Raw genomic sequence first — 454,056 nt, forward strand, 5'->3', positions numbered from 1 at the left:
GCAAGCGCGGTCACAAAGGCGGCGAGCGCATGATCGAGCGTATGGACGCCAATGACGACGGCAAGCTGTCGATGGAAGAAATGACGCAGCGCCACGACCCCGCCAAGATGTTCGAGCGTCTGGACAAGGACGAAAACGGCAGCATCAGCGCCGAAGAGTTCGAAGCGGCGAAGAAAATGCATGGCAAGCGCCACGGCAAGGGCCAGAAGATGGACCATGACAAGCCGCAGCGCGACTAAATGATGTGCCGGGCGCGCTTGATCATGGCGTGCCCGGGCCTTAGCGATGGACGGGATGCAGGATTTGTCCGACGAGCAGCACGATGCGGATGCCGAGTTGTTGCAGCGCTACGCCAGTGGCGATGCGGCGGCGGCGCGGCTGTTGACGGCCCGGCTGGTGCCGCGCATTCACGGCCATGCGCTGCGGGTGCTCGGCGACCGGGCGGAGGCAGAGGATGTGGCCCAAGAAGCGATGCTGCGGCTGTGGCGTCAGGCGCCAAAGTGGCGCGCAGGTGAGGCCAAGGTCACCACATGGCTTTACCGGGTCGTGGCCAACCTTTGCACTGACCGTCTGCGCCGCCGTGGCGCGGGGGCGGCAGGACTTGATGATGTGGCCGTGCCGGTCGATCCAACGCCGGGTGCCGCACAGAAGATGCTGCAGGCCGCCCGTGTGGATGCGCTGCAACAGGCGCTGGCCAGCCTGCCCGACCGGCAGCGTCAGGCGGTGGTGCTGCGCCACATTGACGGTATGGCAAACCCCGAAATTGCCGAAGTCTTGGGCATTGGGGTCGAAGCGGTGGAGAGCCTGACCGCACGGGGCAAACGGGCGTTGGCCGCGCAGCTATCTGCGCAACGGGACGCATTGGGGTTTGAAAATGAATGACTTTGACGACGCATTAAGTGATGGGGCATTGAGTGACGACGCACTGGAAAATTTCTTTGCCGCAGCCCGGACCAATCCGCCACAGGTCTCTGCCGATCTGCAAGCGCGGGTTCTGGCCGATGCCGAAGCGCATATGCCCAAAGCAGCGCGCCAGCCGTGGCACCAAGCACTTTGGCATCTTTTGGGCGGTGCGGCGGGGCTGAGCGGTCTTGCCACTGCCGCGGCAGTCGGGGTTTGGGTCGGCGTCGCCCCGCCCGAGGGCATGCCGGATCTCGCCGGGCAATTCGTCTCCGGCACATGGACCGCCGAGACATTGGACACGAGCGAAGCCGATACAGGCACCGAACTGGGTGGTTTTGGCTGGGACATGGAGGAAAGTTGAGATGACACAGGTTCCCACACCACGGCGCAAGCGACTGATGCGCTTGGCGCTTGGTCTGTCGCTGGCGCTGAACGTGATGATCCTCGGCGCGCTTGGCGGTGCGATGTGGCGTCATGGCGGGCCGGGGCCGCGGGGCGATGGCGATCTGCCGGGGCTGCGCAGCTATGCTTCGCCCTATGTGCAGGCGCTGCCGCCCGAAGCGCGGCGCGATCTGCACGGCAAGATGCGCAGCAGCGGCAAGGCGCATCACCTCGACCGGGCGGCACGGCGCGCGCTTTATGACGAGATGCTTGCCGCGCTGCGGGCAGAGCCGTTTCAGGCGGATGTGGCCGCGGCGGTGCTCGCCGCGCAAGGAGAGGCGGCGGCCAGTGTTCAAACGGTAGCCCATAACGCATGGCTGGCCGAGGTCAGCGCGATGGATGCCGCCGCCCGCAAGGCCTATGCCGACAAGCTGCAAGAGCGGTTGCAAGCCGGGCACGCCCGCAAAAAAGACAAGCGCGAGGGCAAGGCTGAGCGTTAATCGGGGCAGGGTGCCCCCGGGCGCGCGGTCTTGCCCTTTGCGGGACGGCGGGCTAGGCCGAGGGCGAATGAAATCGGCAGGCGGCGGCAGGCAAGCGGCCCCATTGCCCCTCAGAAAGCCCGGCCGATGACCGATACCCCCCAGACGATGCACAGTGGCGCGGAAACCGTGCTGGCCAGGGCCAAAGCCTCTCCCGCGCGGCGCGGGGTGGGGCTTTTGTCGCTGGCGGGGCTGGGACTGTTGCTGATCTATTCCGCGCTGACCCGCTCGCCCGATCCGGGGTGGCAGATCGCGCTGGCGCTGGTGGGGCTGGGCTTCATCGGCATTGCCGAATTGATGCGCCGCTCAACCGCCAGCGGCGTGGAGCTCACCAATGAGGCGCTGCGCGATGCCGATGGCCGGGTGATCGTTCGCATCGACGAAATCGCCCGCATTGATCAGGGGGCTTTCGCGGTCAAACCCTCAAACGGTTTCCTGCTCAAGACCAACCGCCGCGTGGCGCGGGGCTGGCGCTTGGGCCTGTGGTGGAGCCTTGGCCGCCGTATCGGTGTCGGTGGCATGACCCCGGCCAACGAGACCAAGCTGATCGCCGAGATCATCCGCGCCAAACTGGCCGAGCGTGACGCAGCTTAACCGTCTGACCAGACCGTGCGCGGCGCATAGCGCGGACGGGTAAAGACGAAGTTATAGATATCGCGGCGCTCCAGCCCGGTTTTGAACAGTGGCTCGAAATCGCGCCATGTCTCGACCAAGGTGACACGTTCGTTGTTGGGCATCACCGGCAACTTGTCATGCCAATCGCGCACGTCATCGCTGGTCAGAGGGGTGGGGGTGCCGCGCACCTGCGACCAATCCGTATGGTAGCGGTTGTTGGCCTCATCATACCAAATCGAGCTGACCCGCATGTCAGTTTGCCCCGTGCCACGAGTGAGATATTCAAAAAGTTGCTGCATTCCTTGCAGGTAGGCTGGGTCAATCGCCTGCGTCTCTCGCGAGATGGCATCGCCCACGGTATAGGCCGCCGTCTGGTTGAGGTTGTACATGCGGAAGGTGTCAAAGGTCGAATACATGGCCAGATAGGCCCAGAACATCAACGGCAGCATGATCACTGTTTCAACGGCGATCGAGCCGTCTTCGCGCCCTTTGAACCGGGCCAGCAGAGAGATGAGCGTAGGCATCAGTTCGGCTCCTGTACGAAGGCCGCGCTTGAGACCATGGAAACACGGCCCGCGCCGTCTTTCTCAAGGGCATAGCCAAGGCCGGTGGTCGGAAAGAAGGGTTTAAACCGGGCACAGGCGCGCAGCAGCATCAACTGATGCTCGACCCCGAGGGTCCAGCCGCGCACCGGTTTGGGGTCTTCGGAGGTGTCGACGCAATCGGGTGACTGGTCGAAACTCGCAAAATTGCGCGGGTCCACTCGGATCATCTCAAGGCGCAGAGTGTCGCTGCAGTCTTCCAAAAAAACCGCCGATTCACAGATCTTGTCCTTGATGGTCTGATGCGTCATCGGTGTGTTGGTGTTCAGCCGGACATAGCGCACCGTCATGTCCAAGCCCCGATCAAGAAGCATGTGGCGGATGGCGTAAAAGCTCATTTCGACCGACATAAGCAGACAGCCAAAGAGCAGCGGCGACAGAATGGCGAATTCAATCAGCATCGCCGATCCGTCCTCATCGCCGCGAAACCGGCGCCATGCTTTGATGCTGCGTTGTATCATTGCGTCAGCCTCAACTGGTTGATTTGCCGGGCGATGGCCTCAAAAGCACTGACGATCTCGACCCCTTTGACGCGGAAGAAATGGCTGTCGGAAGAGGCGCAGTTTTTCATGACCGACGCGCCGTGGTCGGTCACTTCAAAGCCGATCGACCAGATCACGATGCCCTTGGCCTTTGCCGCGTCGCAAATGTTGTCCAGCAGGGCGTCGGCCCGCGAGGCGGTGTATTTGGTGTAATACCAGCGGTATTGCTCGCTTGAGCGGACATTGCGGTTGAGCCACCAATAAAAGGGGTAATCGCTCCAGTGGCGGTAGTGGTCTATGTTGGCATAGACCTGCGGGTTGATCCGGCGGGTGGTCACGTTCACGCCGTCGGTCATCAGGATCACTGTTTTAAGCGTCTCGATATCATCATAGGCCGCCGGGCGATCTTGAAATGCAGCCTCGCCGCCGATGGCCTGATTGATCGCCCGGAAGGACGGGTCAAGCAGGGCCACGCCCCATTTCATCCCCAGATGGATGGCAGTATTCGCGCGGGGCTGGAAATTTGAGATACGGGCCTTCAGCGCGGCGGCGTTCTGCGAGAAGGCGGCCACCTCTTCATAGCTTTGTTTCGGGCAGCCGGGATTATAGATGTTGTCATAGCGCCCGGTGTTCTCGCGGTCATAGCCGTTCCAGCTATATCCCGCCTCGAAATGCTGCATATGCTCATAGCTGCGGGTCTGGCTGATGGCGGTAAGGTCAAATTCGCTGTCGTCAAAGTCGACGCAGTGCGAAAAGGAGTGCAGTTGGGTGACGTTCAGCTCATTCATGATGTCCTGCCCGACGTTCACCTGCGCGGTATAGGGCACCACCGAGATTGAGATCAGATCGGCGTTCTCGGGTTTGATCACCGTGTCGATGAAGGCATCGCTTGCATCGTGGAGGTTGGCCATTTTGGCGTTCTCCCGCATGGAGCCGGAGATATCGAGCACCATGGAAATCTCGACCTTGTTCACCTTTTCCTCGGCTTGGGATTTGGCGGGGACCCTCAGGCTGTCTTGGCCGAATTTGCTCATGAACATGGTGTTCAGGGTGTGGGAGGCATCGACCGTAACGCGGCGGTAGTTCAGCCCTTCTTCGACCGTGACGCTTGAGACATATTCGGCCAGCCCTGCCTTGTCGAAATAGTCGCGGGCCACAGCTTCGGGGCTGAGCGTCTGATCAAGGTCCGCTGCCGCCAGCACGGCGCGATCGGCCACGGCCTGCACCCGAGAGCGTTCACGTTCGTGGCGCATCAGGTCCACCCCGACACCGCCCAAAAGGATCATCAACAGGATCATCAGAATGGCGAAAAGCGTGACCAACCCGTCTTCTTCCCGCGCAAAACGCCGAAGCAGCGCGGGCAGGGGCCGCGGGGAATGTTCCGAACTGTGAGATGTCTTGCGCATCGTCATCAACCTTTCTTCCTGTGGCGTCGTGCGGGCACCAAAGGGAATGGGCGGCATTTGCCTTGCTCTTGTTGTGCTGTGGGAAAGTGTCCAGAGTTTGGCGCATCTGGGGCAATAGGCAGCGTTCCGGGCAGGTTTTCATGGAAATGACCCACCTAGCGCCGGCTGATTTCCACCGAACGGGGAGGGCGTGTTTCCCGGCCCTACCCACGGTTGATAAAGTTTTGCAAATCGCGCTGAATTAGGTCGCACCCCGTCATGAGGCGTCCTACGGTGCGGCAGCATGCCCCTAGGGCAGCCAGATGAGTCGCGCCCCGCAACAGAGGTAACGCGGCCAGACAAGAAGAGGAGAGACCGATGAATCCAGCCAATGAGCCGAGTTTCCGCGACAGTGTGGACCTGATGTTCAACCGCGCGGTCGCGCTGATGGATTTGCCACCCGGTCTTGAAGAGAAAATCCGCGTTTGTAACGCCACCTACACAGTGCGTTTCGGCGTCCGCCTGCGGGGCCGTATGCATACTTTCACCGGCTACCGCTCGGTGCATTCGGAACATATGGAGCCCGTGAAGGGCGGCATTCGCTACTCCATGGCCGTGAACCAGAACGAGGTCGAAGCGCTTGCGGCGCTGATGACCTATAAATGCGCCTTGGTCGAAGCGCCCTTTGGCGGCTCCAAGGGCGGGCTCTGCATTGATCCGCGCGACTACGACGAGCATGAGCTAGAGCTGATCACCCGGCGTTTTGCCTATGAGCTAATCAAACGCGACATGATCAATCCCGCGCAGAACGTGCCCGCCCCCGACATGGGCACCGGAGAGCGTGAGATGGCGTGGATCGCGGATCAGTACAAACGCATGAACACCACCGACATCAACGGGGTGGCCTGTGTCACCGGCAAGCCGATCAACGCGGGTGGCATCCAAGGCCGGACCGAGGCGACGGGCCGGGGTGTGCAATATGCGTTGCAAGCCTTCTTCCGTGATCCCGAGGGGCTGAAAAAAGCCGGTCTGAGCGGTAAGCTTGAGGGCAAGCGGGTTATCATTCAGGGGCTCGGCAATGTGGGCTATCACGCCGCCAAGTTCCTGAGCGAAGAGGATGGCGCAAAGATCACCGCGATCATCGAACGCGATGGCGCGCTGCACAGCGAAGACGGGCTGAACGTCGAAGCCGTGCACAAGTGGATCGAAAAGCACGGCAGCATCAAAGGCTACGCCGATGCGAAGTTTGAGGAAGATGGCGCCAAGTTTCTGGAAGCAGAATGCGATATCTTGATCCCTGCCGCGCTTGAAGGCGTCATCAACCTCAGCAATGCCGAGCGTATCCAAGCGCCGCTGATCATCGAGGCCGCCAATGGCCCTGTGACCGCCGGGGCGGATGAGGTGCTGCGCAAGAAGGGCACGGTTATCGTGCCGGATATGTATGCCAACGCGGGCGGTGTGACGGTCTCGTACTTCGAGTGGGTCAAGAACCTTAGCCACATCCGCTTTGGCCGTATGCAGCGCCGCGCCGAGGAATCGCGTCACCAACTGGTGGTGGATGAGCTTGAGCGGCTGAGCGCGGACAAGCAACTGGGGTGGACCCTAAGCCCGAACTTCAAAGAGAAGTACCTGCGCGGCGCGGGCGAGTTGGAACTGGTCCGCTCTGGCTTGGACGACACGATGCGCACGGCCTATGAGGCGATGGCGCATGTCTGGCACAGCCGCGACGACGTCGATGACCTGCGCACGGCCGCCTATCTGGTCTCGATCGAAAAGGTCGCGGCGAGCTATCACGCCAAGGGGCTTTGAGGGGGGCGGATTTCCTCTTAAGTGAACGAAACAGGGGCGCAGTGCGCCCCTTTTTGCTGACCGGGCCCACGATGGGGGCAGAGGGCGTTTTCGGTCATTGATACTTGCGCCCCAAGTTGCTTGACTGCGGCAAGACCGGGGGAGGCGAATGATGCGATTTTCAGGACTGCGGGTGTTGCGCGAAGGTTTGACCGGCAATCGCGGTTGGACAGCGCAATGGCGCGATCCAGAGCCGCAGGCGGAATATGACGCCATCATCATCGGCGGCGGCGGCCATGGGCTGAGCACGGCCTATTACCTCGCCAAGAACCACGGGATGACCAATATCGCGGTGCTTGAAAAAGGCTACCTCGGCGGGGGGAACGTGGGGCGCAACACGACCGTGGTGCGGGGCAATTACTTTTTGCCGGGCAATTCCGAGTTCTACAGCCATTCGCTGAAGCTTTGGGAGGGGCTGTCGGAAGAGTTGAACTATAACGTCATGTTCAGTCAGCGCGGGGTGATTACGCTGTTTCACTCCGACGTGCAGCGCGATGCTTCGGCCCGGCGCGGCAATGCGATGATTAACCAAGGCGATGATGCGGAACTGCTCGACCGCGACGGCCTGCGAGAATTGCTGCCCTATCTGGATTACGACAACGGCCGCTTTCCGATCCATGGCGGGTTGCTGCACCGGCGCGGCGGCACCGCGCGGCATGATGCGGTGGCATGGGGCTATGCGCGCGGCGCGGACCAGCGCGGCGTCGATCTGATCCAGCAATGCGAAGTCACCGGCATCGACATCGAGAACGGGAAGGTGCGTGGCGTGCAGACCACGCGCGGGGCGATCCGGGCCAAGAAGGTTGCGATCGTGACGGCAGGGCGCTCAGGCCAAGTCGCCGCCATGGCGGGGATGCGCCTGCCGATTGAGAGCCATGTTTTGCAGGCCTTCGTCTCCGAAGGGTTAAAGCCCGTGATCGACCATGTGATCAGCTTTGGTATGGGGCATTTCTATATCAGCCAGTCCGACAAGGGCGGGTTGGTCTTTGGCGGCGATCTGGATTTCTATGCCTCCTACGCGCAGCGCGGCAACCTGCCGATGATGGAACATGTGATGGAGGCGGGGATGACCCTGATGCCGATGATCGGCAAGGCCCGCGTGCTGCGCTCTTGGGGTGGGATCATGGACATGACACCCGATGGCAGCCCGATCATCGACAAGACCGAGACCGAGGGTTTGTTCGTCGACTGCGGCTGGTGCTACGGCGGCTTCAAGGCGGTGCCCGCCTCGGGCTATGCGCTGGCGCATCTGATGGCCACCGGGCAGCCCCATGAGACGGCGGCGGGCTTCAGGCTCGACCGGTTCCGTTCGGGCGAAGGTCTGATGGATGAAGAGGCCACCGGGTCTCAGCACAACTTGCACTGAGGGAGGGCCAATATGCGGATCGAATGCCCCATCTGCGGCAGCCGGGATCGGCGGGAGTTCTATTATCGCGGCGATGCCATTGCCTTGGCCCGGCCCGCGCCCGATGCCTCGGATGAGGACTGGGAGGCCTATCTGCACCTGCGCGACAACCCGGCGGGAGAGACCCGCGACCTGTGGCAGCATGAGACTGGCTGCGGGGCGTGGCTCGTCGTCACCCGCGATACGGTGACCCATGCGGTGCGGGCCGTGGAATTGGCACCGGATGTGAAAAGGGCCATGGCATGAGGATTGCAGGGCGCGGATTGATCGACCGGGAGACGCCGGTCAGCTTTACTTTCGACGGGCGGCGCTACGACGGCTTTGCGGGCGATACGGTCGCCTCGGCCATGCTGGCGAACGGGCAGCGGCTGATGGGGCGGTCGTTCAAATACCACCGCCCGCGCGGGGTGCTGAGCGCAGGCAGCGAAGAGCCGAACGCGTTAGTGACCACTGGCGTCGGCCCCGCGTCAGAGCCCAACGTTCGCGCCACCATGCAAGAGATTTACGAAGGTTTGCAGGTGCGCAGCCAGAACGCTTGGCCGAGCCTCGATCTCGATCTCATGGCGGTGAACGATCTGGCGTCGCCGTTCCTCGGGGCGGGGTTCTATTACAAGACCTTCATGTGGCCGCGCAAATTCTGGAAGCACATCTACGAGCCGGTGATCCGCCGCGCGGCGGGTCTGGGGCGGCTGAGCGGCCAGCCCAATGCGGACGCCTATGAGAAAGCCTATGCCTTTTGCGATCTCTTGGTGATCGGCGCAGGCCCGGCGGGTCTGATGGCGGCGCTGGTGGCGGCGCGGGCGGGGGCGGATGTGATCCTCGCCGATGAAGATGCGCTGATGGGCGGGCGGCTGAATGCCGAGAACGAGCACGTCGATGGCCAGCCGGGTCACACATGGGCGGCGGGCGTGGTGGCGGAACTGGCGACGATGGACAATGTGCGGCTGATGCCCCGCACGACGGTCACCGGCGCCTATGACGGCGGCATGTTCGGTGCGTTGGAACGGGTCAACCAACACCGCGCACGGCGGGGCGAGGGCGCGCCGCTGGAGTGTTTCTGGCGCATCGCGGCCAAGCAATCCGTCCTCGCGGCGGGCGCGTTGGAGCGCCCGGTGGCATTCGCCAATAACGACCGCCCCGGCATTATGACGGCCGGTGCGGTGCGGGCCTATCTCAACCGCTGGGGCGTGGCGCCGGGCAAGCAGGTCGCGGTTTTCGGCAACAACGACGATGCCCATCGCACCGCCCGCGATCTGGCATCGGCGGGGGTGCATGTGGCCGCGTTGATCGACAGCCGTGAGGGTATCACAGTCCAAAATGCGGATTTCCCGGTGCTGCGCGGTGCCGTGGTCTGCAACGCTTCGGGCCGCAAGGAATTGGAGGCCGTGACCATCCGCACAGCGGGCGGAGAGCACAAGATACAGGCCGACTGTCTGGCCATGTCGGGCGGCTGGAACCCTTCGCTGCATCTGACCTGTCATCTGGGCGGGCGACCGACGTGGGAGCCCGATATTCACGCCTTCGTCCCAACCCCCGGTGTGGTGCCGGGGATGCATGTGGCGGGGGCCTGCAACGGCACCTTCTCGACCAACGGCTGCCTTGCAGCGGGTGTGGCCGCGGCAAAGGATGCGCTGGAGGCGTTGGGCCGCAAAGCAGAGGCCGTGGACCTTCCGCAGGCCGATGATGCGCCATACACTCTCAAACCCCTCTGGGCGGTGCCGGGCAAGGGCCGGGCGTGGCTCGATTTTCAGAACGATGTCTGTGTGAAAGATGTGCAGCAGGCGACGGCGGAGAACTTCCGCTCGGTCGAGCATATGAAACGCTACACGACCCAAGGCATGGCACCCGATCAGGGTAAAAACTCAAACGTTGCGGCGCTGGCGGTGCTGGCCGATGCCACCGGGCGCGGCATTGCCGAGACGGGCACGACCACCTTCCGCCCGCCCTATACCCCGGTTGCGATTGCAGCGATGGGCGCGGGCGGGCAGGGCAAAGGGTTCGCGCCTGAGCGGCTGACCACCAGCCATGCCGCCAGCGGTGCACCGATGGTCGAGGCGGGGCTGTGGTACCGCCCCAGCTATTTCCCGCGCGGGCAGGAACGCAACTGGCGGCAGTCCTGTGATCGGGAGATCGGGTTTGTGCGTAAGGCGGTGGGCATCTGCGATGTCTCGACCTTGGGCAAGATCGACATTCAGGGGCCGGATGCGGCTAAGCTGCTTGATCTGGTTTATACGAACAAGTTCAGCACTTTGAAGGTCGGCAAAGTGCGCTATGGGCTGATGCTGCGCGAGGATGGCTTCGTCTTGGATGATGGCACCTGCGCGCGTTTGGGCGAGCAGCATTTCCTGATGACGACCACCACGGGTGCAGCAGGGCAGGTGATGCGGCATCTGGAATTCGTCACCCAATGCCTGCACCCCGAATGGCAGGTGCATCTGACCTCTGTCACCGAACACTGGGCGCAGTTTGCCGTGGCGGGGCCGAAGTCGCGCGAATTGCTGAATGGTCTGCTGGAACAACCGATAGACAATGACAACTTCCCCTTCATGGCCTGCGGCGACGTGCGGCTCGGCGGGGTTGAGGCGCGGCTGTTTCGCATCTCGTTCTCCGGTGAACATGCCTATGAAATCGCGGTGCCAGCGCGCTATGGCGCGGCGCTGTTCGATCTGCTGGTCGCGCGGGCCGAGGCGCTGGACGGTGGGGCCTACGGGATGGAGGCGCTCAACGTGTTGCGGCTGGAAAAGGGCCATATCACCCATGCAGAGATCGACGGCCGCGCCACGGCGGGCGACATCGGCATGGAGCGGATGGTGTCGGATGCAAAGGACTGTATCGGCAAGACAATGTCGGAACGTCCCGGCCTGCGCGATCCGGAGCGGGGGCAGTTGGTGGGGCTGCGGCCCGTGGGCGCGGTGAAGCGGTTGACGGCGGGCGCGTTCTTGTTTGAGACCGGGGCCGAGGCTAGCCGCGAGAATGCGCAGGGGCATACGAGCTCTGTCGGCTTTTCGCCGGATATCGGCACCTTTGTGGGGCTGGGCTTTGTTACGCGGGGCCGTCAACGGCACGGAGAGGTGATGCGCATGGTCGATCATTTGCGCGAGATTGAGGCGGAGGTGGAGATCTGCGCCCCGGTCTTTGTCGACCCCGAAGGAGGGCGCGCCCGTGGTTGAGTTGAAAGCACAAACGCCTTTTGGCGACCTGCTCCCGTTAAAGATCGGCGGCATGACGGTGGCGGCCTGTGACATGGGTCAGTTGACCGTCTTGGGCGCTTTCGATCGTGCGGGCCTGTCAGAGGCGCTTGAGGCGACCCATGGCCTCGCCTTGCCGGACCCGCTACGCAGCACCGCCAAAGGCGATGCCCGCTGCCTGTGGTTTGGTCGGGACGAAGCGCTGCTCGTCGGTGTTGCGCCGGGCGAGGCGCTGATGAAACATGCAGCCCTCGTCGATGTCTCAGACGGATGGGCGGTGGCGGAATTGCAGGGGCCGGGGGCCGAGGATGTGCTGGCGCGATTGGCTCCGGTGGATCTGCGCGATGCGGCGTTCAAACCCGGCCAAACCCTGCGCAGCCAGTTGCGCGAGATGCCCGCCTCAATCACCCGCACCGACACCGGTTTTCTGCTGATGGTCTATCGGTCGATGGCCGCCACTTTGGTGCAGGAGTTGCGCCGCGCTATGGAAGCGGTGGCATCGCGGCGCTAGGTTGTCCGGCGGGGGCCCGAATCCCCGTTTGGCAAACGATGGAGCATAGACATGAACAAAACGATTTTCGCCGCTTTGGCCGCGATCAGCATGGCGGTCTCGGGCCCGGCGCTGGCAGCCTCGAAAAAAGAAGACAGCTGTATGCATCAGGCCGCCGTGGTCGCCGCCGTGCAGCAGGCGCGGCTTGACCGGGTGAAGGAACGCGAAGTGCCTGCCGCCGTGAAGGCCAAGGCGACATGGCCCGAGAGCTTTAACACCGCCATCCCGCTGGTGACCCCTTGGGTTTATGAGATGAAAATGCGCGACGTGAAAAAGAACGATCTCTCCGCCGCGTGGAAAGAAATGTGCCTCGCGCAGTAAGCTAACAAACACCATGCCGGGCAGGGGCGCTGCCCGGCATGGAAGGGCGCTTTGCCGCCCGTGGCTGACCTGCCTCCTCTGGACTCTGATCCGCCCCAGCCGGTATATGAAACCATGAGCCTGCCCCCTGGATTTTTGGAAGAACTGCGTGACCGTGCCAGCCTGTCTCAGGTGGTGGGGCGCAAGGTCATATGGGACAACCGAAAGTCCAATCAGGGCAAGGGCGACATGTGGGCGCCATGCCCTTTCCATCAGGAAAAATCCGCCAGCTTTCACGTCGATGACCGCAAGGGTTTCTACTATTGCTTTGGTTGTCACGCGAAGGGGGACGCGATCTCTTTCGTGCGCGAAACCGAGAATGTGAGCTTCATGGAGGCGGTTGAGATCATCGCCCGTGAAGTCGGCATGCCGGTGCCCAAGCAAGACCCGCGCGCGCAGGCCAAGGCCGACAAACGCACGCAATTGGCCGAGGTCATGGAGCAAGCGGTGCAGTGGTTCCGCCTGCAATTGCGCACCGGCGCGGCGGGGGCGGCGCGGGATTATCTGGCCAAGCGCGGCCTGTCGGAACAGGCGCAGGCGCATTGGGAGATCGGCTTTGCGCCGAACGGTTGGCAGGGGCTTTGGGATGCGCTCAAATCTAAGGGCGTCGCGGATGAGTTGATCCTCGGGGCGGGGCTGGCGAAACCCTCGTCCAAGGGGGGCAAACCCTATGACACTTTCCGGGGCCGGATCATGTTCCCGATCCGCGATGCGCGGGGGCGGGCGATTGCTTTTGGCGGTCGCGCGATGGACCCGGAGGATAAGGCGAAATACCTCAACTCGCCTGAGACGGAACTCTTCGACAAGGGCCGCAGCCTTTACAACGTGAAAGACGCCCGCGCCGCCGCCGGTCGGGGTCAGCCGCTGATCGTGGCCGAAGGCTATATGGATGTGATTGCCCTGCACGGGGCGGGGTTCGAGGGGGCCGTGGCCCCGCTTGGCACCGCAATTACCGAGAACCAGTTGCAGATGCTTTGGCGGATCGCGCCCGAGCCGATTATTACGCTGGATGGCGACGCGGCGGGCCAGCGTGCTGCGCTTCGGCTGATCGATCTGGCGCTTCCGCTGCTAGAGGCCGGGCAAAGCCTGCGTTTCGCGGTGATGCCCGAGGGGCAAGACCCCGACGATCTGCTGCGGGCTCAAGGGGCCGGGGCCCTGCAAAAGCTTTTGGACAGCGCCCTGCCCATGGTGCGCCTGCTGTGGCAGCGCGAGACCGAGGGCAAGGTCTTTGACAGCCCCGAACGCAAAGCGGCGCTTGATAAAAGTCTGCGTGAAAAGATTAAACTTATCCGCGATCCGTCGATCCGCAGCCACTATGGGCAAGAGATCAAAGACCTGCGGTGGGACCTGTTCCGCCCGCAAAAACAGCGCCCTGAATTCCGCCCCGTGGGCGGCAGGGGGCCGGGCAAGGGCGGGGGCAAAGGGGGCAAGGGCGCTCCATGGGGCGCGCCGCTAGCCCCTTTGGCGAGCACGAAAGCCTCGGCCCTCGTGGCGATGAGCGATGAACAGGTGGGCATGCATCTGCGCGAAGCGGTCATCCTCGTGGCCCTCGTGGACTGCCCGCAATTGGTCGAGACTTTCGAGACCGGGTTGGAGGCGATGCGCTGCGACGATCCCGATCACGCGCGGCTGCGCGATCTGCTGCTGCGCTTTGGCCACGCGGGTCAAGAGACGCTGCGCGATGAGATTTCCTATTCGCTGGGCTGGGAGACACTTGAAAACATGAAGGGGCAACGCCACGTTGCCATCACGCCCTGCATTCGCAATCCCGGCAACGTGGACATGACCCGCCTGACCGTGGCCGAGGAACTGGCCAAGCTGGATGCCGCCCGTGGGCTGAACGAAGAGATCGCCGAAGCCGTCGAAGACCTCAGTGGCCCGGCGGACGAGGGGGTAACCTGGCGCCTGAGCGAAGCGGCCCGCGCCGCCGACCTTGCCCGCCGCAGCGCGCAGGAAGAAAGCAACGGGGAATTCGACGTGGGCGACAACGGCATGACCATGGACCGCGATGAACGCAGTGCACTGGATGCGCTGCTTGGAACGATTAAATATGAGAAGTCGAAGGGTCGCGGCTGAGCATCAGCGTGGCCCATTTGCAGGACTTTTTGAAAATGCTGGGCAACGGGTTTAAGAATCACCAATAACCCCGCATGATTCGGAAAACCGAATCGTCTGCGGATGATTCGCGCTGACGCGCTGAAGGAGCATGAGATGGCTGCCAAAGATACGAATGACGACGCAAAGAGCAACGATTCAGAGGCTGGCCACTCGCTCGACATGAGCCAAGCCGCCGTGAAGAAGATGATCGGTGAGGCCCGCGAGAAGGGCTATATCACCTATGATCAGCTCAACACGGTGCTGCCGCCCGATCAGGTAAGCTCGGAACAAATCGAAGACGTGATGTCGATGCTGTCGGAAATGGGCATCAACATCATCGAAGACGAAGAGGCCGAAGAGGAAGAGAACAAAGGCTCGACCGAAGTCACGACCACCGAGTCCAACCGTGATGTGGCGCTGTCCTCTGGCACCTCTGAAAAGCTCGACCGCACCGATGACCCGGTCCGCATGTACCTGCGCGAGATGGGCAGCGTTGAGTTGCTTAGCCGTGAGGGCGAGATCGCCATCGCCAAGCGGATCGAGGCCGGCCGCAACACAATGATCGCGGGGCTTTGCGAAAGCCCGCTGACGTTTCAGGCGATCACCATCTGGCGCGACGAACTTCTGTCCGAAGACATTCTGCTGCGCGACGTGATCGACCTTGAGGCGACTTTTGGCACGCAGATGGGCGATGAGGAAGAAACCACGCCGGTCGTGGCCCCTGCCGCCGGGACCGAGACCAAGAGCGAAGAAGCCAAGCCCGAGTACGACGCCGACGGCAACCCGATCTCATCCGACGACGACGACGATGAGGACGAACAGGCCAACATGAGCCTTGCGGCCATGGAAGCGGCGCTGAAGCCTCAGGTTCTCGAAGCGCTCGACATCATCGCCGACGACTACGAAAAGCTCAGCGCGATGCAGGACAGCCGTATCTCGGCCACGCTGAACGAAGACGGGTCTTTCACCAAAGATCAGGAAGCGATGTACCAAAAGCTGCGGTCCGAGATCGTGCTGTTGGTGAATGAACTGCACCTGCACAACAACCGTATCGAAGCCCTGATCGACCAGCTTTACGGCATCAACCGCCGCATCATGCAGATCGACAGCGCGATGGTGAAGCTTGCCGACCAAGCGCGTATCAACCGCAAGGAATTCGTCGACAACTACCGCGGCTACGAGCTTGATCCCAACTGGATGGAGCGGATGGCCGAAAAGTCCGGTCGCGGATGGCAGATGTTCATCGAACGCTCTAGCGACAAGGTCGAAGAATTGCGCGCTGACATGGCGCAGGTCGGTCAGTATGTCGGTCTTGATATCTCTGAATTCCGCCGCATCGTGCAGCAGGTCCAGAAGGGCGAAAAAGAAGCCCGTCAGGCCAAGAAGGAAATGGTCGAAGCGAACCTGCGCCTCGTCATCTCCATCGCCAAGAAGTACACGAACCGCGGCTTGCAATTCCTTGATCTTATTCAGGAAGGTAACATCGGCCTGATGAAGGCCGTGGATAAGTTCGAGTACCGCCGCGGCTACAAGTTCTCCACCTATGCGACGTGGTGGATCCGTCAGGCGATCACCCGTTCGATCGCCGATCAGGCGCGCACCATCCGTATTCCGGTGCATATGATCGAGACGATCAACAAGCTGGTTCGGACCGGTCGCCAGATGCTGCACGAAATCGGCCGCGAGCCGACGCCCGAGGAACTGGCCGAGAAGCTGCAGATGCCGCTCGAAAAGGTCCGCAAGGTGATGAAGATCGCCAAGGAGCCGATCTCGCTCGAGACGCCCATCGGCGATGAGGAAGACAGCCAACTGGGCGATTTCATCGAGGACAAGAATGCCGTGCTGCCGCTCGACAGCGCCATTCAGGAAAACCTCAAGGAGACCACGACCCGCGTGCTGTCTTCGCTCACCCCGCGGGAGGAGCGTGTCCTGCGGATGCGGTTTGGTATCGGCATGAACACCGACCACACGCTCGAAGAAGTCGGTCAGCAGTTCTCGGTCACCCGCGAACGTATTCGCCAGATCGAAGCCAAAGCCCTGCGCAAGCTCAAGCACCCGAGCCGTTCGCGCAAGCTGCGCAGCTTCCTTGATCAATAAAACGATGCGCGGCCCCGGTGGCCGCGCTTCCTTTTGCGGGGTGGGCCTTTGACCTGCCGCGCGCGCCGCTTACATCAGTGGGATATCCCAAGGAGGATCCCATGATGCGCAAAACGCTTCTTACCCTTCTGTGCTTGGTGCTGCCGCTGCAAGCCGCCGCGCAGGCTTATCGGGCCGAGAATTGGTTGGTCGTCGTGCCCCTCACCGCGCGTGATTTTGAAGTGATCGAAGACCACGGTGCAGGCGCGCGTCACGTCTGGTGCGCCGCTGCGGAGTTTGCGCAGGATGTTTTGGGCCTGCCGCGCAGTGAGCGGCTTTTCATCAAAACGCCCCGTGGGCCGTCGCTCAGCGGTGTGGGCCGAACCGGCGTTGTTTTCACCACCGATCCCGAGCGGGTGAACGGCGATATCCGGCAGTCCTATTCCGTCACCCTGCGCCGCGCGGGAGAGAACCTGCCCAGCCACCATGCGCGCCAGTTCTGTTTGGACCACCTGATCGAGTTGGAAGATTTCTAGAGCCACACTCTGACCCAGACCGTTGTCTACGCGGCACCTCGAGCCTATCCTGCGTGGAATGTTGCGGTGGATTAATCTCATGCGTCTCGTTCTTGCCAGCCTGTTTCTGACCCTCGGTGTCAGCCAAGCCGCTGCCCTTTGCGACGCGGGCAGCACGACGGTTTTGAGCTGTACGACCGGCAGGGGCACCAAGCAATTGGATGTCTGTATCACCGGGAATCGCGTAACCTACCGCTTTGGCCCTCACACCGCCCCTGACCTGAGGCTGAGCGCACTGATAAAGGAGGTCGTGCATCAGCCTTGGCCGGGGATTGGTCGCGGCATTTGGGAGAGCACGACCTTTCGCAACGGGGCGTTTTCCTATGAGGTTCACGGCGCATACGACAAGATTGATCAAACCAGCAATGGCGGTGTGACAGTGACCGAGCAGGGCCGAGAGATCGCAGCGCTTACCTGCGACAGCGGTACGGCGGAACTGGGGCTCTTTGCGCTCAGCGATGCGAAACAGGCGGCGGGCCAATGCTGGGACGCTGACGCGCAAAATTGGGGAGCCTGCTAAGATGCAGACTGTATTTACCGTCGAAACGCGCGGTCAGGCGCTCTACGAATTCACCGAGGATGTGGCCCGCTGGCTTGCCGGGCAGGGCGATGGGCTGCTGACGCTTCTTGTGCGGCACACCTCTGCCTCGCTGTTGATCCAAGAGAACGCCGATCCAGACGTGCAGCGCGACCTCTTGGCCTATTTCGCGCGGCTGGTGCCGCCTGCGGATGCGCCGCAAATGGGCTATCTCACGCATCTGTTGGAAGGGCCGGATGACATGCCTGCACATATCAAAGCCTCGGTGCTGCCTGTCAGCCTCAGCATCCCCGTGGCGCGGGGGCGGATGATGTTGGGGACATGGCAGGGTATCTATCTGTTCGAGCACCGCAATGCCCCGCATCAGCGGCAGATCGCGGCGCATTTCCGGCCCGACTGACGCCGGACCGGAGCGGGCTCAGCCCGTCGGCATCAGATGGATTTCACGCACCGCCGCCCGCGCAGGCGCGTCGAGCGCATGCATGACGGCATTTGCCACGTCCTCAGGTTGCAGCTTGTCGGGTTTGGCCTCATCGAAAAAGGCCGTATCGACCATGCCGGGGGACACCACCATGCAGCGGCCACCCCATTCGGCCATCTCATCCGCCAGATTGCCCGCGAAGCCGTGGATGAACCATTTGGTGGCGCTATAAATCGAGCCTTGGATATGGCGCCGTCCTGCGGCAGAGCCGGTGACGACATATTGCCCGGTCGTTTTGCGCAGATGCGGCATGGCGGCATGAGCGGTATAGAGCGCGCCCATGATATTGAGATCCACCATCGCCTTCCAATCCTGCGGATCGCCCTTTTCGGTGCCCGCCGGGCTGGTGCCACGTCCGGCATTGGCGAATGCCGCATCGACCCCGCCAAAGTGATCGGCGAGCTTGTCGAGCGCCTGTTTCTGCGTGTCGTAATCGGTGGCGTCGCCCACGAGCACCAGCGCCTGATCACCGATCTCATCGGCGAGGGCGTTCAGTTTCTCTTCGCTGCGGGCGAACAGGCCGATGTTCCAGCCCGCCTTGGCTGCGGCTCGCGCGGTGGCCGCGCCGATCCCGCTGGAGGCACCGGTTAGGAAAAGTGTCTTGGTCATAGCATGCTCCGTTTATGTCCTTGACTGACCAACGCAGGGGCATGGCGTTGGGTCCATGACACATTTTTGAACGCAACATCTAGCTGTGGAAATCTTCTCTACCCAAAACCTCGCGGCTCCCCTATAAGTTTTGACAAGAGGGCCGCGCGCCCCACAAGTGAGGCAGGATGAAGAGGGGGACGGCCCATGCGCTGCCCGTTTTGCGGAAATATCGACACCCAAGTGAAAGACAGCCGCCCGGCCGAGGATCACGTCTCGATCCGGCGCAGACGGTTTTGCCCGGCCTGCGGGGGTCGCTTTACCACTTATGAACGGGTGCAACTGCGCGATCTTGTGGTGATCAAAACCTCTGGCAAACGCGAAGACTTTGACCGCGACAAGCTGGAACGCTCGATCCGCATCTCCATGCAAAAACGCCCCATCGATCCCGAGCGTATCGATCAGATGATCTCTGGCATCGTGCGCCGGTTGGAAAGCATGGGTGAGACCGACATCAGCTCAAAACATATCGGTGAGATCGTGATGGAGGCGCTGGCCCGGATCGACACCGTGGCCTATGTGCGTTTCGCCTCTGTTTACAAAAACTTCCAAGCCGCGGACGATTTCGACAAATTCGTTCAGGAACTGCGGCCCGACGCCCTGCCGGAAGAGTGACCGGCGATCGGGTGAGCGACGCGCGGTTCATGGCGCTGGCGCTGTCCTTGGGGCGGCGCGGGCAGGGCAATGTCTGGCCCAACCCGGCGGTCGGCTGTGTGATTACGCAAGGCACCCGGATCGTTGGGCGCGGTTGGACCCAGCCCGGCGGGCGTCCCCATGCAGAGCCGCAGGCGCTGGCGCAGGCGGGCGCTGCGGCGCGCGGGGCGACGGTCTATGTCACGCTTGAGCCCTGTTCCCACCACGGTAAGACACCGCCCTGCGCACAGGCGCTGATCGACGCGGGCGTGGCGCGGGTGGTGATCGCGACGCAAGATGACGACGCGCGGGTGAACGGACGCGGCATCGCGATGTTGCGCGCGGCGGGGATCGAGGTCTCAGTCGGGCTGCACGAAGACGCGGCCCGCGCGGATAACGCGGGTTTCTTCTGCCGTACCGATTTGGGCCGTCCGATGCTCACGCTGAAGCTGGCCAATTCCTTTGACGGGCGCATCGCCACCGGCACGGGCGAGAGCCAGTGGATCACCGACGCCCCGGCGCGGCGGCTAACCCATGCCATGCGCGCGCGACACGACGCGGTGATGGTCGGGGCAGGCACCGCGCGCAAGGACGATCCAAGCCTCACGGTGCGCGGTCATGGTGTCGCCCAGCAACCGGCCCGCGTCGTCGTCTCGCGCAGGCTTGATCTGCCGCTGATGGGGCAATTGGCGCGGACGGCGGCAGAGGTGCCGTTGATCCTCTGCCATGGCACGGATGCCGATCCGGCCTTGGTCAAAGCGTGGTCCGATCTGGGGGCCACGATGCTGCCCTGCGCCGCGCGGGGGGCGCAATTGAACCCCAGTGATGTATTGCGGCAACTGGCGGGCCATGGGCTCACCCGTATCTTCTGCGAGGGCGGCAGCGCCTTGGCCGCGTCCTTGATTGAGGCGGATTTGGTCGACCGGCTGGTGGGCTTTACCGCCGGGCTGGTGATCGGCGCCGAAGGTCTGCCGGGGATCGGAGCGCTCGGTCTTTCGCGGCTGGCCGAGGCGCCGCGCTTTGCCCTGCAATCGAGCCAGCAGATCGGGCCGGACCTGTTGCACGTCTGGCGGCGCAACGCAGCCGATTGAGCGCTACCGCCGCCAGAGGTGGCTCTGGCTGGCAAAGACCCCTTGAAGTTTCGACAGCAGCCGGTTGCCCAGCCCGGCGCGGGGCAGGCTGCCGGAAGCCAGCCGTTCGACCACCACTTCGACGGGGCAGGGCAGGCCGCTTAGCGGATCGCGGTAGCGCGGGTAATCGATGAGGGCGGCATGAACCAGCCCTTCCAAGGTCGGTTGCGCCCGGCGGCGAGGCGGCACATCGCCCCGGTCTTCGGTCAGCCCCCAGCCTGCGTAGAAAGGCGCGCCCAAGGTCACCACCGGCACGCGCCGCAGCAGGGCTTCGAACCCCAAGAGCGAGGTCATGGTCCAGACCGCGTTGACTTGACCCAAAAGCGCCATCGGGTCTGCGTGGTGCAGGATCAGATCGGCGTCGCCCGCCTCGGTCGCGCCTTTGCGCAGGCCCGCTTCGACATCGGGGTGGGGTTTGTAGAGGATCACGGCATCCGGGTTGGCGGCGCGGGCGGCGGCCAGCAGGGCCGCGTTGCTGCGCACGGTGTCTGTGCCCGTGAGGATCGAAGCGTCATCTTCCACCTGACCGGGCACAAGGATGCGGCGTCCCGCTGGCAGATCGGGCGCGGCGCCGCCAAGGTTGTATTTGCTCAGCCCCGCGCCGGTGAGCCTGTCGATCAGCGCGCGGGCGCGGACCAGTTGATCGGGGCGCAGCTCGGCGCGTTTTTCGATCCATTTTTCCAGACGACTCGGCCCTTGGGGGTCGTAGTAGATGCCCAGATCATCGCAGACCAGCGACAGCGGCGGGACCAGTTCGGCCCCCAGCCCGCGTGAGCGCAGAAACCCGTCTTCGACCCGCATGGCACCTTGGGGCGCGGTCTCTGCCTTGCTGGCCCAGACCATGGCGCGGCGGGGCGGATCGGGGGCTTCTGCCGCGCCTTTGCGAAAGCGAAGCGGCGTTGACGCGCCAAAGAATTGCTGTAGCGGACGGCGCTTCCACAGGCGCATGCCCCATGCGTCCCACCCGGGGTGATCTTCCCGCCACGCGCGGGCCTGTGCTGTGAGCGCGGTGAGAGCGGTCTCGAAACTGCCGATCCGGTCGCGGTAGGGGTCGTACCACGTGGGGTAGAGGATCATCGCCGCCGCAAAGAGCTGCGCGCGGCTAAGGCGGCGCTGGCGGCGTTGGACGGGGAATTCATCCTCCGTCAGCCCCCAGCCCGCGTAGAAAGGCTGGCCAAAGACGCGCGGCCTGTGCCCGGCAAAGATCGCCTCGAACCCCATTTGCGAGGAGACGGTATAGACGCCGACAGCGCCTTCGAACAACGCCCAAGGGCTGATGGGATCGGTCAGCAGGGTGATCCGGTCGTTGGTTTCCTCGGGGCCGAAATGCCCCGCGCGATACCCCTGCGCCGTTTCGGGGTGGCTTTTGATGATCACCCGCGCGCCGGGATGCTCTTCTTGCGCGAAGACGAGCATTTCCAGAAACCGTGCGCGATCCGCGCCCGAAGCGGTGACCGAAGCGTCGCCGCGGGTCTGGTCGATCACCAGCACATAGCCCGGTTCAGGAGCAGGGGTGCCGAGGTCAAAGCCCGCGTATTTGGTCAGATGCGCCTCGGCCATCTGCGCCATGCCGCCCCGCGCGCGGTCCAGTAGGGCGGTGTTGTCCAGCGGATGATGGGCCAGCAGGTCTTCAAGGTCAGAGGGCTGGGCGGGGTCGAAATGCGCGCCCCGGCTGTCGATCAGCAGGCCCAAGGGCGGCTCTCCGGCGCGGCCGGGGTGGAGCGAGCGCAGCCATGCGTCCTCCACACGGATCACCGGCACGCCGCGTTTTGCCGCCATGGCCAGCCCGCGATGCGCGGTGGGGGAGTTGCCCCAGACCGCCACCGCATCATCGGGGCCGGGCAGGCCGAGGCGCAGGGAATGGCCCGACAGTTGCAGGATGCGCCGCAGGCGGCGCTGCGTCAGAAACCCACCGTTATATACGAAAAGCCGCCGGCTCCTTTCGGGACCGGCGGCGGGGTATGGGTCAGCTTCAAAGGCCACCGGGGTGGATCATTCGGAGAGTGAGGTGATGCTGTCCGCCGACCCTGCCGTGCCTGTGATGGCCGAGATCACCTTGCTCCACTGGGTAAAGGGCGCTTCGGTGACATAGATCGTGTCACCGTCGCGGATAACGAAGTCACGGGCCATGAACATGCCGTTGGGCTTGGTCAGATCGGTCACATAGACCATACGCTGCGCGCCGGTCAGATCACTGCGGCCCAACACCTGTTCGGCAACTGCTTCCGGCTCGTTGCGGAAGACGAAGACGCCGGTTGGGTCAGCCGAGATCGGGCTCAGCCCGCCAACCTGCGCGATGCCTTCCAAAAGCGAGAGGTTCTGCGATTCAAAGGGCACGCGGGCCTGACCGCCGGTGGCACCAAGGGCGGTGAAAGAGCGTGTGTCCTCCTCGACCAGAATGCGGTCGCCGGGGCGCAGCGCGATATCAAGTTCGGGGTGGTCATAGAGGTCTTGGAACCAGATTTTGCCCCGCTGCCCGCCGCGGATCACGGTGACTTGCGCGATTTCGGGAATGATGGTCACACCGCCTGCGCGGGCCAACATGGCGGCCAGCGTGCGGGTGGGGCGCTCAATAGGATAAACGCCCTGCGCGCCGATGGAGCCAATCAGCGACACGGTTGAGCCATCGCCTGCCGCGCGGCGCACTTCGACCTGCGGGTCGGGGGTCTGTTCGCCCAATTTTTGGGTGATGATGCGGCGGATGGCCTCGGGAGTGTTGCCCGCAGCGCGGATGCGGCCCGCGTAGGGAATAAAGATAAAGCCTGCGCCGTCGACCTGCACTTCTTCGAGCAGGGTGGCCGGCGCGCCTTCGACGCCCAAAAGCGGGTCATCCACGTTCTCATACACGGTGATGCCAAGGATGTCGCCCGGTTGGATCGTGTCAGAGCCGACCCGGCCTGCGTTTTTAAAGCTTTCGGAAAAGCCAAGCGCGGGGGCCACGGCGGTGGCACGGGTGACGCGGTCGTTCACGCTGACGACAAAGGCATCGCCCTCGCGCTGAACGGAGCCTGCATAGATTTGCCGCTTGTTCGGCCCGACCTGCGGCAAACCGCAAGATGAGATGACGGCCACTGCCGCCAGTGCTGCGACGGGACGCGCCCACCGGAAAGATACGGATTTCACTGCCCGGTCTCCTCGACCTGAAATATCTGCCTCGAAATCGCCAATTGTTTTGACGTATTACTTTGCAACTTAGCGCAGCCTAACGAAAAAATCTACAGGCCGGAATGGGTTAACTCAGGTGACGACCCGCAACTGTTGCCGAGGGGCCGCGGTGCCCTGTTCCAGCGCATCATATGGATCGTCGGGCGCGAGCATCATATCGACCACTTGGCGCAGCAATTGCCGCCGCCCCCGCGCGGCATAGAACCCGCCCGGAACCTGAGAAGTTTCAAGGAGATAGCGGCGGTAGTCCTTATAGGCGCGGTTGTCAGGGCGGCTGGCCGTGGCAAAGAAATCCGGCAGAGGCTGGTCCGACACGAATTCTGGCTGGGAATAAACCGCCCGGCCAAAGACCTTGAGGGGGATGCCGCGCCAAAGCACCTGTTGCCCGGCGGTGGAGTTCACTGTCACAGCACTGCGCGTGTCGTTCAAAAGCTGTGCCAGCTTGCCGCCACGGACGAAATGCACCCGGTCTGAAACGCCGAAGGCACGTGCCAGCCGTTTGACATCGCGCCGCACGGGGACGCGGCCATCTTCCAGCGGATGCGCCTTGATGACGAGGTGGTGGTGCTGCGGCGCGCCCTTGGCAAAGCCTTCGATCACCAACTCTAGGAAATCGGCCATCGTGTCGAAGGGCGAATGCTTTTGGAAAGAGGAATCATGCTCCAGTTGCAGCAGCGCCAGATGATAGGGAAACCCGCCCAGCCGGATTTTGAGCGTGGACAGCAGGCGGTCAGCGGCCAGCACCGGCATCAGCAGCAGGCGTTTGAGGTAGAGGCGGAATTCCTTGGTCACCGGCAGGCTGCGGTGCGGTTTGAAATTGCGGTAATCGCCATTTCGGAACATCACGAACCAATGGTATAGCGCGCCGTAAAAGATGTGGTGCCGCATGTCGCCCCAGTGGCCGGGGGGCAGGGGGGCTTCCATGTCCGAGCGCGCCAGCGCTGCCTGCATCTGCGGAATGGTCATCTCCATCAGGCGCGAGTTGCCGTTTGAGCCGCCGCGCTCATAGGTGACCCAATAGGGCCGCATATAGCCTTCCTCGAAAACATGCACGGTGATGCCGCGACGCTTGGCCTCGGCCACCGCTTCGGCGTGGATGGGCCGTGTGTCGCCATAAAGCACGATGTCGGTGACCTGTTTTTGCTCTAACAGGGTGGCGAAAACGCTCGGCCAGTCCTCAACCGTGCCGCGATAGGGGATGTAGGTCGATGGATGAAACCAAAAGGCCCGGTCGCCCGCGTTGAAGCCCACACGCCAAACCTCAGCCCCCGCACGGCGCAGCATCTTGCCCAGACTGTTAAAGAAAGGCCCATGCGGGCCTTGCAGGAACAGGAAGGTGCGGGCGGGGGCAGCGGTCACGGTCATACGGGTCCTAAATCGGCGTGTTTTACCCTTAACCACCATATAATAGGGGCGACAATGTGGCGTCACCCGCTCTTGCCTGTGGCGGTGCGCGGGTTTACCACTGCGCCAAACTGCAAAGGAGCCTACCCCATGTTCACCGGCATTATCACAGACGTTGGCACCGTGACCAAGCTGGAGCAGGAAGGCGATCTGCGCGCGCTTATCCAGACAGGCTATGACACTTCTGGCATCGACATGGGGGCGTCTATTGCAAGCGATGGGGTCTGCTTGACAGTCGTGGGGCTGGGCGACGACTGGTACGAAGTGCAGATCAGCGCCGAGACGGTGGCCAAGACGAACCTTGGCCAGCATTGGGCCGAGGGGCGCCGCGTGAACCTTGAGCGTGCGTTGAAAGTTGGCGATGAGTTGGGCGGGCATATCGTGTCGGGCCATGTCGATGGCGTGGCCGAGATTATCGAGATGAAAGATGAGGGCGACAGCACCCGCGTGACGCTTCGCGCGCCGAAGGATTTGGCGCGGTTCATCGCGCCCAAGGGCTCTGTGGCGCTGAACGGCACCTCGCTGACGGTGAATGACGTCGACGGCTGTGATTTTGGCATCAATTTCATTCCGCATACCAAAGAGGTGACCACTTGGGGCGACGCCAAGGTTGGCGATCTGGTCAACCTCGAAATCGACACGCTGGCGCGCTACGTCGCGCGGCTGAACGAGATGTGACGCGGCGCCCTTCGGGGCGCGCTCTGGCCAAGCGGCGCAGGTCAGGCTAAGAGCCGGGCAACAGATAGATGGAAGCAGCCGATGCAATTTGACAAACCCGGACCGGTCGAGACAGGGCTGAGCGACGCGATTTCTCCGATCGAAGACATCATCGAAGACGCGCGCCAAGGCCGCATGTTCATTCTGGTGGACCATGAGGACCGCGAGAACGAAGGCGATCTGGTGATCCCGGCGCAGTTTGCCGATGCCGCGGCGATCAATTTCATGGCGACCCATGGGCGCGGGTTGATTTGCCTGCCGATGACCTCGGCGCGGGTTGATCATCTGGGCTTGCCGATGATGGCGGTGAACAACTCCTCGCGGCATGAAACGGCCTTTACCGTCAGCATCGAAGCGCGTGAGGGTGTCAGCACGGGCATTTCTGCGGCAGACCGTGCGTTGACCGTTGCAGTGGCGATCTCTGAGCAAGCAGGCTCGGCGGATATCGCGACCCCCGGCCATGTCTTCCCCCTGCGGGCCCGCGATGGTGGCGTGCTGGTGCGGGCAGGGCATACCGAAGCGGCGGTGGATATCTCGCGTCTTGCCGGGTTGCACCCGTCGGGCGTGATCTGCGAGATCATGAAAGACGATGGCGAAATGGCCCGTCTGCCCGATTTGGTGGCGTTTGCGGCTGAACACGGGCTGAAAATCGGCACGATCAGCGACCTGATTACCTACCGCCACAAACATGACAACCTGCTAGTGGAGCGTGACAGCCGCACCGTAACCTCGGCCTATGGTGGCGACTGGCAGATGCGGGTCTTCTCTGACGAAATCACCGGCACCGACCATGTGGTGCTGACCAAGGGCGATATCTCTACCCCCGAGCCGGTGCTGATCCGGACCCATGCGATCAACGCGCTGGAAGATATCCTCGGCCTTGGCCCCAGCCCGGCGGACGAATTGCCCCGCGCGATGCAGATCATCGCCGAAGAGGGGCGCGGCGCTGTTGTGCTGTTCCGCGACCCCTATCCGCGCCTGCGGCTGGATGCCGAAGATGACGAGCGTCCGCGCACCATCAAACGCACCGGGCTGGGCGCGCAGATCCTGTCGTCGATGGGCCTGCATGAGCTTGTCCTGCTGACCGACAATCCCGACACGCGCTATCTGGGCCTTGATGCCTATGCGCTGGAAATCGTGGGCACCCGGCCCATCACCACGGAGTAATCGCCATGGCTTCCGCCGAAGAACACACCATCCTGCCGCGCCCGGAATTTGATGAGCCGGTGAAGCTGCTGATCGTTGTCTCGCCCTATTATTCGGACATTGCGAACGGCATGCTGACCGGCGCCAAGGCCGAGCTTGAGGCCGCGGGTGCCACCTATGAGGTTATCGAGATGCCCGGCGCGCTGGAGATCCCCACCGCCATCGGCATCTCCGACCGGGGCAGCAATTTCGACGGCTATGTCGCTTTGGGCTGCGTGATCCGGGGCGAGACCACACACTACGAGACCGTCTGCAACGACAGCAGCCGCGCCTTGCAACTGCTTGGCCTGCAAGGGCTTTGCATCGGCAACGGCATCCTGACGGTCGAGAACAAGAAACAAGCCGAGGTCCGCGCCGACCCTGAGGGGCAAAACAAAGGTGGCGGGGCGGCGGCTGCGGCCTTGCATCTTATCGCGCTCGCTCGTAAATGGGGCCGCCAGAGCAAGGGCATCGGGTTCAAGCCATTCGGGCAGGACACCTTGATGGCCGGCGACACGGATGGATCAAACATCGCATGACAAGCAACGCGCTTTCGGGCAATCAGAAACGTAAGATGAAGTCGGCCTCGCGGCTCTATGCCGTGCAGGCGCTGTTCCAGATGGAACATTCCGCGCAGACGGTCGATGTCGTGCGTCACGAGTTCATCGACCACCGTTTCGGCGCCGTCTATGAGGGCGACGAAATGCAGGAGGGGGATGTGGATCACTTCTCTCGCGTGCTGGAAGATGCGGTGAACTATCAGGCTCCGATCGACCAGATGGCCAACCGTGCCATCGTCGCCAAATGGGCCATTGCCCGGATCGACCCGACCCTGCGCGCGCTGTTCCGCGCTGCGGGTGCCGAGCTCCGCCATGACGATACGCCACCGCGTGTGGTGATCAAGGAATACGTCGACGTGGCGCATTCGTTCTTCCCCGAAGGGCGCGAGCCGAGCTTTGTGAACGCCGTGCTTGACCATATGGCCCGCGAGGCCCGCCCCGAAGCGTTTTAAACGCAAGGGGAAGTGGCCCCGAGGGGCCATCAACCACATCATTATCTTGGGAAAAGTGACGGGAACCGCGCCTGCCGCTGCTGTTTTATATTCCCGAGGACCTGTATGTACAGGTGGGCGCCAGGTAACCGAACCAGGGCTCGGACAGAGCCAGCTCCCTCGGATTTGCTTAAGGCCACTGGAATGTAACGTTCACGAACAGGGCAGAACCCGTCGACCCCCGATGTAGGGTCCATGGGGGGCTGCGGCAAGGGGGCGAAGGTGGATTTGCAAAACTTCTGCGCTCCGCTCAGTCCTCAGAAGGGATAAAGCCATAGCGGCGTAACTCTTCCGGCAGCAGCACGTAGATTTCATCGGGCGGGGTGACCAGCGCATGTTGCATGAGCAGCGGGTCTACCCCCATGTCATCCAGATAGCGCATCACCTCTCCTTGGCCGCGTTGAATATCCTCCACGGCGACAAAGGCAGGCAGAATCGTGCTTTCGCCGAAGTAATGCTGGTGCACCCCGACCGAGGCGCTGTCGGGGACCCTGCGTGCCTCGCCTGCGGCCAGCAGGTAGGGGCAGGCGGAATAGCAGATGTCGCCCTCACGCAGCGCGGTGTCGAACCCTTCGCGGCGCAGGTAGCGGCCCAGTTCCAGCGCATCGCGGACCGACCCGCCGGGGGAGTTGAGATAGATTTCCTCGGGCGCGGGGGAAATCTCGGCCAGTTGCTTGGCGATCCGCTCTGCATCGCCTGCTTCAATGGCGCCTTCCAGCAATGCCGCGCGACCGCCAGAGACGGGCGTCAGGATCAGCCGGTCGGGCAGGGCGGTATCGGGCATCGGCTGGCCGGGATTTGGCGCGCGTTCGGGGCGAAAGCGGCGGGTCTGGTCGCCGGGGCGGATGGGCTCTGTCAGTTCCGGTGCGCGCGGGCCAAAGCCGGGCAGGCGCAGCCCTTCGCCCAAGTCGCCCCAGAACAGCAGCACCGCGAGGCCCAGTTGAAAGATCAGCACGCCGATCAACACCCGCCCCACGATGGGCGGGCGGCGGGTGCCTTCCAGTTCCTCTGAAGTCTCCTCGCTCATGTGCTTTTTATCGGCGTGACGTGGCCGGGGGCGTCTTCACGCGCGCCCTCATCGGGCAAAGGGGCGGCTTCTGCGGTGGGGCGTTTGTGGGCGGGGCTTTCTTGCAGGGCCACATCGACATCGCGCACGGCGGCCAGTGCTGCGCGGAGCTCGGCAAGGGTCAGCGTGTCTTCGACAGCGGCCCCCTCGCGGCCAGAGCGGATCGCGCCTTGGGTAATGGCGAGGATCATCACCAGCACGGCGGGCAACAGGTCAATCGCAATTGCACCGGCCCAAGAGGGCACGAAGTTGCGCGCATAGAGGATCACCGCATCGGCGCTGGAGATCGGCGTATAGGTCGTGTCGGCGGCGGGCGGCATGGCCTGCACATCCTGCGCCGCGCGTTCCAATGTCGCCGCGCGCTGCGCCAGCACTTCGAGCACCGAGGTGATCGTTGCGCCCTGCGCGCCGCGCTGTTCTTCGTTGCTGCCGTCCAGTTCCGGCAGCACGACGGAGGCCGCCAAATCCTGCGCCGCGCGTTCAACCAGTGGTGCGACCGAAAGTTGCCGCAGACGGGTGATCAGACCGGCAAGGCGCACGGCCTGTTCGGAAAATTCGACTGAGCGTGCTTGAACCGGGCCGGGCTCAACGGTCAGCGCGCGCATCCGGCTGAGGATTTGGTTGCCCTCTGCAAAGGCGTCATTCACCAGCGGGGTCTGCGTGGCGATCTGCGCCTCCAGCCCTGCCAATTCCGCCGATTTCTGCCGCAGGACGCGGAACACCGCGCCGCGCCCGGCAAGGCCCGAAAGGCTGCCTGCGGCCTCTTGTTCGCTCAGGTCCTCAAAACTCTGTCTGACCCGCGCAACGTCGCGCTCAAGCCCTTGGGCAGAAAGGGCGATTTCATGGGTGCGTTCTAGCGCGCCTTGGTAGTCTTGCACCGTTTCGGCCAGATGCTGTTCGACCGCCGCCGACCCGGCCAGCGCCGCGGCGTTCAGCCAACTCGACATCGCGATGATCGCCACGGAGCCGAGGCCCATGGCTCCCAAAAGCCCCATCCGCGCCCGCGTCGTGCGCACGGCGGGGAAGAGCCGCAGCAGATAGGACCAAAAGACGAAGATACCGACCGAGACCGCCACGGAATAGGCGATCGCGGCAAAGGCCGACATGGCGCCGTTGTCATCGAGCAGCGAGGACACGCCAAGGTAGGTGTAGATACCCGAGGCCACGGCCAAAACGCCAAGCGCCGTGCCAGAGAATGTGTCGAGCCATGTCAAATGGCCCTCCAACTCACGGGCATAGCGCACCCCGCGCGCCTGTGTCTCACTCATCGGTTCGCGTTGTGCCATGGGCCCCCCTCGCTTTGCTTGTTTGAAGATAGGGGGTTGTGGGGAAAATACCAAACTTTCCGGTTCGGGCTCTTGCGAATGTTCACTAAATGTTCATATTTGTCCCTATGATGGAAAACGAGATACGACAGTTCCAACCCGGTCAGCTTCTTGCGCGGGGGGTGATGCGGCATTTGGCCGATCTGGGTTTCGCCTCTGTTGAGGAACTGGTGCCAAGGCGCGGCCTGCGGGTGGACGTGATGGCACTTGGCCCCAAGGGGGAGATTTGGATCGTCGAATGCAAATCCTGCCGCGCCGATTTTATGGGTGATGCAAAATGGGAGGGCTATTTGGAGTGGGCGGACCGGTTCTTTTGGGCCGTCGACAGTGATTTTCCGGTCGAGCTGCTGCCAGAGGAAAGCGGCCTTATCATCGGTGACGCCTATGGGGCCGAGATTGTTCGGATGAGCGATGAGACCAAGCTTGCGCCCGCCCGGCGCAAGGTGATGGTGCAAAAGTTCGCGACCCACGCCGCCCGGCGCCTGCACCGGCTGCGCGATCCAGATATGGCGCCGAACTGGTCTTGATTGTGGGGCCGGGCGCTGTTCGTGCTTCGAAAGTAGTGCCTTGGCAGAGCGCTGGAATGACGCAATGCTCTGCAACTACCGCTCCCTCAAAGGGGCTTAACGCCCTTTTTTGTCCGCGCGGTTCGCGGCGGCCATGATTTCTTCGGCGATTTCGCGGGCTTCTTCGGGCGTGAAATCCATCGGAATTTCAACGCCGTCCCCTTCGACAAATAGGCGGACCATGCCTTTGTCGGTCGGGCCGATTTGCAGGTTTGCTTCGATGTCGCGTTCGGTGTCGATGCCCATGGGAGCCTCCGGTTTGGTGGGGCTTATCGCTAGCGCGGCGTGGCGGAAAAGGCAAGGGATCTTGCGGTGTTGCGGGGCTTTGGGGACCGGGATTCGGCAAGGTGCGGATGCCTGCGGGAAACGCTGACCCACTATGCCGCGCGTGGTGGGCTACACTGTCGTCTTCTGGCACACCTCTGAACTGAAACGACTGAACAAGGCGCGGTGCAAGGGCAGGGGCGCAAGAACCCGCGGACAGCCACCGAAGTTTCCCCCGGAAAAGGCGATGATCGGGATGGCGCAAAAATTCTGCCGAAAACCGACCATTCTTCTGTCCCTGAGGTCTTGCATTCCTCTGCCACGGGCGCTAAATCCGCCCCAGTGCCGCCTTAGCTCAGTTGGTTAGAGCGCTTGATTGTGGATCAAGAGGTCCCTGGTTCGAGACCAGGAGGTGGTACCATCCCCCCCTTTAGTAGATCGGTCACTCTTTCCAGTGAGGTTGGCACCTGTCCGTGAGGGCTGGCCGCGCAGTGCCGCGCCAGCGTTTCTACCCTAACCCATAGTTAATTTTAGCTTTTTCTGGAACGTTCACCCTCAGCTTTCGTTGTGACCCCAGCAATTAACGAAAGAGGAGATAGACATGAAAACGCTCACAGCCAGCACCCTTGCCCTGACAATCGCAGGCACCGCCGCTTTCGCAGAAGCCCATATGGTCGACCATTCCAACCTCGACAGCGTAGCGATGAACGAGATGCGCGGCGATCTGATCCGCTCGCGCGATATCACCGGTGGCGAGATCTATACCATCAACGAAGCCGGCGACGAATGGAGCCCCAACACGGCATATTCCGAAATCGGCACCGACTGGAACGAGATCGGTGAGATCGAAGACATCGTGCTGTCCAAAAACGGCCAGATGGTCGGTATCGTAGCCGAAGTCGGTGGTTTCCTCGATATTGGTGACAAACATGTCATGATTTCGACGCCCGACGTGAATCTCGTGGCGGTGGACGACCAAAACTATGCCTATGTCACCCGCCTGAGCGAAGAAGAACTGGAAGCGCTGCCCAGCGTTGACGAAGGTTTCTGGGACTGATCTGAACGGTTAACTTTTTAACGAAAGAGTTTTGACCCCGGCGTGGCACTGTCCACGCCGGGGTTTTTTGTGAATGGGATTAGCCCAACTTCATCACGATGCAGGTGGTTGAGCCGGTGGCATAGAGTTTGCCATCCTCGACCCCGCGTATTTCACCATGCGCCACACCGGTGGAGCGGCCTACGTGATCGGTCAAGCCGATGCAGTCGATCACCATCCCCAAGGGTAGGCCCCGCAGGATATTAATCTTGTATTCCAAAGTGGTATAGACCGAGCCGCGCGGCACTTTCGTCATCACCGCGCAGGCCATCGCCGAATCGAGCAGCGTGCCGTACCAGCCACCATGCACAGTGCCCATCGGATTGGTCATGGCGAAGCTCGGCGCGCCGCGAAAAACGATGCGGCCTTCTTCGACCGAATGCAGCGCATAGCCCATGGTTTGGCCGATGGGCGGGCCGGGGTTGGTGCCGTCGAGGATGGCCTGCATGAACTCCAGCCCCGACAGTTTCAGGGCCTCGGATTGGGACAAAAGGTCAGCAGGGCTTTGGGCGATGCGGGGCATGGTCTTCTCCGGCAGATGAATTTTGCCGGAGGATACGCCCGAGGGGGGCAGGGGCAAGCCCCTGCGCCCGAGGTGCTAAGTTTACGCGACGTCCGACAGATCAACCTGCGGTGTCACACCGATGGCGCGGCAAACATCGCGGGTCAGTTCGGCGCGGTTGAGCGTGTAGAAATGCAGTGCGTCCACGCCTTCATCGATCAACTCGCTGCACAGTTCGGTGCACATGGCTTGGGCCAGCAGGTCATGACGGTCATCGCGGATCGCCGCTTCATAGGCTTGGTCGACCCATTCCGGGATGGGCGTGCCACATTTGACGGCGAATTTGCGGGCCGAGGTCCAGTTGACCACTGGCAGGATGCCCGGCGTGATCGGCTTGTCGATGCCCGCTTTGACGCAGGCGTCGCGGAAGCGCAGGAAGGTTTCGGCCTCAAAGAAGAACTGGGTCAGCGCCTCGTCCGCGCCCGCGTCGAACTTGCGTTTCAGCCAATCGATATTGGCCTGCTGGTCCGTCGCTTCGGGGTGCGGGTCGGGGTAGGCGCCCACGCGGATGGTGAATTTGCCGGTTTTCGCCAGCGCCTCAATCAACTCGCAGCTATCGGCAAAACCTTCTGGATGCGGCTCGAACTTGTCGCTGCCCGCCTGCGGATCGCCGCGCAGGGCGACGATGTCTTTGATGCCCGCTTCGGCGAATTTATCGGCGACGTCCATGGTTTCCGCGCGGCTGGCCCCCACGCAGGTCAAATGCCCGGCGACCGGCAAGCCAGAGGTACGGTGCAGCACATGTGCCGAATCATGGGTCAGATCCCGGGTCGTGCCACCCGCGCCATAGGTGACCGAGAAGAAACGCGGCGCCAGTGGGGCCAGCGCCTGAGCTGCATCCCACAGTTTGAACGCCGCGCCGACGGTGCGGGGCGGGAAGACTTCGAAGGAAACGGCAGGCGTGGTCATTGAGAGATCCTTTTGGCGGTTTCACGTCTTGTCTCACATCTAGCCTTGTGAGACAAACTCATAACATTCATCTTGAACATGAGTAATGCCTCACATGCACATTGAGTTCCGTCACCTGCGCACAATCAAGGCCATTCACGAGGCGGGCGGGCTGGCCCGCGCGGCGGATCAGATGAATATCACGCAATCGGCGTTAAGTCATCAGGTGAAGGGCTTGGAGGATCAGGCCGGGGTTGAGTTGTTTGTCCGGCGCTCAAAACCGTTGAAGCTTTCGCCCGCCGGGCAGAGGCTTTTGAAGCTGGCGCAGCAGGTCTTGCCGCAGGTCGAAGCCTTGCAAGATGAATTCTCGGGGCTGCGGGCAGGCAGCACGGGGCGGATGCATATTGCCATTGAATGCCACGCCTGTTTCGAGTGGCTTTTCCCGGTGTTGGAGCAGTTCCGGCGGCATTGGCAGGATGTGGATGTCGATATCCGCCCAGGTCTGGCCTTTGACGCGCTGCCCGCTCTGCTGCGCGAAGAGGTTGATCTGGTGGTGTCGTCCGATCCCGAAGAACTGCCGGGGGTCGAGTTTGTCGAACTCTTTGATTACAATCCGGTTTTCGTAGCGTCGCAAAGCCATCCGTTGGCCGAGAAACCCTTTGTCGAGGCGGCTGATTTTCGCGGTGAGACGCTCATTACCTATCCGGTGGAACGGACGCGACTGGATGTGTTCAGCCAGTTGTTGATCCCCGCCAAGGTCGAGCCTGCGGCGATCCGACAGGTTGAGCTGACGGCGGTGATCTTGCTGCTGGTGGCGTCCAATCGCGGGGTGTCGGTCCTGCCGGACTGGGTGGTGCGCGAGGTGAAATATTCATCGGATTACGTCACGCGGCCTTTGACGGCACAGGGCATAACGCGGCGGCTTTATGCGGCGGTGCGCAAGGATGATCTGGGCAAACCGTTTATGGATGAGTTGTTGAAACTAGCCGGGCAAGAGGCGCGGAAGTTGCAGCGGGCCTAGGCGGCGTTCTGAGGGGCAGCACCTAGCCTCATCAAATCGCCTACCCTGGGGACGGGCAGGCGATGGCCCGGCGCCTGCGGCTTGATTCCGGGCCAAAGGTAGGCGCAAGGCTTACTTCACCTTAACGATTGCCTTGCCAGTGTTGCCGCCATTCAGCATGTCGATGAACGCCTGCGGCGCATTCTCCAGCCCCTCGGTGATGTCCTCTTTCACTTTTACACGTCCATCCGCGACCATCGGGGCCACCTCGCGGTGGAACTCGGGCATGCGGTTCCAGTGGTTCGAGATGATGAAGCCGCGCACGGTGAGGAAGTTCACCAAAATCGTCCGCCACAGCCGCGGCGCGGTGAGGCCAGCGCCTTCGGCGTCGGCACCAAGCCCGCCTGCGTTATACCACGCGATCATGCCGCAAAGCGGGATACGGCCATGCGGGTTCATCAGCGGCAGTACTGCATCAAGCACTTTGCCACCGACGTTTTCGTAATAGATATCAATGCCATCCGGCGCGGCCTCTTTCAGCGCGGCGCGCAGGGATTTGGCGTCGTCATAGGCGCGGTGGTCAAGGCAGACGTCAAAGCCGAAGTCGCGCTTGGCGATTTCGCACTTCTCGGCCCCGCCCGCGATGCCGACGGTGCGCAGCCCTTTGGCCTTGGCCAATTGTCCCACAATCGACCCGACAGGCCCGGTGGCCGCCGCGACGACAAGCGTCTCACCCTCTTTCGGCTGGCCGATTTCGTTCAGCCCGTACCAACCGGTCAATCCGGGCATCCCCAGCACACCAAGCGAGGCGGTGATCGGTACGGCTTCGGCATCGACCTTTTGACACTGCTTGGCCGGCGCAACGCCGTGGGTCGCCCAGCCAAAGGCACCAAAGGCAAAATCGCCAACGTTAAAGCTCGGATCATTGGAGGCGATCACCTTGCCGACACTGCCGCCCTCCATGAGCCCGCCAATAGGCACCGGCTGGGCATAGGATTTCGCGTCATCCATGCGGCCCCGCATATAGGGATCAAGCGACATGTAGTGCACTTCGACCAAGATTTCCCCGTCGCCCGGCTGGGGCATATCCGCGCTTTCTAGGCGGAAGTTCTCAGGGGTGGGCGCGCCGTCAGGGCGGCTGGCGAGGACGATTTTTTGCATCTGGTCGGACATGGGATTTCCTTCGGGCTGATTGCTTTGGGTCCAAGGTGTCATCTTGTGCTGTTAAAACAACCCGCACGCTGCGTAAGAATGCCCCAGCGGCCTAGGTTTCTGCCCCTTGGCAATTGCGCTCTTGCGCCCTATACGTCCCGCCTTATCCATCAAAGGGCGCGAACAATGATCGGCAGTGCGAATCTTAACATCATGATCAAAGCGGCACGCAAAGCGGGGCGTGCATTGGTCAAGGATTTCCGCGAGGTCGAGAACCTTCAGGTCTCGGTCAAAGGCGCGGGCGATTTCGTGACCAAAGCCGACATTGGCGCCGAGAAGATCATCAAAGACGACCTGATGGGCGCGCGCCCGACCTACGGCTGGCTGGCCGAAGAGGGCGGCGAGGAAGAGGGCCAAGACCCCACGCGCCGTTGGATCGTCGACCCGCTGGATGGCACGACCAACTTTTTGCACGGCCTGCCGCATTGGGCCGTCTCCATCGCGTTGGAGCATAAGGGCGAAATCGTTGCCGGGGTGGTTTTCGACCCCGCCAAGGACGAGATGTTCTTTGCCGAGAAGGGCACCGGCGCTTGGATGAACGAAGGCCGTCTGCGGGTGTCGGGCCGTCACCGCATGATCGAGTCGATCTTTGCCACGGGACTGCCTTTCGGCGGTCGCGCCGATCTGCCAGAAACGCTGAAAGATCTGGGCCGTCTTCTGCCCGTATGCGCCGGTGTGCGCCGCTGGGGTGCGGCTTCGCTTGATCTGGCTTACGTCGCTTCGGGCCGCTACGATGGTTTCTGGGAGCGCCGTTTGAAGCCGTGGGACGTGGCCGCAGGCATGTTGATCGTTAAAGAGGCCGGTGGCCTTGTCGAAGCGATCCGTCCCGAGCGCAATATCCTGCAGCACGGCGAGATTATCTGCTCCAACGAGCCGATCTATTCGACCTTCGCCAAAACGATCCGCGGCTGATTATTCGATCGCTACCGTCTGGCGCAATTCGCCGGTCAACTGGTCAAAGATCAGGATTTCATCCGCGTCCGTCACCACCGCATACCAGCCGCGCCCTTGCGTAAATGCTTGGGCGCTGCTGCCATCGGGCAGGGTGATGCTGCGCGGCATGGTCGGGCCTTGATCGCTCAGACGGGTGACAAGCACGAAGATCAGCACTAGAACCCCGCCAATCATCACGACGGTCAAGACCGTCACCATCCGCCGCAGAAACCGCAGGTTCGCCGGTTCATCAGGGTTGTCCGTGTCCATGTCTCACCGCCGCATTGATTTCATTCTGGGCGATAGCCCGCCCGCCCGTCTTGATAAGGCGCTGGCCCGCGATGTGCCAGAGGAAGCGAACCTGTCGCGCACGAGATTGGGCCGGTTGATCGCCGACGGGGCCGTGACGCTGGACGGTGTCAAAGTCCAAGACCCCCGCGCCAAAGTGATCGAAGGGCAGACGGTGCAGATCACGGTCGAAGAAGCGGCAGAGAGCCACATCCTACCCGAAGAGATCCCCCTGTCGGTGGTGTTCGAAGATGACGACCTGATCGTGATCGACAAACCAGCGGGCATGGTGGTGCATCCGGCCCCGGGCTCGCCTTCCGGCACGCTGGTTAACGCCTTATTAGCACACTGCGGCGATGATCTTTCGGGCGTGGGCGGGATGAAGCGGCCCGGCATCGTGCACCGGATTGATAAGGACACCACGGGGCTGCTGGTTGTCGCCAAATCCGACGCGGCGCATCATGGGCTGGCGGCGCAGTTCGAAAAACATACCGTTGAGCGGTATTATCAAACCCTCGTATACGGGGTGCCCGATGCCAATGACCCGCGTCTGCGCGGCGTCAAAGGCGCGTCCTTTGAGGCGGGGAATATCCTGCGCATGACCACCCAACTGGCGCGGCACAAGACCGACCGCCAGCGGCAGGCGGTGCTGTTCCAAGGCGGTCGCCACGCCGTAACCCGCGCCCGCACGGTCGAGCGTTTCGGCACGCCACCCGTTCTGGCGCTCCTGGAATGTTGGCTGGAAACGGGGCGCACGCACCAGATCCGCGTGCATATGTCTCACGCGGGCCACGGTTTGGTGGGGGATGCGACCTATGGCGGGCGGCGCAAGCTGGCCAAAGCGGCCTTGCCCGAGGCCACCGCCGACGCCATCCGCGCCTTCCCCCGCCAAGCGCTGCACGCCGCTGTTTTGGGGTTTGAGCATCCGGTGACGGGCGAAAGCCTGCGTTTCGAAGCGCCTTTGCCGTCCGATATGGCAGCGCTGTTGCAATTGCTTCGTGAGGGGCCAGCAACCCCGTCGGCGTGACCCCGCCACCTCAGGGAACCGCCCTAGGATTGGTTACGTTTTGTTCACAGAAGCTGTGCAACCATGAACAAAAGCGTGAAGGCTTTTGTCTTGAAAGCACGAAGGGGGCCGCCCATATTGCATGTTAAGCGAAATAACATAGGCCCCGATCAAACTGGGGAAAGGGACAAGACATGGCAAATTATGCAAATCTGCCCGCACCGACACCAGAAGGCGGGCTGAACCGCTATATGCAAGAGATCCGCAAGTTCCCACTGTTGGAGCCTGAGGAAGAATACATGCTGGCCAAACGTTGGGTCGAGGAACAAGATACCGAAGCCGCGCACCGCATGGTCACGTCGCACCTGCGTCTTGCCGCGAAAATCGCGATGGGCTACCGGGGCTATGGGCTGCCGCAGTCCGAGGTGATCTCGGAGGCGAATGTCGGCCTGATGCAGGCGGTCAAACGTTTCGATCCGGAGAAGGGCTTCCGCCTTGCCACCTACGCGATGTGGTGGATCCGTGCTTCAATTCAGGAGTATATCCTGCGGTCGTGGTCGTTGGTGAAACTTGGCACGACCTCGGGTCAGAAAAAGCTGTTTTTCAACCTGCGTAAGGCGAAGAACAAAATTGGTGCCTTGGAAGAAGGTGATCTGCGCCCCGAGAATGTGACAGAGATCGCGACCCAACTGGGCGTGACCGAAGCTGAAGTCGTTTCGATGAACCGGCGGATGTCGGGCGGGGATGCCTCGCTCAACGCCACCGTCGGGTCCGAAGGCGAAGGCACGATGCAGTGGCAAGATTGGTTGGAGGACGAAGACGCCGACCAAGCGGGCGACTATGCCGAACGCGATGAGCTGGAAACCCGGCGTGAGATGTTGGCCGAAGCCTTGGATGTGTTGAACGACCGGGAAAAGGACATTTTGACTCAACGCCGCCTGTCGGACGAAACGGTCACTTTGGAAGACCTGTCGTCGCAATATGATGTCAGCCGCGAACGTATTCGGCAAATCGAAGTGCGTGCTTTTGAAAAGTTGCAGAAGCGGATGCGCGACTTGGCGAAAGAAAAAGGCATGATGGTGGTCAGCTAATTCTCGGCCAACTTAACACAGATGGCCCCGCTCGCAGGAGCGGGGCTTTTTTACGTCTGGCTCGGTTCGGCAAGCCTGCCTTCGATTTCGGCAATCTGTTCAAAGCAGGCGGCGAGGGTGCCGCTCTTCATCGCGCGGGCCGCAGTTTGCAACACTTCACGCTGATGCGCAATCTGGGCCTGTGGCTGGGTTTCAAAATCCCGCAGGGACCACCTGATCAGACGCCAATAGGCGGCGCGAAAGGCATCGCTAAGGATTGGGTTCTCAATCATCTCGGCCAGAGCGTTCAAAAACTGAGCGCGGACTTCAAAAAACGCCTCGGCTTGGTCAAGGTCGCTAATGTCCATCATCCCCAAAAGCCCAGCCAGCGACATGAATTGCGCAGGGGGCGCGAGGCTGGAGGGCGCGCATTTGGCGGCGGCCTCGATAATCGCCACTGCCGCGCAGATATCGTCTGCGCGCATCGAATCCTCCAAGGACGTGACGACAGAACCCACACCGGATTTCACCGCGATCATCCGCTCATAGGCCAAGCGTTGCAGCGCCTGTCGGATGGGCGTGCGGGAGACGCCAAACCGCTGCGCCAAGGCCACCTCGTGCAACATACCATCCGCGATGTCGCGATTCAGGCAGATATCCGCCCGAAGCCTATCTGCAATCGCAGCACTGGATTTAATTTGGTTGAGCATCGCCGGCGTCCTTCGGTCTGTTCACATCTTGCCTGATTAACATGTATACAGGTGCTGCTGCGCTTACTCAAATTTTATGGATGCTGTTATGTCTGTCGATCTGCCTTATTTCGATCCCGAAGCGACCTCAATACGCGCTGTCATTCCCACCCTGCGTGGGGGGCATCTGGCGATGACCGGCTTTCCAGGGCTGCTGACCCATGTCGATGGCTCGGCCTATCTGGACCCGCAACAAATGGCCGGAACCTTGGAAGGATTGCGCGCGACCGGCGCGCATCAATTGCTCATCCTGACTGAGGAAGCAGAGCTTCCCGAGGGGGCATTCCCTTTGATTTCCCAAGTTTCTCAACCCCTTGGCCTAAAACTTTCCTTCGCGGCGATCCAAGATTTCAATGTGCCCGGCGACGCCTTCCTAGCGCAATGGCCAAAGCGACGGGCCGATTTTGAGCAGGCATTGGATGCGGGGGAGACGGTGGCTCTGTCGTGCCAATACGGGGCGGGGCGGAGCGGACTTATTGCGGCTTGGTTGCTGATGGGGACCGGGCTTCCGGCGGGCGATGCCATTGCCCTGGTGCGGGATCACTTCGCTGAGGCTATCGAAAACAGCCTTCAGGAGACCTGGCTCCTAGAGGTCGAAAGGGCGGGATAAGCGCTCCATTCGCATAGATCGTGTGAAAAAAGATTGTCGAATTATACGATCGCCCCATTGTCGGCAAGTTCTTGCCCCATTCTTGCCGCAATTGGATCGGACAACATGTATACAGGTTGGGCAGCAGCGGAACCTCCCGAGGGAACGCAACAGCCCACAGAAAGGGAAGACTAACGAACAGACGAGTAGAAAGAGGATTAGACATGCAAAGCCGCTCCATCGCGCCAGAAACATCCGGCCCCATCGCGTCCCTCAATGCAGGTGACATTATCCGCCGTCGGCGCAGCTATGAACCCGTTACCGTCTGTCATCCTTCCGATGAATTTCCCGCTGTTCTAAACATTTGCAGTGCGCGTTTCCACAGTGTCCACCATGACCGCGACTTTGGCAGGGTGGAGGCGGTGGTAGAGGTGGCCTATACGCACCATTCGCGCGCCATGCCGCAAACGGTGTACCTACGCACCAACGTGCCGCTGCGTCCCGCGGGGCAGCGCCAAGAGCTTCGCCAACGGCTCATCCAAAGTGCCGTTACCCTGTCCGTCCTGATCAATCGTCAAAATGAAGGAGATACGACCCTGCGTGCTGCTTGACTCACAGCCCAATGCCTAGCAACTGCACCCCCTTATGGGGGTGTTTTTTTATGTCGGGCAGGCGGTACGGTCGCGTTTCGCGCAATTATCCTCCGGCGCACCGGCTCGGCCTTTGAGCCTTGTATATTCGCGCAAGCCCCCCATTTGTTACACTCTGATGAAGGCAACCCGGGCTAGGCATAGATGTCGGGTGCAGGTCCGTGACATGCGGCCCACGGGCGCCATATCAATGATGAGCATAGCAACAGGAGGGCGTGACATGGCAGGCGGATGGGCGCGTGATGGCGCGGTAAGCGAACAGATCGAAGCATCCATATCGGACGAATTGGCACGATTGAAAGCCCGCCGCGCGCCGGTGGGTGAGAGCCTGACCCATTGCGCGGAATGCGAAGAGCCTATCCCCGAAGCACGACGCATCGCTCTGCCGGGGGTGAAGCTTTGCATTGATTGCGTGCGCGACCGGGACGGGCAGGCGCAGATGCGCGGCGGGATAAACCGGCGCGGGTCGAAAGACAGCCAGTTGAAGTGAGGTTAGGGGCGCATTGCCCGGCGCCGACGCCGAAGAGAGCGCCAGCGCCGATACAACCGCACATCCATCGCCGCCACCATGAAACCAAGCGGCAGCATCCAAAAGCCGAGGATCGGCAAGAACCCTAGGATGCCGCCGCAGATCAGCAGCAGGCCGAGCGCAAACCTGAACCCGGGCGGGACCCGCCTTTGGACCCAAGCAAAGAACGGCGCGAACCTGTCCTTCATGCGCTCGGCGAGGGACATCAGTCCTCCATCGCTTCCAATTCGTCGATCATGTCAGAGATCATCGACAGCCCCTTGTCCCAGAAGGCGGGGTCAGAGGCATCAAGCCCGAAGGGGGCCAGAAGCTCCTTGTGGTGTTTCGAGCCGCCTGCTTTCAGCATGTCGAAATACTTCTCTTCAAAGCCTTCCTCGCCCTCGGCGTAGACCGCGTAGAGCGCGTTTACCAGCCCGTCGCCAAAGGCATAGGCATAGACGTAGAAGGGCGAATGCACGAAATGCGGGATATAGGCCCAGAAGGTCTCATAGCCGTCCATATACTCGAATGCTGGCCCAAGGCTCTCGGCCTGAACGCTCATCCACAGCGCGTTGATGTCGTCGGGCGTAAGCTCCCCGCCGCGGCGCGCTTCGTGCAATTTGCACTCGAAATCATAAAAGGCGATCTGGCGCACGACCGTGTTGATCATGTCCTCGACCTTGCCTGCCAGCAGCACCTTACGTTCTGACTGCGTCTTGGCCGTGTCGAGCATTTTGCGGAAGGTAAGCATTTCGCCAAAGACCGAGGCCGTTTCGGCCAATGTCAGCGGGGTCGAGGACAGCATCTCGCCCTGATCGGCGGCCAGCACTTGGTGCACGCCATGGCCCAATTCATGCGCCAGCGTCATCACGTCGCGCGGTTTGCCGAGGTAGTTCAGCATCACATAGGGATGCACGTCGGTCACGGTGGGATGCGCGAAGGCGCCCGGTGCTTTGCCCGGTTTCACACCCGCGTCGATCCAGCCCTTGGTGAAGAACGGCTTGGCCAACTCGCCCATGCGCGGATCAAAGGCGGTATAGGCTTCCATCACGGTCGCTTCGGCCTGCGCCCAGTCGACCACCTTGGGGTCTTCCATCGGCAGCGGCGCGTTGCGGTCCCAGACCTGCATCACATCAAGGCCGAGCCACTTGCGCTTCAGCTCATAGTAGCGGTGGCTCAGCTTCGGATAGGCTTCGACCACGGCGTTGCGCAGCGCTTCGACCACCTCGGGCTCGACATGGTTGCTGAGGTGCCGCCCGGTCTGCGGTGTCTCCATGCCGCGCCAGCGGTCGATGACCTCTTTCTCTTTCACCTGCGTGTTGTGGACGCGGGCGAAGGTGCGGATGTTGCGGCCCAACACATCGGCCAGTTCTCGCGCGCCCGCCTCGCGCTTGCTGCGGTCGGGGTCGGTCAAGAGGTTCAGCGTGCCTTCGATGTTGAGCGTCTCGCCGTCGACTTCGAATTCCAGCCCGGCGATTGTCTCGTCGAACATCCGCTCCCAAGCGTCGCCGACCACGCCGAGGTCGTGCAGAAATTTCTCCATCTCATCCGACAGCTGGTAGGGCTTCATGGCGCGGATGCGGTCGAAGACGGGTTTGTAGCGTGCCAGATCCGGGTTTTCGTCCAAGAGTTTGGCAAGGTGATCGTCGGGTAGCTTGTTCAGTTCCAGCGTGAAAAAGACCAGCGGCGTGGTGTAATCGGTGATTTTCTCTTGGCAGTCAGACATGAATTTGGCCCGGCCTGAGTCCGTCGTCTGTTGGTAATAGCGCAGGCCCGCGTAGGACATGATGCGCCCCGCGACCTGATTGATCTTTTCGTTGCGCAACACACAGTCGAGCAGCCCTTTGGCGTCGAGCGCAGCCAGATTGCCTTGGTAATCAGTGGCAAAACGCGCGCAGGCTTCCTCTAGCCAGTCGAGGTCGCGCTTCAGTTCGGGCGCGTCTTCGGCGGTGTAAAGGTCGCTCAGATCCCATTCCGGCAGATCGCCGAGGTTTTTGCCCCCGGCGCTGGCGTTGGCATCGTGAAGCGGGAAGGGAAGCTGAAACATCGGTGTACCTCATTTGCGTTTCGTCACATCTATGCCTCCGGACGGGCCGGAACAACCTATCCGTAGATGCGCAGCATTTCTTTCAGATCGTCGAGGGTATTGGCCTCTTGCAATGGCTTGTCCTTGCGCCAGCGCAGCATGCGCGGAAATCGCAGGGCGACGCCGGATTTATGACGCGGGCTGGGCTGGATGCCTTCAAAGGCGATCTCGAATACATGATGCGGCGTGACCTGCCGCACGGGGCCAAAGCGTTGCTGCGTGTTCTTGCGCACCCAAGCGGTGATCTGGCGGAATTCGGCATCCGTCAGGCCGGAATAGGCCTTGGTGAAGGGGACCAGATCATTGCCGTTCCAGACTGCAAAGGTGAAATCGGTAAAGAGGTTCGCCCGGCGACCCGAGCCCGATTGCGCATAGATCATCACCGCGTCGATGGTCAGCGGGTCCAGCTTCCATTTCCACCAGTCGCCCTTTTTGCGGCCCGAGAGATAGGGGCTGTCGGCGCGTTTCAGCATCAACCCCTCGGCCTGCGCCTCACGCGCGGTTTCGCGTAAGGAGGCGAGTTGGTCCCAATCGCTGAACTGGTGCTGCGGCGAGAGGCGCACCGGCGCGTCCTCGGGCAGATCGGCGGCGGCTTCTTCCAGCAGGGCGCGGCGCTCGGCGAAAGGGCGGTGGCGGATGTCGTCGCCCTGCCATTCCAGAAGGTCGTAGGCATGCAGCACCACGGGGGCGTCCTTCAAAAGCTTCTTCGGCACCGTCTTGCGGCCGATACGGGCCTGCAAAGCGTTGAAGGATGAGGGGAATTCAGCCCCCGGCTGCCAGACCAGCAACTCGCCGTCGAGCACCGTGCCCGGCGGCAGGTGATCGACGGCGCGGGCAAGCTCGGAGAAACGGTCGGTCATCAGTTCTTCGCCGCGTGACCAGACGAAGTAGTCGCCGTCGCGCAGGATAAGCTGGCCGCGGATGCCGTCCCATTTCCATTCCGCGCGCCAGCCTTCGGGGCTGCCGAGGGCCTCCGGCCCGTCCTCCAGCGCATAGGCGAGGTAGAAAGGGTAGGGGCGCGAGGCGTCTGCGCTGGCGTCTTCGGCCTCGATCAGGCTGTGCCATGTCACGTCATCGGGGTGCCAGTTGCCCATCAGGCGGTGCGCCATTTCCGGCTCAGGACGGCCACTGGCGCGGGACAGGGCGCGGGTCATCAGCTTTTGGCTGATGCCGATGCGAAAGCCGCCGGTGATAAGTTTGTTGAACAGGAACCGCTCGGTGCCGCCAAGCTGTTGCCAAGCCGAAAGGACGAATGCCTTGCGCGCCGCGTCGTCTTCGTCTTTCAGCCCGCGCAGGGCGTTGATCCATGAGGTCAGCGTGCCGGTGTCGTCGTTCTCCACCGGGGGGAGGACCAGCGCGATGGTCTCGGCCAGATCGCCGACGATGGCGTAGCTGTCCTCGAACAGCCACAGCGGCACACCGGACGCCTCTGAGGCCCATTCGCGGAGCTTGGTCGTGGTGACGGCGCGTTTCGGGCGGCGGCCCGAGAAAAGCGCCACGGTCCAAAGACGGTCGTCTTCGGCCGCGGTGGTGAAATACTCGGCCAAGGCGGCGACCTTTACCGTGGTTTTGGTGGTCTGGTCGACGGCATTGAATAGAGCGGCAAAGTCCTTCATTCGCTGTCGCCTCCATCGCTGTCGAACTGGGTCGGGACGACCTGCGCGTTCCAGCCCTCGTCGTTAAGGTAACGCGTGAAGATATCGGTGTAACCATGGGTTACGTATATGTTTTCCGCGCCAGTCTCACGGATGGCCCAAAGCAGCCCATGCCAATCCGCATGGTCCGAGATGACAAATCCACGATCCCCCGCGCGCCGTCTGCGCACCCCGCGCAGCGCCATCCAGCCCGAGGCAAAGGCGCTCTCCTGCGGTCCAAAGCGCCGCGCCCATTGGCTGCCCAAGGCCGAGGGCGGCGCCAGCACCAACGCGCCGGGATGCTCCTTTGGCACCAACTCGGGCGTCACGAGCGTGGTGTCGGGTAGGGTGATGCCCTGTCCGCGCAGCACCGCATTGGTATTTTCCACCGCCGTATGGGTCAGGATGGGGCCGATCGTGGGATCGAGCATCGACAGGAGTCGCTGCGCCTTGCCCAGCGAATAGGCCCCCAGAAAAGCCGTCTTTCCAGTGGCCTTGCAGCCTGCCCACCAGTCGTTAATCTGGCCTGCCACCTCGGCCTGCGGCGCCCAGCGAAAGACCGGCAAGCCAAAGGTGCTCTCGGTAATGAAATGGTGGCACTGGACCGGCTCGAAGGGCTCTGACATGCCATCGTCGATCACCTTGTAATCGCCCGAAGCGACCCAGACCTCGCCCGCGACCTCGACCCGGATCTGCGCGCTGCCGGGCACATGGCCCGCCGGGTGGAAAGACACCATCGCCCCGCCAATCTGGCGCGTTTCGCCATAGGCGATACCCTCAATAATGATATCTCCCAGACGATGGCGCATGACGGGCAGGGCAGCGTGGGTGGCAAGGTAACTGCCCATCCCGTCGCGGGCATGGTCGGCATGGCCATGGGTGATCAATGCCCGGTCAACGGGGCGCCAAGGGTCGATGTAAAAGTCACCGGCGGGGCAATAGATGCCGTTTTCGGTAAAGGTAAGGACGGGTTCACGTGTCATCCCAAGCAATCTAGGCGGCGCGGGCCGATTGCACAGAAAAATGACGCCTGAGGGGGCTTAACCGGTGATATTGCCCAGATAGAGCTTTTCCAAACCGTCGAAGATCGGCTTGCGCAGCTCCGGCCTCTCCAACAGCACCTCATGCTCGCCGCCCGGAACAATCTCTAGCCGCCCGCCTTTCCACTGCGCCATGCGCCTGTGCACCCGGTCGGTTGCGACGATCCGCTCGTTGCTGCCAAGGTAGGTGACGCAGGGAATGTTGGGCGCGGACCGCCCGGCGAGGTGCTTCGTCTCGGCCAGCGCCTCGCGCAGCCAGACAAAACTGGGGCCGCCAAGGCTAAGCTCAGGGTGGGCGGCCAGTTGATCGCGCATCATGTCGTACATCTGTGGGTCGGAGGTCAGCAGGTTGTCCTCGAAAGGAGCGATGGCGGGGTAGGCTTCGATCTTGGTGCCCGGCGGCAAGCGGTGGCCCTGTCCGACCCGGGGCATGAACTGCGCCAAGGACCAAGCAACGGCGCGCAGGTGCGGGACAACATAGATGCCCCACATCGGGCCCGTGAAAGCGACGGCCTGCACCGGCAACCCCTCCATCACGGCGCGCAGCCCGATGCAGCCCCCCATGGAGTGCGCCAGCAGGAAATAGGGCCGCGGCAGGTTCAGGCTGCGCGCAGCACGCAACATCGCGGCAACGTCTTTTTGATAGTCGCTGAAAACATCCACATGGCCGATGCGCGTATCCGGCAGCAGCCGGTCCGACAGGCCCTGACCGCGCCAGTCAATCGCCATGGTGGCAAGGCCGCGCCGCGCGAAGTCGGCGGCGCAAAGCCCGTATTTTTCAATATATTCGGTCCGCCCGGGGAACAGCAGCACCGTGCCGCGCGCCCCGGCGCAGGGCCAATGACCCAGCCTGATCCGCTTGCCATCCGATGTCTCTGCCCAATGGGCTTGGCCCCCCTCGGGGCCGGGGGCGATATCGGTAAAAAGCGGGGCCGGGTCCAGCTGCATCAGCCGAGCACAGCGGCGAGCTTCATCGCCATGCCCATGTCGCCGTCGATCTTGAGCTTACCGGTCATGAAAGCAGAGGTCGGGTTGGTGTCGCCTTCGAGGATCGACTGGAAGGTTTCCGCGTCGGCGCTGAGCGTCACATCCGCTTCTTCGTCAGCGGCGCGTGCGCCATTTTCGTCCATCATCACGGTGCCTTCTCCTTCGATGTCGAACTTGGCTGTGCCGTCAAAATCGCTACCGGCCAGCTTTTCGTTCAGCACCACAACCGCTTCGTTCACAATATCGCTCATCGCTCGCCCTTTTTTGGCATTTGGCCCCGCTACGTCTGGAATTGCGGCGGCAGCCTGTTACATTCAGTTTTGTTATGCGCATCATACCCGTCAACCTCAAACATACCGTTGCGGCAGTTGGTGGCTTTGTGTTGCTTGCGGGCATGGCCGTGGCCGAGGGGGCGCTGCCTGAGCTTATGCAAAAGCTGCGCGAGGCCCCGGCGGCCGAAGCCCCCAGAATCGCCCTTGAGGTCGAAGCGCATTGGCAGCGGTCCGGTTCGGCTGCGATGGATTTGCTGCTGGCGCGAGGGCGCGAAGCGATGGCAAATGGCGACAGCCGGTTGGCGATAGAGCATTTGACCGCGCTGACCGATCACGCCCCCGACTTTGCCGAAGGGTTTCATACGCGGGCGCAGGCCTATTATGGGGCCAACCTCTACGGTCCCGCGCTGGATGATCTGGAGCGGACACTGGCGCTGAACCCCGACAATTATAACGCGATCTTCGGCCTTGCCGTAATGCTGCAGGAGTTTGGAGATCTGGGCCGCGCGGCGGAGCTGTACCGCAAGGCGCTCGCCCTCAACCCGCATCACGAAGACGCCCGGTCGGCCCTTGAAGGGCTGCGCCGGGACGGCATCGGGCGCGAGCTTTAATTCAAGGATAGACAGGTGGCAGGCAACAAGCGCGTCGTGGCCGTTCTCGGCCCGACAAATACCGGCAAGACGACCTATGCAATTGAGCGGATGCTGGCGCATCGGACCGGGGTGATCGGCCTGCCGCTGCGGCTGTTGGCGCGTGAGGTCTATGACCGGACCGTCAAGGCGCGCGGGCCCTCGGTCGTGGCCTTGGTCACCGGCGAAGAGCGGATCGTGCCGCCGCGCACGCAATACTGGGTCTGCACCGTTGAGGCGATGCCGCAAGAGATGGGCGCGGATTTCGTGGCCATCGACGAGATCCAGCTCTGCGCCGACCCCGAGCGCGGCCATGTGTTCACCGACCGTTTGCTGCGGGCGCGTGGCCTGCATGAGACGCTGTTCATGGGCGCCGACACCATGCGCGGGACGATTGCCGCACTGGTGCCGGGCGTCGATTTCATGCGCCGCGACCGGATGAGCGAATTGATCTATTCTGGTCAGAAAAAGATAAGCCGAATGAAGCCGCGCAGCGCGATCGTCGGCTTTTCGGTTGAGAATGTATATGCCATCGCCGAGCTGATCCGCCGCCAAAAGGGCGGTGCCGCGGTGGTGATGGGGGCGCTTTCGCCGCGTACGCGCAATGCGCAGGTAGAGATGTACCAGAACGGAGAAGTCGACTATCTGGTCGCCACCGATGCCATCGGCATGGGGCTTAACCTAGACGTTGATCACGTCGCCTTCTCGGCGCTTTCCAAATTCGACGGGCGTCGCATGCGGCCGCTGGCCCCGAATGAGTTGGCGCAGATCGCGGGCCGGGCAGGGCGCGGGTTCAAGTCCGGCACCTTCGGCACCACCGGCGATGCGCCTGCGCTGGACGATCACGTGGCCCGCGCGATCATGGATCACAACTTTACCCCGCAGAACAAAGTGAACTGGCGCAATCATGCGCTGCAATTCGGCAGTATCGATCGACTGATCCAGACGCTGGAAATGCCGCCCGAGGATGAGCGGCTGGTGCGGGCGCGTGAATCCGATGATCTGCGGGCCTTGAAAGCGCTTGCCCAAGTCGATGAGGTTTTCGCCCGCGCCACTGACGGCGCATCTGTGCGGCTACTTTGGGATGTTTGCCGCATTCCTGACTTTCGCGGCATCAGCCACGCGGAACATGCGGGGCTCTTGGAGACCATTTTCAACGACCTGCACCAGCGCGGATATATTCCCGACGACTGGTTGGCGCGACAAATCAAGAGAATTGATCGAACCGATGGCGACATTGATGCGTTGTCCAAACGACTCGCGTTTATTCGCACATGGACCTACGTTGCGCAGCGCAAAGGCTGGACAAAGGACGAAAGCCATTGGCGCGACACGACGCGTGTCGTAGAAGACCGCTTGTCGGACGCTCTGCATGAGCGTTTGACTCAAAGATTTGTAGATCGGCGCACATCCGTATTGCTGCGCCGGCTTGGACAGAAGGAAGCCATGGTGGCCGATGTAAACGAGACCGGTGAAGTCACCGTTGAAGGTGAATTTGTAGGTAAGCTGGACGGGTTCCGCTTTCGGGTGGACAAGGGCGCGGGCGCGGCCGAGGACAAGACGGTGAAAACCGCCGCATTGCAGGCCTTGGCTCCGCAATTCCATCTGCGTGCCGACCGGTTCTACAACGCACCCGATACCGAGATTGATTTCACCGAACAGGGCGGCCTGATGTGGGGCAGCGCTGCAGTTGGTAAACTGACCGCTGGCAGCGACGCGCTGAAGCCGCAGGTTGAGGTTTTCGTCGACGATATCGCCGGTCCGGAAGTGGCGGAGAAGGTGAAGCGCCGTTTGCAGCACTTCATCGACCGCAAGGTTTCCGCATTGTTCGAGCCGCTGCTGGGGCTGAGCAAGGATGAGACGCTGACTGGCTTGGCCCGTGGCTTTGCCTTCCAACTGGTTGAGAATTTTGGTATTCTGCCGCGCGCCCAAGTGGCCGAGGACGTGAAAGCGCTGGATCAAGACGCCCGCGGTGCTTTGCGTAAACATGGCATCCGCTTTGGCCAGTTCACCATCTTTATGCCGCTGATGCTCAAACCCGCGCCGACCCGTCTGCGCTTGGTGCTATGGTCGCTCAGCAAGGGCCTGAACGAGTTCCCGGAATCCCCCCCTCCCGGTCTGGTGACCATTCCGGTCGAAACCGGCGCGCCCGAAGGGGCCGACACCATGTCGGGCTACCGCAATGCAGGCAAACGCGCGATCCGCATCGATATGCTGGAGCGTTTGGCCGACATGCTGCGTGCCGAGGATTCCCGTGGTGGGTTTGAAGCCAAGCCAGACATGCTGTCGATCACCGGCATGACCCTTGAGCAATTCGCCGACCTGATGGAGGGCTTGGGGTACAAGGCGGAAAAAGACGAGCGGACCAAGGTGAAACCCGTTGATGTCGTGATGCCGAAAGATGGCAGCCATGATGCAATGGACCCCTCTGCCGATACCAACGTGCCCGAAAAGCTCGACAGCGACCTGCCCGGCGATGACGCGGCAGACAAGCCAATCATGGATGTCGCCGCCGAAGAGCCCGCAGGCGGTATCATCGAAACCCCATCGGATGAGACCAACCCCGACGACCGCCCGGCGGACGTGGCCCAGATGCCCGACGATGGCATTGCGCCCATGGCCGATGTGGCGGCGGAAGACCCCGAGGTCGATACCAACATCCCCGAAGTGCCGGCCGAAGAAATCCCGCAGGGCACCGCACCCGACGCCGATGTCGCCGGGCCGGAATTGGAGACCTATTATATCTTCACCTGGGCGCGCAGCCCGCGCGGCAATGCCGGTGGCAACCGCCGCGGGGGGGACCGTCCTCAGGGGCAGGGCAAGCCGCGTGGCAAGCCCGCCAAAGGCAAGGGGCGCAAGCCCGGTGGTGACAAGGGCGGCAAATCGCAAAACTTCTCTGCGCGTCCGCCGCGCAAGGAAAAGCAGATTGACCCCGATAACCCCTTTGCCGCCGCGCTGATGGGGCTGAAGGACGACAAGTAAGTGGTAGCGGGCGCGAAACTGCGGCTGGACAAATGGCTGTGGCACGCCCGCTTTTTCAAGACTCGCTCGCTCGCTGCCGCTCAGGTGGCGGGCGGCGCGGTTCGGATCAACGGGACCCCCACCCAGAAACGTGCTAGCAACGTCGGCCCGGGCGATGTGCTGACCTTCAGCCAGGGCGATCACGTTCGTGTCATCCGGATTGAGGCAATAGGCCAGCGGCGTGGTCCGGCCCCTGAGGCGCAGGCGCTTTATACCGATCTGTCCCCGCCGCAGCCAAAACCAAAGGACAGACAGCCCGAAAATCCCGGTTTTGAGGGAAAGGGCCGCCCGACCAAGCGCGACCGCAGGCAGCTTGATCTTTCTAAGGCACGCCACCTTGAATGATCCCGCGCCCCGGTTTAGCTAGTCCCTCACATACCCAGCCAGAGTTTCCCGCATGACCTATATCGTGAATGACGCCTGCATCGCCTGCAAATACACCGACTGCGTCGAAGTATGTCCGGTGGATTGCTTCTATGAAGGCGAGAACATGCTGGTGATCCACCCCGATGAATGCATCGACTGCGGCGTCTGCGAGCCTGAGTGCCCCGCCGATGCGATCCGCCCGGACACCGAGCCGGACATGGAGAAATGGGTGGAGTTCAACCGCAAGTATTCCGAGCTTTGGCCCGTCATCATCACCAAGAAAGACCCGCTGCCCGAGGCAGAGGAGATGGACGGCAAAGAGGGCAAGATGGAGCTCTTCTCGGAAAAGCCGGGCGAGGGCGGCTGAGGCCCAGCCGATTCGCGCTTTGTTGCCGCTTTGTGACCTCAAGATTTCGGGTTAAACCGCTGGAATGACCGGGAAACCGCCAAGTGGGACTTGGTGTAGCTTTCGGACGGCGTGATTCTGTGCTATGATGTCTTCAAGCTGTAACACACGAGCCTGATAATGTTTCGACCCTGCTGCCAAGGTTGACCTCACATTTCTAAATTAAACGCACCCGAACGCAGACCGCTCAGGCTGCGCTTCGCATGCGTTTTACGTGCTGTTCAGGTGTCTGAGTTAATGGCGGGGCTTCCCCCGCGCGCCAAGGAGCGACCTATATGACCAAATCGAAAAAGCTTGATTTCCGCCCCAATGAATTCGTCGTCTATCCTGCGCATGGCGTGGGGCAGATCATCTCGATTGAGGAGCAGGAAGTTGCCGGCATCGCGCTGGAGCTGTTCGTGATTTCCTTTGAGAAAGACAAGATGACCCTGCGGGTGCCGACCCATAAGGCGACCGAAATCGGCATGCGTGCGCTGTCCACGCCCGACGTGATCAACCACGCGATGAAGACCCTCAAGGGCAAGGCCAAGGTCAAGCGTGCCATGTGGTCCCGCCGCGCGCAGGAGTATGAGCAAAAGATCAACTCCGGCGATCTGATTGCCATTGCCGAGGTGGTGCGCGACCTGCACCGCACCGACGACCAGCGCGAGCAGAGCTATTCCGAGCGTCAGCTTTATGAAGCGGCCCTTGAGCGTCTGACCCGCGAAGTGGCCGCCGTTTCGGGGGGCGACGAACTCGCCGCCGCGAAACAGGTGGGCGATGTGCTGGAAAGCCGCGTCGCCGCTTAAGAGCGCCGCAGGTTGAGATTATGCCGCGTCCCCTAGGGGGCGCGGTTTTTTTGTTAAGGGATGGCCTGCCAGCCGTAGGCCATCATCTGACAGCCGGTTAGCAGGGCGATCTCTGTCACCTGTTGGGTCGCGCCCAGCACATCGCCGGTCTGCCCGCCGATCTTGCGTTTGGCAATCTGGCGCACCACCAGCGCCCCGAGCAGCCCCAAAAGCGCCAAGCGCCATGCTGAATAGTCCGGCGCGACCGCGATCACCACCACGCCAAACAGCACTGCCACCGCCGTCGCCAATTCGCCGGGGCGGCCGGTGCGATCTGACAGCCCATCGCGGCGCACCGTCGGCAGGCTATCCATCACCCAGACCATCGCGGCGCGTGACCCGCAAGAGGCGATGACCAGCGCCCTGATCAGCGCCTCATCGGTGATCAATTCGCTGATCAGATACCAGCGCAGCAACAGCGACAGCACCAGCGCCACCACGCCGTAGGTGCCGATCACGCTGTCTTTCATGATGCGCAGCCGTTTCTCTGCCGTCCAAGCGCCCCAGAACCCATCGGCGCAATCAGCAAGGCCGTCTTCATGCATCGCCCCGCTCAGCATCACCAAGGCGAGCAGCACGAAAGCCGCGGTCAGCGGCGGGGTTGCCCCCATCTGCGTTAACGCCAGCCCCACGGCCCCCGCAATCAGCGCCAGCACAATGCCTACCAGCGGATAGGCCCAAGCGCTGCGGGCCGGGGGGCGCTGCGGCTCGTTCGGGAAGTGGAAATGCGGCAGGGGCAGGCGGGTCAGCAGGGCAAAGGCCACCGCGATGTCACGGGCGCGAAAGGCATGCCTTAGGGTGGTGATGTCGGGAATGGCCATTATTTCGCCCCTTCGGCACTTTCAGCGCCGACAGGCTAAGGCTAGAAACGATTGAATATCAATCCGCAAAGGGCCGCATATGAACACGTCTTTCGCCAGTCTTTCCGAATTTCGCAGCCTTTTGCGCGCGATGCCCGCCTGCGACAGCGCCGCGATGGAAGAGGCGCGCGCCCATGATAGCATCCTCACGAAACCTCCCGGTGCGCTAGGCCGGTTAGAGGAACTGGCGATCTGGTACCGAGGCTGGCGCAGCGGTGCCCGGGCCGAGATTGCAGCGCCTCAGATCATCGTTTTTGCGGGCAACCACGGGGTTGCCGCGCGGGGTGTCTCGGCCTTTCCGGCAGAGGTGACCGCGCAGATGGTGGCGAACTTTCAGCACGGCGGGGCGGCAATCAACCAAATCGCGCGGGTGAATGGGGCGAGCCTTGATGTGGTCCCGCTGTCATTGGACAAGCCGACCAAGGATTTCACCGTTGAGCCCGCGATGGACGAGGATGAATTCCTCGAAGCGCTGCGCGCCGGTTGGGAGGCGGTGAACTCCGAGGCCGATCTTCTGGTTGTGGGCGAGATGGGCATTGCCAACACTACCTCTGCCGCTGCCCTTGCCAGCGCGATCTTGGGCGGCGGGGCCGAATCCTGGACCGGGCGGGGCACCGGGGTGGATGATGCGGGCCTGTCGCTGAAAACCGACGTCGTGGCCGAGGGCGTTGCCCTGCACGCGGACAAGGGCGACGGTTTGGAGAGCCTGCGCCGCCTTGGTGGCCGTGAACTGGCCGCGATGGCCGGGGCCATGGCACGGGCGCGGCAGCTGCGCATTCCGGTGATCCTAGATGGTTTCATCTGCTGCGCCGCCGCGCTTGGCCTCGCGCGCACCACACCGGGCGCGCTGGATCACTGCGTTGCGGGCCACCTCAGCGCGGAAAGCGGCCACCGGCGTCTGCTGGGCGCGATGGGCAAGGAGCCGCTGCTGGAGTTGAACCTGCGGCTCGGCGAAGGCTCTGGCGCGGGCGTGGCGATCGGCATCCTCAAGACCGCCCTTGCCTGCCATGCGGGCATGGCCACCTTTGCCGAAGCGGGCGTCAGCGACGCATAGCGCGGTGCCGGGCAGCCCCCCAGAAAGGGAGCTGGCAGCCCGGTTCAGGCGCTTTCCTTGCCCTTGCTTTCACCCAGATTGAGAAAGGCCGTTTCCAAATCTTTCTGCAATTCTTTCGCCCGAGCGACATAGGCGGCGTTCTGCGAAGGGGGCACATCCGGGCGCCAGAGGGCCGCCAATTCGCGAACCGAGTCCCGGTCATGGGCATAGAATAGCTTTTGCGCCTCATTCGCTTCGAAATCCGAAAGCCCCATGTTTTCCAACACATAGCGCCCGGCCCTGAGGGAGCTGTCGAACATCTCGCGCACGATGTCATTCGACCCGGCCTGATAGTGGCGATAGACCTCTTCGCGGTCGCGGGCACGGCTAACGATATGCAGATTCGGGTTCTCTTTGCGCGCGTAGGAGATCAGAGAGACCGCCGATTTAGGGTCATCAAGGGCCACCACCAAGACGCTGGCGTCTTGCAGCCCCGCTTTGCGCAGGATGTCGGGCCGCGTCGGATCACCCAAAAACCCTTTGAAGCCAAAACGCCGCATGACGGCGATGGTCTCGGGGTTGTGGTCCAACACGACGGTTTGAAAGCCGCTGGCCTGCACCATCCGGTTCACCATCTGCCCAAAGCGCCCCACGCCCGCGATGATCACCGGACCGCTGCTGTCGATCTCATCGGCGATGACGGGGGCGCTGTCGTCGAGGCGTCGGCTGATCAGGTCGTGCAGGATAAACAGCAGCGGCGTGATCAGCATGGTCAGCGCCACCACCAGCAAGAGCGTCTCGCCAATCGGGTCGGGCATGACACCGGTGGCGAGGGAGAAGCTGACCAGCACAAAGCCAAACTCCCCGGCCTGCGCAAGTGCCAGCGTAAACAGCCAGCCATCGCGTCCTTTCAGACGGAACAGGCGGCCCAGCACCATGAGGATCAGCGCTTTGACGATGATCACCAAAAGCGCCATGCAGATCAGGATCAGCGGTTTTTCGAACAGCAGGACAAAGTTGATGCCCGCGCCGACGGTGATGAAAAACAGCCCCAAGAGCAGCCCTTTGAAGGGCTCAAGGTCGGTCTCTAGCTCGTGGCGGAACTCGCTGCTGGCCAAGACCACACCGGCGAGGAAGGCCCCTAGCGCGGGTGAGAGCCCGACCACCGTCATCAGCGAGGAAATCCCCACCACGATCAGCAGCGCCAGTGCCGTGTACATTTCGCGCAGTTTGGCAAGGTGGATATAGCGGAACACGGGCCGGGTCAGGTAGATGCCGACGAGGATGATCGCCGCGACGGCCCCAATGGTCACCAGCGTCACGCCCCAGCCGGGCAGGCTTTGAACAAAGGTCTGCGCGGCATGGGCGGCGTCATTGCCGTGGCTGGCCTCCGCGCTCAGATGCGCGTTCTCGACCTCTTGGGGATCAAGTGAAATCGCCCCGTTGGGCATGATCCCCCCGGCAAGCCCCGTGGCCAGCAGCGGCAGGAAGGCGAGGATGGGGATCACCGCGATATCTTGGGTCAACAGCACCGAGAAGACGGATCTGCCCCCCTGTGTTCGCATCAATCCCTTTTCCGACAGGGTCTGCAATACGATCGCCGTGGAAGAGAGCGCGAGCGTCAGACCAATCGCCAGCGCCACGCGCCACGGCTGGTCATAGGCCATGGCGATGGCCATCAGCGCCGCCGTCGACAGCAGCACCTGCAACCCGCCCAAGCCCAGAAGCCGATGCCGCATGTCCCAGAGCGCACGGGGCTCCAGTTCCAACCCGATGAGGAACAGCATCATCACCACGCCGAACTCCGCGAAATGTTGCACGTCCTTCGTCTCGGACCCGACGAGGCCCAGCACCGGGCCGATCAGAATGCCTGCGGCTAGATAACCCAGCACCGACCCAAGCCCCAATCGCGCGGCAATCGGCACGGCGATCACGGCGGCAGCCAGATAGACGGAGGCTTGGAACAGGAAACCTTCCATTGCGGTCCTCTCTCAATGTCAGGTGGGCAGCGGCCCGTCCTGTTTCAGTTGGTCCATGACAATCTGGCTATGCACCCGGCTAACGGCCTGATGGGGCAGAAGAACGTCGTGAATGAGCCGGTTCAGGCTCGGCAGATCGTCACAATAGACCCTCAGGAGATAGTCCGCATCCCCCGTCATCGTCCAGACGCTCACAATCTCGGGACGGGTGGCCATAAGCCGCGCAAAGCTGGCCGAATGCTCTGGCCCGTGGGTGCCCAGATGCACCTGCACGAAGCCCTGTACATTAAGCCCCATCCGCACCGGATCGAGCCGCGCATGATAGCCGCGAATATAGCCCTCCGCCTCCAACCGCTGCCGCCTGCGCCCGGCTTGGCTGGAGGATAGGTTCAGCTCTTGGCCCAGTTCCTGCGCCGTGAGGTGGGCGTTCTTTTGCAGCGCGGTCAGCAGCCGCCGATCTGTTTCATCCAACATGATGCGCATTTCCCGCATGTTTTATGGGTAATATGCTCTTCTTGCGCGAAAATTACCAGAACCATGCCGCGAAACGCGCAAACAGCGCGGAACGTGCATCGTATCATGGGCCAAATCCCAAAAGCAGAGGAGACTGACATGGGCCCTTTCCCACATGACGCCCCGAAATCGCAGATCACGGCAGAGAACCCCGCCGGCACCGATGGTTTCGAGTTTGTCGAATTTGCCAGCCCCGACCCGCAGGCGCTGCGCGATGTCTTTACCAAAATGGGCTATGCCCATGTCGCCAATCACAAGACGAAAAAGATCGAACTTTGGCAGCAGGGTGACATCACCTATGTGCTGAACCACGACCCCGAAAGCTTTGCCGCGCGTTTCGTCGAAGAGCATGGCCCCTGCGCACCCTCAATGGGTTGGCGCGTGGTCGATGCGCAAAAGGCGTTGGAACATGCGGTCGCCAAGGGGGCCGAGGAATACAAAGGTGACGGCAAGGTGCTGGACGTGCCTGCAATCATGGGCATCGGCGGCTCGCTGATCTATTTCGTTGATCAGTATTACGATACCTCGCCCTACAATTGGGAATACGACTGGATCGCGACATCTAAACCCGAGGGCGTTGGGTTCTACTACCTCGATCACCTCACGCACAACGTCCACAAGGGCAATATGGATGTCTGGTTCAAGTTCTACGGCGATCTGTTCAACTTCCGCGAGATCCGGTTTTTCGACATCGAAGGCAAGTTCACCGGTCTCACCAGCCGGGCGCTGACCTCGCCCTGTGGCCGCATTCGCATCCCGATCAACGAAGACCGCGGCGAGACCGGGCAGATTGTGGCCTATCTGAAGAAATACAACGGCGAAGGCATCCAGCATATCGCCGTGGGCGCGCGCGATATCTATGACGCCACGGATGCGATTGCCGACAACGGGCTCAAATTTATGCCCGGCCCGCCCGAGACCTACTACAAGATGAGCAAGGACCGCGTCACCGGCCACGAAGAGCCGCTGGACCGGATGCAGAAACACGGCATCCTGATCGACGGCGAAGGTGTCGTCGACGGGGGCGAGACGCGCATCCTGTTGCAGATTTTCTCGAAAACGGTCATCGGCCCGATCTTCTTTGAGTTTATCGAGCGCAAGGGGGATGACGGGTTCGGCGAAGGCAACTTCAAAGCGCTGTTTGAGTCGATCGAGCAAGAGCAGATCGACAACGGCGAGCTTGAGACCTCGTAAGCAAAGCACATCCGGGGAGGGGTGAGGGGGCGCTTCGGCGCCCCTTTTTGCGCGCGGTTGCAGGCAGTGGAACCGGCGTTAGTTCGGCATCTTCAGCACGACATTGCGGCCCCGGCGGACATAGCGTAACTCGCTGTCCCCAATCGCAGAGACGCGGCCCCCGTCGATCCGGTCACCCACCTCAACCTTTTGATAGCGCCCATTGCTGAGCCGGACCAAGGCGCGGCGGTTCGACGGTTTGCCGTAGACCCCGATCAGATTGACGTCCCGCAGGTTGATCGCATTCTTCACCGTGGCCTGTTTCGCGACCGAGGTTTTGGACGGAAAGCGCGGCTGCACCGCTTTGGGGGCGACGCTGGCGACCTGTGCGGGGGCCGCATCGCGGGCGGCGCGTTTCACGATCCGGTCAAAATTGCGGGGCCGCGTATCGGGGCGGCGTGATTGGGTGGTGGCCTGTTTCGTGGCGTTCTGGATCGCCGGAGGTGTGGCAAGTGCGGCGGCAACGGCGCCGCTGGTGTCAATCGGATCAACGGTCACTTCGGGCGGGGCGGCAGCGACGAGCGCTTCTTCTGCCTCTTCCTGCACCGACTTTGGCCGCAACTGCGGGCGCAGGCCCGCGAGTTCGGAGCGTGTCAGCCCATCAAGCTGCGCACGTTCGGTGGTTTCTTCCAGATCATCGGGCCGGTTGCGGGGCCGGGCCTCTGCCAAGGCGTTATCGACCTCCGGGGCCACTGGCTCGGCCTCGGGCCGGGTCAGTGTGGCGGGCGGCTCGGCGGAGGGGCGACCGAGGTAGACCAGATGCCCATCGGGGCTGAGCGCCCCCTGCGCCGAGGGTTTGACCAGACCGCGGGCGTCCAGTGCAAACTGTGTGCCTGCCGCTACGGGTGAGCTGACCGCGCCGGGGGCCGTATCGGTGCCAAAGGCATCGACCGAGGGCAGGGCCACGGCATCCGTCGTGCTGCTGATCGGGTCGATGCTGGTGAGGTAAAGATCGTCGATATCAATAGCCGCCGCCGGGGCCGGGGGCACGTCCGGTGCGCGGGCCCAGATGCCGGTGGTGGCATATTTGGCGTCAATCTCGGCCTCGGTCATCTCGGTCAGGGGGCGCGGCTCTGGATCGCGCAGGGCGTCGAGCACGGCACCGTCTTCATCGGTCAGACCGGCGTCCAAAGCGGCGGTTTCAATCGCGTCCGGCTCAGCCGGTTCTGGGGGCAGCACGGCGATTTCTTCGTCGATGCTGGGCGTTTCCGCAGGGGCCAAGGCTTCGGCGGTGCTGCGCGGGCTGCGATCGCCAAAGAGCCGCGAGAGGGCGCTGCCCTCGTCAAGGAAGATCGAGGCCCAAGCGGCGACACCTGCAAGGAAAACCAAGAGCGCCGCCGTCAGGATCAGGCCGAGGAAACGCGGCTTGCCGCCGACTTCGTTGCGGCGACGGGCGCCGAAAACGGTCATTCGATCGGCTTCTGAGGCGGGGGCGGCGGTGGCCGCGGCAGCCGGAGCCGACCGGCGGTCTTTCGATGCCTTGGGCTTGCGACGGCTGAGGAAGGCCCCACCGGAGGAGGGCGCTTCGGGCGTCAGGGAACTGCTGTCGGGCTGGGGGGCTGCGGCCGCTGCCGCGGCGGCGGTGGCTGCCGGTTCGACGGGCATCTGCGGGGCCAGCGGGGCCGCGGCGGGCGAAGGCGCGCCCACGGGCAGCGACGGCATGCTGGGCGCGGGTGCTGGCGATGGTTCCGGTTTCGCGGCGGGCGGAGGCGGCGGTGTCGCGCGGCTCGCACCACCAAGGCTGGGTGCGCTCTCACTCCCGCCACGGCGGCTTGCGAAACCGGCAGCAGGGGCGCTGCGCGATGGCGGGGCAGAGAAATCGACCTTGCGCGAAGGCTCAGACCGCGAGGCGGCGGGCGGCTCGGCCTGAGCCCCTGCCGCTGCGGCCAGTGGCGCGGCGGAGGCCGCAACGCTGCCGCTCGCGGGGGGCGTCGATTGCGGCGCAGTCTCAGCCGGTTCTGCGGCGGGCGCAGGGGTATCCAGCGCGGGCAGATCCTCTTTCAGGGGCGGTGGCGTCTCTTCGGGCGTGGGGGCCAGTTCTGCTTCCGCCGCGGGGGCTGACGCTTCTGATTCCTCTGCCGCAGGGGCCACTGCTGCGTCTAGCGCGGGCAGGTCTTCCTCTAGGGGCGGGGGCGTCTCTTTGGGCGTCGGCTCCAACGCCGCCGGGGGTGTTTCCGGCGATTCCTCGGGGGTGGCCAACTCGGGCAGGTCTTCCTTTGCCGGCGGCGGTGTCTCTTCGGGCGTAGCTGCGAGATCAGGTTCCGCTACGGGTGTATCGGCCACCGGTGTGTCGGCCACCGGTGTGTTGGCCACTGATGTGCCGGCCACGGGCGTCGTCTCATCCGTGTCCACGATCGGTCCCGCAGGCGCGCTCATCACGCCGGAGATCACGATGGGCTCCGCTTCGGGGGTCACGGTTTCGCCGGGGTCCAAAAGCGCCGATGCGGCTTGGGTCATGCCGAAATGCGGCACGCCTACAAACGCCTCGGCGGCAGGAGCGGCGGCAAAGCTGACAGGGTGGAACCGGTGCTCCACCGCAAAGGCTTCGGCCTCTTCCAAGGTCTCGCGGGCCACGGCGGCCACATGGCTTTGCGCGCCTTCGGCGTGGACGTCGAACACCAGATCAGCCACCGGATAGGGCGTGGCCCCCTCAAGCGCCTCAGCCGCCGCGGCACGGCGGGCGGCGGTGTCCATTCCGGCGGTGTCGATGGTAAGGTACTTGATCTGCGCGTCGGGGATCAGCAGCAGGCTGCGCAGCCCACCGGGTTCTAATGCCGTCGCGGTTTTGCGCAAGACCGCCAGTTCCGCCGCCAGATCGGCACTGTCGAGCGCCACTTCACCAACAAGCTGCCAGCCGCCCGATGTGCGGTGGAGCAAACGAATGCCGTCGAACGACAGGGAGAGGGTAAAATTCGGCTTCATCGGGGTCGACTTTAGCATGGGGTCGGGCGCACTTACAGACGCGCCGCAGTCTTCGCGAAGGATAGAGCAGGAGTTCGCCCAAGGGAAGGGTGCGCGCCGCGCAGGTGCTTGTCAGCGGGGGCCCGCAATGGGCAAATGGCGGCGCATTGATGCACGGAAAGGAGCGAACATGCGACTGATGAATTGGGTGGCACTGGCGTGGATGGCGGGGGCGGGGCTGGTCTCGGCTCAGCAGGGGCCGGAAGAGGGGATTATCGTCACCGGCCAAGGCAGCATCGCCGCCGCGCCCGATATGGCGACGATCACGCTGGGCGTGACCGAAGAGGCCGAGACAGCAAAAGCCGCGATGGACAAGGTGACCGAAGCGGTGTCTGCAATCCTGACCCAGCTTGAGGCGCAGGGCATCGCGGCGAAGGACCGTCAGACCAGCCGCTTCTACCTGCGCCCGGTGCATGACCGCCGCCCCGTCGAAAATGGCGCGCCGCCGCGCATCACCGGCTATCAAGCGGGCAATTCGGTGACCGTAAAGGTCCGCGATCTGGACCGGCTTGGTGCGATGATGGACGCGGTGATCGACGAAGGTGCAAATGATTTCAACGGCTTGGACTTTGGTCTTCAAGACCCGAAAGATGCGCTGGCCGAAGCGCGCAAAGCCGCTGTTGCCGATGCTACCGAACGCGCCCGGCAATTGGCCGATGCCGCGGGCGTCAAGCTTGGCACGCTGATCCGCATGACCGAGAATTCGCATTCCCAGCCTAAGATGTTCGAGGCCGCCCGCATGGGCATGGCGATGGACAGCGCTGTGGCCGAGGGCGAGGTCGAGCTGCAGGCCGAGGTCTCCATGACCTTCGCGATTGCGCCGGGGCAGTAAGCCGCCTTGGATGGAAAATCCCCCGCCGAGGTGATCGGCGGGGGCGAAGGTTTAGCTGGTCGCTTTGGTCAGCGCCTGATCCAGATCGGCGATCAGATCGTCGGCGTCTTCGGTCCCGATTGAGATACGCACCACGCCCGGCCCGGCCCCTGCCGCTTCCTGCTGCTCTTGCGTCAGCTGGCGGTGGGTGGTCGATGCCGAGTGGATGATCAGCGAGCGCGTATCGCCCAAGTTCGCCACATGGCTAAAGATTTCAAGGCTGTTGACCAGTTTCACGCAGGCGTCATAACCGCCTTTGACCGCAAAGGTGAAAAGCCCGCCCGCGCCCTTGGGGCAGACCTTTTGCATCCGCTCGTGATAGGGCGAGGATTTCAGCCCGGCGTAGGTGACGGAATCAACGCGGTCGTCCTGTTCGAGCCATTCGGCGACCTTGACCGCATTTTGCACATGCCGGTCCATCCGCAATGACAGGGTTTCGATCCCCATCAGCGTGTAATGCGCCGCCTGTGGGTTCATCGTCATGCCCAGATCGCGCAGCCCGATGGCGATGCCGTGGAAGGTGAAGGCCATAGCGCCGAAGGTCTCGTGGAACTTCATCCCGTGATAGGCCTCCTCGGGCTGGCTGAGCGAGGGGAATTTGTCATTCGCGGACCAGTCGAATTTGCCCGAATCCACGACGCAGCCGCCCATAACGGTGCCGTTGCCGGTGAGGTATTTGGTGGTGGAATGCACCACCAGCGTCGCGCCGTGTTCAATAGGGCGGCAGAGGTAGGGCGTGGCGCTGGTGTTGTCGATAATCAGCGGAATGCCCGCCGCATCGGCCACATCGGCAATGGCGCGCACATCCATGATATAGCCGCCGGGGTTGGCGATGGCCTCGCCAAAGACCGCGCGGGTGTCGTCGTCGATCGCATCGGCAACGGCCTGCGGATCGTCGAAATCAACAAACTTGCAGGACCAGCCAAAGCGTTTGATCGTATGGCTAAATTGCGTGACCGTGCCGCCATACAGACGAGTGGAGGCGACGATATTCTTGCCCGGCCCCATCAGCGGGAACAGCGCCATGATCTGCGCCGCGTGACCCGAGGAGCAGCAGACTGCCCCCACACCGCCTTCGAGCGTGGCGATACGCTCTTGCAGGACGGCGTTGGTGGGGTTGGTCAGGCGCGAATAGATATAGCCGACTTCTTGCAGGTTAAAGAGCGCCGCCGCGTGGTCGGCATCGCGAAAGACATAGGCCGTGGTCTGGTAGATCGGCGTTTGCCGCGCACCGGTGGCCGGGTCGGGCGTGGCGCCTGCGTGAATCTGCAATGTATCAAATTGATGTTTGGGGCTATCGGCCATTGGTCTGTCCTCTCAGAAAAATGGATTTCGCGCAGCCTAGGCGCAAAGAACCGTTCAGACAACGGGGGACAGATCGCTCAGCGCATCCAAAAGCCGTTGGATTTGATCCGGTTGCGGATCGCCTGTTCGCGGCGCGGCAGGTTGTTTTGATCAAAGAGCGCGCGCACCTTGGCGCCGCGCCCCTGATAGACCATCCGCTTGATCGGATCGCGTTGTTTGAGCAGCTTTTTCATCTGGTTGGGGGCGGTGATGGCCTCTAGCATCTCAATCGCATGGTCGCTTTCGCGGGCATAGAGCAGCGGCAGAAACCGGTAGTGGCAGGTCACCGAGCCATCCAGCAAGCCAGAGGGCAGGGCGTCCCGCCCACCGCCGAGGGCGTGGATCACCAGCGGCAGCACGATCTGGTCGAGCCATGGGTCAAAGCTCTGCGCGCAAAGCTCCACAGGAGGATCATCGCGTACCGCCAGCGCGTAGCGCAGAAACAGCGCGCCAAATTCGCGCGGGCAGCGGTAGTAGAAGAAACCGGCGTTAAAATAGAGATAACGGCGCCAATATTCATCCGGCTGGCTCAGGTCGAGGCTGCTGGCAAAGTCGAGGTCGAACTTGTCGTAAAGCGACTTCCAAAGCGCGGTATAGCCCGGCCCGTAAAGCTGCGGCTCGGGCCATGTCCCTTCGCGCCGCAGGGAGGCCGAGGGCCGGTCGAAATCAAAAGGCACGGCGGTTAGATCGCCGGTGATCAGCGTGTCTGTGTCAAAGAAAACAAAGGGTTCACCCGCGGGTAGGGCGCTGAGCATCTCGATTTTGTTGCCATAGGGATAGGGGCTGCCGAAATGTTGGCTCTCGAAGGGGATGAACTCTGCCCCGAGGTCGGTCAGCGCCTCACGCATCGCGGTGTCGGTGATGCGCGGGTCGTTGTCCCAAAGTGGTCCGGGCTGCGGCTCGGCGATCAGCAGGCGGCCTTGGAACTGCGGGCAGGAATGGCGCAGGGAGGCGGCAAAAAGCAACGCTTCATAGGCCAGCCGGCCCTGCTGCCCCACGATTACGACGTTGAAAGTTTGCGGGATACGCGAATTGCGTGTCATACTTCGGCAAGGCCTTTTGGTTTTCGGCCAGTATAGAGGCAGGCGTCTCTTGGCAAAAGCCAGCAATTTGAGCGGCCTGCGGGAGGGTTCGGAATGTTCGATTTTGTCTTCGCCGTGATCGCGATCAGCCTTGGCGGACCAGCCGCCCCTTTGGACGGGGTTGGCCGACCGGATGCGCCGATGCCGGTGCAGGCCCCGGCGCGGCCCGCAGCACCGGCCAGTCCGGCGGCGCCTCTCGCACCCGCAGAACCGCCGCGGGCATTTCACATGGCTGCCGTGCCCCCCGGATTGGCTGCCGAAGATCAAACCCCCTCGGGCCGGTTCACAACTGCCGCAGAGGTGAAGCCGATCCTGAACGCGACGCGCGGCAATTGGATCGCGGTGCGGCAGTATAACGGGCAGGACCTCGTCTACGTCACCCATCTGTGGAGCTGGCGCTGCGGGCTGGCCGCGATGGCGGTCGCGGTCAACGACGCGCCGATGCAGAATTGGCCGATGCCCCCCTGCCACGAGGCGCTGCCTTCGCCCAATGCGATTCTGGATGATGATCCGCAGCCGTATCTGACATTCGACCTCGGGTCTGTTCAGACGGTTCGGGTTCAGTTGGTATACGACGATTTGAGCATGGAGCTTGAGGCGTTTTTGCGGGGGGACGTGCTGATCCCGTGAGGCGGGTACGTTGCCGTCGCGTACAGGATAAATCCGACGCCACGACCGTAGCGGTGGCGTAAATCAGTGCCATCTAAGGAGGAGAAAGTGGTGGGCGACCCTGGAATCGAACCAGGCGTGCGTCTCCGCGAGGGAGTTACAGTCCCCTGCCACACCTTGCGGCCTGTCGCCCACTTTGTCCTGTGCATTGCACCTGACGTGGGGGCGTGATTACAAGCGACCCAAAGAAGCGTCAAGGCGAATTCCTGAGAAATGTCGGGGAAATCGCACGAAAGGATAAAGAGATGAAGAAACCCAAATGGGTCGTGCAAAAAGAGCAGGACAAGAAGGCCGAAGCGGCGCAGACGGTCTGGCTTTTTGGCCTGCATGCGGTGCGCGATGCGCTGATGAACCCGAACCGCGAAAAACTGCAGCTGATGGTCACGCCGAATGCCCAAGCCAAGCTGGAGGATGCCATCGCAGAGGCGGGAATCACGCCGCAGGTCGTCGACCCGCGCAAGTTCCGCCCGCCGCTCGATCCCAACTCCGTCCACCAAGGCGCGGTGCTGGAGGTGAAGCCTCTGAACTGGGGCCGGTTGGAGGATGTCGCCATCGGTGATTCCGCGCCGCGGCTGCTGTTGCTCGACCGGGTGACCGATCCGCACAACGTCGGCGCGATTCTCCGCTCGGCTGAAGTCTTGGGCGCTTCGGCGGTCATCGGCACCAAGCACCACTCTGCGCCCGAGACCGGCGCGCTGGCCAAGACCGCCAGCGGCGCGTTGGAGCGTCAGCCCTATCTGCGGGTGCGCAACCTCGCTGATGCGATCCGGGCCCTGCAGGATATGGGGTATCTGGTGCTGGGGCTGGATGGGGAGGCCACGCAGACCATCGAGGGCGCCGTAGAGGGCCGCCGTGACCGCCCTGTGGCGCTGGTTCTGGGGGCCGAGGGGCCGGGGCTGCGGGAGAAGACCCGCGAGACCGTGGATGCGCTGGTGCGGATCGATGCGGCTGGCGGATTTGGGTCGCTTAATGTCTCTAACGCCGCGGCGATTGCGCTTTATGCCAGCCGGGTCGGGGGCTGAGAATCGGCAAGAACTGGCTCAAAACCGGGCAGGGGGCGGGGCGACAGGGTCCGGCCCCTTTGAAAACGGCCAAGGGTTCCTAAATTTAAAGGTGACCGCAGGCCCGGAACGCCTGCCGGCCACCTACTGTCCCTCGTTCCGTACCTTACGCCCCGTGTTCGTCATGGGGCGTTTTTTTATGTCGTGGTGGACGCGAGATACACAAAAGCCGCCCCGAGGGGCGGCTTTGCGTTTCCTACGGAGTGGTAGGATCAACCTGGAGCGGGCGAGGCGATTCGAACGCCCGACCCTAACCTTGGCAAGGTTATGCTCTACCCCTGAGCTACGCCCGCATCCGGTTGGTGAGGGGGGAATACCCATTCGCGCGGGGGGCTGCAAGAGGTAAAATGCGGCGGCTTGGCCGGGTCCATGCGATTTTTCTGGCATTCGTCACGGGCCTGAAAAACACAAAGGGCCGCATCCGAGGATGCGACCCTGTGAAGACCAGATGGAGCGGGCGAGGCGATTCGAACGCCCGACCCTAACCTTGGCAAGGTTATGCTCTACCCCTGAGCTACGCCCGCTTACCGTCTGGTGAGGGCGAAATACCCATTGGCGCGGGGGGCTTCAAGAGAGAAATGTGGTTTTTGGCGGAAAAAATTGCGCAGGGCGGGGGCGCTGCCCCCGGACCCCCGCGGGTATTTGAAAAAGGATGAAGGTGAGGCGGCGGTGAGGGTTAAAGGGGAGGGATGCTTGGGGTGGTGAGCTGGCTTTAGCGGCAAAAGAAAAGGCCCCGCGCGGGGGCGGGGCCTTTGATGATTTTGGCAAAGCTTAGTGGCTGTGCTGTTTGTCCCAGTCTTCCTGCTTTGGAAGCTGCTCGAACGTGTGTTCGGGCGGCGGGCTGGGCAGGGTCCATTCCAGCGTGTCCGCAAATTCGTTCCACGGGTTGTTCGCTGTGGAGCGGGCGCCGCGGGTCAGCGTGTAGGCCATGATCCCGAAGAAGAACAGGAAGGAGGCGAAGCTGAGGAAGGCGCCGATCGAGGACCACTGGTTCCAGTAGGCGAATGCCTCGGGGTAGTCGATGTAGCGGCGTGGCATGCCCTGACGGCCCAAGAAGTGTTGCGGGAAGAAGGTCAGGTTGGCGCCGATGAACATTGCCCAGAAGTGCAGTTTGCCTGCCCATTCGGGGTACATACGGCCTGTCATCTTGGGCAGGTAGAAGTAGATACCCGCGAAGATGGCAAAGACGGCACCGAGTGACATGACGTAGTGGAAGTGTGCCACGACGTAGTAGGTGTCGTGATAGGCGCGGTCCACGGCGGCCTGGCTCAGCACGATGCCGGTGACGCCACCGACGGTGAAGAGGAACAGGAAGCCGAAGGCCCAGAGCATCGGTGTTTTGAACTCGATGGAGCCGCCCCACATGGTGGCGATCCAGCTAAAGACCTTTACCCCTGTTGGCACCGCGATGACCATGGTGGCCAGCATGAAGTAGGCCTGCTGGTTCAGGGTCATGCCCACGGTGTACATGTGGTGCGCCCAAACGACGAAGCCCAGAGCACCGATCGCGATGATCGCCCAAACCATCGGCAGGTAGCCGAAGACAGGTTTGCGCGAGAAGGTCGCGATCACGTGGGAGATGATGCCGAAGCCGGGCAAGATGATGATGTAAACTTCGGGGTGACCAAAGAACCACAGGATGTGCTGGTAGAGGATCGGGTCACCACCGCCTGCAGGGTCAAAGAAGGCGAAGCCGAAGTTGCGGTCCATCAGCAGCATGGTGATCGCGCCTGCCAGAACCGGCAGCGACAGAAGGATCAGCCAGCTTGTAACGAAGATCGACCATGCGAAGAGCGGCACTTTGAACAGGGTCATGCCGGGGGCACGCATGTTCAAGAAGGTGGTGATCATGTTGATCGCACCAAGGATCGAAGACGCACCCGAGACGTGAACCGCGAAGATCGCGAAGTCCATGGACATGCCTGCTTCGCGTACCGAGAGCGGCGGGTAGAGCACCCAGCCCACGCCGGAGCCCAGTTGGCCATTGCCGCCCGGTGTTAGCAGCGAACAAACCGCCAGCGTTGTACCGGCGACATAGAGCCAGAAGCTGAGGTTGTTCATCCGTGGGAACGCCATATCCGGCGCGCCGATTTGCAGCGGCATGAAGTAGTTGCCGAAACCGCCGAAGAGGGCGGGAATCACGACGAAGAACATCATCAGGATGCCGTGGCCGGTGATCAGCACGTTCCACAGGTGGCCGTTGGGCGTACAGGCGGCAGAGCTATCCGCGATGAAACGCGCGCCTTCCATACACATGTATTGAACGCCGGGGTTCATGAGCTCAAGGCGCATGTAAACGGTGAATGCCACCGAGATAAGACCGACCAAGGCCGAGACGATCAGATAAAGGATACCGATGTCTTTGTGGTTTGTGGACATGAACCACCGGGTAAAGAACCCCCGGTCGTCGTGATGATCTTGGCCGTGAATGGCTGCGTCTGCCATGCGGTGCCTCCTGCAAATGAATTGGACACATGGCGCCAGAGGCGGCACATGCGGTGTCGCGCCCGTTTTAGAGCGACCGTCTCGCGGGGGCAATGGGCGCGATGGTCGCAGGGAGGGTATTTTTTCCGCTGCGGCTATCGACGTATATTCGGGTTCTAACGCCGCTTGGCGCGCGCTTTGCCTCTCTCAGGAGGCGATGTCGCAACTGCCAGAGGGGTCATTGGCAAAGACATCATCGAAGGTGGCGCGCAGGGCCAGATCGACATCGTCCATTGTGACGGGCAGGCCCAGATCGACCAGCGAGGTCACCCCATGGTTCGTGATGCCGCAGGGCACGATGCCGCCAAAATGGCTGAGCTCCGGCTCTACATTGATGCTGATGCCGTGAAAGCTGACCCATTTGCGCAGCCTGATTCCAATCGCGGCAATCTTGTCTTCGGCGGGGCTGCCATCGGGCTGGGCGGGTTTGTCGGGCCGCTGTACCCAAACGCCGACACGCCCGGGGCGAACCTCGCCGCGCAGGTTGAATTCATCCAATGTGGCGATCACCCAATTCTCAAGCTGGCGCACGAAACAGCGGACATCGCGGCCCCGTGCGGCGACGTTCAGCATCACATAGGCCACGCGCTGGCCCGGTCCGTGATAGGTGTACTGCCCGCCGCGCCGGGTGGGGTAGACGGGAAAGCGGTCCGGCTCTGTCAGGTCTTCGGCCCGCGCCGAGGTGCCCGCGGTGTAGAGCGGGGGGTGCTCTACCAGCCAGATGCATTCCTCGGCTTCGCCCGCGGCGATGGCGGTGGCGCGCGCCTCCATCCACGTCTCGGCGGTGCGGTAATCGGTCAAGCCGTCGCTGATGATCCATTCAACCATAGGGATGCCTTAGCAAGACCCGCGCCGCACCGCCAGAGGCTCTGCGTTAGGCGGCGGCGTCACGTTCTTCCAGAACCTTGCGGAGCATCTGGGCATAATTATCGGCCCCCTGTGCTCCGGTAACGAGGTATTTGCCCTCAAAAATCATCGACGGCACGCCGGAAATGCCGCGGGAGGTCCAGAATTGCTGTGCTTCGCGGGTTTGTTCGGCGAAGCTGCCGCTGCTAAGCACCTCCAGCGCCTCGGTGCGGTCCAGCCCGACGGAGGCCGCGACATCGGCCAGCACGTCGGGATCATTCACATTGTGCCCTTGCGTGAAATGCGCATCGAAGAGCGCCATTTTGAGCGGGTGTTGCAGCCCCTTGGCCTGCGCCCAAGTGAGCAACTGATGCGCGGCGAATGTATTTTGCATCCGCGTGTCGTCGGAAAAGTTGAAGGCAAAGCCCAAGTCGCTGCCCATCTGGGACAGCCGCTTGCGATTCTCGACCGATTGCGCGGGGGTGGATCCATATTTCTCGGCCAGATGTTCGGCCATGTTTTGGCCTTCGGCTGGCATCTGCGGGTTCAACTCAAAGGGATGCCAGCGCAGATATGCGCCCACGCCGACCGCGCCGAGCGCTTGTTCCAGTTGTTTATAGCCAACGATACACCAAGGGCACATGACATCCGACACGATGTCGATCTGCACGGTGGGGGCGTCAGTTGAAGGCGTGGCGGTATCTGCGGGCATGAAGTGTTCCTTGTTGCTTGGTCCACAGATGGCTTGCCGGACGCGGCGTTTCAACGTCTGAGGTGTCAGATTGCAGGGCATTAAAGGGATTGTGATCAGCGAAGTGGCCGCGGGAAAATAGGGGCTTAACCCGGTTTCTGAAACTCGCTGAAAAATTTTGCCGATTGCCTCTTCACAAGCCCCTGGTCTTTGGCTAAACCCCGCCCACCAACCATGGCGTGCGGTCGTGGCGGAATGGTAGACGCGCAGCGTTGAGGTCGCTGTGGGGTAACACCCGTGAGAGTTCGAGTCTCTCCGACCGCACCACCATGCTTTGCAATGGCAAAGCGATGGTTGGATCACCCAAAAAGAAAACTCGTTTCAGCCCTCGTCTCTCTTTGCGTGCAGACTACACTTTGCTGCGCGGAATTTTGCCGATTTTGCGGTCCGCTTCTGTGCGAGGCGGGCGAAGAGGGCTCTCATACCGCTATTGCCCCGGCAGAATGTTTGCAGCCAAGGCGGCAATGCCGTTTAACGGTTGATGAGAAAAAGGCGCGTGCTGAGCGGGCTAAGGAAAACCGGCGCGAAAACCGGGGTGACGAAACGCAAGGAGGGTAGCGCGTGGCGCAACAAGGGCAGACTCAAGGGGCGGCGTATTGTCTCGCTCTTGGACTTCTTCTTGGTGGGGGGGCTGCGGCGCAGGCGGCAGAACTGGCCATCACCGGTATCGACGATGATTCAGAGCTTTATGCCACCCTGCGCGACGGGTCGCTGCTGGCCGAGCAAACCGATGAAGATGCCGAACCGGCCACGCCGCAGGAATTGGTCGCCGCAGCGCAGGCGGACTATGGCAGGCTTTTGGCGCTGCTTTACGACAATGGGTATTTCGGGCCGACGCTTAAAATCACATTGGACGGCGTCGATGCCGCCGCGATTCCCCCGGTGCAGCCGCCGCGCCGCATCGACCGCGCCGTGATCACCGTGGACCCGGGGCCAAAGTTCCGCTTTGGCGCGGCCCGTATCGCGCCTGTTGCCCCCGGTACCGAACTGCCGGAGGGTTTCGCCAGCGGCGAAACTGCGAGCCTTGGTGTGCTCAAGGAAACCGTCTCGGCCGGGGTCAGCGGCTGGCGCGATGTGGGCCACGCAAAGGCGGAATTGGCCGATCAGGATCTTGTGGCCAAACACCGTGAACGGCAGATCGACGCTGCCTTGCGGATCGCCCCGGGACCAAAGCTGCGCTTTGGTGCGCTGACCGTGACCGGCAACGAAGACGTGCGCACCGCCCGCCTGATTGAGATCGCGGGCCTGCCGGAGGGAGAGGTCTTCTCTCCCGAAGAGTTGGAACTGGCCACCGAACGGCTGCGCCGCACCGGCGCTTTTGATGCCGTGGCCCTGATCGAAGCGGATCGGATTGGCCCAAATGACACGCTGCCCATTGCCGCGCAGGTGACAGAAGCGCCCAAGCGCCGCTTTGGGTTTGGCGCGGAACTGTCCTCGCTCGAAGGGCTGACGCTCAGCACCTTCTGGCTGCACCGCAATCTGTTGGGCGGGGCCGAACGACTGCGCTTGTCGGCAGAGATCGAAGGCATCGGCGGCAACTCAGGCGGCGAAGACTATACGCTCTCCGCCCGGTTCGAGCGTCCGGCGACCTTTAACGAAGATACCGATTTCTATGCGCTGGCCACGCTAGAGCAGCTCGATGAGGTGAATTACTTCTCCCGTCAGTTGGATCTGGAAGCGGGGATTGAGCGGATCGCCAACCAAAACCGCACCTATTCCGCGGGCCTTGGCCTGCGTGTGGCCGAGACAGAGGATGCCTTTGGCACCAACCAATACACCCTGCTGACCCTGCCGCTGGGGGCCGAGTTCGACTACCGCGACAAGGAACTGGACGCGACCGAGGGCTATTATATCGACGCTAATATCACGCCCTTCGTCGCGCTGTCGGGGTCTGAAAGCGGTCTGCGGACCTATTTTGATGCGCGTTACTACCGCAGCTTTGGAACCGAACGCCCCGTGACACTGGCCTTCCGGGGGCAGCTTGGCTCTGTCGCCGGGCCGGACCTTTCCGAGGCGCCTGCTGATTACCTGTTTTACTCTGGCGGGGGCGGCACCGTGCGCGGGCAGCCCTATCAGTCGCTCGGCGTTGATCTGGCAAGCGGCGACACCGTGGGCGGGCGCAGCTTTGTCGGCCTCTCGGCAGAAGCGCGCGTGGCCCTGACCGAGAAGATTGGCGTCGTGGGCTTTGCCGATGCGGGCTATATCGGGTCTGAGGAATTTTACGACGGGTCGGGGACTTGGCACTCCGGCGCGGGGCTGGGGCTGCGCTATGCCACTGGCATAGGGCCGATCCGTCTGGATGTGGCCGTGCCCACCTCGGGGCCGGAAGTTGATGAAGATTTCCAAGTCTATATCGGGATTGGACAGGCGTTTTAATGCGACAGTTTTTGCAGATTCTCACCGCCAGCTTTGTTTATCTGGCCTGCCTCACACCGGCTATTGCGCAGGATGATGACAAGGGCTTTCTCACCCGGACCATTCAGGATGCGCTGAGTGGCGCGGGCCGCACCGTCAGCATCGATGGGTTCTCGGGGGCGCTGAGTTCAGCAGCCTCCTTTGACCGGATGACGATTTCGGACGACGATGGCATCTGGCTGACGTTGGAAGAGGTGGTGCTGGATTGGAACCGCTCGGCCCTGCTGCGCGGGCGGCTGGAGGTTGAACAGCTCACCGCCGGGCGGCTGGATGTCGAGCGTCTGCCGGTCAGCAATGAGGTCGATCTGCCCGATGCCGAGGCCAAACCCTTTGCCTTGCCCGATCTGCCCGTCTCCATTGAAATCGCAGACTTTTCCGTTGATGAGATCAATCTGGGCGAGCCCATTTTGGGTGAGGCCGCGCAGCTTTCGGTCCGTGCCAATGCGCGGCTGACCGATACGGTCGGTATTGTCGATTTTCAGGCCCGCCGCACCGATGGCAAAAAGGGTGAGTTCGACATTCAGGCCGATTTCGACCGCACGGAAAACGTGCTGGATCTGCTGCTGAACCTGACCGAAGACCCCGAAGGCATCGCCTCGAAACTGCTGAACCTGCCGGGGCAGCCTTCGGTGCAGATGACCGTCGAAGGCGCGGGCCCGCTGGATGATTTTGCGACCGATGTGACCATCGCCACCGATGGGCAAGAGCGTTTGGCCGGACAGGTGACCCTTGGCACGCAGGCCCCACGCCGCGCCAGCGAAACCCCTGACCGTCGCATTCAGGCCGATATCGGCGGCGACATCACCGCGCTGCTTGCTCCGCGCTACCGCGAATTTTTCGGGGAAGACGTGCGGCTGGCGCTGGATGCGCTGCTTGAAAGCAACGGTGCCGTTGAGGTCAGCAGCTTTGCCCTTGCGGCGAATTCCGTCGATCTTGAGGGGCAGGTCACGCTGAACCAAGAGAAGTGGCCGACCCTGATCGACATCTCTGGCCGGATCGCAAACCCCGATGGCACTTCGACCCTGTTGCCGATTTCGGGTGAGGGCACGCGCGTAGAGGCCGTGACCCTTCGCGTGGACTACGATGCCGCCGATGGCGACCGCTTTGACAGTGCGTTCGACATCACCGGGCTGGACACGGGCGCGCTGCAAATCGCGCAAACGCAACTGGCGCTTGATGGGATCCTCGAAGGCAACCTTGGCAGTTTGGGCCAATTCCTTGGCGATGTGACCTTTGCCACCGAGGGGCTGTCGCTGACCGATCCGGCCAGTGCCGAGGCCATTGGGGACGCGATCACCGGCAGCGCCGAAATCCGTTTCGTCGAAGGAGAACCGATTGAGATCAACGGGCTGACCCTGTCGGGAGAAGACTATGGCCTGACCGGCGAGGCGGCGATCGACGGGGTGGATACCGGGCTGCTCACGCAGTTGAAGATGACGCTCGAAGCGCAGGATATCAGTCGCTTTTCCGCGCTGGCGGGCCGCGATATCGCGGGCGCCACGGCACTGGCGCTGAACGGGACGGTCACGCCTTTGGGCGGTATGTTCGATCTGGCGATTGCGGGCGGGACGGATGACCTTGAGATCGGGATCGAACAGGCCGATGCGGTTCTGGCGGGGCGCACCAGCCTCAGCATGGTCGCAAAGCGCAACGAAACCGGGACTTATCTTCGTGATCTGGACCTCAAGAACGACGCGATTGATTTGACCGGCAATGTCGAGTTGCGCAGCGAAGACAGCCGCGCGGCTTTGGACTTTACGCTCGCCGATGTCGGGCTGGTTCTGCCGCAATACGAAGGCCCCATCGCGGTCAAGGCGACAGCGGTGCAAGAGACGCGCGGCTGGGTCGTCGATGCGGTCACCGATGGCCCCTATGACGCGGCGCTGACCGTGTCGGGCTTGGCCACGGGCGAGGACGCGCAGATCGATTTCACCGCAGATATCCCACGGATCGAAGATTTCGTACCCGACGCGGATATCACCGGGCCTGTCACGGCCAAGGGCGAGTTGCGCCAGACACCACAGGGCTGGGAGATCAACACCGACGCCAGCGGCCCGCTTGATGCGCAGGCCTCGGTCAGGGGGCTGGTCACGCCGCGTGTGGATGTGGCCTTTGACCTGTCGTTGCCCGATATCCAACCTCTCGTGCCGCAGATCAACGGCGGGGTTGAGGCCAGTGGCACGTTGGAGCAGACCGAACAGGGGTTTGTCGTCGATACCATCGCCAATGGCCCCTACGATAGTCGCGTTGCGCTGGAAGGGCTGGCAACCGGCCCTGACATGGCGCTGCGCTTTGACCTGACCTTGCCGGATGTCAGCCCGCTGGCCCCCGGCGTCAACGGGCCGCTTGCCGCGCAGGGCACCGTCCGCCAGCAAGAGGACGGCATTGCCGTGGATCTCGCCGCGAGCGGCCCCTACGGCAGCAGCGCCGTGGTCGAAGGTCTGGCAACCGGCCCGAATATGGCGCTCAACTTTGATCTGTCGGTGCCCGACCTTAGCCCCATCGCCCCCGGTGTGAACGGTCCGCTTTCGGCCACGGGCGACATCCGTCAAACAGAAGACGGGATCGCCGTGGATGTGAGCGCCAACGGCCCCTATGGCAGCAGGGCCATGGTCGAAGGGCTGGTCACCGGTGAGGTCTCAATGCGGTTCGACGTCTCCGTTCCCAACGTGAACCCGCTGGTGCCCAGCGTCACGGGTTCTTTCGCCGCGAATGGCGTGGCGCGCCAGACCGAAGCGGGTGTGGTGCTTGATGCAAGCGCCAGCGGCCCCTATGGCGCGCGGGCGACGGTCGAAGGCTTGGTGACAGGCCCCAATGCGGCGGTCGATTTCCAGCTGAACATGCCCGACATCGGCGCCTTGGTGGATCAGGTGAACGGCCCGCTGAGCGTCGCAGGCTCGGCCCGGCGCGAGGGGGAGGCATGGCGGATTGATACCAATGCCAACGGCCCCGCCGGCACGCAGGCAACCGTGGCTGGATTGGTGAACCCCGATGGGACGCTGAACCTTGATATCGCGGGCAACGCGCCGCTTGGCCTGTCGCGTCCCTTCCTTGCCCCGCGCAACTTGCAGGGGCAGGCGCAGTTTGACTTGCAAATCAACGGCCCGGCGGCGCTGTCGTCGGTCAGCGGGCGCATCACCACCAACGGCGCGACGTTCACCGCGCCGAACCTGCGCGTGGCGCTGCGCGGGATCAATGCGGATATCCAGCTTGGCAACAACCGGGCACAGTTGAACGTGACCGGTCAGGCAGTCGACGGCGGAGAGCTGCGTGTGGCGGGGGCGATCACCCTGACACCGGCCTTGCCTGCGGATATCAGCGTGACCCTGCGCAATCTCGTCTATGCGGACCCAAGCCTTTACAGCACCACGCTGAACGGCGACCTGCGGCTTGCAGGCCCCTTAAGCGGTGGGGCGCAGATCACAGGGGTGATCAACGCGGGCGAGACCAATATTCAGGTGCCCGCAACGGGGCTGACCTCAATCGGGGACATTCCGCAGATCACCCATGTCAACGCGCCCGCCGATGTTCTGGCAACCCGGCGCAAGGCCGGGCTGGAGGGGGCCGAGGCGGGAGAAAACCCTGCTGAGGATGCCTCTGGCCCCGGATTTGGACTGAACCTGCAATTGAACGCGCCCAACCGGATTTTCGTGCGCGGGCGCGGGCTTGATGCGGAACTGGGCGGCTCGCTTAATCTCAGCGGCACCACCAATCGGATCATCTCTGCCGGGCGGTTTGAGCTGATCCGGGGGCGGCTGGATATCTTGGGCAAACGCTTCTTGCTCGACGAAGGCTCGGTCCAGTTTCAGGGCGATTTCATCCCCTATATCCGCTTCGTGACCTCAACCGATACCGAAGCGGGCGAGGTGCGTGTCATCGTTAGCGGCCCTGCGAATGAGCCTGAGGTGACCTTTGAATCCACGCCCGCCGCACCGCAGGATGAGGTGCTGTCGCAACTGCTCTTTGGTCGCAACATCTCGGAAATCTCGGCCTTCCAAGCGCTGCAATTGGCCAGTGCGGTGGCGACCCTCGCGGGCCGTGGCGGTGAAGGGGTGATCGGCAACCTGCGCGAAGGCTTTGGCTTGGACGATCTGGATGTGACCACCACCGACGATGGTGCAACGGCGCTGCGGCTTGGGAAATACCTGACCGACAATGTCTATACCGATGTCACGGCGGCCTCTGACGGGACTGGCGAAGTTTCCCTTAACCTCGACATTACCGAAAGCCTGACAGCCAAGGGCACGCTTGGCTCGGATGGCGACAGCAGCATCGGCATCTTTTTTGAGCGGGATTACTAAGAACGGGGGCGCCTTGCGGGGCGCCCTTGGCCGCGTTTAATCCGCGTCGCGCGGGGTAAATTGGCCATAGCGGCCTTGGTCGAACATCAGCCCCGCCGCGCCATCCTCGCGCAGGGCAACCTGCTGCACATGGCCCAAAATCAGCGAATGATCGCCCGCCGGATGCACGGCGTAGGTGTTGCAGTGAAACCGGGCAAGGCAGCCCGAAAAGGTCGGCACGCCTGCGGCATCTTCGGTCCAGTCGAAACCGGAAAAGTCGTGACCTTGCCCGGCGAACCGCTGGGCCAAATACTCTTGATCCGCGCCAAGGACATGGATGCAGAACGATGCGGCCGAGGTGAAACTGTCGTGCCGTTTGGATGAGATCGCAGGCGACCACAGCACCAAGGGCGGCTCGAGCGAGACCGAGGCGAAGGAATTCGCGGTCATCCCCAAGGGGCCCTGTGCGGTTTTCACGGTCACCACGGTCACGCCGGTGCCGAAACGCCCAAAGGCGCGGCGCAGGGCAGGGGCATCGCCGCTGTCGGGCGAGAAGGGGATCAGATCATCACTCATAGCGACAAGCGGTGCCATGTAGCGGCTGATTTGTCCAGCGGTGCCGGGGCGTTGCGTGCCCCGTCACCCTGCGCGGTATTTCGCCCCTGTGATCACGGGCAGGAACCCCAGCCGGGGATGGGCGTTGGGTCTGCGATGAGAGGCATCATCGGCCCCTACCTGGTGTCGATGCTGGCTGTCTGAAAGGGGCGGGGCAGGTCATCTGCGCCGCCTGTCCAAGGCACCCGAATGCCGTTCAAAGCAGAAAAGGCGCGCAACGCCGCGCCGGAAAGTGACTAAAGATGATGCATGCAACCAAACTGACCCTCGGCGCCGCTTTGTTGAGCGCCACCGCTTTCGGTTCCACCGCGATGGCCGATGACAATGAGACCGTAGACCACGCTGAAATCGGGTCGCTGTCTTGCGATGTGGGCGATGGCACCGGCTTTATCTTTGGCTCCACCCGTGAGCTGACCTGTACCTTCAACCCCATCGAAGAAGGTCTCGAAGATGAGACCTATGTGGGTGAGATCAACCGCTGGGGCGTCGATATCGGCAAGACCCAAAACGGCCAGATGTCTTGGCTGGTGTTGGCCCCGACTGAGCAGGAATATTACGAAGGCGGTCTGAACGGCAGCTACAAAGGCGTTTCCGCCGAGGCGACCGTTGGTGTCGGCGCAGGTGCCAACCTGATGACAGGTGGCTCGGAAAACACTCTGGCGCTTCAGCCGCTGAGCGTGAACACCCAGACCGGCGTGAACTTTGCAGTGGGCGTGGGTGAGATCAACCTGCAGCGCGTCGAAGGCTAAGCCCGCGCAAGGCGAGAGCCGAGCTTACAAATATGAAATGAACGTAAGGCCGTCCTATTGGGGCGGCCTTTGCTCTTTGCCAAGCCTCAAAGTTTAACGAGCTGATCGCCGACCCGCACGGTGCCATCCTGCACGATCTTGCACAGGATACCGCGCAGGCGGTGGAGGCGGTTTTCCTTTCGGTTGATCCAGCGCAGGCTGTCTTGGCCATATCTGTCGCGCCATTTGGTGCAGCCGGTATTGAACTTGTCGCTCACCTCTAGCACCGCCGATCCGGCCTGTAGCCGTGTGCCGACGGGCAGATTCTCATGGCCAAGGTCCATGTCAACGATCATCGTATCGCCGGGGTGGGGCGTGTTTGCGCGGTCACGCCAGCACAGGTCCATGATGCGTTTGGGCAGGATCGAAACCTGTATCCGCGGGTCGGGGCTGCCATCGGGCAGGGTTAGCCAAGGTTTCTTGGTCCAACGCTCGCCACGGATGCCTTCGCCTACGGTCAGGTCCAGATGATCGGGGTGGTCTCGCAAGCCGTAATCAGAGCGGAAACAGAGCTGTTCTATGACGGCCCCGTCTTTGGGCGCGGCGAGGATATTTGGCAGGGCGGCGTCACATTCCGCTGCTGTGGCGGGCGGCAGTATCTGGGGGGCGGTTTGGTCCATGTCTCTCTTTCTTAGGGCACGGCGCGGGGGCGGGCAGCCACCCGCGCCATGCCGCGCTTTAGCGGTTCATTCGGTTGTCGATAAGATCATCCACCACGCTGGGATCCGCCAGCGTCGATGTATCCCCCAAGGCGCCATAATCGTTTTCGGCGATCTTGCGCAGGATGCGGCGCATGATCTTGCCCGAGCGGGTTTTCGGCAGGCCGGGCGCCCATTGAATCAGATCGGGCGAGGCGATGGGGCCAATCTCTTGCCGGACCCAGTTGCGCAGTTCGCTGCGCAGATCATCGGAAGGCTCTTCACCGCTCATCAATGTGACATAGCAATAGATGCCCTGACCTTTGACCTCATGCGGGTAGCCGACCACGGCGGCTTCGGCGACTTTGTCATGGGCGACCAGCGCGCTTTCGACCTCGGCGGTGCCCATGCGGTGGCCCGAGACGTTGATCACATCATCGACGCGGCCCGTGATCCAGTAGTCGCCATCGGCATCGCGTTTGCAGCCATCGCCGGTGAAATAGTAGCCGGGATAATCCGCAAAATAGGTTTTCTCGAACCGCTCGTGATCGCCCCAGACGGTGCGCATCTGGCCCGGCCAACTGTCCGCGATGCAAAGCACGCCTTCGGCAGGGTTGCCCTCAATCTCTTGACCCGAGGTTGGGTCGAGCACCACGGGTTTGATCCCGAAGAACGGTTTCATCGCGGCCCCCGGTTTCATGTCATGCGCGCCGGGCAGGGGGGTCATCAGGTGACCGCCTGTTTCGGTCTGCCACCAAGTGTCGACGATGGGGCAGCGGCCTTGGCCGACGACATCATGGTACCAGTTCCATGCCTCGGGGTTGATCGGCTCGCCCACGGTGCCAAGGATGCGCAGCGACGACAGGTCGCTTTTCGTGACGAATTCCTTGCCTTGGCCCATCAGCGCGCGGATGGCGGTGGGGGCGGTGTAGAACTGGGTAACCTTGTGCTTTTCGCAGACCTGCCAGAAACGGCTGGCGTCGGGGTAGGTCGGCACGCCTTCGAACATCAGCGTGGTCGCACCATTGGCCAGCGGGCCATAGACGATATAGCTGTGCCCGGTGACCCAGCCCACGTCCGCAGTGCACCAATAAACATCGCCATCGTGGTAATCAAAGGTCACCTCATGGGTCAGCGCGGCATAGGTGAGATAGCCGCCGGTGCTATGGACCACGCCCTTGGGCTGGCCGGTGGAGCCAGAGGTATAGAGGATGAACAGCGGGTCTTCGGCCCCCACGGCTGTCGGCTCGCAGGTGTCGGCGGCCTGCTCGGCCAGTACGTTGTAATCGCGGTCGCGGGCGTCGTTCCATGCCACATCCCCCCCGGTGCGGCGCACCACGAGGCATTGCACACTGGCGTCGCATTGCGCCAGCGCCTTGTCGGCATTGGCTTTGAGCGGGGTGGCCTTGCCGCCGCGCGGGGCCTCATCCGCGGTGATCACGACCTTGGCTTCGCAGCCGTTGACGCGGGCGGCCAGCGCATCCGGTGAGAACCCGGCGAAGACGATGGAATGGATCGCGCCGATCCGCGCGCAGGCCAACATGGCATAGGCGGCTTCGGGGATCATCGGCATGTAGATGATGACGCGGTCGCCTTTGCCCACGCCCAGATCGCGCAGCACATTGGCCATGCGGCAGGTGGCGCTGTGCAATTCGCGGTAGCTGATGTGTTTGGCCGCGTCCTCGGGGCTGTCCGGCTCCCAAATGATCGCGGTCTGATCGCCGCGCGTCTCAAGGTGGCGGTCGATGCAATTGGCGCTGACGTTCAACTCGCCATCCGCGAACCAATTGATGCTGACCGACCCAAGGTCAAAGTTCACATCGCGCACCTGGGTAAAGGGTTTGATCCAGTCGATCCGCTGCGCCTGTTCGCGCCAGAACGCCTCGGTGTCGGTGACCGAAGCAGTGTACATCTTGTCATAGGTCTGGGCATCCACATGGGCGCGGGCGGCCATGTCGGCGGATGGCGGATAGGTCTTTGCGGTGGCGTCGGACATGGTGGTTCCTCCCTTGATGTTCGCGTCTTGCCACGGGGCGCAGATCTCACCCGGCTGCCGTGGCCTCCTCCTGAGCTGGATCATAGCGGCCCGTGAAAAGAAGTGAATAAGCAACTGGAATACAAGGGCTTGCCTGTAAAGGTTTTTCCCGATTGGCGGGGTATCTGTAAATTTTCCGATCTGTATCGGGGAATGACGCGCTTTTTCAAAGCCTTGGCAGTCAAACCTTGCCCAACTGTCTTGCGGCTGCCGTATTTGCGCGGCATGACGGGGTTGGCAGGCCTGTCCCCTCGGGGTAGCCTGTGCGCCAATCCGCTCACTAAGGGCGGGCATCTAGGGAGAGATATCATGAAAAATTTGCTGAGCGGTGCAGCCGCCTGTGCGCTGAGCGTTGCCTTCGTCGGCGAAGCTGCCGCGACCGAATGGAACGCCTCCGTCTGGGGCAAGCGCCGCGCCTTCACCGAGCATGTCGAAAAGATCGCCGAACTGGTGAGCGAAAAGACCAACGGCGAATTCACCATCAACGTCAGCTACGGCGGCCTGTCCAAGAACCGTGAGAACCTCGACGGTATCTCCATCGGTGCCTTCGAGATGGCCCAGTTCTGCGCCGGCTACCACGCCGACAAGAACCGCGCGATCACCGTGCTGGAACTGCCCTTCCTTGGCGTCAGCAACCTTGAAGAAGAAGTCGCGGTCAGCCGTGCCGTCTATGACCACCCTGCCGTCGCCAAAGAGATGGCGCAGTGGAACGCCAAGATGCTCATGACCTCGCCCATGCCGCAGTACAACCTTGTCGGCACCGGCGATCCGCGCACCACGTTGGAAGACTTTGACGGCATGCGCGTGCGCGCCACCGGCGGTCTGGGCAAAGCATTCGAAGCCGTGGGCGGTGTGCCGACATCCGTGACCTCTTCGGAAGCCTATAACGCGATGGAATCCGGTGTTGTCGACACTGTGGCCTTCGCCCAGCACGCGCACCTCAGCTTTGGCACGATCAACAAAGCCGATTGGTGGACTGCAAACCTCAACCCCGGCACCGTGAACTGCCCCGTTGTGGTAAACATCGACGCCTATGAAGCGCTGAGCGACGCAGAGCGCGAAGCGCTTGACGGCTCTGTCGATGAGGCGCTGGATCACTACCTTGCCAACTACGGCGAACTGCTTGAGCGGTGGGATTCCGTTCTTGAAGAAAAGGGCGTCGAGAAGGTCGAATTTTCCCCCGAGGTGATCGCCGAGTTCAAAGCCAAAGCGGCTGATCCTGCGCGCGAAGCATGGATCAAAGACATGGAAGCCCAAGGCATTCCGGGTCAGGAACTCTATGACCTCGTGATGGAAACGCTGGAAAAAGAACGCGCGTCGAACTAAGCCTTGCGCGCATGACTTAGAGGGCCGTGCGGCAAACCGCGCGGCCCTTTCGACTTTAATGACGTAACAAACAGACTTTCTGAAAAGGAGAGCCGATGGCCGGATCATCCGCCGTGCTGGAGGACAGCAGCCTCCTCAGCCGCCTCGACCGGGGCCTGCTGAAACTGGAGACCTTCTTTGCCCTGATCTCGGGGATTGCCGTTTTCATGTTGATGGTGCTGGCCGTTTGGTCCGTGGGGGGGCGCAAGTTCTTTTCCACGCCACTGGCGGGCTATGTCGACTGGATCGAAGCGGCCATGCCGTTCATCGCCATCATGGGCATCGCCTATACCCAACGTATGGGCGGGCATGTGCGCATGGACATTCTGATCGGCCAGCTTAAGGGCCGCGCGCTTTGGGCGGCGGAACTGCTGTCTGTGGTGCTGATCCTGCTTTTGATGCTGGCACTGACGTGGGGCGCTTGGGCGCATTTCGACCGCAGCTTTGACATGGCCGCCCCGATGTGGAGCCGTGATAGCTCGATCGACATCGGCCTGCCGATCTGGCCCAGCAAACTGGTGGTGCCACTTGCCTTTGCTGTGATCTCTCTGCGGCTTTGTCTGCAGATTTGGGGCTATGGCCGGGCCTTGGTGCTGGGGCTGGAACGCCCCGTGGCCGTGCCGCTGGTGCAATCGGCGGCAGAACAAGCAATGGCCGAGGCCGAACAACTGGATGGACGTGACTGATGGATCCTATTGAAATCGGCCTTTGGGTCTCGGGCGGCATGCTGCTTATGGTGGTGCTTGGCATGCGGGTGGCCTTTGCCGCCGCCATGGCTGGGCTTATCGGCCTTATCTGGATTTTCTGGGCCAAGAAGGGCATGGAGTGGGACCAGCTTGGCTGGGCGCTGACCGTCGCGATCAAGACCGCCGGGCAGGTGCCGCACTCGAAAGTGTCGAGCCAGACACTCTCACTCATCCCCACCTTCATCCTGATCGGTTTCTTGGCCTATTACGCCGGTCTGACCAAAGCGATTTTCGAAGCCGCGAAGCGCTGGTTCGCTTGGGTGCCGGGCGGTTTGGCGGTCTCGACCGTTTTTGCGACCGCAGGCTTTGCGGCTGTGTCGGGCGCGTCCGTCGCCACCGCTGCGGTTTTCGCGCGGATCGCCATCCCCGAGATGCTCAAGATTGGCTATAACAAGCAATTCGCGGCGGGTGTCGTGGCGGCAGGGGGCACATTGGCCTCGCTGATCCCGCCCTCGGCGATCTTGGTGATCTATGCGATCATCGTTGAGCAGGACGTGGGCAAGCTGCTGCTGGCTGGCTTTATCCCCGGTGCCTTTTCGGCGGTGGTCTATGCGGTGTTGATCATCGGCATCGCCATGATCTGGAAGAACGTCGGCCCGCCGGTGACCGGCTTCACATGGCGTGAGCGCTTTGCCTCTCTGCCTGCCGCTCTGCCGATTGTCGCGGTGGTCGTGATCATCATCTTCTTCGTCTACAACCCCTTTGGCGACGCATGGGGCACCCCGACCGAAGGCGGCGCGGTTGGTGCGTTTATCGTCTTTTGCATGGCGGTCTTCCGTGGGATGCGACTGGCGGAGTTGAAGGACGCACTGCTGGAGACGGCCAAGCTGACGGTGATGATCTTCACCATCATCTGGGGCGTGCTGATCTATGTGCGCTTCCTCGGTTTCGCCGATCTGCCGGGTGCCTTTGCCGATTGGATCTCATCGCTTGAAACCTCGCCGATGATCATCTTGATCTGCATCCTGCTGGCCTATGCGGTGCTGGGCATGTTCATGGACGCCATTGGCATGCTGCTGCTGACCCTGCCGGTGGTTTACCCGGCGGTGATGGCGCTCAACGGGGGCGAGTTCGTCTCGGCTGCTGACAGTGCCTTTGGCATGTCCGGCCCGATGTGCGCGATCTGGTTCGGCATTCTGGTGGTGAAGATGGCAGAGTTCTGTCTGATCACCCCGCCCATTGGCCTCAACTGCTTTGTCGTCGCGGGCGTGCGCCCCGACCTCAGCGTGCAGGACGTGTTCCGCGGCGTGATGCCCTTCTTCATCGCCGACGCGGTGACCATCGGCTTGCTTGTGGCCTTCCCGCAGATCGTGCTTTGGCTGCCGTCCCTCGCGGGCTAGGCAGCTTTAGCCACCGGGCTTTTCCGCGGCGGGTTCATCCGCCGCGGTTGCCGCCACATCGGGGGCGGATTTATCCAGAAAATGCCCGATCATGTTGAGCGCGGTGACGTTCTCGCAAATCACCTTGAAGACCACGAGGAAGGGCACCGCCACCAGCGCGCCTGCAATCCCCCAAAGCCAGCCCCAAAAGACCACGGTGAGGAATACGGCAACGGTGTTCAACTCCAACCGACGCCCCACAAGGTAGGGCGTGATGAACTGCCCCTCGATCCCGGTGAGGATCTGATAGCCGACGGGGGCAAGGATCGCATAGCCGACGCTGTCGAATGTCGCGATGGCATAGGCCCCCACCAGCACCGCGCCGATCACCCCGCCGATATAGGGCAGGAAGTTCAGCAAGAACGCCGCCAAGCCCCAGACATAAGGAACAGGCAGTCCAAGCGCGAAGAGGTAAAGCCCAACAGAGACGCCAAGCCCCGCGTTGATGATGGTGATGGTCAGCAGGTAGCGCGACACGCGGCGCTCAACGTCATAGACCGCCTTTAGCGCGCGCTTCTTGCCGGTGAAGGTCTGGAACGACTGAACCAGCTTGAGATAAAATAGATCGCCCGAGGCCAGCAGGAACAGCGCTAGCACAAGGGCGACGGCCACCGTGCCGCCGATCCGCGCGCCGGTGTTCATGGCATTGTCGAGCAGGCCCGGCTGTTTGACCACCACCTCTTCGGGTTTGCTGGCGCCGTTATCTGCGCCGATCTTTTCGACCTGTTCCGTGGCAGAGCGGACATCCTCTACCGTCTTCATCCAGCCTTGCAGCTTGCGCTGTATCTCATTGCCCATTGAGGGGATTTCATCCGACCACGTGGCCACGGTGCCCGCCGACAGCCCGGCCAGCACAAAGATGATCAGCCCGACAAAGCCAATCAGCAGCACAGCCCCCAGCGGAGGCGAGATGCCGAATTTTTCAAAGGAGCGGATCAGCGGGCTGAGCGTCAGCGCGAGGAGGAAACCAAGCAGGATCGGCAGCAGCAAATCCTTGGCGAAATAGGCAGTCACGAAGAGGGCGATCAGTACCAGCACTTCCAACAGCCGTCTGATCGCGGCGATATCGTTCAATGTATTCCCCCCAACATGCCCTGCGCAGATGCTACGAAGCCAACGCGGGACGGAGGGAAAAGTTCATTCACGCAGGGCACTTGTTGCGGTTAATTCTATGGGTCCACCGTTTGCAGCCGCAAAGCCTGTCCGCCAAGGGCACGAAAGGCGCGTTGGCGGCAGGTCAGAACGATGATCTGCATATCGCTGGCCTGCCGGTGCAGCGCGTCGAACATCCGCTCGATCCGGTCGTCATCGGTAAAGACCAGCGCGTCGTCCAAGATCACCGGCGCGATACGTCCCGCGCGGGCCAGCATCCGCGCAAAGGCCAGCCGTACCAAAAGCGCCACCTGTTCCTGCGTGCCGCCTGAAAGGACGTCGATCGGCTCTTCGCGACCTTCGCGGATCAGCGCGTGCGGCAGCAGCGATTCCTCGCCCCATGTCAGCTCAGCATCGGGCCAAAGGAGCTGCAGCAGCGGTTTGAGTTCTTTGACGATGGGGGTGAAGTACCGCTCTCGCGCCTCGTTCCGCGCGTCTTGCAAAGCGCCTTCCAGCCGGGTGAGCACCGCAACCTCATGGGCGATCCGCGCGAGGGTCTCTTCGGCGGCCTGCAATTGGTCTTCGGTCTCGGCGAGGCGTTCCTCCACCGCGTCGCCAGAGGCGCGGGTGATGCGTTCGCTGAGCCGCGCCAGCAGGGGCCGCAGGCGGGCGACTTCCTCTCGGGCTTGCGCCTCAACCGATTCCGCGCGGGTGAGGGCGGCCCGAAGGCTGGCCGCATCTGGCGCGTCTTTGGCCTTTTCGGCGTGGGACAGGCGTGCGGCCTCCAGCGCGGCGGCGGTGCTGGCGGCTTGACTGGCAAGCGCGTCTTCCGTGACATCGCCCAGCTTGGCCTGCTGCGCCTCGGCGCGCTGCAACCGATCGCTGAGCGAGGCGAGCTGTGCGTCTTTGACCGCGGCATCGGCCTTGGCATCGGCCAGCGCCTCGGCTGCCGTCTCCCGCGCGATCCGGCACGTCTCATGCCCGGCCTGCGCAGTTTCGAGGGCGTCTTCGGCGTGCGCAAGATCAGGTGCGTCGGAAACCTCCTCCGAGGCCGGAATGGCGGCGAGGGCTTGGTGCAGCGCGTCGATCCCCTCAGGGGCGAGGCTGTTGAGAACGGCCTTGGCCTCTCCCTGATGCGCGGCGGCTTCCACACGGGCCGCGGCGGCGGCGCGGGCCCCGGCCAGGTCAGCCGCGCCGATCTGGTCGAGCGCGGCTTGCAGGCTGGCGGCTGCGGTTTCGACTGTGCCGTCCTCTGCACCCTCCGCGCCCGGGTGGATTTCTAAGCTGCCGATACCATCGATCCGCAGGGTGGTGCTGCGCGGAAGCGGCAGGGGGGTGCCCTCCGCCAACGGCCCGCTGTCGCTGTGGATGCTGCCCGATTGGCCGGGGGCGTAGCGGACAATCACTTGGGGGGCCGCGGCATCGCGGGCGGCGCGGCTGGCGGAGAGTTCGGCAGAGAGGGTTTCAAGCCGCTGCATCGTGGCGGCGTCCGGGCCGGATTGGGCGGCGGCACCGGCGGTCTCCATCCGGCGGCGGGCCTCTTCGGCCTCTTTGATGCGATCCTCAAGCGCGCGGCGACGGTCTGCGCCGTCCCGCGCGGCGCGCGCCCGCAGGGCTTGGCGGTGTTGGTCCTCGGCGGTTTTGAGGGCGGCGCGGGCCTCTGTGGCGGCGGCCTCTGCGGTGTCAAGCGCGGCGCGGCGTTCAGATAGGGTGCTGCGGGCGGCCTCTGCGGCTTTGCGGGCTGTGGCTTCGGCGGCGCGGGCGGTCTTTTGCTCGACCTCTCCGGCGCGGTAGCTGTCGAGCCGTGATGTGGCGCTTTCAGCGGTGAGACGCGCGAGGTCCACGGCCCGGTCAAGGGTTTCCAGTTCTTCCGCGTGGCGGGTGGCGGCGTCATGGGCGGTGCGGGCGGCCTCAAGCTTTTGGCGGCGTTCTTCGACCACCTCAGGCGCTTCGAGGTCGGCCAAGGCCCGCCGTGCCCGCTGACGCTCGGCCAAAGCGTCCTGCAACTCTCGCGCGGTGGCCGCCAGTTGGTCGCGCGTGGCCTGTAGCGCCTCCACTTGATCTTGGGCCTCTTTCCACGCTCCGCCGGTGCGCGGGCGTCCGGTGCCGGTGGCATACTGGGCCAGCTCGTCGCGGCATTGTGCCAGCGCCTTGTCCATGCGCCGCCCGCCGGTCATCGCTTCGACCTCGGCGCCGACCGAGGTCATTAGATCACGCCGCGCCTCCAGTGCGAGCTTTTCTTCTTTGGTGGAGCCGCCGGTCAGCGCGGTCATGCCCTGACGGACCCAGATCAGCCCCGACGGCCCGCCCGCATCCCCGCCCAAAAGCTGCGCGATCCATGCCTCGGCCTCATCCGACTGTGCGATCAGCCTGCCATCGCGGTGCACGGTGGCAAGGGGCTTTTGGAACCACCGCTTGTGAACGGCAAAGCGCCCCTCGTCGGTTTCGACCTCGATGGTCACCTCCGGCGCGCCGCCCGCATGGGGGCGCAGGGCGGCGACCTCTTTGTCGCGGGAGCCGAAGGGTTTGAAGAACAGCGCCTGTATCGCGTCGAACAGCGTGGATTTGCCGTGCTCGTTCGGCTCGCTCAAGACATTGATCCCGTCGCCTATTCCGGTCACTTGCGCGGGGTCGGTGAAGCGGCGGACGTTGTTGAGGGTGATGGCGCGGATTTTCATGCTTTCGCCCCCTGCACATAGGCATGAAGCCGGGCGAGGGCATCGGCGGCCACGTCACGCTCGGACTGGGGCAGGGTGTCGGATTGTGCCTCGTTCACCAAGGTATCCGCCGCCATGCGCAGGGCACCGCCGCGGTCGATCTCATCAAGGTCTGCGGCCTCATATTGCGTACCCAAACCTTCGGTCACCAGTTCGAAATGCGCGAAATCGGGGGCGCAGGCCTGGGCCGCGCGGGCTAGCGCTGCGCGATCGGGAAGGCCCGCCCAGCCCCCTGCTTTGACGCGCAGCAGGTGATCCCGGCGGCCCGCAGCGGGCAGCAGGGCCTGCAATGCCGCCGCCGCGTCTTGGCGGGGATGAAGCGCAAGCTCGGCCTCGGACCATAGGAAACTGCCGGTTTCGATCTCATTCACCTTGGGGGCAGCGCCGGGGCCTGCAACCTCAACCGCAAGGCAGACGCCCCGTCGCCCGTGTTTGAAACGATCCTGCTCTGGCGTGCCGCAGTATTGCACCCGGTCCGAAACGGCCATCCGCCCGTGCCAATCGCCAAGGGCGAGATAGTCCAACCCCGCGCGCTGGTCCCGGTCAGGCGCAATCGCCTCTCCGCTGTCGGTGAAATCGGTGACGCCGCCGTGGGCGAGGCCGATGCGCAGATGCCCCTCGGGGCTTTGCATCTTGTCCAAAGGGGCGCTCGGATCGCTGGCGCCCGCGCGAAAGGCCACGGGGCAGGGCAACAGGCTGGCATCCGTGCTGATCTCAACCGGGGCAGCATCGGTGAGGGCGCGCAGATTGGCAGGGGCATCGCGGTGGATCACCTCCCACAGGGGTTCGGCATCGCGCAGATTGTCGTGGTTGCCGGGGAGGATCCACCATGTCACCTCTGCCGCCTCGCCCATGGCGGTCAGGGCCTGCCGCAGCACGGCGGCCGAAGGTGTCGCAGTGTCGAATGTATCGCCCGCCAAGAGCACATGCGCCGCCCCGTGATCCCGCGCGGCTTGGGCAAGTTTGGCGATGGCCCCATGCCGCGCTTCCATCAGACGCCCCCGGATGTTGCCATCCGCCGCTTGTGGGATATTGGCGAACTTGCGCCCGATATGCAGGTCAGACGCGTGGATGAAGCGGAATGTCATGCGGTGGTCCTGAATGGCTTTGAGAAAGGGGCACGTGGGTGGAAATGAGAAAAAAGGGCAATGGTTGATCGGCTGCGCGGCCCGTTGAGCCAGATACGCGCAGCGGCTCCATTCATCGCAAACTCAGCGCAGAGTGCAAGACGTTGCAAAATCTGCGCGAGGTTCTGGTTCTGCAGGGATTGCGGGCTACATATGCGTGACGCGCGTTTGAGACGCAGCGGCGCCCGCCGCCCAGACCCAAAAATTTCGAGTTACGATGAAATCTAGAGCAGCCTCCGAAAACCTCCCTGCCGTAGCGGGCCAAGCCAGGGCAGCCGCGGGGCAGGCCGCTGCAACCGTCCTTGCCTGACACCTCAAATCAAGATTGAATGCGCGGCTGAGGCTGCTGAACCGCACGTTCCAATAGATAAGAAGATCAACACACGATGACCCATGACTTTGAAAGAATCCTTCAGGCCGCGCCGTCGCCCTTCGTGTTGTTGGACAGTGAACTTCGGGTGGTCTGGGCGAATGATGCCTATCTACAGGTGACCGACCGCCAGTTAGAGGGGCTTATCGGGAAAGACCTGTTCGAGGAATTTCCATCTGACCCCGAAAGCGAGTCGGGCCGCATGCTGCGCGCGTCTTTCGCACGGGTGTTCCGCGATGGCACCACCGATCACCTGCCGGTCATCCCCTATCCAATCGCCAGTGCCGAGGGCAAAACCGAAGACCGCTATTGGAGCGCGACCCATACGCCGATCCTAGGTGCGGATGGCGAGGTCGAGTTCATTTTGCAGCACACGCAGGACATCACCGAGGTCTATACCGCCGAAGCCCCGGGCGAGGGGCGTGCAGGTTCGGCCCAAGCCGCCGTGCTGCGCCGTGCCCATGAGGTGACGCAGCAGAATCTGGAACTTGATACCGGGATCAGCCTTTTCAAGTTGATCTTTGAACAGGCACCGAATTTCATGGTCACCCTCATGGGGCCGAACCACGTCTTTCGCACGGTCAACGCCGCCTATTTACGAATGGTTGGTCAGCGGGACCTTATTGGCAAACCCGCGCGCGAGGCTTTGCCCGAGATCGCGGGGCAAGGCTTTTTCGAAATGCTGGACGAGGTCTATCGCACCGGCAAGGCCGTGAGCCAACAGGGGGCCGAGGCATGGGTGCAACGCAGCCCCGGAGGTCCGACTGAACGGGTCGTCGTCGATTTCGTGTTTCAACCGCTCGACAACGTGCGGGGAGAGACCATCGGCATCGTGATCCAAGGCAATGATGTCACCGCGCATAAGCTTGCCGAAACCAAGCTGCGCGAGGCGGAGGAACGGTTCCGCACCATGGCGCACACCATGCCAGTCCATGTCTGGACGGCCACCGCCGATGGGCGTTTGGATTGGGTCAGCGATCAGATCTATGCTTTTTCGGGCGCGGCGCCGGGCAGTCTGGTCGGGGATGCTTGGCCCGCGATCATTCACCCCGACGACCGCGCCGAAGCGATTGCCACTTGGGCAAAGGCGGTGGAAACCGGGGCGGTTTATGAGAGCGAATTCCGCCTGCGACGGGCCGATGGCGCCTATTGCTGGCACTTGGTGCGGGCCGTGCCGACCAGAGATGACCAAGGCGCGCTGATGCGTTGGGTCGGCACGAATTCCGAAATCCACGAGCAGAAAGAACTGTCCCGCCAACTGGCCGATCTGAACACGACGTTGGAAGAGCGTGTCGAAAAACGCAACCGTGAGTTGGAAGAGCTTCATGACCGGTTGGCCCAAAGCCAGCGGGTCGAGGCGGTCGGCAATCTTGCGGGCGGCGTTGCCCATGATTTCAACAACCTGCTGCAAGTGATGACAGGCAGCCTGACCATGGCCGCGCGCGAAATTGCAGCCGATTCCCCGGTGCGGGTGCGGATCGACGCGGCCATGCGGGCAGTGGAGCGCGGCGCGTCCCTGTCCTCGCAACTGCTTGCGTTCAGCCGCCGTCAGCCGTTGCAGCCGCGCTCGATCGACCTGCGCGATCTGCTCAGCGATATCGACGACATCATGCGCAGCGCCTTGGGCGAGGGGATGGAGGTCGAACTCGACGCGCCCGAAGCCCTGTGGCCAGCCTATGCCGATGCAGCAAGCACCCAGAACGCCGTGCTAAACCTCGTCATCAACGCGCGCGACGCGATGGAGGGGCGCGGCAAGTTGAAAATCGCGGTCGAGAACCGGCATATCGGCCCCGAAGAATTGCTGGGTGAGCCTGACATGGTGGCGGGCGACTATCTTGAGGTCAAAGTCATCGACCACGGGCCCGGCATCCCGGCGGATACGCTGGCCAAAGTGTTCGATCCGTTCTTTACCACCAAACCGGTAGGCAAAGGCACCGGGCTTGGGCTCTCCACCGTTTATGGCTTCGCGCGGCAATCGGGCGGGCGGGCCACCATCGCCAGCCATCCCGGCGCGGGCACGACGGTGACGCTTTTGCTGCCGCGTGCCGAGACGGCGGCGGAGCCTTTGCAATGGCATGACCCCACCGACATCGCGGGCGGGAACGAGACCGTGCTGCTGGTCGAAGACGACGCCGAGGTGCGCGACGCCACCGCCGCCTTGCTGTCGGATCTGGGCTACCGCGTACGCACCGCAGAAGACCCCGCCACCGCCCTCAATGCCGCGCGGCAAGCGCCGGAATTCGATCTTTTGGTCTCGGACGTGGTCATGCCCGGAGAACTGAGCAGCCGCGACATGGCCGAAACCCTTCAGGCTGAGCGGCCCGACCTGCCGATCCTCTTCATCTCAGGCTATTCACGCGATGCGATCGTGCGCGATGGCCGGGTGGATGCCGGGGTGCAGTTCCTCGCCAAACCCTTCACCAAAGACGCTTTGGCGATCAAAGTCCGCGACGCGCTGTCCTCGGCTCCCGCCGCAAAAACAAAGGCTGACGCAGTCCAAGAACAGCCAGATCGGCCCCGTCATGTTTTGCTCTGCGAAGACGACGCGCTGATCCGGCTCGATTTGGCGGATATCCTCAGCGGGCTGGGCACCGAGGTCACCGAAACTGCTTCGGGTCAGGAGACATTGGACAGGCTGCAAGCGGGGCAATACGACGCGCTGCTGATCGACGTGGGCCTGCCGGATATTTCGGGCGAGGAAGTCGCCACCCGCGTGCGGGCGCAGCATCCCGATATGCCTATCATCTTTGCCACCGGCCAAGCGGAAGTGCCCTCCGCCGCGGCTTTGGGCCACTGCGCCGTGGTTCAGAAACCTTTCGGTGACCGCGATCTGGAACGTGCCTTTGCAAGCTTGGGCATTCTGCCACAGACGGAAACGTCCACAGCATTTTGACGGGGCGTGCCCGCGCGCGGGACATCGCGGCGCGCGGGGCGGCTGCGGCACAAGAACATCTTGCGCCGCCCCCGCAAAGCCGTGCAGAAGGCCGTGAATTAACGACGGAGCCACCCCGCATGCGCGATCAGAAATTCACCCACGCCGAGGTTTGCCGCGCCGCGCGTCTGTCCGTGGCACCCATGATGGATTGGACCGACCGCCACTGCCGCTACCTCCACCGGCAGCTAAGCCGTGAGACGCTCCTCTATACCGAGATGGTCACCGCCCCCGCGCTGGTGCGGGGTGGGGCGTTGCATCTGCTGGATCACGACCCGTCGGAACATCCCGTGGCGCTGCAACTTGGCGGGTCGGACCCCGTAGAGCTGGCACAGGCGGCACGGTTGGGGGCTGACGCGGGCTATGATGAGATTAACCTCAATTGCGGCTGCCCGTCTGACCGGGTACAATCAGGTGCTTTTGGCGCGGTATTGATGCAGCAGCCGGGGCTGGTGGCGGACTGCGTGGATGCTATGCGCGCGGCCTGCGATGTCGAGGTGACCGTGAAATGCCGCATCGGCGTGGACGATCAGAACCCTGAGGAAATTTTGCCCGAGTTCCTCGCGCGTATCGTGGCGGCGGGCTGTACCCGGGTCACGATCCATGCGCGCAAGGCGTGGTTGCAGGGGCTGAGCCCCAAAGAAAATCGTGATATTCCGCCATTAAACTATGATCTCGTGCATCAGATGAAGGGGCTGTTTCCGAACCTGCATATTTCGGTCAACGGTGGCGTCACATCGCTTGGTCAGGCCGAAGCTTTTCTGGACGCCGGATTAGATGGCGTCATGGTGGGGCGCAGCGCCTATCATGCGCCGACCGACATCCTCGCCAGCGCTGATTGGCGCATCTACGGGCGGGGTGCTGACAGCACTGCAGAAGCCGCGGTTCAGGGGATGTTGCCCTATATCGAGGCGCATCTGGCCGGCGGCGGGCGTCTGGGGCAGATCACCCGGCATATGTTGGGGCTTTTTGCCGGGCGGCCCGGCGCGCGGCAGTGGCGTCGTATCCTGTCCGAAGGGGCGCATAAGCCCGGCGCGGGGCCGGAACTGGTCGAGGCCGCCTTGGCCGAGGTCGCCGCGGCGCAGGAAATCGCCGCGGCGGGGTAGGGTTAGACCGTGGGCTCTGCCACCGGGCGGGGCGGCAGCAGCGCCAGCGTGAGCAGGGCGGCCACCAGTCCGCAGGCCGCGATTGCCCCCAGCATCGGTGTGACAGTCCCGTCAAAGAACGGCCCGGCCAGCGCGATGGAGAGGCCGCCCGCCACCATCTGCAATGTGCCGCCCAGCGAAGAGGCCAGACCTGCGATATCGCCGTGATCGTCCAGCGCCACGACCATCACCGTCGGCACCACGACGCCAAGGCAGGCGTTGGCGCAAAACAGCCCCGCCATCACCAAATAGAGGCCCGGATCGGTTGCCAGCGCTGTGACAAAGATCGCGGCGGAAAAGAAGACGAAGCCCGCCACCCCGCGCCGCACAAGGCTGCGCATACCCCAGCGTTCGCCGAGCCATCCCGCCAGTTGCGAGGCCGAGAAGAAGCCGACCGCGTTGACCGCAAAGGCCAGCGAAAACCCCGTCGGCCCCAGCCCGTATTGCCCGGTATAGACAAAGGGCGCAAAGGCGATGAAGACAAAGAATGACCCCATGGCAAAGCCGCCGATAAAGGTCAGCCCCATGAAGATCGGATCGCTCAGCAGCACTTTCGCCCCGCGCCAAAGGTTGCGCGGGTTGATCCGCACGCGGCGTTTGACGGGCAGAGTCTCGGGCTGGGCAAAGGCGGTGAGTGCCAGCGCGGCGATGGCCAAAACACCCAAGGTCACGAAGATCGCGCGCCAATCGGCAAGCGCCATCACCGCGCTGCCCGCCAGTGGGGCCAACATCGGCGAGATCGAGATCACCAGCATCAACATCGCCATCAACCGCGTCGCCTGTGTGCCGGTGTATTGGTCACGGATGATCGCACGCGGCACCACCATCAGCACGGCGCCGCCAAGCCCTTGCAGAGCACGCCAACCCGTCAGCGCCGCCATCGTCGGCGCGAAGGCGGCCCCGAAGGAGGCGATCACAAACAGCACCAACCCCACCATGATCGGCAGCTTGCGCCCCGCCTGATCGGCCCACGGGCCGTAGAAAAGCTGGCCCAGTCCGAAGGCGATAAAATAGGCGGTAATGGTCGCCTGAACCGCCGTCTCTGACGCGCCATAGCTGGCGGCGATGGCAGGCATGGCGGGCAGATACATGTCGATGGCGAAGGGGCCGACCAGCCCCAGCAACCCGAGAATGAGCGCTGAACGTAGCACGTGATGTCCTTTCGGATGGGATGGCCGGGGCCAAATGGGCAAGGCGGCAAGCGCAGACCGACGTCTGGGGCCGACTTTCGCGCGCAACCTAACCCCCCTTGGGGGAAGTGCAACCCCGGCGTTATCGCTTGAACCCCCGGCGCGAAAGGGCTTGATAGGCGCAACGACAGCCGGGAGGGGCCACATGCCAGAGTTGAACGATCTTTTGCCGATGCTGGTGCTTATCGCCCTGATCGGAGGTTTTGCCGGGGTTTTGGCAGGGCTACTGGGCGTCGGCGGGGGGATCGTCTTGGTCCCCGCGTTTTTCTATGCGCTGCAATCGCTCGGCTATGACGGGCCACAGCTGATGCAGATTTGCCTTGCGACATCGCTGGCGACGATCATCGTCACCTCTGCGCGCTCGGTCCATGCGCATAACAAAAAGGGCGCGGTCGATTGGGAAATCCTGCGCACTTGGGCGCCGGGGATCATGGTGGGGGCCATCTTGGGCGTGCTGCTGGTGGCGCAATTGCGCACCCAGACGCTTCAGGCGATCTTTGGCGGGCTGGCGCTGATTGTCGGGCTCTACCTGGGGTTCGGGCGCAGCGACTGGCGCTTGGGAGAGACCATGCCTCGTGGCATCAAACGCGCCATCCTGTCGCCGATGGTCGGGTTTCTGTCGGTGCTGATGGGGATCGGTGGCGGCAGCTTTGGCGTGCCGCTGATGACACTTCATGGTCGGCCCATTCACCGGGCCGTGGCCACGGCTGCGGGCTTTGGGCTTTTGATCGCCGTGCCCTCGGTGATTGCCTTTCTCTTCGTTGATATCGCGCAAAGCCGCCCGCCCTTGACCATCGGCGCCGTTAATCTAGGTGCCTTCGGGATCGTCGTGACAATGACGCTCATCACCGCGCCTTGGGGCGTGCGGTTGGCCCATGCGATGGACCCCAAGCCGCTCAGACGGGTCTTTGCCGTGTTTCTGGTGCTGGTGGCGCTAAATATGTTGAGAAAAACACTTTGGGGCTGAGTTGACCCGTTTTTGACCTTAAACCTGCCGGAATGTGACGGTTTCTGCCCAATTTCGGACAATTTTCATCAAATTGCCGCAATCTCGACACAAACAACTGGCTTACTGCCTTAACAAACGCAGAATCATCCGAACCAAGGGACGTGACGAGATGCGCCGAAGCGGGACCAAAGCGATCATCCTTAAAGGGCAGGGCAGTAACCTCGCCTATTGGAAACCTGCGCGCCGGGGCCGTCGGGCATTTCGCTTTGACGGGATGTTCACCCGCGAAACCAGCCTGACATTTGCCCGTGCCTCGGTGCCTGCGGCCAATTACAACGCGACCCCGATGGGCCTCCACGACGCCACGGATGGCGAAGCGGCTCTTATTTTCCTGAACCAGATCGTCCAGCGTCGCGGCGCGTAAGGCCGCACTAGTCGCGCCGCCGCGCCAGTTTCGCCGCGCGGCCCCCGCGCCGTTTTGCGTGGACGCTTTCACGTTGGGGCAATTCCGCCATGATGGCGCGGCGCTCCTCCGCGCTCATCACCGTCCAGCGGCCAATCTCTTCAATCGAACGCAGACAGCCGGTGCAGAGCCGGCTTTCGGGATGCACCACGCAGATGTTGATGCAGGGGCTTTCGACCTCATTGCGCTGCCAGAGCTTTTTAGTCACGGCGCATCACCTGCAAACGGTCCAGCAGCCCCTGTAAAATATAACCCGCCGCCACATGGTCGATCACTTCGGCGCGGCGTTTGCGGGTGGTGTCAGCCTCTAGCAGTGCGCGTTCGGCAGCCACGGTCGACAGACGCTCGTCCCAATAGGTGATGGGCAGCGGCGTGAGCCGGTCGAAGTTGCGGGCGAAAGCGCGGGTCGATTGGCAGCGCGGCCCCTCTGAGCCGTCCATATTGCGCGGCAATCCCAAAACCAGCCCGCCGATACGGCGCTCGGCGATGATCTCGGCCAGACGCGCGGCATCCACACCGAATTTCTTGCGCCGCACGGTTTCCAGCGGGGTGGCGACGGATTGGAAGCTGTCGCTCACCGCGACGCCGATGGTCTTTTCGCCCAGATCGAGCCCGATCAGCGCCTGCATCGGGGGCAGGGCGGCGATGAAATCTGCCGTGTCGTCGTAAATCATCCTGCCACTCCTGCACGTTCTCCGGCGCTGCGGATCATGTCCAGCGCCGCATTATCGCCCGAGAAGACCTCAAGCGCGTTGTCATAGACCGCGCGGGCCTGATCGGTGTCCCCCAAAACGCCCAGCGATGTGATCAGCCGCGCCCAGTCCTGCGGGGGGCCTCCTTCGCTGGCCAGACGATCCGACAGGCCAGCCACCATGCCGCCGATCATTTCCATCCGGTCGTCCGCGCTCATCTCCGAGGCGGCTTCGATGTCTTCGGCGGATGGCCCCCGCGCAGGGGCGCCGGTGCCGATCTGAGGCATTTCGTAATTCACCCCGGCAAGGCTGGCGACCTGCGAGATCTGCGCGCGGATCGGCTCGATCCATGCCGCATCCGCTGGCCCGCGCCGCAACAGCGCGTCCCAAATGCGGAAACCGACATCCGGCCGCCCGGTCTGCACCATCATCAGGCCAAGGTAATAGCGTGCGCGGCCATCCTGCTCATCGCGGTTGAGCACTTCCCGCAGGGCGGTTTCCGCCTCGGGAGAGACATAGCCCCCCGCGGCGAGCACCAAAAGTTCGGCGTAATCCGCGATATCCTTCGCGGTCCGGTCCGCGCCTTTGAGACGCAACACATTGCCTTGCGCCTCGGCTGCGGCGGCGAAATTACCGACACGGGCCTCGTTCTGCGCCAACAGGGTCTGGCCGTGCAAATCCTCGGGCCGTTCTTTGACCGTGGCGCGAAGCTGCTGCATCAGCGCGAGGTAATCCGCGCTCAGCCCCTCGGTACTGGGGCTGGCAGGCAGGCTTTCCACCGCGCTTTGCTGGCTGGGGCGGTTGCGGCGCATGTCTTCGGCAAAGGCGATGCGGTCGGCCAAGGCCAGATCGCCATAGCCGGGCTGCCCCAGATGCCAGTAGAGCGCCAGTGATCCGGCACCCAAGACCACGATCCCTGCGATCAGCACGACGGGCGCGGGCCGCGAGGTGTTTTGCTGGCCCCCATCCTGCGCGGCATCGGCGGCAAGGATGCGGCGCGAAATCTCGGTGCGGATCCGGACGGCATCGGCCTCAGACACCACACCGCGGGCGAGGTCACGCTCGACCTCGTCCAATTGGTCGCGGTAGACCTTGAGGTCATAATCCGCCTGCGCGGGCAGGGGCGTATCCGCGCCGCGCCATGCGGCCCGCGCCAGAAAACCGCCTACGACAAGCGCCATCGCGCCAGAGAGAAACCAGAATATCATGGCCTCTACCTAACCTTTGACCGGCCCCGACAAAAGACCGCAATTGCCGCGCCGCCTGCGGCATTTTTCACCAATCGCGCCACATGTCGCAAAACCGCATCCAAATGCCGTGGTGGTCATTTCGAATATCTGCTCCTAGGCTCAGAAAAGACCTCAGCCGCCCGCGCGGCCCGAATCCTTGCCGGGAAGTGACGTGATGAAGAAATACTCCGTTTTCGCAGTGGCCCGAGAGGCCATGCGCCATCATACGGGCTGGACCCGCGCGTGGCGCGATGCGCAGCCCAAGAAACGCTATGACGTGATCATCGTCGGCGCAGGCGGGCATGGGCTGGCTACGGCCTATTATCTGGGCAAGAATTTCGGCATCACCAATGTCGCGGTGCTTGAGAAGGGCTGGCTTGGCGGCGGCAACACCGGGCGCAACACGACGATCATCCGCTCGAATTACCTGCAGGATCCTTCGGCCGCGATCTACGAAAAGGCGCGCAGTCTCTATGAGACAATGAGTCAGGATTTGAACTACAACGTCATGTTCAGCCCCCGTGGGGTGATCATGTTGGCGCAGACCGAACATGAGGTGCGCGGCTATAAGCGTACCGCGCATGCCAACGCGCTTCAGGGGGTCACCACCGAATTCATCGGGCCGGACCGCGTCAAACAACTGGTGCCGATCATCAATATCGACGGGCCGCGCTATCCGGTGCTGGGCGGGTTGTGGCAAGCGCGCGGCGGCACGGCGCGGCATGATGCGGTGGCTTGGGGCTATGCGCGGGCCTGCTCGGATATGGGCATGGACATCATCCAGAAATGTGAGGTCACCGGCGTGCGCCAGACGGGCGGCAAGGTCACCGGTGTCAGCACCACGCGCGGCGATATTGATTGCGACAAACTGGGCATGGTCGTGGCCGGACACTCGGGGCAGTTGGCAAATATGGCGGGCTTCCGTCTGCCGATGGAGAGCGTGGCCCTGCAAGCGCTGGTCAGCGAGCCGATCAAACCCTGCATGGATGTGGTCGTGATGGCCAATACGGTGCACGGCTACATGAGCCAGTCCGACAAGGGCGAGATGGTCATCGGCGGCGGCACCGATGGCTATAATAACTACACCCAACGCGGCAGCTTCCATCATATCGAAGAGACGGTGCGCGCGCTGGTTGAGACCTTCCCGTTGATCTCACGGCTCAAGATGTTGCGGCAGTGGGGCGGGATCGTGGATGTGACCGGCGACCGCTCTCCGATCCTCAGCAAGACCCCGGTTGAGGGAGTCTTTATCAACGGCGGCTGGGGCACAGGCGGGTTCAAGGCGATCCCCGGGTCGGGCTGGGGTTTTGCCGAGTTGATGGCCAAGGGGCATTCGCCGCTGACCGACGCCTTTGGGTTAGAGCGGTTCGCCGAAGGCCGCTTTATCGACGAATCCGTGGCCGCCGGGGTGGCCCATTGATGTTGCGGATCGGCCACAAATCGCTGAAGCGTTGTATTGCGCGGAACGATTTCGCCCGCGCTGGAGTTGCCTGTTCAGACATTGAATATAACGGAGCTGAACAATGGCAACCCCGGAAAACAACCGCACAGACCACGTCGATCACACCAACACCACCACGACCACAACCACGACTGACCGTGGCGGCAGCAGCGGCCTTGCCTTTATCGTTGGCGCGGTTGTCGTTGTCGTGGCTCTGCTGGCCTACTTCCTCTTTGCAGGTGGGGACATCGACGGTGCGAATGACGTTAACGTCAACGTCGAAGGCGCAACCGAAAGCGCAGGCGAAGCCATCGAGGGCGCAGCCGAAAGCACAGCGGACGCCGTCGAAGAGACAGCCACACCGACTGAGTAAACCGACTTTGGCAGCGTCCCGCGCGGCGCTGCCCTTTCACGACCGACGCCGTTCCGAGCTTTTGCGCCGGGGCGGCGTTTTGCCGTTCTCCATACGACAAGGAGCCTGCCCATGCTGATCCGCACCTGTCCTTGCTGTCATGTCACCGCCGAGGAGACAGAGTTTCACGGCGGCGGTGAAGCGCATCTGAAACGTGTCGGCCCCGGTGGCGCGGACGACGATTTCGAAAGCTATCTGTTCATGCGCGAGAACCCGAAGGGGGTGCATCTAGAGCGGTGGCGCCATGTCTATGGCTGTGGCAAGTGGTTTCACATGGCCCGTGATACCGCCACGCTTGAGGTCTTTGGCAGCTATGCGGCCCAGACCCTCGCCCCGCCCGATCACATCCGTGAGGCGATCCGCAAACGCCATCCCGACTGGCAGTGGCGCAGCGCCAACTAGCCCCGTTCGGTTCCGATCCCCACATCGGCATCCCTCTTTCTTCAGCCCGCAAGGTTTTCCAAGATGAGCACAAGACTGGCCACAGGCGGCCGCCTGCTGAACAAAAGCAAACCGCTGAGTTTCACCTTCAACGGCAAGCACATGCGCGGCTATGAGGGCGACACACTGGCCTCGGCCCTGCTGGCCAACGATCAGGTGCTGGTCGGGCGCTCGTTCAAATACCACCGACCGCGCGGCATCGTGACCTCCGGCCCCGAAGAACCCAACGGTTTGGTGGGGCTGGGCCAGGAGGGGCAGTTTGAGCCCAATGCCCGGGTTACGACGACTGAACTTCATGAGGGGTTGGAGGCGGCGAGCCAGAACCATTGGCCGAGCCTTGAGTTCGATGTCGGCGCCCTTAACAAACACCTCAGCCGCTTTCTGCCCGCCGGGTTCTACTACAAGATGTTCATGCATCCGCGCCCGCTGTGGAAGCATCTTTACGAGCCGATCATCCGCCATTCCGCAGGCTTGGGCAAAGCGCCAAAGGCGGCGGATGCGGATACCTATGAGCATTTCCATGCCTTCTGCGATGTGCTGGTCCTCGGCGGCGGGGTTGCGGGGCTGCAAGCGGCGCTGGCGGCGGGGCTGAGCGGCGCGCGGGTCATCGTGATGGAGCAATCCGGCCATTGGGGCGGGCGTGCGCCGGTCGATGGGGGCACGGTGGATGACGCACCGGTTGAGGATTGGATTGCCCAAACGCTTGACCGTCTGCGCGGCATGGAGAATGTCGACCTGCGCGACCGGACCATGGGCGCGGGTGTCTACGATCACGGCTATGTGCTGGGCTATGAACGGCTGCGGGATCATGTGCCGGAGGATGCCGGACCACGCCACCGGCTGTGGCGCGTTCGGGCCGGGCATGTGATCACCGCGACAGGCGCGATTGAGCGGCCTTTGAGCTTTGCTGGCAATGACGTGCCAGGCGTGATGCTAGCCTCGGCCATGCGCGACTATGTGGCGAATTACGGGGTCTCGCCGGGGGACCGCACTGTTCTGGTCACCAATAACGACAACGCCTATCTTACCGCCATTGCGCTAAAACAGGCGGGGCTGGATGTGCCTGCCGTGCTAGATGCACGGGTATTGCCGCAAGACAGCGAATTGGTCGCAAAGGCCAAAGCGCTCGGCATTCGGGTGGTCATGGGTCATGCGGTTTCCTCGGTTCAGGGGGGCAAGCGGGTGACAGGCGTGGCGGTCTGTTCGCAGGCGGGCGAAGGCGCGGTGCTGGAAGAGATCGCCTGCGACGCCGTCGCCATGTCAGGCGGCTGGTCGCCCGTGGTGCACCTGTGGTCCCATTGCGGGGGTAAGCTGACATGGGACAAGACGCAGGCCTGTTTCCGCCCCGATCAGGATCATCCGCCCACCGGCGCAGATGGCCACGGTTTCGTCACGCCCGCGGGGGCGGCGGCGGGGGTCTTTGCGCTCGACGATGTGCTGCATGACGCCCATGCCGCCGCCGATGGGGTGGCCACCTCGCTCGGGTTCAAGATGCCGCGCGATTTCACTTCGCCCGAGGCGCTGCGCCGCGAGGAAGCGCCGATGATGCCGGTCTGGCAAATGCCGCAGGGCGCCAGCGTCAAACTGCGCGAGAAGACCTTTCTCGATTATCAGAACGACGTCAAAGTCTCAGATGTGCGTCTGGCCGCGCAAGAGGGCTTCGTCTCGGTTGAACATGCCAAACGCTATACCACGCTCGGCATGGCCACGGATCAGGGGAAACTCAGCAATATCAACGGTCTGGCCACGCTAGCAGGCGCGCTGGATGCCGAGATTCCCAGTGTTGGCACCACCACCTTCCGCCCACCTTATCACCCGATCTCGATGGGGGCGATTGCGGGGTCGGCGCGGGGCGATACCTTCCAACCGATCCGTCGCACGCCGCTGCATGATTGGCACGCGGCCAATGGCGCGGTGTGGGAGCCGGTCGGCCAATGGCGGCGGCCCTATGCCTATGTGCAAAGCGGCGAAAGTACCCATGACGCGGTGATGCGCGAGGTGTCGAATACGCGGCAAAACCTTGGCCTGCTGGATGCCTCGACACTGGGCAAGCTGATCGTGCGCGGCCCGGATGCGGCGCGTTTCCTCGACATGATGTACACCAATATGATTTCGACGCTGAAGCCCGGCAAATGCCGTTATGGGTTGATGTGCAATGAAAACGGTTTCCTGATCGACGACGGCGTGGTCGCGCGGCTGGATGAGCAGACCTTCCTTTGTCACACCACCACTGGCGGCGCCGACAGCATTCACGCGCATATGGAGGAATGGCTCCAGACGGAGTGGTGGGACTGGAAAGTGCATGTGGTCAACGCCACCGAACATTACGCGCAGGTGGCCGTGGTCGGCCCCAATGCGCGCAAATGTCTGGAGAAACTCGGCGGCATGGACCTGAGCCGCGAAGCGCTTGGCTTCATGGAATGGACCGAGGGCGAATTGGGCGGTTTCAAGGTGCGCGTCTTCCGCATCTCTTTCTCGGGGGAACTGAGCTATGAGATCGCGGTCGAGGCCGGGCAGGGGCAGGCCTTTTGGGACGCGCTGCTGATCGCCGGGCATGACTTGGGCGTGATGCCCTATGGCACGGAATGTCTGCACATCCTGCGCGCCGAGAAAGGCTTCATCATGATCGGGGATGAGACCGACGGCACGGTGATCCCGCAGGACCTTGGCCTCAACTGGGCGATCTCGAAAAAGAAGGACGACTACCTTGGCAAACGCGCCCAGCAGCGCAGCCATATGCAGGACCCGACACGCTGGAAGCTGGTGGGGCTGGAGACCACGGATGGCAGCACCCTGCCGGATGGCGCCTACGCGCTTGGCGAAGGAGAGAATGAGAACGGGCAAAAGGTGATGCAGGGGCGTGTGACCTCGACCTATCATTCGCCGACGCTCGACCGCGGCATTGCCATGGGACTGGTGTTGAACGGGCCGGACCGGATGGGCGAAGTGCTGACCTTCCCCGGCACCGACGGCAAAACCTATGAAGCGATGATCGTCGACCCGGTGTTTTATGATCCCAAAGGGGAGAAACAGAATGTCTGAACCCGTCACCGCGTTGAAGAACGCCCGCTACGACGCTGGTATCGCTACGATTTCCGAAGTCGCCCCCTTGGGCATGATCACCATTCGCGGCGATCTGGATGCCCCCTATGTCCGCAAGGTGACCAAAAAACTCACCGGCATTGACCGCCCGGAGCACGGGCAGTGCCAGTTCGAAGGCGCAGCTGGCGTGGCTTGGATGTCGCCCGATGAACTGCTGCTTTTCTGTCCGCACCCGCAGGTGCCAGAGGTGCTGGCGCGGCTGCATGCGGCCTTTGAGGATACCCACACCACGGCGGTGGATGTCTCTGGCGCGCGGGCGGTGTTTCGCGTCGAAGGCCCCCATGCGCGCGAGGTGCTGGCCAAGCTGGCGCCGGTCGACCTCGCCCCCGGTCAGTTCACCTCCGGCATGTTCCGCCGCACCCGCATGGGGCAGGTGCCAGCGGCCTTTTGGCTGCGCGAAGACGGTGCTTTTGAAGTGATCTGCTTTCGGTCGGTCGCGCAGTATATGTTCGACCTGCTCAGTGTCGCGGCCCAGCCCGGCAGCGAGGTCGGCCATTTCCAAACGGCATAAGTCGGGAGAGAAACTGACTATTTCGCTCGGAACGGATGGGATTTGCAGACGTTGACCTTGACGTTGGCGCTTGATCCCCATCAAGTGGCCGCAGCGAAATTCCCAAATGAGGAGGCCCAGAAATGGCTTTTGAACTTCCCGATCTCCCCTATGCCCACGACGCGCTTGCATCCAAAGGCATGTCCAAGGAAACGCTGGAATACCACCACGACAAGCACCACAACGCCTATGTGACCAACGGCAACAAGGCGATCGAAGGCACCGAGTGGGAGGGCAAGACCCTCGAAGAGATCATCAAGGGCACCTATGACCCGAACGCCGTGGCGCAATCCGGCATCTTCAACAACATCAGCCAGCTGTGGAACCACAACCAGTTCTGGGAAATGATGAGCCCCGAAGACAACAAGCTTCCCGGCGAGCTGGAAAAAGCGATCACCGAGAGCTTTGGTTCCGTCGACAAGTTCAAGGACGAGTTCAAAGCCGCAGGCGCGGGCCAGTTCGGCTCGGGCTGGGCGTGGCTGGTCAAGGACAAAGACGGCAGCCTGAAGGTTACCAAGACCGAGAACGGCGTGAACCCGCTCTGCTTTGACCAAACGGCACTGCTGGGCTGCGACGTGTGGGAACACTCCTACTACATCGACTTCCGCAACGCGCGCCCCGACTACCTGTCGAACTTCCTCGATAATCTGGTGAACTGGGACAACGTCGCCTCGCGCCTGTGATCTGGCTGCGGCGCGTTTGAGGGACGCCTGCGCTTGATGCGGGTGTTGCTCTCCCAGCCACCGACGCCCGCGGCTGCGCCGCAGGCTGGGTGAGCTGGGACAACGTCGCGTCGCGTCTGTGATGTGACCGCCCGGCCTTCGGGTCGGCCCCAAGTGACAGACAGAACCCCGCAGCCTGCTGCGGGGTTTTTTCGTTGGAACCCAAGCCCCTTCGCGGATGTTTTTCCCCTGAGACTTCACGTCAAAAAAAGGAGGACAACATGGCCGAGCGGAAACGATCCAACGACGGTACCAAGGAAACGGAAAAATTCCTCTCCGAGACTGAGACGCCAGATCAAGGCGGCCGCGCCGGGGGAGACCTGCAAAAGGACGTGGGCACCCAGGACGCCATGCGCCGCGCCGAGAAGGGCGAAGACGGCGTGACCCGTGTCACCGGCGAAGACAAACGCAACCACGGAGAGCCTTCATGACCAAACTCAGCCAAGACACATGGGTGCTGATCGCGGATGGCGAAAAGGCCCTTTTCCTGCAAAACCACACGGACGGCGAAGACCCTTATCTTCAGGTCGTGCGCAAGGAGGAGCAGGAAAATCCCCCGACGCGGGAACAAGCCGCCAACCGTCCCGGCCGGATGAGCGACGGGCCCAGCGGGCACCGCTCTGCCTTTGACGATACCGACTGGCACGAGTTGGAAAAAGAGCGCTTTGCCAAGGACTTGGCAGACATTCTTTATAAACTCGCCCACAAGGGACGTTTCGAGCGGATCGTTCTGGTGGCGCCACCCGCCGTGCTGGGTGATCTGCGCGATGATCTACATAAAGAGGTGCGGAACAAGGTCGTGGGCGAAATCCCCAAGACCCTGACCAACCACCCCATCGATGAGATCGAAAAGATCGTGGCCGGGGAATTGGCCCAAGCCTGACTTTTACCTTGGCGCGGGAATTGATTGCCTTCACAAGGAAGCAGTCTACCGCGCCAAGGATTTCCCATGACCGACACCACCAAGGGTTTCGCCGCAATGATCGCGGCCTGCTGCATTTGGGGGCTGTCGTCGATCTTCTACAAATTGCTGTCGCATGTGCCCGCCGCTGAGGTGCTCGCGCATCGTACCCTATGGTCGCTGGTGTTTTTCATCATCGTCTTGACGGTACAGCGGCGTCTGCGGGCGGTATTCGACGCGATGGCGGGGCCGCGGGCCTTTGGTCTGCTCGTCTTCGCGGCGCTGGTGATCGCGACGAACTGGTATCTTTTCATCTCGGCGGTGCAGAGCGGGCAGGCGACCGAGGCCGCTTTGGGCTACTACATCTTCCCGCTGGTCTCCGTCCTGCTGGGGCGGTTGGTCTTTGGCGAGCGGCTGAGCCCTGTGCAGCTTTTCGCGGTCGGTTTGGTCACCCTGGCCGTCTCATTGCTCACCTATGGGCTGGGCACCGCGCCTTGGCTCGCCTTGGCGCTGGCGGCCTCCTTCGGGCTTTATGGACTGGCGAAAAAGCGGTTGGCGGTGGGGCCGGTGGTCTCCGTCACGGCGGAGGTGCTGCTTTTGTCGCCCCTCGCGGTGCTCGTGCTGTGGCAAACGGGTGACAATGGGGCCGGGGCCTTTGGTGCGTCGTTTCGCGATACGGCGCTTTTGATACTGGCCGGACCGATCACGGCCACGCCGTTGATCTTGTTCAGCTACGCCGCGCGGCGGCTGTCGATGGCGACGGCTGGATTGCTGAGCTACATCAATCCGACCTTGCAGTTTTTCTGCGCCGTGGTCCTGTTTCGCGAGCCTTTCACCGGCTGGCATGTGCAGGCTTTCGTTCTGATCTGGTGCGCGCTGGCGGTCTATTCCGTCAGCAGCTTCCGTCAGGACAAGGCGCGGCGCAGGGCGCTGAGAGCGGCATCGGCATCCGCCACCACGGTGACGTAGTCCAGAAGGGTTGCATCGGCAAATCCATGGGCCACGACATGGTTCATCAGTGACATGAAAGGATCCCAGTATCCGTTTGTGTTCACAAGGAAAATCGGTTTTTCATGTAGGCCCAACTGGCGCCATGTCAGCACCTCGAAAAGCTCATCCAGCGATCCCGCGCCGCCGGGCAAAACGGCTACGGCATCGCAGTTCATGAACATCACTTTTTTGCGTTCATGCATCGTCTCGGTTACGATGTAGCGGGTCAGATCGGTCTTGCCGACTTCCCATGCAACAAGATGCGCGGGGATCACGCCGAAGGTGTCGCCGCCAGCCGTTTGGGCGGCACGGGCGACGCTGCCCATCAGGCCGACATCGCCAGCGCCATAGACCAGCCGCAGCCCGGCTTCGGCCAGACCACGGCCCAGCGTCTCGGCGTCTTGGGTGAAAGCATCGTCATCGCCGGGGCGGGAGCCGCAATAGACACAGACAGAATGTTGCATGGTAAAGCGTCCTGATGATTAGGAAAATTCGGCGCGGATCGTCTGCGCTTTTGACCCCTGTTAGCCTGCTTGCTAAAAAGGCTCAACCACAGGGGAAGTAGAAGATGTTCAAGGGATTTGGCCGGTTTGGCGGCATGGGAGCGATGGCGGCGGGCGCCTTTGCGGCGGCGGTACTGGCGCTTGGCGCTTGGATCGGCAGCAAGCGCAGCGGGCCGGAGGAGGCAGGGCAAACCACGGTGGCCGTGCTCCCCGAACGCGATGCCACCCCAGAGAACGCCACGCTTGTGCCAAATGCCGTGCAGGGCGTTTCCGTCGGCCCCGACGACGCGGCAGCGACGGAGCCCAAGGTCACACAGCAAGCGACAGAGCCACAAGTGTCAGAACCGCAGGCCCCGGCCTTTGACGAAGTGCGCCGCGAAAGCGATGGGATGACCGTGATCGCAGGCCGCGCGGCCCCCGGCAGCAGCGTGGCCGTGTTGAAAGACGGCAAAGAGATCGCCACCGCCACCGCCGATGGGTCCGGAAAGTTCGCGACTCTCGCGATGATCCCCCCCGACGGCAAGGGCCATGTGCTGACGCTTTTGGGGCAGGACGGTGAGACCAAGCTCGCCTCAGAAGAAGAAATCATTCTCACGCCGACCGAAGCGCCTCTGCAGATGGCAGAGGCGGACACCACGCCCGAGCAAAGCCCGCTTGGGATTGCGGAGGAGGGCGCGGACCCCGGTGGCGACGCGACAGCAGACGAGGGTGCCGAGCCTTACCTTGCATCGCCGGGCGACGTGCAGGTTGGGTCTGAGGCCTCTGACATGACCTCGCTTGCCGACGCGGAGATGACGCGAGAGGCGCCTGCGGATCAGACGGCCTCGACCGATGCTCCTGCCGAAGAGCGGGACGAGGCCGCAATCGAGCCCGCCGCGACCGGTCCGGCACAGGCGACCCCGCTGGCCGGGACCGCGACCGCCGAAGCTGAGGCGGCTGCAGAAAGCCAGCCAACATCTGATGACGGTTCGGCAGCGCCCGCCGCTGCAAGCGAGACGGCCACAGCGGAGCAAGAGACCATTGAGGGCGGAGGCCAATCCGAGCCTACGGAAACCGGCGGGGCTCAGGGCAGTGCAGCAGAGCAAGAGCCTGCCGCAGGCGAAGGAACGATTGCAAACGTATCCGACCCCACTCAGGCCACACCGCTTTCCGGAACTGGCACGGCGGAGGGCGTGAACGCCGCGCCAGAGCAAAAGCCTGCTGCGGGCGAAGGAGAGATCGCCAACATTTCCGACCCCACCCAAGCCACACCGCTTTCCGGGACCGGCACGGCGGAGGGCGTGAGCTCCGCCCTAGAGCAAGAGGCTGCCGCGGGTGAAGGAGAGACCACCAACGTCTCTGACCCCACTCAGGCCACACCGCTTTCCGATACCGGCACCGCCGAGGGCGCGGGCTCCGCACCGGAGCAGAACCGTGGTACCGAGGCGGGGGAAGACCTTGCCACCGGCACCGCGCCCTCTGAAGCGACTCCGTTGGCCGGAACGGGCACCGGCACGGGGTTGGCCGGAACGGGCACTGGCGCGGGGTTGGCCGGAACGGGCGACAACACTGCGCCAGACCAAGGGCAACAGACGACCTCCGACACCCCAGCCCAAGCCACGCCGCTGGCGGAGACCGGAACGGCGGATCCCGCCACTGGCGCTGCCGATGATACCGCATCCCCTGCGCAGGGGGCCACGACGCCAAATCCCACAACCGATGCCCCCAGCCTTGCGGAACGCGACGCGCCCAGCCCTGAGACGACAACCCCGACGCCCACGGAAGAAACCGACACCACCGCCGCCCCGGCTCAGCCATCTGCGCCAGCCCCGGTGCTGAAATCCACGGCCGAGGGGGTGGAGCGGCTCGACACCGCGCCGCCGCAGGTGATGACCAATGTGGCGCTCGACACCATCGGCTATTCCGATCAGGGTGATGTGCAGCTTGCAGGCCGTGCGCAGCCGGACACCAGCGAAGTGCGCGTCTATCTCAACAACAACGCGGTGATCAGCCTGCCGGTCGATCAGGAGGGCCGCTGGCGGGGCGATCTGCCCAATGTCGATGAGGGCGTCTATACCCTGCGGGTGGATGAGCTTTCTCGCGCAGGCGATGTGACCAGCCGGGTGGAGACACCCTTCAAACGCGAATCCCCCGAGGTGCTGGCCGCCGCCACCGAAGGGCTGAGCGGCCCGCTGAGCGCTGTGACGGTCCAGAAAGGCGACACGCTCTGGGCGATCTCGCGTGAACGCTACGGCGATCCGTTGCTTTACGTGAAGGTGTTCGAGGCCAACAGCGGCAACATCCGCGACCCCGATCTGATCTACCCCGGACAGGTTTTCGATCTGCCCGAAGAACCCGCATCGGAGTGATCTGAAGACCCAAACCGGGGCGGCATTCGCAGCGCGCAAAGCGGCTGTGCGCCGCCCCACACTGGCAACCTCGGCGCATGGGGCCTATGTAGCCTGTAATCACTTCAGGAATTCCCATGCCAGCCGATACAGACCAAACGCCCGCCGCGCGTCGGCGCGACCGCAAAACCCCCAAGCCTGACCGCATCCCCACCGAGGCCGAGATGATTGACGCCGCCGAGCGTCAATCGGGCTTTTTGGTGTTGCGCAAAGTGGCGCCCTACCTCTGGCCCAAGGACATGCCTTGGGTGAAGCGCCGGGTGATCTTGGCGATGCTGGCGCTGCTGGTGTCGAAACTGATCATCGTCGCCACGCCGTTCTTCTACCGCGACGCGGTGGATGCGCTGGCGGGCGAGGGCGCGCCGATGCTGGCGCTTGGGGCGATTGGCCTGACCGTGGCCTACGGCATGGCGCGACTGATGGGCGTGGGCTTTCAACAGGTGCGCGATGCGGTCTTTGCCCGTGTCGGGCAGCGCGCCCTGCGGATGTTGGCGCTTGAGACCTTTCAGCACATCCATAAACTCTCGATGCGCTATCATATCACCCGCAAGACCGGCGGGCTGAGCCGGATTATTGAGCGCGGTGTCAAAGGCGTCGATTTCCTGCTGCGGTTTTTGCTGTTCTCCATCGGGCCGCTGATCCTTGAGCTGATCCTCGTCGGCGTGATCCTCGCCGTGCTGTTCGACATTTGGTATCTGGTGGTCGTGACCGTGACCATCGCGATCTATGTCTGGTTCACCTTTGCCGTCACCGAATGGCGCGTGCGTCTGCGGCGGCAGATGAACGACAGCGACACCGAGGCCAACCAACGCGCGATCGACAGCCTGCTGAACTATGAGACGGTGAAATACTTCGGCGCCGAGGGCCGCGAGGCCGCGCGTTATGACTTGGCAATGGCCGACTATGAAAACGCGGCGATCAAGACGAACTATTCGCTCGCTTTCCTGAACTTTGGCCAAGCGTTGATCATCACCGCGGGGCTGGTGGGCGTCATGGTCATGGCGGCGATGGGCGTGCAAAGTGGCGAACTCAGCGTCGGTGATTTTGTCATGGTTAACTCTTACATGATCCAACTGACCGTGCCGCTGAACTTCCTTGGCACCGTTTATCGCGAGATCCGTCAGGCGCTGGTGGATATGGGCCAGATGTTCGGCCTGCTCGAACAACCGGCAGAGATTGACGACAAGCCGAATGCGCCGGACCTCAAGGTGACGGGCGGCCATGTGACGCTGGAGAATGTGCGCTTTGCCTATGACACCGACCGTGAAATCCTCAAAGGCATCTCGCTTGAGGCACGACCGGGCGAGACGGTGGCGATTGTCGGCTCGACCGGCTCGGGCAAATCCACCATCGGGCGGCTGTTGTTCCGGTTCTACGATGTCGCCGGAGGCGCGCTGAAAATCGACGGGCAAGACGTGCGCGATGTGACCCAGCATTCGCTGCATATGGCCATCGGCGTGGTGCCGCAGGATACGGTGCTGTTCAACGACACCATTGGCTATAACATCGCCTACGGACGCGATGGGGCAACGCAGGAAGAGGTCGAAGCCGCCGCCCGCGCTGCACAGATCCACGATTTCATCATGGCGTTGCCACAGGGCTATGCAACCACGGTCGGCGAGCGGGGGCTGAAGCTTTCAGGCGGCGAGAAACAGCGCGTGGGCATTGCCCGGACGCTGCTGAAAGACCCGCCGATCCTGCTGCTGGACGAGGCGACAAGCGCGCTCGACAGTGAGACGGAGCATGAGATTCAAGACGCGCTGCGCCGGGCCGGGCAGGGGCGCACGGTGCTGACCATCGCCCACCGCCTGTCGACCATCGCCGAAGCGGATCGCATCGTCGTGCTGGAGAAGGGCGAGATCATCGAGCAGGGCAGCCACGAGGTGCTCTTGGCCCAGGGCGGGCGTTATGCTCAGCTTTGGCAGCGCCAGCAGGCGGAAGAAGAGTAGACGGCCCGCAGGCCCCGCCTTCTGTTTTGGCAGACGGGCGGGGCATTGCCGCCGATGGTGCAAACGTTGCTGATCTGCTCTTGCGTTGTGCCAACCGGCACACGATATCTACCGCCATGACCGATCTCTCCCCTCCCTCGCTACAGTCGCTGCGCGCCCGCGCGGCGCGACTGGCTGACCGCGCATCGTTTCAGAACTTCATTCTGGGCGTTATTCTGTTCAACGCCGTGATCTTGGGGCTGGAAACCTCGGATGAGGTGATGGCGGAGGTGGGGCCGCTGATCCTGCTGCTCGACAAGGTCTGCCTTGGCATCTTTGTCATTGAGATCGCGATAAAACTCTACGGTCGGGGGATGGATTTCTTCAAGCGCGGCTGGAGCATCTTCGACTTCGTGATCGTTGCCATCTCGCTGATCCCCGCGACCCAAGGGCTCAGCGTGTTGCGTGCCCTGCGTATCCTGCGCCTGCTGCGCGTGGTCTCCGTCGCCCCTTCGTTGCGCCGCGTGGTTGAGGGACTGGTCAACGCGCTGCCGGGCATGGGGTCGGTTTTCCTGCTGATGGGGGTGATCTTTTATATCGCCTCCGTGATGGCTACCAAACTCTTTGGCACGGATTTCCCGCAGTGGTTCGGCACGCTGGGGCGCTCGGGCTATTCGCTGTTTCAGATCATGACGCTTGAGTCGTGGTCGATGGGCATCGTGCGCCCGGTGATGGAGGTCTATCCCTATGCGTGGATGTTCTTTGTGCCCTTCATCATGGTCACGACCTTCGCGGTGGTGAACCTGCTGGTCGGTCTGATCGTGAACTCAATGCAAGACGCGCATCATGAGGAAAGCAACGAGCAGACCAATACCTACCGCGATGAGGTCATGTCGCGGCTGACCGATCTGGAAAACCTCATTAAGGCGCAGAACACCCCGCCCAAACGCTAAGGTTCGGGCGGGGAGAAGCGTTACTCTTCGCCGATCGCCTTGGCGGTGAGGTTGTCCAGCGCCTCGGTCATCTTGGTAATATATTCGGCCTCTTCCGGCAGGCCATGCGCCGTGACCAGCGTCTCGGGCGCGGCATAGGCGACGTGCACCGCGCCTTCACCATCAGCATAGACCAGCACCCGCATCGGCAGATCAAGTCCGGCGGTCTGGGCGTCCTGCATCGCGGGCGTGCCGAGCTTGGGGTTGCCAAAGATCAAAAGCTCCGTTGGGCGCAATTCCATCTCGGCCTTCTCGGCCCCTGCGGCGTGATCGACGCGGGCGAAAACTTCGGCCCCGGCCTCTTCGACGGCGCTTTCCAGCCGGTCCATCGTTGTCACCACATCATGGGGTGAGACTTTGGCCACCAAATCTTGCGCCAAGGCGGGCACCGCGGCCATCACTAGACCTGCCGCCATTGCAATCGCTCTCATCATTGTCTCCTTTCATTGCATCCTGTCTCTGACTTAGCGTGACCCTGGCCCGCGCCAAGCGGCCATCCAAGGCGCGTAAGTTCGCTGGGTCTTGGCTTGGCTGGCCACGCGCGGTAAGAGGGGCAAAATCAGGCCGGGGGCAGGGCGCGATGAGCGATACCGACAGTTTTATTGACGAAGTGAACGAAGAGGTCCGCCGCGACCGGTTTTATGGCCTGCTGCGCCGCTATGGTTGGATCGCTGTGGTCGCTGTGGTTGCCATCGTCGGCGGTGCCGCGTGGAACGAATATAGCAAAGCACAAGAGCGTGCGCAGGCCGAAGCCTTGGGCGATGCCATGCTCGAAGCGCTTGAAGCGGATGCCAGCAATGCCCGCGCCGAAGCGCTTGCCCCGATTGAGGCCGAAGGCCCCGGTGCCCGCGCCGTGCTGAATTTCATGCGTGCGGATGCCTTGGCCGAGGCCGGTGAGATTGACGCCGCCGTCGAACAGCTCGACGCCGTGGCGCTCGACGGCGACCTTGCGCCGATTTACCGCCAACTGGCGCAGTTCAAGGCCGTGACCCTTCAGGGCCAATCGGTGCCCGTGGCAGAGCGGCGTCAGGCGCTCGAAGCACTGGCCCAGCCCGGTGCCCCGCTGCGCCTTCTGGCCGAAGAGCAGCTGGCCCTGATCGACATCCAAGAGGGTGAGACCGACAAGGCCGTGGCGCGCTACCAATCCATTCTCTCCGATGCGGAAACCACCCCGGACTTGCAACAACGCGCCCTTCAGGTGATTGTGGCCTTGGGTGAAGAACCGGGGGTCGAAGACGCTGCTGCAGCGGCTGAGCTGGAGATCCCCGAAGCAACGGGTGACTGACACATATCCACCCGCCGAAAACGGCGGGGGCGTGAAGGTTGAGGAAAGACAGAAAGTGAGCAGGTCCATGACGAAGCATCGCGAATCCGAACCCGGCCATGCGGGTCTGCGGGGGCTGGGCGTGGCGGGGGCCATCGGTGCCGCGCTGCTGCTGACGGCCTGCGCGGATGAGCAGACCTATCTGCCGGGCAAACGCGAAGACGTGCGCGCGGTGCTGCAAAACCCCGGTGTGCAAGACCCGGCCTTTGACGCCATCGACGGCCCGGTGCCAGAAAACACCAGCCGCGCCATCGCTTTGGGCGGCGCGGTGAACAACGCCAACTGGACCCACAGTGTCGGCACCCCCTCGACCCGCGTGGGCCACCCCGCGTTGCGCGCCACATTGCAGCCGGTCTGGAGCGCCAAGATCGGCGCGGGCGATAGCCGCAAACAGCGCATCACTGCCGATCCGGTGGTCGCAGGCGGGCGCGTCTTTACCCTTGATGCAGGCGCGCAGGTCACCGCGACCTCGACCTCAGGCCAAACGCTCTGGACCCGTGATCTCACCCCCGCATCCGACCGCGAAGGCCAAGCCACCGGTGGCGGGCTCGCCGTGGACGGCGAAACGCTTTACGTCTCTGTGGGCTTTGGTGTTCTGGCCGCGCTCGACGTAACAACGGGCGGAGTGCGTTGGACGCAAGACCTCGACGCCACGGGCTCCGGCACGCCGACCGTCTCGGGCGATCTGGTCTATCTCACGGCGGGTGACGATACCGGCTTCGCGCTCGACAAAACCACAGGCCGCATCCAGTGGCAGACCGGTGCTGTCACCAGCCTCAGCAATGTGTTGGGCGCACCGGCGCCCGCCGTCACCAATGACCTCGCGATCTTCGCCTTCGGCTCGGGTGAGGTGCAGGGGCTGTTCCGTCAAGGCGGGCTTGAGCGGTGGGCGACCTCTGTTCTGGGCAAACGTCAGGGCCGCGCGCTGAGCTTTGTTGGCGACGTGACAAGCGCGCCCGTGGTCTCGGGCGGGACTGTCTATGTGGGCAACCATTCGGGCCGTCTGGCCGCGCTCGACGTTAACAGCGGGGACCGTAAATGGGTCGCCCGCGACGGGGCGATCGGCCCGGTCTGGCCTGCGGGCGATTCTGTTTTCGCGGTCACCGACCTCAATGAACTTGTGCGGCTCGACGCCAGCACGGGCCGTCGCATCTGGGGCACGCCGCTGCCGAATTTCGTCAAGGACCGGCCCAGAAGGCAGTCCGAAGTCGTGGCGCATTACGGCCCGATCATCGCCGGAGGCCGCGTGATCGTGGCGTCCAACGACGGGGTGCTGCGCAGCTTTGACCCCGTGGGCGGCGGGCTGACGGGCACCACCCAAATCCCCGGCGGGGCGACCACTGCCCCCGTCGTGGCAGGCGGCACGCTTTACGTCGTCTCCACCAAGGGGCAATTGCACGCTTTCCGTTAGGCCGCAAATAGGCTAAGGCGCGTGTCTGAACTGGCCCAACCGGGGCCCGGAGCCTGAATTATGTCCTTTACCCTTGCCATCGTGGGCCGTCCCAATGTCGGGAAATCCACGCTGTTCAACCGCCTTGTTGGCAAACGCCTCGCGCTGGTCGACGACCAGCCCGGCGTGACCCGCGATCTGCGCGAAGGGGCGGCCAAACTGGCCGACCTGCGCTTTACCGTGATCGACACGGCCGGTCTGGAAGAGGTCACCGACGACAGCCTTCAGGGCCGGATGCGCCGCCTGACCGAGCGTGCCGTGGATATGGCCGATATCTGTCTGTTCATGATCGACGCCCGTGTCGGCGTGACCCCGTCGGATATGGTCTTTGCCGAGATCCTGCGCAAAAAATCCGCTCATGTGATTCTCGCCGGTAACAAGGCCGAGGGCAAAGCCGCCGATGCTGGCATGATCGAGGCCTATTCGCTGGGTCTGGGCGAGCCCATTCGCATGTCCGCCGAACATGGCGAAGGTCTGACCGATCTTTACTCCGTGCTGATGCCGCTGGCCGATGAATATGAGGACCGCGCCACGCAGGACGCGCCCGAGACGGATGTGAACCTGCCCGAGGATGACGCCGATCTCGAAGCCGAATCCGTGCCGATGCCCACGCGCGCCAAACCTCTGCAGGTTGCCGTGGTGGGCCGCCCCAATGCAGGCAAATCGACGCTGATTAATCAGATCTTGGGCGAGGACCGCTTGCTCACCGGGCCGGAGGCGGGGATCACCCGCGATGCGATCTCTCTCATGACCGAATGGGCCGGGCCGGATGGCGATCCGGTGCCGATGCGGATTTTTGACACCGCCGGGATGCGCAAGAAAGCCAAGGTACAGGAGAAGCTTGAAAAGCTCAGTGTCAGCGATGGTCTGCGCGCGGTGAAATTTGCCGAGGTCGTTGTCGTCCTGCTCGACGCCGAAATCCCGTTTGAGCAGCAAGACCTGCGCATCGCTGATCTGGCCGAACGTGAGGGCCGCGCGGTCGTTGTGGCCGTGAACAAATGGGACATCGAAGAGAACCGTCAGGAAAAGCTGCGCGATCTCAAGGAAAGCTTTGAGCGGCTCTTGCCGCAGCTGCGTGGCGCGCCGCTGATCACTGTGTCTGCCAAAACGGGCAGGGGGCTTGACCGTCTTCAGGCCGCGATCATGCGCGCCTATGAGGTCTGGAACCGCCGGATCACCACCGCACAGCTCAACCGCTGGCTCTCGGGGATGATGGAGGCGCATCCGCCCCCCGCGCCGCAGGGCAAGCGCATCAAGCTGCGTTACATGACCCAAGCCAAGACCCGTCCGCCGGGCTTCGTTGTGATGTGCAGCCATCCCGACAAGGTGCCGGACAGCTATTCGCGCTATCTAGTCAATGGGTTGCGTCTGGATTTCGACATGCCTGGCACGCCGATCCGTCTGTGGATGCGCGGCCAGTCGGATGCCAACCCCTATAAAAACCGCAAAAAGGCCGCGCCGTCGAAGCTGCGCAAGCACACCGACGGTCGCCGCCGGGACTGACCTCGATCAGCCCCGCCGAAACGCCCTGAGCGTGGGCAGCGCCACAAGGATGCTGCCCCCAAGCGCCAGATAGGCGACAAGAGGCGTGTCGCCCCAATTGGTGACGATCACGCCCACCAGCCCCCAGATCACCGCGATCCCGTAGCTGGGGGTCCGCCCAAGGGCGGTCTGCACGATGGCCCCAATCGCCCCTGCGAGCCCGACAAAGACCACGGCTGCCGTCTGCTCTTCCAGATAGCCATAGCCCGCCGCAAGCAGCGCCAGTGACACACAGGATGCGGCAGAGAGCCAGCCCGCGTAGAGCCCCACCGGGGCCGCGGCCCACAACGGGTCTTCGACCGGGGCGAGGAACAGGGCGATCAGGGCGGTGATCAGCATGACCCAAATCAGCACCGCCGCCCAGACGGGGCTCATGGTGGCCACCGCGAGCCATGTTGTCCCCACGGCGAGCGACAGGCAGAGCGGCACGCGCATGTCATGCCACTGCCCATCCCGCGGCGCGCGCAAAAGCCCATAGGCCAGTCCGATGATCAGCCAAAGATAGATCAACCCCCAGATGGAAAACGCATAGCCCGCAGGCTGCGCGGGCGGGTTGTCTTGCGGGATCGGGAATTGGTTTGGGTCAAAGCCTGAAAAGCTGGGCACGAAGAAGGGCGAAATCGCGAAGGCGATGCTGAGCAGCAGTGCGAGCGCTGCGATCAGGGTGCGGGAGGATTTGGGCAAGCGGGGCCTCGCGGGATTGGATGTTGCGGTACATCTAATCTTAGAGCGGGCGGGAACCATGGCAACCAAGGGCCAGCGCCTGCCCGCGGGTGGGCGATGCAACGGCTGGACACTGCCACTTTATGGCTCAACCATAACGTGACTTCGCCAAGTCGCCCCAACCTCACCAAATCGCCTACCCGTCCGGGCGGGCAGGCGATGGCCCGGCGCCTGCGGCGCGGATCGGGCTGGGTGCCTCACCTTTAGGCGAGCACACCTTCCGCGGTCAGGGTCGTCTTCCCACCCAGATAGGGCGCCAGCGCGTCCGGCAGCTTCACCGACCCATCCGCCTGCTGGCCATTTTCCAACACGGCGATCAAGCAGCGCCCGACGGCCAGCCCCGAACCGTTCAGCGTATGCACGAACTGCGGCTTACCGCCGCCTTCGGGCTTGAACCGCGCGTTCATGCGCCGCGCCTGAAAATCACCGGTGGTCGAGACCGAGGAAATCTCACGGTAGCAATTCTGCCCCGGCACCCAAGCCTCGATGTCATAGGTACGGCGCGCGCCAAAGCCCATGTCCCCGGTGCAGAGGATCACCGTGCGGTAGGGCACGCCGAGTTTTTCAAGGATACCTTCGGCGCAGCCAACCATGCGCTGCTGCTCGGCGTCGCTTTCATCCGGGTGCGTGACGGAGACCATCTCGACCTTCTCAAACTGGTGTTGGCGCAGCATGCCAGCGGTGTCGCGGCCAGCACTCCCGGCCTCGGAGCGGAAGCAGAGGGTATGGGCGGTCAGCCGGATCGGCAGGGCGCTTTCCTCTAACGTATCGCCGCCCACCGAATAGGTCAGCGGCACTTCCGAGGTCGGGACCAGCCACCAGCCGTTGGTGGTTTGATAGCTGTCTTCGCCGAATTTGGGCAGCTTATCCGTGCCATACATCGCCTCGTCGCGCACCAGCACGGGGGAGTTCACCTCTGTCAGGCCGTTCTCATCCACATGGGTGTCGATCATGAACTGCGCCAGCGCCCGGTGCACCCGCGCCACGGCGCCTTTCAGCATGACGAAGCGCGCGCCCGAAGTCTTGGCCGCGGTCTCGAAATCCATGCCGGGTTTGACGCCTGCAATCTCGTAATGCTCGACCGGTTTGAAATCAAAGCTGGGCTTCTCGCCCCAGCTTTTCACCTCGACATTGTCACCTTCGTCATCGCCTTGGGGCACATCATCGGCGGGGTTGTTGGGGATCCGGGCGAGCATATCCGTCAGCTTCGCGTCCAACTCCTGCGCCTCGACGTTCATCGCGGCGACCTCTGCCTTTTTGTCGCTGACCAGCGTCCTCAGGCGCTCGAACTCGGCCTCATCGCCGCGGCCCTTGGCGGCCCCGACTTCCTTGCTGGCCTTGTTCTGCTCGGCCTTGGCGGTTTCGGCGGCGGCGATCTTGGCGCGGCGCGCGGCATCGAGCGACAGCACCGCCTGCGACATCGCAGCCTCGCCCCGGCGGGCGAGAGCGGCGTCAAAAGCCTCGGGATTGTCGCGGATGGCGCGGATGTCGTGCATGGGTTTGTCCTCAAAATCGGGTGAGTCGGTTTTGCTGCCTTATGCCTCAATGTGCTGCGCGGCGGTAGGGGCCGCAACCGTGCGGCGATTGGCCCCGCGCGGGCGGCCATGCGGCGGCGGCTTTCCACCTTGCACCCCGCTGCCGCCGCGCATAGGTTCTGGCCAAATTCTCAGGGCCCATCCTGCGGCCCAATACCCATCGAAAAGGACGACCCCCATGGAAGGCATCCAGCAATTTGTGCCGCTAATCCTGATCTTCGCGATCATGTATTTTCTGCTCATCCGCCCGCAGCAGAAGAAGGCCAAAGAACATCAGGCCATGGTGGCCGGCCTGCGCCGCGGCGATCAGGTCGTTACCCAAGGCGGAATCATCGGCAAGGTCTCCAAGGTCAAAGACGACGGCGAGCTTGAGGTGGAAATCGCCGAAGGCGTGAAAATTCGCGTGGTGCAGGCCACCATCGCGACCGTCGTTTCCAAGACCGAACCGGCGAAATAAACCCTACCCCGAGGCCGCAACCCAAAGGCGGAACTATGCTACAGATTGATCTGTGGAAGCGGATTGCCATTGTCCTGACCTGTTTGGCAGGGCTTTGGCTGGCGCTTCCCAATGCCTTTTACGCTCCTGTCGAAAAGCACAATGACGCCGTTGCGGCCATCGAAGTTCAGGGCAGCACGCCTGAGTTGGAAGCGCAGCGCGCGCTTTGGCCTGAATGGATGCCCTCGGGGTTGGTGAACCTTGGCCTCGATCTGCGCGGCGGTGCGCATCTGCTGGCCGAAGTGCAGCTGGCCGATGTCTATGCCTCGCGCATGGAAGCCCAATGGCCCGAGGTTCGCGATGCCCTGCGCAGCCTGACCCCGGTCCGGCGCGAAGAGGCACCGGCGGGGGAATTGCGGGTCCGTCTGAACGATCCGTCGAAAATGGCCGAAGCGCTGCAGATCACTCGTGATCTGGCGCGTCCCGTCACCACGGTGACCGGGGCAGGCGGCAGCGACATCGACGTGAGCGGCGCTGATGGCGTCATCACAATCACCCTGTCGGAGGCCGAAATGCAGGCCACCGATGAGCGCACCATGCAGCAGAGCCTCGAAATCGTGCGCCGCCGCATCGACGAAGTCGGCACCCGCGAGCCGACGATCCAGCGCCAAGGTGCAGACCGCATTCTGATTCAGGTGCCGGGCATTGGGTCCGCTGCTGAGTTGAAAGCGATCATCGGCACCACGGCGCAGCTGACCTTCAACCCGGTGGTCAACCGTGGCTCCAATGAAAACGACAACCCCGGCATCGGCAACGCGATCCTGCCGGCGGCGGATGAAGAGGGCGTGTTCTACACGATCGAAACCGCCCCCGTCGTCACCGGCGAGCAATTGGTCGACGCGCAGCCAAGCTTTGACCAGAACGGCGCACCTGCCGTGTCCTTCCGCTTTGACACCTCCGGCGCGCGCAAATTCGGGGACTACACGGCGGAAAACATCGGCTCGCCCTTTGCCATCGTGCTTGACGATGAAGTCATCAGCGCGCCCACCATCCAAAGCCATATTCCCGGCGGCTCAGGCATCATCACCGGGCGCTTCTCGGTCGAGGAAAGCACCAACCTTGCCGTGCTGCTGCGCGCCGGGGCCCTGCCTGCGGGGCTGAGCTTTGTCGAAGAGCGCACCATCGGGCCGGAACTGGGCCAAGACAGCATCGACGCGGGCAAGATCGCGACCATGGTGGCCTTTGCCGCTGTGCTGTTCTTCATGTGGGCGTCTTATGGGCTCTTCGGGTTCTTTGCCAATATCGCGCTGATCATCAACGTCGGGCTGATCTTTGGTCTGCTCAGCCTCATTGGCGCCACGCTGACCCTGCCGGGCATTGCCGGGATCGTGCTGACGGTCGGCATGGCGGTCGATGCCAACGTGCTGATTTTCGAGCGTATCCGCGAAGAGCAACGCAACGCCAAGGGTGCCGCGCGGGCGATCTCGCTGGGCTATGAGCGCGCACTCAGCGCCATTCTGGATGCCAACATCACGACCTTCATCGTGGCGGTCATCCTCTTTGCCCTAGGCTCTGGCCCGGTGCGCGGCTTCGCCGTAACGCTGGGACTGGGCATCATGACATCGGTCTTCACTGCCTTCTTCGTCACCCGCTTGCTGGTGGTGATCTGGTTTGAACGCCGCCGTCCCAAGACAATCGAGGTTTGACATGCGACTGAAGCTGGTACCCGACAACACGAACTTCGATTTCTTTGGCTATGCCAAGATCACCTTTGGCGCGTCTGTGGTGGCGATGATCCTATCGCTGATCGCTTGGGGCGTGATGGGGCTGAACTTTGGCATCGACTTCCGCGGTGGGACAACCCTGCGAACCGAAAGCTCTGAGGCCATCGACGTGGGCGCTTACCGCGATGCCCTCGGCCCCTTGGAACTGGGCGACGTGACGATTTCCGAGGTCTTTGACCCCGGTTTCGGCGCGGACCGCCATGTGGCGATGATCCGCGTGCAGGCCCAGGAGGGCCAAGAAGCGGCGACCACGGAAACCATCCAAACCATCGAGGCTGCGCTGCAAGACGTGTCCCCCGACATCAAGTTCACCTCGGTGGAATCCGTTGGGCCAAAGGTCTCGGGCGAGTTGATCCAGACGGCGTTTCTTGCCGTGGGGGGCGCGCTGGCAGCGATCTTGATCTACATTTGGCTGCGGTTCGAATGGCAGTTTTCGGTCGGGGCTGTCGTGGCCTTGTTCCATGACGTGGTGCTGACAATCGGTCTGTTCTCACTCTTGCAAATCCGTTTCGACCTGCCGGTGGTGGCCGCGATCCTGACGATCATTGGCTATTCGATCAACGATACGGTGGTGATCTTTGACCGGCTGCGGGAGAACCTGCGCAAATACAAAAAGCGTCCCCTGCGTGAGGTCATGAACCTCAGCGTAAACGAGACGCTGAGCCGGACACTGATGACCTCGGGCACCACGCTGCTGGCGCTGATCGCGCTGCTGATTTTGGGCGGCGATGTGATCCGGGCATTTGTCTTTGCGATTACATGGGGCGTGATCGTCGGCACCTATTCCTCGGTCTATGTGGCCAAGAATGTGGTGCTTTATCTCGGCGTGAAGCGCGACTGGTCCAAGCCCGACGCGGGCGCGGGCACACAATTCGCCAATATTGATGCCTGACCTGCTGGCGCAGGCCATGGCCACCCCCGGGGTGGCTTGGCTTGCGCTGGCCGTGATCGTGGCAGGGCTGGTCCGCGGCTTTGCGGGATTTGGCTCTGCCATGATTATCATGCCGGCGGCGGCCTCTGTGCTCTCTCCGGTCGAAGCGATCCTGTTCATGACCGCTGCCGAGTTGATCGGCCCCCTGCCAAACCTCCCTGATGCCCTGCGCGAAGGTGCCCCCCGTGAAGTGGGTCGGCTACTGCTGGGGGTGCTGATCGGGATGCCGCTGGGGCTCTGGGGGCTGTCGCTGATGTCGCCCGAGGGCTTTGGCTGGATCGTTTCCGGCGTGGTTCTGGGGCTTCTGGTGCTGCTGCTTGCGGGCTGGCGCTACCATGGCCCGCTTGGCCCGAAGCTGGTGACGGCCACCGGCGCTCTGGGTGGCTTCATGACCGGTTTCGCGGGCATCGCCGGGCCGCCGGTGATCCTGCTCTATATGGCCAGCCGACGGCCCGCTGCGGTGATCCGTGCCAATGTCCTGCTCTATCTTCTGGGGCTCGACCTGATGCTCTTTGCGATGCTGACAGCGACGGGGCAGGTGGTCTGGTCAGTGCTCGTCCTCGGGTTGCTCGCCGGGGTGCCGAATGTCATCGCCAATATCATCGGGGCGCGGCTATTTGATCCGGGCCGAGAGCGGCTTTTTCGCGCGGTGGCCTATATCGTCATCGCCGCATCGGCTATCCTTGGTCTGCCGCTGTGGAATATCTGAGCCTGAGAGGGACATGACATGCGATTGAACGAGATCACCTATACCGACGCCAAACCGATCGACGGCTATGGCCCCGGCTTTTTCCGCATTGGCGGAGAGGTTGTGCAAGGGCCGCAAGTGATCGGCCCCGACGGCATCACAGGCTGGGGCGGTCTGGCTGATCCCGCGCCGGTGTTGGCGCTGGCGGGCAAGGTCGATGTGGTCTTCCTCGGCACCGGGGCGGACGTGGCGCATATCCCCGACGACCTCCGTGAAACGCTGGAGGAGGCGGGTCTGGGGGTCGAGGTCATGTCGTCTCCCGCCGCCTGCCGCACCTATAACATCTTGCTGAGCGAGGGGCGGCGCATCGCACTGGCCCTATTGCCGGTCTGAGAGCGGAGCGGCGACGCCGGTGCAAATAAGCGATCTCAGCGTGGCGCGCGGCGGGGTGCCTGTGCTTTCGGGCGTATCCTTCGCACTGGCCGCGGGGGAAGCTTTGGTGCTGCGCGGCCCCAACGGGGCGGGCAAGACGACGTTGCTGCGCTGCATTGCGGGGCTGCAAGCGCCGCTGTCGGGGCGGATCGACGGGGCAGCGGACCGTGTGGCCTATGCCGCTCATGCGGATGGGCTGAAATCCATGCTGACGGTGCGGGAAAACCTTAGCTTTTGGTCGCAAGTATTTGGGAACAAAGATATTTTAACGGCGCTTGATGGTTATGCTCTGCGGCCGCTTGCAGATCGTTTGGCAGGGACGCTTTCCGCCGGGCAAAAGCGGCGTCTGGGGCTGGCGCGGCTGTTGGTCACCGGGCGGCCGATTTGGGTCTTGGATGAACCGACGGTTTCGCTCGATGCGGATGCCGTGGCGCTCTTCGGCACGGTGCTGCGCGGGCACCTCGCGGCGGGGGGATCGGCGCTGATGGCCACGCATATTGATCTGGGGGTCGATGCCCGCGTGCTTGATATCAGCGCCTTTCGCGCGGCCCCCGACGTCGATCTCGGCGCCAGCGACGCGGCGTTCCTATGAAGGCGCTGTTGCTGCGGGACTTGCGGTTGGCACTGCGCGCGGGCGGAGGCTTTGGCCTTGGGCTGGCGTTTTTCCTGATCGTGACGATGCTGGTGCCTTTTAGCGTCGGGCCAGAGGCCACGCTTCTGCGCGCGATTGCCCCCGGTGTGCTCTGGCTTGGGGCGTTGTTGGCCTGCCTCTTGTCGCTTGACCGGCTGCTGGCGCTCGATCTCGAAGATGGCTCGTTGGAACTGCTGCTCACTGCGCCCTTGCCCCTTGAAGGGGCACTGGCGATCAAGGCTTTGGCGCATTGGCTGACCACAGGGTTGCCGCTGGTGCTGGCGGCCCCATTCCTTGGGGTGATGCTGCAACTCGCGGCGCCCGGTCATCTGTGGCTGCTCGCGTCGCTCGCACTTGGCACGCCGGCGTTGTCGGTCATCGGCATGTTCGGCGCGGCGCTGACGGTTGGCATCAAACGGGGTGGCTTGCTGCTGTCGCTGCTGGTGCTGCCGCTTTATATCCCCACGCTTATTTTTGGCGCCGAGGTCGCGCGGCGCGGGGCTGCGGGGCTGGATGCCAGCACGCCGCTTTTGATGCTTGCAGGGCTGACGCTGGCCGTGGTGGCCTTGATGCCATTTGCCGCAGCGGCGGTGCTTCGGATGGGGTTGCGATGACCCAAGAAATCGTGCCCCAAGTATTTGTGCATTGAGCAGCCCCCAACCGCGCGATAGGTAGTCCGCATGTCCCTTTGGCAATACGCAAACCCGGTCAAATTCCTAGCGCTTTCAGAGCGTGTGCAGCCTGTGCTTTGGGCGCTTGCGGCCGTTTTCGTAAGCCTCGGCTTGCTCTGGGGGTTCTTTGGCACGCCCGATGACGCGCGCCAAGGCAGCACGGTCAAGATCATCTATCTGCACGTGCCTGCCGCCCTGATGGCGATTAACGCATGGTTCATGATGCTGGTCGCCTCGCTGATCTGGCTGATCCGTCGGCACCACGTCAGCGCCTTGGCGGCCAAGGCCGCGGCCCCCGTGGGTCTGGTCATGACGTTAATCGCGCTGGTGACGGGGGCGATCTGGGGTCAGCCGATGTGGGGCACATGGTGGGCGTGGGATCCGCGGCTGACGTCGTTTCTGATCCTGTTTTTGTTTTATCTTGGCTATATCGCGCTGTGGCAGGCAGTCGAAGACCCGGACACTGCCGCCGATCTGACATCGGTCCTCTGCCTTGTGGGCTCGGTCTTTGCGGTGCTGTCGCGCTACGCGGTGCAGTTCTGGAACCAAGGGCTGCATCAGGGCACGTCGATCCCCGTGGCCACGGGCAACCGCAGCGTGGCGGATGTGTTTTTCTATCCACTCGTGCTGGCGATGATCGGCTTTGGCCTGCTGTTTCTGGCGCTGGTCGTTTACCGCACGGGCACCGAAATTCGCCTGCGCCGCACGGCGGCGCTGCGGGCGCGGATGAACAGGGGGGCGTGATGCCGGAACTTGGAAAATATGCGGCCGAGGTGCTTTCGGCCTATGGCGTGTCACTGCTGTTGCTGGCCGCGCTGGTCGGGGTAACCCTGCTGCGGGGCCGCGCGGCCCGTCGCGCGTTGGAAGAGACTGAACTGGAGGCCGGACGCCGTGGCTAGGTTCTCTCCCATGATGATCGCCCCGCCGGTAATTTTCGCGGCCTTCGTGGCGCTGGCAGCGGTCGGCATGTACCGCGATGACCCCGAGGGGTTGCCCTCTACGTTGGTCGGGCAACAGGCACCCGCGATGCCTGAGGCGGCGCTGCCGGGCTATCCGCAGGCGACGGACGACATGCTGCGGGGGGGAGAGGTCAGCCTCGTGAACTTCTGGGCAAGCTGGTGCCCGCCTTGCCGCGCTGAACACCCCAAGCTGCTGGAGATGCAGGCCGAGGGAATGAACATCATTGGCGTGAACTTCAAAGATACCGAGAAGAACGCCACCGCCTATTTGGAAGACGAAAAAAGCCCCTTTGCCGGGGTTGGTTTCGACCCCCAAGGGCGGGTGGCGATTGATTGGGGTGTCACCGCCCCGCCAGAGACATTCATTGTTGGCGGGGACGGGACGGTGCTGTTCCGCTTTGCCGGGCCGCTGGTCGGCAGCGACTATGTGCAGCGGTTTCTCCCGGCATTGCAAGACGCGCTTAGCCGCTGATCTTGCCTGCGAATTCAACAAGACGTTTGGCTTGGAAGGCGATGGATTTCTTGCCGGTTTCATCCAGCGGGCCGGGTTCGCAGGAATAGCCGTAGGGGTTGCCGCCGTCTTCGAACTTCACCCCATCGGCATAGCCAGGCGGCACGATGATCGCGCCCCAGTGCATGGCGGTGACATAGATCGATTGGAGTGTGGTTTCCTGCCCCCCATGTGGGTTCTGCGCAGAGGTGGTCGCGGTGACTGCCTTATTGGCCAGCGCGCCTGACTGCCACTGCGGCCCCAGCGTATCGATAAAGGCGCGGAACTGGCTGGCGGCGACGCCAAAGCGCGTCGGGGCAGAGATGAAATAGCCATCGGCCCATTCCATGTCTTCGGGCTTGGCCTCGGGGATGTCTTTCATTTTGTCCAACTGTTCGCGCCAAGCATCCTGTCCGTCGACAACGGCTCTCGGGGCGGTTTCGGTACAGCGGCGGAGGCGGACCTCGGCGCCTGCCTCTTTGGCGGCGCGGGCGGCTTCCTCAGCGATGGCGTGGTTTGTGCCATAGGTGGAATAGAAAAGAACGGTGATTTTCGGGCTCATAAGGTGTCCTTTCGCTTGGGTGCGTCAAGACCAACGGCTCGCAGGGTGTTCTGTTCCTCGCGCTCAAAGCGAATACTGCCGCGCCCAGTCACGCAGTCGGGCGATGAACTGCGCATCGGTCAGTTGATCCAAGGTGCCCTCGGGCGCGGTGAAACCGGGCAGCGGCTCAAGCGCGATGCGCAGGCGGCGCATCTGTTCGGGGTAGGGGGCGACCCGCTCGGCCAGTTCCACCATTCCTGCGGGCACCCGGCGGGCGGGGTGTTCGGCGCTGTAGTAAAGCGCGAATTGCATCGCATTGAGGTTCGACACCAGATCGGCGAGGGCAGGCATAATGATCGTGTTCATCTGGTCGCTGTCCGCCGCGAACATCGACTCCTTGCTCAAAAGCCCCCGCGCTTGCGCGACGGTGGTGGTGGTCGACAGCACGAAACTGACCGAGAGCGTGAGGATCACCATCCCATTGACCCCGACAAGCACTGACATCGCCAACCAAAAGGGGCTCTGGGTTTGCAGCGGCCCGCCGCCGAGGGTCGAGAGTAGATGGCCGACAAAGGCGGAGTCGCGGACAAAACCCGCAGGCTCTGCGTTGTCCGACATCACCACCGCCTCACGGCTCATCTGAAACACCAAGGTCCAGCCGAGGGAGACGAGCACGATCCAAGTTACCGCGATGGCCGTCATCACCACCGGGCCGGAAAGCCGGTGCCGGGCGTTTCCCTTGGGCATGACTTTGGTGAAGAGAAAAAAGGTCGCCCGCGCCACCCGTTCCGACAGGGGCGCCACAGGGGCCGCGCCGATGGCGGTATAGAGAAAATCCAGCAGGACGATAACAAGGATCACCGCGCCCAAAGCGCCTAGCGCGTAACCTGCTATCATTGCTGTGCCTTCCTCGAACGCGATCGTCTTAGAAAGGCAACCCGTGATGCGCGGGCAGGTTCCCGCTCAAGGCCCCGAGGCAAAGAAAAAGGAGCGGCCCACGGGGGCCGCTCCTTGAACTGTTTCGCAGTGGCGATCGGCGCTTAGGCCGATTTCGCCAAGTTGCGCAGCACGTAGTGCAGCACGCCGCCGTGTTCGATGTATTCGATCTCAATCGCGGTATCGATGCGGCACTTCAGCGTGATCTCTTTGGTGCTGCCATCGGCCATTGTGATCGTGCAGGGCACTTCCTGCAGTGGCTTGATCGTGTCCAACCCGCTGATCGACACGGTTTCTTCGCCGGTCAGGCCCAGCGATTTACGGGTGTCGCCGCCGGTGAACTCAAACGGGATGACGCCCATGCCGACGAGGTTGGAGCGGTGGATACGCTCGAAGCTCTCGGCGATCACGGCCTTCACGCCCAGCAGGGCAGTGCCTTTGGCGGCCCAGTCACGCGAGGAGCCCGCGCCGTACTGTTCGCCACCGAAGATCACCAGCGGCGTGCCGTTTTCCTGATGCGCCATCGCGGCATCAAAGATCGAGGTCTGCTGACCATCGGGGCCTTTGGTGTAACCGCCCTCAACGCCGTCCAGCATCTCGTTCTTGATGCGGATGTTGGCGAAGGTGCCGCGCATCATGACTTCGTGGTTACCACGACGGGAGCCGTAGGAGTTGAACTCACGCACCGGCACCTGACGCTCTGTCAGATACTGACCCGCAGGGGTGGTTTCCTTAAAGGACCCGGCGGGCGAGATGTGGTCGGTGGTGATCATGTCACCCAGCACCGCCAGAACTTTCGCGCCGTCGATGTTGGAGATCACGCCCGGCTCTGGCGACATGCCTTGGAAGTAAGGCGGGTTTTGCACGTAGGTCGAGGTCGGCGGCCAGTCGTAGGTCTTGCTGTCCGTGGTTTCGACCGACTGCCACTTTTCGTCGCCTTTGAAGACATCGGCGTATTTCTCTTGAAAGGCTGCGCGCGTCACGGTCTGCTCGACCAGTTCAGCGACTTCCTGCGTCGAGGGCCAGATGTCTTTGAGGTAAACGTCATTGCCGTTCTTGTCCTGACCCAGCGGGCTGTTTGTCAGGTCGTGGTTCATGTCACCCACCAGCGCATAGGCCACCACGAGGGGCGGGGAGGCGAGGTAGTTGGCACGCACGTCAGGGCTAATGCGGCCTTCGAAGTTGCGGTTGCCCGACAGCACCGAAGTACCGATCAGATCGTAATCGTTGATCGCCTTGCTGATCGGCGCTTCCAGCGGGCCGGAGTTGCCGATGCAGGTGGTGCAGCCATAGCCCACGAGGTTAAAGCCGATGGCATCCAGATCGTCTTGCAGGCCAGCGGCCTCAAGGTAATGCGACACGACCTGCGAACCCGGCGCCAGCGATGTCTTGACCCAAGGCTTGCGGGTCAGGCCCAGCTCACGCGCTTTGCGTGCCACAAGGCCCGCGCCGATCATCACGTAGGGGTTCGAGGTGTTGGTGCAGGACGTGATCGAGGCGATCACGATGGAGCCGTCATGCAACTGGTAGTTGCCATCATCCGTGGCGACATAGCCGCGGTTGTGGTGGCCTTCGTCACCGGGGATGTCGCGCGGCTCGGGCTGGCCGCCTTCGCCTTCCCAACGGATTTCCGAGTTGGCCGAAGTGTCTTTGCCTTCGCGGATGCCTTTGACGTATTCGGCAAATGCGGTGTGCGCGCTGTCGAGGGCGATGTAATCCTGCGGGCGCTTCGGGCCGGAAATCGCAGGCACGATGGTGCCCATGTCGAGCGAGAGCGTGTCGGTGTAGACCGGTGCATAATCCGCATCGCGCCACATGCCGTTTTCTTGGGCATAGGCTTTGACCAGCGCAACACGATCCTTGTCGCGGCCGGTGTTGGTCAGATAGCGCAGTGTTTCATCGTCGATCGGGAAGAAACCGCAGGTGGCACCGTATTCGGGGGCCATGTTGGCGATGGTCGCGCGGTCTGCCAGCGGCAGGTGATCCAAACCTTCGCCGTAGAATTCGACGAATTTGCTCACCACGCCTTTTTCGCGCAGCATTTCCACGACTTTCAGCACGAGGTCGGTACCGGTGGTGCCTTCCATCATGCGGCCTGTCAGCTCAAAGCCGATGACTTCGGGGATCAGCATGGAGATCGGCTGCCCCAGCATTGCGGCTTCGGCCTCAATCCCGCCAACACCCCAGCCCAGAACGGCAGCGCCGTTGACCATGGTGGTGTGGCTGTCGGTGCCGACGAGCGTATCGGGGTAGGCGACTTCCTCGCCGTTTTGGTCCTTGTCGGTCCAAACGGTCTGGCTGAGATACTCAAGGTTCACCTGGTGGCAGATGCCGGTGCCGGGGGGCACAACGCGGAAGTTGTTAAACGCCTTTTGGCCCCACTTGAGGAAGGTATAACGCTCAATGTTGCGCTCATATTCCCGGTCGACGTTCATCTGGAACGCGCGCGGGTTGCCGAATTCGTCGATCATGACGGAGTGGTCGATGACAAGGTCAACAGGGTTCAGCGGGTTGATCTTGTCGGCGTCGCCGCCCAAGGCCACCAGACCATCGCGCATCGCGGCAAGGTCAACAACGGCTGGAACACCGGTGAAATCCTGCATTAGCACGCGGGCCGGACGATAGGCGATTTCGCGGGGGTTTTTGCCGCCCTTGGTCGCCCATTCGGCGAAAGCCTTGATGTCGTCCTGAGTGACGGTCTTGCCGTCTTCGAAACGCAGCATGTTTTCCAGAACGACTTTCAGCGCCGCTGGCAATTTCGAGAAATCGCCCAAGCCCGCAGCCTCGGCGGCGGGGATCGAGTAATAGGCGATGTTCTGGCTGCCAACGGAGAGGGTCTTGCGTGTCTTGGCACTGTCGTGACCGACTTGGATTGTCATGGCGGGCTCCCTTCGGGGTCTGATGGGTGGCTAGATTGTCGTCTCAATGCCACTACGGGCGCGGCGGTTCAACTGTTATCAGGTGGTTTCGCGCGATTTTGTATACCATTGTGTACCGAGAATAAAGGGGGCAGTCTGCGCAAAGCCCGCTGGGGGCGCTAACGGGCGTCTCAACAAAGGTTGATTGGTGTTTCAGCCACCAAGCCGTTAGACCAATGCCATCACCGCGATATTGATCCGTCTGGAATTTTATGAAGCCCCTGATTTATCCCGTTCTCGCCGCGTTTTCGCTGCTGGCCGCCCCGTTGCAGGCCGAGCAGGATCAGCCTGTGGTGGTCGAACTCTTTACCTCTCAGGGCTGTTCCTCTTGTCCCGCCGCCGATGAAATGCTCGCCGAATTGGCCGATCGGGAGGACATCATCGCCTTGGCGCTGCACGTGGATTACTGGGATTATATCGGTTGGGAAGACCCCTTTGGCGACCCGGCCCATGCCGAGCGCCAGCGCGGCTATGCCGCCGTGGGCGGGCGGCGCAGTGTCTATACGCCTGAGCTGATCGTGCAGGGGCAGACCGATATCGTGGGCGCCAAACCAATGAAGCTGATGGACGCGGTGGAGCGTCACGCAGAGGCCGCGCCGCAGGTGGCGCTGACGCTCGCGCGGTCGGGAGAGACCCTTGAGATCAAGGCGGCCCCCCTGACCGACGCCGTCGGTCCGATGCATGTGCATATGCTGCGCTATTCGCCGATGGAGCGGACCAAGGTCACCCGCGGAGAGAATGCAGGCCATGTCATGGAGCACAGCAATGTCGTGCGGGGCTGGCAGGTTTTGGCGGATTGGGACGGGTCAGCGCCGCTGTCGCTGACAGCAAAAACCGAGGGCGATCTGCCCGTCGTGGTGATTGTTCAACGCCAAGAACCGGGTGGTCCGGGCGCGATTCTCGCAGCAGCGCGCATCAAATAGGCACGCAAAGATTAGGTTTCGTGCGGGCGCCAGCGGCGGTGCACCCAGAACCACTGTTCGGGCGTCTTGGTGACCTGCGCGGTCAGGCTGTCGTTCAGCGCCTGCGTCATGGTCATCGGATCGCTATGCGGCACCGGCGCTTCAAGCACCACGTCAAAGCTGACCCCATCATCTTGGCGAATGCCGTAGAACGGGATCAACAGCGCCTCATAGCGCAGCGCCAGCTCCGCCGCCGAGATCGCGGTGCGGGCAGGTTTGCCGATAAAGTCGAGGATCGGCGCGCGGATAACATGTTGGTCAAACAACAGCACCAGCCGACCGCCCTGTTTCAGATGCCGCACGAACCCCGCCGTGCCGCGCCGCCCTTGCGGAAACACCGGCCCACCGAAGGCTTCGAGGGTTTTGACGTAATGCGCGTTGAAATAAGGGTTCTTCATCTCGCGGTAGAGCCCGCCGATGTCATAGCCGCGCGCCACGAGGGACGCCCGCGCCGCTTCGTAATTGCCGTAATGCCCGGTCACCAAGATCACCGGCTGGCCACTGCGGTTGGCCTCTTCCAGCGCCGCCATGCCGGGGCCGCGTGGCTCGGCATCGGCCATGCGTTTGGGGAAATCATCGGCCGAGTAATTCTCGATAAAGGAACGGCCAAGGTTGTTGAGACAGCGCGTGGCGATTTCCTCGCGACGGGCCAGCGGCATCTCGGGCCAGACGTGTTCCAGATTGTCCAGAGCGCGGCGGCGGTAGCCCGCCAGCGGGGCCAAGACATGCTGCACCAAGCTGCCGACAAAGCTGAGCCGCGCCTTATAGGGCAGGGCCAAAGCCGTGCGAATGATCCCGACGATCAGCAGATTGCTTAGGTAATGGCGCGCCCGGCGACCGAAGGGATAGGGCTTTTTGACTTGGGGGGCTTGGTCCGACATGGGCTCTGACAGGCTGTTAAAGTTTTCCTGACATAGCCTGCGCCGCCCCGCGCAACAAGCCATGCCGGGCGTCATAGGCCGGGGTCAGCCGTCGAAGGCCCGCGCAGTCGCAGGCGTGGGGGCCGCCAAGGCGCGGCCCTCTGATCCAGCAATAGAAAACCCTGCCGCCCGTGAAAACCTCAGGCGGTGGTGTCTGGCACACAGGTGCCGCTGCTGATGTCGAGTTTCATTCCCTCGGCGCAGGTCATCACCTGTTTGTCATGAACGCAGCCCGATGCAAGGGCGAGGGAGGGGGCCGTGAGCGCCATGAGGGCGCCGAGTGTCAGTGCGAGTTTCATGTCGTTTGCTCCTTTGACAGGCGCAGACAGGGTACACCCGTCCGCGCCAATTTCAAAGCATTACGATGACCGCATCACGCGCCGAAGACGCGCTTGAAGATCGTGTCGACATGTTTGGTGTGATAGCCCATGTCGAATTTCTCGTTGATGCCATCTTCGCCCAAGGCCGCGACGACCTCTTCATCGGCCAGCAGCAATTCGCGGAAATCAAGGCGTTCTTCCCAGACTTTCAGCGCGTTGCGCTGCACCATGGAATAGGCATCCTCACGGCTTACGCCCGCTTGGGTCAGGGCCAGAAGCACCCGCTGGCTCATGACCAAGCCGGGGAATTTGTTCATGTTCTCCAGCATGTTCTCGGGGAAGACGAGCATTTTGTCGATTACACCAGCCAGACGGTGCAGGGCAAAGTCCAGCGTGACAGTCGCGTCAGGCCCGATGCCACGCTCGACCGAGGAATGCGAGATGTCGCGTTCGTGCCAAAGTGCTACGTTCTCCATCGCCGGAACCACGGCCATGCGCACCAGACGGGCAAGCCCGGTGAGGTTCTCGGTCAGCACGGGGTTCTTTTTATGCGGCATGGCCGAAGAACCTTTTTGCCCCATGGAGAAGAATTCCGCGCCTTCCAGTACTTCGGTGCGCTGCATGTGGCGGATTTCAATCGCCACGTTTTCGATGCTGCTGGCGATAACGCCGAGCGTGGCAAAGAACATCGCGTGACGGTCGCGCGGGATGACCTGGGTCGAGATCGGCTCGGGGTTGAGGCCCAGTTTCTCGCAGACATGTTCTTCGACGCGCGGGTCGATATTGGCGAAAGTGCCGACAGCGCCCGAGATCGCGCCAGTGGCGATTTCCTCACGCGCGGCGACAAGGCGGGCACGGTTGCGGTCCATCTCGGCGTAGAAGCGGGCAAAGGTCAGACCCATGGTCGTAGGCTCGGCGTGGATGCCATGGCTGCGGCCCACGCGCACGGTGTCTTTATGCTCAAGCGCGCGTTTCTTCAGCGCGGCGAGCAGCTTGTCCATGCCGACCAGCAGCAGATCAGCGGCGCGGGTCAGCTGTACGTTGAAGCAGGTATCAAGCACGTCCGAGGAGGTCATGCCCTGATGCACAAAACGCGCTTCGTCGCTGCCGACATGTTCGGCCAAGTGCGTCAGGAAGGCGATGACGTCGTGTTTGGTGACGGCCTCGATCTCGTCGATGCGGGCCACGTCGAATTCAACGTCTTTGGCTTTCCACACGGCGTCGGCATTCTCGCGCGGGATGGTGCCCAGATCCGCCATCGCGTCGCAGGCATGGGCCTCGATCTCGAACCAGATGCGGAATTTCGTTTCCGGCGACCAAACGGCAACCATATCGGGACGGGAGTAGCGGGGGATCATGCGCGCACCTTTTTAGGACAGGGGATGGGTCAGGGGCGGCATAGACTGACTTGGGGTTAAGGACAAGTCTGGGGTGGTGAGGGTAAAGAGGGCCATCGCCTGCCCGCGGGTCGGCGATCATACGTAAGTCGGTGCCACTTTATGGCTCAACCATAATGTGCGCTCGCGAGGTTACGCCCAGCTTCACCAAATTGCTTACCCGGTCGCACCAAAGGTGCGCCAGTGTATATCGGCACGCCTTTGGCGTGACGGGCGGGCAGTCGATGGCCCGGCGCCTGCGGCTTGATTCCGGGCCGGGATGGTAAACCTATTGTAGCTAAAGCAGTTCAGTCAGCACCGTCGAACTCCGCTCCAATGTCCGATGCACCGGGCACTTATCCGCGATCTCCAACAACCGCTGGCGCTGTTCCTCACTCAAATCCCCCTCCAGCCGGATACGCCGCCTCCACGTGTCGATCTTCTCCGCAGCCCCGGTGCCCGCGTCCTGCGCATGGACCTTGTCGTGGCAAACATCGACGCTCACCCCCGTCAGCGGCCAGCCCTTGCGCCGCGCATACATGCGGATCGTCATCGACGTGCAAGCGCCCAAGCCCGCAGACAAAAACCCATAGGGCGACATGCCGCGATTGGTGCCGCCATAAGCCAGCGGCTCATCCGCCAGCGCATGGTGGTGGGGGCCCGCGTTCACGTCTTGCAAGAACCCATCGGCGTCAGCTTCGGTCACGCGCACGATCCCTTCGGGCGCGCCGGGGGGCGGGGCGGGGGATTTCAGTGTCATATAGCGATCCGCCCATGTGGCGATGATCTCTGCCGCATATTCGGCATCGCCCGCGCGGGTGATCAGGTGATCGGCATCGTCCAGCGTGACAAAGCTTTTGGGATGTTTCGCGGCCAGAAAAATCTGGCCTGCGTTGTCGATGCTCACAATCTCATCGCGCGGGGCGTGGAGCACCAGCAGCGCGGCTTTCAGCTTGGCGATATCAGGGGCGAGGGAGGCGCCCTGCACATCGTCGATAAAGCCCTGACTGATGGTGAAAGGCCGCCCGCCAAGGTTGACCTCGGCACTGCCCTTGGCCGAAATCTCGGGCAGGCTTTCGGCGAAATTATGGGTGACATGGGCCGGATCAAAGGGCGCGCCGAGGGTGGCGACGGCTTTGACATGGGTTAGTTGCGCCGCGGCTTTCAGTACCGCCGCTCCGCCCAGAGAATGACCGATCAACAGCGCAGGCGCCATGTCGCGGCTCGATAGATAGCTGCAGGCAGCGATCAAGTCGTCGACGTTGGAGGAAAAAGACGTGTTCTCAAACTCACCGCCCGAATGGCCCAATCCGGTGAAATCAAACCGCAGCACGGCAATGCCCATCGCCGCCAACCGTCCGGCGATACGCCGCGCGGCGGGGATGTCCTTGCCACAGGTAAAGCAATGCGCAAACAGCGCAGTCGCCAGATGCGGCCCTTCGGGCATGTCCAGCCGGGCGGCCAGTTCCGTGCCATCCGGGCCGGGGAATGTGATGCGTTCGGTGGCCATGGGGCGCTCCAGTTTTGGTGTGCGTCAAAGGTGACATGTTCTGCCGGTGGATCAAGGGCCGCGGCTCTCTGCTCACCCAAGCGTTACGTGAAAGCACTGGCCGTGATCCCATTTGCCCCGGCTTGTTGCTTTGTATACCACTTGAAAAAACATCTGTTGGAGAAACCACTTGGCACAGCCTCCCAAATCGCAATTGCACCCTGCCACCATCGCGGCTCAGGCCGCAGGCGCCGTCGATCCCGCCTCGGGCGGGGTGGTGCCGCCGGTGCAATTTGCCACCACCTATCTGCGCGATGAGAACTACGATCTGGTCAACCCCGACAACGTCTATCTGCGCTCACACAATGAAAACACCCGCGTGGCAGAGCGTATTCTGAACGCGCTCGAAGGGGCCGAGGAGACGCTCATTTTCCCCTCGGGAATGGCCGCCATCGCGGCGGTCTTTCGGACGGTGCCCAATGGCGCGAGCGTGGTGGTGCAAAGCCAGATTTACTGGGGCACGACGAAATGGATCCGCGATTTCTGCACCCGTCGGCAGATTGCGCTGCATGAGGTGGACGCCAGCGATCTGGATGCCTTTGCAGCACTTTGCAGGGCCGAAAAGCCTGACCTGTGTTTGATCGAGACCCCTTCGAACCCATGGCTGCGGATCACCGATATCGCCGGGGCCGCCGCCGCCGCGCATGAGGTGGGCGCGACGCTGGTGGTCGATAGCACGGCGGCTTCGCCCGTGCTGAGCCACCCGCTGGAGCATGGCGCGGATATCGTGATGCATTCGGCCACCAAGGGGATCAACGGCCATTCCGACGTTTTGGCCGGCTCGCTTGCCACCAATGACGCAGGCGCGCCGCGCTGGCAGATGATCCGCGATGACCGGAACGAGGCAGGCGCGGTGATTGGCCCGATGGAGGCGTGGTTGCTGGCGCGCGGCATGCGCACCCTGCCGCTCAGAATGCGCGAGATGTCCCGCAATGCCATGACATTGGCGGAGTTTCTGGCGGATCACCCGCAGGTCGAACAGGTGATGTATCCCGGCCTGCCGGACCATCCCGGCCACGCCCTTGCTGCGCAGCAGATGTGCGGGGGCTATGGCGGGCTGTTGTCCTTTGTCGTCAAAGGCGGGGCGGGAGCGGCGCTGAAAGCGGCAGGGCGGTTGCAGCTTTTCCACCGCGCCACGTCGCTTGGCGGTGTGGAAAGCCTTGTTGAGCATCGCCACACGATTGAGCCGCACACCGGGATCCCCGAAGGGCTGCTGCGGCTCTCGGTCGGGATTGAGGATGTCGAAGACCTTGGTGCTGATCTGGGGCAAGCGCTCGGCCAGTAACCTCATTGGCCGCGGGCCTCCGCGGCCAATCTCGCGCAGGGCACGATGTTGTGCCCGTCCCGGTGCGCGAAAAACAACCGCTAGGTTTCAGACCAATCCTGCAGCTTCTCGATCACCCCATCGGTCAGCGATTGCAGATCGTTTTGCACGGCCCGCGCGGAGCAGGGCCGATCCAGCCGCGCGGCGATATCGCCCATGCGGAACCCGTTGGCGCTGTCGAGGTTTTCCAATTCCTCCCACGTCACCGGCACGGCGACCGGCGCACCGGGGCGCGCGCGCAGGGAATAGGGCGCGATGGCCGTAGACCCGCGTTCGTTGCGCAGCCAATCGATGAAAATGCGGCCCTTGCGCTTGGCCTTGGACATGGTCGCAACATAGCGATCAGGGTTCTGCGCCGCCATGACATGGGCAAAGGTCTTGGAGAACAGCTTGACCGTCTCCCAGCCGCGTGTCCGGCGTAAGGCCAGCCAGACGTGCACGCCCTTGCCACCGGTGACGATGGCGCCCGATTGCAGGCCCAGAGCCGCCAGCGCGTCGCGCAGCTCAAAGGCTGCCGCGCGGACATCGGGCCAGTCCAGCCCCTCATCGGGGTCAAGGTCAAAGACCAGCCGGTCGGGGCGGTCCAACCGGTCAACCCGCGCGCCCCAGATGTGATATTCCAAACTGCCCATCTGCGCCGCCGCGATCAGGCTTTCGGGCCGCGTGGCATAGAGGTAATGCGCCGCGTCGCCATCGCTTTCCTCAATCGATACCCGCGACAGCGCATCAGGCATCCCGCCACTGTCGTGTTTTTGAAAGAAACATTGCCCGTCGATCCCCGACGGGCAGCGGAACAGCGACAGAGGGCGATGGCCCATGAGTTCAATCATGCGCGGGCCGACACGCGCGTAATGCCGCGCCACGTCACCCTTGGTGCAGCCTGCATCGGGGAAAACCTTGCGGTCGGCGTTGCTGATCTGCACGCCGCCGATCTTGCTGTCATCACCCATCTTCGGCTCCTCCTGCGGTTCCTCCAGTGTCACTTGGGCGGCGTCCTTGTCCTGACGCAGGCCCAGAAAACTGCCGTGGCGGATCACGCCATCGGCGGTGAATTCGGTAAAGTCGACCTCGGCCACCAGATCGGCGCGGACCCATTTGGCATCGCGCGCAACCTCGGCTGGCACGTCGCTGGCGGGCGGTGTTTTGCGGGCGGTCATGGCACGGGCAAGATCGGCCATCACCTCTTCGGAAAACCCCGTGCCGACACGGCCTTTATAGCGCAATGCGCCGCCCTCATGACTGCCCAACAGGAGCGAGGCGAAGGCGCGGCCCTTTTTGTCAGAGGGGGAATAGCCGATGATGACGAATTCCTGCCGCCGGGTGCATTTGACCTTGAGCCAATTCTTGCTGCGTCTGCCGGAGTAGGGCGCGTCGATACGTTTGCTGATGATCCCCTCGGCCCCGGCTTTGCACGCGCGGTCAAAGACTTCGGGGCCATGACCCACAACATGTTCGCTCAACCGCAATGGCCCGCCCGCTGGCACGCCGGAAAGCAACTTTGCCAAACGGGCGCGGCGGTCTTTTTGCGCCTCGCCCCGAAAGTCATCGCCATCAAGCGACAGCAGATCGAAGGCGTAAAAGACCAGCGGATGCCCCTCTTTCAGCGCCTTTTGCAGGGACGAAAACGCAGAGCCATTGATCTTGGCCGCCATGACCTCTCCGTCCAGCAGGGCGCGGTCGCAGGGCAGCGGATCAAAAGCATGGCCAAGCCCGTTGAATTTGTCGGTCCAATCCTTGCCCGAGCGGGTAAAGAGCCGCGAACCGCCCTTGCCGAGAGAGACCAGACAGCGGTAGCCGTCGAACTTCGTCTCATGCATCCAATCCTCGCCCTTGGGCGCGTCGGAAACGAGAGTGGCAAGCTGTGGTTTGACGAAGCTGGGGTTCTTGCCCCTGCGTTTGGGCTCTGGGTCCGCGACATCTTTCGCGGGGGCATCCTTGGCAATTTCCGCCATGGTGCGGCCCGTGGTGATCGACCGGGCGGTGCCCTTGGTCAGCCCATCTGGCACATCGCGGGCATAGTCGTCGCGTTCCTTGATCAGCAGCCAGTTCTCGCGCTTTTCCTGGCCCCGCATCCGCACCAATGTCCAACCGCCCTGCATCTGTTGGCCTTGCAGCGTGAATTTGAGCTTGCCGTCCTTCAACCCCTTGGCGACATCGCCCTGCGGCATCCAAGTGCCCCGGTCCCAGAGCATCACCGTGCCGCCGCCATATTGCCCCTTTGGGATCGTCCCTTCGAACCCGCCGTAGTCAAGCGGGTGATCCTCTGTCCGCACGGCAAGACGCTTTTCGGATGGGTCGGGGGAGGGGCCTTTGGTGACGGCCCAGCTCAGCAGCACCCCTTCCCATTCAAGACGAAAGTCATAGTGCAGGCGGGTGGCGTCATGTTTTTGGACAACGAAGCTTTGGCCCGCGCCGCTGCCGATCTGGCCACGGGGTTCGGCTGTCGTCTCGAAATCGCGCTTGGCGTTGTAGCTGGCAAGCCTGTCGGGGGATTTGGCCATCACGAGGCCTTCTTGCGTGGCGCCTTCTTCTTGGCGCTGGATTTACCGCCCGCTTCCTTCAGGCTCTCTTTCAACGCACCCATCAGGTCGATGACATTCTCGCCCTCGGCAGGGCCGTCATCCCCGGTCTGCACGCGCGGGGTTTTCTTGTTCTTCACCTTCGCATCCAAAAGCTTATGCATCGCCTCGGCATATTTGTCGGTATAGGCTGAAGCATCGAAGGGGGCTGTTTTCTTGTCGATCAGCGATGTCGCCACATCGAGCAGGTCTTTGTCGGTCTTCTCATCCTCGTTATCGGTGAAAATCTGATCTGCCTCACGCAGCTCATCGGCGTAGTGCAGCGTCTCCATCAACAGCCCGTCGCCACAGGGTTTGACGCAGGCCAGATATTCCTTGCCGCGCATGGTGACCTGCCCCAAGCCCACCTTGCCCGCTTGGCGCAGCGCGTCGCGCACCACGCGGTAGGCATCTTGGGCCAGATCGTCAGAGGCGGTGATGTAATAGGGTTTGTCAAAATAAAGCGGAGAGATTTCGCAGGCGTCGACGAATTGCACCAGCTCAAAGGTCTTTTTCGTCTCGAGCTTGATCTCATCCACCTCGTCGGGGTCAAGCAGGATATATTCGTCACTGCCGACCTCATAGCCTTTGACGATATCCTCAGCCTTGACCGGGCCGATGCCGGGCACGGATTTCTCATAGCGCACCCGCTTGCCCGAGGGTTTGTGGATTTGCCGGAAGGAGACTTTGGAACTGGTCTTAGTGGCCGAGAATATCTCGACCGGGATCGACACCAGCGAGAGGCGAAGCTGACCTTTCCAGAGTGCGCGCGGTGCCATTGGACCCCCTCCTATTTACCCTTGGCGCGGCCCAGCCTGTCGGCCTTTACCGCGTCGCGGTGGCCCATCGGCTCTTCTGGACCGGTGGTGCTGTCCTTACGGGTCTGGGCTTCCATTTCGGAGTTGAACTCGGCCCCCAAGAGCACGATGAAGGCCGAAATCCACAGCCACATCAGCAGGATGATCGCCCCGGCCATGCTGCCGAAACTCTCGTTATAGCTGCCGAAGTTGCTGACATAGATCGAAAAACCGACAGAGGCGACGATCCACAGGATGCAGGCGATGACAGAGCCGGGGGTGAGCCATTTCCACTCTGCGTCATCGCGGGCGGGGCCATAGCGGTAAAGCACGGCCAGCGCGAGCGTTGTGAGCGCGGCCAGCAATACCCAACTGCCATAGGTGAGCAATGTCTCAACCCAATCCGGCAGGGCGAGGAAGGCGACTACCGCAGGCACCGCCAGTGTCGCGGCAAGACCCAAGAGCAGCACACCGATCAACATCACAGTGAGGCCCAGTGTCCAGATCAATTTGGTGACGAAACCGCGGGTTTCATTCTCATCATAGGCCACATTGAGACCTTCCATCAGGCTGCCAACGCCCTTGGAGGCAGAGTAGAGCGCGAGGCCCAGACCGATGAGAAAGGCCCAGCCAAGCCCCGTCTCTTCCGATCCGGTCACAGCAACGGCCTGATCGAGAATGATGGTGGCGGCTTCTTTGGGAATGAGGTTTGTCAGCGCTTCAAGCTGGGCGGTGACCTGTGCAGGCTCCATCACCAGCCCGGCGAGCGCCATCAGCGCGGTGACAGCGGGAAAAATCGCCAGCAGCGCATAAAAGGCAACACCGGCGGCAACGAGCGACACGTGATCGGCGGCGATTTCATCCTTGACCCGAAACAGGATGTCTTTCCATCCGGGGGCCGGTATCTCCATCGGCGTTTCCGCTTCACGTCCGCGCGCCATAATCGTACCTCTGACTTGCAATTATTGTCGTAAAAAAGGAGCCCACCCCCGGGTACCGGGAGCGGGCAATGGTATCGCTTAGCTCTTCACGTCGCCGAGCTTTTGCTTGTCGGCTTCGTTTTTGGCAGCATCTGCAACGCGCTGACCGCTTTCCTTCGCCTTTTTCACGGCGGCGTCGGCGGCGGTCTCTTCGTCGGCTGCGGCATCGGCGTTGGCTTTCGTCTCTTTCAAGACTTTGCCTGCCTCATCCGATGCGGCCTTGGCAACTTTGCCCAGCTTGTCACGCTCTTCCGCGTAAATACGCTCGGCTTCGTTAAAGAGCGCATCGCTGTGCTCGCCCATATAGGCGTCTTCGGTGCGGCTGCGGGGCAGCGCGGCACCGATGGCGGCACCCACTGCGAGGGCCAAGGCACCGGCGACCATCGGATGCTCTTCGAACATGTCCGAAGCACGCTCACCGCCCTGACGGGCATAGCGGCCACCGGCATTCCATGCATCCACGGCACGAGCACGGGCCATCACGATGCGCTCACGCGCTTCGGCGGTCATGTTCTCTGTGCCTTCCGACAGACGGTCGCGCAGCACATGGGCACGCTCATTGGCGGCATTGGCGCTGTCACGCACGCTATGGGCGGCCCCGCTGGCGGTGTTGCGGATGCTGTCGACGGCAGAGCTTGCACCATATGACGCGCGGTCACGGGCATAGCGGGCACCGCTGGCAACCGATGACCCGGCAGAGCGGGCACGACCAGCAGCCGAGCTTGCAGCGCCTTTGACGCTACCGGCGGCGGAGCCTGCGGCACCGGACACGCCACTCGCGGCTGAGCCTGCGGCTCCCTTCACGCTACCAGCGGCAGAGCGGGCATGATCACCCAAGCCACGGCTGTCTTCGTCATCATGATGCACGTCACGGGCCCATGCGGGGACATTGTCACCTGCGCCACGCTCGGAGCCATAGCTGGAAGCATAGGCGCTTGCAGGGGCGGAGGAGCGGCGTGCGTCACGCACGGCGGGACGGGTTTCGGTGTTGGTTACCGGCACCGGCACGGGATGTGCGCGGTCGCGGTCCAACCCTTCGTAGCCACGGCGGTCACGGCTGTTGCCGCTGCCGAACATCATCCACGCCAGACCGGCACCCGTCAGCGCCAGAGCAACCGGGTTGCGCTTGGCCGCGTCAGAGATGGAGCGACCCCAGTCGCCGCCATGTTCGCGGAACTGGTCAGAAAACTGGCGCGCGATGCCTTCGACCGAGAAGCGGTCTTGCAGATCGTCCAGCGTGTCGGCCAGACCGGCGCGCTCCCGTTCGATTTCGCGTTCAATTTCTTCGGGGTTTCTGGAGTCATTTGTCATCGTAGACCTCCTTCATGGTTGCTGCGTCACGCTTGACGTTTTTGGCGGTGCGGGTCGGCGCAAGGCTGTTGAGTTTCAGATCATTTGTGCCTTTCTGGACCATCACATAAGCGACGATGGCCAGAAGAACGCCGACGATCACGGCGGACCAGCCAGCAGCGATGCCAGCTTCGGTCAGGGCGGCGACGAGAGCGGCGCTCAGCACGTTCAGTGCAGTGAGAGCCACGACCACGGCGCCGACGATCAGGCCAATGGCCACGCCCGCGTGTTTCAGGTTCTCGTTCACTTCGGCGCGGGCCAGATCGACCTCTTTGCGCATCAGGGAACTGACGTGGGAGAGTGCCTCGGTCAGCAGGCTCCCGGCGGATTTATTGCTTTCGGTGGTCATGCTTTCTCTCCTGTTACGACGTTGGGCGCGGCAGGCTGCGGGGTCGGCTGTGCGGCGGTGCGGCCGGGCACGGTGCTTGCGGCACCTGTGGGCGGCGTACCGGGCATGGGCCGGTCGATGCGGTCGTCGTCGTCATATTCGACGCCGCTGCCGCCATAACCGCCCTGAGGCCGGTCGCTGGAGGCTTTGGCAAAGCGGGTCGCCACAAAGCCCAGAAGGGCCGCGCCACCAAGAAAGACCAGCGGGTTACGCTTGGCAAAGCCATTGAGGTCGCCCATCATCTCGCCCAGATCTTTGTCGCGCATGGTGTCGGAGACATCGGCAAGGCCATCGGCAAGTTGGCTAAAGCTGCGCTCCTGCGGGGAGCCGCTGCGCAGCTCATCCGCTGCGGTACGCAGTGCGGATGCGACGCCTTTGACTTCGTCGGCGGCGGTGTCACGCGCTTGGTAGGCATAGTTGGTGGCTTCGGCAGACACGGTGTCGGCCACGTCCCGGGCCTGTGCCTTGGCGCTCTCGGCAGCACTGCTGGCGGCAGCGGCGGCTTTGTCTTTTGCAGCGGTCGCCTGCTCTTTCGCGGCGGCGCTTTGGGTCTGTGTGTTTTTGTCGTCGGGCATGGTGACCTCCTTTAAAATACGAGATTCAGGATCGCGAGAACGACCACGATCAGGCCGATGAGGTAGAAAATTCCGTGCATGGGTCCCTCCATTCGTCTGCAGCAATTATCTTATCTACAGTCCAACGACTGACGCTGCGGGCGGTTCCCCGGTCAGGCCAAAAGATTGCAGGGAACCCGTTGGCCTGTGGGAATTAAACGGGCTCAGAGGTCCGCCGAGCCCACAAACGCAAGCGGCGCGCCCCAAGGGGACGCGCCGCGGCTCAACAAAGGTTAAGTGGTTCTTAGCCGTCGATGCGGCTGGCCATGATGGCGATGGCCTTTTGATAGACGCCCGCCGCGTTCCATGCCTGAATGACGCGGAAGTTCGGCTGCCCCTCCTGATAGCCAGCCCCCGGCTGCCAGCCTTTCTGGCGCAGGAAATTGGCGGTCGAAGCCAGCGCGTCGACTTCGTTATAGAAATCCACGCGACCGTCACCATTGCCATCGACACCATAGGTCAGCGCGTTGCCGGGCAGGAATTGGGTGTGGCCAAGCTCACCGTGTTTCGCGCCTTGGGTGTTGGGCGTGATCGCGCCGCGGTCCACCAGCTTCAGGGCACCGATGGCATGGGGCACGAAAAAGTCGGAGCGGCGGCAATCATAGGCCAGTGTGGTGATCGCCGAGACGACCGCGCTATTGCCCATGAAACCGCCAAAGCCCGTTTCCATCCCGTGAATCGCCAGCAAAACCCCCGCAGGCACGCCATAGCGTTGCTCAAGCGCATTATACAGCCCCGCATTGCGGGCTTTGCGCTTGCGGCCTTGGGCCACGATCGTATCCGCGCCACGCACCTGCATGAACTTGGACAGGGAATATTTAAAGGATTTCTGGTTCCGGTCAGCGGCGATGGTCCCATTGGCGTAGCGGGCGCTGGCCAAGGCATCCAGTCCGCGCTGGCCTACTCCGGTGGCGCGGGCCTCTTGGGCGAAAGCGCCTTTCCAGGCCTCAAAGCCATTGGCAGTATTGCCGCATTGGGCTGCCAATGCGGGCGCGGCCATAAAGGTGCAGATGGCCGCGGTGGTGGTGAAAAGTGATTTGAACATGAGTTTGACCCTCTGCGTCTGTGTGCCGATCAGAGGTTAGCCCGTCTGGACAACGGTTCAACTCAGTTGGTGAAGGAAAGGTAAAATCTTTGACCCTCAGCGCGGCAGCAGGGCGCGGACATATTCGATCGCGGTGCCAGCCCAGGCATTGACCTGTGGGGCGCTATCTTGGGCAAAACTCGCCCCGCCGAACAGCAAACCGAGAGTTACCAGAAACATCAGCCCTTTTCGGCTGCGTTTGGCGCGGCGGTGCTTGCCGTCCGCGCGTTTTGCGCGCTGTTCAATGCGGGTCAGCCGCTCGTTGAAGGTCGTCGTGGAAGTCGCCATCTTATCTGCTTCCTTTGCAGGGTCTTGTTAAAGATTGCTTAGGTCATGTGGCCCTTTTATGGCGATGGCGGGGCGGGCTGCGGTCAGCCGCCCAAAAAATAGGACGCGCCCGCAAATCCCGCGATACCCGCCCCGATGAAGGCCAGCAACATCAGCAGGCCGTCACGATAGAGCAGCGCCAGCCCGAAGATTGAGATCACGATCATCGGTGCCGAGGTGGCAAAGGGCACCACCTCCAGCGGCGGGACGGAGAAGCAAAGGCAGAGGATGACGACACAGGCAACCTTTTGACCGGTGGGGCCTGCAAAGCGGGACAGCCGGGCATGCAACTTGTCGTCGATCCATTCTGACACGGGCCGCAGCCACTCAACCGACTTTAACACCTTTTCGGATTTCAGAGATCGTTCGCGCAGCCAGTTCGGGGCCCAAAAATGCTCATAGCCCAGCAGCAGCCGCAACGCGAGGATGCCGACCAACAGCGCCAGAACGGTTGGGAAACCGGGAATGCCGCCCAAGGGGGTAAGCTCCATCAGCGGAATGACAGCAAGGGCAGGGCCGTAGCCCCGTTGGTCTAGCGCGTCGATCAATTGGCCGACTTCAACGGTGTCTTTCCCCTGGGAGGCGTCTTTCAGCTCGTCAACAACATCCGTCAGCGCCGTTGAATCCTCGGCCATGATCCGCACCCCTCTCTCGCTGCTCTGCCAAGCCAACGCGGCACGGGAGGCTCTGTTCCGGGGGGGGGGCCATGCAAAAGGGCGCGGAATGGTCCGCGCCCTTTCTAATTTCTCCAATCGCCCGGTAGGGCGGGGATGGATCAGCAGCTGTAGTACATGCCGAATTCGACGGGGTGTGGGGTCTGTTCGAATTTCAGAACCTCTTCCATCTTCAGCCCGATATAGCCTTCGATCTGGTCGCGGGTGAACACGTCACCGGCCAGCAGGTAGTCCATGTCCTTGGACAGTTCGTCCAGCGCTTCGCGCAGCGAACCGGCCACTGTCGGGATGTCCGCCAGCTCTTCTGCGGGCAGGTCATAGAGGTTCTTGTCCATCGCCTCACCCGGATCGATCTTGTTCTTGATGCCGTCAAGGCCAGCCATCAAGAGGGCCGAGAAGGCCAGATAGGGGTTCGCCGCCGGATCGGGGAAACGGGCCTCAACGCGCTTGGCTTTGGGGCTTTCGGTCCATGGGATACGCACGCAGCCCGACCGGTTGCGCGCAGAGTAGGCGCGCAGAACGGGGGCTTCAAAACCCGGGATCAGACGCTTGTAGCTGTTGGTCGTCGGGTTGGTGAAGGCGTTGAGCGATTTGGCGTGGGTCAGAATGCCGCCGATGAACCACAGCGCTTCTTGGCTGAGGTCGGCGTATTTGTCGCCCGCAAACAGCGGCTTGCCGTCTTTCCAGATCGACATGTTCACGTGCATACCAGAGCCGTTGTCGCCAAAGATCGGCTTGGGCATGAAGGTGGCCGACTTGCCATAGGCATGGGCCACGTTGTGGACCACGTATTTGTATTTCTGGATTTCGTCCGCTTGTTCGGTCAACTCACCAAAGATGAGACCCAGTTCGTGCTGGCAGGACGCAACTTCGTGGTGGTGCTTGTCGACCTTCATGCCAAGGCGCTTCATCGTCGAAAGCATCTCGGCGCGCAGGTCTTGGGCTTCGTCCACCGGGTTCACCGGGAAGTAGCCGCCCTTGAGGCCCGGGCGGTGGCCCATGTTGCCCATTTCATAATCGGTGTCGGAGTTCCACGAGCCGTCGGATGCGTCAACTTCGTAAGATACCTTGTTGATCTGGTTCGAAAACTTGACGTTGTCGAAAAGGAAGAACTCGGCCTCGGGGCCAAAGTAGGCATTGTCGCCGATGCCGGAGGAGCGCAGATAGGCTTCGGCTTTTTCGGCGGTGCCGCGGGGGTCACGCTCATAGCTTTCGCCGGTGTCTGGCTCGGCGATGGAGCAATGCAGACAGATCGTGGTTTCTGCATAGAAGGGGTCGACATAGGCGGTGCTGACGTCGGGCATCAGCTTCATGTCGGAGGCTTCGATGCTTTTCCAGCCTGCGATGGACGAGCCGTCGAACATGAAGCCTTCTTCGAGGAAATCTTCGTCGACCAGATCGCTCACGATGGTAACGTGCTGCAAGGCGCCGCGGGTGTCAGTGAAGCGGATGTCGACATATTCAATGCCTTCATCTTTGATTTTGCTCAGGAATTCCTGGGTATCCATCGTGTAGGTCCTTTATGGTCTATTCGTAGTCTGGGCCCGAAGGCCGATGTCAAAGTGCGTCTGAACCGGATTCACCGGTACGGATGCGAATTGTTTGTTCTACAGGGGAAACGAAGATTTTGCCGTCACCGATTTTCTCCGTTTTGGCGGCGTCGACGATGGCTTCAATAGCAGCATCGACCTGATCGTCATCCAATACCACTTCCACCTTCACTTTGGGAAGGAAATCTACAACATATTCCGCACCACGGTAGAGTTCGGTGTGGCCTTTTTGACGGCCGAAGCCTTTTACTTCAATCACGCTGAGGCCTTGTACGCCCACATCTTGAAGGGCTTCTTTGACTTCGTCGAGTTTGAACGGCTTGATGATGGCTTCGATCTTTTTCATGGTAATCCCCTGACAATTCCCGCGCATTTATGCTCTGGTTTCGACAGAGCATCCCGCCCGCGTAACGTCCAGCGCCGGGCAGGGGGTAACATGGCGCGGCGGATGCATTTGCCAAGGGGCGCTGAGAATTTGCGCACCTCGCCTAAAAAATAAGCATTCGTGAATCGGTCTCAGGCTGTACCTTTGGGCGGCAGTTGCTAGATCTCTTGCATGACCATTTCCGAGATCACCCGCGAGAGCCTTGATGTTGCACTGTTGCGCAAGCAGCCGGGGCATAAATACGACCACGGCCATGCGTTGATCCTGTCCGGCGGGCCGGGCCAGACGGGTGCCGCACGGATGGCGGCGCGCGCGGCACTGAGGATCGGCGCCGGGGCTGTGACATTGGGCGTGCCGCCAGCGGCGCAGCTTGAAACGGCGATGCAAGTCACGGCGATCATGCTGCAAAGGGTGCCGGATGGCGCGGCGTTGTCGGAGGCGTTGAAAGACAGCCGGATCAACGCGCTTTGTCTTGGTCCCGCCTTGGGATTGGGGGTGCGTGCGGCGGAGATGGTCAAGGCCGCCCTTGCCGCGCCCCAAGTTGTTCTGGACGCCGATGCGATCACCCTGCTGTCGCAAGACGCTGATCTGCGCGCCGCCCTCCACCCCGGCTGCGTTTTGACCCCCCATATGGGAGAGTTCGCCCGGCTGGCCCCCGATTTGGCGGAGGCCGCCAAGGCTAAGGGGCAGGGCGCCAAAGCGCAGGCCGCCCGGGATGCAGCCGCGCGGTTTGGGTGCGTGATCTTGCTGAAAGGGCCCGAGACGATCATCGCCACGCCAGAGGGGGATCTGCGGCGTCACCGTGCGACCCAAGACCGCGCGACACCGTGGTTGGCCACTGCGGGGGCGGGCGATGTGTTGGCGGGGCTTATTACCGGCCTGCTCGCGCGGGGGATCACACCGGTAGAGGCGGCCACCCTCGCCACATGGATGCATGCGCAGGCGGCGTTGCTGCACGGGCCGGGGCTGATCGCAGAGGATCTGCCGGACCTGATGCCACAGGTGTTGCGCGACTTGGGGGTCTAAGCGGCGTGCAGCACCGCGCCGCGGGCGCGGGCGGCATCGGCGGTGCCAAGCTCCAGCCCATCGGCATAGATGATATGCGGGCCGTTGCAGAAAATCTGGATCAACGTCGTCTCTTCCTCACCCAGATCGGTGATGAATTCCTCGTCGACCAATGCGCGCGCTGCGACCAATGCGCGTTCGGAGTTGAAAAGCGCCCGCGCGCGCCAATCACGCACCAGCAGCATCTGATCCCCGGCGAGCTGCACATCGCGTTCGGGCCGCGTGTGGCCCAGCGAACCTGCCGCCAGCGCGATGCGCCGCACCTTGCGGGTCGTGCGTTGAATATGGAGGATTTTGGCAAAGCCACTGTCGCGCGTGATGACCCGATCCCCGACCGAGAGGAACTCAACCGGGATTTCACCGTCCAACGTCAAAATAAGGGCGCCCTGCACAAGACCGGTGTCCAGCGCAGCAAATGGGGAAAACTGCCCCCCACGGCGATCGTTGTCGCCTACGCACCCGACCGTATTCGGTTTCATGGGCGTCTCTTTCTATTGTACCTGCCTCAGGTATCACCAACCATATGCAAACATCTGGTTAATGTCTTGTGCTTTTTTGCTCTCGCATCTGCCGCGCGGGTTTGCTAATCAGCGCGGGCACCGGTTGGTGCAGTGCGGGTGTGGCGGAATTGGTAGACGCACCAGATTTAGGTTCTGGCGCCTATGGCGTGGGGGTTCGAGTCCCTTCACCCGCACCACTTTCCCCTCTAAATGACGGATATTGCAGGCTTTTCGCGGACGCTTCCGTTCAACCCAGAACCGTCAACCAAAGCCATACCGTCAAGATCGAACTGCCCGTCGCGATCAGCACCGAGCTTGCCGCGACACGGCGCGCGCGGCCGTACATATTGGCGAAAATATAGGCGTTGAACCCCGGTGCCATGGCCGCCGTCAGCACGCCGGACCGAAATCCCGCCTGCGGCAGGTCAAACATGGTGCCAAAGCTCCAGACCAGCGCGGGATGTACCAAGAGGGCGATGGCGCAGACCATGAGGATCGCTTTCATGTCGCCTTCGGGCTTGTACTGCAGCAGCACGCCGCCAAGCGCAAAGAGGGCGGCAGGCAGAGCGGCGCGGACAATGAGCAACAGCGCGTCATCCACCACGCCGGGGATCGGCAAGCCGCTGAGGTTGACGGCAAATCCGCCAAGGATCGCAATCACCAGCGCGTTGCGGAACATCGCGCGGCTGACGTTGCGCAACAGCGACAGGCCCGATTGCCCGCGGTTGCGCACGAACTCCATCACCGTGATGCCCAAGCCATAGCAAAAGGGCGCGTGGAACGACAGGATCGCATAGTTCCCGGCCAGCGCCTCTGGCCCATAGGCGCGTTCAGTGATCGGTAGGCCCAAGAGGATCGAGTTCGAAAACAGGCAACAAAACCCGATCGCCACACTGTCCTCCCAATCGCGGCGAAAGAGCACCCGCGCGCCGAGGATGCCAAGCGCAAAGCACAGCGCCGCGCCGCCGTAAAAACTGCTCAGAAGACGCGGGTCATAGCTGCTGGAAAGATCAATGCGGGCAATGGCTTGGAACAACAGGCAGGGGATGGCGAAGTTCTGGGTGAATTTCATCACCCCGTCGATGCCAGAGACGGAAAACAGCCCGCGCCAGACCGCCACGTAACCAAAGCCGATGACCAGAAAGACCGGCAGAATAACGTCTAAAAGAGTTTGCACTTGAAAGGGGCCTTTTGGGGGCTCGCCGGGGGCGCCGACCCTCTGGCCTGCGCCCGGCGCCGCCTAGTCTGAATGAGGAAGGGGGAAATGAAGGGTCAGCCCGTCGTAGGCCGGTTGAATATGATCCGGCGTCTCTGCGGCGACGGTGTGGTAATCAAGATCGTTGTGCATATTGGTCAGAACGGCGGTTTGTGGCGCCACGCGGGCGATCCACTCCAGCGTCTGTGCCAAATGGCTATGGGTCGGATGCGGGTCACGGCGCAGCGCATCGACGATCCAGCAGCGCAGGTTGTCCATCATCGGCCAGCAGGCCTCGGGAATGGCCGATACATCGGGCAGATAGACGATATCGTCAAAGCGAAAGCCAAGCGCGTCGATATTGCCGTGGGTCACGGTAAAGGGCGCGAATTTCAGCGTGCCGCCGGGGCCGTCGATGCGGACCTCGCCGGTGATGTCATGCATGTCGAGGATTGGCGGATAACTCGACCATTCGGGCTGCACGAAAGCATAGCCAAAGCGCTCGATCAGCGCGTCCCGCGTGGGCGCATCGGCCCAGACCGGCAGCCGCGCGCGCATGTTCATCACCACCATGCGCAGGTCATCCAGCCCGTGCACGTGGTCCGCATGGGCGTGGGTGTAGATCACCGCATCAAGCCGTCCGACGCCCGCGTCGAGAAGTTGGCTGCGCATGTCGGGGGAGGTGTCGATCAGCACGGTGGTGGTGCCCGCATCCGTCACCCGCTCCACAAGGATCGAGCAGCGGCGGCGGGCGTTTTTGGGCTCGTTCGGGTCGCAGTCCCCCCAGTGGCCGCCGATCCGCGGCACGCCCCCGGAAGAGCCGCTGCCCAATATGGTCACCCGCAGCTCAGCCATCAGCGCACGGGCTCCCAAGCGGCGGCTTTCGCAAAGAGACGCTCGAAATTCTCCTGCGTGCGGGCCGCGAAATCGGCGTAGTCGAGGCCGAAGGTCTCTGCCGCGCGGCGGGCGGTATGGGCGGTGAAGGCAGGCTCATTCGGTTTGCCGCGATGGGGGGGCGGCGCGAGGTAGGGCGCGTCAGTTTCCACCAAGATACGGTCGAGCGGGGCTTGGCTGAAGATATCGCGCAGATCCTGCGATTTGGGAAAAGCGGTGATGCCGGACATCGATAGGTAAAATCCGAGGTCCAGCGCCGCGCGGGCCAGTTCAGCCGAGGAGGAGAAGCAATGCATGACACAGGTATAGGCACCTTGCGCGTGTTCCTCGCGCAGGATGCGGGCCATGTCGTCATCCGCATCGCGGGCGTGGATGATTAACGGCAGGCCACTTTCCCGCGCTGCGGCGATATGGATCCGCAGGGAGGTCTTTTGCACCTCCGCACTCTCGGCGGTGTAGTGGTAATCAAGGCCGGTCTCACCGATGCCGACCATCTTGGGGTGGCGGGTCAGGGCGAGCAACTCCTCGACCGAGGTGAGCGGTTCTTCGGCAGCGGACATCGGGTGGGTGCCAGCGGCGTAGAACACCGGATCATGCGCCTCGGCAATGGCGCGCACGGCGGGCTCATTCTTTAGCCGGGTGCAGATGGTGACCATGCGCGTGACGCCCGCCTCTGTGGCGCGGGCGATGACGGCGGGCAGGTCTTCTTGCAGGCTCTCGAAGTCGAGGTGGCAATGGCTGTCGGTGATGTGGGGCGTGTCGGTCATGCTGTCCTTTCGGCTATCGCGGCGCCGTCTGGCCTATCTGCCGCAGGGTATCTAGGACCAGCGCGGCAGGGTCAAGGTTCACCGCCAGCCCATGGCGGGCGCGGTCGGATATCTGTTGCGCGGCATCGGCCCAAGCGCGGCCCTGTGCGGGGCTGGGCGAGAGGCGTTGCAGCACGGCGATCTCATCGGGGCAGGCGGCTCGCGCAGGCGGCGCACCGGTGGCCCCGGTGCGCGCCAGACGGACCAACAGCAGATCGAGCAGGGTAAAAAGTAGGTCGAGCTTGGCCTCGGCCCCGCGCTGTGCTGCGGCTTCGGCCAGTTTGATGGCGCGGCCCCGGTCGAGTTGCGGCAGCGAAGAGATCAGCCCCACAAGATCGGCATAGGTCTTGACCCCGCCCATCAGCGACAGGCGCAGCGCGCCGCCGACCGACCCACCGGAAAGCTCGGCCAGCGCTCCGGGGTCGCCTTCGACCTCCACCCCCGAGCCGGCCAGCGCCTCGGCCATCTGGTCCGCGTCGAGCGTGCCAAGCCGCAGCGTACGGCAGCGCGAGCGGATGGTGGGCAGCAGGCTGGAGGGTTGGTGGCTCAGCAGCAGCAGGATCGCCCGCTCTGGCGGTTCTTCCAGCATCTTGAGCAAGGCATTGGCGGCGTTGGGGTTCATCTCATCCGCGTCGTCGATGATTACGACACGGCGGCCCCCGTCGGCGGCGGACATCTGGAAGAACCCGTTTAACGCGCGGATGTCATCGACGACGATTTGCTTGCGCATCTTCTTGGTGTCGGGGTTCAGCGTGCGGGTGACGGATTTCAGCCCCGCTTCGGCCCCGGCGGCCACGCGGCGGGCGACAGGATGCTCAGGGTCGATCTCAAGCGTGTCGGCCGGGGGCAGGTCGAACATGCCGCCATCCAGGTCGGGCGTGGCCAAAAGGAACCGCGCGATGCGCCATGCCAGCGTCGCTTTGCCGACGCCGCGCGGGCCGGTCAGCATCCAAGCGTGGTGCAATTTGCCACTGTTAAAGGCGTCGAGAAAGGCGGCCTCGGCTGCGCTTTGGCCGATCAGTTTCGGCGTGTCGCGCGGGTGGCGGGCACCTTCCACACGGTCTGGCTGGGGGGCGTCGTCTGTCATGGTCTCGGTCTAGCATGTTTCGCCGCAGAGGGAAGCGGGCAGGGCGATCAGCCCAAGTGGGCGGTCACGGTCGCGGTCACGTCACGGGCCACGCTGTCCATGTCGCGGCCCCCGTCGATCACTTGGAAACGGTCGCTGAATTCTTCGGCAAGGCTCAGAAAGCCCGCGCGCATCTTGGCTTGGAGTTCCACGCCGAAATCCTCAAACCGCTCCTCCGCCGTCTGGCGCGAGAGGGCACGCTCCAGACCATTGGCCGGGTCCATGTCGATCAGCAGGGTCAGGTCAGGCTCAACGCCGATCATCAGCGCATGCAGATCGTCCACCATCTGCCGCAGATCACCGCGCGACAGGCCCTGATACATCCGCGTGCTGTCAGCGAAACGGTCGCAGATCACCACTTTTCCGGCGTCCAGCGCCGGGCGAATGGTCCGCTCCAGATGGTCGCGGCGGGCGGCGGTAAAAAGCAGGATTTCGGTCTGCGCCGACCAGCGGTCGGGATCGCCTTGCAACACCAGCGCGCGGATTTCCTCGGCCCCCGGGCTGCCGCCCGGTTCGCGGGTTAGCACCACGTCGTGGCCCTGCGCTGTCAGATGGTCTGCCAAACGCCGCGCTTGGGTGGATTTGCCGGAGCCGTCGATGCCTTCGAACGTCACGAAGAGGCCCGGCGCGCGGGCCTTTTCTGCGCTGGTCACGAAGCTTCCGCTTCCACGTCAGGGGTCGCCTGCGGCCCCGCGTTAAGCCGGTTCATCAGATGCAGCGCGGCGGCGGTCATTTTAACCATGAACCCCCCCGGCGCGATGGATGCGGAGGCCACCAGCGGGACGCGCATGGCGGGCAATTCGCCCCGGTCGACCACCAGTTCACCCAATTCGTCACCCTTGCTGATCGGCGCTTGGAACGGGCCGGTATAGATCACCTCGGCTTCAATCTCATCCCCGCCGGTGACGGGCACCAGCATCGATAGATCGTCCTTCAGCTCGAGCCCGACCGATTGGGTCGTGCCAAGGGCCACAGGCGCCTCGGCGATGCGGCTGCCCGCCGCGCCCAGATCGCGCTGTGTGAACTGACGGAAGGCCCAGTTGACCACCGATTCAGCCTCCTGCGCGCGGGCAGCGGCGCTGTCGAGACCCGACAGCACAAAGATCACCCGGCGGTCGCCCTGTTTGGCCGAACCGACGAGACCATAGCCCGCTTCGCTGGTGTGGCCCGTCTTCAGACCGTCCGCGCCGATGCCGAGACCCAAAAGCGGGTTGCGGTTGGTCTTGTTCTGCGGCGCACGGCCATCAAAAGCAAACTCACGCTCGGCAAAGAGCGGGTAGAACTGCGGGTAATCCGTGATGATGCGGTTGGCCAGCAACCCAAGGTCACGCACCGACATCAGATGCCCCGCCTGCGGCCAGCCGTTGGAGTTGGCGAAGGTGGAATTGGTCATCCCCATCTGCTGCGCGCGCTGTGTCATCAGCCGGGCAAAGCCGTATTCCGTGCCATCGGGGCTCAGCGCTTCGGCGATCACGGCGGAGGCGTCGTTGCCCGAGAGCACGATGATGCCCCGGATCAGGTCTTCGACAGAGACGCGGTCGGTGGTGTCGAGAAACATGGTCGAGCCGCCATAGGACATGGCATGTTCAGACACGGGCAGTTTTTCGACAAGGTCGAGCCCGCCGTTCTGCTTGCCGCGTTCCACGGCCTCAAAGGCCATGTAGAGCGTCATCAGTTTGGACATCGACGCAGGCGGCAGCGGCTCATCCGCGTTTTTGGCCAACAGCACGGTGCCGGTGGTCTGGTCCAGCACATAGGCGGCAGTGGCGCGGGTGTCGAAGGCGGCGGCAGGCTGGAGTGTCAGCACCAGCGCCACGGCGGCAGCAAAAAGGCGGATCATAGGAAGCATTTCCTCCGGTTTGTCAGTTCGACACGGCGTAGGCGTCGGTAAAGCCCTCGGCCTTGACCTTTTTAAGAAGGGTGTCGAGTTCGGATTGGCTTGTGGCGGGGCCGATGACCACGCGCCAGAAGGGTTTGTTGTTGATCGCGCTTTGCTTGACGGTGGGCACCATGCCCGCGCCGCGCATCTGTTTGGCGGTGCGGGTGGCATTGGCCTCAACGCTGAAGATGCCCAGTTGCACGAAGGGTTTGGACAGTTTGGCACCGCTCGCCGTTCGCGCCGGTTTCGGGGCCGCGGCGACTGGCGGTTTGGCCGCCGGGGTGGTGTTGGCTGTGGCGGTGGACGTTGAATTGGCCACCGTGCTGGCCGCCGTACTGGCCGACGCGGTCGCGGCAGGCTCCAACGCCGTGGCCGTCACGGGGGCAGGGGCGGCAAGCGTGCCAGCGGCATCGCCGGTGTTTTCCGCCTCAAAGCTCTCCTCAGAGGCGGCGCTTTCCTCGCGGCGCAGGGCGGTCACGTTCAGCGGGGCCGGGGCGCCCGCCAGAATGCCAAGTGCTGCGGCAGCGTCCGAGGAAATCTGCAACTTCGGGCCGGGCAGTTCCCGCTCACGGCGAAACAGCGCGCCAATCACGAATTTGCCGTTGGCCTCATTGCGCACGATCACGCGCTCAGGCTCGGTCACATCTGGATGCGCGACCCAGACCCCGCCAAGCGAAGGGCGCCCGTCCCACAGACCCTCATCCGTGGCCGAGAACACTTCAGGCGCTTCGACATCGCGCTCGACCAGTTTGGTCGAGGTGCTGCGCGGGGCGCTGGCGCCCTCATTCGCGCCGAAGGGAAGTTTGAAATCGCCGCCTTCACAGCCAGCCAGCAAACCAAGCGCCAGAATGCCCACGCCCAAGCCCGCTGCGCGGCTTTTCTTGATGCGCAACGGTTGATTGTCCCTGCTCATGCCTTTGATGTCCTTGCCTGCTGTCGTCGCGCGCCGCGACCCATGTCCCGCGAGAATGTCGCGCCGTTGGATCGGCACGCCCTTCGCCCCCCTGAAAGGGGCTTTGGCGCAGAGTAACCCGACCGAGCGGCCCTTGAAAAGACCGCGCAGGGCAGATCGGCGAATTTCCCCAAGGGGCAGCAGGGGTCTGGCCGCGAAAATGTGCATTTGCCGAATCAATCTGGGCGCACTAGGAGGAGCGTGCTGCGGAGGAGTGGCAGAGTGGTCGAATGCACCGGTCTTGAAAACCGGCGTGCGTGAGAGCGTACCGTGGGTTCGAATCCCACCTCCTCCGCCACCATGCCCCAGATCGCAGCCCCTTACAGATAAAACCGCCGTGCCGCCCAGCGGGCCAGTGCTTCGACCGCGGTCCACAGCAGCAAGGACAGCGCCGCCAGCACGATCAACGCCGCGAACATCAGAGCGGTCTGGCCGCGGCCATTGGCCATCAGCATCAGATGGCCCAATCCGCGGGAGGAACCGACCCATTCGCCGATCAGCACGGCGAGGGGGCCGTAAACCACCGCGAGACGCAGGCCCGAGATCAGGCCGGGCACCGCATGGGGCAGGCGCAGCAGCAGCGTTTCGCGCCAACGGCTGGCGCCAGAGAGACGCGACAAATCGCTCAGGCCCGTCGGCAGCGCCATCAGCCGGTCAAAGAGAGCAGAGGCAATGGGGAAATAGGTGACAAGCGCGATGGTGACGATTTTGGACGGCATGCCGTAGCCAAGCCAGAGGGTGATGACCGGGGCGAGGGCGAAGACAGGCACGGCTTGGGCCACCACCAGCATCGGGCGTAGCAGCCAGCGCGCGCGGCGCGAAAGGGTCAGCAGCAGCGCTGTCTCAATGCCCAGAAAAATCCCCACACCCAACCCAAGTGCCAGATTCCCCGCCGACCACAGCGCATTCTGCCACAGCAGGGCGGCATTCGCGCCCAGCGCCTGCACGACAAGCCATGGCCCCGGCAGGATGAAACGCGGCACCCCGCTGAGGGTGACCACGAGCTGCCAAATCGCCAAAGCAAGCGCAAAGCATACCGCGCCGCGCCATAGTCTATGCCCCACATGCGCCATCAGGCGACCTGCGCGGGTGCGGCCAGCCCCATCCGGCGGAGGAGATCGGCTTGGGCTGCGAGGGTCTCAGGCGCGTCGATCTCGCGCGGTGGACGCGCTTCGGGCAGGCTGCAGGGGGTGATCCCTTGGCGGCTCACGACCCACGCATGATCGGCCAGCCGTAGGGCTTCGGCAGGGTCATGGGTAATCAGCACGACAGTCCGCCCGCAAAGCAGCCGCGCCGCCAAATCTTGCATTTTAAGGCGGGTCACCACGTCGAGGGCAGAGAAGGGTTCATCCAGCAGGACAACGGGGCGATCTGCGTAGAGGGTGCGCGCAAGGGCGACGCGCTGGCGCTGACCGGCGGAAAGCTCGGCGGGTTTGCGGCCCCCTTCGGCGGCGAGGCCCACTTCGGCCAAAAGCGCAGTGGCGCGGTCAGGAACCGCGCGCTCTCCACGCAGGCGGGCGGGGATGGTGACATTTTCCATGGTGCTCGCCCATGGCAGCAACTGGTCATCCTGCGCCATCATCGCGACACGGGGCGCGAGGGGCCGATCGTCATCGGCTGCGATGCGCCCGTTTAGACGGGCGGCAGAGGGCAGGCCCGCCAGAAGGCGCAACAGCGACGTTTTCCCAACGCCGGACGGGCCGAGCAGCACGTTCCATTGCCCAGCCCTGAGGGTGACATCGAACCCGTCGATCAACGGGGCAGCGGCCCCCTGCAGCGCGCCTGATAAATGAATTTCAGGCGCTGTCATGGTGCGGCGGGCGCAAGCGCCATGCCCCAGAAACCGACTTCAAGCCGGGTCGCGGTATTGAAACGCTCTTTTAGGGTTTTGGCGCGTGGCAGTGTTTTCCAATCCGCGCCCAGACGCCGCCGCAATGCGCCGTCGATCAAAGCGCCAACATCCCGGCAAAGCGCTTGGTAATCTTCGCCGCCATAGACGGCGCACCAATCGGCATAGGGGCCATCATTGCCCCGAAGGCTCAGCCCAATCTCACCATAGCCCAACACACAGGGCGCAAGCGCGGCCATCAGATCAAGGAAATCACCGGAATAGCCCGCCTCTAACACATAGCGTGTATAGGCGAGGTTGCCCGGTGCCTCTGCCGTGGCTTCAAGCGTGGCGCGGTCGATGCCTTGGCGCGCACAGGTTTCCACATGCAGTGGCATCTCTACGTGAACAAGCGCATGGACCGTAGCACTGGCTGCGGCCATCTCATCCAGCGTTTCCGCCTTGGCTGCGGCCAGCGCCCATGCGCGGGCGAAGTGGATCAGAAAGACATAGTCCTGCCGTAGATAGTGCAGATAGCTGGCCTGTGGCAGCGTCCCCGCGCGCAGCTCTTCGACAAAGGCATGGCGGGTGTAGTCCCGCCACGCCTCTCCGGCCCCGCTGCGCCATGCGGCAAAGGCATCGCCGTAGTCGGGTGCCGTCATGGCTTGGCCTGCGCGGTGACATCGACCACCAGATCAGCGGCGGGAATCACGGTCTCGACCACACCGCTTTCCTGCATGAAAGCCTCGAACCGGTCGTAGCGCCCGTGATCCACGGCGGCGGGGCGGGTGGCGAAACGCGGCCATGTGTCTTCCCATGCGCGGGTGTTCAGCTCGTTGCGCAACTCGGCATCGGAGGCAAAAAAGGTCTCGCCGCTGGCAGCCGGATCGTTGACGATATCGGCCGCGGCACGTTCGGTGGCGCGCAGGAAGCGCGCGATCATCTCGCGGTCCATATCCTCGGCATGGGCGACATAGATCAGCTCGTCATAGGCGGGCACGCCTTCGGCCTCGGGATAAAAGCAACGGCCTTCATGGCCTTCGATCTGCATCTGGTTCAACTCGAAATTGCGGAACGCGCCGATCACGCCGTCGACCTGACCCGACATGAGCGCGGGCGAGATCGACCAGCCAATGTTGATCTGCTCAACCTCAGAGGGGGCCAGACCATGGTGGTTCAGCATCGCGTCCAGCAGCATCTCTTGCACGCCTGCCACGGCGAAACCCACTTTCCGGCCCTTGAGGTCTGCCATCTCTTTGACCGGCCCGTCGGCGCGCACCACGAGGCAGCTCAGCGGGGTCTCGACCAAGGTGCCCACGCGGCGCAGGTCCAACCCTTCGCGCTGGGCCAGATGCAGTTCTGGCTGGTAGGAGACCGCCAGATCGACCCGGCCTGCCGCCACCATGCGCGGCGGATCGTTCGGGTCAGCGGGAGAGATCAGTTCCACCTCCAGACCCGCATCGGTGAAATAGCCCTTTTCCTCGGCCAGAATGATCGGCCCGTGGTCGGGGTTGATGAACCAATCCAGCATGACGGTCATCTTGTCTTGGGCCAAGGCCGGTGCGGCGATCAATGTCAGGGCGAGGGGGGTAAGGATGTGTTTCACGAAAGGCTCCATTGTGTGGTTTTGTTCAAGAAAGGGTCAGGCACCGGGCAGGGCCAGCAGGGCGATTTCTCCCGGCCAGCGCGCGCGGAGGGTGTTTGCCGCGTGATGCGCGCGCAGGCCGGTGCGGCAGGCGAGCACGATGCGCGGTGTGGGGTCGGGCAACGGCAAGTCGGGCAGCGCCTCAGGGGGGACATGGCGCGCTTGGGCTGAGAAGGGCGCGGGCGCTTCGGCGCGCAGGTCGATGACCATATCGCGTGGGGCGATCTGGCTCTCGGCGATGAAGCGCACGTGCGACGCAGGTTCGGGCGCGCTGTCAAAGCGAAAGCCCGACATCCGCCATCGTGCGGCGTCCCAGATCATCAGCTGCCCGAGCGGAGAGGGTGATAGCCCCAGCAGCACCGACAGCGCCATCTGCGCCTGCGCCGCGCCGATCATTCCCACAACGGGCCCCAAAACGCCCGACGTGGCACAGGTGGCCGCCGTCTGCGGCAAATCAGGGAAAACGGCGCGGAGAGAGGGGGCAGGCCCACAAAAGCCGCCAACATAGCCCGACATCCCAAGCGCCGAAGCCGAGATCAGCGGCTTGCCTTGCGCCAAGGCCAGATCCGAAAGCGTCAGGCTGGCGGCGAAAGTGTCCGCGCAGTCGAGGGCAATATCGCATTCCGCCAGCAATCCGGGGGCGTTGGCGGGGGTGAGCCATTCGGCACGCGGGGTGAGCGTCACCTCCGGGTTCAGCGCCGCCATCGCGTCGGCCGCGGCGGTGACCTTGGGCCTTCGGATATCGCCCATCCGGTAGAGCGGTTGGCGGTGCAGGTTGCTCTCGGCCACCACATCGCCATCGACCAGCGTGATGCGCCCCACACCGGCCCCGACGAGGTATTGCAGCACTGGCACCGCCAGTGCCCCGGCGCCGACGACGAGCACATGCGCGGCAGCAAGCCGTTCCTGACCCTCGGCACCGACCTGCGGCAGAATGGTCTGCCGGGCGTAGCGGCTCATGCCGTCACCTTGAGCCATTCGCGCATCCGCGCGTCGGGGTCGGCGTCCAGTGTGATATCCGTGACCGCCGCCACCGTGTCGGCCCCGGCGGCAAAGGCCCCCGGCGCACGGGCGACCGACATGCCGCCAATAGCGCAAAGCGGGATGTCTCCGATCCGCGCCTTCCATTCGGTCAGCCGGTCGAGGCCCTGTTCGGTCCATTTCATCTTTTTCAGAATGGTCGGATAGACGGGACCAAGGGCGATGTAATCGGGGGAGAGGGCCAGCGCGCGGTCAAGCTCGGCGTGGTCGTGGGTGGAGATGCCCAGTTTCAGTCCCGCGCGCCGGATCGCGGGGATGTCGGCTGTGTCCAGATCCTCTTGACCCAGATGCAGCCAATCGGCCCCCAGTTCAATCGCCAGTTCCCAATGGTCATTCACCACCAACTGCGCGCCATGCTGGCGGCAGAGGTCGAGCGTAGTGGTGATCTCTTGGCGCAGCAGGTCATGCGGTGCGTCTTTGATGCGCAGCTGCACCAGTTTCACGCCCAAGGGCACCGCCCGCGCAACCCATGCAGCACTGTCGAAAACGGGATAAAAACGCGGCAGGGTCATAGCCAAGCCTTTCCGATCACGGGGGTGGAGGGCACCGCCATATCGCGCTGGCCCATCGGGCCGGAGGCGGCGGCAAGCGCGCCCGCGCGGCAGGCCAGCGCAAAGGCCTCGGCCATGGCAGCGGGGTCGCGGGCTTCGGCGACGGCGGTGTTGAGGAGCACCGCGTCGAACCCCATCTCAAGCGCCTGCGCGGCATGGCTGGGCAGGCCAAGGCCCGCATCGATCACCATCGCCACCTCCGGAAATGCCGCCCGTAGACTGCGCAGCCCGTGCAGATTGTTCAGCCCCAGCCCCGACCCAATCGGCGCGCCCCAAGGCATCAGCACCCGGCAGCCCGCATCGACCAGCCGCCCGGCCAGCACCTGATCTTCGGTGGTGTAGGGAAAGACCTCGAACCCATCGGCGCAAAGCGCCTCGGCGGCCTCAACCAAGCCGAAGGGGTCAGGCTGCAGGGTGTCGGCATGGCCGATAACCTCAAGCTTGATCCAATTGGTCCCGAAATACTCCCGCGCCATCTGTGCCGTGGTGATCGCCTCACGCGCCGAATGGCAACCGGCGGTGTTGGGCAGCAGATGCGCGCCAAGTCCGCGCACCATGTCCCAAAACGCCTGACCCGCGCCCTGTTCGCGGCGCAGCGAAACGGTTGCCACCGGGGCGGCACTTTGGCGAAAGGCGGCTTCCATCACCGCGGGCGAGGGGTAGCGCGCGGTGCCCAGCATCAGCGGCAGGGACAGAGAAACGCCGTAAAAGTCGCGCATCGCTTAGCCCCCCTGCATGGCGCTGAGCACTTCAAGCCGGTCGCCATCGCTGAGCCTCGTCGCACCCCGCGCGCCTGCGGGGACAAAATTGCCGTTGAGTGCGGTGGCGACCTTGGCTTCGCCCCAGCCAAGCTCCACCAAGGCCGCGTTAAGCTGCGTGGCTGTGACCTCGCGCGCCTCGCCGTTCACTTCAATTTTCACGGAATAATTCCCCCGTTGTCGCTGTTGCAAGAAAGGCTGCGGCCTGTTCTGCCAAGGCCGGTGCCATAAGAAATCCGTGCCGAAACAGCCCGTTAAGATGCAGCACCGCGCCGCGTTGCACGATGCCGGGAAGGTTGTCGGCAAAGGCGGGGCGCAGGTCGGCGCCCATCTCGATGATCTCCCCTTCGGCAAAGCGCGGGTCGAGCGCATAGGCCGCCGAGAGCAGTTCCAGCGCCGAGCGCGCGGTCATTTGGGCCCGGCTGGCGCTTTCGATCTGGGTCGCGCCCAGCATGTAAATTCCGTTCCCACGCGGCACCACATAGAGCGGGTGGCGCGGGTGCAGCAGGCGGATCGGGCGGGTGAGGGTGATCTCAGGCGCGCGCAGCAAGATCATCTCGCCGCGCACCGCCCGCAGGCCGGGCAGGTCGGCGCTGGCGGCCATGCCACGGCAGTCGATCACCGGGCCTGCGACCTTGGATGGGGTGAGGGGCGTGGGCTCGACCTTCACCCCATGGGCGGCGAGCGTTTGGGTCAGATCATGCAGGGCTTGGCGCGGGTTCAGGTGCGCTTCCTCCTCAAAGAACAGCCCGCGCCGATGACGCCCGGTAAGCTCGGGCTCGAGCGCCGCGATGGCCTCGGCGTCACGTGGGGTGTGGCCTTCGGTCCGGTCGGCGAACCGTTGGATCTCAGCGCGGTCACGTTCCGGGGCGATGACCAGTGTGCCCCTGTGGGTGACCTCGGTGACCTCAGACCAGAGCGCCGCGGCACGCCGCCCGTGGGTCACCACCGCAGGCTCGCTCAGCGCGCCTTCGCAGAAGGGGGCCAACATACCGCCCGCCCACCACGAACAGCCATGCGGCCCGGGCGTGCCTTTGCGGTCGACCAACAGGGGCCGCAGCCCCTGCGCCAGACAGGCCCGCGCTGCCCAAAGCCCCGCAACCCCTGCGCCGATGATGGTGACGTCACTCATGGGGCCAAACCGCGTGGAAATGATGCACCGGGCCATGGCCACGGCCGATGTTGAGGGTGTCGCCAGCGGCAATGGCGCGTTGCAGATAGGCATGCGCAGCCTGCACGGCCTGCGGCAACGTCTGCCCCCGCGCCAGCCCTGCGGCGATGGCGGCGGAAAGGGTGCAGCCGGTGCCGTGGGTGTTGGCGGTGTGCTGGCGGGGCGCGGAAAGGCGCAGGGTTTCATCCGCGGTGATCAGCAGATCGACGCAGGTCTCCCCCTTGCCATGCCCGCCCTTCATCAGCACCGCGCCGGGACCGGCCGAGAGCAGGGCGCGGCCCTGTTCCAGCATGGCGGCCTCATTGGTGGCTTCCGGCCTGTCCAGCAGCCGTGCGGCCTCGGGCAGGTTCGGGGTCAGCACATGGGCCAAGGGCAGCATCCGGTCACGCAGTGTCGCCACCGCCTCGGCAGAGAGCAGCGCATCGCCGGATTTTGCCACCATCACCGGGTCGAGCACCACAGGCGCGGCGCAGCCCGCAAGCCCCTCGGCCACGGCGGTGATCGTCTCAGGATCGCCCAACATGCCGATTTTCACTGCGCCAATCGCCAGATCATCGAAGACTGCCGTCATCTGCGCCCGGATCATCGCGGGAGAGATCATCTCGACCCCGGTCACCGCGCGGGTGTTCTGGGCTGTCACGGCGGTGAGCACGCTGGCCCCGTAAACGCCAAGCGCGCTGAAGGTCTTCAGATCGGCCTGAATCCCCGCCCCGCCGCCGCTGTCGGACCCCGCAATCGTTAGTGCTTGAAACGCCATTTGGCCCCCATGTGTTAGATGGGCCAAGGGCGTGTGGATACGGGATAAACGACGGGCCGCATGGGGCCGATGCTTGGTTCCGTTCCCTACGCCGGTACGACCCGGATCAGGTTCGATGGGTCGGTTTTTACCTCTCAGCCTTGCGGCACCCCAACGGATTGCGGGCAGGCTAGCGAGGCGGGCTGGCAGGGTCAACTGGTGATGGTTAATTTATGAGTTGTCGTTCTGTATCAACTATTTGCGAGTCACACTTCATCAAATACATGAAGATTCGTTAATGAAAATCCCGCGACTTCGGGATCACACGCGCGTCGCGCGGATGGCTATGCATCGCCACCTGACCGGGCAGCGGATGGGTCGGGTGATCACCCCGCGTGGTGATGCCGGGCATCGGTGCGTCCGACAGCGATGCAAGCCTGTCAGAGCGGTCCTCAAGCCGGTCGGCCACCACATGGATCACCCGCCCGTCGGTCTGCACGCGCCCTTCGACCACCAGCAGCCGCGCGGCCATGATCGTGGGGCGGTAAAGCTTGAACATATTGGGCCAGATCACGAGGTTCGCCACGCCGCATTCATCCTCCAGCGTGATGAAACAGACCCCCTTGGCGCTGCCCGGCTTTTGCCGCACCAGCACCAGCCCCGCGAGCTTGACCCGCCGCCCATGCCCCATCCGCGCCAGATCGCGGGCCGAAGAAAACCCCTGCGCGGCGAGGCTGGAGCGGTAGAAGGACATCGGATGCGCCTTCAGCGACAGGCGCAGCGTTTGGTAATCGGCCACGACCTGTTCGGCCTTCGGCATCACCGGCAAGGCGACCTCCGGCTCCGGCCCCTGAGCCGCGGCCTCCGCATGGTCGAAGATCGGCAAGGCGGGCGCGTCGCGCAGCCCTTGCGCCTGCCACAGCGCCTGACGCCGGTTGATCCCCATGCTGCGCATCGTGTCGGCGGCGGCCAATTGTCGGATCGCCTTGGCGTTGAGGCCGGCGCGGCTCTTGAGGTCTTCGACATCCACAAAAGGCGTCTCGCGCCGGTCCATGATCCGCGCGCCTGCTTTCTCTTGCAACCCATCCACCATCCGCAGCCCCAAGCGCAGGGCAAAGCCGTCGCCACAAGGCTCCAGCGTGCAGTTCCAGTCGGAGTAATTCACATCGACCGCGCGCACCTCGACCTGATGTTCCCGCGCATCTCGCACGATCTGCGCCGGGGCATAAAATCCCATTGGTTGTGAGTTCAGCAGCGCGCAGGCAAAGGCCGCGGGGTAGTGGCATTTCATCCAACTTGAGACATAGACCAGCTTGGCAAAACTCGCGGCATGGCTTTCGGGAAAGCCGTATTCGCCAAAGCCCTTGATCTGGTCGAAACAGCGCTGCGCGAAGACCGGATCGTAGCCGCGTTTGGTCATCCGGCCCACCATCTTGTCCTGCAGCTTCTCGATCGTCCCACGTGAGCGGAAGGTGGCCATGGCCTTGCGCAACTCATTGGCCTCGGCGGGCGAGAAGCGCGCCGCGTCGATGGAGATCTTCATCGCCTGTTCCTGAAAGATCGGCACGCCCAATGTTCGGCTGAGAATGCTGAACAATTCGTCCTGCGGATAGGCCGGGCCGGGGGCGGGATAGACGACGCTCTCCATCCCCTGACGACGGCGCAGGTAGGGGTGGACCATATCGCCTTGGATCGGGCCGGGGCGGACGATGGCGACTTCGATCACCAGATCATAGAAGACGCGGGGGCGCAGTTTTGGCAGCATGGCCATCTGCGCGCGGCTTTCCACCTGAAACACCCCGAGGCTGTCGCCCCGGCAGAGCATGTCGTAGGTGGGTCGCCCGGTGGCGTCGTCCTCGTGATCCTCCACCGGGACGGTGGCCAGTTCCAGCGGGCGGTCGTAATGCGCCTCGATCAGGTCGAAACATTTGGCGATACAGGTGAGCATGCCGAGGGCGAGGATATCGACCTTGAAGATTTGCAACGCATCGATGTCGTCCTTGTCCCATTCGATGAAACTGCGCTCGGGCATGGCGCCGTTGCCGATGGGGACGATCTCGGTCAGGGGGCGCTCGGTCAGGATGAAGCCGCCGACGTGCTGGGACAGGTGGCGCGGCATGCCGATCATCTGTTTGGCCAGCGTCAACACCATGCGCAGATAGGGGTCCGAGAGGTCCAGCCCCGCCTCGCGGGCGCGGTCATCGTCCATCTGGCCCTCGAAACTGCCCCAGATCGTGCCCGCAAGCTTTGAGGTCACGTCTTCGCTGAGCCCCATGGCCTTGCCGACCTCGCGGATGGCCGAGCGTGGGCGGTAGTGGATCACCGTGGCGCAAAGCCCGGCGCGGTGGCGGCCATATTTGCCGTACATGTATTGGATGACCTCTTCGCGCCGCTCATGCTCGAAATCCACGTCGATGTCGGGCGGCTCGTCGCGTTCCTCGGATAGGAACCGCTCGAACAGCAGGTTGTGCACCGCCGGGTCGACCGAGGTGATGCCGAGGCAGAAACAGACCGCCGAATTGGCCGCCGAGCCGCGCCCTTGGCAGAGGATCGGCGGCTCAGCTTCCTCGCGGGCAAAGCGCACGATGTCGTAGATGGTGAGGAAATAGCGGGCGATCTTTTTGGCGGAGATGAGCGCGAATTCCTTTTCGATGGTCTTTTCTACCCCCTCGGGCACGCCTTGCGGGTAGCGCCGCGCCGCGCCCTCCCATGTCAGCCGCGCCAATTCCTCCATCGGGCTGCGGCCTTCGGGGACGATCTCATGTGGGTATTCGTAGGCCAGATCGGTGAGGCGAAAGGTGATCCTGTCCGCCAGCCGTCGCGTCTCGGCGATGGCATGGGGCCAGTCGGCGAAGAGGCGCAGCATCGCCTCGGGCGATTTCAGGTGCCGTTCGGCATTAGCGGCCAAGAGATAGCCCGCTTTCGGCACAATCACGCCCTCGCGGATCGCCACCATCACATCCTGCAAGGGCCGCCGGTGGCGCGCGTGGTAGAGCACATCGTTGGTGGCCAAAATCCTCAGCCCATGGGCGCGGGCCAGCGCATCGAGCCGGTTGATCCGCGCCCGGTCATCGCCACGGTAGAGGAAACTGGCCCCGATATGCCGCATGTCCGGCAGTGCTTTCACCAGACGCGGCAGGCCAGCGGCAAAGACGTCAAGGTTCTCGGGCGGCATGACGATCAGATGCAGCCCTTCGGCGTGTTGGCTCAGCATCTCCAGCGTCAGATGGGTCTCACCCTTTTGCTGCCATTCGCCGTCCACCGATTGCATCTTGCCCGCCGACAGCAGCGTCGAGAGCCGCGCATAAGCGGCGCGGTCTTGCGGATAGGCCAGCAGTTCGGTCCCACAAAGCAGCACCAGACGCGCGCCGATCAGGGGGCGGATATGGGCCTTTTCCGCCTCCACATGCAGCCGCACCACGCCCGCCAGCGTGTTGTGGTCAGCGATGCCGAGGCTGTCATATCCGTGGTGATAGGCCATCTCGATCAGGTCCACGGCGTCCGAGGCCGCGCGCAGGAAGGAAAAGCAACTGGCCAGCCCAAACTCCACGTACTCCGCCCGCGGCGGGTCGGCAAAACCGTCTTCGCCCAAGGTGCGGCGCTTATGTCCTTCCTGCTCGGGCATCAGGCAAAGAGCCCATGCAAAAACCAGCGCGGCTCGGCCCCGCGACCGTCATAGATCACCCCCTCGCGGTAGAGCCAGAAACGCTGGCCGCCCTGGACCTCGACTTTGTAGTAATCGCGCAACCGGGTGCCGGGGCGGTCGCGCCACCATTCCGGCGCGATGCGTTCCGGCCCGGTGTGGCGCGTGGTTTTATAGGTGACGCGCCGCCAGTTGAACTGCGAGGGCGGGCCTTCGGGCACGGCATAGATCACGCGCACCTCTTCGGCGGGGGTCAGCAGACGCAGCGGGCGGTCGCGCAGCAAGGCGGGCGCGGCGGTGGGCGTGCCGTGCAGGGCGTCGACACGTTGCTCCACCCGTTCGGGCTTATGGGTCTCGCGCCACTGCGGCCAGTTGACCTTGTCCGCGCCCAGCTTCGCGGCGAGCCGGTCGAGCAGCCCGGCCACATCCGCCGAAGGGTCGCGTTTGCCGTCGAGGTGGTCTTGCATCAGCGGCAGCGGTTCGCTGGTCAGCGCCTCCAACGTCAGCAGGTCAAAGCCAAAGCCGCTGTCGATGTTTTCCAGTTTGCCGTCGAACAGCCTGCGCAGATGCGCGGGGTCACGGCTGGCCCGCGCCGTGGCGACCCCAAGCGCGCGCCAATCGCCGTCGATGCGGTAGATGGTCAGGCGCAGCCGCCGCGCGCCAAGCTCGGCGCGGGCCAGAAGGGTGCAGAGGTCATCCACCAGCGCGGGCAGATGCGGGGCGGGGTCGAGCACCGGCTCAGGCAGGCGGCTGCGGGTTATGAAATGGCGATGATCCGGCGGGGCGTTCAACGGGTCGGGGGCCTTGCCGAGGGCCTTGTCGAGCAGGATCAGCGGGTTGCGATCGGGCTTGAGGCTGGCAAAGCGCCGCATCAGCGCGGCGCGGGGCAAGTCGCTCAGCGCGCCGATGGTCTTGAGGCCAAGCCGGTCCAAGAGCCGTGTGGTCTGCGCATCCAGCCGCAGGGCGGCGACGGGCAGGGGGGCGAGGGCGGTGGCCACGTCCTCAGCCCCGCAGATCTGCGCGCCGGAGCCGAAGCGTGCCAGTGCCTGCGCGGCACCGGGAGTGGGGGCCATGGCGACCCGCGCGGTCAGCCCCTGTAGCGCAAAACGGCTGCGGAGGTCGCGCAGCATGGCGACCTCTCCGCCGAACAGATGGGTGCAGCCGGTCACGTCCAGCAGCAGGCCATGGTCCTGATCCCGCGCCGTCCAAGGGCACCAGCGCCGCGCCCAATGCACCAGCCGTTGGATCAGCGCCTCATCGCCCTCCAGATCGGCGGGCTCCACATGCAGATCGGGGTGGATGGCTTGTACATCGACCACCCGCGCGCCCGCCTCGATTCCGCGCATCGTGGCGGCAGCGCTCAGCCCATGGACCACCGGCCCATGGGTTCCGTCGCGCGACAGGACGACGGGCACCTCATCCCCCGGAACGCTGCGGTATTGGGCGATCACCCGGCGCCACCGCTCCATCGTCAGCATAGGGAACCAGACGGAGACGATCCGCGGCGCGGGGGCTTTGGCCTTTGTCGGGGTCATGGGCAGCCACCCAACGTCCCGGCGCATGGCCACGCGCGCGAAACAGCTCTAAATCCCAGCGGGCCGCGCCGGGGGCCTGCGCATCGTATGGATGGGCCTGTGAGGGCAGCGAGGAAATGCGCCAACGCATGCGCGCCGCACTCAAGCCCCCGGGATCGCCGCTGCGAATGAGATAAAGCGGCACGTTTGAGGCCTCGGCCCGAAGCGAGAGCCGTTTGGTGGCGGTGAAATCCAGCACTTCCGGGCCGCCGTGCACCTCGCCGATCACGGCAGAAAGCCCCGCACAGGCGGCCCCTTCCTCCATCGTCCAAAGCACGTCGCGCGGATGGCTGGCCGTGACCAGCAGCACCGGTTGCTCCAGCCCGAAACCGCGCAGGCTGGGCGTATAGGGCGCCCCATTCTCGCGCCGCGACAAAAAGTCCTGCACCCAAAGTACCGGCCCCTTGCCACGCGGCAGCAGCGACAGCACGAAGGCACTGGCCGGGGCCGTGGCAAAAGCCCCCGGAAAGACATCCGTCAGCGGCGCGTGTGCGGCCAGAACCCCCGGTTCGGGGGGTGTCGACGGCAGCCGCCGCGGCAGGGTAAGGACCTGCCCATATGTAGAATCGGTTGTCATGCACGACTCCATATGTTCACATTTTGTTCTGGTTATAAATCATCAATTGCGGTGCTGTCAAAGATCCTGTGGCCCTTGCCGGACGCGGGCAAAACCGCATCTAATGGGCCAAGATGACGGCAAGGGGGCCAACCGATGTGCAATCTCTATTCCCTGACCAAGGGGCAAGCGGCGATCCGCGGCTGGTTCGATGGGGTCGACGACCAAACAGGCAACCTGCCGCCGATGCCCGGTATCTACCCCGACTATGCCGCCCCGGTGGTGCGCCACGGCGATGGCGGTCCGGTGCTGGAGATGATGCGGTGGGGGATGCCCTCTCCGGCCTTCGCGCTCAAAGGCAAGAAGACCGACCGCGGCGTGACCAACATCCGCAACATCGCCTCGCCGCATTGGCGGCGCTGGCTGGGGGCCGAGCATCGCTGCGTGGTGCCCTTCACCGCCTTTTCCGAGCCGCTGAACCGCCCCGGAGAGCGCTCGCGCCCCATTTGGTTCGCGCTTGGCGAGGACCGTCCGCTGGCCTTTTTTGCGGGCGTTTGGACCGAATGGACCTCTGTGCGCAAACTGAAGGACGGCGAGACCACTGATACCCTCTATGGCTTTCTGACCACCGAAGCCAATGCCGAGGTCGGGGCCGTGCACCCCAAGGCGATGCCGGTGATCCTGACCAACCCCGATGACGTGCAGCGCTGGCTTACGGTTGAAACGGCCGAGCTGCCCAGTCTGCAACGCCCCTTGCCGGACGGCAAGCTACAGGTCATCGACCCCGAGGATTAAGCCGCCTCCGCCATCATCCGTGCCGCCATCGCCAGATCGGAGCGGAACTGCGCCGTAGCCTCTTCGCGCAGCGCCGGATCCGGCACGCGCAAGAGGTAGGAGGGGTGCAGGGTGATCAGCACCGGGATGCCTTCAGGCCCCGTCTCGATCGCGCCACGGCGTTTGAGAATTCCCGTGCCCTTACCGGTCAGGCTCTGCGCCGCCGTGGCGCCCATGGCGAGGATCAGCTTGGGCTGCACTTGCGCCACCTCGGCGTTCATCCACCAGCGGCATTGGTCGATTTCTGGCGTCTCGGGGCGCTGGTGAATGCGGCGTTTGCCGCGGGCGGTGAATTTGAAGTGTTTGACCGCATTGGTGACGAAAGCGGCCTCGCGATCTAGCCCGGCCTCGGCGGCCACGCGGTCGAACATCTGCCCGGCGGGGCCAACAAAGGGACGGCCCGCGAGATCTTCCTGATCGCCGGGTTGTTCGCCGACCACCATCAGATCAGCGCGGCTTGGCCCTTCGCCCGGCACGGCTTGGGTGGCGTGGCAATGCAGCGGGCAGCGGGTGCAAGCGCGGATCGCGGTGGGCAGTTCCTCCATCGGGCCGTCCCATGCTGAATCGAAGGCGCTGAGCTGCGCCTGTACGCGGTCCATGCGCACCGGCGGCAGGGTGGGTGCTGCCTCGGCCATGGCACGGGCGCGGGCGGGGGCCTCAGCGATCATCTGGGGGATGAAAGCGGCTTCGGGCATGTTCTTCCAGTATTTCTTGGGCATCTCGGATTGCATCGCCTTCACCATCAGGCGGGCGGGGTTAAAGATGTTCTGGAAGTAGGTGATCCAAAGCTGCTCGCCCGCGTCCTCGGGCAGGTCGGGTTTTTCGTGCCCTTCTTGGAACGTGAGTTTGCCGTTCTCGAAAATGGCCGAGACATCGGGCGTCAGGATGCGCCAGTCCATGTCGGAAAACCGCCGCACGAAGAAATCCGCCGTTGGCTCCACCGTGTGATGCGTGGGCTCGAACCATGCCGCGAAACTGCGGCGCGGGGCATCGGGCGCGCCGATTTCGCGGAAGCGGACGAAGGCTTTCATCTTGTGCTGGCAACGGCGCACGTTCTTCTCCATCCCGCGTAGCACGGCGAGGTCGGCATCGCCCCGGTCCGACATCAAATGCGGCGCGTCTTTCACCCGCCAAAGAAAGGCATAGAGCCGCGCGAAACGCTCCGGATCGCTGTGCCATACGGCGGTTTCCGCCATGGAGACGAAGCTGCGCGGGACCGAGACCTGTCCGGCTTTAGGTGACACAGTCTCGCCGCCGAAAAGATCGGCCGCGGCGGCATGATCGCCCCAGAGAATATCCTCGGGCGGGACACCTGCAGCCAGAAAACCGCGCGCCGCTTCGCGCCATGCTTTCGCCGTGCCGATGGGGGGGAGCGAGACGCGCTGCATCAGAACAGGGTCAACTGCTCGGGCGGCGGCGCGAAACGTGCGCGCAGGTCGGCGCTGTCGGTCAGCCCACCGGGCGTCCAGCCGCCCGCGGTGACAAAGGCGCGGGCCTTTTTCATCGAGGCGCCCATGCGGGTGAGGTCTTCGTAGCGCAGGGACCGGTGGCGGCGGGCGGCGAGGATGCGGTTCACGGTCTTCACCCCGAAGCCCGGCACCCGCAGCAGCATCTCGCGGCTGGCGCGGTTCACGTCCAGCGGGAAATGTTCGCGGTGCACCAGCGCCCAAGCGAGCTTGGGATCGACCTCAAGGTCGAGATTGCCGTCGCGGGTGACGGAGGTGATCTCGTCCAGTTGGAAATCATAGAAGCGCAGCAGCCAGTCGGCCTGATAAAGCCGATGCTCGCGTTGCAGGGGCGGGCGGATCAGCGGCAGTTTCGCGGAGCTGTCGGGGATCGGCGAGAAGGCGGAATAGTAAACGCGCTTCAGCTTGTAGCTGGAGTAAAGCCGCGTCGATTGGCCCAGCACTGTGGCGTCGTTCGACCCATCCGCGCCGATGATCATCTGGGTGGATTGACCGGCGGGCGCAAAACGCGGCGGGCGCTTGCCGGAAAAGGATTTCTCTTTGCTGGCGTCCTTGACCATCCGCACATTTGCCATGGCGCGGCGGATCTGCTCGGGCTTTTTCTCGGGCGCATATTGCTGCACCGCCGTATCGGTGGGCAGCTCGACATTGATCGATAAGCGGTCGGCCAGACGGCCCGCTTCCTCGATCAACTCAGGCGAGGCATCGGGGATCGTCTTGAGGTGAATATAGCCCCGAAAGTTCTCTTGGTGACGCAGCTTGCGGGCGATCTGCACCATGTCCGACATCGTCGCATCGGGGGAGCGGATCACGCCCGAGGACAAAAACAGCCCTTCGATATAATTGCGGCGGTAGAACTCGATGGTGAGCTTTACCACCTCATCCACGCTGAACCGCGCCCGGTCGACGTTCGATGACACGCGGTTGATGCAATAGCTGCAATCGTAGATGCAGAAATTCGTCATCAGGATCTTGAGCAGGCTGATGCACCGCCCATCGGGGGCGTATGCGTGGCAGATGCCGCTGCCTTCGTTGGAGCCCAGCCCCTTGCCATCGCGCGAGTCGCGTTTGGTCGAGCCGGAGGAGGCGCAGGAGGCGTCGTATTTCGCCGCGTCGCTGAGAATCGCCAGTTTTTGATCGAGTGTCTGTTTTGCCATGTGTTCTATATATGTTCTCATGGCGGGGGTGTCATTAAACTATCTTAATGCCGCGACAATCTGCGCAGGGCACCGCCTGTGCGACGGCGCGGGTAAGGGGTGAGAGTTTAAATTGACGAGGCGAAATCTTGTCGCTACGAATTACATGCAGATACATATTATGCATATGCATGCGAGAGCACCGGGGCAGAGATCGCGGGCTTTTGATCACAACTGGGAGACGATCATGAAAACAACAACCACGCTCAGCGCGGCGCTCTTTGCCGTCAGCACCCTTGCCACCACCAGCACCGCCAGCGCCGACGAAGTCACGCTGCGCGCCGTGTCGGCCTTTACCCTAGGCACCGCGTTTAGCCGCGAGTTTGAAGCCTTTGTCGAATGGATCAACGAGAACGGCAAGGGGGTCGTGCAGATCAATATGGTCGGCGGGCCGGAAGCCGTGCCGCCCTTTGAATTGGGCAACGCTGTGCAATCCGGCGTTGTCGATATCGCCAACAACACTACGGCCTATTACCCCAACCTGCTGCCCACGGGCGACGCGCTGCATCTTGCGGAAAACACCATTCAAGAGCAGCGCGAGAATGGCTGCTACGAGCTGGTCGACCGCATCCACCAAGAGCAGATGAACGTCAAATACCTCGGCCATGGCGGCGACGGGATCGGCTATCACCTCTATCTGACCAAACCGGTCGAGGGGCCGGACCTGAGCGGTCTGACCATCCGCACCACGCCAGTCTATCAGGCGATGTTCACGCAGCTGGGGGCCAATCTGGTGCGCACCGCGCCGGGCGAAGTCTATAGCGCGCTGGAGCGTGGGGCGATTGACGGTTACGGCTGGCCGAGCCAAGGCGTGTTGGATCTCGGTTGGGACGAGCAGACCAAATACCGGGTCGACCCGAGCTTTTACAACGTCGACGTGAACCTGCTGGTGAACCTCGACACGTGGAATGGCCTGACCGACGAACAGCGCGCCAAACTCGAAGAGGGCGCGGCTTGGATGGAAGAGCTTAACAACGACAATGCCGACCGCAACGCGACGGAATACGCCGCACAGGCGGATGCGGGGATCGAGACGATCACCTTCAGCGACGCCGATGCCGAAGCGTGGATCAATGCCGCGCGCGATGCCGGTTGGGCGGCGGTCGAAGAGGTCGATGCCGATCTTGCGCAGCAGATGCGCGCCTGCATGACCAAGTGATCGCCCGATGATCTCAACATTGTTTGACCGGACACTCCGGGGGCTGGCCGTTTTCTCGGCCGGTATCCTCGGGGTGATCGCGGTGTTTATCGCGATCAACGTGGTGCTGCGCAATCTCGGCTTGCCGGTGGTATATGGCGCGCTGGATGCGATCCAATATGCGCTGATGATTGCCACCTTCCTTGGCGCGCCTTGGGTGCTTTCGATTGGCGGGCATGTGAAGGTTGATCTGATCACGAGCAACCTGTCGCAGCGCACCGCCCATGCTTTGACGCGGATCACCAGCGCCATTGGCGCGGTGACGGCGGGGGTGCTGGGCTGGTACGGGCTGCAAGCGGTGCTGGCCTCGGCCGCGCGCGGGTCGATGATCCGCACTTCATTCGTGATCCCGGAGTGGTGGATGCTGGCCTTTGTGCCGCTGTCGCTGGCGCTGTGTACGATCATCTTTATCCGTCGTCTGCTTTATCCGGAAACGGCCGAGCGTAGTTTGAGTGGTCTTTGACATGGATTGGGGCCTGACACTGACCTTGATGCTGGGCGGATTGGCGGTTTTGCTGTTGATCGGTCTGCCTGTAGCATTCGCCTTTATCGCCGTGACCACCGTGGGGGCCTATTTCGTATTGGGCGGAGACCGCGGCATCCTGCAACTGGCGCGCAACTCGGCGCAGTCGGTCGCGAATTTTCAGCTCGCGCCGATACCGCTGTTTATCTTGATGGGAGAGATCCTCTTTCAGACCGGAGTCGCGCACCGCGCCATTGACGCGATTGAGCGGGTGGTGACGCGCATCCCGGGCCGCATGTCGGTCGTCACGATCTTTGGCGGCACGATTTTTGCAGCCCTTTCCGGCTCGACCATCGCCAATACCGCGATGCTGGGCGGCACGCTGCTGCCGGGGATGCTGAAACGCGGCTATCATCCGTCGATGGCGATGGGGCCAATCATGGCCTCGGGCGCGATTGCGATGCTGATCCCGCCTTCGGCGCTGGCGGTTCTGGTGGGCTCGCTCGCGGGCATCTCCATCGCCGGGCTGCTGATCGCGGGGGTTTTGCCCGCGCTGCTGCTGGCGGTGCTTTTCGTGGCCTATGTGGTGGGGCGGAGCCTTCTCGACCCGAAAGTCGCGCCGCCCGATGTCTATGAGGAAATGCCGCTGCGCGAACGTTGGACGCCCTTCGTGATCTATGTGCTGCCGCTGTCGGTGCTTTTCGCGGTGGTGATCGGCTCGCTTCTGGCGGGGATCGCAACGCCCACGGAAAGTGCCGCCCTTGGCAGCATCACCGCCGTGATCATCGGGGCCGCCTACCGCGCCCTGAGTTGGGAGAAGATGGGCCGCGCGCTGATGGAGACGCTGAAGCTGTCGGTGATGATCCTGTTCATCATCGCGGCCAGCCAGACCTTTGCGCAGGTGCTGTCCTTTTCAGGCGCGACCAATGGGCTGATCAACGCAATTAACGCGGTCGATCCGACGCCGCTGATGGTGCTCTTGGGGATGATCGCGATCCTGCTGTTTCTGGGGTGTTTCATCGATCAGGTGTCGATGCTGATGGTCACCGTGCCGGTCTTCGTGCCTCTGGCGAGTGCGATGGAGATCAACGAGCTGACCCTCGGCGTCGTCTACCTGCTGACGATGGAGATTGGCCTGCTGACGCCGCCCTTCGGGCTGCTGCTGTTTGTCATGCGCGGGGTCGCACCTGCGGAGATACGCATGCCGCAGATCTATGCCTCGGTCATGCCCTTCTTGCTGATCAAGATCTTCGTGCTGGCGCTGGTCGTCTGGCTGCCGGGTATTGGCACATGGTTGCCCGGTTTGATGGGCCGCTGAACCTTGGGGCGGCGCGCCACAGCGTCGCCCCGCAAGCTATTGCCTTAATTCGACATTTGCCGCCCTCGCCGCCGCGCGCGGGTTCTGGTCGGCTTGCATTACCCCGCGTAATGCGGTTGTAATCCCGCAAGGAGGCAGTCGGCTTTCCCAAGAACAACACGCGAGGAGCACCGTGATGGCAAACCCCCTTTATGACACTCTGTTTGGCCGTCACGCTGGCAAAACGACAGCCTTTCTCCATCTCGAAGGCGGGGTGACGCTGACCCATGCGGGATTTCTGGGCCGGGCCGCCCGTTTTGCCCATGTGCTGACCGAGTTGGGGGTAAAGCCCGGCGACCGGCTGGCGGTACAGGTCGATAAATCCGCCGATGCGCTGGCGCTCTATGCCGCCTGCGTTCAGACGGGGGTGATCTTTTTGCCGCTCAACACCGCCTATACCGCGGATGAGGTGCGCTATTTCGTGACCGACAGCGGCGCCGCGGCCTTTGTCTGCCAGCCCGCGCGCCGCGATGAAATGGCACCGCTGGCTAGGGATACAGGGTGCCAGCTTGAGACGCTTGGTACGGAGAACGATGGCAGCTTTGCGGATTGCGCCACCTCGGCTTCCGACAAGTTCGAAACCGTCGCGCGGGCGGCGGATGACCTTGCGGCCTTCCTCTATACCTCCGGCACCACGGGGCGCTCTAAGGGGGCGATGCTGACGCAGGCGAACCTTTTGTCGAACGCGCAGACGCTGGCCGATCTGTGGCGTTTCACCAACGCGGACGTGCTGCTGCATGCGCTGCCGATCTTTCACACCCACGGGCTGTTCGTGGCGACCAATGTGACGCTGGTGGCGGGGGGCGCGATGATCTTTATGCCCAAGCTCGACATTGACCGGCTGATCGACCGGATGCCCCACGCCACCGTGATGATGGGCGTGCCGACCTTCTACACCCGGCTTTTGGATGACGCGATTTTCACCCGTGAGACGACCGCGAACATGCGGCTGTTCATCTCTGGCTCGGCACCGCTTTTGGCCGAAACCCATGTCGATTTTGAGGAACGCACCGGCCACCGTATCCTAGAGCGTTACGGCATGACCGAGACCAATATGAACACCTCGAACCCCTATGAAGGCGAGCGCCGCGCGGGCACCGTGGGCCTGCCGCTGCCGGATGTGGAGTTGAAAATCACCGACCCCAAAACCGGCGCGATCCTGCCGGACGGAGAGATTGGCAACATCGAAGTACGTGGCCCGAATGTCTTCAAGGGCTATTGGCAGATGCCCGAGAAAACCGCCGCCGAACTGCGCGAAGATGGCTTTTTCATCACCGGCGATCTGGGGCGGCGGGATGCGGATGGCTATGTGACCATCGTGGGCCGGAACAAAGACCTGATCATCTCGGGCGGCTATAATATTTACCCTAAGGAGGTCGAACTGCTGCTCGACGACCAACCGGGCGTGTTGGAGAGCGCGGTGTTCGGCGTGCCGCATCCCGATTTCGGCGAAAGCGTGGTGGCGGTGTTGGTGGCACGCCGGGGCGCGGAGTTGGACCTTGCGCAGATCGCCGGGGATGTGTCCGGATCGCTGGCCAAGTTCAAACAACCCGCCAAGCTGATCGTCCTGCCGGAATTGCCGCGCAACACGATGGGCAAGGTGCAAAAGATTGTGCTGCGCGAAACCTACCGGGACTTGTTTCGACCGGGGTAGGGGCGCCCGAGGGCCATTCTAGCGGGCATAGGGGCGGCGGTAACGCCATCCCACGGGGCAGGACCGCGGTGTAACCTGCGACAATCTGGCGTTTAATGCCCGGTTTCGCTTGAGGTGCCGGGAAAATTTCTACAGAACGTGGTGACCTTTCAGTCCGCCAGATCAGGAGTTCGCGTGTCCCTCTTCCTTATCGTTGCCTTGCCCTTCTTGGGCGCATTGTTACCCGGACTGATGAATTCCGCAGGGCGCCAAGCCTGCGCCGGGGTGACCTTTATGGTGACCCTCGTGGCGCTGGTGGGGTTGCTGACGCATCTGCCTGCCGTGCTGGCGGGCGAATTGGTCACCGCGCGGGTTGACTGGATCCCGCAGCTTGGCCTGAACCTGACCTTGATGCTCGACAGCCTCGGCTTTTTCTTTGCCTGTCTGATCCTTGGCATCGGTCTGTTGATCATCGCCTATGCGCGGTCTTACCTGTCACGTGATGACCATATGGGTGAGTTTTTCACCTATCTGCTGCTGTTCCAAGGTGCGATGGTTGGCATCGTTCTAAGCGATAACGTATTGATCCTGCTGATCTTCTGGGAGCTGACCTCGCTCTCGTCCTTCCTGCTGATCGGCTATTGGAAGCACCTGCCCGAAGGCCGCCAAGGCGCGCGGATGGCGCTGACCGTGACCGGCATGGGCGGCCTTGCGATGATCGGTGGCATGTTGCTGCTGGGGCAAATCGTCGGCAGCTATGACCTGAGCGTGATCCTCGACAACCGCGAGATGATCCAAGCCTCGCCGCTCTATCTGCCCACGCTGATCCTGATCCTGCTGGGCTGTTTCACCAAATCCGCGCAGTTCCCGTTCCACTTCTGGTTGCCCCACGCCATGGCAGCACCAACGCCGGTCTCGGCCTATCTGCACTCCGCCACGATGGTGAAGGCGGGGATTTTCCTGATGGCGCGGATGTGGCCGGTGCTGTCTGGCACGCCCGAATGGTTCGTCATCGTCACCACTGCGGGTCTGGTCACCATGGTGCTGGGCGCGGTGATTGCGCTGTTCAAACATGACCTGAAGGCGCTGCTAGCCTTTTCGACCGTCAGCCACCTTGGTCTGATCACCATGCTTTTGGGCACTGGCACGGCCTTTGGCGCGATGGCGGCAGTGTTCCACATCTTGAACCACGCGACCTTCAAAGCGGCGCTCTTTATGTCGGCGGGGATCGTGGATCACGCGGTGCATACCCGTGACATCCGCCGCTTGGGTGGGCTGCGGCATCTGATGCCGGTGACCTTTGTCATCGCCACGCTGGCGGCGCTGTCGATGGCGGGCATCCCGCTGCTCAACGGCTTCCTGTCCAAAGAGATGATGCTGGAAGAGACCCTGCACACCACGCTGTTTGACATGCCGTGGCTGGTGCCGGGGCTTGCGACCTTTGGTGCCCTCTTCTCTGCCGCCTATAGTTTCCGCCTGATCGGCCATACCTTCCTTGGCAAAGAGCGTGACGACTATCCCGACCATCCGCATGACCCTAAGCCCGGTCTGTGGCTGCCGCCCGCGCTGCTGATCATCCCCGTGGTGGTGATCGGTCTTGCACCTTTCCTCGCCGAGCCTTTCGTGAAGCTGGTGACGGCTTCGGTCCTTGGCGGCGCGGCCGAGATGCCCTCGGCGCATTTCAAAATCTGGCACGGGCTTGGTCCGGCGCTTTATATGTCGATCATCGCCGTTGTCGGTGGCCTGATCCTGCTGGCGCTCTTTACCCCGCTTCTGCGTCTTTGGGATGCCACGCCACGGCCCGAGGCCAAGTCGATCTTTGACCGTGTCATCGCGGCCTTTGTCGGCCTGTCGCAGGCGATTTCGCTGCGTCTGCACGACGGGGCGTTCTCGCGCTATGCCGCGATCATGGCGGTGACCGTGGTTGTGGTGGGCTATTTCGCTTGGGCCACCGGCACTGTGGGGGCGGCGACCCGCGAGTTGCAGCCGACCAATGCGGTTCAGATCGCGGGCTGGTTGATGCTGGTGGCGGCGGCCTGCGGATTGGTGTTCTTGCACCGCAACCGCCTGTTGTCGCTGATCCTGATCGGCATCGTGGGGCTGATCGTCTCGGCTGGTTTCGTCTTCTTCAGCGCGCCTGACTTGGCGATGACCCAGCTGACGGTTGAGGTGGTCACGATCATCTTGCTGCTGCTGGCGCTGAACTTCCTGCCCAACCGCACACCGGTTGAAAGCAGCGTGCTGCGCCGGACGCGCGACGTTGTGGTCTCCCTCGCGGCGGGGGCGGCGACCATGGCGCTGTCCTATCACTACCTCCTGCGCGACACCGTCGCACCGAGCATCTCGGAATTCCACCTCGCCAACTCCTACAAAGGTGGCGGCGGCACCAATGTGGTGAACGTGATCCTTGTCGATTTCCGGGGCTTTGACACCTATGGTGAGATCATCGTTCTGGGCATCGCCGCGCTGCTGATCTACGCGCTGACCGAGACGCTGCTGTCGGGCCCGGTCCGCGCGCGCTTGCTGAACCGCAAGCCCGACCAGCCGCGGGCAGGGGACCGGCACCCGATGATGATGGTGGTGATGACCCGCGTCATCATGCCCGTCGTGCTGATGGTTGGTTTCTACATCTTCCTGCGCGGCCACAACGAGCCGGGCGGCGGGTTTATCGCAGGACTGATCGTCTCCATCGCCGTGGTGATGCAATATATGGCCAGCGGCTTTGCATGGGCCTCGGCGCGCCTGCGCTATCCCTATCACGGGATCATCGGCACCGGCGTCTTGATCGCGGGGCTGACGGGGATCGGGTCGTGGCTTTTTGCCAAGCCTTTCCTGACGTCGGATTTCACCTATGTGCGAATCCCGCCCTTCGACAAGTTCGAACTGGCAACTGCCGCGCTCTTTGACCTTGGCGTGTTCCTTGCCGTGGTCGGGGCGGTGATGCTGTCGCTCGAAAGCTTCTCGCGGCTGGCCCGCCGGGCGCATGTGCCTGAGGCCGATCACCCGATGGACATCGACCCATCCCGCGAAGACAACATCAAGGCGGAGGCATAAACATGGAACTTCTCGTCGCATCCGCCATCGGCATTCTGACGGCCTCTGGCCTCTATCTTGTGCTGCGCTTGCGGAGCTTTCCCGTCATCATGGGCACATCGCTGCTGACCTATGCGGTGAACGTGTTTCTCTTTGCCTCGGGCCGTTTGACCGTGGGCGCGCCGCCGATCCTCACGGATGCCGCGCGCTACACCGATCCGCTGCCCCAAGCGCTGGTGCTGACCGCCATCGTAATTTCATTCGGCATGACCGCCGTGGTGGTGATGATCGCCCTCGGGGCCTATCTGGGCAACAATGACGACCATGTCGACGACCCGCTGACCGATACCAAGGCGGAGGACCGCACATGACCCATTGGCTGATCCTGCCCATCGTGCTGCCCGCATTTATTGCGCCCTTCATCATTCTGGCCGCACGCTATCACATTACTATCCAGCGGGTGCTGTCGCTGTTCGGGGCGCTGGCGTTGGTCGCCGTGGGGCTTGGCCTCTCGGTCGAGGCGTCGGGCGGCGATGTCATGCTCTACCGTCTCAGCGATTGGGCCGCGCCCTTTGGCATCGTGCTGGTGGGCGACCGTCTGTCGACACTGATGGTCACGCTGACCGCGGTGCTGGCGCTGTTCGTGCTGCTCTATGTCATCGGCTCGAAATGGGACGAACGCGGGCGGCATTTTCACGCGCTGTTCCAGTTCCAGTTGATGGGGATCATGGGGGCGTTCCTGACGGGCGACCTGTTCAACCTTTTCGTCTTTTTCGAAGTGCTGCTGATCGCCTCCTACGGGTTGATGATCCACGCCGGGGGCACGCCGCGGCTGCGGGCGGGGGTGCAATATGTGCTTTATAACCTGCTGGGCTCGACCCTGTTTCTCTTTGCGCTTGGGGCCATCTATGCCGAGACGGGGACGCTCAACATGGCCGATCTGGCGCAGCGTGTGGCGCTGATTGATACCGGTGCGACCGTGGGCATCCGCATCGCGGCGGTGCTGCTTTTGATGGTCTTCGCGGTCAAAGCGGCCGTGGTGCCGCTGCACTTCTGGCTGCCATCCAGCTATGCCGAAGCGCCCGGCCCGGTGGCGGCGCTCTTCGCCATCATGACCAAAGTCGGCGCCTATGCGATCATCCGCGTCTATACGCTGATCTTCCCGCCAGACCTTGCCGCCACGGCGGACCTGCACACCACATGGCTGCTGCCTGCCGCGCTGCTGTCGCTGGCGCTTGGCATGATCGGCGTGCTGGCGGCAAAGCAGTTGGACCGTATGGTGGCCTTTTCGGTGATCGGGTCGATGGGGATGGTGATGATCTCGATCGCGCTGTTTACCCCCGAAGGGATCGCGGCGGCGCTTTACTATATCGTGCATTCGACACTGGCGGCGGGCGCGCTGTTCCTGATTGCCGATCTGGCGCGGGCGGGGCGCGATAACCTTGATCTGACGGCGCAGCCGCAGGTGGCGGGGGCCAAGCTGACCTCGGCCCTGTTCTTTGTCGCGGCCATCGCCATGGTCGGGGTGCCGCCGCTCTCGGGTTTTCTGGGCAAACTGCTGATCATGGATGCCGCTGCCGAGAATGATTACTGGGTCTGGATCTGGGCCGTGATCTTGGGCGCGAGCCTTTTGAGCCTTGTGGGCTTTGGCCGCGCGGGCAGCATGGTCTTTTGGAAGTCCCGCAGCGTCGCACTGCAAGAGGGGGCCACCCCCGCCGAGGCGCCATCGGCGCTGAGCTATGTGGCCGTGGGGGGGCTCCTGGCCCTTTTGGTTGCGCATACGCTGCTGGCCGGCCCCGCCACACAATATGCCACGGCGATCTCGAACCAATTGTTCGGGCCAGAGCGTTATCTGAGCACCGTGCTGGAGACCCCCGGCAAGCTGTCGGACGGCAAAGAGGAGGCCCATTGACATGATGCGACCGATCCGTTGGCTTTTGCCGCACCCGTTTCTGACCCTGTTGCTCACCGTTGTGTGGATTCTGCTGCAAAACAAGTTCAGCGCTGGCATGCTGGTCTTTGGTCTGATCCTCGGGATCGTGATCCCGGTGCTGACCGCGCGTTGGTGGACCGACCGGCCCCAAGGCATTCGCCCGTTGCGCATGATCGCCTATGTGATCTTGGTCCTATGGGATATCATCATCGCCAATATCCAAGTGGCGTGGATCATCCTGACCAAATCCAACGCCAGCATGTCGCCCGCCTGGGTTGTCGTGCCGCTGGATCTGAAAGAACCCGAAGCGATCACGATCCTTGCGGGCACCATCACCCTGACCCCCGGCACCGTTTCGGCGGATCTGTCGGACAACGGGCGCTACCTGCTGGTGCACGCGCTGGACGCCACCGACCCCGACGCCGTGCGCGATGAGATCAAAGACCGCTACGAACGCCGCTTGAAGGAGATTTTCGTATGACCCAAGCGACCGACCTTTTGACCCTTGCGCTTTATGGTGCCCTGACCTTGGTCGCCATCGCGCAGTTCATGGCGATGATCCGGCTGTGGATCGGTCCCGGAACCGGGGACCGCATTCTGGCGCTGGACACGATGTTCATCAATGCCATCGGCATCATCGTGCTTTTGGGCATCCTGCAGGGCACGCAGATCTATTTTGAGGCGGCGCTGATCATCGCCATGCTGGGTTTCGTCTCAACCGTGGCCTATGCCCGGTTCGTCTTGCGCGGAGATATCATCGAATGAGCCCCGACATCATCGCCACCTATTTTATCATCGTGCTGCTGGTGATCGGCAGTTTCTTCGTGCTTGTCGCCGGGATTGGCTTGCTCAAGCTGAACGACCCGATGACCCGCCTGCATGCGCCGACCAAGGCCGCGACGCTGGGGATCGGGGCCTATCTGTTGGCGGCCATGGTGAATTCGTTTCTGTCTGGAACGGGGTCGCTGCATGAACTGCTGATCATGGCCTTCATCTTTGTCACGGCTCCGGTTTCGGCAAATTTCATGGCCAAGGCGAATATCCACCGGCGCGATTGCCTGCCGCATCCGCCGGAACTGCCGGATGGCGATACCTGGGCCACGCTCAACGTACCGGAAGAAGACCGCGAGATCGAAGAGACGTCGCCCAACGCCTGAACCACGGCAGCAAGGGTCGGATTCATTTCAAACTGTTACGATGGTGGAAACCTTTTCCTGCCAGCATAGGTTAATGGGCGGCGCCGCCCAACCGAAGCTGACCGAAAGGAGCCCGCCCTATGCGTTTGACCGCGATCCTCTTGATGTTGTTTCTGCCCCTCGTTGCGGCGGCCCAAGACCGTGTGGCGATGGTGATTGGCATCTCTGCCTATGAGGACGCAGCCCCGCTTGACGGGCCGCGCGCCGATGCCGCGCTGCTGACCCAAGCGTTAGAGGGGCAGGGGTTCGATGTGACCACGCTGATCGACACGGATAGCGCCACGCTCAAGCGGGAACTCTCTGATTTTGCCTTTCAGGCCGAAACGGCGGATATCGCCTTGATCTACTACGCGGGCCGCCGCGTCGCCTCGGGCGGGCAGAGCTATCTGATCCCGGTCGATGCGCCCTTGGCCCCGGCCTCGGCGCTGTGGCAACAGGGGGTGGCGCTGCCCGCGCTGCTGCGTGCGGCGGGCAAGGCGCGACAGATACGGCTTGTTTTGCTTGATAACTGCCATGCCGCCCCGCGCCAGTCGACCGCCCCGCTGCCGCCGCCCGAGCCGCGCCTTGGCACGCTGGTCGTCACCTCCGGTGAGGTGGGCGCCTGTGACATGGGTGGCGAAAACGCGGGCCTTTTCGCGGCCACATTGGCCGAGGTTTTGACAGAGCCGGATGTCGAAGTCGGCGCCATGCTGGACGGATTTCGCGCCGCGCTGCGCAGCCGCAGCGGCGGCAGCCTCTCCGCCCGGCGCTTTGGGCGGCTGACCCCGACGCCAGCTTTTATCGCAGAGACGGACAGCGCGGTTGCGACCCCGCAGACATGGGGGGATTTGGACCCCGCGCAAAGCCAGCGCTTGGCCGAATTGGCGCGGCAAGGGGACACCCGATCCCAACTTGGTCTCGCCGCGCTGCAAAGCGACCCTGACGATCCGCGCTATGACCCGGAAACCGCTGTGGCCCAACTGATGCGGGCGGTAGAGACCGGCTCTGCCGAGGCGCGGTATCAGCTTGCACAACTCTACGAAGAAGGGCGCGGCGTCGTTCAGGATGAGGACCGCGCCATGGCCCTCTATCGCGACGCCGCCGAGCGGGGCCATGCCGGCGCGCTGAACGATCTGGGGTTCATCCATCTGCAGGGCGAATTGGGGCAGGAAACCGATTCCGATCTGGCGTTGGACTATTTCCGCCGCGCAGCCGATAGGCGACACCCGGCGGCGATGTTCAACTTTGCCGCGATGATCGACGATGGCAAAGTGCCCGGTCGCGCGGCGGCGGATGCGGCGCTCTATCTCTACCGCGCGCTGCGGGCGGGGGACGGCACGCTGCTGGGGCTAATGCAGGATGAGCCCAAACTCTTCGACAACGAGACCCGCAAAGCCCTGCAACGCAAACTTTCGGATTTCGGATTTTACGACGGCGCGATTGACGGGCTTTACGGCGAGGGAACCCAAGCCGCGATCCGTGCGGCATTTGGGATGAAAGCGGCAGAGGGGCAGGGAGAAGCCCCTGAAACCGTTGAGGAAACGCAAGGGGCCGACACCCTCGAAGCGCCCCCGTCAACGCCCGCCACGCCCGAGGCTGCGCCTGCTCAGACGCCCGCCGCCCATGCCGAAGAGACCCCAAAGATTGACACCGAACCCGAGCCGGGTGCGGACCAAAATGTCACCCCCGTTCTGCGCCCAAAACAGGCCGCGCGGGGGTGAGTTTTGAAACAAGTAGTATTGCTTTGTGCCCTCCAGTAAGTTGGCGAAATTAATCCGGTTGCAATATCGTGGCCGATGGCTTTTGATTGGCGCATCAGTCAATAAAAACTTCTCTGGGGAGAACACCAATGAAAAAACTGCTTATGACATCCGCTCTGGCGACGGTCGCCGCGTCCTCGCTGGCTGCTGCTGAATGCAACGAAGTCACCTTCTCCGACGTGGGCTGGACCGATATCACAGCGACAACCGCCGCCGCCTCTGTTGTGCTGGACGCGCTTGGCTATGATACCGAGACCAAGATCCTCGCCGTGCCGGTGACCTACACCTCCATGGCGTCGGGCGACATCGACGTGTTTCTGGGCAACTGGATGCCCACTATGGAAGGCGACATCGCGAAATACCGCGAAGAAGGCAGCGTCGACACCGTGCGCGCCAACCTTGAAGGTGCGAAATACACGCTGGCTGTGAACAAAGCCGCCGCCGACATGGGCATCAAGACCTTCGCCGACATCGCCGCCAACGCGGATGCGCTGGAAGGTGAAATCTATGGCATCGAGCCCGGCAATGACGGCAACCGTCTGATCCAGTCGATGATCGACGAGGATGCATTTGAGCTGGGCGAGTTCGAGGTCGTTGAATCCTCCGAGCAGGGGATGCTGGCCCAAGTGCAGCGCGCCACCCGCAAAGAAGAGCCCGTTGTTTTCCTCGGTTGGGAACCGCACCCGATGAACGCCAACTTCGATCTGACCTATCTGGAAGGCGGCGATGACTACTTCGGCCCCGATCTGGGCGGTGCGACGGTCTATACCAACACCCGCGCCGGTTTTGTTGAGGAATGCCCGAACCTTGGCAAATTCCTGAACAACCTCGAGTTCACGCTTGAGATGGAGAATGAGATCATGGGCGCGATCCTTGATGACGGCGAAAAGCCGGAAGAGGCGGCCGCCGCTTGGATCAAAGCGAACTCCGACGTGCTCAGCACTTGGCTGGACGGTGTGACCACCGTCGATGGTGGCGACGCGATGGAAGCTGTCGCTTCGCTGAAGTGATCATCGCGATATGATGGAAAAGACCCGCCCCAAAGCGATGGGGCGGGTCATTCTCATGCGCAATTCTCCAATCCTGAAGGACTGACATGGACTGGCTGACAGAAAACAAGATCCCCGTGGCCGATGTGGCCGAAGACGCGCTGGATTGGTTGCAAACGAACGGAGCGTGGTTTTTTGACGGGCTGTCGGACCTGATGGAACGGCTGATCGACGCGATCCTCTGGGTGCTACAAACCCCGCATCCGCTGATCCTCATCGCCGTCTTCGCAGCGATCACATGGGGCATCCAGCGGAACTGGAAAACCGTGGCCTTTGTGGTGCTTGGTTTCCTTTTCATCCTCAACCAAGACTACTGGGAAGAGACGATGGAAAGCCTGACGCTGGTGCTCTCGGCCTGTGTGGTCTGCATGGGCGTGGGCGTGCCGATTGGCATCGCCGTGGCGCATCGTCCCCGGCTTTATGCTTGGGTGGCCCCGGTTTTGGACCTCATGCAAACGTTGCCGACCTTCGTCTATCTGATCCCTGCAATTGTCTTTTTCGGTATCGGCATGGTGCCGGGCCTGATCGCCACGGTGATCTTTGTTCTGCCCGCGCCGATCCGGCTGACGCAATTGGGCATATCTTCGACGCCCAAGGCGCTGCTTGAGGCCGCGCAGGCTTTTGGTGCCAAACCGCGCCAGACCCTGTGGAAGATTGAACTGCCCTATGCGCTGCCGCAGATCATGACGGGTCTGAACCAGACCATCATGCTGTCGCTGTCGATGGTGGTGATCGCCGCACTTGTCGGGGCAGATGGCTTGGGCGTGCCGGTGGTGCGTGCCTTGAACCAAGTGAACACAGGCTTGGGATTTGAATCCGGGTTGGTGATTGTCGTCGTGGCGATCATGCTCGACCGTATCCTGCGGGTGGGACGGAAATGAACAAAGCAGTAGAATTCGACAATGTGTCCATCGTCTTTGGCGACAAGCCCGAGAAGGCTTTGCCGCTGATGGACGAAGGCCAAAGCCGTGCCGAGATCGAAGCGGCGACCGGGCAGGTGCTGGGCGTGCATGATTGCTCTCTCACCGTCGAGAATGGCGAGATCCTTGTGCTGATGGGGCTTTCGGGCTCGGGCAAATCGACGCTTTTGCGCGCGGTGAACGGGCTCAACCCAATGGTGCGCGGCACGGTGCATGTGCATGACGAAAACTGGTCTTGTGACATCCACGCCAGCAATGCCGCAGAGCTGCGCCGCGTGCGCCGTGAATGCGTGTCGATGGTGTTTCAGCAGTTCGGCCTGCTGCCTTGGCGCACGGTGCGCGACAATGTGGCGCTTGGGTTGGAACTGTCGAATGTCCCCAAGGCCGAGCGGCTGGAACGGGCCGAGCGGCAGTTGAAACTGGTGAGCCTCAGCGATTGGGCTGACCGCAAGGTGGGCGAGCTTTCGGGCGGGATGCAGCAGCGTGTGGGCCTTGCCCGCGCATTCGCCACCGAAGCGCCGATCTTGCTGATGGATGAGCCATTCTCGGCGCTCGACCCGTTGATCCGCACGCGGCTGCAGGACGAACTGCTGGACCTGCAGCGCGAATTGAACCGCACGATCATCTTCGTGAGCCACGACCTTGATGAAGCCTTCAAGCTGGGCGGGCGCATCGCCATCATGGAAGGCGGGCGGATTGTGCAGATCGGCACGCCGCGTGAAATCTTCTCGAACCCCGCCTCGGACTATGTGGCGGAGTTTGTGGCCAATATGAACCCGCTGGAGGTTCTGACCGCGCGCGACGTGATGGGCGTGGTTGACGGCGCTCCGACGCAGGGCGAAACCACGGCAGAGACCCCGGTGCGGGCGCTGATGGAGCGGCTGCGCGGGGCGGATGCGGCGATTGCGGTGATGGAAGACGGCACGCAGATCGGGACGGTCACGGCGCATAGCATCGTGGACCGGCTCAAGGCCTAGGCCGAGGCCAGACAAGACGCAAAAGGCGCCGCCCGGCTTGGCTGGGCGGCGCCTTTTGCTATTGAAAGCGGTGGTTATGTGGCCGCTGCGGTGCCCAAGGTCTTTAGGATCGGACAATCGGGCCGATCGTCCCCGGCGCAGTCGCGGACCAGCGTGCTCAGCGTGTCGCGCATTTCTTGCAGGCCGCTGATCTTGGCCTCGATCTGCGCCAGATGCTCTTTGGCGATGGCCCGCACGTCGGCACTGGCACGGTTTTTGTCCTCCCAAAGAGCCAGCAGATTGCGGCAATCCTCAATGCTGAACCCCAGCGTTCTGGCGCGGCCCAAAAAGGCCAGCTTGTGCATCTCGCTTTCGCGAAAGGCGCGATAGCCGTTGGCGTCCCGCAGCGGTTTGACCAATCCGATATCTTCGTAATAGCGGATGGTTTTCGGCGGCAGGCCCGTATGTTGTGAGACTTCTCCGATGTTCATGGTGCGCTCCTATTCTGCGGCCACGGGGACGGTGGCCCGGGGGCCGTGTGAGGGGGTTGCGTTTTCTGCCAAGGGGGCGGCAATCCAGCGCAGGCGCAGGGCATTGCTGAGGACGAAAACGCTCGACAGGGCCATCGCTCCGGCGGCCAGAGCGGGCGACAGAAGCCAGCCGGTCAGCGGATAGAATGCACCCGCGGCGACCGGGATCAGCAGCACGTTGTAGCCAAAGGCCCAAAAGAGGTTCTGTCGGATATTCGCCATGCTGCGCTGGCTCACGTCGATGGCATTGACCACGCCGCGCAGGTCTCCGGACATCAGCACCACATCTGCGGCTTCGATCGCCACATCGGTGCCGGTGCCGATGGCGAGCCCGACATCGGCCTGCGCGAGGGCGGGGGCGTCATTGATGCCGTCGCCCACAAAAGCGATGCGGTTGTCGCCCTCTCTAAGCTTGTTGATGGCGGCCACTTTGTCGTCTGGCAGCACTTCGGCGATAACGCGATCGATGCCCAGTTGCGCCGCGATGGCCTCTGCCGTGCCGCGGTTGTCGCCGGTGATCATCGCCACGTCGAGATTGAGGTCATGCAGCCGCGCGATCGCTTCTGGCGTGCCGGGTTTGATCGGATCGGCCACGGCGATCACCGCCGCCAGCTGGCCATCAACCGCGGCGTAGAGCGGGGTTTTCCCGGCCTTCGCCAATTCCGCCGCGATCCGCCCGGTGTCGCCCAAATCGATCCCGTCGCGGGTCATAAGGCGGTCCGCTCCCAAGGTGACCCGGCGGCCCATGACCGTCGCGCTGACGCCAAACCCGGTGTGGGATTGGAAATCGCTGACCTCGCTCGGTACCGGGCCCGCAGCTTCTGCCCGCCGCAGGATGGCTTGGGCAATGGGATGTTCCGAGCGCGCCTCGACCGCGCCGATCAGGGGCAGCAACTCAGCCTCGGGGAGGTCGTTTATCATCACCAGATCGGTCAGTTCGGGCGTGCCCTTGGTCAGCGTGCCGGTCTTGTCTAAAGCGACAGTCTTAACGCTTTGCAGGCTTTGCAAGGCATCGCCCTGCCGGAACAACACGCCCAGTTGCGCCGCGCGCCCGGTGCCGACCATGATCGAGGTCGGCGTGGCCAGACCCATTGCGCAGGGGCAGGCGATGATCAGCACGGCCACTGCCGCCACCAAGGCGTGGCTGAGCGATGGGCCAAAGGCAAGCCAGACCCCAAAGGTCACCAGCGCCACGGCGATCACAGCGGGGACGAACCACAGGGTGATGCGGTTCACCAAGTCCTGAATGGGCAGCTTTGCGCCTTGGGCCTCTTCGACCATGCGGATGATCTGCGCCAATACCGTGTCACCGCCCACTTTGGTGGCGCGGTAGGTTAGGCTGCCGGTGCCGTTGACCGTGCCGCCGACAACCTCTGTCCCCTTGGCTTTTTCCACCGGCACAGGCTCGCCGGTGATCATGCTTTCGTCGACATAGGATTGCCCGTCGACGACGATGCCATCGGTGGCGATCTTCTCGCCCGGGCGGAGGTAGATGATGTCGCCCGCGACGATCTTGTCCAACGGCAACTCAACGACTGTGCTATCCCGCTCGACCCTTGCGCTGCTGGCGCGCAGGCCCATCAGCTTGGCAATCGCGGCCCCGGTTTGCCCCTTCGCGCGGGCCTCTAGATAGCGGCCCAGCAAGATCAGCGTCACGATCACGGCGGCTGCTTCGAAATAGACCACGCGGCTGCCCTCGGGCAGGGCCCCCGCCGCAAAGAGCGCGGTGACAGAAAAGAGCCATGCCGCCCCCGATCCAAGCGCCACGAGAGAGTTCATATCCGGCGCGCCTTTCGCCAGCGCGCGGAGCCCTTTGCTGTAGAAATGCCGCCCCGGCCACGCCAGCACGAGGGTGGTGAGGATGAACTGGATGAACCAGCTTGTCTCCCTTCCGATGGTGGCCGCGATCCAATGGTGGAATGCAGGGATCAGGTGGCCGCCCATCTCCAGCACGAAGACCGGGAGGGTGAGCGCCGCCGCCAACAGGGTCATCCGTTTGAGATGAGAGGCTTCCGCCTCTTTGCGCGCTGTCGCATCAGGGCTGCCTACCGCGGGCGTATCGACGGTCGCGGGATAGCCGGCCTGCGCCGCCGCATCGCGTAGGGCGGACAAAAGATCGGCATCTTCCAAGCTCTCGACCGTTGCCTCTTCGCTGGCAAGGTTCACCGAGGCCGAGATCACCCCCGGCACCGCTAGCAGCGCCCGTTCCACACGGCCGACGCAAGAGGCGCAGCTCATGTTGGATAGGCGCAATCTGTGGGTGGTCTTGCGCGCCGGGTAGCCCGCCTGCGTCAAAGCGGCGTCGAGCATGGCCGCGTCAAAACCCGGTTCTGCCGCCAACCGCACGTTCTCTGCCGCGAGGTTCACCCGCGCCTTGCGCAGACCCTCCAGCGCGTTCAGTGCTTTTTCCACACGTCCTACGCAGGACGCGCAATTCATGTTTTGCACGCCAAAAGTGAGTGTATCTGCCTTGCCCATTTCACGCCCTCTATCCGTCATATGCTGAATATGGGGCTTCCAGTCGCTGGAGGGTCAAGGGGGCATTTTGAAAAAATGAGCAGGGGGCCGAGGGAAAGGCGAATCACGGTTAACAGCAGGCCGAAGCAGGGCACGGGCTGGGCCGTTTTGGAGAGCAGCAAAGGCGTAGCGGTATATGCGAAGGTAGTATCAGCGCCTAGTCTTCCGCCACCTGTCTAACCGGAAGCATATCTTAATACCTTTCTGCGTAAGTCCTTCCAACCCGCTTCGTCGCTAAGCTGTTTTAAAGGTTCATTGCTAGGCTGCTTTAAAAGATTGTGAGCAAAGATATGCATTTTTATTTTCATTTTCTCGGCTTGTTCGTGGCGCAGGGTTTGCGCTTTCTCTCCGCTTGGGCCGGGCGGGGGACAGGGCTGCGGTTGATCTCGAAGGCGCTCTGGTCCCTGCTTCCGTTCGCTTTGCTGACCAAGGTCGCCGTGGCCCAGCAGTTGATCCTAAACCCCGTCGCCGCCCCCACCGTAGTTGGGGCGGGCATTGGTGAGCGGGCGTTGTGGCGCAACGCGGGCACGGTTGGCGGGGTGACGGTCGATATTGTCGGTGAGATGTTCTTCACGGGTCGGGACCATGTTTTCGCCACTGGCAATGGGCAGATCCAGATCACCTCAACCGGACAAGACCCTCATTTCATGGATTTCTTCCTCTATGAGGCAGGCACCCATAACATCTCGACCAACACGGGCGGCGTGCCGGTGGTGGCGGATGTCTTCTTTCAGATCAATGACATCGACGGGCCGCTGAACGAGCAGGTCTATGTGAATATTTGCGACGGGACGGTTGAATATGTCCGCATTGACCGCAGTGCGACCACCTATCGCGGCTATATCGAAGGGCCAGATGCGAACCTCGGGACAGAGGTGTTCTATCTCGCCGGGGACCGCAATTATAGCAACCAGCCGGTATCGGGTTTGGAAATCTTCTACCCGCAGACCTCGACCTTTCGCTTTGGCCGGACCGCCAACAACGGCTTCCTCGTCCGGCTTGCCAATCCAACCTATGACGAAGCGCAGACCTATGACCTGAAATGTGGTGACTTCAAAGCGCCGGTTTTGCAGGACGACCTGAAAGAGCAGGTGCTGAGCGAGCCTGTGGTGGTCAACATCCTGTTCAATGACAGCGTCGCGACCGAAAACAACAATGCGCCCGCCAATAATTCCGGGCAGCCCAGCGAATATTCCAAACAGGCCATCGATCTGATCCCGCCCGCCGGGGCGCAGAATATCGTGACCGATTCCGAAGGCCATCGGGTGGGTTTCGATGTCTTGGGAGAGGGCACCTGGAGCTATGACGATCTGACCGGAGAGTTGACCTTTACCCCCTTCGTGGCCTTTTTTGCCGCGCCGACGCCGATCGGCTACCGCTATCAATCGCCCATCATCCTGCCCAATGAGCCGCGGGCCTATTCGGCACCGGCGCAGGTCTCGATCGATGTGGGCTCTGTCGGTCTGCTGAAACTTGCGCAATTGGTCGATACCAACCTGAACGGCTATGCCGACCCGGGAGAGACGATCGCCTATGTCTTTACGGCCGAGAATTTTGGCAATGTCGATCTGGCCAATGTGCAGCTTGCTGAAACGCAGTTCAGCGGCAAAGGCGTGCCGCCCGTGATCACCTTTCAGGCCGCGACATCGCTGTCGCCCGAAGGCACGCTCTTGGTTGGCGAAAAGGCCGTCTACACGGCGACCTACACATTGGTGCCCGAAGATTTGGACACCACGATCAGCAACCAAGCGGAGGTCACTGCCGAGACGCCGGGCGGGACGGTTGTCTCGGACCTGTCGGATTCCGAAAATCCCGGCGACGGGGATGGTGTCGCGTCCAACGGGCCGGGCGAGGGGCGCGATGACCCCACGACGATCTACGCAGGCTCCGGCCCCGACCGGGGCGATGCGCCCGTCACCTATGGCGATCCGCAGCACGCCGATACTGCGCAATACTGGATCGGCGCGCTCAACGGTGATGGCGACGGGTCGGCACAGCATTCCGTCGATGGCACGGGCGATGACCTCGACGGCAAGGATGACGAGGACGAAGAAAGCTTTCCCCAGCTTTACGGCGATCTGACCCGCACCGTAACCGTGGTGGTGAACGAGCCGACGGCCGGCACCGGATATTTGCAGGCCTTTGTCGATTTCGGCGGCGATGGCCTCTTTCTTGGCGATCAGGTCGCGACCGATATCCAAGACGGCGGGGCGCAGGATCTCGATGGGGTGGTGAATGGTGAAATTTCATTCCCCGTCAGCGTGCCGGTCACCGCGGTGCTGACCCCGACTTTCGTCCGGCTGCGCTGGTCCTCGACGCCAGGGCTGGACGCGATCACCCCCGCCCCCGATGGGGAAGTCGAAGACTATGGCATCACCATCAGAACACCGCCCGACGCCGACCGCGGCGATGCCCCTGCCAGCTATGGCGATCCGCAGCATATCATCGAAGGCCCCGGCGCGCCGGAGGTCTATCTGGGCAGCACACCGCCCGATATCGATCTTTTGGCGCAAAACTCCATCGGGGCCACGGGCGATGATACCGATGGATCGGATGACGAAGATGGGGTGACATTGCCACAGTTCTATCGCGGCGGGTTGGCCGAGATCACAGTGACGGTCAGCGATCTGGCCGGAGCGCCGGGGTCGTCTTATCTCCAAGCCTTCATCGATTTTGATGGCGACGGCACCTTTAACCAAGCCGGAGAGCAGGTCGCGCTGAACCTGCAAGACGGCGGCCTGCTGGATAAGGATGGTCTGACCAATGGGACAATCCTTTTCGAGGTGGCGGTGCCCGCAGGGGCGACCACATTGCCCACCTACGCCCGCTTTCGCTGGTCGACGGACAGCACCGGCCTTGCCACTGCTTTCGAAGGGGAGGTTGAAGACTACACGCTGACCATCTCCAGCGATCCGCCGCCGCTGGTCTGCGATGCCTCGCTCTATGCCATCGTCGACAGCCCTTCTACGCTGGTGCGTATGACGTTCCGCGATAGCGGCGGCAGCTACGCCACGACGGTTGAGGCTTCTGGCAGCACCGGGCAGAACCGCGATGGCGCTTGGGGCTACAACGCGCTGGATGGCTATATCTATGGCGTGGATCAGAACACCCGCAGGCTCTACCGGATTGATGGGGCTGGCGACATCACGGATTTCGGCAACATCCCCGGAGCGGACGATGCGCTGAACGCCGGGGATATTCTGCCCAATGGGCGGCTGATCTACGAAGTTGACCCAAACACTTGGCAGATCGTTGATCTGACCAACCCTGCTGCACCGATTGTATTGGGTGACATCGCACTTACCATCGGCGTCAATCCGGAAGACCTCGCCTTTAATCCTGTCGACGGCATCATGTATGGGATCGACAGGAACTCGGGCTTTTTGTTCCGCGCGGCGGTCAACAATGGCACACCGGGCAGCGTGACACCGCAGGCGATTGGCCCTGCCGTCTATGCGGGCGTGTTCGATGCGCTGTGGTTTGACCGCGAGGGCAGGCTCTACGGCTATTCCAACACCACCAACAACCTTTTCGTGATTTCGACTGCGACGGGTGTGCCGCAGCTGGTTTCCGGCATTCCCTTTGATGAAGGCGGGCGCAGCGATGGCATCTCCTGCCGGGGGCCTGCACCGATCCCGCTGGGGGGCATCTCTGGCAATATCTACGAGGATGCGGACGGGTCGGATGGGAAGGACAACGGGGAGACCAATTTCGGGGCGGGCGTGGGCATCTCGGTCTTTGCCGACAATGGCACCCCGGCCAATACCGCCGATGATACCTTTCTCATCACGACGGACACATTAGCCGATGGCACCTATGCGGTGGGCGACCTGATGGTGAACACGACCTACCGCGTCGCGCTGGATGAGGCGGACCCTGATCTGCCCTCGGGGCTGACCATCGGCACCTCCAACCCGCTGATTGGCGTCCCGGTTTCCGGCAATAGCGTGACCAGTGACCAAGACTTCGGGTTCGATCCGGCGGGGAGTGACCTTGAACTCAGCAAAATCGCCGCCACGACCGGGACAACGACGCCGATCACAAATGTCTCAGAAGGGGACACGATCGATTGGATCATCACGATCACCAATGTCAGCGGCGGCTCGCCCTCGGGCGTCAAAGTGATTGACCAGATTCCAAGCGGCTTTGCCTATGTCTCGGACGATGCGCCCGCGACCGGGGATACCTATGACCCCGATACCGGATTGTGGTTCGTGGATGAACTGCTCAGCGGGGCGAGCGAGACCCTGACCATCACCACCACGGTGCTGGGTAGCGGTGATTTCACCAACCAGGCCGAGATCATCTATAGCTCGCTGCCCGATCCCGACAGCGATCCCAATACGGGGCCGTTGACTGATGACCTGTTCGACCAGCTGCCCGATGACGACGAAGCGTCCTATTCCGTGAACCTTGTGACAGGTGAGCGGATCCTGACGGGCCGCGTCTTCATCGATAATGGAGCGGGCGGCGGCACCGCGCACGACGCGCTGCGCAATGGCAGCGAAGAAGGGGCGTCTTCGGCGGTGTTGGAGATCCTCGACAGTGGCGGCGCGGTGCTGGCCACCCCCGGTCTGGCGACGGATGGCACGTGGAGCTATGGGCTCTCCGGCGCCTATAGCGGTCCGATCACGATCCGTGCGATCCCGGCCAATAACTACCGCGCGATTTCCGAAGCCGCGGCAGGTCTGCCCGACCTGGTGAACGCCAACCCCCATGACGGTGAATTTACCTTCACCCCTGAGGCTTTCGGCAATCGCATGGGACTGGATATCGGCCTGTTGCAACTGCCCAGCCTGACCAACGATCAAACCACGACGGTCGCTCAGGGGCAGGTCGCGACCCTGCCGCATATCTATACCGCAACCTCCGAAGGGCAGGTGACCTTCTCCTACGCCGGTGCCACCTCGACCCCAACCGGCGCGTTCAGCGCGGCACTGTTCCAAGACATCGGCTGTGACGACAGTGTCGACGGGCCGATCACCGGTCCCATCGCGGTCACGACGGGGCAAATCGTCTGTATCGTCTCGCGGGTTTCTGCCGGGTCCGGCGCTGGGCAGGGCAGTACCTATGCCTATCAAGTGCTGGCGGCCACGGCCTTTGCACGCACCACGGTGACCAGTTCGGTCAGCAACACCGACGAAGTCTCGGTCGGGGGGCAATCGACCCAGATCGAGCTGCGCAAAACGGTGGAGAATGAGACTCAAGGCACCGGTGAAGGGACCATCAACCTCGGCGGTGTGAATGATATCCTGCTTTACCGAATATACCTGCGCAACAATGCCACCACGCAGGCATCGAACGTCAAGATTTACGACATGACCCCACCCTATACGGAGCTGTCGGAACCCATCGTCGATCCGCAACAGGTGTCACCCAACCTCAGTTGTGATTTGGTGCGGCCAGCAAGCAATCTGGCTGGCTATGCCGGGGCGATCGAATGGAACTGCACCGGGCAAATGTTGCCGGGTGAGACCGGGGCGGTGCAGTTCAGGGTTGGCATTCAATAGGCCGCGGACCCAGCGGTAAGGCTCATGCCGGGGCGCCAAAATGCCCCGGCGTTTCGGCCGTTCCTCGCTCGGCCTTTTCCGCCCGGTTTTTCCCGCCGGGGCCTTACCCCGCTCGGGCCTTAATCCGCGTCGCGCGCCAACCGCAGACCCATCATCTGCCAACGTTGATGCGGATAGAAAAACGTCCGGTAGCTCGGGCGCAACTGTTGCTTTGGCGTGGCGCAAGATCCGCCGCGCAGCACGCGCTGGTTGACCATGAACTTGCCATTGTATTCCCCCAAAGCACCCTCAGGCGGGCGGAAACCGGGGTAGGGTGCAAAATCAGAGGCGGTCCACTCCCAGACATCACCCCAAATGCCCTTGCCGGGCAGGGGGCGTAGGGCACCGATCGCATCGGCATCGCCCATCAGGTTGCCGTTGATCGGCACATCCCGAAAGGCAACTTCATGCTCGGCTTCGGTGGGCAAACGGCCCCCGGCCCAACGGGCAAAGGCTTCGGCTTCATAATAGCTAACGTGGACCACCGGCGCTTCAAGCGCGACAGGCTGCGGCCCGCGCAGGGAAAAGGTCCACCATGTGCCATCCTGCTGCCACCAGTAGAGCGGATGCGCCCATGCTTCGCGCTGCGCCACGGCATGGCCTTCCATCAGCCACAGCCGCGCGTCGCTGTACCCGCCGTCCTCCATGAAGGCGATCCATTCGCGGTTGGTCACCGGACGGTCGGCAATCTCAAAGGGGTCGAGCCAGACCCTGTGGCGCGGCCCTTCGCAATCATAGGCAAAGCCGCCCCCATCATGGCCAATCTCAACAAGACCGCCCCTGTGGCGGCTGAAGCTAAGCGGCATTTCGTCGGAGACCGCCAGCGGCTCGGGGTCTTTGTAGGTGGGCAGCAAAGGGTTAAAACTCAGCCCGTGGAGCAGGTCGGTGATCAACAGCTCCTGATGCTGCATCTCATGGTGGCAGCCCAGTTCAACCAGTTGCGCGATCTCATCGGCATCGTCGCGGCCGGCGTTCATTAAGTCGTTCAGGCTGTTCTCCACATGATCGCGATAGGCCCGCACCGCAGCGCCATCAGGGCGCGAGACCAATCCGCGTTTGTCACGCGCGTGACGCGGTCCAGCCTGCACATAATAGGAGTTGAACAGCACCGCGAAACGGTCATCGGGCGAACGATAGTCAGCGACCCGGGGTTTGATGATGAACTCCTCAAAGAACCACGTCGTATGGGCCAGATGCCATTTCACCGGAGAGGCATCCTCCATGCTTTGCAACATCATGTCTTCGGGGCAAAGCGGCGCTGCCAAAGCCTGCGTCCGGCTGCGGGTGGTGGTGAAAAGGCTCAGGGCCTCATCAGGGGACATCGGCTGGGGCTTGGCGTTCATTTCGGGCGCTCCTTTGGTGGTCCGCAGACAGGGGCCACTATGGGCAAATTTAAGGCCGCCGCGTAGATTTCAAGCGATAACAGATGCTCACCATTTGGTATGGGCCGCTTTGGCGCTGCCGTGAGCCCGCTATTGCTTGCCTTCCCGGACGGAGCCTGCAATCCGTTGCGTAAGCAAAACAGGCCCCCTGCCGCCACGTACAACCGCCCAAAGGACCACCCCATGACCCAGTTCTGCCTAACCGTGACTTGCCCCTCGAAACGGGGGATCGTCGCCGCCATCGCCAATTACATCGCCGAAACCGGGTGCAATATCACCGACAGCGCGCAGTTCGACGACACGGAGAACGGCCAGTTCTTCATGCGCATCAGCGCAGAGGCGGAAACCGGGGCCACGCTCGAAAGCCTGCGCAATGGGTTTGATGCGGTCGCAGAACCCTTTGGCATGACCTATGATTTCCACGACCAAGACACCACGATGAAGGTTGTGGTCATGGTCTCTCGTTTCGGCCATTGCCTGAATGATCTGCTCTACCGGGTGCGGATCGGGGCCCTCCCGATTGAGATCGTCGCCGTGATTTCGAACCACATGGACTACCAAAAGGTGGTGGCGAACCATGACATTCCGTTTCATTGCATCAAGGTTACCAAAGACAACAAGCCGCAGGCAGAGGCGCGGATCATGGAGGTGGTAGAGGATACCGGCGCGGAATTGGTCGTGCTGGCGCGCTACATGCAGATCCTCTCGGATGCCATGTGTCAGAAAATGTCGGGCCGGATCATCAACATCCACCACTCCTTCCTGCCGTCTTTCAAGGGGGCGAACCCCTATAAGCAGGCCTATGAGCGGGGCGTGAAATTGATCGGTGCCACGTCGCATTACGTCACCGCCGATTTGGACGAAGGGCCGATTATCGAACAGGACACCGTGCGGGTCACCCATGCGCAAAGCGCCTCTGACTATGTGTCGCTGGGCCGTGACGTTGAGGCGAGCGTCCTCGCGCGGGCGATCCACGCCCATGCCCATCAACGGGTCTTTCTGAACGGGAATAAAACCGTGGTCTTTCCGGCATCGCCGGGCAGCTACAGTTCCAAGCTGATGGGGTAAGCGCCACGGCCCCGCGTTCGCCGGAACTGGTGTGATCGCGGGGCCTTTGGGGCGGGCAATGCGCACAGGCATCCGTAAACCGCGAGCGGCAGGTATCGGATCAGCGTGAGGATAAGTATTTCATCTGGCGGGAAAAGTGGTGCCCCCACACGGACTCGAACCGCGGACCTACTGATTACAAATTGCCATGCTATTGTTTAAATTCAACGGGTTAGGCAAATTTAGGGGTTTCGTAGGTTCCTTTGATATCAATAACTTAGAGAAACGTCCGAATGCGGGCGAGTGGCTTTGCCCCGGCTTTTCGGCAGGGCAAAGCAGTGGCTTCAGGCGCTGGCTTTTCTGCCCGATCGTGCAATTTCGTCAGCAGTGCGGGTGGCGTTCTGACGGTGCATGGAGCAGGGCTGTCTATATCGCGCAATGTTGACGCCAATGCCAAGTTGGGTGAACGTATGGTGGTCCAATGCATGGAGAGTAAGGGCTACTTAGTGCGTAGACAGTAAGCGTGCGCTACTTTTCACTCGACGGGGGCTTCGGTTTGGAACGAATTTTCATTTGGGTATACATCATAGGCGATGTTGCCACTTTCATTTATCTAACATTTTTCAATGACTACAACTATACCGCGTGGAACTGGGTTATCGTAATTCCCATAAATTTTTTCCTCGCTCAAATTTGGCCGATTTACTGGGGTATTTTGCATTGGGTCTAGAGCAGCGCGCCAGAACCTAAATCTCAAAAACCTCTATAAAAACAAAGCGGCCCCAGAATCATTCCGGGGCCGCTTTGCATCGCAATGCGGGTTTAAGCGCTCTCCTGCTCGACCCGACTTACGCCCGCCATTTCCAGCACCGCCATGGGCTTATCGTGGAACAGCGCAAGGATCGTGGCAGGGCTGGCAACAGGATCAGGCTCGACCTCATCCTCGGCCAAGCCCAAGCGCAAACCCCAGATACTCACCAGCGCCTGAGCGCGGGCCGCTCCGGCCATGTTGACCTGATAGCCGACACCATCCTCGTCGCTGTTTTCCCCGTCCCACACGGGACGATCCAGCGTTGCTTGGGCTGCGTCGATGAATGCTGGGGCCACCTCCAATGAAGCCACGGCATAGCGGTTGCCCGCCGCGTCTTGCCACTGCGGCTCTCCATAGGTCAGCGCATCAGCAGCGCCATAGCCCAGCACCATAGCCAGTTGGTTTGCATCCTCGCGGTGCGCCTCCGGGCAGATGATTGTCACCCTCATAGCGTCACCCCGGATTTGCGGTTAAGCCAACGGCGCAACGCGGCCTGCTTCGACGCAGGCGGCACCTTGTTGACTTGCGCTGCCCCGTAAAAGCGGCCTTCAAAGCGATTGCCGCCGCTGATCTTGAAGGGGTCTGTGTCAAGTTCTGTCGGCACCGCGCCCGGAGCGCTTTGGCTAACTCCATCCGCTTCCGCAAAAATCTGTCCGCTACCAAAGCCCCCGCCCATCACAATGTCTCGCCCCGGCAATTCAGACGAAAGTGTCAAGATCAACGGCGTGTCCTCTATATCCAGCACAAGTGAGGTCGGGTTTGACTGCCTAGCGTAAATCAAAGGATGCCTGCGGCCCGCCCCTGTAGAGGCCCCCCGGTTGGATAACATGTTGGGAAAAGTGTTGTTGTAGCTGTCCAGCCTGAAACCAATGGCGCTGAAAAGTTCGGTCGAGAAAGGCAACGGCCTAGAGGCCGCGAGTTCATCATCCACCCCATCGAAGTACAGGTAATGGAGCGTTTCAACGCCGCGCTCTGTCACATCGTATTGGTTGCCGACGCGCTGGTAAGGCGTGGCCTCGGACCCTTCTTCAAGCTGCGGCCCCCAGATAAGAACTTCGCCAAGGGTGCCAACCCGAAAATCCACAAGATAGAAGTTTGCTCCGCCTGTATCTGCCGTGTTAACTGGCAGTTCAAACCGTTGCCATTCTTCCGTCAGAGAGGTTTCCGAGCGCGGCGTTCCGTTAAAATCCAGCAGGCCCACGGTCCCGGTCCCGCTTACCGTACGCGCGTAGATGCTTTTTATCTGCCCATCTGACGCAACCGCATCCCGATATAGATAGTCAGAACCGCCGCCACCGCTGATAGCCCTCACGGCTGTCTTGCTGCCGTCCGGCGCGGTGATATCAGAGGGGTCAAAGGATGCGGAAGTTCCAGCAGAGGGCCAACGGGCTAAAGTCAGTTCCTTGCTGTAGGCCAGCAAATTCCGTCGCCCGCCCTTAGGCACCACGCCGTAGATGGGCCGCTTGCTGGCCGTGGGTTGCGTCAGGTGGTTGCCGGGAACCTTGCGAACCTCGCCTACCTCAATAGTCGCCACCACACCCGGCGGCGCTTGAATGTTGAAGTTTCCAGCCGCCGCGACGAGGTGTGCTTTTTTCTCTCCCGTGCCTGTGAGGTCGATAGAGTTGAGTTGGCTGGCAATGCGGATCGCCCCCGTGGTGCTCTCAACGGTGAAGGTGACTTCATAGGTCGCACCGACCTCCAAGATGCCCTCATAGTACAGGCTCTGGTAGGAGGTCTGCGATCCGTCGATGCTGTATCGACCCCCACCAAGGCTTACCCAAGGCGCGAAAACTGTCGTGGGACCAGCGGCTGCTACGTTGGCCCCCTTCACCAGCCCTCGGCTCTTGTCCAGCATCAGCCCCACGGTCTGACCCGGTGCGGCAACAGGGACCGTCCCGGCGCTGTCTTGGAACATCGTGGACATGTCGCTGGGGTCAGGCCAGAGGCCATCCGTGCCCGACCGGAACAGCATCGCCGGAGAGAATGCCTCGCGGGGGAAAGGCGTCCCGCGCTTGCTGTGCCAGTTAAGCATGGGACACCGTGATCTTGCTCCCCGTGTAGATGCTGTAGACAAACACACGGGTTGCGCCGGTCACGCCGGGGAATAGATCGGCCAGCGCAGCATTTACCTCGCCTTGGCGCGGCTCATAAAACAGCGCCCCATCAAAACCCGCTGGGATTGTCCCATCTGTGGCGATGACCCAGACGTTCTGAGAGCCGACTTGAAAAGTGATGCTGGACACATCGCTATCGGTGATTTCCGTCCATACCGAAGGCGGTATCGTCAGGGTGGTATTTCGTGCGGCCATTTGAGCGGTTCCTTTATTGTGGGTTCAAAACGCTACCGATTGCCTTGATCTTGGCATTGGCGGTTTGCGCGCTGTTGAGGTGTTCAGTGGCGAGGATGGCGAGGTCGCGGTAGGTTTCAGCCCGTCGATCAGAGATCGGAACAGGGCGCAGGAGATCGGCCGGCACCTCGGGTTTCACCGGGACGTATTCAATCTTCGGCTGGCACATCCCTGCGGCCAAGAAGATCGGCAAGATCAGGATCAAGCGGCGCATCGGCGCACTCCCCTAGTTGAAGGTTTCGAATCGCCTCGATCGTGGCCGAGGCTTTGGCGTTCAGGTCGCGCTCACGCTGGGCATGGGCGGCGGCTACGGCGGCTGATTGTCGGGCTAGGTCGATCTGCCCTGCCATGACGTTGGCGTTGCGCTCAAGGCGCGCGTTGTCATCCTCTAGGCGGTCCATGTCGGACGATTGCCACCAGAGCGCCCCGGCCAGCCCGAGGCAGGCCACCAGCGCGGCGATGAGGGCCATGGTGCCGATCTTGTCGATCATCTGGACGCCCAATATTTCACGTCGAGTGTATCAGTCAGCGCTAGCGGGCTCATGCCAGCCCCTGCATGCAGAGCCGGTACTCATCAGAGCGCCGGCGAACCAGACCGCGCACCACGCGGCCGCCTGCCTTGTTCCACCACGTTAGCGCCGTGCAGCCGCCAGCGATGCTGCCCGCATTCAAGCGTCGCGTGGCCGTGCTCTTGCCAGCGCCACGGATCCCCACGTTCCAAGCGAGCGAAACATAAGCGGCGTCACGCTCCGGCGTCAGGCGTGTGTTGATCGTCCGGGGGGTGAAATACTGATAAAGCCCCTCGCGATACTCTAACAGCCCCGCTTCAAGCATCGCCTGACATTCTGCATCGTTGTAGCTATCTCCTGCTTTCACGCCGCGCGTCTCGCCATAGCAGACAGTCCAGACCGGCGGGCTTGCAATCCGATCGAGGTAGGCTTGGTTCTCTTTGCCCTCCCATTTGGCCACAAGAGGAAAGGCCACTAGCAGGAAGGCGGCGGCGGTGACGGCCGATGCACAGCGGGTTGTGCTATCGCCCACCCCTTGGTCCTTCACGCGGCCGATCAGGCCATAAATGATCAGGCCAACACCGAGCAGCCACCAGAGGCGCGGGTTCGTGTCGCGCTCGGTCACATAGTAGATCAGCTCCGGCGCGAACAAACACAGGATGCCGAGGTAATTGGCCCACATGCTATGCGATCGCTTTGCGATCTGTTTCCAATTCGGGATCAGTTTCACGGGGATATCCTTTCGTTTAGAATGCGCCGCAAGAGCGTGGTGCTTTCGCGCTGATCGGCTTTGATTTCTTGGAGTGATTGGTAGAGCGTCTCGAATTGGACACGGGTCTGGGCCATCGTGTTTTCAAGCGACCGAATGCGGACTTCGAGTGACAACCGAGCTGACGCAGCTTCCACGCTGACGTCTGAAATTTGGTCCATCTTAGTTGTGACGCTGGCCAGCTGCATCCCCACCCACAGTCCAGCGCCGACCATGCCGCAAGCCATGGTCCACGCCAGCCCCTTGTTGAGGGTTATGCCGCGATCCGAATTTTCTATTCGCTGGGTCAATTGCTCTTCCTCACGGTGTACAAAATCGGGTGGTGAATGGGCCATATTGCTCGGCTATCTGGGGTATATCTATCGGGTTCATCGATCACACCGGCGTCACGTTGCTGGTGCCTTCAAGGTCGTACCAGATGGACGTGGGGCCCGAGCTGATGGCGTAGTAGACCTTGTTCGTGTCGGTCGCGAAGACCATCTTGCCTTCCCGCTTGTCGGTCGTGTTGACCGCGTTCGCCGCATCGCCAAGCTCGGCCGTGGTCACCTTTTGGAACATCACCCCGCCCTGACCATCGGCTACGATCGAGCCATTGACCCGAAGCGCCCCTTGGAAATCCACATCGCCGTAGAATGTGATTGCCCCGTTGGAGCGCAGACGCAGCAGCGGGCTGCCCGATCCGTTGTCGCCAAGGTCGAGCAGGCGATCCCCGCTCGCGAACCACCCGCGCAGGATCGTGTGGAGATCGAACGCGCCATCACGAAGCGCCATGTACATCTGCCGATCCGCAAGGCCATCGGCTCGCCAATCCAACATGCCTATTCCTGCGGTGTAGGGGCGGAAGTTCCCCTCAGCCGGGTGGAACACGTCAGTCATGGTGGAGAGGCGAACCGCTCCCCGTGGCTCGACCAGAGGCGCGAGGGACACTGTGCTGTTGAGCTGCAATGCCTGATCGAAATAGATGCTGGCTTTCAGGGCGCTACCGGCCTCATCGGCATACATACCAACGCCATCGCCATCATCCCGCGCAGACGGCCCGCAGATGAACACGCCGCCACGGGCGGATTGTAGGCTATCGCCAGCATCCCACCGCCAAGACTTCGCCTCGGCATATGTGTTCCCCATAATGGTCAGGTCACGCGCTGCACCGACATGAGCGATCACGGGGCTGAGTGTGTTCAGGGTGACGCCCTCAAGACGGATTGCCCGCATGGGAGCGCCGCTGACCTCAAGCGCCGGGATATATCGTTCCATCACAAATGGCATATCGTCCGATGCCTGATCTACTGCCATCAGGTGATCCAGCCCGCCGATAGCGCAGTCACGCAAAACGGTATGGGATGAGCCACCTTGGCCGGGGATCGTGATGATGTGGGAATTTGCCGAGATGCCGCTGGTGTCTGCCACGGTGAAGATCAGGAAAGCGCCGGTCTTGCCGGAGGGCGTTGCCACCGTGCTGTATGCCAGCGCGGTGTAAGCGTAATCAGTGCCGCCAACGAAGGTATCGCCATTGCTGATATTGATCGTGCCGTTCGCGGGGAAACGATGCGACTTGCTCCACCGGACATAAATCTCCGTCGCGGTCATATCGACAATGGGAAACAGGTCGCCGGAGCGGAAAAGGGCCCCCGACTGAATGTCGGTATTGATGATCTGGCCTTGCTCAGAGTTGGCGGTGACCGCTGTGAACCCATCATCGGGCGGCAGAAAGTCGAATAGCCCCGCATCGCCCCAATAGCCCGCGATCTGGCAATCCTGAATGTCGAGGCCCCAGCTATTCGTGGTGAAGAACCCGATGTCATACCGCGCCCAAGGACGAACGGTCGCATAGTCGGTGTAACCCAGCAGGCCATAGCTTTCTGCCACGCCGGGGCAGGAAGGGATGATTTTGATATTCCGCATGGACAGGCGTTCAAAGCTGTCCTCGACGGAGACCGCGACTTTCAACTCGCGCAAGGTTGCAGCGGTAGCTCCTACCGCATCGCCATTGGTCCCGTCGAACATGCGGGCAACCGTGATCGGGTTCAGGCTTGTGGGGTGCCGGTCGCCTACCGCGTTGGTCAGCGTGCGGTCAAAGCCGACATGGTACATAGGAGAGCAGAAATCGACGGCTTCCGCGATCCAATCGTCACCCATCGCCACGAACACGGCGGCGCTCTCCGAGAGGATAAGGGGATCAAACTCTGAATTGGTCGCGCCAGTCCTGAGATTGTTCACATGGCCGAGCCCGCGGTAGCGGACCCCGCGCTTCAACATCCACTTGTTGAAAAAATAGAGCCCCGGCTGGAATTCAAGATCGGGGTTGTAGGCTTTGGCGAAGTTGGTCGCATCTTTGATTGCCTCGTCTTGAGCAACCTTCACGCCGCGCTCGACGCCGAACCAACCCGCTTGCAAGGGGCCATCGTACATCCGAACCCATGCGCCCGTCGCATCATTGTCGGATGCCACATAAACGCCCTGGGCGGGATCATTTGCAATCTCGGTGCTGAAACCACCGGTCAGCCAAGCGAAGTCACCACTGCGATCCCCGTCAGCGAGGAACGCAACGCCTTCGGTCTTGACCGAGGCAGCCAGCGCCGCAACACTTTGGACCACTTGGGTTGCGATCGACGCCGCGCTTGCCGCCGCCTCTGCTGCCGAAACCCCTGCTGCGTCAGAGAATTTCTTAGCCTGCAAGGTAGCCGCGCCGCCGATCTGACCGCCTGTCAGTGTTCGATGCTCGGTGTCGATCGTCACGCGGACAGCATCAACCTCAGCAACATCAGAAGACGTGTAGAAATCGCCATCAAGGGGCCGCTCGCTTTCATAGAAGAAATGGAGAAGGCCACCTTCTTTGATAACGGTCGGTCGACCTGTTTGCGATGCCTCAGATGAAATCCCGCTGGCCTCATTCCCCGCGCGGGCCGTGATGAGGGTTTCGGCAACCTTGTGGATCTGGAAGGCCGCGCCGCCGAGCAGCTTCGCATCTTCCAGCTTTGCCATCAGGAGATAGACGCCGCCCATGGCTTGAACGCCGGTTCCGGTCGACAGCCGGTCGGTCGCCATGGCGTAGATGTATCCGTCCTCGCCAAGAGCGCAGGGGATCGGAGAGCGGTTGAGGAACGTGATGTCATATCCGGCAGGCACAACAATTGGAGACTGCCCGCCCAGCGTTGCACCGCGATCCTCAGACCACCAGAAGTTGGGAAGCTCGGTGTCTGAATTTTGCGTGCGCAGGAAGCCGAACAGAAAATTGGTGTCATAGGGGTTCGATGCAACCGATGGCTCCGTCAGGACGCCGCCCGCATCCCCCGATGTGCGCAGAAATTCCAGCTTCTTTGTCAGGGTTTGCGGTTTGGATACGCCGGTTGGCATCTCGACCAAGCACTTGATGTTCCCCGAAACGGCGATGATAGGAAGCCGCTCGTCATGCGTGATGCCCTGAATGATCGTCACGCTTGTCAGGCCGCTGATATTGGCGAGCAATGCATCTTCCAAAGACAGGGTGCCACCATCAAACAGCATCGGCTCAAACCCGCTGGTAGGCATTTGCAGGGTGACGATCCGAGTGCTGGTTTCGGTGCTGGAAGCATTGCTCGCCGCCGTAATCGCACACAAATTATGGCTGCCGTCATACGAGATCGTGCGGCTCCCTAGAATGTCGGCAACCGGAATGCCGCCCACCCCAGAGGAAGCCCCGTCTGGAATGGTGAACTTGAGGACATTCATCGTGACCGGATCGAGCGCCCAATCGAGCGATGGCACACCATGATTTTTAAAGCCGACACGCACCCTATTGCTGCCCGCGACAGTGCTGACCGTCACCTCGGCTTGCGCCTCGACAAACGGCTGGATTTTAGAGAACCACTGCACCTTATCGCCCTCGGGCGCGCGTCCCTGGCCGATGAAGTTTGTGCGGCCGCCATTCCACCAACTTGCGGTCGGGTAGTAGGAATGCCGGATGATGTCGTCAGGGGTTTCTTCGACCTTTGGATACCAAGTCTTGCCGCTATCCGTGGAGCGGTATTGCACAAGGTTCAGATCGTTTTCGAGGTAGCCCGAAGCCACCTGAATTTCCAAGCTACGCCCGCGCGGGTCATAGTGGCCGTTGCCCTGAAATTGCGTTTGGATGGGCGAGCCGCCTTTGGGCAGCGCCTCGGAAGACATGGAGATAAGACCGGGCTGGGGGTAGCTGATCCCGGTGCTTTCTATCTCAAAGGAGCCGGAGCGATACCGGCCGGATGGCATGTAATCCACAAGGACGTTCATGCCGAACAGGTCGATCTCTGCGCCATCCGCAGCCAGCCCTTCAAGCAACAGCCTGTTGGCTGCTGCGTCCAAAGGAGAGATCAAAGACGGCAGGTCCACCCGGGACACGAGGTTGTCGGAGAACTCATCAATCTTGCTCGCCGCTTCCTGCGCAATAGCAGCGTTCTCTTGCGCAATCGCAGCGTTTGGCTGCGCATCACTGATATCCGTTTCGCTGGGTCCAGAGCGAAAGGCTCCTGCTTTCCAAACGATGACATGTCCATCTTCTGGAGTGACCGGTGAAGTTTCCCCGTCCAGGCGTACCGTTCGTTTGCCGGCCGAGGTCAGATCCTGAACCGCTTCAGCCAGCCAATCCAATTGGGCTTCGAGCCCTTTTTCTCGTGCTGATTGGCCGAGCCAACCTTGCTCGACGTCAGTTGCCCTACGAATATAGAGCGTCCCGGTGTCATAGTCCGCCGCCGCTTGGTTGGTCAGTGTAATTTCACCAGTAGACAAGCTCTCAGCAGGCGAGACGATGTATTCGCTCTCAAGCAGCTCAACCCGGTTACCATTGAGCACCGCCGCGACAACCAGAGTGCCCTCTTTGTAAGGGTGTGTGATTTGATATGGACCTACACCATCGATGGGATAGCTGGGGCTGGGAGAAAAAGCTTCGCGCGTCATTGGCCACCTATGGCGTTGGAGAGGTCAGGGGCGCGAGAAGGGGCAGGTGTACCGCGGGCCCACCAAGAGGTGTTGCCACGGTTTTTGATCTGGTTTTGCTCGGCGCGACGCATCTGCGCCTCCGCTTCCGGATCCAGCATCATTTGGATTTGATCGAAAACCAGCCGGTCAAAAGCCACGCGGCTGGGCCAAAGGCTCGAAGCCACAGGCGTGTTGTAGCGCAGGAAGTTTGCCACATCGCGACCGAATTTGGTGTCCTTCCCTTCGACAGCGAGGTTGAAGTTAGAAGCAGGAATGCGTGCTGCGTCACCGATTAAGCCAACAACAGGACCAGCTATTGTTTGCGCCAATCCGCCGCCGAAACGATTTTTCTCTGCGAATGCAAAATCACCGAATATGCCAAGACCGCCCCCTTGCATTTGGGCCGCGAACCAAAACTTCGGTGTATCCATCGGCTGCGGATCCCGGCCTTTGACCATTTCCTTCAGTTGCACTGCCAACGCGCCCATGATCAATGTGGATGCGGCCATGGTCACAAGGTAAGCTGCCTTGGTCTGAGGTGTGGGCAGAGCGTTGAAAAGATGGATTTGCCCCATGGTCAGGGACAGCGCGTAGTTTTTGAAGCCGATGGTTGAGCGCAGGAATTCACCCCCGAGCGTCCCTGGGCGGCTATCGTTGATGAAAGCGGCCGTCGCCCGCATCCGTTTAGAGGGGACAAACAATTCCACTTGGTCTTGGATCGACGCTTGAAGCCGCAGGGCCAGACCTTCGGCTTCGCCGCGGGGCAAGGTGGTTTGGTGTTCCAGCCACCAGAAAGGTGTGAGGAAATCGCCCTTTCCCTCATCGAAGAGGGCCGCAGGGTCGGACAGGTGCTGCCAATCTCGGGCTGTGATGCCGTGACGCTCCAGCTGCTTGCGGATCATCACGTCGAGATCGTCAAAGCCACGCCCGACATTGTCGGCGAGGTGGCCAGCGTTTTCCATCTGTACCGCCAAGCGCATGCCGTCGGTCCAGCGGCTGAGGCCCGACGCTCGGATGGTGAAGCCTGAAAGGCGCGATGCCCAGTCGTTAGCTACTTCGTCATTTGTGAGACGGGCAGAGCTCGACATCATCGACAACAGCGTCTCGGCGGTAAAACCCATGCGCGCCGCCGACTTTCGCGTGCTGTTGGCGAAGACCATTGAGACGGCATTTCCAAGCATGTTGGCCGGGTTGCGCCCCATGGCGACGGAGCCTGCTGTCAGCGTGGCTAGATCGCTCACAGCCGATACAACGGCCGAGCCCAGCTTAGTGGACACGTTGACGTGTCGCACGGTCGACATGGCGCGGCCCCAGAACTCGCTTTCCGCCTGGTTAATGGCGCCGGTGGCGTGGTTCATCAGAACCCGCGCGCGCTTCGCGCTTTCATCGACTTTCTGTTTCAGCTTTGGATTGCCGCTGAAGCTCACGCGTTTTTGCAGCGTCTGGATGGCAAACTCCATGCCGGCGTTTGGACTAGGCCCAAAGACTTTCATCAGTGAAATGTCGCGTGCCAAGGCGTCCATCCCGCCGACGAGCGCGGTGAAGGGGTCCGTGGTGCCGAACAGCTCGTTGTAGTCCATCCAGGCATCGCCGTCGTTGAAATGCAGCAGGCGGGGCTCGGCGTTCTTGTTGTAGAGTGCCTTGCCGCCGAAGCTCATGCTCGGTTCTCGGCTTGCCCAGCCATTACTCGTGATGTTGGCATATACCCGCTTCAGGAAGGCTTCGGCCTCGGCACGGTAAGGGCGGGCGCCTTTGGTCACGGCAAAAGGTTTACCCGTCGACAGATCGGTGATCCTGCTCCAGTCAAGCCGATCATAGATTGCATCCTTCCAGGCCTCGAACCCGGCGTCCTCGATCTTGCGGGCATCGTGGCTGTGGCGTGCACCGTGGTCAGCGATCTCGCCAATGTCTCCGCCATGGGCATTGAAGGTCTGACGCAGCCAAGTTTTTACTTTTCTGATCGCTTCAGCGAATTCCTTGGCATTGGCACTCTCGGTCGATTGATCATGCAGCTCCCGCATCACATCCCGCATCAGAGCAGGGTCTTTGCTGCGACCGGTTACCCCAACGCCAGCCTTTTCCAAGAACTCCCGCATGTCATGCCGCATTCGGGCTTGAATGGCCTCCTGAATAAAGCGGATATTCTCACCCTTAAAACCGCTGCTCGGGGTGGTTTCGAACATGTCGAGAATGGCTTTGGAGGGATCGTTCGCCTCGGTCAGCAGTACCTTGATCCGTTGCAGTGTTTGCAACTGGTTCAAGACCATATGTCTGCGTGAGCGGCGGGCCTTTGAAGTTGCCTCTTTCAAATCGGCCCGCGCGCTCACCTCAGCCTGGTGGCGTGGCATCGCCTGTTCATACCGAGCCACCAGCTGATCGAATTCCGAGGCCGCGGCCTCGGCGTGTTCCTTGTTCAGTTCGCCTGCTTCAACGGCGCGCGCCAAGCAATCATGGATGTTCGCCATCAGGCCGCCCCTTTCATTGTGCAAAGATCGATGATCGTCTCCAGGGCCTCGTCCTGATCGAGATCATCGAGCACCTGTCGGGTTGAAAACGTGGTGCCATCGGCCATCGGGATCGCGAGGTCGTCCCCGGCTGCAACATCATCCGCCAAGGCGCGGATGTCCGCAGCCGTCTGGCGGTCGTTGGCTGTCTGTTCGGTGCGCTCTTTGAGGCCAGCGGCCAGAACGTCATCGGCCTCCTGAACCTCAGGCGATGACGCACCGTCGGCAAAGACATTTTCCGGGATCGCATCGCTGGGCATGTCGGCGGGGCGCGGAGGCGTGGCAGGTATGCGAGCTGAGCCGGTTTCGGTCAATTGACCGAAAGCGCGGCTGTCGATCGTCTTGAGAATATCCAGCACACCCACGGCATCATCGAACAACGCCGCATCGGTTTTGCCCACCTTCTGCGCTTCGGCAGCAAAACGGTCTAGGAACGCGGTGATCTTAGGGGCGGGGAGGGCACGGCCGTCAGGGTACATCATACGCACCAGAGCGGCGGTCAGAGGCGGCAGAGCCCCATCCAGTAGGTCAACGTCCGCCAGCAGTTCTTCAACCATCTGAGCAGAGGCTTTGTTGTCCCTCGTGGCGATCCGACGGGCATCGGCGATCGTGCGCATTGCCTCCATCAGAAATGGTGTCACGTCGAGCTCGTCGCGCAGGCGACCTTCTTGGACCGCGGAGCGCATGGAAGCCCAGCTCGGAGCCGCGCCTTCCAACGCATCCATCAGCCCGCGCAGATCACCAGCATTGGCCTCTGCAAAGCGTGCCAAAATATCTGGGGCATCAAAGGCACGCGCAAACATAGCCTGCCGAACTCTGGTGACACCTTCAGCGTTCAGCCGTCCAGCACCATCGACCAAAGCATTCCGCTCTGTCTGGGGTAGAGAGTTTAACACCCTCTGGGTGAACGGGGCATTGGCGCGCGCGGTCAGCGGCTGTGCCGGGTCGAATATCGCAACCGTCTCAGCATCGAGACTGCGCGCATCAACTGCGGCGCGTTCGGTCGCCGACATGCGGGCCGTCGCCGAGAAATTTGCTTGCCGCACGAAGTTCTGGCGCTGGCTGTCGGTCAGTTCTGAGCGGCGGCGGCCGACGAGAACTGGTTGCTCGACGCCTTCCGGAACATCAAAACCTGCCGCTTCGATTTCTTCAAGGTAGGCGGCGGCACGGTCAGGATACTGTTCGAACGCCCGCTGGATCGCCATCACCCGGCCGTTACCGCTCTCAACAATATTGTCAGGTCCGATGATGGGCGCGCCGCGATCCGCTTCCGGCGCCGGCATCAACCGGGCAGGGTCCAACGACGCGGCGATTTCGGACACCTGCTCGTCGCTCGACGCCCGCCCGCGATCGCGAGGCTGTAGATCGCCACTCGCGCGGGTCAGCGTGCTGGCATCAACGACCTCATAGTCGACATCGATGCGGAGATCCCGGCCGGCGGTGACTTGACCGGCTGAGGTATATCCCCGGCTTGTAGCATAGCTGGCGAAGTCGGTCGCCGGAGCATCGCCTGTTGCGGGCGTTGGCGGCGTGCTACGCGGTCCGCGGTAGCCTTCCCAAGCCTTTGTGCCTTGCTGGCGATAGATCCAAATGCCCAACTGATCCTGAAGTGCTTCATCCATCCGCTCGTCGCCGCGCAGACCGAGACCTTTTTTTGCCAAACGGAGGGTAGTTCCCACGATTTGATAGGCACCCATGGGTGTCGCGACACGACCGATCTGACCTTTGACCCATTGGCCGTATTCTCCGCGGACGTTGGAAAACTCAATTGCCTGATCAACTGTCATTTCGGTCAGTTTGATCTTAGCAAACCGGCCGCCGGAGCGGTTCTGATAGCCAAAAAGAGCATTGTAATCCCCGCCGCTTTCCCCTGCGAAAATGCCGTTCTTGATCGGCTCCCAGCCCGGCGGTGTATCGATGTAGCGGGGAGTGGTGGAGTTTGGTGGTGCCGTGTCAGCCGGCAATTCGCTGCCTTGTGAAAGCGCAGTCTCGGTTTCTTCCACCGATTGTGCATAGCGCAGCTGTGGTGCGTCGGCAGGGCGACGAAGCCCAGTTGTACGCTGGCGGTTCACTGTATAGCTAAGTGCATGGCCTCCCCCGACGAGAACGCCAGCGAAACCGGCACCGGTCAGACCGGCCATCCCGATCTGAGCAAGGGGCTGTGGCGGATCAATATCAAGCTGCTCTGCTACTTGTTGCTGCGTGGCGAGGGTCCGGGTCTCATCGAGCGCCGCTAACCCTCCTTCAACCAGCATCGTCGTTCCCAAGCGCGCGGAACCGGTAAGGCCGGTACCCAGCATGATTGCACCTTCGGGGGTCGTGACTTCCGCCCATAGGTCACCCACGAGTTCCGGCACAAAGCCGTTTGCCTGGGCAAGGACATCCTGAGCTTCTTGCAACTCCTCTTTGCGACGCCTATCCACCTCAGCGTCGAGTTCCTCGATCGAAGCGGGCAGATTTCCAAACTTCGGGTTGGCGGCTTTGGCCCTGTTAATACTTTCGAACAGGTTGTCGTGCCGATGCATTGGTGTTGGAATTCCAGCTTCGGTATCGGGCGCAACAATGTACTCGGTTGGAATTTGGCTGGTGATCTCTTCGACCACTGACTTTTCCATTTTTGCACGTTGGCCGTTGAGGTCTTTGCGGATGCGGGTTGCTTTGGTCTGCGCTTGAAGGCGTTCGTTAAAGGAAGGCGTGCCTTCGAACATCAGTTGATCGACTTGCTGCTGCTCTTCTTCGGAACGTTTCTTGAGGAAGAAGGTCATTGCTCATAACCGTTCAGAATTTCTGTGAGGCTGAATTCAAAAGGCAGGCCGGAGAGTGTGTCGGCAACTGTTCGGCCGTTATGCATAAGGCGGTACTCATCAGGCCCCACGGCCTTAAGGTGCATGTCTGCCAAGGCCTCAGGCCCAATGACCTCGCCATTGATGCCAGGTTGGCCGCCAGAACGGCTTGCTGCCTGCCAGATGGCATCGGCGCGTGCCTGTGCATCCGCGCCACCGATGAAATCCCTCGGTGGCAACGCACCGCCAGCTTGGGCCATTGCTGCAAATTCTGCATCCATCCTGTCGTAGACAGGGGATTTACGACCTTCCATATCGAACTGAAGTTGCGCCAGTGCGCGATTGACGCTGTCCGCGCTGGTGTTCATGGGCAACGGGGTGAGAGCGCCCCTGACGCTTTGCATCCCGCCCTTGGCGTTCGTCTGCCCGTACTTTCCAGTGCCGCCCATGACCTCATGGAGCGCTTGACGATAGATATCCTCATCAATGGCCGCCGTCGGGTCAGTGCGCCGTACGCGAGCAGCATAAAGCGCGTCAGCCGAAGCCCGAATTGCGGCTTCTGTTTGCTCCCCTTTTGGCTCGTCGGCGAAGTAACCCTGTAGTGCGACATGGGCGGCACTCGTACGATCGGCAACTGGGGGAAGCTTGACGTTTCCTGCCTCAATGACCTGCTGGCCTCGAAGCACCTCAGTTGCCAAAGTGGCTCGGCCGCCAGCGGCTTGGAGCCCGCCGATATGGCTCATTACCGGATCGTTGATCAGGTCGGATACGGTGACCGGGCTGTCCGCTGGCAAAGATTGCGTGAGCGCATAGGCCAGCGATGCGCGCGCAGACGGGTCATTCTCGATGGCCGCGACATCTTTGAGCGCCTCAAGTTCGGTTTCATCGAGATAGACGGGATCCCGAACGAAGCCTTTCTCGACCAGATCATCGGACATCTTGACGCGTGCCTGCAATCCCTTGGCATAGGCGGCCGGATCGCTCGGATCGAATTCCGGCAGGTCAGGAACAAAAAGACCGATGTCGCGCACATAGGCCACGGCATCCTTGCTCAGTTCAGTTTCAGCAAGCTTCAACCGATCCTTCAGCAGCTGCACACGCTCTGTCTGATACTTGTGCTTCACCGGGCGATTTTCTTCGCCAGCGATTGAGGCGCGCAGTTCGGCCGGCGTCATTTGTTGAAGTCGGGGCTGTTCGTTGGACAGGGATAGCTTCGCCATCGCTTTTGGGTGGTCTGGATGGTTCTTTGCCTCCTCACTGGCAAGCCAACGTTCATCGACCGATTTCATGCCACCGTCGCGAACATCGATGATCGCCTGAAGCCGCTCCCCAACCACTTTCTCTTGTTCTTTCGCGGCCTTTTCTGCGGCCGTCTGAGCAGCCGATGCGGCACGATCAATATTGCCCTGCGCCTGCACGCGATACCTAGCCTGAACATCAGCCGGGAGACCTGCAAAGTCACCATCGCCGCTAGATGCTAGGAACCCGTCCGGATCGCTCGCCACCATCTCGATCGCGCGTGCGTTGTCCATGTCTTGGGTAAGCCCGAGCTTGCGTCTCTCGCCTTCGGCGGCATCAATGACACCTGCCGCCACCATCTGGTCGATTTGCTCATAGCCTTGACCAAGCAATGTGGCACGCATGTCGGGATCTGCGGTCGCACCTTGTTGAGTGGCAGTCTGCGCATAACGTATAAACGTCGCTTCCTGCTGCGCCTGCCGCGCGCCGAGCGTTTGCTTGCCTAGAGAAAAGGCGTTTCGATTGTGCAGCTCATCGAAGGTAAGTCCGAATTTTTCAACATTTTTCGGGCTGACGCGGGGCCGACCGTCTTCGGTTTGACCTTCAAGGTAGCTCTGACGCAGAGCTCGGCTTCCCTGCCGCCACGCGGCTTCCGCTTGATCTGGATCCCCAATCTCCATGACCTCGAGGCGGAGGTTGTTCATTTCGCCCGTCAGATCAGTTTGGAACCGCTGCGCCTCGCGTGACAGGTAGTCGTTCTCCAGCGCCTCACCCACTGCGCGCATCTGGTCGCCGAACTGGGCAAGCATGGCACCACCCTTTGGCTCTTCGATGCGAACCCGCGCAGATCGACCTCCATCGCTACCTGCCTTGGGAACGGTGAGCGTCATGCCGCGAGCCCCGGCCAGTCATCTGGCTCCCGGTTCAGCCAAGTGCCGGCGGCTGAAAGCCCCCCCTTCAACAAGGCCATGCGGCCCCGCGCTTCCAAGGACCGCTGCTCGCCGGTCAGCTCCATCTGAGTTGCCTGGCCGGTCGAGCGGATGGCCTGCGACTGGAAGGACATTTCCTGTGCGGCGGATTGACCGAGCAGCACGGCCGTTGGGCTGTCGAGCTGCACCCCGCGACCTGCCAGTTCGGCAGCCTGCTGTGAAATCGCTGACGCAAAACGAACACGCTCACGCTGATCCTTCACGGCGTTCATCTGCTGTTCAGTTTTCTTTTGCTGCTCGATCAAAGCGACGTTTTGTTTTGCGGCTTTGTTGGTCGCATAACCCTGATAGAGAGAACCGCCAATCGACAGCAACGTACCGATCTGGGCGAGGCTTGCGCCTGTGGTCGCAGCGGTTGCCGCGCCGGCAGTCGCGCCAGCGGCGGTGGCACCACCTGCGCCAAAGACTGCCAACATCGGAGTGATAAAGTCACACATCAGGCGTTCGCCTCCTCAACATGGGGGATCACGGCCATGACGGTCATTGGTGCGCCGCCGGTGGGTTTGAACAGTAGGCTGACTTCGTCGGCATAGCCGGAGTTCGCTTCGAGGCGCATTACGCCGTCGTAGCCATTAACGAGGTCGGCGGCGACTTGTAGCGGCACCAGCTCCTCGGAACGGTTAACCGTATCGGGTTGGGCAAAATTGCGCTCGATGGTGCTGACGCGGCCTGCGGCAGTCTTGCGCAGGATGATCCCGCTTCCAGCATGCAGGCGCTTTTTTCGACCAATCGTGGAGCCGTCTCGCGCCGGAGCGGGGATATCAAGCAATTCGAACTCGTGGGTTTCATCCAGCAGGCCGATCGAGGCGCGGCTCACCTCTGCCTCCAATACGACTTCCCCCGAAGCGGGCACGTCATAAGGGCCATATTCACCTTTGTCAGTCCAAGCATGAACAGTTTCGCCTACCAGATGCGGGACCGAGAACGTGTCAGTGGCGGGATCGGACGTGAACTGGGAGGCCGCGAAGAAATGATTGGTTTCGGCAATGGGCTGGAACCCTGCAATGATGCCATAAATGACCGATTGCTCTTCGATCATCCGCACGGTCTGACCGTCGATCGTGCGACGGACTATCATGGTCAGGATATCGGTTTTGCTGTCTTCGCTGCTGGAAATTGAAAGGCTTTCGACGAAACCGCCTGCGAGCGAGCATCGAGCCCAGCCCAAGACCTGCTCATCCGGATCATAGAGCATCACTACCAGATCGCCGGAGCCTCGGCGGATCCATGCCAGACGCTGTGGGGAGGATTGCCAGACGATCTCTTCAAATCCCTTTGCGCCGAGGTGCTGCGAAGGAAGGGAAAGTTCGACAGGCTTGCCGCCGTCTTCCTCAAATGAATACCGGATTTCCTCAAGTCGAGCTCCGTCCTTCGTCACAAAGACGGGATACCCGTATGGTGTGATTGGCCTGACGGGGCGTGACCCGTCGGTCCCCTCCACTGATGTGTCGAAGGTGGTCGGACCAATCCGCTGGCCTGACGCGTTGGAAAACCCGCGAATAACTTCGCCCAGAGCCCCGATGTAGATGCCACGCCGGGCCCGGCGCAACCAAGTGCCTGAGTTCTGGGTGTCGCTGCCCGAGATCGTATAGGCGAAAGCTCCGTCCGCATCGATGCTCGGTTCGAAATCGTTAAAATCGCCCAGTGTCGAGGCCCAGATGCCCCGCGGCTCGGCAGTATTGAACGCGGCGAAGAAGCTTTGATCGAAGATCTCTACCGTACGCGGATAACCGTGACGGTCCGACCACGCGCCTTCCGACCAACGATACGTGGCCGAAGTGATGCATGGTTGCGGGATGGACTTGACGACATCGGCCGACGCGGAGTTTGCGTTCGCAACGGCGGTGACACGCACGATGCCCGAGGTGTCAGAGATGTGAAGCCAGCGCGTTCCTTTTTCTCTATCGACCAGCTGATCCCCTTCAGCGTGAATGGGAGGATTGACGCCGGTATCCGTCCCCGCGGTAAGCTCGTAGATGTTGTCGCCGTAGCGCATCAAATCCCCGACAGAAATCGCAGTGTTCCCTGTCCAGAGCGGCAATGCTGTGAAATCAACCGGTTTCAGCTGGATCAATACGCCAACCCAGCTCGCATCGAAAATGTTGCCCGTGCCGGCCAGAGTGATGCTGCCCGATGCAGCCGAACACTGGAGCGTTTTTGTCTCATCAAGGTTTTGTACCCGGAACGGGCCCGCGTCGTATTGGGCATCTTCGATGCTCCAGTCGTCGAGCGCGAAACGAGAAAGTTTCTGGATAGGTTGCACGCCGTCGGCGAGATAGATCACGTCGGCCGATTGCACCCACCACAAGTCGTCCAGCACGGCCTCTGAGTATGGCGTGACCAACTCGAACGGGCTGGCCCCATTCATTACCAGTTCACCATAGCGCCAGACGCGCATCCGAAGGTTGGTGAATTCCAGCGTTAAAGCGTCATTTTCGGCGAATTCAAAATTGATCAGGCGGGCTTTGGCATTGTTACGTGTATAACCAAGGAACTTGGTTCCCGGCGCACGGGTCGCGCCACCTTGTCGCAAGGGAATATAACCGTTGCAGCTTCGCAGGCCGGACTGGTTGCGTTGATAGTCCGGCCGGGAAAACAGCAGCGGTGAAATTTCACCTGAGGAAAAGGAATACTGAGGCGTGCGCGAGCGGGTCATCGGATCGCCTCGCTGGCCCAGTCGCCTTGCTCATCCATCCCATCCCAACGGGCATGGCTGGCAGAGACCGCGTCATTGTCGATGGCCTTGCGCAGCGCTGCTGCGCCGTCGGACACGAGGTCGGCACGTTTGGTGCGCGATGCGACGTAGGTTGGGGCCAGCAGGATGGCAAGTTGATAACTCACTGCCGTTTGGAAAAGGGCCGGGAGGCGTGTTTCGTTTGTAATCTGCCGCGTATAGCGGATCGCGATGTCCGCGGCGTTGTCGGTCAATAGATAGGGACCATCGATGCGCCATTTGATGGCTTTCTCACGAAGGCCACGCAGCTTGAGGCAATCTTTTGGTAGGACATGGAAATTCGGTAAGTCCGGATCAACAACTTCGCCTTCCGGCGTATTTGCGAGCTTGAGGAACGCGAACCGCCGCGCGAAGCTGAAATCTTCTTGTTCGAGACACGCATTCAAGGCGAGAGGATACTGTTCATTCGCATCGGTCGCTTTGGTCGATTGATCCCCGAGCGAGCTCGGCGCGGTCACTTCCATGAAGCGAAACGCTTGGCTGACGATAGTGGATGCCGCGTTGGGGGTGGCCATGCTGCGCCTCGATCAGAAGGGGCGGGGCGGCAAGAACCGCCCCGCGCAGGTGCGGTGCCAGATCAGGCGGTGATATAGTGGATCTGGAAGGGCATTGAGCCCGCCGCGGCCGCCGCGGCTTCAGCGTGCTTCCAGATGCCAATGTTGCCGCCCGGATCGGAAGCAAGGCCCAGCACTTCCCACAAGCGTTTGCCATGGTTGGTGTCGCCCTTGGCGATCGGGCTGATCGTATTGCCGGCAGACTTAAGCACATCGACCAGAGCATCGGTGTCACTTTCAGTGCCGATCACAATCTGCGCAAAGCCATCATTCTCGACATCGAAGAATGTGTCGGGATGCAGGATGCAGGAGGACGGCAGGTCGACAAGATGATACTGGCTGAGGGTGCTGTCAGTCGCGAGATTGGCCACGGTGCCTGTCGCGATCACCAGGCGGCCGCGGGCCTGCACTGGATCTGGGGGGTAGGCGTCCATGTCGAAATAGTCGTGGATCAGGTCTGAGGTGGATTTGACAACGGCCATTTTGCGTTTCCTTTGTCAGAATTTTGGGTAAACGACAGGGCAGCGATCCCGCCCCGTCGGGATCAGGATCACTCTGCGCAACGAATGATGCGCACACCCACATCTTCCACCCGCACGCAGTCGATGTAGGCGTCGGTGTAGATATAGGGGAGGTTCTTGGCCGACGTGTCATTCCACATCCGGCCATCAACATCCTGCCAGACGCCCGCCACCACGTTTTCCTTGGACCAGATTGGGATCAGACGGTTGCCGCTGCTGTCCTTCGGCACCCGGTTGGAGAACAACCAGTTCACACCCAGCAACTGGCCCGGTTTGCCGTTCCGAATATTGTCGACCTCAAACGGGTTGAGGCTCTTACCGGTTTCGATTGCGAGGTTAATTAAGTCCGTCTTCTGCTTCGGCGTGATCAGGCCGAAGATTTCGTCGTCGGTTTCTAGACCGAAGTCTTCCAGTTCCATGGCTTCGCACGCGCTGCGGATTTTCAGCAGGCTAAGGCCAAGGGGAGTGCCTGGAGTGTCGAGGTCGGCAGCAACATAGTTGCCAGTGGCCAGCGAGGTTGGCGTACCGCCTGGACGCTTGCCCTCGACCGCGCGCCCCATGATACCACCGCCCAAGGCTTGAAAACCGGCGCTGGTTTTCTTCACGCCGAGAATGCGATCGAAGACACCGCGCTCGACGGTCTTGACTGAGCCGCGTACCAGCGGCGAAGTGGGATCCATCGCCGCGTCGAACTTGGTTTCCTTGTCGATGTATTCACCGTCCTCGATGACAGTGGGACGGATCAGCCAGCGACGGCTGCGCGGTGTGGGATTGTCTGGGTTGCGGCGGGAATAGTCCTCACCCTCGATGTAGTCTTTCTTGCCAAGCAGGTCGGCGACGTCCTGCGCCTCGCCTGTAGCCGACACCATGGTCACCGCCGCGCGAAGCGGGTTCTGCATCTGCTGCGCGACCATCTTGATGTTGTTGGAATAGGTGAGCTTGTGGTGGGCTTCCACCAATTGAGCGTAGGACATGCAGCCCTCTCCTTCGAAAAATCAACGTTGCTTTGGTGAGTTTTCGGAGGGGCCGCCCGGTATATCCGGACCCGACCTGGGCGTAACGCCGCATCAGCGCAGGGGCTTGTCCCTGATCAGACGGACAACGCATATGCGATGCCACCCGTCGTGCGTAAATGTCATCGCGATTTTCGGAGTTCTGTCAAGGTAAAACGCATAATGTGCCCCGAATTTGCGGCCGGGGCACATGTCGTGGTGTCTTGCACTTCTGTCAGATAACACCGCTCAAGATCGCGGCTTTCACCGCCACTGTTCCCTTCACGAAAAGGAAAATGGTAGATATCGCAGCCGCAATTGCCAGAATGTGCAGCGAACGCTTTAGCCAAACGAAAAGCCCCTGTCTCGCTTCGTTGAGATTTACATGTGTTGCGAGTGTTGCGTAGTGAGTGAGGTAGGCAAGGGCTATGCCGATCACCCCCGCTGCGGTTCCGTATGCAAAGAGAACTATGGCGTCAGCTATACCCACAATTACATCGATATAAGATTTATCTGCTTTTGCAATTGATGCCACGAACCCGAGCACCGCGATCGCTGCACCACCATTGATCAATATTGCGCTCCGCAAAAAGATGTTCGACGTATCGATTATCTTTTCATTGAGATGCCGCCAAATTTCAGTGCTTGCCTTCTCTTCGGACATCGGTGCCCCCCTTCTCAATTTCTTAATCAATCTTGGCGCAAAAGGTCTGCTCAGGTGCCGTCCCCGAGGTCGTTGAGCATGTCCCACTGGTGTCCAAATGGAACCGCTTCAGGAAATGCCCGGTAGAATGCGCGCTCAAACTGGACACGATCCCTTGCAGCTGACCCGATACCGATCACCTGCCACAGATGCTGCCTCAGCGCATCAATGCCTACCTCATCCGTCAAAAACTGATAGAGCTTATAACGCCGTGAACCGCCAGCGTAGATCACTGGGTTCTTTTCATCCAGCATTTCGAGGATGCCGCCACGACTATGGGCAAGCGGGAAATATACAAATTTTCGAATGAAATGGCCAAAGAACTGAGGATGGCGGGAGGATTTTGGATCTTTACGCCGAAGGCCATACAAACCATAGATCATATCGAAAAATTTGCTGGGATATTCGTCACTCCATTGCTGAACTTCTTCGGCAATGAAGTTTTGAAAGAGCTGTCTGTATTCGTCTTTACGCTTGTCGACATACCCAACTGCTTCGTCAACAAGCGCAATGATCCCAATTTTTGCGCACGAACGAACGATCAGTTCAGCTTGCAGTGCAAGAAACGTTTGAGAGGTATGTAAACGCCCTTCGTTTTTGGCGACGATAAGCGCGTCGCAAACTTCTATGAGATCTTCAACGCTGTAACCATCGACAAAATCATGGGTCAATCCTTTGAAATGGATTGGGTTTTCAATCCTATTTACCAGTTTTTCCGGCAATCCGGATCGTATGCCTTTCCGCGTCATAGTGCGCATGAATGCGTTGCCCCCTTCGGATTTTAGACCGAGGGCTGCCGCCATACCTTTTTTGCTGATCAGTCGGCGTTCATCGTTCAGACGGTACACATCAAGGGGGATATCGCCAATCTTTAACATCCCGTCGCTTATGGCTTCGGGCATACGCTCGGGGTCTTTGAACTTGGCCCACCTCGCGCGAGCCGCAGCTTTGGCGATATCGCTTCTCTGAGCCGGTGTGAGTTTTGCAGCTCGGGCCTTGCCACCCGCTGCGCCTACGTCCTTCGTCATAGTCTAGCCTCCATGCTTGCATAGAGGCACTTAAACATGCTTGCATTATGCTTGCAATGTCATTCGAACTAATGCTTGCGTTTGCAGGCGGAAATGTTTTGAGAGAAAATGGTGGCGGTAAGAAACCCGCCCCCATCCATTGGTTTAAGTTTTTCGCTGAAATCGACGTATTGCTTGTTGTCAATCATCGACCCCAAGCAATGGTCAACTAGCGGCGATTTTAGTCAAACGTTCAATCTGCGGTTTCAACCGGGCGATGGTCGCCGTGTCGCGCTTACTGGTAGCCTCAAAGTATTCGCCACCGGGGCTTTGCATCTTCGATAGCTCCGCGCGTGCCTCTGCTGGTGTGGTACTGAGCGACGTGCCGCCATTGCCCATCACCATCTGATCGTCGCCCATCATCTCGCCGATCGCGGCGAATATCCGCATCGTACCCGCATCGCCAATCTTGGGCTTCAGACTTTCGGCGAGGTTCTGCATCGCGGTCTGATCCAGCCCGGCTTTTTCGGCGATGACCGACGCGGCTTGGCTTGCCAGCGTGAGCTTGGCTTCGGTCTGTTGGCCCCAGTCCTTTTGCAGGTCGGCCATCATCTCGCTGTTGGCTTTGGCCAAATCGTCGGCAGAACCCTTGTCGAGGGCCATAATGTTCTCGGCGTAGAGACCGACCATCGCGTTGACTGCGTCGTTTGACATACCTTTCGCGAGGCCTAGCTCGCGCACCTTGCCTTCCAAGCCCTCATCCCACTTGGCATCCTTTGGCCAAGCCTCTGGTTTTTTGATATCGTATTTGTCAGCACTTTCCGGAATTCCGAAGATGTCAGCATTGGATTTCATCCAGTCGGTGACGCTTTCGTCCTTTCCGGGTTTGGTGAGCAGCTGATCCGCCGGCTTGCCAAGTTTCGTCTGGGCAGATTTCTCCATCTTGGCCAGTTTGATCACAGCGTCCAAAGGATCGTCGACGGTTAGTCCGGTGGCTTCAAGCATGTCCCGATGGTCTTTGAACTTGTCACCCTCCCACCATTTTGTCGTGCCGCCGTCGCCCCCGGTCAGCGTATCGTTGCCGCCGCCGGCCAGAGTATCAGCTCCGGCCCCGCCGTTCACGGTGTCATCACCTGCGCCGCCGGAAACAGTATCGTCGCCCGTGCCGGCACCACCACCTTCACCGCCAGCGCCACCACCGGCGTCGCCTTCGGGCGCAAAACAGATCAGGGGTTTGAGAAAAAAGTTAACGTACATCGAGGCTCTCCATAAGTTGGCTCAATTCGTGGTGGGAAATATTGCCCTGTGCCAGCAGCAGCAGGGCGAGGTCGCGCCGTCCAGCATCATAGGCCAGACGGTAAGGGTCGATGGGGGTTGGCTGGGGGTAGCCATCCACCATGTCGATCGGCTGCAAGGCCATCAGGCCCGATTGGCGGATCAAGTCTTCGGCAAGCTCCGGATCGCGCGCAAACGCGCGGCGCCAGCGCTGTGCAACGATGCTGGCGGCATTGTCGGCCGCCGCCGCGCCGGCAGGGTCAACCTCAGGGCTCGGCCCGCCAAAGAAACTGCGGATGATGGGGAGACGTTGCCAGATCATTGGATCCCTCCGTTACCGAGCGTGACGCCCAGGTCCTTCGCAACACCACCGGCGGCTTCTGCCATCTGCATCTGCTCCGCTTGCTGCTCCTTCTCTGCACGTGCCTTGGCGATTTCGTCGGCGTCCTCGCGCGAGCGCAGAATGCGTGCCGGCAGTGACGGGCTGGCGTCGTGCAGGGCTTCGGCAATGGCATCGGGCTCCAAGCGGTCGACATAGCGCGGGTTCAGCTGGGCGAGGGGGCCAAGATCGCCGATAAATTGGCGGATCGCGGTGCCTTCACGCGCCCGCATCGCCATTGCAGCGGCGGACTGGTAGCGCACGCGCAGGGGCAAGCCGCTGGCTTCAGGAGGCGGGGGCGGCAGTTGACCAGCGCGCCACAGCAGGCGGAACCGCCGCTCGAATTTCCGCGCCGCGTATTCCTCCATGATGCGATCGGCATGCGGGGCCCAGTTGCGCAGCCGTGCCTCTTCCATGATCCGAGTTTCTTCCTCGGTGACGCCGGTTCGGCCTGAGAGCGACATCACCGCATAGTGAAACGCTTCCTTCACCGCCTCGGTCTTGGCGCGCTTTTCTTCAATCGTGAGGCCGATGTTGCCAGCCTGTTCGAGGTTGCGGATCAGCGGATTGCCCCGCATGTCCACCGCGCCGTAGACGACCGATCCAGGGCGGAAGGTCCCGTTCAACGGCACCGCCTGACGGTCTGGTGCAAGCCGTGTGGGGTCTGCGGCCTGCTGGGCCGCTCGGATCGTTGCGCCATCCATCAAATTGACCATGCGTGCGGAGGGCAGGGCGATCATGCCGGGCCCCGTGCCGTAGGTCATCCCGCTGTCGACATCCCACCGGGGGTAATAGGCTGGCATGTCATCGTGCCCAGCCATCTTGACGAGAGAGCGCCCTTCTTCGCAGGCCGTGATGCTCAACCAAGGCTTGCCGCGCGGTCCGAGCTTGCCTTTGACGAACTGGTCGTTTTTGAGGATGTGGTAGTAGAACGTCACATCGTCGGAACTGCCTCTGTCCGCCATCTCGTTGATCTTGTCGGGCAGCATCTTGGCACCATACTCCCGAACGGCCGCACGCGGTTTCAGGGTGAACTTGCGCACCATCTCTACGACGCGGCCGTGGGCGTCTATCTCCACCACCACTTCAGCCAGTGACATCGTGACATCGATGAACTTGCGGTTGACGGTGTCGATCTGGTCATAGCCCGCCGCGTTACCGAAGCCCGCAAGGTCGGAATAGGCTTGGAAGGTCGCCCCATAGAACCCGGAGACCGCCGGGCTGAAGCTGGCCAACACGCGATTGGTCACCAGATCGTTCCATTCGGCCATGGGCCGCCATTGGTTCAATTCCTGATCGGGCGTCTCAAAGCCGCCCCAACGATTGGCCGGGTTCGTCAGCGCGGCATACATGCCCGCGGCAAAGCTGCCCAGAGCCATGATCGGTTCACTGGACAGCGGCTTCTCCTGCTGCCGCCGTTTGTGGTCATAAAGGCCGAAGCCGCCGCGTTGCGGCCGCATCAGGTTGGCAATGTCCTCCCAGTCCTGCTCGTGGCGGCTTCGGCTGCTTTTCAGCTCATCCCAACGCCGGATCGCCTCTTCGGCGCGGGGATCATTCTCGACTACGGTGTCCGGCTTCATGCTGTTTGACCCAGACGTGGGGTCGAGGGGATGCCGACGCTGCTGGTGAGGACGTTTGCCGCAGCGCCTGCGCGGCGTTTGCGCAGACGGGCCTCAATGTCGGCTTGCTGGGTGGCCTCACGGTTGTCAGCTGCCGCGATGCGCGGGGCTGCGATGCTCGGGGATTTCGGTGCAAAACACATGGTTCAGGTTTCCTTCTCGGGGGTGGGGTGGGTCCAGGCGAATTGGCTAAACATGGTGGCGGCTGTCCCGCCGAAACCGGGCATGTCTGTTTCGTGGGCAAAGCCACAGGCGCGCAGGAACTGCGCTGCACGGGGGTGACCCGCCCAACTGCGCGCTTCGATGCGGTAGATGCCGTTATCGGCGCAGAAGACAGGCATCTGCGCACGGATGTGCCGGGCAGCACTGATCAGCGCACCACGGAACTTCTTATGGTCGCGGGCGAGGAGTGCCGCCTGCGCCACGCCGGCCTGGCCGGTGTTTGAAAGCCCGAGAACGGCAAAAGGTCGCGGCGCGGCTTCGGAACCGGTGCTGAGCACCAAAGACACCACCCGTGCTGGCTCGATCGAGCGCCAATCAGCGAACAATTCGAGATGCGAGATCGGGCGACCGCGCATCTGCTCGGCCTCGATGTGATCCATCACGTCCAACCGCGACAGCACGTTCATAGCCGCATGGTCGCTGTAAGGCTGGATCAGCACGGGTGGTGTGGCTCTCATTGCTTACGCTGCCTTCAGCAAGGCGCGCCGTGCGGCGTTGGCCCAGTTTTCCAAGGTCTGGTCGGGACCAGCACGCAGACGACAGGAAACACCTGCCATCGTCATCTTGGGGGCAGTGGTCTCGTCCCCTTCAGCCATCTGCATACCTTCTTCCTGCTCAAACCGGTGGACCAGTTCCATGATCCGGTGGCCGTGGCGATTTTCGATTTGATCGATCAGGTCTTTGACGCGCTGTTTGTCGATCTGCACCGGCTCGTCGGTCGGTTCTGCCTCGGTCGCAGCTTTTTCGTCAGGTGCCTTCTTCTCCTCGGCAGCCTTTTCATCAGCCGCTTTCTTTTCTTCGTCGGCTTTGGCTTCGGTTGCCTTTTGGTCTGTCTTGCTCATGGTATCAGTCTCCATTGGTCAGGTTGATGATCAGTTTGCCGCGATCGGGCTGGCCCAGATGAGGCCCAGACAGAACAGCAGCAGGGATATTGCGACTGGCAGGACCATTACGGCCAGCAGCAAAAGCGGGTGGAGCTGATAGCCCCAGAAAGGATAGACGCTGCGCATCTGCGCGATCACGTAGGAGACCAGCGCTGCAATCCACGCGAACAGAAAGCCGCCCAAGAATGTCGATAGTGGCGCTCCGATTAAGATCATCCCAATGGCAGCGCCCCCATTGAGCAGCGCCAGCAACATGATGCTCTGCACCCCGAGGTTGCGCAGCACGTCGGCCGCGTGCTGTTTTGCCAAGTGGCGGGTAAATTCGTCTTCCATGACTTCAGGCTCCATAGGGGTTGGTGATGTCCCAACCGGTTTGCAGGCCGCCGGTATGCCCCGACAGGGGCGGCCCTCCGTTGTGGCCCAGCTGGCCACGTCTGTCGGTGTCGGGCATTTTCTTGGCGTAGGGGCTGGTGCCATCTGCCTGGTGTTCGCTCAGCAGGAGGTACTGAAGCCCGTCATGCACGTTGGCCTCGGTAAAGCTCTTGTCGGGTACCTTGCGCTTGTCGCCGCTCTTGTTGGTCTCTTCGGTCCAGACGTAGCGGGCCGCAAAACCACGGATCAGGAACTTGCATGAGGGGTCGATCAGCAAACCGGGCTCACCGCGCGTCAGAGGGGCTTCCAGCGCCGCGCGGACCGCTTCCAAGCGCGGTGTGATGCGGTTGGTGCCGATCCGCTGAGGCCGGATATAGAAACCAGCTGCTTTGCCGACCATCAGGTTCCAGGTTGCGTTCTCGTCAGCCGCCTGGGAGGCACCGTGTTCGCCCGCCATGTCGCCCCAGCCCGCTTCGACACGGAACCCGTTGAACCGGTCATCGAGAAGATCTGCGAGGCGATTGCCAAAAACCGCCGCCATCAGCCGTTCTTCGGGGAAGTGCAGCTCGGCGTAGATGCGCCAACGGTAATCCTCAAGGCATTGCGCGATCACAGCTGCGCCCTTGAAGCCCTGATCGAGGCCGATGCGTAGGGGAACGCCCTGGACAGGCTGCAACGGGGTGTCGCTCACGTGCACACGCCGGCTGAACTCGCGCTTCCAGACCGGATCGCCCACGCGCAGGTAGGTCACTTTGTTGTAGACCAGCCGATCAACCATATCCCCACGCCCAGCAAGGCGCTGTGTCGCGATTTGGCGCTGGTAGTAGGTCGGCGAGAGGTTCTGCATATTCTCACAGCCGTCCATCCCGTAGCCCGGCTGGTTGTAGAACTTGATCTCGATCTGCTTCGCGCCCTCCGGTAGATCTGCGGATAACGCATCCAGCAGCAGCCGACGCTTCTCTTCGTCGTGGAAGACCTCGAAGGTCCAATTGTCCTCATCCGGCGCGTTGAAGTCCCCGACAATCTGGCCGTAACCGCGCAGATGGATCGGCAGCCCTTCAAAATGCTGACGGGCGGGCCAGCGGTCGATCCGGCCAATGCCAACGGTCAGGATTTCCACCGGCATGGTATCGCTTTCGTTGAGCACGATATCGGTGGTCTGCACCCCGCGCATCGAGGCGACGATGTCGTCACCAAACGCCATGAACTCAGCGACGAACTCGATCGGCCCATGATCATCTTCGAAGTGGATTATGTGGGTCACCGGGTCGCCCCGGCCGCCTGACCACTTGCCGAGCTCCTTTGGAAAGGTTTCTAGATAGGATGGGATCGAGGTCGACCAAAGCTGGCGATAGGTCTCACGGATGAAGAGCACCTTGTAGCGCCGCACACCGTCGATTGTGGACCGTGGCATCTCGATCGCGCGGCGCAGGCGCGATTTCATCAGCGTGGTGGTCTTGCCCGAGCCCACCGGGCCTTGGATGCCGCAGACATCGGCATTGGACCAGTAGAACTCCTCGGAAATCGGCCCGGGAAAAGTGACCGTCTCGACATCCGGCAGGTTGCCAGTGGCGAATTCGCCCTCTAGGCTTTCAATTGCCTCTTTCGCCGACTGCCCTGCCAGGGCGTCAATCTGTTCATCTGTCAGTCCGAGCTTTGCACCCGAAATAGGTGCATTCCCCCCAACCCCTTCATGGGCAGGGGAACAAGTTCTCCCCCAACCCCATCCATCAAATCCAACAATCGCGCTCATTTTGAAATCTCCGGAAGGGCCAAAAGGCTGAATAGGGTCGGAGACAGGGCCATAGAGACAGAGCGCGGGACCTCCCCCCCGGGGGTCTTGGCGGTCGAGCCCAGCAGCGCGAGACCCTTGCAGATCGCACCAGCTGGAGCGCTGTCCAAATGATTTTCAATCAGTGAGACATGCACCGCTTTTCCCTTTTGTTTCAATGCGTTGTTCATTCCGTCCGACTTTCATCATCCGAAGCTGGATTGTCCGCTTCGGTAACCTCTTGTTTTTGCTGGTCTTTGTAGGCCACGTCCGCAGGCACCATCCGACCGCCCGATCGACCGCTGATCACGCGGGCATTGTCGCCCGGGTGGGCGGTGCTCGGGGCGGATGGGACATTGACGACGACCGACTGCTGGACGCTGACGTCCGGCGTGGCCTTGGGCGCGCCATAGGGCAGCAGGGCGTCGGCTGCGCGCAGCTGGATCGTGTAGAGCTGGATGAACGTCGACAGCCGCGTGCCAGCACCGGGCACGGCAGGCTTGGTGCCGCCACCCTTCACTTTCTGGGTTGCGCCGTCGAAGGCCCAGGCGAGCACCAGCTCGGCCCGCTCCATGGCTGCCATCACGGCATCGCCGCTCGATGCCAGCCCAGCCATCTGCGCCAGCACGTCTTCCGGCATCGAATAGCCCTGGGCGGCGAGCCAGTCGCGCATCTGATTGTTCACCTTGCCCTTGGCACCCTTCGGACGGCCGACCGGCTTGTCCTCGACCAGGTCAACCGCGCTGCCGCGCTCATCTGGGAGGAAGGTCAGCTGCTCACCAGCATCGCGAACCTTGTCCAGACGCTCAGCAGCGGTCCGAGCCATGACTTCGAAAGAATTCTTGGGCTTAGCCATGCTCAAAAACCCCTTTTTTATTATATAACAGGGGGTTAAGTGCTGCCCACAACGCTACCCACAACGGTTTTAGGCCCTTTTGGCCTAGCGTTGTGGGTAGCGTTGTGCCTCTTTCTCTATATATATCAATGTCATAAGGTTTAGTCACAACGCCACAACGGAAAAACGGAGTTGCTCTCGTACGCGCGCACGCGTGCGTGCACACACACGAGAGGGGTCCAGTTCGGCGTTGTGGCGTTGTGGGTAGAGGGTAACCCGCTGTAGTTAAACGTCTTTTGCCCACAACAGAGGGCACAACGCTGGGGTTTTCATTTTGTGCGCCGTTGTGCCCCTGACCCATGGTCTGCGGCACTCGTCGCGCGTAGATAATGGCATCCCAGCGGGTGCGGGGGAAGCGCAAAGAATGACGCGAATTCAAGTGGTTGATCACAGCGTTCAACATCTTAGCCCCAATCCTCGACGTCATGCTTGGAGACCGGTGTGCCCACAACGTCATCGGCGCGCTCACGGTCCATCGGGAAGCTGGTCAGGCCCGGGATCGACTTGATCGGCATCAGGTAGCCGCGTGATCGAATACCGGCCAAGGTGAGAGGGTGCGGGGTTGGTGTGGCACCCGGAACACGGGACGCTGATTGCTTCCAGACGCCACCGGCCCAGTCCGAGTTCCGGAACAGGTCCTTCAGCTGCTGAAGCTGCTGGTTGGCGATGAACAGCTGCGCCTCTTCGCCCGTTCCGCTGACCCGCAGGCCGACGCTGGCCAGCTGTGTGTTACACCGCTGCTGGGTGATGCGCAGGCTGCTGTGGCCCTCATCGTCCGGGTGTCGGAGCCCCTCTGGCGTGCCAGGCAGGCCAGCCGCGCCCATCACCCACTGGGCGATGTTGTACTGCTGACCTTTTCGGTAGGGATCATACTGCTGACCCATGAGGTGCAACAGCATGGCATCGGCATCGTTCACCGTGTCTTCGCGATCGGCGTTGGCGATGAAGGCGATCTTCTTCGCCCAGCTGGCCATGACATCTTCCGTCGCGATGTCTGCTTGGCTCGCCATATCCGCCATCGCGAGGACTGTGCCCCAGTTGTCGGCATCGCGGCCCATAACACCTTCATGCTCCAGTGCGTGACGCCACGCGGACATGCGGTCAGGCCAGCTGTCCCACCGATCGATCAGCAGCTTCTTCAGGCGCGCGCCGCGTGCCCGCCATGTGCGGGGCTGCAAGTTCAGCTTGGCCGCGCCCTTATCGAGCGGTTTCATCTCCAACCGGATCAGACGCTGGACGTCCTGTGTCTTCATCACACCGGGGATCAGGATGGAGCTGAAGAGGAAAGCTGAATAGACCTTGCCGCCCACGCCTGTCTGGTCGGCCGACCCGCGAAACCATTCTCCACCCGATGCCGCGACCCGCGCCAGAGCGATGATGTCCCGCTCCTTGGTCGATCGTTCATCGCCGGGCTCGAGCTCGTCGACGGCCACTGGCAAGCTCGATTGCCCGAGCTTGGATGTGATGCCGGACTTGGTGGCGTCGGTGGTCTGTACAAGGCCGTCGTCGCCGTGCAGCAGCTTGATCAGCTTCTGGAACTCAGACTTGCCTGATGCGGCCGGCGCAACCAACCAGAAGACTGGCCGCCAATCGAGAGCACCGCAAAGCATTTGCGTTGCGATCATGCCCAGAGATATGAACGGGTGCACATCCGGTACCGCCCAGTTCCAGGTCTCGATGGTTTTCAATATCTCGGGCACGGGGTCCGGGGCTTCATCAACCTCGTCAGGGTGCGGGATTGGGGGTTGTGCGGGATAGATATGCTTGCCCACCTTGCCGGGGCGCTTCTTCTCGCCGCGCACCAGCACCGCGTCACCGGCGTGATAGATCAGCCGGCCGTCGTCATCCGTCCAGGCGCCAACGCCGCGCACGTCGTTCAGCGGGTTAAAGACACCCAGCTCCGAGGTCGCCTCATACATCGCCATGCTGGCCTTGTAGGCGTCAAAGCGACCGGGTTTGCGCACCCAGCTGTCGCCCTTGTATTCCCACTGGGCGAAGTTGAAGCACAGCTTGGGGATCTGGTGGCCGAACAGCGACTGCATGAACTGGCCCTCCAGCTTCTTGGCTCCACGCATCTGGCCCAGCACATCGAGGAAGTAATGATGATCCCCACGCACGCCCAATGGCGTCACCGGGCAGCCATCGTAGATTTCTCCTTTGGGACGGCCGCGATAGCTGCGATCTCCGTCTTCCGGGGGCTGACCCGGCGGGGGAGGGGTATCGCCACCACCACCTGCACTGTCATCCGCCCGCGGGGCCTCCGGTGCATTGTCCAATGCATCGCGCAGCTCGTCTTTGGTGGGGCGGTTTGGGGCTTTGCGGTAGCTGGCGCGATCCTGATTGCCCAGCCACGCGTCGTTACTTGCCTGCTCTGTCACGTCTGTTGTGCCTCCAATTCATTGGCGACCGAGGCAACGCGATCGCAAAACTTGCGCCGGCGGGCGCTCTTCTTTTCTCCATAGGGGCCGGGTGCGAGGGTTCGGGACGCCTGCAAGGCCTTATCCAGCAAGCTCAATGCTGTGGCGTAGAACTGGCGATCGAGGACATCCTTCTCTTTGAAGTGCGGATGCAGCAGGCCGAGATGATCAATCCCGGCCCAGCTGCCGTGTCCAAAGGCGACGCCGTAGCGGCCGAGGCGGATTTCTGTGCGAAAATTCATGTTATCCGCCCATGATTTTTGAGCTGCTGCGCTTCGGCAACGTCAGCACATTTCAGAAGATCGGCCGCCACACGGCGTGCGGTCTCGGGCTGCATCGAGGCCGCCGCGAAACCATCGCCGCCAGCGTCGTTCATGACCAAGTGGATGGATTGGCAATCGCAGTCTGAACCGCAGTTCCCGATCTCCAAAGTGTCGGCTGCTAAGAGGGCGTTCATTGCATCACCCAGATGCAGCCTTTGGTTTCACAGGCCATGTGCAAATGCGCTTTAGAACCAGCCAAATAGGCTCGGATTTTCGACCCGCAAACTGGGCATTTTGTCCAGGCACGGGGCTTGTTCTTTTTCAACATTGCCGTGCGCATACAGAGCGCCAAATTTAAGGTTTCGCCGATCCGGTCGCGCGCATCGCTTTTGATTTCAGCTTGGGTCATCCGGCTTCCTTTCCTTGATCATGCCCTGCGGCCGAGGCGCGCAGAGCGTCGTTCAAATCCTTGCCGCCCCAGCGGTTCTGAAACAGCTTCACCCGGCGGCCGGCCTTTTGGTGCTGCGCGACGGCGCGCTCCAGCTGCTCGCGGGCGGTGTCGTTGTCATCGAGGTCGGCCACCAAGGTCAGATCAGTCACTGTGTCGGGCAGGGCGACGAAGCCGAGGTTCCCAAGGGAGATGGCCGCCAGAACGCGGGCTTCTGGCTTCAGCATCACGATCGACAGCGCGTCCTCGATGCCTTCGGCCATGAACAGATGCGTGCCCGCAGGCGCATGGCGCAGTCCGACAGGCTTGCCGCCACGGGGGCCAATGCCCTTCCAGATGTGGATCGCAGAGCCGTGGTATTCGCCCAGGACCTTTTTGGCGGCGGGCACCGGGGCCTTGTTCCACCGGCCCTGGGCATCGCGCGCCAGATAGGTGCGGTGGACGGCCACGTTTTCACCGCGCTGGTTCGTCGCCATCGCCACCATTGCAGGATAGCTGCCTTCGAACACTTCGCCGGTCTTTGGATCCTCGTGGTAGTAGCTGCACTCGGGCACAAAGCGCAGAACCCGCGGCTGGCGGCCTAGCGCGCGCAGATCGATGCAGCGTTGATCGCGCAGGTAGAACTCCACCGGCGTGTTGGCGATGCGCTCTTGTCCGCCGAGCCAGATTGCCTGCGCCTGGGCGCTTCGTGCCCGTTTCCGCGCTCGATCTTCTGCTTCTGCTTTGGATCGACGCACAGCAGCTTTGCGCGCTACTTCCTTGCGGCGGGCGATGTCTTCAGGGCTGTCTGACCGCAGGCCAAGAAAAGAACGGGCTTCGCGCACCGCCTGGGCGAGATCACAGTCCAGCGACAGGGCGATCAGATCGAGCACATCGCCATATCCTTTGCCGGGTACGCTGCCCACGGCATAGTCATTCCAGCGCCCCGCATCCGCTCCGGTCATGGTGACGCAGAAGCTCCCGACCGAGCGATCCGCGCGGCCGGGGTTCAGGGTAAAATACTTGCCGAATGCCGTGTAGGAGCCTTTGGCCGGCGGCGCATATTGCGCCACCACGCCGTCGAGCTGGTCCAGCAGCATGGATTTGATTTCATCCAGCGAGTATGTGGGGCGCTGTGACATGATCAGTCAGACCGCAGTTTGGCAAAAAGCGCACGACGTATGAACCACAAGCCGATGCGAACCATCGTCCAGCGATCAAAACACCAGCATATATCCAGTTCAGGGTTCAGATCATTGATGTGAAGCACATAGCGATATTCAGGATTTCCGCCCTGGTACTTCATTTCCAAGCGCGGGCCCTCCCGGCTCCACAAAACCCCATTGTTCTCTTTCATGGCTTTTCCCCTCGAGTTCAGATTTCGGCGCGCAGCTTCAGAACCCGGATGAGCCGGATCTGATGATCGATCGAGGTCGGGTTTGTGTTCAGCGCGCGCCAGCGGGTGATGATGGTCTCTTTGGTTTTTCCCAAGGCTTCTGCGACAGCGGCCGTGCCATCACCGCGGGCCATCCCCTGGACTAGGGAAAAGTCTCGCTTCGCTGTCCAAGCACCAGCGTAACCGAGAGCATTGAGGTGGGCATAGATTTCACGCTCGTCTGCTGAGAGGAGGCTGGTGTCGTGCGCAGGAGAAGGGGTGGCCGCGCCGGTTGCCGGTGGCGCGGCCTGGGCGGCTGCGTTTGCTGCTTTAGCTGCCTTTGGGGGGGCTTGTTTCGCAGCGGGCGCAGGCCCATCCTTAAGCAGAGGCGGTTTATCGCGTGCCGTATCCGATTTTTGGCTTTTCTGGGAAGATATTAAGCTTGCTATCGCAGGCGACTTTTCAGCCAGCTTATGATCCACGCGAGATGGTAAGGCGTCCTCGTCGGCAGGGTCTTCCTCGCCCGGCATTTGCAGATCAGCGGGCAATACGATGCGCAGATCTAGCATCACGCCTCGCGGTCCGCGTCGGACCACAGAGCTCACGCCGGCATTCTCGAGCTGAATGATTGTGTACTCGACGATTTCGATGATCCGCTCGCCCTGTTTGGCCAGTGCAGACATAGACGCCACCTGTTCCTTCCATTGGTCCAAAGCGGTCACGCTGCGCCCTCTTTCTGTTCTTGGAAAACTTCGTAGGATCGGCCTGCGCGCCATGCGGCGAACTTTGCAACGGAGGTGTTGGCATCGAGGTGCGCTCGGAACGAGAGTTCCCCGCTAAAATCGACAGACACGATGACCTGTTTTGCCGCGGCCACCATCGGCGCCACGATTGGATGATCTTCAGTGACCAACGGCAGGACATCGCGCAGGATTTCCATCCACATCTTCTGATTGGGCTGCGACACCACGCGCTCCGTCGCGAACCACGTGAGCGCAAAGGCCAGCGTTTGATCTGCCGCAGAAAAGCGTGCATCTATGCCTACTGGATCAGCCATAGATATCGGCCCTCCCGGCATCGACAGGTTCGTGCTGGACTAGCGTTCGGATCGCGTCGGTTAGTGCTAATCCGATCTGAACCAGGCGCTCCCTATCGAACCGACATTCCTCGTACTGGACGGCAAAGGTGGTAATGGCGCGAAACAGCGGCTCGTCAGAAGACATTGCTTCTTCGGCACGGGTCACGATGGCATCGACATCCTCGCGGCTTAGATCGTTGCAGCGCGCGCGCATGCCGATCGACAGAGCCTCGAGGCGAACGGACTTGCGTAGATTAAAGCCCATCACACAGCTCCGATAAAAAAGCGTGCAGACCGTCCGCGCCCACGGCGGTCTGCACGCAAGTCCGGATCGCGGCGCTCCTAGCGGCGCTGTACCTCATGGGCCAATAGCAATCCGGTTGTCCGGTAGGGATGAGATGCCGGGCAACTCTCATTCCGCTGCAATCTCTTGCGCGGACATATTCTCCAGCAATGCATCAATCTCGGCGTGGCTCGCGCCCCAGATCAGGTGCTCAGCGGTCAGTGGGATGCCGTGCCGCCTAGCGTATTTCAGCAGGCCGCGATTTACACGCGGCGGCATGTCGCCAGCGTCACGATATTTCGAAGCGCGCCGCCAGCCGTAACCGGCCTTTTCGCCCATACTGACGATCCGAGCCAATTCGCCAATGGGGGCGATCAGGCGTTCACATACTTCCAGTGGTGTAAGGTTGCTACTCATGACACGACATGTAGCTGCGGGACATATATCTTGGCAACTAAAAAATACAGAATTTGTATCGTGAAATTATAGTTGCGAGTAGCTACTTGCTGACAAATGGATGACAAGTGGTTCAAACAGCAGCAGAAACGCGTCGGTGCGACAGCCGAAGATATTGCGCAAAAAATGGGTCGCACGCGCGCGAACGTTTCGAATATCTATACCGGCCGTCAGAAAATGTCGCTGGAATGGGCTCGGGCATTTGCCGAAGTGTTACAGGTTCCTATCGACGAGGTCTTGAAGCGCGCGGGAGTGTTGAAGCCCGTTGAGGCGCGCCGGGTCACGCCCGAGTTTGCAGATAGTGATGCGGCACCCTGGGGCGACAAGAGCAATAGCAGAGATGGTGTGTACAACATCGCTGCTGCGTTGGGTGGCGCCAGGCCGGGTGTTGACGTTTGGCAAATAGAAAGGGGCGCGCTGAGCCTTATGGGCTATTTCCCTGGTGATATGATCTTGCTCGACACCCATCAATCAGAGCTCTGCAAGGCCGGCGATGTGGTGATCGCGCAGAAGTATGACGGCAAGACTGGTGCATCTCGGATGTTGCTTCGCAGGTACGAGCCCCCTGTCTTGGTTGCCGCAAGTCCTGAAGCAGCGGATCGCCGCGTGGATGTTGTGGACGGCTCCAATGTTCTTATAAGGGGCAAAATCATAGGTAGCTGGCGAGTTGTGTGACGGCCCACCTAAAATAAAAATATAGAAAAACTATAAAATTTAGTTGACAGTTGCGGGTATCAACTCCTAACTCTTGTGTGAAGACGTCACACAGGAGCTGACATGACACAGGTTGCCAACCTTCCCACGGTCCCGAATGCTATGGCTGGGCCGATCACCGACAAAATGCTCGAACAGGTCATCTGCGCCGGCACAACTGCGCAGAAGCACAGCGAGCTATCGGACGCCGATGCAGCGTTGCTCATCATCACCATCCCCCAGATTGCTACGGAGCTGCTTCATCGCCGTCGCGCCATGGGTGTCATCGCGGACATGACCCAACTCGACAACGTCACGTTCATAACTTCGGCCCGCGACAATGGCTGATCTTGCTGATCCTGCGGCCCTGATCCGATCGATGGCGCCCGAAGAGCGTCGCGGCTTTCTCTATGCCTGCGACGTCATGCACAGCTGGGCAGGGCAGATCGAAGAGAAGGCCCCGACGCTCCGGGGCGCTGATCTCGATATTCCGCTCAGCCTTCAGATGCAGAATTCAGCCCGCTTCGCGCAAGGGCTTGCCGACGCGATGAAGCGTCAGGCGTCTGCATAGACTTTCTGCCGGGGGTCGCCAGCGGGTCTGCTCGACCGCCCTCACAACCCACAAGCCCGACAGGCTGGCGACACTGTCCGGTAAACCATCAGGCAAAGACATGGAACTTATTCGAGACATTCTGGTAGCGATCGGTGGGGTGACCGTATTATCGGCCGCGCTGGCCGTTGTTCTTCTGCTGGTGCCACCGCGGCGCTCTCAGCCACGCAACCACCCAGAGGCGCAGGACGACTTCTCGGTTTCTTTGAAGCGCTGGTCCGATGTTCAGAAAAGGAAAGGGCAGTGATTTTCATAACCGCAAGTGATGTCGCGGCGCTTACAGGGTTCTCCGATGGCGCTGCATTCCTGCAAGCGCGGCCGCGTCTGGAGCGTGACCACGATTTCCCGTTGCCGATGCCGACCTGCTTGCGGCCGTTGAAGTGGCGCAAGGATGCGGTGACGTCGTGGGTTGACCTGCAATGCCGGCCGACTTCCGACGATCCCTTCGTGGGTGGCCCAAATGTGGTGCTGCTTGAGGAGGCGCGTCGGGCATGAGTGGCGCGGCACCCATCACAGACAAGATCGCCAGCCTGCGCCAGCGCCGTCGGGCCGATGGTGGGTGGCGAGTATGGTGGGAGCCAAATGCCTCCGCTCGGAAACTTGGTTTTCAGTCTGTTGAGCTCAATGGCGATCGGCCGACCTGGTCAGCCCGTGAGGCAAAGCGCCTGAACGATGATGTCGATCGGAAGCGGCGCGGTGACACGGCACCAGCGCGCGGTAGCGGCGGCAGGACGATTGATGCTCTGATTGCTGACTATCGGCATTCGGTGGCGTTCAAAGAGCTCTCCGATGCGACCCGGCGCAGCTACGCCATCAATTTGGCGGTGATCGAAACAAAGTGGGGTCCAAGAAACGTCGTGGACTTCTCCAAGCCGATCCTCCGCACTTGGTACGAGACCGTTTATTCCGCTTCAGGCCCCGCGCAAGCATTGGCCTTGATCCGCATGTTCTCGATCCTCATGAGCCACGCTGAAGTGCGAGGATGGCGCGCAGAAAATACCAACCCTTGTTTCAAACTGAAGATGAAGGCGGTGCGCAAACGACACCGCACGGCCAGCTGGGCGGAATTCGATGCTCTGGTCCAAGCCGCGCAGTCTTTGGGCTATCATGCTGTTGCTTGCGGAATTGTCCTGGCGACACTTCAGGCGCAACGTCAGACCGATGTCATAAACGCCAAGGTTGCTCATTTCCGCGAGGTCGATGTGGTCGGCATCGATGCGCCGGTGATGATCTGGGAGCTGATACGCTCCAAGCGCGAGAACTATGGCGTCATGCCCATCCACCCCGAGGCACAGCCCTACTTGCGGATGCAACTGCCCGTCGAAGGTGAAGATCGCACCTATCTGCTGATCGATGAAGCGACCGGACAACCCTATTCCGGCGATCTTTTCCGGAAACGTTGGGCCGCGATCCGCGCTCTGGCAACCAAGTCTGCACCAGGTCTAGCCAGTCTACAATTTCGGGATCTGCGTCGAACCTTCGGGGTTTGGTCCCGCGCCGGGGGCAGCACGAAAGAGGATGTCGGTGATGTCCTGGGCAACTCAGCCGCGCTCGATCCGCAGCTGGGCGAAATCTACATGCCACCCTCATTCCACACGGCCGCGCGTGCGGTGGCATCGATCCAGCGGCCAACTGAAACCAAGAGGAAAAAAGCATGACCCAAAAACAGGAAATGGGCAGGCTGGCGATGCGTGTCGAGGGCGATCTATGGGTCGCATACTACGCATTGCCAAAGACCATGGATGGCGCGTTGTTTTTGGGCTCGATCCAGATGGCGTTCGTCCAAGACGAGAGTGCGAAGCAGATTTTCATGGCGCTCATGCGCGATGCAGTGTCTCTTATTATCAAGGGACAGACTGGCGTCGATCCAGAGTGGCCTGATCCTTTCGGTAAACCATCTCCACAGCACGAACGTGGCGGGCGCGCTTGAGAACTATTTTCGGAGAAACCCATGTTTGATGTGATTGGATGCGGTGAAGGATGGCAGGTGCGCAAGAATGGCCGACCTGTAGGCAACGTCTACAAAACGGAAGAAAGAGCTTTTGCGCTCATTAATCGTCTGACGCGCGAAGAAAAGCTATCCGATCGACCTTGCATCACCTGCCGAACTGCATTCAAATCCGAAGGCCCACATCATCGCATGTGCCGGCCTTGCCGACAGCTGGCTACTGGGATGTTGGTAGTATGATTGGCGGCTGTCCGACTCGGACGGGTTCGGACGGTCGGACGGCCTAATTCAGACGAAGCGCCAATGGTCTGAATTTTAAGGATTAAGTGGTGCCCCCACACGGACTCGAACCGCGGACCTACTGATTACAAATCAGTTGCTCTACCAGCTGAGCTATAGGGGCACTGAGGGCTCATTTAGAGAAATGGCGCGGGGGGTGCAAGAGGGGAAATGAGAGTTTCTTTCGGATTTTACACGCGGCGCGAGACGGGCTATTCATCGCCAAGATTTTCAAGGTTGAGCGGAGTATCATGCAGCTCGTTTTGCACACAGGTGTTCATTTCACAGAAGACGAGCGGCTGCTGAAATGCCTGCTGCGCAATCAGGATGATTTTGCCAAAACCGGCGTCAAAGTGCCCGGGCCCAGCACCTATCGCAATCTGTTTCGCGATACGCTCAACGCGATGCATAAGGCAGAGCCTTCTGAGGTGGCGCGGGATGTTTTGCTTGATGCGATTCTCGATGAGGACGCAGCCAGCCGGGTGATCCTGTCGGATGCGAATTTCTTTCGCTCGCCCGCCACGGCCCTGCAAGAGGGGGTGCTCTATCCCGCCGCCGCGGTTCGGATGTTGCGCATGGCGCAACTGTTTCCCGAGGACGAGATTCGCATCTTTATGGCGATCCGAAACCCCGCGTCGCTGGTGCCGGTGCTCTATGACAAAGCGGCGGACAAGACTTCGGCGGCCTTCTGGGGGGGGCGGGGGCCGGAAGACCTGCGCTGGTCTGAGACGATTGCCCAATTGCGCGAAGCGGCACCGGGCATTCCGATCACGGTCTGGTGCAACGAAGACACGCCGCTGATCTGGGCGCAGATCATCCGCGAGATGGCCGGATTGGAGCCGGAGACAAAGATCAAAGGCGGCTTTGATCTGTTGCACGCCATCATGTCCGAAGAAGGGATGCGACGGTTCCGCGGCTATCTCGACACCCATCCAGAGATGTCCGAGGCGCAGAAACGGCGTGTGATCACGGCGTTTCTCGATAAATACGCGCTGGAAGAAGAGATCGAAGAAGAACTCGACATGCCCGGCTGGACCGAGGAATTGGTCGAGCGGATGACGGCGCTTTATGACGCGGATGTCGAAGTCATCCGCGCCATGCCGGGCGTCAGCCTGATCGCGCCTTAAGTGCCAGCGGCGGCCAATTCGGTGATCACATCATAGGCCATGGCCACATCCTCGGCCGTGGCGGTGAAGGCACCTGCCTGAAAGCGGATCACCAATGCCCCGTCGATACGGGTCTGGGTCAGGTAAATGCGACCATCGTCGTTGATGCGATTGAGCAGGTCTTGGTTATGCGCATCAAGGTCTGCGGTCGCGAGATGGCGGAAGGTGAAGAGCGAGAGCATCGGCTGGGTCACGACCTCAAAACCCTCCGTCGCCTCCAGCCGCGCGGCCAAGCCCTGTGCCCATGTCACATGGTTTCGGATCATTTCGCGCAGCCCGTCCAGCCCATGGGCGCGGATCAGAAACCATAGTTTCAGGGCGCGAAAGCGGCGGCCCAGTGGGACCGACCATTCGGAATAGTTCACGATCCCATCCGCGCCGTGGGTTTTCAGGTATTCCGGCTGGATCGCCAAAGTCCTGACCAAATCGTCGGGATTGCGCAGGAAATGGGTGGTGCAATCAAACTGCGCGCCGAGCCATTTATGCGGGTTCATGACCACGGAATCGGCCCGCTCGACCCCGGCCCAGAGGCTGCGGAACTCAGGGCAGATCATCGCCGATCCGGCCCAAGCGGCATCGACATGGGTATAAAGCCCCTCGGCCTCGGCCACATCCATCACGGCGGCGATGTCATCGCTGGCACCCGCGCTGGTGCCGCCGGTGCAGGCGATGATCCCCGCCGGCAGATGCCCCGCCGCGCGGTCGGCAGCGATGGCGGCGCGCAACGCATCGGCATCCATCGCGCGGGTTGGGCCGTGGGTAGGGATGCGCACAAGGTTCTCTTCGCCCAGCCCCGCAATCCAAATGGCGCGGTCGACCGAGGTGTGCACCTCGGCCGAGCAATAGACCCGCAGGCGCGGCTGGCCCGACAGACCTGCCTTGTTGCCCTGCCAATTCAATGCCCGCTCCCGCATCGTCAGCACGGCGCAAAGCGTGGCGGAACTGGCGCTGTCTTGGATCACCCCGGTGAACCCATCGGGCAGACCGATCGCTTGGCGCATCCAATCGCAGACGCGGGTTTCCAGCTCTGTCGCCGCCGGAGAGGTTTGCCACAGCATACACTGCGCCGCGATGGCAGAGACGAAATATTCCGCCAGCACCGAGACAGGCGCGGCGTTGGCCGGGAAATACGCAAAGAACCGGGGGTGCTGCCAATGGGTCATGCCGGGCATGATGGTCTGCTCAAAATCGTCGAAAATCGCCTGCATCGCCTCGGCCCCCTCGGGCGGCGCATCGGGCAGGGCAGAGAGCACCGCGCCGGGCGCCACCTGTGCACGCACCGGACGGTCGCGCAGACCTGCGTGGTAATCTGCGGCCCAATCGGCCGCACGGCGGCCCCACTGGCGGAAATCCTCCCAGTTCATCCGCGGCTCCTGTCGTTTTGAATTCTGGTTGTCATCCGCATTTCCTGCCCCATGTTGTTGTATTGTCTCACTGTTGTTCCGCGCGGCTTGGCCTCTTCAAGAATGATGCCGCAGCGGTTATGGTGATCGTCACGCCCTTTTGGGCGCTCTTTGACTTGGTAAGTAGCGATCAGGAAACCGTCAAGAATGGCCACAATGCCCCCCCTGCGCCGCACTGCCCGCTCCCTTCCGATTGCGCTATTGCGCGCGCGGGAAAGGGTGATGGGGCCGATCCGGGAAATCCTGAACGAAAGCGGCATCTCGGAACAGAAGTTTCGCGTTCTGCGCGTGGTCGAGGAATCCGGCCCGATGGAGCAGACAGCGCTGGCGCAGCAAGCCTGTCTGCTGTTGCCGAGCCTGACCCGCATGCTGCGCGCGATGGAGCAAGAAGGGCTGTTGAGCCGGGCCAGTGATCCCGACGACGGGCGCAAATCTATCGTCACGATCACCGATCAGGGCCAGCAGGTGCTGCAAGACCACGCGGGCGACGCCGCCGCGTTGTTTTCGGATTTCGAAGCCCGTTTCGGCAAGCAGCGGATGGAAGACCTGCTGGATATGCTCGAAGACCTCGTTAATCTGGACATGCAGAAAAAGACTGACGGGCCAAAGAAAGACTGACGCGTAGGGAGGTTAGCTCCCCTTTACTGCCCGCCGCACCGCGCAAATTCCGGCCAGCGCCATGCGGTTGCTCTCGGCCTCTGTCGCCGGGGCGCCCTGCTGGGTCAGGGCCCGCAGGTAAAGCTGCGCCGCGCCGCCCGTGCCGATCACCGCCAGCGTTTGCCCCAGCCAATAGGCCCGCGCCGCCGCAAGTTCCGCGCCGATCAGCGTGCCAGCCAACCGCGCCTCTGCCGTCGGCGGCGGGATATCCTTCAAAGCCAGATCAGCCCGGATGGAGGCCAAACGCCCCGCCAGCCGCTCGGGTCGCGACAGCCCATCGCTGAGCGCATCGTCAAAGGCCGTGTCGTCCAGCGCCGTGCCCTCGGCTGGGGTGCCATCGCCCAAAAGGTCCAGCAATTCCCCGGTCAGGAAAGTCTGAAAGCTCACCACTTCGCCCGCGCTGATCTGCGCCCAGACCGAAGTCGCGCCCGGCAAACAGATCACCCCGTCCCAGTCCTTATTGAGGCTCAGAAAACCCGCGATCCGTGTCTCGGCCCCTTGCAGCAGCCCGCTGGGGCTTTGCTGCCGCAGGGCGGGGATGACCTGAAGGTCGAAGTTTTCTGTGGGGAGAGGCGTCGCACCTTTGGCAGTGGCGGTGCAGGGCACCATGCGGGGTGCGGCGGCGGTCAGCCCTGCGGGCAGGCCTGCCACAAAGACCGGCAAACGCGACAATTGCCACGGCGCGGTGAGTGTCTTGAGCGTGGCGTCAAAGGCCGAGGCGCTGGTCAGGCCCGCCGGGTCGCACTCCGCCGTGGCGGTCTCCAGCGCCGATCCGCCCTGCATCGCCCAGACCTGCAACCGCGCGTCTTGGACCTCAACCGCCAGCCAGTCTGCTTTGCTTACATCGGTCATCGCACTGCCTCTCGTCGTGAATTTCCGTCTGGCATAGGCCCTGTGGGCTGCGGGTTCAATGCATCCGATGCCCTGTCAGCCGTGAGATCGCCCAATTACTTCAAGCCTAAAATATTTATCCTTGAACGAAAAAGCGACTCAGCCTAGGCTCCGTTCCAAAGCGAACCAGAGGGGAATTTCGATGCGTGCAATCTGTCTTGGCGGCGGTCCTGCGGGGCTGTACTTCGCGATTTCGCTGAAACTGCGCCAGCCCGAGGCCGATGTGACGGTGCTGGAACGCAACCGCGCCGATGATACCTTCGGCTGGGGCGTTGTGCTGTCGGATGAAACGCTGGATAATCTTGAGGTTAACGACCCCGTCTCGGCACGCGAAATCCGCAGCCATTTCGCCTATTGGGACGATATCGCCCTGCACCACAAGGGCAACGTGATCCACAGCACCGGCCATGGTTTCTGCGGTATTGGGCGCAAGCGGTTGCTGCTGATCTTGCAAGAGCGGGCGCGCGCGTTGGGCGTGAACCTGCAGTTCGAGACCGAGGTCAAGGATGCCTCCGAATACATGGACGACTACGATCTGGTGGTCGCTGCCGACGGGCTAAACTCCAAAACCCGGATGGAGTTCGAAGATACGTTTCAGCCCGACATTGACGTGCGCCGCTGCCCCTTTGTCTGGCTCGGCACGCATCAGAAATTCGACAACGCCTTTACCTTCATCTTTGAAAAGACTGACAAAGGCTGGATCTGGGTCCACGCCTATCAGTTCGACAAGGACACGGCGACTTTCATAGTCGAATGCAGCCAAGACACCTTTGACGCCTATGGATTTGGCGAAAAGGCCCAAGAAGAAACCATCGCGATCTGCGAAGAGATCTTTAAGGATCACTTGGACGGGCACAAACTGATGACCAACGCCAGCCACATCCGCGGTTCGGCCTGGATCAAGTTCCCCCGCGTGCTTTGTGAAAAGTGGAGCCACGAGAATGTCGTGCTTTTGGGCGATGCCTCGGCCACGGCGCATTTCTCGATCGGGTCGGGCACGAAACTGGCGTTGGAATCTGCGATCTCGCTGGCGAAACATGTTACCGACGACAAAGACCTGACCACGGCGTTCGAGAAATACGAAGAAGCCCGCCGCCTTGAGGTGCTGCGTCTGCAATCGGCGGCGCGCAACTCGGTCGAATGGTTCGAGGATGTTGAGCGTTACCTTGACCTCGACCCGGTGCAGTTGAACTATTCCATGCTGACCCGCAGCCAGCGGATCAGCCACGAAAACCTGCGCGAGCGTGACCCCAAGTGGCTGGAGGGGGCCGAGAAATGGTTCCTCGACCAAGCGGGTGCCGACAGCAATGGCCCCGTCCGCGCGCCGATGTTCGCGCCGTTCCAACTGCGTGACATGAAGCTCGAAAACCGCATCGTCGTCTCGCCGATGGCGCAGTACAAGGCCGTTGATGGCTGCCCGACCGACTGGCATTTCGTGCATTACGCCGAACGCGCCAAGGGCGGCGCGGGGCTGGTCTATACCGAGATGACCTGCGTCTCGCCCGAGGGCCGCATCACGCCGGGCTGTCCGGGCCTTTATGCGCCTGAGCACGAGGCCGCGTGGAAGCGCCTGACCGACTTCGTCCATGCCGAGACCGAAGCGAAGATTTGCTGCCAGATTGGCCACTCGGGCCGCAAGGGCTCCACCCAACTGGGGTGGGAAGAAATGGACGCGCCGCTCAAGGCGGGCAACTGGGACATCATCTCGGCTTCCGCGATCCCGTGGTCGGAAAACAATGCCCTGCCCAAAGCGGCGACACGCGAAGACATGGACGCGATCCGCGACGAATTCGTCGAAGCCACTCGCATGGCCGAGCGGGCCAACTTCGACATGGTCGAACTGCATGCCGCGCACGGCTACTTGATCTCGTCCTTCATCTCGCCGCTGTCGAACCAGCGCGAGGATGCCTATGGCGGCAGTCTTGAAAACCGCATGCGCTACCCGCTTGAGGTCTTCAAAGCGATGCGCGACGCATGGCCCGAAGGCAAGCCGATGGCGGTGCGCATCTCGGCCAACGACTGGGTCGAAGAAGACGGCGTGACCCCCGACGAAGCCGTTGAAATCGCCCGTATGTTCAGCGACGCGGGGGCCGATATCATCGACGTCTCGGCAGGCCAGACCTCGAAACAGGCCAAGCCCGTCTATGGCCGCATGTTCCAGACCCCGTTCAGCGACCGCATCCGCAACGATGGCGGCATCAAGACCATGGCCGTGGGCAACATCTATGAGGCCGACCACGTCAACTCGATTCTGATGGCGGGGCGTGCGGATCTGGTCTGCCTTGCCCGGCCACATCTGGCCGATCCTTATTGGACCCTGCACGCTGGTGCCGCCATCGGCGACCGCCATGCCGATTGGCCGCTGCCTTACGGCCCGGGCCGCGATCAGGCATGGCGTCTGGCAGACCGCGCGGCGGAGATGGAGAAAGTATGAGCCATATCGTCATCACCGGCGGCGGCACCGGCGTAGGGGCCGAGATCGCCCATGCGGTGGCCGGAACCGGCGCCAAGGTCACGATCATGGGCCGCCGCGAAGCACCGCTGCGCGAGCAGGGCCTGCCGTTTCAGACCTGCGACGTGACCGATGCGGATGCCGTACAAGCGGCCTTTGCCGCCGCCCGCGCGGAAAATGGCCCGATCACCGGCGTCATCGCCAATGCGGGGGCGGCGCATTCCGCACCTTTCCACAAGATCACCGCGCATGACATGAGCGATATGATGGCGGTGAACGTCACCGGCGTCTTCAACGTCTGGCAGGCCGCGCTGTCGGAGATGAAAGACGCCGGGCAGGGGCGTTTGATCGCCCTGGCCTCCACCGCGGGCCTCAAGGGCTATCCTTACGTTGCGGGCTATGTCGCAGCGAAACATGGGGTCGTGGGTTTGACCCGCGCGCTGGCGATGGAACTGGCGCGCACGGGCATCACCGTGAACGCAATCTGCCCCGGCTTCATCGACACGCCGCTCTTGGAACGCTCGGTCGAGAATATTACCGCCACCACCGGCAAAAGCGCCGAGGAGGCCCGCGCCTTGCTGAAACGCGCAAGCCCGCAGAACCGCTTTGTCGAAACCTCCGAGGTCGCCGGTGCTGTGCTCTACCTGCTGTCGGACGCCGCGGCTTCGGTCAACGGCCACGCGCTGGCGCTATCGGGGGGCGAAGTATGAGCGACGTGGCCAAGGATCGCGTGCGCCTCTGGCTGCGGCTGCTGAAAGTCGTGCGCGGATTGGAGCAGGAATTGCGCGATACTCTGCGGCGCGAGCACAATACGACGCTGCCGCGGTTCGATGTGATGTCGGCCCTCTCGCGCCATCCCGAAGGGCTGAAGATGAGCCAGCTTTCGGGCGTGCTGCGCGTGTCCAACGGCAATGTCACCGGCATCGCCGATCGTCTGAGCGAGGAGGGGCTGGTCGAACGGATCCCGGTCCCCGGCGACCGCCGCGCGATGATGCTGCGCTTGACGCCCGCGGGCTCGGCGCAATTTGCCCGCCAAGCGCAGGCGCATGAAGACTGGATCAACGAAAAACTGCGCGGGATCTCCTCCGAGGAAGCCCGCGCCATGGCGGCCCGCCTGCAGGCTTTCGCCGCCCAAACGGAAGAAAAGGAAAAAGCCAATGCGCAGTGATGTGAAGCATTTCCAATGTGAAATCAAAGACCGGATCGCCACCGTGCGGCTTGACCGGCCTGACCGCAAGAACCCGCTGACCTTCGACAGCTACGCCGAATTGCGCGACTGGTTCCGCGATCTGGTCTATGCCGATGATGTCGATGTGGTGATCTTTGGCTCCAATGGTGGTAACTTTAGCTCTGGCGGCGATGTGCATGATATCATTGGGCCTTTGACCCGCATGAATATGAAGGAACTGCTGCGTTTCACCCGCATGACCGGCGATTTGGTCAAGGCCATCGTGAACTGCGGCAAGCCGGTCATTGCCGCCGTCGATGGCGTCTGCGTGGGCGCGGGCGCGATCATTGCTATGGCCTCGGACCTGCGGCTGGCAACGGCAGAGGCCAAGACCGCCTTCCTTTTCACTCGCGTAGGCCTTGCGGGCTGCGACATGGGCGCCTGCGCGATCCTGCCGCGCATCATCGGCCAGACACGGGCGGCCGAACTGCTCTATACCGGGCGCGCAATGTCTGCCGAAGAAGGGGAACGCTGGGGTTTCTACAACCGGCTGGTGACAGGTGAGACGCTGGAAGATGAGGCGCTTAAACTGGCGCAGAAAATCCAAGCCGGCCCGAAGTTCGCGCATATGATGACCAAGACGATGCTGGCCCAAGAATGGGCGATGTCCATCGAACAAGCGATCGAAGCCGAGGCGCAAGCTCAGGCGATCTGCATGCAAACGGGCGATTTTGAACGCGCCTACAACGCCTTCGTCGCCAAAGAACGCCCAGTCTTCGAAGGGGACTGAGCCACGAATAGCCAAAAGATAAACACGCGGGGAGGCGTAACCATGGCTGACAAAAGTTTTCTCGACTGGCCCTTTTTTGAGCCGCGGCACAAGGAGTTGGCGCTGGCTCTGGACGAGTGGGCGGCACGCGAGTTGAAGAACGTGGATCACGGCGACACCGATGGGGCCTGCCGCGATCTGGTGACGATGATGGGCCAAGACGGCTGGCTGCGCCACAGCGGCGCGGAGGGGGACGAGGTGCTTGATGTGCGCAGCCTTTGCCTGATCCGCGAAACGCTGGCGCGCCATGACGGGTTGGCGGATTTTGCCTTTGCTATGCAAGGGCTTGGCACCGGCGCGATCTCGCTTTTCGGGAGTGATGAGCAAAAGGCCGAATGGCTGCTCAAGACCCGTTCGGGGCAGGCGATTTCGGCCTTTGCCCTGACTGAGCCGCAATCCGGCTCAGACGTTGCAAACTCCACCATGACGGCCACGCCAGATGGCAATGGCTATGTGCTCGACGGGCGCAAGACGTGGATCTCCAATGGCGGCATCGCGGATGTCTACACCGTCTTCGCCCGCACCGGAGAGGCACCGGGCGCCAAGGGGTTGTCGGCCTTCATCGTGCCGGCCGATACGCCGGGGCTCAAGGTTGAGGAACGGCTTGAGGTCATGGCGCCGCATCCGTTGGCCACCTTGCATTTCGATGGCGTGAAACTGCCCGGCTCGGCGCTTTTGGGTGAGGCGGGGCGTGGCTTTGCCATCGCCATGTCGGTTTTGGATGTCTTTCGCTCCACCGTCGCCGCCGCCGCACTCGGCTTTGCCCGCCGTGCGCTGGACGAGGCGCTTTTGCGCGTCACCAGCCGTCAGGTGCAGGGCGCTCCTTTGAGCGAATTGCAAATGGTGCAGGGCCATATCGCGGACATGGCGCTTGACGTCGATGCTGCCGCTTTGCTGGTTTACCGCGCCGCTTGGACCAAAGACAGCGGCGCGCCGCGCGTCACCCGCGAGGCGGCGATGGCCAAGCTTTTCGCCACGGATCAGGCGCAAAAGGTGATCGACAAGGCCGTTCAATTGCATGGTGGCGACGGCGTGCGCAATGGCGAGGCAGTGGAGCGACTTTACCGCGAAATCAGGGCCTTGCGCATTTACGAGGGCGCGTCGGACGTGCAACGTATTGTCATCGCCCGCCAGACTTTGGGAGCCATGTCATGAAGCTGCACACGACCGGACATGAAGACACCTTCGCCCGTGAAAACCTGCCGCCCTGCGACCAGTGGCCGGACTTGCTGTTGGACCGCTTCGACTATCCCGACCGCCTGAACGTCGGCGTAGAACTCACTGACAAGATGGTGGAAAAGGGGTTTGGCGACCACACCGCACTGATCGGCAACGGGCGGCGGCGGACCTATAAGGAGCTGGCTGACTGGACCAACCGTCTGGCGTCCGCGCTGGTCGAGGATTTGGGGGTGAAACCCGGCAACCGGGTGTTGATCCGCTCGGCCAACAATCCTGCGATGGTGGCCTGCTGGTTGGCGGCGACCAAGGCGGGGGCGGTGGTGGTCAACACCATGCCGATGCTACGCGCGGGCGAGCTTTCGGCCATCGTCGACAAGGCCGAGGTCACCCATGCGCTCTGCGACACGCGGCTGATGGATGAGATGACGGCCTGCGCCAAAACCTCCAAATTCCTCAAAACGGTCGCGGGTTTTGACGGCACCAGCAACCACGACGCCGAGTTGGACCGGTTGGCGCTGGAAAAACCGGTGCAGTTCGAGCCGGTGGACACCGCGCAGGATGATGTGGCGCTCCTTGGATTTACTTCAGGAACGACGGGTAACCCAAAGGCAACAATGCATTTTCATCGCGATCTTCTGATCATCGCAGATGGCTATGCGCGCGAAGTGCTGAACGTCACGCCACGGGATGTTTTCGTCGGCTCGCCGCCCTTGGCCTTTACCTTTGGCCTTGGTGGCCTCGCGGTTTTCCCGCTGCGCTTTGGGGCCGCCGCGACGCTTTTGGAAACCGCAAGCCCGCCCAACATGATCGAGATCATCGAGAAGTACAAAGCCACCGTCTGTTTCACCGCCCCCACCGCCTACCGCGCCATGTTGCAGGCGATGGAAGAGGGCGCGGACCTCAGCAGCCTGCGTGCCGCCGTGTCTGCCGGAGAGACCCTGCCTGCACCGGTTTATCACGAGTGGCAGGAAAAGACCGGTAAACCCATGCTTGATGGCATCGGTGCGACGGAAATGCTGCATATCTTCATCTCGAACCGCTTCGACGACCACCGCGCCGCTTGCACCGGCAAGCCCGTCACGGGCTATGAGGCGCGGGTGATTGATGCGGACGGAAACGAGGTGCCGCGCGGCGAGGTAGGCCGTCTGGCCGTGCGGGGTCCAATCGGCTGCCGTTATTTGGGCGACAAGCGGCAGGCGGATTATGTCAAGGACGGGTGGAACATCACCGGCGACAGTTTCACCATGGACGAGGATGGCTATCTGCATTTCGCCGCCCGCAACGACGATATGATCATCAGTTCTGGCTACAATATCGCCGGGCCGGAGGTTGAGGCGGCGCTGTTGAGCCATCCTTGCGTCAGCGAATGCGGAGTGGTCGCCGCCGCGGATGACGCGCGCGGCTCTATCGTTCAGGCGCATGTGGTTCTGGTTGACGGAACGCCGGAAGATGCAAATACTATCAAGATATTGCAGGATCATGTTAAAGCGACCATCGCACCCTATAAATACCCGCGCGACATTCGTTTCATCAAAGAACTGCCCAAGACCGCGACCGGCAAGATCCAGCGTTTCGCGCTGAGAGAGGATACATGAGCAGTTTCGACGAAGCCTCCAAAGGCGCCAAGATGAATTTCGCCAAGGACAAGTCCTATGGCGATTACCTTGGGCTGGACCAAATCCTGACCACCGAGAACCCGCTCGACATGGCGCATGACGGGCTGCTTTTTATCATCCAGCACCAGACTTCGGAGCTATGGATGAAGCTGGCGATCCATGAGTTGACCGCCTGCCGAAAGGCGCTTCAGGCAGGGGAATTGCGCCAGAGTTTCAAGATGTTGACCCGTGTGGCACGTATCTTCGAGCAGCTTAATTCGGCTTGGGATGTGCTGCGGACCATGACGCCGAGCGAATATACCCAGTTCCGTCCGCACCTTGGTGCCTCTTCTGGGTTTCAGTCCTACCAGTACCGTCTGATCGAATACCTGCTGGGCAACCGGATCGCGGCGCTGACCAAACTGCATGAACACACGCCCGAACCCCATGCGGCGCTGGTGGCGGAGATGCAGCAGCCGAGCCTTTATCAGGTGGCGATTGATCTGCTTTGCACGCGGCTGGGGGAGCCGTCGCTTGCCGGCAGCCCCGAGCCGCAGGCTTGGCAGCCGAAGGCCGAGGTTCAAGCCCTGTGGAAACAGGTTTATGAAGACCCGACAACCCATTGGGAACTTTACGAATTGGCGGAAAAGCTGGTCGATCTCGAAGACTACTTCCGACGCTGGCGGTTCAACCACGTCACCACCGTGGAACGTATCATTGGTTTCAAGCGCGGCACCGGGGGCACCGCTGGGGTGACCTATCTGCGCAAAATGCTTGAGGTGGAGCTTTTCCCTGAGCTTTGGCATGTGAGAGGAGCACTGTAAGTGTCTGTTTTAAAAAAAGATCAGTTCATCCTGCCGGAGGGCGTCATCTACCTCGACGGCAATTCGCTGGGGCCATTGAACAAGGCCGCCGCCGCGCGAGTGCAGGAGATGATCACTGCTGAATGGGGTGAGATGTTGATCCGCGGCTGGAACCAAGCTGGTTGGATGGAACAGCCCGCCCGCGTCGGCAATATGGTGGCCGGGATCGTTGGCGCGCCGGAAGGGTCGGTCGTGATGGGCGACACCCTGTCGATCAAGGTTTTTCAAGCGCTGGCCTCGGCGCTGAAGCTGCGCCCGAACCGCAAGGTGATCCTGTCGGACAGCGGCAACTTCCCGTCGGACCTCTATATGGCCGAGGGGCTGGTGGGGCTGTTGGAGCAGGGCTATGAGCTGCGCACCGTCGCGCCAGAAGAGGTGACGGGGGCCATCGGCGAAGACATCGCCGCGGTGATGCTGACCGAGGTCGACTACCGCACTGGGCGCAAACACAACATGAAAGCGATCACCGAATTGGCCCATGCCAATGGCGCGGTGATGATCTGGGATCTGGCGCATTCGGCGGGGGCACTGCCGGTGGACCTCGCGGGCAGCAACTGCGAATTCGCGGTTGGCTGCACCTATAAGTACCTCAACGGCGGGCCGGGTGCGCCGGGCTTCATCTATGTGCGCCCCGATTTGGCCGACGAAGTGCAACCTGCGCTGGCCGGTTGGCTGGGGCACCGCCAGCCATTCGCTTTCGAGCAAAACTACCAGCCCGGACAGGGGATCGAGCGGATGCGCGTCGGCACCCCGCCGGTGATCCAGTTGACCGCGCTTGAAGTGGCGATGGAGCTTTGGGCGGATGTGGACATGCAAGAACTGCGCGCGGCCTCTATCGCGCTGCAAGAGCAGTTCATCGAAGAGATCGAGCGTGACGTGCCGCAGCTGACGCTGGCCAGCCCGCGCAACAGCGCCGAGCGGGGCAGTCAGGTGTCGTTCCGCTTTGACGAAGGCTATGCCGCGATGCAGGCCGTGATCGATCGTGGCGTGATCGGCGACTTCCGCGCACCCGATATCATGCGTTTTGGCTTCACGCCGCTTTATATCGACGCCGAGGATGTCTCCAAAGCGGTCGCGATTATCCGCGATGTGATGGAGAACCGTCTCTGGGATAACGAAAAATACAAGACCCGCGCGCGGGTGACCTGACAGCATCAGGTGCAGGCGCTAAGCTGGCAAGACGACCCAATTGAACGGGCCCGGTAAAGAGGCCCAAACCAACCAAGGGAGACTGAAATGAAGATGAAATCACTTGTGATGGCGGCCTCGGTCGCGGCACTGGCGGCAGGCGGCGCATGGGCCGAAGAGGGTAAGGTGAAGGTCGGCATGATCACCACCCTCTCGGGCGGCGGCGCGGGCCTTGGCATCGACGTGCGCGACGGCTTTATGCTGGCCACCAAGATGGCCGGGAATGAGAACCTTGAGGTCGTGGTCGAAGACGACCAGCGCAAGCCCGAGATTGCAGTGCAACTTGCCGACAAGATGATCCAGTCCGAGAAGGTCGACGTGATGACCGGCATCATCTGGTCCAACCTCGCAATGGCCGTGGTGCCCGCGGCGACGGCGCAGGGCAAATTCTACCTCTCACCCAACGCAGGCCCTTCGGCGCTGGCGGGCAAGGGCTGCAACCCGCTTTACTTCAACGTGGCATGGCAGAACGACAACCTGCACGAAGCGGCGGGCGCTTATGCCAATGACACGGGCTATGAAAACACATTTATGCTGGCGCCGAACTATCCTGCGGGCAAGGACGCGCTGACGGGCTACAAACGGACCTATGATGGCGCAGCGGCGGGCGAGGTCTATACTGATCTGGGTCAAACCGACTATGCCGCCGAGATCGCGCAGATCCGTGCCTCGGGCGCGGATAGCGTGTTCTTCTTCTTGCCCGGCGGGATGGGGATTTCCTTCCTCAAGCAATATGCCAACTCGGGCGTGGACCTACCCGTCGTCGGCCCGGCCTTCAGCTTTGATCAAGGCATCTTGCAGGCCGTGGGGGAGGCCGCTCTTGGGATCAAGAATACCAGCCAATGGAACAAGGATCTTGATAACGAAGCCAACAAGACCTTCGTCGAAGCCTTTCAGGAGGAATACGACCGTCTGCCGTCGCTCTACGCCAGCCAGGGTTATGACACCGCGAACCTGCTGCTAAGCGCGATGGAGAAGGCGGATGTATCGGATGCCGAAGCCTTTGGCGCGGCGCTGAAAGAGGCTGATTTCGACAGCGTGCGGGGCAAATTCTCGTTTGGTAACAACAACCACCCGATCCAAGACTACTACGTGCGCGAAGTGGTCAAAGAGGGTGATGTCTATACCAACAAGCTGATCGGCCCCTCGTTGACCGATCACGCGGATGCCTACGCGGCTGACTGCAAAATGTAATCCCGCGCGGCCCCGGGCGCTGATTTGGCGCGCCGGGGCCGACGTATCAACGCTTTCACGCCGGTCCTCGCGTCTGGCGCGCCGGGAGGCTTTGCCAAATGTCACTCATCCTGCTGATTGAACAGGTGCTGAACGGAGTCCAATCCGGGGTCATGCTGTTCTTGATGGCCGCGGGGCTCACGCTCATTTTCGGGGTCATGGGGCTCATCAACCTCGCCCATGGCTCGCTTTACATGGTCGGTGCCTTTGCCGCCGCGGCGGTTGCGGCGGCGACGGGGTCGTTTCTCTTGGCTCTGGTGGCGGCCTTGGCCGCGGCGGCGCTGGCGGGCTGCTTGATCGAGATGACGGTGATCCGCAGGCTCTATGACCGCGACCACCTTGACCAAGTGCTGGCAACCTTTGCGCTGATCCTGATTTTCTCAGAAGGTACGCGGTTTCTCTTTGGCTCCTTCCCACTGTTTCTCGACATTCCGGCGGCCCTGTCCGGCCCGGTGACCCTGCCGGGCGGCATTCAATATCCGCTCTACCGCCTTGTCATCATTGGCGTCGGTCTGGTGATTGCCGCAGGTCTGTTCCTGCTGATCGCCCGCACGCGCATTGGCATCCAGATCCGTGCAGGTGAGGCCGACCGCGAGATGATTGCAGCGCTTGGCGTTGATATCGCCAAACTTTATACGCTGATCTTCGCCCTCGGTGCGGCGCTGGCGGGGCTTGCCGGTGCGCTGGTCGGCGCGATCCAGTCGGTGCAAGTGGGCATGGGGGAGCCGGTGCTGATCCTTGCCTTTGTGGTGATCGTCATCGGCGGCATTGGCTCGATCAAGGGCGCGCTGATCGGGGCGCTGCTGGTGGGGCTGACGGACACGCTTGGCTCTGTCCTGCTGCCGCTCTTTTTTGCCAACTTTATGGAGGCCTCAGCGGCCACGTCCGTCGGCTCCTCGCTCGCCTCCATGTCGATCTACATTCTGATGGCGGGGGTCTTGCTGTTCAAACCCACCGGCCTCTTTGGGGAGGCCTGAGCCATGATGCGCGAAAAACTCGTAAACGTCTTTCTCTTCCTGCTCCTGCCGGTCACGGCGCTGGCGGCCTTTGCGTTGGACGAGCCATTCATCATCACGCTGGCGACCAAGGCGGCGATCCTCGCCCTTGCGGGCGTGGGGCTGAACATCGCGCTCGGCCTCGGCGGGCTGGTGAGCTTTGGTCATGCAGCATTCTTTGGGATCGGCGGCTATGCCATGGGCATTCTCGCCGCCCATGCGCAGAGCTACACACCGATCATGGAGAGCCCATTTATGATCGAAGGCACCAAGTCGATGCCGGTGATCTGGCTGGTGGCGATCGTGGTCTCTGGCCTTGCTGCGCTGCTGATCGGGGCGCTGTCTTTGCGCACCTCGGGCGTCTATTTCATCATGGTCACGCTCGCCTTCGGGCAAATGCTGTTCTACTTCTCGATCTCATGGCCCGCCTATGGCGGCGAGGACGGGCTCTCGATCTATGTGCGCAACGGCTTTCCGGGGCTGAACACGCTTGATCCGCTGACTTTCTTTGCCATCGCCTTTGCGGTGCTGGCGCTGGTGCTGCTGTTTGCAGGGCGTCTGGCGCGGGCTCCTTTCGGCCTCGCGCTGTCGGCGGCGCGGCAGAATGCCGAGCGGGTCGAAGCCGTGGGCCTTGCGCCCTTCCGGCTGCGGCTGGTGGCCTTTGTCATCTCGGGGGCGGTGACGGGGCTGGCGGGCGCGCTTTTTGCCGATCTCAACCGTTTCGTCAGCCCGACGATGTTCTCGTGGCAGACCTCTGGTGAGATCATGATCTTCGTGATCCTTGGCGGGGTTGGGCGGCTCTTTGGCCCCGTGGCCGGGGCGGCGCTGTTCATCTTGCTTGAGCATGTCTTGGGCGGGCTGTCGGAGTTCTGGCACATCTATCTGGGTCTGCTGCTGTTGCTGGTGGTGCTCTTTGCGCGCGGCGGCATGATCGGCCTCGTTGCCGGACGGCAGGTGGCCCATGACTGAAGGGATGACGGATGTGCTGTTGGACGTGCGCAACCTGCACAAAAGCTTTGGCGCGTTGAAGGCGACGGATGATGTCTCCCTCACCCTGCGGACGGGCGAAATCCACGCGCTTATCGGCCCCAACGGGGCGGGCAAGTCGACGCTGATCAAGCAGATCGCAGGCGGGCTGCGATCGGACAGCGGATCGGTCCATTTTGCCGGGCAGGACGTGACGCCGATGACCACCGTGCAGCGGGCGCGGGCGGGGCTGGGGCGAACGTTTCAGATTTCGTCGCTGGCGATGGAATACACGGTGCTGCAAAACGCGGTGCTGGGCGCGCTTGGCCAATCGGGCCGGGTGATGCGCTTCTTCGCGCCAGTGATGCGGCAACAGGAGTTGCGGCAAGAGGCGATGCGCGCTTTGGAGTTGGTAGGGCTCGCGGATCACGCGGCCAAGCGCACCGCGGACCTGTCGCATGGGCAACGTCGCCAGCTTGAGGTCGCCGTGGCGCTGACCCTACGGCCCAAGGTGTTTTTGATGGATGAACCGATGGCGGGGCTCGGGGCCAGCGGCTCTAAGGAGATGACCGGCTTTCTCGACGGGCTGCGCCGCGAGGCGCCGATCCTGCTGGTGGAACATGACATGGACGCGGTTTTCGCACTGGCGGACCGCATTTCGGTGCTGGTCTATGGCCAGATCATTGCCAGCGGCACGGCAGCCGAGATCAAGGCCGATCCGCAGGTCCGGGTGGCCTATCTGGGCGAGGAGGACGCAGCATGAGCTTGCTGGAGTTGAACGACATCACCGCCTCCTACGGGCCGACGCAGGCGCTTTTTGGTGTCGATCTGTCGCTGGAGGCGGGCGAGGTCTGCGCGCTGATGGGGCGCAACGGGATGGGTAAATCCTCGACCATCAAAGTGATCTGCCGGATGCTGAAACACGATGGCGGTGCGCTGCGCTTTGACGGGCGCGACATCGCGGGTCTGCCCAGTTTCCGGGCCGCGCAGGCCGGGGTGGGTCTGGTGCCCGAGGGTCGGCGCTGTTTCGCGCCGCTGACAGTGCACGAAAACCTCATCGCCGCCGCACGCCCCGGTGCATGGGACGAGGCGCGGGTTACGGCGCTTTTCCCACGGCTGGGGGAGCGGCGCGATCAGGCGGCAGGCTCGCTTTCGGGCGGGGAGCAGCAGATGCTGGCGATTGGCCGTGCGTTGATGACCAACCCGAAATTGCTGCTGTTGGATGAAGCGACCGAGGGCTTGGCCCCCGTGGTGCGCCAAGAAATCTGGGCCGCAGTGGCGCAGCTTAAACGCGACAGCGGGCTGGCGCTTTTGGTGGTGGACAAATCCCTCGCCGAGCTGCGCCGCGTGGCCGACCACGCCGTCATTCTCGAACGTGGCCGCTCGGTCTGGTCTGGCCCGATGCCCGCGCTCGATTCCCAAATCGCCGATCAATTTCTCGGCGTGTGACTGTTAACAAAAAGGAACACGACATGTCGCATCAAATCATTCAGCCCGAAGGCTGGGCCCCCGCGAAGGGCTATGCAAACGGCGTGCTGAGCGCGGATGGTCACCTGTTCGTCGGCGGTCAGATCGGCTGGACCGCCGAGCAGAAGTTCGAATGCCATGACTTTATCGGCCAGATGAAACAGGCGTTGCAGAACATCCGCGAGGTGGTCGAAGCCGCAGGCGGCACGCCCGAAGACATCACCCGTCTGACGTGGTATGTGACGGATAAGAAAGAATACCTTGCCGCGCAAAAGGACGTGGGCCGCGCCTATCGTGAGGTCATGGGCAAGCATTTCCCGGCCATGGCGATGGTGGTCGTCGCCGGATTGGTCGAGGATGACGCCAAGCTTGAGATCGAAGCCGATGCGGTGATCAACCGCTAAGCGGCCCGGCCGCCGGGGTCACCCCCGGCGGCGCAGCGCCGGAAGCGCCGCCGAAAAGGCCGAGGACAGCGCAAAGAGACCTGCCGCGATGCTGACGATGCTGGGCCCCGTCGGCGTGTCGAATTCCAGTGATGCCATCAGCCCGCCCAACGCCGCTAAAGCGCCCAGTCCCATCGCCCAAATCGCCATAGTCTCGGGCGTGCGGGCAAAGGGGCGCGCAGTGGCGGCGGGGATGATCAGCATGGCGGCGATGAGCAGTGCGCCCACGACCTTGATGGCCACGGCCACCATGATCGCCAGTGCCAGTGTCAGGATCAATTGCTCGCGTTTCGGGTTCCCGCCTGCGGCCTGTGCCAAATCGGGGTTCAGCGTCGCCGCCAGCAGCGCCGACCAGCGCCACGCCAACAGCAGCGCCACGGCCAGCGCACCGCCCCAAATGACGGCAAGGTCAAATCGGGTGACAGCGAGGATTTCCCCAAAAAGGTAAGACGATAGATCAACCCGCTGCCCCGGCAGCAGGGACACGGCCACGAGGCCAAGCGCCAGCGCGGAATGGGCCATGACGCCCAAAAGCGCATCGGCGCTGACATTGCGACCCGAGAGCGTGCTGATCACCAGCGCCATCACCAGCGCCACCAAAAGCACTCCTGCGGTGATCGGCAGATCGGTCGCCAGCGCCAAGGCCACGCCCAGCAAGGCCGCGTGGCTGGTGGCATCGCCAAAATAAGCCATGCGCCGCCAGATCACGAAACAGCCCAAGGGTGCGGCGGCCAGTGCCACGCCAAGCCCGGCAAGCGCTGCGCGCAGAATAAAATCGTCAAGCATTCTCGGTCTCTTTGTGGTGCCCATCACATGCGTCGCCGTGGTGGTGGGTGTGATGGTGGTGGTGATGGTGGTGGTGGTGGTGATGGTCGTGATCATGGCGGTAAAGCGCCAGCGCCCCTTGGGTGCCGCTGCCAAAGAGCGCGCGGTATTCAGGCGCGTCGGCCACGGTTTCGGGCGTGCCTTCGCAGCAGACATGGCCATTGAGGCAGAGCACCCGGTCACTGGCGGCCATCACGACGTGTAGATCATGGCTGACCATCAGCACGGCACAGCCCAAGTCTTGGCGCACCGCTTCGATTTGGCGGTAAAAGGCGGCAGAGCCGGGTTGATCCAGCCCTTGGGTCGCCTCATCGAGGATCAGCAGGTCAGGTTTTTCCAGCAGCGCACGGGCCAGCAACACGCGCTGGAACTGCCCGCCGGAAAGATCGACCATCTGCCGCTCGGCCAATTCCGGTACGCCAGCGGTGGCAAGGGCATCGCGGATCGCCTCAGGCTTTTGGCGGCGCGGCAGGTTGACGAAACGGCGCACGGTCAACGGCAGGGTGGCATCGATCTGCAACTTCTGCGGCACATAGCCGATGCGCAGCCCCGATTTGCGGGACACCTTGCCCGCCGCCGGTTTCAGCGCTCCGATCAGCGCCCGCAGCAGGCTGGATTTGCCCGATCCGTTGGGACCGACGATGGTGACGATCTCCCCCGGTTCGATGTTGAAGTTTACATCGCGCAGGGCGGTTTGCCCATCGTGGCGCAGGGTCAGGCCACGGGTCTCAATCAGGCTCATGCGCCGGTCTCCTGACAGGCGGGGCAAAGACCCTCGGCCTCGACCACGCTGCGCTCGATGCGGAAGCCTGCGGCCCGGGCGGCATCGCCAAGGCGGCTTTTGGTGGGTGAGGTTTCGGCCTCTGCCACCGACCGGCAACTGCGGCAGATCAGAAAGGCGGGCGCGTGGTCTTCGCCCGGGTGTACGCAGCCCACATAGGCGTTGAGCGCTTCGATCTTATGGGCCAGCCCGGCTTTGACCAGAAAATCCAAGGCGCGATAGGCCACGGGGGGCTGCGCGCCCAAGCCTTCGGCCGAGAGATGGGCCAAGAGGTCGTAGGCGCCCAAGGCGCGGTGCTCTGACAGCAGAATTTCGAGCGCGCGGCGGCGTACGGGCGTCAGCCGCAGCCCGCGCGCGGCGCATTGTGCTTCGGCGGCCTGCATGGTGCTGCGCATACAGGCGGCATGATCGTGATCGCGGAATTCGATGGCGCTCATGGGGGACCTCAATTCGTTTAGGTATTGATATGTTATAACAGCGGTGTTAGCAAGGTGATACTATAACATTTGAAGGTCTGCCATGTATCGCTTTACGCTCCCCGCTGCCATTCTTGCCTCTGCCGCATCGCCGCTTTGGGCGGAGGTGCCTGCCGTCGCCACGGATATCGCCCCGGTTCATGCGCTGGTGTCTCAGGTGATGGAGGGAGTCGGCACGCCTGACCTCATCGTGCCGCCGCGCAGTTCACCACATGGCTATGCGATGCGCCCTTCCGAGGCGCGGGCGCTGAGCGGGGCGGATTTGGTCGTCTGGGTTGGCCCGTTGCTGACGCCTTGGCTGGCCGATCCGCTGGAATCTCTGGCCAGCAGCGCGAGCCATCTGGCCTTGATGGAGCAACCGGGCACCCGCGTCTTGGCGTTCCGTGAGGGGGCGAGTTTTGAGGCCCATGATCACGGCGATGTGGGAGATGAAGACCACGAGGGGGAGGAGCATGCCGCAAAGGGGGACGATCACGACTTGCATGGTGACGATGCGCATGAGAAGCATGACCACGACGCGCACGGTCACGCAGGACATGACCACGAGGAGCATGACCACGATGCGCACGGTCACGACGGGTATAGCGACGCAGAACATGACGCGCCAGCGCCTGACGAAGACCACGACGATCACGGCCATGATGAGGCCCACGCGCATGGCGGCGTTGACCCCCACGTCTGGCTTAATCCGCAGAACGGTCAGCTTTGGCTGGGCCAGATCGCCGAGGCGCTGGCAGAGCTAGACCCCGACAACGCCGCACAGTACCGCGAGAATGCCAAAACGGCGCAGGCCGAGCTTGCCGCCTTGGAAGAGGACATCGCCGAAACCCTCGCCCCGGTTAAAAACCGCCCCTTCATCGTTTTCCATGATGCCTACCACTATTTCGAAGCGCGTTTTGACATCGAAGCACGCGGCGCCATCAGCGAGAATGACGCCCGCGCGCCCGGCGCGGCACGGGTTTCTGAATTGCGCGACTTGGTGGCCGAAAGCGGCGCGAAATGCGTCTTTGCCGAGCCGCAGTTCAACCCCGGCCTGATCGCCGCGGTGACCGAAGGGCAGGGCACCGGGACCGGCACGCTCGACCCGCTGGGGGCTGATCTGGAACCGGGCGCTGCGCTCTATGCCGATCTGCTGCGCGGCATGGCAGAGAACATGGCCGCTTGCCTGTCGGATTGAGCCTAGCGCCGAAACGAAAAAGTGGTGCAGCCGGGGAAGCTGCACCACATCTTACATGCTAAAATAACTTTTATAGAATTCTGATCAGACGGCGATTTTACCGCCGCCTTCTTTGGTGATGACAACCACCGCCGGGCGCGGAGGCATCTTGGGGTCGAAGTCGGGCCAGCGGGTGGCTGGGTCTTCGAAGGTGCTTTCCCGCTCAAAGCCGGGGATGTCCTTGGTTCCGTCCGTACCGGGGTGTTGCACCGCGACGAAAAGCGTCTCGCCATCCTCGGTAAAGTAGGGGCCGCACATCTCGCCGCCCACGGGGCAACGGAAGAAGAGCTTTGAGGTGCCGCGCGCTTCACCTTCGGTCTCTAGCGCGTAAAGCCCGTCGGATTTGCCGGTCTTGCCCCAGCTGCTGCCCTGATCGGTGCTGATCCAGAGCCGCCCGTCGGCGTCCATCGCGGCGTTGTCGGGGCTGCCGAACCAGCCGTTTTCGGACGTTTCGGGGTTCCACTGCGCGCCGACCTCGGCAACCTTTGGATCACCGCATTGCACAAGGATCGACCAAGTGCCGCTGGTGGCGGCGTGGTCAGCCTCGGCCTCTTTGATCTCGATGATATGGCCAAAGCTGCTTTCGGGGCGCGGGTTTGCGGCGTTGGTGTCGCCTTCCTTGCGCTTGGTGTTGTTGGTCAGCAGGATATAGGCCGTGCCATCGCCGCGCGGCTGCGCGTCTTCGGGGCGGTCCATGGGCGTAGCGCCCAGAAGGTCGGCGGCGATGCGTGTGTCGATCATCACGTCGCCTTGGTCGTTGAAGCCGTTTTCTGCCGTCAGCGGTCCGGCGCCATGCACCAGCGGCAGCCAATTGATCGTGCCGTCCTCCTCAAAGCGCGCGACATAGAGCGTGCCATCGTCCAGTAGAGCGCCATTGGCGGCGGGGTCTTCGGACACGGTTCCGGCAGAGACGTATTTGTACTGATAGTCAAAGCGGTTGTCGTCGCCCATATAGACCACGAGCTTGCCGTCTTTGCTGACCGTGGTCTCGGCGCCCTCATGGCGGAAACGGCCCAGAGCGGTGCGTTTGATGGGGGTGGAGGTCGGGTCCATCGGGTCAACCTCAACCACCCAGCCGAATTTGTTGGGCATGTTGGGTTCGGCGTCGACGTTGAAGCGGTCGTGTTTTTGGCCCCAAGCGTACCACATGCCCGGCACGCCGTAGCGGTCCCATGATTTCTCTTCCACAGCGCCCGTGATGTCGGGCTTGCCTTCGGCGTCCAGCTTGTCGGTCCAGAAATAACCGTGGAAGTTCTCTTCGGCCATCAGCCATGTGCCCCAAGGGGTCAGCCCGCCGGCGCAGTTGTTAAGCGTGCCGATGACCTGGGTGCCACTAGGATCGTCGTTGGTCTTCATCCGCGCGTGACCGGCGGCAGGGCCGCTCAGGGTCATCGCGGTGTCGAGGGGGGTAATGCGGCGGTTCATCTTGCCATCACGCACCACTTGCCACTTGCCCGCATCGTCGCGGGCGATCTCGACCACAGAGCCGCCGTGGGCTGCCATCTCGATGTCGATCAACTCAGGCGTCATGCCTTTGAAGTCGACTTTGTCCTGACGGCCAAGGCCGGGGAACATAACCTCTTCGTTGGTGTATTCGTGGTTTACGCAGAGCAGCCCGCGGCTGCCGTCTTCGTTCAGCGGCACGAAGCCCACGTAGTCGTTGTTGTAGCCGAACTGTTTGAGCTGCGCGGCGACGGTTTGGTTCATCACGTCGAATTCGGGCGCGTCGGCGGTGATCGGATCGCCCCAACGTAGCAGGATCTGCGCATCATAGCCGGGGGCGACGTGGTGGGTTTCATCATTGCCCCATGCCAGTTCGTCAAAGACATAGCGGCTCTCGGCGGCATTGGCTTTGGACGGGGCGATGGCGGCGGCGGTGCCGAAAAGCGCGGTGGTGGCGGAAACCCCAAGCATGCCGCGCAGGATATCACGGCGGCCATAGCGGGCGTTGATTACATCGCCGATGGTGCGCGACAGGTTCGCATTCGTGGGGATGTCGTCAAAGGCCTCAAAGGCTTCGGCCTTGTTGCCGATGGCGGGGTCGTTGAGAATTTCGCGGCGGGTCATCATGCTTCCTCTGGTGACTTGGCTGGCCCCCATCTGCACCATGACTGTCACGGTTTTATGACGCGCTAGACCGGGTTGTTGCGAAATCCGACAATGAGTTGGCGCAGGCCCAAGGCGGCCCCGGCAAAGATCGACGCCAAGGTGACAGGTCCGCTGAAGGCCAAGACCGATATGGCCGAGATGCCTTGCCCGATGGTGCAGCCCATGGCGATCACAGCGCCAGCGCCCATAAGCCCCGCGCCGAATATCTGGCGGCGCAGCTCGCGCGGGTCTTCGCAAGCTTCCCAACGGAAATGCCCCTGCCAGAGCGAGCCGAGGAACGCGCCGACCCAGACGCCCGAGACAGAGCCGATGCCAAAGCTGAGCGGACGGACAGAGCCCTGCATGGCGTAGAGCAGTGTCTCTCCTACCGGGGCGGCATAGCTGTGAGACATGAGTGTCTGTGTGCCAAAGCCAGTCTGTGCAAGCCACGCCGTGCCCGCCCAGCCTGATACGATGGCGAGACCGGCGATCACGGCCCAAAAGACCATACGGAAATCACGGCGAAAGGCGCGGGCGCTCAGCATAAGGGCGCAGATCGCCATCCCCACAGCCACGCCGATCATCGGCACCGATCCGCCTGTGAGTGCGGAGAGCGCATGGGCGATGCCATCAGACGGGCCTGCGTTCAACTGCCGAGGGAAGAGAAACGCACGCGCCGGAGCGAGAGGGCCGGAGAGCACGGCAAAGGCCGCCAGCCCCATGACCAAGACGATGACAAAGGCCCGCAGATCGCCTCCGCCAAGCCGCGCCAAAGCGCCAAAACCGCAGGTGCCCGCCAGCGCCATGCCGTAGCCAAAGATCAACCCGCCAAAGATCGCGGGCGCCCAAGAGAAAGCGATGGTCAGGTGAAAGGCGCGGTCGATGTTGATCAGGCCAAATCCGCCAAGGGTGAAGCTGCCCAGCATCGCCACGCCGATGGCCAAGCCCCACATGCGCATCCGGTGGCTGGAGCCGCCGTAAAGCAGATCTTCGATCGCGCCCAAGGTGCAGAACCGCCCCAAACGTGCGGCAAGGCCCAGCAATACGCCGCCCAATCCACCCAAGAGGGCGGCGGTCAGCGGCTGGCCCAAAAGCTCAATCATCCTTGCAGAATAATTCGTAGACCAGTTCCAGCATTTTGCGGGGCCGGTCATCGGCAAGCCGGTAGTAGATCGTTTTGCCATCACGCCGCGGGGTCACCAGCCCTTCGAGCCTGAGCCGTGAGAGCTGCTGAGATACAGCGGCCTGTCGCGTGGCGAGGAGCGCTTCCAACTCGCTCACCGATTTTTCACCCGAAACGAGGTGACACAGGATCATCAACCGCCCCTCATGGCTGATCGCCTTGAGGAAGTTCGACGCGGTCACGGCGTTGGTCAGCATCCGGTCCATGTCTTCTTCGGACATGTCGGGTGTCATCACGGGCAGGGCTGTCATTCGGTTGGTTCCTCGAAATCGGTCTTGTCGCGCAATAGCATGTTCAGCATGGGCCAGAAAAATTCCGCGCCGGGGTAGCCTTCGAGCCGGCCCAGTTCGGCGTCATCATCAACCAGCAGGAAGGTCGGCGTAAATACCACCGCGCGCTGGGGGGTGACGCTGTCCTCGACGACAGAGATATCCACGCGGCGCAGCGGGGCAAACTCCCCCTCGGCGGTCTTGGGGTAGGCGGGGGCGATCTCTTTGTCCCAGCGTTCGCAATAGATACAGCCGGGTTGTTCGACCATGACCAGTTCCACCGCCCAAACGGGCAGGGCGGTAAAGGCCGCGAGGCTCAGGGCGGTCAGTGTGCGGATCATTGGCTTGCCTGATTGACGTTTGGATGACACTCAACGTAATTTGAATATGTGAATTGTTCAAGCGCGGCGGCTTTCGTCGGCGCGGGCAGGGGGTAACATGTTCGACATCACCTATGCAGGCGCGCTGCTGGCGGGGCTGCTCAGCTTCTTTACCCCCTGTATTCTGCCGATGGTGCCCTTTTACCTCAGCTATATGGCAGGGCTCAGCGTGACCGAATTGCGTGGCGATGGCGCGATTGCGCCGGGGGCGCAGCGGCGACTGGTGCTGTCCTCGGTGCTATTCGCGCTTGGGGTGTCGACGATCTTTGTGCTGCTGGGCATGGGGGCCACGGCCTTGGGGCAGGTTTTTACCCAATACCTTGAGCCGCTAAGCTGGGTGGCGGCGGCGATCCTGCTGGTCTTTGGTCTGCATTTTCTGGGCGTCATCAAAGTGCCACTGCTCTACCGCGAAGCGCGGTTGGAGGGGGGCGCCAAGCCCACGTCGATCTGGGGTGCCTATGTGATGGGGCTGGCCTTTGGCTTTGGCTGGACGCCCTGCGTAGGCCCGGCGCTGGCGGCGATCTTGATGATAGCGTCGGGCATGGGCGACATCACGCATGGGGGGCTGCTGTTGGCCGCTTACGGCGCGGGGATGACCGCGCCCTTCGTGGTGGCGGCCCTCTTTGCCAAGCCGTTTCTCAACTGGGCCGCGCGGCATATGGCGCTGGTGCAAAAGGTGGAAAAGGCGATGGGGGTCATGCTGATCCTCTTTGCCGTGCTCATCGTGACGGGCGGGGTGCAATTGATCGCGGATGCGATGATCCGTTGGTTCCCCAGCTTCACGACGTTAGGGTAACCGCAACAAGGAGGAGGACGCCAAGATGATTATCTCAAGGATAGGGGCCGCAGTGGCGGCAGCGGTGCTGGCTTGGCCACTGGCCGCGGCGGAACTGGGCGACGACGGGCTGCACAAGGCGGCTTGGATGCGCGACACCTTCAAAGACCTGCGCGAGGATCTTGAGGAGGCGAGGGCCGAGGGCAAGCGCTTAATGCTGATGTTCGAGCAGCGCGGCTGTATCTACTGCACCAAAATGCATGAGGAAGTCTTTCCCGCCGCTGAGATCGCCGATTACATCGAAGAAAACTACTTCGTTGTGCAGCTAAACTTGCATGGCGATATCGAAGTGACTGATTTCGATGGCGAGACCCTCTCGGAAAAGCAGATGGCGCGGAAATGGGGGATTCTCTTTACCCCGACGATGATGTTCCTCCCGCCTGAGGTGGCCGAAGGCGCGACAGCGCCGCAAGCTGCCGTGGCGGTGATGCCGGGTGCCTTTGGCAAGGGCACGACGCTGGATATGCTGACTTGGGTCAATGAAGAACGCTACGCCCTTGAGGGGGCAGAGGATTTCCAACGCTACCACGCGCGGATGATCCAAGAGCGCAACAACGGCAGCACGGATTGACCGACGAAAAGCGGCGTTTCGCGGGTAAAGCTATTCAAAAGTTTGAATTTGTTGTTGCACCGCGCCGCATCCCTGTCTTAGGGTCAGGTAAACCGGATCACACATCACCGTGATCGGCACTGGGAGGAAGTTTTCGATGATGAGATGGATCGCCGCCGCAATTGTGTCGGGCGCGCCCGTTCTGGCCGCCGCTGAAACCGTGGCACCTGCCGACGTGACCTATGATGATTACGGTTCGGTTGAACAATCCTTGACCGGCACGGCCGGAGACGCCGCCAGCGGTGCCGCCATCGTCGGCAACAAAAAGGCGGGCAACTGCGTGGCCTGCCATCAGATCGGCGCGCTGAGCGATGTGCCCTTCCAAGGTGAGATCGGCCCGATGCTCGACGGGGCGGGCGACCGCTGGACCGAGGCAGAGCTGCGCGGCATCGTCGCCAACAGCAAAATGACCTTCGAAGGCTCGATGATGCCCTCCTACTACAAGACAAGCGGATACATCCGCCCCGGCGACGGTTTCACCGGCAAGGCCGGGTCCGAGCCGCTGCCGCCTCTGTTGGATGCTCAGCAGATCGAAGATATCGTGGCTTTCTTGGTCACGTTGAAAGAGTAGCGCCGAAGCTTCGCGGCCTAGGGGCGGCGGAGGGCTCGACAGATCATCGCGGTCAGCGCACCGCGGCAATGGAATGACGGCGCAGAGCGCCGCTGACGCATAAGGAGATGAGAGATGAACTTCTCAAGACGTGAAACTTTCGGCCTGGGCCTTGGTGCCGTGGCGCTGACCATGCTGCCCGTGGGGGCTTCTGCCGCCACGGTTGACGAGTTGATTGCGGAATTCACCGGCGGGGCTGATATGGCCGATACCGGCGTTACCCTGACCGCGCCTGAAATCGCGGAAAACGGCAACACCGTGCCAATCTCGGTCGAAGCGCCGGGTGCGTCTGCGATCATGGTGCTGGCCACTGGCAACCCGACCCCGCCCGTGGGCACCTTTAACTTTGGGCCCTTGGCCGGTTCGCGCAGTGCCTCCACCCGCATTCGTTTGGCCACGACCCAAGACGTTGTTGCTATCGCCAAGCTGGAAGACGGCACATTCGCCCGCACCAGTGCAGAGATCAAAGTCACAATCGGCGGCTGCGGCGGCTAAGCCCGCGCGCCCCTATTTTCAGGAGTTTTCAAAATGGCAGAAGGTGTAACCCCTCGCGTCAAAGTGCCGAAAAAAGCCGAGGCAGGTGAGGTCATCACGATCAAGACCCTGATCAGCCACCCGATGGAATCGGGCCAGCGCAAAGACGGCGACGGCAACGTCATCCCGCGTTCGATCATCAACCGCTTCACCGCCGAGTTTAACGGCGAGAGCGTGATCGACGTGAAGATGGAACCGGCCATGTCGACCAACCCCTATTTCGAATTTGACGCCACCGTGCCAGAGGCCGGCGACTTCAAATTCACGTGGTACGATGACGACGGTTCGGTCTACGAAGAAGTCAAATCCATTACGGTCGGCTGATCCCGCATCAGCCAGCACCATGCGTGGAACAGGGAGGAAAGACATGAAATTCAAGGCAATGACCGCTGTCGCGGCGCTTTTGGTGGCCGCCCCCATGCTGGGGATGGCCGATGAGGAGGCCGAGCTTGTCGTCAACGGCGAGATCGAGATGGTGACCAAGACCGATGCGCCCGCGCATCTTGAGGGGGCTTTGCCGGAAATCATGTCTGGCTGGCGCTTTCGTTCGGCAGAGACCCAGCAAACGCAGATGGATGACTTCGACAACCCCGGCATGATCTTTGTCGACCAAGCCCAAGCGGCTTGGGACACGGCAGAGGGCAGCGAGGGCAAGTCCTGCGCGTCGTGTCACAATGACGTGGAATCGATGGAAGGCGTCCGCGCCGTCTATCCAAAGTGGAACGAAGAGGCGGGCGAAGTGCGCACGCTTGCGATGCAGATCAACGACTGCCGCGAGAACCAGATGGGGGCCGAGCCCTACAAATACACTGGCAATGAGATGACCGCGATGGAGGCGCTCATCTCGGTCCAGTCACGCGGCATGCCGGTCAATGTGGCGATCGACGGCCCGGCCCAGAGCACTTGGGAGCAGGGCAAAGAGATGTACTACACCCGCTACGGCCAGCTTGAGCTGAGCTGCGCCAATTGCCACGAAGACAACTACGGCAACATGATCCGCGCCGACCATTTGAGCCAAGGCCAGATCAACGGCTTTCCGGTGTACCGCCTGAAAAACACCAAGCTCAACAGCAGCCATGCGCGTTTCAAAGGCTGCGTGCGTGACACCCGGGCCGAGACTTTTAGCCCCGGCAGCCCCGAGTTCGTGGCGCTTGAGCTTTACGTCGCCAGCCGCGGCAACGGCTTGTCGGTCGAAGCGCCTTCGGTGCGTAACTGATATCATATTCGGGCGTTTTGCCTGATCTGATCCCGCCCCTCACGAGGGGGCGGGGCCTGTCCCTGTTTTCAAGTGATGGAGCGTAACATGCTGTCTCGCCGCGATTTTTTGCAAATGTCTATGGCTGCGGCCTCCATCTACGGCGGCTCGGGCTTCGGCAACTGGGCGCGGTTGGCGGCGCAGGACCGCTTTGATCAGGACGCGCTCTTGGAGTTTGAGAAGTTCGGCAATGTCACCCTGATGCATGTCACCGACATTCACGCGCAACTGAAACCGATCTATTTCCGCGAGCCATCGGTCAACATCGGCGTCGGCGAGAACCGCGGCAAGGTGCCCCATATCACCGGCGAGGATTTCCGCATCCGCTACGGCATCGGCGGTGGCACGCCTTTGGACTACGCGCTGACCTATGACGATTTCGTCGCCCAAGCGCAGGCCTACGGCAAGGTGGGTGGGCTTGACCGCGTGGCGACGGTGCTGAACGCCATCCGCGCCGACCGCCCTGATGCGCTGCTTCTGGACGGCGGGGATACGTGGCACGGCTCGATGACCTGTCTCAAGACCCAAGGTCAGGACATGGTCAACGTGATGAACGCGCTGAAGCCCGATGCGATGACCTTCCATTGGGAGTTTACGTTGGGGTCGGAACGGGTGCAGGAGATTGTCGAGGGGCTGCCCTTTGCCGCCCTTGGCCAGAACATCTTTGATGCTGAATGGGACGAGCCTGCGGAACTGTTCAAACCCTATGAGTTTTTCGAGCGCGGTGGCGTGAAGATCGCCGTGATCGGGCAGGCTTTTCCCTACATGCCCATCGCCAACCCCGGCTGGATGTTCCCCGAATATTCCTTTGGCATCCGCGACGAGCATATGCAGGAGATGGTCGACGAGGTCCGCGCGCAGGGTGCCGAACTGGTCGTTTGTCTCAGCCACAATGGCTTTGATGTCGACAAGAAGATGGCCGGGATCGTCAAGGGAATCGACGTGATCCTCTCGGGCCATACCCATGACGCGCTGCCCGAACCGGTGCTGGTGGGGCAGACGCATATCATCGCCTCTGGCTCGAATGGCAAATTCGTTTCCCGCGTTGATCTGGACGTGCGCGATGGCAAGATGATGGGCATCCGGCACAAGCTGATCCCGATCTTCTCGGACCTCATCACGCCCGATGCGGAGGTGGCCAAGCTGATCGACGCGCAGCGCGCGCCTTATCTGGATGAGTTGACCCATGTGGTCGGGCAGTCAGATGCGCTGCTCTACCGTCGGGGTAACTTCAACGGCACATGGGACGACCTCATCTGCGACGCGCTGCTGAGTGAACGCGATGCCGAGATCGCGCTGAGCCCCGGTGTGCGGTGGGGGCCGTCGATCCTGCCGGGCCAAGACATTACGCGCGAAGATATCTTTAACGTAACCTCGATGACCTATCCCAATGCCTACCGCACGGAAATGACAGGGGAATTCCTGAAAGTCGTGCTGGAGGACGTAGGTGACAACCTGTTCAACCCCGACCCCTATTACCAGCAGGGCGGCGACATGGTGCGCGTCGGCGGCATGGGCTTTAAGATGGACATCGCCAAGCCGCAGGGTGAGCGGATCAGCGACATGACCTTGCTCAGTTCCGGTGAGCCGATTGACCCGCAGCGGAACTATGTCGTCGCCGGATGGGCCTCTGTCAACGAGGGCACCGAAGGGCCGCCGATTTGGGATGTGGTCGAAAGCCATATCGCTAAATTGGGAACGGTTTCCGATGGCGCACGCACGCCAGTGGAAATCGTTCTGCCAGACTGAGAAAAAGCAGAATAGGGGTTCTCACGCACCAACAAATTCAATAAAATGAATTTGAATATGTGAGGGCCACGACATGACCGACGAAAACCAAACTGGGCCATCGCGCCGTGCCTTTCTGACAGGGGCAGGGGCGGTGGCCGCAGGGACGCTGGCGGGCCGCGCCAGCGCCCAGACGGACCCGGCAATTGCCATTCATCCGTGGATGCAGGAATTGGGCGACGGCGTTGATGCCGCGCCTTACGGGATGCCATCACCGCATGAGGCGGATGTGAAACGCCGCACCGTGGAGTGGCTCACCGCCGATCCGGTAAGTTCGATCAACTTCACGCCGCTGCATGACCTCGACGGGACGATCACCCCCAATGGACTGTGTTTCGAGCGGCACCACTCTGGCGTTGCCCGCGTTGATCCGGCCCAGCATCGGTTGATGATCCACGGGTTGGTCGACAAGCCCTTGGTGCTGACCATGGAAGACCTCAAACGTTTTCCCCGGCAGAACCACGTCTACTTCCTGGAATGCGCGGCGAATTCCGGGATGGAGTGGCGCGGCTCACAGCTTAATGGCTGCCAGTTTACCCACGGCATGATCCATAACGTCATGTACACCGGCGTGCCGCTGCGGCTGGTGCTGGAAGAGGCGGGGATCAAGCCTGAAGGCAAGTGGCTGCTTGCCGAGGGGGCCGATGCCGCCGCCATGACTCGCTCGATCCCGATGGAAAAGGCGCTCGACGATTGCCTTGTCGCCTTCAAGATGAACGGCGAGGCGCTGCGCCCCGAACAGGGCTACCCGGTGCGGCTGGTCGTGCCCGGCTGGGAAGGCAACATGTGGGTCAAATGGCTGCGCCGCCTCGAAGTGGGCGATCAACCTTGGCACCACCGCGAAGAAACCAGCAAATATACCGACCTCATGGCCGACGGCGTGGCGCGGCGCTTTACCTGGGAGATGGACGCGAAATCGGTCATCACCAGCCCCAGCCCACAGGCGCCGATCACCCATGGGCCGGGGCCGACCGTTCTGACGGGTCTGGCGTGGTCGGGCCGGGGCACGATCCCGCGTGTCGATGTGACCATCGACGGTGGCATCACTTGGCATGAGGCACGGATGGATGGTCCGAGCACGCCCAAGGCACTGCACCGCTTTTACTATGATTTCGAATGGGACGGAAAACCGCTGCTGTTGCAAAGCCGCGCGCATGACAGCAGCGGTTATGTCCAGCCTACAAAAAATGCCCTACGCGAGATCCGGGGTGAGAATTCGATCTACCACAACAACGGCATCCAGACTTGGGCTGTTGACGCTGACGGAAAGGCCGAAAATGTCGAGATTTCTTAAACTTGCGCTGCTGGCCAGCGCCATGGCCAGCCCCCTTGCCGCCGAGCCTCTGGGCCTTGGCCGAACCGCCACGCCCGAGGAAATCGCCCTTTGGGACATCGACGTGCGCCCCGACGGTCTGGGCCTGCCTGCGGGCAGCGGCGATGTGCTGACCGGAGATAAAATCTACACCGAGAAATGCTCGGCCTGTCACGGGGTCTTTGGCGAAGGCACGGGCCGCTGGCCGGTGCTGGCGGGCGGGCAGGGCAGCTTGAGCGATGCGCGCCCCGTCAAGACGATCGGCAGCTATTGGCCATATCTTTCAACGGTTTACGACTACATCAACCGGGCAATGCCCTTTGGCGATGCACAGTCGCTGACCGATGATGAGGTCTATGCGATCACGGCCTATCTGCTTTATCTCAACGATGAGGTGGACGAGGATTTCGTGCTTTCTTCGGACAACTTTGCCGAAGCGCGTCTGCCGAATGAGGAGGCGTTCAAGCCCGATGACCGGGCAGAGGTGGAGTTTGCGGCCTTTAAAGAAGAGCCCTGCATGAGCGACTGCAAACCATCGGTCGAAATCACCATGCGCGCCGCTGTGCTGGATGTAACGCCCGAAGAAACCGCCGCCAAAGCCGCCGCCAAGGCCGAAGAGGCACAAGCCGCCGAACCCACCCCCGAAGCGCCGACCGCCGAGGCACCGGCGGTTGAGGTCGCCGAGGCTCCTGCCGCCGACCCGGCGGTTATCAAAGCCGGTGAAAAGGTGTTCCGCAAATGCAAATCTTGCCACCAGATCGGCGCCAAGGCCAAGAACCGCGTCGGACCGGTGCTGAACGGCATCGTGGATGGCCCGGCGGGCGCGGTCGATGGGTTCCGATATTCCAAACCGATGGCCGCCGCCGCCGAGGCCGGGCTGGTCTGGACCGAAAGTGAGCTAAGTGCGTTTTTGGCCAGCCCCAAAGGCTATATGAAAGGCACGAAAATGTCCTTCCCCGGTGTGCGCAAAGAAGAAGACATCGCCGCTCTGATCGCCTACCTGCGTGATGCGTCGGAGTGATTGAGGCGATTAGAGAAAACTGACGTGCCTGCCCCCCTTGAACCCCCATACCGGGGGGACTAATCTCTGGGTAACAGTTTTGCGGGTATGGTCCCGCGAACAGGAACTGAGGCAGGCACGCATGAACGATCCGATCAACACCTATATGAATACGCTTGTCCCGATGGTGGTTGAGCAAACCAGCCGGGGCGAGCGGTCCTACGACATCTTCTCGCGCTTGCTGAAAGAGCGGATTATTTTCGTCAACGGCCCGATCCACAGCGGGATGAGCCATCTGGTCGTCGCCCAGTTGCTGCACCTTGAGGCGGAGAACCCGACCAAGGAAATCAGCATGTACATCAACTCGCCCGGTGGCGAAGTGACGGCGGGCCTGTCGATCTATGACACGATGCAATACATCAAACCCAAGGTCTCTACTCTGATCTGTGGCATGGCGGCCTCCATGGGGTCGGTCATCGCGATTGGCGGCGAAAAGGGCATGCGTTTCGCGCTGCCCAACGCCGAAGTCATGATCCACCAGCCGTCGGGCGGCTCGCAAGGCATGGCCGAAGATATCCTGATCTCGGCCCGCCATATCGAGCGCACTCGTGAGCGGATGTATCAGCTCTATGTCAAACACTCCGGCCAGCCGCTGGATGTCGTGCAAAAGGCGCTCGACCGTGATCTTTGGATGACCCCTGAAGAAGCTAAAGAATGGGGCCACTTGGACGAGATCGTCGAGAGCCGTGGCAAGGCAGATGATGCCGCTGCCAGCGGTAAGGACAAGAAAGACAAGTAATAGAGGGGCCCGGCGCTGCATATTTTACGATTGTAGCGCCGGGATCACTGGCCTAAGCTTGAGGCCAAATCTCGCAGCCTCACGTTCGGGGCGAACATACACGACAGACCTGAAAGGTTTGAGATGGCGAATAATTCCGGCAACGACAGCAAAAATACGCTCTACTGTAGCTTTTGCGGCAAGAGCCAGCACGAGGTGCGCAAGCTGATTGCGGGGCCGACCGTGTTCATCTGTGACGAATGCGTCGAGCTGTGCATGGACATCATCCGAGAAGAGACCAAAGCCTCGGGCCTCAAGGCGACCGACGGCGTGCCGACACCCCGCGACATTTGCGGCGTGCTGGACGATTACGTGATCGGTCAGGCGATGGCCAAGCGCGTGCTCTCGGTGGCGGTCCACAACCACTACAAACGGTTGAACCACGCCCAAAAGGGCGGCGATATCGAATTGGCGAAATCCAACATCCTGCTGATCGGCCCCACCGGCTGCGGCAAGACGCTGCTGGCCCAAACGCTGGCGCGCATTTTGGATGTGCCTTTCACCATGGCCGATGCGACCACGCTGACCGAAGCCGGTTATGTGGGCGAGGATGTGGAGAACATCATTCTCAAACTGCTGCAATCGTCTGAGTATAACGTGGAACGTGCGCAGCGCGGCATCGTCTATATCGACGAGGTCGACAAGATCACGCGGAAGTCCGAAAACCCCAGCATCACCCGTGATGTCTCGGGCGAGGGCGTGCAGCAGGCGCTGCTGAAACTGATGGAAGGCACCGTGGCCTCTGTGCCCCCGCAAGGCGGGCGCAAGCATCCACAGCAGGAATTCCTGCAGGTGGACACGACCAACATCCTCTTCATCTGCGGCGGTGCCTTTGCGGGCCTCGACAAGATTATCGCGGCGCGGGGCAAGGGTTCAGCCATGGGCTTTGGCGCTGACGTGCGTGACAATGACGCGCGCGGCATCGGTGAGATTTTCACTGATCTTGAGCCGGAGGACCTGTTGAAGTTCGGTCTGATCCCGGAATTCGTCGGTCGTCTGCCGGTTCTGGCAACGCTCGAAGATCTGGACGAAGACGCGCTGGTCACCATTCTGACCGAGCCGAAGAACGCTTTGGTCAAGCAATACCAGCGTCTGTTCGAACTGGAAGACACGCAGCTGACCTTCACCGATGACGCGCTGCAGGCGATTGCCAAACGCGCGATTGAACGGAAAACCGGCGCGCGGGGCCTGCGCTCCATCCTCGAAGACATCCTGCTGGATACGATGTTCGAACTGCCGGGGCTGGAGACGGTGACCGAAGTGGTCGTCAACGAAGAGGCCGTCACATCCGAGGCCAAACCGCTGATGATCCACGCCGACAGCGAAAGCAAAGAACCAGCCAGCGCGGGCTAAGATCCGACGCGAGGCAGAAAGATAGAGGGCGGGCCAAAGGGTCCGCCCTTTTGCATGAAAGGGATGATCATGAAGCGGATTTCATCGGGCGGCGCCTATGAGGAAAAGATCGGCTACAGCCGCGCCGTGATGGCGGGCGGCATGGTCTATGTTTCGGGCTGCGTCGGTGAAGGGGCTGGTGTCAAAGCGCAATGCGCAGCCGCATTGGCGACGATTGAGCGGGCACTGGCAGAGGCGGGCAGTGATTTCGCCCATGTGGTCCGCGTCACCTACATGCTGCCCGACGCTACGGAGTTTGAACCTTGCTGGCCGCTTTTGCGCGCGGCATTTGGCGCGACCCCGCCTGCGGCGACGATGATCGAATGCGGGCTGATTGACCCCAAATACCGCATTGAGATCGAAGTCACCGCGATGCTGCGCACGGGGGTAGAAGGCTAGTCTTTCTCGGGCACCAGTTCAAAGTCATCCCCCAGCCGGGCGCGCACCTCTGCGGGATCAAGGTTTGCCCAACGCGGTCCGCTGTCGTCGATAAAACCCGTCTCACGCAAGCTATCTTGCAACGCGGGCATATCCAGCTCCCCCATCCAAAGCCGCGCCTTGGCCTTGCCGAGTGGTTTCCACGAGCGGGTAAGGTGGCAGAGCGTGGCGGTGGTGATCCCCGCGAAACTCTGCAGGTGCTGTTCCAACCCGCGCGTGGCAGAGGACGGGCGGCGCACGACGATGGCCACTTGCTGCGCGGGCTGGGCGACCATTCCCAAAAGGTGCAAGGCCGACCCTTCGGCGGCGATGATCTGCTTTGCCGCCTTATAGACCGCGATCTGTTCGCGCAGCCCGTGTTTCTCGGGGTGAAAGACGGTGTAGCCCTGCGCCGCCAGATAGGTTTCCAACGCCTCTTCACCGATTAGATTGCCGCGCCCTGCGGGCAATTTACTGCGGCTGATATAGAGCTTCTCTGGCCCCTCGGGCGCGATCTCTTGCGCGAACCGATTGGCGATGGTTTTGCGGTAGGGTTCTGTGCCGGTGATCAAACTTCCCAGACCAAAGCCTTGCCCCGGTACGATCAACCGCTCGACCCGTGTCGGTACGTCTAAACTCACCAGCGGCTTATCGCAGCCAAGAAGGGCAAGGAAATCACGCTGATACCCTGCAACCTCTCCGCCGTTGCGGGGGCGTTTGGGGATAAAGAGAATGCCGTCGATTTCTTCTTCAAGGTGATACAGCGCCCAAAGACGCGCGGTGCTTTCAACCAAGAAATGCCCGAAATGCAGCCAGAGGACACCACCCCAAAGCCATGTGCCCCTGCGCTCCGCCACCTTGCCCTGCGGTGCTTCTGGCGGCGTGGTCAGCGCGCGGCCATTGCGCCAAAGTGCGGCTTGAGGGCAGGGCCGTCCATCGCTGTGCAACACCCCGGCGGGCTGCACCAACCCGCTATCCTCAGGCAGGATGACCAGCGCATTATTTAAGGTCGTGATCTCGGTCGACCAGCCCCCCTCTGGGACGGGCGGGCGCTCGGCGGGATCAAAGGTACAGGCCCAGACCTGCCGGGTGCAATGCCCCGGTGATTTGCGAAATCCGGCGCGTTCAAGGATGCGTTTGCACTCGCGCATCCCCTCGCGGCCATAGGCCTCGGGGTGGAACTCCATCACCACGGCGCGCAGCCCGTCGAGCGCGGCATGGCGCAGAAACTCCAATTCACCCCCTTCGATGTCCATTAACAGCACATCAGGTTTAAAGTTGCGGCGGATGTCGTCAAAGCTTGCGGTGGGCACCTGAACCTGCGTCGTTTCACGCATGTCGCTATCGATAAGAGAGGAGCCGAGGAAAGAGCTGCGCAGGTGAAACGGCAGGGTTTCCGGCCGGTCGGGGGCCGAGATCACCACTTGATTGCGAAGAGTGATTTCTTCCTGAAGCCCGTTGAGCGCATAGAGCGCGTGGATGTGGGGGATCAGGTTTGGGTTTGCTTCGAACGACAGCACCGCTTCGGGCGCGGCCTTTTTGGCGACGATGGCACCCACAAGCCCCAGACCCGCGCCCATCTCAAGCACCCGGTCACCGGGGCGGACGACAGCCAGCGCGCCATCGATCTCTTGGCGCTCGTAGCGGCCTGCATTGATCCGCTGGATGCGCGTCTCGTTCAAAAAGGGGGACTGGGGCACCTTGATGCCATGACATTCCGCCGCTGCCGCTGTCGGTGCGGCCCCACTTGCCTCAGTCATCGCTGCCCTCTTTCGTTTTCCCAACCCTAGCCAGAGGTCGCCCGCGCGCCAAGCTCCTTTGCGGCGAGGCTGGACGCCAAAGCCTCCATGGTGCATATAACGGACAACAGGAACGGAGACCTCGATGGGCATTCTCAATTCACTTCTGCGCGGCGTCACTTGGTGGAACGGCCAGACGCTGAACACCCAGCTTTTCACTTGGCGCAAGGGCAGCAAGGTGGGCGAAGACGCGCAGGGCAATATCTATTACCGCAACGCCGATGACAGCAAACGCTGGGTCATTTTCAACGGCGAAGCCGAGGCCAGCCGCGTGAGCCCAGATTGGCATGGCTGGCTGCACCGGACATGGGACGAGCCGCCGACCGACAAGCCGCTGATCCACAAGCCGTGGGAAAAGGCGCATGTCGAGAATCGCACTGGCACCGCCATGGCCTATGCGCCCGCCGGGTCGCTGCGCCGCGCCGAACCTGTCGAGCGTAAGGACTATGAGGCCTGGCAGCCTGAATGATCGGTTGGCCGCGCCTGAGGTGCGGCCCCAAGTTTCACGCAATCCGGGTGGATGAATGAAAAAGCTTCTCTTGGCCGCGCTTTTGTTGGCCGCGCCGCTGCATGCCCAAGAGGGCGCAGAGATCGCCAGTGCCACGGGTGGCGTTTTGCGCGCTTTGGACAAGATTTCCGGCGATACGATCGATCTGGAGATTGCCAAGGGCGACAGCCTTTCCTTGGGCAATTTGCAGATTTCCATGGTTGATTGCCGCTATCCGGCGGGCGATCCGGCGGCCAATGCCTATGCCGCGCTTGAGATCACCGAAGAGGGCAGCAGCGGCGCGCTTTTTTCTGGCTGGATGATCGCCTCGGCCCCGGCGCTGCACGCGCTGGAGCATTTTCGCTATGACATCTGGGTCATGCGCTGCAGCACGTCCTGAAAACTGGTTAATCCCCCTGCGTCGAACCGTGCAGTGCCGCGTTTGGCCACATCAAGCTGCGCGTGATATTCCGCGCGGCTGATCTCTTGCGCCCCGAGAGAGGCAAGGTGATCGGTCAGAAACTGCGTGTCAAAGAGGGTAAAACCCGCATGGCGCAGCCGATCCACCAGCGCCGCCAGCGCCATTTTTGAGGCGTTGGTCCGGCGGGAGAACATGCTTTCACCAAAAAACGCGCGGCCTAGCGTTACGCCATAGACCCCGCCCACCAGTGCTGTGCCCTCCCAAACCTCAAGCGAATGGGCGTGGCCTGCGTGGTGCAGCGCGGTGTAGAGGGCGGTGATCTCGGCGTTGATCCATGTGTCTTCGCGGTCAGCGCAACCGGCGACGACACCATCGAAATCACGGTTGATCGTGTGGTGAAAACTGCTGCGCCGCATCGCGCGGGCGAGCGAGCGCGAGATGTGGAAGCCATTGAGCGGCATGACCCCCCGACGCCGCGGATCGACCCAGAAAATTTCTGGGTCGTCGCGGTGTTCGGCCATAGGGAATATCCCTATGGAATAGCCGTGCAGCAGGATCTCGGGCGTAAGCTCCGACATCAGACGTCAGGCGTTGCCGAGGTTGGTTTCCAGCCAATGCTCAAGCCAGTGGATGTTGTAGCCGCCCGACTGCACGTCTTCTTCGGCCAGCAGCGCGTGGAACAGCGGCACGGTGGTATCGACACCGTCGACGATCAGCTCGCCCAAGGCCCGCCCGAGACGCGCCAGCGCTTCGGGGCGGTCGCGGCCATGCACGATCAGCTTACCGATGAGGCTATCGTAATAGGGCGGGATCGAATAGCCATCATAAAGCGCGGAATCCATCCGCACGCCAAGCCCGCCGGGGGCGTGATACTGCGTGATCTTGCCCGGGCAGGGCGCGAAGTTCGGCAGTTTCTCGGCGTTGATGCGGACCTCAATGGCATGGCCATTGATGGTCAGATCGTCTTGGGTAAAGGACATCGGCAGCCCTTCGGCAACGCGAATCTGTTCGCGCACCAGATCGACGCCAAAGATCGCCTCGGTCACGGGATGTTCCACCTGAAGGCGGGTGTTCATTTCGATGAAATAGAACTCGCCATTCTCATAGAGGAATTCGATCGTGCCCGCGCCGATGTAGTTGATATTGGCCACCGCGTCGGCACAGACCTTACCGATCCGCGCGCGTTCCTCTTCGGTGATCGAGGGGCCGGGGGCCTCTTCGAAAACCTTCTGGTGGCGGCGTTGCAGCGAGCAGTCGCGCTCGCCCAGATGGACCGCGTTGCCCTTACCATCCCCAAAGACCTGAATCTCGATGTGGCGCGGGGTGGTGAGGTATTTTTCGATATAGACTTCGTCATTGCCGAAGTTCGACTTCCCCTCGGCCCGCGCGGTCTGGAAGGCTTTTTCCATGTCTTTGGCGGTTTGGGCGACTTTCATGCCCTTGCCGCCGCCGCCTGCCGTGGCCTTGATGATGACCGGATAGCCGATCTCTTCGCCCAAGCGCTTGGCGTCTTCGAGCGATGCGACGCCACCATCCGAGCCGGGCACGCAAGGCACGCCGAGCTTTTTCATCGTGTCCTTGGCGGTGATCTTGTCACCCATGACGCGGATGTGTTCGGCGGTGGGGCCGATGAAGGTCAGACCGTGGTCTTCGATCACCTGCACAAAGCCTGCGTTTTCCGACAGGAAACCGTAGCCGGGGTGAATCGCTTCGGCCCCGGTGATTTCACAGGCCGCGATGATCGCGGGGATCGAGAGGTAGGATTGGGTCGAGGAGGGCGGGCCGATGCAGACGGATTCGTCGGCCATGCGCACATGCATCGCGTCGCTGTCGGCGGTGGAATGCACCGCGACGGTCTGGATGCCCATCTCGCGGGCCGCGCGGATGACGCGCAGCGCGATCTCTCCCCGGTTGGCGACTAGGATTTTGCTGAACATGTCCGGCCCTTATTCCAGGATCACCAGCGGGGCGCCGAATTCAACGGCATCGCCGTCGCCGACGAGGATGCGCTTGACGGTGCCGGCGCGGGGCGCGGGGATGTGGTTCATGGTTTTCATCGCCTCGACGATGAGCAGCGTGTCACCTTCGGAAACCGAAGCGCCTACGGAGATGAACGCAGGCGCACCCGGCTCACCTTGCAGGTAAACGGTGCCGACCATGGGCGATGTCACAGCACCCGGGTGATCAGCCGGATCGGCGTCGGCAGCAGGCGCCGAAGCGGCGGGCGCGGCAGCAGCGGGGGCCGGTGCGGCGGCAGGCGCGGGGGCGGCTTGGTATTGCTGCTGGGGGGCGGCCATGACCTGCTGCGGCGGCTTGCGGCTGACGCGCACGTTCAGGCTGTCATCCTCGGCATAGTCGCGTTTCACCTGAAGCTCTGTCAGGTCGTTTTCGTTCAGCAGCTCGGCGAGGGCCTTGATGAAGGCCACGTCACTGTCATGGGTGTTTTTTGTCATTGGATCCTCGAAGATTTCGACAGGCCAGCAGCCCGTCGCTGCGCGATTGATTGTGCTCGCTTATAGGGCATGGGCAAAGCCATGAAAAGCCAACTGTTGTCTAGGAGGTAGGATCGGTTTTTTGCCGCGCAATGGCCCCGGGGCGCAAGAATGAGGCCGCGCCACCTCTTTGCGCAGCGGGTCAAGGTCACGTGGGGTCAGATCGCGAGGTATTCAGCCCTCAGTTCCGCATTGTCCAACACCTCTGCCGCGGTGCCGTCAAAAACCACGCCGCCGGTATCAAGGATCACCGCACGGTCGGCCAGTTTCAGGGCGCGCACGGCGTTCTGCTCAACCAGAATGGTGGTGATGCCCTGTGCCTTGATCAGCCCCAGCGTCTTTTCGATCTCATCCACGATCACCGGGGCAAGACCTTCGTAGGGTTCATCCAGCAGCAGCACCTTAATGTCGCGGGCCAAGGCGCGGGCAATGGCGAGCATCTGTTGTTCCCCGCCCGAAAGGGTCACCCCCTCTTGGTTCCGCCGCTCGCGCAGGCGCGGGAAGAGGTCATAGAGCCGGTCGAGTGACCAGCCGATGGGCGGGGCGATCTGGGCCAGCTTGAGGTTCTCTTCGACCGTGAGGCCAGAAATGATGCGCCGATCTTCGGGCACCAGCGCCAGCCCCGCAGCCGAGGCTTGGTGGCTGGCCATGTTGTGCAGCGGTTGATGATCGAGCCAAATCTCGCCGCGCTTGAGTTCCGGGTCGCTGACCCTTGAGATGGCCCGCAGGGTCGAGGTTTTGCCCGCCCCGTTGCGGCCCAGCAGCGCGAGGATTTCGCCTTCGTGGACGTTAAAGCTTACTCCCTGCACGATATAGCTCTCGCCGTAATAGGCGTGAATGTCCCAGACGGAGAGGAAGGCCGGGGCGGTTTGGGCGTGGTTGGCGTTTTTGTCTAGCGTGTCGGTGCTCATCGGGGTGTCCTTGGGGTTCGGCAACAGGATAGATCAGGCGGCGTCTTGGCTCTCGCCCAGATAGGCTTCGCGGACCTTGGGGTGGCCCTTGATCCGGTCGGGGGTGTCTTCGACCAGTGGCGTGCCTTGGGCCAGCACGGTGATCCGCTCGGCCAGCGAAAAGACCACATGCATGTCGTGTTCAATGATCGCGATGGTGATGTCGCGCTCGTCCTTGATCTGTTTCAGCAGGTCGATCGTGTTGTTGGTATCGGCCCGCGCCATCCCCGCGGTAGGTTCGTCAAGCAGCAGCAGGCGTGGGTCTTGGGCAAGGCACATGGCGATCTCCAGCCGCCGCTTGTCCCCCCGCGAGAGCGACGCCGCATGCATGTGCCGCTTGTCGATCATGTTCATGTCGCGCAGCATTTCCTCGGCCTTGTCGATCACATCTTGCTGGCCCACGACGCGCGACCAACCGTTGAGCTGGAATGCCCCGTCGCGTTTGGCAAGGCAGGGGATCAGCATGTTCTCCATCACCGTGAGATCGCCAAAGATTTCAGGCGTTTGGAACACGCGGCTGATGCCCATCTGGTTGATCTCATAGGGTTTGCGCCCCAGCACCGACTGGCCGTCGAACATGACCGAGCCGGTATCGGGGATAAGCTTGCCCACCAGACAGTTCAGCAGGGTGGATTTGCCCGCCCCGTTGGGGCCGATGATCGCATGGACGGAGTTCTCCGCCACGCTCAGGTTCACATCGCTCAGCGCCTGCAGACCGCCAAAGCGTTTGCCGACATTTTTGACTTCGAGAATGGACATGATGTCTCTCCTATTCTGCGGCTTCGCTGCGGCGTTGGGCGGCGTCGGCCTCGACCGAGCCTGCGTTCTTGTCCCGGCGGCGGAAGACGCGGCCCAGACGTTGGCCACCTTCGACCAGCCCACCGGGCAGGAAGATCACGACCAGCATGAACAACAAGCCCAGCGTGAGGTGCCAGCCCTTGCCGACGAAGGGGTGGATGATCGCAACCATCGCGTCCTCCAACCCGTCGGGCATGAAGGCAAACCAGCCGTGCAGCACGTTGTCGTTGATCTTGGCAAAGATGTTCTCAAAGTACTTGATGAACCCTGCGCCCAGCACCGGCCCGATCAAGGTGCCCGCGCCGCCGAGGATGGTCATCAGCACCACTTCACCAGAGGCGGTCCACTGCATCCGCTCGGCCCCCGCCAGCGGGTCCATCGCAGCCAGCAGGCCACCGGCCAGTCCGGCATACATGCCAGAGATCACAAAAGCTGCCAGCGTGTAGGGCCGGGTGTTCAGGCCCGTGTAGTTCATCCGCTGCTGGTTGGACTTCACCGCCCGCAGCATCATCCCAAAGGGCGAGCGGAAGATGCGGATCGCCAGATAGAAGGCGAGGATCAGGAAGATCGCGCAGAAGTAGTAGCCAACGGAAAAGGTAAAGGTCCAACCGCCGAAGAACAGCGTCGTCGAAGAGTTCATCGCCGCGCCGAAAAGGTTGGGGAATGACGGTGCATCGACAGACTGGAGATACTGCGGATCGGAGTTGTAGATCTGCAGTCCCGTCTCGCCATTGGTGATCGGTGTCAGCACCGAATAGGCGAGGTTGAACGACATCTGCGCAAAGGCCAGCGTGAGGATCGAGAAGTAGATGCCCGAGCGTCGCAGGCTGATAAAGCCGATGAGCGCCGAGAACAGCCCTGCCATGATCACGGCCAGCACCAGGGCGGGCACGACGTTGTAGCTGAGCAGTTTGAACATCCAGACGGCGGAGTAAGAACCGACCCCCAGAAAGGCCGCATGGCCAAAGGAGAGGTAGCCGGTCAGCCCAAAGAGGATGTTAAACCCGATGGCGAAGATGCCAAAGATTACAAAGCGCTGCATCAGGTCGGGATAGCCCGCATTGAACTGCGCCAAGGCGGAGTTCGCCGGGAAAGGGTTAAGGAGGAAGGGGGCGAATAGCGTCAGTACGACGACGACCCCCAGAAGAAGCGTATCGCGTTTTTCCAGTCCGAACATGTCTTATTCCTCCATCACGCCGCGGCGACCCATCAGACCACGCGGGCGGACCAGCAAGATCACGATGGCAACGACGTAGATGATGATCTGGTCGATACCGTAGATGATGCTTTTGATTTCATTCATGGAGGCGAGACTTTCGAGGATGCCCAAAAGGAACCCCGCCAGCACCGCGCCGGGCAGAGAGCCCATGCCGCCGACCACGACGACGACGAAGCTCAGCACCAGAAAGTCCATGCCCATGTGATAATTGGGTGAGTTGATCGGCGCATACATGACGCCCGCAAGCCCCGCCACGGCTGCGGCGATGCCGAACATGATGGTAAAGCGGCGGTCGATGTCGATGCCCAGAAGGCCCACGGTCTCGCGGTCCGCCATACCGGCGCGGACAACCATGCCGAAGGTGGTGAATTGCAAGAAAGCAAAGACGGCGGCGATGATAACCGTGGAAAAGCCGAAATAGACCAGACGCCAGTAGGGGTAGGCCAGCGACGTGTCCAAGCCCAAGAGCGGCGCAAAGTCAAAGCTGCCTTTGAAGACTTCAGGCGCAGGCGTGGGGATCGGGTTGGCGCCGTAGAAATACTTGACCACCTCTTGCAGCACGATGGCGAGGCCAAAGGTCACAAGGATCTGGTCCGCATGGGGGCGTTTGTAGAAATGCTTGATCAACCCGCGTTCCATGACAAAGCCGATCAACAGCATCACCGGGATCGCAAAGAGGATCGCCAGCGGCACCGACCAGTCGATGATGGCCTGTCCCATCTCGGGACCGAACCAGTTTTCGACATAGGGGGTTTTGACCTTCAGCGGATTTCCCAGAAAATCCTTCTGGGTCTCGTCGATGGTCTCAAAACTCAGCGTCAGCAACCGTTGCAGCGTGACCGAGCAGAAGGCCCCGATCATGAACAGCGCCCCATGAGCGAAGTTAACCACGCCAAGCGTGCCGAAGATCAATGTGAGCCCAAGCGCGATCAGCGCATAGGCCGAGCCCTTGTCGAGCCCGTTAAGTATTTGCAGAAGAACAGCGTCCATGGACCCCACCTGTAAGGGATGCGTTCACATGAGGGCGCGCCCCATGTGGTGAGAAAAGGGGGCGCGCGGCGCAAGGCCGATGCGCCCCCAAAGGTTCAGTGGATCAGGCGCCCGGGTTGCACTTGCCCAATTCGCCACCGGCGAACATGGGGTGATCCGGGGCGTATTCGACCTGTGCACGCGGGGTGACCTCGACGATCTCCAGCGTGTCATATTCGTTGGTCGGGTTTTCTTTGCCCTTCATGACCAGCACGTCTTTGAAACACTGGTGGTCATCGCCACGATACAGCACCGGACCGTTGCCCAGACCGTCGAACTCGAAATCTTCGAGCGCTTCAACGACACCGCAGGGGTTGAAGGTGCCCGCGCGTTCCACCGCATCCGCATAGAGCAGCGTCTGCACGTAGCAGGTGTGCGCGGAGTTGGAGGGCGGACGGCCATATTTCTCACCAAAGGATTTCACAAAGGCTTTGGAGCCTTCATCCTGTAGCTGCCAGTTCCAATTCATCGAGCCGATAACGCCTTGCACGTTGGCACCGGCGCCCGCGGCCATAAGCTCGGAATAGAGCGGCACGACGATCTCGAATTTCTTGCCGTTCACTTCTTTGTCCAGCAGGCCGAACTGCACCGCGTTGGTGAGCGAGTTCACCATGTTTCCGCCGTAGTGGTTCAGCACCAGCACATCGGCACCGGAGTTCAGAACCGGCGCAATGTAGGAGCTGAAATCCGTGCTCGCCAGCGGCGTCAGCACGTTGTTCACGGTCTCCCAGCCCATCGCTTCGGTCGCGGCGGCGATGGATTCCTGCTGGGTCCAACCCCATGTGTAGTCGGCTGTCAGATGGTACGCGCGGCGGTCTTCGCCGTAAGCGTTTTTCAGCACCGGCGCGAGGGCGGCGGCGGACATGTATCCGTTAAAGAAGTGGCGGAAACCATTGGCCTTTTTGTCTTTGCCCGTGGTGTCGTTGGAGTGTGTCAAACCGGCCATGAAGATCACGCCCGCTTCCTGACACAGGCCCTGAACCGCCACGGCTACGCCCGAGGACGAGCCGCCGTTGATCATCACAGCGCCGTCTTTTTCGATCATCGCCTTGGCGGATGCGCGGGCGGCGTCGGATTTGGTCTGGGTGTCACCAGTGACATATTCGACCTTCTTACCCAGAATGCCGTTCCCTTTCAGCGCCTTGGAGCTGAAGGTGTTCATCATGCCGCCGTCGCCCCCGCCATTAAGGTGCTCGACCGCAAGCTCTTGGGCGCGCAACTCGTCCAGCCCTTCTTCGGCATAGGGACCGGTCTGGGGCACGTTAAAGCCCAGCGTGACCGTGCTGCCCGTGGGGGCATTGGTAAAGCCCGCGTGCGCCTCGGCGCGCAGATAGGTCGGCAGCGCCAACCCTGCACCGGCAACCGCGCCGGTCTGGATCAGCCCGCGGCGTGTCAGTTTCGTAAACGACATGAAGTCCTCCCATTTTTGTAAGTCGCGGCAACGGAACCTCCCCCCGATGCCACAACACGCAATAGTGCAAAGAAACTATGGCGCGGAAACTGAAAACCGATCAATAAGGCGCTTGATCGAAACGATTTTTTTGTAAATATATTCGCAACCGTCCAGGGAGGTTTGTAAAGAATATGATGTTGCGCCGCAGAAAGACCTTGAAACAACGCATGAATTATCGCGCGGCGCGGTCCCATGCGTGAGGGGCTGACCGGCAGCCGCATCCGTGAGCGGCGCGTGATGGCGGGGCTGAAGCAGGCCGAACTGGCACAACAAAGCGGGATCTCGGCCAGCTATCTGAACCTCATTGAACACAACCGGCGCAGAATCGGCGGGAAACTGTTGCTCAATATCGCCCATGCGCTTGGTGTAGAGCCGCAGGCGTTGACCGAAGGGGCCGAAGCCGCGCTGATCGCCACCCTGCGCGAAGCGGCAGAGGATGCAGCGCTGACCGGGCCAGAGGGTGACCGGGCGGATGAATTTGCCGGGCGGTTTCCGGGCTGGGCCAAGGTGCTTGCCAGCAGCCAGCGTCGCATCGCGGCCCTAGAGCAGACGGTTGAGGCGCTGTCGGACCGTTTGGCCCATGATCCGCAGCTTGCCACGTCGATGCATGAATTGCTGAGTACGGCCGCGGCCATCCGCTCAACCGCCTCTATTTTGGCGGAGACGGACAGTCTGCAACCCGAATGGCGCGACAGGTTTCACACGAATATCCACCAAGACAGCCGCCGCCTGTCCGACAGCGCGCAGGCGCTGGTGACCTATTTCGACAATGCCGCCGAGACCCGTGAGGTGGCCCATTCCCCGCAGGCGGAGGTTGAGGCTTTCCTCGCCGCGCATAACTACCGTTTTGACCCGTTAGAGCAGGCCCGCGCCCCGCAAGAGGCAATCGCGGCGCTTGTGGCGCAGGCCGATGCGCTCAAGACCAAGGCCGCGCAGCATATCGCGACGGGGGTATTGCAGCAGATCGCCCGGGATGCGGCGGCGTTGCCCTTGGCGCGTCTGGAGCGGACCGTCGAGGCGACGGGCCATGACCCCGCCGAATTGGCACGCAGATTGGACCAGCCGATGGGCCGGGTGCTGCGACGCTTGGCGTCTTTGCCCGATCTGGGCGCGGGGCTGGTGGTCTGTGACCGCTCGGGCAGCGTGACCTTTGCCAAGTCGATCGAAGGGTTCACCGTGCCGCGCTTTGGGGCCTGTTGCCCGCTTTGGCCGCTTTTTGCGGTGCAAGGCCAGCCGGGGCTGGTGATGAAATCCCGCGTCATGCAGATGGGCCGTGGGCAGGCGCAGTTCGAGGCGATCGCGACCTGCGAGGTTCAAGCCGCCGCCGCCTACAATACGCCGCCCTTGAGCCAATCAGTCATGTTGCTTTTGCCGGTGCCATCAGGGGCGGCCCCCGCGCAGCCGGTGGGCGCAACCTGCCGCATTTGTCCGGTGGAGGGATGCCGCGCGCGGCGCGAGCCGTCGATCCTGCGCGACGGAATCTGACAGACGCTCAGGCAGTTTTTGACAGGGCTGCCAAACCGATGCATGCTCGCCCCGGTGCGCGAGACCTCGCAACAAGACGGGGCGGTCGCACACCGAGGGGGGAGACTTTTTGCGGATGAGCAAACTCGTAGTTCTGGTGGAGGACGAGGTGAATATCGCCGAGGCCATCCGCTTTTTGTTGGGCCAAGAGGGCTGGCGGGTGGAGACGCTGGCCAATGGAGCGGGCGCGGTAGAGGTGATCCGCAAGGCATCGCCCGATTTGGTGATGCTGGATGTCATGCTGCCGGGCAAAAGCGGGTTTGAAATACTCGATGAGCTGCGCGGCGACCCGGCGATGGGGGAATTGCCGGTGCTGATGCTGACCGCGCGCGGCCAAAGCCGGGACCGCGCCATGGCCGAGAAGGCCGGGGTCAGCCGCTTTATGACCAAGCCGTTTTCGAACTCAGAGATGCTGGACGCGGTGCGCGACCTGATCGCCAGTTAACCCACCATGCCACGCCCTCCGATCTTTTTGGAAAAACGCGGCTACCGCCAGCGGCGCATGATGGATGCGGTGCGGTTGCTGCCGTTTCTGGGGCTGATGCTGTGGATGGTGCCGTTGCTGTGGCCCGTGCCAGAGATCCTGCCTAGCGCCACCCTCGAACCCAGCAAGCCGACAATCGCGATGAGCGTGGCACTGCGCTATCTCTTTGGGGTTTGGGCGTTGCTGATCTTGGCGACATGGGCGCTCTGGCGGCGGACGCGGGATGTGGCGACGGACGGGGGTGCCGATACCAAAGACGGGCCGCGCTGATGGTGTCGCTCAACCAGTTGGTCGCGGTCTGTCTGATGTATGTCGCGGGGCTGTTCATCGTGGCCTTTGCCGCCGAACGCGCGGCCCTGCGCGGGCAGGGCGGCTGGCTGCTGCGCTCACCGTTGGTCTATACCCTGTCGCTGTCGATCTACTGCACCGCTTGGACATTCTACGGCGCGGTCGGCTATGCCGCGCGGTCGGGGTTGGAATATGTGACGATCTACCTTGGCCCGTCGCTGGTAATGATCGGTTGGTGGTGGGGGCTGCGGCGTTTGGTGCGCATCGGACGAAGCCATCGTGTGACCTCAATCGCGGACTTGATTTCTTCGCGCTACGGCAAATCTAACACGCTGGCGATCGTGGTGACGGTCATGGCCGTGATCGGCGTGACGCCCTATATTGCGCTGCAATTGCAATCGGTTATCTTGTCTCTGTCGATTTTCGCCGCCCCCGATGTGCCGCTGGCCGAGGCGGGGGGCGATGTCATCAACCGCGGGCAGGCCGCCCTGTGGGTGGCGGCGGGGCTGACGCTGTTTACGGTGCTTTTCGGCACGCGGAACCTGAACGTGAATGAGCGGCACCACGGCGTTGTCATCGCCATCGCGGTTGAGGCGGTGGTGAAGCTGCTGGCACTGGTTGCGGTCGGTATCTACGTGATCTGGGGTCTTGCCGGGGGATTGGGTGAGACTTTGGCGCGGATCGATGCCTCGGACATTGGCCAGTGGGAGGTGCAGGGCAGCCGTTGGGCCGCGCTGACGGTCCTTTCGGGGGCCGCGCTTTTGTGCCTGCCGCGCATGTTTCAGGTGATGGTTGTCGAGAATGACGACGAGCGCCAGTTGCAGATCGCCAGTTGGGCCTTCCCGCTTTATCTGATGCTGATGAGCCTTTTCGTCGTGCCAATCGCGGTCGTGGGGCTGGACTTGATGCCTGAAGGCGCGAACCCCGATCTGTTTGTCCTCAGTCTGCCGCTTAGCCAAGGGCAGAACGGGCTGGCGATGCTGTCCTTCTTGGGCGGTTTTTCCTCGGCCACGTCGATGGTGATCGTCGCCACGCTGGCGCTGTCGACGATGGTGAGCAACCATATCGTCATGCCGATCTGGCTGGCGCTGCGGCGCGATGGGGCCACGCAGTCGGGAGATGTACGCAATATCGTGATCCTCGCGCGGCGGCTGTCGATCTTTTGCGTGGTGGGCTTGGGCTATCTTTACTACCGCGCCTCGGGCGGCAGCGGGGCGCTGGCGGCGATTGGCACGATCTCTTTCGGCGGGGTGGCGCAGTTTTTGCCAGCGATGCTGGGCGGCGTGCTCTGGCGCGGGGCCACGCGGGCCGGGGCGCTTTGTGGGCTGGGCACGGGTTTTGTGCTCTGGGTTTTCACCATGCTGCTGCCCAGTTTCGGCGCGGATGTGGCACTGTCGAGCGCGACGTTGGAGCGGGGGCTTTGGGGGCTGGCATGGCTGCGCCCCGAGGCGCTGTTTGGCATCGCCGGGATTGACCCGACCGTGCATGCGGTGGTCTGGAGCCTTGCGCTTAACACGCTGGTTTTTGTGGTCGTCTCACTGTTCAGTTTCCCCGCGCCGTTGGAGCGGCTTCAGGGTGCGCAATTTGTAAATGTCTTTGACCATTCCGGCCCGGCGCGGGGGTGGACGGCATCGGTTGCGGGCAGCGAAGACCTGATGATCATGGCGCAGCGGATCTTGGGCGCGCGGGAGGCGCAGGCGTTCTTTGCGCGCGAGGCCGAGCGGCAAGGGCAGGGCCAACGCCTGCCGGAACCCACGCCGCGATTCGTGCAGGCGTTGGAGCGGGAATTGGCGGCCTCGGTCGGCGCGGCGACGGCCCATGCGATGGTGGCGCAGATCGTCGGCGGGGCGTCTGTTTCGGTGCAAGATCTGCTCGCCGTGGCCGACGAATCCGCGCAGATGTTGGAGTATTCCAGCCAGCTTGAAACCAAATCGCGCGAGTTGACCGAAACGGCGGCGCAGCTGCGCGCGGCGAATGAAAAGCTCACTCAATTGTCGCTGCAAAAGGACAGTTTTCTGAGCCAGATCAGCCATGAATTGCGCACGCCGATGACGTCGATCCGGTCGTTTTCGGAGATTCTGCGCGACGCGCCGGGCCTCACGGACGCGGATAAGAATCGTTACGCCACGATCATCCATAGCGAGACGATCCGCCTGACGCGGCTTTTGGACGATCTGTTGGATCTGTCGGTTCTTGAGCATGGGCAAGTGACGCTGAATCAGCGGGAGGGAAACCTGCGGGATCTGCTTGATCTGGCGGTGACCACGGCGCAGGCCGGAGCTGCGCGCCCGCTGGATGTGCTGCGCGACCCGGAGGCGGAAGACATTATGCTGACCAGTGACCTCGACCGATTGGTGCAGGTCTTTATCAACCTCATCACAAACGCCCGCAAATACTGCGCTGCTGAGACCCCGCAACTGGTGATCTCGCCGCAGGTTACCGCAAGAGGGCTGGTGATAGATTTTGTCGACAACGGTCACGGGATCGACGCGGGTTCAGAGGCGCTAATTTTCGAGAAATTTTCGCGGATCACGGGGGAAGGAGACGGCGCGGGGCTTGGCCTTGCCATCTGCCGCGAGATCATGAGCCGTTTGGGGGGCGAGATCAGCTTTCTCAACAGCGTGCCTGGCACGGCCTTCCGGGTGCAACTGCCCGCAGCGGTGTTGTCTTCGCCGGAGTAGGAGACCGGCCTCCGTATTCAGAGGCCGGCAAAGCCCTTAGCTGTAGTTTTGGCCCAACATGGGGCGCATATTTTCGATGTCATACCCACCCTGACGCGCAGCTTCGATGATCGCGTCGCTGTCCATTTCACCAGCTTGGCCCAAAGCCCAAGCGATGGTCGAACGGGTGCCAGAGGCGCAATAGGCCAGCACGGTGTCATCCGTCTCGACCCCAAGGGCGCGGTTGTTGGCGATGACATCGGGGGTCATGGTCTGATGGGTCAGCGGTTGCTCGGCAAAGGCGATGCCCGCCGCTTCGGCCGCGTCGCGCATGGCGGCGGCTTGGTGGCTGGGCGGCACTTCCGCGTCGGGGCGGTTGCACAGGATGCGGGTGATGCCTTGGGCGCGCAGGCTTTCCATGTCACCGGGCTCGATCTGCGGGGCGACGAAATAGCGGGGGGTGATTTGGCGAATATCCATGCGTCGATTTAAGCAGATGCAGCGGCCCTGTCCAGAGACGGCTAAGACCCGCCGCGACCGCCCGCCGATCAGCCCCCTCGATCAGCTCAGAGAGATGCCCAAAATCACCATCATCAGGCCGATGACGGATAGAAACAGCGCGCCCATGTTCAGCGGCACCACTTTGCGCAACACAACGCGCATCGCCTCATCGTCAAGCTGCGCGCGTTTGGCACGGCTGACTTTGATGATGCACCAGCCAAGACCGAGCAAGCCCAGAAGGGACAGACCCGCGCCGCCCCAGACCATGAGATCGAAAATTGATGCGTTTGCGCTTTCCATGGCGGCAGAGCTACGCCAAACCGCCAAGGGGGGCAAGTCCCGCTTGCGGGCTGGGCATCCAGCCTGTAGTCACACCCGCCAGAGCCAGCCATTCCGTGAGGACTTTTCATGAGCGATACCAGCACCAACCCCGATGTCGTCGAATCCCAAGGCGATGCGACCTACCGGGTCACCGCCAATGAGCTGCGCCAGTTCGTCGAGCGGATCGAGCGTTTGGACGCCGAAAAGAAAGACCTCGCCGAGCAGCAAAAAGAGGTGATGTCCGAAGCGAAATCGCGCGGCTACGACACCAAAGTGCTGCGCAAGGTGATCGCCCTGCGCAAGCGTGACAAGGACGACATCGCCGAAGAAGAAGCGGTGATGGAGATGTATAAAGAAGCCTTGGGCATGTGAGCGCCCGGCCGCAGCGGAACTGAATTTTCCGCGCGGCCTTGAATGCCTGTCACCCGTGCCCATTTGCATCGGGCGTCTGCGCGGTCTCCGCGACGCCCGATGGTCTGAGACCGGTGAGTTTTTCTCGTGAACATTCTGTTTGTCCTTGGCGGTTTGCTGGGGCTCGTGCTCGGTGGGGAGTATCTGGTGCGCGGTGCGGTGGCGCTGGCGCAGCGGGTTGGGCTATCGCCACTGGTGATCGGTCTGACGGTCGTGGGGTTTGGCACATCGGCGCCTGAATTGGTGACTTCTGTTCAGGCGGCCTTGCTGGGGGCACCGGACATTGCGCTTGGCAATGTCGTCGGGTCGAACATCGCGAATATTCTGCTGATTCTCGGCCTTGCCGCACTGATCGCGCCGATTGCCATCGCGCGGCGCAGCTTTGCGCGCGACGGGACGGTGATGCTGGCGGCAAGCTTGCTTTGTCTGGGCCTCGTGATGCTGGGCCGCATCGACCGGCTGGCGGGGATTTTGGCCCTCGTGGGGTTGGCGACCTATCTGATTTATACCTTTCGCAGTGATCGAAACAGCCAGCAGGCGGCGGAGCCTTTGCCGGATCAGGCGCGGATCGGGCTGGCGTTAATGTGGTTGTTGGGTGGGCTGGTTCTGACCATCGTTTCGGCTCGGTTTCTGGTCACGGGATCAGTCGCCTTGGCGCAGGCCGTGGGTCTCTCTGAGGCGGTGATCGGGTTGACCATCGTGGCCGTGGGGACTTCGATGCCGGAATTGGTCACATCGGTCATCGCCGCCCGGCGCGGGCAGAGCGATGTGGCTTTGGGCAATGTGGTCGGCTCCAATATCTTTAACATCCTCGGCGTGCTGGGGGTCACTGCAGTGATCCAGCCGGTCAAAGTGGCCACTCAGATCGCCACGCTCGACATCTGGGTGATGCTAGGGGCCAGCGTGGCGCTGATCGCCTGCGCAGCCTTTGGCGGGCGCGTGACGCGCGGTCAGGGGGCGGTCTTTGCGCTGGCCTATGCGGGCTATATTGCGGTGCTCTTGGTCTGAGGTCTGGGCGGGTTCCGCCGTGGGGGCGGGGGCGTTTTCTGCGGATGTGGTCCGATGGGCTGCGGACCCCCTTGCGCAGGCGGTTCAACCCCCATAGAAGGGCACAAATTTTCGCCCGCGCCCCCGCCGCGCGGCCTTACCCTATGGAGCACACATGCAGGTCAACGAGACGCTGAACGAAGGTCTGAAACGCGGTTACAACATCACCGTGACCGCCGCCGAACTCGAAGCCAAGGTCAACGAAAAGCTGGCCGAAGCGCAGCCCGAAGTCGAGATGAAGGGCTTCCGCAAGGGCAAGGTTCCCATGGCGCTGTTGAAAAAGCAGTTCGGTCAGCGGATCATGGGCGAAGCGATGCAGGAAAGCATCGATGGCGCCATGGCAGAGCATTTTGAGACGTCCGGCGACCGCCCCGCGATGCAGCCCGAGGTCAAAATGACCAATGAGGACTGGAAAGAAGGCGACGATGTCGAAGTCTCCATGTCCTACGAAAAGCTGCCCGAAATTCCCGAGGTTGATCTGAGCAAGATCGAACTGGAAAAGATGGTGGTCAAGGCCGACGACGCCGCCGTCGAAGAAGCGCTGGCAAGCCTTGCCGAAACCGCACAAGACTTCAAAGCCCGCGAAGAGGGTGCCAAAGCGGAAGATGGCGATCAGGTTGTGATCGACTTCAAAGGCTCCGTCGACGGTGAAGAATTCGAAGGCGGCGCTGCCGAAGATTACCCGCTGACACTGGGCTCCCACTCCTTCATCCCCGGTTTCGAAGAGCAGCTGGTTGGCGTGAAAGCGGGCGAAGAGAAATCCGTCGTCGTGAACTTCCCCGAAGAGTATCAGGCCGAGCATCTGGCCGGTAAGGAAGCGACCTTCGCTTGCACCGTCAAAGAAGTGAAAGAGCCCGTTGCCGCTGAAGTGAACGACGAGATGGCCAAGAAATTCGGTGCCGAGGACCTCGACGCGCTGAAAGGTCAGATCGCCGAGCGTCTGGAAGCGGAATATGCCGGTGCCTCGCGCGCCGTGATGAAGCGTAACCTGTTGGACGCGCTGGACAAAGAGGTCAGCTTTGACCTGCCGCCGTCGCTGGTTGACGCCGAAGCCAAGCAGATCGCGCATCAGCTGTGGCACGAGGAAAACCCGGATGTGGAAGGCCACGATCACCCCGAGATCGAGCCGACAGACGAGCACAAGACATTGGCCGAGCGCCGCGTCCGTCTGGGCCTGCTGCTGGCCGAGCTGGGCCAGAAAGCCGACGTTCAGGTGACCGACGCCGAGATGACCCAAGCGATCATGAACCAGGCGCGTCAGTACCCGGGTCAGGAGCGTCAGTTCTTTGAATTCGTGCAGCAGAACCAGCAGATGCAGCAGCAGATGCGCGCGCCGATCTTCGAAGACAAGGTTGTCGATCACGTGGTTGAACAGGCCAAAGTGACCGAGAAAGAAATCTCGAAAGAAGAGCTGCAGAAGGCTGTTGAGGAACTGGAAGACGAATAAGTCTTACCGGATCGGATTACGGGGCAGGGGCGACGGGCAACCGTCGCCTTTGTTTCGTTTGGGGGGTGTTGTTGTTGAAATGGGCCGTCCGGCGGGATGGCGGGCATCACCCTCAGTTGCAGAGGGCGGTTTGGCAGTGTTCAGATATGGCGTTGGTGAGAGGTCGGTTTGCTGGCCTTCTTGCCGCTTCCAATGACTGAGCCAGAAGGTTCACCGAACTTTGGCAGGAACATCAGCCACGGATCGCAGATGTCCCGCCCCGGTGCTACACCGGACATCGCGTTCCCTCTGCCCGGAGGGCGATCTTGCAACGTCAGATGGTTGCGGCGTTAGCGGTTTCGGCGCGGTACCGGGCAGCCCAAGCGTAGCAACGCCCCCCGGGGAGGGCGATGGCCTCTGTGGCAACGTCGAAACTTGGGTGGCGGGGAAGAGAGGCGGCCGGCTCAAGACCGCCCCCAACTCGTACAGCTTACAACGTGATCCGGAACTGGGCGAATCCGTTTTCCGTATCGCCGACCTGTTCCATCGCCACGCCGGTCACCTCATCCACGTAATCCGCGGCCTTCGGTCCGGTTTCGAACATCACGCTGGTGCCCTCCATCGGGGCAAAGCGCCAGTTGCCATCGGCGCGGGGGCTGATGGTGCCTTTTTCGACGATATAGCGCACGATCACATCGCGGTTGGTGTCGGGCCCTTCAAAGACGATGGTATCGCCCTTCGCGCCGGGGAATGCGCCGCCACCGCTGGCGCGGTAGTTGTTGGTGGCGATGATGAATTCGGCATTGGGATCAAGTTGTTGCCCTTCGAACTCAAGGTTCACGATCCGGTTCGCCTTAGGGTTCGCCACGGTGCCCTTGGGGCCGAATTTGGACGGCTGGCTGAGGTCGATCTGATAGGTTACCCCGTCGATCACATCGAAGTTGTAGCTGGGGAACTCTGGGTTCAGCAGCGGTTGGTTGGCCTCGCCGGGGGTGATCTGGTTGAACATGCCCGCGGACCGCTCAAGCCAATCCTTCACCTGAGCACCGGTGACGCGCACGGCGCGGGCGGTGTTGGGATAAAGGTAAAGGTCAGCCACATTCTTGATCGCCACATCGCCCTTGGGCACATCGGTGTAATACTCTGGCCCGCCCCGGCCACCGGCCTTGAAGGGGGCGGCGGCAGACAGGATCGGTAGCCCTTCGTGCTCGGTCCCTTTGAGCATCTGGGCGATGTACCAGCGCTGCGCGTTTGAGACGACCTGCACCGAAGGATCATCGGCCACCAGCGCGAAATAACTGTGCAGGTTGGCATCGGTCTTGCCCACTGCGCGGCGAACATAGGCGAGCGTTTCGTCATGGTCTTGCTGAACCGAGGCCAGAACCTCTGCATCGCTTTCCACCAGCGCCATGACCGAGCGGTCTTCGTTGCGCTGCGAAATGGCCCGCGCCTCGGCGCTGTGGCTGGCGATGCGCCAACCGCCCGCGTCGCGTTCCAACATCAGGTCGATAAGGCCCAGATGGCTGCCCCAGAAGCCGCCCATGGTGGCGGGCTTGCCGTGGATCGTGCCGGCGCTCACATCCACGCCGGGATAGTCCGCATAGCTGCCCGAGGGGAAGACGAGGTGGCTGTGCCCGGTCATGATGGCGTCGATCCCCTCAACGGCGGCGAGGGGGACCGAAGCGTTCTCCATCATGTCTTCTTCCTTGGCGGCCCCAATGCCCGAATGCGACAGCGCGATGATGATATCGGCGCCCGCCTCTTTCATCTGCGGCACCCAAGCGCGGGCGGTCTCTAGGATGTCGCGCGCCTGCACTTTGCCTTCGAGATGGCGGCGGTCCCATGCCATGATCTGCGGCGGGACAAAGCCGATGATGCCGATCTTGATCGGATGGGCCTCTCCCGCGCCGTCGGTCAACATTCGGTCCAGCAGGACATAGGGTTTGACCAGCGTGTCATCGTCACTGGGCTTGGCCCCGACCTTTTTGACGACATTGGCACTGACCACCGGGAAGTCGGCCCCGGCGAGGGATTTCATCAAGAAATCAAGCCCGTAGTTGAATTCATGATTGCCCAAGGTCGAGGCGTCATAACCAAGCGTGTTCATCGCTTGGATCACCGGATGCATGTCGCCTTCTTTCATGCCGCGCTCATAGGCGATGTAGTCGCCCATCGGGTTGCCCTGCAGGAAGTCGCCGTTGTCGAGCATCAGCGTATTGGTCGCCTCGGCGCGGATCGATTTGACGATGCTTGCGGTGCGGGAAAGCCCGACGGTGTCGACCTCTTTGTCGGCGTAATAGTCATAGGGAAAGACATGCACATGCAGGTCCGTCGTCTCCATCAGGCGCAGGTGCGCTTGATTGGCGGCAGCACGGAGAGAGAAGGGGTGAAGGGCCAGCAGACCGGCAGAGCCGGCGAGAAAGTGACGGCGGTTGAGGCGGAGGGTCATGCGGCGTTCCTTCTTAACGTGATTAACATCTACCTGCGGCGAAGCGAGAGGCCGCGCAAGCCTAAAAATTAATCACCCGTCCCTCAGGCCGGTTTCCACCAGCATGCCGCGTTTCTTGGCTTCGTAATAATAGCCTCGCGCGTACCACTTGATGGCGGTGCCGTGGTCTCCGTCGGACAAAAGCCAAGCGCCGCGCAGGTATTTCAGGGCGTATTTCAGATTGGTGTCAGCGTCCAAAAGGTCAGACGCGCTGCCTTGGAACCCCATGGAGCGGGCGGTGGCGGGCAGGATTTGCAGCAGGCCGTAATATGGGCCGTTGCGGGCGCGCGGGTTATGGGTGCTTTCGCGGATGGCCAGACGATGAACCAGAGGGCGCGGCAGATCGTAGAAGTCGGCCCAGTGGTTGATCTTGCGCCGCAGGTCGGGTGTCTCATTCGGGTGCAGGGGCAGGGCCGGGCGCTGCGGGGGCGTGGGGGAGACTTCGGGCGCAGCGCTGCACGCGGTAATCGTGCTGGCGGCGATGAAAGAGAGAAACATGCGGCGTGTTGTCTGAGGCATGATGCACCGAGGCTTGTTATATCGGCGCGAACATCACCGCTGCGGGCCTTTCGAGCAAGCGTGTCGGCAAAACATACGCGGCCCCTTGCCCAGCGGTTGGGGCGCAAAGCGCGGCTTTCCGCTACGCTTAGACGTCGGCGACGATTTCGCCTTTCATTTCACCGGTCATGCGGGTCTGATCTTCGCGCTTTACCGAGCGGCGGACCTCGTCGATCTTGAGTTCGGCAGCGTCGCGCGTGGCTTTGTCGGGCCATTCGGTGATTGCGGCACTGGTGCGCTCAGAGGTGCGGACCACAGTAACGCGGCTGGCGCCAAAGCTCTTGAGGGCGGGCAGGCGCTTTTCTTCGATGGCGCGCAGGGCCACGTCATAATCCGCCCCGTCGGCGATCTCCCAAGTGGTGATGGTGATGTAACGCATGTGTCATCCTCCATGCTGAATGGAGGGAGCATAGCACAGAATGCTCTGTTTTTACAGGATTTCGCGCCAGAGGTGCAGGAGGGCTGTCACACGGGCCTGCGCATAAAAAAACGCCGCGCGGAAAGCCGCGCGGCGTTTCATGTCAGATCGGACAGGTCGGATCAGCTGTTGCTGTCGTCCTGCGCGTCGCCCTCAGGGGTGCGCACCACGTCCGAGTCGCCGTCTTCGTCAGCGGCAGAGCCGATGTCGTCGAAGAGTTCGGAGATCTCGAATTCAGCTGCGGCTTCCTCTTCGGCGGCCAGTTCCTGAATCGATTTGCCCGACGCCTGAAGCTCGGCCTCTTCGGGCGAACGTGCGACGTTCAGCTCGATTGTGGCATCGACTTCGGGGTGTAGGACGATGCGCACGTCATGCACGCCCAGTTCCTTGATCGGGTTGCCCAGAACGACCTGCTTGCGGTCGACGGTGAACCCTTCGGCGGTTGCGGCGTCGGCGGCGTCACGGGTGGTGACGGAGCCATAAAGCGCACCGGCGTCGGAAGCGGAGCGAATCACGACGAACTGCTGACCGTTCAGCTTCTCGGCGAATTGCTCGGCTTCTTTTTTGGTTTCGAGGTTCTGTGCTTCGAGCTGGGCTTTTTGGCCCTCAAAGGCTTCGACGTTGGCCTTGGAGGCCGACAGTGCCTTGCCCTGCGGCAGCAGGTAGTTGCGAGCATAGCCGGGCTTTACGTCCACGACTTCGCCCATCTGGCCCAGTTTGGCCACACGTTCCAGAAGGATAACTTGCATGTGCTCTCTCCTTACTTGACGGCGTAGGGCAGCAGGGCGAGGAAACGAGCGCGTTTGATGGCACGGGCCAGCTCGCGTTGTTTCTTGGCCGATACGGCGGTGATACGGGAAGGAACGATCTTGCCACGCTCAGAGATGTAGCGTTGCAGCAGACGTGTGTCCTTGTAGTCGATCGCAGGTGCATTGTCGCCCGAGAAAGGGCACACTTTACGACGACGGAAAAATGGTTTTGCAGCCATGATTTAAGTCCTTTTCTTCAAGCGTTGATCAACGGCGTTCGCGGCGTTCGGAACGCTCGTCACGCTTTTGCATCTGTACGGACGGCAGTTCTTTGTGCTCATCAACTTTGATGGTCAGAACGCGCATCACGTCATCATGCAGGCGCATCAGGCGTTCCATTTCCTGCACGGCGGTCGCGGGGGCGTCCGAACGCAGGAAGGCGTAGTGGCCCTTGCGGTTTTTGTTGATCTTGTAGGCCATCGTTTTGACGCCCCAGTACTCGCTGTCGACGAGCTTGCCGTCGTTGTCCGCGAGGACGGTGCCAAAGTGTTCGATGAGGCCTTCTGCTTGCGTGTTGGACAGGTCCTGACGCGCAATCATAACATGCTCATATAGCGGCATGTGCACTCCTATATTTATATCAAGGCGCATTTCATAGGCGGGGCATTCATCCTTGCGGCCCCACCACGAGAGTCTGCGCGGTTCATATGCTTTGCAAGGAAGCGCCCGTATACACGGTTTGCGCCGCACGGCAAGCCCCAAGCGCCTGCGGCAAGGCTTGTTCGGCTGGGGCGCAGAGGATACATCAGGCAAAACGCATAAGAGAGGCCGCAACCATGAGCATTGCATTCGTTTTCCCGGGCCAGGGTGCCCAGACCATCGGCATGGGCCGCGATCTGGCGGAAGCCTATCCTGAAGCCCGCGCCGTTTTTCAAGAAGTCGATGACGCCCTTGGCGAAAAACTGTCTGACCTGATCTGGGAGGGGGACATCGAGACGCTGACCCTCACACAGAACGCCCAGCCTGCGTTGATGGCCACGTCGATGGCGGCGATGGCCGCGCTGAAGGCCGAAGGGATCGAGGTTGGCAAAGCGGCCTATGTGGCGGGCCATAGTCTTGGCGAATATTCCGCGCTTTGCGCCGCAGGATCACTGTCGCTTGCCGACACCGCGCGGCTGCTGCGCATTCGGGGCAAGGCGATGCAGGCCGCTGTCCCAGTGGGCGAGGGCGCCATGGCGGCGATCCTTGGCCTTGGCATCGAAGAGACCGAGAAACTGGCCGAAGCCGCGGCCGAAGGCGAGGTCTGTCAGGTCGCCAATGAAAACGACCCGAGCCAGAATGTATTGTCGGGCCACAAAGCCGCCGTGGAGCGTGCCGTGGCCATGGCGAAGGATGCTGGCGCCAAACGCGCGTTGCTGCTGCCGGTCTCTGCGCCTTTCCATTGCCCGCTGATGGGGCCTGCGGCGGATGAGATGGCGCGCGCTTTGGGTGAGGTTAAGTTTAATGATCCCGCCGTGCCGCTGGTGGCGAATGTCACTGCGCAGGCCGTCACCGATGCCGCGAAGATTCGCGAGTTGCTGGTTGAGCAGGTGACAGGCCGGGTGCGCTGGCGGTCTTCGGTTGAGTGGATGGCCGCGCAGGGCGTGACCGAAGCCTGGGAGATCGGCGCGGGCAAGGCGCTGTCGGGCATGATCCGCCGGATCGACAAATCCGTCGCTACCCGCAGCATCGGCACGCCGGATGAGGTCAAAGCCGCGAAAGAGGCGTAACGCCCCGGAGGGCCGAGATGACGATGCAAGAAACCCTGACGCTGCTGCCGGAATGGTTGATCTGGTGGTTCAACTGGCTGATTTTTGCCGTGGCGGTCTTGCCCTTGGCGCTGCTGATATGGCCGCAGAGCCGCAAGGTCGGGGTGATTGCCGTGGCCGCCAGTATCCTTACCGGGGCGGCGGTTTACGGGATGTTCCGTCAGATGGGATACGTCAAACTTCTCGGTCTGCCGCATCTGCTGATCTGGGGGCCGCTGGCGTTCTATCTGTTCCGCAAACAGGCCAAGGACGCCATGCCCATCGCGGCGCGGTGGATCATCCGGGTGATCTTGGTCACCTTGCTGATCTCGCTGGCCTTCGATGTGGTGGATGTGCTGCGTTATATACTTGGTGAGCGGACGCCGCTGGGGGCCGAGGCGTGAGGCGGCTGATTGCTGTATTCGCGCTGCTGCTTTCGGTCGTGGCCTGCGGCACGCTTGAGAATGCCAGCGATGGCACGCGGATGCAGGTTCAGGGGCCGTATCTGTTGATGTCCGGCACGATCACCAGCCGGACGCCTGCGGCTTTCGCGCGGCATCTGACCGAAAATCCGCGGATCGATACGGTGGTGCTGGGGCGGATCGACGGCTCTATCGATGCGGCAGCGACGCACCGTATGGGGCGACAGATTCGCAGATTGGGGCTGGCGACCGAGCTGCGGTCGGGCAGTGTGGTTGATTCTGGCGGGGTGGAGCTCTTTATCGCGGGGGGCGAGCGGCGCATGGCACCGGGGGCGGCGCTGCGGGTGCATTCATGGCGCAATGGGTACCGCGAGGGCAGCAGCTACCCCCGGCAATCGGCCAAGCATCAGATGACACGGCGCTATATGGCCGAGATGCTGGGCAATGACGGCTTTTACTGGTTTACCTTGCAGGCCGCGCCATCTGACGGGATACACAAGATGACAGCGGATGAAATCCGCCGCTACGGGCTGCTGACGCGGCCCTGACTGATAGAATAAAGGAAGAGACATGTTCGATCTTACAGGAAAGAATGCCCTGATCACCGGCGCTTCGGGCGGCATTGGCGCGGATATCGCCCGCAAATTGCATGCCCAAGGCGCGACCGTCGGGCTGTCGGGCACGCGGACTGAACCGTTGGAGGCGCTGAAGGCCGAGTTGGGCGAACGCGCGCATGTGCTGCCCTGTAATCTGAGCGACATGGAAGCCGTCGATGCTCTGCCGAAACAGGCGGCTGAGGCGATGGGCTCGGTCGATATTCTGGTGAACAACGCCGGGATCACCCGCGATAACCTGTTCATGCGCATGTCGGATGATGAATGGAATTCGGTGCTGAACGTGAACCTGACCGCGACCTTTAAGCTGTGCAAAGGCGTGATGCGCGGCATGATGAAGGCGCGTTGGGGCCGGATCATCAATATCTCCAGCGTTGTGGGGGCCACGGGCAACCCCGGTCAGGCGAATTACGCGGCCTCCAAAGCGGGTGTTGTGGGCATGTCCAAGTCGCTGGCCTATGAGGTGGCAAGCCGTGGGATCACGGTGAATGCCGTGGCACCGGGCTTTATCACCACCGCCATGACAGACAAGCTGACGGACGAGCAAAAGTCTGGAATCATGGGGCAAATTCCCGCCGGTCGCATGGGCGATCCGGATGAGATCGCCGCCGCCGTGGTCTATCTTTCCAGTGCCGAGGCCGCTTATGTGACAGGGACCACCTTGCATGTGAACGGCGGTATGGCCATGTTGTGACCCTGCGCTGCAATAGCGTTTGCCAAGCCTTCGGCATGTGCTAAAGGGGGCGCAGAATCGAAACGAAGGGTGCTTGATTGCCCCCTCCGCCTTGTGCGAACAAGGAAAATAGCCGCCCCTTTTGGGGCATCCTCCAAACGCTGATCATCGGCGGGCGGAAACCAAAAGGGGCCTGAATGGCCCGAAGACATGAGGACTTATTATGAGCGACGTCGCAGACCGCGTGAAAAAGATCGTTGTAGAACACCTGAGCGTGGAAGAGGACAAAGTGACTGAGAATGCGTCGTTCATCGACGATCTCGGCGCTGACAGCCTTGACACAGTGGAACTGGTGATGGCGTTCGAAGAAGAGTTCGGCATCGAGATCCCCGATGACGCCGCTGAGAACATCCAGACCGTTGGCGATGCGGTCAAGTTCATCAAAGAAGCCTCCTAAGGCTTTGCCGGGCAACCGGCAGAATTGAGATTTGAAAGCGGCGTTGTTCCTAGCGGAATGACGCCGTTTTTATTTGCCGCAACGGGCTGGGCTTGTCCCTTTGGTGCTGAGGCCGCATGTCTTCGCCAAGAAGTTTCAAGTGTGAAGGCAATTCACCCCATGTCCCGAACGATCCCGACCATCAACACAGCCAGACTGACATTGCGCGCCATGCGGGCCGAGGATTTTGAGCGTTACGCCGAGATCTGGGCAATGCCGGATGTGGCGGACCGGATACTTGATCGGCCTCGGGCGAAGGCGCAATCTTGGGACGCCTTCCTGCGCAATGCAGGCCATTGGCAGATCACGGGATTCGGACAATGGGCTGTGCAGCTTCATCGGCAAAGAGAGATGCTGGGCCAGACTGGCTTCGTCTTTGGTTCACGGAATTTCGGTGAGGATTTCGATACTTACCCCGAAGCGCGGTTGGTGTTGGCGCCTCAGGCGCAGGATCAGCGTTTAGGGGTTGAAGCGGCGCGGGCAGCGCATGAGTGGTTTGATCGGGTCATCACGGGGCGGACGGTTTGTGTGATCTCTGCCAAGAACGAAGCGGCATTGCGGATCGCAGGCGCGCTTGGGTATCAGCCGCTACGTGAGGCAAGCACTGAGAGTGGCCCGGTGCATCTGCTGACCCGGCGCGGGCCGCCGGTCTAACGGTACCGTAAGGCCCTCACCACGTGTGATAGCCGCCCGGTTTCGAAGATCGGCGTTTTTGTGCTATGCCTGCGGCCCACCGCCGATATGCTTGTGCCTACAGGCTTTTGCAGGGTAAGAGGTTCGCCGAGAGATTATCGGCAAGGGGCACTAAGATGCGCAGAGTTGTAGTAACGGGTTTGGGTTTGGTTACCCCCCTCGCGGACGGCGTGGAAGAAAGCTGGAAACGGATCCTTGATGGGCAATCCGGAGCCGGACCGATCACCGGCTTTGATCCCAGCAAATTGGTGACCCAATACGCCTGCGAAGTGCCTTTGGGCGATGGCAGTGATGGCACCTTTGACGCCAATAAATACATGGAGCCGAAAGAGCAGCGGAAGGTAGATACTTTCATCCTGTTCGGCATGGCCGCCGCTCAACAGGCGGTTGAGGATTCGGGTTGGTTGCCGACCGAGAAAGAAGATCAGGAGCGCACCGGCGTGTTGATCGGCTCGGGCATCGGTGGATTGAACTCTATCGCCAATACTGCTGTCATGATGGCCGAAAAGGGTCCGCGCCGCGTGAGCCCGTTCTTTGTGCCCGGCGCGCTGATCAACCTGATCTCGGGTCAGGTGTCGATCCGCTATGGGTTCAAGGGGCCGAACCACTCGGTCGTGACTGCTTGTTCCACTGGGGCGCATGCCATCGGTGACGCGGCGCGGCTGATTAAATACGGCGATGCGGATGTGATGATTGCAGGCGGCGCAGAGGCGGCGATTTGCGAGATCGGCATGGCGGGCTTTAACGCCTGTAAGGCGCTGTCGACCAAACGCGGAGACGACCCCAAGAAAGCCAGCCGCCCCTATGATGTGGACCGTGACGGTTTCGTCATGGGTGAGGGCGCGGGCATCGTGGTCTTGGAAGAATACGAGCACGCCAAGGCGCGCGGTGCCAAGATCTATGCCGAAGTGCTGGGCTATGGCCTGTCTGGCGACGCGCATCACATCACCGCACCGTCGGAAGACGGCGAGGGTGGCGAACGCTCCATGCGGGCCGCGCTGAAGAACGCGGGTCTTGAGCCCAAGGATGTTGATTACATCAACGCGCATGGCACCTCGACCATGGCTGACACCATCGAATTGGGCGCGGTCGAGCGTCTGATGGGCGATGCGGCGGACAAGGTCACCATGTCCTCTACCAAATCGGCCACCGGGCACCTCTTGGGGGCCGCTGGCGCGATTGAGGCGATCTTCTGCATGCTTGCGATCCGCGATCAGGTGGCACCGCCGACGATCAACCTTGATAACCCAGCGGTTGAGACACCAATTGATCTGGCACCCAACAAAAAGGTCGAGCGCAAGATCGATGTGGCGCTGAGCAATTCGTTTGGTTTCGGCGGCACCAACGCATCGGTACTGTTCGGGAAAGTCCGTTAAATGTGGCGTCATATCGCCTCTAACGCCGTGACGTTTCTGTTGGTCGGCCTTTTTATGCTTGGGGGTGTCATCCTTTGGGGCAAGTCGGAGTATGTCTCTGAAGGGCCGTTGGAGCAGGCGATTTGTGTGCAGGTCGAGCGCGGCTCGAACATGCGACAGGTGAGCCAGAGCCTTGTGGAGCAGGGCGCGGTTTCTTCGCCTGCGATCTTTCGCATGGGTGCGGATTATGAGGACAAGTCGGGCAGCCTGAAGGCAGGCAGTTTCCTTGTTCAGCCCGGCATGTCGATGCAGGGGATTGTCGATGTCGTGACCCAAGGCGGGGCCAGCACCTGCGGCACCGAGGTTGTGTACCGCGTGGGCGTGAACCGCGTAAGCGTGCAGGTTCGTGAGTTGGACCCGGTGACAAGCCGGTTTGTTGAGCGCGCGGAGTTCACGCCGGGTGAGGAAGAGACCCCTGAGGCTTACTCCGAAATCTCCAGCAAGAACGACACGCGGTTTCGGGTGGCGCTGGCAGAGGGTGTGACAAGCTGGCAGGTGGTTGAGGCGCTCAAGCAGGTGGATCAGTTGTCCGGGGACGTTGAAGAGTTGCCCGCCGAGGGCAGCCTTGCGCCTGACAGCTATGAGGTGCGCCCCGGTGATGACCGCGCCGAGGTGATCGCGCGGATGACGGCAGCGCAGCGGGTGCTGTTGGCAAACGCTTTTGAGGCCCGCGACCCTGATCTGCCCATTGAGACGCCGGAGGAACTGTTGATCCTTGCCTCGATCATCGAAAAGGAAACCGGTGTGGCGGCGGAGCGTGAGCAGGTGGCGAGCGTATTCGTGAACCGTCTGAACCAAGGCATGCGTCTGCAAACGGACCCGACGGTGATCTATGGTGTGACCGAGGGCAAGGGCGTGCTGGGCCGCGGGCTGCGCCGTTCGGAACTGCGGGCAGAGACGCCGTGGAACACCTATGTGATCAACGGTTTGCCACCCACCCCCATCGCCAATCCGGGCCGCGCGAGCCTGATGGCTGCGGCGCAACCGGCGGAGACGGATTTCGTCTTCTTCGTGGCGGATGGCACCGGGGGGCACGCTTTTGCCGAGACCTTGGATGAGCATAACCGCAACGTGGCGCGTTGGCGTCAGATTGAGGCGGAGCGTGGCGCGGAAGCGGCGGGGAATGCCTCAACAGGTGGTAACTGAGACCATTGAGAACCCCGCTGGAGACAGCGGGGTTTTTATTTGCGCGGGTGCTTTGCCGCACGGCGCTGTAAGGTGTTGTTAACACAGTTTTTCTTGACTTTGCGCACGGTCTGACGTAGGACTTGTGGCACGCTAGAGGACATGGGCGAACGGCCCCGGGGTGACCCGGTGGTCGTTTTTTTGTGTCTGCTCGGTTGGGGATAACCAACGAGAGGTAAAGCGATGACGATCATTACCCCGGAGCAAGAGACGGAAGACAGCGCGGAAATCCTGCGCGGTCTCCAAGAAGCAATCGGCGCGCTGCGTCGGGAAATCGAAGGTCTGACGGAACAGGCCCGGTCCGGGGGGGAACTCAAGGAAACTGCGGTGTCTGGCAAAACGTCCAAAGTGGCGGGACTGCTGGCGCATTGCCTGAAAGCGGAGAACACGCTGAATGACTGTCGAAACCGACAAGCTGGAATCGCGCGCGTGGGCTATGCCCTCGACATGGACAAAGCGCGGGCTGACATCGGGTGCAAGCTGGATCGCCTGCGCCGATGCTCAGACCCAGGCGCAGTTTCTGAATGACCTAGATGAGGGAGAGCTTCTGGCTCTCCCTTTTTTGTTTGAGTTTTGGGCGCTGGACCACCAACTGCCGCCTGAGGGCGATTGGCGGACATGGGTGATCATGGGCGGGCGCGGTGCGGGCAAGACCCGCGCCGGGGCGGAATGGGTGCGTAGCAAGGTTGAGGGGAGCCGTCCGTTGGATGCGGGGGCGTGTAGCCGCGTGGCGCTGGTGGGGGAGACCATCGAGCAGGCGCGCGAGGTGATGATTTTTGGCGATAGCGGGATACTGGCCTGTAGCCCACCGGATCGGCGGCCCGATTGGGAGGCGACGCGCAAGCGCTTGGTTTGGCCCAACGGGGCGATTGCGACGGTGCATACAGCGCATGATCCCGAAGGACTGCGGGGGCCGCAGTTTGATGCGGCTTGGGTGGATGAACTGGCGAAGTGGAAGCGCGGGCAGGAGGCTTGGGACCAGCTGCAGTTTGCGCTGCGCTTGGGCGAGCGGCCGCAGGTCTGTGTGACGACGACGCCGCGCAATGTGGATGTTTTGAAGGCGCTCTTGGCCGCGCCCTCGACGGTGACGACCCATGCGCCAACGGAGGCCAATGCGGCGAACTTGGCGGGGTCTTTTCTTGAGGAAGTGCGGGCGCGGTATCGCGGCACGCGGTTGGGGCGGCAGGAGTTGGATGGGGTTTTGCTGGCGGATGCAGAGGGGGCGCTGTGGACCTCGGCTTTGTTGGAGGCGGGGCGGGTGCGAGAGGTGCCGGATCTGGACCGGATCGTGGTGGGTTTGGACCCGGCGACGACGAGTGGGGCGGGCTCGGATGAGTGCGGCATCGTTGCGGTGGGCGCGCAGACCAAGGGGCCGCCGCAGGATTGGCGGGCAGTGGTCTTGGCCGATTGCACGGTGCAAGGGGCCACGCCCAATGGCTGGGCGCAAGCGGCGATTGCGGCGATGACGCGCTATGGGGCGGACCGTTTGGTGGCCGAGGTAAACCAAGGGGGGCAGCTGGTTTCTGAGGTGCTGCGGCAGGTCGATCCGCTGGTCTCGCTCAAGACAGTGCATGCGGCGCGGGGCAAGGTCGCGCGGGCAGAGCCGGTGGCGGCGCTTTATGAGCAGGGGCGGGTGAGTCATTTGCCGGGGCTCGATGCATTGGAGGATCAGATGTGTCTGATGACCGCGCGGGGCTATGAGGGCAAGGGCAGCCCGGACCGGGTCGATGCGCTGGTCTGGGCGCTGCATGAGCTGATGATCGAGCCTGCATCGCAGTGGCGCAGCCCGGGGGTGCGGAGCCTGTAAGGCGGGCGTTGCGCAGGGCAGCGTGCGGTCGGTTACCCGGCCGTTAAGACTTAATTGAGAAAGTCTGACAACGCCGAGCAGCATGGGGCACAGGCCGCTGCCAAGGCCGAGCAGAATGAGGAGCGACAGATGGTATTCGATTTTCTACGGCGCGGCGCGGCTGAGACCGTTGAGCAGAAAGCTTCGGCGACCGGGCCGGTCGTGGCCTATCAGACCTCTGGTCGTGTCGCTTGGAGCCCGCGGGACAATGTGAGCCTGACGCGCTCGGGCTTTTGCGGCAATCCGGTGGGGTTTCGCTCGGTCAAGCTGATTGCCGAGGCGGCGGCGGCGCTGCCGCTGGTCGTGCAGGACGCGGCGCGGCGCTATGACGAACACCCGCTGATGGAATTGATGCGCCGCCCGAATGGGGGGCAAGGCCGGGCAGAGTTGCTTGAGGCGCTCTATGGTCAGATGCTGCTGAGCGGTGATGGCTATGTCGAGGCGGTCGGCGGCGAGGGTGGTTTGCCGGTCGAGCTGCATGTGCTGCGGTCGGATCGGATGAGCGTGGTGCCGGGGGCGGATGGTTGGCCGGTGGCTTATGAATATGCGGTGGGCGGGCGTAAGCATCGCTTTGATGCGAGCGGGGCGGTGCCGCCGGTCTGTCATATCCGAAATTTCCACCCGCAGGACGATCATTATGGCTTTAGCCCGATGCAGGCGGCGGCGATGGCGATGGATGTGCATAACGCTGCGAGCCGTTGGTCGAAGGCGCTGCTCGATAACGCGGCGCGGCCCTCGGGGGCGATTGTGTACCGTGGGGCCGAGGGGCAGGGCAAGCTGAGCGAGGATCAGTATGATCGGCTGGTGAGCGAGATGGAGAGCCATCATCAGGGCGCGCGCAATGCGGGGCGACCGATGCTGCTGGAAGGTGGGCTTGACTGGAAACCAATGGGGTTTTCGCCCTCGGATATGGAATTCCAGAAGACCAAGGAGAGTGCGGCGCGGGAAATTGCGCTCGCCTTTGGGGTGCCGCCGATGCTGATCGGGGTGCAGGGGGATGCGACTTACGCAAATTATCAAGAGGCGCATCGGGCGTTCTATCGCCTGACCGTGCTGCCGCTGGCGACACGGGTGACGGCGACGCTGGCGGAGTGGCTAAGCGGGTATCTGGGCGAGGCGGTGAGTTTGAAGCCCGACTTGGACCAAGTGCCGGCTTTGGCGGCCGAGAGGGATGCGCAATGGGCACGGGTCACGGCAGCGGCGTTCTTGAGCGATGCGGAAAAGCGCGCCCTGTTGGGGCTGCCTGCGGTGGCGAATGATGCCTGAATTGCGCGAGATCGAGCGGTTCGAATGCGCGCCGGGATTGCGGCTTCAGGCGCATGAGACGCTGAGCGCGGTGCACCGCGAGAACATGCAAAAGCGGCTCGACCGGATCGAGCAGATGATGGAGCGGCTGGAACGGCGCTTGTGGTTGACGGTTTACGGCGTGGTCGCGGTGATCTTGGCGCAGGCGGTGCAATCCTTTCTGGTGGTGGCGCCGTAGCGGGCTGAAAAAGAGGAAATAACAATGGGTTATCAGATGATGAACTCCGGCGCTTTGCCGGAGAACGGGGAAGATCGGTGTGCTGGGGCCGCTTTGGAACATAAGTTCGCCCGTTTCGGCACGGTGGCTGAGGTGGAAGGCGGGCTGGAGATCAGCGGCTACGCCAGCCTTTTCGGCGCGGTGGATCAGGGGGGCGATGTGGTGGAAGCCGGTGCCTATGCGGCGAGCCTTGCCCAAGTCACGAAGGCCGGGCGCAACGTCAAAATGCTGTGGCAGCATGATCCCGCCCAGCCCATCGGGGTTTGGGACGAGGTGCATGAGGATGGCAGGGGCCTGTGGGTCAAGGGGCGCATCCTGAGCAGTGTAGCCAAGGGGCGGGAAGCGGCCGCGTTGATTGATGCAGGAGCCATCGACGGGCTCAGCATCGGCTACCGCACCGTGAAGGCGGGCAAGAATACCAAGGGGCAACGGCTGCTGACGGAGCTGGAGCTTTGGGAGGTGTCTTTGGTGACCTTTCCGATGCTGCCCTCGGCACGGGTGGGGTCCAAGGGAGATTTCAAGGCTGTGGGTGATGTTCTGCGGGACATGGCGGCGGCCTTTGACGCGGCGCGGCGCGATATGGCGCGCGGCTGAGCCTGAGTTTGACTGAGCAAGATCAGAGGAAAAGAAATGACCAAGAGCGAGATGAGCACAAAGGCGGGCGCAGACCTGTCCCCGGCGGAGGAAGTGCGGCAGGCCGTGAGCGGTTTTGTCAGTGACTTCAACGGCTTTCGGGCCGAGATCAATACGAAACTTCAACAATCAGAAGAGCGAATTGCCATGATGGACCGCAAGATGACCCTGCCTGCCCGCAGCCCTTTGGGCGGCGCGATTGAGCAAGATGCACCGCATAAGAAAGCCTTTGACGCCTATCTGCGCAATGGCGATGACGATGGGCTGCGGGGGCTGGAACTGGACGGCAAATCGATGTCGACGGCGGTGAACTCGGACGGCGGCTATCTGGTGGATCCGCAGACATCGGAGCGGGTGCAATCGGTGCTGAATTCCGGCGCATCGATCCGCGCGATTGCGGCGGTGGTGCAGGTCGAGGCCACGTCTTATGACGTGCTGGTCGATCATGCCGATGTGGGGGCGGGCTGGGCCACCGAAAGTGGTGCACAGACCGAGACGGACACGCCGCAGATCGACCGGATCACCGTGCCGCTGCATGAGTTGAGCGCCCTGCCCAAGGCAAGCCAACGGCTGCTGGACGATAGCGCTTTTGATATCGAAGGCTGGCTGGCAGGCCGCATCGCCGACAAATTCGCACGGGCCGAGGCAGCGGCCTTTATCAGCGGTGATGGGATCGACAAGCCCACCGGTTTTTTGAGCCACCCGGCGGTCGATAACGACGTCTGGAACTGGGGCAATCTGGGCTATGTCCCCAGCGGCACCAACGCCAATCCCGAGGCGGATGCGATCATCGAATTGGTCTATGCCCTTGGCGCGGCTTACCGCAAGAACGCGGTTTTCGTGATGAGCTCCAAGACCACGGCCAAGGTGCGCAAGTTGAAAGACACCGACGGGCGCTTTCTGTGGTCGGATGGGCTGGCCGCGGGAGAGCCTGCGCGATTGATGGGCTATCCGGTGCTGGTGGCCGAGGATATGCCCGACCCGGCGACGGATGCGATGGCCATCGCATTTGGTGACTTCTCGGCCGGGTACACGGTGGCTGAGCGCCCCGATCTGCGGATCCTGCGCGATCCCTTCAGCGCTAAGCCGCATGTGCTGTTCTATGCGACCAAGCGTGTCGGCGGTGACGTGAGCGACTTTGCGGCGATCAAGCTGATGAAATTCGGCCTGGCGTAAGCCGGTGCCGAAGCCGGGGCCGGGGCAACTTGGCCCCGGTCCGGACGTGCGCCTGCAAAGTTGTGTTGTCTAGCTGCTCCCCTCCGACCGAGCAATGCAACCGGTGCGCGTCCGGGAATAAGCGCATGGCCCCACGGGGCGAGGGAGCGAATTTTGGAGACGTTCGATGATGTTGATCGAAGAGACAAATGTGCCGGATGCGGTCTTGCCGGTTGAGGCCTTCAGAATGCATCTGCGCCTTGGCAGCGGTTTTGGGCAGGACGGCCTTCAGGATCCGGTGCTGCGCAGTTTCCTGCGTGCGGCAATCGCGGCGGTAGAGGCGCGGACGGGGAAGGTGTTGATCACCCGGCGTTTTGCCCTGTCGCTGACCTTTTGGCGCGATGCGGCGGCGCAGGTTTTGCCGGTGGCGCCCGTGCAGGAGGTCGCGCGGGTGGCATTGGTCGCGCGTGATGGGGCAGAGACGCTGGTTGACCCCGACCGCTATTGGCTGGAGCGCGATGCGCAAGCGCCGCGGTTGCGTGCCAGCACAGCCTCCTTGCCCCGCATCCCGAGTGCCGGGGCCGCGCTGATCAGTTTCGACGCGGGGATGGCCGCCGATTGGGCCGGACTGCCGGATGATTTGGCCCAAGCGGTGATGCTGCTGGCGGCACATTACTATGAATACCGCGACGATACGGCGCTTGGCGAAGGGTGCATGCCCTTTGGTGTCAGCAGCCTGATTGAGCGCTACCGCCGCGTACGTGTCGGCTTTGGTGGTGCGGCATGAGCCGCCCGCATTTGAACCGCCCGCTGATCTTGGAAGCCCCAGAACGGGTGAGCGATGGCGCGGGGGGGCATACCGAAGTCTGGCAGCCTTTGGGCACCCTTTGGGCAGAGGTTCGCGCGCGGACGGGGCGGGAAACCACCGCAGGCGGTGTGGCCGTCAGCCGGATGGGGCTCAAGATCACGGTCCGCGCGGCACCGCAGGGCGCGCCCGACAGACCGACGCCGGATCAGCGGTTTCGGGAAGGCACGCGGGTTTTCGTGATCCGGGCGGTGGCCGAGAGCGATGCGGGCGGGCGGTATCTCACCTGCTTTGCCGATGAGGAGGTGGCGGTATGACCTACGCGCTTTCAGGGGCTTTGCAGGCGGCGGTCTATGACCTGTTGCAGAGTGATCCGGGGCTCACGGCCATGATCGGCGATGCGGTCTATGACGCGGAGCCGGGGGGAAGCTTGCCCGAGACCTACGTGCTGCTTGGGCAGGAGATGGCGAAGGATGCGTCAGACCCCGAGGGCGCGGGCGCGGACCACCGCCTGACCCTGTCGGTGATCACCAGCGCGCCGGGGTTCAGCACGGCGAAGGGCTGTACGGCTGTGATCTGCGATTTGCTGCATGGGGCGCAGCCGGCGCTGAGCCGCGGGCATGTGGTGGATATGGCCTTTCTCAAAGCGACGGCACGGCGGATCGACGGGGCTGCGGGGCGGCAGATCGACCTGCAATTCCGCGCCCGGGTCGCGGATGCGTAAGACTTCAGATTCTAGATTGGTGCGAGGAGATAGAGATGGCAGTGCAAGCGGGCAAAGACCTTTTGGTCAAAGTGGATATGACCAGCGATGGTCAGTTCGAGACGATCGCTGGGCTGAGGGCCAAGCGGGTGAGTTTCAACGCCGAAACGGTGGATGTGACCTCGCTCGATTCAAGCGGGGGCTGGCGGGAGTTGCTGGCGGGCGCGGGGGTGCGCTCGGCCGCGATCAGTGGCTCGGGGGTGTTTCGCGATGCGGGCACGGATGAACGGGCGCGGCAGCTGTTCTTTAACGGGCTGACGCCGGATTTTCAGGTCATCATCCCGGATTTCGGTGTGGTGCAAGGGCCGTTTCAGGTCTCCGCCCTCGAATACGCAGGGGCGCTGAATGGGGAGGCCACGTTTGAGTTGAGCCTGCAATCTGCGGGAGAGCTGGTCTTTACCCCCGATGTGGTGGTGTGACCATGGCAAACCCATGGCGCGGCGAGGTGAGCCTGGTGATCGATGGCAGGCGGCATGAGGCGCGGCTGACCCTTGGCGCCTTGGCCGAGTTGGAGGCGACGTTGGAGGCCGACAGCCTTGTCGCCTTGGTGGAGCGGTTTGAAAGCAATCGCTTTTCCAGCCGCGATGTACTGGCCCTGCTGCTTGCCGGGCTGCGGGGGGGCGGAGCGGTGATGGATGCCGCAACGCTTGAACACGCGCAGATCGAGGGCGGGCCGATGGCGGCGGCACGGGCGGCGGCGGAATTGCTGGCGCGGGCCTTTACGGTGCAGGCGTGAGCACGGCGCAGGGCTTTGACTGGCCCGCCCTGCTGCGGGTGGGCCTGTCGCGATTGCGTCTGCCGCCGGATCAATTCTGGGCGCTGACGCCGGCGGAGTTGCAGTTGATGTTGGGCCCACCGTCCGAGGCAGCGCCGCTGCTGAGCGAGGGCCTCGCCGCGCTGATGGCTGCTTATCCAGACGAGATGAAAGGGGCCGATGATGGCTGACTTTGATGATTTCGAGAATCTTGAGAGCCGCGCTGACGGGCTGAATGAGACACTGGCGCAAACCAGCGGTTTGGTTGCCGGGTTCGATGGTGAGTTGCGGCGCATGCGCAGCGCGCTTTCCGCGACGGGCAAAGATGTGGCGACCCTCGAAAAAGGGCTGAGCCGTGGCCTGCGCCGGGCGTTCGACGGGGTGGTTTTTGACGGTACCAAACTGTCGGACGCGCTGAGCGACTTGGCGCAATCGATGATCCGCACGACCTACAACGCCGCGATGCGCCCGGTGACGGATCACTTCGGCGGGCTGATCAGCGAGGGGGTGGGCAGTGTTGTGGAAGGCATTTTGCCTTTTGCGAATGGCGCACCCTTTTCCCAAGGCAAGGTCATGCCGTTTGCGCAGGGCGGGGTGGTGACTTCGGCCACCGCGTTTCCGATGCGCGGCGGCACGGGGCTGATGGGAGAGGCCGGGCCAGAGGCGATCATGCCGCTGGCCCGGGGGGCGGATGGCAAGCTGGGGGTGCGCGGCAATGGCGGGGGTGCGACCACAATCGTGATGAACATCACCACGCCCGATGTGCAGGGGTTTCAGCGCAGCCAAAGCCAGATTGCCGCTCAACTAAGCCGCGCTCTCAGCACGGGCAATCGCAACCGATAAGCCGCGCTGCGGTTAAAGGAGCAGATCATGCAATTTCACGATGTCAGATTTCCGCCTTCGCTGAGCTTTGGATCAGTCGGGGGGCCGCAGCGGCAGACGGATGTGGTCACGCTGGCCAATGGCCATGAGGAACGCAACACGCCTTGGGCCCATTCTCGGCGGGTCTATGATGCGGGGCTGGGGATGCGTTCTATCGATGACCTTCAGTTGCTGATTGCTTTTTTCGAAGCGCGACTGGGGCAGATGTACGGGTTTCGCTGGAAGGACTGGGCCGACTATAAAACGGGCAAGACGGCGCTTTCGGTGGCCTTTGACGACCAGAGCATCGGTTATGGGGACGGGGTTCGGGCGGCGTTTCAGCTGACCAAGACTTACCGCTCGGGCGCGCATTCATACCGCCGTCCGATCACCAAACCCGTGGCCGGGACGGTGCGCGTGGGGGTGGAGCAAGACGAGCTGCGGGAGGGTGTCGAATACGAGGTCGACGCAAGCACGGGGATCATTACCTTTGCCCATCCGCCGGACCCTGAGATGGAGATCTTCGCGGGCTTCGAATTCGACGTGCCCGTGCGCTTTGACACGGACCGCATTCTGATTTCGGTCGAGAGTTTTCAGGCCGGGCAGGTGCCCGACGTGCCGGTGATCGAGGTGCGGGTCTGATGGCGGGGCTCAATACAGGGTTTGCGCACCATATCGCGCGCGGTGTGACAACGCTTTGCCATTGCTGGCAGGTGACGCGGGCGGATGGGGTGGTGTTTGCCTTTACCGATCACGATATGCCGCTGGCATTCGCGGGGGTCACGTTTCGCGCTGATACGGGGCTGAGTGCGCGGGCGCTGGCCCAAACCAGCGGGCTGTCGGTCGACAACACCGAGGCGCTTGGCGCGCTCAGCGATGACGCGATCCGCGAGGATGAGATTGAGCAGGGACGGTTCGATGGGGCCGAGGTGCAAGCGTGGTTGGTGAACTGGGCGGAGCCTGCGCAGCGGGTGCTGCAATTTCGCGGATCGATCGGCGAGTTGCACCGCACGGGCGGCAGCTTTCGTGCTGAACTGCGCGGGCTGACGGAGCCGCTGAACCGCCCCTTGGGACGGGTCTTTCAAAAGCCCTGTTCGGCGGTTCTGGGGGATGGCGATTGCCGCTTCGATCTCACCACGCCGGGCTATGCCGAGGAACGCGCGATTGAGACTGTGGCAGAGGCGCAGTGTTTCCGCTGGGCCGCATTCCCGGGATCTGATGAGGGCTGGTTCGCGCGCGGGCGGCTTGACGTGTTGGATGGCCCGGCGGCGGGGCTCTGGGGTATGGTCAAACGTGACTACCATGAGGACGGGCAGCGGGTGATCGAGCTTTGGGAGCCGATCCGTGGGGCGGTGGCGGAGGGCACCCGCGTGCGGCTTACGGCAGGCTGCGACAAGCGGATGGAGACCTGCCGGCTAAAATTCAACAACCTGCTGAACTATCGAGGTTTTCCGGATCTGCCGGGTGAGGATTGGATGATGGCCGTCCCGCGCTCAGACGGTGCGAACGCGGGCGGGTCGCGCAGATGAGCGCCGGGGGGGAACCGTTGCTGCATGCAGCACGCGGGTGGATCGGCACGCCTTACGTGCATCAGGCTGCGGCGAAGGGGGCGGGCTGCGACTGCCTCGGCCTCATCCGGGGGCTTTGGCGTGAACGGATGGGGGCTGAACCCGAGGCGGTGCCGCCCTATTCGATGGACTGGTCCGAGCCGCAGGGGGAGGAACAGCTTTGGGCGGCGGCGCTGCGGCATATGGCGGTGAAGAACAGCGGTGCGCCCGCGCCGGGTGATGTGCTGCTTTTCCGAATGCGCCACGGCGCTGTGGCAAAACACCTTGGGTTGCAGGCGCGCATCGGCGCCAGCCCGAGTTTTATTCACGCCTATGCGCGGCACGGGGTCGTTGAAAGCCCGCTTAGCCTGCCATGGCAGCGGCGCATCGTGGCGCGATTTGTATTTCCTGAGGAGGTCTCCTGATGGCGACGATTGTTCTTTCGGCAGCGGGTGCCGCGGTTGGTGGCTCCATCGGGGGCACGCTGGCGGGGCTGTCTTCTGTCGCAGTGGGCCGGGCGGTGGGGGCGAGCCTTGGGCGGCTGGTCGATCAACGCTTGCTGGGTCAGGGCGGGGAGGCGGTCGAGACCGGCAAGGTGGATCGCTTTCGGCTGACGAGCTCGGGTGAGGGGGCGGCGATCTCGCAGCTTTATGGCCGGATGCGACTGGCTGGGCATGTCATCTGGGCGTCGCAGTTTCAGGAGGTCACCCAGGTCAGCGGGGGCGGCAAAGGCGGTCCGCCGACGCCAAAGACGACCGAGTATAGCTATACCGTCAGCCTTGCCATCGCGCTTTGCGAAGGGGAGATCACCAGCGTCGGGCGCATTTGGGCGGATGGGGAGGAGATTGCCCCGGACGATCTGAACATGCGCGTCTACAGGGGCGAGGCGGATCAGCAACCCGACCCGACCATCGCCGCGATAGAGGGCGCGGACCGGGTGCCAGCCTATCGCGGCACGGCCTATGTGGTGATGGAAAACCTCGCGTTGGCGCAGTTCGGCAACCGCGTGCCGCAGTTCTCTTTCGAGGTTATGCGCCCCGAACAGCCGCAGGCGCCGGGGTGGGAACATGCGCCTGCCTTTGGTGTGCAGGGGGTCGCTTTGATCCCCGGCACGGGAGAATATGCGCTGGCGACCACGCCGGTGCATTATACCGCCGGCCCCGGCAGCCGCTGGAGCGCGAATGTGAATTCACCGGCGGCCAAGACTGATTTCTCGGTGTCGCTGGAGACACTGACAGAGGAACTGCCCCGGCTAGAAGCGGCCTCTCTCGTTGTGTCATGGTTCGGCAGCGATCTGCGCTGTGGCGATTGCCGCCTGCGCCCCAAGGTGGAAGATCCGGACATTGACGGGGAGAACATGCCGTGGCGGGTGTCTGGGGTGACGCGCGGCACGGCCGAGGTCATCACCCAGCACGGCGCGCGCCCGATCTATGGCGGCACGCCAGCCGATGCGGCGGTGGTCGAGGCCATTCACGCGCTGAAGGCGGCGGGCAAGACGGTGATGTTCTACCCGTTCATCTTGATGGATCAGACCGAAGGCAACGGCTTGCCGGACCCCTATAGCGAGGCCGAGGATCAACCCCGCTTGCCGTGGCGCGGGCGGATTACCCTTTCGGTCGCACCGGGGCGGCCGGGCAGCCCGGATGGGTCAGCGGCGGCAGCGGCAGAAGTTGCCGCGTTTTTCGGCACGGTCACAGCGGCGGATTTCACGGTGACCGAGGGCGTGGTGAGCTACCATGGCCCAGCGGAATGGACCCTGTCGCGGTTCATTTTACACTACGCCGCACTCTGCGCCGCGGCGGGCGGGGTCGAGGCCTTTTGCATTTCTTCTGAAATGCGAGGCCTGACGCAGATACGCGCGGCGGGAAATAGCTTCCCTGCGGTGACCGCGCTGCGGGCCTTGGCCGGAGAGGTGCGTGCCTTGCTCGGGCCGGATGCCAAGATCAGCTATGCGGCTGATTGGTCGGAGTATTTTGGCTATCAGCCGCAGGACGGCAGCGGTGATGTTTACTTTCATCTCGATCCGCTGTGGGCCGATCCGCAGATCAATTTCATCGGGATCGACAACTACATGCCGCTGGCCGATTGGCGCGATGAGGAGGGGCATGTCGATGGGGAAGACTGGCCCGCGATTTACGATGTCGGCTATCTAAAATCCAACATCGAAGGCGGTGAGGGGTATGACTGGTACTACCATTCGCCCGAAGCCCGTGCGGCACAGATCCGAACGCCGATCACTGATGGCGCCCATGATGAACCTTGGGTCTATCGTTACAAAGACCTGCGCCGTTGGTGGCAGAACCATCACCATCCGCGCATCGGTGGAGAGCGGCAGGCAGCACCCACGGAATGGCAGCCCATGTCCAAGCCGATCTGGTTCACGGAATACGGCTGTGCCGCCATCGACAAAGGCGCGAACCAACCCAACAAGTTCCTTGATCTGAAAAGCTCGGAAAGCGCCTTGCCGCATCATTCCTCCGGCGCACGGGACGATTTGATGCAGATGCAATATCTGCGCGCGCTGTCGGAATATTGGCGTGATCCAGCGCGCAACCCGATCTCGGACGAATATGGCGCTCCGATGCTGGATATGTCGCGCGCCTTCGTTTGGGCTTGGGACACGCGGCCCTATCCCTTCTTTCCCAACATTGTCGATCTATGGAGCGATGGAGAGAATTACAGCCGGGGTCATTGGCTGAACGGACGGGCCTCGGCGCGTTCGCTGGCCTCGGTGGTCGGGGAGATTTGCAGCCGCGCGGGTGTGATGCATTTCGATACCTCTCAGCTTTTCGGCTATGTCCGCGGCTACACCGTCGACGTGGTCGGAGAGGCGCGCGCCGCCTTGCAACCTTTGATGCTGCGCTATGGGTTCGACGCGATTGAACGCGATGGGGTTTTGCAGTTTCGGATGCGTGATGGGACGGATGCGGTGCCCCTTGACCCCGACAGACTTGCGGTTCACCCCGATCTCGGCGGGCTGACCGAGCAGCAGCGCGAGGCCGAGGCCGAAGTGTCGGGCCGTGTTCGGCTGCGGTTCATCCAGGCCGATGCGGATTTCGACGCAATCGTGGAAGAGGCGGTTCTGCCGGATGAGGCGACCCATGCAGTCACCGGGACCGAACTGAACATGGCCCTGACCCGGGGCGAGGGGCGGCAGGTAGCCGAGCGCTGGTTGACCGAAGCGCGTGTCGCCCGTGAGACGCTGCGGCTGGCGCTGCCGCCATCGCAGATGGCTATCGGGGCGGGGGATGTGATCGAACTGCCGGGCGATGGCGCGGAGGGGCCGGGGCGCTACCGCATTGACCGCGTCGAACAGGCCGGATCCTTGCTGATTGATGCCGTCCGGATTGAACCCGAAGTCTATGACCCCGCACCGCTCGAAGAAGAACTAGCCTCCCTGCGGCCTTTCGTGCCGCCGCTGCCGGTCTTGCCTCAGTTCATGGACCTGCCGCTTTTGCGCGGGGATGAGGTGCCCCATGCGCCGCATCTGGCCGTGACGGCGACCCCTTGGCCGGGGTCTGTCGCCGTCTACCGCTCTACGGTTGATGCTGATTATGCGCTCAACGGCGTCGTTTCCAGTCGGTCCATCATGGGGGTCACCCAAACGGCCCTGCGCGCGGCGCGGCCGGGGGTGATCGACGCAGGACCGGTGCTGGAAGTTAAACTCAGCAGCGGCAGCCTTGAATCGGTCAGCAAAGAGGCGCTTTTGAATGGGGCGAACCTTGCCGCGATCGGCGATGGAAGCGCGGACCGATGGGAGTTATTTCAATTTCAGGAGGCGCAGCTTGTCGCCCCTGCGACCTATTGGCTGACGGGACGTCTGCGCGGGCAGGCGGGAAGTGATGGGCTGATGCCGGAGGTTTGGCCCGTGGGGTCGCGCTTTGTGCTGATGAATGGGACACCGCAACAGGTCGAGTTCAGCCCGCATCTGCGCCGCGTGGCCCAGCACTACCGCATAGGTCCTGCCCGGCGCCCCGTGGATGATCCGTCTTATCTGCATCAGGTACATGCGTTTGACGGGAATGGCCTGCGGCCCTACAGCCCGTGCCATCTGCGGGCCGAGGCGCTGCCCGGTGGTGATATTACCTTTAGCTGGATCCGGCGCACCCGGATAGACGGGGACGCTTGGGACGGACCAGAGGTGCCGCTTGGCGAAGAAAGGGAGAGGTATCTTCTGCGCGTTTTTGCAGGCGGTCAGCACCTGCGGGACGTACTGCTCGATACGCCCGAGTGGACCTACAGCACTGCGGCACGGGCGGCCGATGGGCTGACCGGGGCGTTTGAGGTAACGGTGGCGCAGGTCTCTGCCAGCTACGGCGCGGGGCTTGCCGCGGGTTTGGTGGTGCCCGGATAGGCCCGCGCGTTATCACGATTTTGAGCATGTGCGGATTTACAAATGGTCCTACGCTATTGCATGAGCTACCCTAGCGGCAGAGTGAAGGAGCCCGTGCCATGGCGCAGACACACAGAAATATCTCGAAAGTGGACCCGGTCTGGGATCAGATTCAGCAAGAAGCTGAGGATGCGGTGCGTGATGAGCCGCTGATCGGCGGCTTTGTTCACGCCTGTATCCTGCATCATAAATCCATTGAGAACGCGCTTTCCTATCGCATCGCCGCCAAGCTGTCGTCCAACGAGATGTCGATGATGGTCGTGCGCGAAATGGTCGAGGAAGCCTATGCCGAAGACCCGGACCTTGTCGCCGCAGCGCGCGCCGATCTGGTGGCGATCTATGACCGTGACCCGGCCTGCCATCGGCTGTTGCAGCCAATCCTGTACTTCAAAGGCTATCAGGCCGTGCAGGCCTACCGGGTTGGTCATTACCTCTATGCCAAGGGCAAACGCGATTTGGCCTATTTCATCCAAATGCGGGTGAGCGAGATTTTCGGGGTGGATATCCACCCGGCGGCCAAAATGGGCAAGGGCATCATGATCGACCACGCGCATTCCATTGTCATCGGTGAGACGGCGGTGGTGGGCGACAACGTCTCGATGCTGCATTCGGTGACCCTTGGCGGCACCGGTAAGGAAGAAGAAGATCGGCACCCCAAGATCGGGAACGGCGTGTTGATTGGCGCAGGCGCAAAGGTGTTGGGCAACATCACCATCGGCCATTGCAGCCGGATCGCCGCGGGCTCGGTCGTGCTGGAGCCTGTGCCCGCCTGCAAAACTGTCGCCGGGATTCCGGCGCGGATCGTGGGAGAGGCGGGCTGCGATCAGCCGTCGATGTCGATGAACCATCTTTTTGGGCCAGACGCCGAGTAGGCGCAGAAGCCAGCGTTGCAATAAAAAAAGCCGGGGCATGCCCCGGCTTTTTCGTTTCGAGGGTGCGGGCCTTAGGCCAGCATGATCATCGGATTTTCGAGGTTCTCGACAATCGCATTCAACAGCTGCGCACCGAGGGCACCGTCGATCACGCGGTGGTCGACCGACAGGGTCACGGACATGACCGTCGCTGCAGTGATCTCACCATCCTTGCCGATGATCGGCTTTTTGACACCAGCCCCCACGGCAAGGATCGCGCCATGCGGCGGGTTGATGACCGCATCGAAATTGTCGATGCCGAACATGCCCAAGTTGGAAATCGCAAAGCTGCCGCCCTGATATTCATGCGGTGCCAGTTTGCGGTCGCGGGCGCGGGTGGCAAGGTCTTTCATCTGCGCCGAGAGGGTCGAGAGCGACTTGGTATCGGCGTCCTGCAACACGGGGGTGAAGAGACCGCCTTCGATCGCCACGGCCACGGCCACATCCGAGGGTTTCAGCTTGAGGATGCGATCACCGGCCCAGACGGCATTGGCATCCGGCACCGATTGCAGGGCCAGCGCGCAGGCTTTGATGATGAAGTCGTTGACCGAGAGCTTCACACTCCGCGATTCCAACTGCTTGTTCAGATCGCTGCGGAAGGAAAGCAGCGCGTCGATCTGGATGTCGCGGCGCAGGTAGAAATGCGGTACGGTTTGCTTGGCCTCGGTAAGGCGCGCAGCGATGGTCTTGCGCATGCCGTTGAGGGTGACTTCCTCGTAGTCCCGGCCCTCGTACATCTTGGCGACCGCATCGGCAGATGGGCCGGTGGCCGCGGCTTGGGCGACCGGGGCGGCATCCTTGGCAGGTGCCGCGCTGTCGGATTTTGCCGCTGTCGGCTGGGCGTTCTCGACATCCGCTTTGACGATCCGGCCGCGCGGGCCGCTGCCGTCGATTTGCGACAGGTCCAACCCCTTGTCGGCGGCGATCCGGCGGGCGAGGGGGGAGGCAAAGATACGCTCACCCTTATCGCCCTTCGGGGCTGCGGGGGCTTTGCTGTCGCTTTTGCCCGTCGGCTCATTCGCATCCGTCGCACCGCGGCCATAGCCCGCTTCGGGCGTCTCGGCTTCGGCGGCTTCGGGCGCTGCTTCAGCCTGCGGTTTTTCTTCCTTGGCCGGGGCGGCGCTGCTGTCGATGTCGTCGGCGCTCTCGCCTTCTTCGAGCAATACGGCGATCGGGGTGTTGACCTTCACCCCCTCGCTGCCTTCGCTGATCAGGATCTTGCCGATGGTGCCTTCGTCGACGGCTTCGAATTCCATCGTGGCCTTGTCGGTCTCGATCTCGGCCAGAATGTCACCAGAGGAGACTTCGTCACCTTCCTTGACCAGCCATTTGGCAAGCGTGCCTTCCTCCATCGTGGGGGACAGGGCGGGCATGAGAATTTCTGTGGGCATGATCCGCTCCTTACCGGTAAGTGACTGATTTCACGGCTTCGATCACCTCGTCGGTGGTAACCAGCGCGTGTTTTTCAAGGTTGGCGGCATAGGGCATGGGCACGTCCTTGCCGGTGCAGGTGATGACCGGGGCGTCGAGGTAATCGAACGCCTCCTGCATGATCACGCCGCTGATGTAGCCGCCGACTGAGCCCTGTGGCCAGCCTTCTTCGACCGTCACGCAGCGGTTGGTCTTCATCACCGATTTCAGGATCGTGTCGGTGTCCATCGGGCGCAGGGTGCGCAGGTCGATGACCTCGGCTTCAATGCCCTCTTCGGCCAGCTTCTCAGCAGCCTCCAACGCATAGGTCATGCCGATGCCGAAGCTGACGATGGTCACGTCCGACCCTTCGCGCCAGATGCGGGCCTTGCCGAAGGGCACGGTGTAATCCTCAATATCCGGCACATCGAAGCTGCGGCCATAGAGGATTTCGTTTTCAAGGAAGATTACCGGGTTCGGGTCACGGATGGCGGTTTTCATCAAGCCTTTGTAATCGCTCGCCGAATAGGGCATCGCGACCTTTAGGCCGGGGATCTGCATGAACCACGCGGCATAGTCCTGAGAGTGCTGCGCGCCAACGCGGGCGGCGGCACCGTTGGGGCCGCGGAAGACCATGGGCGCGCCCATCTGGCCACCGGACATGTAGAGCGTCTTGGCTGCGGAGTTGATGATCTGGTCCATCGCCTGCATGGCGAAGTTGAAGGTCATGAACTCAACAATCGGGCGCAGACCGCCAAAGGCCGCACCAACACCGATCCCGGCAAAGCCATGTTCGGTGATCGGCGTGTCGATCACCCGTTTGGGGCCGAATTCGTCCAGCATCCCTTGGGTGATTTTATATGCGCCTTGGTACTCCGCGACTTCCTCACCCATGAGGAAGACATCTTCGTCGCGGCGCATCTCTTCGGCCATGGCATCGCGCAGCGCTTCGCGCACGGTCTGCTGCTTCATCTCGGTGCCTTCGGGCCAGTCGGGGCTGGTGTCAGGCTCGGGCTGTTTCTTGCCTTCGGCGGGGGGGGCGCGGTCGCTGTCGTCGTTGTCGCCCGACTTGGCTTCGGCGTCGTCGCTTTTGGACTCGGCGGGGGCGGATTTGGCGCTGTCGATGTCGGAGGGATCTTCGCCTTCTTCCAGCAGCACGGCGATGGCGGTGTTCACCTTGACGCCTTCGGTGCCCTCGCTGATCAGGATCTTGCCGATGGTGCCTTCATCGACGGCTTCAAATTCCATCGTGGCCTTGTCGGTCTCGATTTCAGCCAGAATGTCACCAGAGGAGACTTCGTCGCCCTCCTTGACCAGCCATTTGGCCAGCGTGCCTTCTTCCATGGTGGGGCTGAGGGCGGGCATGAGAATTTCGGTTGCCATTGCTTCAGGCCTCCTGCGGAACTTCGGTTGCGTAGATATCGGTCCAGAGCTCATCAAGCGCGGGCTCCGGGCTTTCCTTGGCGAAATCGGCGCTCTCGTTCACGATCTTCTTGATCTCTTTGTCGATGGCCTTGAGGTCCTCTTCGCTGGCGTGATTGCCTTCCAGCAGCAGGGTGCGGACCGATTCAATCGGGTCACGCTCGTCGCGCATTTTCTGGACCTCTTCACGGGTGCGGTATTTCGCGGGGTCGGACATGGAGTGGCCGCGGTAACGGTAGGTCTTGATCTCCAGAATATATGGTCCGTTCTCGCGGGCGTGGGCCACGGCCTTTTGACCGGCCTCTTTCACCGCCAGCACATCCATCCCATCGACGGCCTCACCGGGGATGCCAAAGGCTTTGCCGCGCTCCCAAATCTCAGCAGAGGAGGTGGAGCGCTGCTGCGAGGTGCCCATGGCGTATTGGTTGTTTTCGATCACAAAGATCACCGGCAGCTTCCAAAGGGCGGCCATGTTAAAGGTCTCATAGACCTGACCTTGGTTCGCCGCACCATCGCCGAAATAGGTGAAAGTGACGCGCCCGTTGCCCTTGTATTGATCGGCAAAGGCAAGCCCCGCGCCGAGCGGCACCTGCGCTGCGACGATGCCGTGGCCGCCGTAAAAATGCTTTTCTTTCGAGAACATATGCATGCTCCCGCCCTTGCCCTTGGAGTAGCCACCCTCGCGGCCCGTCAACTCGGCCATGACGCCGTTCGGGTCCATGCCACAGGCCAGCATATGGCCGTGATCGCGGTAGGAAGTGACGCGCTTGTCGCCTTCTTCGGCGGCGGCCTCAAGGCCGACAACAACAGCTTCTTGCCCAATATAGAGGTGGCAGAACCCCCCGATCAGCCCCATGCCGTAGAGTTGTCCGGCTTTCTCTTCAAACCGCCGGATCAGCAGCATGTCGCGGTAGTAGCTGGTCAGCTCCTCCGCAGAGACATTGGGTTTCTTGCTCGATTTCCTCGCGGCCATGGACGTCTCCTCCGTCGGCTTTGGTCAGGTGCCAAAAGTAGTTTAGCGTTAAACTATTCCCTAGCGCATTCCGGAATGGATTGCGAGAGACTTTGTGATGTGGCGCACGCACCACGGCTGACAAGGCGAAGGAGGCCAGAGATTTTGAGTGATTGCAAGGCCGCAGGCGCGGGGCAGGGCGATGAGGGGCGAAAGGTCAGCGAATGACAATCTCATCGGTGCGGACCATGCCCAGCACCTTGCGCGCGCGTTCGTCCAAGAGATCAAGATCAAGGTAATCGTCCGACAGGCGACGGGTCAGGTTCTCCATCCGCGCAACCTCGGCGCGGACTTCGGCCAGACGGTCGCTCAGCTTTTGGTTCTCGGCCACGATCTCGGTCCGGCGGAACAGGCCGAAATCCCCTTGCACGGCGGCAAAGGTGAAATACAGGCTCAGCGCGAAAGCGATTGCGAAAAACAGCAATGTGCCGAAAGCCGGACGGGTGTTGCGTGTCATGGTTCTGCCTCTGCGTCTCTTGGCGGACGTGACATCAGTATGACACAGGCGATTCGACATGGGAATCCCACAATTGCGGGAAACCCGTTGTTTTTACCGCGAAATCACGATTTTGCGCGGCTTAGCCGCCCAGAGCAGCGACGCCGGGCAGTGTTTTGCCTTCCATCCACTCAAGGAAAGCGCCCCCGGCGGTTGAGATATAGGTGAAATCATCCGCCACGCCCGCTTGGTTCAGCGCGGCAACCGTGTCACCGCCCCCGGCGACCGAGGTCAGCGTGCCTTCGCGCGTCTTGGCCGCTGCCGCGCGGGCCGCGGCGACGGTGGCAGTGTCGAAGGGCGGGATTTCAAAGGCCCCCATTGGCCCATTCCAGATCAAGGTCCGCAGACCGGCAAAGGCCGTCTCGACCAAAGCGACCGTATCGGGGCCCGCATCCAGCACCATCTGGTCTTCGGCGAGGCTGGCATCGGGGCCGAGCTGGGCCACCTCATGGGCGGCCCCTTTGGCGAACTCACGCGCGACCATGCCGTCGACGGGCAAGATCACGCGGCAGCCCGCCTTGTCGGCCTGCGCCATGATGTCTTTGGCCGTGTCGTAATAATCCGGCTCTTCCAACGACTTGCCCAGATCAGCACCGAGCGCGGCGAGGAAAGTGTTCGCCATGCCGCCGCCAATCACCAGAACATCCAACCGGTTCACGAGGTTTTCCAAAAGCGCGATCTTGGTCGAAACCTTTGCCCCACCGACCACAGCCCCCACCGGGCGCTCAGGCTTAGCCAACGCCGCCTCCAGCGCCGAGAGTTCCGCCTGCATCAAACGGCCCGCGCAGGCAGGCAACAGCCGCGCCAGCGCTTCGGTCGAGGCATGGGCGCGGTGGGCGGCAGAGAAGGCATCGTTGCAGTAGATATCGCCAAGCGCGGCCAGTTGGCGGGCGAAACCTTCGTCATTGGCTTCTTCGCCGGGATAAAGGCGGATGTTTTCCATAAGTTGCAGATCGCCCTGCGCCTCGGCGGCGGCATCCAGCGAGGGCACGAAAGCCACATCGCGGCCCAATGCCTTTTCCAGCGCGGGTAGGACCTGTTTCAGGCTCATCTCGTCCACGACCTTGCCCTTGGGCCGTCCGAAATGCGCCAGCAGCGTCACCTTGCCGCCGCGCGCCAGGATGTCGGTCACCGTGGGCACGATCCGCTCGATCCGCGTGGCATCGGTAACGCGGCCATCTTCGACCGGTACGTTGATGTCGACGCGCAAAAGCACCCGCTTGCCGTCCAGTTCCATATCGTCCAGTGACTTCCAGCCCATCGGTCTTCTCCCAATCCAATCCGTTGCGCTGTGTTTTGCTGTTATCTTGGCTCAGGTCAATGCGCGGCTTGGCAATCGCGGCCAAGCTCCTTAGGTATCTGGCAAAGACAAACCAAAGGATTGCCCAATGGCCGAGATCAAAGACCCCGAAAACACCATCCTGATGGAACTCAAAGGCGGCACCGTCACGATTGAGTTGATGCCCGACCTTGCGCCCAAGCACGTCGAGCGCATGAAAGAACTGGCCCGCGCCGGGAAATACGACAACGTGGCTTTCCACCGCGTGATCGAAGGTTTCATGGCCCAGACCGGCGATGTGGCCAACGGGAACATGGAAGACAACTTCAACCTGCGTGCGGCTGGCACCGGCGGCTCCGACCTGCCGAACCTGCCCGCGGAATTCTCCAAGGTTCCCCACGCGCGTGGCACCATCGGCGCCGCTCGTTCGGCCAACCCCGACAGCGCCAACAGCCAGTTCTTCATCAATTTCAAGGACAATGATTTCCTCAACGGTCAGTACACCGTTTACGGGCAAGCTATCTCGGGCATGGAACATGTCGACGCGCTCACACGGGGCGAGCCGCCTGCGAACCCCGACCGCATGATCTCGGTCAAGGTGGCCGCCGATGCGTAAGCTCGTAGGCACCAGCGCCGTTTTGGCACTCCTCGGTTCGGCGGCCATGGCCACCGGGCTTGAGATCGACGTCGCAGGCGAGGCCAATGGCACCGTCAAGATCGACCTGCTGGAAGATGTGGCACCTGCCCATGTCGCGCAGATCACCGAACTGGCTGAAGAAGGCGCCTATGACGGGGTGGTCTTCCACCGCGTGATCGACGGCTTCATGGCGCAGACCGGCGACGTGCAGTTTGGCCGCGCCGATGGCGACACCGCACGCGCCGGCATGGGCGGCTCCGACAAGCCCGACCTTGAGGCGGAGTTCTCGGACATCGCCTATGAGAAGGGCGTCGTGGGCATGGCCCGCAGCCAGAGCCCGAACAGCGCCAACAGCCAGTTCTTCATCATGTTCGACGAAGCCCCCTTCCTCGACGGTCAGTACACCGTCGTGGGCAAGGTCACCGAAGGGCAGGACGTGGTCGACGCCATCAAACGCGGCACCGGCCCCAACGGTGCCGTTGTCGGCACGCCGGACGTGATGCAAAAGGTCACTGTGACCGAGTAACATCTGTTCCCGATCGCGTGGGGTGGGCTTGCTTGCTCACCCCCGCATGCGGCACGCTCAGGCCATGATAAAATTAAGCGCCATCGTTCTGAGCCTTGGCCTTGCGGCCAACAGTCTTCTCGCCGATCCCGCCCGCTGGCAGGGGGAATGGCCTGAGACCGATTTTTCAAAAACAAGCATCACAGATTGGTCCGAGATCATCTCGGGCGGGCCGCCCAAGGATGGCATCCCGGCACTTGATGCACCGGGTTTCAAAGCCGCGCGCGCCGAAACCCGCATCGCCCCGCGCGAGCCGGTCATCACGGTCGCGATAGAGGGTGCCAAACCGCGCGCCTATCCGATCCGCTATCTGACATGGCATGAGATTGTTAACGATAGGGTCAATGGCCAGCCCATCGCCGTGACCTTTTGCCCGCTGTGCAACTCTGCGCTGGTCTTTGACCGCCGCGTCGCGGGGCAGGTGCTGCGCTTTGGCGTATCAGGCAAGCTGCGCCATTCCGACATGGTAATGTATGACCGCGAAACGCAAAGCTGGTGGCAACAGGCTGAAGGCCGCGCCATCGTGGGGGCGCTGACGGGCACCGAGCTAAAGCACCTCCCAAGCTGGCTGGAAAGCTGGGCCGATTTCACTGCGCGCCACCCCGACGGGCTGGTGATGGAGGAGCCGTCCTATAACCGCGACTATGGGCGCAACCCTTACCGGAACTATGATTCTTCGGCCAAACCCTTCCTCTATGATGGCTCACAACCGCCTCACGGTATTGCGCCGCTCGAGCGTGTGGTGCGTGTGGGAAACCGGGCGTGGCGGCTCAACCGCCTGGCCGAGGAGGGCGAGGTGCGTGAGGCCGGTGTTACGATCACGTGGCGGGCGGGGCAGGCCTCGGCGTTGGACGCGGGGCAGATCGGCCAGGGGCGTGACGTGGGCAGCATCCGCGTGCGTGACAGCGCCGGACGCGACGTGCCGCATGATGTGATGTTCGCTTTCGCCTTCGATGCCTTTTGGCCAAATGGCACTTGGATGCTGGGGCGTTAAGCCCGCGCCGCAAGCCCGAAATGAAAACGGGCGCCGCAGTTTCCTGCGACGCCCGTGAATGCTGTGAACCGACCGCGGGTCTTAGGACGCCGGGTTCGGCTTCTGCGCCGGAGCGGATTTTGCGCCGGGGTTCAGCGGATCGTCCTGACGCTGCACCGAACCTTCGAAATGTGCGCCGGATTCGATCGCGATGGTCTTGTGGATGATGTCACCCTCAACCCGTGCGGTCGATGTCAGACGTACCTTGAGGCCACGCACGCGGCCCACGATACGGCCATTGATCACCACGTCATCGGCAACCACTTCGCCTTTGATCGTCGCCGTTTCACCGATGGTCAACAGATGCGCGCGGATGTCGCCCTCAACAGTGCCTTCAACCTGAACATCGCCCGTCGTTTTCATATTGCCGGTCACATGCAGGTCCGAAGACAGAACGGATGCGGGCGGCTTCGCCTTGGGGGCGCTGGCCTTGAACTCGCTCTGCTTGGAGGGCGCAGGGGCCGCCGAAGCGCTGGAAGGTGCCGGTTTGGACGCATCTGCATCCTGGGGCGCGGGATCGTTGATTTTGCTTTTAGAAAACATCGTTTGCAGCCTTGATATAGATCATGGGGTTAACAGCCTTGCCACCTACGCGGACTTCATAGTGGAGATGGACACCGGTGACCCGTCCTGATGCTCCCATATCACCAATATGCTGCCCGCGCGAGACTCTTTGACCAACTTTCACGCGCAGCTTGGACATGTGGGCATAACGGGTCTCAATCCCGAACTCGTGCTGGATCTTGACCAAACGGCCATAGCCCGAGGACCAGCCGGCGTGGATCACCACACCATCGGCGGTCGCATAAAGCGGCGTGCCCATGCCAGCGGCAAAGTCGACGCCCTTGTGCATCCGGCGGCCACCTGTCTTGGGGTCGCGGCGATAGCCGAACTGGCTGGTGAAGCGGAAAGCGTTTTTGACCGGGTTCGCAAAAGGCGCTTTTTCAGCGGCGATGCGGTAGAGGTTCAGCCGGTCCATCTGGTTCAGCAGACGGTTCGCGCGCAGCGTATCGGGGCTCAGTTCTTCGCCGCGGGTGGTGAAGGACAGCGGCGTCATCGGGCCACCTTGGCCGGAATAGCCGCGGCGCACGGTGGCGAGGATGCGGTCGGTCGGCATGCCCGCGCTGCGGAACATTTTGTCAAGCGGGGCGACAGAGACGCTCATCGCTTCTTCAAGCTGGCGGAAGATCGCGTCGTTCTGATCGCGCATCAACGCGATCTCTTGCGCCATTTCATCGGCCTGCAGCAGCGCATCCTGCGCGTCGACCACAACTTTGTCGCGCTCTGCCGCGGTGCGTGCCAGAGCCTGGGCAAGGAAATCGACCGGCGCTTGATCGGCATCGGCGCGCAGGCTGCCCGCCTCACCGTTCTCAAGGCTGCCTTCCAATTCGGCCAGCTTCAGCCGGGCCTTTTGGCGGTCTTTCATCGTGTCGCGCAGGGTAGATTGGATCACGTCGATCCCGGTCTCCAACTCACGGCGGCGGGTCTCTGACGCCAGCAGTTCGGATTGCATGACGGAAATTTGTGTGAGCGCGGCGTTAAAGCGGTCTTGTGCGGCCAGTGCCTCTTCGGCCCGCAGATCACGCTGCGCGGAAAGCTCGTTCAGACGCGCCTGATAGGTGCGCTGATCGCGTTTGGCCTGCTCGCGAAAGTTGCCCGAGCCGATGCTGTCCATCAAAATGATCGCCGTGGCGATGATGGCCCAAGACACGAGGAAGGCCGACCCCGCCAGCCCGATAATCTGGGTGCCGGGTCGCAGGCGGATGAAACGTGTATCGCTGTCGGATTTCAAAAAGACGCGGCGTTCGGGAAAATAATGCTCAAGCAGAGCATGCGTCTTGATGGCAATCCGTGTGCGCACGTTGTCGTCCTTTGTCCCGTCCCGTCGGCGCGGAGGGCTCGCCCAGCCCGCGCCCAACGTCAATAGCCAGTGCCCGCGAATGGGGCAACCCTATTGACCCGCGGCGACCCGCGCCTGCGCGGCAATCCCCCATTCGCCCCAAAAAAAGCACTTTGCTATTGGCAAAAATCCGCCGATACCAAGCACTTGCTGTTTTATGGCTGGATCAGCTTGGGCCTCCGTCCGCCGTGAGAGGCCAGTAGAAATCGGGCGGGATTCCCGCCTCGGCGCGTTTTTCCTCGTTGAAAGGCGGCTTCAGATCGCCGTGAAAATACTTGCGCACGAGGGCGTGAAACCGGTCTTTCGGGTCTTCGTCATGGCGGCCACAAAGGAAGTGAAACCTTATATGAACTAACCTAAAAGAACATACGGATAGCAAAAATATAAATGTTTTTCAATGATTTAACCCTTAATCTCTTAAACCTCTGAAATTCCTCCTTTTCTCAAGTGTGTAGAAGCAATACAATATATACAAGATGACAAAAATCTTAGGTTTATCGGTTGTTTATAGGATATGGAATTGTAAGGATAGGTAAGATGCCGGGCACAGCCTTTCCGCGCTTCACTTTAGCTGAAACTGGGTATGATAGAGGTAAGTCCGGCTACTTTGTGCTGGGCGGTTTTGCGGTCCAAAATCAAAATGGTGTAATTCTGGGCCCAAGCATGTTCCTCCGCGCAGTTTCTGAAAATCGCCTGAGTAAGAAGTCGGCGCGATCATGGGCGACAGACATCAAGCAGTGGGTGCGGTTTGTCGAGTTCGTGCAGGTGGGTCGAAAAGATCCTCCTTATGAGTTCAATCTGATGGACGTCGACGAAGAGACACTTAAACGCTACGGCGACTTCCTAAGCAGGCACGTCAAATCAAGGGCAGATTCCCAGCTTTCCACTAATACAGTTCGCAACAAGCTCCTGCGCGTATGCGCTATGCAGCAGTGGTTTGCGGACAACCGCTGGTTCTATGGGGATCTCGGGCCTCGAGCAGAGGCTCGAGCCACATTTCGGTCTCCTCGACCGACTGGTCTTCTCGCTCACATTCACAGTCGAAGTGCGACCGGTGTGTCGAAAACTGCGCCTATGGGCTCTCAGTTTGCGCTCAGTGCGGAGGCACGAGAGCCTGTTTATCTGCCAAGGGCACTTACGGAAAGCGATGTGCGAGCCGTTGAGGGCGCGCTTAGGGCGCGCCTCCGAACCGCAGTGGAATATTCACCTCGGCACGATCAGTATGTTCGCGATGAGCTCGTCTTTAACGTAGGTCGGTTCGTCGGACTTCGAGTCGAGAACCTATCTGATCTTCCTGTCGCCAAAATTCTGGCCCTCAGGCTGAGCCACCTGCGAGACACCGACACCATCGCAATACCGATGATCGGAAAGGGCGGTCGCACGATCCATCCCTCGTTTCCAGTGGCCCTCCTTCGGCAGATGCGAACTTACGCTGAAACAGCGCGAGACCGTGCAGTGAAGCGAGGGAAGGTGAAGGACCAGTCGGGGCTCTTCGTGTCTCATATCGGTCGCACGACCGGCATGCCGATTGGCGAGCGTGCAATTCAAAAGGCTATGAGTGATCTGTTCATTGAAGGCGGCCTCTCAACGCCAGAATTGAAGCGTAACCGCGATGGTTCTGTGACCAACGACGAGCAGGGGAGGCCTGTTTATGAGGCAAAGGCACGGTATTCGATCCATGCGTTGCGTCACACCTGTGCAATGCGAACCTACTATGCGGTTTATGAGGCTACAGGCGATCGCGATCAAGCCATGAGTGCTGTGCAGGGTCAACTCTGCCATGCCGATATCGCGACAACAGAAAAAAGGTATGCAGAGCTCAGTCGCCGTTTTCCGACGTGGAATTCATTCTCCCACGGGTTGAAACGGGAACGCGCTGCGACTGAAGCCACAATGGCGGACGCGGATTACCTGGAGTTATTGGAATGAGTGGCGACCAGTTTGAATCCGGTCTGGCCAAATTGCTTGAAGAACAGGAGAGCGAGCGGCAAGCCCAGAAGAACAACAAGGTTATCGCTCCCCCATGGCAAAGGGCACGGGTTGCCAGAGCGTCAGGCATCCAGATCGTTGTTCGCAATCCGGAAGGGAGCGCCAAGCCTTACAGAAAGATCAATATATCCTTTGTCTGGAGGTTGGGTCTACAAAGCGTTCTGGAAAGAGGGCTTCTGCAAATCGCGTCCACCGGGGCGATCACCACTGTGGAGCAGAATATTAGAGATGTAAGAGTTGGTTTTTGTGCCTTTCTTCAGCAAAAGATTGATGGCGCGGGTGTCACCCGCGAACGGTGGTCCGCGGAGCAATTTGCCGCCGACGATATCACAAAGTTTGCGCAATATCTGCGTTCTTCCAAGCTGAGTAATTCAGCGCGTGATAGTCGAGCCCATGCGTTTAAGAAGACAATAAAGGCCTATTTGCAGGCAACTGACGCCTCCGACCCCGACTACTCAGCTATTGAGGCCCTCTCGAAGACACCCGCATTCAAAACCCTTCCGAGGGACGCTAAGTCAGCAACTGGCGACATCAAGAGTAGAGCCACGGACGCTGAGAAATTTCTATCGTATGACCAGATGGTAGCGATTTACGATGCGGCGGCATCCGAAGTCCGGAAAGTGACTTTGGAGTGGCGCCACATGCAGGAACTTATTCGTGAAGGAAATAGGCTTCTTGAAACCGGGGCCCCATGGGAACAACCTCCAGAGTTGGGGGGCAGTCTCTCTTTGCTTCTCGCCGTCATCGCACGAGAGTTCCCAACCACAATACCCAACCGAAAAAATATGAGGAATACCCATCCGGAAATTGCGGCCGCGCTGAGGGGTTGGGATAGCACGGTGACGTCACCGCTCCATGTTGCAAGAAGGGCCCTTTATGCGGAGGCTTCTGATTTGCTTCCGTTCTTCATACTCCTCATGTTCAGAACTCGATTCAACAAGGGTGTTTTGAATAAACTTCGATGGCCCGATGTAACCGATCGCGGCGATGTCATCGCATTTGCGCCATTCAAACCGCGGGCACATTCTTTCCAGCCTCGATCTGAACTTGCCGGAGACGCGAATGACCCGCTTTCCCTGCGGTCCATGCTGGATGTGATTTTCTCTATGACAGAACGCCTCCGGAAGGTTGCACCCAAGGCCGAAAGCGATCGGGTATTTCTGTCTATGACACACCCGATCCCGTCGGTTACCGTTGGTTTCGATGGAGTTCTTGTCCGAAAAAAGCATGGGGCGTTTGGCAATTTCCTAAAGGAACATGCTCTCGACGGATTCAACGTTTCAAGCATTCGTTCCACGTTGCTGGATGCCATCACGAATGAAGGCGGTGGAATTGGTGAGGCCGCCAAGGAGGGCAACCATTCCGAAGCGATCACCACACTCCGGCACTACACGTCGATCCGGACCGCTGAAGGGCGTCGCGTTACCCTTGCTGAAGCGACACTCCAAATGAAGAGGTGGGCTGAAACAAAAGGCAACATGGACCCCCGCCATCTTTCCAGTAAGACTGACCTTAAATCAGCAACACCCGGCTTCGGCTGCCTTAGCCCCTTCGAAAGCCCGCTTCCCGGAGAAACTGCTGGACGTCTCTGTCAATCAGAAGGTCACTGCGCCAGATGCCCAAATGCAATTCTCCGTAGCGATGATGCAAGTTTGATCGCGTATGTTGTTGCATACGCGGAGGCTGCTGCAAAGGCGACCCATTTATCACCCATGGTTTTCGATGAGTTGCTCAGCGGATATAGACAGCTCTTCACGCAAGTTCCCGACGATGTCCTTGCCAGTGCGTTGGAATTGCCGAAGCCAGATGCACAGGTCAAGTAGGGGGGAATGATCATGCTCAATTCTATGCTATCCGAGCCGTTAAATCGAGACTTGTTGAGGCGGATCGATGCGATTGGGCAGGAAAACGTGCCTGTTAATGAGTGGAGGGTTTCCTCACGCTCTGTATTTGCCGACGATGAATGGATCATGGACGGCACCGCTATGGAAAGCGAACGTAAAGTTCGGTTCTCATCTCCATTGCCCCTCAATCAACCAGCGCTCACTGAACCTGGATATGAAGGGCTATTACTGGACTGTAAGCTGGTTCTCTGGAGCTCAACAGTAACGAAAAACGGATTCACATCAGGAACTAAAGCCAATGCCATTTTCCGCTACCTGCGTGCAATTTTTGCATGGATGATGCGGGAGAATATCTCCGATTTTGGGTATGTAACACGAGATCGAGTCTGGGCCGATGGTGGGATCGATAACCCGCGCACGTTCGCAGGTTCACTCCTTGAGCATCTCGGTGGGAAGCCAGAGGATATCGTAGCGTCGACGCCCACGAACTACCTGAACTTGTTTGCCATGATCTTTAGAGAATTCGAGATACTCCGGACGTTTGATAGACCCTGTTTGCCCGAACATCCCTTCGACACCGGGGAGAGTTCACTGGTAGCCAACGAACTTGGGCGAAAGGAGATGGAGGAATGGCGCCCCATTCCTGACGAGGTTCTCATTCCTATGCTGAATGCCTCTGGCGATTGGCTGGGTCAAAGGGCTGAGGATGTAATAGAGGCGCTGAGTATCTTCGAGGATGCGAAGCGGCGTCATGTCGGTCGCGAGGTCGGCCATCGCTACGCAACCATGCTCGCGAAACAAGATTTGGCCACGTTTCAATTCTCGGAGATCGATGGTGTTCCGTGGCATGAGCCTCTTGATAACTACCGCGATCAAGAAACTAATCAAGAACAGGATCAAACTATTCGTCAGCTCGGCCGTTTGGTTCGCTATGTTCAGGCCGCAGGAATGATTGCAATTCAACAAAGTTCCGGGATGCGCTCAGGCGAATTGATCGAACTTCTGTCCGAAACTCGAGAGAATAATAAAGCCGCGTGTATCGAGGAGAAGCTCGTATCGGGAGGGGCGAAAACTCTGGTAATCATCCACTCTGTGACAACAAAGATCAACGAGGGTATACCAGAGGCTCATCAGTGGATTGTAGGGGTTAAGCCGAGTCTGCCATTTGGAAAGGCCCCTGATGTCTTGGCGCAGCGTGCAGTGGACGTCCTTATCCAGATAGGAAACCTACTCAAAACACCCAACACCAATCCGCAGGTGTCGAAGCTTCTATTCGTAAATTGGGGTTCCGGAGGTGTGCCGGCTGACGGTTCTGCGCTTGTGAGGTTCACAAACGGAACCCATAACGAAGCGATCCGACAGTTTCTGGCGCACACCTGCAAAGAGGAACTCTCTGCGCTTCCGGACGACTCTCCGAAGCTCGTGCAAGATGGTTGGCTTGGGCATTGGCGGGATTCCGGTGGAGGGATTTTGCATAGTCATCAATTACGCAAGGCATTCGCCAACTTCGCGTATTCGATGGAACCCGGACTGAGAGAGGAGATACGGGTCCAGTATGGGCACATGTCCATCGCTATGACGAACCGCTATACGAATAACGTCCATCAGATAAAGCAATTGAACGAAATGGAGGCGCAACTCGCTGCCGAACATATCGTTGCAGCTCTTTCTCAATCCGCCTTGGCAGGGAAAGGTGTTGAGGAGGTCAGGCAGAGGGGAGACTGGCAGGAGCTCCGGGAGCGTTTCGATCGAGCAAATCCGGAGGACCGACATCAGGTGGTTTCAGAGTGGCTTCATGAAACACGCCGCTTGGTCGATGAGGAGTATCGGATCGTAGAGGACGGGAGGAGAGATCTGAGAACGGCGAGGCGCAGTGCGGTTTCAGACGCCGCTCATGGTCTATGTGCGGCGGTTTCTATCCGGGCAGACGATATGGAATGCCGAAAGGATGGTGATACAATACACCGCATCTTGGACGGTATGGGCGCTGATAAGCGTTATCGGACGCCGAGCAGGTGTCTTGGTTGCATCAACTATCTTGTTCTGCCGAAGCATCGGCCGTTTTGGGAAGTTAGGTATAGGCGGTCCCAAGAAATCGTAGCGTTTATGAAGTGCCAAAATCGTCCGCTGTCGATGTATCAAGCGCAACTGAATGTCTCGAAGCAGTCGCGTGTATGGCTAAAGCAAATCGGTGCTACCGAGGAGGAGCTTGACGCAATCGCCGAGGATTGTATCGCATCGGCCCTTAGAAAGGTTGCCAATGGCTAAGCGGACTCGCCACAAGAGCGGCAAACCTGAAGCCGTTAAAGCAGACTTTCACGCGGCCTTGGATCGGCTCATCGCAGGAAAACCCAAGTCCAAGGAACTTAAATCTCAGGCTGCATTGGGCAGGCTCAGGATCAACGCTACCAACCTGGCGAAGGAAGCCGGACGTTCGGCGGCTCTGATTTGGCGTCCCTTTTATGCCGATGTAAAAGAGCGGCTGGAAAGTCTGTCGGCACCGAAGCGACAAGCAGACGTTCCGCCAACGGTTTCAGCAATCCGCGAATTACGAGAAGCACTGAAGCAGCAGATGGAAGATGCCAAGCGCCACTGGGTTGATACCGTGGATCTTCACACCAAGCTGGCGAAAAAAGAGAGCGAGATTGAGACCTACCGTTCTGACATGGAGCAGCTTTCAAAGGATGCACACAAGCTCCGCGTCGAAAATGCCAAACTGAGAGAGCAGCTTCATGGAACAAACATCGCAACCTTCCCAAGCCAAAAGAAGTAACCGATCGACGGCCCAGGAGGCTGCTGAACGCGTTCGCTTGCTGATTGAGAAATGTGCGGCACAAGGTTGCATCCTGCCTGTCAAAAATGGCGCCCTTTGGCATGCCGAAATCAAGCGACAGGCCAGCTTGAGCAACGGCCAAATCGATGGCAACAGTGAAATCAAACGGATGCTCCAAGAGCATGCAGATCACCATGGGGTGCAATATTCTCGTCGTGGTCGCGTGGCGCCGGACGAAGACACCCAACGGGTAGCGGCTGACCCTACGTTGATGGTTCCTATCGAGCGCTTGCGCGACGCGCAAATGCGGCTCTCGGCAGCGGAGCGCAAAAATGCGGAACTGAAAGCAGAGAATGCGAGTCTCCGTAGCCAACTGATGCGGGGCGACGAAGTGGCAGAGTTGATTACCTTGGGCGGTCGCATCAAGCCAGGAGAGCTCGATCTTTGACATTCCAACCGAACAGCACGACAACAGGACTTCCTGCTCGCCCCTCGCTTTTCGCGGAATATCTGGCTCGCGATCGAGCTTTCAAATTCATCGGTCCAACTCGCGCGAATGCTTTGGTCGAGGCGTTCGGGTCTGATTTGCGCGAGGCCATTCTGTCATTGGATGACCGTGTGGTCGACATTATCGGCGAGGCGCCCGCGATTAATGCCGCGGCGGTTCTGGAGACGCGACTACCAGAAACAGAATTTCTGGCGTGGCTGGTAAGCGTCGGGTCGGACATCCCAATCTACAAAGCCATTCGCATTGCAAGAGCGTGGGGGCAACAGGGCACCGAGGCCATAAAGCAGAACCCATACCTGCTGCTCGCTGTGAGTGATTGGAAGACTGCTGATCGAATTGCGGCAAGCGTTGGGATCTCGAAGCAAGATCCGCGCCGCCAGATAGCCGCCATTGAGGCCGCCCTGATGGGCAAGGGCGGGCTGGATAGCGGATGCACCTTCATGAGTCGTGAACACGCTCTACGGCGCGCTCAGAGGCTCTCTGGACATAGGGTTGATCCAGTGATCGCAGACTATGCCGTTGATACTGGGGCTGCTGTCAGGCTCGGTGGGGCGCTTCAGCCTCCAGGTGCAGCGCACATGGAGGCTGGGTGTGCGCTCCTGTTGGCGAAGTTTGCCCCTCAGACTCCGTGTTCTGGGATTACCGATGGAGACAGACTGGAATGCCTCATAAAACGCTATGAAGTAGGGCAGCCCTTTCCGCTGACGGAGGCTCAGCGGGAAGCCGTCAGGATGTCTCACAGGCACCGCCTGTTGGTTCTGGCCGGCTATGCGGGATCGGGCAAGACCACAGTCCTAAAAGGTATCTGCGATACGCAGGAGGCCATTGGTAAGGCGCCGTTGATCATTACCCTGTCGGGTCGCGCTGCACAACGAGCATCTGAAGCAACCGGGCGGCGTGCGATAACCGTGGCTCGATTTCTTATTGAAAAGGGAAAAACGAATGACCTGCTGGGGTCGGACCAAGTCCTGATCGCCGACGAGGCGAGTATGCTTGGCCTCGTTGAGCTTTGGCGCATCGTTCGACGGCTCGGTGAAGCTTCACTCGTGCTTTGCGGTGACCCTGCACAGCTTCCGCCAGTATCACCGGGCGTCGTATTTCACCATCTCGCCGTCGACCCTGATACAAGGAAGGTCGTCCTCGATCGGGTCCATCGCCAGGATCAAAGCTCGGGAATTCCTTCGCTCGCGGAAGGAGTGCGCAATGGCTCTATCGGAGAACTGCCAGGGTTCACAGGACCCAAGCCTGGCGTCTCGTTCCATCCGTGCAGTCGCGATGTTTTCTGCGACGAGATTCTGCGGATTGGAAGGGAGTTATCGAGCAGTGGGGATAACCGCTCCTCAGTGCAAATCATCGCGCCTACGAACCGTGAAATCAGTCAAATAAACAGCTATTTTCACAAGCTAATACTCAGGAAACGGCCCAATTTATGGCCGGGAACCCAGCATATTGCTGAGGGCGAACCGGTCATTTGGACGCAAAACGATCCAAAGCGAGGCCTGACGAATGGCGCCCTCGGCCGCATCATCGGGATCGATGGAAATGCAATTCATGCCGAAATCGACGGCGCTAAGCACGAGCTTCAGCAAAAGGACGGACAATTTCTCCAGCTTGCTTGGGCAATCAGCGTGCATAAGGCGCAAGGAAGTCAGTGGTCCCGCGTGATCATCCCTGTTTACCAAAGCATGATCGTGGATCGCTCATTGATCTACACAGCGCTTACGCGGGCGCAGGAGCAAGTAATCTTCGTAGGGTCGTTCTCAGCAACCCGACGTGCCGTCGAACGCTGGCCGACAGCAGTAATGCGCAATTGTGGCTTCCCCGCGTGGTTGAAACTGGCGCGCCAAAAGGGGCTCGAAATGAAAGACAAATGCTGTCTTTAGATTGCGTAAGGATTCGAGGTGGTTTTGATAACCGCCACCGGACATGGTCGCAATAATCAAAGCATCTAAAAAGAGGATTGTCTTTATCGCAAGCCCTTAACCGGATGTGTTGCACCCCAAATGGTGAAGTCCCGAATGCCCGTCCAGTGCGACTGAGGTGTTGCCTCGGCCAAGTCACCCAGAACCGTCACTTTCAGGTCTGTCGCAGTATAGCATCAACCGTGAACGTCCGCTTTCGAGAAATTTTATGCGATGTCTCCCAAAATTCACGCAGCCGGTTTGGGCTCGAAGCAGATCTCTTCGCGATATCTGACCTACGAAGCGTGGACGATCTCCGCCGGGCGCATACCCGCCAGCCGCACCTTCAACCAGCGGACGTAGCCGCTGAGGTTCTTAGTCGCCGGTCCGCAGAAGGGCTACACGAACCTCTTGTAGCGTGCCTGGAGCGAGTTCACATTCTGAATATGGTAGTAGCCTGAGGCCACGCGCGTGCCTGGCTTTCTGCCGACCACGAAGTGCTCGATAACGAAGCGCACCAACACAGTTTGCGGACACCCCCAAATCATAACAGGCCGTCGTCATGGTCGGAGGCGCCGCGCGCGCGCCGCCGCAAATCCTCAAATGTCTCTGACGTAATAGGGTCTGTGAGATCGCTGTTTGGACCGGCGTCGAGCTTCGCTCGCAGCGTCTCGATGTCATCGATCTCTTCCTGATCGAGCTGGGCGAGATCCTTTAGGGCCAGTCCCCGCATCGCCTTCTCCCAAATAGCATCAATCTCCTCGGCGTTCGCTCCCTCAAGCGAGATCACAATAATGTCGGGGTTGCCGATGCCGGCGGTGCCGGTATCGGCACCTGCCTCGATTATGGCGTCCAGGAGCGCGTCGAGTTCGACGGCCGGGCGTGGGTAGGTGCGGTCAGTCATGACGTTCCTCCTGATGTCGCGCTGTGCCCGTATCTTGCGACATCGGATGTCACGCTATGCCCGTATCTGGCGACATTGGATGTCGCGCTATGCCCGTATCTTGCGACATCGGATGTCGCGCTATGCCCGCATCTTGCGACATCGGATGTCACGCTATGCCCGTATCTTGCGACATCGGATGTCGAGCTATGCCCGTATCTTGCGACATCGAATGTCGCGCTATGCCCGTTTTGTGTGACATTCAAAGTCACGCTGTGCCCGTGTCTTATGTGATTTCCGGATATCGCTGTCAGGTAACTATATCAGTTGTGCCTTCGCGCAATTGCACGGCGTTGTGATAAGCCCGATAGTGGTGCGGTATCTTCGTCCAGCACTACCGGCACATTGCTTATCCTGATCACCATTCGGCCGGACCAGTCCATCGTCGTATTTGAACCCCATATTAGCCAAACTTTCGCAAACGGGCCAAAGTTCATCGGAGAAATTACGCCAGAAGATACACTAAATCGCCAACAATGGACTGGGATCGTTGTTGGGGATAACAAGGGTCAGAGAGGATTTCGCGCGACTGAGGGCAACATAGAGTTTGCACCTCCCGTAGATCGTGTCACCAAAGCTTCCACGGTCACAGTGAACCAACATGACATTATTGCATTCCAACCCCTTAGCCTTATGAACAGTTGAGATCGATTTTGATGGCGGCTTAGGACGCGATACACTCCGCCTCATATTGATTTCTGCAAAGGCTTTTGTCAGGTCGCTAAACTGAGCCATGGTTTGGGCTTCACGAAATTCTCGCCACAGGTCGATTTTTATGTCGGTAAAACCCTCAGCTCTGGTTCTCATGAGTTCGTCAACTTGCCTGATCGCCTTGGCCAAACCTACGTGGTTTGGCTCACCCAAGATGATCTTTGCCAGAGCCTGAATGTTGGCGGGCTTCCTGGTCCGTGGCCTTGAGCATTCGCAAGAAATCTCAGCGAGCAATATGTTTCCATGGGCAGAGCGTGAAAAACCTGTTCCGATGGCAGACATAAACTCGATCAACGCATTCCCGAGCTTCAGGGCGTCACCAGTATCGCGCTCAATATCAGAAATTAGCTGGGCCAGAGCGCTGCGCGTGTGTCCTTCCCATATGGGAACCCGTCGAAACCAGAACGAACGAAGACTTCGAACTAAACCGTTGGAGTTTGCCAGCACGAACAGTTGGGTGTGTGAATCTAAGCACCTATTTAGCGGCGGCCTTTCACTCCGATCAACTTGATAGCCTTCCCGGGTGGGAGATACGTTCTCTGCGCGGATGATATTGACCGAAGACGGTAGATCACGCGTTAGGTCGACAGTCCCCCCAGCCAACAACGTCTCTCTGGCTCTGAGGACCCACGCTCCCAGTTCTGAGCATCCATTGCCATCCGCCATCCATCGATGTGGTTGGTCCAGCTCGCCATATACACCTGCATCGACGAGCCTCTGCCATCGCTCCCGCTGTCTTTCGGCTCCTCTTACAGTGCGCTCATATATGCTCTGCATGCGGTCGCCAAAAACTCTGAGGTGCGCACCGTGCTCGAAAAGTTTCATGATTATTGCATGGCGTTCTGGCGATGCATCTTGATGTTCGTCACAGACTATGACTGGATACCGCCGAGCTAACGCCGAGGGTATCATTGGATACTTGGTAAGAAGCTTGGAAACCTTGGTTGCCAATTTATCAAATCCATTATCATTAGCGTAAGCCCAAGTCGTTGGGTCGCGCGGTAGTCCTAAGACTTCGTGATACACGCCTGCCACTTGAATAATAAGCGAGTCTATCGTTTTGATCTCAACCTTCGTTCTCGGTAGCCCTTTCGTTTTCTCCGCGAAAACATCACAAGCCGCGTTTGTGTGGGTCAGAATAAGCATCCTGCCTTTTCCCAATTTAGGCGCAATGTCTTGTGCGTAGGTAGCTCCTTGAAAGGTCTTCCCGCAGCCGGCGGGCGCTTCGATCACAACAAGCGGCCTGTCACTTCGTAGTAGATCGTGGACGGTTTGGTCAGACAATTTGGATGTTCTCCGAAATCGTCAGATTGACGCTTGCGAGGATAGCGGTAAGAAACGGCAGCACTCTCGGAGATAATCCATCCCAAGCGCCGAGTGAGAGGGCCTTTTCAGCAAGTTCACGCCCCCCGAGCTCAGATTTGAACCACTTCGCGCTGTGGCTTTTCCAGGCTTTTTTTTCACCTTCAGGTGCGCTCCCGTTGGCTCCGCTCGCAGCTTCGATGACGAGTTCTTTTAATGACTTCCCGATTGTTGCAAGTTTGGCTTCGATGCTTTCCATCGACCTCTCAGGCGCCCCTATCCTTTCCTGCAAATGCCTCAGTCTAACGCCATGGGCCTCATCGGCCTCTGTGCCGATAAGGTCAGGAATGCGCGCATCTGGAATTGCCGATATTACAGCCTCTTCTGTGCACCTCTCGTCCCATTGAAGCAGGCGGTCAGTCATGCTCGATTTGAGATCCGCCCAAATCCCTGACCGCGAGCCTTCATTATCTGCCAATCCCGCGAATTTCAGTCCGGACTTATCGAGCGCTTGAAGCAAGAGACAGGTGTGATCGTTGCCTTGGCCGTTGCAGATCCGAATCCCATGGTCGAGAGGATCATGGCCCAGAGCTTTTTCAAGAAGGTAGCTCAAGAAACCGACTTCAGTGACACCCTCTGCAATGACTGCAACGCGAGCCAAGAATGTTTCCGGATCATTCTTCTGCTGCTTCTCTACGAAAGGAGGTGGAAGCTGACCCAGATTTCCACTGCTATCAAGATACCACATGTGGGCATCTTGGACGCAACTGATTGCTACCGGGCTATGGGTTGTTATGAAGGCTTGACCGTCCTGTTCGGATAACCCCATTAAAAACTGTCGAAGTCGATAAGGTTCTAAACCACGTTCGATTTCGTCGATCGTAATGAGCGACGGTGCGGCGGTTTGTGCTGCACCCACCTCCAAGCTTGCAAGCCGTCGCGTTCCAGCCCCCCAAGAAGAAAGGGGGAGAGATATATCATCAGCTCGTTCGGCCAGAAGTCCAACCAACGAGCCAATTGAGACGCCCTGTGAACTCGCAAGTCCGATCGAGATGCCGGTAGGAAGTGCTTTCTCCTTGAACCGGGCGTCAAGCCCAGTCAGCGCCGCTTTTCCTTCAGGTGACAGGTCGTCCTGAAGATTGAGTCCTGCCACCTTACTTCCTATACGCGAACGCAAAGCCGGATCACCAATATGCCGGTCCAAGGCTGAACCGTATACGAGGCGCAGATCCTTGTCGTTGCGATCGTCGCTCGGAAGCGAAATCAGTCCGATTTGGCGGCGCAACCCAACTGAAAGGCGTGCCGAGCCTCCGTCAGGCTGCACTATCTCCCAAGTCGATTCTTGCTGGTCGCTTGCCGAAAACCTGAACTTGTAGACTTCGATGCCATCGTCATTTTCAGATCCCGGGTCAGGCAACACCTCTTCCTCGCCGTTCCAAAGCCATGGATAGATCATCAAAGACTGATTATTGATGTCCACCTCGCTTCCGAGCTGCATGACGCATTCAATACAGAAGCCATGCTCGAGGTTTCGCATCCAATAGTCAGTTTCAGTTACCGCCAGAGATGCCGCTGGAGAAAACAGGATGTTGATTGCATCCAGCACAGTTGTCTTGCCTGCGTCCCCGCCGCCAAGGACTAAGTTGAGACCAGGTGCCGGGCGCCATGTTAGCTCTTTGATTCCGCGAAAATTTGCGATGTTGAGCTTTAGAATTCTTGAAGGCATTTAACTATATTCTCCAATCTCTACGAATACCGTTTCATCTTATCTGTTCGCTTCCGGGGAAAAAATTATCCTAAAAAAGGCGCCTTGATAACGTTCGCCTCCAAGCTCTTCACGAAGACGATATGAACTCGAATAGTTGGGCCCTGATCAATTGAAAGACAGAACATCGCGCACGTAGATTTTGCCCCTTGCTACGCCGGTCTTCATTGTGGGTGTTCGACGTTCCGCCTTCGGCTTTCCGGTCTCAGCCGACCCGGGGAGCATGTAGATGTAATAGAATCGAAGAATTGTTGCCACTTTATCTATCATCGACGGATCGTAAAATGCATTCACATACCAAGTGCCATGGCACAGTCGAATTTCAACCGCGAACTCTGTCCACATGCCTCCCCTTGATCCAACAGACCTTAACCGAAAGCAAACCGTCAATCCCTCCGATTGAGAGCGGGCGCGTCGGGTGCCATTCGATCAGAAATTTACGGTCGCTGTCATCGAACAACATCGCGTGGGTGATGCCGTCCATATCGAGGTAGCGCATGCAGAGAGAGGTAGGGACAAAGAGTGCCGCCCCAAAAATCGGTCGGCATCGGGTTACAGACAATTTGGAAATTTGTCTGTAAGAGCGCGCCTTAGATCTCGAGGTCGATGTCAGGTGGGATCTTTCCGCGAGCGTTCCGAAACGCCATGGCCTCCCGCTCACGCCGGGGCGACCAGTCAGGAGCCACGCGCCAGACCAAGCGGATCAGCGCACGCTGCCACCATGGTCTGGCCCGAAAAACAGACAGGTCGGGCCGCGCATCACGCATACGTGCCCGAAACTCTTGCTTCTTCATTCCACTCATCAAGCACCTCCTATCCAGAGCAACGCTTCAGCATCTTGCCTGGTAATCCATTCGCAGATGCGCCCGTTCTGGCCATCTTTCCGGGCAATCTCAGTGTAGCGGCTAAGGCGTTGCTCAAGCTCAGCGTCATTGAGTAACTCCGGCGAGATCAGCAGCATCAGGTCTCGCCCGCGGTATTTCTCAAGTTCGCTCATGCATTAATATAGCGCCCTCCTCCTCTTGTGTCAGGGGCGGGGGATCATCGGGTCCAGGGTGTGGGTTATGCGTTAGGGGTCCTGAGGGGCTGAAAAAGCATCTTTCGAAGTGGGACTGCATGTGGGCCCGCCTCGGCCTGATCTTTCATCTCGACGACATCGCGTCGATCAGCCTATGCCGCAACCGCGAAAACCTCCGACGCCAACGCAGTCAGTATGGGCTTAGAGTTGCCGTTCGCAATGTCCGCAATCGGGGCGGCATCGAAGGTGCCGTCCAACGACAGCTGTGAGGACTTTGCTGCCGTTCACTGCGGCCGCTCAGTTTGCGCTGCGATTGCGAGGGCCATTTGGAATGGGGGCGGAGAGCAGTCGTTCGCTGCGTCCTGGATGAACGTCCGCGATGCGCAAAGAGCTCCTATTGCAATCCATGAACGATTGGGTATTCAGGAAGAGAAAGCGTGGTAGAGAAGCAACGTCGTGTAGACTTGGCAAGATGGCATACACATCAATAGCTAAGGAATGTTGATAGCCGCCTTAACACGTGAGCAGCATAGTTGGGGGATTACGCGGCATTCACAGGTGCGCTACGCTCGTGTGGCTCACTTCAAGACACAATGAGGTAGTTATAGTTGCTTGATAACTTGTTCAGATTGGATGGAGAGCCAGAAATTTTAGGGGCTTGCGTGATGCCTCCGATGTCGCCGGGTGACACTGTAAGCAACAAAGTCTTTCCCCAAGGAGAATGGGTTCCTCCGATACGTAGAATAAAAAACGTCACCTTTCGGAACGTGGCTTTCTCAAAAACAATTATTTCAAAAATTACATTCACAGATTGCTTATTTGAGGACTGCCTTTTTACTGGAGCCCATTTGAATGAGGTCGAGTTTCATGGCTGCAGGATCGTCAACTGTAACTTATGGAAAGTCAGAATGACTCGGGTCTATTTGCGGCCAGAAAAGGTGAGGTTCGCAAAAAGATTTCGTATTGAAGCCGCCAACGTGGGAATATCCGCCTACCATTCGATGCTATCTAACTTTGCTGAGGAGCGCCAAGATAAATTCTTCATGGAGGCTGACATCAAGTTTCGACGGTGGACCAGATACCAAATTTGGCATGACTTGCGCGTAGAAAAGAAAACTTTGCAAGAGGCTTTATGGGGCTGGGTTTGTAGCATATTGCACGACTATATAACCGGATTTGGGTATCGCCCTTGGCGGTTTCTTTTTTGGACGCTGGTGCTCTTCTTCGCAGTGTCCTACTTAAACTACACTCTTATCGGGGACGCTATTAAAGCAACTGACTTGGCGCCTACGTTGGCCTCGCCAGTGTCTGAGTTGCAAGGGGAAGTTGGGCTTGCAGGACATGCTTCCTTCATTGATACGGTATTCTATACTTTTTCCGTCCTTACAGTGCTCGGGTTTTCTTCCGTAACTCCGATGTCCGACTTCGCTAAGATTCTGTCGGTGATGGAAGCATTGGCAGCGATTGGATGGCTCGGTATCTTTACAGCAGTCTTAGTGAAGAGGTTCCTGCGTTGATGCTTCCAAAAACATCGATCCGACCCGCATCAGCTGAGGCGCTTTTCGGCTCCACTGCGCGTGGTGACGCGGACGCGCATAGCGATCGCGACTTCCTAATCGTTGATGATGATCCCAAGGTGCTTGTTGCCCGATCGGCAGAACTGGAGGCGCGGGGCGCGTCGGTCGCATCTTACACTTTCGCGAAGTTGAAGGCGCTATCCACTCACGGCGCTCTTTTTGTTCAACATCTTAAACTTGAAGCGCAGATTTGCAGAGACACAGACGGGCGCTTGGCGAAGCTGCTCGCACAATTTCGGCCTCGAACAACTTACACGCAGGAAATCAGCGATAATGCTGCATTTGCCACTCTCGCGGCTAACGTTCCCACCGGCGGCAGAGGTATGTTGTTCGCAGCCGACATACTCTATGTAGGTGTTCGCAACCATGGGGTGCTCACCCTGGCAGAGCGCGGCATTCACGTCTACGGATTCAACGCCGTGGCGGAAGGCCTTGAGGCGGAGGGAATTTTAGCCCCAGGCGGCGCGCGGGCGCTAAGTTCCCTCAGATTCCTCAAGTCCTTGTATCGTAATGGTGAGTGCGTCTGTGAGCGCTCGATCCACGACAAGGTCAAGACCGCTTTAGAGGTCCTACCGGCGGCATTTTTCCCGAAGAGCGTCGAGACGCTCGACCCGCTTTGGATTATCGACGCGCCGAGCGCTGGAAGCAGTTCTGCCTACTTCGTTCTCAGGGATCTTGAACGTCGCTTATTAGCGCTTCAGGCGCTGGAGCTTGATCCGCGAACGGACGCCGAACTCGCTCAGCTCGCTCGCTGGATAGCCAACCCGCGTGCATATGCGTCGATATCGCAGTCACTCGCCCCGAATGTTCAAGCTAAAATTGCAAAAATCGCACAAAGCCACGTTCCGAGCAAACGTTGGTCAGGGAGCTATGGGTAACTGAACTGTCCTGAGCTTTGCCAAACAAAAGTGCCGCACAGGACAGCATTAATGCCAAAAATGGCTGCTTTGGGCTGGGACCGGTCATCTGCTGCGTCAGGCTCGATGGTCGGCAATGGGCCGTTCTTGACTGCGGCGAGACGACCGCACAGGGGTCAGGAATTGATATCGCTGCGCGGGGGCGTCGGCGGCGGCGATGCGCAGGAGGACCGGAATATGCGCGTCCGCTGCGTGCCGCCGTCGGCACGACGACCCGTCGGTTACCAGCACAACCGGCGGAACCAGTTTCGCTGCCGAGCGTTCCTTGAGCATGGAACTAAATTGCGAACGTCACGGTGCCGGACCACCCTTGCTCCTGGTTCACGGGTTGGGTGGAAGCGTCCGGTCCTGGGACGGCATCCTGCCGATGCTTGCTCGCGAACGCGAAGTCATATTGGTTGATCTGCCTGGGCACGGGGGGTCTCCGGCGCTTCCGGGGCGCCAAACGATCGCCGCCTACGCGGATGCGCTCGAACACTTTATCGACCGGAACGGGCTCGCCGACGTCGATACCGTCGGCAGTTCTGTTGGCGCGCGGCTGGTGCTGGAACTGGCACGGCGCGGCATCGGCGGCCACACGGTCGCTTATGATCCGGGCGGTTTCTGGCGCGGCTGGGAGACGGCGTGGTTCCGCTCCACGCTTGCCGCCTCGGTCCGGCTGGTGCGCCTCCTGCGGCGGCGCATTCCGGCGCTCTCGCATAGCCGTGCCGCGCGGGCTGTTCTGCTCGCGCAACTGTCGGCGAAGCCCGGCGCCCTTGATCCCATGCTGGTCCAGAACGAGCTAACGACCATAGCCGAGACAGATGTGTTCGACGCGATGCTGCGCGAACTGGCGCGTGGTCCGTTGCAGGAGGGGACCGCCACACCTCCGGGCCGGGTGACGATTGGCTGGGGCCGTCAGGACCGTCTCCTGCTGCCACGTCAGGCGGAGCGCGCACAAGCGGCCTTCCCCACCGCGCGGTTGCATTGGTTCGAGCGGTGTGGCCACTTCCCGCAATGGGATCGCCCGAAGGAGGCCGCAGAGGTCATCTTGAAAACGATCGCGAGATAAAGCGCGGATAACGGACGTGACCTCTCACGCGCGGTCCAGCTCCTCGAGAAACTGCATGATGAGACGGAGATAACTCGAGCGAATGCTTCCTTTGTCCGCTCCGCCGACCTTTACCTTCGAAAATGATCCGCGAGGGATGAATGGCCGATATCGTGAAGCTGCATCGCAGCGTTCGACCATCAAGCCAATGGCAGGTCTGGGCCGGCCGCGACAGACCGGCCCTTGGCGCTTAGATCTCTACCGACTCTGCGATCGCGAGCGCATCCTCCAGTTCGACGCCGAGGTAGCGCACGGTGCTGTCCATCTTCGTATGGCCAAGCAATAGCTGCACTGCTCTAAGATTGCCGGTCTTCCGATAAATCTCCGCAACCTTGGTGCGACGCATGGAATGGGTGCCGTAGGCGCTCGGCTCGAGACCGATGGAGTCCACCCAGTCCCGGACGAGGCGAGCATACTGCCGTGTCGAAATGTGCAGCCGTTCGTGGAACCGTCCCGGCCAGAGATGTTCCGACCCAATCATGAGCGGGGATTCGAGCCAGGCTTCGATTGCTTTCCGAGTCCCTTCGGTAATCTCGAAGCTCACGGGCCTGCTTGTCTTGCTCTGGACAATCGCAGCGCGGTGCCTGACCTGCCCCGCGGCGTAGACGTCGGCGACCTTGAGCCGCACCAGGTCGCAGCCACGCAACTTGCTATCGATGGCGAGATTGAAGAGCGCCAGTTCTCGGGTCCGATGGGCGATCTCCAATCGGACCCGGATCGCCCAGACATGCTTCGGTTGCAGCGGTCGTTTCTGGCCGACGATGCGCCCCTTGTTCCAAGCGGGACGGCAGGCACGGATTGCTGGTAGGTTGGCGGTAGGCATAGCGGTTCCTCCAATCCACCGGTCCCGCCACGTCTTCGGCGTTTCGCCGACGGCCAACTTTACAATCGATCTGCGGCGAAAGTCGGCTTCGAGCCCAGAATGAACGATGCTGCGATGTGGACGAATGTCGGCTATTTACGGAAAGTGCCAGAAAAAACCTCAACAACAAATGAGGCTTTGAACGGAGTTGACAGATCATGGAGCATGCTTATTTCAACCCAATTGTATAAAGTCAATTTCTCAAGATTTTCGCAAAAGTCTTGGCATCAAGTGCATGTCCAAATTTTTTGTTTTTCAATTTAGAAATAGCCGCACTTAGCTCACCGTCTTTATCTAAATCATCGTTTGATAGTGGTGGCATCTCCGTCTCCGACCAAGGCAAGACCGAAAAGTATGACGCTTTCACTTTAGTTTCATCGTCGATCGCAAGATTGAGGTTGCCGATGAATTTTAGAGCTTTGAGATAGAGTTTTCCTCGACCACCACGATGAAGACTAATGTAATATCCATCAAGCTTTTTCCGCTCTGATAGCCCAGTGAAGGCGTCCAATCCGCCCTGCGGAACCCAGTTCACTTTCTGAATGACCTCTTCTTCACCTATTTTTATTGCATCCTTTTCAGGCTTCGATATCGGTTCTTTCGTAAGTAAGAACTTCCATCTACCGGCTACGCCGGACTTCGAGTCTTCCAGCGCCTCGAGAAATGTTTCGTATCGTCGATGACCGTGCGGCGTGCCTCGTTTACTTAAATTCCAAGTTGTTTCGGCCCACTTGATCTCCTCAGGGCCAACAACTTGAGCTTCTTTCCAGCAATCCTCAAACCACGCGCTGGCTGATTTCACAGCCACGTCATCCGGGGCTACAAAGATTGCAGCTTCGATCAGTTTCGCGTGAGATAGAAAACCGACGCCATTGCTTGAGAGATTTGCTGAACCAACGAGGCAGCCTTTGTCTGAAAGGTAAACCTTCGCGTGAAAACCAGAAAGATATTTCACATTATCTTTGCCAAGCTTTTCTGAAAGCGCCGTCAACGCTGTCGGGTTGGTGCCTCCCATGCCTATATCACAAATAAGCCGGGTTCCACCTTCGACCATCTCATCCGCTCCTTTCCCAAGAAAAGCTGAAGCAATCCTGACGTCCTTGCCCTTCAAAATTTTCTTAATATGGTGGCTACTTCCGCCGTCTATGTTGGTGCTGACAAGAAATTGGTTCATAAAAACTTCTCTTTTGAGTGCTCTGTAGTGGAGAATACACTAAGCGTCAAAACGGACCTCCTGCAACCCCAAGTTGGCATCCCACAAACTACCGTTATTTGGGCGGTTCGCTAATAGGGCCTTTGACGCACGTGCAGTGAAGGTCGGCAGAGTCCCGCACAGCTGACTTTCACCAAACGAGAGTGCTGCACGATGTTTGAATGGCCGGTCTCGGGAAGTCGCAGTGCAGCATCGAAGCCGGGTCTGAATGTCCGGTTAGGGCCGTTCGTGTAGCCGCTTCCCCACGCAGGAAGGGTGGAGACCGGGCTTTCGCGGCATGATGCATAGCGGGCTGCTCAGCGGACCTTCCTGCCATACGCTTCGCGTGCTGGATTTTCGCCGCGTCTGCGAACGCCATTAAAGGTGCGGCAGAATGCGGTCATTCGCTATGAATAACTTTGATAACATCGTATCGATCACCGCAATAGCCTTAGGAGGCGTAGGTATCGTCTACACACTCTATGTCGGTCGGGTAGCCGGCCGGGGTCGCCCACGTGATCCCGAACGCCTTCGCTGTTTTTTAGCAAACACACCGTATCACCTTCTGAAGGACAGGAAGGATCGTGGGCGATGTTCCAAGCCTTAACAGTAGAGGGGATCGTCAGCTTTCGCCTGAACCGGACCCCTGGTTCCGGCATAATCGAGAGCCTTCTCGGCATACGATCCCTGTGCCACAGGTGGGCGCCGCATTTACCTGGGGGGCTTAGTGAATACGTGCCACACCGCCATGTTCGAAAAGGGGATCAGAAGGTCAGAGGAACTTCCTGAATAGAGAAGCCCATCGATCAAGCATTTCTTCATCAATATGACGATCAATGTTGGCCAGGAGCTTGTCCTTCACCTCCAATGATAGACGGACTTTCCAATCCTGCGAAAGCTCGAAGCCTTCGGTTTTTGCCCAATTCTTAATCTGCGGCACGATTGGCAGCGTGGGATCATGCGTATCATCGAAATCCCGGTCCGCCCGGCGTTCTTGCCGGTCGAGAACTTTCACAAGGAGCGCCGATGGAAGAAGATCTTCGATTTCCGTGTCGGTCATGGTTTCGAAGACCTCGTCCGTTAGGATCACCCGATCTTCCGAGCCTGTATAGAGGCTGGCGCGTAGAGACTGGGCGGCTTGCCGACCAGCGTTGTCACCGTCGAGCAGCACGAAAGGGAGCACATCGTCACGACCGACGAGGATGGATGCAATAATTTTGGCAGTCTTCGCTCCCCCTGATGGAGGGAATACCAGTTCCGCCGATGGTTGAATTCGACCCTTCCCGATCAAGACGTTCTTAATTGCGGAGAGATAGTGCTGGTCCGATGGTCCCTCCACGATAACTGGCTTGCAGCCGAGGAGGAGGCTTTCAGAAACAGAGAGGTTTAGAGCCGAGTGGACTGCATAAGTCGCCCCTGCCTCGCGCTTTCCACCGCTTCTGCGAGCTTGTCCGAGATCGGCTGAGGCGACGGTCCCGCCCTCGTTATCCACATAGACTTTGCGAACCCTGTCGAGGCGGTCCGCGTCAATCATGAACGGTGAATGGGTCGTGAAAAGGATCTGGTTGGTCTGGGCCAAATTGTCAAAAAACCGGGATAGGTCCCGTTGCGCGAGCGGGTGTAGCGAATGGCCTGGCTCATCAAGGAGCACGATCGCATGCTCGTGGTTGTCTTCGCTCTCGTAAGTGAACACGAGGAAGAAAGAAAGGAACCACTGGAGGCCAGTGCTTCGATGTTCAAGCTCAATCTCCTCAGGACGGCGATCATCAGCGACCCAGATGCGGAAGTAGTTGCCATCAGCTTGAAGTCGGAACCGATAGTCACCTTGCTTCCACCAGTCGTGGAAGGATCTTGTTAGTTTGGTCGATGCAGATTGCAGAAGAGCAGCCCGCGTCCGCAACTGCTCGTCATCAGCTGCGATCTGCTCGTCGGTCTTGGGATCGGTGCTTATGAGCTGCCCTTGCTGATTGACCCGCTCCGTCACGCCTGTAGCCCGGGCCAGTTCCAAGACCTCTTTCGGGCTGAGGTTCACAAGGTCGAATAATACCTTTAACGTGCGCGCCTTCGCCGCTTCCTTCGCCCCGAGGTCGTTCCGAGCAAGGTTGTCGACCACATGGGGCAGGTAAATCTGCGCATCAAGATTTCCGTAGTTCGAGTAGTAGACAAACTTCGGCAGTCGCTCTTCGAACGCCGAACTTAGGGTAGGATCTCTATCTTCGGGTTTCGAATCAGCTCCTTCGTCGCCGTCTTCGGTTGCATCCTCCGATGGCTGGGAAGCAAACGCATCATGGAGATTGAAGTCTTCCGCTTCGGGAAAGGACCAGCTATATCGCCCATCGAAATCACGAACGACCTCAACTGTGTTGCACTTTTCCGGGTCAGCGCCGTGCTGCGCAGCTATGTCTCGTTCTTCTTCGTCAAGTTTGAACATACAAGCGATGAAGTCGTTACTTCCCGGCTCCTCCCGCATCTCAGCGTAGCGGCTCCGCGGCATGTCATCGAGCAGGTTGATTTCCCCATCTCCAGTTGGATTGAACTTCCATAGTGGGAGGAGAAGGTTCGTTTTTCCTGCCTCATTTTCGCCGATCAGTGCTGTAACGTCAGAGGCCTCGATCCAGCCGCTATCGGTTGTGGATCGGAAATTGGTAACGCGAAATTTCTTCAAAATCATCTTAAAACTCAGTCCAATCTAATGCAGTCAATCTTCCTTGGAAATTACTGCACACCATGAGGTCAGAACTAAAGCCCAGTCCAACCAAAAAATGATTTTCCACCGACACAACGAGTCCTGTTGTCGAAGAGTGGTGATGGGAGTGGGTGCACCACTTGGCGAAGATGGGAAACCGGGTTGTCATAAAACCGAGTGTATGCGGCCCTCATCCGGCGGGAGGCGGCAGTTTAAGCGTCACCCGCGCTCTTCATTAAGACGATAACTTCAGTTCTACGAGGGTCGGTCGCTTTCATATCGGTCGGCAAAGGTCGGACCTTTTTGCTTGCCACAAGGGCCGCGTCAGCAGCTGCTAACAGCTCCTGACCGCCTTTGTCCAAGGAGGTGATCAGGCAGCTGCCTTGTGCCGCAAGGAATGTCTGTATATAGAACGCCCGTATACGGTGCGCAGTATTAAAACTGAGTCAAATCATTGTATATAATGGTTTTTGACACATACATACATAAATGTAGTTCGTATAAGAAATCACTTGCTGCCATAGGCCACATGGGCGACTTCTTCGGTGTAAATAGTCTCAAGGGCTGCCACGGCGCTGTCGGCCTTCGCATTGCGGAAAATCTTGATCATGCCGGGGGTCACATCAAGGCCACGGGCCTCCAGCACCATGGGCACCACGGCAAGGCGGCCCATCAGATCATCCACCGTGTCTTCGGCTGCGCGCCACATGCCAGCATGGGCGGGCATGGCGCCGTAATGACTGCCCATTTCCTCAAGACAGTCGCACATTAGGTTGAAATGTTTGGATTCGTCATCCGCGGCTTTGACCCAGTCGTCAAAGAACCCCAAGGGCAGCGGCACATGCGAAAACCGTGCGATCACGTCCCAATGCAGGTCCACGGCGTTCAACTCGATATGCGCCACGGCATGCAATAGCGCCGCGCGGCCCTCGGGCGTGCCGGGGCGGCGGCGGGGCACCTCGCGGGGGCTTAGCAATTCGGGCTGGGCAGGTCGGGCAGGGTGCAGCGGCGGATCGGCACGGCCCACCTCGGGGCGCGCGCCCTCGGCCCGGGCCGATAGCCATTCCGCTGCGAATTTCCGCGATAGTGCGGTCTTTTCGCGCCCATCCGCCGTGCGCAGCACCGCCTCGGCCATTTCCGCCAGCGGCATCATGCGCCGCGCACCGCGTCCAGCACCGCATCGACATGACCGGGCACTTTCACCTTGCGCCAGACCTGCGCAATCTGGCCTGCGGCGTCGATCAGATAGGTCGCGCGCTCGATGCCCATGGATTTCTTGCCGTACATGTTCTTCTCGACCCAGACCTCATAGGCTTCCGTCACCGCGCCATCGGTGTCGGACAACAGCGGCACGGTCAGCGCGTGTTTGGCGGCGAACTTATCGTGTTTGTCCATGCTGTCGCGCGAAATGCCAAAGACTTGCACACCAGCCTCGGCAAACTCCGACAGCCGCTCGGAAAAGCCGATCGATTCTTTGGTGCAGCCGGGCGTGTCATCGCGCGGGTAAAAGAACAGCACCACGGGGCCGCCTTGCTGCGCAGACAGCGTAATCTCGCCACCGCCAGTCACGGGAAGGGTGAAATCCGGGGCCGGTTGGCCGGGCTGGGGTCCGATCTGCGACATGGGGCGGTTCCTTTGGCTTGTGAAGGGTCGTTCAGGGCTGTCATACTGCATCTGATTTGACAACGTCAAAGCCGCCCCCGAAAGCCGCCCTATCCGAACCGGAGCCCGATGCGCGACCAATCCCCTTCCAGCCCCCCTGCGCCAGACGGCGAAGGGTCGTCCCGCCGCAGGCCGCGCCGCCGCGCGGGGATCGCATTGGTTGTGGTGTTGGTGCTATTGGCGGCGCTGGCGACGGGGGCGGCGGTCTATTTCACCGGGCGTCCGATCCCCGCGCCGCTTTGGGTGCAAGAGCGGATCGAGGCGCGGATCGCGACTGCGCTGCCGCAGGCGCGGGTGGATTTCGGCGCGATGGAATTCGTCGTCGACGAAGGCTGGCGGCCGCGCGTGCGGCTGCAAGATATCTTTGTCACCACCCCCGAAGGCGACGAGATCGTCAGTTTCAATGAGTTCAAGGCAAGCCTGTCGATGCGGTCACTGCTGCGCGGTGTGGCACAGCCGCGGGCGATTTCCCTTTCAGGCGTCGTGGCAAACCTGCGCCGGGGGGCGGATGGCCGGGTGAGCCTCTCTGCCGGGGCCGGGATCGCCCCGCCTGAGCGTGAGGCCGCGACCCTGCCGCAACTCATCGGTCAGATCGACGAGGTGCTGGCCGCCCCCGCACTCTCAGCCCTACGCTCGGTTGAGCTGCGCGCTCTCACGCTGCGGTTCGAGGATGCCCGCGCGGGCCGGGCCTGGACCGGCGATGGCGGGCGGCTGCGCCTGTCGCGCAGCGGCGATCAGCTTGACCTGTCGGCCGATCTTGCGGTGCTGAGCGGTGGGGCCGATGTGGCCACGCTCACCGCGAATTACAGCAGCCGCATCGGCCAGAACGCCGCGACCTTCGGTGTTACATTCGACGGGATCGATGCGCGCGACATCGCCGCACAGGGGCCTGCGTTTTCATGGCTAGAGGTGCTGCGCGCCAATATCTCGGGCGCGGTGCGCAGCGGGATCGACAGCGCGGGCCGCTTTGCGCCGATCAACGCATCGCTGCAAATCGGCAAAGGCGTGTTGCAGCCCAACTCACAGACCAAGCCGATCCCTTTTGATGGGGCACAGAGCTACTTCAGCTATGACCCCGCGCGCCAGCTTTTGCGCTTTGACGAGATGTCCCTCGACAGCCCTTGGGTGTCAGGCAACATTACCGGCACTTCGCAACTGGGCGATGTCACGGGGGGCATTCCGGGGCGGATGGTGGGGCAGTTTTCCTTACGCGATCTGCGCGCCAATCCGGCGGAAGTCTACCCAGAGACGGTGGCCTTGGATCAGGCGGATATCGACTTTGAACTCAGCCTCAACCCGTTTCGCCTGAAACTGGGCCGTTTGGAGATCAGCGATCAGGGCCGTAGCCTGCGTCTTGATGGGGCGCTTGTGGCCGAGCCTGAGGGCTGGAACCTGTCGCTCGACGGGCGCATGGACAGGCTGAGCCCGGAGCGTCTGCTGGCGCTCTGGCCCGAGGGGGTGAAACCCAAGACCCGCAAATGGCTCGACGAGAACCTTCATTCAGGCCGGATGCGCAACCTTGATCTGGCGCTGCGCATGGCACCGGGGCAGGTGCCGCAGACCTATGTGGCCTTCGACTACGCCGGGGCCGAGGTGCGGTTTTTGAAAACCCTGCCGCATATCACCGATGGCAGCGGCCATATGAGCCTGCTTGATAACCGTCTTGTCGTCACGGTGGACGCAGGCAAGGTGATCGCGCCGCAGGGCGGGGCGGTGACGCTGGATGGGTCGTCTTTCATCATCCCGGATGTGCGCGTGAAAGACGGCAGCCCTTCGGTGATCCGGCTCAATACCCGGTCAACCCTGACCGCCGCGCTGTCGCTGCTGAACCAGCCGCCGATGCGTGTGATGGACAAGGCCGGGCTGCCGGTGACGCTTGCGGATGGGGAGGCAGTGCTGAAGGGCACGCTGGCGCTGCCGTTGAAAAAGGGCGGCAAGCCCGAAGATGTGCGCTATCACTTCGCGGGGGATTTGCTGTCGCTTTCGACCGATACGCTGGTCAAGGACCGCAGCCTTCAGGCCAGCAAGCTGGCCATCACCGCCAGCAATGACCGCATCACCATCGGCGGCGAAGGACGTATCGATGGCGTGGGTTTCGACGGGGAATGGTCGCAGGCAATCGGTCCCGGCTCTGACGAAAGCAGGCTGACTGCCCAAGTGGCGCTGACCCCTGCGGGGCTCGAAGCTTTTGGCGTCGCACTGCCCCCCGGCAGCCTTCGCGGGGAGAGCAGCGGACAGATTGCGGTGGACCTCAAGAAAGGCGCGGCACCGCGGTTTTCGCTGCGAAGCGATCTGGCGGGCTTGGGCGTTTCCGTGCCGCAGCTATCGTGGTCCAAAGCACCGGAGGTCAAGGGCGAGCTGCGGCTGGCGGGACGGTTGGGCGAGACGCCGAACATCGACGCCTTTCAACTGAACGCGCCGGGGCTGCGGGTGGCAGGCTCCATCGACCTTGAACCCGGCGGCGCGTTGGACCGCGTGCGGATCGACCGGCTGCGGCGCGGCGACTGGCTTGATATCCCCGTGCAACTGATCGGGCGTGGCAAGGGCAATCCGGTGCAGGTGGTGCTGGGCGGCGGCACGCTGGACATGCGCCGGGCGGAGTTTGGCGGGGCCGGGGGGCAAGCCGGACCGCCGATGCGCGTGGCGCTGGACCGGTTGCAGATCACCGATACGATTTACCTCACGAACCTTGCAGGCACCTTTGACACGGCTAAGGGGATGGACGGATCTTTCACCGCGCGGCTCAACGGCGGCACGCCTGTACAAGGGCGGGTCCTGCCCCAAGGCGGGCGCAGCGCGGTGCGCGTGGTCTCGGACGATGCGGGCGGGATACTGCGCTCGGCCGGGCTGGTGAAACAGGTCGTCGGGGGCAATCTGTCGCTCACGCTGCTGCCTGTCGGGTCGGGCGGGGCCTTTGACGGGCAGCTTGAGGTCAGCAATGTCGCCATTCAAGACGCGCCCGGGATCGCGGCGCTGGTCAATGCCATTTCGGTCGTGGGGCTGATTAACGAACTCAACGGCGATGGCATTTACTTTGACGATGTGGAGGCGAAGTTTCGCCTGACCCCGAACCGCCTGACCTTGACCGAGGCCAGCGCCGTGGGCGCGTCCTTGGGGCTGTCGATGGATGGGGTCTATGCGCTCGACAGTGGGTTAATCGACATGCAGGGCGTGATCTCTCCGGTCTATATGTTTAACGGGATCGGGTCGCTGTTCACCCGCAAAGGTGAGGGGCTGATCGGGTTCAACTACCGTCTGACCGGCGCCGCGAAAGAGCCCAGCGTCTCGGTCAATCCGCTCTCGGCGCTCACGCCCGGCATGTTCCGCGAGTTGTTCCGCCGCCCGCCCCCGACACCCCCCGCGGTGCAGGGCCAAGCGAATCCGGTTGCCCGGGTGCCAGAGGACCGCTAAGCGCCGGGCGACCTATGCTGCCAGACCAATAGGAACGCCGACCGATGAAGCTATCTGATTTCGATTTTGACCTGCCCGAGGAATTGATTGCCACGCGCCCCGCCAATCCGCGCAGCTCTGCCCGGTTGTTGGTGGCCGCGGGGGATCAGTTGCATGACCGCCGCGTGACCGACCTGACAGACTGGCTGCGCCCCGGCGACCGTTTGGTGCTGAACGACACCCGCGTGATCCCGGCACGGCTTTCCGGGCTGCGCCACCGTGCCTCGGCCCAAGGGGCGGTGCAGGCCAAGATCGAAGTCACGCTTTTAGAGCCGCGCGGCGATGGCACGTGGTCGGCGTTGATCAAACCCCTCCGCAAGTTGAAAATCGGCGAAGAAGTCGTCTTTTCCGACGATCTGCGCGCCACGCTGGAGGCGGTGGAAGACGGGCAAGGGCATCTGCAGTTCAACTGCACAGGTGATGATTTCGACGCCGCGCTGAACGCGGCCGGGGCCATGCCGCTGCCGCCCTATATCGCTGCCAAACGCGCGGCTGACGCGCAGGATATGACGGATTACCAAACCGTTTTCGCCCGCCACGCAGGCGCGGTCGCGGCGCCCACGGCCTCGCTGCATTTCGACGAGGCGCTGCTCGCGGCGCTGGCGGCCAAGGGGGTCACCTTTAGCCATGTCACCCTGCATGTCGGGGCGGGCACCTTCCTGCCGGTCAAGGTCGATGACATTTCCGAGCACAAAATGCACGCCGAATGGGGCCGGGTGAGCGCCGAGGCCGCCAAAGAGATCACCGCGACCCGTGCCGCCGGAGGGCGCGTGATCCCCGTGGGCACCACTGCGCTGCGCCTGATCGAAACAGCGGCGCGCGGCGGGCAGATCGCGGCGTGGGAAGGGGATACCGATATTTTCATCACGCCGGGGTTCGACTTCAACGTGACCGATGGGCTGATGACGAATTTCCACCTGCCCAAATCCACGCTGATGATGCTGGTCTCGGCCCTGATGGGCGTGCAGCAGGTAAAAGACATCTACGCCCATGCCATCGCCGAAAAATACCGTTTCTTTTCATTCGGCGATTCCTCTCTTCTGCTACCAGAGGCGCAAAAACCCGCTTGAATGTCGTTCTAGGGGGTGACTAGCCTGCGATTGCCGTCCATGGGAGGGCTTGGGCGAACAAGGAATTGACCGATGATTCAAGTGGTTTCAAGCGCATGGGCGCTATTGCTGGGCATGTGCCTGTTGATGGTCGGCAACGGCATGCAGGGCACTTTGCTGGGTATTCGCGGCGGCATCGAAGGGTTTTCGACCCTGCAAATGTCGATCGTCATGTCGGCTTACTTCGTCGGTTTCTTGGGCGGGTCGCGGATGGCGCCGGGGATGATCCGGCGTGTGGGCCACGTGCGGGTCTTTGCGGCGCTGGCCTCGCTGATCTCGGCGGTGATGATCCTCTACCCGACATTCCCAAATACCATCGTCTGGTCGCTGGGCCGGGTGCTGATCGGCTTTTGTTTCTCGGCTGTTTACGTGACCGCTGAAAGCTGGCTCAACAATGCCGCCACCAACGAGAACCGGGGGCAGGCGCTTTCGGCCTATATGATCGTTCAAACACTCGGCATCGTCATCGCCCAAGCGCTGCTGCTGACGGCTGACCCGTCGGGCTTTGTGCTCTTTGTCATTCCTTCGGTTTTGGTGAGCATCGCGGTCACGCCGATCCTGCTGTCGATCAGCCCCACACCGCCCTTCGGCACCACCAAACCGATGAGCCTGAGCACCCTGATGGAGACCTCTCCGCTCGGCTGTGTCGGCATGTTCCTTTTGGGCGGTGTTTTCTCGGCGCAGTTCGGGATGGCGGCGGTTTACGGTGCCGAGGCAGGGCTGAGCGTCGCGCAGATCTCACTTTTCGTGGCGGCCTTCTTTGTCGGTTCGGTGATCCTGCAATATCCCATCGGCTGGATTTCTGACCGGATGGACCGACGCAGCCTGATCGTCATCACCGCGCTGATCGGTGGCGCGGGCTCCATGGTCGGCATGATGCTGGGGCATATCTTTCCGATCCTGCTCGCCACTGCCTTTGTTGTGGGCGGCATGTCGAACCCGCTTTACTCGCTGATCATGGCCCATACCAACGATTTCCTCGAACAAGAGGATATGGCCGCGGCCTCGGGCGGGATGTTGTTTATCAACGGCTTAGGTGCCGTCCTTGGCCCGGTGATTACCGGTTGGATGATGGGCACGGCTCTGGGACCGGGCGGCTTTTACCTCTTTACCGCCGTGCTCTTTGCCGCACTGGCCGGCTATGCTTCCTACCGTAAGACGCAGCGTGCGGCGGTTCCGGTGGACGAAACAGGCAACTACGTGCCGATTTACCCCTCTGCCACCGCGGTGGCCGTGGAAATCGCGCAGGAGTATGCCATTGAATCGGAACAGGAAGCCGCCGAAGAAGCTGCCCAAGAAAACGCCGAAGCTGACAAAAACGCCCCTGATAGCGATAACGATGTCGCGGATGACACAAAACGTGACTAGGCTTTTGGGGTAAGACGTTATTAACTTTAACGAAACGCCCAGATGACGGCAAAGGAGTGTGCGGGATGGCTGCCACAAATGCAGAACCCCAAGATGTACTGAATTTCTGGCTCAAGGACGTGGGTCCGGCGGGGTGGTACAATAGTTCCGATGCGCTGGACGCCGAGATCCGCAGCCGTTTCGAGGGGCTCTGGAGTGAGGCCGAGGCGGGCAAGCTGAACCATTGGCTGACCAATCCCACCGATGCGCTGGCCTTTTTGATCATGACCGATCAATTCCCGCGCAATATGTTCCGCGATACCGGCAAGGCATTTGCCAGTGATCGTATCGCGCTCGCGGCCGCGAAGCTGGGGATCGAGAAGGGCTGGGACATGCGCGTGGAAGCGCCCGAGCGGCAGTTTTTCTACCTGCCGCTGATGCATTCAGAGAACCTCTGCGATCAGGACCGCTGCGTGCGTTTGATGTGCGAACGGATGCCGGAAAGCAATGGCAGCAACCTGCTGCACGCCCGCGCGCACCGCGAAGTGATCCGTCAGTTTGGCCGCTTTCCCTACCGCAACGCGGCGCTGTCGCGCAGTTTCACCGCGCAGGAGACCTCTTATATCGACGAGGGCGGATATGGTCGGACCGTCAAACAGCTGCGTGAAAATCTGCAGGCGGCCTGAGCTTCGGCAAGGCAGGGTAAATACGCGTGGTTGTGGCGATTGCAAATATGGTTTAGCGGTAAACTATATTTGCAAACCCTAACGCGAGGTCCTTGCCATGGCTGCCAAATCCTTTGATCTGATCGTGATCGGTGCGGGGCCGGGCGGCTATGTCGCCGCCATCCGTGGCGCACAGCTTGGCCTGAAGGTCGCGGTTGTTGAGCGGGAAAATTTGGGCGGCATCTGCCTCAACTGGGGCTGTATCCCCACCAAGGCGCTGCTGCGCTCTGCCGAAGTGTTTCACCTGATGCACCGCGCCAAGGACTTTGGTCTGGCAGCGGATAAGATCGACTATGATCTCGAGGCGGTGGTCAAACGCTCGCGTGGCGTCGCCAAGCAGATGGAAGGCGGGGTCAAACACCTGCTGAAGAAGAACAAAGTCGACGTCTTCATGGGTGAAGCCTCGATCCCGGCAAAGGGCAAGGTCTCTGTCAAAACCGACAAGAGCAGCGAAGAGTTGACGGCCAAGAACATCGTTTTGGCAACCGGTGCCCGCGCCCGTGAACTGCCGGGGCTCGAGGCGGATGGCAAGCGCGTCTGGACCTACCGCCACGCCTTGCAGCCCGTCCATGACCCCAAGAAGCTGCTGGTCATCGGCTCCGGCGCCATCGGGATCGAATTTGCTAGCTTCTATAACACACTCGGCGCTGACACGACCGTGGTCGAGGTGATGGACCGTGTTTTGCCAGTAGAAGATGAAGAAATCTCTAAATTCGCCAAGAAGGCGTTCGAGAAACAGGGCATGACCATCATGCAAAAGGCCACGGTCAAGAAGCTCGACCGTGCGGACGACAAGGTTATCGCCCATATCGAACGTGACGGCAAAATCGAAAAACTTGAGTTCGATACCGTGATCTCTGCGGTTGGCATCGTCGGCAATACTGAAGGGCTGGGGCTGGAAGAACTTGGCGTCAAAGTTGACCGGACCCATGTGGTGACGGATGAATATTGCCGCACAGGTGTCGACGGGCTCTATGCCATCGGCGACATCGCCGGTGCGCCGTGGCTTGCGCATAAAGCGAGCCATGAAGGGGTGATGGTTGCCGAACTTATCGCGGGCCAGAAACCACATCCAGTCAAACCCGAAAGCATCGCCGGTTGCACCTATTGCCACCCGCAGGTCGCCTCTGTCGGCCTGACCGAGGCGAAGGCCAAAGAGCAAGGCTATGACATCAAGGTTGGTCGCTTCCCCTTTATCGGCAATGGCAAGGCCGTGGCCTTGGGGGAGCCGGAAGGGCTGGTGAAAACCATCTTTGATGCCAAAACTGGCGAACTTCTGGGCGCACATATGGTCGGAGCTGAAGTGACCGAGCTGATCCAAGGCTACGTCGTGGGCCGCCAGTTGGAGACCACCGAAGAAGACCTGATGAACACCGTCTTCCCGCATCCAACACTCAGCGAAATGATGCACGAATCCGTGCTCGACGCCTTTGACCGCGTGATTCACATGTAAAGCGGGCGGGGCAGGGTGCATTTACCGCGCCCCGCCCCGCCGCAATTTGGCCAAGCCGTCGGGAGCCATGTCGTGGTCAGCCTTAACCGTGTCGTCATGCACCGCAGCAGCCGTCGGCTGATTGGCCGTTTGAACCCCGCGACGCTGGATACCGCCGAAATCTTTGGCAGGTTCGGCAAGCGCTTCGCGTTTAAAAGCTATACCCAGTTTGGCAACCCGACTTACGACATCTGCGCAGGTCCATTTATCGATCCCAAAACCGTGCGGCAGTTTGATCTGATCCTCGCCAATCAGGTCTGGGAGCATCTTGACCGGCCCTATACGGCGCTGGCCCATGTGCAACAGATGCTCAGACCGGGCGGGTACTTCTGGATCGCTGTGCCGTTTTTCATCCCCTTTCATGCGGCCCCCAATGACAATTCGCGCTGGTCCGCGCGGGGGCTAAAGAACTTGCTGATCGAAGCCCTCTTCGACGGGAGCCGGGGCATCGCGCGACAATGGAGCAACCGTGCCGCCACCGCCCGCAATCTTGAACCCGACTGGCCGCCGAGTTTCGATAAAAACACGGATGACCTGGCTAACGATCCGAAAATGCTGCTGTGCGCTTGGGCGCTGGCCCAGAAGAAATGAGAGCCGATGGCTGACGAAACCTCCTTTCCGCGCGTTTTCGCGCTTTGGGCCGCGGGCCTGGGGGCGGCGGCCCAATATGGTAAGATGAGCGTCATCTTCGACCTGCTGCCAAAGATCTATCCGCAGGCCGGAGCGTCGCTGGGCTTCTTGGTTTCAATGGTGGGCGGTGTCGGTATCCTCCTTGGCGTTGCGGCGGGGCTGGTGGTCGCCCGTATCCGCTATCGTCGTGCGCTGCTATTTGCCCTGTGGCTGGGCGCGGCCGTATCGGCCTTTCAGGCGCTACTGCCGGGTTTCGGTTGGATGCTGGCCAGCCGCGTGGTCGAAGGGCTGTCGCATTTGGCCATCGTCGTTGCCGCGCCGACGTTGATTGCGCAACTCAGTACCGTGAAGGACCGTGGGTTTACCCTGACCCTCTGGGGCACCTTCTTTGGCGTGGCTTTCGCGATCCTGACCCTCATAGGCCGCCCGCTTGCGCTGACATGGGGCGTGCCTGGGCTTTTCGCCGTCCACGCGCTCTATATGGCGGGCTGTGCGCTGGTGCTTTCCGGCAGCTTGCGCAGCCTGCCGGAAGAGGGCCCTCAGCCGCCATTCTCTTTGCCACAGATACTGCGTGATCATGTCGCGATCTACCGATCTCCCTTCCTTTCCGCCCCGGCGGCGGGGTGGCTGTTCTATACATTCAGTTTCGTTTCCATCCTCACTGTCTTGCCGCCCTACCTTCCGGAAGCATGGCGCGCGCCCACCATGGCCGCCATGCCGCTCACTAGCATCGCGGTCTCGATGACCATCGGCGTCGCATTGCTCCGCCGTCTACCGGCGGTCTCTGTTGTGCAAACTGGCTTTGCCCTTTCCGCCCTTTCTATGCTTTGGCTCTGGCTCGCGCCCGGCGCGCCCTTGGCCTGTTTGGCACTGGCTGGCGCCATGGGGCTGATTCAAGGCGCAAGCTTTACCGCGGTCGCGCAACTTAACAACGGACCCGCCGCGCAGGCGCAGGCAAACGGTGCGGTGGCGCAAATGGGGAACCTTGGAAACAGCCTTGGCACACCTGTTATGGCGTTCGGGTTGGCAAGCTTCGGCGGCGCGGCCTTGCCGTTATTGGCGGGTGGGGCCTTTGTTATGGGGCTGGTGGCACATCTCCTCCTTGGTGCGGCCCGACGTCGCAGTCGGCGCGTTCCTGTTTAGTTCTCACTTTTCCGTTGGAAAACACTGCATCAGCACCTATGTACAAACCGTTAAGAGGGGCATGTCATGGCTGAGCTGAAGAACATCGAAGTGCGCGGCGCGCGCGAGCACAATCTAAAGAACATCGACGTGGATATTCCGCGTGACCAACTGGTTGTAATTACCGGGCTTTCCGGCTCGGGAAAGTCGAGCCTTGCCTTCGACACGATCTATGCCGAGGGGCAGCGGCGCTATGTGGAATCACTGTCGGCCTATGCGCGGCAGTTCCTTGATATGATGCAGAAACCGGACGTGGATCACATTTCCGGTCTCAGCCCTGCGATTTCAATCGAACAGAAGACCACCTCAAAGAACCCTCGATCCACCGTCGGCACGGTGACCGAGATTTACGACTATCTGCGGCTGTTGTTCGCCCGCGTCGGCACCCCCTATAGCCCGGCCACCGGCAAACCTATCGAAGCCCAGCAGGTGCAGGATATGGTCGACCGGATCATGACCATGGAAGAGGGCACGCGGGCCTATCTGCTGGCGCCGATTATTCGCGACCGCAAAGGTGAATATCGCAAAGAGTTCATCGAGTTGCGCAAGCAAGGCTTCCAGCGGGTCAAGGTGAACGGTGAATTCTACGATCTGGATGAGCCGCCGACGTTGGACAAGAAATTCCGCCACGATATCGATGTTGTCGTCGACCGGATCGTGGTGCGCGAAGGACTTGAAACGCGCCTGGCGGACTCGCTGCGCACGGCGCTTGACCTTGCCGATGGCATCGCCATTCTCGAAACGGCGCCCAGTGAAGGCGAGCCCGAGCGTCACACGTTTTCGGAAAAATTTGCCTGCCCTGTCAGTGGCTTCACCATTCCCGAGATTGAGCCGCGGTTGTTCTCTTTCAACGCGCCGTTTGGGGCTTGCCCCTCTTGTGATGGCCTTGGGGTCGAGCTCTTTTTCGATGAGCGTTTGGTGGTGCCGGACCAGAACCTGAAAATCTATGACGGGGCCTTGGCGCCTTGGCGCAAGGGGAAGTCCCCGTACTTTAAGCAAACCATCGAAGCCATTGCCAAGCATTATAATTTTGACCAAAAGACCCGCTGGAAAGACCTGCCTGAGAAGGTGCAAGAGGTGTTCCTTCGTGGTTCCGGCAAGGAAGAGATTACCTTCCGCTATGACGAAGGCGGGCGCGTTTATGAGGTCAAGCGGGTGTTCGAGGGGGTGATCCCCAATATGCAGCGCCGCTACCGCGAAACGGACAGCAACTGGGTCCGCGAGGAGTTTGAACGTTATCAAAACAACCGCCCCTGTGGCACCTGTGGCGGCTATCGCTTGCGGCCCGAAGCGCTTGCGGTACGGATTGGCCCCACGACTGGCAATGAGAACGAATTGCTCCACATCGGTAAGGTGGTGGAGATGTCGATCCGTGAAGCCCTTGACTGGTGCAAGGCCGTCCCAGACCATCTGACCCCGCAGAAGAATGAGATCGCGAAGGCCATTCTGAAGGAAATTCGCGAACGTCTCGGATTTCTAAATAACGTGGGCCTAGAGTACCTTACGATGTCGCGTTCAAGTGGTACTTTAAGTGGTGGCGAGAGCCAGCGTATCCGCTTGGCAAGCCAGATTGGCTCTGGCCTGACGGGCGTGCTTTACGTGCTTGATGAACCGTCGATCGGGCTGCATCAGCGCGATAATGACCGGTTGCTGGATACCTTGAAGAACCTGCGGGATCAGGGGAATACGGTGATCGTTGTAGAGCATGATGAAGAGGCCATCCGTGAGGCCGATTATGTGTTCGATATCGGGCCGGGTGCTGGGGTTCACGGCGGGCAAGTGGTGAGCCACGGCACGCCTGAACAGGTGGCGAATGATCCGAATTCTGTTACTGGTCAGTATCTTACCGGCGTTCGTGAAATCTCGGTCCCGGCCAAGCGGCGCAAGGGGAACAAGAAGAAGCTGCAGGTCGTGAAGGCCACCGGCAACAACTTGCAGAATGTGACTGTGGATTTCCCGCTGGGCAAATTCGTTTGTGTTACCGGTGTGTCAGGGGGCGGCAAATCTACCCTTACGATTGAAACCCTGTTCAAAACCGCTTCGATGAACCTGAACGGCGCGCGGCAGACGCCTGCGCCCTGTCAGACCATTAAAGGGTTGGAACATCTCGACAAGGTCATCGACATTGACCAGCGGCCCATTGGGCGGACTCCGCGTTCGAATCCAGCGACTTACACCGGGGCTTTCACCCCGATCCGTGACTGGTTCGCCGGTTTGCCGGAAGCGAAAGAGCGCGGCTATAAGCCCGGGCGTTTCTCTTTCAACGTCAAAGGCGGGCGTTGCGAAGCCTGTCAGGGTGACGGGGTCATCAAGATCGAGATGCACTTTCTCCCGGACGTTTACGTGGAATGCGAGACCTGCAAGGGCGCGCGCTACAACCGCGAAACGCTGGAGGTGAGGTTCAAGGGTAAGAGCATCGCCGACGTGCTTGATATGACGGTGGAAGATGCGCAGAGCTTCTTTGCCGCCGTGCCGTCGATCCGTGAAAAGATGGATGCGCTGATGCGTGTGGGGCTGGGTTATATCAAGGTCGGACAGCAGGCCACGACCCTGTCGGGCGGTGAGGCACAGCGGGTGAAGCTCAGCAAGGAATTGAGCAAACGTTCCACTGGGCGCACGCTTTATATCCTTGATGAACCGACAACGGGCCTGCATTTCGAAGACGTGCGCAAGCTGTTGGAAGTGCTGCACGAATTGGTCGATCAGGGCAATTCGGTGGTTGTGATTGAGCATAACCTAGATGTGGTGAAAACCGCCGATCATATTATTGATATCGGCCCTGAGGGCGGTGACGGCGGTGGCCGGGTTGTGGCCACGGGCACGCCGGAAAAGGTCGCGGATGTGGCCGAAAGTCATACCGGCAAGTACCTCAAACCGATGCTGTATAAGCAAACAAAAGTGGCGGCGGAATAACCGCCGCCACTTGGTTGGCTTGGCCTGCGGCGTGTCCTTACAACACGGCGCGGGCGATGCGGATCAGTTGCAGCGTCTCATAGGCGCTATCGCGCAGCGAAATCACCTGCCCATTCAGTACCGCGTAGTTATAGCCTTCTTCCGGCTCGGCCAGACGGTAGAGATTGATGAGGTCCGCCTGCGTCAGCGCGGCGGTCGGAGCGATGTTCACGCCTGAGCCTATGGTGGGCACCCGCGCCAATTCGTTGATACGCAGCAGGGCGGTGTGATCTTCGTTACTCAGTAGCACCGGCTGGCCATCGATCAGCGCGTAGCGGTGACCAGCAGGCGCGGCATCAAGGCTGTAGAGCTGTGCGATCTGGTTGGACTCCAGTAGGAGCAACTCGCGTTCCGTCAGCGGATCGGCTTCAAGATAGGGTTGGCGGCGCTCTTCCAGCAGAGTGTCCAGCTCATCGTCGGAATAGCTGGCCCATTGTTCATAGGTCACGCCCTGTTTTGCCAGCCCGGGGGGCACGCAGGGGGGGTCTTTCTTGGCCAGACCGGGGGGGCAGTTGCGATAGGTAATCAGCTCGTCCTCGGGCACGGCGGCTGCGTTCAGTTCAGGCGCGGCCAAGGCAAGCGCCGCCGCACCGAGGATAGCGGCCATGTCACGCCCTTCGGGCGCCGGGGTGTTCAAAAGACGGGTGACCACAGTCTCGCGGTCCTGCGTAAAGCGGGTCACGCGCTCATCAAAGTCGGCGCGGTCCATGCCCTTGGGCAGTTTGACCTCATCGCCTTTGATCTTGACCTTATCACCGTTGATTTTGATCTCGATCTTATCGTCTTTCTTGTCTTTTTTGGCCTTCTTCTCTTTGTGCTTCTCGGCCTTTTCCTCGCGCTTTTCTCTCTTTTTCTCGGCCTTCTTCTCCTGCTTGTCCTTCTTCTTGGCCTTTTTGTCTTTCTTGTCTTTGCCCTTATCGCCCTTGTCGTCTTTGGCGAGCCAAAGCGTTTCAGGGCCGCTGCTGTCAAAGGCAACCGCGGGCTGGACCGGGGCAAAGCCGGTTCCGGCGGCGGCCAGCGGGCCGGTCGCGCAGGCGGTGGTCAGGATTGTGGTAATGAGCAGGCGTCGCATCAGGTGATCTCCTCAGATGGGGTCATTCTGAAGTTAACGCCTGCTCGGGTCATGTCGTTCCCGCGTGGGGGGCGGTCGGCTTAACCTTGCCAGCCGCGCTGCTCAAAACGGGGCAGCATGGCAGAGAAGTCTTTGCCCTTGCCGCCTTCTTCCTCGACGAAACGGGTGTAGAGTTCCTTGGCCAGTGCGCCCATCGGTGTGTCGGCATTGGCCATTTCCGCGGCCTGTTGGGACAGCCCCAGATCTTTGAGCATCAGCTCTGCCGCGAACCCCGGTTTGTAGTCGTTGTCGGCAGGCGATTGGGGGCCGACGCCGGGGGCCGGGCAATAGGCGTTCATCGACCAAGAATAGCCCGAAGACGTGCTGACGACATCGAACATCCGTTCGCGATCAAGGCCCAGTTTGTCAGCAAGTGCAAAGGCTTCGCAGGTGGCGATCATCGTAGCGCCAAGGATCATGTTGTTGCAGATTTTCGCCGCTTGGCCTGCGCCCGCATCACCACAAAGAACGGCTTTCTGACCCATGATGTCGAACAGCGGTTTGGCCTTTTCAAAGGCCGCCTCCGCGCCGCCCGCCATAAAGGTGAGCGTGCCACCCTGCGCGCCGCCGATCCCGCCAGAGACGGGGGCATCCACAAAAAGCAATCTGGCCTTCTGCGCCGCCTCTGCCGCGAAACGCGCGCTTTCGACGTCGACGGTGGAGCAATCGATCAGCAGCGCGCCCGGTGCCATATGGGCGACCGCTTCTTCGGCCACTTGGCGCAGGATTGCGCCGTTGGGCAGCATGGTGATGACCACATCGGCATCCCCGACCGCCTCGGCGATGGTCTTGGCCTCGGCGACCCCTTCGGCGGTGGTGCCAGCCACGTCATTGCCGCGCACGGTATGGCCCGCGGCGGCGAGATTGGCGGCCATGGGCCCGCCCATATTGCCCAGACCGATGAAACCGATTGTAAGATTGCTCATGAATTTTCCTCCAACTTCAATTCGTTGTCGCCCAAGGGGGCGAGCATGGCGTCGATATCGGCCTGCGGCACGTCCCAGTCGGCGTGTTGCCAATTGGGGCTGCGGTCCTTGTCGATGATCGCGGCGCGCACACCTTCGATGAAATCGCCTTTTTCCAGTGACCGCGCGGTAAAGCGGTACTCCTGTTCCAGTGCCGGGACCATGCCGATGCCGGGGCCGCGCAGGCGGCGCAGCATCTCTAGCGTGCAGGCCATCGACAGGGGGGAGTTGCGGCGCAGGGTTTTCACTGTTTCTGCGGCGAAACCGCTGCCGGACATCGCAAGCACCGCGTCGATTTCACTGAGGCTTTCGGCATGAAAGAGGCGGTCCACCTGCTCCTGAACCTCTGCCAGCGTGGATGGGGGCGGGGTGCTTGCCGCGCGGTCGAGGATGAAGGGATCACCGCTCTCTTCCAGTTGCGCGATAAGATCGGGCCATTCGGCTTGCGCGATAAAATAATCCGCGAAACCGGCGTGGAGCACGTCGCCCGCGCCCATCCGCGCGCCGGTGAGGCCAAGGTATTCGCCCATCCGTCCCGGTGCCTGTGCCAGCAGCAGCGTGCCGCCCACGTCGGGCACCAGCCCGATGCCGCATTCGGGCATGGCGATCTTGCTGCTCTCGCCCACGACGCGGTGCGAGCCGTGGCAGCCGATGCCGACCCCGCCGCCCATGGTGAAGCCCTGCATGAAGGAGATCACCGGCTTGGGAAAACCGTGCAGCTTGTTATTAAGCCGGTATTCATCGGCCCAAAAACGGCGGGCGAAGTCGAAATCCCCATCCTTGCCCGTTTGGTAGAGCTGCGCCACGTCACCGCCCGCGCAGAAGGCTTTTTCACCCTCGGCATCCAGCACGATGACGGCGACCTCGGAGTCATCGCGCCAGTCGTCGATCGCCTTTTCGATGGCGATGCACATGTCGTAGCTCAGCGCGTTCAGCGCTTTGGGCCGGGTGAGCGTGATGCGTCCGGCGCGGCCCGCTTTGCGAATGTAGATATCACTCATGGAGGGTCTCAGCGGTTCTTGAGCATGTCGCGGGCAACGATCACGCGCATGATCTCATTCGTGCCCTCAAGGATCTGATGCACCCGCAGGTCGCGGACCAGTTTCTCGATCCCGTAGTCGGCAAGGTAGCCATAGCCGCCGTGCAACTGCAGACATTGGTCGACGACCTTGCTGCCGGTCTCGGTCACGAATTTCTTGGCCATGGCGCAGAACTTGGTCGCATCCGGCGCGCCAGTGTCGAGCTTCCATGCCGCTTGGCGCAGGAAGGTGCGCGCGGCTTGCAACTCGATCTCCATATCGGCAAGGCGGAATTGCAGCCCCTGGAACTGGTCGATGCTCTGGCCAAAGGCTTTGCGGTCGCCCATGTACTCCAGCGTCTTGGTCAGCGCAGTCTGCGCGGCCCCGAGCGAGCAGGCCGAGATGTTCAGCCGCCCACCGTCGAGGCCCGCCATGGCGTATTTGAAGCCCTTGCCCTCTTCGCCAACAAGGTTCTCCGCGCCGATCTTGCAGTCATCAAATTGCACCAACGCCGTCGGTTGGCTGCGCCAACCCATCTTGTCTTCCAGCCCGCCGAAGCTGAGCCCGGGCGTGCCATCCTCGACATAGACTGTCGAGACACCCTTAGCGCCGTCATCCGACGTACGAACCATGGTAACATAGGCATCCGAATAGCCCCCGCCTGAGATGAAAGCCTTGGTGCCGTTCAGCGTGTAGCCGTCGTTTGTGCGCGCGCAGCGGGTCTTGAGCGCCGCCGCGTCGGAGCCGGATCCCGGTTCGGTCAGGCAGTAGCTCAGCACGGTTTCCATCGTGAGCACCTTGGGCATCACGCGTTCTTTCATCTCGTCACTGGCAAATGTGTCGAGCATCTTGGCGCACATGTTGTGGATCGACAGGAACGCCGCGACCGAGGGGCAGGCCATCGACAGCGCCTCAAAGACCAGCGTGGCATCAAGACGTGTGAGCCCCGCGCCGCCGGTCTCTTCAGAGACGTAAAGCCCGCCGAACCCCAATGCGCCGACCTCTGGCCAAAGCTCTTTGGGGATGGTGCCATCTTTCTCCCATTGGTGGGCGTGGGGCGCGATATTCTCCTGCCCGAATGCATGGGCCATATCGAAAATGGCGGTCTGTTCCTCGTTCAATGCGAAATCCATCGCGGCTCCTCCCTGAAGTCATGTGTCCTTGGAACTGAACACTTGTTTAATTCTATCAGCCGAAAGGTGCCGCAACAAGCGTCACAGATCGGCGTGGTATTCCTCGATCAGATGGCGCACGACTGCCTCGCCGCCCTTGCCCTCGGGCGCTTTGGCCCAGACTTTGCGCTGACGGTCGGCGGATGTGCCCTGTTTCACCACGTCGCGCAGGGCGCAGACTTCGTCCAGACAGCCGAGCGCCTCGGCGTCTTCGGCGATCAGGCCGATGATTTCCTCGAACATCTGGTCGAAGGGTTTGAGCGTCGGCCCCCCGAAATCGATCAGCGTCTCGTTCACGCCGTAGCGCTGCGCGCGCCAGCGATTTTCCTCGATCAGGAAGCGGTCATATTCGCGCCAGCGCAGGTTGTTGTCGCGCAGGCGCAGCAGGAAGCGGGCGAGGGACTGTGTCAGCCCCGCCAGCCCAAGCGCATGTGACAAGCGCGGCTGCACATCGCAGATGCGGCTTTCCAGCGTCGGGTAATGGGTCGATGGGCGCAGATCCCACCAGATTTTCGACTGGTCGGGGATTATATCGAGGTCGATCAACGCCTGTGTGCTGCGCTCATACTCCCCCCAACTATGCAACAAGGGCGGCAGCCCCGTGCGCGGCATGCTCTCCATCACCGCAAGACGGTAAGACGCCAGCCCGGTGTCTTCGCCCTGCCAATAGGGCGACGAGGCCGAGAGCGCGAGCAGGTGGGGCAGGAAATAAGCGAACTGCGGCATCAGATCGATGCGCAGGTCATCGCCCTCAATGCCCACATGGACATGCATCCCGCAGCTCAGCATCCGGCGGGCGACATTTTCCAACTCGCTTTCAATCTTGGCGTAGCGTTCCTTGTGGGTGATCTCTTGGTTCTTCCAATCCGAGAACGGATGGCAGGACACGGCGATGGGGGCGAGGTTATGTTTGGCGGCATGTTTGGCGATGGTGCTGCGCAGGTGGCGCAGGTCATCGCGGGCCTCGGCCACATTGGTGCAGGGCTTCGAGCCGACCTCGATCTGGCAAAGCAGCATCTCGGGGCTGACCTGATCGCCGAGGTCTTTACGGCAATCCTCCATCAGCCCTTCGGGGGTGTCAGCCAGCGCCAGTGAATCCTTGTCGACCAGAAGGTATTCTTCTTCGATCCCGATGGTGAATTCTTTTTGCATGGCGCTGGCCCCGTTCTTTAGGGCCGGCTGCTTAGGGGCAGCCGGCGTGATGATTTACTCCATCACCGGGATGGAGAACTCGCCACCCTCTTTGATGCCCGAGGGCCAACGGGCCGTCACGGTCTTGGTGCGGGTGTAGAACTTGAACGCATCCGGCCCGTGCTGGTTCAAATCGCCAAAGACGGATTTCTTCCAGCCGCCAAAGGTGTGGTAGGCCAGCGGCACCGGGATCGGCACGTTGACGCCGACCATGCCGACATTGATCCGGTTGGCAAAGTCACGCGCCGCGTCGCCGTCACGGGTGAAGATCGCGGTGCCGTTGCCATACTCGTGGTCCATGGCAAGGCCGATCGCCTCTTCGTAGTCCTTGGCGCGGACGCAGGTCAGCACGGGGCCAAAGATTTCCTGCTGGTAGATGTCCATGTCCTTGGTCGCGCGGTCAAAAAGGTGCGGCCCGATGAAATAGCCGTCCTCATAGCCCTGCAGTTTGAAGTCGCGCCCGTCGACGACCAACTCAGCGCCTTGATCGATGCCCGTTTGCACCAGACGCTCGATATTGGCCTTGGCGGCGGCGGTAACGACGGGGCCATAGTCCACATCGTTGCCCGCGGTGTAGGGGCCGACTTTCAGCTTTTCGATGCGCGGCACCAGCTTTTCGATCAGGCGGTCGGCGGTCTCATCGCCCACCGGCACGGCTACGGAAATCGCCATGCAGCGTTCGCCAGCGGCACCGTAGCCCGCGCCGATCAGCGCGTCTGCGGCTTGGTCCATATCCGCGTCGGGCATGATGATCATGTGGTTCTTGGCGCCACCGAAACACTGCACGCGCTTGCCGTTGGCACAGCCGGTTGCATAGATGTATTCGGCAATCGGGGTCGAGCCTACGAAGCCCACCGACTGGATCACGTCATGGTGCAGGATCGCATCGACGGCTTCTTTGTCGCCGTTCACGACCTGAATGATGCCCTTGGGCAGACCGGCTTCTTCCAGCAGTTCGGCCAGCATCAGCGGCACGGAGGGGTCACGCTCAGAAGGCTTGAGGATGAAGGCGTTGCCGCAAGCGATGGCGGGGGCGAACATCCACATCGGGATCATTGCAGGGAAGTTGAAGGGCGTGATGCCCGCGGTCACACCAAGCGCTTGGCGCATGGAGTACATGTCGATGCCGGGGCCGGCGCTGTCGGTGAAATCACCTTTCAGCAGTTCCGGCGCACCGATGCAGTATTCCACCACTTCAAGGCCACGCTGCACGTCACCAGCGGCGTCGGGCAGGGTCTTGCCGTGCTCACGGCTCAGCGCCTCGGCCAGCTTGTCCATGTCGCGGTTCAGAAGGGCCACGAATTTCATCAGCACGCGGGCGCGGCGCTGCGGGTTGGTGGCGGCCCATTTGGGCTGCGCAGCCTGGGCGTATTCCACGGCTTTGTTCAGTTCTTCGCCATTGGCAAGCGGCACTTTGGCCTGCACTTCGCCGGTGGCGGGGTTCATCACATCGGCAAAGCGCCCGGAGGTGCCTTTGACGTGTTCGCCGTTCAGGTAATGGGTCATCTCTTGCATGATCAGTCTCCTCATATGGTTGGCGGCACGATAGCCTTGCAAAAAGCAATGGAACAGAGGAAGGATGGCAAAACCGTATTGCATTTTTGCAAAGCTCTGGAAGGCAGCGAAATGGATCAGAATTGGGACGACCTGCGGTTGTTTCTAGCCGTAGCACGTGAAGAGAGCCTGTCGGGCGCGGGCAAGCTGCTGCGGCTGGATCCGGCAACGCTGGGCCGCCGCATGGCGCGGTTGGAAAAGGCGCTGCAGACCGTTCTCTTCGTCAAATCGCCCCAAGGCTATATGCTGACCGAAGCTGGCAGTGACCTGATGCAGCGGGCCGAGCGGGCCGAGCAGGCGATGCGCGCCGCCACCGCCGGGGTGCCGGTGCAAAGCGATCAACTCTCGGGGCAGATCCGAGTTGGTGCGCCCGATGGGGCGGCGAACTACCTGTTGCCACAGGTCTGTGCGGCCATCGCGGCGAAAAACCCCGATCTGGACGTGCAGATCATCGCATTGCCGCGCGTCTTTAACCTGTCCCGGCGCGAGGCGGATATGGCGATCGGGGTGAGCGCGCCCACGGCGGGGCGGCTGGTGGTGCAGAAAGTGACGGATTACCATCTCCATCTTGCGGCCGCGGAAAGCTATCTCGCACGCCACCCCGAGGTGACCTCGGTCGGCGATCTGCAAGGGCACCGGATGGTCGGCTATATCCCGGATATGATCTTTGATCGGGAGTTGGACTACCTCGCCGACCTCGGCATCAGCCGCGTGGCCTTGGCGTCAAATTCCGTCTCCGTTCAGGTGCGGATGATCCAGCAGGGCGGCGGGATCGGCATCGCGCATGACTTTTCGCTTGCCGCAACCCAAGGCGTGCGGCGCATCCTGACGCAGGCTGTCAGCCTCAAGCGGGCTTTCTATCTGATCCGCCATGCCGACGACCGCCGCAACGCCCGGCTGGCGGCTTTCGCCGAGGCGCTGGCCGCCGGGCTTAGGGCCGAGACTGCCCGGCTGGAGGCCGAAGCCGCGCAGAAGACTGCGCCAAAAGCTTGACATGAAAGGATTTCGCGGTGACGCTGGAGGAGACTTTGCCCTGCATCAGAGGAGGCGCCAGATGCTCGTATCGCAGATTCTCAAGACCAAGCCCGATGGCAAGGTGGTCACGGCCAAACCCGGATTGGCGATCTCTGAGGCAGCGGCGATGCTGGCTGAAAAGCGGATCGGGACGCTGGTGATCTCGGCCGATGGCAAGACGCCGGATGGGATTCTGTCTGAGCGGGACATCGTGCGCGAACTGGGCCGTTCGGGCGCGGGCTGCCTGCAACAGGCGGCTGAGAGCATTATGACCCGAAAATTGGTGACCTGTAGCCGCGATGACCGCTCTGACGCGGTGTTGCAACAGATGACCGACGGACGGTTTCGCCATATGCCCGTGTTGGAAGACGGGGAACTCGTGGGGCTGATCTCTCTCGGCGACGTGGTCAAGGCGCAGTTGCAGGAACTGTCGATGGAGAAACAGGCCCTCGAAGGTATGATCATGGGCCACTGAAGCGTTTTCAGGGGCCACGACAGGGCGGTTCTGCGGGCTGACCGCGGGGCAGTGCTACCGCTAACCGACTTGCGCTTGCGGCGGTGAAATGCTTGGCTGCGCCGCAACGCAGCAGATACGCAGGACAATTACATGCGCATAGCCCTCTACCCCGGTACGTTCGACCCGATCACGCTGGGGCATATCGACATCATCCGCCGCGCCGCCCGTATGGTCGACCGGCTGGTGATCGGCGTGGCGATCAACCGCGACAAGGGGCCGCTCTTTAGCCTTGAGGAACGTGTCGCGCTGATCGAAGCGGAATGCGTGCAATTGGCCGAGGAAACCGGCGTCGAGATCGTGGTGCACCCTTTCGAAAACCTGCTGATCGACTGTGCGCGCGATGTCGGGGCGCAGACCATCGTGCGCGGTCTGCGGGCCGTGTCGGATTTTGAATATGAGTTCCAGATGGTTGGGATGAACCGTCAGCTGGACGATTCTATTGAGACGGTCTTTCTGATGGCCGAGGCCACACATCAGGCCATCGCCAGCAAACTGGTGAAAGAGATTGCGCGACTTGATGGGGATGTCAGCAAATTTGTGACCCCTGCGGTGAACGAAGTGCTGATTGAGCGCTTTGCGCGGAAGTAGCGTCTGGAGTGGAGGGCGGGCCGTGTGAGGCGCGGTTCTGCGCGGTATTTTTAAAAGGATGAAGGGGAGGGGCGTGGCGCGTGAGTGGCGGCCGCGTCTTTTTGTCGTCAGCGGCCTTGGGCGGCCATGATAACGGCTGGGGTCAGCATGTGGTGGGAGAAGACCCTTTCGTTGTCAAACCTTGGCAAAACCTGGAGTAGATTGCCTTGGTGCAGCGCCGTTTGATCGGTGGCGTGGTGGAAATCGGTTGAGACCAGTTTGCAGTCGGTGATCGATACCGATGGGACAGAAAAGAAGGGTTTTGCGCCGCGGCGCGCCTTACCGCCAGAAGGCAATCCATTCGATTAATTCAAAGAGCTTTTTGCCGAGATAGATCATATGGTCCGCGCCATAGGCATAAAGGTCGACCAGCATCGCCCCGGCGATGACGAGGGCCAGCACGATGGCGATGGAATTGGTCATGGCGCGGCTCCGGGCGGGGTTGACCTGATATTACAGGCGCACCCCCGCCGTGCAAGCCTTAGCCCAGTTTGCCCATGGCGACGGCCACATCGGCCATGCGGACCGAGAAGGCCCATTCGTTGTCATACCAACCGAGCACGCGCACGGTGCGGCCTGCGACGACGATGGTCTGGTCGGGGGCGAAGATGCAGCTTTGCTCCGTATGGTTGAAGTCGATGCTGACTTTCTGTTCGGGATCATAGGCCAGCACACGTTTCATCGGGCCATCGGCGGCGGCGCGGGCGGCGGCGTTGATCTCTTCCACCGTCACGTCGCGGCTGGCTTGGAAGGTCAGGTCAACGGCACTGACGTTGGGCGTCGGTACGCGCATGGCGGTGCCGTCGAGTTTGCCTTTGAGCGCGGGAAGCACTTCGCCCAGAGCTTTGGCAGCCCCAGTGGAGGTGGGGATCAGCGCCATGGCGGCGGCGCGGGCACGGTAGAGGTCATCGTGACGGCGGTCGAGCGTCGGCTGGTCGCCGGTGTAGCTGTGGATCGTCGTCATCAGGCCGCTTTCGATGCCCACGGCGTCATGCATGACTTTGGCCAGGGGCGCGAGGCAGTTGGTGGTGCAAGACCCGTTTGAGATCATCCGGTCGGAGGCGGTCAGCTGGTCATCATTCACGCCGTAGACGATTGTCTTATCGACGTTTTTGCCGGGCGCGGAGAGCAGGACGCGCTTGGCACCGTTTTTGAGGTGAACGTTGGCTTTGTTGCCGTCGTTGAACTTGCCGGTGCATTCTAGGACCACGTCGCAGCCGGACCAGTCCAGCTCTTCGAGGTTGTAGCTCGACATCATCTCGATGTCGTTTTGGCCGAGGTTCATATAGCCGCCGTCGACAGAGACTTCGCCGGGGAAACGGCCATGGACGGAATCGTATTTGATGAGATGCGCGGCGGTGCTGAGCGGGCCGGTGGCGTTCACCTTGATAACTTCGATGTCATCGCGCCCCGAGGCTGCGATATGGCTGAGGGTGCAGCGGCCGATCCGGCCAAATCCGTTGATGCCAACTTTGATGGTCATGGTGCATTCCTTGTCTCGGGCCGCGCGAAGGGAGGCCGTATGTCGGGGTCGCGCGTTCTATATCCGCGCAAGGCAGGCAGGGGAAAGGGGCAAAACCAAATGATTTCCGGATGTTAGCGTTAAACCTGCATGTTAGCGGTAAAGGTCGCTCCGGCTTCGGACTTGCCAGATGGGCTGCACATGCTACTTCGGTTGCAACACGCAAAAAGGGGCATGGAATGAGCGGTTTACTGGCACTTGTGGATGATGTGGCGGCCATCGCCAAAGTTGCGGCGGCAAGCGTGGATGATGTGATCGGGCAGGCAGCCAAGGCGGGCTCTAAGGCGGCGGGCGCGGTGATCGACGATGCGGCTGTGACGCCGAAGTATCTGCATGGGTTCAAGGCCGAACGTGAGCTGCCGGTGATCTGGCGGATCACCAAAGGGTCGTTGCGCAACAAATTGGTGTATTTGCTCCCAGTGGGGCTGCTGTTGGCGAATTTCGCGCCATGGGCGATCCCGCCGCTGCTGATGCTGGGTGGGGCTTACCTGTGTTTCGAGGGGGCCGAGAAGGTTGCCCATGCGCTTGGTTGGGGGCACGGGCACGAGGATTATCCCGACAAGGAGAAGGTGGTCGAAGACCCCGCACAGCTGGAAGAGAAGAAGGCCGCAGGCGCGATCAAGACTGACTTTATCCTTTCGGCAGAGATTATGACCATTGCGTTGTCGGCGATCCCGGAAAGCAATTTCTGGATGGAAGCGGCGACACTGGCGGCGGTGGCAGTGATGATCACGGTTGCGGTCTATGGTGCGGTCGCTTTGATCGTGAAGATGGACGATTTGGGGCTGGTGATGGCAAATAGGGGGCGTTTTGCCCTGACACGGACATTTGGGCGCGGTTTGGTGCGCGCGATGCCCGGCTTTCTGAAGCTGCTGACGATCGTCGGAACGGCTGCAATGCTTTGGGTTGGCGGGTCGATCATTATTCACGGGCTAGAGCAGATGGGCTTTGCGGCGCCTTACGACTGGATTCACGACGTGGCAGTCACCGTGGGCCATGCGGTCCCCGCACAATTTGAAGGGGCCGTGGAGTGGACTACAACAGCGGCAATCGATGGCGTCTTTGGTCTGGCTCTTGGCCTGCTGCTGATCCCGGTGGGTGAGAAGATCATCACGCCGATCTGGCGCAAGGTCTTTCATAAGGCGGCGGTGTAAAACGCCGTTCTAGTGATAGGACAATAGAAAAAGGGGCGACGGTTGAACCGTCGCCCCTTTTTGCTGTGCCGTGTGATCCGTGGATCAGAGCAGTGCTTTGGCTTTCTGAGCGACATTCTCAGCAGTAAAGCCGAACCGTTCGAACAATTCTTCGGCTGGGGCAGAGGCACCGAAACGGTCCATGCCGACGAAATCGGCCTTGCCGTATTTGCCGCGCTCGCCAAAGAGCCACTGGTCCCAGCCCTGACGCATGCCTGCTTCAACACCAACACGCACGGCACCACCGGGCAGTACGCGCTTGCGGTAGGCTTCATCTTGCGCGGCGAAAAGCTCCATACAGGGCATGGAGACGACGCGGGTGCCGATGCCTTCGGCCTGCAGCAGATCACGCGCAGCCAGTGCCACATGCACTTCCGAACCGGTGGCGATCAGGATCACCTGACGCTTGCCCTCGGCATCGGCCAAGACATAGGCGCCTTTTTCGGTGAGGTTGTTGTTCTTGTGCTCAAGACGCACGGTCGGCAGGCCCTGACGGGTCAGCGACAGAACCGACGGCGTGGTTTTGGAGGTGAAGGCGATTTCCCAAGCTTCTGCCGTTTCGACGGCGTCGGCGGGGCGGAAAACATAGGTGTTGGGTGTCGCACGGCTGATCGCCAGATGCTCTACCGGCTGGTGGGTCGGGCCATCTTCGCCAAGGCCGATGCTGTCATGGGTCATGACAAAGGCCGTGGGGATTTGCATCAGCGCCGCCAGACGCATCGACGGACGCGCGTAGTCGGTGAAACACATGAAAGTGCCGCCATAGGGACGGATGCCGCCGTGCAGCGCCATGCCGTTCATCGCCGCCGCCATGCCGTGCTCGCGGATGCCCCAGTAGACATAGCGCCCGCTGCGGTTGTCCACATCAAAGACGCCCAGATCAGAGGTCTTGGTGTTGTTGGAGCCCGTCAGGTCAGCCGAGCCGCCAACCGTTTCGGGCAGGATCGGGTTCAGCACTTCAAGGGCTTTTTCGCTCGCCGCGCGGGTCGCCATCTTGGGCGCGCTCTCGGTGATCTGCTTTTTGAAGGCTTTGACGGTCGCGCTCATCTTTTTGGGCGCTTCCAAAGCCAAGGCGCGGTTAAACGTCTCGCGCTTGGCGCGCGGCATCTTGTCGAAACGCTCTTCCCAGTCGCGGCGCGCGTCGGCCCCGCGTTTACCGATCTCTTCCCAAGCGGACTTTACGTCTGCGGGCACTTCGAAGGGGCCGGTTGTCCAACCGTAGGCCTTTTTGGCCTCGGCCATCTGGTCGGCGTCTGTCAAAGCGCCGTGGCCTTTTGAGGTGTCCTGCGCCGCGTGGCCCAGGGCGATATGGGTCTTGCAGGCGATCATCGTCGGCAGGTCAGTGGCTTTCGCCTCGGTCAGGGCCGCGTCGATCTCATCGGGGTTGTGGCCGTCGATTTCGATCACATGCCACTGCGCGGCTTTGAAACGTGCGACCTGATCGGTGTTGTCCGACAGGGTCACCGGGCCGTCGATGGTGATGTTGTTGTTGTCCCACATCACGATGAGCTTGCTCAGTTTGTGGCGGCCGGCGAGGGTGATCGCCTCTTGGCTCACGCCTTCCATCAAGCAGCCGTCGCCCGCGATGACATAGGTGTGGTGATCCACGACCTTTGCCCCGTACTGCGCGCGCAGCATCTCTTCGGCCATGGCGAAACCGACCGAATTGGCAATCCCTTGGCCGAGCGGGCCGGTGGTGGTCTCAATCGCGTCGGCGAGGAAGTTCTCCGGGTGCCCGGCTGTGCGCGCGCCCATCTGGCGGAAATTCTTCAGCTCTTCGATGGGGAACTGCTCATAGCCCGTCAGGTGCAGCAGCGAATAAATCAGCATGGAGCCGTGGCCCGCAGACAGGATAAACCGGTCACGATCAGGCCAAAGCGGGTTCGCCGCGTCAAACTTGAGGTGCTTTTCAAAAAGCACGGTTGCCACATCGGCCATGCCCATCGGCATGCCGGAGTGGCCCGAATTGGCGGCGGCGACGGCATCGAGGGTCAGCGCGCGAATGGCGGTGGCCTTGGACCAGTGATCGGGGTTTGCGCGTGCGAGGGCTGTCAGATCCACGGGGCGTTCCTTTGCGGCTGTGGCAGATTGGGCCTGTGCATACCAGCGATCGGGCAAAGTTCAAGCACAACCGGGCGCCAGCAAAGGTGCGCGGCACGGGCAGAGGTGAACTCTGCGCCTCAAGTCGCTGAAACGAAAGGGGGGGCGCAATTTGCCTGCGCTTTGGCTAGGATCGCGGAAACTGGCTGATCCGGGCGATTCGCGCGCGTGACATTGCGTGGGCTGCGCGCTATCTGCCGAATATGGCAGCCATCACGGGCCGCCGCCACGGGGCACGGCAGGCGAAAACGCCGCCGATAGAGCAGGACGAACGAGGAGACTTCATGCGGATGAGTGAACTTGAAGAATATCAACGCCGCATCACGGCCGCGATGGACCGGATGGCGAAGGGGCTGGATCAGCTCAACGCCGCCCCGGCCGAGCCGGATGAGGATATCGTGCAGGCGCTGGAAGACGAGCGGCAAGCCAACGCTCAACTGACCGACCGGGTCAAAACCCTGAAGGAAAGCCATCAGGACGAATTGACCGCCCTGCGCGATCAGATGGAATTCAACAATGACCGGGTGACCCAGCTTGATATGGACGTGCAGCGTCTGCGTCAGGCGAATGAGCAGCTGTCGGCGGCCTGTGAACAGCTGCGCTTGGCCAATGCCGAAGGGCTGGCCGACCCCAAATTGATCGACACCGCCGTTATTGCCGAGCTGGAAAGCCTGCGCGCCACCCGCGCCATTGAGATGGCCGAGATTGACGCCGTGTTGACCGCACTGGCACCTCTGGTCGAAGACGGCGAGCCCGAACCCGCAGCACCCGCCGAGGATGACCGCGCCGAAGAAGAACCCAAGTCAGGAGGGGCCGACTGATGCCCGAAATACGGATCACTATTGGCGGCCGCCAGTTCGAGGTCGCCTGTCAGGAAGGTGAAGAGAGCTATCTGCACGCCGCCGCCAAGATGCTGGACGATGAAGCCCGCGTGCTGAGCGATCAAGTGGGCCGCATGCCCGAGGCGCGGATGTTGCTGATGGCCGGTCTGCTTTTGGCCGACAAAACCGCCAGCGTCGAAGACCGCATTGCCGAAGTGCGCGCCGAATTGGCCGAGCGTGAGGCCGAGTTGACCAGCCTGCGCAACACCAAGATCGAGCCGGAGCGTATCGAAGTGCCCGTCGTGCCGCAGGGTGTTAAAGACACGCTGGCCGAGATCGCCGCACGGGCCGAAGCGCTGGCCGCCGAGATCGAAGAGAAATCTGGCAAATGAGCACTGGCATCAGGGCGGCCCTCTGCGTGCTGCTCTGGGCCGCGCCCGCGGGGGCCGAGACCACCGCCATGACCTATCTCTGTGACCGTGGGGTATCGGTGCCGGTGGTCTATGTCCCCGATGCCGATCCCGCTGTTGCGGTGCTTTATATCGAAGGACGGCTCATCCATTTGCAGACCATGCCATCCGGCTCTGGCGCACGATACGGCTGGCCGTCGGATGGGTCGTCCTATGAATGGTGGGAACATCAGGGCCGTGCGCGCCTTGGCTGGCACGAGGGGGCCAGTGACGCGGTGACGCCGATCTATACGGACTGTGTGCCGCAAGATTGACCCCCTGCGGGATTGCGGCGCGGGCGGCAATATGCTCTGGGGGGCGCGAAAAGTGCCCCTTGGGCGCTGGCTTTTGCGACGTAACAATCAGGACACCCTCCCATGACCGTGAAACCCCGCATCATCATCTCAAGCGACCATGCCGACATCGCCCTGCGCCAAGACATCGCGCGCCATGTGGCCGAGCGCGGTTTTGAGGTCGAAGACATCGGCCCGGCCACGGCAGAGCGCACGGATTACCCCAAACACGGCGAAGCCGCCGCACGACGCATCGCAGCGGGGGAGTTCGACCTTGGCATTCTGATCTGCGGCACGGGGCAGGGCATCATGATGGCGGCCAATAAGGTCAAGGGCATTCGCTGCGGCGTCTGTGCCGATACCTTTTCGGCCAAGATGATCCGGGCACATAACGACGCGAATATGCTGTCGATGGGCGCGCGGGTGATTGGGGCCGGGCTTGCGCTTGAGATCGTGGATGCCTTCCTCGATACCGAGTTTGAAGGCGGGCGTCATGGCCGCCGCGTCGATATGATCACGGCGATTGAAGACTGAGGTTAAGGTGCTGCCGGGGCGCGCCCGTTTGGGGTGCGTTCGGGGCGGTTTTCGACACCGATTTTGCAGGGCGCTATCGCTGGTGGTGCTGCGCGGGGCGCCTGCAGAAGCCGCACAAAAAAACACCCCGGAGGGCCAAGCCGCTCCGGGGTGTTTTCGTCTAACCTGTGGTCGCTTTAACCGTTGGCTTCGCGGATCTTATCCGCAGCGTCCTTATCAAAGGTCACGCCATTCTCGGCAAAGAGCGTGTCCAACTCGCCCGAGAGTGTCATCTCGGTGATGATGTCACAGCCACCGACAAACTCGCCTTTGACGTAAAGCTGCGGGATGGTCGGCCAGTCAGAGAAATCCTTGATCTCCTGACGCAGGCCTTCGTCGGCCAGCACGTTCACATCGCTATAGTTCACGCCCATGTAGTTCAGCACCCCGGCCACGCGGCTGGAGAAACCGCACTGCGGCATTTCCTTGGTGCCTTTCATAAACAGAACCACGTCATTTTTAGTGATTTGTTCTTTGATCTGGTTGGCGGCATCGCTCATGTCATTTGTCCTTCACATCTAATTTCTTGAACGCAGCGTGATAGCGCCGCGCATAGGTTTCATCGTCGGCCCAGGGCTTCACATCCAACTCGGCCCCGCCGAGAAAGAAACCGCCCCGTTTCTTCGTCCAATTCGTCTGCCCGCGCTCAAGGCTCTCATTGCGCCGCGCGGTGCTGGCCACGGCATCCAAATCCAGTGCCTCCATCCCCAGCGGCACTTTGCCGGTCTCAGGGCGCGGAGGCTGGCGTTGCGAGAGCGGCACATGCCGCCCGCGCCGCGTCCGGTGCTGGGCATAGGCGGTGACGGCGATCCCGCCCAGAACAACCGCTGCGGCCCAGCCCCACATCGTTTAATCCGGCGTCCGCGTGGTCAACGCCAGCGCGTGCAGATCACCGTTCGATCCATCCATCTTGCCTTTGAGGGCCGCATAGACGGCGCGCTGTTGCTGGACCCGGTTCATACCGCGAAAGCTTTCGTCGACGACCATCGCCGCCATATGCACACCATCATTGCCTTCGACGGTGATCTTGGCGTCCGGAAAGGAAGCGCGGATCAGGTCTTCAATTTCGCTGGCTTGCATGGGCATGGGGTGGCTCCGGGTGTTGTGATATCTTGGCCTAGATGTAGTGCCGCACTGCGCTGCGTGCAAGGCGAAGGCTTGTGCCGTTCTCGCATTGACCTTTGGCCGCTAAGCAACACACTCTGCCCCCGATAGGAAAGGAAACCAGATGGACCGGATCCCCGAACAAGCGCTCGACTGGGCCGAGGCTGGGCAGCCCGTTGCGCTGGCCACGGTGGTGGAGACATGGGGCTCTGCCCCGCGCCGCGCAGGGGCGCAATTGGTGGTGGCGGGCGACGGGACGATGATGGGCTCAGTCTCAGGCGGCTGTGTCGAAGGGGCGGTGGTGGTTGAGGCGTTGGAGGCGATCGAAGACGGGCGCACGCGGCTGCTGGAATACGGCGTCAGCGACGGCGACGCCTTTGCCGTGGGCTTGGCCTGCGGGGGCACGATCAAAGTGCTGGTGGAGCCGGTCGGACCTGAGGCGTTGCCCCTTGAGATGTTGCGCGAATTGGTTGCGAAACGCGCAAGCCGGAAAGCGGTGGCCTATGAGGTTGCGCTTGACGGCAGCACCCGGCACCTGACCCACGACGGCCACCAAGACCGCTTCCGCCGAGACCGTTCAGGGGTGGAGGAAGACAGCAGGCGTTTCATTGCCATCCACAACCCGCCGCTGCGCCTTGTGATCGTCGGCGCGGTGCATATCGCGCAGCATCTGGTGCGCATGGCGGGGGAAGCTGGGTTTGACCCCATCGTCGTCGACCCGCGAGACGCCTTCGGCTCGCCTGCGCGCTTCCCTGACTGTCGGCTTGTGAATGACTGGCCCGATGCCGCGCTGCGCGAGATTGGCCTCGATGCTCGCTCTGCCGTTGTTTTGCTGACCCATGACCCCAAACTCGACGATCCGGCGTTGCATGTGGCGCTTGGGTCGGATGCGTTTTATATCGGCGCGCTCGGCTCGACCCGAACGCAAGCCAGCCGTCTGGCGCGGTTGGAGGAGGCGGGCGTGGCGGCGTCGCAAGCGGCGCGGATCAACGGACCGGTCGGGCTTGATATTGGGGCGGCAAGCCCCGCCGAAATCGCCGTGTCGATTCTCGCCCAGATGATCCAAAGCCTGCGCCGCCCATGAGGTTTGGCCCAGTCCCCTTGAGCGATGCCCTCGGTGCGACGCTGGCCCATTCCGTGGCGGTCCCAGCCGGGCGGCTTCGCAAGGGCAGGGTGCTAGAACCGCAGGATATCGACGCACTTTCGAAGGCGGGCATCAAAGAGGTGATCGTCGCCCGGCTCGACTCCGGCGATATCGACGAAAACGCGGGGGCTGACAGATTGGCCCAAATGCTCTGTGGTTCGGGTCTTCGGATGTCGCAACCCTTTACCGGGCGCGTGAACCTGCTGGCCGATGGGCCGGGCGTGGTGGTGATGGACCACGCCGCCCTTGAAGCGGTGAACGCGGTGCATCCGATGATCACGCTGGCGACGGTACCGCCCTATCAACAGATGGGCGAGAACGGGATGGTGGCAACGATCAAGATCATCTCCTACGCCGTGCCCGCCGAGGCGGTGGAGACCGCCTGTGCAGCGGCAGGAGAGGGCGCGCTGCGCCTTGCGGCACCCGTCCTGCGCGATGCAACGCTCATCATTACAGATGTCCCCGGAGGCGCCGGAGAGAAGGGCCGCGCGGCGGTGGAGGGGCGGTTAAAGGCGCTGAACGTGGCATTGAAAAACGTCATGATGGTCCCCCATCGCACCGCACCACTCGCCGAGGCGATTGCCGCAGCCCAGACCGACCTGATCCTCATCCTCACTGCCTCGGCCACGTCTGACATTAATGACATCGCTCCGTCGGCCTTGCGCCAAGCGGGCGGCGAGGTGACACGTTTTGGCATGCCGGTGGACCCTGGCAACCTGCTCTTTCTCGGCCGTCTAGGTGCCCGTGCCGTCATCGGCCTGCCGGGCTGCGCCCGCTCACCTGCGCTTAATGGTGCGGATTGGGTACTGTCGCGGCTGGTTTGCGGCATTCCGGTCACCAGCGCGGATATTGCGGGCATGGGAGTGGGCGGACTGCTCAAGGAAATCCCAACCCGTCCGCAGCCCCGAAACCCCGGCAAAAGCGCAGGCGGCGGCTGAGAAAAAGCCCTCAGAAAATATGTGTTCTCAACTAGAGCTTGTCGTGCTTAACTGACCTCAACAAGCGTCAGACTGGGAGGAAGAACATGACACAGGTCAAGATGACCGTGAACGGCAAACCCGCGTCAGGGGAGGTCGAAGGCCGCACACTGCTGGTGCATTTCCTACGCGATGATCTGGAACTCACTGGCACCCATGTGGGCTGCGACACCAGCCAATGCGGGGCCTGTGTGGTTCATGTGAATGGCAATGCGGTCAAAGCCTGCACCATGTTCGCGATTGAGGCTGACGGCGCCGAGGTCGACACCATCGAAGGGCAGGCGGCCCCAGATGGCACGCTCAACACCATCCAGCAGGCGTTTCAGGATCACCACGGGCTGCAGTGCGGATATTGCACGCCGGGCATGGTCATGTCGGCAGCGGCCCTGCTCAAGGACAACCCCAAGCCGAGCGAGGCCGAGGTGCGGCATTACCTTGACGGCAACATCTGCCGCTGCACCGGGTATCATAACATCGTCAAAGCGATCATGGCCGCCAGTGGTCAGGACGTCAGCGCGCTGGCGGCAGAGTAAATCCAAGAACAGTGTCGCGCTGAGCAGACCGGTGATGGCGGAGGGAGGACCGCCAGAGCCGGGCGCCGCATGACAGATCAGGTGCATCCGCACCGCCACCAAACGGGAGGACATTATGCCAAAGGATTTTGAACCGAGCAGCGGAATTGGGGCCAGCAGCAAGCGGCGGGAGGACATTCGCTTTCTCACCGGGTCGGGGCGCTATACCGATGACATCAACCTGCGCCGCCAGACCCATGTGTTTTTCCTGCGCTCGGATGTGGCGCATGGGCGGCTGACCGGGGTCGATACCTCTGCCGCCGAAGGCATGCCCGGCGTGCTAAAGATTTTCACCGGCGCGGATTTCGCCGAAGTGGGCGGGATGCCCTGTGGCTGGCAGATCACCGACAAACATGGACAACCGATGCAAGAGCCGAAACACCCGGTTCTCGCCCATGAAAAGGTCCGCCATGTCGGCGAGCCCATCGCCGCCGTGGTTGCCGAGACGCTGGCGCAGGCGCGTGACGCCGCCGAGGCGATTGTGGTCGACATCGACGAGCTGCCCGCCGTGGTCAACATGAAGGAGGCGGTCAAAGACGATGCGCCCAAGGTGCATGACGATCTGACCAGCAACCTCTGCTACGACTGGGGTTTCGTTGAAGAAAACAAAGACGCGGTGAACAAGGCCTTCGAAGACGCCGCCCATGTCACCACGCTGGAACTGATCAACAACCGTCTTGTCGCCAACCCGATGGAGCCGCGCGTGGCCATCGGCGATTACGACCGTTCGGCGGGGGACCATACGCTCTATACCACCAGCCAGAACCCGCATGTGATCCGCCTGCTGATGGGCGCCTTTGTGCTGGGCATCCCCGAGCATAAGCTGCGCGTTGTGGCCCCGGATGTGGGCGGTGGCTTTGGGACAAAGATTTTCCACTACCAAGAAGAAGCCTTTTGCACCTTCGCAGCGAAGGCGGTGGGGCGTCCGGTGAAATGGACCTCCAGCCGGTCAGAGGCTTTCATGTCGGATGCCCATGGCCGCGACCATGTGACCAAGATCGAACTGGCGCTGGATGCCGACAACAACTTCACCGCGCTGCGCACCGATACCTACGCCAATATGGGGGCCTATCTGTCGACCTTCGCGCCCTCGGTGCCGACGTGGCTGCATGGCACGCTGATGGCGGGGAACTACAAAACGCCGCTGATTTACGTGAACGTTAAGGCGGTCTTTACCAATACCGTGCCAGTAGATGCCTATCGCGGGGCCGGACGGCCCGAGGCGACCTATCAATTGGAGCGTCTGATCGACAAGGCCGCGCATGAGCTGAAGGTCGACCCGATCAAACTGCGCCGCCAGAACTTCGTGACGGAGTTTCCCTATGCCACGCCGGTGGCAGTGGAATATGACACCGGCGACTACAACGCCACGATGGACAAGTTAGAGGAGATTGCCGACCACGCCGGTTTCGAAGCCCGTCGCAAGGAAAGCGAAGCCAAAGGCAAGCTGCGCGGTTTCGGCGTGAACTGCTATATCGAGGCTTGCGGCATCGCGCCGTCGAACCTTGTCGGCCAACTGGGAGCACGCGCGGGCCTGTATGAAAGCGCGACCGTGCGGGTCAACGCCACCGGCGGCTTAGTTGTAATGACAGGCAGCCACAGCCACGGGCAGGGGCATGAGACATCCTTTGCCCAAGTGGTCGCCGATATGATCGGCATTGATGAGAATATGGTCGAGATCGTCCATGGCGACACGGCGCGCACACCGATGGGCATGGGCACCTATGGCTCACGCTCGCTGGCCGTGGGCGGCAGCGCCATGGTTCGGGCGACGGAAAAGATCATCGCCAAGGCCAAAAAGATCGCCAGCCACCTGCTCGAAGCCTCGGAAGGGGATATCGAGTTGAAGGATGGGGCCTTCAGCGTGGCCGGCACCGACAAATCCGTGGCTTGGGGCGATGTGACGCTCGCGGCTTACGTGCCGCATAACTATCCGCTAGAGGAGATCGAACCGGGCTTGGAAGAAACCGCCTTCTATGACCCGTCGAACTTTACCTATCCGGCGGGTGCCTATGCCTGCGAAGTCGAGCTTGACCCCGACACCGGCCATGTCACCGTCGAGCGGTTCACGGCTGCCGATGACTTTGGCAATGTGGTGAACCCGATGATCGTGACCGGCCAAGTGCACGGCGGCTTGGCCCAAGGGATTGGTCAGGCTTTGTTGGAGAACTGCGCCTATGATGAGGACGGCCAATTGCTCAGCGCGTCTTATATGGACTACGCCATGCCCCGCGCCAGCGATCTGCCGTTTTATGACGTGGATCATTCCTGCCAAACGCCCTGCACCCACAACCCCTTGGGCGTCAAAGGCTGTGGGGAGGCGGGGGCGATTGGCTCGCCACCTGCCGTGGTAAACGCGGTCCTCGACGCCATGCGCTCGGGCGGCAAGGACATCGGCCATATCGACATGCCGGTCAGCCCCGCGCGGGTTTGGGAGGCGATGAATGGCTGAGCGCCTTGGCCTACTGAAAAGTGTATTGGACAAAGAGGCGACGCTTTGCGGCCTCTGGGAAGGATGAAAGATGTATGATTTCGAAGTAGAGCGCCCCAGCAGCGTGGCGGACGCGGTCAAAGCCTTGGGGCAGGAAGACGCGCAACCGCTGAGCGGGGGGCAGACGCTGATCCCCACGCTGAAGGCGCGGCTGGCGATGCCCTCGGTTCTGGTGTCGCTGGCGGGGATTGATGCGTTGAAAGGCGTGGAAATGCGCGATGGCGCGCTTTGGATTGGCGGCGGCACGACCCACGCAACCGTCATGCGCGAGGCCGGGGAGAGCTATCCCGCCTTGGCCGGCCTCGCCGCGCGGATCGGTGACCCGGCGGTGCGCAACCGCGGCACGATCGGCGGATCGCTTGCCAATAACGACCCCTCTGCCTGCTATCCCGCCGGGGCCTTGGCCAGCGGGGCGACGATTGAAACCGACCGGCGCGAGATTGCGGCGGATGACTATTTTCAGGGCATGTTCACCACCGCCTTGGAAGAAGGGGAGATCGTGACCGGCATGCGCTTTCCCATTCCGCAGGCCGCACATTACGAGAAGTTCATCCAGCCCGCCTCACGCTTTCCGCTGGTCGCGGCCTATGTCGCCCGGTTCAGTGATGGGGTGCGCGTGGCGATCACCGGCGCGTCGAACGATGGTGTCTTCCGCTGGACGAAGGCCGAAGCCGCTTTGTCTGGCCGGTTTGAGGCTGGTGCCTTGGAGGGGCTGACCCTTAGTTCGGATGATATGATCAGCGATCTGCACGGCAGCGGCGCCTACCGCGCGCATCTTTGCGGCGTGATGACCCGCCGCGCTGTCGCAGCCATCGCCTGATAGTCGATAACACTTTGTAAACCTTTGCCGCGTCCCCGAATGGGGGCGCGGTTTTTTCATGGGATAAGGTATTGATATTGGATAGCGGAACCAGCGCCCCCATTATGCGTTGGGTGACAAGCGCTGCCCGAACGGCGTTCCCGTAATAATGAGGACGTGAACATGAAAAACCTACTGAGATCTACGACTTCGCTGGGTCTGAGCCTTGCATTGGCCTTCCCGCATGGCGCTTTCGCTCAGGAGCAAAATCTGGCCGAATGCGGCCCCGTGGGCGAAGCGACAGAGTTTCCCTGCGCATTTGACGATCAAACGGTAGAGAACGCCGAAGAGTTGCGCGTTATCGCCGGGCTGAGCGCTGATGCGGAAGCTTCGGCGGAAGTGGAAGCCGAAGCTGAAGTTGAAACCGAGGCCGAAGCGGAAACCGGTTCCGTCTTGGATCAAGCTGCCGATGCGGTCGAGTCCACTGGCGATGCTGCCGCTGCCGCTGTAGACAACGCGGCTGAACAGGCCGACGAAGCTGCTGATGCCGCAGAGGCGCAAGCTGAAGCTGCCGCCGAAGCTGCGTCGGAAGCTGAAGCCGAGGCGACAGCTGAGGCCGAAGTTGACGAAGAGGTAGAGGCCGAAGCGGAAGCAGAAGCAGAGGTTGAGCAAGAGGTCGAAGCCGAACCCGTCGTCGAGCAAGAGGCTGAAGTCGAAGCCGAGACCATGCAGGACGCGGAAGTTGAGGCCGAGGCCGAAACTACTGCAGAAGCGGATGCAACTGCTGATACAGATGCAACTGCTGATACAGCCGTCGAGACCACCGAGCCCGTAGAAACCACCGAGCCTGTCGAAAGCGAGCTGGAGACCGAAACTGCGACCGAAGCTGAAGCGGTCCAGAATGACGAAGCTGCTGCCACAACCGCTCAGGATGCCGAATCCGACGCCGAAATGAGCGGCGAAGCGGTGGGCGAAGAAGACAACGCTGGTCTGACCGAAGAGCAAATCCAAGCCCGTGAAGAGCGCCGCGAAGCCCGCCGTGCCGAGCGCCGCGAAGAGCGTCGTGAGGAACGCCGTGCCGAGCGTGAGGCCGCCGCTGCTGCGGCTGCCGCTGCTGCCGAAAACGATGCGGAAGCAGAAGTAGTGACCGAAGAAGTCACCGAGGAGGACGTGCGCACCTCGGACGAAGATTTCGACACCAAAGTGACCGCCGCCGGTGAAGCCGAAGCAGCGGCCTCAAACGATGATGACAGCGGGCTGTCGGACTTCGAGAAAGCCTTGCTGCTTGGCCTTGGCGCCGTGGCCGTGGGGTCGGTGCTGAACAACGGTGAAAAGATCGTCAGCCGTTCCGGTGACCGTGTGGTCGTTCAGGACGATACTGGTGAGCTGCGTGTTCTGAAGGACGACAACGCGCTGCTGCGTCGCCCCGGCGATGAAGTGCAGACTCAGACCTTCGACGACGGCTCCACCCGTACCATCGTGACCAAGAGCGATGGCAGCCGAGTCGAGACCATTCGTTCGCGCGATGGTACCGTGTTGCGCCGCACCAACTTTGACGCACAGGGCCGCGAGTACGTGCTTGTGGATGACCTTGTCGAAGAGCGTGAAGTTGTGGTGAACGACCTGCCGCAGGTTCAGGAAACCCAGCAGGCTCAGCGCGCCAGCACACAAGACGAAGCGGCACTGCGTCAGGCACTGCAGACGGAATTGCGCAACGATCAGGGGCGGACATTCTCCCTGCGTCAGGTGCGCGAAATCCGTGAGGTGCGCTCTCTCGCGCCGCAGTTGGAACTGGACGCCGTGCGCTTCCCCACCGGCTCTGCTGCAATCCAGCCTGAGCAGGCCCGTTCGCTTGCCAATATCGGCACCACACTGCGCGACCTGATTCAGAAGGATCCGCGCACCGTGATCCTTGTCGAAGGGCATACGGATGCGGTTGGCGATGCGAGCTACAACCTCGCCCTGTCGGACCGCCGTGCAGAGACCGTTGCACTGGCACTGACGGAGTACTTCGATGTACCGCCTGCCAACCTGATCACGCAGGGCTACGGTGAAAGCCAGCTGCGCGTGCCGACGACATCAGCGGAACCTGCGAACCGCCGTGCGGTCGTGCGGAACATTACCGGTCTGCTGCGTTAAGCAGACCTACCTCTAAAATGAAAACGCCCCCGGAGCGATCCGGGGGCGTTTTGCGTTATGGGCTGTAAGATGATCAATCGGGCCCGCCGTGCGGACCCGACATAGAGCGGATCACTTGTTGGGCAGGGGCCCGATCACCATGACCATCTGGCGGCCTTCCATCTTGGGGAAGTTCTCAACCCGGCCGATGTCTTTGGTATCCGCAGCAACGCGCTCCAAAAGCTCACGACCCAGGTTCTGGTGCGCCATCTCACGGCCACGGAACCGCAGAGTGACCTTCACCTTGTCGCCACCTTCGAGAAACTTGAAGACATTGCGCATCTTCACATCGTAGTCGTTCGTATCCGTATTGGGACGGAACTTGACCTCTTTGATCTCGATGATCTTCTGTTTCTTGCGGGCTTCGCTCTCGCGCTTTTGCTGTTCATATTTGAACTTGCCGAAATCCATGATCTTACACACGGGCGGCTTGGCATTGGGCGAAATCTCGACAAGGTCGAGCCCAGCTTCATCGGCCATTTCCATGGCACGCTGAGGCGTCACAACGCCGACGTTTTCGCCGTCCGCACCGATCAGGCGGATTTCAGTGGAGCGGATCTTGTCGTTGACGCGCGGGCCGGTGTCACGTTGGGGCGGCGCGTTATGAGGTCTGCGAGCGATGGTGATGGTCCTTTGATTGTTACCTAATTCGAGAATGCAAGGTAAACCCGCAGGGGGGCATCTTCAAGCCGCAAAATCGCGCTATGCGTGGGCTTTGCGGCGATTTACCCTTGATCTGGGGCGAATGTGGCGCAATTGACGGCTATGCGGCCCCGGGGGTAATCTCTAACGTCGCGGGGCGTAGATTAAGGGGAATGGAATGAAGAATCTGGTCTGGTTGGTCGTGGCGGCGTTGATTGCGCTGGCGGGCTATATGCTTTTCACCGGCAAAGGGCCGCAGGAAGTGGCCATCAAAGCCTCTGAGGCGATCAATGCCCCAGAGGTGGCCGAGGATGTGACCAATGCCGCCGAAGACGCGACAGAGGCGATCACCGACACGGTCGACGCCGCCGGAGAGGCGATCAGCGACGCCGTGGATAATGCGACGGACAGCGCCAATGATGCGGCCGAGCCTGCGGCGCAAAACTAAGCAAGCGACCCCGCGAGGGTGGTAAAAAACAAGGCCGCGTCCGGGGTTCCGGGCGCGGCCTTTGCTTTGGTACATTCCGTCTCGCAGGTTATTCGGCGGCGGGCTTCATCTGGAACCCTTCCTTGACCTGATCGGCAGGGGTGACCGGGTAATCGCCCGAGAAGCAGGCGTCGCAATACTGCGGGCACTCGGCCTTGCGGCCTTCGGCTTCGCCCACCGCGCGGTACAGACCGTCGAGCGAGATGAACTTGAGGCTGTCGACCTGTAGGTGATCGCGCATCTCGTCTTCGGACATGGTCGCCGCCAGCAGCTTTTCGCGCTGCGGGGTGTCGACGCCGTAGAAACAAGGCCAAGCCGTGGGCGGGGAGGCGATGCGGAAGTGAACCTCGGCGGCGCCAGCGTCGAGGATCATCTCTTTGATCTTGCGCGAGGTCGTGCCGCGCACAACCGAGTCGTCGACCAAGATCACCCGCTTGCCCTTGATAAGCGCGCGGTTGACGTTGAGCTTGAGACGCACACCCATGTTGCGGATCTGCTCTGTCGGCTCGATGAAGGTCCGGCCCATATATTGGTTGCGGATGATGCCCATCGCGTAGGGGATGCCGGATTCAAGGCTGAAACCAATCGCTGCCGGGGTGCCACTGTCGGGCACGGGGCAGACGAGATCGGCGTCGACGGGGCTTTCCTTAGCCAATTCGCGGCCAATATTCTCGCGCGTTTCATAGACCGAGCGACCGCCGAGGATGCTGTCGGGACGGCTGAAATACACATGCTCAAAAATGCAGAAACGCGAGGCGACGCGCCGGAAGGGGAAGTGGCTTTCGACGCCTTTCTCAGTGATTACCACCATCTCGCCCGGCTCGATCTCGCGCACGAATTCGGCCCCGATGATGTCAAGCGCGCAGGTTTCAGAGCTTAGCGCCCAGCCATCGCCGACACGGCCCAGCACCAGCGGACGAACCCCCAGCGGATCGCGCACGCCAATCAACTTGGTGCGGGTCATTGCCACGACAGAAAACGCCCCTTCGACCCGGCGCAGCGCGTCTTCCATCCGTTCGGGAATGTTGCGTTGCAGCGACCGCGCCATCAGGTGAATGATGCACTCACTGTCCGAGGAAGACTGAAAGATTGAACCGCGTTCGATCAGCTCGCGGCGCAGCGCGTTGGCATTGGTGATGTTGCCGTTATGCGCAATCGCGGCACCGCCCATGGCAAACTCGCCAAAGAAGGGCTGCACATCGCGGATCGCGGTGGGGCCTTTATTGCCGGACGTGGAATAGCGCACATGGCCGATGGACAATTCGCCGGGCAGGGTCTGCATGATATCCTGCGAGGTAAAGTTATCGCGGACATAGCCAAAGCGGCGGGCCGATTGGAAACCAGCTTCGGGATCATAGCTGACGATGCCGCCTGCCTCTTGTCCGCGGTGCTGGAGGGCGTGGAGGCCAAGGGCCACGAAAGTGGCGGCATCAGCAACGCCAACCACGCCGAAAACGCCGCATTCCTCCTTCAGTTTATCCTCATCTCCGCTGTCGCGCAGGTAGGATGTGTCAAAGGGATGGGCGGGTGGCATGAGCTTGGACAACGGGGCAACTCCGAATCCGGGTGGGGTCGGTGCCTATGTAGGGGCTTCGCACCCGACTGTCACCCCGCATGTCGCCCGCAAAGCGCGACATGCGCGATAAAGCGTGCCGACGAGGCGAGAACTGGGCAGCGGGTGCACCGCTGCCCAGTTCCGGATATGCCCCAAACGCAAAACAGGCGGCCCGTTGTTCTGGCCGCCTGTCTAAAACGATAGTGTTAAGAGTTTGTGAAGGCTTTAGGCGCTACATTTCCCGACGAGCGCCTCATAACGGTTGGTGATCCAACCAAGCGCCTCTTGCGGGTCTTTTTCTTCGATCTGGCCGGTAAAGCGCGAGAACACAGCAGCGGAGCGGCTGTTTTCGACCATTGTCGTGCGCTCACCCGTGATGACCGTGTCGTAAACGAAGAAAGCAATCGCCACCAAAAGCACGCCGCGGACGACGCCGAAGATAAAGCCAAGCCCTTGATCGAGGCCGCCCAGCATCGAACGATGCACCAACGAAGAGAACAGCGGGGTGAAAAGTGAAACCACGATCAACGCGGCGGCAAAGACCAGCGCGAAGGCACCGATCACCGACAATTCGCAACTGTCAGCAAGGAATTCGCCAACATAGGGCAGCTCACGCACCAGCGGCTCAACCTGCGGCGCAAAGAGAAAGGCCAGCACTGCCGCGGCAATCCAGCCGACAATCGCCATCAGCTCGCGCACCAGCCCGCGGCCATAGGCCAGCAGTGCCGATAGCACGATGACCACCGCGACCACCCCGTCAATTATGGTAAAACCGTCCATGCGCGTTCTCGCCCTCGTCTAAGGGGGGATCAGCCCGCCCCGAAAATTTCGCCAACAAATCCGGTCAGATCGCTCATCGTATTCAGCGCAATTCCGGTCGCACCCACGGCTTTCCCGCCGCGCGGTGCAATAGCGCTCGTAAAACCAAGTTTTTGCGCCTCTTTCAACCTGTTTTCCGTCTGGCTGGCGGGGCGCAGCGCACCGGACAGGCTGATTTCCCCGAAAACAACGGTTTCGGCGGGCAGGGCCGCGTCTTCTCGGGCCGAAAGGATCGCGGCAGCCACGGCCAGATCAGCAGCGGGCTCCGAGATTTTCATGCCGCCGGCCACATTGAGGTAGACATCCAATCCCGCAAAAGGAATCCCGCAGCGCGCCTCCAACACGGCGAGGATCATCGCCAAGCGGCCCGAATCCCACCCCACCACGGTGCGGCGCGCTTGGGAATGGGGCGAGGGGGCAACGAGCGCCTGAAGCTCGACCAAGACGGGGCGCGTGCCTTCAATGCCCGCAAAGACCACCGACCCGGGGGAGGGTTGGCCGCGTTCCGACAAGAACAAGGCCGAGGGGTTGAGGACCTCAGACAGACCGCCGCCCGTCATCTCGAACACGCCGATCTCATCCGCCGGGCCAAAACGGTTTTTGACCGCGCGCAGGATGCGGAATTGGTGGCCCCGTTCGCCTTCGAAATAAAGCACGGTGTCGACCATATGTTCCACCACCCGCGGGCCTGCGATCTGGCCTTCTTTGGTGACGTGGCCAACGAGGATCACGGCAACCCCGCGCCGTTTGGCGAAACTGGTCAACTCATGTGCCGCGGCGCGCACCTGACTGACCGAGCCCGGCGCACTTTCGACATTGTCGGCCCACATGGTTTGAATGGAATCGATGATGGCAAGCTGCGGCCGTTCGGTTTCCAACGTGGTGAGGATGTCGCGCAGATTGGTTTCCGCCGCCAGTTTCACCGGCGCTTCGGAAAGGCCTAGTCGCTGAGCGCGCATGCGGACCTGCGCACTGGCTTCCTCTCCGCTGACGTAAATCGTTTTTAGACCCGAATTCGCAAAATGCGCGGCAGCTTGAAGCAGAAGGGTGGATTTGCCGATGCCCGGATCGCCGCCCACAAGGATCGCCGAGGCGGGCACCAAGCCGCCGCCCAGAACGCGGTCCAACTCGGCAATGCCGGACTGGGCGCGCGGTGGCGGGGTTTCTTGGGTGGCAAGATCGGTGAGTTCAATGGCAGAGCCGCGCCGTGCGCCCAAGGATTTGCTGGGCGGGCCTGAGGAGATGCCCTTATCTTCGACGATCGAATTCCAAGCGCCACAGGCGTCACAGCGCCCGGACCATTTGGAATGTTTCGCACCGCATTCGGCGCAGGAAAAACTGGAGGAGGATTTGGCCATGGGCCCTTTTCGCGCAGGTGCCGGATGGCGTCAAAGGAAAAGCATCCGGCCTTTGGGTGATGATCCCGGGGGGGAACCCAATGGGCCGGATGCTGCCGCCGGTGTTACTCGGCAGCTTTGGGAGGCAGATCGATCACGATATTGTCGAGCGATGTCGGCTCCGGCTGGCGCTCGGGGGCTTCGGTTTGCACCACACGCTCGAGGCCAAGCTCCGGCATGATCTCACGCATCTCGTCACGCAGGCGCTCAAGCTGGGCTACCGCGACGCTTTCTTCGAGTTCGACCTCATGCAGCCAATGTTTCATCTCTGTCGAGATGGCTTTGGCCTGATCCAGACGGCTGTTGAACAACTCGACCTCTTCTTGGCGCTGTTTCAAGAAGCTGCGTGCACGGGCGAGCTTTTCATCCGAGTAAACTTCGGCCAGATCGCGGGCCACGTGGCTCATCTGTGCGGCCATTTCCAAAACGGCGGGCTCCAGCGTGCTGAGGTCGGGGTGATCGCGCAGATAGGCCAGACGTTCGCGCACCGAATCAAATTCCGAACTCATCTGAAAGGTTTCCGCACGATCGGCGGCGTGCACGGCACCATAGGCGCGGGCCACGTCCTGCATGCCAACATTGAACTGGCGGTGCGAGGTTTCAAGCTGCATGACGCGGCGGTTGGTGGGCAGGAAGAAACACAGACCCACGGCAAGAGCGGTCAAGCTCAGCTGGGCGTACATCCCAGCGTTTTCAACAGGCTCACCGCCATATTGAAGGTCAAGGCTGATCCAATCCCAAATACCAAGCCCGGCCATGATGCTGGCCACGGTGAGGGCAAGGGCCGCAAGGGTAAAGACAACAACCGCTAGCCGTTGAAAGGCGAATTGGATGAGGTAGGCGAATGAACGAAGCTGGGACATACTTTCTCCCCCCTGGAAGAGCTACTAAGCAAGTTTCTGCCGACCAACGCCTCTTTATCCTTCTTTGTTCCCATTCAGTGCGGAAATATGCTGAGGATTTAACGCAGTTTTGCCGACATTATGGCACAACCTCAGGTTTTTCGTAAATTTTTTGGCGTGATTGGGGTGATTTACCTGTCGACTGCCGAAGACGGGCGGGGCAGGCCTGTGGGAAAATAGCCACGCTAAAGCGCCGCTGATCTGCAGTCCACTCAATAAGAAACGGGGGGAAATCACGAAACGGGGGGAAATCGCCGATCTATTCGGCGTAGGTCCGCGCGTATCTCGCCCCGAGCGAGGTGAGCATTTCATAGCCGATCGTCCCGGCCCAATCCGCCAGATCATCGACACCCTGCTTTGGCCCCAGCAATTGCAAAGTCGTTGGCACTTCATCCAACGCAGAGACATCCACCGTGATCAGGTCCATCGACACGCGCCCGACAATTGGCAGCGAAATGCCGTTATGTTGGAAAGAGGCCGCGCCGACTGCATTGCCCATGGCGCGCTGGAGCCCGTCGGCGTAGCCCGCAGCGACAGTGGCGAGCTTCACCGTGCTCTCTGCCGTCCATGTGTTGCCATATCCTACGGTCTCTCCCGGGGTGACGTTGCGGGTTTGGATCACCGGCACATCGAGGGTGACCACAGGCCGCGCATCGGTGAAGGGCCGCCCGCCATAAAGGCCAATCCCGGGCCGCGTGACATCGAAGTGATAATCAGAGCCCAGCAGGATGCCCCCCGTGGCAGAGAGCGAGCGCGGCACGTCGATCCCTTGGGTCATCTCGTGAAAACTGCGCAGCTGCGCGTCGTTCATCTCGTGCCCCGGTTCGTCGGAGCAGGCCAGATGCGACATGATCAGCGAGGGGTTCTGGCTGAGTGCGATGTCGCGCAGGGCCGCCCATTCCGCAGGCTCCATCCCCAGCCGGTTCATGCCGCTGTCGAGTTGGATGCCAAAGCCAAGGCCAGGCAGGGTCTCAAGCTGTCGCAAAAGCTGCTCGGTCGAGTTGACCATCGGCGTCAGGGCGGCACCGGCAATCGCCTCGGCGTCGCCTGCCATATGACCGGAAAAGACGTTGATCACCGGGCCCTCGCCCAAAGCCTGCCGCAGTGCTACGCCTTCTTCGGCCAAGGCCACAAAGAACTGCCGCGCGCCAGCCTCGGCCAAGGCTGTCGCCACACGGGCCGAACCAAGGCCGTAGCTGTCGGCTTTGACGACCGCGCCAGTCTCGGCCCCCGTCATACGGTCAAGGGCGCGCCAGTTGTCGGCGATGGCTTGCAGGTCGATGGTCAGGGTCGCTTTGCTCATGGGCGGATGTGGGCCAGAATGCGGGGGGAGGTCAAGCGACCAAGGGCACCTAACGTCATGCGCGACAGGGGCGAGGGGGATTTGTTACACTTTTGCCTACCGGATGCGCAGGATGGGGAGGTCAGGCGGATGTCACGGATCAGGATCATGTTTGGCCACGCGGGGGTATCGCTCATGGCGCTGGCCTGTGTGGTTGCCTTTGGCGCGATGCTCTGGGGGGCGCCGCTGTGGTGCTGGGCGCTGGTGCCGCTGGGGATCGCGGCGCAGATGCTCAATGAATACAACCTGCACCGGTATGTCTTTCACCTTGATCCGCCGAAACGGCAATGGGCCTTTGATCTGCTCTACCGCGCGCATTACGGGCATCATGATTTTCCCGCCAATCACGGGCTGTTCTTTGTGCCGCTCTGGGTCGCTTTGCCGATGCTTGTGGGTAATTTCCTTTTGGTTTGGGGTATTGCGGCGCTGCTGGGGTTTGACGCAAGTCTTTGGATTGCCACGGCAATCGTGCCTTCGGGCGGGGTGCTGACCTTTTTGGGCTATGAGTGGTTCCACATGACGGCGCATCTGACGGTCCCCAAAACGGCGGTCGAGCGACATGTCACGCGGCTGCACAACCAGCATCATTTCCGCGACTTCAACAAATGGTTCCACGTCAGCCCCGGCGGAAAGATTATCGACCGCGCCATGGGCACGGATATCGACACCGAAGCCTTGAAACAGCAGCAGCGCATCGCCTTTATTCGCTCCTTGGGCATGAAACCCGATGACCCAAGGCTGTTGGCCGCCCGCGCCAAATTCGCCGGGAGGTATGGGCTCTCTGAGGCCGAAGTGGCCCGCGCCGCGCGGGGGTGAGTGTGAAATTTCCGTAACGTCACGGGCAGGGCGCTTGCTTGCCGCCGCGACGCAGGTAGGCTCGGGCCCATCCAAGGGAGGACGAACCATGCACCGACATATGACCACCACGGCTCTGCTTGCCGCCAGCCTTACCGCAGGGGCGGCGCAGGCGGAAAATCGGATCGACCGACAGTTGCCGAACGCGCCCGAACTCGCTGCCTACGGCGACCACGCGGTGGGCGTGCGCACGCTTGAGATGGTCAACCCCGATCAGATCGACATACTCGCCATCGACCCGGCCGCCGATAAGCCCGATGAGATGCCGCGCTATGACCGGCCTTTGACCGTTGAGATGTATTATCCTGCCGCCGAGGGCGCGCAGGGTGAAACCGCCTTCAAAGCCTATCTGCGCGACGGCACCACCGAGGTCACGTTGCAGGGGCAGGCGATGCGCGATGTCGATCCGGCCTCGGGCGAGACCTTTCCGCTGGTCCTGATCAGCCACGGCTATCCGGGCAACCGCTATTTGCTGTCGCATCTGGCCGAGAACCTCGCCTCCAAGGGCTATGTCGTGGCCTCCATTGACCACACCGACAGCACCTACCGCACGCAGGCGGCCTTTGGCTCGACGCTGGTGAACCGCTCGCTGGACCAACTCTTTGTGCTGGAGCAGATGGCGCAAAAAGCCGCAGAGGGTGGCGATTTTGCCGGGCTTTATGACGCCGAGAACACCGGGCTGATCGGCTACTCCATGGGCGGCTACGGCGCGATCATCACCGCAGGCGGTGGCGTGACAGAGGCTTCTGTAGGCTACACATGGGGTGGGCCGCATGGCACATTGGGCATTCATCAGGCCGGGTCCGACTCCCACAACGCGCTACCCGATCCGCGCATCAAGACGGCCGTGGCCTTTGGCCCTTGGGGCATGAACCGTGGCTTTTGGGATGCCGAAGGTCTGGCGGGTGTGCAGATTTCGATGCTCTTTATCGCCGGATCGCAGGATGACACATCGCTTTACGAAGACGGCATTCGCGCGATTTGGCAAAACACCTCAAACGTCGACCGTGCGCTGCTGACCTATATGAACGCAGGCCATAACGCCGGCGCGCCGATGCCCGCGCCTGAAGAGTCCTATTACTTCAGCGAAGACAAAGGGTTCAACATTTCCGAACATTACACCGATGCGGTTTGGGATACGGTGCGGATGAACAACATCGCCCAGCATTTCGTGACCGCATGGCTGGATAGCCATCTGAAGGATGAGGCCGAGAAGGGGGGCTACCTTGATCTGGTAGAGGATTCCAACGCTGGCGTCTGGTCTGTCGAAGACGACGGAACCGAAAAGGACGACCACAGCTATTGGAAGGGTTTCGCCGAAGGCAGCGCCAAGGGGCTGATGTATGAGACCCGCGCGGCGGGAGAGTAACACAACGAACGCCCGGGGGGGGTATTCTCCCCCCGGGCGGTACGGTTTAAGGTTTGATGTAGGTGTAGCCCATCTGTTGCAGGCGCGAGAGTTCCGCCACGCCGGAGGGCACGATGTCTTCCTCCCACACGTCATAGAGATCGTTCTCATAGCTGATCTCGCGGCCGCGCAGCGTGTTGTTGCAGACATGAAAGCTGACGTTCTGCCCTTTGAGCGAAGATACGGTTGTCTGCATCTTGTCGTTGCCCTTGGCATCGGCCAAGAGGCTCAGCCCATTGCCATGCAGCACGACCTTCACGTCGATATTCTCGGCCCCGACGGCGTTGATGTGGTTCTGGATGTTGCGCATGGCCCCCAGATGCGCCTTGGAGCCTTCGCCGCCGTTATAGTTGATGTGGTAGACGACTTTCTGCTTGCCGTAACGCTCGGTCTCTTCGGCGTGGAGCGCGAAGGCAAAGCTGGTGGCGAGCATCAGACAGATGGCGCGGATGATATTGGTCATTTTGGTCCTCCCAAGGTGAGTGACGGTACTGGCACGAGGCGCAGAACCGCCCATCTAGCCTAACGGCAGTGAGGGGCAATCCAAATCATTTATTCAGGAATGTGAATTCGATGGGGGGGTGGTCACGATCGGCTGAGGGTCACCGCCCGCAAAGAGCGGTGGCCTTCAGCCGAGGCGGATCAAAATTCCTGATCGTCGCCGCCACCCTGCTGCCAGGGCTGCACAAGGTTGCCAAAGCGAGTAAACCGGCCCTCAAAGCTAAGGTCCACCGTGCCGATCGGCCCGTGACGCTGCTTGCCGATGACCACTTCGGCGCGGCCGTGCAAGCGCTCCATCTCTTCTTGCCAGACCGCCATTTTATCGAGCTCATGATCGCCCGGTTTTTCGCGTTCTTTGTAGTATTCCTCGCGGTAGACGAACATCACCACATCGGCGTCCTGCTCGATCGAGCCCGATTCACGCAGGTCCGACAGCTGCGGGCGTTTATCGTCGCGGCTTTCCACCTGACGCGAAAGCTGGGACAAGGCGATCACCGGAATGTCGAGTTCCTTGGCGATGGCCTTGAGACCCATGGTGATTTCCGAGATTTCGTTCACCCGGTTTTCCGATTTGCCCGTGCCGCGGACCAGCTGCAGGTAGTCGATGATCAGCACATCAAGCCCGTGGGTCCGTTTGAGCCGCCGCGCACGGGCGGCAAGCTGGCTGATCGGCAGGGCGGGCGTGTCGTCGATGAACAGCGGGCAGGCTTCCAATGCCTTGGCGGCATCGACGAAGCGGCGGAACTCTGTCTCGGTCATGTCGCCCGAACGGATCTGTTGGCTGGGGATCTCGGCGGCTTCCGACAGGATCCGCGCGGCAAGCTGTTCGGCGCTCATCTCGAGGCTGTAGAAACCCACCACGCCGCCGTCGACCGCGCCTTCGGTGCCATCGGGCTTCATCCCGCGTTTGTAGGCTTTGGCCACGTTGAAGGCGATGTTGGTCGCAAGCGAGGTTTTCCCCATCGACGGACGGCCCGCAAGGATCAGAAGGTCAGAGCGGTGCAGACCGCCCAGTTTCTTGTCCATGTCGATCAGCCCGGTGGAGACGCCCGAGAGCCCCCCGTCACGCTGGTAGGCGGCGTTGGCCACGTTGACCGCATCTGTCACGGCCTTGAGGAAGGACTGGAAGCCGCTTTCGACCTGACCCTGTTCGGCCAGCTTGTAGAGTTCCTGCTCGGCCTCGACGATCTGCTCGCGCGGCTCGGAGGCGACATCGACCTGCGCGGCCTTAGCCGAAATGTCGCGGCCCAGCTGGATCAGGTCGCGGCGCACGGCGAGGTCATAGATCATCTGCGCGTAGTCGCGCACCGCAAAGGCGCTGATCGCAGCACCCGCGAGACGGGCGAGATAGGCAGGGCCGCCCAGCTCCTTCAGCCCCTCGTCGTCCTCCATGAAGGCTTTGAGCGTGACCGGAGAGGCGAGGTTGTTCTTGGCGATCCGCTGGGAGGCGATGTCGAAGATGCGCGCGTGGACCGGCTCGTAGAAATGCTTGGGGCCAATGACAGAGGCCACGCGGTCATAAACGTCGTTGTTGGTGAGGATCGCACCCAGCAACTGCTGCTCGGCCTCGATCGAATGCGGCATCGATTCCGGTGCCTGCACGGCCAATTGGTTCGCGTTCAGCGATGTAATTTCGTTCATGACCTCACCCATTTCTACTCAGATGGTCGTCATAGCCAGTGGGGTCGCCCGGCGCAAATTGTATCTTTTGTGGATATCTTTGTCGACAAAAGGCCCCACCACATTTTGCCTTGTGGAGGGGCCTTGGGTCAACATCTTGTGAAATTTCGGTTAACTTTTGCGGGATTCCTGCCATTCGCGCGGGGCGTTCAGGAAGGCTTCGACTTCGGTCAGTGTGGCCGCGTCAAAGGCGCCTTGTGCGCGCGCTTCGGCCAAGACATCCCACCATGTGCACAGCGCATGAAGCGTAACGCCATGGTCACCAAGGGTCTTTTCGGTTTGTGGGAAAATGCCGTAGTGGAAGATCACGGCGGTATGGGCACAGCTTGCGCCGGTTTCGCGAATCGCGTCGACAAAGCTGAGCTTTGAGCCACCATCCGTGGTCAGATCCTCGACCAGCAGCACGCGCTGGCCTTCGGACATGTCACCTTCGATCCGCGCGTTGCGGCCATAGCCTTTGGGCTTTTTGCGCACATAGGTCATCGGCAGCGCCATCCGCTCGGCGACCATGGCGGCGAAGGGGATGCCGGCCGTCTCGCCCCCGGCGATATTGTCGAAAGCCTCAAACCCCGCGTTGCGCATCACTGTGACGGTGAGGAAGTCCATCAGCGTCGAACGGATGCGCGGGTGAGAGATCAGCTTGCGGCAGTCGATATAGGTTGGGGACGGCAGGCCCGAGGCCAGCGTGAAGGGTTCATCCGCGTTGAAATGCACCGCGCCGATCTCCAGCAACATGCGCGCGGTGAGGCGGGCCATTTCTTCGGGGCTGGGGTGGCTGGTGGGGATCATGGCAGGCGTCCTTGGCTGGGGAGAGGTCGGATCGGTATTTAAGAAAGGATGAAGGTTTAGGTGGTCCAGTGCAGATCGAAGCCGGGGTCGAAGACCGTGACCGGGCCGTCGGGGGTGTCGACGCTGGTGGGGTGGGTCGGTGTTTCGCGGCGCAGGGTAATGCGGGTCTCGTTTGGCGGCAGGCCGTAGAAGGCGGGGCCGTTGAGCGAGGTGAAGGCTTCGAGCTTGTCGAGGGCGCCGTCCTCTTCGAAAACCTGTGCGAGGATTGACATTGTGTTGGGTGCGGTGAAGCAGCCCGCGCAGCCGCAGGGTTGCAGTTTCGCGCCATCGGTATGGGGCGCGCTGTCGGTGCCGAGGAAAAAGCGCGCGTCGCCGGATGTGGCCGCGCGGCGCAGGGCGAGGCGGTGGGTCTCGCGTTTGGCCACGGGCAGGCAGTAGTAATGCGGGCGGATGCCGCCAGCGAGGATGTGGTTGCGGTTGATCACGAGGTGATGCGTGGTGATCGTGGCCGCAAGGCCGCTGTCGTTGCTGCGCACGTAGTCGGCGGCATCGGCGGTGGTGATATGTTCCATGATCACGCGCAGCGCAGGATGCGCGCGGCGAATTGGGTCGAGCACGCGGTCGATGAAGACGGCCTCGCGGTCGAATATGTCGATCTCGCTGTCGGTGACTTCGCCGTGGGTGCAAAGGGGCAGGCCGATCTCGGCCATACGGTCGAGCACCGGGGCGACTTTGTCGAAGTTGGACACGCCGCTGGCGGAGTTGGTGGTGGCGCCGGCGGGGTAGAGTTTGACCGCCTGGATGAGGCCATCGGCATGGGCGCGGGCCACGTCGTCTGGGTCCGTGTCCTCGGTCAGGTAGAGGGTCATCAGGGGGGTGAAATCGGCACCCTCAGGCAGGGCGGCCATGATGCGGTCGCGGTAGGCGGCGGCTTGGGCGCCGGTCACCACCGGGGGCACGAGATTTGGCATGATGATGGCGCGGGCAAAGTCGCGGGCGCTATGGGGCAGCACGGCGCGCAGCATGTCGCCGTCGCGCAGGTGCAGGTGCCAGTCGTCGGGACGGCGGATCGTGAGGCTTTGTGTCATGGGCGCGGGGCTAGCACAGAGCGGGGGCGCGCGCCAGATTGAAAACCTATCCGGCGGCGGTCGCCACCTTTGTCACGGCGGCCTCACGGCGGGCGCGAATGCGTTCAAGGCGGCGAGCAAAGCGTGGGGCGCTCATCCGCGCGCTGACATTGGCGCAGACCGCTTCGAGCAGTCTCTCGCGCCCTTGGGCGTTGACCGCTTGGCTGAGGTTGCGCAGGTAGGGCAGGTAGTCGCGTCGTGCGCGGTAGAGGGCGGCGAAACGGGCCGCGTCCAGCGTGCCGTCGGCGGCGGCCTGCAGCAGCGGGTCAAGCTGGTCGATCTCCAGCAGGTCGGTTTGCAGCGCATCGCCCATGAAGGGCATGCGCAGTTTGGTGACATTGGCGCGGGTAAAGAGCGCGGCATGCATCGCGTCGAGTTTTTCTCTCGGGTCGTAGAGCACAAAGACCCGTTCCGCGGCGTCGAGCATATCGGGCGCATAACCATAGCGGGAAGTGAAATCGAGGATGCGCATATCGGTGAAACGGTCGTCCCAATCGGTGATGCGCGGGTTAAGCGTGGCCTGTGGTTGGATCGCCACAACCGCTGCACCGGGGGAGGCGACGGAGTAGGCGGCGGCGGCATAGGCGCAGGGGCCAGCGCCGTAGAACAACACCTGATCAAATTCATCAAAGAACCCGTCGTCGATTAACCTGTCGAAATAGGCATAGACCTCTTCGGCGCGGAACCATGTGTCGCCATCGCTGGCAAGGCAGAGATGCGACCAGTCGTGATTGCGGACCATGTCCCAGCCCAAGGGCTGCGCCTTGTCGGAAAGGGCATGCATGCCTTGATAGGTCTCAAACGTGACCAGCAGGGTGGTCTCACGCTCAATGAAGGCAGAGAAATGGCGTTTGCCCAAGGATTGGAAATATCCATCCTCTTCGGCCACGGCCTCTATTGCGCGCAGCCAGTCGCGTTTGGGCATATCGGCCAGTGAGCTTTCGATCGTAGGCGTCTCGCGCGGCATCGGGCATCCTCGGGCTTGTCAGGGCGGGGCAGAACCGCCGTTTCAGCAGGGTATAGCCGGATAATAGGGCGAAAATGCGGAAAATCCGTGAGAAATTGAAGAGAATGTGACGGTTTTCCGGGGGCGGTATGGTGGCGGTGCGCTATTGAGAGGGCTCGGCGGCTTGGGCGCGCCTCGCATATTCCAGCATGATACGTGCCGCTTTGGCGGTGACCGGGCGGCTTGGCGGGGCCATCAGCAGGCGTCCGAATAGGGCGCGGAATGGCTCTTGGCCCATTAGCGTGTCGAACCGGGTGCGGCGCCAAGCGACGGCCGTTTCGTGCAGGGCGGCGAGGGTTGCGTCGGCCTTGAGGGCGGCGAGTTCGCGGGCCCGCGCCGGGGCGCTGGCGCTGATGGTTGTGTCGGTCTCGGTGTTGAAATTCCGCTCAACCCAATAGTCCAGGCCCAGCATGTCTGCGCGGTGCACCGCGCGGCCGCGGTCGGCTTTGAGGACATAGGATTCCATCGCGCCCAAGGGGTAGTGATTGATCTGGGCCAGCCCATAGTTCTGCCGCCCATAGGTTGAAAAAATGCGCCGCGTCTTGAAGAGATCGGGCAGGGCGCGGCCATGGCCGTCATACCAGCGGGATTGGTCCAGCCGCGCGGGGTTGGGGCCACGGGGGCGGTGCACGCCCGGCTGCGCATAGGTGCCATCGTTGCGGTAGAGGGTTTTGAACATGGCAGCCCGCCATGGCCAATGCATCACCGCAGGGGCGCAGCGGGTAAAGCCTTCGGTCACCGGGCGGTCTTCGTAGCGGACCTGATCGGCACTGCCGAAAAGCCGCCATGTGAGGGTGATCGCCGTGGCCTCGGGCAGGGCGGCGTGCAGAGCGGAGAGGCTGTGATCGCCGACATGGATGTTTACAAATTCATCGACATCAAGGGGCAGGATCCAATCGGCCTGCTGCACGATCTCTAGTTCGGCAGCGGCCTTCAGCGCGGTGAACTGAATGCCGCCTTTCTCATAGGGGCCGTCGTTGCGGATGTGGGTGACACCACCAAGGGCTTGGAGCCGGTCAAGCATGTTATCGGTGCCGTCGTCGCAATCGTTGGAAAAGACAAGCACATGATCGAACCCGATGGCGCGGTGATGGGCGAGCCATTCCAACAAGAACGCGCCTTCGTTGCGCACACAAAGGATCGCGAGGTGGGAGACTTTACCATTCACGGCGGAAGGCCACGACTTTGTTATGCGAGCCGCGGTGGTAATAGGCCATGCCCGCCTGCATGAAGGCGGCAAAGACCTTATTGACCCCCTCGGGGCCGATCCATTGCGGATGCAACTCAATGATGGCGGCGCGCAGAGTGTCGAGCGGCAGCGACGGGATCAGGTCGACCTCAGCGCCTTCAATGTCACAGATCAGAACGCTGGGGGCGAGGTCGGCAAAGACCTCAGCGGCGCTCAGCACGTCGATTTGATGGGTCTCGGGCGGGGCTTCGCCTTCGAAACGGGTCATGGAGGAGGACAGGATCTGTTCGCGTACGTGGAAGTCGACCTTGCCCGGCGCAGGGCCAAGGATGGCATTGGTGACATGGGCGTTGCTCAGCCCGTTGGCCGCATGGACCCGGCGGATATAGGGGATGAGGTTGGGGTTTGCCTCGAATGAATGAACCGAAGCCACGTTGCGTTTGCTGGCCACCAGCGTTGACATATAACCCACGCCGCCGCCCAGTTCGATTACCCGGTCACCCTCCCGGACCACGCGCAGCGCGGCCTCGCTTTCCTTTGCTTCATAGGCGTTTTGGCGCAGTAGTTTGCGGACCCGCCCGCGCAGGATCGTTGGATCGTCGGGGAATTTCATGCCGCGGGAGTGGATGAAATTCGGCGCAGGCTTGGTGTCTGTCACGGGTCAGCTTTCCATATCGAGAGCGAGAGCATAGGCGACACGCTCGGTCGCGCTTAACTTGACGTTAAGCGCTTGGCGGTAGAGATCGCGGAACTCTGGCGTTTGGTGCAGCTCTTCCGCTTTGGCGCGGTGCCAGGCAAGGCCCGCTTCGTGATGCGCGCGAAGCGGGTCGTCGGCCAGCAGGCGGGCCATCTCGGCGTGCAGACGCGGCAGGTTGCGCTGGATTGAGACATCTTGGTGGTCGTTCCAATCCATGCGGATCCAGTAGTTGATGCCGATGGAGCGGTCGACATGCAGCGCGCGCCCGCGCTGGCGTTTGACAAGAAAGGAGTCCGCTGAGCGCAGAGCGTAGTGGTTCAGTTGCAGCAGGTCATAGCCGATGTTGCTTTTGGAAGACCGCCACCCGTTGCGCAGCGCATCGCGCGTCATGTCGCGGCCCGAGCCGTTGACCCATTTGACCCGTACCGCCTGCGCGTCGTCCAACCTGTTGGGCCGGTGGCAGGAGAGTTTTTCATAGGCGCCGATGTTGCGGAACATCGTCTTGAACCCCCATGCGGTATGGGGTTTCGGGCAAAAGCTGGGGGCGCAGTGGTCGAACTGGCCGATCACCGGCGCATCGGACAGGGCCGTAACGCCGTTATGGCCAAAGAGCCGCCAAGTCATCGCGATATTGGTCGCCTCGGGCGCGGCGGCGAAGAAATCGTTGAGCGTGCCGTTGCCGGTGCGGATATTGACGAATTCGTCAACATCGATATGCGCGATCCATTCCGCGCCCCGGATCAGCGGCTCTTTCAGCGCTTGGTTTAGGGCATGCTGCTGCGGAGAGTTGCCCTTCCAGTCGTCGTTGTTGCGGTGTTGCAGGATGCCCATGTCTTGCAACCGCCCGAGCACGGCATCGGTGCCATCGGTGCAATCATTGGTGTAGATCAGGAAGTTATCAAAGCCCACGGCGCGGTGATAGGCGACCCATTCAAGGATATAGGGGGCCTCGTTCTTCATGCAGCCGACGATGACATTGCCGCTGTTGCCGGGCGGTAATTGGCGCGGCGGGACGGTGGTATAGGCGGGCGCGGGCTGGTCTTCGCCCTCGGGTGCCGTGTCGTTATGCGGGCGGAAGGGGCTGCGAAGGATCGTTTCGTGGTTGACCTTCACCCGGTTCAAAAGCGGGGCATTGGTCGCGCGGGCGTCTTCTGATGCGGTGGGGTCCGATAGCATCGCCTCGAATTTCGCGGCCGACTGGCGCGCCATCTCAGCCTCTGCGCGTTTCTGCGCCAGTGGGGTCGCGGTGGCCCTGATGCGGTGGGCGAAGGCGGCGAGGTACTGCGTGGCGCGAAAGCCGCGTTCGGGGTCTGCTTCGGTCCAAAGGGGTTCTGGCCTGTCGGGGGTGAGCGCCGCTGCCAGCGTGGGATATCGGGTGATGAGGGCAGCGTTGTCGCTGGCGAAATGGTCAGAGATCGGGGCGAGACTGCCGGGCGCGATCGCTGCGCCACCGATCTGCAGCGCCTGCAACATCTGGCTCCATGTGCTGCGCGGGCAGGAGAGGTCATGCGCTTGCAGATAGCGGATCAGCACATCGTTAAACGCGCGCATTCGGGCCAGCCAAGGCGCGGGCAGAGGGGCAAGCGCGCGGCCCGGATCAACCGGACCGAGGGGCGTGGTCAGGTCAAGGCTATCGGAAACTTCCCGCGCCCCGTCTTTGCACAGGAGTTGCGGCAGGTCGAGCGGGCGAAATTGGATCTTTTCGGCCCCAAAGGCGTCCGCCCAATGACCGTGAAGTGTCTGATAATCCAGCCAGAAGGGAGGGTTTTGCACATCTGAGAATAGGCCGAAGTCGGGGGCATCCTCAGCAGGTTCGAGCGCGCCTTGCCACCACCTGCCACGCTCCGCCAAGGTGAGTTCCTGTGTCAGCGAATGGCGGCGGCCTTCGGTCACGGCAAAGGTATAATGCGCGGTGAGAAGTCGGGCCTGTTCATCTAGATGCGCGATAATGCGAATGTCGTCGAAATACGGACAGAGCAGATCGCGCAGGCGGGCAAGCTCCTCGGGGCGCGACAGCAGGTTGCCCAGTTGTGCCGCGCTCAGCACCACATGATCGGCGCGGCTCTCGGCCAAATCGCGAGGGATCAGTGCGTGAAATTCATCACGCAGCGTGGCGCCGATCAAAGCACTGTCGAGCCCGCGTCGATAGCGCAGCAGTCCAACCGCATCAGGCGCGGCGCAGGCGGCATAGAGGCGGACGTGGTTCCAATCGGGGGCCAAAACCCCTTGTTTCAACAGCGCGCCCTTTTGCTGCTGCAAGATATTGCGCAGTCGCGCGGCGGCTTTCTCGGTCGGGCCGATGAACAGGGTGAGGCGCATCACTCGGCCACTTCTTTGCCGGTGTTGCTTTGGCCCCACCATGGCAGGTCGATGCCGAGGTAGGCGGCGATCTTGTCGCGCGCACCGGGGTCTTCGATGTCGAATTCCAGAAAATTGGCGCAGCCAGCAAAGACTCGGCGGCAAAAGGTGAAATGCCCCTCGACCCATTTGGCAAGCTCGGCCTCGCTGCGGCCAAAGCCGCGGGGCAGGCCCGGCACATCGGCCTGTGGCAGGCGGCGGCGGCCCAGATTGTTCCAGCGCATCATGCTGTTCGCCGTCTTTGCCGGATCGCGGTGCGACAGCAGGAACTTGATGTCGGGGTGATGTTGCTGAATGGCGCTCAGCAGCCCCCAATCGGTCTGCGGCCAAAGGCTGCGGTCATGGCGCACGGCGCTCATCTCATTGATCACGTCGAATTCTTTCAGCCGCGCCAGCGGGTCACCGCTGGCAAAATAATCGGTATAGATGATCCGACCGACATGCTCTCCGGTAATGTCAGGCAGGGCGCTTTGCCCTTTGCGGATGCGCCAATCGGCGACCTTGAGCCCCGCGTGGCGCAGCGCATCGGTGAGCGTGGTGGTGCCGGTCTTGGGCAGGCCAAGGTTGATGATCCGTGGGCCGGTCATTTTAGTCCAATCTCGGCACGGACCTGCGCTTCGGCGGCGGAGTAGGGGCTGGCCTCGCGGAGTTGCGCCTGCATCGCCCGGTAGGCCGGATCGGCCAGCAGGGCATCGCGGCGGGCGCGGTGTGCGGCCACGGCATTGGCGTGAAGTTCAGCGATGCCGGGCAGCGCTTTGAGGCGATCCATCTCGGCGCGCAGAGCGGGCAGGTAACGCTGGATCGAGCGATCCTCCCAAGCTGCATCATTGCGGTCGCGCCAATAGGTGTCGTCAAAGGCGCGGTGTTCGCGGTTCACGTCACCCCGATCATTCTTGACCAGATAGCTGTCGAGCGAGCGCAGCGCGTAGTGGTTTAGGGTCGCAAAGCGCCGCGCGCCGCGGGCAGGAAAGGCACGGATGCGGCGTTTGTTGGCGGCAGTCCGAAACGGCGCGGGCACCTGCCTGCCTGCGCCATCCGTCCAATGGGGTTGAACTTTGCTGTCATCATGAAAAGGGCGGTGCGCCCCGTAATAGCCCAAGGGGAAATCTTGCCGGACCAAGGATTTAACCTCAATCGCCGTATCGGCGCACCAGATGTCGGGGTTATGGCTGCGGGTGAATTGCGCGATGATCGGTTCATCAATGAAATCCTCGATCCCGCCATTGGCGAAGAACTGGAAATGCAGCGAGATTGCCTGCGGATCGCCGCAGGCTGTAATCAGCGCGGGCACGCGGTGGTCGCCCACATGGATGTTTAAAAACTCGTCCACATCCGCGACCCAGACCCAATCGGCCTGCGTGACGACGGTTTGCCGCCGTGCATCCTTTAGCGCCTGCATCTGGTAGTTTCGATTGCTGGCTGGGTTGGGCAGATGGGTGACGATACCATGCCCGTCAAGCGCGCCCAGCAGACGGTCGGTCCCATCGGTGCAATCATTTGAATAGAATAGGAAATCCGTGACCCCGATCACCCGATTGAAGGCGATCCATTCCAGCAGAAACGGGCCTTCGTTCTTGACGCAGGTGACAGCGGTGATGCGCATGTCAGACCCCGCCGCGCCGGATCGCGATGAAAATGCTCTGTCCCATATCCGCCCCTGTGGCCCCGTTGATCCCGGTGACCGTCGATTATTGCTTGAGACTATGCCAGCGCGGAGAAATCACGTCAATCTGCCCGCACCCTTTCAGACCCCTTGACGGGGCGGGGCGGGAATGCACCACTGGGGCCATGAAAAACATTGATACGATCGACGCGGTCCAAGAGATGCTAAGCGCTGAGGGCTATGTTTGCGACCGCGCGCTTGGGGTTGTGGTGTTCCTCAGCCTCACGCTGGGGCGGCCTTTGTTTCTGGAAGGCGAGGCAGGGGTCGGCAAGACCGAGATCGCCAAGGCGCTGGCCGCCGGGTTGGGGCGGCGGTTGATCCGGTTGCAATGCTACGAAGGGCTTGATGCGTCGAGCGCGGTTTATGAATGGAATTTCCCCGCCCAGATGGTGGCGATCCGCACGGCGGAGGCGGGCGGTGGCGCGGATCGGCGCGCGCTGACCCAAGAGTTGTTCAGCGACGACTACCTGATCGAACGCCCGCTTTTGCAGGCGCTGCGCCCCGATGAGAACGGCGCGCCGGTGCTGCTTATCGATGAGTTGGACCGCACCGACGCGCCTTTTGAGGCGTTTTTGTTGGAGGCGCTGAGTGATTTTCAGGTGACGATCCCCGAGCTTGGCACGATCCGTGCGCCGGAGCCGCCGATCGTGATCCTGACCTCCAACCGCACGCGGGAGGTGCATGACGCGCTGAAGCGGCGGTGCCTTTACCATTGGGTCGATTACCCGGATGTGGCGCGTGAGATGGCGATCCTTTCGGCCCGCGCGCCCGAGGCGGCAGAGGCGCTCAGCCGCGAGGTGGTGGCTTTCGTTCAGCAATTGCGGACGGAGGATCTGTTCAAGAAACCCGGCGTGGCAGAGACCATCGATTGGGCGAAATGTTTGCTGGCCTTGGATGTGACGACCCTAAGCCCCGAGGTCATTGCCGATACGTTGGGGGCGGTGCTGAAATACCAAGACGACATCGCCAAGTTGCAAGGGTCCGAGGCCGCGCGCATTCTCGAGCAGGCCCGGGCGTCATTGGTGCCTGCCTAAACGGGATGGCTGAGCAGACCCCCCTCGACCTGCCGGACGACCCGAAGCTGGCGGGGAATATCACCCATTTCGCCCGCGCCCTGCGGCGGGCGGGGCTGTCCATCGGGCCGGGGCGCGTGGTGGAGGCGGTGGAGGCGGTCGCCGCCGTGGGGTTCACAAGCCGCCGTGATTTCTATTGGACGCTGCACGCCTGCTTCGTGAACCGCCCTGAACAGGCGCGGATTTTTGCGCAGATATTCCGGTTGTACTGGCGCGATCCGCGCTATCTGGAACATATGATGGCTGCGATGCTACCCGCCATCCGCGGTGTGCAAGAGGACCGCCCCGCGACCCCGGCAGAGAAACGCGCGGCAGAAGCCCTGCTGGACGGGGCCGAAGCGCCGGAACGTGACGACCAGCCCGAGCCGGAAGAGACCCTCATTGAAGTGGATGCGAGCCTCACGATGTCGGCGCGCGAGCGGCTCCGAACGCTGGATTTCGAACAGATGACCCTTGCCGAGATGGCGCAGGCGAAACGTATGTTGGCCAAGCTGGAACTCCCGGTGCCGCCGATGCCGAGCCGCCGAAATGTGGCGGCGGCGCGGGGGCGGATTGATGTGGCACGCACGATGAAAGCGGCGCTGCGGCGCGGGGGGGAGATGGAACGCCTCTACCGGATGACGCCGCGCGCACGCTATCCGAACCTTGTGGTGCTCTGTGATATCTCAGGCTCGATGAGCCAATACAGTCGGATGATCCTGCATTTCCTGCACGCGGTGGCCAACCGCAGGGGCGCCGGCTGGGCGCAGGTGCATGGGTTCACCTTTGGGACCCGGCTGACCAATATCACCCGGCATCTTGCGACTCGCGATGTGGATGCGGCGCTGGCAGCGGCGGGGGCGCAGGCGCAGGATTGGGAGGGGGGGACCCGCATCGGGGCCGCGCTGGCAGCGTTCAACCGCGACTGGTCGCGGCGGGTCATGGGGCAGGGCGCGGTGGTCTTGCTGATCACCGACGGGCTGGACCGGGACGATCCGGCGGAGCTGGCGCGGCAGATGCAGCGGCTGCATTTGACCGCGCGGCGGGTAATCTGGCTAAATCCGCTTTTGAGGTGGGACGGGTTTGCGCCCAAAGCGGCGGGCATTCGCGCGATGCTGCCCCATGTCGATAGTTTTCGCGCAGGGCATTCGATTGCGTCGTTGGAGGCCTTGGCCGAGGCGATCTCGCGCCCCGATGATCCGGGTGAAAAGGCGCGGATGTTGGCGGGGTTGAACGCGGAAGGCTAGGCGCGAGGCCGAGGGAGCCGGCTGCGGGTCTCTCCAAAACCAGAAGGTTTCAGAGCCACCCTTGATTGATCCCGGCCTGTCACCCGCCTGTCGTCGGCTCAAGCGAAATAGCCGTATCCCCTGAAGGGGCCCCTCGGCGATTTAGCTTGCCCTGCCGCCCTGCGCGCGACCGTTTGGTCTCAAGCAAGGGCGGCTCCGAAACCAGAGGTTCAGGCGAAGGCTTGCGCAAAGGTGCTGCGGTAAGTGGCGCGCAGATCTGCCAGCAGTGCAGAGGCCGCGCCGAAGCTGATCTTGTCTCCGCCGAATGCGCCGACTTGGGCCACGGGCACGCCAGACTCTTTGCCTGCGGCGATCAGGGCTTCTGCTGCCTCGGCGGTACAGGCCACGAGGTAGCGGGCCTGATCTTCGCCAAAGAGGGTGGCTGTGTTATCGCTCTCGATCTCAATGCCAATACCTGCGGTTTCGGCCAATTCGAAGGCAGCGAGGGCGAGGCCGCCATCGCCGAGGTCGGTGCAGGCGGAGATTTGGCCGGACTGGGCGCGGATGAATTCCCCGTGGCGGCGTTCGGCCACGAGGTCGACATGGGGCGCATCGCCCTCGGCCCGGCCGAAGGCTTCGGCGAGCAGGGCGGATTGGCCGAGGTGGCCGCCCGCGTTGCCGATCAAGAGGGCTACATGCCCCTCGCGCAGTTGGTTGCTGATGATCTGGTCGACATTGTCGATCAGGCCGACCGCGCCGATTGTCGGGGTGGGCAGAATGCCTTTGCCGTCAGTCTCGTTATAAAGCGATACGTTGCCCGACACGATTGGCATGTCGAGCGCGCCCACGGCTTCGCCGATGCCTTTGATCGCGCCGACGAACTGGCCCATGATTTCGGGCTTTTCGGGATTGCCGAAGTTGAGATTGTCTGTTGTCGCCAATGGTTTGGCGCCCACGGCGCAGAGGTTGCGATAGGCTTCGGCCACGGCCTGTTTGCCACCCTCGGTGGGGTTGGCTTTGACGTAGCGCGGGGTCACGTCTGAGGTGAAGGCCAGCGCCTTGTCGGTGCCATGGACCCGCACGATGCCAGCGCCAATGCCGGGCAGGCGGACGGTGTCGCCCATGACCATCGTGTCGTATTGCTCATAGACCCATGCTTTGGAGGCGTGGTTCACGGAGCCAATAAGGGCGCGGAGGCCTTGGATGGGGTCGATGGTTGGCGCGTCGGACAAAGCGGCGGCGGCAGGGGTTTCGACCCAAGGACGGTCATATTCCGGCGCGGTGGAGGCGAGTTTCGACAGCGGCAGGTCGGCTTTGACCTCACCATCAAGGCAGATGAGGAAGCGGTCTTCGGGGAGGGTTTCGCCGACGATGGCGAAATCGAGGTCCCATTTGTCGAAGACGGCTTTGGCTTCGGCTTCAAGTTCGGGGCGCAGGACCATGAGCATACGCTCTTGGCTTTCGCTGAGCATCATCTCATAGGCGGTCATGTTGAGTTCCCGCGTCGGCACTTTTTCAAGGTCGAGACGCACGCCGAGGCCGCCTTTGTCGCCCATTTCCACGGCAGAGCAGGTCAGGCCCGCAGCGCCCATGTCTTGGATCGAGATCACGGCACCGGTGGCCATCAGCTCGAGCGTGGCTTCCATCAGGCGCTTTTCGGTGAAAGGGTCGCCGACTTGAACGGTGGGGCGTTTCTCTTCGATGGTGTCGTCGAATTCGGCGCTGGCCATGGTCGCGCCGCCAACGCCGTCGCGGCCGGTTTTCGCACCGAGGTAGACCACGGGCATGCCCACGCCGGAGGCGGCGGAGTAGAAGATCTTGTCGGCATCCGCCAAGCCTGCCGCGAAAGCGTTCACGAGGCAGTTGCCATCATAGGCTTTGTCGAAACGCACTTCGCCGCCAACGGTTGGCACGCCGAAACAGTTGCCATAGCCGCCGACGCCTTCGACGACCCCGTGCACAAGCTGGCGTGTTTTGGGGTGGTCGGGGCGGCCAAAGCTCAGCGCGTTCATCGCCGCGATGGGGCGCGCGCCCATGGTGAAGACATCGCGCAGGATGCCACCGACGCCGGTGGCCGCACCTTGGTAGGGTTCGATGTAGGAGGGGTGGTTGTGGCTCTCCATCTTAAAGACCAGCGCTTGGCCATCGCCGATGTCGACCACGCCCGCATTCTCGCCGGGGCCGCAGATCACTTGCGGGCCATCGGTGGGCAGGGTGCGCAGCCATTTCTTGGAGGACTTATAAGAGCAATGCTCGTTCCACATGGCCGAGAAAATGCCCATCTCGGTGTAGTTCGGCTCGCGCCCGAGGATGTTGACGACCTCGGCGTATTCCTCGGGCGTGAACCCGTGGCTGGCGATAAGGTCGGGCGTGATGGCTGGATCTTGCATGGAAATTCCCCGGCTGGCGCGTTTGCGCCCTCATACAAGGGGAAATGCCGGGGGGGAAGTGGCTTTGGCCGCCTGTGGGCTGAAAGAAGGCGTTGGTCCAAAAAAAAGGCCGAGCTAAAAGCTCGGCCAAGTCCAACAGGGAGGTATGAAGCGACGCGCCCTCAGGCTGTCAATCTTCATAATGGTGAAATAGGAGGCAGGGCTGTTCAAATCAAGGCTATTTAACATCGCAAGTCATCATGGCCGATATGCGCTTATTGCATGGCTTGCGGCGGGGCTGCGGTTCAGTTGTCGCCTTCGACCCGTTCGCGCCATTGTTTGCGGTAGGTTATGATCTCTTCCTGCACAAAATCCTTGAAGGCCGCGACGCGCTTGGATTGGCGAAGCTCTTCGGGATAGGCGAGGTAGACCGGCACTTCGGCGGATTCGATATCGGGCATTACCTGCACGATATGCGGGAAGTCTTGAATTAGGTAGTTGGGGAGCACGCCGAGGCCAAGGTGATGCACCACGCCTTGCAACACGCCGAAGTAGTTGTTCACCGTCAAGAGCGAACGCAGGTCATACATCATCAGCTCTTTGACAAGTTGCAGCCCGGCACCGACTTGATCGCTGTCGGTGTTCTGACAGATCAACCGGTGGTTGGTCATGTCTTCCATCCGCTCTGGCGTGCCGTGTTTTTCCAGATATTCGGGGCTGGCGTAGAGCCCCATCCGCACGGTCATCAGCCGTTTGCGCACCAGATCGGCCTGACTTGGTTCTTTCATGCGGATCGCCACGTCGGCCTCGCGCATCGGCAGGTCGAGCACGCGCTCTTCAAGCATCAGGTCGACCTTAAGGTCAGGATATTGCTCATAAAGTTTGGGCAGGCGCGGGGCGAGCCAAAGCGTGCCGAAACCGGTGGTGGTGGTCACGCGCAATTCGCCAAAGACTTCTTCCTCACTGTCGCGAATGCGTGCGGCGGCGGCGTCAAGACGCTTGGCCATGGCCGAGGTCGCGTCGAACAAAAGCTCGCCCTGTTCGGTCAGGATTAGCCCGCGCGCATGGCGGTGAAAGAGGTTGGTATTAAGCTGTTCCTCAAGCCCGCGAATCTGCCGACTGACGGCAGATTGCGACAGGTTAAGCTTGTCGCCTGCATGGGTCAGCGACCCGGCATCGGCCACGGCGTGAAAAATTCTGAGTTTGTCCCAATCCATGGCCCGTACTTTCCTTGCCCAGCCTTTCTCCTACCTTAATAGCCGGGAGAAAACAGTACAAACCGTCCCCTGCAGGGCTGCCGTTGCGGAATAACTGCTATACAGGTCAGCAGCTGTGACCTATATAGGAGGCAATCATGCAAGACTGACGTGCTAGGGAGGGCCCGCCATGACAACGCAAAAGATTTCACTGAACGACCGTTTCGACCTTAAGAAAAGCCCGGTGCTGCTGAACGGCACGCAGGCGTTGGTACGGTTGATGATGATGCAGTCCGCCCGCGACCGCGCGGCGGGGCTGAACACCGCAGGCTATGTGACCGGCTACCGGGGCAGTCCGCTGGGCGGGGTCGACCTGCAAATGCAGCGGTCAGAGAAGAAACTCGCCGAGCACAACGTGCGCTTTGAGCCGGGGCTGAACGAAGACCTCGCGGCGACGATGCTATGGGGCAGCCAGCAGGCGGAACTGCGCGGTGAGGGGAAATATGATGGCGTTTATGGCCTATGGTACGGCAAAGGCCCGGGGGTGGACCGCACCGGCGATGTGATGCGCCATGCGAATATGGCGGGCACTTCGCCTCATGGTGGTGTGTTGATGGCGATGGGGGACGACCATACCGGCGAATCCTCCACCGTGTTGCACCAGTCGGAATGGGCGATGGTGGATGCCTATATGCCGGTGGTCTCGCCCGCCGGTGTGCAGGAAATCCTTGATTACGGCATCTACGGCTGGGCGCTCAGCCGGTTCTCGGGCCTATGGGTGGGCCTGAAGACGATGAAGGACACGGTTGAGGCGACGAGCGTCGTCAACGGCGACCCGAACCGAATGAAGCTGGTGATCCCTGAGTTCGACATGCCCGATGGCGGGCTGAGTATCCGTCTGGGCGACACCCCGCATCTGCAAGAAGCGCGGATGATTGACTACAAGCGCTTCGCCGCCGAGGCGTTCTCTCATGCCAACAAGATGGACAAGCGCGTCTGGGGCAAGCGCGGGGCCAAAATCGGCTTTGCCGCCGCGGGCAAGAACTGGCTCGATCTGGTCCACGCGCTGAGCCTGCTGAACATCGATGAGAACGAGGCCGAGCGTCTTGGCATCACCACTTATAAGATCGGTCAGACCTTCCCGCTCGACATGCAGGGGTTCCATGAATGGGCCGACGGGCTTGATCTGGTGGTCGTGGTCGAAGAAAAGCGCAAGCTGATCGAAGTGCAGATCAAGGAAGCGCTGTTCAACGATACCCACCGCCGCGTCTATGGCTGGCACAAGGGGGGCGCGGGCATGGAGCATGGCGAAGAGTTGTTCCCGACCCGTGGCGCGCTCGACCCTATCCTGATCGCCGAAAAGATCGGCGGCATTCTGTTGGAAGAGGGCCGCGAGACCGATGGCATCCGCGCGGGGCTTGAGGCGCTGAACGAGGCACGCCGGTCGGACAATGCCGAAGATATCGCCGCGCGACTGCCGTATTACTGCGCGGGCTGCCCGCATAACTCCTCGACCAAGGTACCAGAGGGCTCCCGCGCCTATGCGGGGATCGGCTGTCACTATATGGTGCAATGGATGGACCGTGAAACCACGGGCTTCACCCATATGGGCGGCGAGGGTGCGAACTGGATCGGCGAAGCGCCGTTCTCCAATACAGAGCATGTGTTCCAGAACCTTGGCGACGGCACCTACAACCACTCTGGCGTGTTGGCCATTCGGGCCGCCATCGCGGCGGGGACGAACATCACCTATAAGATCCTCTATAACGACGCGGTTGCAATGACCGGCGGTCAGCACAACGAAGGCGACCTTGACGCCTACCGCATCGTCGAAGAGTTGAAAGCCATGGGCGTGAAGAACCTCGCCGTGGTCTATGACCAGAAGGAAGACGTGGACCTGTCGCGCTTCAAGGGCGTCGAAATACACGAGCGCGCCGAGATGCCGAATGTGCAAAAGGCCTACCGCAAGCACAAGGGCGTCAGCGCCATCGTCTATATCCAGACCTGCGCCGCCGAGAAGCGCCGCCGCCGCAAGCGCGAGCTGTTCCCGGATCCGGACAAGCGGGTGTTCATCAACGAGGATGTTTGCGAAGGCTGCGGCGATTGCGGTGTGCAGTCGAACTGCGTGGCCGTGGTGCCGAACGAGACCGAGCTGGGCCGTAAACGCGCCATTGACCAGTCGCAGTGCAACAAGGACTTCTCTTGTCTTGACGGGTTCTGCCCCTCCTTCGTGACGTTGGAAGGCGCCAAGATCCGCAAGGACCCGACAACCGAACTGACCATCCCCGACCTGCCGATGCCGGACCTGCCTAAGATCGACGGCACCCATAACGTCGTCATCACCGGCGTCGGCGGCACCGGGGTCGTCACCATCGGCGCACTGCTGGCGCAAGCGGCACAGCTTGATGGCAAGGGGGCTGGCATGATGGAGATGGCCGGCCTCGCCCAAAAAGGTGGTGCGGTGCATATCCACTGCCGTCTGGCCGAGCGCCCCGAAGACATTAGCGCAATCCGTGTCGCCACCGGCGAGGCGCATGCGCTCATTGGCGGCGATCTGGTGGTCTCGGCGGGGCACAAGACGCTGGGGCTGACCCGCGCCGGGCGTACCGGGGCCGTGGTGAACTCGCATCAGATCATCACCGGTGATTTCACCCGCGATACCGAGTTTCAGATGCCCTATGACCGGCTGAGCCTCGCGCTCGAAGCGCGGTTGAAGGACGATGTCGCGATGTTTGATGCCTCGGATCTGGCCAAGGCGAGTTTGGGAGATTCGATCTTTTCCAACATGATGATCTTCGGCGCCGCATGGCAGCGCGGGCTTCTGCCCCTCTCGTTCGAAAGCCTGATGCAGGCGATCGAGATGAACGGCGCGGCGGTGGAGCGCAACAAACGTGCCTTTGAGATCGGTCGTTGGGCTGTGCTCTACCCTGAGGACGCGCGGAAGGTGAGCCAGCCCGATAACGTGGTCGAACTGCCCAAATCGCTGGGAGAAAAGATCGCCTTCCGTGAGAACCACCTGACCGACTATCAGGGCAAGGGGTTGGCCAAACGCTATACCAAGATGCTCGACGGTATCGAGGACCGTGACGTCAAGGCGGCGGTGGCCTTGGGGTATCACAAGCTTTTGAGTTACAAGGACGAATATGAGGTCGCCCGCCTGCTGATCACCAGCCGCGACAAGGCGCGGGCGCAGTTCGATGGCGACTTTAACATGACCTTCCACATGGCGCCGCCGCTGATCTCGAAGATGGGCCCGAACGGCCGTCCGCAGAAGCGTGAGTTCGGCCAGTGGCTCGAAGGGCCGCTGCGGGTCATGGCGAAGTTCAAAGGGCTGCGCGGCACGCCGCTCGATCCCTTCGGCTATACCGCCGAGCGCAAGATGGAGCGCGCGTTGATCAAACAGTATGAGGCCGACATGGCCGAGGTGCTGCCAAAGCTGACCGACCAGACCCGCGACGCCATCGTGGCGCTGGCCGAACTGCCGCTGCAAATCCGCGGTTTCGGGCCGGTGAAACAAGCCAATGAGGCGAAGGCCGCAAAACGCCGAGAGGAACTGCTGGCGGTGATCCGCGCGGGCGGTACCTCCACGGCCAAGGCCGCGGAGTAATACGGCTGTTACATCTTTGCCTTAAAGTGTTTGCCAAGACGATCCTGAGGCCGAGATGTGACTTACGCCCGTGACATAAGCTATGCCCATTCCGCTCGAACCCGGGGCGGGAGGGCGCTCATCCGATTGATGGAAAACACCACCGGCCGCGTATCCTTGTTGAAACGGGCCGAAGGCTACGAAGACGATCTGGCCGCGGGGCTGGGGTTTTTCGATGCGATGGTGCAGCGCTGTGGTCTGACGCTGGACGTGATGCGCGGCGCTTTGGCGGATATCCCGACGCGGGGGCCGGTCATTCTGATCGCCAATCACCCCTACGGCATTCTGGACGGGCTGATGCTGGGCCATATCCTGAGCCAGACGCGCGGCGATTTTCGCATCATGGCCAATGCGGTTTTCAGCCAAGCGCCGGATCTGGCGCATCACCTGCTGCCCATCAGCTTTGCCGAAGACCGCGCCGCACTGGCGCTCAACCTCGCCACCCGCCGGACCGCGTTGAACTATCTGGCGCAGGGCGGGGCGATTGGTATCTTTCCCGGGGGCACCGTCAGCACCGCCGCGCGGCCCTTTTCGCAGCCGATGGACCCCGGCTGGCGGAGCTTCACGGCGCGGATGATCGCCAAGTCTGACGCCACTGTGGTGCCGATCTACTTTGACGGTCACACCAGCCGCTTGTTCCAGATCGCCAGTCACCTGCACGCAAACCTGCGCATGGGGCTGCTGATCAAAGAGTTCCGCGCGCGTGTCGATACGCCCGTGCGCGTGGCCATCGGCGCGCCGATCCCGCGCGCCACGCTCGACCCTCTGGCAGGGGACGCAAAAGCGATGATGGATTTCCTGCGCAAAGCCACCTATGAGTTGTCACCAAAGCCGGGCCAGTATCAGGGCCTCGGTTACGAGTTTGAGGAACGGCATAGAGCCGACAGGTGACGACAGACCATGGCAGTTGGTATTTTCGATTCGGGGCTGGGCGGGCTGACCGTCTGGAACAAGGTGCAAGAACGGCTGCCGGAGGTGGATTTTATCTACCTCGCCGACAGCGCCCATGCGCCCTATGGCGTGCGCGACGCCGATGACATCTATGAGCTGACCTGCGCCGCCGTGCAGCGGCTGTTCGATGCGGGCTGCGATCTGGTGATCCTCGCTTGCAACACCGCCTCTGCCGCCGCGCTGCGCCGGATGCAAGAGGGGTGGATCCCGCGCGACAAGCGGGTGCTTGGCGTTTTCGTGCCCTTGATCGAAGCGATGACCGAGCGGCAGTGGGGCGACAACTCCCCCCCGCGCGAGGTGGCGGTCAACCATGTGGCGCTCTTCGCCACGCCTGCCACGGTGGCAAGCCGCGCGTTTCAGCGTGAACTGTCTTTCCGCGCCATCGGTGTGGATGTCGAGGCGCAGGCCTGCGGCGGGGTGGTCGATGCCATCGAAGAGGGTGACATGATCCTTGCCGAAGCGCTGGTGCGCAGCCATGTCGACGCGCTGAAGCGCAAGATGCCCAACCCCGATGCGGCGATCCTGGGCTGCACCCATTACCCGCTGATGCAGGAGGCGTTTCAGGCGGCCTTGGGCGGGCAAGTCAAAGTGTTTAGCCAAGCCGAGTTGGTGGCGGATTCATTGGCGGATTATCTTGAGCGGCATCCCAATATGATGGGCAGTGGCGAGGCGGCGTTTCTCACCACCGGCGATCCCGCCCGGGTGAGCGACCGTGCGACGCAGTTCCTGCGACGACAGATCACATTCACCGCCGCCTGAACTCCAATTATATTTCGTTCCGAACAAGGGGACAGACCATGACCCAGAACATCGCCATTCTTGGCGCCTCCGGCTATACCGGGGCAGAACTCATCCGGCTGATTGCTGGTCATTCCTCAATGAAGATCAAAGCTTTGGGGGCGAACTCCAAGGCGGGGCAATCTATCGCCGAGGTGTTTCCGCACCTGCGCCATCTTGATCTGCCCACATTGGTCACGATCGAAGAAATCGACTTTTCGCAAATTGATCTGTGCTTTTGCGCGTTGCCGCATAAGACCAGCCAAGAGGTGATCGCGGCGCTGCCCAAAGACCTCAAGATCGTCGACCTCTCTGCCGATTTCCGCCTGCGCGACCCTGAGGATTACGCCAAATGGTACGGCAATGAACACGCCGCCTTAGAGCAGCAGAAAGAGGCGGTTTACGGCCTTACCGAATTCTACCGCAAAGAGATTTCAGCCGCGCGGTTGGTGGCAGGCACGGGCTGCAACGCGGCGACGGGGCAGTTTGCCCTGCGCCCGCTGATCGCGGCGGGTGTGATTGATCTGGACGATATCATACTGGACCTAAAATGCGCGGTCTCGGGCGCGGGGCGCTCGCTCAAGGAAAACCTGCTTCATGCGGAGTTGAGCGAGGGCTATCACGCCTATGCGCTTGGCAGCACGCACCGGCATCTGGGCGAATTCGATCAGGAATTCTCGGCCATTGCCGGGCGGCCCGTGCAGGTGCAATTCACCCCGCATCTGGTGCCCGCAAACCGCGGCATCTTGGCGACCTGCTATGTCAAAGGCGACGCGCAGGCGATTTATGAGACGCTGCAGAACGCCTATGCAGATGAGCCCTTTATCGAGGTGCTGCCCTTCGGAGAAGCGCCCAGCACCCGGCATGTGCGCGGCTCGAACTTTTGTCATATCGGCGTGGTGGCCGACCGTCAGACCGGGCGGGCGACGGTGTTCGCGGCGCTCGATAATCTGACCAAAGGCTCCAGCGGTCAGGCGTTGCAAAACGCGAACCTGATGCTCGGCCTGCCGGAAACCGAGGGGCTGATGATGGCCCCGCTGTTCCCATGAAGAGCCTCAAGAAACAGCGCCGGATCCAGATCATTGCCGTTGCGGCGGTGGCCTTGGTGCTGTCGACTGCTCTGATCGGCTATGCGCTGCGCGACGGGATCAACTATTTCCGCGCGCCGAGCCAAGTCATCGCCGAACCGCCCGGCCCGGCAGAGGTGTTCCGCATTGGCGGGCTGGTCGAGGAAGGGTCGCTGAAACGCGGACAGGGCGAACAGATTCGCTTTGCCGTGACCGATGGCGGCGCCTCCGTGCCGGTGGTCTTTACCGGGGTGTTGCCTGATCTGTTTGAAGAGAACCAAGGCATGGTCGGCACCGGGCGTTATATCGATGGGACTTTCGAAGCCTCTGAAATCCTTGCCAAACATGACGAGACCTACATGCCCAAGGAAGTTACGGACGCGCTAAAAGAGCAGGGCGTCTACCGCGAGCCCGAAGGCTGATCTGCGCGCAACGCACGCGGGGCTGAGCCCCCGTTAACCCATCCGGCCGAGCCTGTTTGCACTCAAGACAGGAGAGCCCGCGATGCAGACCGTCCGAGAGATCGCCAACGCCATCGTCGCCCGGGAGGGCGGCTTTGTGAATGATCCCGATGACCCCGGCGGGGCGACGAAATTCGGGGTGACGATCCATACCATGCGCCGGTTGGGACTGGACCTGACGGGGGATGGGGCGGTCGATGTGGCCGACGTGCGTCGTCTTAGCCGCGCCCAGGCAGTGGATATCTTTGTCAGACATTACTTCAACGCTCCGCGCATCGCGGAATTGCCCGCGCCGTTGCAGCCGAGCGTTTTTGACATGTATGTCAATGCGGGCAGCAATGCGGTGAAGATCCTGCAAAGCTTGCTGCGCGAGATGGGGCAGGAGATCGGTGTTGACGGGGCCATCGGGCCGCAGACAATCCGCGCCGCCCAAGCCGCATGGCAGGCCGCACCCGATCATCTGGTCGACGCCTACGGCATCGCGCGGCGCAACTACTACTTCCGTCTCGCCGACCGTCGCCCCGCCAGCCGCAAATACGCGCGCAGCCGGGCAGGCGGCAAGGGCGGCTGGATTCGCCGCGCCGAAGAGTTCATCGCACCGCAATATCACATGAGCGACACAGATTTCGCACGGAGGGTGGCACAATGGGGCTGATCGAACGTATCTTTACGACTGTATTCGGCGGCGAGCGCAATGTCATCCGCGACACGGTCGAAGTGTTCCGCGAGAATGCCGAGGCCGGGGCGCAGCGCGCCCATGCGGTGCAGGGCCAAGCGATGGCGCAATATGGGGCGGAGTTCGCCCAAGCTCGGCAAGGCGGCTTTGACCGCTTCATGGATGGGATCAACCGTTTGCCCCGCCCGATGCTTGCGCTCGGCACCTTGGGGCTGTTCGTCACGGCCATGGTTAACCCTTTGTGGTTTGCCGAACGGATGCAGGGCATTGCGCTGGTGCCAGAGCCGCTTTGGTGGCTGTTGGGCGTGATCGTTTCCTTCTACTTCGGGGCGCGGCAGCAGATGAAATCGCAGGAGTTTCAGCGCGCCATCGTGGGCACCATCGCGCGGGTGCCGCAGGTGGTCGAGAATATCGAGACGCTGCGCGCGTTGCGCGCAGATAGCCCCCATATGGCCGACACCGGTGCCGACAGCCGCTTGGCCCTTGCCGCAGTCACGCCGTCAGAGAATCCGGCCCTAGATGCATGGCGCCGCAGCCGCGCCTGACTGCGACCGATTGACCGTTTTCCACGTTTGATTTGCCATGGCTTAGGGGGCTTAGGCCCCCTATAGTCCGCCCCATGATTACAGAGCTTGGACATTTCGCGCTTGTGCTCGCCTTTGGCGTGGCCCTTGTACAGATGGTGGTGCCGATGTGGGGCGCTTGGCGGGGCCGTGCTGCTTGGATGGCGATGGCCGAACCGGCGGCGGCGGCGCAGTTCATCCTGATTGCCCTGTCCTTTGGCGCGCTGATGTGGGCCTTCATCACCTCGGATTTCAGCCTGCAACTGGTGGTGGCCAACAGCCATTCCGCCAAACCGATGCTGTATAAGATCAGCGGGACATGGGGCAATCACGAGGGCTCCATGCTGCTTTGGGTGCTGATCGTGGCGCTTTTCGGGGCCATGGCCGCGTGGTTTGGCGGCAATCTGCCGCCGCGGCTGCGCGCGCGGGTGCTCTCGGTCCAAGCCGCGATTGGCGTGGCTTTTCTGGCGTTTATCCTTTTCACCTCGAACCCCTTTCTGCGCATGGGCACGCCGCCTTTTGATGGCCAAGACCTGAACCCGCTGCTGCAAGACCCGGGTTTAGCCTTCCATCCTCCATTTCTCTATCTGGGATATGTCGGGCTCAGCATGGCCTTCAGCTTTGCCGTGGCCGCCCTGATCGAAGGGCGCGTGGACGCGGCGTGGGGCCGGTGGGTCCGACCTTGGACACTGGCGGCTTGGGTGTTTCTGACCATCGGCATCGCGCTCGGGTCTTGGTGGGCCTATTATGAGCTTGGCTGGGGCGGTTTCTGGTTCTGGGATCCGGTCGAGAATGCGAGCTTCATGCCCTGGCTTTTGGCGGCGGCGCTGTTGCATTCGGCGATTGTGGTCGAAAAACGCGAGAGCTTGAAAAGCTGGACCATCCTGCTGGCGATCCTTGCTTTCGGTTTCTCGCTGATCGGCACCTTTATCGTGCGTTCTGGTCTGCTGACCTCCGTCCATGCCTTTGCCAACGACCCTGAGCGCGGGGTCTTTATTCTGGCCATTCTGGGGTCTTTCACCGGCGGGGCGCTGGTGCTCTACTCGCTGCGCGCATCGGCGCTTGAGGCCAAGGGCGTCTTTGGCCTTCTGAGCCGTGAGACCGCCTTGGTGGTGAACAATCTGCTGCTGGCTGTGGCCTGTTTCGTCGTTTTCGTGGGCACCATGTGGCCGCTGGTGGCCGAGATGTTCCTTGACCGCAAACTCAGTGTCGGCCCGCCATTCTTTAACGCTGCGTTTACTCCTTTCATGGTAGCGCTTGGACTGATCCTGCCGATCGGCAGCGCGATGCCGTGGAAACGGGCCAAGATCATGAGAGCGCTATATCCGCTGCGCTATGTCTTCCTTTTGGCGCTGGCGCTTGGGGGCTTGGCCTTTGCCATGCAGTCCGGACGCGGGCTGTTGGGGCCTGTGGGCATGTTCCTTGGGGCATGGCTGCTGATGGGCACCGCGGTGGATGTGATGCAGCGTTTGGGCCGCGGCCCGGGTAAGTTGCGCCGTCTACGGCGTCTGCCGCGCGCTGATTGGGGCAAGGCCACGGCGCATGGCGGGCTGGGCATCACCATGGCCGGGATCGCGGGGCTGATGGCTTGGGCCGTGGATGACATCCGCGTGGCCCGGATTGATGAGCCTTTTGATGTGGGCAGCTATACGCTAACCCTCCGCGACGTGAGTGAAGTCAGGGGGCCGAACTACCTCAGTACTATGGCCGAGATCACGCTGGCGCAGGAAGGCGATGTGATCTCGACCCTGCGGCCCGAAAAGCGGTTCTACCCCGTGGCGCAGATGCCGACGACCGAGGCGGCGATCGACTATAACCTCGCGCGGGACATCTATGTGGTGATCGGCGATGCGCAGGACGGCGGCGGTTGGGCCGTGCGGACCTATATCAAACCGATGACCAATTGGATTTGGATCGGTTGTGCGCTGATGGCGCTTGGCGGGGTACTGAGCCTGAGCGACCGGCGCTTCCGTGTCGCGGCGGGCGCACGCAAGCAACCTGCGGGAGTGCCTGCGGAATGAAGCGACTGCTGCTGATCTTGGCCTTGCTCGCCAGCCCGCTTTGGGCGGTTCAGCCTGACGAGGTGTTGGACGATCCCGCATTGGAGGCCCGAGCGCGGGAGCTGAGCCAAGGTCTGCGCTGCCTCGTTTGCCGTAACGAAAGCATCGATGAGAGCAACGCAAGCCTCGCGCGCGATCTGCGAATACTGCTGCGCGAACGGTTAGTGGCAGGCGACAGCGATGAGGAAGCGGTGGATTTCATCGTCGACCGCTACGGTGAATATGTCCTGCTGAACCCGCAGGCCACGGGGGCCAATTGGCTGCTGTGGGGCGCGGGACCGCTGATGCTTTTGTTGGCCGGAGGGCTCGGGGTGGTCTATCTGCGTGGCCGTGCGCGCAGCAAAACCCCGACCGAGGCCCCACTCTCGCCCGAGGAAGAAGCCCGCCTGCGCGATATTCTCGACCGCTGACGCGCCGTTGTACTGGCAGTGACAACTTGCTTTGATATGCTGCGGCCAAGCAATCAAGGATAGCAAGATGGACTATGAAACGATCACCTATGCGCTGACCGATGATGTCGCGCTGATCACGCTGAACCGCGCCGACAAGATGAATGCGCTGACCACCCAAATGCGGGCAGAGCTGACCCATGCGGTGACCGAAGGCGGGCGCGCGGCGCGGGTCGTGGTCCTGACAGGGGCGGGCCGGGCCTTTTGCTCGGGGCAGGACTTGGCCGACCGGGCAGGCGGCGTCGCCGATTTGGAGAAAACGCTGCGCGAAGAATATGCCCCGCTGCTGCGCGCCATTATCAACTGCCCCGTGCCGACCATCGCCGCCGTGAACGGTCCGGCGGCGGGGGCGGGGGCGAATATCGCGTTGGCCGCCGATGTCGTCTTTGCCACTGAGAGCGCTTATTTTATGCAGGCATTCACCCGCATTGGCCTGATCCCTGACGCGGGCGGCACCTATGCGCTGCCGCGCCAGATGGGCATGGCCAAGGCGATGGGCGCGGCCCTTTTCGCCGATAAGATCACCGCGCGGCAGGCCGATGACTGGGGCATGATCTGGCAAGCCGTACCGGATGCCGAATTCGACGCCCATTGGCGCGCCAAGGCCGCGCAACTGGCCGCCGGTCCCACAGCTGCCTATGCAGAGGCCAAGAAAGCGATCCGCGCGTCTTGGGACAATGGGTTGGAGGATCAACTGTCGCTGGAGGCCGAAGCGCAGGGCCGCTGCGGAAAGTCACAGGACTTTGCCGAAGGGGTCACGGCCTTTACCCAAAAGCGCAGCCCCAAGTTTCAGGGGCGGTAAGGCTAGCAGCTCCGCTCGACCAAAAGCACATCGCTTGCCGAAGGTGCCGGGCCATTGGCCCGCGCCACCACAGCCACCGCGACCCCATCCGCCAAAACCGTATGTACGGAGTTCGACACCTGCGCGATGGTGATCCGTGGCGGGGTCTGGCCCTTGTCATAGACCACCGCGATCTGATCGCAATCATGCAGCGTGTCGGGCACCAGGGCTCCCTGAGGGCCGGGGATTTCACTGGCCTTGGCGGGCGTCAGACCTGTGGCGCAGTCCCAGCGAAGCCCTTTGGTCCGTTCTGATCCGGTCATCGTGCTTTCCTTCGTCGCGGGCGGGCTGCTAAGCTGCCAAATGTCATCTACCTTTGGGGCGGACTCCAGCCGGACCGCGAGAGGGGAAAACCCTCAATGCAGTGCCGCGATGATGCCTTTCCCACCCCGAAGAGGCCTCTTGATGTGAGGGTATCGTCGCAGGGGGATTCCCGTCAAGCGGGACTGGGCCATTGTCACGCGGGGCGAAACAGTGCCGTAATTTGGCCGTAATTTGCGCCTTGGTGTTTCGCAACTGGCAAAACGCTTGGAAACATTCACTGTTTTTCAGGGCCATTACTTACGTCGCGAGAAGAGACGTTGATTTACGCGATTCGGAGCCGGGATGTTTGCGTGCCGCATTGCATCTCAATTGTTGCCCTAGGGTCAACAACGGCCAATGCGCGTGCCGTTTGCAGGGTCGGGGCAAAATGCGAAACGCCCCGGAAGTCCGGGGCGTTTGCTATGTCACTGACGGTTGGTTCAGCGGTTCTCGATATCGACGTAGTCGCGCTTGTCTTCACCAAGGTAAAGCTGACGCGGACGACCGATTTTAAGCTGCGGGTCGCTGATCTGCTCTTTCCACTGCGAGATCCAGCCCACGGTCCGCGCCAGCGCGAAGATCGGAGTGAACATCGATGTGGGGAAGCCCATGGCTTCGAGGATGATGCCGGAATAGAAATCCACGTTCGGGAAGAGTTTCTTCTCCGCGAAATACGGATCTTCCAATGCCGCTTTTTCAAGTTCCTTGGCGACCTGAAGGATCGGGTTGTTTTCAACACCCATCAGCTCCAGAACCTCGTCGGCGCTTTCCTTCATCACGGTCGCGCGCGGGTCGTGGTTTTTGTAAACGCGGTGGCCAAAGCCCATCAGGCGGAAGGGATCGTTCTTGTCCTTGGCGCGGGCGATGAACTCAGGAATGCGATCGGGCGTGCCGATTTCTTTCAGCATCTCGAGGCAGGCTTGGTTTGCGCCACCATGCGCCGGACCCCAAAGGCAAGCGATGCCAGCGGCGATACAAGCGAAGGGGTTCGCGCCGGAAGAAGACGCCAGACGCACGGTTGAGGTCGAGGCGTTCTGCTCGTGATCGGCGTGGAGGGTAAAGATCCGGTCCATTGCGCGGCTCAGGATCGGGTTTACCTCGTGATCTTCGGCCGGAACGGCAAAGCACATGCGCAGGAAGTTCGACGCATAGTCCAGATCGTTGCGCGGATAGACGAAGGGCTGACCGATGGTGTATTTATAGGCCATCGCCGCGATGGTCGGCATCTTGGCAATCAGGCGGATCGTGGCGACTTCGCGCTGATGCTCGTCGTTGATGTCGGTGCTGTCGTGATAGAAGGCCGACATCGCGCCGACCACGCCCACCATGATCGCCATCGGATGCGCGTCGCGACGGAACCCACGGAAGAAGTTCATCATCTGCTCGTGCAGCATGGTGTGGTTGGTCACCAGACATTCGAAATCTTCGAGCGCCTTGGGGGAGGGCAGTTCACCGTAAAGCAACAGGTAGCAAACTTCGAGGTAATGCGATTTGCTCGCCAATTGCTCGATTGGGTAGCCACGGTGCAGCAACACGCCCTCGTCACCATCAATAAAGGTGATCGTGCTGTCGCAGGCCGCCGTCGAGGTGAAACCCGGGTCGTAGGTAAAGACACCCGCCTGAGCGTAAAGCTTGCGGATGTCGACAACATCGGGGCCGTCGGTGGGGCTGTGAATCGGCAGCTCAAAGCTCTGATCGTCGATCGTCAGCGTTGCGGTTTTATTGTTATTGGTCATGAAATCCCTTCCCGAATGTAGGCTGCGGAGATGCTCCCCGCCGTCTGGGCCTAGCCCCAAATGGGGCTGTCCCGTTCAGTTATACCTGCCGCCCAAAGAAGTGGTGAACCAAAACTTAGGCCGCGGCGTCCGTCAGTCGGGCAAGGGTCTCATCGCGCCCCAGCACCAACATCATGTCAAAAACCGATGGGGTGACTGCCCTGCCAGCCAAAGCCGCCCGAAGCGGCCCCGCCAGCTTGCCAAATTTGGTGTCATGCGCGGCAGCAAAGCCGTTCAGTACCTCCTCCAGCGTTTCTTTGTTCCAGCTAGCATTTTGCAATTGCGGCGTCAATTCCGACAGTATGCCACGGGATACCGTATCGAGGTTCTTTGCCGCTTTCTCATCCGGAGTGATCGGGCGCTCGGCCAAGACAAAGGTCGCTTTTTCAAGCAGTTCCGGGAATGTCTTCGCGCGATCTTTGAGGCAATACATCGCCCGCTCCAAACCCTCCGCTTGGGGTGCCGTAAGGGCAGGCTGACCTGCGGCCTCCAGATAGGCTTCGATTTCGCGCCGCAGCGCGGCATCATCGGCCTGCGCGATATGCTGGCCGCAAAGATTTTCGAGCTTTTTCAGGTCGAACTGCGCGGGGCTTTTGCGAATACCGTCAAGGTCAAACCATTCCTGCGCCTGCGCGTCGGTAAAAAATTCATCGTCCCCGTGGCTCCAGCCCAGCCGGGCAAGGTAGTTGCGCATCCCCGCTGCCGGGTAGCCCATTACCTGATATTCCTGCGCCCCCAAGGCCCCGTGACGTTTCGACAGCTTCTTGCCGTCCGCGCCGTGGATCAGCGGGATATGCGCCCAGACCGGCACGTCCCAACCCATCGCCTCATAGATCATCATCTGGCGGGCGGCGTTGTTGAGGTGGTCATCGCCGCGCACCACATGGGTCACGCCCATATCGTGATCGTCCACCACCACGGCGAGCATATAGACCGGCGTGCCGTCCGAGCGCAGCAGGACCATATCGTCAAGCTGATCGTTGCGGATGGTCACATCCCCCTGCACCTGATCGCGGATCACGGTGGTGCCTTCCAGCGGCGCCTTGATGCGGATCACGTAGGGCGCGTCGGGGTGGCTTGCCGGATCGGCGCCGCGCCAGGGCGAGCGGTAGAGCGTGCTGCGTCCCTCGGCCTTGGCGGCCTCGCGGAATGCGGTGATTTCTTCTTGGCTGGCGAAGCACTTATAGGCTTTGCCCGCCGCAAGCAGCTCGTGTGCGACGTCGGCGTGGCGGGGGGCGTTTTCGAACTGGCTGACGATTTCGCCGTCGTGATCCAGACCCAGCCAAGACATGCCGGCGAGAATCGCCTCCGTCGCCTCGGGGGTGGAACGCGCGCGATCGGTGTCTTCGATGCGCAGCAGGAATTTACCCCCACGGCCACGGGCATAAAGCCAGTTAAACAGGGCGGTACGGGCCCCGCCGATGTGCAGGAACCCGGTAGGAGACGGGGCGAAACGGGTCACAACAGGGGCGTTCATGGCGGTGGGCCTTTCGGTCAGAGATATTGTGCTCGGAGCGGCGTTTACCATTTGGTAACCCTACCGGTCCTAGGATTTGAAGTCTGTCTACCCAGTGCGATCCGCGGGGGCAAGCATGGGCCTTTGGAACCAGTTCAGCACCGTGATGCTGCGCCAGCGGGGGCATCTGTTCGGCTGGGTGCCGGTCTGTCTCGCCTTGGGGATCGGATGGTATTTTTCGCTGGCGGCGGAGCCTTCGATACCATTGCTTTGGGCCACCGCACTCGCCGTCGCCGCGCTTGCGGTTGTGGCGCGGGCATTGCCTGAAGTCACTGCACCCTTCGCGGTCGGTTTGGCCTTGGTTCTGCTGGGATTGCTCCTCGCGGCGTTTCGGGCGCATTCGATAAGCGCCCCCGTGCTCGGCTGGCGCTACTACGGCGCTGTCGAAGGGCGTGTCGTGGCGCTTGACCGCAGTCAATCTGATGCGCCGCGTATCACGCTTGATCAGGTCCGGCTGGAGCGTGTGCCGCCCGCGCGGACGCCGAGCCGGGTCCGGGTCTCGCTCCACTCGAAACTCCCCGGCGCGGTTGCGCCCAAGCCGGGCATGCAGGTGATGACCACCGCGCATCTGTCGCCGCCCGCGGGCCCGGTTGAGCCCGGCGGATTTGATTTTCAGCGCCACGCTTGGTTCGCGGGGCTGGGGGCGGTCGGCTATGCCCGGGTGCCGCTATTGGGCATCGCAGAACCAGCCGAAAGGGACCCCGGTCTGGCCCTGTTTCGGCTGCGCATGGCCGCATCGGCACGGGTCCGCGCGCATCTGCCCGGTGACATTGGCGGTTTTGCGGCCGCCATCACCACCGGCGACCGCAGCGCCATTTCGCAAGCCGCGCTACAAAACCTGCGCAGCAGCAATCTGGCGCATCTATTGGCGATCTCGGGGCTGCACATGGGGCTGCTCAGCGCGGTGGTCTTTGGCGCGGCGCGGTTGATCCTTGCTCTGCATCCGGTCTCGGCCACAGGGTGGCCCAGCCGCAGCATCGCGGCGGCGGCTGCACTTATCGCCGCCACGGGCTATCTCGCGCTCTCGGGCGGGAATGTCGCGACCGAGCGGGCCTATATCATGTGCGCCGTCGCTTTATGCGGGCTGATGATCGGGCGGCGGGCGATCTCGTTGCGGGCCGTCGCCGTGGCGGGGATCATCGTGCTGACCCTGCGCCCCGAGGCGCTGATGGGGCCGGGGTTCCAGATGTCCTTCGCCGCGACCACAGCGCTTGTCGCTGTCTTTGGCTGGATGCGCGATTTCGAGGGTGAGGTCATCCCCAAGCGCCTTCGCCCGGTCGCTGCTGTCGTAATCTCTTCAGCCGTTGCGGGTTTCGCCACCGCGCCGATCTCCGCCGCGCATTTCAACACGGTCGCCCATTACGGGCTTGTAGCAAACCTGCTTTCGGTCCCGTTGATGGGCGTCTTGGTCATCCCCGCCGCTGTGCTGGCCGCCATCCTCGCGCCCATCGGGGGCGAGGGGCTCCCGCTTTGGGCCATGGGGCTCGGCCTGAGGTGGATACTATCGGTCGCGGATCTGGTGGCGCATCTGCCCGGCGCGCGCAGTTTCGTGCCGGGGCCGGGGGGATGGGTGCTGCCGCTTCTGTCGCTTGGATTTCTATGGCTCATCCTGTGGCAAGGCCGCATGCGCTGGTTGGGCGCGCCCGCGATGCTGCTGTCATTCGCTCTTTGGCAGGGAGCCACGCGCCCCGATGTGCTTGTCGCCGATACTGGGACGCTGGTGGGTGTAATGACTCCGGCGGGCAGGGCGCTCAGCAAAGAACGGGGTGCTGGATTTGTTGCCCGCAATTGGTTGGAAAATGACGGCGACGGTGTCGATCAGGCTATGGCCGCCCAAAGGTGGGCCGCGCAAGAGGCTGGAATTATCCACCTTTCAGGAAAACGGGCGGTCGCCGCATTTACCGGCTGTCAGCCGGAAGATATCGTGGTGGCATCTGTCGAGATAACGACAGCCCAGACTTGGGGCTGCCCGATCTATGATCCCGTTCGCCTACGTGAAACCGGCGCATTGGCGTTAACCAAATCGGCGCAAGGTTGGCGGATCACCACCGCTAGGGACCGTGCCGGCCTGCGTTTGTGGAACAGCAGGCCAAAGCGTCAGTAGGTACGGATCAATCCCACCAGTCGGCCCTGAACCTTAACCTTATCCGAAGGCAGTACGCGGGTTTCATAAGCCGCGTTCGCCGCTTCCAACGCGACCGAAGACCCCTGCCTACGAAAACGTTTCAGCGTCGCCTCTTGATCCTCGACCAACGCGACCACGATATCACCGTTGTCGGCCACAGATGTCTCCCGGATCACCACGATGTCGCCGTCATTAATGCCTGCCTCAATCATCGAGTCGCCCCGCACCTCAAGCGCGTAATGCTCGCCTTGACCAGCGATCATTCCACCGGGAACCGTAACGCTATGCGAGACTTGTGAAATCGCCTCAATCGGAACACCGGCAGCGATCCGGCCCATGACCGGCACATCAAAGGCGTGCTGCGCCGTGACCGATTGTGCTGCGGGCGGCGGCGGGGGGTCGGGGCGATCACCGTCAATCACGCGCGGGGCAAAACCGGGCGCACCGCCGAGGCTTTCAGGGAGTTTGACCACTTCGATCGCGCGGGCACGATGGGCAAGCCGCCGGATAAATCCGCGTTCCTCCAGTGCCGTGATCAAACGGTGAATGCCAGATTTTGACCGGAGATCGAGTGCCAATTTCATCTCATCAAAACTCGGCGGGACGCCGTCGCGCTGCACGCGCTGATGAATGAAGGAGAGCAAATCGAGTTGTTTCTTGGTCAGCATGGCACGGCCCCTGAAGCTTTTATTGCTTTTGTTCTAGGGATGTTCTTGCTTTGTGTCAACCACTGCGGGCGTTAAATCAAAATGTACCGCTGCATATCTCCGGCATTCCTTGCTGGATCCGCGGGCGGACGGATCATCAATGCATCGGCCTGCGCCAAGACAGACAGGAGGGATGAATCCTGCCGATCATCCGGATAAAGCGCTCCATCGCGAAGCCGGGCTCGCATATAGTGCGTTCGCGGTCCATTCGGGCCAATGCCGCGCCCGAGGGGCGCTTCGCGCAGGGGGGCTTGTAGGTCTTGCAGCCCCAACATCCGCCGCAGCATGGGCAACACGAAGACAGCCCCGCAAACCATTGCAGAAACTGGGTTTCCCGGCAGGCCGATCATCGCGGACGCTCCGATTTTGCCTGCCATCAGGGGCTTGCCCGGGCGCATGGCGACCTTGTAGAAAGCCTGCTCCATGCCGAGCTCTGCCGCGACCGGCGCAATCAGGTCGTGATCGCCCACCGAAGCGCCGCCGATCGTGACAATAAGATCCGCACCGCGGGCCAGGGCGAATGCTTGTTTGAGCGAGGCCGCGGTGTCGCGCGCGATGGGCAACATACGCACCTCGGCGCCTGCATCCTCGAACATCGCGGCAAGGCCGTAGCTGTTGGAGGCGATGATCTGGTCTGGGCCGGGGCTCTCGCCGGGTTGTACCAATTCATCCCCTGTGGCGAGGATCGCGATGACAGGTTTGCGGGCAACTGGCACTTTCGCGACGTTCATCGCGGCGAGCAATGCCACGTCGGCGGGGCGCAGAATGCGCGGGGCGGTGAGCTCTTCCCCCTCAGCAAAATCACCCCCCGCAGGGCGGATATTGTCTTTGTCATCAATGCGGTGGCCAAGGGTGATAAGGTTGCCGCGCCGGGTGACATCCTCTTGGATCACCACGAAATCGGCCCCATCGGGGATCGGTGCGCCTGTGAAGATGCGGATGGCTTGCCCGGCGCGGAGCGTACCTGCGTAGCCATGGCCCGCCGCGGCCTCGCCAACCACCTTGAACATCGCGTCCGGCTCGACCTCAGCCCGGCGCAGTGCGTAGCCGTCCATAGAGGACGCGGCAAAGGGCGGTTGGCTACGCTGCGCCATCACGGGTCGTGACAAGACGCGGCCATTTGCGGCCCGCAGAGCGATTTCTTCGGTTTCTAGCGGGGTGACGAGGTCTAGAACAGCCGCAATTGCCGCTTCAACGCTGATCATGTCGCCTCATAACGGCCTGATTTGCCACCGTCTTTCAATGTGACCCGCGTGCCGCCAATTTCCATCGCCTTATCTACCGCTTTCGCCATGTCATAGACCGTGAGCGCGGTGACCGAGGCGGCAGTGAGGGCTTCCATCTCTACGCCCGTTTGACCGGTGGTCTTGACGGTGGCCGAGATCCGGATGCCCGGTAGGGTGGCGTCGGGCGTTAGATCAACGCTGACTTTCGTGATCGGCAATGGGTGGCAAAGCGGGATCAGATCCGCCGTACGCTTGGCCGCCATGATCCCAGCAAGCCTTGCGACGCCCAGAACGTCACCTTTCTTGGCCCGTCCTTCGGTAATAATTTCAAGCGTTTCGGGTGCCATCTTGATGTAGCTTTCGGCCTTGGCCACGCGAGAGGTGACGGCCTTGTCCGAGACATCGACCATATGCGCGTCACCCTCGGCGTCGAAATGCGTCAGGGCCATTACATGCCTCCCGGGATGAGGGGGCTGGCCAGTAGATCGCGGGTGGCCTGTTCGACATCTTCTTGCCGCATGAGGCTTTCGCCGATCAAGAAACAGCGCGCGCCATAAACCGCCATATCGGCGAGGTCCGCAGGGGTGTAGAGGCCGGATTCACAAACCAGCATCCGATCGGGCGGCACCGCTTCCGAGAGTTGACGTGTCACATCAAGAGAGGTCTCGAAGGTATTGAGATTACGGTTATTAATCCCGATCATCCGGCTCGTTAGCTTTTCGGCGCGGGCCAGCTCGGCGGCGTCATGTACTTCGATCAGCGCATCCATGCCCCAGTCCTGTGCGGCTTGCTCCAACTCGGCGGCCTGCGCATCAGAAACAGAGGCCATGATGATCAGAATGCAGTCCGCGCCAAGGCTGCGCGCTTCGGCGACTTGATAGGGGTCGTAAAGGAAATCCTTGCGCAGCACCGGAAGATCGCAGGCCGCACGAGCCTCGACCAAGAATTCTTTCGCACCTTGAAAACTAGGCGTATCGGTCAAAACCGATAGGCAGGTCGCGCCGCCTGCGGCATAAGCGCGGGCAAGGTCGGCGGGCTCGAAGTCTTCTCGGATCAGCCCTTTCGACGGGCTGGCTTTCTTGATCTCGGCAATCAGGCCATAGCCCTCGCGGGAAGCTTCGTGCAGGCGCTGCGCAAAGGGGCGCACGGGCGGTGCTGCACGGGCGGCGGCCTCCATGTCAGCCTGCGACTTTTCGGCCTTGGCAGCGGCGATTTCTTCCAGCTTATAGGCTTTGATTTTTTCCAGAATAGTGGCGGTCATGGCATCCTCACGGCTTTGTCCAATGTATGCCGGGCTTGCCTTGGCCCTGCAACCAGTCATTCACCCGGCTGAAGGGGCGCGAGCCAAAGAAGCCGCGCCGGGCGGAAAGCGGCGAAGGGTGCGGTGTCTCGATCTTGAGGTTTTGCGCCGGGTCAACCTGCGCCGCGGCCTTCTGCGCATGGGCGCCCCAGAGCAAATAGGCGCGGGGGCGATCCGAGAGGCGGTCCAGCACCTGAGCGATCAGCGTTTGCCAACCGAGTTTCGCATGGCCATTCGCACAGCCTGCCGGAACGGTCAGCACGTTGTTCAACAACAAGACGCCTTGATCGGCCCAGAACCGCAGATCGGGGTCTTCAGGCGGTGCACCAAGATCGTCGTGTAACTCTTTGAAGATATTGGCGAGAGATCGTGGTATCGGGCGTACGTGAGGCTCGGCTGAGAAGGCATAGCCGTGGGCATGGCCGGGCGTGGGATAGGGGTCTTGGCCGAGGATCACCACCTCTACCGCTGCGGGTTGAAGGTGTTCAAGTGCTGCGAATATCTTGGGCGCGGGCGGCAATATCTCACGCGGCTCGGCTGCAAGCTGTTCGGCGATGTGCGGCCAGTCCTCAGCGAAAAAGGGCAGTTCGGCCCATTCGCCAAGCGCGCTGAGGCTTGGCGGTGTCATTTCAACTGGCTGATCTGCGCCACTTTTTCGATCCGGTCACGCGCTGCGCCGCTGTCGATGCTTTCACGGGCCATTTCGACGCCGGTTTTCAAATCGGGGGCCACATCCGCCACGACCAAGGCGGAGGCCGCGTTGAGCAACACAGCGTCGCGGTAACCCGATGGAACGCCGTCTAGCAACGCTTTGAAATGTTTGGTGTTCTCGGTAGGTTCACCCCCGGCGATGGCCTCGAAGGGATGGACCGGCAGGCCCGCGTCTTCGGGGTGCAAGTCGCGCAAGTTAACCACGCCGTTTTCCAGTGCGGCGACCCAGCTAACGCCGGTGATGGTCAGCTCATCCGTGCCATCGGACCCGTGCACGAGCCACGCTTTTTCAGAGCCGAGTTGTTTCAGCGTCAGCGCCATCGGTTCAATCAGATCGCGGCTGTAGGCACCGGTAAGCTGGCGTTTGACTCCTGCGGGATTGGTGAGCGGGCCGAGGATGTTAAAGATCGTGCGGGTGCCAAGCTCGGACCTTGTGGGCATGACATGGGCGACGGCGGGGTGATGCATGGGGGCCATCATGAAACCGATGCCCGCCTCGGCCAATTCACGCTCAACCACCGCAGGGCCGACCATGACGTTGATGCCAAGCTGCGACAGCGCGTCGGAAGCGCCGGATTTCGAGCTGAGGTTGCGGTTGCCATGTTTGGCCACCACCGCACCTGCGCCCGCAGCCACGAAGGCGGCGGCGGTTGAGATGTTCAGCGTCCCCTTGCCATCGCCGCCCGTGCCGACGATGTCGATTGCCCCTTCGGGCGCGCGCACGGCATTGCATTTGCTGCGCATGACCTGTGCGGCGGCGGCATATTCGGTGACCGTTTCGCCGCGCGTGCGCAGGGCCATGAGAAAGCCACCGATCTGGCTTGGCGTGGCTTCGCCTTCGAAGAGGATTTCAAAGGCTTCGACAGCCTGATCCGAGGTGAGCGGCCCGTTGGCAGCGGCGTCAAGCAAGGGTTTCAGCGCGCTACTCATGCCGGGACCTTCATCTCATTCAGGAAGTTTTGCAGCAGGGCGTGGCCATGCTCGGACCGGATCGATTCTGGATGGAATTGCACGCCGTGCAGGGGCAAGTCGCGGTGTTGCAGACCCATGATCGTGCCGTCTTCGAGTGCTGCGGTGATCTCAAGACACTCCGGTAGGCTTGCGCGTTCCACCACCAGCGAGTGATAGCGCGTGGCCCCAAAGGGCGAGGGCAGCCCGGCAAAGACACCGCGCCCCTCATGTTGCATCTGGCCCAGCTTGCCGTGCACGATGTCATCGGCACGCACGACCTTGCCGCCAAAGGCTTGGCCAAGGGTCTGATGGCCCAGGCAGACGCCCAAGAGCGGCACCCGCGCTTCGGCAGCGGCATGGGTCAGCTCTAGGCATATCCCCGCTTGGTCAGGGTCACAGGGGCCGGGGGACAGCAAGATACCGGCGGGGTTCATGGCCATCGCTTCGTCCACACTGAGCGCGTCGTTGCGGTGCACCTGCACATCCGCCCCGAGGCTGCCCAGATAGTGGACCAAGTTATAGGTAAAGCTGTCGTAGTTATCGATGAGCAGCAGCACAGGCAGGCATTTCTTTGTATTAGGACTGGAGAAACCGCGCCGGAGCGCGGTATAGGTTTTGGCATACATGTTCAGGCTTGAACCCCATCGTCAAGAGTTTGGGGCAAGCCAATTGAGGGGAACGCCGGGCTTTCTGGCCATGGCGCAGACAGCAGGAGTAGCGCAGATGGCACGCGGAGTTCTGAGCGGGCTGATTTGGGGGGGTGTGACGTGCATCGGTGTGGCCGGTGCGGTGTCGTTGATGATGCCCTTGCCCTTGCCACCGCAGGTGGGCGATGCGCCCGGCTCTGGTCCCGCCCCGGCGCGGATCAATGTGACCGATGCAGGTGAGCAGGGGCGCAGCCGCGATTCTGCGCCTGTGTTGAATGCCCCCGCGCCGCGTGCCGATGTGCCTGAGCAAGACAGCCTAGCCGCGCTTGACCCCGACACGCAGACGTCGGCCAGCCTGCCAGAGACCGGCAGCGCTGAGGGGCTCAGCACCCCCGCGGCACCGGAGGGGCAAACCCCGATGTCTCCGGGCGCGGAAGAACCGGTGTTGCCCAATCCGCAGGCCGTGGCCCCCGATGCGCCGCAGGCCGCCGACGAGCTTTCGATCAGCACCGAACCCGCGCAGCCGCCTGCACCGGATGTGGCCGATATCGAAGGGGCGTTTGACGCGCCTGAGGGCATGGAAGCGCCGGAGGTCGAGGAAGACGAGGCGATCACCCTGCCAGCGGAAGAGGTCGCCGTTGAAGAGGATGCGGTGCCGGAACCGGCACCGGAGAGTGTTATCGTCGAAACTCCGCCTGTCGTTGATGCCGAGGAAGATGCGCCTACACCCGAGGCTGCTCCTCAACCCACCGCAGCAGACACCCCCGCGCCGGTGGAAGAGCCGCAGTCTGCAGAAGCCGCGCCAGAAACTGGCGATACGGAGAGCGATGGCCGACCGAACATCGGCACACCCGCAGTCACTTTGGCAGACCGTGATACGGGGGTGGTGATCAACCGCCCCGGTGCGACACCCGCGGCAGAGCCCGCCGAGGCTGACGAGATTGTGAACGACGATCCGCGCCCCGTGGTGGTCAACAGCCTTGCTCGTGACCAGCCCGAGGGCAAGCCGCTGATGAGTGTGGTCTTGATCGACGATGGCACTTCGGTCACCGCGGGCAGCGCCGGGCTGGCCGCGCTGCGCAGCTTTCCTTATCCGCTGAGCTTTGCGGTCGACAGCGGCCTCTCGGACGCGGCCGAGCGGGTGGAAACCTATCGCGAGGCCGGGTTTGAGGTCTTGGCGCTGGTCGATCTGCCGCAGGGCGCACAGCCAAGCGACGCCGAGACCGCCTTTGCCGCCACGCTCGACCGGATCGGGCCCGTGGTCGGTGTGCTGGAAGGGACCCAGAGCGGCTTTCAAGGCAGCCGGGCGCTGGCCGATCAAGTGACGGATATCCTTGCGCAGTCTGGCCACGGGCTGGTGACGCAGGACAAAGGGCTGAACACCATGCCGAAACTGGCGCGGAAGGCCGGGGTGCCTGCGGATCCGGTGTTTCGCGATTTCGACAGCAAGGACCAGACCGCACGGGTGATCCGCCGCTTCCTCGATCAAGCGGCGTTCAAGGCCGGGCAAGAGGGGGCGGTGATCATGCTGGGCCGTCTGCGGCCCGATACCGTTTCGGCGCTGCTGCTTTGGGGCTTGCAGGACCGGGCCAGCGATGTGGCCTTGGTCCCGATTTCGGCAGTGCTGCTGCGCGAGGAGTGACCCCGCGCAGGGTATGGCCCTGATTTAGATGATCTCGTCTTCGTCGAAAAGCGGGTCTTCTTCCAACTGGTTGACCAGTTCATCCACCGTCGCCTCTGCCGCGCGGGGGCTGAGCTTGGCGAGGTGAAAGACCGCGTCGCCTTCGTTGACGATCGGCAGAATGGCACGCCCAATAAGAATGCCCGGCGCATCGGCCAGCAGTTCGGCCTCTTCTTTGCCAAAGGGGTCTGACACGATGGCAAGCAGATCGCCTTCGGCCACCGTCTCACCCTCGGCACGGAAGGTGCGCAGCAGGCCGCCCGCAGGCGCACGAAGCCAGTGGGAGGCGGTGCAGATATAGGGCGCACTGCGGGCGCTGGCGATGCCCTTGGCGGGCAGCATGTCTTGTCCGCGCATGACCCGCAGGATGCCCGCAAGCCCGGCACGAACGGCCATCTCGTCAAAGCGCAGCCCTTCGCCCGCTTCATAAAGCAGAATCGGCGTGCCTTCGCGCGCCGCGACCGCGCGCAACGACCCATCGCGCAGCGGCGAGGTCAGCACCACCGGCGCGCCGAAATCCATCGCCATCTTATGGGTCACCTTGTCCGCGGGCGAAACGCGCACCTGCGGCAGGTTCGTGCGGTGGATCGCCGCCGAATGCAGATCGACACCAAAGTCGCAGCGCAGCACCACCTCTTGCAGGAAAATATGCGCCAGCCGTGCGCCGAGGCTGCCCGAAGGCGAGCCGGGGAAACAACGGTTCAGGTCGCGGCGGTCGGGCAGGTAGCGTGAGCGGTTGAGAAAACCGAAAGAGTTCACCACCGGCACCACGATCAGCGTGCCACGCAGGGCAGAGAGTTGCGGCGCGCGCAGCAGACGGCGGGTGATCTCAACGCCGATGACCTCATCCCCATGCACGGCGGCAGAGACGAACATCGTCGGCCCCGGACGTTTGCCGTGATAGATCTCGAGCGACAGATGCACCGGCGTGTGATCCGGCAGGATTGAGACGGGCAGGTCGACCGCAAGGCTGCTGCCGGGGGCAACGGAATGCCCCGCAATCTGAAAGGGGGCACGGTTCGGCATGGTCAGTTGTTCCCTTTACCGCCAAAGCGCGCGGCATCGGCTGCGGCACGGCGGATCGCGCCGGATTTATGCACCGTCTCCATGAACTCGGCCTCTGGATCGCTGTCATAGACAACGCCGCCCCCGGCTTGGATGTAGAGCGTCTCGTCCTTCACCACCGCCGTGCGCAGGGCGATGCACATGTCCATGTCGCCGCCCGCGCTGAAATAGCCCACGCCACCGCCATAGACGCCACGCTTTTCGGGCTCCAACTCGTCGATGATCTCCATCGCGCGGACCTTGGGCGCGCCCGAAACGGTGCCTGCGGGCATCCCAGCAAAGAAGGCATCAAGCGCATCTTTGCCCTCTTTTAACTCACCGACCACGTTGGAGACGATGTGCATGACGTGGCTGTAGCGCTCGACAATGAACTCTTCGGTGGGGCGCACGGTGCCGATTTTGGCGACCCGGCCCACATCGTTGCGGCCCAAATCGAGCAGCATGAGGTGTTCGGCCAGTTCTTTTGGATCGCTTAGCAGATCGGCCTCCAACGCGCGGTCTTCCTCCGGCGTGGCGCCGCGCTTGCGGGTGCCCGCGATCGGGCGAATGGTGACTTCGTTGCCAAAGACCCGCACGAGGATCTCTGGGCTCGCGCCGACCACATGGAAGCCGCCGAAGTTGAAATAGAACATGAAGGGCGAGGGGTTGGTGCGCCGCAGGCTGCGGTAAAGCGCGAAGGGGGGCTGGGTAAACCCTTGGGCCCAACGCTGGCTTGGCACCACCTGAAAGATATCGCCCGCCTTGATGTAATCGCGCGCCTTTTCGACGGCGGCCTTGTACCCGTCGTGGGTGAAATTGCTCACCGACTCCGGCGCGTCTTCGGCCTCTCCCAAATCGCGGGAGGTCTGCGGCATGGCGCGTTCCAGATCACGCACCGCGTCCATCACACGCTCGGCGGCTTGGGCATAGGCGGCGCGCGCGGTCTGGACTTCGGACACCCAAGCGGGGGAGACGATGGTGACTTCGCCCTTCACCCCATCCAGCACGGCCACGACCGAGGGGCGCATCATCACCGCATCAGGCAGGCCCAGAGGGTCAGGATTCACATTGGGCAGATGTTCCACCAACCGGATCATGTCATAGCCGAGATAGCCAAAGAGACCGGCGGCGGCTTGGGGCAGATCATCGGGCAGGGTGATGCGCGATTCCGCGATGACATCGCGCAGACGGTCCAGCGGATCGCCGGGCATGTCCTCAAAGGCATCCGCATCATAGCGCGCCGCACGGTTCAGGGCTGCGGTCTCACCCTGGCAACGCCAGATCAGGTCGGGCTTCATGCCGATGATGGAATAGCGTCCGCGCACGTCGCCGCCTGTGACAGACTCCAGCACAAAAGCATTCTCCGCCGCGCCCGTCAGTTTGAGCATCAGCGACACCGGCGTGTCGAGGTCCGCGGCAAGGCGGGTGTAGACAATCTGGTTTTCGCCCGCTTCATAAGCGCGGGCGAAAGTGTCGAAATCCGGGGTCAGGGCCATCAAATTTGCCTATCAGGGAAAGTTCACATGCACGGCACTGACCGCGCGCTGGTCGATCTGGGGATCGGCATCGCGCATCACTGCATTGCTGTAGATATCGAAAAGACCTTGGGCCAGCGCCTGATCCAACTGCTGTGACAGGCGGGTCATCAGCGCTTGGGTCTGGTCGTCTTCGCCCGCGGGGGTCACGGCATCAAGGCGCAGCACCACGACGCTGTCCCCTGCGGGCAGGACCGCGACGCCACCCTCGTCGAGGTCAAAGACCTGATCCATAAAATCGTCGGGCGTGCCGTCGACATAGGAACTGCGGGTCAGGCCTTCGCCAAGCTGCGGCGTGAGACCGGCGGCCTCAAAACCGTCCGCTTCGGCCAATGTGCCGGTCAGGCTCTCGGCCTTGGCGGTCAGCGCCTCTACGATCTGGGCATTGCGCCACGCGGTCTCAACCGCATCGCGGGCCTGCTCGAAAGGTTCGGGGCGCTCTGGCTTGGTCTCATCAAGGCGCATGGCGAAAACGCCGCCGTCTTCCAACTGGTCGATCTGCGGGAACGCATCGGCGCTCAGGCTCGCTGCGGCTTCGCGGAAGGCGCCATAGGCGGCGATGCCTTCGCTGCTTTCTTGGGTCCAGTCGATGGTGCCGAGGTTCATCTTGGTTTCCTCGGCCAGATCTTCGAGCGTGGCCCCTCCGGCGAGACGGTCGTCGATCTCCTGTGCGCGGGCTTCGACGGCGCGGGTCGCGCGGGAAATGGCGAGGGTTTCTTCCAGCACCTCACGGGCCTCTTCGAAAGGCACGTTCTGCGCAGGCAAAACCGCGTTCACGCGGAAGAGGGCCGGCCCAAGCGAAGTGGGGAGGGGACCGACGATGTCGCCGCTCTGGGCCCCAAACACCGCATCACCGGCGGCGTCGAGATCGGATTTGGCCACGTCGCCCATATCCACATCCGCCAGAGCCAAGCCGCGTTCTTCGACCAGCGCCTCAAAGGTGGTGCCGTCAACTTCGAGCGCTGCTGCGGCCTCCGTGGCGGCCTCTTCGTTGGCAAAGACCAGACGCTCGACCAATCGACGCTCGGGCTGGTCGTATTCATCGCTGCGGGCGTCATATTCGGCGCGCAGCTCTTCTTCGGGCACCTCAACCTCGTCCAGCAGGTCTTCGGGGCGGAGCCATGCATAGGTGATGCTTTTGCTGGCGGGCAGCATGAAGTCATCGGTGTTGGCGTCGTAATAGGCCTGAAGCTCTTCGGCTGTCGGTGCGGCCACGGGGGTGTCGAGGTCACTCTCGCTGAGGCGGGCCCAAGTAAAGCTACGCTGTTCGGCGACGTAGTCGACCAACGTGCGGGCATAGGTGTCGGGCATGGAGACACCGCCCAGAACCGCACGCTGCAACAGGTCGCGCGCAGCTTCTTCGCGGATCGAACGCTCGAACTCGGCCTCGCTCATGCCGCTTTGCTGAAGGGCGAAACGATAGCCTTCGCGGTCAAAATTGCCATCGATCCCTTGGAACGCCGAAATGGCCACGATCTCATCGCGCAGGGTGGCATCGCCGATGGAGAGGCCCATTTCGTCGGCTTCGTGATCCAGCGCGCGGTTGCGGACGATCCGTTGCAGAACGGCGCGGTCCAGACCCATCTCTTGGGCGCGGGCAAAGGACAGGCTCTCGCCGGTTTGTGCTTCAATCGCGCGGATTTCCTGCTGCAATTGGCGGGCGTATTGATCGACCGAGATCGACTTGTCCCCGACCGTGCCAATGCTGCGCAGATTGCCACTGAGATTGATCGCGCCAAAGCCGCCTAGACCTAAGATAAGCAGGCCCATCAAGGCCCAAACGGCGGTTTTCGAAAAGCTGAAGCCTTTTTTGGCCATGACACGGTCCCTCGTTGATTTCGGACCTGTCTATGCGTTGCGTGGCAGGGCTGCAAGCCTGTCGAAAAGCACTTCGAGACCGGCGGTGTCGAGGTTTGCAAAGGCGATGCGCAACTGGCTTTCACCGCGCGCGTCTCCCTCGGGCTGGAACATGGTGCCGGGCAGGCAAAGCACGCCTGCATCGCGCACCAATTGCGGGGCCAGTTCTGCCGAGGAGAGGTTAAAGGGATGTCGCAAATAGGCGAAATAGCCACCCAGCCCGAGCAATTCCCAACCCAGCGGTTCGATCTTGGGCATCAGCGCGGAAATCGCGGCGCGGCGTGCGAGGATCTCTTCGCGTTCGCCGGCGAGCCACGGGCCAAGGTTTTGCATCCCCCAGAGCGCGCCATGCTGGCCGATCTGCGCCGGGCAAATGGCCACGGTATCGAGAAACTTCTCAACCTCTGCCAGCCGCGCCTTGCTGGCGATCAGCGCGCCGACGCGGTGGCCGGTCAGGCGGTAGGCTTTGGAGAAGGAATAGAGGTGGATCAGCGTGTCGTGCCAGTCGGGGTCGCGGAACAGCGCATGCGGCGGGCCGGGGCGGCTGTGAAAATCGCGGTAGGTCTCGTCGAGGATCAGCGCGATGCCGTGACGGCGCGCGAGGTCGAAGAATTCCTGCACGAGGGCGGCGGGATACTCCACGCCGCCGGGGTTGTTGGGGGTGACCAGCGCGATGGCGCGGGTGCGCGGGGTGATGGCGGCTGCGACCTTGTTGGGGTCGGGCAGCATGTCGGCTTCGACGGGCAGCGGCACGGCGGTGACCCCGCTCATGTCGAGCCACATTTTGTGGTTGAAGTACCAAGGCGTCGGGATGATCACCTCATCGCCTTCACCGCAGAGTGTGGCAATGGCGGCGGCAAAGGCTTGGTTGCACCCGGATGTGATGCAGACCTGTTCGTCGGTCACCACGCCCCCGTATTTCTCTGCCGTTTGCCGTGCCAGTTCGGCGCGCAGTTCCGGCAGGCCCAGCACGGGGCCGTAGAGATGCGCCTCATCGTTGTTCAGCGTGACCTCGGCCATCGCCCGGCGCAGCCCCTCTGGAGGCGGATCGACGGGGGCGGCTTGGCTCACGTTGATCAGCGGGCGGTCATCGGTGAATGTCACGCCATCCAGCCAGCGCCGCGCCTCCATCACCGGAGGGAAGAAAGTGGTGGCGGTGCGCGAAAGCGGCATAGGTGTATCCGGTCAGGTAAGGGGCAGGGGAAGGTGGCGCAGAGCCCCTCAGTCCTTGCCGCGGTAGGGCTCGACATATTGCAGCGCCATGTCCCACGGGAAGAAGATCCACGTGTCTTGGCTGACGCCGGTGATGAAAGTATCGACCTGCGGCTCGCCCTCGGGCTTGGCATAGACGGTGGCGAAATGAGCGTTGGGGTAAAGCTCGCGCACCAGTTCGATGGTCTTGCCGCTGTCGACCAGATCATCGACGATCAGGATGCCGGTGCCATCACCCATCATCTCAGCGTCGGGGGATTTCAGGACCTTGGCCTCGCGCCGTTGGTCGGCGGCGCCGCCGCCCGAATGGTAGGACATGACCGAGATCGTATCGACGGTGCGGATATCCAACTCACGCGCGACGATCATCGCGGGGGCCATGCCGCCGCGGGTGATCGCCACCACGGCACGCCACGCGCCATCGTCGGGACCAAGACCATCGAGCCGCCACGCCAGCGCACGGCTGTCGCGGTGGATCTGATCCCAGGAGATGTGAAAGCCCTTTTCATGGGGCAGGCGCGAGGCGTCCTTGGATTTGGTCATGATGGTCCTTTGCAGCAGCTGGCGCGGGCACCCGCGCGAATTAATTTGGGCGGCTTATTCCTTGGACATGTCGGGCGCGTCAACCGCCTTCATGCCGACAACGTGATAGCCCGCGTCGACATGCAGGTTCTCTCCCGTGGTGCCGCTGCCCAGATCCGACAGCAGGAAGAGGGCGGCCTTGCCGACATCCTCGGTCGTGACATTGCGGCGCAGGGGGGAGTTGTACTCGTTCCATTTCATGATGTAGCGGAAATCACCGATGCCGGAGGCCGCCAGCGTCTTGATCGGCCCCGCCGAGATCGCGTTGACGCGAATGCCGTCCTTGCCCAGATCTTCGGCAAGGTATTTAACGCTCGCCTCCAACGCGGCCTTGGCCACACCCATCACATTATAATGCGGCATCACCTTTTCGGCGCCGTAGTAGGTCAGCGTCAGGGCGCTGGCACCGGGCGACATCATCTTTTCCGCGCGCTGCATCACGGCGGTGAAGGAATATACCGAGATATCCATCGACATGGCGAAGTTACCACGGCTGGTATCAACATAGCGGCCCCGTAGTTCACCCTTGTCGGAAAAGCCGATGGCGTGAACGATGAAATCAAGCCCGTCCCAGCGTTCTTTCAGCCCATCAAACATCGCGTCGATCGACGCCTCGTCGCCCACGTCGCAGGGCAGAACGATGTCGCTGCCAAGCTGCTCGGCTAAAGGCCCCACACGTTTCTTGAGCGCGTCACCTTGGTAGGAAAAGGCAAGTTCCGCCCCCGCATCGGCCAGCGCTTTGGCCACGCCCCATGCGATGGATTTGTCATTCGCCAGACCCATGATGAGCCCGCGCTTGCCCCGCATCAATTCGTTTCCCATTCCGCCGCCTTGTCTATGTTCCGTTTAGGTTGTCTTGGTCTAGGCGATTGCAGCGCGGCCATCAAGACTGCACAGGCGGCTTCACCCCCGTGATTTGCCATAAGATCGGCGGCTAACTGACGGAAATCGGGTAAGGTTGTCCTTTGAGTTGCCGATCGTTAACAAATGTCTTAGCGAATAAGTCAGACTCCGGCGAAGAACCGGTTACGGGCTCGAACACTCTAAGAGGGGATGCCGAATGGAAACGCGGACTGGTATATTTGCGGGGGACGATCCCTTTGCGATTGCGCAGCGTTGGCTTTCCGAAGCAGAG

Annotated in this window: 434 protein-coding genes, 8 tRNA genes, 1 other RNA gene, 2 pseudogenes and 1 riboswitch (2 of these 446 cut by a window edge); of the genes and pseudogenes, 225 read left to right on the plus strand and 220 right to left on the minus strand. The window is 61.7% G+C overall.

From position 1 onward, the window contains the following. The 5 genes from K3758_RS06485 to K3758_RS06505 all read left to right on the plus strand — a co-directional run. On the plus strand, nt 1–239 hold the 3' portion of the coding sequence (locus K3758_RS06485) for an EF-hand domain-containing protein (protein ID WP_259948895.1). 364 nt of this gene lie to the left of the window's left edge; only the last 239 of its 603 coding nucleotides appear in the window; the start codon falls outside the window, past its left edge; its stop codon occupies nt 237–239. 46 nt (nt 240–285) lie between these two features. After that, entirely contained in the window at nt 286–882 is a 597-nt protein-coding gene (locus K3758_RS06490) for an RNA polymerase sigma factor (RefSeq protein ID WP_259948897.1), read from the plus strand. Next, nucleotides 875–1,264 (plus strand): hypothetical protein, encoded by a 390-nt coding sequence (locus K3758_RS06495; protein WP_259948909.1) that lies wholly within the window; start codon nt 875–877, stop codon nt 1,262–1,264. The genes K3758_RS06490 and K3758_RS06495 overlap by 8 nt, the downstream gene beginning before the upstream one ends. Nucleotide 1,265: 1 nt before the next feature. Continuing rightward, nucleotides 1,266–1,784 carry a periplasmic heavy metal sensor gene (locus K3758_RS06500; RefSeq protein WP_259948911.1) on the plus strand — a complete coding sequence of 173 codons (519 nt, stop codon included), beginning with the start codon at nt 1,266–1,268 and terminating at the stop codon, nt 1,782–1,784. A gap of 126 nt (nt 1,785–1,910) precedes the next feature. After that, a complete protein-coding gene (locus K3758_RS06505) occupies nt 1,911–2,417 on the plus strand; it encodes a hypothetical protein (protein ID WP_120350661.1) in 507 nt (168 codons plus the stop codon). Here the strand turns inward: K3758_RS06505 and K3758_RS06510 are convergent. Genes K3758_RS06510 through K3758_RS06520 form a run of 3 tightly spaced genes read right to left on the minus strand, consistent with a single transcriptional unit; the run spans nt 2,414 to nt 4,928 of the window. Beyond that, nucleotides 2,414–2,962, minus strand: coding sequence for a TadE/TadG family type IV pilus assembly protein (locus tag K3758_RS06510; protein ID WP_259948913.1), 549 nt, complete (start codon nt 2,960–2,962; stop codon nt 2,414–2,416). The genes K3758_RS06505 and K3758_RS06510 overlap by 4 nt on opposite strands. Then, nucleotides 2,962–3,501 carry a TadE/TadG family type IV pilus assembly protein gene (locus K3758_RS06515; protein WP_259948914.1) on the minus strand — a complete coding sequence of 180 codons (540 nt, stop codon included), beginning with the start codon at nt 3,499–3,501 and terminating at the stop codon, nt 2,962–2,964. The genes K3758_RS06510 and K3758_RS06515 overlap by 1 nt, the downstream gene beginning before the upstream one ends. Then, a complete protein-coding gene (locus tag K3758_RS06520) occupies nt 3,498–4,928 on the minus strand; it encodes a Tad domain-containing protein (protein ID WP_259948917.1) in 1,431 nt (476 codons plus the stop codon). The genes K3758_RS06515 and K3758_RS06520 overlap by 4 nt, the downstream gene beginning before the upstream one ends. Before the next feature lie 357 nt (nt 4,929–5,285). On the opposite strand from K3758_RS06520, the gene K3758_RS06525 reads away from it, so the two are divergent. The 11 genes from K3758_RS06525 (at nt 5,286) to K3758_RS06575 (ending at nt 17,944) form a co-directional block, all read left to right on the plus strand. Beyond that, complete coding sequence (locus K3758_RS06525) at nt 5,286–6,716, plus strand: Glu/Leu/Phe/Val dehydrogenase (RefSeq protein ID WP_120350664.1); 1,431 nt, start codon at nt 5,286–5,288, stop codon at nt 6,714–6,716. A gap of 151 nt (nt 6,717–6,867) precedes the next feature. Next, entirely contained in the window at nt 6,868–8,121 is a 1,254-nt protein-coding gene (locus tag K3758_RS06530; protein ID WP_259950001.1) for a sarcosine oxidase subunit beta family protein, read from the plus strand. Between the two features lie 12 nt (nt 8,122–8,133). Beyond that, nucleotides 8,134–8,406, plus strand: a complete 273-nt coding sequence (locus K3758_RS06535; RefSeq protein ID WP_259948921.1) for a sarcosine oxidase subunit delta — start codon at nt 8,134–8,136, stop codon at nt 8,404–8,406. Next, nucleotides 8,403–11,330 carry a sarcosine oxidase subunit alpha family protein gene (locus tag K3758_RS06540; RefSeq protein WP_259948924.1) on the plus strand — a complete coding sequence of 976 codons (2,928 nt, stop codon included), beginning with the start codon at nt 8,403–8,405 and terminating at the stop codon, nt 11,328–11,330. Before K3758_RS06535 ends, K3758_RS06540 begins: the two co-directional genes overlap by 4 nt. Then, nucleotides 11,323–11,859 carry a sarcosine oxidase subunit gamma gene (locus K3758_RS06545; protein ID WP_259948927.1) on the plus strand — a complete coding sequence of 179 codons (537 nt, stop codon included), beginning with the start codon at nt 11,323–11,325 and terminating at the stop codon, nt 11,857–11,859. The genes K3758_RS06540 and K3758_RS06545 overlap by 8 nt, the downstream gene beginning before the upstream one ends. A 51-nt stretch (nt 11,860–11,910) precedes the next feature. After that, nucleotides 11,911–12,219, plus strand: coding sequence for a hypothetical protein (locus K3758_RS06550; protein WP_259948929.1), 309 nt, complete (start codon nt 11,911–11,913; stop codon nt 12,217–12,219). A gap of 114 nt (nt 12,220–12,333) precedes the next feature. Continuing rightward, complete coding sequence (dnaG, locus tag K3758_RS06555; RefSeq protein WP_259948930.1) at nt 12,334–14,334, plus strand: DNA primase; 2,001 nt, start codon at nt 12,334–12,336, stop codon at nt 14,332–14,334. A 135-nt stretch (nt 14,335–14,469) separates the two neighbouring features. After that, nucleotides 14,470–16,452 carry an RNA polymerase sigma factor RpoD gene (gene rpoD / locus K3758_RS06560; protein WP_120352171.1) on the plus strand — a complete coding sequence of 661 codons (1,983 nt, stop codon included), beginning with the start codon at nt 14,470–14,472 and terminating at the stop codon, nt 16,450–16,452. Nucleotides 16,453–16,553: 101 nt separating this feature from the next. Then, nucleotides 16,554–16,967, plus strand: a complete 414-nt coding sequence (locus K3758_RS06565; protein WP_259948932.1) for a hypothetical protein — start codon at nt 16,554–16,556, stop codon at nt 16,965–16,967. Between the two features lie 79 nt (nt 16,968–17,046). Further along, nucleotides 17,047–17,526: a hypothetical protein gene (locus tag K3758_RS06570; protein ID WP_259948944.1), complete on the plus strand. Its 480-nt coding sequence runs from the start codon at nt 17,047–17,049 to the stop codon at nt 17,524–17,526. Nucleotide 17,527: 1 nt separating this feature from the next. Beyond that, entirely contained in the window at nt 17,528–17,944 is a 417-nt protein-coding gene (locus K3758_RS06575) for a secondary thiamine-phosphate synthase enzyme YjbQ (RefSeq protein ID WP_259948949.1), read from the plus strand. Between the two features lie 18 nt (nt 17,945–17,962). On the opposite strand, the gene K3758_RS06580 is transcribed toward K3758_RS06575, so the two are convergent. Further along, nucleotides 17,963–18,634, minus strand: coding sequence for an SDR family oxidoreductase (locus K3758_RS06580; protein ID WP_120350671.1), 672 nt, complete (start codon nt 18,632–18,634; stop codon nt 17,963–17,965). Between the two features lie 186 nt (nt 18,635–18,820). Here K3758_RS06580 and nrdR point away from each other — a divergent pair, with 186 nt between their 5' ends. Next, a complete protein-coding gene (nrdR, locus tag K3758_RS06585; protein ID WP_067264800.1) occupies nt 18,821–19,288 on the plus strand; it encodes a transcriptional regulator NrdR in 468 nt (155 codons plus the stop codon). 29 nt (nt 19,289–19,317) lie between these two features. Continuing rightward, complete coding sequence (ribD, locus tag K3758_RS06590) at nt 19,318–20,397, plus strand: bifunctional diaminohydroxyphosphoribosylaminopyrimidine deaminase/5-amino-6-(5-phosphoribosylamino)uracil reductase RibD (RefSeq protein WP_259950004.1); 1,080 nt, start codon at nt 19,318–19,320, stop codon at nt 20,395–20,397. Between the two features lie 3 nt (nt 20,398–20,400). Here the strand turns inward: ribD and K3758_RS06595 are convergent, their stop codons facing one another. The 3 genes from K3758_RS06595 to K3758_RS06605 all read right to left on the minus strand — a co-directional run bounded on the left by K3758_RS06595 (nt 20,401) and on the right by K3758_RS06605 (nt 24,966). Beyond that, a complete protein-coding gene (locus tag K3758_RS06595; RefSeq protein ID WP_259948952.1) occupies nt 20,401–22,419 on the minus strand; it encodes a capsular polysaccharide biosynthesis protein in 2,019 nt (672 codons plus the stop codon). Nucleotides 22,420–22,428: 9 nt separating this feature from the next. After that, entirely contained in the window at nt 22,429–23,559 is a 1,131-nt protein-coding gene (locus K3758_RS06600; RefSeq protein WP_259948955.1) for a polysaccharide biosynthesis/export family protein, read from the minus strand. A 114-nt stretch (nt 23,560–23,673) separates the two neighbouring features. Then, nucleotides 23,674–24,966 (minus strand): capsule biosynthesis protein, encoded by a 1,293-nt coding sequence (locus K3758_RS06605; protein ID WP_259948956.1) that lies wholly within the window; start codon nt 24,964–24,966, stop codon nt 23,674–23,676. A 129-nt stretch (nt 24,967–25,095) separates the two neighbouring features. Here K3758_RS06605 and K3758_RS06610 point away from each other — a divergent pair, with 129 nt between their 5' ends. The 4 genes from K3758_RS06610 to nusB all read left to right on the plus strand — a co-directional run bounded on the left by K3758_RS06610 (nt 25,096) and on the right by nusB (nt 27,919). Beyond that, nucleotides 25,096–25,683 (plus strand): riboflavin synthase, encoded by a 588-nt coding sequence (locus K3758_RS06610; RefSeq protein WP_259948957.1) that lies wholly within the window; start codon nt 25,096–25,098, stop codon nt 25,681–25,683. A gap of 81 nt (nt 25,684–25,764) precedes the next feature. Beyond that, nucleotides 25,765–26,889, plus strand: a complete 1,125-nt coding sequence (ribB, locus tag K3758_RS06615) for a 3,4-dihydroxy-2-butanone-4-phosphate synthase (RefSeq protein WP_259948959.1) — start codon at nt 25,765–25,767, stop codon at nt 26,887–26,889. A gap of 5 nt (nt 26,890–26,894) precedes the next feature. Then, nucleotides 26,895–27,446 carry a 6,7-dimethyl-8-ribityllumazine synthase gene (locus tag K3758_RS06620; RefSeq protein ID WP_259948961.1) on the plus strand — a complete coding sequence of 184 codons (552 nt, stop codon included), beginning with the start codon at nt 26,895–26,897 and terminating at the stop codon, nt 27,444–27,446. Then, the gene (gene nusB / locus K3758_RS06625) at nt 27,443–27,919 is read left to right on the plus strand and encodes a transcription antitermination factor NusB (RefSeq protein WP_120350678.1); all 477 of its coding nucleotides are present in this window, start codon (nt 27,443–27,445) and stop codon (nt 27,917–27,919) included. Before K3758_RS06620 ends, nusB begins: the two co-directional genes overlap by 4 nt. Before the next feature lie 58 nt (nt 27,920–27,977). Here nusB and ssrS read toward each other — a convergent pair. The 3 genes from ssrS to K3758_RS06640 form a co-directional block, all read right to left on the minus strand. Beyond that, nucleotides 27,978–28,132: non-coding RNA, 6S RNA (ssrS, locus tag K3758_RS06630), on the minus strand. A 76-nt stretch (nt 28,133–28,208) separates the two neighbouring features. Next, nucleotides 28,209–28,985 (minus strand): hypothetical protein, encoded by a 777-nt coding sequence (locus K3758_RS06635; protein WP_259948964.1) that lies wholly within the window; start codon nt 28,983–28,985, stop codon nt 28,209–28,211. Next, the gene (locus K3758_RS06640; RefSeq protein WP_259948966.1) at nt 28,982–30,310 is read right to left on the minus strand and encodes a hypothetical protein; all 1,329 of its coding nucleotides are present in this window, start codon (nt 30,308–30,310) and stop codon (nt 28,982–28,984) included. Before K3758_RS06640 ends, K3758_RS06635 begins: the two co-directional genes overlap by 4 nt. 89 nt (nt 30,311–30,399) lie before the next feature. Between K3758_RS06640 and K3758_RS06645 the strand changes: the two genes are divergently transcribed. Then, entirely contained in the window at nt 30,400–30,876 is a 477-nt protein-coding gene (locus tag K3758_RS06645; protein ID WP_259948967.1) for an MmcB family DNA repair protein, read from the plus strand. Between the two features lie 96 nt (nt 30,877–30,972). On the opposite strand, the gene K3758_RS06650 is transcribed toward K3758_RS06645, so the two are convergent. Beyond that, a complete protein-coding gene (locus K3758_RS06650) occupies nt 30,973–31,161 on the minus strand; it encodes a DUF6324 family protein (protein ID WP_259948969.1) in 189 nt (62 codons plus the stop codon). A 362-nt stretch (nt 31,162–31,523) separates the two neighbouring features. Here K3758_RS06650 and K3758_RS06655 point away from each other — a divergent pair. Further along, nucleotides 31,524–31,600, plus strand: a tRNA-His gene (locus tag K3758_RS06655). Nucleotides 31,601–31,780: 180 nt separating this feature from the next. Next, nucleotides 31,781–32,236, plus strand: coding sequence for a PRC-barrel domain-containing protein (locus K3758_RS06660; RefSeq protein WP_259948970.1), 456 nt, complete (start codon nt 31,781–31,783; stop codon nt 32,234–32,236). Between the two features lie 79 nt (nt 32,237–32,315). Here the strand turns inward: K3758_RS06660 and K3758_RS06665 are convergent, their stop codons facing one another. Continuing rightward, nucleotides 32,316–32,798, minus strand: a complete 483-nt coding sequence (locus K3758_RS06665) for a PaaI family thioesterase (RefSeq protein WP_259948977.1) — start codon at nt 32,796–32,798, stop codon at nt 32,316–32,318. An 81-nt stretch (nt 32,799–32,879) separates the two neighbouring features. Then, a complete protein-coding gene (gene metF, locus K3758_RS06670; protein WP_259948978.1) occupies nt 32,880–33,746 on the minus strand; it encodes a methylenetetrahydrofolate reductase [NAD(P)H] in 867 nt (288 codons plus the stop codon). A gap of 94 nt (nt 33,747–33,840) precedes the next feature. Here metF and K3758_RS06675 point away from each other — a divergent pair, with 94 nt between their 5' ends. Further along, nucleotides 33,841–34,746, plus strand: coding sequence for a LysR family transcriptional regulator (locus K3758_RS06675; RefSeq protein ID WP_259948981.1), 906 nt, complete (start codon nt 33,841–33,843; stop codon nt 34,744–34,746). 111 nt (nt 34,747–34,857) lie between these two features. Here the strand turns inward: K3758_RS06675 and K3758_RS06680 are convergent, their stop codons facing one another. After that, complete coding sequence (locus K3758_RS06680) at nt 34,858–35,898, minus strand: NADP-dependent oxidoreductase (protein ID WP_259948982.1); 1,041 nt, start codon at nt 35,896–35,898, stop codon at nt 34,858–34,860. A 165-nt stretch (nt 35,899–36,063) separates the two neighbouring features. On the opposite strand from K3758_RS06680, the gene K3758_RS06685 reads away from it, so the two are divergent. Continuing rightward, on the plus strand, nt 36,064–36,849 hold the full coding sequence (locus K3758_RS06685; protein ID WP_120350687.1) for an inositol monophosphatase family protein: 786 nt from the start codon (nt 36,064–36,066) through the stop codon (nt 36,847–36,849). Here K3758_RS06685 and K3758_RS06690 read toward each other — a convergent pair whose 3' ends face one another. After that, on the minus strand, nt 36,850–37,140 hold the full coding sequence (locus K3758_RS06690; protein WP_067936589.1) for a DUF6476 family protein: 291 nt from the start codon (nt 37,138–37,140) through the stop codon (nt 36,850–36,852). Here K3758_RS06690 and K3758_RS06695 point away from each other — a divergent pair. Together K3758_RS06695 and rpoH are read left to right on the plus strand one after the other, a co-directional pair. Then, nucleotides 37,139–38,185, plus strand: a complete 1,047-nt coding sequence (locus K3758_RS06695; RefSeq protein WP_259950006.1) for an RluA family pseudouridine synthase — start codon at nt 37,139–37,141, stop codon at nt 38,183–38,185. The two genes, K3758_RS06690 and K3758_RS06695, sit on opposite strands and share 2 nt — an antisense overlap. Before the next feature lie 173 nt (nt 38,186–38,358). Further along, nucleotides 38,359–39,255 carry an RNA polymerase sigma factor RpoH gene (gene rpoH, locus K3758_RS06700; protein WP_259948995.1) on the plus strand — a complete coding sequence of 299 codons (897 nt, stop codon included), beginning with the start codon at nt 38,359–38,361 and terminating at the stop codon, nt 39,253–39,255. Nucleotides 39,256–39,305: 50 nt separating this feature from the next. Here rpoH and K3758_RS06705 read toward each other — a convergent pair whose 3' ends face one another. Next, nucleotides 39,306–39,944, minus strand: a complete 639-nt coding sequence (locus K3758_RS06705) for a GntR family transcriptional regulator (protein WP_259949003.1) — start codon at nt 39,942–39,944, stop codon at nt 39,306–39,308. Nucleotides 39,945–40,032: 88 nt separating this feature from the next. On the opposite strand from K3758_RS06705, the gene K3758_RS06710 reads away from it, so the two are divergent. The 3 genes from K3758_RS06710 (at nt 40,033) to K3758_RS06720 (ending at nt 41,712) form a co-directional block, all read left to right on the plus strand. Beyond that, on the plus strand, nt 40,033–40,593 hold the full coding sequence (locus tag K3758_RS06710) for a hypothetical protein (RefSeq protein ID WP_259949008.1): 561 nt from the start codon (nt 40,033–40,035) through the stop codon (nt 40,591–40,593). Between the two features lie 203 nt (nt 40,594–40,796). Next, nucleotides 40,797–41,183, plus strand: a complete 387-nt coding sequence (locus K3758_RS06715) for a hypothetical protein (protein ID WP_259949009.1) — start codon at nt 40,797–40,799, stop codon at nt 41,181–41,183. Between the two features lie 259 nt (nt 41,184–41,442). Further along, a complete protein-coding gene (locus K3758_RS06720) occupies nt 41,443–41,712 on the plus strand; it encodes a DksA/TraR family C4-type zinc finger protein (protein WP_120350693.1) in 270 nt (89 codons plus the stop codon). Between the two features lie 2 nt (nt 41,713–41,714). Here K3758_RS06720 and K3758_RS06725 read toward each other — a convergent pair whose 3' ends face one another. From K3758_RS06725 to K3758_RS06750, 6 genes are read right to left on the minus strand one after another with little or no spacing between them, the layout of a single operon-like run. Continuing rightward, complete coding sequence (locus tag K3758_RS06725; RefSeq protein ID WP_254693967.1) at nt 41,715–41,957, minus strand: hypothetical protein; 243 nt, start codon at nt 41,955–41,957, stop codon at nt 41,715–41,717. After that, complete coding sequence (locus K3758_RS06730; protein WP_259949012.1) at nt 41,957–43,777, minus strand: M3 family oligoendopeptidase; 1,821 nt, start codon at nt 43,775–43,777, stop codon at nt 41,957–41,959. Before K3758_RS06730 ends, K3758_RS06725 begins: the two co-directional genes overlap by 1 nt. Nucleotides 43,778–43,833: 56 nt before the next feature. Further along, a complete protein-coding gene (locus K3758_RS06735; RefSeq protein WP_259949015.1) occupies nt 43,834–45,432 on the minus strand; it encodes an ATP-dependent DNA ligase in 1,599 nt (532 codons plus the stop codon). After that, nucleotides 45,429–46,433 (minus strand): ligase-associated DNA damage response exonuclease, encoded by a 1,005-nt coding sequence (locus K3758_RS06740; protein ID WP_259949018.1) that lies wholly within the window; start codon nt 46,431–46,433, stop codon nt 45,429–45,431. Before K3758_RS06740 ends, K3758_RS06735 begins: the two co-directional genes overlap by 4 nt. A 57-nt stretch (nt 46,434–46,490) precedes the next feature. Next, nucleotides 46,491–47,438, minus strand: coding sequence for an alpha/beta fold hydrolase (locus K3758_RS06745; protein WP_259949020.1), 948 nt, complete (start codon nt 47,436–47,438; stop codon nt 46,491–46,493). Next, nucleotides 47,438–47,728 (minus strand): SCP2 sterol-binding domain-containing protein, encoded by a 291-nt coding sequence (locus K3758_RS06750; protein WP_067262473.1) that lies wholly within the window; start codon nt 47,726–47,728, stop codon nt 47,438–47,440. The genes K3758_RS06745 and K3758_RS06750 overlap by 1 nt, the downstream gene beginning before the upstream one ends. A 74-nt stretch (nt 47,729–47,802) precedes the next feature. On the opposite strand from K3758_RS06750, the gene K3758_RS06755 reads away from it, so the two are divergent. The 5 genes from K3758_RS06755 (at nt 47,803) to K3758_RS06775 (ending at nt 52,959) form a co-directional block, all read left to right on the plus strand. Further along, nucleotides 47,803–48,360 carry a tetratricopeptide repeat protein gene (locus K3758_RS06755; RefSeq protein WP_259949034.1) on the plus strand — a complete coding sequence of 186 codons (558 nt, stop codon included), beginning with the start codon at nt 47,803–47,805 and terminating at the stop codon, nt 48,358–48,360. 15 nt (nt 48,361–48,375) lie between these two features. Beyond that, on the plus strand, nt 48,376–51,360 hold the full coding sequence (locus K3758_RS06760; RefSeq protein WP_259949036.1) for a helicase-related protein: 2,985 nt from the start codon (nt 48,376–48,378) through the stop codon (nt 51,358–51,360). Continuing rightward, on the plus strand, nt 51,361–51,744 hold the full coding sequence (locus K3758_RS06765) for an RNA-binding S4 domain-containing protein (RefSeq protein WP_259949038.1): 384 nt from the start codon (nt 51,361–51,363) through the stop codon (nt 51,742–51,744). A 52-nt stretch (nt 51,745–51,796) separates the two neighbouring features. Next, nucleotides 51,797–52,132 carry a ferredoxin FdxA gene (gene fdxA / locus K3758_RS06770; RefSeq protein ID WP_067262482.1) on the plus strand — a complete coding sequence of 112 codons (336 nt, stop codon included), beginning with the start codon at nt 51,797–51,799 and terminating at the stop codon, nt 52,130–52,132. Between the two features lie 314 nt (nt 52,133–52,446). After that, the gene (locus tag K3758_RS06775; protein WP_259949049.1) at nt 52,447–52,959 is read left to right on the plus strand and encodes a CarD family transcriptional regulator; all 513 of its coding nucleotides are present in this window, start codon (nt 52,447–52,449) and stop codon (nt 52,957–52,959) included. Nucleotides 52,960–53,012: 53 nt separating this feature from the next. On the opposite strand, the gene cobS is transcribed toward K3758_RS06775, so the two are convergent. Continuing rightward, the gene (cobS, locus tag K3758_RS06780; protein ID WP_259949052.1) at nt 53,013–53,819 is read right to left on the minus strand and encodes an adenosylcobinamide-GDP ribazoletransferase; all 807 of its coding nucleotides are present in this window, start codon (nt 53,817–53,819) and stop codon (nt 53,013–53,015) included. Between the two features lie 79 nt (nt 53,820–53,898). Between cobS and cobT the strand changes: the two genes are divergently transcribed. Next, complete coding sequence (gene cobT / locus K3758_RS06785; RefSeq protein ID WP_259949054.1) at nt 53,899–54,912, plus strand: nicotinate-nucleotide--dimethylbenzimidazole phosphoribosyltransferase; 1,014 nt, start codon at nt 53,899–53,901, stop codon at nt 54,910–54,912. Between the two features lie 44 nt (nt 54,913–54,956). Here the strand turns inward: cobT and K3758_RS06790 are convergent, their stop codons facing one another. Then, nucleotides 54,957–56,870, minus strand: a complete 1,914-nt coding sequence (locus K3758_RS06790; protein ID WP_259949057.1) for a monovalent cation:proton antiporter-2 (CPA2) family protein — start codon at nt 56,868–56,870, stop codon at nt 54,957–54,959. Between the two features lie 18 nt (nt 56,871–56,888). Beyond that, nucleotides 56,889–57,344: an Lrp/AsnC family transcriptional regulator gene (locus K3758_RS06795; protein ID WP_067626139.1), complete on the minus strand. Its 456-nt coding sequence runs from the start codon at nt 57,342–57,344 to the stop codon at nt 56,889–56,891. A gap of 138 nt (nt 57,345–57,482) precedes the next feature. On the opposite strand from K3758_RS06795, the gene hppD reads away from it, so the two are divergent. After that, nucleotides 57,483–58,577, plus strand: a complete 1,095-nt coding sequence (hppD, locus tag K3758_RS06800) for a 4-hydroxyphenylpyruvate dioxygenase (protein WP_067626134.1) — start codon at nt 57,483–57,485, stop codon at nt 58,575–58,577. Nucleotides 58,578–58,655: 78 nt separating this feature from the next. On the opposite strand, the gene K3758_RS06805 is transcribed toward hppD, so the two are convergent. Then, a complete protein-coding gene (locus tag K3758_RS06805) occupies nt 58,656–61,556 on the minus strand; it encodes a hypothetical protein (RefSeq protein ID WP_259949064.1) in 2,901 nt (966 codons plus the stop codon). A gap of 151 nt (nt 61,557–61,707) precedes the next feature. Here K3758_RS06805 and K3758_RS06810 point away from each other — a divergent pair, with 151 nt between their 5' ends. Continuing rightward, on the plus strand, nt 61,708–62,409 hold the full coding sequence (locus K3758_RS06810) for an SIMPL domain-containing protein (protein ID WP_259949067.1): 702 nt from the start codon (nt 61,708–61,710) through the stop codon (nt 62,407–62,409). A 51-nt stretch (nt 62,410–62,460) separates the two neighbouring features. On the opposite strand, the gene K3758_RS06815 is transcribed toward K3758_RS06810, so the two are convergent. Beyond that, entirely contained in the window at nt 62,461–63,753 is a 1,293-nt protein-coding gene (locus K3758_RS06815) for an O-acetylhomoserine aminocarboxypropyltransferase/cysteine synthase family protein (RefSeq protein WP_259949070.1), read from the minus strand. Nucleotides 63,754–63,830: 77 nt separating this feature from the next. After that, nucleotides 63,831–64,835 carry a hypothetical protein gene (locus K3758_RS06820; RefSeq protein ID WP_259949072.1) on the minus strand — a complete coding sequence of 335 codons (1,005 nt, stop codon included), beginning with the start codon at nt 64,833–64,835 and terminating at the stop codon, nt 63,831–63,833. Nucleotides 64,836–64,928: 93 nt separating this feature from the next. On the opposite strand from K3758_RS06820, the gene K3758_RS06825 reads away from it, so the two are divergent. Further along, a complete protein-coding gene (locus tag K3758_RS06825) occupies nt 64,929–65,504 on the plus strand; it encodes a hypothetical protein (RefSeq protein WP_259949075.1) in 576 nt (191 codons plus the stop codon). Between the two features lie 88 nt (nt 65,505–65,592). Here the strand turns inward: K3758_RS06825 and K3758_RS06830 are convergent. Further along, a tRNA-Tyr gene (locus tag K3758_RS06830) sits at nt 65,593–65,676 on the minus strand. Nucleotides 65,677–65,788: 112 nt separating this feature from the next. Here K3758_RS06830 and rlmB point away from each other — a divergent pair. Then, nucleotides 65,789–66,565, plus strand: a complete 777-nt coding sequence (gene rlmB, locus K3758_RS06835; RefSeq protein ID WP_067626569.1) for a 23S rRNA (guanosine(2251)-2'-O)-methyltransferase RlmB — start codon at nt 65,789–65,791, stop codon at nt 66,563–66,565. Nucleotides 66,566–66,822: 257 nt separating this feature from the next. On the opposite strand, the gene K3758_RS06840 is transcribed toward rlmB, so the two are convergent. From K3758_RS06840 to K3758_RS06860, 5 genes are all read right to left on the minus strand, one after another. After that, a tRNA-Gly gene (locus K3758_RS06840) sits at nt 66,823–66,897 on the minus strand. Nucleotides 66,898–67,053: 156 nt separating this feature from the next. Beyond that, a tRNA-Gly gene (locus tag K3758_RS06845) sits at nt 67,054–67,128 on the minus strand. Between the two features lie 247 nt (nt 67,129–67,375). Further along, entirely contained in the window at nt 67,376–69,049 is a 1,674-nt protein-coding gene (gene ctaD / locus K3758_RS06850; protein ID WP_067622408.1) for a cytochrome c oxidase subunit I, read from the minus strand. 186 nt (nt 69,050–69,235) lie between these two features. After that, nucleotides 69,236–69,916 carry a lipoyl(octanoyl) transferase LipB gene (gene lipB, locus K3758_RS06855; RefSeq protein WP_259949081.1) on the minus strand — a complete coding sequence of 227 codons (681 nt, stop codon included), beginning with the start codon at nt 69,914–69,916 and terminating at the stop codon, nt 69,236–69,238. A 46-nt stretch (nt 69,917–69,962) separates the two neighbouring features. After that, the gene (locus K3758_RS06860; RefSeq protein WP_259949084.1) at nt 69,963–70,646 is read right to left on the minus strand and encodes a DsbA family oxidoreductase; all 684 of its coding nucleotides are present in this window, start codon (nt 70,644–70,646) and stop codon (nt 69,963–69,965) included. Between the two features lie 220 nt (nt 70,647–70,866). Between K3758_RS06860 and K3758_RS06865 the strand changes: the two genes are divergently transcribed. From K3758_RS06865 to K3758_RS06875, 3 genes are all read left to right on the plus strand, one after another. Continuing rightward, nucleotides 70,867–70,952 (plus strand) — tRNA-Leu (locus K3758_RS06865). Nucleotides 70,953–71,246: 294 nt separating this feature from the next. Beyond that, a complete protein-coding gene (locus tag K3758_RS06870) occupies nt 71,247–73,061 on the plus strand; it encodes an autotransporter assembly complex family protein (RefSeq protein WP_120350709.1) in 1,815 nt (604 codons plus the stop codon). Continuing rightward, nucleotides 73,061–77,401: a translocation/assembly module TamB domain-containing protein gene (locus K3758_RS06875; RefSeq protein WP_259949087.1), complete on the plus strand. Its 4,341-nt coding sequence runs from the start codon at nt 73,061–73,063 to the stop codon at nt 77,399–77,401. The genes K3758_RS06870 and K3758_RS06875 overlap by 1 nt, the downstream gene beginning before the upstream one ends. A 36-nt stretch (nt 77,402–77,437) precedes the next feature. Here K3758_RS06875 and K3758_RS06880 read toward each other — a convergent pair whose 3' ends face one another. Beyond that, nucleotides 77,438–77,974 carry a flavin reductase family protein gene (locus K3758_RS06880; RefSeq protein ID WP_409202620.1) on the minus strand — a complete coding sequence of 179 codons (537 nt, stop codon included), beginning with the start codon at nt 77,972–77,974 and terminating at the stop codon, nt 77,438–77,440. 263 nt (nt 77,975–78,237) lie between these two features. Between K3758_RS06880 and K3758_RS06885 the strand changes: the two genes are divergently transcribed. Beyond that, nucleotides 78,238–78,744, plus strand: a complete 507-nt coding sequence (locus K3758_RS06885; RefSeq protein WP_120350712.1) for a DUF992 domain-containing protein — start codon at nt 78,238–78,240, stop codon at nt 78,742–78,744. Between the two features lie 86 nt (nt 78,745–78,830). Here the strand turns inward: K3758_RS06885 and K3758_RS06890 are convergent, their stop codons facing one another. Both K3758_RS06890 and acs read right to left on the minus strand, forming a co-directional pair. Further along, nucleotides 78,831–79,403 (minus strand): MOSC domain-containing protein, encoded by a 573-nt coding sequence (locus K3758_RS06890; protein ID WP_259949093.1) that lies wholly within the window; start codon nt 79,401–79,403, stop codon nt 78,831–78,833. 58 nt (nt 79,404–79,461) lie between these two features. After that, entirely contained in the window at nt 79,462–81,417 is a 1,956-nt protein-coding gene (acs, locus tag K3758_RS06895) for an acetate--CoA ligase (RefSeq protein ID WP_259949096.1), read from the minus strand. A gap of 348 nt (nt 81,418–81,765) precedes the next feature. Between acs and K3758_RS06900 the strand changes: the two genes are divergently transcribed. The 3 genes from K3758_RS06900 (at nt 81,766) to K3758_RS06910 (ending at nt 84,907) form a co-directional block, all read left to right on the plus strand. Next, nucleotides 81,766–82,782: a C4-dicarboxylate TRAP transporter substrate-binding protein gene (locus K3758_RS06900; protein ID WP_259949107.1), complete on the plus strand. Its 1,017-nt coding sequence runs from the start codon at nt 81,766–81,768 to the stop codon at nt 82,780–82,782. Nucleotides 82,783–82,877: 95 nt separating this feature from the next. After that, nucleotides 82,878–83,507, plus strand: a complete 630-nt coding sequence (locus K3758_RS06905) for a TRAP transporter small permease subunit (protein ID WP_067622382.1) — start codon at nt 82,878–82,880, stop codon at nt 83,505–83,507. After that, nucleotides 83,507–84,907, plus strand: coding sequence for a TRAP transporter large permease (locus K3758_RS06910; RefSeq protein ID WP_259949109.1), 1,401 nt, complete (start codon nt 83,507–83,509; stop codon nt 84,905–84,907). Before K3758_RS06905 ends, K3758_RS06910 begins: the two co-directional genes overlap by 1 nt. A 6-nt stretch (nt 84,908–84,913) precedes the next feature. Here the strand turns inward: K3758_RS06910 and K3758_RS06915 are convergent, their stop codons facing one another. From K3758_RS06915 to K3758_RS06925, 3 genes are all read right to left on the minus strand, one after another. Continuing rightward, nucleotides 84,914–86,020, minus strand: coding sequence for an AI-2E family transporter (locus K3758_RS06915; RefSeq protein WP_259949111.1), 1,107 nt, complete (start codon nt 86,018–86,020; stop codon nt 84,914–84,916). Nucleotides 86,021–86,115: 95 nt separating this feature from the next. After that, on the minus strand, nt 86,116–88,716 hold the full coding sequence (locus tag K3758_RS06920; RefSeq protein WP_259949113.1) for an AAA family ATPase: 2,601 nt from the start codon (nt 88,714–88,716) through the stop codon (nt 86,116–86,118). Continuing rightward, nucleotides 88,713–89,843, minus strand: coding sequence for a metallophosphoesterase (locus tag K3758_RS06925; RefSeq protein ID WP_259949124.1), 1,131 nt, complete (start codon nt 89,841–89,843; stop codon nt 88,713–88,715). The genes K3758_RS06920 and K3758_RS06925 overlap by 4 nt, the downstream gene beginning before the upstream one ends. Before the next feature lie 425 nt (nt 89,844–90,268). Between K3758_RS06925 and K3758_RS06930 the strand changes: the two genes are divergently transcribed. Continuing rightward, nucleotides 90,269–93,145, plus strand: coding sequence for a response regulator (locus K3758_RS06930; protein WP_259949128.1), 2,877 nt, complete (start codon nt 90,269–90,271; stop codon nt 93,143–93,145). Between the two features lie 119 nt (nt 93,146–93,264). Beyond that, nucleotides 93,265–94,290: a tRNA dihydrouridine(20/20a) synthase DusA gene (dusA, locus tag K3758_RS06935; RefSeq protein WP_259949130.1), complete on the plus strand. Its 1,026-nt coding sequence runs from the start codon at nt 93,265–93,267 to the stop codon at nt 94,288–94,290. Nucleotides 94,291–94,292: 2 nt separating this feature from the next. On the opposite strand, the gene K3758_RS06940 is transcribed toward dusA, so the two are convergent. Further along, nucleotides 94,293–95,480 (minus strand): multidrug effflux MFS transporter, encoded by a 1,188-nt coding sequence (locus tag K3758_RS06940; RefSeq protein WP_259949133.1) that lies wholly within the window; start codon nt 95,478–95,480, stop codon nt 94,293–94,295. Between the two features lie 184 nt (nt 95,481–95,664). Here K3758_RS06940 and K3758_RS06945 point away from each other — a divergent pair, with 184 nt between their 5' ends. After that, the gene (locus K3758_RS06945; RefSeq protein WP_259949135.1) at nt 95,665–96,486 is read left to right on the plus strand and encodes a sulfite exporter TauE/SafE family protein; all 822 of its coding nucleotides are present in this window, start codon (nt 95,665–95,667) and stop codon (nt 96,484–96,486) included. A 151-nt stretch (nt 96,487–96,637) separates the two neighbouring features. Further along, on the plus strand, nt 96,638–96,892 hold the full coding sequence (locus K3758_RS06950) for a hypothetical protein (RefSeq protein WP_259949141.1): 255 nt from the start codon (nt 96,638–96,640) through the stop codon (nt 96,890–96,892). Nucleotides 96,893–96,899: 7 nt separating this feature from the next. Here the strand turns inward: K3758_RS06950 and K3758_RS06955 are convergent, their stop codons facing one another. The 3 genes from K3758_RS06955 to ccmI are packed head-to-tail and all read right to left on the minus strand — an operon-like array spanning nt 96,900 to nt 98,831. Next, the gene (locus tag K3758_RS06955; RefSeq protein ID WP_259949143.1) at nt 96,900–97,139 is read right to left on the minus strand and encodes a DUF1289 domain-containing protein; all 240 of its coding nucleotides are present in this window, start codon (nt 97,137–97,139) and stop codon (nt 96,900–96,902) included. Next, complete coding sequence (gene ruvX, locus K3758_RS06960) at nt 97,132–97,605, minus strand: Holliday junction resolvase RuvX (protein ID WP_120350743.1); 474 nt, start codon at nt 97,603–97,605, stop codon at nt 97,132–97,134. Before ruvX ends, K3758_RS06955 begins: the two co-directional genes overlap by 8 nt. After that, nucleotides 97,602–98,831 carry a c-type cytochrome biogenesis protein CcmI gene (ccmI, locus tag K3758_RS06965; protein WP_259949146.1) on the minus strand — a complete coding sequence of 410 codons (1,230 nt, stop codon included), beginning with the start codon at nt 98,829–98,831 and terminating at the stop codon, nt 97,602–97,604. Before ccmI ends, ruvX begins: the two co-directional genes overlap by 4 nt. Before the next feature lie 196 nt (nt 98,832–99,027). Between ccmI and K3758_RS06970 the strand changes: the two genes are divergently transcribed. From K3758_RS06970 to rarD, 9 genes are all read left to right on the plus strand, one after another. Then, entirely contained in the window at nt 99,028–100,272 is a 1,245-nt protein-coding gene (locus K3758_RS06970) for a sarcosine oxidase subunit beta family protein (RefSeq protein WP_259949148.1), read from the plus strand. A gap of 103 nt (nt 100,273–100,375) precedes the next feature. Next, the gene (locus K3758_RS06975; RefSeq protein WP_259949150.1) at nt 100,376–100,666 is read left to right on the plus strand and encodes a hypothetical protein; all 291 of its coding nucleotides are present in this window, start codon (nt 100,376–100,378) and stop codon (nt 100,664–100,666) included. Nucleotides 100,667–100,777: 111 nt separating this feature from the next. Beyond that, entirely contained in the window at nt 100,778–101,107 is a 330-nt protein-coding gene (locus tag K3758_RS06980) for a sarcosine oxidase subunit delta (RefSeq protein WP_259949151.1), read from the plus strand. Between the two features lie 63 nt (nt 101,108–101,170). Continuing rightward, a complete protein-coding gene (locus K3758_RS06985; protein ID WP_259949153.1) occupies nt 101,171–104,188 on the plus strand; it encodes a sarcosine oxidase subunit alpha family protein in 3,018 nt (1,005 codons plus the stop codon). Continuing rightward, entirely contained in the window at nt 104,181–104,759 is a 579-nt protein-coding gene (locus tag K3758_RS06990; protein ID WP_259949155.1) for a sarcosine oxidase subunit gamma, read from the plus strand. Before K3758_RS06985 ends, K3758_RS06990 begins: the two co-directional genes overlap by 8 nt. A gap of 122 nt (nt 104,760–104,881) precedes the next feature. Continuing rightward, complete coding sequence (locus K3758_RS06995) at nt 104,882–105,481, plus strand: superoxide dismutase (RefSeq protein WP_259949156.1); 600 nt, start codon at nt 104,882–104,884, stop codon at nt 105,479–105,481. A gap of 260 nt (nt 105,482–105,741) precedes the next feature. Next, the gene (locus tag K3758_RS07000; RefSeq protein ID WP_067630683.1) at nt 105,742–105,951 is read left to right on the plus strand and encodes a hypothetical protein; all 210 of its coding nucleotides are present in this window, start codon (nt 105,742–105,744) and stop codon (nt 105,949–105,951) included. Next, on the plus strand, nt 105,948–106,403 hold the full coding sequence (locus K3758_RS07005; protein ID WP_120350750.1) for a host attachment family protein: 456 nt from the start codon (nt 105,948–105,950) through the stop codon (nt 106,401–106,403). Before K3758_RS07000 ends, K3758_RS07005 begins: the two co-directional genes overlap by 4 nt. 66 nt (nt 106,404–106,469) lie before the next feature. Beyond that, nucleotides 106,470–107,390: an EamA family transporter RarD gene (gene rarD / locus K3758_RS07010; protein ID WP_259949160.1), complete on the plus strand. Its 921-nt coding sequence runs from the start codon at nt 106,470–106,472 to the stop codon at nt 107,388–107,390. Here rarD and K3758_RS07015 read toward each other — a convergent pair. Then, on the minus strand, nt 107,327–107,875 hold the full coding sequence (locus tag K3758_RS07015; protein ID WP_259949174.1) for a TIGR00730 family Rossman fold protein: 549 nt from the start codon (nt 107,873–107,875) through the stop codon (nt 107,327–107,329). The genes rarD and K3758_RS07015 overlap by 64 nt on opposite strands. A gap of 104 nt (nt 107,876–107,979) precedes the next feature. Here K3758_RS07015 and K3758_RS07020 point away from each other — a divergent pair, with 104 nt between their 5' ends. The 3 genes from K3758_RS07020 to K3758_RS07030 all read left to right on the plus strand — a co-directional run bounded on the left by K3758_RS07020 (nt 107,980) and on the right by K3758_RS07030 (nt 113,182). Continuing rightward, complete coding sequence (locus K3758_RS07020) at nt 107,980–110,262, plus strand: LysM peptidoglycan-binding domain-containing protein (protein WP_259949177.1); 2,283 nt, start codon at nt 107,980–107,982, stop codon at nt 110,260–110,262. Between the two features lie 203 nt (nt 110,263–110,465). Then, nucleotides 110,466–112,250 (plus strand): ABC transporter ATP-binding protein/permease, encoded by a 1,785-nt coding sequence (locus tag K3758_RS07025; RefSeq protein ID WP_259950010.1) that lies wholly within the window; start codon nt 110,466–110,468, stop codon nt 112,248–112,250. Between the two features lie 116 nt (nt 112,251–112,366). Then, a complete protein-coding gene (locus K3758_RS07030) occupies nt 112,367–113,182 on the plus strand; it encodes an ion transporter (RefSeq protein WP_259949179.1) in 816 nt (271 codons plus the stop codon). Nucleotides 113,183–113,202: 20 nt separating this feature from the next. On the opposite strand, the gene K3758_RS07035 is transcribed toward K3758_RS07030, so the two are convergent. After that, complete coding sequence (locus tag K3758_RS07035; protein ID WP_409202621.1) at nt 113,203–113,652, minus strand: DUF302 domain-containing protein; 450 nt, start codon at nt 113,650–113,652, stop codon at nt 113,203–113,205. Between the two features lie 149 nt (nt 113,653–113,801). On the opposite strand from K3758_RS07035, the gene K3758_RS07040 reads away from it, so the two are divergent. The 3 genes from K3758_RS07040 (at nt 113,802) to der (ending at nt 117,498) form a co-directional block, all read left to right on the plus strand. Beyond that, nucleotides 113,802–114,506 (plus strand): tetratricopeptide repeat protein, encoded by a 705-nt coding sequence (locus tag K3758_RS07040; RefSeq protein ID WP_120350756.1) that lies wholly within the window; start codon nt 113,802–113,804, stop codon nt 114,504–114,506. Between the two features lie 67 nt (nt 114,507–114,573). Next, nucleotides 114,574–115,956, plus strand: a complete 1,383-nt coding sequence (locus tag K3758_RS07045; RefSeq protein WP_259949186.1) for a PQQ-like beta-propeller repeat protein — start codon at nt 114,574–114,576, stop codon at nt 115,954–115,956. A 60-nt stretch (nt 115,957–116,016) separates the two neighbouring features. Then, a complete protein-coding gene (gene der, locus K3758_RS07050; protein ID WP_259949188.1) occupies nt 116,017–117,498 on the plus strand; it encodes a ribosome biogenesis GTPase Der in 1,482 nt (493 codons plus the stop codon). A gap of 6 nt (nt 117,499–117,504) precedes the next feature. Here der and K3758_RS07055 read toward each other — a convergent pair whose 3' ends face one another. Together K3758_RS07055 and serS are read right to left on the minus strand one after the other, a co-directional pair. Continuing rightward, the gene (locus K3758_RS07055) at nt 117,505–118,221 is read right to left on the minus strand and encodes a hypothetical protein (protein WP_259949189.1); all 717 of its coding nucleotides are present in this window, start codon (nt 118,219–118,221) and stop codon (nt 117,505–117,507) included. 242 nt (nt 118,222–118,463) lie between these two features. Then, nucleotides 118,464–119,756: a serine--tRNA ligase gene (gene serS / locus K3758_RS07060; RefSeq protein WP_259949190.1), complete on the minus strand. Its 1,293-nt coding sequence runs from the start codon at nt 119,754–119,756 to the stop codon at nt 118,464–118,466. A gap of 217 nt (nt 119,757–119,973) precedes the next feature. Here serS and yajC point away from each other — a divergent pair, with 217 nt between their 5' ends. From yajC to K3758_RS07110, 10 genes are all read left to right on the plus strand, one after another. Further along, nucleotides 119,974–120,252 (plus strand): preprotein translocase subunit YajC, encoded by a 279-nt coding sequence (yajC, locus tag K3758_RS07065; RefSeq protein ID WP_067627241.1) that lies wholly within the window; start codon nt 119,974–119,976, stop codon nt 120,250–120,252. Between the two features lie 35 nt (nt 120,253–120,287). Further along, complete coding sequence (gene secD, locus K3758_RS07070) at nt 120,288–121,937, plus strand: protein translocase subunit SecD (protein WP_259949193.1); 1,650 nt, start codon at nt 120,288–120,290, stop codon at nt 121,935–121,937. Nucleotide 121,938: 1 nt separating this feature from the next. Beyond that, entirely contained in the window at nt 121,939–122,907 is a 969-nt protein-coding gene (gene secF, locus K3758_RS07075) for a protein translocase subunit SecF (RefSeq protein WP_259949195.1), read from the plus strand. Nucleotides 122,908–122,923: 16 nt separating this feature from the next. Further along, nucleotides 122,924–123,655: a sulfite exporter TauE/SafE family protein gene (locus K3758_RS07080; protein WP_259949205.1), complete on the plus strand. Its 732-nt coding sequence runs from the start codon at nt 122,924–122,926 to the stop codon at nt 123,653–123,655. An 18-nt stretch (nt 123,656–123,673) separates the two neighbouring features. Then, nucleotides 123,674–124,027 carry an Mth938-like domain-containing protein gene (locus K3758_RS07085; RefSeq protein WP_132443677.1) on the plus strand — a complete coding sequence of 118 codons (354 nt, stop codon included), beginning with the start codon at nt 123,674–123,676 and terminating at the stop codon, nt 124,025–124,027. Nucleotides 124,028–124,046: 19 nt separating this feature from the next. Beyond that, nucleotides 124,047–124,658 carry a heme ABC exporter ATP-binding protein CcmA gene (gene ccmA, locus K3758_RS07090; protein WP_259949207.1) on the plus strand — a complete coding sequence of 204 codons (612 nt, stop codon included), beginning with the start codon at nt 124,047–124,049 and terminating at the stop codon, nt 124,656–124,658. Continuing rightward, nucleotides 124,655–125,311, plus strand: a complete 657-nt coding sequence (ccmB, locus tag K3758_RS07095; protein ID WP_259949210.1) for a heme exporter protein CcmB — start codon at nt 124,655–124,657, stop codon at nt 125,309–125,311. Before ccmA ends, ccmB begins: the two co-directional genes overlap by 4 nt. 66 nt (nt 125,312–125,377) lie before the next feature. Continuing rightward, entirely contained in the window at nt 125,378–126,112 is a 735-nt protein-coding gene (locus K3758_RS07100; RefSeq protein WP_132443674.1) for a heme ABC transporter permease, read from the plus strand. Further along, a complete protein-coding gene (gene ccmD / locus K3758_RS07105; protein WP_259949214.1) occupies nt 126,112–126,267 on the plus strand; it encodes a heme exporter protein CcmD in 156 nt (51 codons plus the stop codon). The genes K3758_RS07100 and ccmD overlap by 1 nt, the downstream gene beginning before the upstream one ends. A gap of 13 nt (nt 126,268–126,280) precedes the next feature. Next, a complete protein-coding gene (locus tag K3758_RS07110; protein WP_259950011.1) occupies nt 126,281–126,799 on the plus strand; it encodes a DsbE family thiol:disulfide interchange protein in 519 nt (172 codons plus the stop codon). Here the strand turns inward: K3758_RS07110 and K3758_RS07115 are convergent. The 3 genes from K3758_RS07115 to acnA all read right to left on the minus strand — a co-directional run bounded on the left by K3758_RS07115 (nt 126,789) and on the right by acnA (nt 131,173). Beyond that, nucleotides 126,789–127,379: an NAD(P)H-dependent oxidoreductase gene (locus K3758_RS07115; RefSeq protein ID WP_259949236.1), complete on the minus strand. Its 591-nt coding sequence runs from the start codon at nt 127,377–127,379 to the stop codon at nt 126,789–126,791. The two genes, K3758_RS07110 and K3758_RS07115, sit on opposite strands and share 11 nt — an antisense overlap. Nucleotides 127,380–127,442: 63 nt before the next feature. Further along, complete coding sequence (locus K3758_RS07120; protein WP_259949239.1) at nt 127,443–128,255, minus strand: hypothetical protein; 813 nt, start codon at nt 128,253–128,255, stop codon at nt 127,443–127,445. Between the two features lie 143 nt (nt 128,256–128,398). After that, nucleotides 128,399–131,173 (minus strand): aconitate hydratase AcnA, encoded by a 2,775-nt coding sequence (gene acnA, locus K3758_RS07125; RefSeq protein ID WP_259949242.1) that lies wholly within the window; start codon nt 131,171–131,173, stop codon nt 128,399–128,401. 251 nt (nt 131,174–131,424) lie between these two features. Between acnA and K3758_RS07130 the strand changes: the two genes are divergently transcribed. Next, a complete protein-coding gene (locus K3758_RS07130; protein ID WP_259949245.1) occupies nt 131,425–132,135 on the plus strand; it encodes a thioredoxin family protein in 711 nt (236 codons plus the stop codon). An 11-nt stretch (nt 132,136–132,146) separates the two neighbouring features. On the opposite strand, the gene K3758_RS07135 is transcribed toward K3758_RS07130, so the two are convergent. From K3758_RS07135 to K3758_RS07150, 4 genes are all read right to left on the minus strand, one after another. Next, complete coding sequence (locus K3758_RS07135; RefSeq protein WP_259949248.1) at nt 132,147–133,055, minus strand: lysophospholipid acyltransferase family protein; 909 nt, start codon at nt 133,053–133,055, stop codon at nt 132,147–132,149. A 179-nt stretch (nt 133,056–133,234) separates the two neighbouring features. Beyond that, nucleotides 133,235–133,393, minus strand: coding sequence for a hypothetical protein (locus tag K3758_RS07140; protein WP_259949251.1), 159 nt, complete (start codon nt 133,391–133,393; stop codon nt 133,235–133,237). A 74-nt stretch (nt 133,394–133,467) separates the two neighbouring features. Further along, the gene (purB, locus tag K3758_RS07145; RefSeq protein WP_259949253.1) at nt 133,468–134,772 is read right to left on the minus strand and encodes an adenylosuccinate lyase; all 1,305 of its coding nucleotides are present in this window, start codon (nt 134,770–134,772) and stop codon (nt 133,468–133,470) included. 316 nt (nt 134,773–135,088) lie between these two features. Next, nucleotides 135,089–136,300 carry a bifunctional alpha/beta hydrolase/OsmC family protein gene (locus K3758_RS07150; RefSeq protein WP_259949257.1) on the minus strand — a complete coding sequence of 404 codons (1,212 nt, stop codon included), beginning with the start codon at nt 136,298–136,300 and terminating at the stop codon, nt 135,089–135,091. A 169-nt stretch (nt 136,301–136,469) separates the two neighbouring features. On the opposite strand from K3758_RS07150, the gene K3758_RS07155 reads away from it, so the two are divergent. After that, nucleotides 136,470–137,624 carry a PLP-dependent aspartate aminotransferase family protein gene (locus tag K3758_RS07155; protein WP_259949259.1) on the plus strand — a complete coding sequence of 385 codons (1,155 nt, stop codon included), beginning with the start codon at nt 136,470–136,472 and terminating at the stop codon, nt 137,622–137,624. 80 nt (nt 137,625–137,704) lie between these two features. Here the strand turns inward: K3758_RS07155 and ligD are convergent, their stop codons facing one another. The 11 genes from ligD to K3758_RS07210 all read right to left on the minus strand — a co-directional run bounded on the left by ligD (nt 137,705) and on the right by K3758_RS07210 (nt 148,331). Beyond that, complete coding sequence (ligD, locus tag K3758_RS07160) at nt 137,705–140,164, minus strand: DNA ligase D (protein ID WP_259949261.1); 2,460 nt, start codon at nt 140,162–140,164, stop codon at nt 137,705–137,707. Beyond that, nucleotides 140,164–141,000 carry a Ku protein gene (locus tag K3758_RS07165; RefSeq protein ID WP_259949263.1) on the minus strand — a complete coding sequence of 279 codons (837 nt, stop codon included), beginning with the start codon at nt 140,998–141,000 and terminating at the stop codon, nt 140,164–140,166. Before K3758_RS07165 ends, ligD begins: the two co-directional genes overlap by 1 nt. Nucleotides 141,001–141,011: 11 nt before the next feature. Then, on the minus strand, nt 141,012–141,959 hold the full coding sequence (locus K3758_RS07170) for a YihY/virulence factor BrkB family protein (RefSeq protein WP_067623518.1): 948 nt from the start codon (nt 141,957–141,959) through the stop codon (nt 141,012–141,014). Nucleotides 141,960–142,037: 78 nt separating this feature from the next. Then, entirely contained in the window at nt 142,038–143,309 is a 1,272-nt protein-coding gene (locus K3758_RS07175) for a DUF3618 domain-containing protein (protein ID WP_259949266.1), read from the minus strand. Next, entirely contained in the window at nt 143,299–143,697 is a 399-nt protein-coding gene (locus K3758_RS07180) for a phage holin family protein (RefSeq protein WP_259949268.1), read from the minus strand. The genes K3758_RS07175 and K3758_RS07180 overlap by 11 nt, the downstream gene beginning before the upstream one ends. After that, nucleotides 143,694–144,311: a hypothetical protein gene (locus tag K3758_RS07185; RefSeq protein WP_259949271.1), complete on the minus strand. Its 618-nt coding sequence runs from the start codon at nt 144,309–144,311 to the stop codon at nt 143,694–143,696. Before K3758_RS07185 ends, K3758_RS07180 begins: the two co-directional genes overlap by 4 nt. Nucleotides 144,312–144,594: 283 nt before the next feature. Next, nucleotides 144,595–145,395 (minus strand): lytic transglycosylase domain-containing protein, encoded by an 801-nt coding sequence (locus tag K3758_RS07190; protein WP_259949272.1) that lies wholly within the window; start codon nt 145,393–145,395, stop codon nt 144,595–144,597. Between the two features lie 96 nt (nt 145,396–145,491). Then, nucleotides 145,492–145,722, minus strand: coding sequence for a hypothetical protein (locus tag K3758_RS07195; RefSeq protein WP_259949274.1), 231 nt, complete (start codon nt 145,720–145,722; stop codon nt 145,492–145,494). 83 nt (nt 145,723–145,805) lie between these two features. Beyond that, nucleotides 145,806–146,396: an exopolysaccharide biosynthesis protein gene (locus K3758_RS07200; protein WP_067625778.1), complete on the minus strand. Its 591-nt coding sequence runs from the start codon at nt 146,394–146,396 to the stop codon at nt 145,806–145,808. A gap of 140 nt (nt 146,397–146,536) precedes the next feature. Further along, a complete protein-coding gene (gene glnA, locus K3758_RS07205) occupies nt 146,537–147,943 on the minus strand; it encodes a type I glutamate--ammonia ligase (RefSeq protein ID WP_067625776.1) in 1,407 nt (468 codons plus the stop codon). A 49-nt stretch (nt 147,944–147,992) separates the two neighbouring features. Then, complete coding sequence (locus K3758_RS07210) at nt 147,993–148,331, minus strand: P-II family nitrogen regulator (RefSeq protein WP_067266338.1); 339 nt, start codon at nt 148,329–148,331, stop codon at nt 147,993–147,995. 210 nt (nt 148,332–148,541) lie between these two features. Between K3758_RS07210 and K3758_RS07215 the strand changes: the two genes are divergently transcribed. Beyond that, on the plus strand, nt 148,542–149,396 hold the full coding sequence (locus K3758_RS07215; RefSeq protein ID WP_259949285.1) for an NAD(P)H-hydrate dehydratase: 855 nt from the start codon (nt 148,542–148,544) through the stop codon (nt 149,394–149,396). On the opposite strand, the gene K3758_RS07220 is transcribed toward K3758_RS07215, so the two are convergent. After that, nucleotides 149,393–149,914, minus strand: coding sequence for a Hint domain-containing protein (locus K3758_RS07220; RefSeq protein WP_067625769.1), 522 nt, complete (start codon nt 149,912–149,914; stop codon nt 149,393–149,395). The genes K3758_RS07215 and K3758_RS07220 overlap by 4 nt on opposite strands. A 134-nt stretch (nt 149,915–150,048) precedes the next feature. On the opposite strand from K3758_RS07220, the gene K3758_RS07225 reads away from it, so the two are divergent. Continuing rightward, nucleotides 150,049–150,132, plus strand: a tRNA-Leu gene (locus tag K3758_RS07225). 50 nt (nt 150,133–150,182) lie between these two features. Here K3758_RS07225 and K3758_RS07230 read toward each other — a convergent pair. The 7 genes from K3758_RS07230 to K3758_RS07260 form a co-directional block, all read right to left on the minus strand. Further along, nucleotides 150,183–151,112 carry an AEC family transporter gene (locus K3758_RS07230; RefSeq protein ID WP_259949286.1) on the minus strand — a complete coding sequence of 310 codons (930 nt, stop codon included), beginning with the start codon at nt 151,110–151,112 and terminating at the stop codon, nt 150,183–150,185. 63 nt (nt 151,113–151,175) lie between these two features. After that, complete coding sequence (locus K3758_RS07235) at nt 151,176–151,985, minus strand: MBL fold metallo-hydrolase (RefSeq protein WP_259949288.1); 810 nt, start codon at nt 151,983–151,985, stop codon at nt 151,176–151,178. Continuing rightward, on the minus strand, nt 151,985–152,791 hold the full coding sequence (locus tag K3758_RS07240; RefSeq protein ID WP_259949289.1) for a TatD family hydrolase: 807 nt from the start codon (nt 152,789–152,791) through the stop codon (nt 151,985–151,987). Before K3758_RS07240 ends, K3758_RS07235 begins: the two co-directional genes overlap by 1 nt. 13 nt (nt 152,792–152,804) lie before the next feature. Beyond that, entirely contained in the window at nt 152,805–153,917 is a 1,113-nt protein-coding gene (locus K3758_RS07245) for a DNA polymerase III subunit delta' (protein WP_259949290.1), read from the minus strand. Between the two features lie 47 nt (nt 153,918–153,964). After that, nucleotides 153,965–154,609, minus strand: coding sequence for a dTMP kinase (gene tmk / locus K3758_RS07250; protein WP_259949291.1), 645 nt, complete (start codon nt 154,607–154,609; stop codon nt 153,965–153,967). Continuing rightward, on the minus strand, nt 154,606–155,796 hold the full coding sequence (locus K3758_RS07255; protein WP_259949323.1) for a D-alanyl-D-alanine carboxypeptidase family protein: 1,191 nt from the start codon (nt 155,794–155,796) through the stop codon (nt 154,606–154,608). Before K3758_RS07255 ends, tmk begins: the two co-directional genes overlap by 4 nt. Nucleotides 155,797–155,818: 22 nt before the next feature. Next, nucleotides 155,819–156,748, minus strand: a complete 930-nt coding sequence (locus tag K3758_RS07260; RefSeq protein ID WP_259949325.1) for an SPOR domain-containing protein — start codon at nt 156,746–156,748, stop codon at nt 155,819–155,821. A 247-nt stretch (nt 156,749–156,995) separates the two neighbouring features. On the opposite strand from K3758_RS07260, the gene K3758_RS07265 reads away from it, so the two are divergent. Beyond that, a tRNA-Ser gene (locus K3758_RS07265) sits at nt 156,996–157,085 on the plus strand. A gap of 22 nt (nt 157,086–157,107) precedes the next feature. Here the strand turns inward: K3758_RS07265 and K3758_RS07270 are convergent. The 13 genes from K3758_RS07270 to K3758_RS07330 all read right to left on the minus strand — a co-directional run bounded on the left by K3758_RS07270 (nt 157,108) and on the right by K3758_RS07330 (nt 170,311). Next, entirely contained in the window at nt 157,108–157,860 is a 753-nt protein-coding gene (locus K3758_RS07270; protein ID WP_259949326.1) for an ABC transporter permease, read from the minus strand. Continuing rightward, complete coding sequence (locus K3758_RS07275; protein ID WP_259949335.1) at nt 157,860–158,597, minus strand: ABC transporter ATP-binding protein; 738 nt, start codon at nt 158,595–158,597, stop codon at nt 157,860–157,862. Before K3758_RS07275 ends, K3758_RS07270 begins: the two co-directional genes overlap by 1 nt. Continuing rightward, nucleotides 158,594–159,277 carry a TenA family protein gene (locus K3758_RS07280; RefSeq protein ID WP_259949337.1) on the minus strand — a complete coding sequence of 228 codons (684 nt, stop codon included), beginning with the start codon at nt 159,275–159,277 and terminating at the stop codon, nt 158,594–158,596. Before K3758_RS07280 ends, K3758_RS07275 begins: the two co-directional genes overlap by 4 nt. After that, entirely contained in the window at nt 159,274–160,221 is a 948-nt protein-coding gene (locus tag K3758_RS07285; protein WP_259949340.1) for an ABC transporter substrate-binding protein, read from the minus strand. Before K3758_RS07285 ends, K3758_RS07280 begins: the two co-directional genes overlap by 4 nt. A 36-nt stretch (nt 160,222–160,257) precedes the next feature. After that, nucleotides 160,258–161,220: a HesA/MoeB/ThiF family protein gene (locus tag K3758_RS07290; RefSeq protein ID WP_259949342.1), complete on the minus strand. Its 963-nt coding sequence runs from the start codon at nt 161,218–161,220 to the stop codon at nt 160,258–160,260. After that, entirely contained in the window at nt 161,217–161,813 is a 597-nt protein-coding gene (locus K3758_RS07295) for a thiamine phosphate synthase (protein ID WP_259949344.1), read from the minus strand. Before K3758_RS07295 ends, K3758_RS07290 begins: the two co-directional genes overlap by 4 nt. Next, a complete protein-coding gene (locus K3758_RS07300; RefSeq protein ID WP_259949352.1) occupies nt 161,810–162,571 on the minus strand; it encodes a thiazole synthase in 762 nt (253 codons plus the stop codon). The genes K3758_RS07295 and K3758_RS07300 overlap by 4 nt, the downstream gene beginning before the upstream one ends. Before the next feature lie 3 nt (nt 162,572–162,574). Continuing rightward, nucleotides 162,575–162,772 carry a sulfur carrier protein ThiS gene (gene thiS, locus K3758_RS07305; RefSeq protein WP_259949354.1) on the minus strand — a complete coding sequence of 66 codons (198 nt, stop codon included), beginning with the start codon at nt 162,770–162,772 and terminating at the stop codon, nt 162,575–162,577. Next, nucleotides 162,762–163,742, minus strand: coding sequence for an FAD-dependent oxidoreductase (locus K3758_RS07310; protein ID WP_259949356.1), 981 nt, complete (start codon nt 163,740–163,742; stop codon nt 162,762–162,764). Before K3758_RS07310 ends, thiS begins: the two co-directional genes overlap by 11 nt. After that, nucleotides 163,735–164,538, minus strand: a complete 804-nt coding sequence (gene thiD / locus K3758_RS07315; RefSeq protein ID WP_259949358.1) for a bifunctional hydroxymethylpyrimidine kinase/phosphomethylpyrimidine kinase — start codon at nt 164,536–164,538, stop codon at nt 163,735–163,737. The genes K3758_RS07310 and thiD overlap by 8 nt, the downstream gene beginning before the upstream one ends. A 66-nt stretch (nt 164,539–164,604) precedes the next feature. After that, nucleotides 164,605–164,701, minus strand: a riboswitch (TPP riboswitch). Between the two features lie 111 nt (nt 164,702–164,812). Then, complete coding sequence (locus K3758_RS07320; protein ID WP_259949361.1) at nt 164,813–168,142, minus strand: error-prone DNA polymerase; 3,330 nt, start codon at nt 168,140–168,142, stop codon at nt 164,813–164,815. Continuing rightward, complete coding sequence (locus K3758_RS07325) at nt 168,142–169,629, minus strand: DNA polymerase Y family protein (protein ID WP_259950012.1); 1,488 nt, start codon at nt 169,627–169,629, stop codon at nt 168,142–168,144. Before K3758_RS07325 ends, K3758_RS07320 begins: the two co-directional genes overlap by 1 nt. Beyond that, nucleotides 169,577–170,311: an ImuA family protein gene (locus K3758_RS07330; RefSeq protein WP_259949364.1), complete on the minus strand. Its 735-nt coding sequence runs from the start codon at nt 170,309–170,311 to the stop codon at nt 169,577–169,579. The genes K3758_RS07325 and K3758_RS07330 overlap by 53 nt, the downstream gene beginning before the upstream one ends. A 135-nt stretch (nt 170,312–170,446) precedes the next feature. On the opposite strand from K3758_RS07330, the gene K3758_RS07335 reads away from it, so the two are divergent. Then, nucleotides 170,447–171,085, plus strand: a complete 639-nt coding sequence (locus tag K3758_RS07335) for an SOS response-associated peptidase (protein ID WP_259949367.1) — start codon at nt 170,447–170,449, stop codon at nt 171,083–171,085. On the opposite strand, the gene K3758_RS07340 is transcribed toward K3758_RS07335, so the two are convergent. Together K3758_RS07340 and K3758_RS07345 are read right to left on the minus strand one after the other, a co-directional pair. Beyond that, the gene (locus K3758_RS07340) at nt 171,082–172,512 is read right to left on the minus strand and encodes a UdgX family uracil-DNA binding protein (RefSeq protein ID WP_259949370.1); all 1,431 of its coding nucleotides are present in this window, start codon (nt 172,510–172,512) and stop codon (nt 171,082–171,084) included. The genes K3758_RS07335 and K3758_RS07340 overlap by 4 nt on opposite strands. Continuing rightward, on the minus strand, nt 172,512–173,747 hold the full coding sequence (locus K3758_RS07345; RefSeq protein ID WP_259949372.1) for a putative DNA modification/repair radical SAM protein: 1,236 nt from the start codon (nt 173,745–173,747) through the stop codon (nt 172,512–172,514). The genes K3758_RS07340 and K3758_RS07345 overlap by 1 nt, the downstream gene beginning before the upstream one ends. Before the next feature lie 226 nt (nt 173,748–173,973). Here K3758_RS07345 and dctP point away from each other — a divergent pair, with 226 nt between their 5' ends. From dctP to choV, 14 genes are all read left to right on the plus strand, one after another. Further along, a complete protein-coding gene (dctP, locus tag K3758_RS07350) occupies nt 173,974–174,945 on the plus strand; it encodes a TRAP transporter substrate-binding protein DctP (RefSeq protein ID WP_259949375.1) in 972 nt (323 codons plus the stop codon). A 7-nt stretch (nt 174,946–174,952) separates the two neighbouring features. Next, nucleotides 174,953–175,447 carry a TRAP transporter small permease gene (locus K3758_RS07355; protein WP_259949377.1) on the plus strand — a complete coding sequence of 165 codons (495 nt, stop codon included), beginning with the start codon at nt 174,953–174,955 and terminating at the stop codon, nt 175,445–175,447. Between the two features lies 1 nt (nt 175,448). Further along, nucleotides 175,449–176,765 carry a TRAP transporter large permease gene (locus tag K3758_RS07360; RefSeq protein ID WP_259949379.1) on the plus strand — a complete coding sequence of 439 codons (1,317 nt, stop codon included), beginning with the start codon at nt 175,449–175,451 and terminating at the stop codon, nt 176,763–176,765. Nucleotides 176,766–176,940: 175 nt separating this feature from the next. Further along, on the plus strand, nt 176,941–178,458 hold the full coding sequence (locus tag K3758_RS07365) for a malonyl-CoA synthase (RefSeq protein WP_259949381.1): 1,518 nt from the start codon (nt 176,941–176,943) through the stop codon (nt 178,456–178,458). A 174-nt stretch (nt 178,459–178,632) separates the two neighbouring features. Continuing rightward, nucleotides 178,633–181,491: a monovalent cation/H+ antiporter subunit A gene (locus tag K3758_RS07370; protein ID WP_259949384.1), complete on the plus strand. Its 2,859-nt coding sequence runs from the start codon at nt 178,633–178,635 to the stop codon at nt 181,489–181,491. A 2-nt stretch (nt 181,492–181,493) separates the two neighbouring features. Then, nucleotides 181,494–181,841, plus strand: a complete 348-nt coding sequence (locus K3758_RS07375; RefSeq protein ID WP_120350813.1) for a Na+/H+ antiporter subunit C — start codon at nt 181,494–181,496, stop codon at nt 181,839–181,841. Next, a complete protein-coding gene (locus K3758_RS07380; RefSeq protein WP_259949386.1) occupies nt 181,838–183,382 on the plus strand; it encodes a monovalent cation/H+ antiporter subunit D in 1,545 nt (514 codons plus the stop codon). Before K3758_RS07375 ends, K3758_RS07380 begins: the two co-directional genes overlap by 4 nt. A gap of 1 nt (nt 183,383) precedes the next feature. Then, nucleotides 183,384–183,884, plus strand: a complete 501-nt coding sequence (locus tag K3758_RS07385; RefSeq protein ID WP_067630869.1) for a Na+/H+ antiporter subunit E — start codon at nt 183,384–183,386, stop codon at nt 183,882–183,884. Then, nucleotides 183,881–184,168, plus strand: coding sequence for a K+/H+ antiporter subunit F (locus K3758_RS07390; protein WP_067630872.1), 288 nt, complete (start codon nt 183,881–183,883; stop codon nt 184,166–184,168). Before K3758_RS07385 ends, K3758_RS07390 begins: the two co-directional genes overlap by 4 nt. Then, on the plus strand, nt 184,165–184,560 hold the full coding sequence (gene mnhG, locus K3758_RS07395) for a monovalent cation/H(+) antiporter subunit G (RefSeq protein WP_259949392.1): 396 nt from the start codon (nt 184,165–184,167) through the stop codon (nt 184,558–184,560). Before K3758_RS07390 ends, mnhG begins: the two co-directional genes overlap by 4 nt. 119 nt (nt 184,561–184,679) lie before the next feature. Further along, nucleotides 184,680–186,299, plus strand: a complete 1,620-nt coding sequence (locus tag K3758_RS07400) for a caspase family protein (RefSeq protein WP_259949393.1) — start codon at nt 184,680–184,682, stop codon at nt 186,297–186,299. A 128-nt stretch (nt 186,300–186,427) separates the two neighbouring features. Beyond that, nucleotides 186,428–187,348 (plus strand): choline ABC transporter substrate-binding protein, encoded by a 921-nt coding sequence (locus K3758_RS07405; protein ID WP_259949395.1) that lies wholly within the window; start codon nt 186,428–186,430, stop codon nt 187,346–187,348. Nucleotides 187,349–187,434: 86 nt separating this feature from the next. Next, nucleotides 187,435–188,268, plus strand: coding sequence for a choline ABC transporter permease subunit (gene choW / locus K3758_RS07410; RefSeq protein WP_067626912.1), 834 nt, complete (start codon nt 187,435–187,437; stop codon nt 188,266–188,268). Beyond that, nucleotides 188,265–189,284 (plus strand): choline ABC transporter ATP-binding protein, encoded by a 1,020-nt coding sequence (gene choV, locus K3758_RS07415; protein WP_259949408.1) that lies wholly within the window; start codon nt 188,265–188,267, stop codon nt 189,282–189,284. The genes choW and choV overlap by 4 nt, the downstream gene beginning before the upstream one ends. A gap of 74 nt (nt 189,285–189,358) precedes the next feature. On the opposite strand, the gene cueR is transcribed toward choV, so the two are convergent. After that, the gene (gene cueR, locus K3758_RS07420; RefSeq protein ID WP_120350818.1) at nt 189,359–189,754 is read right to left on the minus strand and encodes a Cu(I)-responsive transcriptional regulator; all 396 of its coding nucleotides are present in this window, start codon (nt 189,752–189,754) and stop codon (nt 189,359–189,361) included. Nucleotides 189,755–189,763: 9 nt separating this feature from the next. Then, nucleotides 189,764–192,271, minus strand: a complete 2,508-nt coding sequence (locus K3758_RS07425; RefSeq protein ID WP_259949415.1) for a heavy metal translocating P-type ATPase — start codon at nt 192,269–192,271, stop codon at nt 189,764–189,766. A 329-nt stretch (nt 192,272–192,600) separates the two neighbouring features. On the opposite strand from K3758_RS07425, the gene K3758_RS07430 reads away from it, so the two are divergent. Then, nucleotides 192,601–197,820, plus strand: a complete 5,220-nt coding sequence (locus K3758_RS07430) for a DUF11 domain-containing protein (RefSeq protein ID WP_259949417.1) — start codon at nt 192,601–192,603, stop codon at nt 197,818–197,820. 119 nt (nt 197,821–197,939) lie between these two features. On the opposite strand, the gene egtB is transcribed toward K3758_RS07430, so the two are convergent. After that, nucleotides 197,940–199,202 (minus strand): ergothioneine biosynthesis protein EgtB, encoded by a 1,263-nt coding sequence (egtB, locus tag K3758_RS07435; protein ID WP_259949418.1) that lies wholly within the window; start codon nt 199,200–199,202, stop codon nt 197,940–197,942. Between the two features lie 222 nt (nt 199,203–199,424). Here egtB and purU point away from each other — a divergent pair, with 222 nt between their 5' ends. Further along, entirely contained in the window at nt 199,425–200,309 is an 885-nt protein-coding gene (gene purU / locus K3758_RS07440) for a formyltetrahydrofolate deformylase (protein ID WP_259949421.1), read from the plus strand. Nucleotides 200,310–201,110: 801 nt separating this feature from the next. Here purU and K3758_RS07445 read toward each other — a convergent pair. The 29 genes from K3758_RS07445 to K3758_RS07585 form a co-directional block, all read right to left on the minus strand. Beyond that, nucleotides 201,111–201,548: a hypothetical protein gene (locus K3758_RS07445; RefSeq protein ID WP_259949423.1), complete on the minus strand. Its 438-nt coding sequence runs from the start codon at nt 201,546–201,548 to the stop codon at nt 201,111–201,113. Next, nucleotides 201,545–203,023 (minus strand): hypothetical protein, encoded by a 1,479-nt coding sequence (locus K3758_RS07450; protein WP_259949428.1) that lies wholly within the window; start codon nt 203,021–203,023, stop codon nt 201,545–201,547. Before K3758_RS07450 ends, K3758_RS07445 begins: the two co-directional genes overlap by 4 nt. A 100-nt stretch (nt 203,024–203,123) precedes the next feature. After that, on the minus strand, nt 203,124–203,408 hold the full coding sequence (locus K3758_RS07455; protein WP_259949429.1) for a hypothetical protein: 285 nt from the start codon (nt 203,406–203,408) through the stop codon (nt 203,124–203,126). Between the two features lie 13 nt (nt 203,409–203,421). After that, on the minus strand, nt 203,422–203,661 hold the full coding sequence (locus K3758_RS07460) for a hypothetical protein (protein WP_259949430.1): 240 nt from the start codon (nt 203,659–203,661) through the stop codon (nt 203,422–203,424). Then, nucleotides 203,597–203,938: a hypothetical protein gene (locus K3758_RS07465; RefSeq protein WP_259949433.1), complete on the minus strand. Its 342-nt coding sequence runs from the start codon at nt 203,936–203,938 to the stop codon at nt 203,597–203,599. The genes K3758_RS07460 and K3758_RS07465 overlap by 65 nt, the downstream gene beginning before the upstream one ends. Before the next feature lie 49 nt (nt 203,939–203,987). Beyond that, nucleotides 203,988–204,686, minus strand: coding sequence for a lysozyme (locus K3758_RS07470; RefSeq protein ID WP_259949435.1), 699 nt, complete (start codon nt 204,684–204,686; stop codon nt 203,988–203,990). Next, nucleotides 204,683–205,060, minus strand: a complete 378-nt coding sequence (locus K3758_RS07475; protein ID WP_259949437.1) for a hypothetical protein — start codon at nt 205,058–205,060, stop codon at nt 204,683–204,685. Before K3758_RS07475 ends, K3758_RS07470 begins: the two co-directional genes overlap by 4 nt. 40 nt (nt 205,061–205,100) lie before the next feature. Next, nucleotides 205,101–209,636: a hypothetical protein gene (locus K3758_RS07480; protein WP_259949439.1), complete on the minus strand. Its 4,536-nt coding sequence runs from the start codon at nt 209,634–209,636 to the stop codon at nt 205,101–205,103. Beyond that, nucleotides 209,633–212,122, minus strand: a complete 2,490-nt coding sequence (locus K3758_RS07485; RefSeq protein ID WP_259949441.1) for a hypothetical protein — start codon at nt 212,120–212,122, stop codon at nt 209,633–209,635. The genes K3758_RS07480 and K3758_RS07485 overlap by 4 nt, the downstream gene beginning before the upstream one ends. Further along, complete coding sequence (locus tag K3758_RS07490; protein ID WP_259949443.1) at nt 212,122–214,926, minus strand: hypothetical protein; 2,805 nt, start codon at nt 214,924–214,926, stop codon at nt 212,122–212,124. The genes K3758_RS07485 and K3758_RS07490 overlap by 1 nt, the downstream gene beginning before the upstream one ends. Continuing rightward, on the minus strand, nt 214,923–217,073 hold the full coding sequence (locus K3758_RS07495) for a hypothetical protein (protein ID WP_259949446.1): 2,151 nt from the start codon (nt 217,071–217,073) through the stop codon (nt 214,923–214,925). The genes K3758_RS07490 and K3758_RS07495 overlap by 4 nt, the downstream gene beginning before the upstream one ends. After that, nucleotides 217,070–217,609: a hypothetical protein gene (locus K3758_RS07500; protein ID WP_259949449.1), complete on the minus strand. Its 540-nt coding sequence runs from the start codon at nt 217,607–217,609 to the stop codon at nt 217,070–217,072. Before K3758_RS07500 ends, K3758_RS07495 begins: the two co-directional genes overlap by 4 nt. Continuing rightward, nucleotides 217,609–219,828 carry a hypothetical protein gene (locus K3758_RS07505; protein ID WP_259949457.1) on the minus strand — a complete coding sequence of 740 codons (2,220 nt, stop codon included), beginning with the start codon at nt 219,826–219,828 and terminating at the stop codon, nt 217,609–217,611. The genes K3758_RS07500 and K3758_RS07505 overlap by 1 nt, the downstream gene beginning before the upstream one ends. Then, nucleotides 219,825–220,421 carry a hypothetical protein gene (locus K3758_RS07510; RefSeq protein WP_259949459.1) on the minus strand — a complete coding sequence of 199 codons (597 nt, stop codon included), beginning with the start codon at nt 220,419–220,421 and terminating at the stop codon, nt 219,825–219,827. Before K3758_RS07510 ends, K3758_RS07505 begins: the two co-directional genes overlap by 4 nt. Nucleotides 220,422–220,483: 62 nt before the next feature. Next, the gene (locus K3758_RS07515) at nt 220,484–220,942 is read right to left on the minus strand and encodes a hypothetical protein (protein WP_259949462.1); all 459 of its coding nucleotides are present in this window, start codon (nt 220,940–220,942) and stop codon (nt 220,484–220,486) included. 68 nt (nt 220,943–221,010) lie between these two features. Continuing rightward, nucleotides 221,011–221,955, minus strand: coding sequence for a phage capsid protein (locus K3758_RS07520; protein ID WP_259949469.1), 945 nt, complete (start codon nt 221,953–221,955; stop codon nt 221,011–221,013). 253 nt (nt 221,956–222,208) lie between these two features. Continuing rightward, the gene (locus K3758_RS07525; protein WP_259949472.1) at nt 222,209–222,637 is read right to left on the minus strand and encodes a hypothetical protein; all 429 of its coding nucleotides are present in this window, start codon (nt 222,635–222,637) and stop codon (nt 222,209–222,211) included. Between the two features lie 50 nt (nt 222,638–222,687). Next, a complete protein-coding gene (locus tag K3758_RS07530) occupies nt 222,688–223,704 on the minus strand; it encodes a P63C domain-containing protein (RefSeq protein WP_259949474.1) in 1,017 nt (338 codons plus the stop codon). A gap of 204 nt (nt 223,705–223,908) precedes the next feature. Beyond that, the gene (locus tag K3758_RS18355; protein ID WP_311201534.1) at nt 223,909–224,940 is read right to left on the minus strand and encodes a hypothetical protein; all 1,032 of its coding nucleotides are present in this window, start codon (nt 224,938–224,940) and stop codon (nt 223,909–223,911) included. Next, nucleotides 224,930–225,280 carry a hypothetical protein gene (locus K3758_RS07540; protein WP_259949476.1) on the minus strand — a complete coding sequence of 117 codons (351 nt, stop codon included), beginning with the start codon at nt 225,278–225,280 and terminating at the stop codon, nt 224,930–224,932. Before K3758_RS07540 ends, K3758_RS18355 begins: the two co-directional genes overlap by 11 nt. Next, nucleotides 225,277–226,917: a portal protein gene (locus K3758_RS07545; RefSeq protein ID WP_259949478.1), complete on the minus strand. Its 1,641-nt coding sequence runs from the start codon at nt 226,915–226,917 to the stop codon at nt 225,277–225,279. Before K3758_RS07545 ends, K3758_RS07540 begins: the two co-directional genes overlap by 4 nt. Beyond that, nucleotides 226,914–227,099 carry a hypothetical protein gene (locus tag K3758_RS07550; RefSeq protein ID WP_259949479.1) on the minus strand — a complete coding sequence of 62 codons (186 nt, stop codon included), beginning with the start codon at nt 227,097–227,099 and terminating at the stop codon, nt 226,914–226,916. The genes K3758_RS07545 and K3758_RS07550 overlap by 4 nt, the downstream gene beginning before the upstream one ends. A gap of 3 nt (nt 227,100–227,102) precedes the next feature. Then, entirely contained in the window at nt 227,103–227,636 is a 534-nt protein-coding gene (locus K3758_RS07555; protein ID WP_259949481.1) for a hypothetical protein, read from the minus strand. Between the two features lie 3 nt (nt 227,637–227,639). After that, nucleotides 227,640–228,020 (minus strand): hypothetical protein, encoded by a 381-nt coding sequence (locus K3758_RS07560; RefSeq protein ID WP_259949482.1) that lies wholly within the window; start codon nt 228,018–228,020, stop codon nt 227,640–227,642. A 30-nt stretch (nt 228,021–228,050) separates the two neighbouring features. Beyond that, nucleotides 228,051–228,395 carry a hypothetical protein gene (locus K3758_RS07565; protein ID WP_259949483.1) on the minus strand — a complete coding sequence of 115 codons (345 nt, stop codon included), beginning with the start codon at nt 228,393–228,395 and terminating at the stop codon, nt 228,051–228,053. Nucleotides 228,396–228,399: 4 nt separating this feature from the next. Then, complete coding sequence (locus K3758_RS07570; RefSeq protein ID WP_259949484.1) at nt 228,400–230,187, minus strand: hypothetical protein; 1,788 nt, start codon at nt 230,185–230,187, stop codon at nt 228,400–228,402. Nucleotides 230,188–230,392: 205 nt separating this feature from the next. Further along, nucleotides 230,393–231,061 carry a hypothetical protein gene (locus K3758_RS07575; RefSeq protein ID WP_259949487.1) on the minus strand — a complete coding sequence of 223 codons (669 nt, stop codon included), beginning with the start codon at nt 231,059–231,061 and terminating at the stop codon, nt 230,393–230,395. A 443-nt stretch (nt 231,062–231,504) separates the two neighbouring features. Further along, the gene (locus K3758_RS07580; protein WP_259949490.1) at nt 231,505–233,478 is read right to left on the minus strand and encodes a hypothetical protein; all 1,974 of its coding nucleotides are present in this window, start codon (nt 233,476–233,478) and stop codon (nt 231,505–231,507) included. Continuing rightward, the gene (locus K3758_RS07585; protein WP_259949491.1) at nt 233,475–233,759 is read right to left on the minus strand and encodes a hypothetical protein; all 285 of its coding nucleotides are present in this window, start codon (nt 233,757–233,759) and stop codon (nt 233,475–233,477) included. Before K3758_RS07585 ends, K3758_RS07580 begins: the two co-directional genes overlap by 4 nt. A gap of 11 nt (nt 233,760–233,770) precedes the next feature. Here K3758_RS07585 and K3758_RS07590 point away from each other — a divergent pair, with 11 nt between their 5' ends. Then, nucleotides 233,771–233,926, plus strand: coding sequence for a hypothetical protein (locus K3758_RS07590; protein WP_259949493.1), 156 nt, complete (start codon nt 233,771–233,773; stop codon nt 233,924–233,926). 44 nt (nt 233,927–233,970) lie between these two features. On the opposite strand, the gene K3758_RS07595 is transcribed toward K3758_RS07590, so the two are convergent. The 7 genes from K3758_RS07595 to K3758_RS07625 all read right to left on the minus strand — a co-directional run bounded on the left by K3758_RS07595 (nt 233,971) and on the right by K3758_RS07625 (nt 237,360). Then, entirely contained in the window at nt 233,971–234,189 is a 219-nt protein-coding gene (locus tag K3758_RS07595) for a hypothetical protein (RefSeq protein ID WP_259949494.1), read from the minus strand. Continuing rightward, a complete protein-coding gene (locus K3758_RS07600; RefSeq protein WP_259949496.1) occupies nt 234,186–235,307 on the minus strand; it encodes a toprim domain-containing protein in 1,122 nt (373 codons plus the stop codon). The genes K3758_RS07595 and K3758_RS07600 overlap by 4 nt, the downstream gene beginning before the upstream one ends. Before the next feature lie 44 nt (nt 235,308–235,351). Then, nucleotides 235,352–235,564 carry a hypothetical protein gene (locus K3758_RS07605; protein WP_259949498.1) on the minus strand — a complete coding sequence of 71 codons (213 nt, stop codon included), beginning with the start codon at nt 235,562–235,564 and terminating at the stop codon, nt 235,352–235,354. 17 nt (nt 235,565–235,581) lie between these two features. Further along, nucleotides 235,582–236,304, minus strand: coding sequence for a hypothetical protein (locus tag K3758_RS07610; RefSeq protein ID WP_259949514.1), 723 nt, complete (start codon nt 236,302–236,304; stop codon nt 235,582–235,584). Beyond that, nucleotides 236,301–236,639, minus strand: a complete 339-nt coding sequence (locus tag K3758_RS07615) for a hypothetical protein (RefSeq protein WP_259949515.1) — start codon at nt 236,637–236,639, stop codon at nt 236,301–236,303. Before K3758_RS07615 ends, K3758_RS07610 begins: the two co-directional genes overlap by 4 nt. Then, nucleotides 236,632–236,925: a hypothetical protein gene (locus tag K3758_RS07620; protein ID WP_259949517.1), complete on the minus strand. Its 294-nt coding sequence runs from the start codon at nt 236,923–236,925 to the stop codon at nt 236,632–236,634. Before K3758_RS07620 ends, K3758_RS07615 begins: the two co-directional genes overlap by 8 nt. A 147-nt stretch (nt 236,926–237,072) precedes the next feature. Continuing rightward, nucleotides 237,073–237,360, minus strand: a complete 288-nt coding sequence (locus K3758_RS07625; RefSeq protein ID WP_259949519.1) for a hypothetical protein — start codon at nt 237,358–237,360, stop codon at nt 237,073–237,075. A gap of 96 nt (nt 237,361–237,456) precedes the next feature. Here K3758_RS07625 and K3758_RS07630 point away from each other — a divergent pair, with 96 nt between their 5' ends. The 7 genes from K3758_RS07630 to K3758_RS07660 all read left to right on the plus strand — a co-directional run bounded on the left by K3758_RS07630 (nt 237,457) and on the right by K3758_RS07660 (nt 240,632). Continuing rightward, a complete protein-coding gene (locus K3758_RS07630) occupies nt 237,457–238,074 on the plus strand; it encodes a helix-turn-helix domain-containing protein (protein WP_259949521.1) in 618 nt (205 codons plus the stop codon). A 102-nt stretch (nt 238,075–238,176) separates the two neighbouring features. Further along, entirely contained in the window at nt 238,177–238,440 is a 264-nt protein-coding gene (locus tag K3758_RS07635) for a hypothetical protein (RefSeq protein ID WP_259949523.1), read from the plus strand. Further along, complete coding sequence (locus tag K3758_RS07640) at nt 238,433–238,663, plus strand: hypothetical protein (RefSeq protein WP_259949528.1); 231 nt, start codon at nt 238,433–238,435, stop codon at nt 238,661–238,663. Before K3758_RS07635 ends, K3758_RS07640 begins: the two co-directional genes overlap by 8 nt. Before the next feature lie 100 nt (nt 238,664–238,763). Then, the gene (locus K3758_RS07645) at nt 238,764–238,949 is read left to right on the plus strand and encodes a hypothetical protein (RefSeq protein WP_259949544.1); all 186 of its coding nucleotides are present in this window, start codon (nt 238,764–238,766) and stop codon (nt 238,947–238,949) included. Further along, the gene (locus K3758_RS07650; RefSeq protein WP_259949545.1) at nt 238,946–239,197 is read left to right on the plus strand and encodes a hypothetical protein; all 252 of its coding nucleotides are present in this window, start codon (nt 238,946–238,948) and stop codon (nt 239,195–239,197) included. The genes K3758_RS07645 and K3758_RS07650 overlap by 4 nt, the downstream gene beginning before the upstream one ends. Next, nucleotides 239,194–240,360, plus strand: coding sequence for a hypothetical protein (locus K3758_RS07655; protein WP_259949547.1), 1,167 nt, complete (start codon nt 239,194–239,196; stop codon nt 240,358–240,360). Before K3758_RS07650 ends, K3758_RS07655 begins: the two co-directional genes overlap by 4 nt. Continuing rightward, nucleotides 240,357–240,632: a hypothetical protein gene (locus K3758_RS07660; RefSeq protein WP_259949549.1), complete on the plus strand. Its 276-nt coding sequence runs from the start codon at nt 240,357–240,359 to the stop codon at nt 240,630–240,632. Before K3758_RS07655 ends, K3758_RS07660 begins: the two co-directional genes overlap by 4 nt. 345 nt (nt 240,633–240,977) lie before the next feature. Here the strand turns inward: K3758_RS07660 and K3758_RS07665 are convergent. Next, nucleotides 240,978–241,053: transfer RNA gene (locus K3758_RS07665), tRNA-Thr, on the minus strand. 127 nt (nt 241,054–241,180) lie between these two features. Between K3758_RS07665 and K3758_RS07670 the strand changes: the two genes are divergently transcribed. After that, the gene (locus K3758_RS07670; protein WP_259949551.1) at nt 241,181–242,056 is read left to right on the plus strand and encodes a hypothetical protein; all 876 of its coding nucleotides are present in this window, start codon (nt 241,181–241,183) and stop codon (nt 242,054–242,056) included. Here the strand turns inward: K3758_RS07670 and K3758_RS07675 are convergent. Together K3758_RS07675 and K3758_RS07680 are read right to left on the minus strand one after the other, a co-directional pair. Continuing rightward, nucleotides 242,053–243,459: a pyridoxal-dependent decarboxylase gene (locus tag K3758_RS07675; RefSeq protein ID WP_259949552.1), complete on the minus strand. Its 1,407-nt coding sequence runs from the start codon at nt 243,457–243,459 to the stop codon at nt 242,053–242,055. The two genes, K3758_RS07670 and K3758_RS07675, sit on opposite strands and share 4 nt — an antisense overlap. Continuing rightward, a complete protein-coding gene (locus tag K3758_RS07680; protein ID WP_259949553.1) occupies nt 243,456–243,653 on the minus strand; it encodes a hypothetical protein in 198 nt (65 codons plus the stop codon). Before K3758_RS07680 ends, K3758_RS07675 begins: the two co-directional genes overlap by 4 nt. On the opposite strand from K3758_RS07680, the gene hpaR reads away from it, so the two are divergent. After that, entirely contained in the window at nt 243,646–244,116 is a 471-nt protein-coding gene (gene hpaR / locus K3758_RS07685) for a homoprotocatechuate degradation operon regulator HpaR (protein ID WP_236627358.1), read from the plus strand. The two genes, K3758_RS07680 and hpaR, sit on opposite strands and share 8 nt — an antisense overlap. Before the next feature lie 12 nt (nt 244,117–244,128). Here the strand turns inward: hpaR and K3758_RS07690 are convergent, their stop codons facing one another. Continuing rightward, nucleotides 244,129–245,007, minus strand: a complete 879-nt coding sequence (locus K3758_RS07690) for a 2-dehydro-3-deoxygalactonokinase (RefSeq protein ID WP_259949556.1) — start codon at nt 245,005–245,007, stop codon at nt 244,129–244,131. A 181-nt stretch (nt 245,008–245,188) separates the two neighbouring features. Here K3758_RS07690 and K3758_RS07695 point away from each other — a divergent pair, with 181 nt between their 5' ends. The 14 genes from K3758_RS07695 to K3758_RS07760 all read left to right on the plus strand — a co-directional run bounded on the left by K3758_RS07695 (nt 245,189) and on the right by K3758_RS07760 (nt 259,385). Then, a complete protein-coding gene (locus K3758_RS07695; protein WP_259949557.1) occupies nt 245,189–247,480 on the plus strand; it encodes a bifunctional salicylyl-CoA 5-hydroxylase/oxidoreductase in 2,292 nt (763 codons plus the stop codon). Further along, nucleotides 247,477–248,208 carry an SDR family NAD(P)-dependent oxidoreductase gene (locus tag K3758_RS07700; protein ID WP_259949560.1) on the plus strand — a complete coding sequence of 244 codons (732 nt, stop codon included), beginning with the start codon at nt 247,477–247,479 and terminating at the stop codon, nt 248,206–248,208. The genes K3758_RS07695 and K3758_RS07700 overlap by 4 nt, the downstream gene beginning before the upstream one ends. Next, the gene (locus K3758_RS07705) at nt 248,205–248,666 is read left to right on the plus strand and encodes a MarR family winged helix-turn-helix transcriptional regulator (RefSeq protein WP_259949562.1); all 462 of its coding nucleotides are present in this window, start codon (nt 248,205–248,207) and stop codon (nt 248,664–248,666) included. Before K3758_RS07700 ends, K3758_RS07705 begins: the two co-directional genes overlap by 4 nt. After that, nucleotides 248,656–249,456 (plus strand): enoyl-CoA hydratase family protein, encoded by an 801-nt coding sequence (locus tag K3758_RS07710; protein WP_259949563.1) that lies wholly within the window; start codon nt 248,656–248,658, stop codon nt 249,454–249,456. The genes K3758_RS07705 and K3758_RS07710 overlap by 11 nt, the downstream gene beginning before the upstream one ends. A gap of 42 nt (nt 249,457–249,498) precedes the next feature. Next, nucleotides 249,499–250,650, plus strand: a complete 1,152-nt coding sequence (locus K3758_RS07715) for an acyl-CoA dehydrogenase family protein (protein WP_259949565.1) — start codon at nt 249,499–249,501, stop codon at nt 250,648–250,650. Next, nucleotides 250,647–252,269 carry an AMP-binding protein gene (locus tag K3758_RS07720; RefSeq protein ID WP_259949567.1) on the plus strand — a complete coding sequence of 541 codons (1,623 nt, stop codon included), beginning with the start codon at nt 250,647–250,649 and terminating at the stop codon, nt 252,267–252,269. The genes K3758_RS07715 and K3758_RS07720 overlap by 4 nt, the downstream gene beginning before the upstream one ends. Then, a complete protein-coding gene (locus tag K3758_RS07725) occupies nt 252,266–253,093 on the plus strand; it encodes a tryptophan 2,3-dioxygenase (RefSeq protein WP_120350831.1) in 828 nt (275 codons plus the stop codon). Before K3758_RS07720 ends, K3758_RS07725 begins: the two co-directional genes overlap by 4 nt. Further along, a complete protein-coding gene (gene kynU / locus K3758_RS07730) occupies nt 253,094–254,281 on the plus strand; it encodes a kynureninase (RefSeq protein ID WP_259949569.1) in 1,188 nt (395 codons plus the stop codon). Between the two features lie 87 nt (nt 254,282–254,368). Beyond that, on the plus strand, nt 254,369–255,514 hold the full coding sequence (locus tag K3758_RS07735) for an ABC transporter substrate-binding protein (RefSeq protein WP_067941293.1): 1,146 nt from the start codon (nt 254,369–254,371) through the stop codon (nt 255,512–255,514). Nucleotides 255,515–255,612: 98 nt separating this feature from the next. Next, complete coding sequence (locus tag K3758_RS07740) at nt 255,613–256,530, plus strand: branched-chain amino acid ABC transporter permease (protein ID WP_259949572.1); 918 nt, start codon at nt 255,613–255,615, stop codon at nt 256,528–256,530. Nucleotides 256,531–256,533: 3 nt separating this feature from the next. Beyond that, complete coding sequence (locus tag K3758_RS07745) at nt 256,534–257,517, plus strand: branched-chain amino acid ABC transporter permease (RefSeq protein ID WP_259949575.1); 984 nt, start codon at nt 256,534–256,536, stop codon at nt 257,515–257,517. Between the two features lie 4 nt (nt 257,518–257,521). Further along, on the plus strand, nt 257,522–258,277 hold the full coding sequence (locus K3758_RS07750) for an ABC transporter ATP-binding protein (RefSeq protein WP_259950013.1): 756 nt from the start codon (nt 257,522–257,524) through the stop codon (nt 258,275–258,277). Then, nucleotides 258,274–258,963 carry an ABC transporter ATP-binding protein gene (locus K3758_RS07755; RefSeq protein WP_259949577.1) on the plus strand — a complete coding sequence of 230 codons (690 nt, stop codon included), beginning with the start codon at nt 258,274–258,276 and terminating at the stop codon, nt 258,961–258,963. Before K3758_RS07750 ends, K3758_RS07755 begins: the two co-directional genes overlap by 4 nt. A 23-nt stretch (nt 258,964–258,986) precedes the next feature. Further along, on the plus strand, nt 258,987–259,385 hold the full coding sequence (locus K3758_RS07760; RefSeq protein WP_067941149.1) for a RidA family protein: 399 nt from the start codon (nt 258,987–258,989) through the stop codon (nt 259,383–259,385). A gap of 18 nt (nt 259,386–259,403) precedes the next feature. Here the strand turns inward: K3758_RS07760 and K3758_RS07765 are convergent, their stop codons facing one another. From K3758_RS07765 to K3758_RS07775, 3 genes are read right to left on the minus strand one after another with little or no spacing between them, the layout of a single operon-like run. Continuing rightward, nucleotides 259,404–260,210, minus strand: a complete 807-nt coding sequence (locus tag K3758_RS07765) for a metal ABC transporter permease (protein WP_259949593.1) — start codon at nt 260,208–260,210, stop codon at nt 259,404–259,406. Further along, nucleotides 260,203–260,991 carry a metal ABC transporter ATP-binding protein gene (locus tag K3758_RS07770; protein WP_259949602.1) on the minus strand — a complete coding sequence of 263 codons (789 nt, stop codon included), beginning with the start codon at nt 260,989–260,991 and terminating at the stop codon, nt 260,203–260,205. The genes K3758_RS07765 and K3758_RS07770 overlap by 8 nt, the downstream gene beginning before the upstream one ends. Continuing rightward, nucleotides 260,988–261,467, minus strand: a complete 480-nt coding sequence (locus K3758_RS07775) for a Fur family transcriptional regulator (RefSeq protein ID WP_067628380.1) — start codon at nt 261,465–261,467, stop codon at nt 260,988–260,990. Before K3758_RS07775 ends, K3758_RS07770 begins: the two co-directional genes overlap by 4 nt. 82 nt (nt 261,468–261,549) lie before the next feature. Here K3758_RS07775 and K3758_RS07780 point away from each other — a divergent pair, with 82 nt between their 5' ends. Further along, nucleotides 261,550–262,683: a zinc ABC transporter substrate-binding protein gene (locus K3758_RS07780; protein WP_259949606.1), complete on the plus strand. Its 1,134-nt coding sequence runs from the start codon at nt 261,550–261,552 to the stop codon at nt 262,681–262,683. Nucleotides 262,684–262,767: 84 nt separating this feature from the next. Here the strand turns inward: K3758_RS07780 and K3758_RS07785 are convergent, their stop codons facing one another. From K3758_RS07785 to K3758_RS07800, 4 genes are all read right to left on the minus strand, one after another. Beyond that, nucleotides 262,768–264,789: a PhoX family phosphatase gene (locus K3758_RS07785; protein ID WP_259949608.1), complete on the minus strand. Its 2,022-nt coding sequence runs from the start codon at nt 264,787–264,789 to the stop codon at nt 262,768–262,770. Between the two features lie 65 nt (nt 264,790–264,854). After that, the gene (locus K3758_RS07790; protein WP_259949610.1) at nt 264,855–265,913 is read right to left on the minus strand and encodes a YeeE/YedE family protein; all 1,059 of its coding nucleotides are present in this window, start codon (nt 265,911–265,913) and stop codon (nt 264,855–264,857) included. After that, nucleotides 265,906–266,244: a helix-turn-helix transcriptional regulator gene (locus K3758_RS07795; RefSeq protein ID WP_259949612.1), complete on the minus strand. Its 339-nt coding sequence runs from the start codon at nt 266,242–266,244 to the stop codon at nt 265,906–265,908. Before K3758_RS07795 ends, K3758_RS07790 begins: the two co-directional genes overlap by 8 nt. Next, on the minus strand, nt 266,241–266,603 hold the full coding sequence (locus tag K3758_RS07800) for a hypothetical protein (RefSeq protein WP_259949614.1): 363 nt from the start codon (nt 266,601–266,603) through the stop codon (nt 266,241–266,243). The genes K3758_RS07795 and K3758_RS07800 overlap by 4 nt, the downstream gene beginning before the upstream one ends. A 97-nt stretch (nt 266,604–266,700) precedes the next feature. Here K3758_RS07800 and K3758_RS07805 point away from each other — a divergent pair, with 97 nt between their 5' ends. From K3758_RS07805 to K3758_RS07860, 12 genes are all read left to right on the plus strand, one after another. Next, entirely contained in the window at nt 266,701–267,438 is a 738-nt protein-coding gene (locus tag K3758_RS07805) for a cytochrome c biogenesis CcdA family protein (protein ID WP_259949616.1), read from the plus strand. A 25-nt stretch (nt 267,439–267,463) separates the two neighbouring features. Beyond that, nucleotides 267,464–268,048, plus strand: a complete 585-nt coding sequence (locus K3758_RS07810; RefSeq protein ID WP_259949618.1) for a thioredoxin family protein — start codon at nt 267,464–267,466, stop codon at nt 268,046–268,048. A 136-nt stretch (nt 268,049–268,184) separates the two neighbouring features. Continuing rightward, entirely contained in the window at nt 268,185–268,658 is a 474-nt protein-coding gene (gene soxX, locus K3758_RS07815; RefSeq protein ID WP_386279657.1) for a sulfur oxidation c-type cytochrome SoxX, read from the plus strand. 114 nt (nt 268,659–268,772) lie between these two features. Continuing rightward, entirely contained in the window at nt 268,773–269,192 is a 420-nt protein-coding gene (gene soxY / locus K3758_RS07820) for a thiosulfate oxidation carrier protein SoxY (protein ID WP_067628363.1), read from the plus strand. A gap of 33 nt (nt 269,193–269,225) precedes the next feature. Continuing rightward, nucleotides 269,226–269,555, plus strand: a complete 330-nt coding sequence (gene soxZ / locus K3758_RS07825; protein ID WP_067941571.1) for a thiosulfate oxidation carrier complex protein SoxZ — start codon at nt 269,226–269,228, stop codon at nt 269,553–269,555. Between the two features lie 43 nt (nt 269,556–269,598). Then, nucleotides 269,599–270,447 (plus strand): sulfur oxidation c-type cytochrome SoxA, encoded by an 849-nt coding sequence (soxA, locus tag K3758_RS07830; protein ID WP_259949619.1) that lies wholly within the window; start codon nt 269,599–269,601, stop codon nt 270,445–270,447. Between the two features lie 87 nt (nt 270,448–270,534). Beyond that, the gene (gene soxB / locus K3758_RS07835; protein ID WP_259949622.1) at nt 270,535–272,235 is read left to right on the plus strand and encodes a thiosulfohydrolase SoxB; all 1,701 of its coding nucleotides are present in this window, start codon (nt 270,535–270,537) and stop codon (nt 272,233–272,235) included. 73 nt (nt 272,236–272,308) lie between these two features. After that, on the plus strand, nt 272,309–273,568 hold the full coding sequence (soxC, locus tag K3758_RS07840) for a sulfite dehydrogenase (RefSeq protein WP_259949624.1): 1,260 nt from the start codon (nt 272,309–272,311) through the stop codon (nt 273,566–273,568). Continuing rightward, nucleotides 273,552–274,607 (plus strand): c-type cytochrome, encoded by a 1,056-nt coding sequence (locus K3758_RS07845; protein WP_259949626.1) that lies wholly within the window; start codon nt 273,552–273,554, stop codon nt 274,605–274,607. The genes soxC and K3758_RS07845 overlap by 17 nt, the downstream gene beginning before the upstream one ends. Before the next feature lie 121 nt (nt 274,608–274,728). Further along, on the plus strand, nt 274,729–275,385 hold the full coding sequence (locus tag K3758_RS07850) for an ATP-dependent Clp protease proteolytic subunit (protein WP_259949629.1): 657 nt from the start codon (nt 274,729–274,731) through the stop codon (nt 275,383–275,385). Between the two features lie 123 nt (nt 275,386–275,508). Further along, nucleotides 275,509–276,777, plus strand: coding sequence for an ATP-dependent Clp protease ATP-binding subunit ClpX (gene clpX / locus K3758_RS07855; RefSeq protein WP_067939575.1), 1,269 nt, complete (start codon nt 275,509–275,511; stop codon nt 276,775–276,777). Nucleotides 276,778–276,840: 63 nt separating this feature from the next. Then, a complete protein-coding gene (locus K3758_RS07860) occupies nt 276,841–277,215 on the plus strand; it encodes a Rid family hydrolase (protein ID WP_259950026.1) in 375 nt (124 codons plus the stop codon). Here the strand turns inward: K3758_RS07860 and K3758_RS07865 are convergent. Beyond that, nucleotides 277,212–278,993: an FkbM family methyltransferase gene (locus tag K3758_RS07865; protein ID WP_259949634.1), complete on the minus strand. Its 1,782-nt coding sequence runs from the start codon at nt 278,991–278,993 to the stop codon at nt 277,212–277,214. The genes K3758_RS07860 and K3758_RS07865 overlap by 4 nt on opposite strands. A 124-nt stretch (nt 278,994–279,117) precedes the next feature. On the opposite strand from K3758_RS07865, the gene K3758_RS07870 reads away from it, so the two are divergent. Both K3758_RS07870 and K3758_RS07875 read left to right on the plus strand, forming a co-directional pair. Next, a complete protein-coding gene (locus K3758_RS07870; protein WP_067628344.1) occupies nt 279,118–279,501 on the plus strand; it encodes an NADH:ubiquinone oxidoreductase subunit NDUFA12 in 384 nt (127 codons plus the stop codon). 55 nt (nt 279,502–279,556) lie between these two features. Next, nucleotides 279,557–279,919: a DUF2155 domain-containing protein gene (locus K3758_RS07875; protein ID WP_259949637.1), complete on the plus strand. Its 363-nt coding sequence runs from the start codon at nt 279,557–279,559 to the stop codon at nt 279,917–279,919. Here K3758_RS07875 and aat read toward each other — a convergent pair. The 8 genes from aat to K3758_RS07915 form a co-directional block, all read right to left on the minus strand. Further along, complete coding sequence (gene aat / locus K3758_RS07880) at nt 279,883–280,518, minus strand: leucyl/phenylalanyl-tRNA--protein transferase (protein ID WP_259949640.1); 636 nt, start codon at nt 280,516–280,518, stop codon at nt 279,883–279,885. The genes K3758_RS07875 and aat overlap by 37 nt on opposite strands. Nucleotides 280,519–280,524: 6 nt before the next feature. Next, nucleotides 280,525–281,877 (minus strand): acetyl-CoA carboxylase biotin carboxylase subunit, encoded by a 1,353-nt coding sequence (gene accC / locus K3758_RS07885; RefSeq protein WP_259949654.1) that lies wholly within the window; start codon nt 281,875–281,877, stop codon nt 280,525–280,527. Between the two features lie 9 nt (nt 281,878–281,886). Then, a complete protein-coding gene (gene accB / locus K3758_RS07890) occupies nt 281,887–282,393 on the minus strand; it encodes an acetyl-CoA carboxylase biotin carboxyl carrier protein (protein WP_259949680.1) in 507 nt (168 codons plus the stop codon). 197 nt (nt 282,394–282,590) lie between these two features. Continuing rightward, a complete protein-coding gene (locus tag K3758_RS07895; protein WP_067628335.1) occupies nt 282,591–283,343 on the minus strand; it encodes an ABC transporter ATP-binding protein in 753 nt (250 codons plus the stop codon). A gap of 33 nt (nt 283,344–283,376) precedes the next feature. Then, complete coding sequence (locus K3758_RS07900) at nt 283,377–284,141, minus strand: ABC transporter ATP-binding protein (protein ID WP_120350854.1); 765 nt, start codon at nt 284,139–284,141, stop codon at nt 283,377–283,379. A gap of 10 nt (nt 284,142–284,151) precedes the next feature. Continuing rightward, nucleotides 284,152–285,357, minus strand: coding sequence for a branched-chain amino acid ABC transporter permease (locus tag K3758_RS07905; protein ID WP_259949687.1), 1,206 nt, complete (start codon nt 285,355–285,357; stop codon nt 284,152–284,154). A gap of 3 nt (nt 285,358–285,360) precedes the next feature. Continuing rightward, complete coding sequence (locus K3758_RS07910; protein ID WP_067628328.1) at nt 285,361–286,389, minus strand: branched-chain amino acid ABC transporter permease; 1,029 nt, start codon at nt 286,387–286,389, stop codon at nt 285,361–285,363. Nucleotides 286,390–286,492: 103 nt separating this feature from the next. After that, nucleotides 286,493–287,839 (minus strand): substrate-binding protein, encoded by a 1,347-nt coding sequence (locus tag K3758_RS07915; RefSeq protein ID WP_067628327.1) that lies wholly within the window; start codon nt 287,837–287,839, stop codon nt 286,493–286,495. Nucleotides 287,840–288,073: 234 nt separating this feature from the next. Between K3758_RS07915 and K3758_RS07920 the strand changes: the two genes are divergently transcribed. The 4 genes from K3758_RS07920 to K3758_RS07935 all read left to right on the plus strand — a co-directional run bounded on the left by K3758_RS07920 (nt 288,074) and on the right by K3758_RS07935 (nt 292,858). Next, nucleotides 288,074–289,366, plus strand: a complete 1,293-nt coding sequence (locus K3758_RS07920) for a helix-turn-helix domain-containing protein (protein WP_259949697.1) — start codon at nt 288,074–288,076, stop codon at nt 289,364–289,366. Nucleotides 289,367–289,481: 115 nt separating this feature from the next. After that, the gene (locus K3758_RS07925) at nt 289,482–289,850 is read left to right on the plus strand and encodes a response regulator transcription factor (protein WP_259949701.1); all 369 of its coding nucleotides are present in this window, start codon (nt 289,482–289,484) and stop codon (nt 289,848–289,850) included. 6 nt (nt 289,851–289,856) lie between these two features. Beyond that, a complete protein-coding gene (locus tag K3758_RS07930; RefSeq protein WP_259949704.1) occupies nt 289,857–290,159 on the plus strand; it encodes a hypothetical protein in 303 nt (100 codons plus the stop codon). Beyond that, nucleotides 290,159–292,858, plus strand: coding sequence for an ATP-binding protein (locus tag K3758_RS07935; protein WP_259949707.1), 2,700 nt, complete (start codon nt 290,159–290,161; stop codon nt 292,856–292,858). The genes K3758_RS07930 and K3758_RS07935 overlap by 1 nt, the downstream gene beginning before the upstream one ends. A gap of 36 nt (nt 292,859–292,894) precedes the next feature. Here the strand turns inward: K3758_RS07935 and K3758_RS07940 are convergent, their stop codons facing one another. Both K3758_RS07940 and K3758_RS07945 read right to left on the minus strand, forming a co-directional pair. Further along, a complete protein-coding gene (locus K3758_RS07940) occupies nt 292,895–293,317 on the minus strand; it encodes a TIGR01244 family sulfur transferase (protein WP_259949708.1) in 423 nt (140 codons plus the stop codon). 81 nt (nt 293,318–293,398) lie between these two features. After that, nucleotides 293,399–293,638 (minus strand): hypothetical protein, encoded by a 240-nt coding sequence (locus K3758_RS07945; protein ID WP_259949710.1) that lies wholly within the window; start codon nt 293,636–293,638, stop codon nt 293,399–293,401. A gap of 108 nt (nt 293,639–293,746) precedes the next feature. Here K3758_RS07945 and K3758_RS07950 point away from each other — a divergent pair, with 108 nt between their 5' ends. The 3 genes from K3758_RS07950 (at nt 293,747) to tig (ending at nt 296,564) form a co-directional block, all read left to right on the plus strand. Further along, nucleotides 293,747–294,031, plus strand: coding sequence for a DUF2312 domain-containing protein (locus K3758_RS07950; RefSeq protein ID WP_067938722.1), 285 nt, complete (start codon nt 293,747–293,749; stop codon nt 294,029–294,031). A 126-nt stretch (nt 294,032–294,157) separates the two neighbouring features. Then, complete coding sequence (locus K3758_RS07955) at nt 294,158–295,078, plus strand: calcium/sodium antiporter (protein WP_259949728.1); 921 nt, start codon at nt 294,158–294,160, stop codon at nt 295,076–295,078. A 154-nt stretch (nt 295,079–295,232) separates the two neighbouring features. Continuing rightward, a complete protein-coding gene (gene tig / locus K3758_RS07960; protein WP_259949730.1) occupies nt 295,233–296,564 on the plus strand; it encodes a trigger factor in 1,332 nt (443 codons plus the stop codon). Nucleotides 296,565–297,033: 469 nt separating this feature from the next. Here the strand turns inward: tig and K3758_RS07965 are convergent, their stop codons facing one another. From K3758_RS07965 to rpsF, 6 genes are all read right to left on the minus strand, one after another. Then, nucleotides 297,034–298,992, minus strand: coding sequence for a bifunctional 2',3'-cyclic-nucleotide 2'-phosphodiesterase/3'-nucleotidase (locus K3758_RS07965; RefSeq protein ID WP_259949733.1), 1,959 nt, complete (start codon nt 298,990–298,992; stop codon nt 297,034–297,036). Nucleotides 298,993–299,064: 72 nt separating this feature from the next. Continuing rightward, nucleotides 299,065–299,550, minus strand: a complete 486-nt coding sequence (locus K3758_RS07970) for a lytic transglycosylase domain-containing protein (protein WP_259949736.1) — start codon at nt 299,548–299,550, stop codon at nt 299,065–299,067. Between the two features lie 127 nt (nt 299,551–299,677). Beyond that, nucleotides 299,678–299,968: a hypothetical protein gene (locus K3758_RS07975; RefSeq protein ID WP_067626666.1), complete on the minus strand. Its 291-nt coding sequence runs from the start codon at nt 299,966–299,968 to the stop codon at nt 299,678–299,680. Nucleotides 299,969–300,129: 161 nt separating this feature from the next. Beyond that, entirely contained in the window at nt 300,130–300,756 is a 627-nt protein-coding gene (gene rplI, locus K3758_RS07980) for a 50S ribosomal protein L9 (protein ID WP_259949757.1), read from the minus strand. A gap of 11 nt (nt 300,757–300,767) precedes the next feature. Then, nucleotides 300,768–300,995, minus strand: coding sequence for a 30S ribosomal protein S18 (gene rpsR / locus K3758_RS07985; protein ID WP_005852865.1), 228 nt, complete (start codon nt 300,993–300,995; stop codon nt 300,768–300,770). 28 nt (nt 300,996–301,023) lie between these two features. Further along, nucleotides 301,024–301,377, minus strand: a complete 354-nt coding sequence (gene rpsF / locus K3758_RS07990) for a 30S ribosomal protein S6 (RefSeq protein WP_067626662.1) — start codon at nt 301,375–301,377, stop codon at nt 301,024–301,026. Between the two features lie 215 nt (nt 301,378–301,592). Here rpsF and fabD point away from each other — a divergent pair, with 215 nt between their 5' ends. From fabD to cysE, 26 genes are all read left to right on the plus strand, one after another. Further along, nucleotides 301,593–302,525: an ACP S-malonyltransferase gene (gene fabD / locus K3758_RS07995; protein WP_259949781.1), complete on the plus strand. Its 933-nt coding sequence runs from the start codon at nt 301,593–301,595 to the stop codon at nt 302,523–302,525. A 17-nt stretch (nt 302,526–302,542) separates the two neighbouring features. After that, nucleotides 302,543–302,947 carry a hypothetical protein gene (locus K3758_RS08000; RefSeq protein WP_259949784.1) on the plus strand — a complete coding sequence of 135 codons (405 nt, stop codon included), beginning with the start codon at nt 302,543–302,545 and terminating at the stop codon, nt 302,945–302,947. Continuing rightward, nucleotides 302,944–303,513, plus strand: coding sequence for a hypothetical protein (locus tag K3758_RS08005; protein ID WP_259949787.1), 570 nt, complete (start codon nt 302,944–302,946; stop codon nt 303,511–303,513). The genes K3758_RS08000 and K3758_RS08005 overlap by 4 nt, the downstream gene beginning before the upstream one ends. Nucleotides 303,514–303,535: 22 nt before the next feature. Beyond that, nucleotides 303,536–304,273: a 3-oxoacyl-[acyl-carrier-protein] reductase gene (gene fabG / locus K3758_RS08010; protein WP_007119971.1), complete on the plus strand. Its 738-nt coding sequence runs from the start codon at nt 303,536–303,538 to the stop codon at nt 304,271–304,273. 202 nt (nt 304,274–304,475) lie between these two features. Further along, entirely contained in the window at nt 304,476–304,709 is a 234-nt protein-coding gene (locus K3758_RS08015) for an acyl carrier protein (protein ID WP_067261852.1), read from the plus strand. A 159-nt stretch (nt 304,710–304,868) separates the two neighbouring features. Continuing rightward, entirely contained in the window at nt 304,869–305,402 is a 534-nt protein-coding gene (locus tag K3758_RS08020) for a GNAT family N-acetyltransferase (protein WP_259949796.1), read from the plus strand. Between the two features lie 155 nt (nt 305,403–305,557). Then, nucleotides 305,558–306,817: a beta-ketoacyl-ACP synthase II gene (gene fabF / locus K3758_RS08025; protein WP_093925955.1), complete on the plus strand. Its 1,260-nt coding sequence runs from the start codon at nt 305,558–305,560 to the stop codon at nt 306,815–306,817. Beyond that, a complete protein-coding gene (gene mltG, locus K3758_RS08030; protein ID WP_259949825.1) occupies nt 306,818–308,002 on the plus strand; it encodes an endolytic transglycosylase MltG in 1,185 nt (394 codons plus the stop codon). A 222-nt stretch (nt 308,003–308,224) separates the two neighbouring features. Then, nucleotides 308,225–308,569, plus strand: a complete 345-nt coding sequence (locus K3758_RS08035; protein ID WP_259949828.1) for a hypothetical protein — start codon at nt 308,225–308,227, stop codon at nt 308,567–308,569. Then, nucleotides 308,478–309,848 carry a DNA-packaging protein gene (locus K3758_RS08040; protein ID WP_409202626.1) on the plus strand — a complete coding sequence of 457 codons (1,371 nt, stop codon included), beginning with the start codon at nt 308,478–308,480 and terminating at the stop codon, nt 309,846–309,848. The genes K3758_RS08035 and K3758_RS08040 overlap by 92 nt, the downstream gene beginning before the upstream one ends. A 129-nt stretch (nt 309,849–309,977) precedes the next feature. Next, nucleotides 309,978–311,153, plus strand: coding sequence for a phage portal protein (locus K3758_RS08045; protein ID WP_259949829.1), 1,176 nt, complete (start codon nt 309,978–309,980; stop codon nt 311,151–311,153). Then, nucleotides 311,143–311,370: a hypothetical protein gene (locus K3758_RS08050; RefSeq protein ID WP_386283658.1), complete on the plus strand. Its 228-nt coding sequence runs from the start codon at nt 311,143–311,145 to the stop codon at nt 311,368–311,370. The genes K3758_RS08045 and K3758_RS08050 overlap by 11 nt, the downstream gene beginning before the upstream one ends. 39 nt (nt 311,371–311,409) lie before the next feature. Next, nucleotides 311,410–312,003 (plus strand): HK97 family phage prohead protease, encoded by a 594-nt coding sequence (locus K3758_RS08055; protein WP_259950028.1) that lies wholly within the window; start codon nt 311,410–311,412, stop codon nt 312,001–312,003. Between the two features lie 36 nt (nt 312,004–312,039). After that, nucleotides 312,040–313,218, plus strand: coding sequence for a phage major capsid protein (locus K3758_RS08060; protein ID WP_259949830.1), 1,179 nt, complete (start codon nt 312,040–312,042; stop codon nt 313,216–313,218). A gap of 166 nt (nt 313,219–313,384) precedes the next feature. Beyond that, nucleotides 313,385–313,984 carry a head-tail connector protein gene (locus tag K3758_RS08065; protein WP_259949831.1) on the plus strand — a complete coding sequence of 200 codons (600 nt, stop codon included), beginning with the start codon at nt 313,385–313,387 and terminating at the stop codon, nt 313,982–313,984. Next, on the plus strand, nt 313,981–314,319 hold the full coding sequence (locus K3758_RS08070) for a head-tail adaptor protein (protein ID WP_259949832.1): 339 nt from the start codon (nt 313,981–313,983) through the stop codon (nt 314,317–314,319). The genes K3758_RS08065 and K3758_RS08070 overlap by 4 nt, the downstream gene beginning before the upstream one ends. Then, nucleotides 314,316–314,726, plus strand: coding sequence for a DUF3168 domain-containing protein (locus K3758_RS08075; protein WP_259949833.1), 411 nt, complete (start codon nt 314,316–314,318; stop codon nt 314,724–314,726). Before K3758_RS08070 ends, K3758_RS08075 begins: the two co-directional genes overlap by 4 nt. A gap of 35 nt (nt 314,727–314,761) precedes the next feature. Further along, a complete protein-coding gene (locus tag K3758_RS08080) occupies nt 314,762–315,184 on the plus strand; it encodes a phage major tail protein, TP901-1 family (protein WP_259949835.1) in 423 nt (140 codons plus the stop codon). 2 nt (nt 315,185–315,186) lie between these two features. After that, nucleotides 315,187–315,501 (plus strand): gene transfer agent family protein, encoded by a 315-nt coding sequence (locus K3758_RS08085; protein ID WP_259949837.1) that lies wholly within the window; start codon nt 315,187–315,189, stop codon nt 315,499–315,501. Beyond that, on the plus strand, nt 315,498–315,710 hold the full coding sequence (locus K3758_RS08090; protein WP_259949840.1) for a rcc01693 family protein: 213 nt from the start codon (nt 315,498–315,500) through the stop codon (nt 315,708–315,710). The genes K3758_RS08085 and K3758_RS08090 overlap by 4 nt, the downstream gene beginning before the upstream one ends. Further along, nucleotides 315,703–316,362 carry a phage tail tape measure protein gene (locus K3758_RS08095; RefSeq protein WP_259949842.1) on the plus strand — a complete coding sequence of 220 codons (660 nt, stop codon included), beginning with the start codon at nt 315,703–315,705 and terminating at the stop codon, nt 316,360–316,362. Before K3758_RS08090 ends, K3758_RS08095 begins: the two co-directional genes overlap by 8 nt. A 27-nt stretch (nt 316,363–316,389) precedes the next feature. After that, nucleotides 316,390–317,022 carry a DUF2460 domain-containing protein gene (locus K3758_RS08100; protein WP_259949845.1) on the plus strand — a complete coding sequence of 211 codons (633 nt, stop codon included), beginning with the start codon at nt 316,390–316,392 and terminating at the stop codon, nt 317,020–317,022. Further along, a complete protein-coding gene (locus K3758_RS08105) occupies nt 317,022–317,909 on the plus strand; it encodes a DUF2163 domain-containing protein (RefSeq protein WP_259949848.1) in 888 nt (295 codons plus the stop codon). The genes K3758_RS08100 and K3758_RS08105 overlap by 1 nt, the downstream gene beginning before the upstream one ends. Further along, nucleotides 317,906–318,352, plus strand: coding sequence for an NlpC/P60 family protein (locus tag K3758_RS08110; RefSeq protein WP_067624363.1), 447 nt, complete (start codon nt 317,906–317,908; stop codon nt 318,350–318,352). Before K3758_RS08105 ends, K3758_RS08110 begins: the two co-directional genes overlap by 4 nt. Further along, on the plus strand, nt 318,352–322,281 hold the full coding sequence (locus K3758_RS08115; protein WP_259949850.1) for a glycoside hydrolase/phage tail family protein: 3,930 nt from the start codon (nt 318,352–318,354) through the stop codon (nt 322,279–322,281). Before K3758_RS08110 ends, K3758_RS08115 begins: the two co-directional genes overlap by 1 nt. 98 nt (nt 322,282–322,379) lie before the next feature. Continuing rightward, nucleotides 322,380–323,192 carry a serine O-acetyltransferase gene (gene cysE, locus K3758_RS08120; RefSeq protein WP_120350884.1) on the plus strand — a complete coding sequence of 271 codons (813 nt, stop codon included), beginning with the start codon at nt 322,380–322,382 and terminating at the stop codon, nt 323,190–323,192. A 71-nt stretch (nt 323,193–323,263) separates the two neighbouring features. On the opposite strand, the gene K3758_RS08125 is transcribed toward cysE, so the two are convergent. The 5 genes from K3758_RS08125 to K3758_RS08145 form a co-directional block, all read right to left on the minus strand. Then, a complete protein-coding gene (locus tag K3758_RS08125; RefSeq protein ID WP_259949856.1) occupies nt 323,264–324,622 on the minus strand; it encodes a pyruvate dehydrogenase complex dihydrolipoamide acetyltransferase in 1,359 nt (452 codons plus the stop codon). A 10-nt stretch (nt 324,623–324,632) separates the two neighbouring features. Beyond that, nucleotides 324,633–326,024 (minus strand): pyruvate dehydrogenase complex E1 component subunit beta, encoded by a 1,392-nt coding sequence (locus K3758_RS08130; RefSeq protein WP_259949859.1) that lies wholly within the window; start codon nt 326,022–326,024, stop codon nt 324,633–324,635. Nucleotides 326,025–326,028: 4 nt separating this feature from the next. Beyond that, a complete protein-coding gene (gene pdhA / locus K3758_RS08135; protein WP_120350887.1) occupies nt 326,029–327,036 on the minus strand; it encodes a pyruvate dehydrogenase (acetyl-transferring) E1 component subunit alpha in 1,008 nt (335 codons plus the stop codon). A 196-nt stretch (nt 327,037–327,232) separates the two neighbouring features. Beyond that, complete coding sequence (locus K3758_RS08140; RefSeq protein ID WP_067265383.1) at nt 327,233–327,532, minus strand: septum formation initiator family protein; 300 nt, start codon at nt 327,530–327,532, stop codon at nt 327,233–327,235. A gap of 121 nt (nt 327,533–327,653) precedes the next feature. Continuing rightward, nucleotides 327,654–328,832: a phosphoglycerate kinase gene (locus tag K3758_RS08145; RefSeq protein WP_259949863.1), complete on the minus strand. Its 1,179-nt coding sequence runs from the start codon at nt 328,830–328,832 to the stop codon at nt 327,654–327,656. 127 nt (nt 328,833–328,959) lie between these two features. Here K3758_RS08145 and K3758_RS08150 point away from each other — a divergent pair, with 127 nt between their 5' ends. The 3 genes from K3758_RS08150 (at nt 328,960) to K3758_RS08160 (ending at nt 331,046) form a co-directional block, all read left to right on the plus strand. Further along, on the plus strand, nt 328,960–329,466 hold the full coding sequence (locus tag K3758_RS08150; protein ID WP_259949865.1) for a peptidylprolyl isomerase: 507 nt from the start codon (nt 328,960–328,962) through the stop codon (nt 329,464–329,466). Continuing rightward, nucleotides 329,459–330,013 (plus strand): peptidylprolyl isomerase, encoded by a 555-nt coding sequence (locus tag K3758_RS08155; protein ID WP_259949867.1) that lies wholly within the window; start codon nt 329,459–329,461, stop codon nt 330,011–330,013. Before K3758_RS08150 ends, K3758_RS08155 begins: the two co-directional genes overlap by 8 nt. 64 nt (nt 330,014–330,077) lie before the next feature. After that, the gene (locus tag K3758_RS08160) at nt 330,078–331,046 is read left to right on the plus strand and encodes a DUF3179 domain-containing protein (protein WP_259949868.1); all 969 of its coding nucleotides are present in this window, start codon (nt 330,078–330,080) and stop codon (nt 331,044–331,046) included. A gap of 81 nt (nt 331,047–331,127) precedes the next feature. On the opposite strand, the gene K3758_RS08165 is transcribed toward K3758_RS08160, so the two are convergent. The 3 genes and pseudogenes from K3758_RS08165 to K3758_RS08175 form a co-directional block, all read right to left on the minus strand. Next, entirely contained in the window at nt 331,128–331,628 is a 501-nt protein-coding gene (locus K3758_RS08165; RefSeq protein WP_067623551.1) for a polymer-forming cytoskeletal protein, read from the minus strand. Next, entirely contained in the window at nt 331,618–332,946 is a 1,329-nt protein-coding gene (locus K3758_RS08170; RefSeq protein ID WP_067623553.1) for a M23 family metallopeptidase, read from the minus strand. Before K3758_RS08170 ends, K3758_RS08165 begins: the two co-directional genes overlap by 11 nt. A 205-nt stretch (nt 332,947–333,151) precedes the next feature. Beyond that, nucleotides 333,152–333,325 (minus strand): annotated as a pseudogene (locus K3758_RS08175) (DUF455 family protein); the annotation flags it as partial. Nucleotides 333,326–333,522: 197 nt separating this feature from the next. Here K3758_RS08175 and K3758_RS08180 point away from each other — a divergent pair. Genes K3758_RS08180 through K3758_RS08205 form a run of 6 tightly spaced genes read left to right on the plus strand, consistent with a single transcriptional unit; the run spans nt 333,523 to nt 341,982 of the window. Further along, nucleotides 333,523–334,914 carry a tyrosine-type recombinase/integrase gene (locus K3758_RS08180; protein ID WP_259949873.1) on the plus strand — a complete coding sequence of 464 codons (1,392 nt, stop codon included), beginning with the start codon at nt 333,523–333,525 and terminating at the stop codon, nt 334,912–334,914. Then, complete coding sequence (locus K3758_RS08185) at nt 334,911–336,797, plus strand: hypothetical protein (RefSeq protein WP_259949883.1); 1,887 nt, start codon at nt 334,911–334,913, stop codon at nt 336,795–336,797. Before K3758_RS08180 ends, K3758_RS08185 begins: the two co-directional genes overlap by 4 nt. A 6-nt stretch (nt 336,798–336,803) precedes the next feature. Next, on the plus strand, nt 336,804–339,086 hold the full coding sequence (locus K3758_RS08190) for a hypothetical protein (RefSeq protein WP_259949884.1): 2,283 nt from the start codon (nt 336,804–336,806) through the stop codon (nt 339,084–339,086). Next, entirely contained in the window at nt 339,079–339,591 is a 513-nt protein-coding gene (locus tag K3758_RS08195) for a hypothetical protein (RefSeq protein WP_259949885.1), read from the plus strand. The genes K3758_RS08190 and K3758_RS08195 overlap by 8 nt, the downstream gene beginning before the upstream one ends. After that, on the plus strand, nt 339,551–340,039 hold the full coding sequence (locus K3758_RS08200; protein ID WP_259949886.1) for a hypothetical protein: 489 nt from the start codon (nt 339,551–339,553) through the stop codon (nt 340,037–340,039). The genes K3758_RS08195 and K3758_RS08200 overlap by 41 nt, the downstream gene beginning before the upstream one ends. Beyond that, the gene (locus K3758_RS08205; protein ID WP_259949887.1) at nt 340,036–341,982 is read left to right on the plus strand and encodes an ATP-dependent RecD-like DNA helicase; all 1,947 of its coding nucleotides are present in this window, start codon (nt 340,036–340,038) and stop codon (nt 341,980–341,982) included. Before K3758_RS08200 ends, K3758_RS08205 begins: the two co-directional genes overlap by 4 nt. A 562-nt stretch (nt 341,983–342,544) precedes the next feature. Here the strand turns inward: K3758_RS08205 and K3758_RS08210 are convergent. Continuing rightward, a complete protein-coding gene (locus K3758_RS08210) occupies nt 342,545–342,904 on the minus strand; it encodes a hypothetical protein (RefSeq protein ID WP_259949888.1) in 360 nt (119 codons plus the stop codon). Between K3758_RS08210 and K3758_RS08215 the strand changes: the two genes are divergently transcribed. After that, nucleotides 342,903–343,142 carry a hypothetical protein gene (locus K3758_RS08215; RefSeq protein WP_259949896.1) on the plus strand — a complete coding sequence of 80 codons (240 nt, stop codon included), beginning with the start codon at nt 342,903–342,905 and terminating at the stop codon, nt 343,140–343,142. The two genes, K3758_RS08210 and K3758_RS08215, sit on opposite strands and share 2 nt — an antisense overlap. A gap of 263 nt (nt 343,143–343,405) precedes the next feature. Here K3758_RS08215 and K3758_RS08220 read toward each other — a convergent pair whose 3' ends face one another. The 4 genes from K3758_RS08220 to K3758_RS08235 form a co-directional block, all read right to left on the minus strand. Then, on the minus strand, nt 343,406–344,938 hold the full coding sequence (locus tag K3758_RS08220) for a UvrD-helicase domain-containing protein (RefSeq protein WP_259949899.1): 1,533 nt from the start codon (nt 344,936–344,938) through the stop codon (nt 343,406–343,408). Next, entirely contained in the window at nt 344,931–346,682 is a 1,752-nt protein-coding gene (locus tag K3758_RS08225; protein WP_259949900.1) for an ATP-dependent endonuclease, read from the minus strand. The genes K3758_RS08220 and K3758_RS08225 overlap by 8 nt, the downstream gene beginning before the upstream one ends. A 629-nt stretch (nt 346,683–347,311) precedes the next feature. Continuing rightward, the gene (locus tag K3758_RS08230; RefSeq protein WP_259949903.1) at nt 347,312–347,524 is read right to left on the minus strand and encodes a hypothetical protein; all 213 of its coding nucleotides are present in this window, start codon (nt 347,522–347,524) and stop codon (nt 347,312–347,314) included. Next, nucleotides 347,524–347,718, minus strand: a complete 195-nt coding sequence (locus K3758_RS08235; protein WP_259949904.1) for a hypothetical protein — start codon at nt 347,716–347,718, stop codon at nt 347,524–347,526. The genes K3758_RS08230 and K3758_RS08235 overlap by 1 nt, the downstream gene beginning before the upstream one ends. A 695-nt stretch (nt 347,719–348,413) precedes the next feature. Between K3758_RS08235 and K3758_RS08240 the strand changes: the two genes are divergently transcribed. From K3758_RS08240 to K3758_RS08250, 3 genes are all read left to right on the plus strand, one after another. Then, nucleotides 348,414–349,256, plus strand: a complete 843-nt coding sequence (locus K3758_RS08240; RefSeq protein WP_259950030.1) for a pentapeptide repeat-containing protein — start codon at nt 348,414–348,416, stop codon at nt 349,254–349,256. After that, nucleotides 349,256–350,194 carry a nucleotidyltransferase domain-containing protein gene (locus tag K3758_RS08245; protein WP_409202627.1) on the plus strand — a complete coding sequence of 313 codons (939 nt, stop codon included), beginning with the start codon at nt 349,256–349,258 and terminating at the stop codon, nt 350,192–350,194. Before K3758_RS08240 ends, K3758_RS08245 begins: the two co-directional genes overlap by 1 nt. Nucleotides 350,195–350,504: 310 nt before the next feature. Continuing rightward, nucleotides 350,505–351,284 (plus strand): alpha/beta fold hydrolase, encoded by a 780-nt coding sequence (locus tag K3758_RS08250; RefSeq protein WP_259950031.1) that lies wholly within the window; start codon nt 350,505–350,507, stop codon nt 351,282–351,284. 229 nt (nt 351,285–351,513) lie between these two features. On the opposite strand, the gene K3758_RS08255 is transcribed toward K3758_RS08250, so the two are convergent. The 5 genes and pseudogenes from K3758_RS08255 to K3758_RS08275 form a co-directional block, all read right to left on the minus strand. Continuing rightward, nucleotides 351,514–352,146 carry a tyrosine-type recombinase/integrase gene (locus tag K3758_RS08255; protein ID WP_259949906.1) on the minus strand — a complete coding sequence of 211 codons (633 nt, stop codon included), beginning with the start codon at nt 352,144–352,146 and terminating at the stop codon, nt 351,514–351,516. A 232-nt stretch (nt 352,147–352,378) separates the two neighbouring features. Continuing rightward, on the minus strand, nt 352,379–353,359 hold the full coding sequence (locus K3758_RS08260) for a phospholipase D family protein (protein WP_259949907.1): 981 nt from the start codon (nt 353,357–353,359) through the stop codon (nt 352,379–352,381). A 790-nt stretch (nt 353,360–354,149) separates the two neighbouring features. Next, on the minus strand, nt 354,150–356,048 hold the full coding sequence (locus K3758_RS08265) for an ATP-binding protein (protein ID WP_259949908.1): 1,899 nt from the start codon (nt 356,046–356,048) through the stop codon (nt 354,150–354,152). A 526-nt stretch (nt 356,049–356,574) separates the two neighbouring features. After that, nucleotides 356,575–357,216 (minus strand): annotated as a pseudogene (locus K3758_RS08270) (ferritin-like domain-containing protein); the annotation flags it as partial. After that, on the minus strand, nt 357,213–357,686 hold the full coding sequence (locus K3758_RS08275; protein WP_067623558.1) for a peroxiredoxin: 474 nt from the start codon (nt 357,684–357,686) through the stop codon (nt 357,213–357,215). The pseudogene K3758_RS08270 and the gene K3758_RS08275, both read right to left, overlap by 4 nt. A gap of 108 nt (nt 357,687–357,794) precedes the next feature. Between K3758_RS08275 and K3758_RS08280 the strand changes: the two genes are divergently transcribed. The 8 genes from K3758_RS08280 to uvrA all read left to right on the plus strand — a co-directional run bounded on the left by K3758_RS08280 (nt 357,795) and on the right by uvrA (nt 370,573). Further along, nucleotides 357,795–361,136 (plus strand): DUF3971 domain-containing protein, encoded by a 3,342-nt coding sequence (locus K3758_RS08280; RefSeq protein WP_259949910.1) that lies wholly within the window; start codon nt 357,795–357,797, stop codon nt 361,134–361,136. A gap of 44 nt (nt 361,137–361,180) precedes the next feature. Further along, complete coding sequence (gene queA, locus K3758_RS08285) at nt 361,181–362,245, plus strand: tRNA preQ1(34) S-adenosylmethionine ribosyltransferase-isomerase QueA (protein WP_259949911.1); 1,065 nt, start codon at nt 361,181–361,183, stop codon at nt 362,243–362,245. 72 nt (nt 362,246–362,317) lie between these two features. Beyond that, the gene (locus K3758_RS08290; RefSeq protein ID WP_259949912.1) at nt 362,318–363,652 is read left to right on the plus strand and encodes an MFS transporter; all 1,335 of its coding nucleotides are present in this window, start codon (nt 362,318–362,320) and stop codon (nt 363,650–363,652) included. Nucleotides 363,653–363,717: 65 nt separating this feature from the next. After that, nucleotides 363,718–364,317: a DUF924 family protein gene (locus K3758_RS08295; protein WP_259949914.1), complete on the plus strand. Its 600-nt coding sequence runs from the start codon at nt 363,718–363,720 to the stop codon at nt 364,315–364,317. Nucleotides 364,318–364,414: 97 nt separating this feature from the next. Then, a complete protein-coding gene (gene lpdA / locus K3758_RS08300) occupies nt 364,415–365,809 on the plus strand; it encodes a dihydrolipoyl dehydrogenase (protein WP_259949917.1) in 1,395 nt (464 codons plus the stop codon). A gap of 72 nt (nt 365,810–365,881) precedes the next feature. Further along, nucleotides 365,882–366,439 carry a class I SAM-dependent methyltransferase gene (locus K3758_RS08305; protein ID WP_259949919.1) on the plus strand — a complete coding sequence of 186 codons (558 nt, stop codon included), beginning with the start codon at nt 365,882–365,884 and terminating at the stop codon, nt 366,437–366,439. Nucleotides 366,440–366,445: 6 nt separating this feature from the next. Beyond that, on the plus strand, nt 366,446–367,621 hold the full coding sequence (locus tag K3758_RS08310; RefSeq protein WP_259949920.1) for an MFS transporter: 1,176 nt from the start codon (nt 366,446–366,448) through the stop codon (nt 367,619–367,621). A gap of 66 nt (nt 367,622–367,687) precedes the next feature. Beyond that, nucleotides 367,688–370,573, plus strand: a complete 2,886-nt coding sequence (uvrA, locus tag K3758_RS08315; RefSeq protein ID WP_259949921.1) for an excinuclease ABC subunit UvrA — start codon at nt 367,688–367,690, stop codon at nt 370,571–370,573. A 37-nt stretch (nt 370,574–370,610) separates the two neighbouring features. Here uvrA and K3758_RS08320 read toward each other — a convergent pair whose 3' ends face one another. From K3758_RS08320 to K3758_RS08345, 6 genes are all read right to left on the minus strand, one after another. Further along, a complete protein-coding gene (locus K3758_RS08320) occupies nt 370,611–371,684 on the minus strand; it encodes a transketolase (RefSeq protein WP_259949922.1) in 1,074 nt (357 codons plus the stop codon). A gap of 80 nt (nt 371,685–371,764) precedes the next feature. Continuing rightward, nucleotides 371,765–372,742: a 3-hydroxyisobutyrate dehydrogenase gene (gene mmsB / locus K3758_RS08325; RefSeq protein ID WP_259949923.1), complete on the minus strand. Its 978-nt coding sequence runs from the start codon at nt 372,740–372,742 to the stop codon at nt 371,765–371,767. Next, entirely contained in the window at nt 372,646–373,689 is a 1,044-nt protein-coding gene (locus K3758_RS08330) for an enoyl-CoA hydratase/isomerase family protein (protein WP_259949925.1), read from the minus strand. The genes mmsB and K3758_RS08330 overlap by 97 nt, the downstream gene beginning before the upstream one ends. Before the next feature lie 8 nt (nt 373,690–373,697). Next, nucleotides 373,698–374,840: an acyl-CoA dehydrogenase family protein gene (locus K3758_RS08335; protein ID WP_259949933.1), complete on the minus strand. Its 1,143-nt coding sequence runs from the start codon at nt 374,838–374,840 to the stop codon at nt 373,698–373,700. 81 nt (nt 374,841–374,921) lie between these two features. Next, nucleotides 374,922–376,031 carry a carboxylate-amine ligase gene (locus K3758_RS08340; RefSeq protein ID WP_259949935.1) on the minus strand — a complete coding sequence of 370 codons (1,110 nt, stop codon included), beginning with the start codon at nt 376,029–376,031 and terminating at the stop codon, nt 374,922–374,924. A 54-nt stretch (nt 376,032–376,085) separates the two neighbouring features. Further along, entirely contained in the window at nt 376,086–377,585 is a 1,500-nt protein-coding gene (locus K3758_RS08345; protein WP_259949937.1) for a CoA-acylating methylmalonate-semialdehyde dehydrogenase, read from the minus strand. 111 nt (nt 377,586–377,696) lie between these two features. On the opposite strand from K3758_RS08345, the gene K3758_RS08350 reads away from it, so the two are divergent. The 3 genes from K3758_RS08350 to coaD all read left to right on the plus strand — a co-directional run bounded on the left by K3758_RS08350 (nt 377,697) and on the right by coaD (nt 379,743). Then, nucleotides 377,697–378,617 carry a LysR family transcriptional regulator gene (locus K3758_RS08350; RefSeq protein ID WP_259949943.1) on the plus strand — a complete coding sequence of 307 codons (921 nt, stop codon included), beginning with the start codon at nt 377,697–377,699 and terminating at the stop codon, nt 378,615–378,617. Between the two features lie 61 nt (nt 378,618–378,678). Further along, nucleotides 378,679–379,113 (plus strand): CBS domain-containing protein, encoded by a 435-nt coding sequence (locus tag K3758_RS08355; RefSeq protein ID WP_067941819.1) that lies wholly within the window; start codon nt 378,679–378,681, stop codon nt 379,111–379,113. A gap of 132 nt (nt 379,114–379,245) precedes the next feature. Then, the gene (gene coaD, locus K3758_RS08360; RefSeq protein WP_067629160.1) at nt 379,246–379,743 is read left to right on the plus strand and encodes a pantetheine-phosphate adenylyltransferase; all 498 of its coding nucleotides are present in this window, start codon (nt 379,246–379,248) and stop codon (nt 379,741–379,743) included. 318 nt (nt 379,744–380,061) lie between these two features. On the opposite strand, the gene K3758_RS08365 is transcribed toward coaD, so the two are convergent. Both K3758_RS08365 and gap read right to left on the minus strand, forming a co-directional pair. Next, nucleotides 380,062–380,205 carry a hypothetical protein gene (locus K3758_RS08365; protein ID WP_259943865.1) on the minus strand — a complete coding sequence of 48 codons (144 nt, stop codon included), beginning with the start codon at nt 380,203–380,205 and terminating at the stop codon, nt 380,062–380,064. A gap of 58 nt (nt 380,206–380,263) precedes the next feature. After that, nucleotides 380,264–381,265 (minus strand): type I glyceraldehyde-3-phosphate dehydrogenase, encoded by a 1,002-nt coding sequence (gene gap / locus K3758_RS08370; RefSeq protein ID WP_259943867.1) that lies wholly within the window; start codon nt 381,263–381,265, stop codon nt 380,264–380,266. Between the two features lie 218 nt (nt 381,266–381,483). Here gap and K3758_RS08375 point away from each other — a divergent pair, with 218 nt between their 5' ends. Further along, the gene (locus K3758_RS08375; RefSeq protein ID WP_259943869.1) at nt 381,484–382,458 is read left to right on the plus strand and encodes a DUF808 domain-containing protein; all 975 of its coding nucleotides are present in this window, start codon (nt 381,484–381,486) and stop codon (nt 382,456–382,458) included. Between the two features lie 84 nt (nt 382,459–382,542). On the opposite strand, the gene tkt is transcribed toward K3758_RS08375, so the two are convergent. Then, on the minus strand, nt 382,543–384,558 hold the full coding sequence (tkt, locus tag K3758_RS08380; RefSeq protein WP_259943870.1) for a transketolase: 2,016 nt from the start codon (nt 384,556–384,558) through the stop codon (nt 382,543–382,545). 329 nt (nt 384,559–384,887) lie between these two features. On the opposite strand from tkt, the gene K3758_RS08385 reads away from it, so the two are divergent. From K3758_RS08385 to rpiB, 4 genes are all read left to right on the plus strand, one after another. After that, nucleotides 384,888–385,418, plus strand: coding sequence for a hypothetical protein (locus K3758_RS08385; protein ID WP_259943871.1), 531 nt, complete (start codon nt 384,888–384,890; stop codon nt 385,416–385,418). Next, complete coding sequence (locus K3758_RS08390) at nt 385,418–385,810, plus strand: cell division protein ZapA (protein WP_067629152.1); 393 nt, start codon at nt 385,418–385,420, stop codon at nt 385,808–385,810. Before K3758_RS08385 ends, K3758_RS08390 begins: the two co-directional genes overlap by 1 nt. Further along, nucleotides 385,807–386,142: an MliC family protein gene (locus K3758_RS08395; protein WP_259943873.1), complete on the plus strand. Its 336-nt coding sequence runs from the start codon at nt 385,807–385,809 to the stop codon at nt 386,140–386,142. The genes K3758_RS08390 and K3758_RS08395 overlap by 4 nt, the downstream gene beginning before the upstream one ends. A 102-nt stretch (nt 386,143–386,244) precedes the next feature. Further along, nucleotides 386,245–386,694 (plus strand): ribose 5-phosphate isomerase B, encoded by a 450-nt coding sequence (gene rpiB, locus K3758_RS08400; protein ID WP_259943875.1) that lies wholly within the window; start codon nt 386,245–386,247, stop codon nt 386,692–386,694. A 176-nt stretch (nt 386,695–386,870) separates the two neighbouring features. Here the strand turns inward: rpiB and grxD are convergent, their stop codons facing one another. The 3 genes from grxD to K3758_RS08415 are packed head-to-tail and all read right to left on the minus strand — an operon-like array spanning nt 386,871 to nt 387,819. Beyond that, the gene (grxD, locus tag K3758_RS08405; RefSeq protein ID WP_259943877.1) at nt 386,871–387,233 is read right to left on the minus strand and encodes a Grx4 family monothiol glutaredoxin; all 363 of its coding nucleotides are present in this window, start codon (nt 387,231–387,233) and stop codon (nt 386,871–386,873) included. Between the two features lies 1 nt (nt 387,234). Then, the gene (locus K3758_RS08410) at nt 387,235–387,579 is read right to left on the minus strand and encodes a hypothetical protein (protein ID WP_259943878.1); all 345 of its coding nucleotides are present in this window, start codon (nt 387,577–387,579) and stop codon (nt 387,235–387,237) included. Nucleotides 387,580–387,582: 3 nt separating this feature from the next. After that, complete coding sequence (locus K3758_RS08415) at nt 387,583–387,819, minus strand: BolA family protein (protein WP_067629149.1); 237 nt, start codon at nt 387,817–387,819, stop codon at nt 387,583–387,585. Nucleotides 387,820–387,961: 142 nt separating this feature from the next. Here K3758_RS08415 and K3758_RS08420 point away from each other — a divergent pair, with 142 nt between their 5' ends. The 6 genes from K3758_RS08420 to K3758_RS08445 all read left to right on the plus strand — a co-directional run bounded on the left by K3758_RS08420 (nt 387,962) and on the right by K3758_RS08445 (nt 395,959). Continuing rightward, nucleotides 387,962–388,921, plus strand: coding sequence for an XdhC family protein (locus tag K3758_RS08420; RefSeq protein ID WP_259943883.1), 960 nt, complete (start codon nt 387,962–387,964; stop codon nt 388,919–388,921). Further along, nucleotides 388,918–389,919, plus strand: coding sequence for a molybdopterin-binding protein (locus K3758_RS08425; protein WP_259943884.1), 1,002 nt, complete (start codon nt 388,918–388,920; stop codon nt 389,917–389,919). The genes K3758_RS08420 and K3758_RS08425 overlap by 4 nt, the downstream gene beginning before the upstream one ends. An 86-nt stretch (nt 389,920–390,005) precedes the next feature. Further along, nucleotides 390,006–390,491, plus strand: coding sequence for a (2Fe-2S)-binding protein (locus K3758_RS08430; protein WP_259943885.1), 486 nt, complete (start codon nt 390,006–390,008; stop codon nt 390,489–390,491). A gap of 115 nt (nt 390,492–390,606) precedes the next feature. Beyond that, nucleotides 390,607–392,982 carry a xanthine dehydrogenase family protein molybdopterin-binding subunit gene (locus tag K3758_RS08435; protein ID WP_259943886.1) on the plus strand — a complete coding sequence of 792 codons (2,376 nt, stop codon included), beginning with the start codon at nt 390,607–390,609 and terminating at the stop codon, nt 392,980–392,982. A gap of 70 nt (nt 392,983–393,052) precedes the next feature. Continuing rightward, nucleotides 393,053–393,841: a xanthine dehydrogenase family protein subunit M gene (locus tag K3758_RS08440; protein ID WP_259943887.1), complete on the plus strand. Its 789-nt coding sequence runs from the start codon at nt 393,053–393,055 to the stop codon at nt 393,839–393,841. Between the two features lie 162 nt (nt 393,842–394,003). Then, the gene (locus K3758_RS08445; RefSeq protein WP_259943888.1) at nt 394,004–395,959 is read left to right on the plus strand and encodes an OmpA family protein; all 1,956 of its coding nucleotides are present in this window, start codon (nt 394,004–394,006) and stop codon (nt 395,957–395,959) included. Between the two features lie 111 nt (nt 395,960–396,070). Here K3758_RS08445 and infC read toward each other — a convergent pair whose 3' ends face one another. After that, a complete protein-coding gene (infC, locus tag K3758_RS08450) occupies nt 396,071–396,619 on the minus strand; it encodes a translation initiation factor IF-3 (protein ID WP_348155125.1) in 549 nt (182 codons plus the stop codon). A gap of 199 nt (nt 396,620–396,818) precedes the next feature. Here infC and K3758_RS08455 point away from each other — a divergent pair, with 199 nt between their 5' ends. After that, complete coding sequence (locus tag K3758_RS08455; protein ID WP_259943889.1) at nt 396,819–397,088, plus strand: hypothetical protein; 270 nt, start codon at nt 396,819–396,821, stop codon at nt 397,086–397,088. A gap of 88 nt (nt 397,089–397,176) precedes the next feature. Here the strand turns inward: K3758_RS08455 and purF are convergent, their stop codons facing one another. From purF to alr, 5 genes are all read right to left on the minus strand, one after another. Then, the gene (gene purF, locus K3758_RS08460) at nt 397,177–398,661 is read right to left on the minus strand and encodes an amidophosphoribosyltransferase (RefSeq protein ID WP_067629132.1); all 1,485 of its coding nucleotides are present in this window, start codon (nt 398,659–398,661) and stop codon (nt 397,177–397,179) included. A 246-nt stretch (nt 398,662–398,907) separates the two neighbouring features. Beyond that, nucleotides 398,908–399,462, minus strand: a complete 555-nt coding sequence (locus K3758_RS08465) for a CvpA family protein (protein ID WP_067629130.1) — start codon at nt 399,460–399,462, stop codon at nt 398,908–398,910. Between the two features lie 29 nt (nt 399,463–399,491). Then, nucleotides 399,492–400,859, minus strand: coding sequence for a DNA repair protein RadA (gene radA, locus K3758_RS08470; protein WP_259943890.1), 1,368 nt, complete (start codon nt 400,857–400,859; stop codon nt 399,492–399,494). A 104-nt stretch (nt 400,860–400,963) separates the two neighbouring features. Next, the gene (locus K3758_RS08475) at nt 400,964–401,761 is read right to left on the minus strand and encodes a DNA repair protein (RefSeq protein ID WP_259943892.1); all 798 of its coding nucleotides are present in this window, start codon (nt 401,759–401,761) and stop codon (nt 400,964–400,966) included. A gap of 298 nt (nt 401,762–402,059) precedes the next feature. Continuing rightward, nucleotides 402,060–403,103, minus strand: coding sequence for an alanine racemase (gene alr / locus K3758_RS08480; RefSeq protein WP_259943895.1), 1,044 nt, complete (start codon nt 403,101–403,103; stop codon nt 402,060–402,062). A gap of 129 nt (nt 403,104–403,232) precedes the next feature. On the opposite strand from alr, the gene K3758_RS08485 reads away from it, so the two are divergent. Both K3758_RS08485 and K3758_RS08490 read left to right on the plus strand, forming a co-directional pair. Further along, complete coding sequence (locus K3758_RS08485; protein ID WP_259943897.1) at nt 403,233–403,958, plus strand: sterol desaturase family protein; 726 nt, start codon at nt 403,233–403,235, stop codon at nt 403,956–403,958. Nucleotides 403,959–404,058: 100 nt separating this feature from the next. Continuing rightward, complete coding sequence (locus K3758_RS08490; RefSeq protein WP_259950040.1) at nt 404,059–405,366, plus strand: dienelactone hydrolase; 1,308 nt, start codon at nt 404,059–404,061, stop codon at nt 405,364–405,366. Nucleotides 405,367–405,412: 46 nt separating this feature from the next. On the opposite strand, the gene K3758_RS08495 is transcribed toward K3758_RS08490, so the two are convergent. The 10 genes from K3758_RS08495 to K3758_RS08540 all read right to left on the minus strand — a co-directional run bounded on the left by K3758_RS08495 (nt 405,413) and on the right by K3758_RS08540 (nt 416,355). Next, nucleotides 405,413–405,868: a DsrE family protein gene (locus K3758_RS08495; RefSeq protein WP_259943898.1), complete on the minus strand. Its 456-nt coding sequence runs from the start codon at nt 405,866–405,868 to the stop codon at nt 405,413–405,415. Between the two features lie 179 nt (nt 405,869–406,047). Further along, a complete protein-coding gene (locus K3758_RS08500; RefSeq protein ID WP_259943902.1) occupies nt 406,048–407,547 on the minus strand; it encodes a replicative DNA helicase in 1,500 nt (499 codons plus the stop codon). 150 nt (nt 407,548–407,697) lie between these two features. Continuing rightward, a complete protein-coding gene (locus K3758_RS08505) occupies nt 407,698–408,375 on the minus strand; it encodes an orotate phosphoribosyltransferase (RefSeq protein WP_259943905.1) in 678 nt (225 codons plus the stop codon). A 56-nt stretch (nt 408,376–408,431) separates the two neighbouring features. Further along, nucleotides 408,432–409,463 carry a dihydroorotase gene (gene pyrC, locus K3758_RS08510; protein ID WP_259943908.1) on the minus strand — a complete coding sequence of 344 codons (1,032 nt, stop codon included), beginning with the start codon at nt 409,461–409,463 and terminating at the stop codon, nt 408,432–408,434. A gap of 46 nt (nt 409,464–409,509) precedes the next feature. Beyond that, nucleotides 409,510–410,469, minus strand: coding sequence for a phosphoadenosine phosphosulfate reductase (locus K3758_RS08515; protein ID WP_259943910.1), 960 nt, complete (start codon nt 410,467–410,469; stop codon nt 409,510–409,512). A 142-nt stretch (nt 410,470–410,611) separates the two neighbouring features. Beyond that, nucleotides 410,612–411,676, minus strand: a complete 1,065-nt coding sequence (locus tag K3758_RS08520) for a glycosyltransferase family 2 protein (RefSeq protein ID WP_259943913.1) — start codon at nt 411,674–411,676, stop codon at nt 410,612–410,614. Beyond that, entirely contained in the window at nt 411,666–412,355 is a 690-nt protein-coding gene (locus tag K3758_RS08525; RefSeq protein ID WP_259943917.1) for an FkbM family methyltransferase, read from the minus strand. Before K3758_RS08525 ends, K3758_RS08520 begins: the two co-directional genes overlap by 11 nt. Before the next feature lie 3 nt (nt 412,356–412,358). Beyond that, complete coding sequence (locus K3758_RS08530) at nt 412,359–414,713, minus strand: glycosyltransferase family 2 protein (protein WP_259950042.1); 2,355 nt, start codon at nt 414,711–414,713, stop codon at nt 412,359–412,361. Continuing rightward, the gene (locus tag K3758_RS08535; protein ID WP_259943920.1) at nt 414,713–415,339 is read right to left on the minus strand and encodes a sulfotransferase; all 627 of its coding nucleotides are present in this window, start codon (nt 415,337–415,339) and stop codon (nt 414,713–414,715) included. The genes K3758_RS08530 and K3758_RS08535 overlap by 1 nt, the downstream gene beginning before the upstream one ends. Then, on the minus strand, nt 415,336–416,355 hold the full coding sequence (locus K3758_RS08540) for a glycosyltransferase family 2 protein (protein WP_259943923.1): 1,020 nt from the start codon (nt 416,353–416,355) through the stop codon (nt 415,336–415,338). Before K3758_RS08540 ends, K3758_RS08535 begins: the two co-directional genes overlap by 4 nt. Nucleotides 416,356–416,540: 185 nt before the next feature. Here K3758_RS08540 and K3758_RS08545 point away from each other — a divergent pair, with 185 nt between their 5' ends. Together K3758_RS08545 and K3758_RS08550 are read left to right on the plus strand one after the other, a co-directional pair. Next, nucleotides 416,541–417,449: a MoxR family ATPase gene (locus K3758_RS08545; protein WP_067629100.1), complete on the plus strand. Its 909-nt coding sequence runs from the start codon at nt 416,541–416,543 to the stop codon at nt 417,447–417,449. 5 nt (nt 417,450–417,454) lie between these two features. Beyond that, a complete protein-coding gene (locus K3758_RS08550) occupies nt 417,455–418,714 on the plus strand; it encodes a VWA domain-containing protein (RefSeq protein ID WP_259943929.1) in 1,260 nt (419 codons plus the stop codon). A 209-nt stretch (nt 418,715–418,923) separates the two neighbouring features. Here K3758_RS08550 and purL read toward each other — a convergent pair whose 3' ends face one another. Further along, nucleotides 418,924–421,083: a phosphoribosylformylglycinamidine synthase subunit PurL gene (gene purL, locus K3758_RS08555; RefSeq protein WP_259943931.1), complete on the minus strand. Its 2,160-nt coding sequence runs from the start codon at nt 421,081–421,083 to the stop codon at nt 418,924–418,926. Between the two features lie 284 nt (nt 421,084–421,367). Next, the gene (locus K3758_RS08560; protein WP_120350931.1) at nt 421,368–422,279 is read right to left on the minus strand and encodes a LysR family transcriptional regulator; all 912 of its coding nucleotides are present in this window, start codon (nt 422,277–422,279) and stop codon (nt 421,368–421,370) included. 169 nt (nt 422,280–422,448) lie between these two features. Here K3758_RS08560 and K3758_RS08565 point away from each other — a divergent pair, with 169 nt between their 5' ends. From K3758_RS08565 to K3758_RS08610, 10 genes are all read left to right on the plus strand, one after another. Then, complete coding sequence (locus K3758_RS08565; RefSeq protein WP_259943934.1) at nt 422,449–425,865, plus strand: indolepyruvate ferredoxin oxidoreductase family protein; 3,417 nt, start codon at nt 422,449–422,451, stop codon at nt 425,863–425,865. Nucleotides 425,866–425,922: 57 nt separating this feature from the next. After that, on the plus strand, nt 425,923–426,795 hold the full coding sequence (locus K3758_RS08570) for a lysophospholipid acyltransferase family protein (protein WP_311201504.1): 873 nt from the start codon (nt 425,923–425,925) through the stop codon (nt 426,793–426,795). 9 nt (nt 426,796–426,804) lie between these two features. Then, nucleotides 426,805–427,614 carry a glutamate racemase gene (gene murI / locus K3758_RS08575; RefSeq protein WP_259943942.1) on the plus strand — a complete coding sequence of 270 codons (810 nt, stop codon included), beginning with the start codon at nt 426,805–426,807 and terminating at the stop codon, nt 427,612–427,614. 38 nt (nt 427,615–427,652) lie between these two features. Further along, nucleotides 427,653–428,681 carry an N-acetyl-gamma-glutamyl-phosphate reductase gene (argC, locus tag K3758_RS08580; RefSeq protein WP_259943944.1) on the plus strand — a complete coding sequence of 343 codons (1,029 nt, stop codon included), beginning with the start codon at nt 427,653–427,655 and terminating at the stop codon, nt 428,679–428,681. Next, nucleotides 428,678–429,121, plus strand: coding sequence for a cytochrome c maturation protein CcmE (ccmE, locus tag K3758_RS08585; RefSeq protein ID WP_067626977.1), 444 nt, complete (start codon nt 428,678–428,680; stop codon nt 429,119–429,121). The genes argC and ccmE overlap by 4 nt, the downstream gene beginning before the upstream one ends. 82 nt (nt 429,122–429,203) lie before the next feature. Next, the gene (locus tag K3758_RS08590; RefSeq protein WP_259943947.1) at nt 429,204–429,815 is read left to right on the plus strand and encodes a holin-associated N-acetylmuramidase; all 612 of its coding nucleotides are present in this window, start codon (nt 429,204–429,206) and stop codon (nt 429,813–429,815) included. Further along, entirely contained in the window at nt 429,806–430,381 is a 576-nt protein-coding gene (locus K3758_RS08595; RefSeq protein ID WP_259943950.1) for a holin family protein, read from the plus strand. Before K3758_RS08590 ends, K3758_RS08595 begins: the two co-directional genes overlap by 10 nt. Nucleotides 430,382–430,455: 74 nt before the next feature. Beyond that, nucleotides 430,456–432,420: a heme lyase CcmF/NrfE family subunit gene (locus K3758_RS08600; RefSeq protein WP_120350938.1), complete on the plus strand. Its 1,965-nt coding sequence runs from the start codon at nt 430,456–430,458 to the stop codon at nt 432,418–432,420. Then, complete coding sequence (locus K3758_RS08605; RefSeq protein ID WP_120350939.1) at nt 432,417–432,869, plus strand: cytochrome c-type biogenesis protein; 453 nt, start codon at nt 432,417–432,419, stop codon at nt 432,867–432,869. The genes K3758_RS08600 and K3758_RS08605 overlap by 4 nt, the downstream gene beginning before the upstream one ends. Nucleotides 432,870–432,936: 67 nt before the next feature. Continuing rightward, nucleotides 432,937–433,710 (plus strand): enoyl-CoA hydratase-related protein, encoded by a 774-nt coding sequence (locus tag K3758_RS08610; RefSeq protein ID WP_259943954.1) that lies wholly within the window; start codon nt 432,937–432,939, stop codon nt 433,708–433,710. Nucleotides 433,711–433,712: 2 nt separating this feature from the next. Here K3758_RS08610 and K3758_RS08615 read toward each other — a convergent pair whose 3' ends face one another. The 3 genes from K3758_RS08615 to gltX form a co-directional block, all read right to left on the minus strand. Then, nucleotides 433,713–434,012, minus strand: coding sequence for a hypothetical protein (locus tag K3758_RS08615; RefSeq protein ID WP_120350941.1), 300 nt, complete (start codon nt 434,010–434,012; stop codon nt 433,713–433,715). Nucleotides 434,013–434,492: 480 nt separating this feature from the next. Next, nucleotides 434,493–435,788 (minus strand): citrate synthase, encoded by a 1,296-nt coding sequence (locus K3758_RS08620; RefSeq protein WP_067626303.1) that lies wholly within the window; start codon nt 435,786–435,788, stop codon nt 434,493–434,495. A 115-nt stretch (nt 435,789–435,903) separates the two neighbouring features. Continuing rightward, complete coding sequence (gene gltX, locus K3758_RS08625; RefSeq protein WP_259943961.1) at nt 435,904–437,304, minus strand: glutamate--tRNA ligase; 1,401 nt, start codon at nt 437,302–437,304, stop codon at nt 435,904–435,906. A gap of 115 nt (nt 437,305–437,419) precedes the next feature. On the opposite strand from gltX, the gene K3758_RS08630 reads away from it, so the two are divergent. After that, on the plus strand, nt 437,420–439,447 hold the full coding sequence (locus tag K3758_RS08630; RefSeq protein ID WP_259943963.1) for a ComEC/Rec2 family competence protein: 2,028 nt from the start codon (nt 437,420–437,422) through the stop codon (nt 439,445–439,447). Here the strand turns inward: K3758_RS08630 and lexA are convergent. From lexA to K3758_RS08665, 7 genes are all read right to left on the minus strand, one after another. Further along, on the minus strand, nt 439,441–440,136 hold the full coding sequence (gene lexA, locus K3758_RS08635) for a transcriptional repressor LexA (protein ID WP_259943965.1): 696 nt from the start codon (nt 440,134–440,136) through the stop codon (nt 439,441–439,443). The genes K3758_RS08630 and lexA overlap by 7 nt on opposite strands. Nucleotides 440,137–440,207: 71 nt before the next feature. Further along, complete coding sequence (gene glp / locus K3758_RS08640; protein WP_259943968.1) at nt 440,208–441,380, minus strand: gephyrin-like molybdotransferase Glp; 1,173 nt, start codon at nt 441,378–441,380, stop codon at nt 440,208–440,210. Next, complete coding sequence (gene moaC, locus K3758_RS08645) at nt 441,377–441,850, minus strand: cyclic pyranopterin monophosphate synthase MoaC (protein ID WP_259943970.1); 474 nt, start codon at nt 441,848–441,850, stop codon at nt 441,377–441,379. Before moaC ends, glp begins: the two co-directional genes overlap by 4 nt. After that, nucleotides 441,850–442,662, minus strand: coding sequence for an indole-3-glycerol phosphate synthase TrpC (gene trpC / locus K3758_RS08650; protein ID WP_120350946.1), 813 nt, complete (start codon nt 442,660–442,662; stop codon nt 441,850–441,852). The genes moaC and trpC overlap by 1 nt, the downstream gene beginning before the upstream one ends. A gap of 7 nt (nt 442,663–442,669) precedes the next feature. Beyond that, the gene (locus K3758_RS08655; RefSeq protein WP_259943973.1) at nt 442,670–443,329 is read right to left on the minus strand and encodes a uracil-DNA glycosylase; all 660 of its coding nucleotides are present in this window, start codon (nt 443,327–443,329) and stop codon (nt 442,670–442,672) included. Beyond that, the gene (gene trpD, locus K3758_RS08660) at nt 443,326–444,342 is read right to left on the minus strand and encodes an anthranilate phosphoribosyltransferase (protein ID WP_259943975.1); all 1,017 of its coding nucleotides are present in this window, start codon (nt 444,340–444,342) and stop codon (nt 443,326–443,328) included. The genes K3758_RS08655 and trpD overlap by 4 nt, the downstream gene beginning before the upstream one ends. Further along, entirely contained in the window at nt 444,339–444,920 is a 582-nt protein-coding gene (locus K3758_RS08665; protein ID WP_132443498.1) for an aminodeoxychorismate/anthranilate synthase component II, read from the minus strand. The genes trpD and K3758_RS08665 overlap by 4 nt, the downstream gene beginning before the upstream one ends. A gap of 166 nt (nt 444,921–445,086) precedes the next feature. Between K3758_RS08665 and K3758_RS08670 the strand changes: the two genes are divergently transcribed. After that, the gene (locus K3758_RS08670; protein WP_259943978.1) at nt 445,087–446,652 is read left to right on the plus strand and encodes a polysaccharide deacteylase family 2 protein; all 1,566 of its coding nucleotides are present in this window, start codon (nt 445,087–445,089) and stop codon (nt 446,650–446,652) included. 24 nt (nt 446,653–446,676) lie between these two features. Here K3758_RS08670 and K3758_RS08675 read toward each other — a convergent pair whose 3' ends face one another. From K3758_RS08675 to fabI, 6 genes are read right to left on the minus strand one after another with little or no spacing between them, the layout of a single operon-like run. Continuing rightward, nucleotides 446,677–447,717, minus strand: a complete 1,041-nt coding sequence (locus K3758_RS08675) for a succinylglutamate desuccinylase/aspartoacylase family protein (protein ID WP_067935596.1) — start codon at nt 447,715–447,717, stop codon at nt 446,677–446,679. A gap of 2 nt (nt 447,718–447,719) precedes the next feature. Further along, nucleotides 447,720–449,231, minus strand: coding sequence for an anthranilate synthase component I (gene trpE / locus K3758_RS08680; protein WP_259943985.1), 1,512 nt, complete (start codon nt 449,229–449,231; stop codon nt 447,720–447,722). Nucleotides 449,232–449,243: 12 nt separating this feature from the next. Beyond that, entirely contained in the window at nt 449,244–451,088 is a 1,845-nt protein-coding gene (locus K3758_RS08685; RefSeq protein ID WP_259943987.1) for a peptidyl-prolyl cis-trans isomerase, read from the minus strand. Nucleotides 451,089–451,118: 30 nt separating this feature from the next. Beyond that, nucleotides 451,119–452,300 (minus strand): aminotransferase, encoded by a 1,182-nt coding sequence (locus K3758_RS08690; RefSeq protein WP_259943990.1) that lies wholly within the window; start codon nt 452,298–452,300, stop codon nt 451,119–451,121. Between the two features lie 48 nt (nt 452,301–452,348). Continuing rightward, nucleotides 452,349–452,882, minus strand: a complete 534-nt coding sequence (gene gpt, locus K3758_RS08695; RefSeq protein WP_067629419.1) for a xanthine phosphoribosyltransferase — start codon at nt 452,880–452,882, stop codon at nt 452,349–452,351. A 54-nt stretch (nt 452,883–452,936) separates the two neighbouring features. Further along, nucleotides 452,937–453,743 carry an enoyl-ACP reductase FabI gene (fabI, locus tag K3758_RS08700; RefSeq protein ID WP_067629420.1) on the minus strand — a complete coding sequence of 269 codons (807 nt, stop codon included), beginning with the start codon at nt 453,741–453,743 and terminating at the stop codon, nt 452,937–452,939. A gap of 238 nt (nt 453,744–453,981) precedes the next feature. On the opposite strand from fabI, the gene pdxH reads away from it, so the two are divergent. Continuing rightward, nucleotides 453,982–454,056: the start of a pyridoxamine 5'-phosphate oxidase gene (gene pdxH / locus K3758_RS08705; RefSeq protein ID WP_259943996.1), read on the plus strand. It continues 531 nt past the right edge of the window; the window shows 75 of its 606 coding nt (coding positions 1–75); its start codon is at nt 453,982–453,984; its stop codon lies beyond the right edge, outside the window.

This window comes from Sulfitobacter sp. W002 (genome assembly GCF_025142135.1).
GTDB lineage: Bacteria > Pseudomonadota > Alphaproteobacteria > Rhodobacterales > Rhodobacteraceae > Sulfitobacter > Sulfitobacter profundi.

Coding starts and splice junctions, on each gene's coding strand:
- K3758_RS06490 (WP_259948897.1), top strand. CDS start 286: ATGGACGGGATGCAGGATTTGTCCGACGAGCAGCACGATGCGGATGCC.
- K3758_RS06495 (WP_259948909.1), top strand. CDS start 875: ATGAATGACTTTGACGACGCATTAAGTGATGGGGCATTGAGTGACGAC.
- K3758_RS06500 (WP_259948911.1), top strand. CDS start 1,266: ATGACACAGGTTCCCACACCACGGCGCAAGCGACTGATGCGCTTGGCG.
- K3758_RS06505 (WP_120350661.1), top strand. CDS start 1,911: ATGACCGATACCCCCCAGACGATGCACAGTGGCGCGGAAACCGTGCTG.
- K3758_RS06510 (WP_259948913.1), bottom strand. CDS start 2,962: ATGCCTACGCTCATCTCTCTGCTGGCCCGGTTCAAAGGGCGCGAAGAC.
- K3758_RS06515 (WP_259948914.1), bottom strand. CDS start 3,501: ATGATACAACGCAGCATCAAAGCATGGCGCCGGTTTCGCGGCGATGAG.
- K3758_RS06520 (WP_259948917.1), bottom strand. CDS start 4,928: ATGCGCAAGACATCTCACAGTTCGGAACATTCCCCGCGGCCCCTGCCC.
- K3758_RS06525 (WP_120350664.1), top strand. CDS start 5,286: ATGAATCCAGCCAATGAGCCGAGTTTCCGCGACAGTGTGGACCTGATG.
- K3758_RS06530 (WP_259950001.1), top strand. CDS start 6,868: ATGCGATTTTCAGGACTGCGGGTGTTGCGCGAAGGTTTGACCGGCAAT.
- K3758_RS06535 (WP_259948921.1), top strand. CDS start 8,134: ATGCGGATCGAATGCCCCATCTGCGGCAGCCGGGATCGGCGGGAGTTC.
- K3758_RS06540 (WP_259948924.1), top strand. CDS start 8,403: ATGAGGATTGCAGGGCGCGGATTGATCGACCGGGAGACGCCGGTCAGC.
- K3758_RS06550 (WP_259948929.1), top strand. CDS start 11,911: ATGAACAAAACGATTTTCGCCGCTTTGGCCGCGATCAGCATGGCGGTC.
- dnaG (WP_259948930.1), top strand. CDS start 12,334: ATGAGCCTGCCCCCTGGATTTTTGGAAGAACTGCGTGACCGTGCCAGC.
- rpoD (WP_120352171.1), top strand. CDS start 14,470: ATGGCTGCCAAAGATACGAATGACGACGCAAAGAGCAACGATTCAGAG.
- K3758_RS06565 (WP_259948932.1), top strand. CDS start 16,554: ATGATGCGCAAAACGCTTCTTACCCTTCTGTGCTTGGTGCTGCCGCTG.
- K3758_RS06570 (WP_259948944.1), top strand. CDS start 17,047: ATGCGTCTCGTTCTTGCCAGCCTGTTTCTGACCCTCGGTGTCAGCCAA.
- K3758_RS06575 (WP_259948949.1), top strand. CDS start 17,528: ATGCAGACTGTATTTACCGTCGAAACGCGCGGTCAGGCGCTCTACGAA.
- K3758_RS06580 (WP_120350671.1), bottom strand. CDS start 18,634: ATGACCAAGACACTTTTCCTAACCGGTGCCTCCAGCGGGATCGGCGCG.
- nrdR (WP_067264800.1), top strand. CDS start 18,821: ATGCGCTGCCCGTTTTGCGGAAATATCGACACCCAAGTGAAAGACAGC.
- ribD (WP_259950004.1), top strand. CDS start 19,318: ATGGCGCTGGCGCTGTCCTTGGGGCGGCGCGGGCAGGGCAATGTCTGG.
- K3758_RS06605 (WP_259948956.1), bottom strand. CDS start 24,966: ATGACCGTGACCGCTGCCCCCGCCCGCACCTTCCTGTTCCTGCAAGGC.
- K3758_RS06610 (WP_259948957.1), top strand. CDS start 25,096: ATGTTCACCGGCATTATCACAGACGTTGGCACCGTGACCAAGCTGGAG.
- ribB (WP_259948959.1), top strand. CDS start 25,765: ATGCAATTTGACAAACCCGGACCGGTCGAGACAGGGCTGAGCGACGCG.
- K3758_RS06620 (WP_259948961.1), top strand. CDS start 26,895: ATGGCTTCCGCCGAAGAACACACCATCCTGCCGCGCCCGGAATTTGAT.
- nusB (WP_120350678.1), top strand. CDS start 27,443: ATGACAAGCAACGCGCTTTCGGGCAATCAGAAACGTAAGATGAAGTCG.
- K3758_RS06635 (WP_259948964.1), bottom strand. CDS start 28,985: ATGAGCGAGGAGACTTCAGAGGAACTGGAAGGCACCCGCCGCCCGCCC.
- K3758_RS06640 (WP_259948966.1), bottom strand. CDS start 30,310: ATGGCACAACGCGAACCGATGAGTGAGACACAGGCGCGCGGGGTGCGC.
- K3758_RS06645 (WP_259948967.1), top strand. CDS start 30,400: ATGTTCATATTTGTCCCTATGATGGAAAACGAGATACGACAGTTCCAA.
- K3758_RS06650 (WP_259948969.1), bottom strand. CDS start 31,161: ATGGGCATCGACACCGAACGCGACATCGAAGCAAACCTGCAAATCGGC.
- K3758_RS06660 (WP_259948970.1), top strand. CDS start 31,781: ATGAAAACGCTCACAGCCAGCACCCTTGCCCTGACAATCGCAGGCACC.
- K3758_RS06665 (WP_259948977.1), bottom strand. CDS start 32,798: ATGCCCCGCATCGCCCAAAGCCCTGCTGACCTTTTGTCCCAATCCGAG.
- metF (WP_259948978.1), bottom strand. CDS start 33,746: ATGACCACGCCTGCCGTTTCCTTCGAAGTCTTCCCGCCCCGCACCGTC.
- K3758_RS06675 (WP_259948981.1), top strand. CDS start 33,841: ATGCACATTGAGTTCCGTCACCTGCGCACAATCAAGGCCATTCACGAG.
- K3758_RS06680 (WP_259948982.1), bottom strand. CDS start 35,898: ATGTCCGACCAGATGCAAAAAATCGTCCTCGCCAGCCGCCCTGACGGC.
- K3758_RS06685 (WP_120350687.1), top strand. CDS start 36,064: ATGATCGGCAGTGCGAATCTTAACATCATGATCAAAGCGGCACGCAAA.
- K3758_RS06695 (WP_259950006.1), top strand. CDS start 37,139: ATGTCTCACCGCCGCATTGATTTCATTCTGGGCGATAGCCCGCCCGCC.
- K3758_RS06690 (WP_067936589.1), bottom strand. CDS start 37,140: ATGGACACGGACAACCCTGATGAACCGGCGAACCTGCGGTTTCTGCGG.
- rpoH (WP_259948995.1), top strand. CDS start 38,359: ATGGCAAATTATGCAAATCTGCCCGCACCGACACCAGAAGGCGGGCTG.
- K3758_RS06705 (WP_259949003.1), bottom strand. CDS start 39,944: ATGCTCAACCAAATTAAATCCAGTGCTGCGATTGCAGATAGGCTTCGG.
- K3758_RS06710 (WP_259949008.1), top strand. CDS start 40,033: ATGTCTGTCGATCTGCCTTATTTCGATCCCGAAGCGACCTCAATACGC.
- K3758_RS06715 (WP_259949009.1), top strand. CDS start 40,797: ATGCAAAGCCGCTCCATCGCGCCAGAAACATCCGGCCCCATCGCGTCC.
- K3758_RS06720 (WP_120350693.1), top strand. CDS start 41,443: ATGGCAGGCGGATGGGCGCGTGATGGCGCGGTAAGCGAACAGATCGAA.
- K3758_RS06725 (WP_254693967.1), bottom strand. CDS start 41,957: ATGTCCCTCGCCGAGCGCATGAAGGACAGGTTCGCGCCGTTCTTTGCT.
- K3758_RS06730 (WP_259949012.1), bottom strand. CDS start 43,777: ATGTTTCAGCTTCCCTTCCCGCTTCACGATGCCAACGCCAGCGCCGGG.
- K3758_RS06735 (WP_259949015.1), bottom strand. CDS start 45,432: ATGAAGGACTTTGCCGCTCTATTCAATGCCGTCGACCAGACCACCAAA.
- K3758_RS06740 (WP_259949018.1), bottom strand. CDS start 46,433: ATGACACGTGAACCCGTCCTTACCTTTACCGAAAACGGCATCTATTGC.
- K3758_RS06745 (WP_259949020.1), bottom strand. CDS start 47,438: ATGCAGCTGGACCCGGCCCCGCTTTTTACCGATATCGCCCCCGGCCCC.
- K3758_RS06750 (WP_067262473.1), bottom strand. CDS start 47,728: ATGAGCGATATTGTGAACGAAGCGGTTGTGGTGCTGAACGAAAAGCTG.
- K3758_RS06755 (WP_259949034.1), top strand. CDS start 47,803: ATGCGCATCATACCCGTCAACCTCAAACATACCGTTGCGGCAGTTGGT.
- fdxA (WP_067262482.1), top strand. CDS start 51,797: ATGACCTATATCGTGAATGACGCCTGCATCGCCTGCAAATACACCGAC.
- K3758_RS06775 (WP_259949049.1), top strand. CDS start 52,447: ATGACCAAATCGAAAAAGCTTGATTTCCGCCCCAATGAATTCGTCGTC.
- cobS (WP_259949052.1), bottom strand. CDS start 53,819: ATGGCCATTCCCGACATCACCACCCTAAGGCATGCCTTTCGCGCCCGT.
- cobT (WP_259949054.1), top strand. CDS start 53,899: ATGAACACGTCTTTCGCCAGTCTTTCCGAATTTCGCAGCCTTTTGCGC.
- K3758_RS06790 (WP_259949057.1), bottom strand. CDS start 56,870: ATGGAAGGTTTCCTGTTCCAAGCCTCCGTCTATCTGGCTGCCGCCGTG.
- K3758_RS06795 (WP_067626139.1), bottom strand. CDS start 57,344: ATGTTGGATGAAACAGATCGGCGGCTGCTGACCGCGCTGCAAAAGAAC.
- hppD (WP_067626134.1), top strand. CDS start 57,483: ATGGGCCCTTTCCCACATGACGCCCCGAAATCGCAGATCACGGCAGAG.
- K3758_RS06805 (WP_259949064.1), bottom strand. CDS start 61,556: ATGCTAAAGTCGACCCCGATGAAGCCGAATTTTACCCTCTCCCTGTCG.
- K3758_RS06810 (WP_259949067.1), top strand. CDS start 61,708: ATGCGACTGATGAATTGGGTGGCACTGGCGTGGATGGCGGGGGCGGGG.
- K3758_RS06815 (WP_259949070.1), bottom strand. CDS start 63,753: ATGGCCGATAGCCCCAAACATCAATTTGATACATTGCAGATTCACGCA.
- K3758_RS06820 (WP_259949072.1), bottom strand. CDS start 64,835: ATGACACGCAATTCGCGTATCCCGCAAACTTTCAACGTCGTAATCGTG.
- K3758_RS06825 (WP_259949075.1), top strand. CDS start 64,929: ATGTTCGATTTTGTCTTCGCCGTGATCGCGATCAGCCTTGGCGGACCA.
- rlmB (WP_067626569.1), top strand. CDS start 65,789: ATGAAGAAACCCAAATGGGTCGTGCAAAAAGAGCAGGACAAGAAGGCC.
- ctaD (WP_067622408.1), bottom strand. CDS start 69,049: ATGGCAGACGCAGCCATTCACGGCCAAGATCATCACGACGACCGGGGG.
- lipB (WP_259949081.1), bottom strand. CDS start 69,916: ATGGTTGAATGGATCATCAGCGACGGCTTGACCGATTACCGCACCGCC.
- K3758_RS06860 (WP_259949084.1), bottom strand. CDS start 70,646: ATGCCCGCAGATACCGCCACGCCTTCAACTGACGCCCCCACCGTGCAG.
- K3758_RS06875 (WP_259949087.1), top strand. CDS start 73,061: ATGCGACAGTTTTTGCAGATTCTCACCGCCAGCTTTGTTTATCTGGCC.
- K3758_RS06880 (WP_409202620.1), bottom strand. CDS start 77,974: ATGGCACCGCTTGTCGCTATGAGTGATGATCTGATCCCCTTCTCGCCC.
- K3758_RS06885 (WP_120350712.1), top strand. CDS start 78,238: ATGATGCATGCAACCAAACTGACCCTCGGCGCCGCTTTGTTGAGCGCC.
- K3758_RS06890 (WP_259949093.1), bottom strand. CDS start 79,403: ATGGACCAAACCGCCCCCCAGATACTGCCGCCCGCCACAGCAGCGGAA.
- acs (WP_259949096.1), bottom strand. CDS start 81,417: ATGTCCGACGCCACCGCAAAGACCTATCCGCCATCCGCCGACATGGCC.
- K3758_RS06900 (WP_259949107.1), top strand. CDS start 81,766: ATGAAAAATTTGCTGAGCGGTGCAGCCGCCTGTGCGCTGAGCGTTGCC.
- K3758_RS06905 (WP_067622382.1), top strand. CDS start 82,878: ATGGCCGGATCATCCGCCGTGCTGGAGGACAGCAGCCTCCTCAGCCGC.
- K3758_RS06910 (WP_259949109.1), top strand. CDS start 83,507: ATGGATCCTATTGAAATCGGCCTTTGGGTCTCGGGCGGCATGCTGCTT.
- K3758_RS06920 (WP_259949113.1), bottom strand. CDS start 88,716: ATGAAAATCCGCGCCATCACCCTCAACAACGTCCGCCGCTTCACCGAC.
- K3758_RS06925 (WP_259949124.1), bottom strand. CDS start 89,843: ATGACATTCCGCTTCATCCACGCGTCTGACCTGCATATCGGGCGCAAG.
- K3758_RS06930 (WP_259949128.1), top strand. CDS start 90,269: ATGACCCATGACTTTGAAAGAATCCTTCAGGCCGCGCCGTCGCCCTTC.
- dusA (WP_259949130.1), top strand. CDS start 93,265: ATGCGCGATCAGAAATTCACCCACGCCGAGGTTTGCCGCGCCGCGCGT.
- K3758_RS06945 (WP_259949135.1), top strand. CDS start 95,665: ATGCCAGAGTTGAACGATCTTTTGCCGATGCTGGTGCTTATCGCCCTG.
- K3758_RS06950 (WP_259949141.1), top strand. CDS start 96,638: ATGCGCCGAAGCGGGACCAAAGCGATCATCCTTAAAGGGCAGGGCAGT.
- ruvX (WP_120350743.1), bottom strand. CDS start 97,605: ATGATTTACGACGACACGGCAGATTTCATCGCCGCCCTGCCCCCGATG.
- ccmI (WP_259949146.1), bottom strand. CDS start 98,831: ATGATATTCTGGTTTCTCTCTGGCGCGATGGCGCTTGTCGTAGGCGGT.
- K3758_RS06970 (WP_259949148.1), top strand. CDS start 99,028: ATGAAGAAATACTCCGTTTTCGCAGTGGCCCGAGAGGCCATGCGCCAT.
- K3758_RS06975 (WP_259949150.1), top strand. CDS start 100,376: ATGGCAACCCCGGAAAACAACCGCACAGACCACGTCGATCACACCAAC.
- K3758_RS06980 (WP_259949151.1), top strand. CDS start 100,778: ATGCTGATCCGCACCTGTCCTTGCTGTCATGTCACCGCCGAGGAGACA.
- K3758_RS06985 (WP_259949153.1), top strand. CDS start 101,171: ATGAGCACAAGACTGGCCACAGGCGGCCGCCTGCTGAACAAAAGCAAA.
- K3758_RS06990 (WP_259949155.1), top strand. CDS start 104,181: ATGTCTGAACCCGTCACCGCGTTGAAGAACGCCCGCTACGACGCTGGT.
- K3758_RS06995 (WP_259949156.1), top strand. CDS start 104,882: ATGGCTTTTGAACTTCCCGATCTCCCCTATGCCCACGACGCGCTTGCA.
- K3758_RS07000 (WP_067630683.1), top strand. CDS start 105,742: ATGGCCGAGCGGAAACGATCCAACGACGGTACCAAGGAAACGGAAAAA.
- K3758_RS07005 (WP_120350750.1), top strand. CDS start 105,948: ATGACCAAACTCAGCCAAGACACATGGGTGCTGATCGCGGATGGCGAA.
- rarD (WP_259949160.1), top strand. CDS start 106,470: ATGACCGACACCACCAAGGGTTTCGCCGCAATGATCGCGGCCTGCTGC.
- K3758_RS07015 (WP_259949174.1), bottom strand. CDS start 107,875: ATGCAACATTCTGTCTGTGTCTATTGCGGCTCCCGCCCCGGCGATGAC.
- K3758_RS07020 (WP_259949177.1), top strand. CDS start 107,980: ATGTTCAAGGGATTTGGCCGGTTTGGCGGCATGGGAGCGATGGCGGCG.
- K3758_RS07025 (WP_259950010.1), top strand. CDS start 110,466: ATGATTGACGCCGCCGAGCGTCAATCGGGCTTTTTGGTGTTGCGCAAA.
- K3758_RS07030 (WP_259949179.1), top strand. CDS start 112,367: ATGACCGATCTCTCCCCTCCCTCGCTACAGTCGCTGCGCGCCCGCGCG.
- K3758_RS07035 (WP_409202621.1), bottom strand. CDS start 113,652: ATGAGAGCGATTGCAATGGCGGCAGGTCTAGTGATGGCCGCGGTGCCC.
- K3758_RS07040 (WP_120350756.1), top strand. CDS start 113,802: ATGAGCGATACCGACAGTTTTATTGACGAAGTGAACGAAGAGGTCCGC.
- K3758_RS07045 (WP_259949186.1), top strand. CDS start 114,574: ATGACGAAGCATCGCGAATCCGAACCCGGCCATGCGGGTCTGCGGGGG.
- der (WP_259949188.1), top strand. CDS start 116,017: ATGTCCTTTACCCTTGCCATCGTGGGCCGTCCCAATGTCGGGAAATCC.
- serS (WP_259949190.1), bottom strand. CDS start 119,756: ATGCACGACATCCGCGCCATCCGCGACAATCCCGAGGCTTTTGACGCC.
- yajC (WP_067627241.1), top strand. CDS start 119,974: ATGGAAGGCATCCAGCAATTTGTGCCGCTAATCCTGATCTTCGCGATC.
- secD (WP_259949193.1), top strand. CDS start 120,288: ATGCTACAGATTGATCTGTGGAAGCGGATTGCCATTGTCCTGACCTGT.
- secF (WP_259949195.1), top strand. CDS start 121,939: ATGCGACTGAAGCTGGTACCCGACAACACGAACTTCGATTTCTTTGGC.
- K3758_RS07080 (WP_259949205.1), top strand. CDS start 122,924: ATGGCCACCCCCGGGGTGGCTTGGCTTGCGCTGGCCGTGATCGTGGCA.
- K3758_RS07085 (WP_132443677.1), top strand. CDS start 123,674: ATGCGATTGAACGAGATCACCTATACCGACGCCAAACCGATCGACGGC.
- ccmB (WP_259949210.1), top strand. CDS start 124,655: ATGAAGGCGCTGTTGCTGCGGGACTTGCGGTTGGCACTGCGCGCGGGC.
- K3758_RS07100 (WP_132443674.1), top strand. CDS start 125,378: ATGTCCCTTTGGCAATACGCAAACCCGGTCAAATTCCTAGCGCTTTCA.
- ccmD (WP_259949214.1), top strand. CDS start 126,112: ATGCCGGAACTTGGAAAATATGCGGCCGAGGTGCTTTCGGCCTATGGC.
- K3758_RS07110 (WP_259950011.1), top strand. CDS start 126,281: ATGATCGCCCCGCCGGTAATTTTCGCGGCCTTCGTGGCGCTGGCAGCG.
- K3758_RS07115 (WP_259949236.1), bottom strand. CDS start 127,379: ATGAGCCCGAAAATCACCGTTCTTTTCTATTCCACCTATGGCACAAAC.
- K3758_RS07120 (WP_259949239.1), bottom strand. CDS start 128,255: ATGATAGCAGGTTACGCGCTAGGCGCTTTGGGCGCGGTGATCCTTGTT.
- acnA (WP_259949242.1), bottom strand. CDS start 131,173: ATGACAATCCAAGTCGGTCACGACAGTGCCAAGACACGCAAGACCCTC.
- K3758_RS07130 (WP_259949245.1), top strand. CDS start 131,425: ATGAAGCCCCTGATTTATCCCGTTCTCGCCGCGTTTTCGCTGCTGGCC.
- K3758_RS07135 (WP_259949248.1), bottom strand. CDS start 133,055: ATGTCGGACCAAGCCCCCCAAGTCAAAAAGCCCTATCCCTTCGGTCGC.
- K3758_RS07140 (WP_259949251.1), bottom strand. CDS start 133,393: ATGAAACTCGCACTGACACTCGGCGCCCTCATGGCGCTCACGGCCCCC.
- purB (WP_259949253.1), bottom strand. CDS start 134,772: ATGATCCCCCGCTACTCCCGTCCCGATATGGTTGCCGTTTGGTCGCCG.
- K3758_RS07150 (WP_259949257.1), bottom strand. CDS start 136,300: ATGGCCACCGAACGCATCACATTCCCCGGCCCGGATGGCACGGAACTG.
- ligD (WP_259949261.1), bottom strand. CDS start 140,164: ATGGCCAAATCCCCCGACAGGCTTGCCAGCTACAACGCCAAGCGCGAT.
- K3758_RS07165 (WP_259949263.1), bottom strand. CDS start 141,000: ATGGCACCGCGCGCACTCTGGAAAGGTCAGCTTCGCCTCTCGCTGGTG.
- K3758_RS07170 (WP_067623518.1), bottom strand. CDS start 141,959: ATGGCGCGCGGACGTGAAGCGGAAACGCCGATGGAGATACCGGCCCCC.
- K3758_RS07175 (WP_259949266.1), bottom strand. CDS start 143,309: ATGACAAATGACTCCAGAAACCCCGAAGAAATTGAACGCGAAATCGAA.
- K3758_RS07180 (WP_259949268.1), bottom strand. CDS start 143,697: ATGACCACCGAAAGCAATAAATCCGCCGGGAGCCTGCTGACCGAGGCA.
- K3758_RS07185 (WP_259949271.1), bottom strand. CDS start 144,311: ATGCCCGACGACAAAAACACACAGACCCAAAGCGCCGCCGCGAAAGAG.
- K3758_RS07190 (WP_259949272.1), bottom strand. CDS start 145,395: ATGTTCAAATCACTTTTCACCACCACCGCGGCCATCTGCACCTTTATG.
- K3758_RS07195 (WP_259949274.1), bottom strand. CDS start 145,722: ATGGCGACTTCCACGACGACCTTCAACGAGCGGCTGACCCGCATTGAA.
- K3758_RS07200 (WP_067625778.1), bottom strand. CDS start 146,396: ATGGCCGAGGATTCAACGGCGCTGACGGATGTTGTTGACGAGCTGAAA.
- glnA (WP_067625776.1), bottom strand. CDS start 147,943: ATGGATACCCAGGAATTCCTGAGCAAAATCAAAGATGAAGGCATTGAA.
- K3758_RS07210 (WP_067266338.1), bottom strand. CDS start 148,331: ATGAAAAAGATCGAAGCCATCATCAAGCCGTTCAAACTCGACGAAGTC.
- K3758_RS07215 (WP_259949285.1), top strand. CDS start 148,542: ATGACCATTTCCGAGATCACCCGCGAGAGCCTTGATGTTGCACTGTTG.
- K3758_RS07220 (WP_067625769.1), bottom strand. CDS start 149,914: ATGAAACCGAATACGGTCGGGTGCGTAGGCGACAACGATCGCCGTGGG.
- K3758_RS07235 (WP_259949288.1), bottom strand. CDS start 151,985: ATGGCTGAGCTGCGGGTGACCATATTGGGCAGCGGCTCTTCCGGGGGC.
- K3758_RS07240 (WP_259949289.1), bottom strand. CDS start 152,791: ATGACCGACACGCCCCACATCACCGACAGCCATTGCCACCTCGACTTC.
- K3758_RS07245 (WP_259949290.1), bottom strand. CDS start 153,917: ATGACAGACGACGCCCCCCAGCCAGACCGTGTGGAAGGTGCCCGCCAC.
- K3758_RS07255 (WP_259949323.1), bottom strand. CDS start 155,796: ATGATCCGCCTTTTTGCTGCCGCCGTGGCGCTGGTGCTGACACTCCAG.
- K3758_RS07260 (WP_259949325.1), bottom strand. CDS start 156,748: ATGAGCAGGGACAATCAACCGTTGCGCATCAAGAAAAGCCGCGCAGCG.
- K3758_RS07270 (WP_259949326.1), bottom strand. CDS start 157,860: ATGGCGCATGTGGGGCATAGACTATGGCGCGGCGCGGTATGCTTTGCG.
- K3758_RS07275 (WP_259949335.1), bottom strand. CDS start 158,597: ATGACAGCGCCTGAAATTCATTTATCAGGCGCGCTGCAGGGGGCCGCT.
- K3758_RS07280 (WP_259949337.1), bottom strand. CDS start 159,277: ATGACGGCACCCGACTACGGCGATGCCTTTGCCGCATGGCGCAGCGGG.
- K3758_RS07290 (WP_259949342.1), bottom strand. CDS start 161,220: ATGAGCCGCTACGCCCGGCAGACCATTCTGCCGCAGGTCGGTGCCGAG.
- K3758_RS07295 (WP_259949344.1), bottom strand. CDS start 161,813: ATGACCCTGCCGCGTTTTTATCCCGTTTTCGACAGTGCTGCATGGGTT.
- K3758_RS07300 (WP_259949352.1), bottom strand. CDS start 162,571: ATGCGCGACTTTTACGGCGTTTCTCTGTCCCTGCCGCTGATGCTGGGC.
- K3758_RS07310 (WP_259949356.1), bottom strand. CDS start 163,742: ATGAGTGACGTCACCATCATCGGCGCAGGGGTTGCGGGGCTTTGGGCA.
- thiD (WP_259949358.1), bottom strand. CDS start 164,538: ATGGCGTTTCAAGCACTAACGATTGCGGGGTCCGACAGCGGCGGCGGG.
- K3758_RS07320 (WP_259949361.1), bottom strand. CDS start 168,142: ATGCCCGAGCAGGAAGGACATAAGCGCCGCACCTTGGGCGAAGACGGT.
- K3758_RS07325 (WP_259950012.1), bottom strand. CDS start 169,629: ATGGAGCGGTGGCGCCGGGTGATCGCCCAATACCGCAGCGTTCCGGGG.
- K3758_RS07330 (WP_259949364.1), bottom strand. CDS start 170,311: ATGACAACCGATTCTACATATGGGCAGGTCCTTACCCTGCCGCGGCGG.
- K3758_RS07335 (WP_259949367.1), top strand. CDS start 170,447: ATGTGCAATCTCTATTCCCTGACCAAGGGGCAAGCGGCGATCCGCGGC.
- K3758_RS07340 (WP_259949370.1), bottom strand. CDS start 172,512: ATGCAGCGCGTCTCGCTCCCCCCCATCGGCACGGCGAAAGCATGGCGC.
- K3758_RS07345 (WP_259949372.1), bottom strand. CDS start 173,747: ATGGCAAAACAGACACTCGATCAAAAACTGGCGATTCTCAGCGACGCG.
- dctP (WP_259949375.1), top strand. CDS start 173,974: ATGAAAACAACAACCACGCTCAGCGCGGCGCTCTTTGCCGTCAGCACC.
- K3758_RS07355 (WP_259949377.1), top strand. CDS start 174,953: ATGATCTCAACATTGTTTGACCGGACACTCCGGGGGCTGGCCGTTTTC.
- K3758_RS07360 (WP_259949379.1), top strand. CDS start 175,449: ATGGATTGGGGCCTGACACTGACCTTGATGCTGGGCGGATTGGCGGTT.
- K3758_RS07365 (WP_259949381.1), top strand. CDS start 176,941: ATGGCAAACCCCCTTTATGACACTCTGTTTGGCCGTCACGCTGGCAAA.
- K3758_RS07375 (WP_120350813.1), top strand. CDS start 181,494: ATGGAACTTCTCGTCGCATCCGCCATCGGCATTCTGACGGCCTCTGGC.
- K3758_RS07380 (WP_259949386.1), top strand. CDS start 181,838: ATGACCCATTGGCTGATCCTGCCCATCGTGCTGCCCGCATTTATTGCG.
- K3758_RS07385 (WP_067630869.1), top strand. CDS start 183,384: ATGATGCGACCGATCCGTTGGCTTTTGCCGCACCCGTTTCTGACCCTG.
- K3758_RS07390 (WP_067630872.1), top strand. CDS start 183,881: ATGACCCAAGCGACCGACCTTTTGACCCTTGCGCTTTATGGTGCCCTG.
- mnhG (WP_259949392.1), top strand. CDS start 184,165: ATGAGCCCCGACATCATCGCCACCTATTTTATCATCGTGCTGCTGGTG.
- K3758_RS07400 (WP_259949393.1), top strand. CDS start 184,680: ATGCGTTTGACCGCGATCCTCTTGATGTTGTTTCTGCCCCTCGTTGCG.
- K3758_RS07405 (WP_259949395.1), top strand. CDS start 186,428: ATGAAAAAACTGCTTATGACATCCGCTCTGGCGACGGTCGCCGCGTCC.
- choW (WP_067626912.1), top strand. CDS start 187,435: ATGGACTGGCTGACAGAAAACAAGATCCCCGTGGCCGATGTGGCCGAA.
- choV (WP_259949408.1), top strand. CDS start 188,265: ATGAACAAAGCAGTAGAATTCGACAATGTGTCCATCGTCTTTGGCGAC.
- cueR (WP_120350818.1), bottom strand. CDS start 189,754: ATGAACATCGGAGAAGTCTCACAACATACGGGCCTGCCGCCGAAAACC.
- K3758_RS07425 (WP_259949415.1), bottom strand. CDS start 192,271: ATGGGCAAGGCAGATACACTCACTTTTGGCGTGCAAAACATGAATTGC.
- K3758_RS07430 (WP_259949417.1), top strand. CDS start 192,601: ATGCATTTTTATTTTCATTTTCTCGGCTTGTTCGTGGCGCAGGGTTTG.
- egtB (WP_259949418.1), bottom strand. CDS start 199,202: ATGAACGCCAAGCCCCAGCCGATGTCCCCTGATGAGGCCCTGAGCCTT.
- purU (WP_259949421.1), top strand. CDS start 199,425: ATGACCCAGTTCTGCCTAACCGTGACTTGCCCCTCGAAACGGGGGATC.
- K3758_RS07445 (WP_259949423.1), bottom strand. CDS start 201,548: ATGAGGGTGACAATCATCTGCCCGGAGGCGCACCGCGAGGATGCAAAC.
- K3758_RS07450 (WP_259949428.1), bottom strand. CDS start 203,023: ATGTCCACGATGTTCCAAGACAGCGCCGGGACGGTCCCTGTTGCCGCA.
- K3758_RS07455 (WP_259949429.1), bottom strand. CDS start 203,408: ATGGCCGCACGAAATACCACCCTGACGATACCGCCTTCGGTATGGACG.
- K3758_RS07460 (WP_259949430.1), bottom strand. CDS start 203,661: ATGCGCCGCTTGATCCTGATCTTGCCGATCTTCTTGGCCGCAGGGATG.
- K3758_RS07465 (WP_259949433.1), bottom strand. CDS start 203,938: ATGATCGACAAGATCGGCACCATGGCCCTCATCGCCGCGCTGGTGGCC.
- K3758_RS07475 (WP_259949437.1), bottom strand. CDS start 205,060: ATGGCCCATTCACCACCCGATTTTGTACACCGTGAGGAAGAGCAATTG.
- K3758_RS07480 (WP_259949439.1), bottom strand. CDS start 209,636: ATGACGCGCGAAGCTTTTTCTCCCAGCCCCAGCTATCCCATCGATGGT.
- K3758_RS07485 (WP_259949441.1), bottom strand. CDS start 212,122: ATGGCGAACATCCATGATTGCTTGGCGCGCGCCGTTGAAGCAGGCGAA.
- K3758_RS07490 (WP_259949443.1), bottom strand. CDS start 214,926: ATGACCTTCTTCCTCAAGAAACGTTCCGAAGAAGAGCAGCAGCAAGTC.
- K3758_RS07495 (WP_259949446.1), bottom strand. CDS start 217,073: ATGACGCTCACCGTTCCCAAGGCAGGTAGCGATGGAGGTCGATCTGCG.
- K3758_RS07500 (WP_259949449.1), bottom strand. CDS start 217,609: ATGTGTGACTTTATCACTCCGATGTTGGCAGTCTTTGGCGCAGGTGGT.
- K3758_RS07505 (WP_259949457.1), bottom strand. CDS start 219,828: ATGACCCGCTCGCGCACGCCTCAGTATTCCTTTTCCTCAGGTGAAATT.
- K3758_RS07510 (WP_259949459.1), bottom strand. CDS start 220,421: ATGGCCACCCCCAACGCGGCATCCACTATCGTCAGCCAAGCGTTTCGC.
- K3758_RS07515 (WP_259949462.1), bottom strand. CDS start 220,942: ATGGCCGTTGTCAAATCCACCTCAGACCTGATCCACGACTATTTCGAC.
- K3758_RS07520 (WP_259949469.1), bottom strand. CDS start 221,955: ATGTCCTACGCTCAATTGGTGGAAGCCCACCACAAGCTCACCTATTCC.
- K3758_RS07525 (WP_259949472.1), bottom strand. CDS start 222,637: ATGTCCGAAGAGAAGGCAAGCACTGAAATTTGGCGGCATCTCAATGAA.
- K3758_RS07530 (WP_259949474.1), bottom strand. CDS start 223,704: ATGACGAAGGACGTAGGCGCAGCGGGTGGCAAGGCCCGAGCTGCAAAA.
- K3758_RS18355 (WP_311201534.1), bottom strand. CDS start 224,940: ATGTACGTTAACTTTTTTCTCAAACCCCTGATCTGTTTTGCGCCCGAA.
- K3758_RS07540 (WP_259949476.1), bottom strand. CDS start 225,280: ATGATCTGGCAACGTCTCCCCATCATCCGCAGTTTCTTTGGCGGGCCG.
- K3758_RS07545 (WP_259949478.1), bottom strand. CDS start 226,917: ATGAAGCCGGACACCGTAGTCGAGAATGATCCCCGCGCCGAAGAGGCG.
- K3758_RS07550 (WP_259949479.1), bottom strand. CDS start 227,099: ATGTGTTTTGCACCGAAATCCCCGAGCATCGCAGCCCCGCGCATCGCG.
- K3758_RS07555 (WP_259949481.1), bottom strand. CDS start 227,636: ATGAGAGCCACACCACCCGTGCTGATCCAGCCTTACAGCGACCATGCG.
- K3758_RS07560 (WP_259949482.1), bottom strand. CDS start 228,020: ATGAGCAAGACAGACCAAAAGGCAACCGAAGCCAAAGCCGACGAAGAA.
- K3758_RS07565 (WP_259949483.1), bottom strand. CDS start 228,395: ATGGAAGACGAATTTACCCGCCACTTGGCAAAACAGCACGCGGCCGAC.
- K3758_RS07570 (WP_259949484.1), bottom strand. CDS start 230,187: ATGAGCGCGATTGTTGGATTTGATGGATGGGGTTGGGGGAGAACTTGT.
- K3758_RS07575 (WP_259949487.1), bottom strand. CDS start 231,061: ATGGCTAAGCCCAAGAATTCTTTCGAAGTCATGGCTCGGACCGCTGCT.
- K3758_RS07585 (WP_259949491.1), bottom strand. CDS start 233,759: ATGAATTTTCGCACAGAAATCCGCCTCGGCCGCTACGGCGTCGCCTTT.
- K3758_RS07590 (WP_259949493.1), top strand. CDS start 233,771: ATGATTTTTGAGCTGCTGCGCTTCGGCAACGTCAGCACATTTCAGAAG.
- K3758_RS07595 (WP_259949494.1), bottom strand. CDS start 234,189: ATGACCCAAGCTGAAATCAAAAGCGATGCGCGCGACCGGATCGGCGAA.
- K3758_RS07600 (WP_259949496.1), bottom strand. CDS start 235,307: ATGCTGCTGGACCAGCTCGACGGCGTGGTGGCGCAATATGCGCCGCCG.
- K3758_RS07605 (WP_259949498.1), bottom strand. CDS start 235,564: ATGAAAGAGAACAATGGGGTTTTGTGGAGCCGGGAGGGCCCGCGCTTG.
- K3758_RS07615 (WP_259949515.1), bottom strand. CDS start 236,639: ATGGCTGATCCAGTAGGCATAGATGCACGCTTTTCTGCGGCAGATCAA.
- K3758_RS07620 (WP_259949517.1), bottom strand. CDS start 236,925: ATGGGCTTTAATCTACGCAAGTCCGTTCGCCTCGAGGCTCTGTCGATC.
- K3758_RS07625 (WP_259949519.1), bottom strand. CDS start 237,360: ATGAGTAGCAACCTTACACCACTGGAAGTATGTGAACGCCTGATCGCC.
- K3758_RS07630 (WP_259949521.1), top strand. CDS start 237,457: ATGGATGACAAGTGGTTCAAACAGCAGCAGAAACGCGTCGGTGCGACA.
- K3758_RS07635 (WP_259949523.1), top strand. CDS start 238,177: ATGACACAGGTTGCCAACCTTCCCACGGTCCCGAATGCTATGGCTGGG.
- K3758_RS07640 (WP_259949528.1), top strand. CDS start 238,433: ATGGCTGATCTTGCTGATCCTGCGGCCCTGATCCGATCGATGGCGCCC.
- K3758_RS07645 (WP_259949544.1), top strand. CDS start 238,764: ATGGAACTTATTCGAGACATTCTGGTAGCGATCGGTGGGGTGACCGTA.
- K3758_RS07655 (WP_259949547.1), top strand. CDS start 239,194: ATGAGTGGCGCGGCACCCATCACAGACAAGATCGCCAGCCTGCGCCAG.
- K3758_RS07660 (WP_259949549.1), top strand. CDS start 240,357: ATGACCCAAAAACAGGAAATGGGCAGGCTGGCGATGCGTGTCGAGGGC.
- K3758_RS07670 (WP_259949551.1), top strand. CDS start 241,181: ATGCAGCTCGTTTTGCACACAGGTGTTCATTTCACAGAAGACGAGCGG.
- K3758_RS07675 (WP_259949552.1), bottom strand. CDS start 243,459: ATGAACTGGGAGGATTTCCGCCAGTGGGGCCGCCGTGCGGCCGATTGG.
- hpaR (WP_236627358.1), top strand. CDS start 243,646: ATGGCCACAATGCCCCCCCTGCGCCGCACTGCCCGCTCCCTTCCGATT.
- K3758_RS07690 (WP_259949556.1), bottom strand. CDS start 245,007: ATGACCGATGTAAGCAAAGCAGACTGGCTGGCGGTTGAGGTCCAAGAC.
- K3758_RS07695 (WP_259949557.1), top strand. CDS start 245,189: ATGCGTGCAATCTGTCTTGGCGGCGGTCCTGCGGGGCTGTACTTCGCG.
- K3758_RS07700 (WP_259949560.1), top strand. CDS start 247,477: ATGAGCCATATCGTCATCACCGGCGGCGGCACCGGCGTAGGGGCCGAG.
- K3758_RS07705 (WP_259949562.1), top strand. CDS start 248,205: ATGAGCGACGTGGCCAAGGATCGCGTGCGCCTCTGGCTGCGGCTGCTG.
- K3758_RS07710 (WP_259949563.1), top strand. CDS start 248,656: ATGCGCAGTGATGTGAAGCATTTCCAATGTGAAATCAAAGACCGGATC.
- K3758_RS07715 (WP_259949565.1), top strand. CDS start 249,499: ATGGCTGACAAAAGTTTTCTCGACTGGCCCTTTTTTGAGCCGCGGCAC.
- K3758_RS07720 (WP_259949567.1), top strand. CDS start 250,647: ATGAAGCTGCACACGACCGGACATGAAGACACCTTCGCCCGTGAAAAC.
- K3758_RS07725 (WP_120350831.1), top strand. CDS start 252,266: ATGAGCAGTTTCGACGAAGCCTCCAAAGGCGCCAAGATGAATTTCGCC.
- K3758_RS07735 (WP_067941293.1), top strand. CDS start 254,369: ATGAAGATGAAATCACTTGTGATGGCGGCCTCGGTCGCGGCACTGGCG.
- K3758_RS07740 (WP_259949572.1), top strand. CDS start 255,613: ATGTCACTCATCCTGCTGATTGAACAGGTGCTGAACGGAGTCCAATCC.
- K3758_RS07745 (WP_259949575.1), top strand. CDS start 256,534: ATGATGCGCGAAAAACTCGTAAACGTCTTTCTCTTCCTGCTCCTGCCG.
- K3758_RS07750 (WP_259950013.1), top strand. CDS start 257,522: ATGACGGATGTGCTGTTGGACGTGCGCAACCTGCACAAAAGCTTTGGC.
- K3758_RS07755 (WP_259949577.1), top strand. CDS start 258,274: ATGAGCTTGCTGGAGTTGAACGACATCACCGCCTCCTACGGGCCGACG.
- K3758_RS07760 (WP_067941149.1), top strand. CDS start 258,987: ATGTCGCATCAAATCATTCAGCCCGAAGGCTGGGCCCCCGCGAAGGGC.
- K3758_RS07765 (WP_259949593.1), bottom strand. CDS start 260,210: ATGCTTGACGATTTTATTCTGCGCGCAGCGCTTGCCGGGCTTGGCGTG.
- K3758_RS07770 (WP_259949602.1), bottom strand. CDS start 260,991: ATGAGCCTGATTGAGACCCGTGGCCTGACCCTGCGCCACGATGGGCAA.
- K3758_RS07775 (WP_067628380.1), bottom strand. CDS start 261,467: ATGAGCGCCATCGAATTCCGCGATCACGATCATGCCGCCTGTATGCGC.
- K3758_RS07780 (WP_259949606.1), top strand. CDS start 261,550: ATGTATCGCTTTACGCTCCCCGCTGCCATTCTTGCCTCTGCCGCATCG.
- K3758_RS07785 (WP_259949608.1), bottom strand. CDS start 264,789: ATGACCCGCCGCGAAATTCTCAACGACCCCGCCATCGGCAACAAGGCC.
- K3758_RS07790 (WP_259949610.1), bottom strand. CDS start 265,913: ATGATTGAGCTTTTGGGCCAGCCGCTGACCGCCGCCCTCTTGGGTGGA.
- K3758_RS07795 (WP_259949612.1), bottom strand. CDS start 266,244: ATGACAGCCCTGCCCGTGATGACACCCGACATGTCCGAAGAAGACATG.
- K3758_RS07800 (WP_259949614.1), bottom strand. CDS start 266,603: ATGATCCGCACACTGACCGCCCTGAGCCTCGCGGCCTTTACCGCCCTG.
- K3758_RS07805 (WP_259949616.1), top strand. CDS start 266,701: ATGTTCGACATCACCTATGCAGGCGCGCTGCTGGCGGGGCTGCTCAGC.
- K3758_RS07810 (WP_259949618.1), top strand. CDS start 267,464: ATGATTATCTCAAGGATAGGGGCCGCAGTGGCGGCAGCGGTGCTGGCT.
- soxX (WP_386279657.1), top strand. CDS start 268,185: ATGATGAGATGGATCGCCGCCGCAATTGTGTCGGGCGCGCCCGTTCTG.
- soxY (WP_067628363.1), top strand. CDS start 268,773: ATGAACTTCTCAAGACGTGAAACTTTCGGCCTGGGCCTTGGTGCCGTG.
- soxZ (WP_067941571.1), top strand. CDS start 269,226: ATGGCAGAAGGTGTAACCCCTCGCGTCAAAGTGCCGAAAAAAGCCGAG.
- soxA (WP_259949619.1), top strand. CDS start 269,599: ATGAAATTCAAGGCAATGACCGCTGTCGCGGCGCTTTTGGTGGCCGCC.
- soxB (WP_259949622.1), top strand. CDS start 270,535: ATGCTGTCTCGCCGCGATTTTTTGCAAATGTCTATGGCTGCGGCCTCC.
- soxC (WP_259949624.1), top strand. CDS start 272,309: ATGACCGACGAAAACCAAACTGGGCCATCGCGCCGTGCCTTTCTGACA.
- K3758_RS07845 (WP_259949626.1), top strand. CDS start 273,552: ATGTCGAGATTTCTTAAACTTGCGCTGCTGGCCAGCGCCATGGCCAGC.
- K3758_RS07850 (WP_259949629.1), top strand. CDS start 274,729: ATGAACGATCCGATCAACACCTATATGAATACGCTTGTCCCGATGGTG.
- clpX (WP_067939575.1), top strand. CDS start 275,509: ATGGCGAATAATTCCGGCAACGACAGCAAAAATACGCTCTACTGTAGC.
- K3758_RS07860 (WP_259950026.1), top strand. CDS start 276,841: ATGATCATGAAGCGGATTTCATCGGGCGGCGCCTATGAGGAAAAGATC.
- K3758_RS07865 (WP_259949634.1), bottom strand. CDS start 278,993: ATGACTGAGGCAAGTGGGGCCGCACCGACAGCGGCAGCGGCGGAATGT.
- K3758_RS07870 (WP_067628344.1), top strand. CDS start 279,118: ATGGGCATTCTCAATTCACTTCTGCGCGGCGTCACTTGGTGGAACGGC.
- K3758_RS07875 (WP_259949637.1), top strand. CDS start 279,557: ATGAAAAAGCTTCTCTTGGCCGCGCTTTTGTTGGCCGCGCCGCTGCAT.
- aat (WP_259949640.1), bottom strand. CDS start 280,518: ATGTCGGAGCTTACGCCCGAGATCCTGCTGCACGGCTATTCCATAGGG.
- accC (WP_259949654.1), bottom strand. CDS start 281,877: ATGTTCAGCAAAATCCTAGTCGCCAACCGGGGAGAGATCGCGCTGCGC.
- accB (WP_259949680.1), bottom strand. CDS start 282,393: ATGACAAAAAACACCCATGACAGTGACGTGGCCTTCATCAAGGCCCTC.
- K3758_RS07895 (WP_067628335.1), bottom strand. CDS start 283,343: ATGAGCACCGACACGCTAGACAAAAACGCCAACCACGCCCAAACCGCC.
- K3758_RS07900 (WP_120350854.1), bottom strand. CDS start 284,141: ATGTCCATTCTCGAAGTCAAAAATGTCGGCAAACGCTTTGGCGGTCTG.
- K3758_RS07905 (WP_259949687.1), bottom strand. CDS start 285,357: ATGTTCGGACTGGAAAAACGCGATACGCTTCTTCTGGGGGTCGTCGTC.
- K3758_RS07910 (WP_067628328.1), bottom strand. CDS start 286,389: ATGGACGCTGTTCTTCTGCAAATACTTAACGGGCTCGACAAGGGCTCG.
- K3758_RS07915 (WP_067628327.1), bottom strand. CDS start 287,839: ATGTCGTTTACGAAACTGACACGCCGCGGGCTGATCCAGACCGGCGCG.
- K3758_RS07920 (WP_259949697.1), top strand. CDS start 288,074: ATGCGTGAGGGGCTGACCGGCAGCCGCATCCGTGAGCGGCGCGTGATG.
- K3758_RS07925 (WP_259949701.1), top strand. CDS start 289,482: ATGAGCAAACTCGTAGTTCTGGTGGAGGACGAGGTGAATATCGCCGAG.
- K3758_RS07930 (WP_259949704.1), top strand. CDS start 289,857: ATGCCACGCCCTCCGATCTTTTTGGAAAAACGCGGCTACCGCCAGCGG.
- K3758_RS07935 (WP_259949707.1), top strand. CDS start 290,159: ATGGTGTCGCTCAACCAGTTGGTCGCGGTCTGTCTGATGTATGTCGCG.
- K3758_RS07940 (WP_259949708.1), bottom strand. CDS start 293,317: ATGGATATTCGCCAAATCACCCCCCGCTATTTCGTCGCCCCGCAGATC.
- K3758_RS07945 (WP_259949710.1), bottom strand. CDS start 293,638: ATGGAAAGCGCAAACGCATCAATTTTCGATCTCATGGTCTGGGGCGGC.
- K3758_RS07950 (WP_067938722.1), top strand. CDS start 293,747: ATGAGCGATACCAGCACCAACCCCGATGTCGTCGAATCCCAAGGCGAT.
- tig (WP_259949730.1), top strand. CDS start 295,233: ATGCAGGTCAACGAGACGCTGAACGAAGGTCTGAAACGCGGTTACAAC.
- K3758_RS07965 (WP_259949733.1), bottom strand. CDS start 298,992: ATGACCCTCCGCCTCAACCGCCGTCACTTTCTCGCCGGCTCTGCCGGT.
- K3758_RS07970 (WP_259949736.1), bottom strand. CDS start 299,550: ATGCCTCAGACAACACGCCGCATGTTTCTCTCTTTCATCGCCGCCAGC.
- K3758_RS07975 (WP_067626666.1), bottom strand. CDS start 299,968: ATGCGTTACATCACCATCACCACTTGGGAGATCGCCGACGGGGCGGAT.
- rplI (WP_259949757.1), bottom strand. CDS start 300,756: ATGCAAGTTATCCTTCTGGAACGTGTGGCCAAACTGGGCCAGATGGGC.
- rpsR (WP_005852865.1), bottom strand. CDS start 300,995: ATGGCTGCAAAACCATTTTTCCGTCGTCGTAAAGTGTGCCCTTTCTCG.
- rpsF (WP_067626662.1), bottom strand. CDS start 301,377: ATGCCGCTATATGAGCATGTTATGATTGCGCGTCAGGACCTGTCCAAC.
- fabD (WP_259949781.1), top strand. CDS start 301,593: ATGAGCATTGCATTCGTTTTCCCGGGCCAGGGTGCCCAGACCATCGGC.
- K3758_RS08000 (WP_259949784.1), top strand. CDS start 302,543: ATGACGATGCAAGAAACCCTGACGCTGCTGCCGGAATGGTTGATCTGG.
- fabG (WP_007119971.1), top strand. CDS start 303,536: ATGTTCGATCTTACAGGAAAGAATGCCCTGATCACCGGCGCTTCGGGC.
- K3758_RS08015 (WP_067261852.1), top strand. CDS start 304,476: ATGAGCGACGTCGCAGACCGCGTGAAAAAGATCGTTGTAGAACACCTG.
- K3758_RS08020 (WP_259949796.1), top strand. CDS start 304,869: ATGTCCCGAACGATCCCGACCATCAACACAGCCAGACTGACATTGCGC.
- fabF (WP_093925955.1), top strand. CDS start 305,558: ATGCGCAGAGTTGTAGTAACGGGTTTGGGTTTGGTTACCCCCCTCGCG.
- mltG (WP_259949825.1), top strand. CDS start 306,818: ATGTGGCGTCATATCGCCTCTAACGCCGTGACGTTTCTGTTGGTCGGC.
- K3758_RS08035 (WP_259949828.1), top strand. CDS start 308,225: ATGACGATCATTACCCCGGAGCAAGAGACGGAAGACAGCGCGGAAATC.
- K3758_RS08040 (WP_409202626.1), top strand. CDS start 308,478: ATGCCCTCGACATGGACAAAGCGCGGGCTGACATCGGGTGCAAGCTGG.
- K3758_RS08045 (WP_259949829.1), top strand. CDS start 309,978: ATGGTATTCGATTTTCTACGGCGCGGCGCGGCTGAGACCGTTGAGCAG.
- K3758_RS08050 (WP_386283658.1), top strand. CDS start 311,143: ATGATGCCTGAATTGCGCGAGATCGAGCGGTTCGAATGCGCGCCGGGA.
- K3758_RS08055 (WP_259950028.1), top strand. CDS start 311,410: ATGAACTCCGGCGCTTTGCCGGAGAACGGGGAAGATCGGTGTGCTGGG.
- K3758_RS08060 (WP_259949830.1), top strand. CDS start 312,040: ATGACCAAGAGCGAGATGAGCACAAAGGCGGGCGCAGACCTGTCCCCG.
- K3758_RS08065 (WP_259949831.1), top strand. CDS start 313,385: ATGATGTTGATCGAAGAGACAAATGTGCCGGATGCGGTCTTGCCGGTT.
- K3758_RS08070 (WP_259949832.1), top strand. CDS start 313,981: ATGAGCCGCCCGCATTTGAACCGCCCGCTGATCTTGGAAGCCCCAGAA.
- K3758_RS08075 (WP_259949833.1), top strand. CDS start 314,316: ATGACCTACGCGCTTTCAGGGGCTTTGCAGGCGGCGGTCTATGACCTG.
- K3758_RS08080 (WP_259949835.1), top strand. CDS start 314,762: ATGGCAGTGCAAGCGGGCAAAGACCTTTTGGTCAAAGTGGATATGACC.
- K3758_RS08085 (WP_259949837.1), top strand. CDS start 315,187: ATGGCAAACCCATGGCGCGGCGAGGTGAGCCTGGTGATCGATGGCAGG.
- K3758_RS08095 (WP_259949842.1), top strand. CDS start 315,703: ATGGCTGACTTTGATGATTTCGAGAATCTTGAGAGCCGCGCTGACGGG.
- K3758_RS08100 (WP_259949845.1), top strand. CDS start 316,390: ATGCAATTTCACGATGTCAGATTTCCGCCTTCGCTGAGCTTTGGATCA.
- K3758_RS08105 (WP_259949848.1), top strand. CDS start 317,022: ATGGCGGGGCTCAATACAGGGTTTGCGCACCATATCGCGCGCGGTGTG.
- K3758_RS08110 (WP_067624363.1), top strand. CDS start 317,906: ATGAGCGCCGGGGGGGAACCGTTGCTGCATGCAGCACGCGGGTGGATC.
- K3758_RS08115 (WP_259949850.1), top strand. CDS start 318,352: ATGGCGACGATTGTTCTTTCGGCAGCGGGTGCCGCGGTTGGTGGCTCC.
- cysE (WP_120350884.1), top strand. CDS start 322,380: ATGGCGCAGACACACAGAAATATCTCGAAAGTGGACCCGGTCTGGGAT.
- K3758_RS08125 (WP_259949856.1), bottom strand. CDS start 324,622: ATGCCCACAGAAATTCTCATGCCCGCCCTGTCCCCCACGATGGAGGAA.
- K3758_RS08130 (WP_259949859.1), bottom strand. CDS start 326,024: ATGGCAACCGAAATTCTCATGCCCGCCCTCAGCCCCACCATGGAAGAA.
- pdhA (WP_120350887.1), bottom strand. CDS start 327,036: ATGGCCGCGAGGAAATCGAGCAAGAAACCCAATGTCTCTGCGGAGGAG.
- K3758_RS08140 (WP_067265383.1), bottom strand. CDS start 327,532: ATGACACGCAACACCCGTCCGGCTTTCGGCACATTGCTGTTTTTCGCA.
- K3758_RS08145 (WP_259949863.1), bottom strand. CDS start 328,832: ATGGGCTGGAAGTCACTGGACGATATGGAACTGGACGGCAAGCGGGTG.
- K3758_RS08150 (WP_259949865.1), top strand. CDS start 328,960: ATGGCCGAGATCAAAGACCCCGAAAACACCATCCTGATGGAACTCAAA.
- K3758_RS08155 (WP_259949867.1), top strand. CDS start 329,459: ATGCGTAAGCTCGTAGGCACCAGCGCCGTTTTGGCACTCCTCGGTTCG.
- K3758_RS08160 (WP_259949868.1), top strand. CDS start 330,078: ATGATAAAATTAAGCGCCATCGTTCTGAGCCTTGGCCTTGCGGCCAAC.
- K3758_RS08165 (WP_067623551.1), bottom strand. CDS start 331,628: ATGTTTTCTAAAAGCAAAATCAACGATCCCGCGCCCCAGGATGCAGAT.
- K3758_RS08180 (WP_259949873.1), top strand. CDS start 333,523: ATGCCGGGCACAGCCTTTCCGCGCTTCACTTTAGCTGAAACTGGGTAT.
- K3758_RS08185 (WP_259949883.1), top strand. CDS start 334,911: ATGAGTGGCGACCAGTTTGAATCCGGTCTGGCCAAATTGCTTGAAGAA.
- K3758_RS08190 (WP_259949884.1), top strand. CDS start 336,804: ATGATCATGCTCAATTCTATGCTATCCGAGCCGTTAAATCGAGACTTG.
- K3758_RS08195 (WP_259949885.1), top strand. CDS start 339,079: ATGGCTAAGCGGACTCGCCACAAGAGCGGCAAACCTGAAGCCGTTAAA.
- K3758_RS08200 (WP_259949886.1), top strand. CDS start 339,551: ATGGAACAAACATCGCAACCTTCCCAAGCCAAAAGAAGTAACCGATCG.
- K3758_RS08215 (WP_259949896.1), top strand. CDS start 342,903: ATGACGTTCCTCCTGATGTCGCGCTGTGCCCGTATCTTGCGACATCGG.
- K3758_RS08210 (WP_259949888.1), bottom strand. CDS start 342,904: ATGACTGACCGCACCTACCCACGCCCGGCCGTCGAACTCGACGCGCTC.
- K3758_RS08225 (WP_259949900.1), bottom strand. CDS start 346,682: ATGCCTTCAAGAATTCTAAAGCTCAACATCGCAAATTTTCGCGGAATC.
- K3758_RS08230 (WP_259949903.1), bottom strand. CDS start 347,524: ATGAGTGGAATGAAGAAGCAAGAGTTTCGGGCACGTATGCGTGATGCG.
- K3758_RS08235 (WP_259949904.1), bottom strand. CDS start 347,718: ATGAGCGAACTTGAGAAATACCGCGGGCGAGACCTGATGCTGCTGATC.
- K3758_RS08240 (WP_259950030.1), top strand. CDS start 348,414: ATGTCGCCGGGTGACACTGTAAGCAACAAAGTCTTTCCCCAAGGAGAA.
- K3758_RS08245 (WP_409202627.1), top strand. CDS start 349,256: ATGCTTCCAAAAACATCGATCCGACCCGCATCAGCTGAGGCGCTTTTC.
- K3758_RS08250 (WP_259950031.1), top strand. CDS start 350,505: ATGGAACTAAATTGCGAACGTCACGGTGCCGGACCACCCTTGCTCCTG.
- K3758_RS08255 (WP_259949906.1), bottom strand. CDS start 352,146: ATGCCTACCGCCAACCTACCAGCAATCCGTGCCTGCCGTCCCGCTTGG.
- K3758_RS08260 (WP_259949907.1), bottom strand. CDS start 353,359: ATGAACCAATTTCTTGTCAGCACCAACATAGACGGCGGAAGTAGCCAC.
- K3758_RS08265 (WP_259949908.1), bottom strand. CDS start 356,048: ATGATTTTGAAGAAATTTCGCGTTACCAATTTCCGATCCACAACCGAT.
- K3758_RS08275 (WP_067623558.1), bottom strand. CDS start 357,686: ATGTCGCAGATCGGACCCCAGCCCGGCCAACCGGCCCCGGATTTCACC.
- K3758_RS08280 (WP_259949910.1), top strand. CDS start 357,795: ATGCGCGACCAATCCCCTTCCAGCCCCCCTGCGCCAGACGGCGAAGGG.
- queA (WP_259949911.1), top strand. CDS start 361,181: ATGAAGCTATCTGATTTCGATTTTGACCTGCCCGAGGAATTGATTGCC.
- K3758_RS08290 (WP_259949912.1), top strand. CDS start 362,318: ATGATTCAAGTGGTTTCAAGCGCATGGGCGCTATTGCTGGGCATGTGC.
- K3758_RS08295 (WP_259949914.1), top strand. CDS start 363,718: ATGGCTGCCACAAATGCAGAACCCCAAGATGTACTGAATTTCTGGCTC.
- lpdA (WP_259949917.1), top strand. CDS start 364,415: ATGGCTGCCAAATCCTTTGATCTGATCGTGATCGGTGCGGGGCCGGGC.
- K3758_RS08310 (WP_259949920.1), top strand. CDS start 366,446: ATGGCTGACGAAACCTCCTTTCCGCGCGTTTTCGCGCTTTGGGCCGCG.
- uvrA (WP_259949921.1), top strand. CDS start 367,688: ATGGCTGAGCTGAAGAACATCGAAGTGCGCGGCGCGCGCGAGCACAAT.
- K3758_RS08320 (WP_259949922.1), bottom strand. CDS start 371,684: ATGCGACGCCTGCTCATTACCACAATCCTGACCACCGCCTGCGCGACC.
- K3758_RS08330 (WP_259949925.1), bottom strand. CDS start 373,689: ATGAGTGATATCTACATTCGCAAAGCGGGCCGCGCCGGACGCATCACG.
- K3758_RS08335 (WP_259949933.1), bottom strand. CDS start 374,840: ATGGATTTCGCATTGAACGAGGAACAGACCGCCATTTTCGATATGGCC.
- K3758_RS08340 (WP_259949935.1), bottom strand. CDS start 376,031: ATGCAAAAAGAATTCACCATCGGGATCGAAGAAGAATACCTTCTGGTC.
- K3758_RS08345 (WP_259949937.1), bottom strand. CDS start 377,585: ATGCAAGAGATGACCCATTACCTGAACGGCGAACACGTCAAAGGCACC.
- K3758_RS08350 (WP_259949943.1), top strand. CDS start 377,697: ATGGATCAGAATTGGGACGACCTGCGGTTGTTTCTAGCCGTAGCACGT.
- K3758_RS08355 (WP_067941819.1), top strand. CDS start 378,679: ATGCTCGTATCGCAGATTCTCAAGACCAAGCCCGATGGCAAGGTGGTC.
- coaD (WP_067629160.1), top strand. CDS start 379,246: ATGCGCATAGCCCTCTACCCCGGTACGTTCGACCCGATCACGCTGGGG.
- K3758_RS08365 (WP_259943865.1), bottom strand. CDS start 380,205: ATGACCAATTCCATCGCCATCGTGCTGGCCCTCGTCATCGCCGGGGCG.
- gap (WP_259943867.1), bottom strand. CDS start 381,265: ATGACCATCAAAGTTGGCATCAACGGATTTGGCCGGATCGGCCGCTGC.
- K3758_RS08375 (WP_259943869.1), top strand. CDS start 381,484: ATGAGCGGTTTACTGGCACTTGTGGATGATGTGGCGGCCATCGCCAAA.
- K3758_RS08385 (WP_259943871.1), top strand. CDS start 384,888: ATGAGTGAACTTGAAGAATATCAACGCCGCATCACGGCCGCGATGGAC.
- K3758_RS08390 (WP_067629152.1), top strand. CDS start 385,418: ATGCCCGAAATACGGATCACTATTGGCGGCCGCCAGTTCGAGGTCGCC.
- K3758_RS08395 (WP_259943873.1), top strand. CDS start 385,807: ATGAGCACTGGCATCAGGGCGGCCCTCTGCGTGCTGCTCTGGGCCGCG.
- rpiB (WP_259943875.1), top strand. CDS start 386,245: ATGACCGTGAAACCCCGCATCATCATCTCAAGCGACCATGCCGACATC.
- grxD (WP_259943877.1), bottom strand. CDS start 387,233: ATGAGCGATGCCGCCAACCAGATCAAAGAACAAATCACTAAAAATGAC.
- K3758_RS08410 (WP_259943878.1), bottom strand. CDS start 387,579: ATGTGGGGCTGGGCCGCAGCGGTTGTTCTGGGCGGGATCGCCGTCACC.
- K3758_RS08415 (WP_067629149.1), bottom strand. CDS start 387,819: ATGCCCATGCAAGCCAGCGAAATTGAAGACCTGATCCGCGCTTCCTTT.
- K3758_RS08420 (WP_259943883.1), top strand. CDS start 387,962: ATGGACCGGATCCCCGAACAAGCGCTCGACTGGGCCGAGGCTGGGCAG.
- K3758_RS08425 (WP_259943884.1), top strand. CDS start 388,918: ATGAGGTTTGGCCCAGTCCCCTTGAGCGATGCCCTCGGTGCGACGCTG.
- K3758_RS08430 (WP_259943885.1), top strand. CDS start 390,006: ATGACACAGGTCAAGATGACCGTGAACGGCAAACCCGCGTCAGGGGAG.
- K3758_RS08435 (WP_259943886.1), top strand. CDS start 390,607: ATGCCAAAGGATTTTGAACCGAGCAGCGGAATTGGGGCCAGCAGCAAG.
- K3758_RS08440 (WP_259943887.1), top strand. CDS start 393,053: ATGTATGATTTCGAAGTAGAGCGCCCCAGCAGCGTGGCGGACGCGGTC.
- K3758_RS08445 (WP_259943888.1), top strand. CDS start 394,004: ATGAAAAACCTACTGAGATCTACGACTTCGCTGGGTCTGAGCCTTGCA.
- K3758_RS08455 (WP_259943889.1), top strand. CDS start 396,819: ATGAAGAATCTGGTCTGGTTGGTCGTGGCGGCGTTGATTGCGCTGGCG.
- purF (WP_067629132.1), bottom strand. CDS start 398,661: ATGCCACCCGCCCATCCCTTTGACACATCCTACCTGCGCGACAGCGGA.
- K3758_RS08465 (WP_067629130.1), bottom strand. CDS start 399,462: ATGGACGGTTTTACCATAATTGACGGGGTGGTCGCGGTGGTCATCGTG.
- radA (WP_259943890.1), bottom strand. CDS start 400,859: ATGGCCAAATCCTCCTCCAGTTTTTCCTGCGCCGAATGCGGTGCGAAA.
- K3758_RS08475 (WP_259943892.1), bottom strand. CDS start 401,761: ATGTCCCAGCTTCGTTCATTCGCCTACCTCATCCAATTCGCCTTTCAA.
- alr (WP_259943895.1), bottom strand. CDS start 403,103: ATGAGCAAAGCGACCCTGACCATCGACCTGCAAGCCATCGCCGACAAC.
- K3758_RS08485 (WP_259943897.1), top strand. CDS start 403,233: ATGTCACGGATCAGGATCATGTTTGGCCACGCGGGGGTATCGCTCATG.
- K3758_RS08490 (WP_259950040.1), top strand. CDS start 404,059: ATGACCACCACGGCTCTGCTTGCCGCCAGCCTTACCGCAGGGGCGGCG.
- K3758_RS08495 (WP_259943898.1), bottom strand. CDS start 405,868: ATGACCAATATCATCCGCGCCATCTGTCTGATGCTCGCCACCAGCTTT.
- K3758_RS08500 (WP_259943902.1), bottom strand. CDS start 407,547: ATGAACGAAATTACATCGCTGAACGCGAACCAATTGGCCGTGCAGGCA.
- K3758_RS08505 (WP_259943905.1), bottom strand. CDS start 408,375: ATGATCCCCACCAGCCACCCCAGCCCCGAAGAAATGGCCCGCCTCACC.
- pyrC (WP_259943908.1), bottom strand. CDS start 409,463: ATGACACAAAGCCTCACGATCCGCCGTCCCGACGACTGGCACCTGCAC.
- K3758_RS08515 (WP_259943910.1), bottom strand. CDS start 410,469: ATGCCGCGCGAGACGCCTACGATCGAAAGCTCACTGGCCGATATGCCC.
- K3758_RS08530 (WP_259950042.1), bottom strand. CDS start 414,713: ATGCGCCTCACCCTGTTCATCGGCCCGACCGAGAAAGCCGCCGCGCGA.
- K3758_RS08535 (WP_259943920.1), bottom strand. CDS start 415,339: ATGACCGGCCCACGGATCATCAACCTTGGCCTGCCCAAGACCGGCACC.
- K3758_RS08540 (WP_259943923.1), bottom strand. CDS start 416,355: ATGCGCATCACCGCTGTCACCTGCGTCAAGAACGAAGGCCCGTTTCTG.
- K3758_RS08545 (WP_067629100.1), top strand. CDS start 416,541: ATGAAAAACATTGATACGATCGACGCGGTCCAAGAGATGCTAAGCGCT.
- K3758_RS08550 (WP_259943929.1), top strand. CDS start 417,455: ATGGCTGAGCAGACCCCCCTCGACCTGCCGGACGACCCGAAGCTGGCG.
- purL (WP_259943931.1), bottom strand. CDS start 421,083: ATGCAAGATCCAGCCATCACGCCCGACCTTATCGCCAGCCACGGGTTC.
- K3758_RS08560 (WP_120350931.1), bottom strand. CDS start 422,279: ATGGATTGGGACAAACTCAGAATTTTTCACGCCGTGGCCGATGCCGGG.
- K3758_RS08565 (WP_259943934.1), top strand. CDS start 422,449: ATGACAACGCAAAAGATTTCACTGAACGACCGTTTCGACCTTAAGAAA.
- murI (WP_259943942.1), top strand. CDS start 426,805: ATGGCAGTTGGTATTTTCGATTCGGGGCTGGGCGGGCTGACCGTCTGG.
- argC (WP_259943944.1), top strand. CDS start 427,653: ATGACCCAGAACATCGCCATTCTTGGCGCCTCCGGCTATACCGGGGCA.
- ccmE (WP_067626977.1), top strand. CDS start 428,678: ATGAAGAGCCTCAAGAAACAGCGCCGGATCCAGATCATTGCCGTTGCG.
- K3758_RS08590 (WP_259943947.1), top strand. CDS start 429,204: ATGCAGACCGTCCGAGAGATCGCCAACGCCATCGTCGCCCGGGAGGGC.
- K3758_RS08595 (WP_259943950.1), top strand. CDS start 429,806: ATGGGGCTGATCGAACGTATCTTTACGACTGTATTCGGCGGCGAGCGC.
- K3758_RS08600 (WP_120350938.1), top strand. CDS start 430,456: ATGATTACAGAGCTTGGACATTTCGCGCTTGTGCTCGCCTTTGGCGTG.
- K3758_RS08605 (WP_120350939.1), top strand. CDS start 432,417: ATGAAGCGACTGCTGCTGATCTTGGCCTTGCTCGCCAGCCCGCTTTGG.
- K3758_RS08610 (WP_259943954.1), top strand. CDS start 432,937: ATGGACTATGAAACGATCACCTATGCGCTGACCGATGATGTCGCGCTG.
- K3758_RS08615 (WP_120350941.1), bottom strand. CDS start 434,012: ATGACCGGATCAGAACGGACCAAAGGGCTTCGCTGGGACTGCGCCACA.
- K3758_RS08620 (WP_067626303.1), bottom strand. CDS start 435,788: ATGACCAATAACAATAAAACCGCAACGCTGACGATCGACGATCAGAGC.
- gltX (WP_259943961.1), bottom strand. CDS start 437,304: ATGAACGCCCCTGTTGTGACCCGTTTCGCCCCGTCTCCTACCGGGTTC.
- K3758_RS08630 (WP_259943963.1), top strand. CDS start 437,420: ATGGGCCTTTGGAACCAGTTCAGCACCGTGATGCTGCGCCAGCGGGGG.
- lexA (WP_259943965.1), bottom strand. CDS start 440,136: ATGCTGACCAAGAAACAACTCGATTTGCTCTCCTTCATTCATCAGCGC.
- glp (WP_259943968.1), bottom strand. CDS start 441,380: ATGATCAGCGTTGAAGCGGCAATTGCGGCTGTTCTAGACCTCGTCACC.
- moaC (WP_259943970.1), bottom strand. CDS start 441,850: ATGGCCCTGACGCATTTCGACGCCGAGGGTGACGCGCATATGGTCGAT.
- trpC (WP_120350946.1), bottom strand. CDS start 442,662: ATGACCGCCACTATTCTGGAAAAAATCAAAGCCTATAAGCTGGAAGAA.
- K3758_RS08655 (WP_259943973.1), bottom strand. CDS start 443,329: ATGACACCGCCAAGCCTCAGCGCGCTTGGCGAATGGGCCGAACTGCCC.
- trpD (WP_259943975.1), bottom strand. CDS start 444,342: ATGAGTAGCGCGCTGAAACCCTTGCTTGACGCCGCTGCCAACGGGCCG.
- K3758_RS08670 (WP_259943978.1), top strand. CDS start 445,087: ATGGCACGCGGAGTTCTGAGCGGGCTGATTTGGGGGGGTGTGACGTGC.
- K3758_RS08675 (WP_067935596.1), bottom strand. CDS start 447,717: ATGCCGAACCGTGCCCCCTTTCAGATTGCGGGGCATTCCGTTGCCCCC.
- trpE (WP_259943985.1), bottom strand. CDS start 449,231: ATGGCCCTGACCCCGGATTTCGACACTTTCGCCCGCGCTTATGAAGCG.
- K3758_RS08685 (WP_259943987.1), bottom strand. CDS start 451,088: ATGGCCAAAAAAGGCTTCAGCTTTTCGAAAACCGCCGTTTGGGCCTTG.
- K3758_RS08690 (WP_259943990.1), bottom strand. CDS start 452,300: ATGCCGCTTTCGCGCACCGCCACCACTTTCTTCCCTCCGGTGATGGAG.
- gpt (WP_067629419.1), bottom strand. CDS start 452,882: ATGACCAAATCCAAGGACGCCTCGCGCCTGCCCCATGAAAAGGGCTTT.
- fabI (WP_067629420.1), bottom strand. CDS start 453,743: ATGGGAAACGAATTGATGCGGGGCAAGCGCGGGCTCATCATGGGTCTG.